331 protein-coding genes, 1 pseudogene and 1 riboswitch (1 of these 333 cut by a window edge) are annotated in these 385,956 nt (G+C 73.8%); of the genes and pseudogenes, 147 read left to right on the top strand and 185 right to left on the bottom strand.

The window, feature by feature from the left end:
• Positions 1-168: 168 nt before the first annotated feature.
• The 10 genes from clsA to AC0693_RS26025 all read left to right on the top strand — a co-directional run bounded on the left by clsA (position 169) and on the right by AC0693_RS26025 (position 10,372).
• A complete protein-coding gene (gene clsA / locus AC0693_RS26070; protein WP_356412305.1) occupies positions 169-777 on the top strand; it encodes a cardiolipin synthase ClsA in 609 nt (202 codons plus the stop codon).
• Between the two features lie 102 nt (positions 778-879).
• Positions 880-3,375: a mannose-1-phosphate guanyltransferase gene (locus AC0693_RS26065; RefSeq protein ID WP_356412307.1), complete on the top strand. Its 2,496-nt coding sequence runs from the start codon at positions 880-882 to the stop codon at positions 3,373-3,375.
• Positions 3,376-3,461: 86 nt separating this feature from the next.
• Entirely contained in the window at positions 3,462-4,364 is a 903-nt protein-coding gene (locus AC0693_RS26060; RefSeq protein ID WP_478803032.1) for a DUF881 domain-containing protein, read from the top strand.
• On the top strand, positions 4,361-4,693 hold the full coding sequence (locus AC0693_RS26055; protein ID WP_125651314.1) for a small basic family protein: 333 nt from the start codon (positions 4,361-4,363) through the stop codon (positions 4,691-4,693). Before AC0693_RS26060 ends, AC0693_RS26055 begins: the two co-directional genes overlap by 4 nt.
• A 4-nt stretch (positions 4,694-4,697) precedes the next feature.
• A complete protein-coding gene (locus tag AC0693_RS26050) occupies positions 4,698-5,537 on the top strand; it encodes a DUF881 domain-containing protein (protein WP_468471340.1) in 840 nt (279 codons plus the stop codon).
• Between the two features lie 82 nt (positions 5,538-5,619).
• The gene (locus AC0693_RS26045) at positions 5,620-6,558 is read left to right on the top strand and encodes an FHA domain-containing protein (protein ID WP_478803045.1); all 939 of its coding nucleotides are present in this window, start codon (positions 5,620-5,622) and stop codon (positions 6,556-6,558) included.
• A gap of 44 nt (positions 6,559-6,602) precedes the next feature.
• Complete coding sequence (gene ftsR, locus AC0693_RS26040; RefSeq protein ID WP_478803031.1) at positions 6,603-7,370, top strand: transcriptional regulator FtsR; 768 nt, start codon at positions 6,603-6,605, stop codon at positions 7,368-7,370.
• 52 nt (positions 7,371-7,422) lie between these two features.
• Complete coding sequence (locus AC0693_RS26035; protein WP_283461037.1) at positions 7,423-7,896, top strand: bifunctional nuclease family protein; 474 nt, start codon at positions 7,423-7,425, stop codon at positions 7,894-7,896.
• Positions 7,897-8,076: 180 nt separating this feature from the next.
• On the top strand, positions 8,077-8,715 hold the full coding sequence (locus AC0693_RS26030) for a MerR family transcriptional regulator (RefSeq protein WP_356412313.1): 639 nt from the start codon (positions 8,077-8,079) through the stop codon (positions 8,713-8,715).
• Positions 8,716-8,860: 145 nt separating this feature from the next.
• Positions 8,861-10,372, top strand: coding sequence for a DNA polymerase IV (locus tag AC0693_RS26025; protein WP_478803030.1), 1,512 nt, complete (start codon positions 8,861-8,863; stop codon positions 10,370-10,372).
• On the opposite strand, the gene AC0693_RS26020 is transcribed toward AC0693_RS26025, so the two are convergent.
• A complete protein-coding gene (locus AC0693_RS26020; protein ID WP_356412317.1) occupies positions 10,373-10,753 on the bottom strand; it encodes a PRC-barrel domain-containing protein in 381 nt (126 codons plus the stop codon).
• Positions 10,754-10,867: 114 nt separating this feature from the next.
• Positions 10,868-10,966, top strand: a riboswitch (glycine riboswitch).
• 193 nt (positions 10,967-11,159) lie between these two features.
• On the opposite strand from AC0693_RS26020, the gene gcvP reads away from it, so the two are divergent.
• Positions 11,160-14,045 carry an aminomethyl-transferring glycine dehydrogenase gene (gene gcvP / locus AC0693_RS26015; RefSeq protein ID WP_478803029.1) on the top strand — a complete coding sequence of 962 codons (2,886 nt, stop codon included), beginning with the start codon at positions 11,160-11,162 and terminating at the stop codon, positions 14,043-14,045.
• Between the two features lie 93 nt (positions 14,046-14,138).
• On the opposite strand, the gene AC0693_RS26010 is transcribed toward gcvP, so the two are convergent.
• The gene (locus tag AC0693_RS26010; RefSeq protein WP_356412321.1) at positions 14,139-14,345 is read right to left on the bottom strand and encodes a DUF5999 family protein; all 207 of its coding nucleotides are present in this window, start codon (positions 14,343-14,345) and stop codon (positions 14,139-14,141) included.
• A gap of 264 nt (positions 14,346-14,609) precedes the next feature.
• A complete protein-coding gene (locus AC0693_RS26005; protein WP_356412323.1) occupies positions 14,610-15,245 on the bottom strand; it encodes a hypothetical protein in 636 nt (211 codons plus the stop codon).
• A 493-nt stretch (positions 15,246-15,738) separates the two neighbouring features.
• Between AC0693_RS26005 and AC0693_RS26000 the strand changes: the two genes are divergently transcribed.
• Complete coding sequence (locus AC0693_RS26000; RefSeq protein WP_469319808.1) at positions 15,739-17,274, top strand: glutamate-cysteine ligase family protein; 1,536 nt, start codon at positions 15,739-15,741, stop codon at positions 17,272-17,274.
• Positions 17,275-17,439: 165 nt separating this feature from the next.
• A complete protein-coding gene (locus tag AC0693_RS25995; RefSeq protein ID WP_478803028.1) occupies positions 17,440-18,237 on the top strand; it encodes a CPBP family intramembrane glutamic endopeptidase in 798 nt (265 codons plus the stop codon).
• Between the two features lie 36 nt (positions 18,238-18,273).
• Here the strand turns inward: AC0693_RS25995 and AC0693_RS25990 are convergent, their stop codons facing one another.
• Entirely contained in the window at positions 18,274-19,143 is an 870-nt protein-coding gene (locus AC0693_RS25990) for a PhzF family phenazine biosynthesis protein (RefSeq protein WP_478803027.1), read from the bottom strand.
• A 319-nt stretch (positions 19,144-19,462) separates the two neighbouring features.
• On the opposite strand from AC0693_RS25990, the gene AC0693_RS25985 reads away from it, so the two are divergent.
• Positions 19,463-20,077 (top strand): PadR family transcriptional regulator, encoded by a 615-nt coding sequence (locus AC0693_RS25985; RefSeq protein ID WP_469319811.1) that lies wholly within the window; start codon positions 19,463-19,465, stop codon positions 20,075-20,077.
• An 86-nt stretch (positions 20,078-20,163) separates the two neighbouring features.
• Here the strand turns inward: AC0693_RS25985 and AC0693_RS25980 are convergent, their stop codons facing one another.
• Positions 20,164-20,595 carry a type II toxin-antitoxin system Rv0910 family toxin gene (locus tag AC0693_RS25980; RefSeq protein WP_478803026.1) on the bottom strand — a complete coding sequence of 144 codons (432 nt, stop codon included), beginning with the start codon at positions 20,593-20,595 and terminating at the stop codon, positions 20,164-20,166.
• Positions 20,596-20,734: 139 nt separating this feature from the next.
• Between AC0693_RS25980 and AC0693_RS25975 the strand changes: the two genes are divergently transcribed.
• Together AC0693_RS25975 and AC0693_RS25970 are read left to right on the top strand one after the other, a co-directional pair.
• On the top strand, positions 20,735-21,784 hold the full coding sequence (locus AC0693_RS25975) for an EamA family transporter (protein WP_478803025.1): 1,050 nt from the start codon (positions 20,735-20,737) through the stop codon (positions 21,782-21,784).
• Positions 21,785-21,990: 206 nt separating this feature from the next.
• The gene (locus AC0693_RS25970) at positions 21,991-23,028 is read left to right on the top strand and encodes a DMT family transporter (RefSeq protein WP_478803024.1); all 1,038 of its coding nucleotides are present in this window, start codon (positions 21,991-21,993) and stop codon (positions 23,026-23,028) included.
• Here AC0693_RS25970 and AC0693_RS25965 read toward each other — a convergent pair.
• Positions 23,010-23,699 carry a pyridoxamine 5'-phosphate oxidase family protein gene (locus tag AC0693_RS25965; protein ID WP_478803023.1) on the bottom strand — a complete coding sequence of 230 codons (690 nt, stop codon included), beginning with the start codon at positions 23,697-23,699 and terminating at the stop codon, positions 23,010-23,012. The genes AC0693_RS25970 and AC0693_RS25965 overlap by 19 nt on opposite strands.
• 37 nt (positions 23,700-23,736) lie before the next feature.
• Here AC0693_RS25965 and AC0693_RS25960 point away from each other — a divergent pair, with 37 nt between their 5' ends.
• On the top strand, positions 23,737-25,068 hold the full coding sequence (locus tag AC0693_RS25960; protein ID WP_478803022.1) for an aminotransferase class I/II-fold pyridoxal phosphate-dependent enzyme: 1,332 nt from the start codon (positions 23,737-23,739) through the stop codon (positions 25,066-25,068).
• 137 nt (positions 25,069-25,205) lie between these two features.
• Here AC0693_RS25960 and AC0693_RS25955 read toward each other — a convergent pair whose 3' ends face one another.
• Positions 25,206-26,186, bottom strand: coding sequence for a DMT family transporter (locus AC0693_RS25955; RefSeq protein WP_478803021.1), 981 nt, complete (start codon positions 26,184-26,186; stop codon positions 25,206-25,208).
• A gap of 74 nt (positions 26,187-26,260) precedes the next feature.
• Here AC0693_RS25955 and AC0693_RS25950 point away from each other — a divergent pair, with 74 nt between their 5' ends.
• On the top strand, positions 26,261-27,160 hold the full coding sequence (locus AC0693_RS25950; RefSeq protein WP_469336260.1) for a LysR family transcriptional regulator: 900 nt from the start codon (positions 26,261-26,263) through the stop codon (positions 27,158-27,160).
• 29 nt (positions 27,161-27,189) lie between these two features.
• Here AC0693_RS25950 and AC0693_RS25945 read toward each other — a convergent pair whose 3' ends face one another.
• Positions 27,190-27,648: a pyridoxamine 5'-phosphate oxidase family protein gene (locus tag AC0693_RS25945; RefSeq protein WP_469319819.1), complete on the bottom strand. Its 459-nt coding sequence runs from the start codon at positions 27,646-27,648 to the stop codon at positions 27,190-27,192.
• Positions 27,649-27,724: 76 nt separating this feature from the next.
• On the opposite strand from AC0693_RS25945, the gene AC0693_RS25940 reads away from it, so the two are divergent.
• Complete coding sequence (locus AC0693_RS25940) at positions 27,725-28,369, top strand: cysteine hydrolase family protein (protein WP_469336262.1); 645 nt, start codon at positions 27,725-27,727, stop codon at positions 28,367-28,369.
• 51 nt (positions 28,370-28,420) lie between these two features.
• On the opposite strand, the gene AC0693_RS25935 is transcribed toward AC0693_RS25940, so the two are convergent.
• From AC0693_RS25935 to AC0693_RS25920, 4 genes are all read right to left on the bottom strand, one after another.
• Positions 28,421-28,804 carry a hypothetical protein gene (locus tag AC0693_RS25935; RefSeq protein WP_356412359.1) on the bottom strand — a complete coding sequence of 128 codons (384 nt, stop codon included), beginning with the start codon at positions 28,802-28,804 and terminating at the stop codon, positions 28,421-28,423.
• 359 nt (positions 28,805-29,163) lie between these two features.
• Positions 29,164-30,081 carry a MurR/RpiR family transcriptional regulator gene (locus AC0693_RS25930; RefSeq protein WP_356412361.1) on the bottom strand — a complete coding sequence of 306 codons (918 nt, stop codon included), beginning with the start codon at positions 30,079-30,081 and terminating at the stop codon, positions 29,164-29,166.
• An 87-nt stretch (positions 30,082-30,168) separates the two neighbouring features.
• Complete coding sequence (locus AC0693_RS25925) at positions 30,169-30,534, bottom strand: hypothetical protein (RefSeq protein WP_469336264.1); 366 nt, start codon at positions 30,532-30,534, stop codon at positions 30,169-30,171.
• Entirely contained in the window at positions 30,531-30,710 is a 180-nt protein-coding gene (locus AC0693_RS25920; RefSeq protein ID WP_356412365.1) for a hypothetical protein, read from the bottom strand. Before AC0693_RS25920 ends, AC0693_RS25925 begins: the two co-directional genes overlap by 4 nt.
• Before the next feature lie 105 nt (positions 30,711-30,815).
• Here AC0693_RS25920 and AC0693_RS25915 point away from each other — a divergent pair, with 105 nt between their 5' ends.
• On the top strand, positions 30,816-31,451 hold the full coding sequence (locus AC0693_RS25915) for a TetR family transcriptional regulator (RefSeq protein WP_478803020.1): 636 nt from the start codon (positions 30,816-30,818) through the stop codon (positions 31,449-31,451).
• Here AC0693_RS25915 and AC0693_RS25910 read toward each other — a convergent pair.
• Both AC0693_RS25910 and AC0693_RS25905 read right to left on the bottom strand, forming a co-directional pair.
• The gene (locus tag AC0693_RS25910; protein WP_469336268.1) at positions 31,438-32,634 is read right to left on the bottom strand and encodes a cytochrome P450 family protein; all 1,197 of its coding nucleotides are present in this window, start codon (positions 32,632-32,634) and stop codon (positions 31,438-31,440) included. The two genes, AC0693_RS25915 and AC0693_RS25910, sit on opposite strands and share 14 nt — an antisense overlap.
• Before the next feature lie 184 nt (positions 32,635-32,818).
• Positions 32,819-33,040: a DUF6243 family protein gene (locus AC0693_RS25905; protein ID WP_356412370.1), complete on the bottom strand. Its 222-nt coding sequence runs from the start codon at positions 33,038-33,040 to the stop codon at positions 32,819-32,821.
• 215 nt (positions 33,041-33,255) lie between these two features.
• Here AC0693_RS25905 and AC0693_RS25900 point away from each other — a divergent pair, with 215 nt between their 5' ends.
• The gene (locus AC0693_RS25900; protein WP_478803044.1) at positions 33,256-34,473 is read left to right on the top strand and encodes a low temperature requirement protein A; all 1,218 of its coding nucleotides are present in this window, start codon (positions 33,256-33,258) and stop codon (positions 34,471-34,473) included.
• Between the two features lie 33 nt (positions 34,474-34,506).
• Here AC0693_RS25900 and AC0693_RS25895 read toward each other — a convergent pair whose 3' ends face one another.
• The 4 genes from AC0693_RS25895 to AC0693_RS25880 are packed head-to-tail and all read right to left on the bottom strand — an operon-like array spanning position 34,507 to position 40,949.
• Complete coding sequence (locus AC0693_RS25895; RefSeq protein WP_478803019.1) at positions 34,507-35,238, bottom strand: hypothetical protein; 732 nt, start codon at positions 35,236-35,238, stop codon at positions 34,507-34,509.
• Complete coding sequence (locus AC0693_RS25890) at positions 35,231-39,955, bottom strand: putative T7SS-secreted protein (RefSeq protein ID WP_478803018.1); 4,725 nt, start codon at positions 39,953-39,955, stop codon at positions 35,231-35,233. Before AC0693_RS25890 ends, AC0693_RS25895 begins: the two co-directional genes overlap by 8 nt.
• Complete coding sequence (locus AC0693_RS25885; RefSeq protein WP_469319827.1) at positions 39,955-40,512, bottom strand: hypothetical protein; 558 nt, start codon at positions 40,510-40,512, stop codon at positions 39,955-39,957. The genes AC0693_RS25890 and AC0693_RS25885 overlap by 1 nt, the downstream gene beginning before the upstream one ends.
• Positions 40,512-40,949 carry an SseB family protein gene (locus AC0693_RS25880; RefSeq protein WP_478803017.1) on the bottom strand — a complete coding sequence of 146 codons (438 nt, stop codon included), beginning with the start codon at positions 40,947-40,949 and terminating at the stop codon, positions 40,512-40,514. Before AC0693_RS25880 ends, AC0693_RS25885 begins: the two co-directional genes overlap by 1 nt.
• Before the next feature lie 178 nt (positions 40,950-41,127).
• On the opposite strand from AC0693_RS25880, the gene AC0693_RS25875 reads away from it, so the two are divergent.
• From AC0693_RS25875 to AC0693_RS25845, 7 genes are all read left to right on the top strand, one after another.
• Complete coding sequence (locus AC0693_RS25875; protein WP_469336277.1) at positions 41,128-41,967, top strand: HipA family kinase; 840 nt, start codon at positions 41,128-41,130, stop codon at positions 41,965-41,967.
• Entirely contained in the window at positions 41,964-42,347 is a 384-nt protein-coding gene (locus tag AC0693_RS25870; RefSeq protein ID WP_469336279.1) for a DUF3037 domain-containing protein, read from the top strand. The genes AC0693_RS25875 and AC0693_RS25870 overlap by 4 nt, the downstream gene beginning before the upstream one ends.
• Before the next feature lie 184 nt (positions 42,348-42,531).
• Positions 42,532-43,293: a 3-oxoacyl-ACP reductase FabG gene (gene fabG / locus AC0693_RS25865; RefSeq protein ID WP_356412386.1), complete on the top strand. Its 762-nt coding sequence runs from the start codon at positions 42,532-42,534 to the stop codon at positions 43,291-43,293.
• Positions 43,294-43,313: 20 nt separating this feature from the next.
• Positions 43,314-44,075, top strand: coding sequence for an SDR family oxidoreductase (locus tag AC0693_RS25860; protein ID WP_478803016.1), 762 nt, complete (start codon positions 43,314-43,316; stop codon positions 44,073-44,075).
• A gap of 152 nt (positions 44,076-44,227) precedes the next feature.
• Positions 44,228-45,811 carry an ABC transporter substrate-binding protein gene (locus tag AC0693_RS25855; RefSeq protein ID WP_478803015.1) on the top strand — a complete coding sequence of 528 codons (1,584 nt, stop codon included), beginning with the start codon at positions 44,228-44,230 and terminating at the stop codon, positions 45,809-45,811.
• Between the two features lie 88 nt (positions 45,812-45,899).
• The gene (locus AC0693_RS25850; RefSeq protein ID WP_356412392.1) at positions 45,900-46,577 is read left to right on the top strand and encodes a uracil-DNA glycosylase; all 678 of its coding nucleotides are present in this window, start codon (positions 45,900-45,902) and stop codon (positions 46,575-46,577) included.
• Between the two features lie 133 nt (positions 46,578-46,710).
• The gene (locus AC0693_RS25845; protein WP_469319847.1) at positions 46,711-47,205 is read left to right on the top strand and encodes a hypothetical protein; all 495 of its coding nucleotides are present in this window, start codon (positions 46,711-46,713) and stop codon (positions 47,203-47,205) included.
• A 19-nt stretch (positions 47,206-47,224) separates the two neighbouring features.
• On the opposite strand, the gene AC0693_RS25840 is transcribed toward AC0693_RS25845, so the two are convergent.
• Entirely contained in the window at positions 47,225-47,779 is a 555-nt protein-coding gene (locus tag AC0693_RS25840; RefSeq protein ID WP_356412396.1) for a hypothetical protein, read from the bottom strand.
• Positions 47,780-47,925: 146 nt separating this feature from the next.
• Positions 47,926-48,447, bottom strand: coding sequence for a DinB family protein (locus AC0693_RS25835; RefSeq protein ID WP_468471284.1), 522 nt, complete (start codon positions 48,445-48,447; stop codon positions 47,926-47,928).
• Between the two features lie 95 nt (positions 48,448-48,542).
• On the opposite strand from AC0693_RS25835, the gene AC0693_RS25830 reads away from it, so the two are divergent.
• A complete protein-coding gene (locus AC0693_RS25830; RefSeq protein WP_469319832.1) occupies positions 48,543-49,448 on the top strand; it encodes a Gfo/Idh/MocA family protein in 906 nt (301 codons plus the stop codon).
• Here the strand turns inward: AC0693_RS25830 and lnt (AC0693_RS25825) are convergent.
• The 5 genes from lnt (AC0693_RS25825) to AC0693_RS25805 form a co-directional block, all read right to left on the bottom strand.
• Positions 49,393-50,985, bottom strand: a complete 1,593-nt coding sequence (lnt, locus tag AC0693_RS25825) for an apolipoprotein N-acyltransferase (RefSeq protein ID WP_478803014.1) — start codon at positions 50,983-50,985, stop codon at positions 49,393-49,395. The genes AC0693_RS25830 and lnt (AC0693_RS25825) overlap by 56 nt on opposite strands.
• Positions 50,986-51,007: 22 nt before the next feature.
• Positions 51,008-51,475, bottom strand: a complete 468-nt coding sequence (locus AC0693_RS25820) for a nuclear transport factor 2 family protein (RefSeq protein WP_469319834.1) — start codon at positions 51,473-51,475, stop codon at positions 51,008-51,010.
• An 81-nt stretch (positions 51,476-51,556) separates the two neighbouring features.
• Positions 51,557-51,742: a hypothetical protein gene (locus tag AC0693_RS25815; protein ID WP_356412404.1), complete on the bottom strand. Its 186-nt coding sequence runs from the start codon at positions 51,740-51,742 to the stop codon at positions 51,557-51,559.
• 119 nt (positions 51,743-51,861) lie between these two features.
• Positions 51,862-52,734, bottom strand: a complete 873-nt coding sequence (locus AC0693_RS25810; protein WP_356412406.1) for an undecaprenyl-diphosphate phosphatase — start codon at positions 52,732-52,734, stop codon at positions 51,862-51,864.
• Positions 52,735-52,782: 48 nt separating this feature from the next.
• Entirely contained in the window at positions 52,783-53,502 is a 720-nt protein-coding gene (locus tag AC0693_RS25805) for a TVP38/TMEM64 family protein (protein ID WP_469336290.1), read from the bottom strand.
• Between the two features lie 323 nt (positions 53,503-53,825).
• On the opposite strand from AC0693_RS25805, the gene tuf reads away from it, so the two are divergent.
• From tuf to AC0693_RS25790, 3 genes and pseudogenes are all read left to right on the top strand, one after another.
• Positions 53,826-55,007 carry an elongation factor Tu gene (gene tuf / locus AC0693_RS25800; RefSeq protein WP_468471272.1) on the top strand — a complete coding sequence of 394 codons (1,182 nt, stop codon included), beginning with the start codon at positions 53,826-53,828 and terminating at the stop codon, positions 55,005-55,007.
• Between the two features lie 78 nt (positions 55,008-55,085).
• Positions 55,086-55,931, top strand: a pseudogene (locus AC0693_RS25795) (patatin-like phospholipase family protein).
• A 99-nt stretch (positions 55,932-56,030) separates the two neighbouring features.
• Positions 56,031-56,822: a spermidine synthase gene (locus tag AC0693_RS25790; RefSeq protein ID WP_478741752.1), complete on the top strand. Its 792-nt coding sequence runs from the start codon at positions 56,031-56,033 to the stop codon at positions 56,820-56,822.
• A 29-nt stretch (positions 56,823-56,851) separates the two neighbouring features.
• On the opposite strand, the gene AC0693_RS25785 is transcribed toward AC0693_RS25790, so the two are convergent.
• Positions 56,852-58,186 (bottom strand): MFS transporter, encoded by a 1,335-nt coding sequence (locus AC0693_RS25785; protein ID WP_478803013.1) that lies wholly within the window; start codon positions 58,184-58,186, stop codon positions 56,852-56,854.
• A 69-nt stretch (positions 58,187-58,255) separates the two neighbouring features.
• On the bottom strand, positions 58,256-59,287 hold the full coding sequence (locus tag AC0693_RS25780) for a DUF8017 domain-containing protein (protein ID WP_478803012.1): 1,032 nt from the start codon (positions 59,285-59,287) through the stop codon (positions 58,256-58,258).
• A 96-nt stretch (positions 59,288-59,383) separates the two neighbouring features.
• On the opposite strand from AC0693_RS25780, the gene AC0693_RS25775 reads away from it, so the two are divergent.
• From AC0693_RS25775 to AC0693_RS25765, 3 genes are all read left to right on the top strand, one after another.
• The gene (locus AC0693_RS25775) at positions 59,384-59,836 is read left to right on the top strand and encodes a DUF4442 domain-containing protein (RefSeq protein ID WP_356412417.1); all 453 of its coding nucleotides are present in this window, start codon (positions 59,384-59,386) and stop codon (positions 59,834-59,836) included.
• Between the two features lie 150 nt (positions 59,837-59,986).
• Positions 59,987-62,503, top strand: a complete 2,517-nt coding sequence (locus AC0693_RS25770; protein ID WP_478803011.1) for a beta-glucosidase — start codon at positions 59,987-59,989, stop codon at positions 62,501-62,503.
• A 59-nt stretch (positions 62,504-62,562) separates the two neighbouring features.
• Positions 62,563-63,222, top strand: a complete 660-nt coding sequence (locus tag AC0693_RS25765; RefSeq protein WP_469336301.1) for a DedA family protein — start codon at positions 62,563-62,565, stop codon at positions 63,220-63,222.
• Between the two features lie 55 nt (positions 63,223-63,277).
• On the opposite strand, the gene AC0693_RS25760 is transcribed toward AC0693_RS25765, so the two are convergent.
• Positions 63,278-63,823: a gamma carbonic anhydrase family protein gene (locus AC0693_RS25760; protein WP_356412420.1), complete on the bottom strand. Its 546-nt coding sequence runs from the start codon at positions 63,821-63,823 to the stop codon at positions 63,278-63,280.
• Positions 63,824-63,955: 132 nt separating this feature from the next.
• On the opposite strand from AC0693_RS25760, the gene AC0693_RS25755 reads away from it, so the two are divergent.
• Positions 63,956-64,765, top strand: a complete 810-nt coding sequence (locus tag AC0693_RS25755) for an acyltransferase (RefSeq protein WP_478741715.1) — start codon at positions 63,956-63,958, stop codon at positions 64,763-64,765.
• 83 nt (positions 64,766-64,848) lie between these two features.
• On the opposite strand, the gene AC0693_RS25750 is transcribed toward AC0693_RS25755, so the two are convergent.
• Positions 64,849-65,253 carry a CoA-binding protein gene (locus AC0693_RS25750; protein WP_356412447.1) on the bottom strand — a complete coding sequence of 135 codons (405 nt, stop codon included), beginning with the start codon at positions 65,251-65,253 and terminating at the stop codon, positions 64,849-64,851.
• A gap of 97 nt (positions 65,254-65,350) precedes the next feature.
• Between AC0693_RS25750 and AC0693_RS25745 the strand changes: the two genes are divergently transcribed.
• The 3 genes from AC0693_RS25745 (at position 65,351) to AC0693_RS25735 (ending at position 70,505) form a co-directional block, all read left to right on the top strand.
• Positions 65,351-65,977 carry a YigZ family protein gene (locus AC0693_RS25745; protein WP_478803010.1) on the top strand — a complete coding sequence of 209 codons (627 nt, stop codon included), beginning with the start codon at positions 65,351-65,353 and terminating at the stop codon, positions 65,975-65,977.
• A 308-nt stretch (positions 65,978-66,285) separates the two neighbouring features.
• Positions 66,286-67,470, top strand: a complete 1,185-nt coding sequence (locus AC0693_RS25740) for an exonuclease SbcCD subunit D (protein ID WP_356412429.1) — start codon at positions 66,286-66,288, stop codon at positions 67,468-67,470.
• Positions 67,467-70,505, top strand: coding sequence for an AAA family ATPase (locus AC0693_RS25735; RefSeq protein WP_478803009.1), 3,039 nt, complete (start codon positions 67,467-67,469; stop codon positions 70,503-70,505). The genes AC0693_RS25740 and AC0693_RS25735 overlap by 4 nt, the downstream gene beginning before the upstream one ends.
• Here the strand turns inward: AC0693_RS25735 and AC0693_RS25730 are convergent.
• Positions 70,495-70,941 carry an Lrp/AsnC family transcriptional regulator gene (locus tag AC0693_RS25730; RefSeq protein WP_469336308.1) on the bottom strand — a complete coding sequence of 149 codons (447 nt, stop codon included), beginning with the start codon at positions 70,939-70,941 and terminating at the stop codon, positions 70,495-70,497. The two genes, AC0693_RS25735 and AC0693_RS25730, sit on opposite strands and share 11 nt — an antisense overlap.
• A 94-nt stretch (positions 70,942-71,035) precedes the next feature.
• Here AC0693_RS25730 and AC0693_RS25725 point away from each other — a divergent pair, with 94 nt between their 5' ends.
• The gene (locus tag AC0693_RS25725; protein ID WP_469336310.1) at positions 71,036-71,557 is read left to right on the top strand and encodes a rhodanese-like domain-containing protein; all 522 of its coding nucleotides are present in this window, start codon (positions 71,036-71,038) and stop codon (positions 71,555-71,557) included.
• An 84-nt stretch (positions 71,558-71,641) separates the two neighbouring features.
• Here the strand turns inward: AC0693_RS25725 and AC0693_RS25720 are convergent, their stop codons facing one another.
• From AC0693_RS25720 to AC0693_RS25705, 4 genes are all read right to left on the bottom strand, one after another.
• Positions 71,642-73,339: a DUF885 domain-containing protein gene (locus tag AC0693_RS25720; protein WP_468471250.1), complete on the bottom strand. Its 1,698-nt coding sequence runs from the start codon at positions 73,337-73,339 to the stop codon at positions 71,642-71,644.
• Between the two features lie 156 nt (positions 73,340-73,495).
• Positions 73,496-74,971: a GNAT family N-acetyltransferase gene (locus AC0693_RS25715; protein ID WP_478803008.1), complete on the bottom strand. Its 1,476-nt coding sequence runs from the start codon at positions 74,969-74,971 to the stop codon at positions 73,496-73,498.
• Between the two features lie 149 nt (positions 74,972-75,120).
• Positions 75,121-76,683, bottom strand: coding sequence for an alkaline phosphatase D family protein (locus AC0693_RS25710; protein WP_478803007.1), 1,563 nt, complete (start codon positions 76,681-76,683; stop codon positions 75,121-75,123).
• Positions 76,684-76,905: 222 nt separating this feature from the next.
• On the bottom strand, positions 76,906-77,763 hold the full coding sequence (locus AC0693_RS25705) for an alpha/beta fold hydrolase (RefSeq protein ID WP_478803006.1): 858 nt from the start codon (positions 77,761-77,763) through the stop codon (positions 76,906-76,908).
• A 303-nt stretch (positions 77,764-78,066) separates the two neighbouring features.
• On the opposite strand from AC0693_RS25705, the gene AC0693_RS25700 reads away from it, so the two are divergent.
• Positions 78,067-78,846 carry a GntR family transcriptional regulator gene (locus tag AC0693_RS25700; protein ID WP_356405669.1) on the top strand — a complete coding sequence of 260 codons (780 nt, stop codon included), beginning with the start codon at positions 78,067-78,069 and terminating at the stop codon, positions 78,844-78,846.
• A 477-nt stretch (positions 78,847-79,323) separates the two neighbouring features.
• On the opposite strand, the gene AC0693_RS25695 is transcribed toward AC0693_RS25700, so the two are convergent.
• From AC0693_RS25695 to AC0693_RS25680, 4 genes are all read right to left on the bottom strand, one after another.
• The gene (locus AC0693_RS25695; protein WP_356405671.1) at positions 79,324-80,484 is read right to left on the bottom strand and encodes an ROK family transcriptional regulator; all 1,161 of its coding nucleotides are present in this window, start codon (positions 80,482-80,484) and stop codon (positions 79,324-79,326) included.
• Between the two features lie 111 nt (positions 80,485-80,595).
• Positions 80,596-81,246: a response regulator transcription factor gene (locus AC0693_RS25690; RefSeq protein ID WP_356405673.1), complete on the bottom strand. Its 651-nt coding sequence runs from the start codon at positions 81,244-81,246 to the stop codon at positions 80,596-80,598.
• A gap of 4 nt (positions 81,247-81,250) precedes the next feature.
• Positions 81,251-82,420 carry a sensor histidine kinase gene (locus tag AC0693_RS25685; protein ID WP_469336320.1) on the bottom strand — a complete coding sequence of 390 codons (1,170 nt, stop codon included), beginning with the start codon at positions 82,418-82,420 and terminating at the stop codon, positions 81,251-81,253.
• A 106-nt stretch (positions 82,421-82,526) separates the two neighbouring features.
• A complete protein-coding gene (locus AC0693_RS25680) occupies positions 82,527-82,751 on the bottom strand; it encodes a hypothetical protein (protein WP_356405677.1) in 225 nt (74 codons plus the stop codon).
• Between the two features lie 100 nt (positions 82,752-82,851).
• Here AC0693_RS25680 and AC0693_RS25675 point away from each other — a divergent pair, with 100 nt between their 5' ends.
• From AC0693_RS25675 to AC0693_RS25665, 3 genes are all read left to right on the top strand, one after another.
• The gene (locus AC0693_RS25675) at positions 82,852-83,766 is read left to right on the top strand and encodes an ABC transporter ATP-binding protein (protein ID WP_478803005.1); all 915 of its coding nucleotides are present in this window, start codon (positions 82,852-82,854) and stop codon (positions 83,764-83,766) included.
• 205 nt (positions 83,767-83,971) lie between these two features.
• Positions 83,972-84,724 (top strand): ABC transporter permease, encoded by a 753-nt coding sequence (locus AC0693_RS25670; protein WP_478803004.1) that lies wholly within the window; start codon positions 83,972-83,974, stop codon positions 84,722-84,724.
• A 40-nt stretch (positions 84,725-84,764) separates the two neighbouring features.
• Complete coding sequence (locus AC0693_RS25665; protein ID WP_478803003.1) at positions 84,765-85,202, top strand: hypothetical protein; 438 nt, start codon at positions 84,765-84,767, stop codon at positions 85,200-85,202.
• Positions 85,203-85,300: 98 nt separating this feature from the next.
• Here AC0693_RS25665 and AC0693_RS25660 read toward each other — a convergent pair whose 3' ends face one another.
• From AC0693_RS25660 to bioB, 11 genes are all read right to left on the bottom strand, one after another.
• A complete protein-coding gene (locus tag AC0693_RS25660) occupies positions 85,301-85,873 on the bottom strand; it encodes an HAD domain-containing protein (protein ID WP_478803002.1) in 573 nt (190 codons plus the stop codon).
• Positions 85,870-86,466, bottom strand: a complete 597-nt coding sequence (mug, locus tag AC0693_RS25655) for a G/U mismatch-specific DNA glycosylase (RefSeq protein ID WP_469336373.1) — start codon at positions 86,464-86,466, stop codon at positions 85,870-85,872. Before mug ends, AC0693_RS25660 begins: the two co-directional genes overlap by 4 nt.
• Entirely contained in the window at positions 86,463-87,896 is a 1,434-nt protein-coding gene (gene purB, locus AC0693_RS25650; protein WP_478803001.1) for an adenylosuccinate lyase, read from the bottom strand. Before purB ends, mug begins: the two co-directional genes overlap by 4 nt.
• Positions 87,897-88,010: 114 nt before the next feature.
• The gene (locus AC0693_RS25645; RefSeq protein ID WP_468471234.1) at positions 88,011-88,802 is read right to left on the bottom strand and encodes an SGNH/GDSL hydrolase family protein; all 792 of its coding nucleotides are present in this window, start codon (positions 88,800-88,802) and stop codon (positions 88,011-88,013) included.
• Positions 88,803-88,908: 106 nt separating this feature from the next.
• Positions 88,909-89,928: a hemolysin family protein gene (locus tag AC0693_RS25640; RefSeq protein ID WP_478803000.1), complete on the bottom strand. Its 1,020-nt coding sequence runs from the start codon at positions 89,926-89,928 to the stop codon at positions 88,909-88,911.
• Positions 89,925-91,319 (bottom strand): hemolysin family protein, encoded by a 1,395-nt coding sequence (locus AC0693_RS25635; RefSeq protein WP_356405691.1) that lies wholly within the window; start codon positions 91,317-91,319, stop codon positions 89,925-89,927. The genes AC0693_RS25640 and AC0693_RS25635 overlap by 4 nt, the downstream gene beginning before the upstream one ends.
• A 213-nt stretch (positions 91,320-91,532) precedes the next feature.
• Complete coding sequence (locus AC0693_RS25630) at positions 91,533-91,961, bottom strand: GNAT family N-acetyltransferase (protein ID WP_468471229.1); 429 nt, start codon at positions 91,959-91,961, stop codon at positions 91,533-91,535.
• A gap of 82 nt (positions 91,962-92,043) precedes the next feature.
• Entirely contained in the window at positions 92,044-92,718 is a 675-nt protein-coding gene (locus AC0693_RS25625) for a class I SAM-dependent methyltransferase (protein WP_356405695.1), read from the bottom strand.
• A 160-nt stretch (positions 92,719-92,878) separates the two neighbouring features.
• A complete protein-coding gene (gene bioD / locus AC0693_RS25620; RefSeq protein ID WP_478802999.1) occupies positions 92,879-93,640 on the bottom strand; it encodes a dethiobiotin synthase in 762 nt (253 codons plus the stop codon).
• A 71-nt stretch (positions 93,641-93,711) separates the two neighbouring features.
• On the bottom strand, positions 93,712-95,034 hold the full coding sequence (locus AC0693_RS25615) for an adenosylmethionine--8-amino-7-oxononanoate transaminase (RefSeq protein ID WP_478802998.1): 1,323 nt from the start codon (positions 95,032-95,034) through the stop codon (positions 93,712-93,714).
• Positions 95,027-96,289 carry a biotin synthase BioB gene (gene bioB / locus AC0693_RS25610; protein ID WP_356405701.1) on the bottom strand — a complete coding sequence of 421 codons (1,263 nt, stop codon included), beginning with the start codon at positions 96,287-96,289 and terminating at the stop codon, positions 95,027-95,029. The genes AC0693_RS25615 and bioB overlap by 8 nt, the downstream gene beginning before the upstream one ends.
• Positions 96,290-96,442: 153 nt before the next feature.
• On the opposite strand from bioB, the gene AC0693_RS25605 reads away from it, so the two are divergent.
• Complete coding sequence (locus AC0693_RS25605; protein WP_356405703.1) at positions 96,443-97,615, top strand: 8-amino-7-oxononanoate synthase; 1,173 nt, start codon at positions 96,443-96,445, stop codon at positions 97,613-97,615.
• Positions 97,616-97,623: 8 nt separating this feature from the next.
• Here the strand turns inward: AC0693_RS25605 and AC0693_RS25600 are convergent, their stop codons facing one another.
• On the bottom strand, positions 97,624-97,845 hold the full coding sequence (locus tag AC0693_RS25600) for a DUF397 domain-containing protein (RefSeq protein ID WP_385776993.1): 222 nt from the start codon (positions 97,843-97,845) through the stop codon (positions 97,624-97,626).
• Between the two features lie 12 nt (positions 97,846-97,857).
• Complete coding sequence (locus AC0693_RS25595; RefSeq protein WP_356405707.1) at positions 97,858-98,733, bottom strand: helix-turn-helix domain-containing protein; 876 nt, start codon at positions 98,731-98,733, stop codon at positions 97,858-97,860.
• Between the two features lie 197 nt (positions 98,734-98,930).
• Between AC0693_RS25595 and AC0693_RS25590 the strand changes: the two genes are divergently transcribed.
• The 8 genes from AC0693_RS25590 to AC0693_RS25555 all read left to right on the top strand — a co-directional run bounded on the left by AC0693_RS25590 (position 98,931) and on the right by AC0693_RS25555 (position 106,295).
• The gene (locus tag AC0693_RS25590) at positions 98,931-99,368 is read left to right on the top strand and encodes an ATP-binding protein (RefSeq protein WP_478802997.1); all 438 of its coding nucleotides are present in this window, start codon (positions 98,931-98,933) and stop codon (positions 99,366-99,368) included.
• 382 nt (positions 99,369-99,750) lie between these two features.
• Positions 99,751-100,053: an urease subunit gamma gene (locus AC0693_RS25585; RefSeq protein ID WP_468471219.1), complete on the top strand. Its 303-nt coding sequence runs from the start codon at positions 99,751-99,753 to the stop codon at positions 100,051-100,053.
• 14 nt (positions 100,054-100,067) lie between these two features.
• Positions 100,068-100,379: an urease subunit beta gene (locus tag AC0693_RS25580; protein WP_356405713.1), complete on the top strand. Its 312-nt coding sequence runs from the start codon at positions 100,068-100,070 to the stop codon at positions 100,377-100,379.
• On the top strand, positions 100,372-102,093 hold the full coding sequence (locus AC0693_RS25575) for an urease subunit alpha (RefSeq protein ID WP_478802996.1): 1,722 nt from the start codon (positions 100,372-100,374) through the stop codon (positions 102,091-102,093). The genes AC0693_RS25580 and AC0693_RS25575 overlap by 8 nt, the downstream gene beginning before the upstream one ends.
• Before the next feature lie 94 nt (positions 102,094-102,187).
• Complete coding sequence (locus AC0693_RS25570; protein WP_469336348.1) at positions 102,188-102,862, top strand: urease accessory protein UreF; 675 nt, start codon at positions 102,188-102,190, stop codon at positions 102,860-102,862.
• Positions 102,863-102,891: 29 nt separating this feature from the next.
• Entirely contained in the window at positions 102,892-103,578 is a 687-nt protein-coding gene (gene ureG / locus AC0693_RS25565) for an urease accessory protein UreG (protein WP_356405719.1), read from the top strand.
• Positions 103,575-104,387, top strand: coding sequence for an urease accessory protein UreD (locus AC0693_RS25560; protein ID WP_478802995.1), 813 nt, complete (start codon positions 103,575-103,577; stop codon positions 104,385-104,387). Before ureG ends, AC0693_RS25560 begins: the two co-directional genes overlap by 4 nt.
• Before the next feature lie 315 nt (positions 104,388-104,702).
• Positions 104,703-106,295, top strand: coding sequence for an alpha/beta hydrolase (locus tag AC0693_RS25555; protein ID WP_356405977.1), 1,593 nt, complete (start codon positions 104,703-104,705; stop codon positions 106,293-106,295).
• A gap of 52 nt (positions 106,296-106,347) precedes the next feature.
• On the opposite strand, the gene AC0693_RS25550 is transcribed toward AC0693_RS25555, so the two are convergent.
• The 6 genes from AC0693_RS25550 to AC0693_RS25525 all read right to left on the bottom strand — a co-directional run bounded on the left by AC0693_RS25550 (position 106,348) and on the right by AC0693_RS25525 (position 111,603).
• Complete coding sequence (locus AC0693_RS25550; protein ID WP_356405723.1) at positions 106,348-107,058, bottom strand: lysophospholipid acyltransferase family protein; 711 nt, start codon at positions 107,056-107,058, stop codon at positions 106,348-106,350.
• Positions 107,059-107,144: 86 nt separating this feature from the next.
• Positions 107,145-107,303, bottom strand: coding sequence for a hypothetical protein (locus tag AC0693_RS25545; protein WP_356405725.1), 159 nt, complete (start codon positions 107,301-107,303; stop codon positions 107,145-107,147).
• A gap of 32 nt (positions 107,304-107,335) precedes the next feature.
• Positions 107,336-108,292, bottom strand: a complete 957-nt coding sequence (locus AC0693_RS25540; protein WP_469336355.1) for a cytochrome c oxidase assembly protein — start codon at positions 108,290-108,292, stop codon at positions 107,336-107,338.
• A 93-nt stretch (positions 108,293-108,385) separates the two neighbouring features.
• On the bottom strand, positions 108,386-109,414 hold the full coding sequence (locus AC0693_RS25535; protein ID WP_356405729.1) for a 6-phosphofructokinase: 1,029 nt from the start codon (positions 109,412-109,414) through the stop codon (positions 108,386-108,388).
• 201 nt (positions 109,415-109,615) lie between these two features.
• Entirely contained in the window at positions 109,616-110,344 is a 729-nt protein-coding gene (locus AC0693_RS25530) for a type 1 glutamine amidotransferase (protein WP_356405731.1), read from the bottom strand.
• Positions 110,345-110,364: 20 nt separating this feature from the next.
• The gene (locus AC0693_RS25525) at positions 110,365-111,603 is read right to left on the bottom strand and encodes a MurT ligase domain-containing protein (RefSeq protein ID WP_356405733.1); all 1,239 of its coding nucleotides are present in this window, start codon (positions 111,601-111,603) and stop codon (positions 110,365-110,367) included.
• 113 nt (positions 111,604-111,716) lie between these two features.
• Here AC0693_RS25525 and def point away from each other — a divergent pair, with 113 nt between their 5' ends.
• Positions 111,717-112,256, top strand: coding sequence for a peptide deformylase (gene def / locus AC0693_RS25520; RefSeq protein WP_478802994.1), 540 nt, complete (start codon positions 111,717-111,719; stop codon positions 112,254-112,256).
• A 17-nt stretch (positions 112,257-112,273) separates the two neighbouring features.
• On the opposite strand, the gene AC0693_RS25515 is transcribed toward def, so the two are convergent.
• Positions 112,274-112,930 (bottom strand): TetR/AcrR family transcriptional regulator, encoded by a 657-nt coding sequence (locus AC0693_RS25515; RefSeq protein WP_478802993.1) that lies wholly within the window; start codon positions 112,928-112,930, stop codon positions 112,274-112,276.
• Positions 112,931-113,139: 209 nt separating this feature from the next.
• Here AC0693_RS25515 and AC0693_RS25510 point away from each other — a divergent pair, with 209 nt between their 5' ends.
• Entirely contained in the window at positions 113,140-114,369 is a 1,230-nt protein-coding gene (locus AC0693_RS25510; protein WP_356405979.1) for an acyl-CoA dehydrogenase family protein, read from the top strand.
• Between the two features lie 8 nt (positions 114,370-114,377).
• Here AC0693_RS25510 and AC0693_RS25505 read toward each other — a convergent pair whose 3' ends face one another.
• The gene (locus AC0693_RS25505; protein WP_478802992.1) at positions 114,378-114,854 is read right to left on the bottom strand and encodes an SRPBCC family protein; all 477 of its coding nucleotides are present in this window, start codon (positions 114,852-114,854) and stop codon (positions 114,378-114,380) included.
• Positions 114,855-115,008: 154 nt separating this feature from the next.
• Here AC0693_RS25505 and AC0693_RS25500 point away from each other — a divergent pair, with 154 nt between their 5' ends.
• Positions 115,009-115,194 carry a DUF5999 family protein gene (locus tag AC0693_RS25500; RefSeq protein WP_330329229.1) on the top strand — a complete coding sequence of 62 codons (186 nt, stop codon included), beginning with the start codon at positions 115,009-115,011 and terminating at the stop codon, positions 115,192-115,194.
• A gap of 182 nt (positions 115,195-115,376) precedes the next feature.
• Here AC0693_RS25500 and AC0693_RS25495 read toward each other — a convergent pair whose 3' ends face one another.
• Together AC0693_RS25495 and AC0693_RS25490 are read right to left on the bottom strand one after the other, a co-directional pair.
• Positions 115,377-117,476 (bottom strand): ATP-binding protein, encoded by a 2,100-nt coding sequence (locus AC0693_RS25495; RefSeq protein WP_478802991.1) that lies wholly within the window; start codon positions 117,474-117,476, stop codon positions 115,377-115,379.
• A 95-nt stretch (positions 117,477-117,571) separates the two neighbouring features.
• Positions 117,572-118,549 (bottom strand): fibronectin type III domain-containing protein, encoded by a 978-nt coding sequence (locus tag AC0693_RS25490; protein WP_478802990.1) that lies wholly within the window; start codon positions 118,547-118,549, stop codon positions 117,572-117,574.
• 298 nt (positions 118,550-118,847) lie between these two features.
• On the opposite strand from AC0693_RS25490, the gene AC0693_RS25485 reads away from it, so the two are divergent.
• Both AC0693_RS25485 and AC0693_RS25480 read left to right on the top strand, forming a co-directional pair.
• Positions 118,848-119,042, top strand: a complete 195-nt coding sequence (locus AC0693_RS25485) for a hypothetical protein (protein ID WP_356405742.1) — start codon at positions 118,848-118,850, stop codon at positions 119,040-119,042.
• A gap of 144 nt (positions 119,043-119,186) precedes the next feature.
• Positions 119,187-120,755: a hypothetical protein gene (locus tag AC0693_RS25480; RefSeq protein ID WP_478802989.1), complete on the top strand. Its 1,569-nt coding sequence runs from the start codon at positions 119,187-119,189 to the stop codon at positions 120,753-120,755.
• Between the two features lie 67 nt (positions 120,756-120,822).
• Here AC0693_RS25480 and AC0693_RS25475 read toward each other — a convergent pair whose 3' ends face one another.
• The gene (locus AC0693_RS25475) at positions 120,823-121,497 is read right to left on the bottom strand and encodes a cytochrome b/b6 domain-containing protein (protein ID WP_478741749.1); all 675 of its coding nucleotides are present in this window, start codon (positions 121,495-121,497) and stop codon (positions 120,823-120,825) included.
• Positions 121,481-122,146 (bottom strand): molybdopterin-dependent oxidoreductase, encoded by a 666-nt coding sequence (locus tag AC0693_RS25470; RefSeq protein ID WP_478741755.1) that lies wholly within the window; start codon positions 122,144-122,146, stop codon positions 121,481-121,483. Before AC0693_RS25470 ends, AC0693_RS25475 begins: the two co-directional genes overlap by 17 nt.
• Before the next feature lie 465 nt (positions 122,147-122,611).
• Here AC0693_RS25470 and AC0693_RS25465 point away from each other — a divergent pair, with 465 nt between their 5' ends.
• Positions 122,612-123,805, top strand: coding sequence for an MFS transporter (locus AC0693_RS25465; protein ID WP_478802988.1), 1,194 nt, complete (start codon positions 122,612-122,614; stop codon positions 123,803-123,805).
• On the opposite strand, the gene AC0693_RS25460 is transcribed toward AC0693_RS25465, so the two are convergent.
• Positions 123,798-124,403, bottom strand: coding sequence for a mycothiol-dependent nitroreductase Rv2466c family protein (locus AC0693_RS25460; protein WP_356405748.1), 606 nt, complete (start codon positions 124,401-124,403; stop codon positions 123,798-123,800). The two genes, AC0693_RS25465 and AC0693_RS25460, sit on opposite strands and share 8 nt — an antisense overlap.
• Positions 124,404-124,739: 336 nt before the next feature.
• On the opposite strand from AC0693_RS25460, the gene AC0693_RS25455 reads away from it, so the two are divergent.
• Genes AC0693_RS25455 through AC0693_RS25430 form a run of 6 tightly spaced genes read left to right on the top strand, consistent with a single transcriptional unit; the run spans position 124,740 to position 130,250 of the window.
• Complete coding sequence (locus tag AC0693_RS25455; protein ID WP_478802987.1) at positions 124,740-126,353, top strand: sensor histidine kinase; 1,614 nt, start codon at positions 124,740-124,742, stop codon at positions 126,351-126,353.
• The gene (locus AC0693_RS25450) at positions 126,350-126,751 is read left to right on the top strand and encodes a roadblock/LC7 domain-containing protein (protein ID WP_356405752.1); all 402 of its coding nucleotides are present in this window, start codon (positions 126,350-126,352) and stop codon (positions 126,749-126,751) included. The genes AC0693_RS25455 and AC0693_RS25450 overlap by 4 nt, the downstream gene beginning before the upstream one ends.
• Positions 126,748-127,110 carry a DUF742 domain-containing protein gene (locus AC0693_RS25445; protein WP_469320139.1) on the top strand — a complete coding sequence of 121 codons (363 nt, stop codon included), beginning with the start codon at positions 126,748-126,750 and terminating at the stop codon, positions 127,108-127,110. The genes AC0693_RS25450 and AC0693_RS25445 overlap by 4 nt, the downstream gene beginning before the upstream one ends.
• A 7-nt stretch (positions 127,111-127,117) precedes the next feature.
• On the top strand, positions 127,118-127,792 hold the full coding sequence (locus AC0693_RS25440; protein ID WP_469331404.1) for a GTP-binding protein: 675 nt from the start codon (positions 127,118-127,120) through the stop codon (positions 127,790-127,792).
• On the top strand, positions 127,789-129,018 hold the full coding sequence (locus tag AC0693_RS25435) for a cytochrome P450 (protein WP_478802986.1): 1,230 nt from the start codon (positions 127,789-127,791) through the stop codon (positions 129,016-129,018). The genes AC0693_RS25440 and AC0693_RS25435 overlap by 4 nt, the downstream gene beginning before the upstream one ends.
• Entirely contained in the window at positions 129,015-130,250 is a 1,236-nt protein-coding gene (locus AC0693_RS25430) for a cytochrome P450 family protein (RefSeq protein WP_469331408.1), read from the top strand. Before AC0693_RS25435 ends, AC0693_RS25430 begins: the two co-directional genes overlap by 4 nt.
• Positions 130,251-130,308: 58 nt before the next feature.
• Here AC0693_RS25430 and AC0693_RS25425 read toward each other — a convergent pair whose 3' ends face one another.
• Genes AC0693_RS25425 through AC0693_RS25415 form a run of 3 tightly spaced genes read right to left on the bottom strand, consistent with a single transcriptional unit; the run spans position 130,309 to position 134,080 of the window.
• Positions 130,309-131,505, bottom strand: a complete 1,197-nt coding sequence (locus AC0693_RS25425) for an ATP-grasp domain-containing protein (protein ID WP_356405762.1) — start codon at positions 131,503-131,505, stop codon at positions 130,309-130,311.
• Entirely contained in the window at positions 131,502-132,794 is a 1,293-nt protein-coding gene (locus tag AC0693_RS25420) for an MFS transporter (protein ID WP_356405764.1), read from the bottom strand. The genes AC0693_RS25425 and AC0693_RS25420 overlap by 4 nt, the downstream gene beginning before the upstream one ends.
• Positions 132,791-134,080 carry an ATP-grasp domain-containing protein gene (locus AC0693_RS25415; protein ID WP_478802985.1) on the bottom strand — a complete coding sequence of 430 codons (1,290 nt, stop codon included), beginning with the start codon at positions 134,078-134,080 and terminating at the stop codon, positions 132,791-132,793. The genes AC0693_RS25420 and AC0693_RS25415 overlap by 4 nt, the downstream gene beginning before the upstream one ends.
• A 274-nt stretch (positions 134,081-134,354) precedes the next feature.
• Here AC0693_RS25415 and AC0693_RS25410 point away from each other — a divergent pair, with 274 nt between their 5' ends.
• Positions 134,355-134,630: a GlsB/YeaQ/YmgE family stress response membrane protein gene (locus AC0693_RS25410; protein ID WP_468464039.1), complete on the top strand. Its 276-nt coding sequence runs from the start codon at positions 134,355-134,357 to the stop codon at positions 134,628-134,630.
• Positions 134,631-134,646: 16 nt separating this feature from the next.
• Here the strand turns inward: AC0693_RS25410 and AC0693_RS25405 are convergent, their stop codons facing one another.
• Both AC0693_RS25405 and AC0693_RS25400 read right to left on the bottom strand, forming a co-directional pair.
• Positions 134,647-135,090, bottom strand: coding sequence for a helix-turn-helix transcriptional regulator (locus AC0693_RS25405; protein WP_356405769.1), 444 nt, complete (start codon positions 135,088-135,090; stop codon positions 134,647-134,649).
• Positions 135,087-135,713: a helix-turn-helix transcriptional regulator gene (locus AC0693_RS25400; RefSeq protein ID WP_356405771.1), complete on the bottom strand. Its 627-nt coding sequence runs from the start codon at positions 135,711-135,713 to the stop codon at positions 135,087-135,089. The genes AC0693_RS25405 and AC0693_RS25400 overlap by 4 nt, the downstream gene beginning before the upstream one ends.
• A gap of 333 nt (positions 135,714-136,046) precedes the next feature.
• Here AC0693_RS25400 and AC0693_RS25395 point away from each other — a divergent pair, with 333 nt between their 5' ends.
• The 3 genes from AC0693_RS25395 (at position 136,047) to AC0693_RS25385 (ending at position 142,628) form a co-directional block, all read left to right on the top strand.
• A complete protein-coding gene (locus AC0693_RS25395) occupies positions 136,047-139,301 on the top strand; it encodes a type 2 lanthipeptide synthetase LanM family protein (RefSeq protein ID WP_478802984.1) in 3,255 nt (1,084 codons plus the stop codon).
• Positions 139,302-139,383: 82 nt separating this feature from the next.
• Entirely contained in the window at positions 139,384-139,611 is a 228-nt protein-coding gene (locus tag AC0693_RS25390) for a hypothetical protein (protein WP_356405775.1), read from the top strand.
• A gap of 95 nt (positions 139,612-139,706) precedes the next feature.
• Entirely contained in the window at positions 139,707-142,628 is a 2,922-nt protein-coding gene (locus AC0693_RS25385) for a helix-turn-helix transcriptional regulator (RefSeq protein ID WP_478802983.1), read from the top strand.
• Between the two features lie 33 nt (positions 142,629-142,661).
• On the opposite strand, the gene AC0693_RS25380 is transcribed toward AC0693_RS25385, so the two are convergent.
• The 9 genes from AC0693_RS25380 to AC0693_RS25340 all read right to left on the bottom strand — a co-directional run bounded on the left by AC0693_RS25380 (position 142,662) and on the right by AC0693_RS25340 (position 166,702).
• A complete protein-coding gene (locus AC0693_RS25380; RefSeq protein WP_469319877.1) occupies positions 142,662-143,924 on the bottom strand; it encodes an MFS transporter in 1,263 nt (420 codons plus the stop codon).
• A gap of 59 nt (positions 143,925-143,983) precedes the next feature.
• Positions 143,984-145,351 carry a cytochrome P450 gene (locus AC0693_RS25375; protein ID WP_356405781.1) on the bottom strand — a complete coding sequence of 456 codons (1,368 nt, stop codon included), beginning with the start codon at positions 145,349-145,351 and terminating at the stop codon, positions 143,984-143,986.
• Positions 145,348-152,697, bottom strand: a complete 7,350-nt coding sequence (locus AC0693_RS25370; RefSeq protein WP_478802982.1) for an amino acid adenylation domain-containing protein — start codon at positions 152,695-152,697, stop codon at positions 145,348-145,350. The genes AC0693_RS25375 and AC0693_RS25370 overlap by 4 nt, the downstream gene beginning before the upstream one ends.
• Before the next feature lie 22 nt (positions 152,698-152,719).
• On the bottom strand, positions 152,720-159,016 hold the full coding sequence (locus AC0693_RS25365; RefSeq protein ID WP_478802981.1) for an amino acid adenylation domain-containing protein: 6,297 nt from the start codon (positions 159,014-159,016) through the stop codon (positions 152,720-152,722).
• A 173-nt stretch (positions 159,017-159,189) separates the two neighbouring features.
• Positions 159,190-161,571 carry a lantibiotic dehydratase gene (locus AC0693_RS25360; protein WP_478802980.1) on the bottom strand — a complete coding sequence of 794 codons (2,382 nt, stop codon included), beginning with the start codon at positions 161,569-161,571 and terminating at the stop codon, positions 159,190-159,192.
• A 10-nt stretch (positions 161,572-161,581) separates the two neighbouring features.
• Positions 161,582-161,845 carry an acyl carrier protein gene (locus AC0693_RS25355; RefSeq protein WP_356405789.1) on the bottom strand — a complete coding sequence of 88 codons (264 nt, stop codon included), beginning with the start codon at positions 161,843-161,845 and terminating at the stop codon, positions 161,582-161,584.
• Positions 161,842-162,813: a threonine ammonia-lyase gene (locus tag AC0693_RS25350; protein WP_478802979.1), complete on the bottom strand. Its 972-nt coding sequence runs from the start codon at positions 162,811-162,813 to the stop codon at positions 161,842-161,844. Before AC0693_RS25350 ends, AC0693_RS25355 begins: the two co-directional genes overlap by 4 nt.
• Positions 162,810-164,315 carry an amino acid adenylation domain-containing protein gene (locus AC0693_RS25345; protein ID WP_478803043.1) on the bottom strand — a complete coding sequence of 502 codons (1,506 nt, stop codon included), beginning with the start codon at positions 164,313-164,315 and terminating at the stop codon, positions 162,810-162,812. The genes AC0693_RS25350 and AC0693_RS25345 overlap by 4 nt, the downstream gene beginning before the upstream one ends.
• On the bottom strand, positions 164,315-166,702 hold the full coding sequence (locus tag AC0693_RS25340; RefSeq protein ID WP_478802978.1) for a lantibiotic dehydratase: 2,388 nt from the start codon (positions 166,700-166,702) through the stop codon (positions 164,315-164,317). The genes AC0693_RS25345 and AC0693_RS25340 overlap by 1 nt, the downstream gene beginning before the upstream one ends.
• Positions 166,703-166,917: 215 nt before the next feature.
• Between AC0693_RS25340 and AC0693_RS25335 the strand changes: the two genes are divergently transcribed.
• Positions 166,918-167,136, top strand: a complete 219-nt coding sequence (locus AC0693_RS25335) for an MbtH family protein (RefSeq protein WP_356405795.1) — start codon at positions 166,918-166,920, stop codon at positions 167,134-167,136.
• A gap of 95 nt (positions 167,137-167,231) precedes the next feature.
• On the opposite strand, the gene AC0693_RS25330 is transcribed toward AC0693_RS25335, so the two are convergent.
• Complete coding sequence (locus tag AC0693_RS25330) at positions 167,232-170,711, bottom strand: M28 family peptidase (RefSeq protein ID WP_478803042.1); 3,480 nt, start codon at positions 170,709-170,711, stop codon at positions 167,232-167,234.
• 269 nt (positions 170,712-170,980) lie between these two features.
• Between AC0693_RS25330 and AC0693_RS25325 the strand changes: the two genes are divergently transcribed.
• Positions 170,981-171,952 carry a LysR family transcriptional regulator gene (locus AC0693_RS25325; protein WP_469319869.1) on the top strand — a complete coding sequence of 324 codons (972 nt, stop codon included), beginning with the start codon at positions 170,981-170,983 and terminating at the stop codon, positions 171,950-171,952.
• 20 nt (positions 171,953-171,972) lie between these two features.
• On the opposite strand, the gene AC0693_RS25320 is transcribed toward AC0693_RS25325, so the two are convergent.
• Positions 171,973-172,569 (bottom strand): TetR/AcrR family transcriptional regulator, encoded by a 597-nt coding sequence (locus AC0693_RS25320; protein ID WP_478802977.1) that lies wholly within the window; start codon positions 172,567-172,569, stop codon positions 171,973-171,975.
• An 80-nt stretch (positions 172,570-172,649) separates the two neighbouring features.
• The gene (locus AC0693_RS25315; RefSeq protein ID WP_478802976.1) at positions 172,650-174,713 is read right to left on the bottom strand and encodes a galactose-binding domain-containing protein; all 2,064 of its coding nucleotides are present in this window, start codon (positions 174,711-174,713) and stop codon (positions 172,650-172,652) included.
• A 400-nt stretch (positions 174,714-175,113) separates the two neighbouring features.
• Between AC0693_RS25315 and AC0693_RS25310 the strand changes: the two genes are divergently transcribed.
• Complete coding sequence (locus AC0693_RS25310) at positions 175,114-176,241, top strand: mechanosensitive ion channel family protein (RefSeq protein WP_478802975.1); 1,128 nt, start codon at positions 175,114-175,116, stop codon at positions 176,239-176,241.
• Between the two features lie 53 nt (positions 176,242-176,294).
• Here the strand turns inward: AC0693_RS25310 and AC0693_RS25305 are convergent, their stop codons facing one another.
• From AC0693_RS25305 to AC0693_RS25295, 3 genes are all read right to left on the bottom strand, one after another.
• On the bottom strand, positions 176,295-177,347 hold the full coding sequence (locus AC0693_RS25305) for a polyprenyl synthetase family protein (protein WP_478802974.1): 1,053 nt from the start codon (positions 177,345-177,347) through the stop codon (positions 176,295-176,297).
• Positions 177,348-177,445: 98 nt separating this feature from the next.
• On the bottom strand, positions 177,446-179,032 hold the full coding sequence (dacB, locus tag AC0693_RS25300; protein ID WP_478802973.1) for a D-alanyl-D-alanine carboxypeptidase/D-alanyl-D-alanine endopeptidase: 1,587 nt from the start codon (positions 179,030-179,032) through the stop codon (positions 177,446-177,448).
• Between the two features lie 266 nt (positions 179,033-179,298).
• A complete protein-coding gene (locus tag AC0693_RS25295) occupies positions 179,299-180,252 on the bottom strand; it encodes a DUF5829 family protein (protein WP_478802972.1) in 954 nt (317 codons plus the stop codon).
• A 188-nt stretch (positions 180,253-180,440) separates the two neighbouring features.
• Between AC0693_RS25295 and AC0693_RS25290 the strand changes: the two genes are divergently transcribed.
• On the top strand, positions 180,441-182,009 hold the full coding sequence (locus tag AC0693_RS25290; RefSeq protein WP_468464002.1) for a CBS domain-containing protein: 1,569 nt from the start codon (positions 180,441-180,443) through the stop codon (positions 182,007-182,009).
• Between the two features lie 59 nt (positions 182,010-182,068).
• Here the strand turns inward: AC0693_RS25290 and AC0693_RS25285 are convergent, their stop codons facing one another.
• Genes AC0693_RS25285 through AC0693_RS25275 form a run of 3 tightly spaced genes read right to left on the bottom strand, consistent with a single transcriptional unit; the run spans position 182,069 to position 187,552 of the window.
• Positions 182,069-183,343, bottom strand: a complete 1,275-nt coding sequence (locus tag AC0693_RS25285; RefSeq protein WP_478802971.1) for an MFS transporter — start codon at positions 183,341-183,343, stop codon at positions 182,069-182,071.
• Positions 183,330-186,428 (bottom strand): DUF6271 family protein, encoded by a 3,099-nt coding sequence (locus tag AC0693_RS25280; RefSeq protein WP_478802970.1) that lies wholly within the window; start codon positions 186,426-186,428, stop codon positions 183,330-183,332. Before AC0693_RS25280 ends, AC0693_RS25285 begins: the two co-directional genes overlap by 14 nt.
• Positions 186,410-187,552, bottom strand: coding sequence for a phytanoyl-CoA dioxygenase family protein (locus AC0693_RS25275; RefSeq protein ID WP_478802969.1), 1,143 nt, complete (start codon positions 187,550-187,552; stop codon positions 186,410-186,412). Before AC0693_RS25275 ends, AC0693_RS25280 begins: the two co-directional genes overlap by 19 nt.
• Before the next feature lie 333 nt (positions 187,553-187,885).
• Between AC0693_RS25275 and AC0693_RS25270 the strand changes: the two genes are divergently transcribed.
• The 3 genes from AC0693_RS25270 to AC0693_RS25260 all read left to right on the top strand — a co-directional run bounded on the left by AC0693_RS25270 (position 187,886) and on the right by AC0693_RS25260 (position 189,802).
• The gene (locus AC0693_RS25270) at positions 187,886-188,743 is read left to right on the top strand and encodes an aminoacyl--tRNA ligase-related protein (protein ID WP_478802968.1); all 858 of its coding nucleotides are present in this window, start codon (positions 187,886-187,888) and stop codon (positions 188,741-188,743) included.
• Positions 188,744-188,817: 74 nt separating this feature from the next.
• Complete coding sequence (locus AC0693_RS25265; protein ID WP_468463995.1) at positions 188,818-189,075, top strand: acyl carrier protein; 258 nt, start codon at positions 188,818-188,820, stop codon at positions 189,073-189,075.
• Positions 189,076-189,085: 10 nt separating this feature from the next.
• Complete coding sequence (locus AC0693_RS25260) at positions 189,086-189,802, top strand: 4'-phosphopantetheinyl transferase family protein (RefSeq protein ID WP_469319857.1); 717 nt, start codon at positions 189,086-189,088, stop codon at positions 189,800-189,802.
• 22 nt (positions 189,803-189,824) lie between these two features.
• On the opposite strand, the gene lysA is transcribed toward AC0693_RS25260, so the two are convergent.
• Positions 189,825-191,177 carry a diaminopimelate decarboxylase gene (lysA, locus tag AC0693_RS25255; RefSeq protein ID WP_469319856.1) on the bottom strand — a complete coding sequence of 451 codons (1,353 nt, stop codon included), beginning with the start codon at positions 191,175-191,177 and terminating at the stop codon, positions 189,825-189,827.
• The gene (locus AC0693_RS25250) at positions 191,174-191,584 is read right to left on the bottom strand and encodes an SAV_915 family protein (RefSeq protein ID WP_469319855.1); all 411 of its coding nucleotides are present in this window, start codon (positions 191,582-191,584) and stop codon (positions 191,174-191,176) included. The genes lysA and AC0693_RS25250 overlap by 4 nt, the downstream gene beginning before the upstream one ends.
• A gap of 245 nt (positions 191,585-191,829) precedes the next feature.
• Between AC0693_RS25250 and recQ the strand changes: the two genes are divergently transcribed.
• Positions 191,830-193,857, top strand: a complete 2,028-nt coding sequence (gene recQ, locus AC0693_RS25245; protein ID WP_478802967.1) for a DNA helicase RecQ — start codon at positions 191,830-191,832, stop codon at positions 193,855-193,857.
• A 60-nt stretch (positions 193,858-193,917) separates the two neighbouring features.
• Here the strand turns inward: recQ and AC0693_RS25240 are convergent, their stop codons facing one another.
• On the bottom strand, positions 193,918-194,856 hold the full coding sequence (locus AC0693_RS25240; RefSeq protein WP_478802966.1) for a nucleoside hydrolase: 939 nt from the start codon (positions 194,854-194,856) through the stop codon (positions 193,918-193,920).
• 211 nt (positions 194,857-195,067) lie between these two features.
• Here AC0693_RS25240 and AC0693_RS25235 point away from each other — a divergent pair, with 211 nt between their 5' ends.
• From AC0693_RS25235 to AC0693_RS25225, 3 genes are read left to right on the top strand one after another with little or no spacing between them, the layout of a single operon-like run.
• A complete protein-coding gene (locus AC0693_RS25235; RefSeq protein ID WP_356405827.1) occupies positions 195,068-197,134 on the top strand; it encodes a SpoIIE family protein phosphatase in 2,067 nt (688 codons plus the stop codon).
• Between the two features lie 48 nt (positions 197,135-197,182).
• A complete protein-coding gene (locus AC0693_RS25230; protein WP_478802965.1) occupies positions 197,183-197,980 on the top strand; it encodes an N-formylglutamate amidohydrolase in 798 nt (265 codons plus the stop codon).
• Between the two features lie 41 nt (positions 197,981-198,021).
• Positions 198,022-198,666, top strand: a complete 645-nt coding sequence (locus AC0693_RS25225; protein WP_478802964.1) for a phosphatase PAP2 family protein — start codon at positions 198,022-198,024, stop codon at positions 198,664-198,666.
• A 12-nt stretch (positions 198,667-198,678) separates the two neighbouring features.
• Here AC0693_RS25225 and AC0693_RS25220 read toward each other — a convergent pair whose 3' ends face one another.
• The 32 genes from AC0693_RS25220 to AC0693_RS25065 form a co-directional block, all read right to left on the bottom strand.
• Complete coding sequence (locus AC0693_RS25220) at positions 198,679-200,001, bottom strand: glutamate-1-semialdehyde 2,1-aminomutase (protein ID WP_478802963.1); 1,323 nt, start codon at positions 199,999-200,001, stop codon at positions 198,679-198,681.
• Between the two features lie 6 nt (positions 200,002-200,007).
• The gene (rfbC, locus tag AC0693_RS25215; protein ID WP_356405835.1) at positions 200,008-200,559 is read right to left on the bottom strand and encodes a dTDP-4-dehydrorhamnose 3,5-epimerase; all 552 of its coding nucleotides are present in this window, start codon (positions 200,557-200,559) and stop codon (positions 200,008-200,010) included.
• Positions 200,556-201,794 carry a polysaccharide pyruvyl transferase family protein gene (locus AC0693_RS25210; protein ID WP_478802962.1) on the bottom strand — a complete coding sequence of 413 codons (1,239 nt, stop codon included), beginning with the start codon at positions 201,792-201,794 and terminating at the stop codon, positions 200,556-200,558. Before AC0693_RS25210 ends, rfbC begins: the two co-directional genes overlap by 4 nt.
• The gene (locus AC0693_RS25205; RefSeq protein WP_478802961.1) at positions 201,791-202,738 is read right to left on the bottom strand and encodes a glycosyltransferase family 2 protein; all 948 of its coding nucleotides are present in this window, start codon (positions 202,736-202,738) and stop codon (positions 201,791-201,793) included. The genes AC0693_RS25210 and AC0693_RS25205 overlap by 4 nt, the downstream gene beginning before the upstream one ends.
• Positions 202,735-204,033, bottom strand: a complete 1,299-nt coding sequence (locus AC0693_RS25200; protein ID WP_478802960.1) for a hypothetical protein — start codon at positions 204,031-204,033, stop codon at positions 202,735-202,737. Before AC0693_RS25200 ends, AC0693_RS25205 begins: the two co-directional genes overlap by 4 nt.
• Entirely contained in the window at positions 204,030-205,313 is a 1,284-nt protein-coding gene (locus AC0693_RS25195) for a DUF4910 domain-containing protein (RefSeq protein ID WP_478802959.1), read from the bottom strand. Before AC0693_RS25195 ends, AC0693_RS25200 begins: the two co-directional genes overlap by 4 nt.
• On the bottom strand, positions 205,301-206,326 hold the full coding sequence (locus AC0693_RS25190) for an NAD-dependent epimerase/dehydratase family protein (protein WP_478803041.1): 1,026 nt from the start codon (positions 206,324-206,326) through the stop codon (positions 205,301-205,303). The genes AC0693_RS25195 and AC0693_RS25190 overlap by 13 nt, the downstream gene beginning before the upstream one ends.
• A gap of 2 nt (positions 206,327-206,328) precedes the next feature.
• Positions 206,329-206,976, bottom strand: coding sequence for a PIG-L deacetylase family protein (locus AC0693_RS25185; protein ID WP_468463970.1), 648 nt, complete (start codon positions 206,974-206,976; stop codon positions 206,329-206,331).
• On the bottom strand, positions 206,973-207,791 hold the full coding sequence (locus AC0693_RS25180) for a glycosyltransferase family protein (RefSeq protein WP_469316118.1): 819 nt from the start codon (positions 207,789-207,791) through the stop codon (positions 206,973-206,975). The genes AC0693_RS25185 and AC0693_RS25180 overlap by 4 nt, the downstream gene beginning before the upstream one ends.
• Entirely contained in the window at positions 207,788-209,023 is a 1,236-nt protein-coding gene (locus AC0693_RS25175) for a class I SAM-dependent methyltransferase (RefSeq protein ID WP_469316119.1), read from the bottom strand. The genes AC0693_RS25180 and AC0693_RS25175 overlap by 4 nt, the downstream gene beginning before the upstream one ends.
• On the bottom strand, positions 209,024-210,295 hold the full coding sequence (locus AC0693_RS25170; RefSeq protein WP_478802958.1) for a glycosyltransferase: 1,272 nt from the start codon (positions 210,293-210,295) through the stop codon (positions 209,024-209,026).
• Positions 210,296-210,297: 2 nt separating this feature from the next.
• On the bottom strand, positions 210,298-211,518 hold the full coding sequence (locus AC0693_RS25165; protein WP_469316121.1) for an O-antigen ligase domain-containing protein: 1,221 nt from the start codon (positions 211,516-211,518) through the stop codon (positions 210,298-210,300).
• Between the two features lies 1 nt (position 211,519).
• A complete protein-coding gene (locus AC0693_RS25160; RefSeq protein ID WP_478802957.1) occupies positions 211,520-213,040 on the bottom strand; it encodes a right-handed parallel beta-helix repeat-containing protein in 1,521 nt (506 codons plus the stop codon).
• A 9-nt stretch (positions 213,041-213,049) separates the two neighbouring features.
• Positions 213,050-215,029 (bottom strand): alginate lyase family protein, encoded by a 1,980-nt coding sequence (locus tag AC0693_RS25155; protein ID WP_478802956.1) that lies wholly within the window; start codon positions 215,027-215,029, stop codon positions 213,050-213,052.
• Positions 215,026-217,230: a bi-domain-containing oxidoreductase gene (locus AC0693_RS25150; protein WP_478802955.1), complete on the bottom strand. Its 2,205-nt coding sequence runs from the start codon at positions 217,228-217,230 to the stop codon at positions 215,026-215,028. The genes AC0693_RS25155 and AC0693_RS25150 overlap by 4 nt, the downstream gene beginning before the upstream one ends.
• A 16-nt stretch (positions 217,231-217,246) precedes the next feature.
• A complete protein-coding gene (asnB, locus tag AC0693_RS25145; RefSeq protein WP_469316125.1) occupies positions 217,247-219,181 on the bottom strand; it encodes an asparagine synthase (glutamine-hydrolyzing) in 1,935 nt (644 codons plus the stop codon).
• A gap of 3 nt (positions 219,182-219,184) precedes the next feature.
• Positions 219,185-220,711, bottom strand: a complete 1,527-nt coding sequence (locus AC0693_RS25140) for a Wzz/FepE/Etk N-terminal domain-containing protein (protein WP_478802954.1) — start codon at positions 220,709-220,711, stop codon at positions 219,185-219,187.
• Positions 220,708-222,078: a YveK family protein gene (locus tag AC0693_RS25135; RefSeq protein WP_478802953.1), complete on the bottom strand. Its 1,371-nt coding sequence runs from the start codon at positions 222,076-222,078 to the stop codon at positions 220,708-220,710. Before AC0693_RS25135 ends, AC0693_RS25140 begins: the two co-directional genes overlap by 4 nt.
• Entirely contained in the window at positions 222,075-223,355 is a 1,281-nt protein-coding gene (locus AC0693_RS25130; protein WP_478802952.1) for a glycosyltransferase family 4 protein, read from the bottom strand. The genes AC0693_RS25135 and AC0693_RS25130 overlap by 4 nt, the downstream gene beginning before the upstream one ends.
• Positions 223,345-224,661: a nucleotide sugar dehydrogenase gene (locus tag AC0693_RS25125; protein WP_478802951.1), complete on the bottom strand. Its 1,317-nt coding sequence runs from the start codon at positions 224,659-224,661 to the stop codon at positions 223,345-223,347. Before AC0693_RS25125 ends, AC0693_RS25130 begins: the two co-directional genes overlap by 11 nt.
• A gap of 73 nt (positions 224,662-224,734) precedes the next feature.
• Positions 224,735-226,162: a sugar transferase gene (locus AC0693_RS25120; RefSeq protein WP_478802950.1), complete on the bottom strand. Its 1,428-nt coding sequence runs from the start codon at positions 226,160-226,162 to the stop codon at positions 224,735-224,737.
• Positions 226,163-226,955: 793 nt separating this feature from the next.
• Complete coding sequence (locus AC0693_RS25115) at positions 226,956-227,984, bottom strand: glycosyltransferase family 9 protein (RefSeq protein ID WP_478802949.1); 1,029 nt, start codon at positions 227,982-227,984, stop codon at positions 226,956-226,958.
• On the bottom strand, positions 227,984-229,432 hold the full coding sequence (locus tag AC0693_RS25110; protein WP_478802948.1) for a PfkB family carbohydrate kinase: 1,449 nt from the start codon (positions 229,430-229,432) through the stop codon (positions 227,984-227,986). The genes AC0693_RS25115 and AC0693_RS25110 overlap by 1 nt, the downstream gene beginning before the upstream one ends.
• Positions 229,429-230,082 carry a D-sedoheptulose-7-phosphate isomerase gene (locus AC0693_RS25105; protein WP_478802947.1) on the bottom strand — a complete coding sequence of 218 codons (654 nt, stop codon included), beginning with the start codon at positions 230,080-230,082 and terminating at the stop codon, positions 229,429-229,431. Before AC0693_RS25105 ends, AC0693_RS25110 begins: the two co-directional genes overlap by 4 nt.
• Positions 230,083-230,200: 118 nt before the next feature.
• Complete coding sequence (locus AC0693_RS25100) at positions 230,201-231,466, bottom strand: glycosyltransferase (protein WP_478802946.1); 1,266 nt, start codon at positions 231,464-231,466, stop codon at positions 230,201-230,203.
• Entirely contained in the window at positions 231,463-232,425 is a 963-nt protein-coding gene (locus AC0693_RS25095; RefSeq protein ID WP_478802945.1) for a glycosyltransferase, read from the bottom strand. The genes AC0693_RS25100 and AC0693_RS25095 overlap by 4 nt, the downstream gene beginning before the upstream one ends.
• Entirely contained in the window at positions 232,422-233,525 is a 1,104-nt protein-coding gene (locus tag AC0693_RS25090; RefSeq protein WP_469316134.1) for a glycosyltransferase family 9 protein, read from the bottom strand. The genes AC0693_RS25095 and AC0693_RS25090 overlap by 4 nt, the downstream gene beginning before the upstream one ends.
• On the bottom strand, positions 233,522-234,214 hold the full coding sequence (locus AC0693_RS25085; protein ID WP_478802944.1) for a D-glycero-alpha-D-manno-heptose-1,7-bisphosphate 7-phosphatase: 693 nt from the start codon (positions 234,212-234,214) through the stop codon (positions 233,522-233,524). The genes AC0693_RS25090 and AC0693_RS25085 overlap by 4 nt, the downstream gene beginning before the upstream one ends.
• Positions 234,211-235,308, bottom strand: coding sequence for a glycosyltransferase family 2 protein (locus AC0693_RS25080; RefSeq protein ID WP_478802943.1), 1,098 nt, complete (start codon positions 235,306-235,308; stop codon positions 234,211-234,213). The genes AC0693_RS25085 and AC0693_RS25080 overlap by 4 nt, the downstream gene beginning before the upstream one ends.
• Positions 235,305-236,960, bottom strand: a complete 1,656-nt coding sequence (locus tag AC0693_RS25075) for a carbamoyltransferase family protein (RefSeq protein WP_478802942.1) — start codon at positions 236,958-236,960, stop codon at positions 235,305-235,307. Before AC0693_RS25075 ends, AC0693_RS25080 begins: the two co-directional genes overlap by 4 nt.
• Before the next feature lie 90 nt (positions 236,961-237,050).
• The gene (locus AC0693_RS25070) at positions 237,051-238,013 is read right to left on the bottom strand and encodes an NAD-dependent epimerase/dehydratase family protein (protein ID WP_469316138.1); all 963 of its coding nucleotides are present in this window, start codon (positions 238,011-238,013) and stop codon (positions 237,051-237,053) included.
• 192 nt (positions 238,014-238,205) lie between these two features.
• Positions 238,206-238,949, bottom strand: a complete 744-nt coding sequence (locus tag AC0693_RS25065; RefSeq protein WP_469316139.1) for an SDR family oxidoreductase — start codon at positions 238,947-238,949, stop codon at positions 238,206-238,208.
• 289 nt (positions 238,950-239,238) lie between these two features.
• Between AC0693_RS25065 and AC0693_RS25060 the strand changes: the two genes are divergently transcribed.
• Both AC0693_RS25060 and AC0693_RS25055 read left to right on the top strand, forming a co-directional pair.
• Entirely contained in the window at positions 239,239-239,442 is a 204-nt protein-coding gene (locus AC0693_RS25060) for a cold-shock protein (RefSeq protein ID WP_356405887.1), read from the top strand.
• A gap of 386 nt (positions 239,443-239,828) precedes the next feature.
• Positions 239,829-241,094 carry an MFS transporter gene (locus AC0693_RS25055; RefSeq protein WP_478802941.1) on the top strand — a complete coding sequence of 422 codons (1,266 nt, stop codon included), beginning with the start codon at positions 239,829-239,831 and terminating at the stop codon, positions 241,092-241,094.
• A 4-nt stretch (positions 241,095-241,098) separates the two neighbouring features.
• Here AC0693_RS25055 and AC0693_RS25050 read toward each other — a convergent pair whose 3' ends face one another.
• The 9 genes from AC0693_RS25050 to AC0693_RS25010 all read right to left on the bottom strand — a co-directional run bounded on the left by AC0693_RS25050 (position 241,099) and on the right by AC0693_RS25010 (position 249,287).
• Entirely contained in the window at positions 241,099-241,863 is a 765-nt protein-coding gene (locus tag AC0693_RS25050) for a GAF and ANTAR domain-containing protein (protein WP_478802940.1), read from the bottom strand.
• A 45-nt stretch (positions 241,864-241,908) separates the two neighbouring features.
• Positions 241,909-242,676: a GAF and ANTAR domain-containing protein gene (locus AC0693_RS25045; protein WP_469331530.1), complete on the bottom strand. Its 768-nt coding sequence runs from the start codon at positions 242,674-242,676 to the stop codon at positions 241,909-241,911.
• A 170-nt stretch (positions 242,677-242,846) separates the two neighbouring features.
• Complete coding sequence (locus tag AC0693_RS25040; protein WP_478802939.1) at positions 242,847-243,260, bottom strand: CBS domain-containing protein; 414 nt, start codon at positions 243,258-243,260, stop codon at positions 242,847-242,849.
• Positions 243,261-243,489: 229 nt separating this feature from the next.
• Positions 243,490-244,278, bottom strand: a complete 789-nt coding sequence (locus AC0693_RS25035) for an SDR family NAD(P)-dependent oxidoreductase (RefSeq protein WP_478742486.1) — start codon at positions 244,276-244,278, stop codon at positions 243,490-243,492.
• A 269-nt stretch (positions 244,279-244,547) separates the two neighbouring features.
• Entirely contained in the window at positions 244,548-245,042 is a 495-nt protein-coding gene (locus tag AC0693_RS25030; RefSeq protein ID WP_478802938.1) for a hypothetical protein, read from the bottom strand.
• Positions 245,039-247,525 carry a molybdopterin oxidoreductase family protein gene (locus AC0693_RS25025; RefSeq protein ID WP_478802937.1) on the bottom strand — a complete coding sequence of 829 codons (2,487 nt, stop codon included), beginning with the start codon at positions 247,523-247,525 and terminating at the stop codon, positions 245,039-245,041. The genes AC0693_RS25030 and AC0693_RS25025 overlap by 4 nt, the downstream gene beginning before the upstream one ends.
• Positions 247,522-247,989, bottom strand: a complete 468-nt coding sequence (locus AC0693_RS25020) for a DUF6098 family protein (protein WP_478742483.1) — start codon at positions 247,987-247,989, stop codon at positions 247,522-247,524. The genes AC0693_RS25025 and AC0693_RS25020 overlap by 4 nt, the downstream gene beginning before the upstream one ends.
• A 119-nt stretch (positions 247,990-248,108) precedes the next feature.
• Positions 248,109-248,630 carry a DUF4142 domain-containing protein gene (locus AC0693_RS25015; protein WP_478742482.1) on the bottom strand — a complete coding sequence of 174 codons (522 nt, stop codon included), beginning with the start codon at positions 248,628-248,630 and terminating at the stop codon, positions 248,109-248,111.
• A 72-nt stretch (positions 248,631-248,702) separates the two neighbouring features.
• A complete protein-coding gene (locus AC0693_RS25010; protein ID WP_469331545.1) occupies positions 248,703-249,287 on the bottom strand; it encodes a DUF5133 domain-containing protein in 585 nt (194 codons plus the stop codon).
• Positions 249,288-249,775: 488 nt separating this feature from the next.
• Between AC0693_RS25010 and AC0693_RS25005 the strand changes: the two genes are divergently transcribed.
• Both AC0693_RS25005 and AC0693_RS25000 read left to right on the top strand, forming a co-directional pair.
• Positions 249,776-250,171 carry a hypothetical protein gene (locus AC0693_RS25005; protein ID WP_469316149.1) on the top strand — a complete coding sequence of 132 codons (396 nt, stop codon included), beginning with the start codon at positions 249,776-249,778 and terminating at the stop codon, positions 250,169-250,171.
• Between the two features lie 82 nt (positions 250,172-250,253).
• Positions 250,254-250,979, top strand: coding sequence for a DUF6766 family protein (locus AC0693_RS25000; RefSeq protein ID WP_478742481.1), 726 nt, complete (start codon positions 250,254-250,256; stop codon positions 250,977-250,979).
• On the opposite strand, the gene AC0693_RS24995 is transcribed toward AC0693_RS25000, so the two are convergent.
• Positions 250,976-251,785 carry a DeoR/GlpR family DNA-binding transcription regulator gene (locus AC0693_RS24995; protein ID WP_478742480.1) on the bottom strand — a complete coding sequence of 270 codons (810 nt, stop codon included), beginning with the start codon at positions 251,783-251,785 and terminating at the stop codon, positions 250,976-250,978. The genes AC0693_RS25000 and AC0693_RS24995 overlap by 4 nt on opposite strands.
• Before the next feature lie 60 nt (positions 251,786-251,845).
• On the opposite strand from AC0693_RS24995, the gene galT reads away from it, so the two are divergent.
• Together galT and galK are read left to right on the top strand one after the other, a co-directional pair.
• Positions 251,846-252,877, top strand: coding sequence for a galactose-1-phosphate uridylyltransferase (gene galT / locus AC0693_RS24990; protein ID WP_478742478.1), 1,032 nt, complete (start codon positions 251,846-251,848; stop codon positions 252,875-252,877).
• On the top strand, positions 252,874-254,184 hold the full coding sequence (galK, locus tag AC0693_RS24985; protein WP_478802936.1) for a galactokinase: 1,311 nt from the start codon (positions 252,874-252,876) through the stop codon (positions 254,182-254,184). The genes galT and galK overlap by 4 nt, the downstream gene beginning before the upstream one ends.
• 30 nt (positions 254,185-254,214) lie before the next feature.
• Here the strand turns inward: galK and AC0693_RS24980 are convergent, their stop codons facing one another.
• Positions 254,215-255,225 carry a LacI family DNA-binding transcriptional regulator gene (locus AC0693_RS24980; protein WP_469316408.1) on the bottom strand — a complete coding sequence of 337 codons (1,011 nt, stop codon included), beginning with the start codon at positions 255,223-255,225 and terminating at the stop codon, positions 254,215-254,217.
• Positions 255,226-255,468: 243 nt separating this feature from the next.
• Here AC0693_RS24980 and AC0693_RS24975 point away from each other — a divergent pair, with 243 nt between their 5' ends.
• Both AC0693_RS24975 and AC0693_RS24970 read left to right on the top strand, forming a co-directional pair.
• Positions 255,469-257,334: a glycoside hydrolase family 35 protein gene (locus tag AC0693_RS24975; protein ID WP_478802935.1), complete on the top strand. Its 1,866-nt coding sequence runs from the start codon at positions 255,469-255,471 to the stop codon at positions 257,332-257,334.
• Between the two features lie 147 nt (positions 257,335-257,481).
• Positions 257,482-259,782 carry an RICIN domain-containing protein gene (locus tag AC0693_RS24970; RefSeq protein WP_478802934.1) on the top strand — a complete coding sequence of 767 codons (2,301 nt, stop codon included), beginning with the start codon at positions 257,482-257,484 and terminating at the stop codon, positions 259,780-259,782.
• A 28-nt stretch (positions 259,783-259,810) separates the two neighbouring features.
• Here the strand turns inward: AC0693_RS24970 and AC0693_RS24965 are convergent, their stop codons facing one another.
• A complete protein-coding gene (locus AC0693_RS24965; protein WP_478802933.1) occupies positions 259,811-260,794 on the bottom strand; it encodes a LuxR C-terminal-related transcriptional regulator in 984 nt (327 codons plus the stop codon).
• A 318-nt stretch (positions 260,795-261,112) separates the two neighbouring features.
• On the opposite strand from AC0693_RS24965, the gene AC0693_RS24960 reads away from it, so the two are divergent.
• The 7 genes from AC0693_RS24960 to AC0693_RS24930 all read left to right on the top strand — a co-directional run bounded on the left by AC0693_RS24960 (position 261,113) and on the right by AC0693_RS24930 (position 266,845).
• Entirely contained in the window at positions 261,113-261,247 is a 135-nt protein-coding gene (locus AC0693_RS24960) for a hypothetical protein (RefSeq protein WP_478802932.1), read from the top strand.
• A gap of 7 nt (positions 261,248-261,254) precedes the next feature.
• A complete protein-coding gene (locus AC0693_RS24955; RefSeq protein WP_478802931.1) occupies positions 261,255-261,620 on the top strand; it encodes a hypothetical protein in 366 nt (121 codons plus the stop codon).
• A gap of 170 nt (positions 261,621-261,790) precedes the next feature.
• Positions 261,791-262,546: a hypothetical protein gene (locus AC0693_RS24950; protein WP_478802930.1), complete on the top strand. Its 756-nt coding sequence runs from the start codon at positions 261,791-261,793 to the stop codon at positions 262,544-262,546.
• Between the two features lie 54 nt (positions 262,547-262,600).
• Positions 262,601-264,133, top strand: a complete 1,533-nt coding sequence (locus AC0693_RS24945; RefSeq protein WP_478802929.1) for a CHAP domain-containing protein — start codon at positions 262,601-262,603, stop codon at positions 264,131-264,133.
• An 87-nt stretch (positions 264,134-264,220) separates the two neighbouring features.
• Positions 264,221-265,861, top strand: a complete 1,641-nt coding sequence (locus tag AC0693_RS24940; RefSeq protein WP_478802928.1) for a SpoIID/LytB domain-containing protein — start codon at positions 264,221-264,223, stop codon at positions 265,859-265,861.
• A 217-nt stretch (positions 265,862-266,078) separates the two neighbouring features.
• Complete coding sequence (locus AC0693_RS24935; RefSeq protein ID WP_356405919.1) at positions 266,079-266,264, top strand: hypothetical protein; 186 nt, start codon at positions 266,079-266,081, stop codon at positions 266,262-266,264.
• Positions 266,265-266,311: 47 nt separating this feature from the next.
• A complete protein-coding gene (locus tag AC0693_RS24930) occupies positions 266,312-266,845 on the top strand; it encodes an MOSC domain-containing protein (RefSeq protein ID WP_468463913.1) in 534 nt (177 codons plus the stop codon).
• Between the two features lie 49 nt (positions 266,846-266,894).
• Here AC0693_RS24930 and AC0693_RS24925 read toward each other — a convergent pair whose 3' ends face one another.
• Entirely contained in the window at positions 266,895-267,698 is an 804-nt protein-coding gene (locus tag AC0693_RS24925; RefSeq protein WP_478802927.1) for a hypothetical protein, read from the bottom strand.
• 135 nt (positions 267,699-267,833) lie between these two features.
• Between AC0693_RS24925 and AC0693_RS24920 the strand changes: the two genes are divergently transcribed.
• Entirely contained in the window at positions 267,834-268,748 is a 915-nt protein-coding gene (locus AC0693_RS24920) for an oxygenase MpaB family protein (RefSeq protein WP_469331568.1), read from the top strand.
• A 15-nt stretch (positions 268,749-268,763) separates the two neighbouring features.
• On the opposite strand, the gene AC0693_RS24915 is transcribed toward AC0693_RS24920, so the two are convergent.
• The gene (locus tag AC0693_RS24915; RefSeq protein WP_478802926.1) at positions 268,764-269,363 is read right to left on the bottom strand and encodes a class I SAM-dependent methyltransferase; all 600 of its coding nucleotides are present in this window, start codon (positions 269,361-269,363) and stop codon (positions 268,764-268,766) included.
• Positions 269,364-269,523: 160 nt separating this feature from the next.
• On the opposite strand from AC0693_RS24915, the gene AC0693_RS24910 reads away from it, so the two are divergent.
• The 5 genes from AC0693_RS24910 to AC0693_RS24890 all read left to right on the top strand — a co-directional run bounded on the left by AC0693_RS24910 (position 269,524) and on the right by AC0693_RS24890 (position 274,976).
• Complete coding sequence (locus tag AC0693_RS24910) at positions 269,524-270,300, top strand: MHYT domain-containing protein (protein WP_356405929.1); 777 nt, start codon at positions 269,524-269,526, stop codon at positions 270,298-270,300.
• Between the two features lie 61 nt (positions 270,301-270,361).
• Positions 270,362-273,427 (top strand): sensor histidine kinase, encoded by a 3,066-nt coding sequence (locus AC0693_RS24905; RefSeq protein ID WP_478802925.1) that lies wholly within the window; start codon positions 270,362-270,364, stop codon positions 273,425-273,427.
• A complete protein-coding gene (locus AC0693_RS24900) occupies positions 273,427-273,870 on the top strand; it encodes a roadblock/LC7 domain-containing protein (RefSeq protein WP_469316160.1) in 444 nt (147 codons plus the stop codon). Before AC0693_RS24905 ends, AC0693_RS24900 begins: the two co-directional genes overlap by 1 nt.
• A 17-nt stretch (positions 273,871-273,887) precedes the next feature.
• On the top strand, positions 273,888-274,295 hold the full coding sequence (locus AC0693_RS24895) for a DUF742 domain-containing protein (protein ID WP_469316161.1): 408 nt from the start codon (positions 273,888-273,890) through the stop codon (positions 274,293-274,295).
• A 51-nt stretch (positions 274,296-274,346) separates the two neighbouring features.
• Positions 274,347-274,976, top strand: coding sequence for a GTP-binding protein (locus tag AC0693_RS24890; protein WP_478742471.1), 630 nt, complete (start codon positions 274,347-274,349; stop codon positions 274,974-274,976).
• Between the two features lie 75 nt (positions 274,977-275,051).
• Here the strand turns inward: AC0693_RS24890 and AC0693_RS24885 are convergent, their stop codons facing one another.
• On the bottom strand, positions 275,052-275,480 hold the full coding sequence (locus tag AC0693_RS24885; RefSeq protein ID WP_478802924.1) for a PPOX class F420-dependent oxidoreductase: 429 nt from the start codon (positions 275,478-275,480) through the stop codon (positions 275,052-275,054).
• 105 nt (positions 275,481-275,585) lie between these two features.
• Here AC0693_RS24885 and AC0693_RS24880 point away from each other — a divergent pair, with 105 nt between their 5' ends.
• Positions 275,586-275,984: a roadblock/LC7 domain-containing protein gene (locus tag AC0693_RS24880; RefSeq protein ID WP_356405937.1), complete on the top strand. Its 399-nt coding sequence runs from the start codon at positions 275,586-275,588 to the stop codon at positions 275,982-275,984.
• A gap of 116 nt (positions 275,985-276,100) precedes the next feature.
• Positions 276,101-276,910, top strand: a complete 810-nt coding sequence (locus AC0693_RS24875; protein WP_478802923.1) for a DUF6397 family protein — start codon at positions 276,101-276,103, stop codon at positions 276,908-276,910.
• Here the strand turns inward: AC0693_RS24875 and AC0693_RS24870 are convergent.
• From AC0693_RS24870 to AC0693_RS24860, 3 genes are all read right to left on the bottom strand, one after another.
• The gene (locus AC0693_RS24870; RefSeq protein ID WP_478802922.1) at positions 276,874-277,281 is read right to left on the bottom strand and encodes a YchJ family protein; all 408 of its coding nucleotides are present in this window, start codon (positions 277,279-277,281) and stop codon (positions 276,874-276,876) included. The genes AC0693_RS24875 and AC0693_RS24870 overlap by 37 nt on opposite strands.
• Before the next feature lie 99 nt (positions 277,282-277,380).
• On the bottom strand, positions 277,381-278,298 hold the full coding sequence (locus AC0693_RS24865) for an acyl-CoA thioesterase (protein WP_478802921.1): 918 nt from the start codon (positions 278,296-278,298) through the stop codon (positions 277,381-277,383).
• Between the two features lie 85 nt (positions 278,299-278,383).
• On the bottom strand, positions 278,384-280,897 hold the full coding sequence (locus AC0693_RS24860; RefSeq protein WP_478802920.1) for a DEAD/DEAH box helicase: 2,514 nt from the start codon (positions 280,895-280,897) through the stop codon (positions 278,384-278,386).
• A 143-nt stretch (positions 280,898-281,040) separates the two neighbouring features.
• On the opposite strand from AC0693_RS24860, the gene AC0693_RS24855 reads away from it, so the two are divergent.
• Entirely contained in the window at positions 281,041-281,832 is a 792-nt protein-coding gene (locus AC0693_RS24855) for a metal-dependent hydrolase (RefSeq protein ID WP_468463896.1), read from the top strand.
• Between the two features lie 212 nt (positions 281,833-282,044).
• Here the strand turns inward: AC0693_RS24855 and AC0693_RS24850 are convergent, their stop codons facing one another.
• The 4 genes from AC0693_RS24850 to AC0693_RS24835 all read right to left on the bottom strand — a co-directional run bounded on the left by AC0693_RS24850 (position 282,045) and on the right by AC0693_RS24835 (position 289,340).
• Positions 282,045-283,826 (bottom strand): ABC transporter ATP-binding protein, encoded by a 1,782-nt coding sequence (locus AC0693_RS24850; protein ID WP_478802919.1) that lies wholly within the window; start codon positions 283,824-283,826, stop codon positions 282,045-282,047.
• Entirely contained in the window at positions 283,823-285,709 is a 1,887-nt protein-coding gene (locus AC0693_RS24845) for an ABC transporter transmembrane domain-containing protein (protein ID WP_478802918.1), read from the bottom strand. Before AC0693_RS24845 ends, AC0693_RS24850 begins: the two co-directional genes overlap by 4 nt.
• A gap of 173 nt (positions 285,710-285,882) precedes the next feature.
• Positions 285,883-288,828, bottom strand: a complete 2,946-nt coding sequence (locus AC0693_RS24840; RefSeq protein ID WP_478802917.1) for an FAD-binding and (Fe-S)-binding domain-containing protein — start codon at positions 288,826-288,828, stop codon at positions 285,883-285,885.
• A 29-nt stretch (positions 288,829-288,857) separates the two neighbouring features.
• The gene (locus AC0693_RS24835; protein WP_356405952.1) at positions 288,858-289,340 is read right to left on the bottom strand and encodes a MarR family winged helix-turn-helix transcriptional regulator; all 483 of its coding nucleotides are present in this window, start codon (positions 289,338-289,340) and stop codon (positions 288,858-288,860) included.
• A gap of 108 nt (positions 289,341-289,448) precedes the next feature.
• Between AC0693_RS24835 and AC0693_RS24830 the strand changes: the two genes are divergently transcribed.
• A complete protein-coding gene (locus tag AC0693_RS24830) occupies positions 289,449-291,314 on the top strand; it encodes an ABC transporter ATP-binding protein (RefSeq protein ID WP_478802916.1) in 1,866 nt (621 codons plus the stop codon).
• A 63-nt stretch (positions 291,315-291,377) separates the two neighbouring features.
• Complete coding sequence (gene mltG, locus AC0693_RS24825) at positions 291,378-292,226, top strand: endolytic transglycosylase MltG (protein ID WP_469316170.1); 849 nt, start codon at positions 291,378-291,380, stop codon at positions 292,224-292,226.
• 9 nt (positions 292,227-292,235) lie between these two features.
• On the opposite strand, the gene AC0693_RS24820 is transcribed toward mltG, so the two are convergent.
• Genes AC0693_RS24820 through AC0693_RS24810 form a run of 3 tightly spaced genes read right to left on the bottom strand, consistent with a single transcriptional unit; the run spans position 292,236 to position 294,568 of the window.
• Entirely contained in the window at positions 292,236-293,324 is a 1,089-nt protein-coding gene (locus tag AC0693_RS24820) for an FAD-dependent oxidoreductase (RefSeq protein ID WP_478802915.1), read from the bottom strand.
• Positions 293,325-293,328: 4 nt separating this feature from the next.
• Positions 293,329-294,042: an HAD family hydrolase gene (locus AC0693_RS24815; RefSeq protein WP_469331594.1), complete on the bottom strand. Its 714-nt coding sequence runs from the start codon at positions 294,040-294,042 to the stop codon at positions 293,329-293,331.
• Between the two features lie 46 nt (positions 294,043-294,088).
• Positions 294,089-294,568: an Lrp/AsnC family transcriptional regulator gene (locus AC0693_RS24810; protein WP_356405961.1), complete on the bottom strand. Its 480-nt coding sequence runs from the start codon at positions 294,566-294,568 to the stop codon at positions 294,089-294,091.
• Between the two features lie 234 nt (positions 294,569-294,802).
• Here AC0693_RS24810 and AC0693_RS24805 point away from each other — a divergent pair, with 234 nt between their 5' ends.
• From AC0693_RS24805 to AC0693_RS24795, 3 genes are all read left to right on the top strand, one after another.
• Positions 294,803-296,392 (top strand): SDR family oxidoreductase, encoded by a 1,590-nt coding sequence (locus AC0693_RS24805; protein ID WP_478802914.1) that lies wholly within the window; start codon positions 294,803-294,805, stop codon positions 296,390-296,392.
• A gap of 685 nt (positions 296,393-297,077) precedes the next feature.
• Entirely contained in the window at positions 297,078-298,451 is a 1,374-nt protein-coding gene (locus AC0693_RS24800; RefSeq protein ID WP_478802913.1) for a cryptochrome/photolyase family protein, read from the top strand.
• A gap of 20 nt (positions 298,452-298,471) precedes the next feature.
• A complete protein-coding gene (locus AC0693_RS24795) occupies positions 298,472-299,575 on the top strand; it encodes a MerR family transcriptional regulator (RefSeq protein WP_478802912.1) in 1,104 nt (367 codons plus the stop codon).
• Here AC0693_RS24795 and AC0693_RS24790 read toward each other — a convergent pair.
• Positions 299,487-300,128, bottom strand: a complete 642-nt coding sequence (locus AC0693_RS24790) for an RNA polymerase sigma factor (protein ID WP_478802911.1) — start codon at positions 300,126-300,128, stop codon at positions 299,487-299,489. The genes AC0693_RS24795 and AC0693_RS24790 overlap by 89 nt on opposite strands.
• A 101-nt stretch (positions 300,129-300,229) precedes the next feature.
• Positions 300,230-301,057, bottom strand: a complete 828-nt coding sequence (locus tag AC0693_RS24785; RefSeq protein ID WP_478802910.1) for a phosphatase PAP2 family protein — start codon at positions 301,055-301,057, stop codon at positions 300,230-300,232.
• Positions 301,058-301,234: 177 nt separating this feature from the next.
• Here AC0693_RS24785 and AC0693_RS24780 point away from each other — a divergent pair, with 177 nt between their 5' ends.
• Complete coding sequence (locus AC0693_RS24780) at positions 301,235-301,852, top strand: TetR/AcrR family transcriptional regulator (RefSeq protein ID WP_356405971.1); 618 nt, start codon at positions 301,235-301,237, stop codon at positions 301,850-301,852.
• 137 nt (positions 301,853-301,989) lie between these two features.
• Here the strand turns inward: AC0693_RS24780 and AC0693_RS24775 are convergent, their stop codons facing one another.
• Positions 301,990-302,532 carry a TerD family protein gene (locus tag AC0693_RS24775; RefSeq protein WP_468463873.1) on the bottom strand — a complete coding sequence of 181 codons (543 nt, stop codon included), beginning with the start codon at positions 302,530-302,532 and terminating at the stop codon, positions 301,990-301,992.
• A gap of 172 nt (positions 302,533-302,704) precedes the next feature.
• Between AC0693_RS24775 and AC0693_RS24770 the strand changes: the two genes are divergently transcribed.
• Positions 302,705-303,520, top strand: coding sequence for a glutamate ABC transporter substrate-binding protein (locus AC0693_RS24770; RefSeq protein ID WP_478802909.1), 816 nt, complete (start codon positions 302,705-302,707; stop codon positions 303,518-303,520).
• Positions 303,521-303,534: 14 nt separating this feature from the next.
• Here the strand turns inward: AC0693_RS24770 and AC0693_RS24765 are convergent, their stop codons facing one another.
• A complete protein-coding gene (locus AC0693_RS24765) occupies positions 303,535-304,656 on the bottom strand; it encodes an alpha/beta hydrolase (RefSeq protein ID WP_478802908.1) in 1,122 nt (373 codons plus the stop codon).
• 302 nt (positions 304,657-304,958) lie between these two features.
• Between AC0693_RS24765 and AC0693_RS24760 the strand changes: the two genes are divergently transcribed.
• Positions 304,959-308,282 (top strand): TIM-barrel domain-containing protein, encoded by a 3,324-nt coding sequence (locus AC0693_RS24760; protein WP_478802907.1) that lies wholly within the window; start codon positions 304,959-304,961, stop codon positions 308,280-308,282.
• Here the strand turns inward: AC0693_RS24760 and AC0693_RS24755 are convergent.
• Positions 308,272-309,225 (bottom strand): LysR family transcriptional regulator, encoded by a 954-nt coding sequence (locus AC0693_RS24755; protein WP_478802906.1) that lies wholly within the window; start codon positions 309,223-309,225, stop codon positions 308,272-308,274. The two genes, AC0693_RS24760 and AC0693_RS24755, sit on opposite strands and share 11 nt — an antisense overlap.
• Before the next feature lie 71 nt (positions 309,226-309,296).
• Here AC0693_RS24755 and AC0693_RS24750 point away from each other — a divergent pair, with 71 nt between their 5' ends.
• From AC0693_RS24750 to AC0693_RS24735, 4 genes are all read left to right on the top strand, one after another.
• A complete protein-coding gene (locus tag AC0693_RS24750; RefSeq protein WP_478802905.1) occupies positions 309,297-310,214 on the top strand; it encodes an NAD-dependent epimerase/dehydratase family protein in 918 nt (305 codons plus the stop codon).
• A gap of 281 nt (positions 310,215-310,495) precedes the next feature.
• The gene (locus tag AC0693_RS24745) at positions 310,496-311,998 is read left to right on the top strand and encodes an FUSC family protein (RefSeq protein WP_478803040.1); all 1,503 of its coding nucleotides are present in this window, start codon (positions 310,496-310,498) and stop codon (positions 311,996-311,998) included.
• Positions 311,999-312,205: 207 nt separating this feature from the next.
• Positions 312,206-313,342, top strand: coding sequence for a nitric oxide synthase oxygenase (locus AC0693_RS24740; RefSeq protein WP_478802904.1), 1,137 nt, complete (start codon positions 312,206-312,208; stop codon positions 313,340-313,342).
• 172 nt (positions 313,343-313,514) lie between these two features.
• Entirely contained in the window at positions 313,515-314,537 is a 1,023-nt protein-coding gene (locus tag AC0693_RS24735; RefSeq protein ID WP_469331890.1) for a lactonase family protein, read from the top strand.
• A gap of 119 nt (positions 314,538-314,656) precedes the next feature.
• Here AC0693_RS24735 and AC0693_RS24730 read toward each other — a convergent pair whose 3' ends face one another.
• From AC0693_RS24730 to AC0693_RS24720, 3 genes are all read right to left on the bottom strand, one after another.
• Complete coding sequence (locus AC0693_RS24730; protein ID WP_356412688.1) at positions 314,657-315,580, bottom strand: sirohydrochlorin chelatase; 924 nt, start codon at positions 315,578-315,580, stop codon at positions 314,657-314,659.
• A gap of 96 nt (positions 315,581-315,676) precedes the next feature.
• A complete protein-coding gene (locus AC0693_RS24725) occupies positions 315,677-316,363 on the bottom strand; it encodes a uracil-DNA glycosylase (protein ID WP_469331614.1) in 687 nt (228 codons plus the stop codon).
• A gap of 37 nt (positions 316,364-316,400) precedes the next feature.
• Positions 316,401-317,501 carry a WD40/YVTN/BNR-like repeat-containing protein gene (locus tag AC0693_RS24720; protein WP_478802903.1) on the bottom strand — a complete coding sequence of 367 codons (1,101 nt, stop codon included), beginning with the start codon at positions 317,499-317,501 and terminating at the stop codon, positions 316,401-316,403.
• Positions 317,502-317,723: 222 nt separating this feature from the next.
• Here AC0693_RS24720 and AC0693_RS24715 point away from each other — a divergent pair, with 222 nt between their 5' ends.
• The 4 genes from AC0693_RS24715 (at position 317,724) to AC0693_RS24700 (ending at position 321,849) form a co-directional block, all read left to right on the top strand.
• Positions 317,724-319,094: a wax ester/triacylglycerol synthase family O-acyltransferase gene (locus AC0693_RS24715; protein ID WP_478802902.1), complete on the top strand. Its 1,371-nt coding sequence runs from the start codon at positions 317,724-317,726 to the stop codon at positions 319,092-319,094.
• Positions 319,095-319,199: 105 nt separating this feature from the next.
• Positions 319,200-320,279, top strand: a complete 1,080-nt coding sequence (locus AC0693_RS24710) for an NADH:flavin oxidoreductase/NADH oxidase (RefSeq protein WP_469331620.1) — start codon at positions 319,200-319,202, stop codon at positions 320,277-320,279.
• A gap of 106 nt (positions 320,280-320,385) precedes the next feature.
• Positions 320,386-320,736: an ArsR/SmtB family transcription factor gene (locus AC0693_RS24705; RefSeq protein WP_478802901.1), complete on the top strand. Its 351-nt coding sequence runs from the start codon at positions 320,386-320,388 to the stop codon at positions 320,734-320,736.
• A gap of 360 nt (positions 320,737-321,096) precedes the next feature.
• Positions 321,097-321,849, top strand: a complete 753-nt coding sequence (locus AC0693_RS24700) for a class I SAM-dependent methyltransferase (protein ID WP_478802900.1) — start codon at positions 321,097-321,099, stop codon at positions 321,847-321,849.
• A 54-nt stretch (positions 321,850-321,903) separates the two neighbouring features.
• On the opposite strand, the gene AC0693_RS24695 is transcribed toward AC0693_RS24700, so the two are convergent.
• Complete coding sequence (locus AC0693_RS24695) at positions 321,904-323,265, bottom strand: FAD-dependent oxidoreductase (RefSeq protein WP_478802899.1); 1,362 nt, start codon at positions 323,263-323,265, stop codon at positions 321,904-321,906.
• Positions 323,266-323,317: 52 nt separating this feature from the next.
• Positions 323,318-324,025, bottom strand: coding sequence for a DUF305 domain-containing protein (locus AC0693_RS24690; protein ID WP_469316411.1), 708 nt, complete (start codon positions 324,023-324,025; stop codon positions 323,318-323,320).
• A 193-nt stretch (positions 324,026-324,218) separates the two neighbouring features.
• Between AC0693_RS24690 and AC0693_RS24685 the strand changes: the two genes are divergently transcribed.
• On the top strand, positions 324,219-325,709 hold the full coding sequence (locus AC0693_RS24685; protein WP_478803039.1) for an LVIVD repeat-containing protein: 1,491 nt from the start codon (positions 324,219-324,221) through the stop codon (positions 325,707-325,709).
• A 2-nt stretch (positions 325,710-325,711) separates the two neighbouring features.
• On the opposite strand, the gene AC0693_RS24680 is transcribed toward AC0693_RS24685, so the two are convergent.
• The 3 genes from AC0693_RS24680 to AC0693_RS24670 form a co-directional block, all read right to left on the bottom strand.
• Positions 325,712-326,353 carry a TetR/AcrR family transcriptional regulator gene (locus AC0693_RS24680; protein WP_469316193.1) on the bottom strand — a complete coding sequence of 214 codons (642 nt, stop codon included), beginning with the start codon at positions 326,351-326,353 and terminating at the stop codon, positions 325,712-325,714.
• 142 nt (positions 326,354-326,495) lie between these two features.
• Complete coding sequence (locus tag AC0693_RS24675) at positions 326,496-327,434, bottom strand: M56 family metallopeptidase (protein ID WP_469316194.1); 939 nt, start codon at positions 327,432-327,434, stop codon at positions 326,496-326,498.
• Between the two features lie 96 nt (positions 327,435-327,530).
• Positions 327,531-328,154: a DUF5134 domain-containing protein gene (locus AC0693_RS24670; RefSeq protein ID WP_469316195.1), complete on the bottom strand. Its 624-nt coding sequence runs from the start codon at positions 328,152-328,154 to the stop codon at positions 327,531-327,533.
• A 147-nt stretch (positions 328,155-328,301) separates the two neighbouring features.
• Between AC0693_RS24670 and AC0693_RS24665 the strand changes: the two genes are divergently transcribed.
• Positions 328,302-328,850, top strand: coding sequence for a GNAT family N-acetyltransferase (locus AC0693_RS24665; protein ID WP_469316196.1), 549 nt, complete (start codon positions 328,302-328,304; stop codon positions 328,848-328,850).
• A gap of 63 nt (positions 328,851-328,913) precedes the next feature.
• On the opposite strand, the gene AC0693_RS24660 is transcribed toward AC0693_RS24665, so the two are convergent.
• Complete coding sequence (locus AC0693_RS24660; protein WP_478802898.1) at positions 328,914-329,597, bottom strand: glycerophosphodiester phosphodiesterase; 684 nt, start codon at positions 329,595-329,597, stop codon at positions 328,914-328,916.
• 330 nt (positions 329,598-329,927) lie between these two features.
• Here AC0693_RS24660 and AC0693_RS24655 point away from each other — a divergent pair, with 330 nt between their 5' ends.
• From AC0693_RS24655 to AC0693_RS24630, 6 genes are all read left to right on the top strand, one after another.
• Entirely contained in the window at positions 329,928-331,049 is a 1,122-nt protein-coding gene (locus tag AC0693_RS24655; RefSeq protein ID WP_478802897.1) for an LLM class flavin-dependent oxidoreductase, read from the top strand.
• 54 nt (positions 331,050-331,103) lie between these two features.
• The gene (locus tag AC0693_RS24650) at positions 331,104-332,135 is read left to right on the top strand and encodes an alpha/beta hydrolase (protein ID WP_478802896.1); all 1,032 of its coding nucleotides are present in this window, start codon (positions 331,104-331,106) and stop codon (positions 332,133-332,135) included.
• Positions 332,136-332,215: 80 nt separating this feature from the next.
• On the top strand, positions 332,216-333,631 hold the full coding sequence (locus AC0693_RS24645) for a DUF6421 family protein (RefSeq protein ID WP_478802895.1): 1,416 nt from the start codon (positions 332,216-332,218) through the stop codon (positions 333,629-333,631).
• A gap of 26 nt (positions 333,632-333,657) precedes the next feature.
• Entirely contained in the window at positions 333,658-334,419 is a 762-nt protein-coding gene (locus tag AC0693_RS24640) for an SDR family NAD(P)-dependent oxidoreductase (protein ID WP_478803038.1), read from the top strand.
• Positions 334,416-335,477 carry a threonine aldolase family protein gene (locus AC0693_RS24635; protein WP_468464084.1) on the top strand — a complete coding sequence of 354 codons (1,062 nt, stop codon included), beginning with the start codon at positions 334,416-334,418 and terminating at the stop codon, positions 335,475-335,477. Before AC0693_RS24640 ends, AC0693_RS24635 begins: the two co-directional genes overlap by 4 nt.
• 86 nt (positions 335,478-335,563) lie before the next feature.
• Positions 335,564-336,172 (top strand): transglutaminase-like domain-containing protein, encoded by a 609-nt coding sequence (locus tag AC0693_RS24630; protein ID WP_478740165.1) that lies wholly within the window; start codon positions 335,564-335,566, stop codon positions 336,170-336,172.
• On the opposite strand, the gene AC0693_RS24625 is transcribed toward AC0693_RS24630, so the two are convergent.
• The gene (locus tag AC0693_RS24625; protein WP_478802894.1) at positions 336,169-337,431 is read right to left on the bottom strand and encodes an MFS transporter; all 1,263 of its coding nucleotides are present in this window, start codon (positions 337,429-337,431) and stop codon (positions 336,169-336,171) included. The genes AC0693_RS24630 and AC0693_RS24625 overlap by 4 nt on opposite strands.
• 123 nt (positions 337,432-337,554) lie before the next feature.
• Complete coding sequence (locus AC0693_RS24620; protein WP_469316201.1) at positions 337,555-338,277, bottom strand: lysophospholipid acyltransferase family protein; 723 nt, start codon at positions 338,275-338,277, stop codon at positions 337,555-337,557.
• Between the two features lie 215 nt (positions 338,278-338,492).
• On the opposite strand from AC0693_RS24620, the gene AC0693_RS24615 reads away from it, so the two are divergent.
• The 5 genes from AC0693_RS24615 to AC0693_RS24595 all read left to right on the top strand — a co-directional run bounded on the left by AC0693_RS24615 (position 338,493) and on the right by AC0693_RS24595 (position 343,211).
• Positions 338,493-338,843 carry a TlpA family protein disulfide reductase gene (locus tag AC0693_RS24615; RefSeq protein WP_469331645.1) on the top strand — a complete coding sequence of 117 codons (351 nt, stop codon included), beginning with the start codon at positions 338,493-338,495 and terminating at the stop codon, positions 338,841-338,843.
• 237 nt (positions 338,844-339,080) lie between these two features.
• Positions 339,081-339,707 (top strand): flavin reductase family protein, encoded by a 627-nt coding sequence (locus tag AC0693_RS24610; protein WP_469331647.1) that lies wholly within the window; start codon positions 339,081-339,083, stop codon positions 339,705-339,707.
• A gap of 202 nt (positions 339,708-339,909) precedes the next feature.
• Complete coding sequence (locus AC0693_RS24605; protein ID WP_478802893.1) at positions 339,910-340,701, top strand: electron transfer flavoprotein subunit beta/FixA family protein; 792 nt, start codon at positions 339,910-339,912, stop codon at positions 340,699-340,701.
• Between the two features lie 69 nt (positions 340,702-340,770).
• Positions 340,771-341,733, top strand: a complete 963-nt coding sequence (locus AC0693_RS24600; protein ID WP_478802892.1) for an electron transfer flavoprotein subunit alpha/FixB family protein — start codon at positions 340,771-340,773, stop codon at positions 341,731-341,733.
• A gap of 185 nt (positions 341,734-341,918) precedes the next feature.
• Positions 341,919-343,211, top strand: a complete 1,293-nt coding sequence (locus AC0693_RS24595; protein WP_478802891.1) for a DUF6986 family protein — start codon at positions 341,919-341,921, stop codon at positions 343,209-343,211.
• A gap of 51 nt (positions 343,212-343,262) precedes the next feature.
• Here AC0693_RS24595 and AC0693_RS24590 read toward each other — a convergent pair whose 3' ends face one another.
• Positions 343,263-343,508 (bottom strand): WD40 repeat domain-containing protein, encoded by a 246-nt coding sequence (locus AC0693_RS24590; protein WP_469331655.1) that lies wholly within the window; start codon positions 343,506-343,508, stop codon positions 343,263-343,265.
• Positions 343,509-343,601: 93 nt separating this feature from the next.
• The gene (locus AC0693_RS24585) at positions 343,602-344,621 is read right to left on the bottom strand and encodes a LacI family DNA-binding transcriptional regulator (protein WP_469331897.1); all 1,020 of its coding nucleotides are present in this window, start codon (positions 344,619-344,621) and stop codon (positions 343,602-343,604) included.
• Positions 344,622-344,841: 220 nt separating this feature from the next.
• On the opposite strand from AC0693_RS24585, the gene AC0693_RS24580 reads away from it, so the two are divergent.
• Positions 344,842-345,855: an NUDIX hydrolase gene (locus AC0693_RS24580; RefSeq protein ID WP_468463828.1), complete on the top strand. Its 1,014-nt coding sequence runs from the start codon at positions 344,842-344,844 to the stop codon at positions 345,853-345,855.
• A 59-nt stretch (positions 345,856-345,914) separates the two neighbouring features.
• On the opposite strand, the gene AC0693_RS24575 is transcribed toward AC0693_RS24580, so the two are convergent.
• On the bottom strand, positions 345,915-346,574 hold the full coding sequence (locus AC0693_RS24575; RefSeq protein WP_478803037.1) for an MBL fold metallo-hydrolase: 660 nt from the start codon (positions 346,572-346,574) through the stop codon (positions 345,915-345,917).
• 167 nt (positions 346,575-346,741) lie between these two features.
• Entirely contained in the window at positions 346,742-348,106 is a 1,365-nt protein-coding gene (locus AC0693_RS24570; protein ID WP_478740177.1) for a M20/M25/M40 family metallo-hydrolase, read from the bottom strand.
• A 379-nt stretch (positions 348,107-348,485) separates the two neighbouring features.
• Between AC0693_RS24570 and AC0693_RS24565 the strand changes: the two genes are divergently transcribed.
• The gene (locus tag AC0693_RS24565) at positions 348,486-349,790 is read left to right on the top strand and encodes a geranylgeranyl reductase family protein (protein WP_478803036.1); all 1,305 of its coding nucleotides are present in this window, start codon (positions 348,486-348,488) and stop codon (positions 349,788-349,790) included.
• Positions 349,791-349,814: 24 nt separating this feature from the next.
• Here AC0693_RS24565 and AC0693_RS24560 read toward each other — a convergent pair whose 3' ends face one another.
• Positions 349,815-350,273: a nitroreductase family deazaflavin-dependent oxidoreductase gene (locus tag AC0693_RS24560; protein WP_469316207.1), complete on the bottom strand. Its 459-nt coding sequence runs from the start codon at positions 350,271-350,273 to the stop codon at positions 349,815-349,817.
• A gap of 228 nt (positions 350,274-350,501) precedes the next feature.
• On the opposite strand from AC0693_RS24560, the gene AC0693_RS24555 reads away from it, so the two are divergent.
• Positions 350,502-351,203 carry a TetR/AcrR family transcriptional regulator gene (locus AC0693_RS24555; protein WP_478802890.1) on the top strand — a complete coding sequence of 234 codons (702 nt, stop codon included), beginning with the start codon at positions 350,502-350,504 and terminating at the stop codon, positions 351,201-351,203.
• A 193-nt stretch (positions 351,204-351,396) separates the two neighbouring features.
• Positions 351,397-352,398 (top strand): spherulation-specific family 4 protein, encoded by a 1,002-nt coding sequence (locus AC0693_RS24550; protein ID WP_478802889.1) that lies wholly within the window; start codon positions 351,397-351,399, stop codon positions 352,396-352,398.
• Positions 352,399-352,458: 60 nt separating this feature from the next.
• On the opposite strand, the gene AC0693_RS24545 is transcribed toward AC0693_RS24550, so the two are convergent.
• Positions 352,459-353,199 carry a maleylpyruvate isomerase family mycothiol-dependent enzyme gene (locus AC0693_RS24545; RefSeq protein ID WP_478802888.1) on the bottom strand — a complete coding sequence of 247 codons (741 nt, stop codon included), beginning with the start codon at positions 353,197-353,199 and terminating at the stop codon, positions 352,459-352,461.
• A 36-nt stretch (positions 353,200-353,235) separates the two neighbouring features.
• Here AC0693_RS24545 and AC0693_RS24540 point away from each other — a divergent pair, with 36 nt between their 5' ends.
• Both AC0693_RS24540 and AC0693_RS24535 read left to right on the top strand, forming a co-directional pair.
• Positions 353,236-353,922 (top strand): alpha-ketoglutarate-dependent dioxygenase AlkB family protein, encoded by a 687-nt coding sequence (locus AC0693_RS24540; RefSeq protein ID WP_478802887.1) that lies wholly within the window; start codon positions 353,236-353,238, stop codon positions 353,920-353,922.
• 181 nt (positions 353,923-354,103) lie between these two features.
• Entirely contained in the window at positions 354,104-355,369 is a 1,266-nt protein-coding gene (locus AC0693_RS24535; RefSeq protein ID WP_356412781.1) for an ROK family protein, read from the top strand.
• 58 nt (positions 355,370-355,427) lie between these two features.
• On the opposite strand, the gene AC0693_RS24530 is transcribed toward AC0693_RS24535, so the two are convergent.
• Complete coding sequence (locus tag AC0693_RS24530; protein WP_468463815.1) at positions 355,428-356,000, bottom strand: ATP-binding protein; 573 nt, start codon at positions 355,998-356,000, stop codon at positions 355,428-355,430.
• A gap of 205 nt (positions 356,001-356,205) precedes the next feature.
• Between AC0693_RS24530 and cds1 the strand changes: the two genes are divergently transcribed.
• The gene (cds1, locus tag AC0693_RS24525) at positions 356,206-357,333 is read left to right on the top strand and encodes an L-cysteine desulfhydrase Cds1 (RefSeq protein ID WP_468463813.1); all 1,128 of its coding nucleotides are present in this window, start codon (positions 356,206-356,208) and stop codon (positions 357,331-357,333) included.
• Between the two features lie 34 nt (positions 357,334-357,367).
• Here cds1 and AC0693_RS24520 read toward each other — a convergent pair whose 3' ends face one another.
• On the bottom strand, positions 357,368-357,844 hold the full coding sequence (locus tag AC0693_RS24520; protein WP_356412747.1) for an SRPBCC family protein: 477 nt from the start codon (positions 357,842-357,844) through the stop codon (positions 357,368-357,370).
• Between the two features lie 185 nt (positions 357,845-358,029).
• On the opposite strand from AC0693_RS24520, the gene AC0693_RS24515 reads away from it, so the two are divergent.
• Positions 358,030-360,483 carry a hypothetical protein gene (locus tag AC0693_RS24515; RefSeq protein ID WP_478803035.1) on the top strand — a complete coding sequence of 818 codons (2,454 nt, stop codon included), beginning with the start codon at positions 358,030-358,032 and terminating at the stop codon, positions 360,481-360,483.
• Here AC0693_RS24515 and AC0693_RS24510 read toward each other — a convergent pair.
• From AC0693_RS24510 to AC0693_RS24490, 5 genes are all read right to left on the bottom strand, one after another.
• A complete protein-coding gene (locus AC0693_RS24510; RefSeq protein WP_478802886.1) occupies positions 360,434-362,929 on the bottom strand; it encodes a right-handed parallel beta-helix repeat-containing protein in 2,496 nt (831 codons plus the stop codon). The two genes, AC0693_RS24515 and AC0693_RS24510, sit on opposite strands and share 50 nt — an antisense overlap.
• A gap of 142 nt (positions 362,930-363,071) precedes the next feature.
• Positions 363,072-363,689, bottom strand: coding sequence for an Rv1733c family protein (locus AC0693_RS24505; RefSeq protein WP_478802885.1), 618 nt, complete (start codon positions 363,687-363,689; stop codon positions 363,072-363,074).
• Between the two features lie 408 nt (positions 363,690-364,097).
• Positions 364,098-364,922, bottom strand: a complete 825-nt coding sequence (locus AC0693_RS24500; protein WP_478802884.1) for an MOSC domain-containing protein — start codon at positions 364,920-364,922, stop codon at positions 364,098-364,100.
• Positions 364,923-365,030: 108 nt separating this feature from the next.
• On the bottom strand, positions 365,031-365,558 hold the full coding sequence (locus tag AC0693_RS24495) for a DUF6643 family protein (protein WP_356412754.1): 528 nt from the start codon (positions 365,556-365,558) through the stop codon (positions 365,031-365,033).
• 238 nt (positions 365,559-365,796) lie between these two features.
• Positions 365,797-366,969, bottom strand: coding sequence for a glycosyltransferase (locus AC0693_RS24490; RefSeq protein WP_469331677.1), 1,173 nt, complete (start codon positions 366,967-366,969; stop codon positions 365,797-365,799).
• A 1,455-nt stretch (positions 366,970-368,424) separates the two neighbouring features.
• Between AC0693_RS24490 and AC0693_RS24485 the strand changes: the two genes are divergently transcribed.
• A complete protein-coding gene (locus AC0693_RS24485; protein ID WP_469316217.1) occupies positions 368,425-369,222 on the top strand; it encodes a glutamate racemase in 798 nt (265 codons plus the stop codon).
• Between the two features lie 10 nt (positions 369,223-369,232).
• Here AC0693_RS24485 and AC0693_RS24480 read toward each other — a convergent pair whose 3' ends face one another.
• Both AC0693_RS24480 and AC0693_RS24475 read right to left on the bottom strand, forming a co-directional pair.
• On the bottom strand, positions 369,233-369,805 hold the full coding sequence (locus AC0693_RS24480) for a hypothetical protein (RefSeq protein ID WP_478802883.1): 573 nt from the start codon (positions 369,803-369,805) through the stop codon (positions 369,233-369,235).
• 78 nt (positions 369,806-369,883) lie between these two features.
• On the bottom strand, positions 369,884-370,834 hold the full coding sequence (locus tag AC0693_RS24475) for an ADP-ribosylglycohydrolase family protein (protein ID WP_478803034.1): 951 nt from the start codon (positions 370,832-370,834) through the stop codon (positions 369,884-369,886).
• 254 nt (positions 370,835-371,088) lie between these two features.
• On the opposite strand from AC0693_RS24475, the gene AC0693_RS24470 reads away from it, so the two are divergent.
• The 3 genes from AC0693_RS24470 (at position 371,089) to AC0693_RS24460 (ending at position 373,880) form a co-directional block, all read left to right on the top strand.
• On the top strand, positions 371,089-371,604 hold the full coding sequence (locus tag AC0693_RS24470; RefSeq protein WP_478802882.1) for a hypothetical protein: 516 nt from the start codon (positions 371,089-371,091) through the stop codon (positions 371,602-371,604).
• A 119-nt stretch (positions 371,605-371,723) separates the two neighbouring features.
• Positions 371,724-373,364, top strand: a complete 1,641-nt coding sequence (lnt, locus tag AC0693_RS24465; RefSeq protein ID WP_478802881.1) for an apolipoprotein N-acyltransferase — start codon at positions 371,724-371,726, stop codon at positions 373,362-373,364.
• Positions 373,365-373,373: 9 nt separating this feature from the next.
• Positions 373,374-373,880, top strand: a complete 507-nt coding sequence (locus AC0693_RS24460) for an NUDIX hydrolase (RefSeq protein WP_478802880.1) — start codon at positions 373,374-373,376, stop codon at positions 373,878-373,880.
• Positions 373,881-373,895: 15 nt separating this feature from the next.
• On the opposite strand, the gene AC0693_RS24455 is transcribed toward AC0693_RS24460, so the two are convergent.
• Positions 373,896-374,702, bottom strand: coding sequence for a trypsin-like serine peptidase (locus tag AC0693_RS24455; protein WP_478802879.1), 807 nt, complete (start codon positions 374,700-374,702; stop codon positions 373,896-373,898).
• 93 nt (positions 374,703-374,795) lie between these two features.
• A complete protein-coding gene (locus tag AC0693_RS24450) occupies positions 374,796-376,439 on the bottom strand; it encodes a glycosyltransferase family 39 protein (RefSeq protein ID WP_478802878.1) in 1,644 nt (547 codons plus the stop codon).
• A 134-nt stretch (positions 376,440-376,573) separates the two neighbouring features.
• Between AC0693_RS24450 and AC0693_RS24445 the strand changes: the two genes are divergently transcribed.
• Positions 376,574-377,863 carry an ATP-binding protein gene (locus AC0693_RS24445; protein ID WP_468463796.1) on the top strand — a complete coding sequence of 430 codons (1,290 nt, stop codon included), beginning with the start codon at positions 376,574-376,576 and terminating at the stop codon, positions 377,861-377,863.
• A 73-nt stretch (positions 377,864-377,936) separates the two neighbouring features.
• Here AC0693_RS24445 and AC0693_RS24440 read toward each other — a convergent pair whose 3' ends face one another.
• The 5 genes from AC0693_RS24440 to AC0693_RS24420 form a co-directional block, all read right to left on the bottom strand.
• Positions 377,937-378,689: a hypothetical protein gene (locus AC0693_RS24440; protein WP_469316225.1), complete on the bottom strand. Its 753-nt coding sequence runs from the start codon at positions 378,687-378,689 to the stop codon at positions 377,937-377,939.
• Positions 378,686-380,305: a serine/threonine-protein kinase gene (locus tag AC0693_RS24435; RefSeq protein WP_478802877.1), complete on the bottom strand. Its 1,620-nt coding sequence runs from the start codon at positions 380,303-380,305 to the stop codon at positions 378,686-378,688. Before AC0693_RS24435 ends, AC0693_RS24440 begins: the two co-directional genes overlap by 4 nt.
• A 191-nt stretch (positions 380,306-380,496) precedes the next feature.
• A complete protein-coding gene (locus tag AC0693_RS24430) occupies positions 380,497-381,750 on the bottom strand; it encodes a Tm-1-like ATP-binding domain-containing protein (RefSeq protein WP_469331692.1) in 1,254 nt (417 codons plus the stop codon).
• 48 nt (positions 381,751-381,798) lie between these two features.
• The gene (locus tag AC0693_RS24425; RefSeq protein WP_478740205.1) at positions 381,799-382,296 is read right to left on the bottom strand and encodes an NUDIX hydrolase; all 498 of its coding nucleotides are present in this window, start codon (positions 382,294-382,296) and stop codon (positions 381,799-381,801) included.
• 54 nt (positions 382,297-382,350) lie between these two features.
• Positions 382,351-383,391: a cation diffusion facilitator family transporter gene (locus AC0693_RS24420; RefSeq protein WP_478802876.1), complete on the bottom strand. Its 1,041-nt coding sequence runs from the start codon at positions 383,389-383,391 to the stop codon at positions 382,351-382,353.
• Positions 383,392-383,587: 196 nt separating this feature from the next.
• Here AC0693_RS24420 and AC0693_RS24415 point away from each other — a divergent pair, with 196 nt between their 5' ends.
• Positions 383,588-385,956 carry the 5' portion of an ABC transporter ATP-binding protein/permease gene (locus AC0693_RS24415; RefSeq protein ID WP_356416873.1) on the top strand. 25 nt of this gene lie beyond the right edge of the window, so 2,369 of the gene's 2,394 nt are visible here — the first part of the coding sequence; the start codon lies at positions 383,588-383,590; its stop codon lies beyond the right edge, outside the window.

Raw genomic sequence — 385,956 nt, 5'->3', positions numbered from 1 at the left:
CTGCAGGGGGGACCCTGTGGGAGAGTAGGACGCCGCCGAACAATTATTGTGGGAAAGCCCCGCACCTTATGGTGCGGGGCTTTTCTGCGTTCCGGGTCCGGATGGCCCGGTTGTTCTCCTGTAGGGTCAGGAGGCATCGTTCGTACGTTTCACAGTGGAGGCCCCCGGGTGGAGGTCCAGGAGACTCGGGTTCAGACGGACCGAATCCTCACCATCCCGAACATTCTGAGCATGGCTCGCCTCGTCGGCGTACCCGTGTTCCTCTGGCTCATCCTGATGCCGGTGTTCGGTGGCCCCAAGGCCGACGGGTGGGCGCTGCTGGTGCTCATGTTCAGCGGCGTCAGCGACTATCTCGACGGGAAGCTCGCGCGGCGCTGGAACCAGATCAGCAGCCTGGGTCGGCTTCTGGATCCCGCCGCGGACCGGCTGTACATCCTGTCCACGCTCGTCGGGCTCACCTGGCGCGAAATCCTGCCGTGGTGGGTCTCCGGAGCGCTCCTGGCCCGGGAACTGATGCTGCTGGTCATGGTGTGGATCCTGCGCCGCCACGGCTATCCGCCGCCGCAGGTGAACTTCCTCGGCAAGGCCGCCACCTTCAACCTGATGTACGCCTTCCCCTTGCTGCTGCTCAGCGACGGGACCGGTTGGCTCGCCTGGTTGGGTTCAGTTTTCGGATGGGCGTTCGCAGTTTGGGGTACAACCCTCTATTGGTGGGCAGGAGTGTTGTACGTGGTGCAGGTCCGCCGTCTCGTCAAGGCGGACGCCACGGCCGATTGAGTTCGGCTCGCCGGAAGAGTCACGCGGAAGAGTTGCGTAGCCACCGTCCGAGACGGGCGAGGTCGGCGCAGAACGCCGTCTCTCTAGGAGGACTCTTCCGACATGAAGGCCGTCGTGATGGCTGGTGGTGAGGGCACACGCCTTCGCCCCATGACCTCGAGCATGCCCAAGCCGCTCCTGCCGGTGGCAAACCGGCCGATCATGGAGCACGTGCTGAGGCTGCTCAAGCGGCATGGTCTCAGCGAAACCGTGGTCACCGTGCAGTTCCTGGCGTCACTCGTCAAGAACTATTTCGGTGACGGCGAAGAACTCGGCATGGAGCTGACCTATGCCAATGAGGAGAAGCCGCTCGGGACCGCCGGCAGCGTGAAGAACGCCGAGGAGGCCCTGAAGGACGATGCCTTCGTGGTGATCTCCGGTGACGCGCTCACCGACTTCGACCTCACCGACCTCATCAACTTCCACAAGGAGAAGGGCGCCCTCGTCACGGTGTGCCTGACCCGGGTCCCGAACCCGCTGGAATTCGGCATCACCATCGTGGACGAGGAGGGGAAGGTCGAACGCTTCCTCGAGAAGCCGACGTGGGGGCAGGTGTTCTCGGACACCGTCAACACCGGCATCTACGTGATGGAGCCCGAAGTCTTCAACTACGTGGAGCCGGATGTTCCGGTCGACTGGTCCGGTGATGTCTTCCCGCAGCTGATGAAGGAAGGCCGGCCGATCTACGGCTACATCGCCGAGGGCTACTGGGAGGACGTCGGCACCCACGAGAGCTACGTCAAGGCCCAGGCCGACGTCCTGGAGGGCAAGGTCCAGGTCGACATGGACGGCTTCGAGATCTCCCCCGGGGTGTGGATCGCCGAAGGCGCCGAGGTGCACCCCGACGCGGTGCTGCGCGGGCCGCTGTACATCGGCGACTACGCCAAGGTCGAGGCCGGGGTCGAGATCCGGGAGCACTCGGTCATCGGCTCGAACGTGGTCGTCAAGACCGGGGCGTTCCTGCACAAGGCCGTGATCCACGACAACGTGTACATCGGGCCGCACAGCAACCTGCGCGGCTGTGTCATCGGCAAGAACACCGACATCATGCGGGCCGCCCGGATCGAGGACGGCGCCGTCATTGGTGACGAGTGCCTGATCGGTGAAGAATCGATCGTCCAGGGCAACGTGCGCGTCTACCCCTTCAAGACGATCGAGGCGGGCGCCTTCGTCAACACCTCGGTCATCTGGGAGTCGCGGGGCCAGGCGCACCTCTTCGGTGCGCGCGGGGTCTCCGGGATCCTGAACGTGGAGATCACCCCCGAGCTGTGCGTCCGGCTCGCCGGTGCCTACGCGACCACGCTGAAGAAGGGGGCGATGGTCACCACCGCCCGAGACCACTCCCGCGGCGCGCGTGCGCTGAAACGCGCGATGATCTCGGCGCTGCAGGCCAGTGCCATCGACGTGCGGGACCTGGAGAACGTCCCCCTGCCGGTCGCGCGGCAGCAGACCGCGCGCGGCGGCGCGGGCGGGATCATGCTGCGCACCTCGCCCGGCGTGCCCGACTCGGTGGACATCATCTTCCTCGACGAGCGCGGGGCGGACCTCTCGCAGGGGCAGCAGCGCAAGCTCGACCGGGTGTACGCGCGCCAGGAGTACCGGCGTGCCTTCCCCGGCGAGATCGGCGACCTGCAGTTCCCGTCGAGCGTCTTCGACTCCTACACCGGCTCGCTGCTGCGGCACGTCGACACCTCCGGAGTCGCCGATTCCGGGCTCAAGGTGGTCGTGGATGCGGCCAACGGCAGCGCCGGACTCGTGCTGCCCAGCCTGCTGGGCCGGCTCGGGGTGGACGCGCTCACGGTCAATCCCGGTCTCGACGAGTCCCGGCCGACCGAGACCGCGGAGTCCCGGCGGGCCGGACTGGTGCGGCTGGGGGAGATCGTGGCCTCCTCGCGCGCGGCCTTCGGCGTGCGGTTCGACCCGGTCGGCGAGCGGATCTCGCTCGTCGACGAGCGGGGCCGGATCATCGAGGACGACCGGGCGCTGCTGGTGCTGCTGGACCTGGTCGCCGCGGAGCGGCGCAGTGGCCGGGTGGCGCTGCCGGTGACCACGACCCGCATCGCGGAGCAGGTGGCGGCGTACCACGGCACCCAGGTGGAGTGGACGACGACCTCGCCGGACGACCTGACCCGGGTGGGCCGGGCGGAGACCACGATCTTCGGCGGAGACGGCCGGGGCGGATACATCGTTCCGGAGTTCAGCAGCGTCTTCGACGGGTCGGCGGCCTTCGTCCAGCTGATCGGGCTGGTGGCGCGGACGCAGCTCACGCTGAGCCAGATCGACGCGCGGATCCCGCGGGCGCACGTCCTCAAGCGGGACGTGCCGACTCCGTGGGCGGTCAAGGGCCTGGTCATGCGGCGGGTCGTGGAGGCCGCCGGGGACCGGCAGGTGGACACGACCGACGGCGTCCGCGTGGTCGAGGCGGACGGGCGCTGGGCGCTCGTCCTGCCGGACCCGGCGGAGGCGGTGACGCACCTGTGGGCCGAAGGGCCCGATGACGCGTCGGCGCAGGCCCTGCTCGACGAGTGGGCGGCCGTCCTCGACGGCGCGGGTAACTAGCCCGATCCGCCGGGCCGGGGCCACGTGGCGTGGTTCCCGGCCCGGCGGACGGCAGCATTCGGTGTCGGCCGGTGTGACATGCGACGATGTGCGGCATGTCGCAGCCGCCCACCAACCGGAGTTCGGCGAAACCGCCCGCGCGCCCGGACGCCTCCATGTCGCTGCTGACGCACGTGATGGACCACGGTCTCGACGAGGGCTACGCGGAAGCCGCGGCCCGCCGCGAGGCGGACGGCACGGCGGGTCTGCCGCGCAACCTCAAGGCCAAACTGGCGCTGGCCGCCGGTCTCGTGCTCGCCGCCATGGTCGTGACCCTGGGCGCCGCGCAGGCGCGGATAGCCGCTCCGGTCCTGGCGAAGGAGCGGGAAGAGCTGATCGCCCGCGTCGAGCGGGCCGACGATCACGCGGACAGCCTGGAGAAGGACATCGAGCGGCTCCGCGGCGACGTCGCGGGCCGCCAGCGCGCGGCCCTCAAGCAGCACGGCGGTGAGCAGGGCGAGCTGCTGGCGCTGCTGTCCGGAGCGACCGAGGTCCGCGGCCCCGGCGTCAAGCTGACGGTGGACGACGCCAAGGGCGCCTCCTCGGGCGGCGGCGGGCCGCGGGAGAGCGCGGGCTTCTCGGACACGGGCCGGCTGCGCGACCGGGACATGCAGCGGATCGTCAACGGCCTGTGGCAGGCCGGGGCCGAGGCCGTGGCGATCAACGGGCAGCGGCTGACGGCGCTGTCGGCGATCCGGGCCGCGGGTGACGCGATACTGGTCGACAACAGGCCGCTGGTGCCGCCGTACGAGATCCTCGTGATCGGCGACAAGAAGCGGCTGGACACGGACTTCCAGGACAGCGTGGACGGCCAGTACCTGCACGTGCTGCAGGAGAGCTACGGGATCCGGTACACCCTGTCCCCGCAGAACGAGGTACGGCTGCCGGCCGCGTCGAGCCTGACCGTACGGACAGCCACAGCACAAGAGCAGAAGAAGGGTGCATCGTGATCGCGGTCCTGGGCCTGGTGGCCGGAGTGGTGGCCGGACTTCTGGTCCGGCCCGAGGTGCCGGCCGTCGTCGAGCCGTATCTGCCGATCGCCGTCGTGGCGGCGCTCGACGCGGTGTTCGGCGGTCTGCGCGCGATGCTGGACGGCATCTTCGTGGACAAGGTCTTCGTGGTGTCGTTCCTCTCCAACGTGGTGGTCGCCGCGCTGATCGTCTTCCTCGGCGACAAGCTGGGCGTCGGCGCGCAGCTGTCCACCGGTGTCGTCGTGGTCCTGGGCATCCGGATCTTCTCCAACGCCGCGGCCATCCGCCGGCACGTCTTCCGGGCGTGAGGCGATGAGTACGGACGAGAACACGCCGCCCGAGCCCGACCGGCCGGCCGCCCCCGCCCCCACCCCGTCGGCAGAGCCCGGCCGCCCCGTGGAACCGGCGGCCGCCGCACCGGCGTCTGCCGAACAGACGGGACGCCAGCGGCTCGCCGCGGGGCTGTGGCCGCCACGGGTGAGCCGCGCCCAACTGATCGTCGCGCTGCTGCTGTTCGTGCTCGGGCTGGGGCTCGCCATCCAGGTGCGCCACAACAGTGACTCCAGCGCCCTGCGCGGGGCCCGCCAGGAGGACCTGGTGCGCATCCTCGACGAGCTGGACGGGCGCACCAAGCGCCTGGAGGACGAGAAGCAGAAGCTGGTGGACCAGCGCAAGGAGCTGGAGTCCAGTTCCAACCAGGCCGACGAGGCGCGCAAGCAGACGGTGGAGAAGGAACGGCAACTGGGCATCCTCGCGGGTACCGTGGCGGCTCAGGGACCGGGCATCACGCTCAAGGTCACCGACGCCAAGGGCCAGGTGCAGTCGGACAAGCTGCTGGACACCATCCAGGAGCTGCGGGCGGCCGGGGCCGAGGCGATCCAGATCAACGGCGTGCGCGTCGTGGCGGGCTCCTACTTCTCGGACGAGGGCGGCGGGGTCGCGATCGACGGCAAGAAGATCACACAACCCTATGAATTCCGGGTGATCGGCAAGCCGCAGGACCTGGAGCCGGCCCTCAACATCCCCGGCGGCGTCATCCAGACGCTGGAGAAGGAACAGGCCACCGCTACGGTCGTCCGATCGACCAAGATCGTTGTGGACGCCTTGCGGGCAGCGAAGCAGCCTGACTACGCTCGGTCGTCATCGTCATGAGACCGGGCGGGATGTGGAGCGGCTCACGTGGGGGAATGCCTGCGGGGGGTCGGCGCACCGAAGAAGCGGTGCGTGGTGGAAACTGTCTGGTGGTGACGGACGTTGTGAGAATGTCCGGGTCGGCAGGTGTGAGTATTCGGAGTTCGTCCTGCCCCACGGGCGGGTCTGTTTCGGTCAAGGGGAATCGCCCGTGAAGTTGTTTGAGAAGTTGTTCGGCAAGAAGAACCGCGAAGCAGGCGGTGCGCCCAAGCACCGCGCCGGGCACGGTGACGTGGAGGAGCAGGGCGACCGGCCGCTCTTCCGCGACGAGGTGGCGGGAGCGGGTGACCAAACGGGTGCGTACGGCGCGTCGGCTGTTGACCCTGCCGGTTCCGGACGCATAGGTTTCGGTGAACCATCAACCTCAAGTACGGGTGGAGGGTTTGACCCCGACCCGTATGCCACCAATGCCTCCGCGGGGCACCCGCGGCGCGAGGAGCCGTCCATGTCGGCCGAGCAGGTTTGCAGCAGGTGTGGTCACCGCAGCGATGCGGCCAGCCGCTTCTGTTCCAACTGCGGCGCGCCGCTGCGGCCGGGTCTGACGCCGGAGCGTGCTTCGGAGACCACGTCCACCATCTCGATCTCGGGCCTGGAGGCCTACGAGGCCGAGGTGTCCGGACAGCACGTGTCCTCGCTGTCCCCCGAGGCCCAGGCCGCGGTGGAAGCGCTGCCTCCGGGCTCCGCACTGCTCATCGTGCGGCGCGGCCCGAACTCCGGCAGCCGCTTCCTGCTGGACGGCGAGCTGACCACGGCGGGCCGCCACCCGCAGAGCGACATCTTCCTGGACGACGTCACCGTCTCCCGGCGGCATGTCGACTTCCGCAGGGGGCAGGACGGTCTCTTCACCGTCTCCGACGTGGGCAGCCTCAACGGCACGTACGTGAACCGCGAGCCCATCGACTCGGTCGCCCTGCACAACGGCGACGAGGTCCAGATCGGCAAGTACCGGTTGGTCTTCTACGCGAGCCAGCGGGGCATCTGACCGTCTCCCCGGGCATCGCTCCGGGGAGACCACAGGGAAGGTCCATGCTGCGTACCTCGACGGGCGGTGCCGGTCACGGCACCGCCGGCTCGGGCGGGCGGCTGGTGAGCATCGGCACGGTGCTGACCATGCTGCGCGACGAGTTTCCCGAAGTCACGATTTCCAAGATCCGGTTCCTGGAGGCCGAGGGGCTGGTCGAGCCCCGGCGCACACCGTCCGGATACCGCAAGTTCAGCGCCGACGACGTCGAGCGCCTCGCCCGCGTCCTGCGGCTGCAGCGTGATCACTACCTGCCGCTGAAGGTCATCAAGGACCAGCTCGACGCCCTGGAGCGGGGCGAGCAGATCCGCATCCCCGCGCCCGCCGCGCCCGGGGACGGGGATCCCGCCGGAGCGGCGGTCGTCGCCGCGGTCCTGGGCGAGATCGGCCGCGCCCGGGCCGCCGCGGCCCGGATCGGCCGCTCGGATCTGCTGGCCGCCGCCGAGGTGGACGAGGCGCAGCTGGCCGAGTGGGAGTCCTACGGGCTCCTCGCCGAGGCCCCGGACGGCGGATTCGACGCCGAGGCGGTCACCGTGGCCAGGCTGGTGGCGGAACTGGGCCGGTTCGGCCTGGAGCCCCGGCACCTGCGGGCCATGAAGGCCGCGGCCGACCGGGAGGCCGGGCTGGTCGAGCAGGTGGTCGCACCGCTGCGACGGCACCGCAACCCCCAGACGAGGGCCCACGCCGAGGCCACCCTGAAAGAGCTGGCGGGCCTTTCCGTACGGCTCCACGAAGCGCTCGTGCAGACCGCGCTCGGCGTCCGTCTGCACTGACGAAGGGGGCCCCGACTACCCAAACCGGCCGGGCAGGTCCTAGGGTTGCTGTGTGAACGAGCTCGACGTTGTGGGTGTCCGGGTTGAAATGCCCTCCAACCAACCGATCGTGCTCCTGCGTGAAGTGGGAGGCGACCGGTACCTCCCCATCTGGATCGGTCCCGGGGAGGCTACTGCCATTGCCTTCGCCCAGCAGGGGATGGCCCCTGCCCGGCCGCTGACGCACGACCTGTTCAAGGACGTGCTGGAAGCGATCGGTGAGGAACTCACCGAGGTCCGGATCACGGATCTGCGGGAGGGCGTCTTCTACGCGGAGCTCGTCTTCGCCAGCGGGGTCGAGGTGAGCGCGCGGCCGTCCGACGCCATAGCGCTGGCCCTGCGCACCGGGACGCCGATCTACGGAAGCGACGGGGTGCTGGACGATGCCGGAATCGCGATTCCGGACGAGCAGGAGGACGAGGTGGAGAAGTTCCGCGAGTTCCTCGACCAGATCTCGCCGGAGGACTTCGGCAGCAGCAATCAGTGAGGTCTCGGCCGAGTCGTCCCCAGGGGATTGTCAGCCCATTCGAGTAGCCTTTCCCCGCAAAGGGATACGGGAAACCACTCTCAGGGTGATTATCACTCGGCGTGCCGAGTGTGGCGATCGTTGACGCACCCCTGGTGACTGCCTACCTTCGAGGTGGCAGGTCAAGGACGGAGGGTCGGCGTGAGGATCACGGGCGACGGTACGACCGGGGGCATCCCCGCACGGAGTGAGGGCGGACCGTACGCGCTGCACGGCGGTGCGGTGGGGCCCGCGCGCCGTCAGCCGGGATCCGTGCCGCCCGGTCCGGAGAGCGGCGAGCCGGAGACCGGAGAGATCGGCTACCGGGGGCCCACCGCGTGCGCCGCCGCGGGCATCACCTACCGGCAGCTCGACTACTGGGCGCGGACCGGGCTCGTCGAGCCCAGTGTGCGCGCGGCGGGCGGATCCGGCACGCAGCGGCTGTACAGCTTCCGGGACGTGGTCGTCCTGAAGATCGTCAAGCGCTTCCTGGACACCGGGGTGGCGCTGCAGAACATCCGCACCACCGTCCAGCACCTGCGCGACCGCGGCTTCCGGGACCTGGAGCGGATGACGCTCATGAGCGACGGCGCGACGGTGTACGAGTGCACCTCCCCGGACGAGGTCGTCAGCCTGCTCCAGGGCGGTCAGGGCGTCTTCGGGATCGCCGTGGGCGTGGTGTGGGGGGACGTGGACAAGGCGCTGTCCCAGCTGCACGGCGAGCGGGTCGAGACCGGCGAGACGCTGATCGGGCACAACCCGGCCGACGAGCTGGCCGCGCGCCGCAACCGGGCGGGCTGAGCCGCCGCACGCCGTGGTGCCGTGACCGCAGGCATCACGGCCGCCCACCGCCGTGGACCGCCCTCCGGGCGCCGTGGCCGCCCCGAGGGGGCGCGCCGGACGCGCCCGGGGGGCGTTGTCAGTGGCATAGGGCAGCATCGGAGGCGTGAGAGCCGCCCCGACCATCCTGCACCTGGACATGGACGCCTTCTACGCCTCCGTGGAGCAGGCGGCGAAGCCGAGCCTGCGCGGGAAGGCGGTCATCGTCGGCGGGCTCGGGCCCCGCGGGGTGGTCGCCACCGCCTCCTACGAGGCGCGGCGCTTCGGGGTGCACTCGGCGATGCCCACCGCCCAGGCCCGGCGGCTGTGCCCGAACGGGGCGTACCTGGTGCCGCGATTCACCCTGTACCGGGCGGTCAGCGACCTGGTGATGGCGCGGCTGCGGGCGATGTCGCCGCTGGTGGAGCCGCTCAGCCTGGACGAGGCCTTCGTGGACCTGGAGGCCGGTGGGGCCGCCTTCGACGCCGCGGGGGCCCGGGCGGCGGGGGAGCGGCTGCGGGAGGACATCCGGGCGGCGACGGGGCTCAGCGCCTCGGTGGGGCTGGCCGGGTCGAAGATGCTGGCCAAGGTGGCCTCCGAGGGCGCCAAGCCGGACGGGCTGCTGCTGATCGAGCCGGGGACCGAGCGGGAGCTGCTGGCGCCCATGTCGGTACGGACCCTGCCCGGGGTGGGGCCGGCCACGGGGGAGCACCTGCGCCGGGCCGGGATCACCACGGTGGGGGAGCTGGCCGAGGCGGGGGAGGACGAGCTGGTCCGGATGACGGGGCGGGCGCACGGGGTGGCCCTGTACCGGATGGCGCTGGGGCTGGACGACCGGCCGGTGGTCGCGGAGCGGGACGCGAAGTCCGTGTCCGTCGAGGACACCTTCGACGTGGACCTGCACGACCGGGTGCGGATCCGGGGCGAGGTCCAGCGGCTCGCGGAGCGGTGCGTGGTCCGGCTGAGGGCCTCGGGGCACTCCGGCCGCACGATCGTGCTCAAGGTGCGCCGGTACGACTTCTCCACGCTGACCCGGTCGGAGACCCTGCGGGGGCCGACGGACGACCCCGCGGTGGTCCGGGAGGCGGCGGCGCGGCTGCTGGAGGGGGTCGACACCACGGGCGGGGTGCGGCTGCTGGGCGTCGGAGTGTCCGGGCTGGCCGACTTCACCCAGGAGGACCTGTTCGCCCAGGCCGAAGCACAGGCGGAGGCGGAGGCGCGGGCGGAAGCGGAGGCTCAGGCGGAAGCGGAGGCGCGCGCCCAGGCGGACGCCCGGGCAGATGCCCCGGCGGATCCCGGCGGGGGCCCGGCGCGGGTGGGAGTGGATGCGCAGGGGCCGGCTGCGGGTGCGCCGGGGCCGGGTGGGGGCGCCGACGCGGGGGCCTCCGTAGGCGCCGTCACCCAGGACGCCCCCGCTCCGGAGCGGAGCTGGTCGGCGGGGATCGACGTACGGCACGCGGTGTACGGGCCCGGCTGGGTGCAGGGCAGCGGGGTGGGGAGGGTGACCGTCCGCTTCGAGCAGCCGGGATCGGCCCCGGGCCGGGTGCGGACCTTCCGGGTGGACGATCCCGAACTGGAGCCGTCCGATCCGCTGCCGCTGGCCGGGGAACATGCCAAAGAAGACGAAGAAACGGAGTGATCAGCTTTCGTCGCCCGCCAGGCGGCCGAAGTCGCGCTCGCGGTCGCCGTGGTGGAAGTCACTCGGCAAGGTCACGTCCAGGCCGTAGTGGTGGTAGAGCTGGAGTTCCTGCTCCGGCGAGAGGTGGCGGCCGACCCCGAAGTCCGGGGCTTCTTTGATCAGGGAGCGTTCGAAGGGAACCCGCAGGGTGTCGCCCACCACCTCGCTCGGTTCCAGGGGGACGAAGGCGTCCCGGCTGAAGAGGCCGGTCCGTACGGCGGCCCATTCGGGGACGCCCGTGGCATCGTCGAGGTAGACCTCGTCCACGGTGCCGATCTTGGTGCCATTGCGGTCGAACGCCTTGCGGCCGATCAGGCTGCGCGGATCGATGTCGGTCTGCACGGTCGCCTCCTTTTGGTCGCAACTCATCCGTAATGACTACAAAAGTGCATTTCCGCAGTGGGGGCCACTCGAGGAAGGGCCCAGATCCTCGCTGGTAGGCTGGGGAACGGCTGCTGACCCTGTGCGGGAGAGTCCTCCGATCGAGTTCGCCGGAGGCGCCGAAGGAGCAACTCCTCCCCGGAATCTCTCAGGCAGACGTACCGCACGGACGAGGCCACTCTGGAAAGCAGGGCGGGTGACGGACAGCAGTTCCGCCACCCCTCCTCACCGACGGTGAAAGCCGGACCCGCGGGCGATCCCCGCAGGCCCGGTGAAGCTCTCAGGTTGACATGACAGAGGGGGAGGCCGTCCGGGTGCCCGCGCCGTGGTGCCCCTCGCAGGTCGTACGACCAGGAGGCCTCCGTACATGACCGCCAACCGCATTCCGCTCTCCCAGCTGGAGCGAGGCATCCCCTTCGAGCAGCGCCACATCGGCCCGGATGCCGAGGCGCAGGCGAAGATGCTGGCCCAGGTGGGCTACGGCTCCCTGGACGAGCTGACCGCCGCCGCGGTGCCGGACGTCATCAAGAGCGCCGAGGCGCTGGACCTCCCCGAGGCCCGCACCGAGGCCGAGGTGCTCGCCGAGCTGCGTCTCCTCGCCGACCGCAACCAGGTCCTGAGGCCGATGATCGGCCTCGGGTACTACGGCACCTTCACGCCGCCGGTCATCCTGCGCAACGTCATGGAGAACCCGGCCTGGTACACGGCGTACACGCCCTACCAGCCCGAGATCTCGCAGGGGCGCCTCGAAGCCCTGCTGAACTTCCAGACCGTCGTGGCCGACCTGACCGGTCTGCCGACCTCCGGCGCCTCCCTGCTCGACGAGGGCACCGCGGCCGCCGAGGCCATGCAGCTCGCCCGCCGCGTGGGCAAGGTCAAGGACGGCGTCTTCCTCATCGACGCCGACACGCTGCCGCAGACGATCGCGGTCATCCAGACGCGCGCCGAGCCCACCGGGGTCGAGGTCGTCGTCGCCGACCTGTCCGGGGGCATCCCGGCCGAGGTCGCCGAGCGCGGCGTCTTCGGCGTGCTGCTCCAGTACCCGGGCGCCTCCGGCGCGGTCCGCGACATCAAGCCGGTCATCGACCAGGCGCACGAGCTGGGCGCGATCGTCACCGTCGCCGCCGACCTGCTCGCGCTGACCCTGCTCACCTCCCCGGGCGCGCTCGGCGCGGACATCGCCATCGGCACCACCCAGCGCTTCGGCGTCCCGATGGGCTTCGGCGGTCCGCACGCCGGTTACATGGCCGTCCAGGACAAGCACGCCCGCTCGCTGCCCGGCCGCCTGGTCGGCGTCTCGGTGGACGCCGACGGGAACAAGGCCTACCGCCTGGCCCTGCAGACCCGCGAGCAGCACATCCGCCGCGAGAAGGCCACCAGCAACATCTGTACCGCGCAGGTGCTGCTCGCCGTCATGGCCGCCATGTACGCCGTCTACCACGGCCCCGACGGCCTGCGGACGATCGCCCGCCGCACCCACCGCTACGCCGCCCTGCTCGCCGGGGGCCTGACGGCCGGCGGGGTCGAGCTGGTCCACGGCTCGTACTTCGACACCGTCACCGCGCGGGTGCCCGGCACGGCCGCCGACGTCGTGGCCGCGGCCCGCGCGGCCGGGGTCAACCTGCACCTGGTCGACGGCGACCACGTCTCCGTCTCCTGCGACGAGACGACCCTGCGCGCCGACATCGACGCCGTGTGGGCCGCCTTCGGCGTCACCGCGGACATCGAGGCCCTGGACGAGACCACCGCGGACGCGCTGCCCGAGGGGCTGCTGCGCTCCGACGCGTACCTGAGCCACCCGGTCTTCCACCAGCACCGCTCCGAGACCGCGATGCTGCGCTACCTGCGCAAGCTCTCGGACAAGGACTACGCGCTGGACCGCGGCATGATCCCGCTGGGCTCCTGCACCATGAAGCTCAACGCGACCACCGAGATGGAGTCGGTCACCTGGCCCGAGTTCGGCCAGCTGCACCCCTTCGCCCCGGTCGAGCAGGCCGAGGGCTACCTCACGCTCATCACCGAGCTGGAGGAACGTCTCTGCGAGGTCACCGGCTACGACAAGGTCTCCCTCCAGCCCAACGCCGGATCCCAGGGCGAGCTGGCCGGTCTCCTCGCCGTCCGGGCGTACCACCGGGCCAACGGCGACGAGCAGCGCACCGTCTGCCTGATCCCCTCCTCCGCGCACGGCACCAACGCCGCCAGCGCCGTGATGGCGGGCATGAAGGTCGTCGTCGTCAAGACGGCGGACGACGGCGAGGTCGACGCCGCCGACCTGCGGGCCAAGATCGAGCAGTACCGCGACGAGCTCGCCGTGCTGATGATCACCTACCCGTCCACCCACGGCGTCTTCGAGGAGCACGTCGCCGACATCTGCGCCCAGGTGCACGACGCGGGCGGCCAGGTCTACGTGGACGGCGCCAACCTCAACGCCCTGGTCGGCCTCGCCAAGCCGGGTCACTTCGGCGGCGACGTCTCGCACCTGAACCTGCACAAGACCTTCTGCATCCCGCACGGCGGCGGCGGCCCGGGCGTCGGCCCGGTCGGTGTCCGGGCGCACCTGGCCCCGTACCTGCCGAACCACCCGCTCCAGCCCACCGCGGGTCCGGAGACGGGCGTCGGCCCGATCTCGGCCGCTCCGTGGGGTTCGGCGGGCATCCTGCCGATCTCGTGGTCGTACGTGCGCCTGATGGGCGGCGAGGGCCTCAAGCGCGCCACCCAGGTGGCGGTGCTCGGTGCGAACTACATCGCCAAGCGCCTGGAGCCGCACTACCCCGTGCTGTACACCGGTCCGGGCAACCTGGTCGCGCACGAGTGCATCATCGACCTGCGCCCGCTGTCGAAGTCCACCGGCGTGAGCGTCGACGACATCGCCAAGCGCCTGATCGACTACGGCTTCCACGCGCCGACGATGTCCTTCCCCGTGGCCGGCACGCTGATGATCGAGCCGACCGAGTCCGAGGACCTCGCCGAGATCGACCGGTTCTGCGACGCGATGATCGCCATCCGCGGTGAGATCGAGCGGGTCGCGGCGGGCGAGTGGCCGTCGGCGGACAACCCGCTGGCCAACGCCCCGCACACGGCGGCGGCGCTGGGCGGCGAGTGGAACCACCCCTACAGCCGTGACGAGGCCGTCTTCCCGGGCGGGCTGAGCCCCGCCGAGAAGTACTGGCCGCCGGTCCGCCGCATCGACGGCGCGTTCGGCGACCGCAACCTCGTCTGCTCGTGCCCTCCGCTGGACGAGTACGACAACTGAGGGTCGTTGATCACCCCAGCTGACATGTGAGAGGGGCCGGTCCGGGAGTGCGTCTCCCGGACCGGCCCCTCTCGTGATCCCGTGGCGCTTTCCCTAGGCGGCCTTCACCCCGTGCGCCGCCGCGAGGGGGCGGTGCGGATCGATGATCCGGCCGTCCGGCAGCAGCTCACCGGTGTCCTCGAAGAGCAGGACGCCGTTGCACAGCAGGCTCCAGCCCTGTTCCGGGTGGTGGGCCACCGGGTGCGCGGCCTCCCGGTCGGCGGAGTCGGCTGACGGGCACGGTGGCTGATGCTGGCACATGGATACGTTCTTTCGCTGCGGTGTGGTCTGTGTGCTGCGGCTCGATGCGTCGTTCATGGCCGCCCCCCGTATCAATCGGTGTGGTCAGGGTCCAGTGTTGCCCTACGGAGTGACGTCCGCAGGGATTTCCGGCAGCTGTCCTCATAGATTGATGACGCATCACCCGTGCGGGCGGTTCAGCTCAACTCCCCTGTCATTTCGGGTGGTTCACAGGGGGCCCCAGCGGGCTAGGCCGAATGGGCAAACCCGGCCGGGGCGCGGGCGTCAGGCCGCGGGCGCCGCCATCGTCGGCGGCACCGGCGGGCTCTCGGGGCGCGGCGCGTTCTGCCGGGTGAGCCGGTGGGTCAGCACGGGCAGCAGTTCCGAGACCGGGTGCGGGCGGTAGGGGGCGATGCCGGGCGGGGCGGGTGCCAGCGGCACGAGCAGGTCCGCGGCGGCGGGCAGTCCGGCGGCGGGGTCGGCCCCGACCCCCTCGTGCAGCCACAGCGTCAGCATGTACAGCTCCGGTACGGACAGCAGCCGGGGCTGGTAGTTCTTGCCGAGGGATTCCGCCTGACGCAGGGCGCGTTCGGTGGCGGCGACGTAAGGTCCCTCGAAGAAGTGGGAGAAGACCCAGCCGTCCGCCGTCAGCCGGGTGTCCGCGGCCGCCACGAAGCGGTCGCCGCCGCGGATCAGGAACCGCCAGCCGGTGAGCCGGGTGCGGGGCGGCCGGCCCGCCGCCGAGGGCAGGAACTGGAGCCGGTCCAGGACGTGCACCGGGAGGGGGAGTTCGGGCGTCAGCGGTCCCGGGAGGGCCCGCAGCGCCGGAGTGAGTGCCTCGTGGACGGCGGTGGGGGAACCGAGTGCCGCGAGGACGCTGCGCACGGCGGGCGCGGGGGCCGGAGGGACATGCAGCGGCATGGTGGGTCGCCTCTCACTTGGGAGACCTGGGGAACGGGGGAGGTGCGGACGGCGCTGTCGCATTCTGGGGCCAGAGAGGGGCTGAGGGGCAATGGCCGCGCGCCAACTCTCTGCCTCGTTTGCGGAGTTTATACGACCTGTGTTCACGCAATGTTTCGGCTAGCTGTCCCGGCCATTGCGGACAAGGCGCATACCGGTCTGGCTGCGGAGGATTCGGAGCTGCGCGCACGCGTACACCTCGCGCTGACCTCGGAGGTTACCCGACGGGTGCTCGGCTGGAAAGTGCCGGTATTGCGACGGCCGAAAATGCGAAGGGGACTTCGCAGGATGCCCCTTGCCAGATGAATGTGCCATAGCGCCCGTCGGCCAAACCGGCGCGCGCTGTCCGCCAGTCGTGACCCCGCCGCGTTATCGATCACCGGGCCGGGGCATCATCGACCGTAACGCGCGCCTGGGTGGACCGGGCCAGGCCCACTCGTGGAGGGACGCTTCGATGGGGGAGAAGGTCGTGGCAGGCGGATTCGACCTGTCCGATCGGCAACGGTATCGGAGGAAGCTTCACGAGTGCCTGGAGGGACTGGAGCGGCTTCTGGCGGAGAAGAGGTTCGATCGCCCCAAGAACATGATGGGGCTGGAGATCGAGTTGAATCTCGCGGGTTCCGACGGTTTGCCGAGAATGGTGAATGCACAGGTACTGGAGCGGATTGCGAGCCCCGATTTCCAGACCGAACTGGGAATGTTCAACCTGGAGGTCAACATACTTCCGCACCGGCTCGACGGCCGGGTATTCGACCAGCTCGCCGAGGAACTCAGCGCGAGTCTCGCCTATGCCAACCGGCAGGCCGCGGAGATCGACGCCGGGGTGGTGATGATCGGCATCCTGCCGACGATCTCGCGCCGCGACCTCGTCGCCGCCAACCTCTCGGCGGTGGACCGGTACTCCCTGCTGAACGAACAGATCCTCTCGATGCGGGGGGAGGACTTCGTCCTCGACATCGACGGGGTGGAGCGGCTGACCTGGACCGCGGGGTCGATCGTGCCGGAGGCGGCCTGTACCTCGGTGCAACTGCACCTCCAGGTCACCCCGGCCCGGTTCGCGGACGTGTGGAACGCGGCGCAGGCGGTGGCGGCCGTGCAGATCGCCGTCGGCGCCAACTCCCCCTTCCTGTTCGGCCGCGAGCTGTGGCGCGAGTCGCGGCCACCGCTCTTCCAGCAGGCCACCGACACCCGGCCGCCCGAACTCCAGGCGCAGGGCGTGCGCCCCCGGACCTGGTTCGGCGAGCGCTGGGTCGATTCGGCGTACGAGCTGTTCGCCGAGAACGTCCGCTACTTCCCCGCGCTGCTGCCGATCTGCGACGAGGAGGAACCGCTGCGGGTGCTCGCCGAGGGCGGGGTGCCGGGGCTGCGGGAACTCGTCCTGCACAACGGCACCGTCTACCGCTGGAACCGGCCCGTGTACGGGGTGGCCGACGGGGTGCCGCACCTGCGGGTGGAGAACCGGGTGCTGCCCGCGGGGCCCACCGTCACGGACGTGGTGGCCAACGCCGCCTTCTACTACGGGCTGGTGCGCACCCTCGCCGACGAACCGCGCCCCGTCTGGGGTCGGCTGCCGTTCGCCGAGGCGGAAGCCAACTTCGACGCCGCCTGCCGGTACGGGATCGACGCGCGGCTGCGCTGGCCGCGCCGGGGCCGGGGCGGCGGACTGGCGAGCGTGCCGGCGGTCCGGCTGGTGCTCGACGAACTACTGCCGATGGCGGCGGCCGGGCTGGACGCCTGGGGGATCGAACCCGCGGACCGCGACCACTACCTCGGGATCATCGAGGAACGGTGCCGCAGGCGCGTCAACGGCTCGACCTGGCAGGTGGACACCTACCACCGGGCGCTGGCCGCCGGGCTGGAGCGGGAGGCGGCGCTCGCGGCGACCACTCGCCGCTACACCGAGCTGATGTACAAGGGGGACCCGGTGCACACCTGGCCCGCCGGGCTGCCGGAGGAGGAGGTGAGCGCCGCGGTGACCGCCGGACGCTGAGGACCGCCCGCGCCGCCCGGTGCTCCCGTACCGCCCGGTCCCGTACCGGCGGGTGGCCCGGTACCGCCGGGTGGTCCGGTACCGCCCGATGATCCGCTTCCGCCGTCGAAGGGGCAGTATGGGGGCGTCGGAGCGGGATGGCGGGTTGGCGGGACGGAGTCAGGCGTGCGTGCGGATCCGGAGCCGGTGGTCGGGACGTCGAGCGAGGACGGGCGGCGGGTCCTCGGGACCGAGACGCTGCTGGTCCTCGCCCTGTCGCTGGGCGCGAGCGGGGTCTCGGCGCTGATCAGCTTCATCGGCTCGCTCACCAAACCGGGCGGCCTGAAGGACCAGGCCGCCACGCTCAACGGCTCCTACGCGCCCGGCCGCCCCTGGCTCGACCTGTCCTGGCAGCTCTTCGGAATCGCGACCGCCCTCGTCCCCGTCCTCCTCGTCGCCCACCTGCTCACCCGGGAGGGCGCGCCCGGGCTGCGGGTGCTGGGCTTCGACCGCACCCGGCCCGGCGGGGACCTGGGGCGCGGGGCGCTCGTCGCGGCCGGGATCGGGAGCGCGGGACTCGCCTTCTATCTGGCGGCGCGCGCCTCCGGCTTCAACCTGACGGTGGTGCCGGAGGCGTTGCCCGACGTGTGGTGGAAGTTCCCCGTACTGATCCTCTCCGCGGTGCAGAACGCCGTGGTCGAGGAGGTCATCGTGCTGGCCTACCTGCTGCGCCGGCTGGACGGCCTGGGGTGGTCGCCGTGGGCCGCCCTGTCGGCCAGTGCGCTGCTGCGCGGTTCGTACCACCTCTACCAGGGGATCGGCGGGTTCGTCGGCAACGCGGTGATGGGCGTCGTCTTCGTCCTGCTCTACCGGCGCTGGGGGCGGGTCGGGCCGCTGGTGGCCGCGCACGCCCTGCTCGACATCGTGGCCTTCGGGGGGTACGCGCTGCTGGCGGGCAAGGTCGGCTGGCTGCCGACGCCCTGACGGGCGGGTGGCTGGGCGGGCCGGGTACGGGGGCGGTCAGGGGGCGGTGAGGAGTTCGCCGTCGATGACCGTGACGGCGTGCCCGGTGAGGAACGTACGGTCCCCCGCGAGCCGGACCTTGACCAGGCCGGTGCGCGCGGAGCCTTGGAGGCCGGTCAGCTCGTCGCGGCCCAGGCGCGCGGCCCAGAAGGGCGCGAGCGCGGTGTGGGCGCTGCCGGTGACGGGGTCCTCGGGCACGCCGACGGCGGGAAATAAGCCGCGGGAGACGAAGTCGTACCCCCGGGCGGGGTCCTCGGCGGCCGCGGTGACGATGATGCCGCGGCGGGCGTAGGCGGCGAGCGCCGCGAGGTCGGGGCGGAGTTCGCGCACGGCGCGCTCGTCGGCCAGTTCGACCAGGAGGTCGCCGATGTGGGGGGAGGTGTCGTGGACGGAGCGGATCTGCGGGGCGGGGGTGTCGTTGCTGTTGCTGCTGCTGCTGCTGCTGCCGCCGGTCAGGGCTTGGGCCAGGTGGGTCGGCAGGTCGTGCGGGGTCAGGGCTGAGGTAGGGAAGTCCATCGTCACCGTGCCGTCCGGGGCCGCCTCGGTGGTGAGGATCCCGCAGCGAGCGGCGAACCGGACCGGGCCGGCGGCCAGGCCGGCGCCGGCCAGGACGTGCGCGGTGGCGAGGGTGGCGTGACCGCACATGTCGACCTCGGCGGTCGGCGTGAACCAGCGCAGGGCCCAGTCGGCGGGGCCGCCGGTGGGCAGGGGGTGGGCGAAGGCGGTCTCGGAGAGGTTCACCTCGGCGGCGACGCACTGGAGCCAGGGGTCGGGCGGGAAACCGGTGGCCGCGTCCAGGAGGAGGACTCCGGCCGGGTTGCCCTGGAAGGGGCGGGTGGTGAAGGCGTCGACGATTCGGATGCGCATGGCTTTGACCGTAGGCGGGTCGGGGGGTGCGGCCCAATGCCAATCCGGGGGGACTGGCATCCCCGGGGGCGGAGGGCGGGTCGGCCTGTGGGGTGCGGGCGGGGTGCCGGTGGGGTGCCGGTGGGGTGTGCGCCTGCGGCTGGGCGTCCTGGGCTCCGCCCAGACCCGGTCCTCAAACGCCGGACGGGCTGGGAGGGGGTCGGACGTAAAAGAACACTCCCGATATATCGTTGACACATCGCGAGCGATCAGCGATCGTAGTGATGTCGGACAACGACACCGGCACATCAGAGGAAATGCAGACGAAAGGAGCGCAGCCATGCGTTCACATGGACACGAGCACGGTCACGGACACGAGCACGGTCGTGGGCACGGACACTGCGGGCCGGACCGTCAGGGGGACTTCGAGGGCCGACGCGCCGCCTTCGGCCCGTTCGGGCCGCCGTTCGGCGGGCCCTTCGGCGGGCGCGGCGGGCGGGGCGGACCGCACCGGCGGGCCCGGCGGGGTGATGTCAGGGCGTCGATCCTGGCGCTGCTCGCCGACCGGCCGATGCACGGCTACGAGATGATCCAGGAGATCGGCGAGCGCAGCGGCGGGGCCTGGAAGCCCAGCCCCGGTTCCGTCTACCCGACCCTCCAGATGCTGGAGGACGAGGGGCTGATCACCAGCGTCAGCGAGGGCGGCAAGAAGCTGTTCACGCTCACCGACGCGGGCCGCACCGAGGCCGAGGCGGGCCCTTCGGCCCCGTGGGAAGAGGCCGGGCGCGGATTCGACCGCGAGGCGATGGACGAGATCCGTACGGCCGGGTTCGGCCTGATGGAGGCCTTCGGCCAGGTCTGGAAGACCGGCTCGTCCGAGCAGCGGGAGAAGGCCGTCGCGGTCATCAACGAGGCCCGCAAGAAGCTCTACCTGATCCTTGCCGGCGAGCACTGAGTACCGACGGCCGGCAGGCCCGGCGCCCCGCGCGCGATGAGCGTCCCTGACGTCATCGCGCGCGGGGCGCTTCGGCGCGAGTGGGGTCAGGCGGCCACCAGGGCGGCCAGCTTGCGCAGGGACTCGTTCAGCGCGGCTGTGGCCGAGTCCTTCAGCTTGCCCGCCATGAGCGAGACGGCCGCGCCCTGGAAGTCGCCGTCTATGCGCACGGTGGTCGCGTCCCCGTCGGGGACCAGGGTGTAGCGGGTGCCCACGATCACGCCCATGGGGCCCTTGCCGCGGATGGCGAAGAGGCGCTCGGTCTCCAGTTCCTCGATGGTCCAGACGACCTCGGCCGGGAAGCCCATCATCTTCATGTTCTCGGCGAAGGTGGATCCGACGGCCAGCGTCTCCGGACCGCCCTTGGGGAATCCGGTGTGGGTCGCGCTCCACTCGCCGTACGCGTCCCAGTCCGTGAGCTGCGACCAGAGCGCGGAGGCGGAGGCCTCGATGCGTGATTCCGCGGTGACTTCGGCCATGGGACCGCCCCTTCTCGTCGGCTGTGTCCGGCGGAAGGTAGCCCCGGCGGCCGGAACATTCAAGGCTGACGGCCAGTCAGGAAATCTCAACAGGCGTCACGCTCGTGACGGTCCTGACGACGGCTGTCATGATGTGCCGATGCAAGCGTCAGGGAGAAATGCCGGACTGGGCCTCGCCCTCGTCTCGGCGTGCGCGTTCGGTGGTTCCGGGGTGGCGGCGAAGCCGCTGATCGAGGCGGGTCTGGACCCGTTGCACGTGGTCTGGCTGAGGGTGGCCGGGGCGGCGCTCGTGCTGTCTCCGCTGGCCTGGCGCCACCGCGGGCTGTTGCTCCGCAAACCCGCGCTGCTCGCCGGCTTCGGCCTGGTGGCCGTGGCCGGGGTGCAGGCCTTCTACTTCGCCTCCCTGTCCCGGATCCCGGTCGGCGTCGCCCTGCTGCTGGAATACCTCGGCCCCGCGCTGCTCCTCGGCTGGATCCGTTTCGTGCAGCGCAAGCCGGTGACCCGGGCGGCCGCCGCCGGGGCCGCCGTGGCCGTGGTCGGACTGGCCTGCGTGGTCGAGATCTGGGCCGGGCTGCGGCTCGACCTGCTCGGCGTGCTGCTCGGGGTGGCCGCCGCCTGCTGCCAGGCCTTCTACTTCGTCCTGGCCGACCAGGGGGCGGACGGCGAGGACGCGCCGGATCCGCTCGGCGTGATCGCGTACGGCATGATCATCGGCACCCTCCTGATGACGGTGATCGCCCGTCCCTGGGAGATGGAGTGGGGGGTCCTCGGCCGCGACGCGGCGGTGGGCGACCTCCTCGTCCCCGCGGCGGTGCTCATCGGCTGGGTGGTGCTGATCGCGACCGTCGCCGCCTATCTGACCGGCGTGGTGTCGGTGCGGATGCTCTCGCCGCAGGTCGCGGGGGTGGTCGCCTGCCTCGAAGCGGTCGTGGCCACCGTGCTCGCGTGGGTGCTCCTCGGGGAGCACCTCTCGACCCCGCAGGTCATCGGCGGCGCGCTGGTGCTGGGCGGCGCCTTCATCGCACAGACCTCGCGGCCCGCCCCGCCCGCACCTCCCGCCCCGCCGGAGGTCCCGGACCCGGCGGCCCTGGGCCCGGGCGTGCTGGACCGGGGGGCCTTGGAGCACGGGGCGCTGGAGCACGGCGCGCTGGAGCACGGCGCGCTGGACCGGACGGCGACGACGGCCTAGTGCCGGGCGCCGTGACTTGGTGAAACTTTCCGGCCGCGGCGCTAAGCTCGCGGCATGCCGATGACCGTGCTTCCGCCTCCCGCCGCCTGACGCGGGCGGCCTCGCCTCCCTGCGCGACCGAACCGTGCCCGGAGTCCCCGGGCGGTTCCGTGCTGCCCGCGAAGCGATGACCTTTTCCCTCATCCTTCACGTCACGCGGAGCACACGTGTCGCAGCATTCGAAGCACCTGTACCTCGTCGTCGCCGGAGCCGCCTGGGGCACCGCCGGGGCGGCCGCCTCCCTCCTCTTCCTGGCCAGCGACCTCGGCCCGCTCTCCCTGTCCTTCTGGCGCTGCGCGGGCGCCCTCGTCCTGCTGCTCTGCGCACTGGCCGTCCGCCGTCCGCGGCGCCGCCGCGCGGAGGTCGCGTCCCGGCCCCCGGTGGTCTCGCTGATCGGTACCGGGCTGCTCTTCACCCTGTTCCAGGCCGCCTACTTCACCGCGGTGCGCGAGACCGGGCTCGCGGTGGGCACGGTCGTCACCCTGGGCGCGGGACCGGTGCTCATCGCGCTGGGGGCGCGGTACTGGATGGGCGAGCGGCTCGGCCGGGGCGGGGCGGCCGCCGTCTGCGGGGCGCTGGCGGGGCTCGCCGCCCTGACGCTGGGCGGCGGGGGCGCCGAGGTGCGGCCCGCCGGGGTGGGCTGGGCGCTGCTCTCGGCGGGCGGGTACGCGGCGATGACCCTGCGGACGCGTTCCCTCGGGCGGCGCGGGGCGGGCGGGGATCCGCTGGTGACCACCGCGTGGTCGCTGGCGGTGGGGACCGTCTGCCTGCTGCCGCTCGCGGCCCTGGAAGGGCTGCTTCCGCACACCGCGCAGCCCGGCCGGGTGCTGTGGCTGCTGGTGTACGTGGCGACGGTGCCGACCGCGCTCGCGTACGTCCTCTACTTCACCGGCGCCGCGGCGGTGCGGGCCGCCACCGTGTCCGTGATCATGCTGATCGAGCCGGTGAGCGCGGCGGTGATCGCGGTGCTGGTGCTGGGGGAGCGGCTGACCGGTCCGGTGGTGCTCGGCACGGTGCTCCTGCTGACGGCGGTCCTCGCGCTGATCGTCGCGGAGGGCCGCCGTCCGGCGGAGGCTGACGCCGCCCCGGCGAGCGCGCGGACGCGGGCGGGCGCCACCGGAGCCGAAGCCGGGAGCGGAGCCGCGGGCGGCGGGGCGGGCGGGCCCGAGGTGGGGCCCGTACCCGCTCAGAGCGCCGCGAGGTAGTCCGGTACGCCGATTCCGGGGGCCAGGTCGGCCGCCGGAACGGGGGCGCCGTAGGCCCGGGCGACCGGGACCACGCCCGTCCAGAACGGCAGGCCGAGGTCTTCGGCCTCGTCGTTGGGGCCGCCGGTGCGGAGCTTGGCGGAGACCTGTTCGAGGTCGAGGCGGATGACGGCGGTGGCCGCCAGCTCCTTGGCGTTCGCCGGGCGGGAGTCCGCCGAGCGGCCCGCCACCACCTGGTCGACGAGGGCGTCGAGGGCGGTGCGGCGCTCGGCTTCGTCGGTGACCTCGTACGCCGTGCCGTGCACCACGACCGAGCGGTAGTTGATCGAGTGGTGGAAGGCCGACCGGGCGAGCACCAGCCCGTCGAGGTGCGTGACGGTGACGCAGACCGGCAGGCCCGGGTCGGCCTTGCCCGCGGCGAGCAGCGGGCGCGAACCGGTGGAACCGTGGAGGTAGAGGGCCTCGCCGACCCGGCCGTAGAGGGTCGGCAGGACCACCGGCGCGCCGTCGCGGACGAAGCCGAGGTGGCAGACGTAGCCCTCGTCGAGGATCGCGTGCACCGTCTCGCGGTCGTAGCGGGCGCGGTCGCGCGAGCGGGACGGGACGGTCAGGTCGGTGGGCTCGTAGGCGCCGGGCGCGGGGATCCGCGGGGCGGTGGGCGTGGCGGTCATGATGCGGACTCCATTGCACTAGTGCATACTGTTCTTTGTGCTAGGAGAATACGTGATCGTGGGACGTCGTGCATCTGAGATCGCGGCCAGCGTCGAGGCGGGCGTGGCCGCGGGCCGGCTGGCGCCCGGCGCCCTGCTGCCGCCGATGCGGGAACTGGCGGGGGAGCTGGGGGTCAACCCGAACACCGTCGCCGCCGCCTACCGGACCCTGCGCGACCGCGGGGTCATCGAGACGGACGGGCGCCGCGGCAGCCGGGTGCGGGCCCGCCCCGCCAGCACCCCGCGGGACGCCCTGCGGGTGGCGGTGCCGCCCGGCGGGCGGGACCTGGCCAGCGGAAACCCCGACCCGGCCGTGCTGCCCGACCTGACCGCAGCGCTGGCGGCGGCCGCCCGGCGCTACGCGCGGGCGCCCACCCGGTACGGCGACGACCCCGTCGTCCCCGAGCTGGCCCGGCTCGCCCGGGCCGGGCTCGACGCCGACGGCGTACCGGCCGGGCCCGTCGGGCTGACGGGGGGCGCGCTGGACGCGATCGAACGGGTCCTCTCGGCGCACTTGCGCCCCGGCGACGCGGTGGCCGCCGAGGACCCGGGGTGGGGCAGCGTGCTGGATCTGGTCCCGGCCCTGGGGCTGCGGATCGCGCCGGTGGCGGTGGACGACGACGGGCCGGTGCCCGAAGCCGTCGAACGGGCCCTCGCCGAGGGGGCGCGGGCCCTGGTGGTGACCGCGCGGGCGCAGAACCCCACGGGCGCGCTGCTGGGCGCGGGGCGGGCGGCCGAGCTGCGGCGGCTGCTGGCCCGCTACCCGCACGTCCTCGTCGTGGACGACGACCACGGGCACGGCATGGTGGACCTGCCGCTGGAATCCCTGGGCGGGGTCACCCGGCACTGGGCGCTGGTGCGGTCCACCGCCAAGGCCTACGGGCCGGACCTGCGGCTCGGGGTGCTCACGGGGGACCCGGTCACGGTAGACCGGGTGCTGGGGCGCCAGCGGCTGGGGCCGGGCTGGGTGAGCCGGCTGCTCCAGTACGCGGTCATCGACCTGTGGACCTCGGGGGCCGTGGACCCGCGCGTGGTGGCGCGGGCGTACGGGGAGCGCCGCGACGCGCTGGTGGCGGCGCTCGGCGAGCGGGGCGTGGCCGCGCACGGCCGCAGCGGCATGAACGCGTGGGTGCCGGTGACGGACGAGACCGGCGTGGTGACCCGGCTGCTGTCGGCGGGCTGGGCGGTGGCGCCGGGGGCGCGCTTCCGGGTGGACAGCGGGTCCGGCGTACGGATCACCGTGTCACCGGTGGCCCGGGAGGAGATTTCGGCGCTGGCCGACGCGGTGGCGGAGGCGGTCCGTCCGGCGAGGGGGGCCCGGTACGACTGAGCGGGCGGGGCCCGCTGCGGCGCGAGCGGCCGGGCTCCGCCGGGGTGCGGCCGGGCCGGGATCCGCTGCACGGCGACCGGCCGGGGTCCGGCTGGTCCGGATCCCGGCCGGTCGGCGCGCGGGCCGCCCGGCGGCGGTCAGCGGAGTGTGCGCGCGCCGGGGCGGGTCTGGGTCAGGGCTGCCCCCGCCAGCACGATCGCGGCGCCCACCGGGGTGTTCCAGTGCAGGTGTTCGCCCAGCACCAGGACGCCGGCCGTGGTCGCGATGACGGGGATGAAGTACGTGACCATCTGGGCCGTCGTCGGGCCGATCTCGGAGACCAGGCGGTACTGCATCTGCAGGGTCATCCCCGTCCCGAGGACGCCCAGGGCGATCACCGACAGGGTCGGCCACAGCGGGAAGGACGTCGGCGCGGTGGTGAACAGGGCGCTCATCGCGGCCAGTTGGAGCGTGGCGACGATCAGCTGGGCGCCGGTCAGGGCGACGGGAGAGCCCTGGACGCCGGCCAGGGTGCGCCGGACGTAGATCCAGCCGATGGGGTAGCAGAGCGCGGCCAGCAGCGCGAGGGCCGTACCCTTCGCGTCGACTCCCGCGAAGCCCTGCCAGGCGCCGAGGACGGTCAGGACCCCGAGGAAGCCGAGGCCGAGGCCCGCGAAGCGGCGCCGGGTCGGACGGTCCTCGGAGAGGGCGACCAGGGAGAGCGCCATGCCCCACAGCGGAGAAGTGGCGTTGCAGATTCCCGCGAGGCTGGAGGGGATGCTCAGCTCGGCGTAGGCGAAGAGGGAGAAGGGGGCGCTGTTGAGCAGCAGGGCCGCCACCGAGAGGTGGGCCCAGGTCCGCAGGCCCCGGGGGAGCGGTTCGCGGCGCACGAGCAGCACGCTGACCAGGGCGAGCGCGCCGAAGAAGACCCGGCCCAGGGAGACGTGGAAGGGGGCGTATCCCTCGGTGCCCACCTTGACGAAGAGGAAGCTAAACCCCCAGACCACCGAGAGGATCGCGAAGCGGATCCGCCAGTCGAGGCCGGGGCGGGGGGTGGCGGTCGAGGTGGGCGAGGGGGCGGAGGCGGTCGGGTCGGCGGAGGCGGGGAGGGCCGGGCGGGCGGGTGCGGATGCGCTCATGGAGATCACTCTGCTAGCTACGACGTCGTAGGACAAGCGAGACTTCGTGCGCCTGACGCCGTAGCATCGCTTACATGTTGAACCTGGAGCGCCTGCGCACGCTCGACGCCCTCGCCCGCCACGGGTCGGTCAGCGGAGCCGCCGACGGCCTGCACGTCACCACCTCCGCCGTCTCCCAGCAGATGGCCAAACTGGAACGCGAGGTCGGCCAGCCCCTGTTGTGCAAGAACGGCCGCGGAGTCCGGCTCACCGACGCGGGGCGGCTCCTGGCCGACCACGCGGCGCGGATCATCTCCCAGGTGGAGCTGGCCCAGTCCGATGTGGAGGCACGGCGCGGCTGCGCCGTCGGGGACCTGCGGATCGGCGCCTTCCCCACCGCGATGCGCGGGCTGCTGCCGGGCACCCTGCGCACGCTGCGCGCCGAACACCCCGAATTGCGGACCCGGGTGACGGAGCAGGAGCCCGAGCAGAGCATGCGCGCCGTGGTGCGCGGCGACCTCGACCTCGCGGTGGCCATCGACTGGCACAACCGGCGGATGCCGGTGCCCGCCGAACTCTCCCGCGCCCATCTGCTCGACGACTCCGTCGACATCGCCATGCCCGCGGGGCACCCGATGGCCGATCGGAGCCGGATCTCCCTCGCCGATTTCGCCGGCGACGACTGGATCTCCTGGAACGAGGGCCAGTTCTGCCACGAGTGGCTGGTCTTCACGCTGCGCGGGCTGGGCGTCGAGCCGCGCATCGCGCACATCGCCGAGGAGCACCACACCCAGCTGGCGTTCGTCGAAGCCGGGCTCGGGGTGTGCGTGGCCCCGCGGCTGGGGCGGGGGCCGGTGCCGGCCGGGGTGCGGCTGCTGCCGGTGTGCGACAGCCTGCGCCGGCACGTGTACGTCGTCTGGCGGGCGGACGCCGACCGGCGGCCCTCGATCCGGGCCGCCGTGTCGGCGCTGCGGGAGACCGCGGCCCTCCTCTGAACCCGCTGCGGATCGCGGGCCGCGGAGGGTCACAGCTTGCGGAAGTCCCAGGACACCACCGAGTCCGGGGTGAGGCGGATCCAGGCGTGCCGCCCGTCGTGCGGCATCTCGGTCATGCCGAAGTTCTTCACCGGGAAGAGCCGTTCGGGCTCCTCCAGTTCGGGGCACGGCTCGCCGGTGCGGGGCGCCTCGCCCACGAAGACCGCGTCGCCCGAGAGTTCGACGCCGCGCAGCTCGTCGTACTCCTCGCCCGCGTCCACGACCACCGAGAGCCGCGGGTCCTTGCGCAGGTCGGCCCAGCGGCGGCTGCGGGTGATCGAGTACAGCCACAGGGAGGTGCCGTCCCAGACGAACCAGAGGGCGCCGACGTGCGGGCGGCCGTCGGCGGACACGGTGGCGACCCGGCAGGTGCGCTGGGTGCGCAGGAAGGCGTCCACCTCCTCCCCGGTCATCATGATCCGGCGGCCGCGCCGCTGTGCGCCGTCCATCTGCCCCACGCCCCTTCACATCTGACTATGTGTCAGGAATCATGAGGGCTCTTCCGCCATCACGCCAGGGGGATGCATGTCCCAGGACGCCGCCGGCCGCGACCGGCTCAGGGCGCAACTCGCACCCGCCACCACCGCGCTGCTGACCGTCGAGTGCCAGAACGGCGTCGTCGGCGAGGACGGCGCGCTGCCCGAACTGGCCGCGCAGGCGCGGGAGTCGGGCATGCTGGGGCGGGTGGCCGCGCTGGTGGACGCCGCGCACCTGGCCGGCGTACAGGTCCTGCACGCGGTGGCCGAGCGGCGGCCGGACGGGCTCGGGGCCAACTCCAACGCGCGGCTGTTCCGGGCGGCGGACAGGCTCCCGGTGCGGCAGCTGTCCGGCACCGCGGCCGTCGAGGTCGCCGCACCCATCGAGGTGGCCGACCGGGACATCGTCGTACGCCGCCTGCACGGGCTGTCCCCCATGGCCGGGACCGACCTGGACGCCCTGCTGCGCAACCTCGGCTGCCGCACCCTCGTCGTCACCGGGGTCTCCGCCAACGTCGCGATACCGAACACGGTCTTCGACGCCGTCAACCTCGGCTACACCGTCGTGGTCCCGGCCGACGCGATCGCCGGGGTGCCCGCCGCCTATGCGCCGCAGCTGATCCGCAACTCGCTGGCGCTGGTGGCGACCGTCACCACCGCCGAGGACGTCATCGGGACGTGGGCCAGGCCCTGAGCACGGACCGGACGGTACGGGCGGGCCGCCCGGGGCGGGTGCGGCCCGAGGTCAGGCGCGGCGGCCGGCGCCGTGGGACAGGAGGGCGTCGCCGACCAGGCGGACCCCCCGGGCCAGGCGGCTCAGCTGCTGGAGTTCGACGGCGTACATCCTGATGGAGTTCTCGATCACGGACGCCGCCACGCCCATCGCCGGCAGTTCCGCCCGGCTGGTCTCCAGGGCGATCCGCATCGTCCGCACCTCGTGCCGCAGCTGGAGCTGTGCGTGCCGCGCGAGGAGAGCCGGGTGCCGGACCAGGGTCGGGTAGGTGCCGTACCGGGCGGGGAGCAGATCGCGCAGCCAGCGCGTCGCGGTGCGTTCCCAGTCCTGGGTGCCGGGCGCGGTGACCTGGCAGGGCCAGTCGGGGCTGTGCGTGATGGAGGCAGTCTGGCGCATTCTCGTCGCTTCCGAGTGGTGTCGAACTCTGATCGAGACGTTGCTCGGCGGCCCCGGCCCAGGGGTTGACCGGGGCCGCCGTGAGCGCTCCGGTGGATCCGAAAGCCGGGACCGGGCACGGTCGTGACGTGAGGAGGAGCCGTCACGGCCGTGTCTGTTTCCGGGAGGACGTGGGGTCGCCCTCCCTGGCGTCTGGTGGATCCGGGCGCGCTGGGCAAGTAAACATATATACCGTGGAGTAAGCAAGAGAATGAAAAATTACATGCGCCGCCGTGGCTGAAAGTCATCGCCGCACGAGAGGGTGTCGAGCCGGGCGGGACCGGCCCGAAGGGGGGATGGACGGCGCGCAGGGGGAACGGTTACAGGAAGAAACCGTGCTGGTCGGCGACCTGCTCGTAGCTTTCGAGGCGCGCCTGGGTCCGCTCGGGATCCGCGTCGGCCATCGCCTGCAGCAGGGCCGCCGAGAGCATGCCGGGCGCCGCGTAGGAGTCGAAGACGAGCCGGGAGCCGGTGCCCGCGGTCAGCGTCACGTCCGCCGCGTCCGCCAGCGGCCCCAGCGTGGGATCGGTGATGAGCGCCGTCCGCAGGCCCGCGCTCCGCGCGGCCTGGAGCGCGCCGAGGGTCTCCTTGGCGTGCCGGGGCATGGCGTAGGCCAGTACCCAGGTCCCGCCGGCCGCCCGGGACTGGAGCAGGGCGTCGTAGGCCACGCTGCCGCCGCGAGTCACCAGCCGCACGTCGGGGTGGATGCGCCGGGCGGCGTAGGCGAAGTACTCCGCCAGCGACACGGAGATCCGCAGGCCCAGCACCGTCAGCGGCACGGAGCCGGCCAGCTCGCGGCCGATGTCCAGCACCTGGTCGGTGTCGGCCAGCAGCCGGCGCAGGTGGTGCAGGTTCTCGATCTCGGCGTCCACGGCCGCCTGCAGTTCGTTGTGGCGGAACTGTCCGCTGCCGGCCGGGGAGCCCGCGACCGCGCTCAGGGCGATCGGCTGGAGCGCGTCGCGCAGGGCGGGATAGCCGCTGAAGCCGAGGGAAACGGCGAAGCGGGTCACGGACGGCTGGCTGACGCCGACCCGTTCCGCCAGCTCGGTGATGGACAGGAAGGCGGCCTCGGTGAGGTGGTCGATCAGGTACTGGGCGATGCGCCGCTGCCCCGGGGAGAGCCGGTGGCCGTCGAACAGCGCCCGGACCCGCTCGCCGGGGGCGCGCTCACGGTCGGGCGACGGGCCGCCCGGCGTGATGGCGGCGGCCTGGGCGCGTGCCTGCTGCCCGGATGACACCGGCGGGCCTCCCTCTCATGTCACTCGTCACCCAACATAGCTCACACCCTGTGCCCACCTCTCCGCTGTCCACCGCCGCGACGGACGTCAGCCGATGCTCCACGACCACGTGTGGTCCGCGCTGACCAGAAAGGCCAGGACGGCGAGGTCGGCGATGCCGAGGACCAGCCCCAAGCGGGCGCGGCCGGGGCGGGTCGTGCCGCGCAGCAGGGCGAGACCGGCGAGGACGATCGCGACCGGTCCGAGCACGAGGTTCATCACCAGGAGTCCGACCAGGCCGCAGACGAAGGAGACGACGGCCATGGCGTCGGCGTCGCGGCGTCCGGGAGCGGGGCGGTCGGAGGCGGGAGGGCCGGGGTGGGACTCCGGGGCGGGGGGAGCGGGTCGCTCGCTGGTGGTGGTGTTGGGGCGGGCCGGGTGGTGGTCCCGGACGGAGGGCCGGAGCGCGGTCATGAGGTACCTCCCCGGCGGTCGGCGCGGTGGTGCCGGCCGGTCCGCTCCCGTACGGCGAAGATCATCAGCCAGGCGGCGATCGCGGCCGTGGCGACGAGCGTGACCGTCGCCGGAACGTGCGCCACGGTCCCCAGCAGGATCCCCAAGAGCATGAGGGCCGCTACGAGGAAGAGCATCGTGCATCCTCCTTCAGATTCCTAGAATCGGTGACAGTTGTTCACTGACTACCCAGTCTAAATGATGGCAAGCGCCTCCCGCGGGTCCGGGGTTTACTTTCCGTCATGAACCAGACTGTCGGGGCCCGTCAGGCCCAACGCCTCCGCACCCGCCGCGCCTTGCTGGACGCCGCGCTCTCGCTCCTGGAGGAGCGGAGCCTCGGCAGCCTGGGCCTGCGGGAGGTGACCCGCGCGGCGGGAGTGGCGACGACGGCCTTCTACCGGCACTTCCCCGACGTCGAGGAACTCGGGATCGCGCTGGTGGACGAGGCGCTGGAGAACCTGCACGAGGGCATCTCCTCGATCTTCGACGGCTCGGGCATCGCCGCCCGACGCATCGACTCGGCGGTCGACTTGATGGCCGGACTCGTCCGCGCCTACCCCGCGCACCTGCGTTTCATCGTCCGGGAACGGCACGGCGGCGTGCGCCGGGTACGGGAAGCGGTCGCCGGCCGGCTGGACGGTTTCGCCCGGGGTATGGCCGAAAACCTCGCCGCCGACCCGCTCGGCGCCGGCTGGAGCCACGAGGACCTGCTGATGCTCGTCCGCCTCTACGTCGACCACATGGTGATGACGGCGTCCGCCTACCTGGCGGCGTCCCTGGAGGGCAACGCGTGGGCCGATGTCACCGACACCGCGCGGCGCCAGCTGTGGCTGATCCACGCGGGCCGGCTCAACTGGGAGGACGTCAGGCCAGGTTGAGGGGCAGGGCGGTCAGCCCGCGGGTGAGGCGGGTACGGCGCCAGGCCAGGGATTGCTCGGGGACGGCCAGGCGCGTGTCCGGGAAGCGGGTCACCAGCACGCGCAGGGCGGCCTCCGCCTCGGCCCGGGCCAGCGGGGCCCCCGCGCAGCGGTGGATGCCGTGGCCGAAGGCGAGGTGGGCGCCGGCGTCGCGGTCGAGGTCGAGGCGGTGCGGATCGGCGAACGCCGCCGGGTCGCGGTTCGCCGCCCCGGGGGCGATGAGCACCGGGAAGCCCGCCGGGATGTCGACCCCGCCCACGCGCAGGTCCCGCGTGCTGTACCGGAAGGTGGCGACGCCCACCGGCGAGTCGAAGCGGAGGAGTTCGTCGAGGGCGCCGGGGATCAGGTCCGGATCCCGGCGCAGCCGGTCGAACGCCTCCGGGTGCCGGAGCAGGGCCAGGACGGCGTTGCCGATGAACCCGGTGGTGGTCTCGTGCCCGGCGACCAGGAGCAGGGCGGCCAGGGAAACGGCCTCGTCGCCGTCGAGGCCGCCCTCGTCGCAGTCGCGCAGGAGGGAGTGGAGCGGACCGTCGCCGGGGGTGGCGCGGGCCGCGCCGACGAGGTCGGTCAGATAGGCGCCGATCCGGTGGGACGCGGCGTCGACGCGGCCGGTGTCGGTCGCGTCGAAGAGGTCGTGGGACCACCCGGCGAGCGGGGCGCGGTCGGATTCCGGCACGCCCAGCAGCTCGCAGACGACGGTGACCGGCAGGGGTACCGCCAGCTCTGCCACCAGGTCGACCTCGCCGCCCGGCCGCCACGCGGCCGTGAGGCGGTCGACGACGCGCGTGATGTACGGGCGCAGCGCCCGTACCCGCCCGGTGGTGAACAGCGGCGTCGCCACCCGCCGTTGGCGGGTGTGCTCGGGCGGATCGCTCGCCAGCATGGTGCGGGAGAGCGCCGGGTGCAGGTCGCGGTCCGAGGGGCGGCCGGCGAAGAAGCGGGCCGTGTCCTTGGACAGGCCGGGATCGGTGAACGCCTCGCGGGCCTCGGCATACCCGGTGATCAGGTACGCGGGGCGCCCGCCGGAGCCGGTGGGGATCCGCCGCACCGGGCAGCCTTCGCGCAGCCGGTCGTAGGCGGGGTAGGGGTCGGTGAAGAACCGCGGGTCGCGCAGCGGGTCCGGGTCCTGCCGCGGGGCGCTCACGCGGTGGCGCGCAGCTGCTGGAGGTCCATGTCGTCACTCTAGTGACGCCGGACCGGTCCGAGTCGGTCCGGGCCGGTGCGAGGCCGTCCCGGACGGCAGCAGGGCCCGGACCGCTCATCGCGGTCCGGGCCCTGCCCCGTGCGCTCGCCGCCCCGCGGCGGCGGTGCGTCGGTCGTGTGCCGCGTCAGTCCTGCGCCGCCGCCGCGTCGTCGTCCGCCTGTCCGGCGTCCTCGCCGGTGCCCGCCTTCTCGCGCATCTTGCGCACCAGCTCCGCCTTCTGGTCGGCCGCGCCCTGGCGGTCGAGGTTGCGGTGCGGACCGTTGTTCTGCCGCTCGGCGCGGGACAGCCGCTTGCGCTGGCCGCCGCCCTGGCCCACGGGGTTGTTGATGTTCTTGCTCACGGTCATCGGTTCTCCCGGTCATGATGTGGAGTGTTCTGGAAGAACATGACAATGACGGTACCCGGTTCCGCCGACCGCGCACACCAACCCTCCCGCCGCCCCGTGAGGCGGGAGCGGTTCGAGCGGCGGCGTCGGAAATGATGGTGCGCATGAACGATCACCACCTCGCCGACGAGCCCGACGGACCCGGCGGGCGCACCCTCTCACGTCGGCTGATCCCCATGACCGGCCGCGACCCGCACGAGCACGGACGGGTCTCCTCCCCCCTGGAGCTGCTGTTCGACCTGACCTTCGTGGTCGCCGTCGGCACCGCGGCGTTCCAGTTCGCCGAAATGGTCGCCAAGGGGCACGCCGGGCAGGCCGTCATCGCGTTCGTCCTGGCCATGTTCGCGATCAGCGTCGCCTGGATCAGCTTCAGCTGGTTCGCGTCCGCCTTCGCCACCGACGACTGGCTCTACCGTGCCATGACCATGCTCCAGATGATCGGCGTCGTCGTCTTCTCGCTCGGCCTGCCCGCGATGTTCCACTCCGTCGAGGAGGGCGGCCACCTAGAACTGCGCGCCATGGTCATCGGCTACGTCGTCATGCGGATCGCGATGGTCTTCCAGTGGGGGCGCGCCGCCCGGCAGTCCCCGTCCTTCCACGACGTCGGCGTGGCCAACATCCGCTGGACGGTCATCGTCCAGGCCGGCTGGATCGCCGTGGCCTTCGTCCACATGCCGATCGCCGTCTCCTTCGTGGCGTTCGGCGTCCTGGGCGCCCTCGAACTCGTCCTGCCGGTGCTCACCCAGGGACCCGCGGGCGGCACCCCCTGGCACCCGCACCACGTCGCGGAACGGTACGGGCTCTTCGCGATCATCACGCTCGGCGAGGGCGTCGTCGGCACGGTCGCCTCCTCCGGCGACCTCCTGGGCGGCAGCGACGGCACGCACTGGACGGGGAACGCGGTCGCCGTCGTCGTCGCCGGTGTGGGTCTCACCTTCGGCATGTGGTGGACGTACTTCATGACCCCGTTCGGCGACATCCTGACGCACCGCCGCGGGCGCGGGTACCTCTTCGGCTACGGCCACATCCCCCTCTTCATCGGCATCGCCGGAGCGGGCGCGGGGCTGCACGTGGCGGGCCTGTACATGGAGCACCACGCCGAGGTCTCCGGCACGGCCGTGGTGCTCTCCCTGGCGCTCCCGGTCGGCCTCTTCCTCGTCATGGTCTACGCCCTGCACACCCTGCTGCTGTCCGCGGCCGACGGCTTCCACCTGCTCCTGGTCTCCCTCACCCTCGCGGTGCTGCTCGCCGCCGTCCTGCTCGCCGCCGCGGGCGCGCCCATCGCGGTGTGCCTGCTCGTGGTCATGCTCGCGCCGTTCGTCTCCGTGATCGGGTACGAGACGGTCGGCCACCGCCACCAGCAGCGCATGCTGGCGGAACTCGCCAGGCGTTAGGGACCCTGGCGGCGTCGCTCCGCCTCCCCGCGGTCAGCCGGCCGCGCGGTCCAGCAGGGGGGCCGCCCAGGCCGGGAGGCCGGCCGCGTCCGGGCGGGCCGGGCGGGGGTCCGTCGTGATGCCGATCCCGCCCGCCGGGTCGCCGTACGCGAAACGGTCGGCCCACCCCAGCCAGGAGCGCACGAACAGGGCGGAGCTCCACGCCAGGGCGAGGCCGCCCCGCTGCTCCGGGGTCTCGTACCAGTAGCTGGTGAGCACCACCGCGCGGGAGACCGCCTCGTCCGTGTCGGCCGGACACGAATCGGCGCTGAGCCCGGCGGCCACGACGGACGCGGCGAAGCGGTTGTCCGCGAGCAGCCCCCCGGCATCGCTGACGACCGCGTCCACGAGGTCCGGCGGCAGGTCCAGGGCGTACTCCTGCAGCCGCGCCAGGAGTGCGGGCAGCGCCGGATCGGCGGCCGTCTCCTGCCCCGGAACCACCCGCAGGTCGTCCAGCAGCCCGGCGGCCTCCACGGGCCGGGCGGCCAGCAGGTGTACGCAGGCCAGCGCGCGCAGGGTCTGCCAGCGGCACAGGGTGTCCAGCAGGGCGATCCGCGAGGCGCGGAAGGCCAGCCGCACCGGCCAGTCCGCCGCCCGGACCCGCTGCCCGAGCGCCCGCAGGTCCGCGGGCACCGGGGCCGGGAAGACCAGGGCGCGGCCGGGATCGTAGGACGGCCGTGATCGGTAGCCCGGCCATTGCCGCGCCCCGGGTTCCTCGCTACTCATTGACCTCATCCGGTGTGGGGGTCCGCCACTTCGCCGCGTCTTTGCCGTCGCGCGGAGTGATGTAGTTCGAGAGGTCCTTCTCCTCGATGTGGTACGCGTGGATCATATGGTCCTGGCGGATGATCACCACCGGATTGCCGGCGGCGTCCCGCAGCCCCCGGTCGATGATGATCCGCGCTCCGGACACGTCGTCCACGTAGTTCGCCGGAGCGTGCAGCTGGCGGTTCAGGTACTTCTCCAGCTTCGCCTCGTCGCCCGCGATGCCCGACAGGTAGTGGTTCGCCTTGCCGCCCTCCGCCTCGTTGAGCTGGTGGTCGACGCCCTGCGCCGTCCGGGTGCTGTCCGAGTACGGGGCCAGCCCGAAGGGGTCGCACCACTGGAGCGGGTTGTGGACGTACGCCGCCGGGTTCTGCGCCGGGGCCAGGCCCATCGGGTCCGGGCTCAGGTAGCGGGCGGTCTCGGGGTCGTAGGTGCGGAAGTAGTTGTAGTGCAGGCCCGATTCGGGGTCGAAGTACTGGCCGGGGAAACGCAGCGGGGTGTAGGCGGTGGAGTCCCGGCTCCAGGCCGTGGAGCCCCACAGGGTCGACCGGCCGCGCCAGGCGAGCGCCCCCCGTTCGTCGACGAGTTCGGTGGGTGCGCCCACCAGGTCGGTGACGATGCCGTAGAACCGCTCGTCCACCACCTCCTGGGCCGCCGTCAGGATGCGCTCGGTCTGCGCCAGCGGCCGCGCGCCCCGGTGGTCCCAGGTCAGGGCGACCCCGCGGCCGCCGTCCGCGCCGGTGGTGACCTGCTCGCACAGCAGGTTCCCGTCCCAGGTGAAGACCGTGCGCTCGGCCACGGCCAGGCCGTCGGCCGTCAGCCGCTCCTTGGCCGTGCGCCGGCCCAGCGCGTCGTAGGCGTACCGCCAGCGCGTGCCGTCGGGGGTGGTCACCGCCGTGATGCGGTCGTCGGCGTCCCACTCGTAGCGCCAGGTGTCGGGCTTGCGCGAGAGCCGGGCCTTTTGCCGCAGCACGACCCGTCCCAGGGCGTCGTACTCGTGGCGCACCCGGCCCGCGGTGAGCAGCCGGGTGCCCGCGTAGACGCGGGGGCCGGTGGCGTCCTGGCCGCCGGGGTGGGAGGCGGGCCAGGAGGCGGAGGCCTGGTTGCCCGCCTCGTCGTAGGCGTACCGCTCCGTCCAGTTCTCGGCGTTCACGGCCGTCACCCGGCCGCGCCGGTCGAGGTCGAAGGTGCGCGGGCCGGTCGGCAGGTCGTCGATCCCGGTCAGCACCCCGTCGTCCCGGTAGGTGTACCCGCGGCGCTGCAGGACGTGCTCGCCGGGGCCGGTCAGCACCTGGTCCGTCAGCCGGCCCGCCGCGTCCCGGCCGCTGTTCAGGGTGACCACGTCGCCGTAGGTACGGACGTGCTCGCGGCCCGCCGCGTCGTGGGTGAAGCCGATCCGGCGCCCCGCCGTGGTCAGGGCGTCGGGGCGGCCCGCGGCGTCGAACGACCAGGCGGCGGTGGCACCCGTCGGCGTGGTGCGGCCGGTGCGGCGGCCCGCGGCGTCGTAGGTGTGGACGAGCCTGCGCCCGTCCACCGTTTCCTCCAGCAGCCGGCCCGACCGGTCGCGCAGCCGGGTCAGCACGCAGTCCCCGCGCGCCGCGACCGCGAGCTGGTCGAAGACGTCGTACTCGTAGGTGGTCACCGTGCCCGCGGCGTCCTTGCGGACGGTCCGGCCCAGCGCGTCGCGCTCGTAGGTGACGCGCTGCCCGAGCGCGTCGGTACGGCTGACGAGTTGGCCCGCCGCGTCGTGGGCGTACCGCAGCGTCCGGCCGTCGAAGTCCGTCTCCGCGACGAGCTGCCCCGCCGCGTCGTACACGTACTCCCAGGTCAGGCCCTGGGGGTTGCGCACCCCCGTGAGGCGCAGCTCCGCGTCGTAGGTGTACTCGTGGCGCGTGCCGTCGGCGTCGGTGCGCGCCGAGACCGCGTCGAAGTGCGTGTACTCGAAGCGCACCGGCCCGCGGCTCGAACCGTCCGTGAACGTCAGGCAGTTGCCCTCGCCGTCGTAGGTCCAGGAGCGCTCGCCGCCGCCCGGGGCGCTGTGGTGCAGCGGTTTGCCCTCCACCGACCACCGCGTGCGCGTGACCGCCCCGAGCGGGTCGCGGACGGCGGTCGTCCGCCCGAAGTCGTCGCGCTCGTACGTCGTGGTGGCGCCGAGCCGGTCCGTGACCGCGACGGGCAGCCCCGCCCCGTCGGTGCGGACGCGGGTCACCGCGCCCAGCGGGTCCGTGACCGCGGTGACGTGGCCGCGTTCGTCGTACTCCATGCGGGTGACGGACCCGTCGGGCCGGGTGACCGAGGTGCGGTTGCCGCGCTCGTCGTAGGTCTGGCGGACGACGGTGCCGTCGGGAGCGGTCACCTTCACCGGGCAGCCGAGTGCGTCGTACTCCGCCCTCGCCTCCCTGCCGTCCGGGCGGACCACCGAGACGAGCAGGCCCCGGTCGTCGTACGTGCTGTGCGTGGTGCGGCCGAGCGGGTCGGTGACCGACGTCCGCCGGCCCCGGACGTCGTACCCGTAGCGGGTGACCGCGCCCAGCGGGTCGCTCTCGGCGACCACCCGGTAGCGCGCGTCGAACAGGTAGCGCCGGGTGTGGCCCTCGGCGGTGGTCATGCGCGTCACGCGCAGGCCGGTCGCCGCGTCCACCTCGTCGTACGCGAAGGTGAGGGCGATGTGGCCCGCCTCGCCGGCCTCCGCGACACAGCGGTCCGCGTCGTCGTAGGCGTACGCGTAGCGGCGGCCGTTGGTGTCGGTCCAGGAGGTGATGCGGGCCCGGTCGTCGTAGGTGAGGCGCAGGGGCAGACCGGAGGAGTTGGTGATCTCGGTCAGGTGTCCTGCGGTGTAGCCGTACGCGAGGATCCGCGGGCCGCCGTCCAGGTGGAGGGCGGTGATCCGGCCGTCCGCGGTCTCGAAGCGCAGGCGCCGGCCGCCGGAGTGGGTGATGCCGAGGGGGGCGCCGTGGGCGTCGTACTCGAAGGTGATCAGGTTGCCGTTGCGGTCCTCCAGCTGGGTGATCACGGCGAGGGCGTAGGAGTCGCCGGGGGCGCGGGCGGGGGCGCCGGCGTCCTCGTCCGTGCCTCCGGGCGCGCCGTCGGCCCGGTCGTCGGCCGTGCTCCCGGCCGGCAGGGCGAAGCGGCGGACGTGGCCCGTCGCCGGGTCGGTCAGCGTCCAGTCGCCGTCCGGGGTCCGTTCCAGCGGGTGGGGCGGGGCCGAAGCGGACACCGGGAGGACCGGCAGTCCCGGCGCCGGGTGCGGGTAGGCGACCACGAGACCGTCCTGCGTCACCAGGACGACACCCTCGGCGTCGACCTCCAGGTGCTGGTCGATCGTCGACGCCCAGCTCGGCCCGAACCAACGGCCGGCCGAATAGCCGGACTCGGCACGGCGCGTGAAGACGAGCGGGAGGGCCCCCGGCAGGACCACGTCGGTCTGCGGCAGGTACATCCGGCCGGTGGCGAGGTCGACGGGGTCGGTGTACTTGCTGGGCTTCTCCAGGTCCGGCCGCTCGCCCGGGTGCGGGCCGTGCTCGCCCAGACCGCCCCGTCCCGGGCCCTTCTTGACGTCGTCGAGGTGATCGAGGTCCCGGATGCCCTTGGCACCCGCGCCCAGCTCGCCCAGGCCCTTGTCGGCGAGGAGCTGGGGGATCAGCTTGCCGATGCCCTCGGCGGGGTCCTTCATGAACTCGTCCAGCATCTGCTTGCCGGCGCCCCACGGGTCGTTGACCGCGGTGACCAGACCCGCGGCCGTGGAGTTCAGCTGCGTCAGGTACTCGGCGGGGTGGGTGAGGTTGTACGGGTCCGTCGGGTTCAGGGAACGCGCGAAGTTCACCATGTCGGCGGCGCCCTTGTAGACACCGCCCGCCAAGTGCGTTTTGGCGAGGGCGAGATAGTCCATGCCGTCGCCGAGCTGTTCGGCGTACGAGGGCTTCGGCGGCGCGGCGTCACGGGCCGCGCGGACCGCCGCACGGGCCGTCTCGGCGACCTCGTTGCGCTGCCTGCGCGCGTCGTCGAGCTTGTCCTGGGCGGCCTTCGCCAGGGCCGTGCCCGGATCGGTGAAGTTCTCGGGAGGCCGCGGCGGCAGCGGGTCCTTCTTCGCCTTGACCGCGTCGTTGTAGGTGTCGACCAGCTTGTTGTGGGCGGTACGGGCGTCGGTCGAGACCTTCTTCGCGTGCTCGTAGTCCGCCAGGGCCTCCTTCGCCCGGCCCTGCGCCCACTCCACCGTCTCCGCGAACCGCGCCATCGCGTCCGCGGCCTTCCCGAAGGACTGCGCCGCCTTGAACCACTGCGGAGGTTCCTTGGCCACCGACTCCCGGAAGGCGTCCGCCGTCCTGCCCTTGAGGCCGTCGGGGTCCGTCATGCCTTTGAGGCCGTTGCCGACCAGGGTGAAGGAGCGCTCGAAATCGCTCAGGTGCGCCACCTGCGTCCGTATCTCGGCGACGCTCCCGTAGACCAGCCTCTTGGGATCGTCGGTCTGCCCGAGCTCCATCTCGGCGACGTCGGCACCCAGTTGGTTGGCGGCCGAGCGGCTCTTGTCGCGGATCCAGTCGCCCGCGTCGTCCAGACCGACCTTGTCGGCGAGTCCGGCCACCTTGTCGCCGGTCCACTCGATGGCGTCGCCGACGTCCTCGGTGCGGTCCTCGACCCAGTCCTCGACCGAATCCGGAATGAAGTCCCCGAGCCCCATCAGCCGTTGCCCCCGTCGACCTGGTCCAGCAGATCCTTCAACGAGCCGATCTTGCCCGTGGACGTCAGTTTGTCGCCGGTGTCGGACCAGGTCTTGCCGATGTCCTTCGCGCCCTTCTCGAACGACTCGGGGCTGTAGTCCGGCTTGTAGACGTCGCCCCGGAAGATGTCGCCCCAGCCCTTCTCCGCCACCTCCTCGTCGGAGGCGTGCGGATTGCCGTACGCGGCGTTCGCCACCACCTTGAAGGCGCCCTGCACGTAGTGGTCCTCCTCCCAGATCGTGCCGGCGGCGATACCGAGGGAGCGCGCGAGGACGCTGGCGTTCTGCACGAGGCTCCGTACGCCCCATTCCCAGCGCTCGCAGAATTCCTCGAAGTCCTTGGCCAGGCCCATGTGGCCCGCCTCCATCCCGGTCAGGGCCAGGGCGCTGAAGCCCGCGCCCTGCGCGGCCCCCGCGGCGTCACCGGATTCGCGCAGCTCCGCGATGGCCGCGCGCAGCCCGTCCTGGACCGCTTTGACCGCCTCGGGGGAGACGACGAGGTCCCCGTCGCCCGCCATCAGAGGGCACCGGAGCGCTCGGCGTCGACGGCGTCCACCGCGTACGCGTCGGGGACGATGCCGCAGACCGGCGGGAAGAACATCGAGCCGTCCGCGTCGGCCACGTTGACCACCACGCCCGCCGGTCCGCCGACCATCGGCACGACGGCGTCGGTGAGCCGGGCACCGAGGACCGAGAGGTACGCCCACTCCCGGCCGGCGTCCCCGCGCTCCGCCGCGAACCGCGCCAGGGCGTCCTCGTCGGTGAAGGCGTAGAGCCAGCGGACCCCGCCCGTGACGGCCGACATCAGACCGCTGGGCGCTCCGTCGGCGTCCCCCGTGCCCTCGGGACCGACGGCGAACGGGACCAACAGGACGGACCGGCGGAATTCGCCCACCAGTCGCGCCGGATCACCCCCGCCCCCGCGGATCGCGGCGATCTCTGCGGTCAGTTCCACGATGCAAAACCCCCTTGGGAGGACCGGCTGCGCAGCAAGATACGCCCACCGCCCCCGAACGGTTCCGCATTCCCGGCCCGGGCCCGGTCGGACGGGACGAGGTTCCGGGAGCGAGGAGCGGCCGATGGCGCGGCACATCTCCCGGATGTGCGGGCCGGGCGCCGGATAGCCTGGGAAAATGCTCACAGAAGTGATCGCGACCCGTTACGTCACGCCCTTGCGCGAAGGCGGCTCGCTGCCCGGGATCGTCGAGGCCGACGATCTCGGCACGTACGTCATGAAGTTCACCGGCGCCGGTCAGGGGCGCAAGACCCTGGTCGCCGAGGTCATGTGCGGGCGCCTCGCCCAGCGGCTCGGGTTGCGGGTGCCGCCGCTGGTGCGGATGCAGCTCGACCCGGTGATCGGGCTCGGCGAACCCGATCAGGAGGTCCAGGAGCTGCTCAAGGCCAGTGGCGGGCTCAACCTCGGGATGGACTACCTGCCCGGGTCGATCGGGTTCGACCCGCTCGCCTACCAGGTGGATCCGGCCGAGGCAGGCCGGGTGGTCTGGTTCGACGCCCTGATCAACAACGTGGACCGGTCCTGGCGCAACCCCAACATGCTGGTCTGGCACGGGGACCTGTGGCTCATCGACCACGGCGCGACCATGATCTGGCACCACAACTGGCCCACCGCCGCGGCCGCCGCGGCCAAGCCCTACAACGCCTCCGACCACGTCCTGGCCCCCGTCGGCCCGGACATCGCCGCCGCCGCCGCCGAACTGGCGCCGCTGGTCACGCGGGAGCTGCTCACCGAGGTCGCCGCCGACGTCCCGGACGAGTGGCTGGCCGGCGAGCCCGGCTTCGACTCCACCGACGCGCTGCGCCGCGCCTATGTGGACGCGCTGCTGCCGCGCGCCGCCACGATCCACGAGCGGATCACGATGGAGGCCGAGGTGAAGGCCCGCAGCGGCCCTCCCGGCTGGCTCGCCGAGCGCCTGACCCCCCTGCCCCACAAGAAGAAGAGCGACAGCCGGTGACCAAGCGGGACGTGTTCGAATACGCGCTGGTGCGCGTGGTGCCGCGGATGGAACGCGGGGAGTGCTTCAACGCCGGGGTGATCCTCTACTGCCGGGCGCACGCGTACGTCGCCGCGCGCATCCACCTCGACGAGGGCAAGCTCCTCGCCCTGGACCCCGGGGCCGACGTCGCCGGGGTGCGGGCGGCCCTGCGCGGGGTCGAGGGCCTGTGCGCGGGCGGGGCCGCCGCCGGACAGGCGGCGGGCGACGACGCGGGGCGGCGCTTCCGCTGGCTGATCGCCCCGCGCAGCACCGTCGTACAGCCGGGACCGGTGCACACCGGGCTCACGGCCGACCCGGAGGCGGAGCTGGGCCGGCTGCTGGAGCTGCTCGTGTACTGACGCGGCGCGCGCCCGGGCCCGATGGCGGGCGCGCACGCGCGGGCCGGTCCCGAGCCCTGGCACCCGGTGCCGTTGACACCGGGTGCCAGGGCTCCTAGCGTCTCTTCAGCCGAAGCTACTAAGCGGTTGCTCACCTTTTCGGGGGCGCCGCCGACAGGGCATTCCCAGCGCGAGGAGAACCAGCATGTCCACCACCGAGCAGCGCGTCGCGATCGTCACCGGGGCGGCCCGGGGCATCGGCGCCGCCACCGCCCTGCGCCTGGCCGCCGAGGGACGCGCCGTCGCCGTACTCGACCTCGACGAGGGCTCCTGCAAGGACACCGTGGAGGCGATCACCGCTGCGGGCGGCACGGCCCTCGCGGTCGGCTGCGACGTATCGGACAGCGCCCAGGTGGAGGCGGCGGTGGAGCGGGTCGCGAGCACCCTCGGCGCGCCGACCGTCCTGGTCAACAACGCGGGCGTGCTCCGTGACAACCTGCTGTTCAAGATGAGCGACACCGACTGGGACACGGTCATGAACGTGCACCTGCGCGGCGCGTTCCTGATGTCCCGCGCCTGCCAGAAGTACATGGTGGAGGCGAAGTTCGGCCGCATCGTGAACCTCTCCAGCAGCTCCGCCCTCGGCAACCGCGGCCAGGCCAACTACGCGGCCGCCAAGGCGGGCCTCCAGGGGTTCACCAAGACCCTCGCCTTCGAGCTGGGCAAGTTCGGCGTCACGGCCAACGCCGTGGCCCCCGGGTTCATCGTCACCGAGATGACCGCGCAGACCGCCGCCCGCATCGGCATGGGCTTCGAGGAGTTCCAGGCCGCCGCCGCCACCCAGATCCCCGTGCAGCGCGTCGGCCGTCCGGAGGACATCGCCAACGCCATCGCCTTCTTCACCGGCGAGGCCGCGGGCTTCGTCTCGGGCCAGGTCATGTACGTGGCCGGCGGCCCCCTCAACTGACGAGAGGCAGGGCGTACGTCATGACGTACAACGGCATCGACAGCGGCAAGGTGGCGCTGATCACCGGAGCCAGCCGCGGCATCGGCTACGGCGTCGCGGAGGCCCTGGTCGCCCGCGGCGACCGGGTCTGCATCACCGGCCGCAACGAGGACTCCCTCAAGGAGGCGGTGGAGCGGCTCGGCGCGGACCGGGTGATCGGGGTCGCGGGCAAGGCGCACGACGAGGTCCACCAGGGGGTCGCCGTCGAGCGGACGATGGAGGCCTTCGGGCGGGTCGACTTCCTCGTGAACAACGCGGGGACCAATCCGGTCTTCGGGCCGATCGCGGACCTCGACCTCGGGGTCGCCCGCAAGGTCTTCGAGACGAACGTGGTCTCGGCGCTCGGCTTCGCCCAGCGGACCTGGCACGCCTGGCAGAAGGACCACGGCGGCGCCATCGTGAACATCGCATCCATCGCGGGCGTCTCCGCCTCGCCGTTCATCGGCGCGTACGGGATGAGCAAGGCCGCGATGATCAACCTCACCCTCCAGCTCGCCCACGAGATGGCGCCGGGGGTCCGGGTCAACGCCATCGCGCCCGCCGTGGTCAAGACCAAGTTCGCGCAGGCCCTCTACGAGGGGCGCGAGCAGGAGGCGGCCGCGGCGTATCCGCTCGGCAGGCTTGGGGTGCCCTCGGACATCGGCGGAGCCGCCGCATTCCTCACTTCCGCGCAAGCGGAATGGATTACCGGGCAAACGCTGGTCGTCGACGGAGGAATTTTTCTGAATGCCGGAGTCGGCTGACCGATAACCGGACGGATCGGCCGCCGACCGGGTGGTAAATGCATAACGAATATGCACGGAACCGGTCAAGTGCCCCACGGAACCTGCTCCTTGGATCCGTGGGGCGCTGCGGTAGGGTCTGCCGCACCCCTGGCCGATCGAGGAGCGTGCACGTGTTCAACCGGACCAGATGCCTGCAGATCACTGCGGCCCTTGCGTCCATATCCCTGCTCGCCGGTTGCGGGGTGATATCGGATTCGAGCGCAGACCAGGCGAAAAAGATCGTCGTGGGTACGACGAGCGCGCCCAGCACCCTCGATCCCGCCGCGGCCTGGGACGGCTCGTGGGAGCTTTACCGGAACGTTTATCAGACACTTCTGGCATTTCCCACGGGAAGTACCAAACCGCAGCCGGACGCCGCGCAGAGCTGTGAGTTCACCGACTCCGCCAACGAGGCCTACCGCTGCACCCTGCGCAAGGGCCTGAAGTTCTCGGACGGCGAGCCCCTCGACTCCAAGGCCGTCAAGCACTCGCTCGACCGGATCCGCACCATCGGTTCCAAGGTCGGCCCCAAGGACCTCTTCGGCAGCCTGGAGCGCATCGAGACCCCGGACCCGCTGACGGTCGTCTTCCAGCTGAAGACCCCGGACGCGACCTTCCCCTTCGTGCTCGGCTCGCCCGCCGCCTCGCTCGTGGCCCCCAACGAGTACCCGGCCGACAAGGTCCGCAAGGACGGCAAGGTCACCGGCTCGGGACCGTACGTGCTCGACTCCTACAAGGAGGGCGACGAGGCGGTCCTCGCGAGCTACGGCAACTACCAGGGCTTCGCGCAGCGCCACAACAACGCGGTGACCATCCGCTACTTCATGGACTCCCAGAAGATGATCGCGGCCCTCAAGAACAAGGAGATCGACGCGACCTACCGCGGTCTCTCCGCGGCCGAGATCAAGGACCTGCAGAGCCCCGCCTCGCACGCGGCGGGCATCCAGGTCGTCGACAACGTCGGCGCCGAGATCCGCTACCTGGTCTTCAACCCCAAGGACCCGGCGGTCGCCAAGCCCGCCGTCCGCCAGGCCGTGGCCCAGGTGGTCGACCGCGGAGCACTCGTCGCGAAGGTCTACCAGGGCACCGCGGAACCCCTGTACTCGATGGTCCCCAAGGGGGTCGTGGGCCACAAGACGCCCTTCTACGACCGCTTCGGCCAGCCGGACGTGGAGAAGGCGAAGAAGATCCTCCAGAAGGCGGACGTCGCCTTCCCGGTGGAGCTGACCTTCTGGTACACCACCGACCGGTACGGCTCCTCCACCGCGCCGGAGTTCGAGGAGCTGAAGCGCCAGCTGGACGCGAGCGGCCTGTTCAAGATCACTCTGCGGAACAAGCCCTGGAAGCCCTACCAGGAGGGCTACAAGAACGGCGAGTACCCGGTCTTCGGGCGCGGCTGGTTCCCCGACTTCCCGGACCCCGACAACTTCATCGCGCCGTTCGTCGGCAAGGAGAACGCGGTCGGCACCCCCTACGAGAACCCCGAGATCCTCACCGACCTGCTGCCCAAGTCCCGCCGCGAGAGCGACCGCTCGGCCGTCACGCGCGAGTTCGAGCGGGCGCAGCAGATCTTCTCCGAGGACGTCCGGCTGCTGCCCCTGTGGCAGGGCAAGCTGTACGTCGCCGCGCGCGACGACATCGCGGGCGGGGAGCGCTCCCTGGACCCGCAGACGGCCATGCAGATGTGGGAGCTGTACCGCAAGACCAGCTGGTAGCCGGGGGAACGGGGCGGCCGGGTCCGTTGTCAGTGGGTGCCGGTAGGTTCTGGAGCAGTTGCACGAACGCGTACCGGAGGTTGTCGACGTGACCCAGCTGCTGCCCGAATCCTGGCTGCCCGTCCTCGGTGAGGAACTGGAGAAGCCCTACTTCCACGAGCTCCTGGAGTTCGTGGAGAAGGAACGGGCCGGTGGACCGGTCTACCCGCCCCGCGAGCAGGTCTTCGCGGCACTGGAGGCCACGCCGTTCGACCGGGTCAAGGTGCTGGTCCTCGGCCAGGACCCCTACCACGGCGCCGGCCAGGGCCACGGGCTGTGCTTCTCGGTGCGGCCCGGGGTCCGCACCCCGCCCTCCCTGCGCAACATCTACAAGGAGATGAAGGAGGAGCTGGGCCTGCCCGTCCCGGACAACGGCTACCTGATGCCGTGGGCCGAGCAGGGCGTCCTGCTGCTCAACGCGGTGCTCACCGTCCGCGAGGCCGAGCCCAACTCCCACAAGGGCAAGGGCTGGGAGAAGTTCACGGACGCCGTGATCCGCGCGGTCGCCGCCCGCCCGGACCCGGCCGTCTTCGTCCTGTGGGGGGCGTACGCGCAGAAGAAGCTCCCGCTGATCGACGAGGAGCGCCACGTGGTCGTCAAGGGCGCCCACCCCTCGCCGCTCTCGGCCAAGAAGTTCTTCGGATCCCGGCCCTTCACGCAGATCAACGAGGCCGTCGCCGCCCAGGGCCATGAGCCGATCGACTGGCGGATCCCGGACCTGGGCTGACCTCCGACCGCGCCTCGTCGGCAATGCGGGCGGCTCCGGCTAGCGTCAGGGTGATCGGACCGCAGTGCGTCCGACCAGAAAGCCGGAGGCCGCATTGACCGAGCAGCAGCGGGAGGCGTCGCAGGACGCCGTCATGACCAGGATCGGACAGGCGGTCATCCTGCTGCACGCCGGGGACCGGGAAGAGGCGCGCAACCGCCTCGGGGACATCTGGACCGAGATCGGCGAGAACGGCGACGCCCTGCACCGCTGCACCCTCGCGCACTACATGGCCGACGCCCAGGACGACCCGGCCGAGGAACTCGCCTGGGACCTGCGGGCGCTGCAAGCGGCCGACGGGCTGCGGCAGGAGCACATCACCCTGCCGCTGCCCCAGCCGCACGCCGCCGTGCGCGTCTTCTACCCGTCCCTGCACCTGAACCTCGCCGCCGACTACGTCAAGCTGCGCCGCCCCGACGCGGCCCGGATCCACCTGGCCCGGGCCCGTGCGGCGGCCGGCGCGCTCTCCGACGACGGGTACGGGGACGGCGTACGGGCGGCCCTCTCGCGGCTCGAACTGCGGCTCGGGGCGGGACCGGACCGGGGGAGCCGCCCCACGCCCTTCCCCGGCCAGCAGGAGAGCCCGTAGCGCCCGCGCCGCCGGCAGGTCAGCCCCCGTGCACGCCCGCGCAGATCCTGGCCTCCGGGCTGTCCGGCCGCCAATGGCCGTGCCTGCGGCCCAGCGCGCACACATCGGCCGGCCGCACCGGCAAGGCAGGCGACAGCTGCCGCTCCAGCTCCGCCTGCGGCCCCCGCGCCGCATCCCCGTGGCCGTGCCCGTGGTGGCGTACGACGGGCCCGGACGGCAGCCGGGGCGGCTCCGGGATCTCCGGCACCGGCGGCGCCGCCTCGCCGGGCGCCGACCGCTGCCGGTCCGCCCCGGCGGCCGCGCCGCGCTGCGCGGCGCCTCCCGCGGCGCCCTGCGGCTTCCCGCGCTCCGCGGGTACGGCCTTCAGCGCCTCCAGGGCCGGGGCCGTCACCGTCACCGGCGCCGCACCGGGGCCGCCGTGCGGGTCGTGCTGCTGCTGGGGCGGCGGCGGCTCGGCGGACGCGGCCCCCGCGGGCAGCGGCGCATGGGGGTTCACACTCACGCAGCCGGAGACGGCCGAGACCGCACAGGCGACTCCGAGCAGCAGTTTCGTCGTGGTTCGGGTTGGATGCACCCGCGCAACTCTGCTGTGCGAACACCCGGTTGCGAAAACCCGCGGGCGATATTCACCCCGCACGGGTGACGGCCACTGGCCGGTTGCCGGTTGCCGGGCGCCCGTTGCCGCACCCGGGACCCGCCGACGGGCCGTGCACCGGCGCGCTATTCGCCCGTCGCCCCGTCGATGTGCTCGCGCAGCAGGTCGGCGTGCCCGTTGTGGCGCGCGTACTCCTCGATCATGTGGGTGTAGACCCAGCGCAGGTTGAACTGCTCGCCGCTGCGGCTGCTGCGCCCGATCGACACCTCGTCCAGCGAGCGCCCGGCCGAAGCCTGCCGCGCGCGCTCGATCTCCTCGCGCCAGATCTGCTCGGCCTCCTCCCAGGTGTCCTGCTCCGAGAGGTGGAACTCGGCGTCCGGGTCCTCCTCCGTGCAGTACAGGTCCTCCAGGTCCTCGCCCAGGGTGATCTCCCGGAACCAGTACCGCTCCACCTCGGACATGTGCCGTACGAGCCCCAGCAGGCTCAGTTCGGAGGGCGCCAGGGGCGTGCGCCGCAGCTGTTCGTCGGTCAGGCCCTCGCACTTCCAGGCGAGGGTGGCCCGGTGGAAGTCGAGCCATCCGTCCAGCATCTCGCGCTCGTTGGCGGTGGTGGACGGTTCGGGGCGGTCGGTCACAGGAGTGCTCATGATCCGATAGTGGACGAAGGGGGCCCCTCCCACCAGGCATTAAGCTGCCAGCAGTACGACGGGGAACGACGACGGCAACGAACGAGGAGGCTCCCTTGAAGGTCGCGTGCATCGGACTCGGTGACATCGCCCAGAAGGCCTACCTGCCGGTCCTCACCGCGCGTCCGGAGGTCGAACTCCACCTGCAGACCCGCACCCCCGCCACCCTCGACCGGATCGGCGCCCTGCACCACGTCCCCGCGGAGCGCCGCCACACCGGCCTCGACGAGCTGCTGGCCCACGGCCTCGACGCCGCCTTCGTGCACGCGCCGACCGACGTCCACCCGGAGATCGTCACGCGGTTGCTGGAGGCGGGGGTGGCGACGTACGTCGACAAGCCCCTCGCCTACGAGCTGGCCGCGTCCCGGCGCCTGGTCGAACTGGCCGAGGAGCGAGGGGTGTCGCTGGCCGTCGGCTTCAACCGCCGTTACGCGCCGGGCTATGCGCAGTGCGCCGACCACCCGCGCGAACTCATCGTCATGCAGAAGAACCGGGTCGGGCTGCCCGAGGACCCCCGGACCCTGGTCCTCGACGACTTCATCCACGTCGTGGACACCCTGCGCTTCCTGCTGCCCGGCGAAGCCGAGCACGTCGACGTACGGGCCGTCGTGCGGGAAGGGCTCATGCACCAGGTGGTGCTCCAGCTCTCCGGGGCCGGTTTCACCGCGCTCGGCATCATGAACCGGCTCTCCGGCTCCACCGAGGAGATCCTGGAGGTCTCCGGCCAGGACACCAAGCGCCAGGTGGTCAACCTGGCCGAGGTCATCGACCACAAGGGCCAGCCCACCGTCCGGCGGCGCGGGGACTGGGTGCCGGTCGCCCGCCAGCGCGGCATCGAACAGGTCGTGGACGCCTTCCTGGAGGCCGTCGCCTCGGGCACCACGCTCAGCGCCCGTGACGCGCTGCTCACCCACGAGCTGTGCGAGCAGGTGGTCCGGTCGGCTCTGCGGCAGGCCTCCTGAGCGGGCCGCCGCGCAGCCCGCGCACGCCCTCGGCCGCGCAGAACAGCGCGAGCGCGCCCAGGGCGGCGGCCACCGGCCAGTCGCCGAAGCGGACGTAGAAGGTGGTGCCCGTGGCGAGGGGGACCCCGTACACCCGGGCCGCCGAGGCCGAGCCGGGCAGCTGCGCCCCGACCGGCTCGCCCGAGGGGCCGTGCACCGCGCTGATGCCGGTGAGGGTGGCGTGCACCACCGGGCGCCCGTTCTCGGCGGCGCGCAGCGCCCCCAGGGAGGCGTGCTGCGCCGGAGCCCAGCCGTCCTGGAAGGTGGCCGTGGAGGACTGGTCGACCAGCAGGGCCGCGCCTTCCCGGGTCAGGTGCCGGCTCATGTCGGGGAACGCCGACTCGAAGCAGACCAGCGGCCCGATCCGCAACGCAGTACCGCCCGACGCGGCGGGCAGGTCCATCACCACCGGCGCGGTGCCCGGACGCCGGTCCTCCGCGGCCGCCTTGCCCGCCGAGGTGACCCAGCCGAGCAGGGACCGCGCCGGTATGTACTCGCCGAAGGGGACCAGCCGCATCTTGTCGTACCGGTCGCCCGTCGGTCCCCCCGGGCCCACCAGCACCGCGCTCTTGTAGATGCCGGGCGCGCCCCCGGTCTGCGCGGCCGTCCGCCGGGCGTCCACGTTGACCAGCAGCGGGGCGCCCACCGCGGCCGACAGGTCCGCGAGCCGCCGGGCCAGGTCCGGCCGCGCCGCCAGATCGGAGCCCACGCTGCTCTCGCCCCACACCACCAGGTCCAGCCGCCGGCCGACCAGTCGCCGGGTGAGCCGCTCACCGGTGGCGAACCGCTCCTCGGCGCTCTCCGAGATCGCCCGCGGGCCGACTTGTACGACGGCCACCCGCAGTTCCCCCGACGGCGCGGGCCCCGGCAGCCACAGCCACACCGCGCCGGTGAGCACCGCGCAGCCGGTCACCCCGGCCGCCGCCGGGATCCGCCCGGAGGGCGCCGCGACCAGCAGCGCCAGCGCGCAGTTCACCGCGACGATCAGCAGGCTCAGCAGCCACACTCCGCCCACCGACGCGAGCCGCAGCGCGGGCGGCACCTGCCACTGACTGGCCCCCAGCAGCCCCCACGGCCCGCCCAGCCCCTGCCACGACCGGACGAGTTCGGACAGCAGCCAGCCCGCCGGTACGAGCACCAGCGCGGCGCCCGCCCGACCGGGGCCGACGGCCCCGCCGAGCAGCCGCCGCACCAGCAGCCCCCAGGGTGCCCACAGCGCCCCCAGCAGCGCGGCCAGCGGAAAGAGGAACAGGTGCAGGCTGGGCAGCAGCCAGTGATGGACCGCCAGGATGAAGCCCGCACCGCCGAGCCACCCCTCCAGGGCCGCCCGGCGCCCGTCGGCCGCCGTGCGCAGCAGCAGCATCCAGGGCACGAGGGCGACGTACGCGAACCACCACAGCGCGGGCGCGGGGAAGGCGAGCGCGGGCAGCGCCCCGGCCGGTACGGCCGCCGCAGCACGCCACCAGCCGGGCCGGTCGGTCAGCATGGCGGTCAGCATGGGCGCCTCCGCTTCCAGTGTCTCAGGCGGACAGGTGGCGCCACTTCTCGTGCACGGTGACCCCGGTCAGGCGCCATCCCTCGCGGGTGCGCGCCAGGACGAAGGTGTAGCGCCCGGCGGCCACGAAGTTCGGCGCGGTGATGCTCGCGTCGGAGCCTTCCCCGGCGAGCCGCATCGGATTCACGAAATCCGCCTTCACCTCGGCCCGGTCGCCGGCCGAACCGTCCAGCGTCTCCAGGTCGATCCGCCGGTTGACGATGAGGTGCTGGCGCACCGGGAAGAGCGCCATCGTCTCCTCCAGCCACCGGGAGACCGCGGGGGCCGGGCCCTCGATCCCGCCCGCCGAGGTGTAGTCCGCCCGTCCCGCCGCGGTGAACAGGGCCCGATAGGCCGCCCAGTCGCCGTCGTCCACCGCGACCGCGTACCCGGTCACCACGGCATCGATCGCCAGCCGGTCCATCACCGTCGCGAGTTCCACACGCTGCGTCATCGGGTCAGTGTGGGTCAGCGGACCCGCGAGTCCAAGGGGCGTGCGGCGACCGGATCTTTGCGCGGGGCCGCCCGGCGCCGGTCACCGGCCGGAACGCGCCTCCCGCTGCTTGACCACCACCAGGAACGCGTCGCTGTCGAGGTCCATGACCACCTCGGCCGGGACGCCCTCGCGCTTGCGCTGGGCGGCGTACTCCTCGGCCGGCCAGCTTCCCCGCGGACTTCCGGCCGGAAACCGCTCCAGAACCACGCGCACCGTTCGCCTCATGGGACCGCACCCCCTGCTGTGTCACTGTTCTCGCCGTGCTGCCGTTCTTCCAGGCACAACGACGCGGGGGCCGTCCGGGAACGTTCCCGGACGGCCCCCGCGATCGGGTGGCGGCGCCGTCAGCCCGCGGACTCACCCGCGTGGGGGCTCAGCACACCCATGCCGATCAGCACGAACAGCACGATGCCCAGCAGGATCCGGTAGATCACGAAGGGCATGAAACTCTTCGTGGTGATGAACTTCATGAACCACGCGATCACCACGTAGCCGACCACGAAGGCGATGACCGTCGCGAAGATCGTCGGCCCCCAGGAGACGTGCCCCTCGCCGAGGTCCTTCAACTCCATGCCGCCCGAGGCCAGCACGGCCGGGATGGCGAGGAGGAAGGAGTAACGGGCCGCCGCCTCGCGGGTGTAGCCCATCAGCAGGCCGCCGGAGATCGTCGCACCCGAGCGGGAGACGCCCGGGATCAGCGCCATCGCCTGGGCGACACCGAAGATGAGGCCGTCCCTGACGCCCAGCTCCCGGAGCGACTTGCGCTCCTTGACCACCCGGTGCCGGCCGCCCTTCTCGTCGCGCGAGGCCAGCCAGTCCGCGTAGCCGAGGACGACGCCCATCACGATCAGGGTGGTGGCGATCAGCCGCAGATCACGGAACGGGCCCTCGATCTGGTCCTTGAGCGTGATGCCGAGGACACCGATCGGGATCGAGCCGACGATGACCAGCCAGCCCATCTGGGCGTCGTGGTCCGAGCGCATCGCCTTGTTCGTCAGGGAGCGGAACCAGGCGGAGACGATCCGCGCGATGTCCTTGCGGAAGTAGATCAGCACCGCGGTCTCGGTGCCGATCTGGGTGATGGCGGTGAAGGCCGCTCCGGGATCGTGCCAGCCGGCGAACGCCGCGGTCAGCCGCAGGTGGGCGCTGGAGGAGATCGGGAGGAACTCCGTAAGCCCCTGGACGAGACCGAGGATTAGGGATTCGAACCAGCTCATGTCGGGGTGCGCTCGTCCTTGTGATCGTCGGGAAGTTCGCGTCCGATGCTAGGGCGTACGAGTGACACCGCTGACCACTGGGGTCGGCTGCGGCGCCGCCGCGCTCCCCGCGGGCGCCCCGAGCCGGTGCCGCCTGCGCCAGGCGACGGCCGCCGCGAGCACTCCGGAGACGGTGATGAAACCGAACGAGGCGAGGAAGGCGGGCGAGGTCGGCGAGGAGGCGCTGGCGCCGGCGAGCACGTAGGCCGCAGTGTTCGGGACGGTGCCGAGCGCCGTCGCGAGCAGGAACGGGATCCAGCCGCACCGCGAGACCGCGGCGAGGTAGTTGGCGGCCGCGAACGGCACCCCGGGGAAGATCCGCACCGCCAGCACCGACCGGAACCCGTGCCGGCTCAGCTGCGCGTCCGCCGCCAGCACCCACCGCCCGCGCAGCAGCGGCCGCAGCGCCCGCTGCCCCAGGGCCCGGCCCAGCCCGAACGCCACGGCGGCGCCGAGCACCGTACCGCCGACGGCCGCCAGGAGACCGAACTGGACGCCGAAGACCGCCCCCGCGCCCAGGTTCAGCAGCGGGCGCGGCACGAACGCCGCGGTGCACAGCCCGTACGCCACCGCGAACAGCGGCACCGCCGTGCCCGGCGGCAACGCGCCGGTCCAGCCCCGCGCCAGCAGCCGCTGCGGCTCGTAGAGCAGCACGCACGCCCCGGCCGCCACCAGCAGCACCACGAGCAGGGCCAGCCGCAGCCACGGCGCCGGAAGGAGGGGGGACATCCGCCGAGACTAACCGACCGCCGTGCCGGGGCGCCGTGAGCCGGATCGCCCGCCGCCGGTAATTCGTTCGACGCGGCGGGCATCGCCGGGCCAAGATCGGTCCATGTTCCGGCACCCCTTCCCCGCAGCGCCGTCCGCAGTCGCGGACGCGCCGAAGGCTGCCGCCGCGGACATCGCATCCGCACACCCGGCGCCCCTCGGCGGCGCCCGAAGCTGACCCTTCCCGGATCGTCCGGCGGACCCCGCAGGGGGAGGGTCGGCAGGATCCAGGGGTCCCGTGCAGTCTTCCGGTCACCGGAACAACGGGAAAGCGAACCACAGTCATGGCCAAGACGGCCTTCGTGCGGACCAAGCCGCACCTCAACATCGGCACCATGGGTCACGTCGACCACGGCAAGACCACCCTCACCGCCGCCATCACCAAGGTGCTCGCCGAGCGCGGCGGTGCCTCCTACGTGCCCTTCGACCGGATCGACCGGGCGCCGGAGGAGGCGCGGCGCGGGATCACCATCAACCTCTCGCACGTGGAGTACGAGACGGACACCCGCCACTACGCCCACGTCGACATGCCCGGTCACGCCGACTACGTGAAGAACATGGTCACCGGCGCGGCGCAGCTCGACGGGGCCATCCTCGTCGTGTCCGCGCTCGACGGGGTCATGCCGCAGACCGCCGAGCACGTGCTGCTGGCCCGGCAGGTCGGTGTCGACCACATCGTCGTCGCCCTCAACAAGGCCGACGCCGGGGACCCCGAGCTGACCGACCTGGTCGAGCTGGAGGTGCGGGAGCTGCTCAGCGCCCACGGGTACGGGGGCGACGACGCCCCCGTGGTCCGGGTCTCCGGGCTGGGGGCGCTGGAGGGCGACCCGCGCTGGACCGGGGCGGTCCTGGCGCTGCTGGACGCGGTGGACACGTACGTACCGATGCCGGTGCGCTACACGGACGCGCCGTTCCTGCTGCCGGTGGAGAACGTCCTGACCATCACCGGTCGCGGCACGGTCGTCACGGGCGCCGTCGAGCGCGGGACCGTCCGCATGGGCGACCGCGTCGTGCTGCTCGGCGCGGCGGGCGAGGACGTGGAGACGGTGGTCACCGGCCTGGAGACCTTCGGCAAGCCGATGGACCGCGCCGAGGCCGGGGACAACGTCGCGATCCTGCTGCGGGGGGTGCCCCGCGAGGGGATCCGGCGCGGTGACGTGGTCGCCGCGCCGGGCAGCGTCGAGCCGCGCCGGCGCTTCACGGCGCAGGTGTACGTCCTGTCCGCCCGGGAGGGCGGCCGGACGACGCCACTGGCCACCGGATACCGGCCACAGTTCTACGTCCGCACCGCCGATGTCGTCGGGGACGTGGACCTGGGGGCGGCGGGGCTAGCCCGGCCGGGGGAGACGGTCGCCATGACCGTCGAGCTGGGCCGCGACGTGCCGCTGGAGGCGGGCCTCGGCTTCGCGATCCGTGAGGGCGGCCGGACGGTCGGCGCCGGAACGGTGACGTCCGTTCTCGGCTGACCCGGCCGCCCCCGTGGTGGCGGCGGTCCGCCTGCGGCAGACTGCCGTCACCACAATCGGCGGGAGCGGGGGGCTGTGATGAGCGGCGAGACGGCGCTGGTGCTCGGCGGCGGAGGCCTGACCGGGATCGGCTGGGAAGCCGGGATCATCCACGGCCTGGCCGAGGCGGGCGTCGACCTGTTCGGCGCGGACCTCGTCGTCGGCACCTCCGCCGGTTCCGTCGTCGGCGCCCAGCTCACCTCGGGGCTGCTCACCCCGCGCGAGCTGTACGAGCGCCAGCTCGCCGGAGCGGGCGGGGAGGTCCCGGCCAAGCTGGGCGCCGCCCTCGTCGCCCGCTACGCCGTGGCGATGATGCGGGCCAGGGACGCCACGGCCTACCGCCGCCGGGTCGGCGAGATCGCGCTGGCCGCCGACACCGGGGACGAGCGCGCCCGTCGCACGGTGCTCCAGGCGCGGCTGGTCTCCCACCACTGGCCCGAGCGCCGGTTCGTGGTGACCGCGGTGGACGCGCGGACCGGCGCCGCCGCCGACTTCGACCGGCACAGCGGGGTCGGCCTGGTCGACGCGGTCTGCGCGAGCTGCGCCGTCCCGGGCGTGTGGCCGCCGGTGACCGTCGGCGAGCGGCGCTACGTCGACGGGGGCGTGCGGTCGGCCGCCAACGCCGATGTCGCCACGGGCTACCGGCGCGTGGTGGTCCTCGCGCCGATGGCGCTGGGATCGGGGGTCTCGCCCTCGCCCGCCACCCAGGCCGAACGGCTACGGGCGGACGGCTCCCGGGTGCTGCTGATCACCCCCTCCGCCTAGGCCCGCAAGGTCTTCGGCCGCAACGTGCTGGACCCGGCCCGGCGGGCCCCCGCCGCCCGCGCGGGCCTCGCCCAGGCCGCCGCGCACGCGGCCGAGGCGGCGGCCGTCTGGTCGGTCTGAGGTCTGCCCGACAATGGGGGCGTGGACGACGAGCGGCACGACGAACGACCCGAGCAGATCCCGGTGGGCCGGCAGGTGGGCCAGGGCGCCGCGAAGCTGATGCCGGACGTGGACCGGCCGCGGGCCTGGCTGCTGACGGTGGACGGGGCCCCGCAGTCGTACGTGGACCTCGACGACCCGCGGCACCTGGAGTTCGAGTACGCGCGCCGGCTCGCCCACGTCCTGGACTGCGCGGCCGAGCCGGGCGCACCGCTGGACCTGCTGCACCTGGGCGGCGGCGCGCTGACCCTGCCCCGCTATGCCGCCGCCACCCGCCCGGGCTCCCGCCAGCGGGTCGTCGACTTCGACCGGGAGCTGCTGGAGCTGGTGTCCGAGCACCTGCCGCTGCCCGCCGGAGCCGGGATCGAGCTGCACGCGGCGGACGCGCGGGCCTGGCTGGAGGCGGCGCCCGCGGCGAGCGCGGACGTCCTGGTGGCCGACGTGTTCGGTGGCTCCCGGGTGCCGGCCCAGCTGACCTCGGTGGAGTACGCGCGCCAGGCGGCCCGGGTCCTGCGGCCCGGCGGCACGTACGTGGCCAACCTGGCCGACGGGGCGCCGTTCGCGTTCCTGCGGGGGCAACTGGCCAACTTCGCCGAAGTGTTCCCGCAGTTGGCCCTGATCGCGGAACCGGGGGTGCTGCGCGGGCGCCGGTTCGGGAACGCGGTGCTGGTCGGGTCCGCGCACGAGCTGCCGGTGGCGGAGCTGACGCGGGCGTGCGCGGGGGACGCGTTCCCGGCGCGCGTGGTGCACGGGGCGGCGCTGGCGAAGCTGGCCGGGGGCGCCGGGGTCGTGCGGGACGCCGAGGCGGTGGACTCGCCGGAGCCGCCCGAGGGGGCCTTCGGCATCGGCTGAGCCGTGGACCCGGCCGCGCGGCCGGCGCGTCAGTCGCGGGCCGGGGCGGCGGGTACGGCGGCGCCGCGCGCGCCCTCCGGGGCGTCGGCGGGCCGCGGCCCGGCCGGCACCAGGGCCGCCGCGGGCCTGCGGGTCAGCCGGCGCACGTCGGGGACGGCCAGCACCGCGGCCGTGACGATGACGACGAGGGCCGCGCAGCCCCACAGCGCTCCGGTGCGGCCGAAGGCGGATTCCGCCGGGCCCGCGAGCGCGGTGGCGAGCGGCAGCATCGAGACCGAACCGAACCAGTCGTAGGCCGAGACCCGGGAGAACTTCTCCTCCGGGATCTCCTGGTGCATCGTGGTCATCCAGTTCACGCCGAACACCTCGATGGCCAGGCCGCTGACCAGCATCACCGCGCACAGCCCCCACGTCGGCAGCGGGACCGCCAGCGCCGCCGACGGCATCGCCAGCGGGAACACGCAGAGCGTCCCCACCAGCAGCAGCCTGCGCGGTTTCCAGGCCATCATCAGGACCGCTCCGGCGATCGTGCCCACCCCGAAGGCGGCCAGCGCCAGACCCCAGGGGGCCGGTCCGCCGAGCCGCTCCCGGGCGACCAGGGGCCCGTAGACCGCCTCGGCCGCGCCGACGACGGCGACCACCACGGAGAACTGGAGCACGATGCTCCACAGCCACGGGCGGCTGCGGAACTCCACCCAGCCCTCGCGCAGGTCGGCCAGCAGGCTGCCGCCGGGCTTGCGCGGGGCGATGTCACCGACGTCGAGGAACGCCCGCAGTGCTCCGGCGAGCGCGAAGGCGACCGCGTCGACCGCGAGGACCCAGCCGGGGCCGAAGGCGGCGATCATGGCGCCGCCGAGGGCGGCGCCGCCGATCCCCGCTCCGTTGACCGCCATCCGGAAGAGGGCGAAGGCCCGGTTGGCGTGCTCGCCGGAGACGCTGGAGAGCAGCATGCCCTCGGAGGCCGGACTGAAGAAGGCGGTGCCGGTGCCGCACAGCGCGGTGAGCAGCATCATCTGCCACAGCTGCGGGTCCCCGGCGAGGACCAGCACGGCGAAGGCGGCCTGCGACACGCAGTTGAGGGCGTTGGCCGCGACCATCACGTGGTGGCGCGGTATCCGGTCCGCGAGCGCGCCGCCGATGAGCAGGAAGAGGACGAGGGGGAGCGTACGGGCCGCGGCGACGAGGCCGACGTCCCTGCCGGAGCCGCCCGCCTCCAGCACCGCGAAGGAGGCCGCGATGAGCGCGCCGTTGCTGCCGAGGTGGGTCACCACCGCCGCGCCGGTCAGCAACGTGTAGTTGCGGCCCGCCCACGCGGGACGGCGACGGCGTGCGGACGGAAGCCCGGGGGCGCTGCGGTAGCTCACCCCCGGACTATCCCCGTCCCGGGCCGGGAATCCAAACGGATATCCGGACCGGGAGCGGGACGCCGCGGATCATCCGGTGGTGAGCCGGACCGAGCTGAGGATCTTCTCGTAGACCTCGGGCTTGACCTCGTCGGGGACGTTGGCCGCGCCGTAGAGGACCCAGCTGGAGAAGTCGCCGTTGGCGGTCTTGAAGCTGAAGGCGATGGACTTGCCGTCGGTGTCGCACTTGTTCTTCTTGGGCAGGCCGCTGACGCTCGCCGTGGCCATGTGGCCCTTGAGGCCGGAGAGGGTGGTGTACTCCTTGGCCGCGACCACCTTGGTGGTGCCCTTCGGCGCCTTCTGCGCGTAGGCGGCGAACACCCAGTTGCCGGCCTCGTTGTAGGCCGCCTCGGCGGTGTCCTTGGCGCCCTGGCCGCCCTTGGTGCCCGTGGTGGCCAGCGAGGTCTTCTCCTCCTTGCCGTTCTTGTCGGAGTCGACCTTGCACCACTCCTCCTTGTACTCCGCCGGAGCGGAGAGGCTGATGAGGGGGGAGCCGTCGTTCTTGGACTCGTCGGTGATGCCGTAGGACATGCCCGAACCCGCGACCTTCCAGTCCGCCGGGACGTCGAAGGCGGTCCCGTACTTCGGGTTGACGACCACCTTCCAGCCCGGGATCACGGGGGCGACGTCGCCGCCCGCGCGCGGGTTGCCGGTCGGCGGGGGCGGCGCCACCGGGGAGACCGGGGCGGAGGAGGCGGCGGCGGGCTTGTCGTCGGCCACGTCCTTCTTGTCGTCGTCCCGGGTCAGGACGAAGGCGCCGGTGGCGGCGGCCGCCACCACGACCGCGGCGGCGGCCACGATGGCGACGGTCTTCGTCGCGAAGGGGCTCGAACCCCGGCCGCCCTGCGGCGGCTGCCCCGGGTGGGGCGGTGTCTGGCCCCACGCCTGAACGCTGGGGGGCTGCTGGTAGCCCGGCTGCGGGTACCCATAGCCGGGCTGCTGCTCTGCGTACCCCGCCTGCTGGTACGGATTCGGTTGTCCCGGCTGCTGCTGGTACGGGTTGCTCTGCGCGTCCTGCGGGTTCTGCTCGCCCCCGGGCGGCTGCTGCTGTCCTGGCCACATGGCCGGTAACGATAGTGGGAGCCGCTCGCGGGGACCACGGCCGGTCCCTCCAGGGCTCTGGCCAAGCTCATCTACTGGCGGGTAACATCGCGTTCCATGAGCGCAGACCAGATGAACGTGGGCGAACTGCTCGCCGCGACGGTGCCGATGGCCCGGACCCTGAACCTCCAGTTCCTGGAGACCACCCCCGAGCGCGCGGTCGTGCGCCTGCCGGACCAGCCCGACTTCCACAACCACGTCGGCGGCCCGCACGCCGGCGCCATGTTCACCCTGGCCGAGTCGGCGAGCGGCGCGATCGTGCTGGCGGCCTTCGGAGAGCAGCTCTCCCGCGCCGTCCCGCTCGCCGTCAGGGCCGAGATCGGTTACAAGAAGCTCGCCAAGGGCGTCGTCACGGCCACCGCCACCCTCGGGCGCCCGGCCGCCGACGTGATCGCCGAACTCGACGCGGGCGGCCGCCCCGAGTTCCCCGTCACCGTCGCCATCCAGCGCGAGGACGAGGCCGTGACCGGCGAGATGACCGTGGTCTGGACGCTGCGCCCCAACGCATAACCCCCGGACCGCCCCGGGGTGCGTCCCATCAGTGGAAGGGCGCGCCCCCGAGGGCGCGCCCACCGCGGGGCCCCGGGCGCCGTGGCGCACAGTGGCCCGGGGCGGTCCGGCGCGGGCCGCCCCGCCCACCGGCGCTTCCAGGGAGCCCCCATGAGCGAGGCCGTGTCCCGCCGTACCGCCATCAGGCTGCTCGGGGCGGGCGCCGCCCTCGGCGCGGCGGGCTGCGTCCCCCAAGTGCCCCCGGCGACGGGGGCCCGTACCCCGGTCCGCACCAAAGGGGCCGGAGCGCTCGCCCGAAGCGGCGGCTCGGCCCGGGTCGACGCCCTGCTGGAACGGCTCACCCTGAACGAGAAGACCGCGCTGCTGCACGGCGCCGCAGACCCCGCGCCGCTCGGCCAGGCCGGCTACGTGCCGGGCGTACCGCGGCTCGGCATCCCGCCGCTGCGGCTCGCCGACGGACCGGCCGGGGTACGGGTCGCCCGCCCCGCGACCGCGCTGCCCGCGCCCGTCATGCTGGCCTGCGCCTTCGATCCGGCCCTCGCCCGCGCCTACGGCCGCGTCATCGGCCGCGAGGGCCGCGCGCTCGGCCAGGACGTGCTGCTGTCGCCCATGGCCAACCTCATCCGCACCCCCTGCGCGGGCCGCAACTTCGAGACCTTCTCCGAGGACCCGCGGCTGACCGCCGACCTGGTGGCCGAGGTGGTCCGCGGCATCCAGGACGAGGGCCTGATCGCCACCGTCAAGCACTTCGCCCTCAACAACCAGGAACAGGGCCGCGACACGGTCGACGCGATCGCCGCCGAACAGACCCTCCACGAGACCGAACTGCGCGGCTTCGAGGCCGCCGTCGGCGCCGGAGCGGGCGCGGTGATGGGCGCCTACAACAAGGTCAACGGCACCTACGCCTGCGAGAGCAAGCCGCTGCTGGACGACGTGCTGCGCGGCCGCTGGGGGTTCGACGGCTGGGTGATGTCCGACTGGCGGGCCACCCACAGCACCGTCGCCGCGATCACCGCCGGCCTCGACATGGAAATGCCCGCCGGCACCCACTTCGGCGACCCGCTGCGCGAAGCGGTGCGCGCCGGGTCGGTACCCGAACACGCCGTGGACCTCGCCGTCCGCCGGATCCTGAGCACCATGGACCGCTTCGGCCTGCTGGCCGTGCCCCCTGCGCCGCGCCCGGCCCGCGACCCCGCCGCCGGCGCCCGGGTCGCCCGGCAGGTGGCGGTCGCCGGAGCCGTCCTGCTGCGCAACGAGCAGGCCGCCCTGCCCCTGACCGGGGCCGCCGCCCGCTCCCTCGCCGTCATCGGGCCCACCGGCCGGTTCCCCTTCGTCAGCGGGGGCGGCAGCGCCCACGTCGTCCCCGAGCGGGACCGGGCCGCGAGCCCGCTGGCCGCCATCCGCGCCCGCGCCGGCAAGGGCGCCGAGGTCCGCTACGCCCTCGGCGAGGACCTGTACGGCCGCCCGCTCCCCGCGGACCTGCTCACCCCGGCCGCCGCCCTGGACGACCGGGCCGTGGACGCGGGCCGGGACTACCACTACGACGGCACCTTCACCCTCCCCGAGGCCGACGAGTGGACGCTGCTCGTGCACTACACCGGCGCGCGGCCCGAGGTGCGCCTCGACGGCGAGGAGGTCTTCCCCGTGCGCCAGGGCGTGGCAGAGCACTTCGCGGGCGGGCTGCTCGGCGCGGCCCCCGACGGGCTCACCGTGCGCCGCCGCACGCTCGCCCTCGCCGCAGGCGCCCACCGGCTCACCGTCGGCGCCCGCGGCGGCGACCGGGGACAGCGCTTCCGGCTGCGCCACACGACCCGGGCGAGCCGGGCCGCCGACGTGGCCGAGGCGGTGCGGGCGGCCAAGGCGGCCCACAGCGTGGTGCTCTTCGCCTACGAGGACGCCACCGAGGGCAGCGACCGCACCGGCCTGGCCCTCCCCGGCGGCCAGGAGCGGCTGATCGAGGCGGTCGCCGCCGCCAACCCGCGCACCACCGTCGTCCTCAACACGTCCTCGTCGACCACCATGCCGTGGCTGGCTCGGACCGCGGCCGTCCTGCAGATGTACTACCCCGGCCAGGAGGGCGCGGGCGCCACCGCCGACGTGCTGTTCGGCGACGCGGACCCCGGCGGCAGGCTCACCCAGACCTTCCCGGCCGAGGCGCACGCCACCCCGGTCGGCGGCGATCCGGTGCGTTACCCCGGCGTCGGCGGACGCCAGGAGTACGGCGAGGGCGTGCACGTCGGCCACCGCTGGTACGACGCGCAGCGGGTGGCCCCGCTCTTCCCCTTCGGGCACGGGCTCTCGTACACCACCTGGCAGTACGGGAAGCTGACCGTACGGCCCCGGGGCGACGGACTGCGGGTGGAGTTCACCGTCCGCAACACCGGCCGCCGCGCGGGCACGGACGTGGCGCAGGTGTACCTCGGTCCCTCGCCCGACCTGGCGCTCGACCAGCCGGTCCGGGCGCTCGCCGGCTACCGGCGGATCGCCCTGGCGCCCGGGCGCTCCCAGCGGATCGCCGTGGACCTCGACGCGCGCACGCTGTCGTCCTGGGACCCGGGGCCCCGCGCCTGGGTGCTGGGCACCGGTCGGCGGGAGGTCTGGGTGGGCCGCTCCTCGCGGGAACTGCCGCTGCGGGCGGCCGCGGTGGTGCGTGCGGTGGCCCGGTAGTCTGGCGGGCCGGTGCGCCACAGGGGGCGCGCCGGACCACGCTGCGGGAGGACGTACCGGTGCACATCCAGGAATGGCTGGAGACCATCCCGGCGATCAGTGTCTACCTGCTGGTGGCGGCCGTCATCGGGCTGGAGAGCGTGGGCATCCCGCTGCCGGGGGAGATCGTCCTGGTCAGCGCGGCCCTGCTCGCCTCGCAGAACGGCGCCATCGACCCGGTGGTCCTCGGCGCCTGTGCGAGCGCGGGCGCGATCGTGGGCGACTCGATCGGCTACGCGATCGGGCGCAAGGGCGGCAAACCATTGCTGGCGCGGCTCGGGCGGCGCTTCCCGCGGCACTTCGGGGAGCACCACGTCGCGATGGCGGAGCGGTCCTTCGAGAAGTGGGGCATGTGGGCCGTCTTCTTCGGGCGGTTCGTGGCGCTGCTGCGGATCTTCGCGGGTCCCCTGGCGGGCGTGCTGCGGATGCCGTACTGGAAGTTCCTGACCGCCAACGTGCTCGGCGGCATCATCTGGGCGGGCGGTACGACGGCTGTCATCTACTACGTCGGCATCGTCGCGGAGGCCTGGCTGAAGCGGTTCTCCTGGCTGGGGCTGGTGGCGGCCGTGCTGATCGGCCTGGCCTCGATGCTGATGCTGCGCAGCCGGGCGAAGAAGGCCGAAGCGGCCGCGGCCGCGCAGCCGGCACCGGCGCCCGACGCGACGGTCGCGGCCGACTGAGGCGGTGGCACGGGCGAGGGCTCATCCCCCGCCCGTCCCGGGTCCGGTCGCGGTATCAGGCCGAGCCCTCGGCCGCGGCGCGGTGCTGCTGCGCCAGCTCGACGTACATCGTCGCGTTCAGGCGGATGCCCGCCCGCTCCTCCTCCGTCAGGGGGCGCCGGACCTTCGCCGGGACGCCCGCGACCAGGGAGCCCGGCGGCACGACCATGCCCTGCGGGACCAGCGCCTGGGCCGCCACCAGGGAGCCCGCGCCGATCACCGCGCCGTTGAGGACCGTCGCCCCCATCCCGATCAGGCAGTCGTCCTCGACGGTGCAGCCGTGCACCACCGCGTTGTGGCCGATGGAGACCCGGTCCCCGATGGTGACGGGGAAGCCGGGGTCGACGTGGACCGTGCAGTTGTCCTGGACGTTGCTGTCCGCGCCGAGCACGATCGGTCCGCAGTCGGCCCGCAGGACCGCCGAGTACCAGACGCTCGCCCCGGCGCCGAGGGTGACGTCGCCGACGACGACGGACGTCGGCGCGGTGAACGCCCCCGGGTCGATGTCCGGCTTCTTGCCGCCCACCCCGGCGACGAATGCCTGGCCCGCCTGAAACGTCATGTGCTCTCTTCCTCCGCTTCGGATGCCGCGCTCCCCGCACCGTAGGGCACGCGGCCGGCCGCTCCGCCGATGGGGTGAAGATCACAGCAGGGCCGCCCGGACGCCCGGCGCGCGGCCCACTACCGTGGCCGGGTGCCGAAGAACAGAAACACGTTCTCATCCGTCTCGCGCCCGTCCGCCCCCGGCGTCTCGCCCGCGGAGATCCGGACGGCCCTGAACGCCCTGCGCCGCCGGGCCGCGAGCCGGATCGTCCACGCCGGCTGGCGCTGGGCGCAGCGCGCGGGAGCGGTCACCGCACAGACCCCCGGCCGGCTGCGCTTCGGCGCCATCGGCCACGGCACCCGCCTCGCCTTCCCGCAGGGCACGGTCTTCGGCGAGCGCTGGATCCACCTGGGCGACTACTGCATCATCGCCGAGCAGGTCACCCTGACCGCCGGAATGATGCCCGACCTCGACCTCGGCCGCGATCCCGTGCTGGTCCTCGGCAACGGTGTGGTGCTCGGCCGGGGCAGCCACGTCATCGCGGACACCCGGATCACCATCGGCTCGGACACATTCTGCGGACCCGGCGTCTACATCACCTCCACGAACCACAGCTACGACGACCCGCACGAGCCGGTCGGCAAGCAGTGGCCGCGCAGCGCACCGGTGGAGATCGGCCCCGGCTGCTGGCTCGGCACGGGCGCGGTGATCCTCCCCGGCGCCCGGCTCGGCCGCAACGTCGTGGTGGCGGCGGGCGCCGTCGTACGCGGCGAGGTGCCCGACCACGCGGTCGTCGCGGGGGCGCCCGCGCGGATCGTCCGGCGCTGGGAACCGGAGACCGGCTGGCAGCCGCCGCTGCGCACCCCGGCGCCCGTGCCGATCCCCGAAGGGGTGACACCGGCGCAGTTGCGCGCCCTGGAGGAGGCCGAACGCATCGCCGAGTCCCGCAGGATCCCGTAGGGGGAACCGGCCGGTTGCGCGGGGAGCGCCGGGGCCCCGGGCCCGGCGCTCCCCGGCCTGCCCGCGGAGTCAGGGGTTCCGGCTCAGAGCGCCGGGATCTCGATCGCCGGGCAGCGGTCCATCACCATGTCCAGCCCCGCGGCGGTGGTCCGGTCGAAGGCCTCCTCGTCGACCACGCCCAGCTGGAACCAGACGGCCTTGGCGCCGGCCGCGACGGCCTCGTCGGCGACCGGACCGGCCAGCGAGCTGTTCACGAAGACGTCCACCACGTCCACCGGGAACGGGATCGCGGCGAGCGAGGGGTACCCCTGCTCCCCGTGCACCGTTTCCGCCTTCGGGTGCACGGGTACCACCCGCTTGCCGAACCGCTGGAGGACCCGGGCCACGCCGTGGGCGGCGCGGTCGCTGTTGTCGGACAGCCCCACCACGGCCCAGGTGTCGCCGTGCTGGGTGAGTATCTTGCGGATGGTTGCCGGGTCGCCGTACACGCGCGCCGCCTCCTGCTCGTGCGGACCGGCCGGGTGCCGCTCCGCACCCCGCTTCAACAGGCAGGACACCTGTCCGATTCCCCTTAGGGTGGAGCGGGTGAAGGCAGACCAGTACGCCACGGTGGCCCGCGAGGGCGTCCACGAGTCCGAGATCAACCGCTCGCGCTTCCTGTGCGCGCTGGCGCCCGCCGCGACCGAGCGCGAGGCGCAGGACTTCGTCGCCCGCATCCGCAAGGAGCACCCCACCGCCTCGCACCACTGCTACGCCTACGTCATCGGCGCCAACGCCGCCGTACAGAAGGCCAGCGACGACGGCGAACCGGGCGGCACCGCCGGCGCGCCCATGCTCCAGATGCTGATGCGCCGCGACATCCGCTACGCCGTCGCCGTGGTCACCCGCTACTACGGCGGCGTGAAACTCGGGGCCGGCGGCCTGATCCGGGCGTACGGCGGCGTGGTCGGCGAGGCCCTCGACGTGCTGGGCACCGTCACCCGCCACCGCTACCGGCTGGCCACCGTCACCGTCGACCACCAGCGCGCGGGCAAGACCCAGAACGACCTGCGGGCGACCGGCCGCACGGTGATCGACCTGCGCTACGGCGCCGCCGTGGAGATCGAGATCGCCCTCCCCGAAGCCGACCTGCCCGCCTTCGAGGCGTGGCTCGCCGACAGCACGGCGGGCAGCGCCACCCTCACCCTGGGCGGCGAAACGTACGCCCCTTGAACGGGCCGCCGCGGTGGCGCCCGCGAGTGCGCCGACCCGGGCCGCGGCGGCGGTACCACCCGTGGGGACGCTCGTCACACTTCACCGGGCCATGACGGCCGTGACGGCCGGGCCCGCCCGGCGCAGTCCGGGGCGCCCCGGGTCCGAGGCCCCGGTCCGGCCGTTCGGACGGCGGAAGCGGTGAGGAGGCGGGCCCGCCACTGACTACAGTGGAGCGCGGAGACCGCCGCACACGCCGCCGGTCCCAACGGTTCCGCGGGGTCCGCAGGTCGAGGAGGATCGGTACACGTGCAGGTCGGGGGCGCACCGTGAGATTCCTGCACACCTCCGACTGGCATCTCGGGCGGGCCTTCCACCGGGTGAACCTGCTCGGCGCCCAGGCCGCCTTCGTCGATCACCTCGTCGCGACCGTGCGGGAGCGCGCGGTCGACGCCGTGCTCGTCGCGGGCGACATCTACGACCGGGCCGTGCCGCCGCTGCCCGCCGTCGAGCTGTACGACCAGGTCCTGCACCGCCTCGCCGACCTGGGCGTGCCCACCGTGATGATCTCCGGCAACCACGACTCCGCCCGCCGCCTCGGCGTGGGGGCCGGGCTGATCGGCCGGGCCGGGATCCACCTGCGGACCGACCCCGAGGGGTGCGCCGACCCCGTGGTGCTGAGCGACGTACACGGCGACGTCGCGCTCTACGGGCTGCCCTACCTCGAACCGGCGCTGGTCAAGGAGGCGCTGGAGGCGCCGAAGGTGAGCCACGAGGCGGTGCTCGGCGCCGCCATGGACCGCATCCGCGCCGACCTCGCCACCCGCGGCCCCGGGACCCGCTCCGTCGTCCTCGCCCATGCCTTCGTCACCGGCGGGCAGCCCAGCGACAGCGAACGCGACATCGCCGTCGGCGGAGTCGAGTCCGTGCCCGCCTCCGTCTTCGACGGCATCGACTACACCGCCCTCGGCCACCTGCACGGCTGCCAGACGATCAACGAACGGGTCCGCTACTCCGGTTCCCCGCTCGCCTACTCCTTCTCCGAGGTCCACCACCGCAAGACGATGTGGCTGATCGACCTCGGCGCCCCCGGCGAGAGCCCGGTCGCCGAGCGGATCGACACCCCCGTGCCGCGCCCGCTGGCCCGCATCCGCGGCCCCCTCGAAGAACTGCTGGAGGATCCGGCGCTCGCCGGACACGAGGGGGCCTGGGTCGAGGCCACCCTCACCGACCCGGTGCGGCCCGACGACCCCATGGCCCGGATCACCGCCCGCTTCCCGCACACCCTCAGCCTCGCCTTCGACCCCCAGGGCCGCGAGGAGGACGACGGCGCCTCCTACGCGCAGCGCCTCAAGGGCCGCAGCGACCAGGAGATCGCCGAGGACTTCGTCACCCACGTCCGCGGCGGCGGCGCGGCCGACGAGGGCGAACGGGCCGTCCTGCGCGCCGCCTTCGACGACGTGCGCGTCGCCGGCGCACTGCCCGGCGACGGGCACCCGGAGGGGAGCCGATGAGGCTGCACCGGCTCCACATCACCGCCTTCGGACCCTTCGCCGAACCCCAGGAGATCGACTTCGACGCGCTCTCCGGCGCCGGGATCTTCCTCCTGCACGGCCCCACCGGCGCGGGCAAGACCTCCGTCCTCGACGCCGTCTGCTACGCCCTCTACGGCTCCGTCCCCGGCCCCCGCCAGGCCCCCGGCACCAGCCTGCGCAGCGACCACGCCGCCCCCGAGACGGCCACCGAGGTCACCCTCGAACTCACCGCGGGCGGCCGCCGCCTGGAGATCACCCGGCGCCCCGAGCAGCCCCGCCCCAAGAAGCGCGGTACCGGCACTACCCGGGACAAGGCCCAGAGCCTGCTGCGCGAACACCTCGGCGAGCGCGGCTGGCAGGGGCTCAGCCGCTCCCACCAGGAGATCGGCGAGGAGATCGAGCAGCTGCTCGGCATGAGCCGCGAGCAGTTCTGCCAGGTGGTGCTGCTGCCCCAGGGCGAGTTCGCGCGCTTCCTGCGCGCCGACGCGGAAGCCCGGGGCCGGCTCCTCGGACGGCTCTTCGACACCCGCCGCTTCGCCGCCGTCGAAGCCCTGCTCGCCGAACGGCGCCGGGCCGCCGAGGCCAAGGTGCGCGCGGGCGACGAGAAGGTGCTCGGGACGGCGCAGCGGCTCGCCCAGGCCGCCGGGGACTGCGCCGACCTGCGCGCCTGGCCGCTCCCGGCCCACCAGCCCGGCGACCCCGGGCTCGCCGAAGCGGTACGGGCCTGGGCCGCCGTGGCCCGCTGCTCGGCCCGCGAACGGCTGACAGTGCGCGAGTACGCCCTCACCGCCGCCGAGCGCCGGCACGCGGCGGCCCGCCGCGCCGCCGAAGAGGCCCGCGAACTCGACCGGCTCCAGCGCCGCCACGCCGAAGCCGTCCACCGCGCCGCCGTCCTCGCCGAGGCCGCACCCGAACGGGAGCGGGTCCGCGCACTCCTCGACCGGGCCCGCCGGGCCGCCCTGGTGGCCCCCGCGCTCGACCTGCGCGACGCCGCGGCCGCCGCTCACCGGGCCGCCGCGCACGCCGTCGACGACGCGCGCCAGCGGCTGCACACCGACCTCGCCGAAGCGGGCGCGGAGCAGCTGGCCGCCCTCGAACAGCGGCTGCGCGGGGAACTCGGCGCGCTCGGCGCCGCCGTGCGCGCCGAACAGCGCAGCGCCGACATCTCCCGCGAACGCGCCGCCCTGGAGCGCGAATCCCGCGCCGCCGAGGAGCAGCAGCAGGAGTCCGCGGACTGGCTGGCCCGCTGGGAACCCACACGGGCCGCCCTGCGCGCCCGCGTCGACGCCGCCCAGCAGGCCGCGACCCGGGCCGAGCATCTGGCCGGCCGGCTGGAGCCCGCCCGGCTGCACCTGGCCGCGGCCCGCCGCCGGGACGCGCTCGCCGCCGAGGCCGAAGCCGCCACCGGCGAGCTGCTCTCCGTACGCGAGGAGTCCGCGGCCGCCCGGGAGCGCTGGCTGGAGCTGAAGGAGACCCGGCTGCGCGGGATCGCCGCCGAACTCGCCGGGGCGCTCGTCGCCGGGGAGCCCTGCGCCGTGTGCGGCTCGGCCGACCACCCCGCGCCCGCCCGGCCCGCCCCGGGCCACGTCGACCGCGCCGCCGAGGACGCCGCCCACGCCCGCTTCGAGCAGGCCGAGGAGCGGCGCGCGGCGACCGAGCGCGGGCTGGCCGCCGTCCAGCAGGCCCGTACCGAGGCGGCCGCCGCCGCCGGGGACGCCACCACCGGCGAACTCCTCGCGCGCACCCGGGAACTGACCGACCTGCACGCCGCCGCCCACGCAGCGGCGGCGGGCCTGCACGGAGCCCGCGAGCAGCTCGCGCACGCGGAGCGCGAACACGCCACCCGCAGCGCGGACCGGCTCGACGCCGAACGCCGGATCGCCGCCCGCGCCTCCCGCCGCGACGTCCTGGACGAGGAACAGCAGGCGCTGGAAGAAGAGCTGACCCGGGTACGGGCGGGCTCGGCCAGCGTCGCGGAGCGCGCGCGGCTGCTGGAGAACCGGGTTCGGCTCGTCGCGGACGCCGCCGCTGCGCTGCACCGCGCCGACGCCGCCGCCGAACGCCTGAAGGAAGCCGACGGGCGCCTCGCCGACGCCGCGTTCCGGGCCGGTTTCGACACCACCGCGGCGGCCGCCGACGCGGTGCTCTCCGCCTACGAACACAGCAACCTGCAACACCGCATGGACGCCTGGCAGGCCGAAGAGGCCCTGCTGGCCGACCGGTTCGCCGAAGCAGACGCCGTCCGGGCGGCCGCCGAGGCGCCCGCCGACCCGCGCGCCGCCGGGGAACGCGCCGAACGGGCCGCGGCCCGGCTGCGCACGGCCGCCTCGGCCGCCGACGCGGCCCGGCTGCGCTGCGCCGAGCTGGACCGGCTGTCCCGGCAGGCCGAGAGCGAGCTGCGCGCGCTCGGTCCGCTGCGCGAGGACTACGAGCGGGTGGCCGCGCTGGCCGGTCTCACCGCGGGCACCTCCGCCGACAACGAGCGCAAGATGCGCCTGGAGGCCTACGTGCTGGCCGCCCGGCTGGAACAGGTCGCGGCGGCCGCGACGGTACGGCTGCTGCGCATGTCCGGCGGCCGGTACACGCTCGTCCACTCCGACGCCCGGGCGAACGGCCGCGGCCGCTCCGGCCTCGGCCTGCACGTGGTCGACGCCTGGACCGGCAGTGAGCGGGACACCGCGACCCTGTCGGGAGGCGAGACCTTCTTCGCCTCCCTCGCCCTCGCGCTCGGTCTCGCCGACGTGGTGACCGACGAGGCCGGCGGAACCCGCCTGGACACCCTCTTCATCGACGAGGGCTTCGGCAGCCTCGACGAACAGGCCCTGGACGAGGTGCTCGACGTACTCGACTCGCTGCGCGAGCGGGACCGCAGCGTGGGGATCGTCAGCCACGTCGCGGACCTGCGCACGCGGGTCCAGACCCAGCTGGAGATCGTCAAGCAGCGGGGCGGTTCCGTGGTGCGCCACCACACGGGCGGCGCGCCCCGGCCGAGGACGCCGCGGGTCACGGACTGAGCGGGCGCCGGGGCAGCGGCGAGGAGTAGACCACGCTGGTCGTCACCGCGCCGAGTCCGGAGATCCTGCCCGTGACCTCCTCCAGGTGCACCATCGAACGGGCCACGACCTTGAGCACGAAGCAGTCGTCGCCGGTGACGTGGTGGGCCTCCAGGATCTCCGGCGTGGCCTCCAGCAGAGCGTGGAACGGCTTGTAGTTCCCGTGCGGATAGCGCAGCCGCACCAGCGCCATGATCGCCTTGCCGAGCCGCTGCGGATCGACGACCGCCGTGTACCCGGTGATCACGCCCGCCTCCTCCAGCCGCCGGACCCGCTCGGTGACCGCGCTCGGGGACATCGAGACGGCGCGGGCCAGCTCGGCGAAGGTGGCGCGGCCGTCCGCCTGGAGGGCTTCGAGGATGCGCCAGTCGGTGGCGTCGGGGGAATAGTCGGGCATGGTGGAGATGTAGCAGGGGAAACCACGGCCCGACAAGCGAAAGCCAGGGGAATCCCACTTCCGGAGATGATCACCCGCTCATAGATTCTGAGTCATGACGACGACACAGCAGCCCACCGCCGGCCCGGCCACCACCGCCCCCAACCCCGTCCTGCGGGTGCCCCCGGCCACTCCCGCCGCGGCCGCCGCCTACTTCGCCGCCAGTCTGGCCTTCCACGCGGACGTCTCGGACGTCGCCGGCGCCCTCCGGGCCCACCGCGAGCAGGGCGCCGCACTCGGCTTCCAGATCGTCGACTCGCGCTCCACCCCGTCCTGGGACCAGGCGCACGTCCCCGGCGCGGTCCACCTGCCCACGGCCCTCGTCCCGGAGCAGGCCGAGCGGCTCCTGGACAAGGACCTGCCCGTGGTCACCTACTGCTGGGGCCCCGGGTGCAACGGCGCCGCCCGCTCCGCCCTCGCGCTCGCCCGGCTCGGCTTCCAGGTCAAGGAGATGCTCGGCGGCATCGAGTACTGGATCCGCGAGGGCTTCGAGGTCGAGACCTGGCAGGGCACCGAGCGGCGCGCCGAGGCCGACCCGCTGACCGCCCCCACCGACTCCGACGACTGCGGCTGCTGACGCCGGGCCACGACGACGGGCCGTCCGCTCCCCGGTGGGAGCGAACGGCCCGTCATCGCGCCTCGTCGGCCGACGCGGCGGCCGTTACAGCTTGGACAGCTCGTCCACCAGGTCGTCCAGCCCCAGCGAACCCTGCGACAGCGCCGCCATGTGCCAGGCCTTCAGGTCGAACGAATCCCCGTGCGCGGCGCGGGCGTTGTCCCGGCCCAGCAGCCAGGCGCGCTCGCCCAGCTTGTAGCCGATCGCCTGGCCAGGCATCGAGAGGTAGCGGGTCAGCTCGCTCTCGATGAAGTCCGCGGGCCGCCCGCTGTGCAGGCCGAAGAACTCCTGCGCCAGGTCAACGGTCCAGGTCTCGCCCGGGTGGAACGGCGAGTCCGCCGGGATGTCCAGACCCAGGTGCATGCCGATGTCGACGATGACCCGCGCGGCCCGCATCATCTGGCAGTCCAGGTAGCCCAGGCGCTGCTCGGCGTCCGTCAGGTAGCCCAGCTCGTCCATCAGGCGCTCCGCGTACAGGGCCCAGCCCTCGGCGTTGGCGCTGACGATGCCCACGGTGGCCTGGTAGCGGGAGAGCTGGTCCGCCACGTGGGTCCACTGCGCGAGCTGCAGGTGGTGGCCCGGAACGCCCTCGTGGTACCAGGTCGAGACCAGGTCGTAGACCGGGAAGCGGGTCTGGCCCATGGTCGGCAGCCAGGTGCGGCCCGGGCGCGAGAAGTCCTCCGAGGGGGAGGTGTAGTAGGGGGCCGCGGCGCCGCCCGCCGGGGCGATCCGCGACTCCACCTTGCGCACGCGCTCGGCGAGTTCGAAGTGGGTGCCGTCGAGGTTCTCGATGGCCTCGTCCATGATGCCCTGCAGCCAGGCCTGGACCTCTTCGACGCCCTCGATGTGGGTGCCGTGCTCGTCGAGGTGGCGCAGCGCCTCCCAGGGACCCGCGCCGGGCAGGATCTTGGCCGCCTCGGTCTTCATCTCGGCGAGCAGCCGGTGGTACTCCGACCAGCCGTAGGCGTACGCCTCGTCCAGGTCCAGGTCGGTGCCGTTGAAGTAGCGCGACCAGCGGGCGTAGCGCTCGCGGCCCACCGGGTCCGGCGCGCCCTTGACGGCCGGGGCGTACACGTCGCGCATCCAGTCGCGCAGCGAGACGACGGCGGCGTTCGCCTCCTCGACGGCGGCGTCGAGCTCGGCCCGCAGGCTCTCGGGGCCGGCCGCGGCGAAGTCGGCGAAGAAGCCGGGGCCGTCGCCGTCCTCGCCGGCCCAGGTGCCGAGCTGGCCGATGAAGGTGGCGGTGGGGCGCGGGCTGCCGAGCAGGCCGCGGTCCAGACCGAGCTGGAGGCACTCGCGGTATCCGGCGAAGGCGGCGGGAACCGCGCGCAGGCGCTCGGCGATCGCGGCCCAGTCCTCGTCCGTGTCGGCCGGGGTCAGGGTGAAGACCTCGCGGACGCTGTGCACCGGCGAGTGGATGTTGCTCACCGCGCGCAGGTCCTCGTCGGCTTCGTGCACGGCGAGTTCGGCGGTCAGGCGCTCGCGCAGCAGCCGGGCGCAGCGGCGCTCGGCGTCGCTGTCGCCGCCCGGGAGCCGCTCGGCGGCGTCGAGCCTGGCGAGGGTGGTACGGGCGAGTTCGGCGGAGGCCTCGCGCCCCGCGGGCGAGAAGTCCGGGAGTTTCGCGGAACTCGCGGCGACACCGAGGTAGGTGCCGGTGATCGGGTCGAGTGCGATCAGGTCGTCGACGTACGCGTCCGCGACCTGACGGGGCAGCTGGTTACCGCTGTGGAGGGTGTCTGGCATGCGGACATCTTCGTACGGAAGACCCGCCCGCGTCACTAGCGTTCGCTGTCAGCAGCCTGACGCGGGCGGGAACGGCGGGGTGCGGTCCCGCGCGCGGAAGACGGCCGTGGTGCGGTGCGGGCGACGTCGCGCCGCACCACGGCCGGGGCCGGCACGTCAGTTCTGGTGGCGCGGGCTCTCGTACGAACGCTGCCCGCCCTGCGGCCCGTACGACGGCCGGGAGCCGGCCCGGACGGCGTCCAGGCGGGCCGTGATCACCAGGGTGCCCTCCTCGATCTGGTAGTCGAGCGGGAGCCCGAGGCCGCGCATGGCCGCCACCATGCCCGTGTTCGAGGCCTGGGTGACGGCGTACACGCTGTCGCAGCGCGCCTCGACCGCCATCGCGATCAGCCTGCGGAGCAGTTCGGAGCCGATGCCGCGGCGCTGCCAGTCGTCCTCGATGAGCAGGGCCACCTCGGTCTCGTCCCCGTCCCAGAGCAGGTGCCCGAGGGCGACCAGCTTGCCGGAGGTGGTGGTGGCGGCCAGGGTGCGGCCGAAGCGGGGGCTCAGCAGGTGGCCGAGGTAGCGGTCGGCGTCGGCGACCGGGCCGTGGTAGCGCAGGCCCAGCGTCCGCTCGGAGCAGCGGTCGTGCATCGCGCGGGCGGCCACGACGTCGGAGCCGTCGGCGCGGCGCACGGTGATCTCGTTGCCCTCGGGCAGGGTCAGCACGTCCTGGCTGCGCGGGACGCGCGGGCCGAGGCGGGCGTCCAGCTCGACCAGGGCGCGGGCCCGGGCGAACTCGGTGGGCGTGAAGGGCAGGTAGGGACGGTCCACGGTGATCACGCCGCCGGAGGGGTCGCGCAGCCGCATCGTGGTGGCCTCCAGCACGCCCTCGACGGGGGCGGAGGCGGCGGCGTTGGGCCGGCCGGTCAGGGTGGTGGCCGGGATCGAGTGGATCGTGCAGCGGCCGAGCAACTGGCGCAGCGCCAGCGGCAGCTCGGCGGCGTCCAGCGCGGTGCGGGTGGCCAGCCCGAGCACCCGGGTGGGCGTGTCCACCAGGTCGTGCGCGTCGGCGCGCTCGATCCAGGTGCTGTGGCCGTCGGCCCGGGCGACGGCGCGGGTCAGCTCGGCGGAGGGCAGCTCCTGCGGGGCGCGCAGCAGGAACTCGTCGACCGTGCCGCCCTCGGGGAGCGGGTGGGTCTGGAGGGTCAGGATGTCGACGCGGTGGTGGGCGAGCGCGGTGCAGAGCGCGGCCAGGCTGCCGGGCTCGTCCCGTACGGTCGTCCGCATCCGCCACAGGGCGGTGGCGCCGTCGGTCGCGGGATCGGCCGGAGCCGGCGCCGTGCCCGCGGTGGATCCCCGCGCCGTGGTCCCGGCCGGGGCGCCGGTATCGGAGGGGGCGGTCGGGCCCGGCGGGGCGTGGCTGTGACGGCGGGCCCACCAGGTGTGGAAGGTGGCCGTGACCAGGAGCGCAATCGCCGAGGCGACGAGCATCACGGGCCCGCGCGGACCGTGCACCACGAGATTGGCCAACGCGTCGGCGACGGCCACGGCGCAGAACAGCGCCGCGAGCTCGACGAGGTCGTGGCGCCAGTGGTGGGCGCGCTGCGGGCGGTGGGGCCGGGAGGTGGAGGCGGGGCTGCGGTCAGTCATGCACACCACTGTGACGGTGGGGTGTTGCGTGATCACGAACGGTTTGTGACCGACTGGTTAAGTGTCGATCCGATCGATTTCGCCCTGTTTTCCGGCTCGCGGCGCACCTGGCATCGGCCCAACGGCCGCCCCGGTTGCCGGCCCACCCGCTACTGGCGGACCCGGCCCGGCCGCAGCGTCTTGGTGAAGAGGACGGCGCCCCCCTGGCGGCGCAGGCGCACCGTCAGCTCCCCGCTCGCCCCGTCGATCTCGACCTCCCCGTAGTACGGCGGGTTCTCGGCCGGCGACATGTTGGCCACCGGCGCCGACCGCACGAACGCCGTCTCGGGGCCGAAGGTCGCGTCCAGCCGGCCGTGCGGGAAGCCGCCCGCGCCGACGGGCCCGGACACGAACTCCCAGAAGGGCGCGAAGTCCTGGAAGGCGGCCCGTTCGGGGGCGTAGTGGTTGGCGGCGGTGTAGTGGACGTCGGCGGTCAGCCAGACGGTGCCGGTGACGCGCTGGTGCTTGATGTGGCGCAGCAGGTCGGCGATCTGGAGCTCCCGGCCGAGCGGGGCGCCCGGGTCGCCCTGGGCGACCGCCTCGAAGTCGGCCGTGCCGTCGGGAACGACGATGCCGAGCGGCATGTCGGCGGCGATCACCTTCCAGGTGGCGCGCGAGCGGGACAGCTCCCGCTTGAGCCAGGCCAGCTGTTCGGCGCCCAGGATCCCGACGGGGTCGGTCACCTGACGACCCGGCGAGTTGGCGTTGCGGTGGGTGCGCATGTCGAGGACGAAGACGTCGAGCAGCGGACCGTGCCGGACGACGCGGTGGACCCGGCCCTCCGCGCGGGCGCCGGAATCGACCGCCAGACCAGGGAGGTACTCCCCGAAGGCGCGGCGGGCGCGCTCGGCCAGTACGTCGACCTGCTTGACGGTGTAGCGCGGGTCGTCCAGCAGCTGGCCGGGGTACCAGTTGTTGCGCACCTCGTGGTCGTCCCACTGGGCGATCACCGGGACCTGCGCGTTGAAGGCCGTGAGGTTGCGGTCGAGGAGGTTGTAGCGGAAGTTCCCGCGGAACTCGGCCAGGGTCTCGGCGACCTTCGCCTTCTCCTCGGTGGTCACGTTGCGCCAGATCCGGCCGTCGGGCAGCGTCACGCTCGGCTGGATCGGCCCGTCCGCGTAGATCGTGTCCCCGCTGAAGAGGAAGAAGTCCGGGTCGCGCAGGCGCATCTCGTCGAAGACCCGGTAGCCGCCGAGGTCCGGATTGATGCCCCAGCCCTGTCCCGCGAGGTCCCCGGACCACAGGAAGCGGACGCCGGAGCGGCGCGAGACGGGCGTGGTGCGGAAGGTGCCGTACGCCGGTTCGCCCGAACGCCGGGGGTCGTCCGGATCGGCCACCACCACGCGGTAGTGGACCTGCTCGCCCGGCGGGAGGCCGCGCAGGGCGGTGGTGCCGGTGAAATCGGTGGCCGGTCCGAGCAACGGGCCGGGGTGGCGGCGTACCGCGCGGCGGAACGAGGCGGTGGGCGAGGTCTCCACGTACATCCGCGCGGGCCGGTCCGCCCGCGTCCAGACCAGCGCTGAGCATTCCGTCACCTCACCGCACTGGGTGCCCCACGCCATGGCGGGGCGCCCGGACCGGGCGAACGCGGGGGCGGACCACCCCAGCGGAAGGGCCAGTGCGGCGGACGCGGTGAGCGAACCGGTGAGCAGGGTCCGGCGGGTGTGCGGCATCGGTTGCGCCTCCAGGGTTCCGGTCGTCTCGCACGGGCCGGACCAGTGTGCCGCCGGCACACCGGCCCGCCCGCGTCGCGCACGCGAACCGTGGATGAACAGAGGCCGGTGGGGCACGGCCGGGCCGTCTGAGGGTGGTTCGGCGGCCGGGAGGCGGTGGCTGGGAGGCGGTGGCTGGAGCGCCGGGGGTCGGCGGTCGGAGCGGGGCGGGGGCGGACGCCGTCAGCCGGTGACGGCCGTCGGGAACGGGGTGCGCGCCGTGTCGAGGATGACCCGGGCGACGAGGGCGGGGTCGTCGTTCATCGGGACGTGACCGCAGCCCGGCAGCCGGACCAACCGCGCGCCGGGGATGGCGCGCTTGGCGCGAAGGCCCTGCCGTCGCGGCAGCAACCGGTCGCGCTCGCCCCAGGCGATGGTGACCGGCACGCCCGGCACGTCCCGCGTGAACCGTACGGCGCCACCCGCGGCCAGCGTCGGCTCGAAGCCGGCGGCCCCGCGCAGGGCCGAGGTCTCGGCCACCACCGCGGCGGGGGAGCGGCGGCCGGGACGGGCGTAGACGGTCCCGGTGAGGGCGGCCCGGCCCGCGGCGCTGCGAGAGAGCCGCTCCACGGCAGGGAGCGGCAGGGCGTGGGCCCCGGCCCGCATGGCGCGCAGGGCCCCGAAGGCATACCGGCGCTCCGTCTCGCTCCAGAAGCCGGCGGGGGAGAGGGCGGTCACCGAGCGGACCAGGCCCAGGCGCGCCATTTCGAGGGCGAGCAGACCGCCGAGCGAGTTGCCCGCCACGTGGGGGCGCTCGACACCGAGGGCCGCGCAGAGTGCACCGAGCGCGGGCGCGACGGTCGCGAGGTCGTAGGGGACCCCTTCCGGCAACGCCGGGGAAGCCCCGAAGCCGGGCAGGTCCACGGCGATGACGTCGTGGTCGGCGGCCAGGATGCCGGTGACCGGGCGCCAGGCCTGGAAGTGGTGCCCGATGCCGTGGAGCAGCAGGAGGGGCTCCCCCGCGCCCTCGCGTTCGTAGCTGACGGTCGCCGTGCGGGGGCCGAGCGGGGATTCGACGGCGAAGGAGGCGGTGGCGGTCATGCTGCTCCTCGGGTGCGGCGGTGGGCGCTGCGGGCTTTGTGAGACACGCTGTCAGTAATGACTACCGCCCGGTAGTGCCCCGCAACAAGCCCTCGCCACCGGCCGCCCGGAGCGCCGAGAACATCCTGTGAACGGCTTGATACGAATACCCCTTATGCCCGCCTCGGGGATGAGCATTGGTCTTGACCAAGTGCAGGCACCGTCCTATCGTCGCAGGGATAGTGCAAGGACCTTTAATAAACAAAGGCGCGGAACTGCCGCTGGAACACGGCGATTGCGGCGATGGCAGCAGGAGGAGTCAGGGTGGGGACCACGCAGCTCGAATCGGTGCCGGAGCCGAAGTACTGGCATCTCAAGACCGTGCTCAGCGAGGCGCTCGACCAGGACTTCGCCGTGGGCGAGGTCCTGCCCAACGAGCGTGACCTGGCCGCCCGTTTCGGCGTGGCCCGCGCGACCCTGCGCCAGGCCCTCGAACAGCTGGAACTCGAAGGCAGGCTCCAGCGCCGGCGCGGCGTCGGCACCACCGTGGCCCCGCCGCGGGTGGGCGTCGCCGTCGGGACCACCGAACACGTCTGGCCCGGTGAGGCCGACGGGTGGGAGCTGGTGGACGCCGCCGAGACCCTGCCGGGCGCCGCCGTCGCCAGGCTCCTCGGCACCGCCTCCGCCGTCCCCTTCGGTACCGACCGGACCGTGCACACGGTGCGCCGGACCCGCGTCACCCAGGGCCAGGCGGTCGCCGCCGAGCTGCTGTACGTTCCCGGCTCGTCGGTGCCGGGGCTCTCCGGCATAGACGCCCCGGCCGGGCCCGCCCGCGCCCGCGCCGTGCTGCGCGAGCTGCAGCGCCTGGTGCTGGAGGGCCAGGACCGGTCCGTGGAACTCGGCTCGGCCCGCGCCGACGACGCCCGGGAACTCGACCGGCTGCCCGGAGCCCCGGTGCTGCTGGTCACCACCCGCTACTTCACGGCCGAGGGCACCGCGGCGGTCTCGGTCGCGACCTACCGTGCGGACACCTGCCGACTGACCTTCGGGGACTCCGGCGACGTCCGCATAAGCCACGACCCGGACACGCGCGTCGCCTCCTGACGGTCGGCGGGCGGGCGGGCACTGGGGCCGCGCGGCGGTGCGGCTTCGGGCTGCGGGGCTCGTGTGGGCCGTGGGGCTCGGCTTGGGCCGCCGGTCACTCGGGCCGCCGGGCCCGGAGCGTCGGGCCCCCGCTGGGGTTCGCGGTGCGGGACGGGGGCCCGGGGACGCGGCAGGCCGGGCGCGCGGGGCTCTGTGCGCGGAGGGCCGGTGTCCCCGGCGGCTTGGCGGGCTGGGCTGCGCTCGACTGCGGGTGTGGTGTCCCGGCCGCTAGCAGGCCGGTGAACAGGCTTGGCGAGCGCGATGAGCGGGCTCACGCACCGGCTCGCCCTGCCCCCGCCCCCTGTACCCGCCCGAGGCGGCTCCATTCCGTGGCCGCCCGTGGCACGCCCGGCGGCGGGGCCGGGCCGGGCAGCGTGCCGGGGCGGGCCGTCGTCGGCCCGGTCAACCAGGGCGCCCGCCAGGACGTTGGCCCCGGGGTCAGCCGCGGCTGCGGGCCGTGACCGTTTTCTCGATCGCGAAGAGTTCTTCCTCCGCCTGGTCCAGCGCCAGCCGCAACGCCCCGGTCGCCACCGCCGCCTCCCCGAGGAGCGACAGGGCCACGCGCGGCGGCCGCAGGCAGTACCGCTCCAGCTCGCGCCGCAGCGGGTCCAGTACGCCGTCCAACCCGGCCGCCCACCCCCCGACCACGACGAGTTCCGGGTCCATCGCCAGCACCAGGGCCGCCACGTCGTGCACGAGCCGCTGGATGAACCGCTCCACCGCGGCCACCGCCCCCTCGTCGCCCTGCTTGGCCATCGTGAACACCGCGGCGACCGCCTGCTCGTCCAGCGGATGCAACGGCTCACCGGTGGTCGACAGCAGCTTCTCCGGCGTCACCTCGCGGCCCAGCAGGTGCAGCGCGCCGATTTCGCCCGCCGCGCCGCCGAAGCCCCGGTGCAACCGGCCGTTGATCAGCGAACCGGCACCCGGGCTGAGGCCCGCCATGACGAACACCAGGTCATCGGTGTCCCGGCCCGCCCCTTTCCAGTGCTCGGCGACCGCCGCCGCGTTGGCGTCGTTCTCCACCTGGACCGGGCAGCGGAAGGACCGCTGAAGTCGTTCACCGAGGGGGAGCCCGGTCCAGCCCGGGAGGGCCGTGCACAGGCGGACGGTGCCGTCCGCCTCCACGATCCCCGGGCTGCCCACGCCGACCGCGCGGAGCGCGTCCCTCGGTACCCCGGCTCGCCGCAGCAGGTCCGCGACCGTCGCCCGGACCCGGTCGAGCCGCTCGTCGGCCGAAGCCGACTCGGCGACCTGCTTGGTACCGGCCCCGATCACCCGCCCGTCCAACCCGGAGAGCAGGGCCGAGACCCGGTGGGAGCCGATCTCGATCCCGAGCAGGTGGCCCGCTTCGGCGCGGAACCGGAACCGTCTGGCGGGCCGCCCCTGTCTGCGGGCACCGTCCCCGGCCTCGGCCTCCGTGACCAGCCCCGTGCCGATGAGCCCCTCGACGACTCCCTCGACGGTGGGCCGGGAGAGTCCGGTGAGTCGGGTGAGATCCGTGAGGGTCGGTGATTCGGCCGCGCGAAGCGCCCGCAAGACCACGGCGGAATTGATCCGCCGGAGCAGCGAGGGGTCCCCGCCGGTCAGCTGCCCCAACGTGTGTCCTCCCAGCTAGCGCGCCTGTTCAGCCGGATCGTACTGCGCACCCCGGGCGACGGCGAGAAGCGGCCCCCCATAGGCCGGAATCACCTCCTCCTCTCTGTGCCCTCAGGCCGGGGCGACGAACCCCGATTCGTACGCCATGATCACTGCCTGCGTCCGGTCGCGCGCCCCCAGCTTCGCCAGCACCGCACTCACATGGGACTTCACGGTCTCCGCCCCCACGAACAGCTCCCCGGCGATCTCCGCATTCGTCAGCCCCCGGGACATCAGCCGCAGCACCGACTCCTCCCGCTCGGTCAGCGCGGCCCGCTCCAGCATGGTCCGCGCCTGGCGGTTCCCGTACTCGGCGGCCAGCGCGCGCACCGCCGCCGGGAAGAGCAGGGTCTCGCCCTCCGCCACCAGGCGCACCGCGTGGACGATCTCCGAGGGCCGGGCCCGCTTCAGGAGGAACCCGTCCGCCCCGGCACGCAGAGCCTGGTAGACGTACTCGTCGTTCTCGAAGGTCGTGACGACGAGGATCTTCGGCGGGTTGTCGATGCTCTTGAGGACGGCCCGCGTCGCCTCGATGCCGTCGAGCAACGGCATTCTGACGTCCATCGCGACCACGTCCGGCCGCAGCCGGCGAACCAGTGGGACCACGGCGGCCCCGTCGGCGGCTTCGCCGACCACCTCGATGTCGGACTGGGCGTCCAGGACGGCGCGCAGACCCGCTCGCACCAGGGGTTCGTCGTCGACGAGCAGTACGGTAACCGGCATCCGGTCAGCGTATTCGCTCCAGCGGAAGCCGGGCGCGCACCCTCCAATTGCCCTCGTGCGGACCGGTGTCGGCCGTGCCGCCGAGCAGCGCGGCCCGTTCGCGCATTCCCCGCAGCCCGGTGCCACTGCCCGACATCAGGGTCGGCCCCTCCGGCAGCGGGTTCGTGACCTCCAGGTCGAGTCGTTCGCCCGTCACCTCGACCCGGACCCGCACCGGCACCGGCCCGCAGTGCCGCAGCACATTCGTCAGTGCCTCCTGAAGGATCCGGTACCCCTCACGAGTGACCGGGCCGGGCAACCCACCCAAGGGGCCGCGCAGTTCGCTGTCCACCGCTGCCCCCGACGCACGGGCCGACTCCAGCAGCCGGTCCGCCTCCGAAAGGGTCGGACGCTGGGAGGGCGGCTGCGCGGATTCCCGCAGCACCAGCAGCACGCGCTCCAGATCCTCCAGCGCGGCCCGCCCCGTGTCCTCGATCGCGCACAACGCCCGCTCGGTGAACTCCGGACTGCCGGCCGCACGGGCCGCACCCGCCTGCACCACCGCGACGGTCAAGGCATGACCGATCGAGTCATGTAGCTCGCGCGCGATCCGGGTCCGCTCCAGCAACTGCTCCGTCCGCTGCTCCAGCGCCGTGAGCCGCTCGGCAGCGGACGGCCCGAGCAGGCTGCCCGCGATCGCGGTGATCATCTCGCCGAGCAGGACGACCGTCACGATGAGCAGGATCAGCGGCACGGGGATGAGCACGGCCGATGCCCAGCCCGGTACGTCCAGCGGCACCCACGGATGCGCGGAGGGACGACCCAGGGCGGCGAGGGCCAGATCGACCGAGACCGTCGGGAGGAACGAGGACGAGAAGAGCGTCGCCGAGGAGACCACCAGCCGTATCTCCAGCCACAGCATCGTCCGCCACCGGTCACCCCAGGACGCCGAAGGGGACGTACTGATCGTGCTGTCGTCGCCTTGGTCCTGGGCGGTCAGGAGGAACCGCGCCTGGAGTCCCTCGGCGAGACGAACCCAGGGCACCAGGCCGAACGGCGCGACGAGGAGAAGAGGCACCCACGGCGCGTGGGGAGCTATGAACATCCACACGGCCACGATGAGGATGGGCACGCACAGATGCAACCAGCGTGTGTAGGTCACCGCCTTGAACGGTGCGCGGAGCAGTCGGTACATGCCGTCATCGTGGCAGCCGCCCGATCAGGCGCGTCACCCCCGCACGGGGGAGACGGGGACCCCCGGGCGGGGGAGGAGTCGTCGTCGGGGCCGCACCGGGACCACGTCAGACGCGCTCGCGCGCGAACAGTTCGAGGTGGCCACAGTCCGGACACCGGAAGGCGTCGATCTGCCAGCGCGGCCGGCCCATCCGCTTCGCCCCGCCGAAGATGCCGATTTCCAGCGCTCCGGCGATCCAGCGCGCGTATCCCCGTGAGTGCTCTCCGGTGTCCTCGACGAATCCCTGTTCGAGCCCGACGGCACCGCACTGCGTGCACTTGATGGTGTTCACGCGCCGAGTCTAGGCAGGGCGGCGCTTCTCCCCCGTGCGGGGGAGGGCTTCCCCCCGTGCGGGGGAGGAACGACCAGGACCGAGCGGCCAGCCTTGAGTCATGAACAGCATCGAGATCCGCGAACTCACCAAGGAGTACGGCACCGTTCGAGCGGTGGACTACCTCAGTTTCGAGGTGCTGCCCGGTCGCGTGACCGGCTTCCTCGGGCCCAACGGAGCAGGCAAGTCGACCACGATGCGCCTGCTGTTGGGCCTGGACCGCCCGACCTCCGGCACCGCCACCATCGGCGGCCGGATGTTCACCGACTTCCCCGACCCGCTGCTCCGCGTCGGGGCACTCCTGGACCCGCAGGCGGCGCACGGAGGGCGTACCGCCCGCGACCATCTGCTGGCCCTGGCGGTCAGCAACCGCATCCCGGCCCGCCGGGTCGACGAGGTACTCGAACAGGCCGGCGTGGCCCCGGTCGCCGGTCGACGCGTCAAGACCTTCTCCCTGGGCATGCGCCAGCGCCTGGGCATCGCCGCTGCGCTGCTGGGCGATCCCGGGGTGGTGCTCCTGGACGAGCCGACCAATGGCCTCGACCCCGAAGGCATCATCTGGATCCGCGAACTGCTCCGGCAGCTCGCGGCGGAGGGCCGGACCGTCCTCGTCTCCAGCCACCTGATGGCGGAGACCGCGTCCTTCGTGGAACACCTGGTCGTCCTGGGCCGGGGAAAGTTGCTCGCCGACTCATCGATGAAGGCATTCATCGATGCGCGCAGCACCCCGAGGGTGCGGCTGCGCACCACGGATCCAGGTCGCATGGCAGAGGTCCTGGCCGCCGACGGGCTCTCGATGGTGCAGGCCGAGGACGGGCGCTGGACCGTGGACGGCGTCCAGGCCGAGTGGATAGGCACCCTGGCAGCGCGCGAAGGCATACCGGTCCTTGAACTGGCGGATGAGCGCGCCTCCCTGGAAGAGGCCTACCTCGATCTCACCGCGGAGTCGACTCCCTTCGCGTCTGGCTCGCGCTGACCGCTGGCACCGAGACAGCCTGCCGCAACAGCCGCGTACCCGAACAGCCGGGCACTCGGGTCCGAACACCGAGCCCGGACACCCGAGCCCGGACACCCGAGCCCGGACGCTCGAGCCCGGACGCTCGAGCCCGGACGCTCGAGCCCGGACACCCGTGAACGATGCACACCAAAACACCCCGAACACCGTGACTGGAGAACCGGCCATGACTGCTCCCGCCCTCCCCATCATCCCCGTCGTGCACTCGGAATGGATCAAGATACGGTCGCTGCGCGGCACGCTCTGGGCACTCGTCGCGATACTCGTGTCCACCGCCGGGATACAGGTCCTCATGAACGCGCTCATCGGCCCGTCGGAGGCTGCGAGGGCCGGAAGTGATCCACTCCGGCTCGCCTTCTACGGCATCAGCTTCGGGCAGATTGCGGCCATCACCTTCGGCGCCAAGGCGTTCGCAGCGGAGTTCCACAACGGGGCACTGCGGATCACTCTCGGCGCCGTGCCGAACCGGAGCCGCTTCTACCTCTCCAAGGCCGTGGTCATCGCCGGGTTGGCGCTGGTGGCCGGGCAGCTCACCGGCCTTGCCACCTTCCTTGCCGGTCAAGCCCTGATGGGGGAGCAGGCCATCGGCCCGGGCGATCCGGGTGCGGTCCGGGCGATCGTCGGCAGCGGCCTCTACCTCGCCCTCATGGCGTTGTTCGCAGCCGGACTGACCGCCGTACTGCGCAGCGGAACAGCGGTGTTGAGCCTGCTCATACCCTTCGTCCTGCTGATCTCGTTCGTCTTCGGTGACCATGCGGGTGGGCTCGGGCAGTACCTGCCGGATCGTGCCGGGCAGCTGGTGCTGAGTGCGCATCCGCAGGGAGAGCTCGGGCCGTGGGCGGGGCTGGGCGTCATGGCCCTATGGGCGGCGGCAGCGCTGGGGGCGGGCTGGATCACCGTCCGCAGGCGGGACGCGTGACGCCGGGCCAGTTGTCAGTGCTGCTGGGGATACTGACGACATGACGACGGCAGCGCATCTCGAGGCAATCGACCGGCTCCGGACACGCGGGTTCCCCGCGGCGCGCAGCAGATCGGTGACCGAACGGAGCGGTCCGGGTTACCACCTCGTGGAGCTGGGTGAGAGCCACTGGTACGGAGACGAGGACGCGGCCGACCGGATAGCCGGCGCAGAACAGATCTCAGCCGAGTACGGCGCCCTCACCCAGCGGTTGACGGAGCGGTGGGGGGAGGCGCAGGTGTTCCACCTGGGGAGCCTGCTGGCGCGGGTGGCCGCGGGGGAAGAGATCCCCGAACCGTGGGGCGAGATGAGCGGAACCACCGACCACGTGCACGTGTGGCGGGCCGGCGAGCACTGGGTGGCCGTGTACGCGGCGGAATGGGGGGCCGACCACTCACCGCAACTGATGGCCGCGGTGACCGTCATCGACCCGCCCTAGAACCGACCGGGCCGGGAATGGATCCGCCCTGGAACTGATTCCCCACCGATGACGGACCGGTGGGCCGCTCAGCTCCCTGCGGGAGTCCACCGGGGAGGCTAAAGGGACGGGTGGCGGAGCCAGTCCGTGAGGGTGGCGTAGTCGGCGTCGGTGAGGCCTTGGCGGGGGTCGACCCGGTGCAGCAGGGCGAAGCCCCGGTGGTGGGCGGACACCCAGGCGCGGTCCCTGTCCGTGATCTCGTCATCGACCCAGATGAACGGGTGCCCCGCCGCCCGCGCGACCAGCCCGCGTGTTTTCCAGTGGAGACCCCTGCGCAGGTCGTCTTCCTCCTGGTTCGCCTGCCTGTCCCGTTCAGCCTGGGGGTCCGTGCCCGAGGGCTCCGGCCAGGTCATCACTTCCAACGGTGGGAGGCCGAGCCGGGGTGCGAGGTCGGTGTTCGCGTCGGCCATCCATGTCGTGGCCCAGATCAGGGTGCACGGCAGGGCCGACAACCGGGGGCCGTGGCGGGAGTCGAGGCGGTGGAGGAGGGGGTGCGCGCTGCCCTCGTCGGGCGGTGCGGAGGGGGGAGGGCTGGTGGGGTGGGAGGGTGGGGGCCCGCCGAACGGGATGAGTGGGCCGTCGACGTCGAGGAAGAGCAGGGGCGTACCTGGCTGGGGGCCCGGGGTGGTCACCGGTCCGCCTCGGTCTCAGCCCCGGCCCCGGTCTCAGCCCCACCCTCAGCCCCGGTTCCGGTCTCGGCGGCGAGGCGGAGGCGGGCGTACTCCTCGGCCATGGTGTGGGCGGTCCAGTGGGCGTTGAGGCCGCTCGGGTTGGGCAGGGCCCAGATCCGGGTGGAGCCGATGGTCCGCTCCTGCGGGCCGATCTTGGCGCCGCGCTCACCGAAGGCCGTGCGGTAGGCGGTCACGCCGACCACGGCGAGCCACTGGGGGCGCAGGAGTTCCACCTTCGCGGTCAGGAGGCGGCCGCCCTCGCGGTATTCCTCGGCGCTCAGTTCGTCGGCGCGGGCGGTGGCGCGGGCCACGACGTTGGTGATGCCCAGCCGGTAGGTCAGCAGCTCCTCCTGCTCCGCGGGGGCCAGGCGGCGCGGGGTGAAGCCCGACAGGTGCAGGACCGGCCAGAAGCGGTTGCCGGGGCGGGCGAAGTGGTGGCCCGTGGCGGCGGACATCAAGCCCGGGTTGATCCCGCAGAACAGGACGCGCAAACCGCCCGCGACCACATCCGGGAGGATGCGGTCGCGGGCGGCGGCCAGCTCTTCGGGGGTCAGAGGATCGACCCCGGGGTGTAGCCGGCGGCCTCCGGGTGCTGCTTGGTGATCTCCTCGATGCGGGAGACCACCACGGCGACCTGGTCCCCGGCGGCGCCGGTGAAGGACAGCTTGTCGGCCATCAGGGCGTCGAGCTGCGCGCGGTCCAACGGCATGCGCGCGTCGGCGGCCAGCTTGTCGAGCAGTTCGTTGCGCTCGGCGCCCTGCTCGCGCATCGCGAGGGCCGAGGCCACCGCGTGCTCCTTGATGACCTCGTGGGCGGCCTCGCGGCCGACGCCGGCCCGTACCGCACCCATCAGGACCTTGGTGGTGGCCAGGAAGGGGAGGTAGCGGTCCAGCTCGCGGGCGACGACGGCCGGGAAGGTGCCGAACTCGTCCAGGACGGTCAGGAAGGTCTCCAGCAGACCGTCGAAGGCGAAGAAGGCGTCCGGCAGCGCGATGCGGCGGACCACGGAGCAGGAGACGTCGCCCTCGTTCCAGGTGTCGCCCGCCAGCTCGCCGGTCATCGAGGCGTAGCCGCGCAGGATGACCATGAGGCCGTTCACGCGCTCGCAGGAGCGGGTGTTCATCTTGTGCGGCATCGCGGAGGAGCCGACCTGGCCGGGCTTGAAGCCCTCGGTCACCAGCTCATGTCCGGCCATCAGGCGGATCGTCTTGGCGATCGAGGACGGGGCGGCGGCGAGCTGCACCAGCGCGGTGACCACGTCGTAGTCGAGCGAGCGCGGGTAGACCTGGCCCACCGAGGTGAAGGCGTGGGCGAAGCCGAGGTGGCCCGCGATGCGCCGCTCCAGGTCGGCGAGCTTGGCGGTGTCGCCGCCGAGGAGGTCGAGCATGTCCTGGGAGGTGCCGACCGGGCCCTTGATCCCGCGCAGCGGGTAGCGCTCCAGCAGGTCCTCCAGGCGGCCGTAGGCGACGAGCAGCTCGTCGGCGGCGGTCGCGAAGCGCTTGCCCAGGGTCGTGGCCTGCGCCGCGACGTTGTGGGAGCGCCCGGCCATGACCAGCTCGGCGTGCTCGGCGGCCAGCTTGCCGAGGCGGGCCAGCACGGCGACGGTGCGGTCGCGGGCCAGCTCCAGGGAGAGCCGGATCTGGAGCTGCTCGACGTTCTCGGTGAGGTCGCGGGAGGTCATGCCCTTGTGCACGTGCTCGTGACCGGCGAGGGCGTTGAACTCCTCGATCCGGGCCTTCACGTCGTGCCGGGTGACCTTCTCGCGCTCGGCGATGGAGGCCAGGTCGACCTGCTCCAGGACGCGCTCGTAGTCGACGAGGGCCGCGTCGGGCACCTCGATGCCGAGGTCCTTCTGGGCGCGCAGCACGGCGAGCCACAGCCGCCGCTCCAGCGTCACCTTGTACTCGGGGGACCACAGGACGGCGAGCTCCGCGGAGGCGTAGCGGCCGGCCAGGACATTGGGGATGCGGGGCTTGGCAGTCACGTAAAGGGATTCTACTTGCGCTTCGGCTGTGCGTTCACGCAGGTGGGTGACCCGCGGCCGGTTGTGGTTTGCTACGAGGCCGGGCCGGGGCCGGGCGCCCGTGAACCGGGCTGCTCACGGGAGCCGTTCGTCCGTCGCGGCGCCGTACGGCAGCAGTTCCGGCCGCTTCGCCGGGCGGCCGTCGCCCGAGGAGCGGCCCGTCAGGCGGCGGCCGATCCAGGGGAGCAGGTGCTCGCGGGCGAAACGCGCGTCGTGGACGCGCCGGGTCGCCCAGCCCGGCGGCGGCGAAGGGAGCAGCGGCGTGCGCCAGTCCTCCTCCGCGGGCAGCCCCAGCGCCTGCCACACGGCCTCGGCCACCCTGCGGTGGCCCTCGTCCGTGAGGTGCAGCCGGTCGGCGTGCCAGAGCCGCTGATCGCCGAGGACGGGGGCGCCGTACAGGTCGACGACGAGAGCGCCGTGCCGCGCGGCCAGCTCGTCGATGATGGCGAACAGCTCTTCCATGCGCGGGCGGAAACGTTCCATCACGGGCCCCTGGCGGCCGGGCGAGCGCATGAGGACGAGCTGCCCGCACGCGGGCGCCAGGGTCTCCACCGCCGCTTCCAGGTGGCCGCGCACCCGTCCCATGTCGACCTTGGGGCGCAGGGTGTCGTTCAGGCCGCCCACCAGGGTCACCACGTCCGCACCCATCGAGGCCGCCAGGGGTGCCTGCTCCTCGGCGATCTGGCCGATCAGCTTGCCGCGCACCGCGAGGTTCGCGTAGCGGAACCCCGGTTCCCGCGCGGCGAGACGGGCGGCGAGCAGATCCGCCCAGCCCCGGTAGGAGCCGTCCGGCAGCGCGTCGGACATGCCCTCGGTGAAGGAGTCGCCGACCGCGACCAGACTCGTGTATGTCGCATTCATCTCCATGGCGCAGCGATGTTACCGCGCGGTTCCCCGGTCCCGCGATGAGGACCGGGGACGTCGCGCCGCGGGCCGGGCTGCCGGACCCGGCCGGTCGCTGCCCGGGACCGTCTCACGTGGCCGAGCGGTTCCCGAACAGCTCGCGCAGCACGTCCTCCATCGTGACCAGACCGGTCATGGTCCCGTCCGCACCGAGGACCGCCGCCAGGTGCGTCCGGCTGCGCCGCATGGCGGTCAGGACGTCATCCAGCGGAGTCTGGGCGCGGACCTGGGCGATGGGGCGCAGCGCCGAGACCGGGAAGGCCTCGTCCCGCGCGGTGACGTCCAGGGCGTCCTTGACGTGCAGGTAGCCGAGGATCTTTCCCTGACCGTCGAGCACCGGGAACCGCGAGTAGCGGGACGTGGCGGAGAGCCGCTCCAGCCCCTCCGGCGTGATGCCCTCCTCGGCCGGGAGGACCCGGTCCATGGGCAGCGCCACCTCGATGACGGGCCGGCGGCCCAGCTCCAGCGCGTCGTGCAGCCGCTCGCTCGCCCGGCCGTCGATCAGGCCCGCGGCGTTGGAGTCCTTGACGATCCGGGCCAGCTCGTCGTCCGAGAAGGTCGCGGCGACCTCGTCCTTCACCTCGACCCGCAGCAGCCGCAGCAACGCGTTGGCGAAGGCGTTGATCGCGAAGATCACCGGCCTCAGGCCGCGCGTCAGGGTCACCAGCGGCGGCCCGAGCAGCAGCGCGGTACGGACCGGCTCGGCCAGCGCCACGTTCTTCGGCAGCATCTCGCCGAAGAGCATGTGCAGGTACGTCGCCAGCGCCAGTGCCACCACGAAGGAGATCACGTGGGTGACCCCGGCCGGCACCCCGAACAGGTCGAAGAGCGGGGTCAGCAGGTGGGCGATGGCCGGTTCGGCGACCACACCGAGCACCAGGGTGCACAGCGTGATGCCCAGCTGTGCCGCCGCCATCAGGGCCGACACGTGCTCCAGGCCCCACAGCACGGCCCGGGCCCGCCGGTCGCCCGCCTCGGCGTACGGTTCGATCTGGCTGCGCCGGACCGAGATCAGCGCGAATTCCGCGCCGACGAAGAAGGCGTTGACGACCAGGGTCGCCAGGCCGATCAGTAGTTGGATCGCGGTCATCGGCCCTCCTCCGGCTGCGTGTCGCCGCTCTTGCGGCGGGTCTTGCCGTGCGCGCCGTCGCGTCCGCGCGAAGCGTCGGCGGGCTCCTCGACCGGCGCGTGCAGCAGCACGCGCGCGGCGCGCCGCCCGCTGTCGTCCACCACGTCGAGGCGCCAGCCGCCCAGCTCCAGGCTGTCGCCGTTGACCGGTATGCGGCCGAGCTCGGTGGCCATCAGCCCGGCCAGCGTCTCGTACGGGCCGTCCGGCACCCGCAGGCCGATCCGCTCCAGCTGGTCGGTGCGCGCCGCGCCGTCCGCGGAGAAGAGCGCGCGGCCGGAGGCGTCCGTACCGGCCGCGGCCAGGTCCGGGGTCTCGTGCGGGTCGTGCTCGTCGCGGACCTCGCCCACGACCTCCTCGACGATGTCCTCCAGGGTGGCCACGCCGGCCGTGCCGCCGTACTCGTCGATCACCACGGCCATCGTCTGCCTGCCGGAGAGCCGGTCCAGCAGCCGGTCCACGGTCAGTGATTCGGGGACGAGCAGCGGCTCGCGCAGCAGCTGCGCGACCGGGTAGCGGTGGCGTTCGGCGGCGGGCAGCGCCAGGACGTCCTTGATGTGGACCGTGCCGACGACGCTGTCGAGGCTGCCGCGGTAGACGGGGAAGCGGGACAGGCCGGTGGCCATGGTCGCGTTCGCCACGTCCTCCGCGGTGGTCTGCACGTCGAGCGCGGTGACCTGGACCCGCGGGGTCATGACGTTCTCCGCGGTCAGGTCGGCCAGGTTCAGGGTCCGCACGAACAGTTCGGCGGTGTCCTTCTCCAGCGCGCCCGCCTTCGCGGAGTGCCGCGCCAGTGCCACCAGCTCCTGCGGGCTGCGCGCGGAGGCCAGCTCCTCGGCCGGCTCCAGCCCGAAGCGGCGCACCATGTGGTTGGCCGTGGTGTTCAGATGGCCGATGAGCGGCCGGAAGGCCCGGCTGAACATCCGCTGCGGGGTCGCCACGCGTTTGGCCAGGGCCAGCGGCGAGGAGATCGCCCAGTTCTTCGGCACCAGTTCGCCGACGACCATCAGGACGACGGTCGACACGGCGGTGCCGAGGACCAGGGCGGTGGACGAAGCGGCTCCGGCGGACAGCCCCATGGCCTCGAACGGCCCCTTGAGCAGGGTGGCGATCGAGGGCTTGGAGATCATGCCGATGACCAGGCCGGTCACGGTGATGCCGAGCTGGGCGCCGGAGAGCTGGAAGGTCAGGCTCCGGACGGCGGCCAGGGCGCTGTCGGCGCCGCGCTCGCCGCGCTCGGCGGCTCCTTCGAGCTCGCTGCGCTCGATGGTCGTCAACGAGAACTCGGCCGCGACGAAGACCCCGCAGGCGAGGCAGAGCAGCAGCGCGACGACGAGCAGAAGCACTTCGGTCATCGGTTCACCTCCGTCCCATGATCAGACAGGAGGAGGCGGATCGCGCGGTGTCGGGTACTGGGAGGCTCGCCCATGGGCGGACGCTCACACCTTTCGTTCGAGGGGACTGCATCGGGAAGCGGTCTCCCCCAGGGTAAAGGATCGGCAAAGTGTGCGCATCGCTCGATCGGACGACATGACGGGCAGGACGCGCGGATCGCGCCCGGACGGACGCTACGCCGTCCCGAGCGGCTTGACCCAGCGGCGCCAGTGGTCCTCGCGGTGGTAGCCGGCCGCGGCCCAGGCCCGCTGCCCCGGCTCGTTCGCCTCCAGCACCATCGCGTCCCCGCGCCGTCCGCCCACGGCCAGGAAGCGCCGCTCGGCGGCGTCCAGGAGCGCCGTCCCGATCCCGCGCCTGCGGTGCGAGGGGAGTACCGCCAGCCGGTAGAGCGAGCAGCGCCAGCCGTCGTAACCCGCGATCACGGACCCCACGAGGAGCCCGTCGGTCTCGGCGAGGATCAGGGCGTCCGGATCCCGCTCGATGAGCCGGGTGACCCCGTCCACGTCGTCCGTGACGGAAGTGCCCTCCGCCGCCACCTTCCAGAAGGACAGCACGTCCTCGGCCTCTGCCGCCCCGGCCGTCCGTATGCGCAGATCGATCATGACCGTGATCCCAGCACGGGCACGGGTTCCCGCGCAATGCCCGACCGCGGGACGCCGGCGGGGTCCCCGGGCGAGCGCCGGTTCAGTCGTCGGAGCGCCGGGCCGACCCGATCACGCAGTACGAGGTAGGCAGCGCGGGCCCGCGCTCCGGCATCCGCAGCCCGCGCTGCTCGACGATCCGGAAGCCGGCGGCGTCGACCGCGGCCAGGATGTCCCGCGCCGTGTGGCAGCCGCCGAACAAGCGGGGCCACACGGTCCGGTCCAGCGCGCGCTGGATCCCGGCCATCGTGGGTCCGGGCGCCAGTCCGTGCTCGAAGAAGCGCAGCTCACCGCCGGGCCGGATGACCCGGTGCAGCTCGGCGAGGGAGCGCGGCAGGTCCCGTACGGTGCACAGCACCAGGGAGGCCACGGCCGCGTCGAAGGCCTCGCTCTTGACGGGGAGGGCCTCGGCGGCGCCCGGTACGACGTCCACGGGGACCTCGGCGCGCAGCGCGGCGCGGGCCGCCAGCCGGCGCAGGGTGCGCTCCGGTTCGACCGCGACCACCTCGCAGACGGCGCGCGGATAGTGGGCGAAGTTCAGCCCGTTGCCCGCGCCGATCTCGATGATCCGGCCGGAGAGGCCGCGCAGCAGCTCGCCGCGCAGCGAGGAGATCCCGCCGCGGGAGTCGGCCTGGACGCTCATCCGTGCGTAGAAGCGGGCGAACACGGGGTGGTGGACGGCGTCCCGGGGCGGGGTCCGGCGGGGGCGCGGTGACATGACGGACCTCCTGGAGCGGACGTACGCGTGTCTCCAGTCTCCCCCCGATGCGGGGCGCCACCCGCAGCGCCGCGAAGAAGTCCCGAAAACCTCGGGCCCGGGTCCGAGGACCCTCAGCCTCAGGTCCGCAGGACCCCTCAGTTCCAGATCCGCAGGACCCTCAGCTCCAGGTCCGCAGGAAGTCCGGCGCGGACCAGTCGCCGCCCAGGTCCGGGGCCAGCCAGCCGGGCGCCGCGGCGCGGAAGGCGGCCGGGGTCAGCGACCCCGAAGCGTGGGGGACCGCGCCCAGCAGCGGCATCTCCGACACCGCCGGGAGGTCGGCCAGATTGCAGCGGGAGGCGAGGTCGGGTGAGGTCGGCCAGCTGCCGACCACCAGGCCGAGGCCCGCCAGCCCGCGGGCCCGCAGCGCCTCGCCCGTCAGCGCGGCCGAGTTGAGGGTGCCGAGCCCGGCGGGGACCACGAGCAGCACCGGCGCCCGCAGCAGCCGGGCCGCGTCGGCAAGGGTGTTCCCGGCCTCGTCGAAGCGTACGAGCAGCCCGCCCGCCCCCTCGACGAGGACGAGGTCGTGCTCCGCGGCCAGCTTCCCGGCGGCCTCGGCCACCTCCGCGGGTCCGACCGTGGCCAGCCCCGACCGCCGGGCCGCGGTGTCCGGAGCCAGTGGCTCCGGATAGCGGGCCAGCTCCCGGGTGGTCACCCCAGCGCCCGCCAGCCGCGCCACCTCGGCCGCGTCACCCGGCTCGTCCGGGCCCACCCCGGTCTGCGCCGGCTTGAGCACCGCCACGGAACGCCCGGCGGCCACCGCCGCGGCCGCGATCGCCGCGGTGACGACGGTCTTGCCGATCTCGGTGCCCGTCCCGGACACCACCACCACACCGGAAGGACCCCTGCCCGTACCGCTCACACCCGTCGACCCCGCGTCCATCGGCCCCGCACCTCTCGCACCCGTACTCATCGCACCCGTACTCATCGGACTCTTCAGCTCGGTCTTCCCGCTCAGCCTTCCCGCGCCGCCGCGCACACCGCACGGCAGATCCGCGCCACGTCACCGTCACCCGTCACGTACGGCGGCATCGTGTAGATCAAGTCCCGGAACGGGCGCAGCCACACGCCCTCGCGAACGGCCGCCCGGGTCGCCGCGGCCATGTCCACGGGGTGGTCGAGCTGCACCACGCCGATCGCGCCCAGCACCCGTACGTCCTTCACCCCGGGCAGACCGGCCGCCGGAGCCAGGCCTTCCGCCAGCCCGGCCCCGATCCGCTTGACCTCCCCCGCCCAGTCCTGGGACAGGAGCAGGTCGAGCGAGGCCAGCGCCACCGCGGCGGCCAGCGGGTTGCCCATGAAGGTCGGCCCGTGCGCCAGCACCGGCACCTCGCCCCGCGAGATGCCGTCCGCGACCCGCGGCGTGCACAGGGTCGCCGACAGCGTCAGGTAACCGCCGGTCAGCGCCTTGCCGACGCACATCACGTCCGGGGTGATCCCCGCGTGGTCGGCGGCGAAGAGGGCGCCCGTGCGCCCGAATCCGGTCGCGATCTCGTCCAGGATCAGCAGCACCCCGTACTCGTCGCACAGCTCGCGCAGCACCCGCAGGTAGCCGGGGGAGTGGAAGCGCATGCCGCCCGCGCCCTGCACCACCGGCTCCACGATCACCGCGGCCAGCTCGTCCGCGTGCTTGCCGACCAGGGAGCGCAGGTGCTCCACGTAGGCCGGGTCCACGGGCGCGTCGAAGCCGCCGGGCGGCTCCTGGGCGAAGATCTGGCGCGGCAGCATGCCCTGCCACAGCTCGTGCATCCCGCCCTCGGGGTCGCACACGGCCATCGGCTGCCAGGTGTCCCCGTGGTAGCCGCCGCGCCAGGTGAGCAGGCGGTGCTTGCCCGGGCGGCCGATCGAGGTCCAGTACTGGAGGCACATCTTGACCGCGACCTCGACGGCGACCGAGCCGGAGTCGGCCAGGAAGACGTGTTCCAGGCCCGCCGGGGAGATCTCGACCAGCTTCGCCGCGAGCCGGACGGCGGGCTCGTGGGTGAGCCCGCCGAACATGACGTGCGACATCCGGCCGAGCTGGTCGCGCACGGCCTCGTTGAGCACCGGGTGGTTGTAGCCGTGGATGGCAGACCACCAGGAGGACATGCCGTCGACCAGTTCGTCCCGTCCCTCGGCCGTCCGGCCGAGCCGCAGCCGGACGCCCGAGGCGGAGGAGACGACCAGCGGCTCCTGCCGCCCGGGCATGGGGCCGTACGGGTGCCAGACGTGCTGCCTGTCCAGCGCGAGGAGCTCGCCGGCCGGCAGCGGGTCGTGCGGGTGGTGCGGATCAGGCATTGGGGGCGAGTTCCGTTCCCGCGCCGCGCCGGCGCACGGCCACCAGGTCCGGGCGCACCTCGCCGGCCGGGGCCTGCCCGGAGGCGTCCTGCGCCGGTACGGCGGCCACCGCGTCCTCGGCGTGGCCGGAGCAGCCCCCGCACGCCGAACCGCAGCCCGCGTCCGCGCCGGCCGGAGCGGCCGAACCGCAGACGGACGCACCCGCGCCCGCGCCTTCGCCGTGCGAGCCGCAGCCGCCGGCCGCGACGTCGGAGCGGTGCGCGGGGAGGGTCGACGTACCGGCGCCCTCCACCTCGAAACCGGCGTCCGCGATCATGTCGAGGTCGGCCTGGCCGGCCTGGCCCTCGCTGGTGAGGTAGTCGCCGAGGAAGATCGAGTTGACCAGGTGCAGGGCCAGCGGCTGCATCGTGCGCAGGTGGACCTCGCGGCCGCCCGCGAGGCGGACCTCGACGTCGGGGCAGACGAAGCGCACCATCGCCAGGATCCGCAGCGCGCGCTGCGGGGTGAGGTTCCACTCCTTGGCGAGCGGGGTGCCCTCGAACGGGATCAGGAAGTTGACCGGCACCGAGTCCGGGTCCAGCTCGCGCAGCGAGTAGACGACGTCGACGAGGTCCTCGTCGCTCTCGCCCATGCCCGCGATCAGGCCCGAGCAGGCGGAGAGGCCCGCGGCGTGCGCCTTCTGCACGGTGTCCACGCGGTCCGCGTAGGTGTGGGTCTTGGTGATCGCCCCGTACGTCGCCTCGGACGTGTTGAGGTTGTGGTTGTAGGCGTCGGCGCCCGCGTCGCGCAGCCGCTCCGCCTGACCGTCCGACAGCAGGCCCAGGCAGGCGCAGACCTCGACGCCCTCGTTCTGCTCCTTGATCGCGGCGATGGTCTTGCCGACCCGCTCCACGTCCCGGTCCGTCGGGCCGCGGCCGCTCGCCACCAGGCACACGCGCTTGGCGCCGCCCGCGACTCCGGCCGCGGCGGCCTCGGAGGCCTCCTCCGGCTTCAGCCAGGTGTACTTCAGGATCTCCGCCTTCGAACCCAGCCGCTGGGAACAGTAGGAGCAGTCCTCGGGGCACAGGCCCGACTTCAGGTTGACCAGGTAGTTCAGCTTGACCCGACGCCCGAACCACTGGCGGCGCACCTTGCCGGCAGCGGCCACCACGTCGAGCAGTTCGTCGTCAGAGGTCGCCAGTACGGCGAGCGCCTCTTCGCGGGTCGGCAGCTCGCGCCGCAGCCCCTTGTCCACCAGGGTGTTCAGCAGGTCCATGACGCCGATCCTGGACCACACGACCACTCCCGGCCAAGGAGAGATCGCACAACATGGCCGGATCGGAGTGTGTGTATCGCCACACCTGGCGCCGGAGTCGGGGCGGCTAGGGTCGGGCAGGTCTGTGGACTGCCGACAAAAGAGGACCCGCCGATGCCCCAGCACCTTCCCGACCCCGCCGAGGTCTTCGCCTGGACCGACGACGCGGAGCGGTCCCGGGAGCGCGCCGGACTGGTCCGGACGTTGCGGCCGCGGCCGGCCTCCTCGTCCCTGCTCGACCTCGCGAGCAACGACTACCTCGGCCTGACCCGCCACCCCGAGACCGTCGCGGGCGCGCGCGAGGCCGCCGAGCGCTGGGGCGCCGGGGCCACCGGGTCGCGGCTGGTCACGGGGACCACCGAACTGCACGCCGAGCTGGAACGGGAGCTGGCAGCCTTCTGCGGGTTCGAGGCCGCGCTCGTGCTGTCCTCCGGGTACGCCGCCAACCTCGCGGCCGTCACCGCGCTCAGCGACCGGGACACGCTGGTCGTCTCCGACGCCGGGAACCACGCCTCGATCGTGGACGCCTGCCGGCTCTCGCGGGCGCGGACGGAGGTGGTCCCGCACGCGGATCCGGACACGGCGGCCAAGGCGCTGGCCGGCCACGAGGGCCGGGCGCTGCTGGTCAGCGACTCGGTGTTCTCCGTGGACGGGGACGCCGCGCCGCTCGCGGGGTACGCGGCCGTCTGCCGCGCGGCCGGCGCCGCCCTGGTCGTGGACGACGCGCACGGGCTCGGGGTGCTGGGCGAGGGCGGCCGCGGCGCGCTGCACGCCGCCGGGCTCGCCGGCGCGCCCGACGTGGTGGCGACGCTGACCCTCTCGAAGTCCCTGGGCAGCCAGGGCGGGGCGGTCCTCGGCCCGGCCCGGGTGATCCGGCACCTGGTCAACACCGCCCGGACCTTCATCTTCGACACCGGGCTGGCTCCGGCCGCCGCGGGGGCGGCCCTCGCGAGCCTGCGCCTGCTCCAGCGCGAACCGGAGCGGGCGGCGCGGGCCCGCGAGGTGGCCGACCGGCTGTACGGGCGGCTCACCGCGTCCGGCCTGACCGCGGCCCGGCCGGACGCGGCCGTGGTGTCGGTACGGGCCCCGTCGGCCGCGGCGGCACTGCGCTGGGCCGCCGACTGCCGCGAGGCGGGTCTGTTCGTGGGATGCTTCCGGCCGCCGTCCGTGCCGGACGGGATCTCCCGGCTGCGGCTGACCGCCCGGGGGGACCTCACGGGGGAGGAGATCACCCGGGCCGTGGACACGATCCTGGCGACCGCGCCGGCCGGAGCCGCGGACCGGTAGGACCGGCCTTACCGGGCGAGGTCCGCCCGTACCAGCGTGAGGAAACCGTCCCAGGCCGGCCCGGTGAAGAGCACGGCCGGGCCGTCCGCCCGCTTGGAGTCGCGGACGGCCAGCAGGCCGCCGCTGAGGACGGCGGTTTCCACACAGTTGTTCATTCCGGTGCTGCGACTGCTGCGCCGCCACCGCGCGCTGATCAGAAGTCCGCGGGTGGATAAGGGGGTTGCGGACACGGGGGTGCCTCCTTACGCGTCGTCAGCGAGGGCGCTGATCAGATCCGACGAGTCCTGGGGCGGGAGGGCGTGCGCCTGGATGGTGCGGAACGCGGCGCTGTACGCCTCAAGGTCTTCCTTCCGCTCCAGATAGAGGCTACTCGTCAAATGGTCGAGTACCACCACATCCAGATCGGCGATGTCCGGAAATGAGAAAATGACGAACGGTCCGGTCAGGCCGAGATGCCCCCCTACGCTGAACGGCAGTACCTGGAGCCGCACTTGCGGCAGCCGCGCCACGACCACCAGCGACCGCAGCTGCTCCGCCATCACCCCCGGACCGCCGATCTGGCGCCGCAGCACCGCCTCGTCGAGCACCGCGCTCAGCTCCAGCGGCGGATCCGTCCGCAGCACCGACTGCCGGGCGAGGCGTACGTCGACCAGCGCGTCCACCTTCGGCTCCGGCAGCCCGCCCAGCGCGGCCCGGGTCACCGCGCGGGCGTAGGCGGGGGTCTGCAGCAGGCCGGGGACCACGGACAGCTCCACCGTGCGCGCGGACCGGGCGCCCGCCTCCAGGCTGATGAAGTCCCGGTACTCCTGCGGCAGCAGGCCTCGGTAGTCGTGCCACCACTGCGGACCGCGCCCGATCTCGGGACCCGGCCCGGCCGCGGACGCCGAGAGCGCCTCCAGCAGGGCGCGCTGCTGGGCGCCCACGCCTCCGTAGGCGTCGAGCAGGAGCCGTACGTCCTCGGGCTTCACGCCGCTGCGGCCGGTCTCGATCCGGCTGATCTTCGATTGGTGCCACCCCACGATCCGGGCCGCCTCACCGCTGGTGAGTCCGGACCGGTCACGGAGCGCACGCAGTTCCTCGCCGAGCTTGCGCCGGCGCACCGCGGGACCGTGTTGCACACCCGCCTCCTTACCCCCCGGCACAGCTCGCACCAGTCTGCCGTCCGAATACGGTCTTCCGTAGCAGAGTTCACCGCAACGAGGGACAGATATATGCAGATCTTGGGTGAACGGCAGCAGCACCGGGACAATGAGTGGCACTCTGGCGCTCAGCACAGATCCGGGGCATTGCGCTCCGGTGGGAAAGGGACCGCGCCATGGCAGACCACCAGGAAGCATCCGTCACCCTGCCGAGCGATCCCGCATCGGTCTCCACCGCCCGGCGCTACGTGGCGGACGTGCTGAGCGGATGGGGACTTCCCGAGGACGCCGACATCGCGGACACCATCCGGCTGATCGTCTCCGAACTGGCCACCAACGCGGTCCAGCACACCTTCGGCCAGTCGCCCACCTTCACCGTCGACGTCCGCCTGGAGCGCGAGGAACTCCTGCGGGTCGGGGTGACGGACAGTCATCCGCGGTGGCCGAAGCGGCTCCCGGCCGCCGTCCAGCAGGACAACGGCCGGGGCATGGTCATCATCCGCTGGCTCACGGCGGAATCCGGGGGGCGGCTCTCGGTCAGCCCCACCGACGACGGCGGCAAGACGGTGTGGATTTCGCTGCCCTGGACGGTCCCCGCGGCGCGCCGCGGCTGAGGACCGGTCAGCCCTGGCCGCACTTCGGGGCGTTGTGCTCCACGCAGAGTTCGTTGCCCTCAACGTATCGCCGTATACGAGCCGGTGTCCGGCTGCGCCCGGCCGCCGCATCCGGTCCCCGCTGGAAACGTGAGTTAACGCCGCGGAAAAACCGGCGCCCTACCGTGACGTCCTCCCGGCAGCGGACAGCACGCCGGGCCGGGGCCCAACGGTCTGTCTTCGGCCAAGGGATGGCAAAGCGGCGGTGTGTGCTCCGGAAAGTCTTGCCCCTCGTAGGGAAAGAACTGCTTGAGCCGCATATGCGCAGGTCAACAAAGTGTTGACGGCGGATAGGGTCTCGCACGGCGCGTAGTCGAAGACGTCGAGAAACCGGGTGATACGGGTGCAACTCACACCGCACGAGCAGGAAAGACTGCTGATCCACGTGGCAGCCGACGTGGCCGAGAAACGAAGGGCGCGCGGGGTGCTCCTCAACCACCCCGAAGCGATCGCCCTGATCACCACCCACATCCTCGAAGGGGCCCGCGACGGCCGCACGGTCGCCGAGCTCATGGCCTCCGGGCGGACCGTGCTGACCCGGGCGGAGGTCATGGAGGGCATTCCCGAGATGATCCACGACGTCCAGGTCGAGGCCACCTTCCCCGACGGGACCAAGCTCGTCACCGTCCACGACCCCATCGTCTGAGAGGCTTCCCCGTCATGATCCCCGGAGAGATCCGCTTCGGGGACGGGCCGGTGCGCCTCAACGAGGGCCGCGCCGTCACCCGTCTCACCGTGCTCAACGCCGCCGACCGGCCCGTGCAGGTCGGCTCCCACTACCACTTCGCCGAGGTCAACCCCGGTCTGGACTTCGACCGGCGGGCCGCCCACGGGCTCCGGCTGAACATCGCCGCCGGTACGGCCGTCCGCTTCGAGCCGGGCATCCCGGTCGCGGTGGAGCTCGTCCCGCTGGCCGGCCTGCGCGTCGTACCGGGCCTGCGCGGGGAGACCGGGGGGCCGCTCGATGGCTGAGCTGACCCGCCAGGAGTACGCCGACCTCTTCGGCCCGACCGTCGGCGACCGGATCCGGCTCGCGGACACCGACCTCTTCGTCGAGATCGAGGAGGACCTCAGCGGCGGACCCGGACGCTCCGGCGACGAAGCCGTCTTCGGCGGCGGCAAGGTGATCCGCGAGTCGATGGGCCAGGCCCGCACCACGCGCGCCGAGGGCGCGCCCGACACCGTGATCACCGGTGCGGTCGTGCTGGACCACTGGGGCATCGTGAAGGCCGACATCGGCATCCGCGACGGCCGGATCTGCGGCATCGGCAAAGCGGGCAACCCGGACACCATGGACGGGGTGCACCCGGCCCTGGTCATCGGACCGGAGACCGAGATCATCGCGGGCAACGGGAAGATCGTCACGGCGGGCGGCATCGACACGCACGTCCACTTCATCTCGCCGACCATCATCGACGAGGCCCTCGCCTCCGGCGTCACCACGCTCGTCGGCGGCGGCACCGGCCCCGCCGAGGGGTCCAAGGCCACCACGGTCACCCCCGGCTCCTGGCACCTCGCCCGCATGTTCGCCGCGCTGGAGGACTCCCCGGTCAACATCGGGCTGCTGGGCAAGGGGACCACGATGTCCCGCGACGCGATGCACGCCCAACTGCGGGGCGGCGCCCTCGGGTTCAAGATCCACGAGGACTGGGGGGCCACCCCCGCCGTCATCGACGCCTGCCTGAGCGTCTGCGACGAGACCGGCGCGCAGGTCGCCATCCACACCGACACCCTCAACGAGGCCGGGTTCGTCGCCGACACCCTCGCGGCCATCGGCGGCCGGACCATCCACTCGTACCACACCGAGGGAGCGGGCGGCGGGCACGCACCCGACATCATCACCGTGGTCTCCGAGCCGAACGTCCTGCCCAGCTCGACCAACCCGACCCGCCCGCACACCGTCAACACCGTCGAGGAGCACCTCGACATGCTGATGGTCTGCCACCACCTGAACCCCGCCGTGCCCGAGGACCTCGCCTTCGCCGAGTCCCGCATCCGGCCCTCGACCATCGCCGCCGAGGACGTCCTGCACGACCTCGGCGCGATCTCGATCATCTCCTCCGACGCCCAGGCCATGGGCCGGATCGGCGAGGTCGTCATGCGGACCTGGCAGACCGCGCACGTGATGAAGAAGCGCCGCGGCTTCCTGCCGGGCGACGGACCCGCCGACAACCACCGGGCCCGGCGCTACGTGGCCAAGTACACGATCAATCCGGCCGTCGCCCAGGGGCTCGCCCGCGAGATCGGCTCGGTCGAGACCGGCAAGCTCGCCGACCTCGTGCTGTGGCGGCCCGCGTTCTTCGGGGTCAAGCCCGAGGTGGTCGTCAAGGGCGGCCAGATCGCCTACGCGCAGATGGGCGACGCGAACGGCTCCATCCCCACCCCGCAGCCCGTGCTGCCCCGGCCGATGTTCGGTGCCACCGGCCGCTCGGCGGGCCACAACTCGCTCAACTTCACCTCGCAGCCCGCCCTCGACGACGGCCTGCCCGAACGCCTCGGGCTGACCAAGGCGTTCGTGGCGATCGAGAGCACCCGCAAGGTGACCAAGGAGGACATGCGCAACAACGCCGCGCGCCCGCGCGTCGAAGTGGACGCCGACACCTTCACCGTGACCATCGACGGCGAAGCCGTGGAACCCGCCCCCGCGGCGGAACTCCCCATGGCCCAGCGCTACTTCCTGTTCTGATGACGGCCGCCGCTGTGATGAGGGCCCCCGCCCTCGGGGAGCCCGCCGCGCCGGGCACGGGTCCCGCGCCGCACCCGGTGACGGGACCGGTCCGGTGAGCCGCGCCGCACTGCTCGTCCTCGCCGACGGGCGCTTCCCCGCCGGAGGGCACGCGCACTCCGGCGGGGCCGAGGCCGCCGTCAAGGCGGGCCGGATCCACGACGACGTGACCCTGGAGGCGTTCTGCCGGGGCCGGCTGCACACCGCGGGCCTGGTCGCGGCCGCCCTGGCCGCGGCGGCCGCGCTCGGCATGGACCCGGCGGAGCTGGACGCCGCCGCCGACGCCCGGACGCCGTCCCCCGCGCTGCGGACGGCGGCGCGCCGGCTCGGCCGGCAGCTGATCCGGGCCGCCCGCGCCACCTGGCCCGCGCCCGAACTCGAAGCGCTGGCCGCCGCCTTCCCGCGAGGGGCCCACCAGCCCGTGGTGCTCGGCGTCACCGCCCGGGCCGCCGGGCTCGGGCCGCTCGACGCCGCGCACGTGGCGGCGTACGAAGCCGTCGGCGGACCGGCCACCGCGACCGTGCGGCTGCTGGGCCTGGACCCCTTCGAGGCGAGCGGAGTACTGGCCCGGCTCGCCCCGGCCCTGGACGAGGTGGCCGCCCGGGCCGCGGACGCCGCCCGCCTCGCCCTCTCGGCCGGGGCGCACGCCCTGCCCGCCGCCTCCTCGCCGCTGCTGGACATCGCCGCCGAGGCGCACGCGGCCTGGCCCGTCCGCCTCTTCGCCTCCTGACCACGCTCAGCCCTCCCCAAGGAGCCTCCATGCACCTCGACCACGCCGGGACCTTCCCGCACCGGCACGCCCACAGCGCCGCGCCGCTGCGCGCCGACGGCTCCCGCCGCGCCCTGCGCATCGGACTCGGCGGTCCCGTCGGCTCCGGCAAGACCGCCACCGTCGCCGCGCTCTGCCGCGCGCTGCGCGCCGAGTACTCGATGGCCGTCGTCACCAACGACATCTACACGCGCGAGGACGCCGAGTTCCTGCTCCGCGAGGCGGTGCTGCCGCCCGAGCGGATCGCCGCCGTGGAGACCGGCGCCTGCCCGCACACCGCCATCCGCGACGACATCTCCGCCAACCTGGAGGCGGTGGAGGAGCTGGAGGACGCGATCGGCCCGCTGGACCTCGTGCTCGTCGAGTCCGGCGGGGACAACCTCACCGCCACCTTCTCGCGCGGTCTGGTCGACGCGCAGATCTTCGTGATCGACGTGGCGGGCGGGGACGACATCCCGCGCAAGGGCGGACCCGGCGTGACCACCGCCGACCTGCTCCTCGTCAACAAGACCGACCTGGCGCCCCACGTCGGCTCCGACCTGGACCGGATGGCCCGGGACGCCGCCGAGCAGCGCGGTGAACTCCCGGTGGTCTTCCAGTCGCTGCGCAGTGCGCAGGGGGTGGCTCCGGTCGCCGAATGGGTCCGGGGCCACGTCGCCGCCTGGGCGGCCCGGTGACCACCGCCGCCGCGGCCCCGGCAATCGCCCCGCCTGCGGGCGCCGTGCCGGCCACGGGGCTGCGGGCCACCGCGCGCATCCGCGCCGTCGCCGACGGCCGCGGCGGCACCGCCCTGCCCCTGCTCCAGGGTGAGGGCCCCTTCGCGCTGCGCCGCACCCGGGGGAGCGAGCCCGGCGAAGCCCGGGTCACCCTCGTCGGGGCGATGACCGCCCCCCTCGGCGGGGACCACCTGAGCATCGAGGCTGCTGCGGGCCCCGGCGCCCGCCTCACCCTCGGCTCGGCCGCCGCCACCCTCGCCCTGCCCGGCCGGGGCGGCGCGCCCGCCCTGTACGAGACCACCCTGACCGTGGACGACGGCGCGGCGGTGTGCTGGCTGCCCGAACAGCTGGTCTCGGTCCGGGGCAGTGACCTGTGGGTGCGCACCCGCGTCGAACTCGCCGCCACCGCCCGGCTGGTGCTGCGCGAGGAGCAGGTGCTCGGGCGCACCGGCGAACCGCCGGGCCTGCTGCGCAGCCGGCTCACCGTGCACTGGGCCGGGCTGCCCCTGCTGGACCAGGAACTCGCCTGCGGCCCGGGAGCCCCGGGAGGCTGGGACGGTCCGGCCGGGCTCGCCGGGCACCGCGCCCTGGGGCAACTGCTCATCGTGGACCCCGGCTTCGCGGAGCATCCGCCGGCCGCCGCGATGCTCGGCGAGCTGGCCGCCGTCACCCCCCTCGCGGGGCCCGCCGTACTGGTCACGGCCCTGGCCGCGGACGCGCTGGCGCTGCGCGCGCTGCTGGACGAGGCGCTGCGCACGTACGCCTGGTGACTCCGGGCCCGTTTTCCCGGCCACAACTGCGGGCCACCGGCAACGGACTTGCCGGGGACGCTGAACCCGGGACGAACCGGGACACCGCTCAGCGGTACACCTCAATCCGGATATCGGGTTGGCAAAGAACCCGACCGTGCTCTGTTGTCGCGCACAGGTCAGGCGCGAAGATCCCCCTGCACGTCGTCTGTACGTCGTCCGAAGTCGGCCGCCCACGGCGGCACCTGACGCAGGGGGAACAACCACGTGATACGCAACGCAGCGCTGGGGAGCGCTGCCACTCTGATCGCCGGCACGCTCACGGCGGGCCTCGTCATGGCCACGCCCGCCGCGGCCTCCGACAGCCGTTCCTACGGCATCCCGGAGTCGGTCGGCGTCGAGATCGCCGCCGCCCGCGCGGCCCACACCGGCATCGACTGGAAGGCCTGCCCGGCCGACTGGGGTTTCGAAGCCCCGATCCAGTGCGGCTGGGTGAAGGTCCCGCTCGACTACGCCAAGCCCTTCGGCAAGACCATCGACCTCGCGGTGGACCGGATCGGCAGCACGGGCACTCCGCAGGAGCGCCAGGGCGCCCTGATCTACAACCCCGGCGGCCCCGGCGGTTCCGGCATGCGCTTCCCGCGCCGGGTCACCACCAAGAGCCCCCTGTGGGTCAACACCTCCAAGGCGTACGACTTCGTGGGCTTCGACCCCCGCGGCGTCGGCCACTCGGCGCCGATCTCCTGCATCGACCCGCAGGAGTTCGTCAAGGCCCCCAAGGCCGACCCGGTCCCCGACTCGGTGGCCGACAAGAACGCGCAGCGCAAGCTGGCCGCCGAGTACGCGGACGGCTGCAAGGAGCGCAGCGGCGAGATGCTGCCGCACATGACCACGCCGAACACCGCGCGCGACCTCGACGTCATCCGCGCCGCCCTCGGCGAGAAGAAGCTGAACTACCTCGGCGTCTCCTACGGCACCTACCTGGGCGGGGTCTACGCGACCCTGTTCCCGACCCACGTGCGCCGCATGATCGTCGACTCCGTGGTCAACCCCGACCAGGACAACATCTGGTACGAGGCCAACCTCGGCCAGGACGTCGCCTTCCAGGGCCGCTGGAACGACTGGCAGGACTGGGTCGCCAAGAACGACGCGTCCTTCCACCTCGGTGACACCCGCGCCAAGGTCCAGGCCCAGTACGAGGCGCTGCGAGCCAAGGCGAAGGCCAACCCGATCGGCGGCGTCGTCGGTCCGGCCGAGCTGATCGGCTTCTTCCAGAGCGCTCCGTACTACGACTCCTCGTGGGTGCCGGTCGCGCAGACCTTCGCGGCCTACGTCGCCGGTGACACGCAGGCGCTGGTCGACGCGATCGCCCCGGACATGTCCGACACCAAGGGCAACGCGACGGCGGAGAACGGCAACGCCGTCTACACCGCGGTCGAGTGCGCGGACGCCAAGTGGCCCACCAGCTGGGCCAAGTGGGACCGCGACAACAGCAAGCTGCACGAGAAGTACCCCTTCCTGACCTGGTCCAACGCGTGGATGAACCTCCCCTGCGCGACCTGGAAGGCCAAGCAGTCCACCCCGATCGAGGTCGGTGCCAAGCGCGGGCTGCCGCCGGTGCTGATCGTCCAGTCGGAGCGGGACGCGGCCACGCCGTACGAGGGTGCGGTCTCGCTGCACAAGCGGCTGGCCGGCTCGCGCCTCATCACCGAGCAGAACGCGGGCTCGCACGGTGTCACCAGCCTGGTGAACCCCTGCATCAACACCCGGGTGGACACCTACCTGCTCACCGGCAAGGTCGATGCCAAGGACGTGACGTGCGGTCCGCACGCCACCCCGGTCGCCCCGGCCCCGGCCGCCGCGAAGTCCCTCGCGCAGAATGCGCCGGCGGACCTGCCGGCGCTGGAGGAGCTCCCGGCCGTCCGCTAGTGACGCCCGGCCGGCTCCGCTCGCGGTGACGGTCCGGACGGAGGAAGAAGGCTCAGCGCCCCGTGCGCCGGGCCTTCTTCCGCGTCTCCTCCGCCTCCGCCTTGACCTCGCCGGCGTACCGGTCGACGTACTCCTGACCGGACAGGCCGAGGACCGCGTACATGATCTCGTCGGTGACCGCGCGCAGGACGGCGCGCTCGTTCTCCAGCCCGGCGTAGCGGCTGAACTCCAGCGGCTCGCCGAAGCGGATCGTCACCCGGCGGATCTTCGGGACCTTCTGTCCCGGCGGCTGGATCTCGAAAGTGCCGACCATCGCGCAGGGCACGACGGGCACCCCGGCGCCGAGCGCCATCGCGGCCACCCCCACCTTGCCCTTGTACAGCCGCCCGTCGTGCGAGCGGGTGCCCTCCGGGTAGATGCCCAGCAGCTCGCCCTTGGCCAGCACCCCGAGCCCCTCCCGGATGGCGGCCTGCCCCGCCTCCTTGCCGGTGCGGTCGACCGGGATCTGGCCCGCGCTGCGGAAGAAGGCGGCGGTGAGCCGGCCCTTGAGGCCGGGCCCGGTGAAGTACTCGGCCTTGGCCAGGAAGGTGATCCGGCGGCTCAGGACGGCCGGCATCAGGAAGTGGTCCGAGAAGGACAGGTGGTTGCCCGCGACGATGGCCGCCCCCTCGGCCGGGACGTGCTCGATGCCCTCGATCCGCGGCCGGAACAGCAGCCGCAGCAGGGGTCCCAGCAGTACGTGCTTCAGCAGGTGGTAGAACATCAGGCTGCTCCCGTCGACGCCCCGGAGGTCCCCGTCGTCCTACGGGCGGGCGCGGGACGGCTGCGGACCGTACGAGAGCATGCCCCTCAGGCGCCGCGCGAAGCGGCCATCGCCGCGGTCAGCAGTCCCAGCACGACCCAGCCGAACCAGAGCCACCCATTGCTGCCGAGGGCCACCGAATACGCCGCCACCGCCACCAGCGCGGCACAGGTCAGCACGGCCATCGCCTTCACAGAACCGGTCATGCCCCATGGTGGCGCGCCCGGGTACCCCGGCGCTACTGTCCACGCGCTTGGAGGGCCGCCAGATACGCGTTGTAGTCGGCGAGCTCCTTGTCGCCGTCCCGGTCGGCGGCGCGGTCCGAACGCTTCGCCGTCCGCTGCTCGGAGCGGTACCACTGGTAGACCAGCGCGATCAGCACCAGGACGGACGGGATCTCGCTGAAGGCCCAGGCGATGCCGCCGCCCCACTGCTGGTCGAGCAGCGGGTCGATGCCGAGGCTCGCGGGCGGGTCGGCGTACGTCTTGATCATCGGCTCGCTCGCCATCATCAGCGCGATGCCGAAGAAGGCGTGGAAGGGCATGCCCGCGAACAGTTCCAGCATCCGCATCACGTAGCCGGGGCGCTGCGGACCCGGGTCCACGCCCATGATCGGCCAGAAGAAGACCAGGCCGACGGCGAGGAAGTGCACCATCATCGCGATGTGCCCGGTCTTCGACTCCATCAGGAAGTCGAAAATGGGGGTGAAGTACAGGGCGTAGAGGCTGGCGATGAACAGCGGGATGGTGAACACCGGGTGGGTGACCACCTTCATGTAACGGCTGTGCAGGAACATCAGCAGCAGCTCGCGCGGACCCTTGCGGCCGCGGGCCGCGGGGGGCAGCGCGCGCAGCGTCAGCGTCACCGGCGCGCCGAGCAGCAGCAGGATCGGGCTCAGCATGCTGATGACCATGTGCTGGATCATGTGCACGCTGAACATGACCATGCCGTAGTCGTTCAGCTTGGTGCACATCACCAGCATCACGGTGAGCACGCCGAGGGTGAAGGCCACCGTCCGGCCGGGCGGCCAGGCGTCACCGCGCCGGCGCAGCCGCAGGACGCCCCAGAAGTAGAGGCCGAGTCCGAGCAGGGAGCCGATCAGGAAGAAGGCGTCGAACGAGAACTCCAGCCCGCGCCCGAGGGTGAACGGCGGCAGGTCGCCCATATCCATGCCGTCGTGCGCGAGGTGGTTCATGCGTGTACTCCCTTGACCCGTGGTGCCCCACCACAGTAGTGCCGCCCCCGGACGCCGATGCGTCCGGGGGCGGGTGTCAGAAGGGGGGAAACATCACAGAACGGTCTCCGCCTCCGCGTACCGCTCGGCCGGGACCGTCTTCAGGGTCTGGGTGGCCTCGCCGAGCGGGACCATCACGATGTCCGTGCCGCGCAGGGCGGTCAGCATGCCGAATTCGCCGCGGTGGGCGGCCTCCACGGCGTGCCATCCGAAGCGGGTGGCGAGCACCCGGTCGTACGCGGTCGGCGTGCCGCCGCGCTGGACGTGGCCCAGGATCACCGGACGCGCCTCCTTGCCGAGGCGGTCCTCCAGCTCGACGGCGAGCCGGTTGCCGATCCCGGCGAACCGCTCGTGGCCGTAGATGTCCTTGCCGCCCTGCTCGAAGGACATGGAGGAGCCCGCCGCGGGCTTGGCGCCCTCGGCGACCACGACGATCGCGAACCGCTTGCCCGCCGAGAAGCGCTCGCCGACGATCGCCGTCAGCTCCTCGATGTCGAAGGGGCGCTCCGGCACGACGATCGCGTGGGCGCCCGCGGCCATGCCCGAGTGCAGGGCGATCCAGCCGGTGTGCCGGCCCATGACCTCGACCACCATCACGCGCTGGTGCGACTCGGCGGTGGTCTTCAGCCGGTCGAGGGCCTCGGTGGCCACGCCCACCGCGGTGTCGAACCCGAAGGTGACGTCGGTGGAGGCGATGTCGTTGTCGATGGTCTTCGGTACGCCGACGATCGGCAGCCCGGCCTCCGACAGCAGGTGCGCCGCCTTCAGGGTGCCCTCGCCGCCGATCGGGATGATCGCGTCGAGTCCGAGGTCCGCGACGTGTCCGCGGGCGGTCTCGACCCCGCCGCGCAGGTGCGCGGGCTGGACGCGGGAGGAGCCGAGGACGGTGCCGCCGCGGGCCAGGATGCCGCTGACGGCGTCCAGGTCCAGCTTGCGGTAGTCGCCTTCCAGAAGGCCCTTCCAGCCGTCCAGGAAACCGATCACCTCGTCGCCGTGGTCGACGACGGCGCGGTGCACGACGGAGCGGATGACGGCATTCAGGCCGGGGCAGTCGCCTCCGGAAGTGAGCACACCAATGCGCATGGCAGGAGGACCTTTGCAACGTGGGCCGACGACCGGACCACGTCGTCCGGTTGGAACTAACGGCCACCCTACAAGCGGATGACCGCAGGGCTGAACCATCCTCCACATGCTGGTCGCATCCGTCGTGCGAACGCACGTCGGCCCGGATTCCCCTGGGGGAATCCGGGCCGGAACGTGCTGCGCCGCGCCGGGCGCGAGGGGCTACGCGGGCTGCGTCGCCGAGGCGATGCGCTCCGCGCGCAGCGCCTCGTACCACCGGTCGTCGGCCGGCGGCAGCGCGTTCACGTCGAGGGCCAGCTTCAGCAGCAGGTCCGCGATGAGCGGGTTGCGGGCCATGACCGGGCCGTGCATGTACGTACCGAACACGGTGTCGTTGTACGCGCCCTCCGTGCCGTCGCCCGTGCCGTTGCCGCGGCCCATGCTGACCCGCGCGAACGGGCGGGCGGTCGGACCGAGGTGGGTGACGCCCTGGTGGTTCTCGAAGCCGGTCAGCTGCGGCAGACCGAGCCGCGGGTCGATGTCGCCGAGGACGTCGCCCACGCAGCGCTCGCCCTCGCCGCGCACGGTCACCACGTCCAGCAGGCCGAGGCCCTGCTGGCGCTCGCCCAGGTCGTTGACGAACTCCTGGCCGAGGATCTGGTAGCCGGCGCAGACGGAGAAGACGATCGCCCCGTTCGAGACGGCGCGCTCCAGGCCGCCGTCGCGCAGCAGCCGGTCCGCGGCCAGCCGCTGGGGCCGGTCCTCGCCGCCGCCGATCAGGTAGATGTCGCCGGAGGTCGGGATCGGCTGGTCGCTGCGCACGTCCACGCGCTGGACGTCCAGACCGCGCAGGCGCGCCCGGCGCTCCACGACCAGGGCGTTGCCCTGGTCTCCGTACGTGCTCAGCAGGTCGGGGTAGACCCACACCAGACGCAGGCTGTTGTCGCTCATGCTCTTGTCCTTTATGGGTACTAGTTGCCGACGCGGCGGCGCACGTCCTGGAAGGCGGTGTAGTTGGCGATCAGCTCGATCTGGCCGGGCGGCGCGAGCTGCACCGCTTCGTCGAGGGTCTCGCAGACGCGGAAGTCCAGGCCCGCGACTTCCAGGCGGACCGCGAGGTCGAGCTTGCGGTCGCCGATCACGAAGATCGGGTGACCGGCCAGCCGCGGGTAGTCCACGTCCCAGAGCCAGGAGGTGTCGGTGCCGTCGGCGCCGCGCGCGTTGACCGAGAGGACCACCGGGGTGGGCGGCGGGTCGATCAGGGAAAACGTTTCGAGCCAGCCCGCCGGGTTCTTCGCGAGCAGCAGGCGCAGCTCGCGGCCCTGGAAGGAGACCACGTCGTAGCGGCCGGCCACGGCCTGCACCTGGTACATGCGCTCCAGGGCGACCTGCGGGGGGACGCCGAAGACGGCGGCGACGGCCGCCGAGGTGGCGGCGTTCGCCTTGTTGGCGCGGCCGGGCAGCTGGAGGTGGATCGGCCAGGCGCTGCCGTGCGGGTCGAGGACGTGGTCGCCGCTGAGCACCCAGGTGGGGGTCGGGCGGCGGAAGCCGCACTCGCCGCAGAACCAGTCGTCGCCCGGCCGCTGCATCACGCCGCCGCAGGAGGGGCACGACCAGGCGTCGTCCTTCCACTCCTGGCCGGCCGCGACCCAGACCACGTTCTGCGAGGAGGAGGCGGACCACACGATCAGGGGGTCGTCGCAGTTCGCCACGATGACCGCCTTGGAGCCCGAGAGGCCCTCGCGCCACTTCTCCGCGAGCATGCGGGTCTCGGCGGCGCGGTCCAGCTGGTCGCGGCTGAGGTTCAGGAGCGCGATCACCTTCGGCGTCACGTCCCGGGCCACGCCGGCGAGGTACTTCTCGTCGACCTCGATGACGCCGTACTTGGCGTCGCTGCCGCCGGCCAGCGCCGAGGTGATGCCCGCGGGCATGTTGGCGCCCAGCGCGTTGGACACCACGGGACCGCTGGCGCGCAGGGCCTCCGCGATCAGCCGGGTCGTCGTCGTCTTGCCGTTCGTTGCCGACACGAGGACGACATCGAGATGCTGTGCCAGCGCGCCGAGAAGATCGGGGTCGAGCCTGAGCGCGACCTTGCCCCCGATCACCGATCCGCTTCCGCGTCCCGCGGCCCGCGACACCGCCGCCGCGGCCTTGCCCGCCGTCACGGCCAGCTTGGCCCGCGGCGAAAGCGGCTCTGTGTTGCCTGCCATCGTCCCTTGTCCTCCTTGCGTCGGTCGGCCCCAGCCTATCCAGAACCGGTGGGAGCCCTGACCGCGGCGCCCTGCGAATCGCTCATACAGTCGCTCCGCGTACCCTTATCGCCATGCGACAGCGTCCGATCCCCGGCACTTCAGGCCTCGTCCGCACCATGAGCCTGCTGGGCGATCCGGTGCTCGGCTCCGCCTGCGCGGAGGTCACCGACTTCGGTCCCGGCCTCGACCGGCTCATCGAGGACATGTTCGCCACCATGTACGCCGCCGAGGGCGTGGGCCTGGCAGCGAACCAGGTCGGCGTGGGCCTGCGGGTCTTCGTCTACGACTGCCCCGACGACGAGGACGTCCGCCACGTCGGCCACGTCGTCAATCCGCGTCTCGTGCGGACCGGCGGGCCCGAGCTGATCGGCCCCGAGGGCTGCCTCTCGCTGCCCGGCCTGGAGGCCGGGACGGCCCGCTTCGACGAGGCCGTGGTCGAGGGGGTCACCTCGGACGGCGCGCCGGTCCGGATCTGCGGCACCGGGTTCTTCGCCCGCTGCCTCCAGCACGAGTGCGACCACCTCGACGGCGGGCTCTACGTGGACCGGGTGACCGGGCTGCGGCTGCGCCGCCTGCGCCGCGCGATCCGCCGGGCGCCCTGGTCGGCGTAACGGCACCTGCCGGGACGTCAGAAGCCCGGGCCGTCCGCCCGGTTGCCCGCGGTCGCCAGCCGGCCCCACAGCAGGTCCACCAGGTCGCTGACCAACTCCGCCCGCGTGCAGGGGCGTTCGCCGAGCCACCAGTCGCCGGCCGCGTGCATCATGCCGACGATGCCGTGGCCCCACACCCGGGCGAGGCGCTCCCCGCCGGGGCCCGGGTCCACCCGCTCCGCGATCACCTGGGCCAGCTCCTCGCCGAGGCGGCGCAGCAGCGGCGCCGAGTGCAGGCCGACGTCGAAGCCGTGCTCGGCGGTGTGGGAGTCCTCGGCCGGGTGCATCAGGAACCGGTAGACCTGCGGGCGCGCCTCGATGGCGGCGAGGTAGGTGTCCAGGGTGGCCTCGACCCGGCGGCGCCGCTCGGCGGGGGCGTCGAGCGCGGCGCGCAGCGAGTCGAGGAGCGCGTCGGTGTGCCGGACGGCGAGCGCCTGGTAGAGGCCCGCCTTGTCGCCGAAGTGCCGGTAGAGGATGGGCTTGGTGATGCCGGCCTCGGCCGCGATGGCGTTCATGGAGGCCCGGGGGCCGTCCCGCAGGACGACGCGGTCGGCCGCTTCGAGCAGCTCCCGCCGCCGGTGCTCGGACGATCCCTGCTGGCCGCCCGACGGGCCGGCCTGCCGCGTGGTCTCCATGATGTGTTTCTCTCCCCGCCCTTGCGATGTGCGTGCCGCCCGCGCAACGTAACACCCCGCACACCCGGTCGACCGAATCGGCGACGGCCGCCGGGGGTCGTCGGCGAGGGCGGTTGACAGTGGCTACTCGTCAGTAACACACTGGCCCCACGAGTGATGTTACCGGGAGTAACATCATGCGCTCGACACGCACAGCTGGAGGGGACGACATGGCGGAGTTCACCATGGACCTGAGCGACGACCAGAAGCAGGTACGGGACTGGATCCACGGCTTCGCCGCCGACGTGATCCGGCCCGCCGCCGCGGAATGGGACGAGCGCGAAGAGACTCCCTGGCCCGTCATCCAGGAGGCCGCCAAGGTCGGCATCTACTCCCTCGACTTCTACGCCCAGCAGTTCTTCGACCCGACCGGCCTCGGCATTCCGATGGCCATGGAGGAGCTGTTCTGGGGCGACGCGGGCATCGCGCTGTCGATCGTGGGCACCGGCCTCGCGGCCATCGGAGTCGTGGCGAACGGCACCGAGGAGCAGATCGGCACCTGGATCCCCCAGATGTACGGCACCCCGGACGACGTGAAGGTCGCCGCCTTCTGCTCCTCCGAGCCGGACGCGGGCTCCGACGTCGGCGCCATGCGCACCCGGGCCGTCTACGACCAGGCCAAGGACGAGTGGGTGCTGAACGGCACCAAGACCTGGGCGACCAACGGCGGCATCGCCAACGTCCACATCGTGGTCGCCGTGGTCGACCCCGAGCTGGGCACCAAGGGCCACGCGTCCTTCATCGTGCCGCCGAACACCCCGGGCCTCTCGCAGGGCCAGAAGTTCAAGAAGCACGGCATCCGGGCCTCGCACACCGCCGAGGTGGTGCTGGAGGACGTCCGGATCCCCGGCTCCTGCCTGCTCGGCGGCAAGGAGAAGCTGGACGAGCGGCTCGCGCGGGCCCGCGAGCGGGCGCGCAGCGGCGGCGGCGAGCGTGTGAAGAACGCGGCCATGGCCACCTTCGAGGCGTCCCGCCCGGCCGTCGGCGCGATGGCGGTCGGCACCGCGCGCGCCGCGTACGAGGTGGCCCTGGACTACGCGAAGACCCGCACCCAGTTCGGCCGCCCGATCATCGACAACCAGGGCGTCGCCTTCCAGCTCGCGGACATGCGCACCTCGATCGACGCGGCCCGGCTGCTGGTGTGGCGGGCGTCGTGGATGGCGGTCGCGGGCAAGCCGTTCACCTCGGCGGAGGGCTCGATGTCGAAGCTCTTCGCGAGCGAGGTCGCCAAGAAGGTCACCGCGCAGGCGGTGCAGATCCTCGGCGGGAACGGCTTCACCCGCGAGTACCCGGTGGAGCGGATGCACAGGGACAGCGCTATTTACACGATCTTCGAGGGCACGAGCGAGATCCAGCGCCTGGTGATCGCGCGCACCCTGTCGGACATGCCGATCCGCTAGCGCGTATTTCAGAAGTCCCGCCCCGCCCGACCGCCCCTGCTGCGGGATCCGTCCCGCAGCAGGGTGTCGATCACGTGGCCGAAGAGGCGGCGGCCCGCCGCGGCCACCACCGGGTCGAAGAGCCGGGGGAAGCCCGCGAGGCGCAGCTCCTCGTGCCAGCGGACGTCCGCGCCGCCCGCCGGAAGCGGGTGCACCCCGATCTCCGCCCAGCCGCGGACGGCCCGGCCGTGCTTCTCCAGCCGGACGAGCCCGGGCGCGTCCGTCGAGGGGGGCCGCCAGAGGGTCACTTCCATCGGGTCGTCGAATGTGACCCCCGCCACACCGGTGCGGGCCGTGAAGCGGGTTCCGACGCGGGTCGGCGGCGCCGTCGTGATCACCGTCCGGGTCAGCGGAACCGGCGCACCATGGCGTTCCCAGTCCGTGAGCCTGAGCCACGCCTCCTCGGCGGGCAGTACGGTCCTGCGCGAAATCCGGATAACGGGCATGAGCGCATCGTAATCGGGCATACACATCCTGAACTGGACCCCGAATATGGGTTCCGTACGGGGGTGGTGATCGGTAATACTCCTCGCCACCGTGGATCGCGGAATCGACCGGTTGACCATCGGCCTCCCGCCCCACCCTGCGATGAGGTGCGCCATGTGCTCCCACCAGCCCCCCTGCCCGACCGCTGACAGCGCCGATCACGACGCCGCCCGCACGGTCGCCTTCCACCCCGAACAGGGCTGGAGCCTGCTGTGCAACGGCGCCGTGGTCTTCGACGACACCGGTGAACTGCTCCCCGACGGCCGCACGGTGGCGCCTCGCCGACCGGCCCTGGTCTGAGCCGAGGAGGCAGCATGCGCCAGCAGCTGATCCGCAAGCCCGTCCCGAAGCCCGCCCCCCGCGACCTCGATCTGCGGACCCCGTCCGGCCGGCCCCTGCCGTACTGACGCCCGCACGAGCCGTCGGCGCCCCCGCCCGGCCGGTGGGGGCCGTCGTCGCCCTGCGCCGCGGCCGCTGACGGCTCAGCCGGTGGACGCCGCCGCGCCGCCGCGGAAGGCGTCCTCGTAGGCCGCGTCGCCGATCGCCGCCCGCGCGCGCCGCTCGCCCTCGTCCCGCAGGGCCAGCAGCGAGGGCGAACCGCCCATCTGCGGATGGCCGACCGTGCGCCACCACGCCTGCCCGGTGCCCAGCAGCCGCGCCGCGAACTCCCCGTCGCCGAGTCCCGCCACCGCGGCCGCCAGGACGTCCAGGCCCAGCGCGATCCCGAGCCGGTCGCCCAGCAGCCGCTTGCCCGAGAGCATCGCCCGGACGTGCCGGGCCGCCTCCGCGTGGTGGCCGAGCCCGAGGGCGGCGACCGCCAGCACGTAGTCGGCGTAGGCGCGCAGCCAGCGCTCCCCGAGTTCCTCACAGGCTTCGCGCAGGCCCCGGGCCTCGTCGGCCGCCTCCTCGAAGCTGCCCCGGTCGCAGAGCGCGTACGCCGCCGACAGACGGCACAGCAGCCAGCCCGGGCCGCTGGTGCGCCCGCCGTGCCCGGCCCGGGCCCGCGGGCCGGCCAGCTCCAGGGCCCGCGGCGCGTCCCCGGGCATCAGCACCGCCACCGAGAGCAGGTACGCCGCCCGCAGCTCCGGCTCCGGGTCCGCCAGCCGGGCCGCCGCCTCCACGCAGCGCGCCCCCAGCGCCCGGGCCGTGGGCATCTCCCCCTGGAGCATCGTGGTCAGCCCGAGCGCCCAGAGCGCCTGGAAGTGGGCGCTCCCGGTGCCGGGCGACGTCCGCAGCGCCCGTTCCAGGAAGCCGCGGCCCTCGTGCGTGTGACCGCAGGCGAACCAGAAGAACCACAGGGACCCGGCCATCTCCAGCGCCGTCGAGCGGTCGGTGCCCAGCAGGTGCTCCAGCGCGGTGCGCAGCTGCGCGTGCTCGGCCGTCATCCTGCGGTACCAGTCGACCTGGCCCGGGCCGAGCCAGCCCGCGTCGGCGGCCCGCGCCAGCGCCGCGTACCAGTGCGCGTGCCGGTCGGCGAGGGTGCGCACCTCGTCCAGCTCGGTGAGCCAGTCGTGCCCGTACTCGCGGATCGTGTCCAGCATCCGGTAGCGGGCCCCGCTGCCCCGCTCCTCGGTGCGCCGCACGACCGACTTCGCGACCAGCCCGTCCAGCACCCGCTCCACCCGGTCCGGCGCCAGCGGCCCGCCCGAGCACACCGCCCGGGCGGCGGTCAGGTCGAAGTCCCCGGCGAAGGCCGACAGCCGCGCCCACAGCAGCCGTTCCACCGGCGCGCACAGCTCGTGGCTCCAGCCGATCGCCGTCCGCATGGTGCGGTGCCGGGGCTGGAGTGCCCCGCGGGTGTCGGAAAGGACCTCGAAGCGCGCGTCCAGGCGCTGCGCCAGCTCCTCCAGGCTCCAGGACCGCAGCCGGGCGGCGGCGATCTCCAGGGCGAGCGGCAATCCGTCCAGGCGGCGGCAGACCTCGGCGGCGACGGCGGCCCGCCGGGGGTCGGCGAAGGCGGCCGCGGCCTGCGGGGAGGCGGCCAGGGCGTACTGCCGGAAGAGGGCCAGGGCGTCGCTGCGGGGGCCCTCGGCGGGCAGCGGGCGCACCTCGACGAGCACCTCGGCGGGGGATCCCAGTGGTTCGCGGGAGGTGATCAGCACGGTGAGGCCGGGGGCGGACTGGAGGAGTTCGCCGACGAGGTGGCGGCAGGCGGCCACCAGGTGCTCGGCGGTGTCGAGGACCAGGAGCAGCTCCTTGTCCGCCATCCAGGCGCAGAGTTCCTCGTCGGGGGAGCGGGCGCGGTGGTCGGAGAAGCCCAGGGCGTGGGCGACGGTCGAGGTGAGCAGAGAGGGATCGCGCAGCGGCGACAGGTCCACCCACCAGACGCCGTCGCGGTGCCGCCCGCCCGGGCCGTGGACGGCGCGCCGGGCGAGGCGCGACTTCCCCACGCCTCCGACACCGGTGAGGGTGATCAGTCTGCGCTCGCGCAACAAGGCGTCCAGGAGCCCGAGTTCACTGTTCCGGCCGATGAAGGCGGACGCCTCCGGCGGCAGGTTCCCCGGCCCGGGGGAAGCGTCCGGCCGGGGGTCACCGTCCGGCGGACCGGACCGACCGCTGTTGATCGAGTACTCACCGAACACGGATGTATTGTGCGCGATCCACGTGCGCGGCAGAGCCGTTCGATGAAGATCGTGGAAGATCACCGGTTCGCGGGGGAGCGCGCGCGGGCGCCGGCTCAGCCGAGGGGCACCCGGCGCTCCGCCGAGAAGGACCCCCAGTTGCCGTCCGGCAGCCGGGCGCGCAGTTTGACGGCCCAGACGGTACCGGCCGGTTCCGTGGCGGCGAGCCGGTACTCGGCCCGCCCGACGGGCACGGCTCCGGCGCCGAACTGAATGACGGTGGTGGGCCGTTCGTCGACGTACAGCTGGTACTCGGCGGTCGGCCGGCCGGTGTCGGGCGGGGTCCAGGACAGCACCACGGCGCCGGGTGAGGCGGTCGCGGTGAAGTCGGCGGGCGCGGTGCTCGGGCCCTTGCCGGTGGCGGTCGCGGTGGTGACGTCCACCGGCGGGCTGTCGGGCGAGGAGTTGTCGGCGCCATCGCGGGCGCGCACGGTGAAGGTGTAGACGGTGTCCGGCTGGAGGCCGGCCAGCCGGGTGGCGGTCTCCGCGGCGCCGGCCGTGTGGATCCGCACGCCGCCCTGGTAGACGTCGTAGGCCGTCACCCCCGTGTCGTCGCCGGCGGGAGCCCAGGTCAGGACGGCCGCCCGGGCCCCGTCCGGGTGGCCGGCGGCGCTCGCCGGGGCCGTCGGCGGCCGGTGGTCCTCGGCCTTCACGGCGGGGGTGGTGACGGCCGCCGCGGCGCTGGGATCGGACAGGTTGCCGGCCGCGTCGGCGGCGCGCACGGTGAAGGAGTACGCCGTCAGCGGGGCGAGGCCGGTGAGGTCGACCATGGTCTTCTCGGCCGGAACCGCCCGGACCAGGACGCCCTGCTGGAAGATCCGGTACTCCTTCACCCCCTGCCGCGGATCGGCGGACTGCCACATCACGTGCGCCGAAGTGGCGCTGCCCGCCTGGGCCGTGAGTCCGGCGGGCGGCTCCGGCGGGCGGGTGTCGGGGGCGGCGCAGGCGGTCGGCGCCGCGAGCGCGACGGCGGCGAGGGCGGCGGCGGCCAGCCGGCGGGCGGCCGCGGTGGTGGGGGTGGCGGGGCGGCGCACGGGGCGTCCTCACGGGGTGTCGGTGCGGGCCCGTCCGGGTGGGGCCGGAGGCGGGTGGGGGCCGCGAGCGGAACCGCAAAGGTCTAGACATATATGGCACGCCCCGGAGCCACCGGCAAGACCCCGGACGCGGCGGGCGGGATCCGCCTGCCCCGCCGGTCCGCGGCGCGGCCGCCCAGCACGCCGACCACTGATCCACCGCCGTCACACACGGTCAACACCCGTACGGCGGACAGGGATTTCACCCGGAGGCACCCTCCGCTGCGCCACCATGGCGCCGCGCACAAGGAGGTGCCCGATGGTGATGTCGCTTTCCGTGGTCGTCCTGCTCCTCGTCCTCGCGTGGATCTTCGTACGCAGTGGCGGCCTCAAGTTCTCGCACGCGCTGGTCTGCGTCCTGCTCGGCTTCTACCTGGCGAGCAGCAGCATGGCCGCGACCATCCACCACGGCTTCACGGCCACGGCGCAGGTGGTGTCCGGCCTCAGGCCCTGACCGGGCGCCGCCCGGACGACTGTTGCGCCTTCGTGAATCATCGCGCCCCGGCATGGACTCCTCGGGTGCTCCGCCCTAGCGTTCGGCCGCGGCGCGATGTCAGACGAACCGTCAACAGGACGGAAGAGGAAGGAGGACACCCGGATGTTCCGAAGAGCGCTGCACTGCGCCGTGATGCCGGCCGTGGCCGTCGCCGTGGCGATGTACGGGATCTCCCCGGCGCGGGCGGACGCGATACCCCAGGCGCCCGGCCACCGCCTGGTCAGCCAGTACGACGGCAGCCCCGCGGCCGCCGTCCCCGTGCCCGGCGAAGCCCCGCCGCAGCACCCGTTCCTCGCCCCCAACGGCCGCAGCGGTATGCACGCCGACGCGGCGGGCAGCGCCACCTACCCCTGGTCCGGCCCCCTCGGCAGGAATCCCGGGGTCAGCAGCGAGAAGATCGCCGCCCTCGGCGGCGAGTGCGCCACCGTCACCTTCGACGCGGGCGGCCGCCTGGTCACCGTCTGCGGCACCTTCTCCGGCTTCAAGGTCAAGCTGCTCGACCCGCGTTCCCTCGCCACGCTCGCGGAGTACCAGCTCCCGCAGCGTTCCTCGACCGTCGAGGCGATCACCTCGCTCGACTTCTCCAAAATTTTCAAGGACACCTCGGGCGGCGCGTACTTCTACCTGGACGACCAGGACCGGGCCGTGCTGGCCGACTCCCGCCAGCACATCCTGCGCCTCGCGCACACCCAGCGCCCCGACGGCACCTGGACCTTCTCCGTCGCCGACGACTGGGACCTCACCGGCCAGGTCCCGCACGACTGCGTCAGCTGGACCGACCTGTGGCCCAGCGGCACCTGCGACCCGCTCACCTCGGTCATGCCCGACTGGGACGGCCGCATCTGGTGGGTCACCCGGCAGGGCCGGGTCGGCACCGTGGATCCGGCGACCGGCGCCCTGCGCTCGATCCGGCTGGACGGCGAGGAGATCCAGAACTCCTTCTCCGTCGCCGAGGACGGCGTGTCCATCGTCTCCGACCACGCGCTCTACGGCTTCCGCGCCGCGGCCGACGGCACCCCGCAGGTGCAGTGGCGCCAGACCTACGACCGCGGAACGGGAGCCAAACCCGGCTCCGTGAACCAGGGTTCGGGCACCACCCCGGACCTCTTCGGCGACGGCTACGTCGCCATCACCGACAACGCCGACGACCGGATGAACGTCCTCGTCTACCGGCGCGGCGCCGACGTCCCCGCGGACCGGCGCCTGGTGTGCAAGGTCCCGGTCTTCCGCCCCGGGGCCTCCACCACCGACAACTCCCTGATCAGCTGGGGCAACAGCCTCGTCGTCGAGAACAACTACGGCTACGAGAACCTCACCACCCTGCTGTTCGGGAAGAGCGTGGTGGGCGGCGTCAGCCGGATCGACGTCCGGGCCGGCGGCAGCGGCTGCGACACGGTGTGGGAGAGCGGGATCCGCTCGCCCTCGACCGTGCCCAAGCTCTCCACGGCCAACGGACTGCTCTACTTCTACGAGAAGGAGCCCAATGTCTGGGGGATCGACGCCTGGTACCTCAGCGCGGTCGACTTCCGCACCGGCGAGCGCCGCTGGCGCCGGCTGACCGGCACCGGGCCGCTGTACGACAACAACTGGGCGCCGATCACCCTCGGCCCCGACGGAACGGCGTACGTCGGCGTCTTCAACGGCATCGTGGCCGTACGGGACGCCGACTGAGCCTGCGGCCCCCGGCGCTCCGGGGCGGCCCGGCGCGACCCGCGCCGGGCCGCCCCGCCGGGGGCCGCTACTTCTCCCGGGTCCGCCACAGCGGGTGCTCCCGCTCGGCCCACGCCCGGTCCACGGAGCCGGTGCGCATGCCGCGCCGGGACTCCGGATCGGCCAGCGCCTTGCCGACGTGCCCGGCGAGCACCACGCCCAGGGTCAGGGCCAGCCAGTCGTGGACGAAGGTGGCCGCCGTCCGCCAGCGCAGCGGCGCGAAGCCCGTCACCCACATCAGCAGCCCGGTCCCCAGCATCACCAGGACGGCGCCGGCCAGCCAGTTCGCGTACACCTTCTGCCCGGCGTTGAACTTCCCCGCGGGACGGGGGCCCAGCCGGTCCCGGCGCAGGGCGGACCGCAGCCACGTCCCGTCGTGCGGCCCGAACCGGTTCAGGCGGCGCAGGTCCCCGCGGAAGGCCCGCGAGGCCAGGCCCAGCAGGAACGGCGCCGGGAGCAGCAGCCCGGACCACTCGTGCACGGTGACGACGAGGTGGCGGCGCCCGACCAGTTCGGCGAGCGGCGAGAGGTAGAGGCAGGCGGCCGAGGCCACGCACACGCCCATGAGGGCCGCCGTGGAGCGGTGCACCCAGCGCTGAGAGCGGCTGAACCGGCGCACCCGCCCGGTGGCCGCCGCCGCGGACCCGGACCGCGGGGCCGCGGGCTCGGACGGCCGGGGCGCGGGCTCAGACGGTGGGCGCATCGTCGCGTCCGTTCGACTTGCCGACCCAGGCGTCGACGTCGTAGCCCAGGCGCTCCCAGTAGCCGGGTTCGACGTCCCGGGTCAGGGTGATGCCGGAAAGCCACTTCGCCGACTTGTAGAAGTACATGGGGGCCGCGTACAGCCGGACCGGACCGCCGTGGGTGTGACCGAGCGGCTGGTCCTGCATGCGCAGGGCCACCAGCACGTCGTCCCGCCGGGCCTGCGGAAGGGTCAGGCTCTCGGTGTAGGTGCCGTCGAAACAGGTGAACCGGATGGCCCGGGCCTGCGGGCCGACCCCGGCCGCGTCCAGCAGCAGGCGCAGCGGTACCCCTTCGAAGGGGGTGTCGGGGACCCGCCAGCCGGTCACGCACTGGACGTCCCGCACCACCCGCGTCTGCGGCAGCCGCCCGAGGGCGTCCAGGGTGTACGTGGCCGGGCGCTCGACCAGGCCGTCGACGGTGAGCCGGTAGTCCTCGGGCCCGCGCCGGGGCACGGAGGAGGCCACCGAGTAGTAGCGGAACCCGCCGCCGTTGGGCAGCAGCGAGGTCAGCCCCGTGGGGTCCTTGTCGGCGGTGGCCCCGAGGACCGATTCGAAGCCGCGCTGCAGTACGGGAGCGGCGGCCAGCCCCACGGCGCCCAGGCCGACCATGCCCAGGACCAGGCGGCGGCCGACGGGGGCGCCCCGGCCGTCCGGATCCGGGGGCCCGTCCGGCGCGTGCCCGGGGTCCGCATGCCCGGGGTCCGGTGCGTGCTGTTCTGTGCTCACCCGTCGATTCGACCACCGTGCGCGCCCCGGCACCAGGGCCGGCGGCCCGCCGTCAGGATTCCGTCATACCTGGTGAGATACCCGGCGAGCCCGGGCGGCGGAGCCGAGGTACGTGGCGGGTGGTGTTGCGTCCCCCGATGCCAACACCACCCGCTCACGCACTCCGCTCCCCGAGCCTAGGACGGGGCGGGCTCCGGCCGCTGTGCACCGGGTGCGGCGTTCGTTGACGATCAGTGCGTACCGCCTGGACGAGGGGGTGGCGCGGCGCGGCCGGCCGGGGCCCCGGCAGGGCGCGCGGGGGCCCGGCCGCGCCGCCGGGCGGGGCGGCGGGTCCGCTCGTACGATGCGATGGTGATCACCGCCGCGCCGCGCCGCAGACCGGGTTACCTCGCCGCCGCGGCCGTCTTCGCGGTCGGCATGATGGGCACCACCCTGCCGACCCCGCTCTACGGGCTGTACCGCGAGGAGATCGGCTTCTCCACCTTCATGGTGACCGTCGTCTTCGCCGTCTACGCGGTCGGCGTGCTGGCCGTCCTGCTGCTCGCGGGGAACCATTCCGACCGGGTCGGACGGCGGCCCGTCCTGCTGGCGGCGATCGTACTGTCCGTGCTCAGCGCCCTCTGCTTCCTGGCCGAGCACGGGCTGCCGCTGCTCTTCGCCGGGCGGCTGCTGTCCGGCTTCGCCGCCGGGCTGCTCAGCGGCACCGGGACCGCCGCCGTCATCGAACTCGCCCCGCCCGAGCGCCGGGCCCGGGCCGCCTTCGCCGCCACCGCCGCCAACATGGGCGGCCTGGGCTGCGGACCGCTGCTCGCGGGGCTGCTCGCCCAGTACGCGCCGCACCCGCTCGCGCTGCCCTTCCTCGTGCACCTCGCGCTGCTGGTGCCCGCCGCGGCCGTCGTGCTGCTGCTGCCGGAGACGGTGGAGCGGCCCCGGCGGTGGGCCCGGCCCCGGCCGCAGGGCGTCCGCGTGCCGCCGGGCGCGCGGGCGGCGTTCGCGCTCTGCGCCCCGGCCGCGTTCGCGGGCTTCGCGCTGCTGGGTCTGTTCACGGCGGTGGCGCCCACCTTCGTCGCGCAGACGCTGGAGGTCACGAACCACGCGGTCGCGGGCGCCCTGGTCTTCTCGGTGTTCCTCGCCTCCACCCTCGGGCAGCTGGCCGGGGGCCGGCTGGACGCGGACCGCGCGCTGCCGCGCGGACGGACGGTGCTGGTGGCCGGTCTGGCGCTGGTCGCCGCCTCGCTGGCCGTGGAATCGCTGCCGCTGCTGGTCGCGGGCGGGGCCGTCGCGGGGTTCGGCCAGGGCATGGCCTTCCGGGCGGCGGTGGCGACCGTATCGGCCGCGGCCCCCGCGGAGCAGCGGGGGGCCACGATCTCCGCGCTGTTCGTCATCGCCTACTGCGGGATCTCGCTGCCGGTGGTGGGGGTGGGCGCGCTCACCCTGTGGCTGGGCCTGCGCGGCGCGGGCCTGGTCTTCACGGTCTGCGTCGCGCTCGCGGCGGCGGCGGGCCGCCGCCGCGGTGACCGCCACCGGCCCGGCCTCAGCTGAAGTCGAGGCCGCCGGTCCGGGTGCGCTTGAGCTCGAAGAAATCGGAGTACCCGGCGAGCAGCCGGACCCCGTCGAAGACCCGTACGGCGTCCTCGCCGCGCGGGATGGAGGTGAGGACCGGACCGAAGAAGGCGGTGCCGTCGATGTGGATCGTCGGGGTGCCGACCTCCTCGCCGACCGGGTCCATGCCCTCGTGGTGGCTCTTGCGCAGGGCGTCGTCGTATTCGGTGCGCCCGGCGGCATCGGCCAGCTCGGCCGGCAGACCGGCTTCGGCCAGCGCCTCGCGGATCAGCTCGTCCGTGGCCGAGCGGTCCTCGTTGTGCAACCGGGTGCCGAGGGCGGTGTAGAGGTCGCGCAGGACGCTTTCGCCGTGCTCCTGGGCGGCGGCGATGCAGACCCGCACGGGACCCCAGCCGGTCTCCAGCAGCCTGCGGTAGCGCTCGGGCAGGTCTTCCTTGCCCTCGTTGAGCACCGACAGGCTCATGACACGGAACGTGAGGTCCAGGTCGCGCTGCTTCTCCACCTCCAGGATCCAGCGGGAGGTGATCCAGGCGAAGGGGCAGATGGGATCGAAGTAGAAATCGACTTTGTTGGTCACCCGGCCGAGCCTAGAAGGCCGGTGTCCCGTCCAGAAGGGCCATTCTGCCGCCGGGGAAGTGGGCCAATGCGGCGCGGACGGGGGCGCCGTGACCCGGATGGCCTCCCTCCCGCGTGCTCCGGCCCCGGCCTGCGGGGTGCTCCGGCGGGGCACGTTTTGACGCGGGCGGTGCACAGAAATCCACCGACAAAGTGCGCTAGATCGGGATGAATTGATCTTGGTACCAGGCAAACTTCGCCAAGAGCTTTCTCTTTCGATCAGCAACTCTCCTATAGTTGCGTCTCGTTGCCACAGGAACCCTCTCTTCCATTTCCGCCCGGTTTGAGGCTTTGATTGATGACGGCGTCGCCCTCCCCCCTTCGCCCCTCCGCGCTGGCCCTGCTGCTGACCGCAGCGGTCGCCGGTGCGCTCTGCACGGCGGCGGTGGCCGCGGCCCCGTCGACCGTCCGAACCCCCCTCGCATGGTTCTCCGTCTCGGGCGTCCTGCTGCTCGGGATCGCGGCCTTCACGGTCACCTGGACGACGCGCTCGGCCCGGCTGCTGCGCGCCCGGGCCGCCGGCCTCGCCGGTGAGGTCGCCGCCCGGGACGCCGAGATATCCCGGCTCACCGCCCAGGGGGCCCGCGACGCGGCCGCCCGCACCGCGGAGCGGCAGCGGCTCATCGCCGAGCACACGGCCGAGCTGGAACACTTCGCCCGGGCCGGGGCCGCCGAGGCCGACCGGCTGACGGCCTCTCACCTCAGCGCCCGCGAACACCTCGGCGACCAGCTGCGCCGCGCCGAGTCCGGCCGGGCCGCGGCCATGGCCGCCGCCGCCAACGCGGCCGGCCGCATGCAGGCGCTGGCCACCGGAATGCTCGCCGACCTGCGGGAGATGGAGCACCGGCACGCCGACGAGGACGTCCTCGGCGACCTGCTGCACCTCGACCACCGCACCGCGCAGGCGGGCCGCCTGGCCGACTCCATCGCGGTGCTCACCGGCGCCCGGTCGGGCCGCCGGTGGGCCAAGCCCATCGTCATGGAATCCATCCTGCGCGGCGCCATGGGCCGGATCGGCGGCTACCAGCGGGTGCGGCTGCACTCCACCAGCGACGCCGCGATCGCCGGGCACGCCGCCGAGGGCGTCATGCACGCGCTCGCCGAACTGCTCGACAACGCCGCGAACTTCTCGCCGCCGACCGCTGAGGTCCACGTGTACGTGGAGGAGGTGCCGGCCGGGATCATCATCACCGTCGAGGACAGCGGCCTCGTGATGAGCGAGGTGCAGCTGCGCCGTGCCGAACAGGCCGTCACCGCCGAGTCGCTGGACCTGGCCGGGCTCTCCGGTACCCGGCTCGGCCTCGCCGTGGTCGGCCGACTGGCGCGCAAGCACGGGCTGACCGTCTCCTTCCGGCCCTCCGCGCGCGGTGGCACCGGCGCACTGATGATGCTCCCTCAGGAGCTGATCAGCCGGGGCCCCTCCGCCAACCCCGCGGCCGAGGACGGGGCGCCCCTGCCCGTCGACGCGCTCGCCGCCGCCGACCCGGCCCGCGCCACCCCGGCCGACCCGGAAGCGGACGCCGAACCGGCGGCCGGGAACGACGCCGCCGACGACGCGGGGCACGGGACCGCGCCCGCCGACGCCGAGCACGGCACCGGCCACGCAGACCACGCCGCCGTCCGTCCCGCCACCCCGCACCCCGCCACCGCGCCCACCGCCGGGGACACCGGCGGGCAGCCCGCCCTCGGCGAGAGCGGACTGCCGCAGCGCCGCCGCGGCCGCACCCTGGCCGCCGCCCACCCCGAGGGGGCCGGGGCCGCCGACCAGGCGGCCGCGCGCACCGCCGCCCCCGCGGACGCCTCCCGCTCCGCCGCCCGCTTCGGCAGCTTCCGCCAGGCCGTGCGCGGCGCCGCGGCCGCGCCGCCCACGACGCCCTCGAACCCCCCGTACCCGGAAGGCAACACGCGATGACCGGCACCACCACCGACGAGACGCTCGGCTGGCTCCTCGACGGGCTCCTGGAGCGCACCCCCGGCGCCCGCCACGCCCTCGTGCTCTCCCGGGACGGCCTCAAGCTCTGCCGCACCCCGGAGCTGTCCGTCGACCAGGCCGACCAGCTCGCGGCGATAGCCGCCGGCATCCAGAGCCTGTCGCACGGGGCCTCCATCGAGTTCGGCGACGGCAGCGGCGGCGTCCGCTCCGCCATGGCCGAGTTCTACGGCGGGATCCTCTTCATCGTCGAGGCGGGCGAAGGCGCCCACCTGGCACTGGTCGCCGCCGAGGACGCGGACGCGGGCCTCGTCGGCCACAACATGTCGGAACTGGTCGAACAGCTCGGTGAGCACCTGATCGCCAGGCCCCGGGGATGAGCCGGAGCAGGCCGGGCCGGGACGACTCCCCGGACCGGCTCTACACCCTCACGGGCGGCCGCAGCCGCTCCGGCTCGGACGCCTTCGACCTCGTGACCCTGGTCATCGCCGAATGCGATCCGGTCGTGGGCATGCAGTCGGAACACGCGGCCATCCTGCGGATGTGCCGGTACCCGACGGCGGTCGTCGAGATCGCCGCCGACCTGGCGCTGCCGGTCTCCATCGTGCGGATCCTGCTCGCCGACCTGCTCGGCACGGGCAGGATCAGCGCCCGCCACCCGCGTTCGGCGCACTCGGCGTACAGCCTTCCCGACCCCGACATCCTGGAGCAGGTGCTCGTTGGACTCCGCAATCTCTGATCGGCCGATGGACCCGCCGATCGACCAGCCGACGGACCGGGCCGCCGTCCAGGACGGCCTCCGCGCCGACCGGCAGACCCTCAGCAGCACCGCCGACAACGGTCTCAAGATCGTCGTCGTGGGCGGGTTCGGCGTCGGCAAGACCACCATGGTCCGCTCGGTCAGCGAGATCCGTCCGCTGAACACCGAGGAGACGATGACCAAGGCGGGCGAGGGCGTCGACGACACCGGCGGCGTCGCCACCAAGACCTCCACCACCGTCGCCTTCGACTTCGGCCGCATCACCCTCGACGCCCGCAACGTGCTCTACCTGTTCGGCGCCCCCGGCCAGGAGCGGTTCTGGTTCCTGTGGGACCGGCTGTTCTCCGGCACCCTCGGGGCGGTCGTCCTCGTCGACACCCGGCGGCTCGCCGACTCCTGGTACGCCATCGACCGCCTCGAACACCACGGCACCCCCTTCGTCGTCGCCTGCAACGACTTCGGCGGTCCCACGCACACCCCGGACCAGATCCGCGCCGCGCTCGACCTGCCGCCGCACGTCCCGCTGGTGTTCTGCGACGCGCGCTCCCGCGAGTCCAGCAAGCAGGTGCTCATCTCCCTCGTGCGGCACGTCCAGCACGTCCACCACCTTCAGCACGTCCAGACGGCCGACCGGCCGACGACCCCGGAGCCCACCCCGTGACCACCCCCGAGCCCCGCCCCGTGTACCTGGGCGGCCCGCGGTTCCAGACCGACCCCACCGAGCTGTACCGGGAGATGCGCCGCGACCACGGCGCCGTCGCCCCGGTCGTCCTCGACGGCGACGTACCGGCCTGGCTGGTCCTCGGCTACCGCGAACTGCACCAGGTCACCAGCGATCCGGTGCTCTTCTCCCGCGACTCCGACCTCTGGAACCAGTGGGACCGGATCCCCGCCGACTGGCCGCTGCTCCCGATGATCGGCCGCAAGCAGCCGTCGATCCTCTACACCGTCGGCGAACGCCACCGCGAGCGGGCGGCGGTGATCACCGACGCGCTGGAGGCCATCGACCCCTTCGAACTCAAGGGCCACGCCGAGCGGTTCGCGGACGAGCTGATCGACGGCATCTGCGGCAAGGGCCGCTGCGACATCGTCGGCGAGTACGCCATGCTGCTGCCGCTGCGCGTCCTCGCCCGCATCTACGGCTTCCCGGACGAAGAGGGCCCCGGCCTCGTCACGGCCATGAACGACATGATCAACGGGCGCGAGGGCACGCTGGCGGGCCAGCAGCACCTCGGCGGATCCATGTACGCGCTGCTCGCCGCCAAATCGGCCGCGCCCGGCCAGGACGTCGCCTCCCGGATGCTCGGCAACCGCTCCGGCTTCACCCTGGACGAGATCGCCCAGGACCTCATGGTCATGATGGCCGCCGGGCACCAGCCCACCGCCGACTGGATCGGCAACTCGCTGCGCCTCATGCTCACCGACGACCGGTTCGCCGCCTCCCTCGCGGGCGGCCGCCACAGCGTCGGCGAAGCCATGAACGAGGTGCTGTGGGAGGACACCCCCACGCAGAACGTGGCCGGCCGCTGGACCTCCCGCGACACCAACCTCGGCGGCCGCCGGATCGCCCGCGGCGACCTCGTCCTGCTGGGGCTGGCCGCCGCCAACTCCGACCCGCACGTGCGCACCGACGCGGGCGCCCTGACCGGCGGCAACAACGCCTTCTTCTCCTTCGGGCACGGCGACCACCGCTGCCCCTTCCCCGCGCAGGAGGTCGCCGAGGTCATCGCCCGGACCGGGATCGAGGTCCTCCTCGACCGGCTCCCCGACGTGGACCTCGCCGTCCCCGCCTCCGCGCTCGCCCGCCGCCCCTCGCCCTGGCTGCGCGGCCTGTCCGAACTGCCCGTCACCTACACCCCTACGCCCGCCCTTGGAGCCACCAGATGACGTGCCCGATCGACCACTCCGGCGCCGCCGCCATCAGCCTGGACCCCTTCGTGGCCGACCTCGACGCCGAGAGCGCGGCCCTGCGCGCCGCCGGACCGCTCGTGCGCGTCGTCCTGCCGGGCGGGGTGCCCTGCTACGCCGTCACCCACCACGCCGAGGCCCGGGCGCTGCTGACCGACCCGCGGATCGTCAAGGACATCAACGCGTGGGGCGCCTGGCAGCGCGGTGAGATACCGCTGGACTGGCCGCTGATCGGGCTCGCCAACCCCGGGCGCTCGATGCTCACCGTCGACGGCGACGAGCACCGCCGGCTGCGCACCCTGGTCGCGCAGGCGCTGACCGTCCGCCGGGTGGAGAAGCTGCGGGCCGGCATCGAGGCGCTGACCGAGGGGATGCTGGACCGGCTCGCCGAGCTGCCCGCCGGGGAGAGCGTCGACCTCAAGGCGCACTTCGCGTACCCGCTGCCGATGAACGTGATCAGCGAACTGATGGGCGTGGACGCCGCCGACCACCCCCGGATGAAGGAGCTGTTCGACCAGTTCTTCTCCACGCAGACCCGGCCCGAAGACGTCCCGCGGATGATGGCGGACCTCGCCGCGCTGTTCGGCCGGATCGTGGAGGCCAAGAGGCGCAGCCCCGGCGACGACCTGACGAGCGCGCTCATCGCCGCCTCCGAGAACGGCGACCACCTCACCACCGAGGAGATCACCAACACCCTCCAGCTGATGGTCGCGGCCGGTCACGAGACCACCATCAGCCTGATCGTCAACGCGGTCGTCGCCCTGGAGACCCACCCGGAGCAGCGCGCCCTCGTGCTCAAGGGCGAGGTGCCGTGGGAGAACGTCATCGAGGAGACGCTGCGCTGGTCGACCCCGACCTCGCACGTCCTCATCCGGTTCGCCACCGAGGACGTCCCGGTCGGGGACGGCGTCCTGCCGAAGGGCGAGGGGCTGATCGTCTCCTTCGGCGCCATCGGCCGCGACGAGGCGCAGCACGGCGGGACGGCGGGCGCCTTCGACGTCACCCGCACCCCGAACCGGCACATCTCCTTCGGCCACGGTCCGCACGTCTGCCCCGGGGCCGCGCTGTCCCGGCTGGAGGCGGCGGTGGCCCTTCCGGCCCTCTACGCGCGCTTCCCCGGACTGCGCCTCGCCGTGGGCCGCGAGGAGCTGCGCAACAAGCCGATCGTGACCCAGAACGACCTGTTCGACCTGCCCGTCGTCCTGGGCTGAACCGTCACCCCCGTCCGAACCGGCGCGTGGGCCCCGCACGGGGCCCACGCGGACCCGCTCAGTGCGCCCGTACGGAGATCCGCAGCCGCTCCGCCAGGAACTTCAGGGCGTCCTCGCGCGCGGCGGGCGAGCCGGCCTTCACCAGGATGTGGCCCAGGCGCTGGGACGAGGACGTGAGCGGGCCCACCACGTCGCCCACCCCCTTGCGCAGCCCGACCCGGACGACCGCCGGGTGCGCGGCGATCTCCGCCAGGCCGTCGACCGCCGTGATCGTGCCGGGGGCGCAGGTGGGGAAGTACGTCGCCGCGTAGGCCACCGGGAGCGCGGGCAGCGGACCGCCGAGCGGTTCCCCGAGCGCGAGCCGCACCACCGCCTCGTGCAGGTCGAAGCCGTACGTCAGGCCCACCGCCTCGGCGAGGAAGTCCCCGGGGGTACGGACGGCCACCTCCATCAGCACCGGACCCTCCAGCCCCACCCGGAACTCCAGGTGCACCAGCCCGGTCCGCATCCCCAGCCCCCGCAGCACCCCCGCGGTCAGCTCGTCCACCCGCGCCGCCAGCTGCGGATCCGCGAAGGCGTACCCGCAGCGGTGCGACAGCTCCACGAAGTACGGCGGGGCGGTGGTCTCCTTCTCCGTCACATTGGCGAAGAGCACCTCGCCCTCGTGGACGAGCGCCTCCCAGCTGTACTCCGGGCCGCTCACGGCCGCCTCGACCAGGATCTTCCCCTCGCCGCCCCGGCGCGCGACGATCTCCTCGGCCTGCGCGGCGCTCGTCACCAGTTCGACGCCCTCGCTGCCGCCCAGGGACAGCGGCTTGACCACCACCGGCAGCCGCTCCAGCATCCACTCCCGGGCCGCGTGCAGGTCGGGGGCCAGCAGGAACGCGGGCTGCGCCACCCCGTACGCCCCGAACCCGGTGCGCTGGAGGGCCTTGTTGCGGGAGATCACCGCGGCGTGCAGGGACGGACCGGGCAGCCCGAGCCGCTCCTGCGCCAGCGCGCCCGCCGTCACGTTGGCCTCCGCGAAGGCGAGCACCCCGTCGGGGGCGCGGTCCGCGAGCGCCGCCGTGACCCCGGCGAACCAGGACTCGTCCAGCGAACCCGACACCGGGTAGTAGGTGACGCCCTCCTCGGCCGCACGGCCGCCCATGAGCGCCGCGTTCTCCACCGCGCGGACCCGGTGACCGAGCCGCCTCGCCGCCTCGACGTACGGGCGTCCCATCGTGCCCACCCCGACCACCAGCAGATCCTTCACGCCACTGCCCCTTCGCTCGCTGCGCGCATCCCGTCCGGTTCCCCTGCTCGTTCGCGTTCCCGTTCCTGTTCCGCGCGCTGCCGCTCCAGGGCCCGGGTCACCGGCGGTACGAGGACCGAGGCCAGGCAGAACACCACGGCCAGCGCGGCCCATCCGACCGCCCCCGTCGCGATCACCACCCCGGTCACCAGCGCCGGACCCACGATCCGCTGCCCGGAGTTGCCCAGGCTGAACACCGACAGGTAGATCCCGCGGCGGTCCTCGGGCGCGAACGCGTAACTGAGGTCCCAGCCGCCCACCGCCTGCCACATCTCGCCGAAGGTCAGCGCCACGCAGGCGAGCAGCAGCAGCGCCCCCGCGAGCAGCGGCGAGGGGCCGTGCGCCGCCGCCAGCGCCGCACAGCACGCGGCCAGCGCGAAACCGCTGAGCCGCAGCGCCCGCGCCGCGCCGCCCGGCCGCTCCGCCCCGCGCGACACCGGTACCTGGAGCGTGATCGACAGCGCCGTGTTGACGAGGATCAGCACCGGCACGAACCCGGCGGGCACCCCCGTGGCCGTCATCGCCCACAGCGGCAGCCCCACCGACAGCAGCGTCGTGTGCAGGTTGAGCACCCCGGCCAGCCCGGCCAGCCCCAGGTACCTCCCGTCGCGGAAGCCCCGGATCGCCGTGAGCGGCCCCACCTTGCGGGCGGCCGCGCTGGAACGCACCAGCCGCAGCCGGGCCAGCATCACCGCCGAGACCAGGAAGGCCGCCGCGTTGCCGAGGACGATGCCCCGGTACGCCCACGTGCTGTCGGCGGCGAGCAGCGGGGCCGCCAGCAGCGCGCCGACCGAGAAGCCGATGTTGCGCACGGTGCGGACGATCGCCATCGTCCGCGTGCGGTCCGACTCCTCGGTGGTGTCGGAGGCCACCGCCTGCGTCATCGGCTGGGTCGCGCCCTCCGCCGCCGCCAGGCAGGACGACACCACCAGGAACCCGGCGAAACCGTGCACGTACGCCAGCGCCACGAACCACAGGGCCCGCCACACCTGGAGCGCGATCAGCGTGCGCCGGGCCCCGATCCGGTCGCTGAGCGCGCCGATCGGGACGGTGGCCAGGAAGCCCACGACCCCCGACACTGCCAGTCCGGCGCCGATCTGGGTGGAGGAGAGGCCGACCGAGCGGATGAAGAACACCGTCGACCCGGCGAGGAACAGGCCGGTGCCGATCGCGTTGATCAGCGAGGTCAGGGCGAAGGTCCGGCCGGCCGCCGTGGCCGGCACGTAGTCCGTGAGCGAGATCCGCTTCATCGCGCACCGCCGCCGCTGCCGGCCGTGCGCACCGAGACCAGGGCGGCGGCGTCCTCGGCGTTGCGGGCCGCGGCCGCCGCGTCCGTCCCGGTGGCGATGACGTATCCCGCCCGCTCCCAGGAACTGGTGACGGCCCGGACCACGTCGCCGGGGGCCACCGCGACGTGCACCTCCTCCACCCCGAAGGCGCGCCGGGCGGCGTCGGCGCCGTCCACCGCCTCCACCGGGCCGACCGGCGCGATCAGGAACCGTACGGCCGCGCCGAGCACCGGCGGGCGCTGCGGTGTCGCGGCGCCGCCGTCCAGGACGCCCAGCAGCGCGGCCAGGATGTCCATCCCGTAGGCGAGGTCGATCAGCGCGGTGATCCCGCCGCCGGGCAGCCGGGCCGCGCACTCCACCAGGTGCGGGCGGCCGTCGTCGAGGATCCACTCCGAGTGCAGCACGCCCGAGCGGAAGCCCGTCGCCGAGACGAGCACCGCCACCGCGCCGCGCAGCGCGTCGGCCTGCGCGGGGGGCAGCGCGGCGGGCACGGTGTGCCCGGTCTCGACGGGGTGGCCCGAGTCCTGGACCAGCTTGGCGGTGATGTTGGTGAAGCCGACGATGCCCTCGTGGACCACCGCCTCGACGCTCACCTCCGGCCCGTACAGCCGCTGTTCCACCAGGTACCGCGCCGCGTCCGGGTAACCGGCGTGCAGCGACGGCTCGTCGGCGGTCGTGGTGTGCGCCCAGGCCGCGGCGCTGTCGTCGTGCGGTCCCAGCAGGCGTACGCCGAGACTGGCCTGGCGGCCCGCGGGTTTGAGCACGCACGCCCCGCCGTACCGGGCCCGGAAGGCGCTCACGTCCTCGGGGCCGCGGGCCCGCTGCCAGGCTGGCTGGTCCAGGTCCGTACCGTCCACCGCGGCCCGCAGCCGGGCCTTGTCCCGCAGGATCCGCGCGGCCTTGGGACCCGCGCCGGGCAGCCCCCACGCCTCGGCGAGGGCCGCGGCGGCCACCACGCCGTACTCCACGACCGGGACGACCGCGCGGGCGTTCGGCGGCCGGGGGACCGCGGCGACGATCCGGTGCGGGTTGTCCTCGTCCTGGCTGGGCGCGCCGAGCAGCGCCCCCACGCAGCGGTGCGCGGCGGGCAGGCCGTCGATGCCGCGCGCGGCGATGACGGCGGGCTCCTCCACGACCAGGACGGAGTTCTCGGGGAGCAGGGCGTCCAGCTTGCCGAGCATCACCGGGCTGTACCCCACCAGGACGTGGGTGAGGGCGGCCGGGCCGGACGGATCGGGCAGTGTCATGGGTGCCTCGCTGCGTGACGGAGTGCGCGGGACGGGGAGGAGCAGGAGCGGGGCGGGTGCGCGGCACTCGTGCCCGGCCTGCCCGACGACTGTGCTCTTCCGGCCACTTGACGGCATAGCCCCGCCAAGGTTCGGGTCCGCGCAGCCCTGTGACCTCCTCATCCGGACCGTGCGGGTCCGCCCCGAGAACCATTTCGGGCCGCACGGCGTCCTCCCTGGTGAGCGCGCACACCGACGACGGGTGCGGCCCGGCGGGACAGAGGAGTGAGCGGGTATGGGGATCGTCAGCTGGGTCGTCCTGGGGCTGCTGGCCGGAGGCATCGCCAAGGTCCTGCTGCCCGGTCGCGACCCCGGAGGTCTGATCGGGACCACCCTGATCGGGGTCGCCGGTGCCTTCATCGGCGGGTGGCTGTCGGCGAAGTTCCTCGACCGGCCCGTCCGGAACGAGTTCTTCGACCTGCCCACCTGGGGCGCGGCGGTGGCGGGGTCCCTGGTCCTGCTCGTCGCCTACCGGATCCTGTTCGGCAATTCGCGCGACGCGCGCCGCTAGCGGCGCGCGCGTCCGCTCAGATCAGGCTGTGGTGGACCGCGCAGGCCACCGCGTGCGAACGGTTGCGGGCGTGCAGGCGGGACATCAGCTCGTAGATGACGTTCTTGACGGTGTGCTCCGAGCAGGACAGGGTGCGCGCGATCACGGCGTTCCCGTGGCCCTCCGCCATCAGGGCCAGTACCGAGGTCTGGCGGGCCGTCAAGTGAGGCGCCACCTCGGTCGGTTCGGGGCGCGGGGCGGGCAGCGCGGTGTGGCCGCCGAGCAGCCGGACCAGGTCCGGGTAGGGCATCTCGACGGTGTCCGGGACCGGTTCGGGGGCGGGTGCGAGGCCGGTGGCGACCTGGGCCAGCATCCGGCTCAGCCGGCCCGCTTCCAGGACCGCTTCGAGGGACCCTTCCCTGGTGGCCGGGCGGGTGGCCCCGCGGGCCGACGTGCGCGGCGGTGCGGCGACGGCGCTCACAGCATGCCCGCCCGGAGGGCGTAGGCCACCGCGTGGGCGCGGTTGCGGAGCCGGAACCGCTGGGTGATGTCGTGGACCACGGTGGTCACCGTCCGGGGTGAATAGCAGAGTCGTTTGGCTATCTCACTGGTCTCGTGGCCGTCGGCGACCATCCGCAGGACGGACCGCTCCCGGTCGTTGAGCCCGGCCGCGTCCCAGGGGCCGGCCACCGCGTCGGCCGCCGCGCCCTTGGCACCGGCGTGCTCCAGCAGCAGGTCCAGCAGGTCCGGCGGCAGCGTGCAGTCACCGCGGGAGGCGGCGCGCACGGCCCGGGCGAGGCGGACGGGATCCGCCTCGCGGCGGCGCAGCAGCCCCCGGGCCCCCGCCGCGATGGCGTGCAGGGCGTCGGCGGGCTCCAGTTCGCCCGCCACGAGCACCACGTCGGGCCGGGACGGGGTGTCCCGGATCGAGCGGAGTACGTCGAGTTCCGTACGGCCGATCCGGTCCACGGTCATGACCACGACGCGGGGTTCACCGCCCGGAGCGGCCAGGGCCACCTCGGGGCAGGCGAGCAGGGCGCTCTTGGTACCGGCTTCCAGCACCGGATCGAGTGCGACGACGTTGACAGGGACGGGTTCTCCCACCGGGTCCTCCGAAAGTCATCCGCCTGCCGGGGTGTCGGCCGGCGGAAGGGGCGCTGGTTCCCAGAGTGGGGGCGGCCCCCCGGTGGGGGCATCGGGCCCCGGCCCCCACATTTGTGAAGGCCCGGCGTCACGAGCGTCGGATCCGGTGAAGGACGCTGCCCGGACCGCCCCGGCGGGGCGTCGTGGCGGGTCGCACGGGGTGCGCGGGCCGGGGCCGGGCCCCGCGGCGGCGGGGGCCGGCCGGTGCGTACGGGGGGTGGTGGGGGCGGCCGCGCGGAATATGGGGGACGACCCCCCATGTGCCCGGCGGCGGCCTCTGCGAGTTTTCTTCTTGTGACTGACACCGCCACCGCCGCAGAAACCGAGGTCGGCGGCCTGACCCACTCCTGGTGGGCGCAGGCCCTGAACCTGCGGGAGCGGCTCGCCGCCCCGGATGCCCCCGCATCCGCACGGCCCGCCGCCCCCCACACCCGGCCCGCCTCGTGGGCCCTGGGGGACCCCGAGGGCTTCGCGGCCCGGATGGCGAGCCTGGGCGCCACCGAGGACACCGGGTACGCCCTCGCGGCGGAGCGGTCCTGGCAGCTGGCCGCCCGCGCCGGGAAGCCGGAGTGGGCCGGGTACGCCGAACGGATCGTGGCCGCGGCCCCCGCCGGGCGGGAAGCGACCGCCGCCGGGCCGGCCGGTACCGAAGGCGCCGAGGGCGCCGCGGTGTTCCTGCCCGCACTGCGCCCGCTGACCGAGGCCGCCTGGGCCGAGGCGGCCGCGCGGATCGAACTGCCCGAGGCGGAACTGGCCCCGGTGCGGGCCGCCTTCACCGGCTGGCTCGGCGACCGGCTGATCCGCCAGTCCGCCCGGACCCTGGTCCGGGAACTGCACGCGGCGCGCACCGCCGGGCAGCTGTCGGGGGAGACCTCGCGGGAGCGGTTCGCCGACTTCCTCGCCGGGCTCGGTACCCGCGACGGCCTGGCCGCGCTCTTCACCGGCTACCCGGTGCTGGCCCGGATGCTGGCCCAGTCCTGCATCCACGCCACGGACGCGACGGTGGAACTGGTCGGGCGCTACACCGCCGACCGCGCCGCCCTCGTCCGCGGCCTGCTCGGCGGCGCCGAGCCGGGACCGCTGGTACGGATCGACCTCGGCCGCGGCGACGTCCACCAGGGCAACCGCTCCGTCGCCCTGCTGCGCTTCGCCGACGGCGCCACCGTCGTCTACAAGCCCCGCCCGCTCGACCAGCACGCCCTCCTCGACCAGGCGGTCGCCTGGACCAACGGCAAGGTCGCCGGCCTCGGCCTGCGGACCCCCCGCTCGGTGCGCCGGCCCGGATACGGCTGGCTGGAATTCATCGAGCACGCCTGGTGCTCCTCGGCCACCGAGCTGGACCGGTTCTACCGCCGCCAAGGCGCGCTGCTCGCCCTGCTGTACGCGGTGGACGGCGTGGACATGCACTACGAGAACGTCATCGCCTGCCGGGACCAGCCGGTCCTGGTGGACGCCGAGACCCTGCTCCACGCGGGCCTGCCCGCCGCGGTGACCTGCGGTTCCGACCCCGCGGCGGCGGCCCTGGCCGCCTCGGTCCACCGCACCTGCCTGCTGCCGAGCCTGCTGATCGGCGAGCACGGCGCCATGGACATCTCCGCCCTCGGCGGCGGCCACGGCGGCTCCTACCCGAGCGACGGAATGAGCTGGGAAGGCGCCGGAACGGACGAGATGCGCGTACTGCGCGGTCGCATCGAGACCCCGGCCGGGCAGAACCGGCCCGCCCCGCGGGACCCGGCCGCCGGCCACGGGGACCACCGGGCCGCGCTGCTCGAAGGCTTCCGGGCGGGCTACGACGCGATCACCGCGCACCGCGCCGAACTCCTCGGCGAGGACGGGCTGCTCGCCCGCTGGGCCACCAGCCCGGGCCGGCTGATCGCCCGCGCCACCCGGCTGTACACGACCCTCCTGGAGGAGTCGACGCACCCCGACGTGCTGCGCGACGCGCTGACCCGGGACGCGCTGTTCGCCGTCCTGTGGGCCGAATCCGAGAACGACCCGGCCCGCCGCCGGCTGATCGAGGACGAGACCGCCGACCTGTGGGCCGGTGACGTGCCGCTCTTCTTCCACCACCCCGCCGACGCCGTGGTGCGGACCTCCCGGGGCACGTGCGTCGAGGGGGTGCTGCCCGCGCCGAGCCTGCGGACGGCGCTGGACAAGATCGCCGCGATGGGCGAGGTGGACCGGCACGACCAGGAGTGGATCATCTCGGCCACGCTCGCGGTGACCGGTGCCAACCTGACCGGGGGCCGCCCCCGTTCGGCGCTGGCCGGGCACCTCGCCCCCGCCGTCGCACCCGAGCCCTCCCGGCTGCTGACCGCCGCCTGCGGGATCGCCGACGAGATCGCGGCCCGCGCCGTACACGGCGACGGCCGGGTCAACTGGCTCGGCCTGGAGCAGGTCTCCGGCGAGCACTGGGCCGTCCTGCCGATGGGCGGCGGACTCGCCCAGGGCTACTGCGGAGTGGCCCTCTTCCTGGCCCAGCTCGGCGCGCTGACCGGCGCCGGACGCTACACCGCGCTGGCCCGGCAGGCCGCCGCCCCGCTGCCGGAGCTGCTGGCCACACTGGCCGCCGCCCCGGAGCTGAGCGCCGCCGTCGGACCGGGCGCCCTCAACGGACTCGGCGGCATCGTCTACAGCGTGGCCCGGCTGGCCGCCCTGCTGGACGACGGCGACAACGACGGTGACGGGGGCGCGGAGGCCGGCCGTACCGGAGCCGGCCCGCTGCGGGCCTGTCTGCCCGCCGCGCTCACCGCCCTCGCCCTGGCCGTCGAAGCGGCCCCCGACGGCCCGGCCGACCTGGCCGACGGACTCGCCGGAGCGCTGGCCGCCACCGTCGCCGTGCACCGCCTGACCGGGATGCCCGGCGCCGCCGCCCTGGCCGGCGCCCTCGCCGACCGGCTGCGGGAGCACGCCGAGGCGCTTCTCGCCCGGCCCGCCGGGGCGGCGGCCGCGGACCCCGGCTTCGCCCAGGGGGACGCGGGCATCGGCTGGGCCCTGCTCCGCTACGCCGCCGCGGAGGCCGAGCGGGGCCCCGGGGCCACCGGCGCCGCGCGGGCCGAGGCGTACGCCCGTACCGGCGCCGCCCTGCTGCGCCCGGCACTGGACGCGGCGCTGAGCCGCCCCGCCGACCTCGGCTGGCACTCCGGACTGGCGGGCACCGCGCTCGCCGCCGCCGACGCGCTGGCCCGCGCCGGCCGGCCGGTCCCGCAGGCCGAACTGACCTGGTGCGCGGCCCTGCTGAGCGATCCCGCCGAGGGCGGCCCCTCCACGGAGGCCGCCGAGTTCGGGGACCTCAGCCTCGGTCACGGCACGCTCGGCTCCCTGGAGCTGCTCAGCGTCCTCGCCGGGCAGGGCCACGCCGGCGCCGCCACCGCCCTCACCCACCGGGCCGGTCAGGTCCTCGGCCGCCTCGAGGACCACGGCCACCGCTGCGGCACCCCCGACCACGTCCCCTCACCCGGACTCCTCACCGGACTGTCCGGCATCGGATACGCCCTGCTCAGGCTGGGCTTCCCGGAGACGGTCCCGTCCGTCCTCCTGCTCCACTGACCGCCCGCCCGCTTCGCCGCACCTCCTCACCGCAGTCCGAGACCACACTCCACTTCAGGTTCCGAGAAAGGGACTCACCACCATGCAGGAGCTCCAGGTCAACGCCACCGCCGCGGACATCACCACCGACGCCGTCGACGCCACCACCGCGGTTCCCGCCGGGGACCCCGCGGGCGGCATCACCCTGTCGGGCCGCAACACGGCGTGCGCGCGGGCGCGGGCACTGGCCGGTCTCGTGCTCACCAGCGGCCTCGTGGTCGCGCTGAGCCAGATCGACACCAGCGTCTCGGCCCCCAATGTCACCTGGTAGGACCCCTGTCCGCGCCCGGATTCCGGAGTCCGGCACGTGGGAAAGGCCGACTTTCGGTGCACTGCGGACCGTACGTATGAACTAGATTTGCGCTCATGCGTTCCCGTGCGCGGTACATCATCGGTCGTGACTCACAACTCTTGGAGATCAAGCAGGCGTTGACCGAGGCGAGGGACGGACGCGGCGGGGTCGTCTTCCTGGTCGGCGAGGCGGGCATCGGCAAGTCCCGGCTCGCCGCCGAGGCCGTGGGAATGGCCTTCAACGCCGGAATGCGGGCACTGCGGGGCCGGAGCAGCACCACCGGCCCCACAGTGCCTTTCCGGCCATTGACCGAAGCGCTGATGGCGCTGTTCCGCGGCGGGCCGCCCGGCGGCCCGTCCCTGGACGACCTGCCGCTCGGGCCCTACCGGCCCGCGCTGGGCCGGATCATCCCGGACTGGAGCAGCGACGCCCAGGACAACAGCTCGATGGTGATCCTCGGCGAGGCCGTGCTGCGGCTGCTCATCGCCACCGGCCGGGACGACGGCCAGCTCCTCCTGCTGGAGGACCTGCACGACGCCGACCCCGAGACCCTCGCGGTCGTCGAGTACCTCGTGGACAACCTCGAATACACCAACGTGGTCCTCCTGGCCACGATCCGCACCGAATCCTGCGACGCCCTCGACATGGCCGAATCGGCGCGCCGCCGCGGGGTGGGAACCGTCCTCCAGCTGGCGCCGCTGACCCGGCCCGAGGTGCGCGCCGTGATCGCCGCGCAGCTGGACACCGAACCGGACGGGGTGCCGGAGGCGGCCCTGGACCGGCTCTGGGACGACAGCGCGGGCAGCCCCTTCCTGGTCGAAGAACTGCTCCAGGGGATGATCGGCAGCGGCGCCCTGGTCCGCGCCGAGGACGGCTGGCGGGTCGTCGGCGACCTGCGCAGCGACGTCTCCACCGCCCTCGCGCGCGGCATCCTGCGGCGCGTCGACCGGCTGGCCCCCCAGGGTCTGACCCTGCTGTCCGCCGCCGCCGTCATCGGCCGCCGCTTCCCGCTGACCGTGCTCCAGCGGATGACCGGCATCGACGACCGCAGCCTGCTCAGCCACCTGCACGCGGGCGTGGCGGCGCAGCTCGTCGTGCATGACGAACCGGCCCCCGACTGGTACGCGTTCCGCCACTCGCTGACCGCCGAGGCACTGCTGACCCAGCTCACGCCCACCAACCGCGCGGAGATGTCCGGGCGCGCGGCCGACGCGGTCCAGGCGCTCTACCCCGAGCTGGAGGGCGAATGGTGCCCGCTGGTCGCGGAGTTGCGTTCGCAGGCCGGTGACGACGCGGAAGCGGGACGGCTGTTCACCGTCGCCGGGCTACGGGCGCTGGGCGCCGGGGCCATCGGCTCGGCGGTCACCCTGCTCAGCCGGGCCGAACGGCTTCTCGCCGCCAGCGGGGACGCGGCGGGGCGTACCGCCGCCCTGGAGGCCCTGCTGCCCGCGCTCGCCGAAGCCGGCGACTTCGCCCAGGCCTTCGGCTTCGCCGAGAACCTGCACACCCTGGGCGGCAGCGGGCTGAGCGCCGAGCGCCTCGCGGCCCTGCACACCCGGCTCGCCAAGGTCGCCCACACCGCCGGGCGCTGGGAGGACGGCAACCGCCAGATCGCCCAGGCCAGGGCCCTGCTCGGGGAGCAGCCCGACGAATGCGGCACCGCCTCCATCGACGTCACCGCCGCCTACCTGGCCCTCGACACCCCCGGCCCGGACCGGACCCAGCAGGCCGAGAAGCTCGCCTACTCGGCGCTCCAGGCCGCCGAACGGCACGGTCTGCCCACGGTGGTCTGCCAGGCCTGGGAACTGCTCGCCACGCTCGCCCGCGAGCGGGACTTCGACGAGGCCACGGCCCTGCTGGAATCGGCCCTGCACACCGCCGAGCAGCACCAGCTCCCGCTCCAGCGGATGTACGCCCTCACCCGCATCGGCGGGAACAACTGGCTCACCGAGGGCAATACGATCCCCCTCCTCGCGGCGCGCGGCGAGGCCCAGCGGCTCGGCTCCGCCACCATCGTGTACACCATCGACGGGATCATGATCCTGGACGCGGCGCTGCGGGCCGAGTTCACCGCCGCCGCGCAGGGCGCCGAGGAGTGCCTGGCCGTCGTCCAGCGGCTGCGCCTGGCCCCGGCCACCCGCTACGTCCTGATGGCCAAGGCGACCCTCGCGGCGCACCAGGGCGACCGGGCGGACATGGAACGGGCGCTGGACGCCTTCGCCGAGTGGGACGGCAGCGGCTCCCAGGAGGAGCCGCTGACCCGGGGCCTGGCCCGCGCGTTCTGCGCCCTGCTGGAGGAGGACCGGCCGGCCGCGGTCCGCGAACTGCACACCGTGGCCGAGCTGGAGAACACCAACCCCAGCACCTACTACCTCAGCGGGCGCTACGGCATCGGGCTGCTCCTGGACGTGCTCTCCGGCGAGGCGGGCCGCGGCCCGTACGAGGAGATCGCGGCCACCGCCCCCGGCCGGATGCGCTGGAACCGGCAGTTCGTGCACTTCGCGGGCGCCGTCCTGCTCGGCCGGGAAGGAAGACCCGACCTGGCGGCCGCGGCCGTCAACGAGGCCCTGCGCACCGCGGAGCCCTACGCCACCGCCCTCCACCTGGGCCTGCGGCTGATCGCCGAGGCGGCCCACGAGGACGGCTGGGGCGAGCCGGTGGCCTGGCTGCGCCGGGCCGAACTCCACTTCCACCAGCAGTCGGTGGCCCCCGTCGCCAACGCCTGCCGGGCCGCGCTGCGCCGGATGGGCGCCCCCGTCGCCCAGCGGCGCTCCGGCTCGGGCAACATCCCGGACGTCCTGCGCACCCAGGGGGTCACGGTCCGCGAGTACGAGGTGTTCCGGCTGCTCGCCGAGCGGCTGGGGAACAAGGACATCGCCGACCGCCTCTACATCTCGCCCCGCACGGTGGAGAAGCACATCGCCAGCCTCGGCACCAAGACCGGCCGCAGCAACCGGGCGGCCCTGTGCGAACTCTCCGCCTCCCTGCGGGGGTAGGGGATTCTGTGCCGTGCCCCTGGCCCGGCCCGCTCAGCGCATCGTGCGCACCGCCCTGGAGCTGAGCAGGCCGACCGCCGTCAGCGCGAGCAGGGCGCCCGACACCGCGAACATCGGGCCGCTGCCGCCCTGCGCCAGGGCCCCGCACAGGATCAGCGAGACGGGCGCCATGGCGTAGCCGAGGACCATGTCGATGGAGATCACCCGGCTGAGCACCGAGGGATCGATGGTGCGCTGGATCCAGCTGAGGCCGAAGACGCCCTGGAACCCGATGCCGAAGCCCATCACCAGGACGGTCACGAAGGCCGCCACCGCACTGTCCGCCAGCCCCAGCACCCCCATGCCCACCGCCAGCCACCCGGCGAGCGCGGCGATCAGCAGGCCCACCCGGGGCCGGCCGCTGAGCGAGCCGCCGACCAGGGTGCCGAGCATCGCCCCGCCCGCCAGGGCGCCGTTGAGCAGGCCCAGGGTCGCCGAGCCGCCGTGCAGGTCCACCTTGGCGAGGGTGGCGAAGCCGACCGTGAAGGTACCGGCGTAACAGAAGGTCATCACCGTGTCGACGACCAGGATGGAGCGGATCCGCGGGTCCACCATGGCGTAGCGCAGCCCGGCCCGCATCCGGGTGAGCAGCGAGTCCCCGGCCTCCCGCGCGGCCGGCGCCGGCTCCGCCTCCCCGGGAGCCCCGGGCGCCGGGGCCGTCCGGATCCGCGAGACGCACAGCCCGCAGAGGGCGAAGCACACCCCGTCCACGAGGAAGGCGACGGGCGCGTCCGAGAGGGCGACCACCATGCCGCCGACGGCCGGGCCCAGGATGGAGGACACCTTCGTGCCGACCGCCAGCAGCGCGTTGGCCGGGGCCAGCTGCTCCTTGTCCACCACGGAGGGCAGGATCGAGGCCCGGGCCGGCTGGAAGAACGCGTCGACCGCGCCGAACGCGGCGGCGGCGCAGCACAGGAGTGCCACCGTCAGCGACCCGGTCATACCGATCAGCCCGACGCCCCCCATCAGCACCGCGCGGGCCCAGCTGGAGAGCGTCATCAGCGTCCGCGGGGACCACTTGTCGCTGAGCGAGCCGCCGACCAGGGTCAGCAGCGCCCGCGGCACCGCCTGGAAGGCCAGGACGTAGCCGAGGGTGAGGGTGGACTGCGTCAGGCTCAGCGTGATCCAGGAGAAGGCGATGTAACTGAAGCCGTCCCCGAGCAGGGACAGCGACTGCCCCAGCCACAGCAGCCGGAAGGAGGGCAGCTTGGCGGGTGCGCGCAGCCGCGTCCCCGCACTCGTCAGCGTGGAGGCCATGATGGGACCCTTCGTCGGGCCGCCGGGGCGGCCGCGGTGCGGTGGCGGACGGCCACGCGTCAGTAGTGGACGGGCAGCGCCGTCAGGGCGCGGTTGAGCAGCGAGGGCTGCCAGCTGTGCCCGTCCGTGGCCAGGGCCAGGTCCGGGTACTCGCTCACCAGGACGCCGACCACCGCGCAGGCCACCAGCCGGGCCAGCGCCGCCCCGATGCAGAAGTGCGCGCCGTGGCCGAACCCGAGGTGCGAGGCACTGCCCCGCGCCACGTCGAAGACGTCCGGGTCGGCGAACCGCTGGGGGTCCCGGTTGGCGGCGGCGGTGACCAGGAACAGCCGGTCCCCGCCGCGCACCGGGCGGCCGTCGAGCTCGAAGTCCCGGGCGGCGCTGCGGATCGACATCTTCGAGGGGCCGTCGTAGCGCATCGCCTCCTCGACGGCGAGCGGCACCAGGGCCGGGTCCGCGCGCAGCGCCGCCAGCTGTTCCGGGTGGTGCAGCAGGGCGAGCACGGTGTTGACGATCAGGTTGCTGGTGGTCTCCCCGCCGGCGAAGGCCATCTGGGTCAGCATCCCGACGAACTCCTCCTCGCTGACCGACTTCCCGATCTGGCCGCCCGCCAGCACGCAGCTGATCAGGTCGTCCTTGGGGTCGGCCCGGCGCTCGCGGACCAGACCGGCGAGGTAGTCGTCCAGCTTCACCAGGGATTGGAGCGAGGTGCGGTACTCGCGTTCCTCCTGCGCGGCCCCGAGCACCAGGTCGCCCACCCGGGCGTTCCAGTACCAGAACGAGGGGCTGTGCGCCTGCGGGACGCCCAGCCAGCGGGCGAAGACCAGCGCCGGCAGCGGCCGGGCGATGTCGGCGAGCAGGTCGCCCGAGGTGCCGGGGACGCTGCGGCGGGCCAGCATGGCCCGGGTGGCCCGTTCCACGAACGTCCGGTAGCGGCCGATGGAGCGGGCGGAGAACTGCTCCTGGAACACCTGGCGCAGCCGCCGGTGCTGCGGAGGGTCGTTGAAGACCATCCAGCGGGACAGGACCGAGTACGCGCGTTCGGTGTCCTCCCGGGCGCCCTCGGGGACGGCGTCCATCAGGGGCCCCACCCGCTCGGCCGAGACCGCCGGGTCGCGCAGGCAGTGCATCAGCTGGCCGTGTCCGGTGACGAGCCAGGCCCGGTGCATGGCGGACCAGTACACGGGATCGTGGTCGCGCAGGGAGTTGAGGTACCGGTAGGGGTCCGCGTTGACGGCGGGGTCGAGGAGGTACCGCTCGGTGAAGGCGGCCGACGGGACCGGGGCGACCCGGGGGGCCGGCGGCGCCGTACGGGCCGCCGGGTCCGGCGGGGCGGTCCGCCCGGTCATCGGGCACACCAGGGCGGAGAGGTCCGCGGGCGCGCTCGGGGCGGCGGGCGTGGTGGTGTTCGTGGTCAGGACGGTCATCGGCGTTCCTCCGACTGGATCCGGCCGAGCACAGCAGCGGTCTTGTGCATCAGCCGTTCGGACATCATGGACATGTGGTCACCCTCGGTGACATGGACGGTCAGTCCGCCGAGCGCGATCTCGCGCCAGCGTTCGACGTAGGTGCGGAAGTCGACGTCCAGCCCGGGCATCGGTTCGCCGTCGGGCAGTTCCGCGGCCGCGCTGCCCACCAGCAGGTGGACGTGGCCGGGGTAGGGGCGCAGTTCGTAGGCGGACAGGGCGGTCAGCAGCGAGTGCCAGACCTCGATCGGGGCCTGCTCCACCAGGGCCGCCTCGCCGGGGCTCATACCGGCCCCCAGCAGCAGGGTGGTGAGTTCGGCCGCGGCGGCGTCCCGCTCCGGGGAAGGAGCCAGCGCCCGGACGCGGTCGCGCATCCGCAGCCCCCGCTCCATGTCGCGGCCGACCGCCGCGAGGCGCTCGCAGGCCGCGGGGTGGGGCAGGTGCGGCTCGATCAGTGTCAGCGGTGCGACGGTGTGACCGGCCTCGTGCATCTGCGTGGCCATCTCCAGGGCGATGTTGGCGCCCATGGACCAGCCCAGCAGGTCGTGCGGGCCCTCCCCGCCGTGGGCCGCGATCTCGGCGGCGTAGTTGGCCGCGATCCCGGCGATCGTGGTCGGGTCCACCCCGCCGAGCAGGCCGCGGGCCTGGAAGGCCCGGACCGGCTGACCGGGCGGCAGCGCCCGGGCGAGCGGCACGTACCAGGCGCCGCTGCCGCCGCTGGGGTGCACGCACCACAGCGGGTCGCCTTCGCCTTCGCGCAGGCGGACCTCGGAGGTGACGGGCTTCGCACCGTCGGCGGCCTGCCCGGCCCCGGGGTCGGCCGCGCGCTCCGCGGCTTCCGTGGCGCGGGCGGCGAGCCGGGCGATCGTGGGCAGTTCCAGCAGGTCCCGTACGGAGACGCTCAGCCCGCGGGCGGCCGCCTGGGCGCAGACCCGGACGGTGGAGAGCGAACTGCCGCCGAGGGCGAAGAAGTCGTCGTGGACGCCGACCTGCTCGATGCCGAGGACCGTGCGCCACACCTCGGCGAGCGCGATCTCGGCCGGCGTGGCCGGTGCGACGTACTCGGTGGCGCTGCCCAGACGGTCGGCCGCGGGCAGGGGCAGGGCCTTCTTGTCCACCTTGCCGCTGCTGTTGACCGGCATCGCGTCGAGGAAGACGAACCGCGCGGGGACCATGTACGCGGGCACCTTGGCCCGCAGTGCCCGGCGGAAGGGCTCGACGACGGGCTCCACGCCCTCCTCGGGCACCACGTACGCCACCAGCGCCGGCTCCGGGAGGTCCCGCCGCAGCAGCACCACCGCCTGCTGCACCTCGGGCAGTTCGCGCAGCGCGTGCTCGATCTCGCCCAATTCGATGCGGAACCCGCGCAGCTTCACCTGGCTGTCGCGGCGGCCCAGGACCTCCACCGCGCCGTCGGGCAGCTGGACGCCGATGTCTCCGGTGCGGCACAGCCGGGCGCCGGGGGCGCCGTACGGGTCGGGCACGAACGCGGCGGCGGTCAGGCCGGGGCGGTTCACATAGCCGCGGCCGATGGCGCGCCCGCCGAGGTAGACCTCGCCCTGCACCCCGACGGGAACGGGCTGGAGGTCCTCGTCGAGCACGTACACCTGGGTGTTGCGGATCGCCCAGCCGATCGGCGGACGCTTGCAGTCGGGCTTGAGGAGGGTGGACACCGACCACACGGCCGTCTCGGTGAGCCCGTAGACGTTGTAGAACCGTCGTCCGCGCGCCCACTTCTGAGGCAGTTCCGCCGGGCAGGCCTCGCCGCACACCTGGAGGATCCGCAGCGCGGGGAAGCGGTCCTCGCCCAGGGCCGCCAAGGCGCTCGGGGCCAGCATCGCGACGGTGATCCCGTAGTCCACAAGCGTGTTCGCCAGGTCGGCCCCCGCGCGCAGCGCCTCCCGGGGCGGGGTGCACAGCTGGGCGCCGTTCGCCAGGGCCCAGGTCAGGTCCAGGATGGAGACGTCGAAGCTGAGCGAGGCGAACTGGAGCACCCGGTCCTCGGCGGTCACGGGGAACAGGTCGCGCTGCCCTTCCAGCATGTTGGTGAGGCTGCGGTGCACGATGGTGACGCCCTTGGGGTTGCCCGTGGAACCGGAGGTGTAGAGGACGTACGCCGCGTTGTCCGCGGTGACGGCGAGCCCCGGCGCCGGGACCTCGACGGGCTCCGCCCAGGTCGCCGGATCGTCCACGACCAGGGTCGGGCCGTCGAAGGGCACCGTCCCCAGCAGCGAGGACTGGGTGATCAGCACCGGCATCCCGCTGTCCTCGACGATGAACTTCAGCCGGTCGCAGGGGTGCTGGGACTCCAGCGGCAGGAAGGCGCCGCCCGCCCGCAGCACACCGAGCACGGCCCGGACCATCTCCGGACCCCGGTCGAGGCAGATGCCGACGGGTACCTCGGGTCCGACCCCCAGGGCGCGCAGCCGGTCCGCCAGCTGGTGCACGGAGGCGTCGAGTTCGGCGTAGGTGACCTCCCGGTCGCCCTGCCGGACGGCCACCGCGCCGGGGGTGCGCACGGCGTGTTCGGCCACGCACTCGTGGAACATCAGCGAGGTGTTCGGCAGGTCGGGGCCGCGGCCCCACTCCTCCAGCGCCCGCATCCGCGCCTCGCCGGCCAGTGCCGGCGCCGTGACCGGGTCTTCCGGGCGCGTGGCCATCGCCTTCAGCACCCCGCACATCAGGTCGGCGAGCTGCTCGGCGGTGGCGGGCGCCAGGTAGTCCGGGTCGACGTCGAGGGTGAGGGACTCCACGCTCGCGTTGAGCATCAGCGGGAACGCGGTGCGGGCGATCTCCAGCGAGTCGTCCCAGCTGTCCCCGGACAGCCGGTGGAAGTTCACGTAGTTGAAGAGGGTGTCCGCCACGCGCGGAGCGCCGGACCCCAGTTGCGCCATCCGCGCCAACGGCACCCTGCGGTACGGGAGCATCTCCTGCTCGGCCGCGAACGCCGCCTTGAGGTACTCCAGCCAGCTGCCCCGGGGGCGGCGCACCCCGAACGGCACGGTGTTGAGGAACAGGCCGCGCATCCGGTCGGAGCCGGGAACCTCGGGTCGGCCGTTGGTGACGAGGCCCACCGAGTGGCCCTCGGCGGAGCCGTCGCGCTCGGCGAACAGGCTCATGGTGTGGTGGAACGCCGTGAGCAGGACGGTGCGGCGGGGCACCCCGGCCAGCCGGGCCAGCCGGCCGATCGGCTCGGCCAAGGAAGCGTACGAGCGCCGCACCTCGTGGACGAACTGACCGCTGTCGGAGGCCTCCGTGCCGCGCCGGGTGAACAGGACCGGGCTGAGGTCGGCCAGCGCCGAGCGCCAGTACTCCAGGCCCTCCTCGTCGACGAGCGCGGCGCGCTCCAGCGCGACGTACTCGGCGTACGGGGGCGCCGGGGGCAGCTCCGGGGTCCGGCCCTGCGCCACGGCCTGCCGGTGCAGGTCGAGCAGGTCCGCGATGAGCGAGGTCAGGCTCCAGCCGTCGAGCACCACGTGGCAGTCGGTCAGCGTGAGCCGCAGCTCGTGGTCGGTGAGCCGGTGCAGGTGGATGCGGACCAGCGGCGCGGCCGCCAGGTCGAAGCGCCGGGTGAACTCGGCCTCCACGTAGGCCCGTACGGACGCCCACTGCTCCTTGTGGGAGAGCGCGCGCAGGTCGCTGTAGCCGACCGGGAGCGCGGCGGTGGCGTGCACCAGCTGGAGCGGCTCGGAGAAGGAGACCAGGTCGATGGAGGACCGCAGGATGCTGTGGCCCCGTACGACGGTGTCCACCGCCGTCTGGAAGGCGGTGAGGTCGAAGCCCTCCGGCACGGTGATCTTGAGGTCGGTGACGTTGTGGTAGGCGCCGCGGCTCGGGTCGGCCAGCATCTCGTGCAGCATGCCGCCCTGGAGCATGGTCAGCGGGTACGCGTCGTCGAGGCCCTGCGGCAGCCGGGCCGCGTCGGCCGGGTCGAGCTGGGAGAAGGGCTCGACGGGCGCGGGGCCGCTGTCCTCGGCGGCCTCGGTCGCCAGCGCGGCCAGGTCGCCCAGGGTGCGGGCCCGGAAGAGGTCCGGGACGCTGAGGCCCAGTCCCGCGGAACGGGCCTGACCGATCACGCGCAGCGCCAGCATCGAGTCGCCGCCCAGGTCGAAGAAGTTCGCCGTGCGGCTGATCCGTTCGGCGCCCAGTACGTCCGACCAGATGCGGGCCAGCGCCTCCTCGGCCGGGCCCGTCGGCGGGACGTGTCCGGCGGGCGCGCCCGCCCCCTCGACGGCCACCGCAATCAGGGCCTTGCGGTCCACCTTGCCGTTGGCGGTGATCGGCAGCTTCGGGTGCCGGACGAACAGCGCGGGCACCATGTACTCGGGCAGCGTCAGCCGCAGCCGGTCGCGCAGGTCGGGCGCGTCCAGCGGGCGGCCCTCGGTCAGCACCACGTGGGCGACCAGGCGGGCGCCGCCGTGCGCGTCGGGCCGGGCCACCACCGCGGCGTCCCGCACGCCGGGCAGGGAGCGCAGCGCGGTCTCGATCTCGCCGGGCTCGATGCGGAAGCCGCGGATCTTCACCTGGTGGTCGGCGCGCCCGGCGTAGGCGAGCTGTCCGTCGGGCAGCACCCGCACCAGGTCACCCGTGCGGTACATCCGGGCGCCACCCGCGCCGGCGCCCGGGGCGAACGGGTCCGAGGGGAAGCGCTCCGCCGTCAGTTCGGGCCGGTTGCGGTAGCCGCGGGCCACCCCGCCGCCCGCGACGTACAGCTCGCCGACCGTGCCCCGGGGCGCGAGCCGTCCGGACCGGTCGAGGACGTACCCGTGCTGGCCGGCGAGGGGGCGGCCGATCGGGGAGTACACGGGGGAGACCGTGTCCGCCTCGGTGATCAGGCGGTAGGTGACGTGCACGGTGGTCTCGGTGATCCCGTACATGTTCACCAGCGCGGGCCGCCCGGCGGCGGGAGCGGCGAACCAGTCGCGGTAGTCCCGGGCGTCGAAGGCGTCACCGCCGAAGATCACCGTCCGCAGGGCCAGACCGGAGAACTCCTCGCCCTGCTGCGCCAGGTGGGCCCGCAGTCCCTTGAAGGCGGCCGGGGTCTGGTTGAGCACCGTCACCCGCTCGTCGCGCAGCACGGCGTGCACCGCGGCGGGGTCGCGGACCTCGTCCTCGGTCAGCACCACCACCCGCCCGCCGGAGGTCAGCGGACCCCACAGCTCCCAGACGGAGAAGTCGAAGGCGGGGGAGTGCAGCAGGGTCCAGACGTCGTCGGCGCCGAAGTCGAAGTGGTGGTCGGCCGCGCCCAGCAGCCACGCCAGGTTGGCGTGGGTGATCTCGACGCCCTTCGGCTGCCCCGTGGAACCCGAGGTGTAGATGACGTAGGCGAGCGAGTCCGGCCCCGGGGCCACGGACGCGAGGTCCACGGCGCCGGCGCCGCCCGGCTGCTCGGAGAGGTCGCGGGCGCCCGGGGCGCCGGTCTCCGTCAGCGGGATCACCCCGACCGCCAGCCCCTCCACGGCCGCACGCCCGGTGTCGTCGGTGACGACCCACTCCACCCCGGCGTCGGCGACGGTGAACTCCCGCCGCGCCCGCGGGTGCGCCGGATCCAGCGGCAGGTACGCAGCCCCCGCCCGCCACACCCCGAGCAGCGCCACGGCCAGGTCCACCGACCGGCCCAGGCACACCCCGACCAGGGACTCCGCCCCGATCCCGGCGGCCCGCAGCCGCCGGGCCAGCGCCAGGGAGGCCGCGTCCAGCTCGGCGTAGGTCAGGGAGCGGCCGCCCCCGGAGACCGCCACCGCGGCGGGCGTCCGGGCGATGTGCTCCGCCAGCCGGGCCCAGGCGAGCCGGGGCGCCGCGGCCGCGCCGTCCTCCTCGGCCGGGGCCACGGGCCGGTTCGCCGGGCCGTCGGGGCCGAGCAGCTCGGCCCGCTCCGGCGCCGTGAGCAGCTCCATCCGGCTCAGCGGGAGGGCCGGGGTGCGGGTGAAGGCCCGCAGCACCGCCACGGTGTGCTCCGCCAGCCGGGCGATCGACTCCGCTTCGAAGAGGTCGGGGCGGTAGACGAAGCGCAGGCCGAGCCGGCCCGCGTCGTCCAGGACGTCCAGCGTCAGGTCGAACTTGGCGGTGCTCAGGTCGATCGGGAAGGGGGTGCCGGTGGCGCCGCCCAGGGCGTAGTCGCCGTGCTCGGCGCCGGTGTGCGTGAACAGCACCTGGAAGAGCGGGTTGCGGGACAGGTCCCGTTCGGGACTCAGCTCGTCGACCACCCGCTCGAAGGGCAGCGTCTGGTGCGAGAGCGCCCCCAGGACCCGGTCCCGGGTCCGGGCGAGCAGCTCGTCCCCGGTCGGGTCGCCGGCCAGGTCGGCCCGGACGACCAGGGTGTTCACGAAGAACCCGACCAGCTGCTCGGTCTCCGGCCGTTCGCGGTTGGCGACGACGGTGCCGATCGCGATGTCGTCCTGTCCGCTGTGGAAGCCCAGCGCGGCCTGGAAGGCGGCCATCGTGGTCATGTAGGAGGTGGTGTCGGTCCGCCGGCCCACCTCCGCCAGTGCCGCCGTCAGCTCCTCGGGGAGGTCGACGGTGTGCACGGCCGCGGCGTAGGAGCGGGTGGCCGGGCGCGGGTGGTCCAGGGGCAGTTCGAGCGGGGTGAGACCGGCCAGGGCCGAGCGCCAGTAGGCCAGGTCGGCGCTCTCGTCGCGGCCGCGCTGCCAGATCGCGTAGTCCACGTAGGCGATCGGCGCCGGGTCGGCGGGCGGCGCGGTGCCCTCGGACCGGGCCCTGTGGAAGGCGCGCAGGTCCCGCATGAGGAGGTCGAGGGACCAGCCGTCGGCCACGATGTGGTGCAGGGCCAGGACCAGCACGTGGTCCTCGGCCGAGACGCGCACCAGCGTGGCGCGGAAGCCCGGCTCGACGGTCAGGTCGAAGGGGCGCAGCGCCACCGTCCGCACGGCGGCGGCGACGGCCGCGGCGTCCGCCCCGGCGGGCAGCTCCACCAGGTCCAGGCCGCTGCCCTCGGCGGGCCGCACCTCCTGGGCCGGGACGCCGTCCACGTCCGGGAAGACCACCCGCAGCTGCTCGTGGCGCACGACCAGGTCGCCGACGGCCGCGTCCAGCGCGAGGAGGTCGAGGGGGCCGGTGAACCGCCAGGCGGCGGGCATCAGGTACTCGGTGCCCTGCGGGTCGAGCCGGTGGAGGAAGTAGAGGCCCTGCTGGGCGGCCGACAGCGGGATGCGCTCGGGGCGGGGTGCGACGCGGGGGATGCCCGCCGCGGCACCGGCCCGGCCGCGCAGTCTGCGCTCCAGCAACTCGCGGGCGGCGGCGGAGAGTCCGGACTGAACGGGGGCGGTTTCGACCTGGAAAGTGGTCATGGGAATACGGTCCTATCTCGTCTCAGAAGTCAGCCGTCAGGGACAGGTCGATCTCGTCATCGCTCATTCCGGCGATCTCCTCGAACAGCCGGCGCTCCACCAGTGCGGCGAGCAGCTCGACCGTCGGGTGCTCGAACAGGTCACGGACCTGGACCGGGCAGTCGAAGGCGGCGCGGAGCCGGGAGGCCACCGCGACGGCGCGCAGGGAGTGCCCGCCGAGGGCGAAGAAGTCCTCGCACACCCCGATCGCGGGCAGGTCGAGGACCTCGGCCCAGATCTGGGCCGTCACCTCTTCGGTCGGGGTCCTCGGGGCCACGGACTCGGCCGGCGCGGGCAGTTCGGGGTCGGGCAGCGCCGCGGTATCGGTCTTGCCCTGCACGGTCAGGGGCAGGGTGTCCAGGACCACGAAGGCGGCCGGGACCATGTAGCCGGGGAGTCGGGTACGGCACCACGCGGCCAGGCCGTCGGCGTCGAGGCCCGGTCCGGCGACGTAGCCCACGAGGGCCCGGTCGCCGCGCAGTTCGCGGACCAGGACGGCCGCGCCGCGCACGCCCTCGTGCGCTTCGAGGACGGCCTCGATCTCACCGGGTTCGATGCGGAACCCGCGGATCTTGACCTGGTGGTCGGTCCGGCCGAGGAACTCCAGCTCCCCGTCGGACCGTCGGCGCACGAGGTCCCCCGTGCGGTAGAGCCGGCCGCCCGCGGCGCCGTACGGATCGGGCACGAACCGTTCGGCGGTCAGCGCGCCGCGCCCGAGGTAGCCGCGGGCCAGTTCCGGTCCGCCGATCAGGAGTTCGCCCGGTACGCCGACCGGCACCGGCTCGTCGTGCGCGTCCACGACGTACAGCCGCCGCCCGCCCCAGGCCCGGCCGATCGGCACCCGGCCGTCGACCGGACCGGTGACCAGGTGCGAGGTGGCCGAGATGACGGACTCGGTGGGCCCGTAGGTGTTCTCGACGGGCAGGTCCGGCAGGTGGGCGAACCAGGTGGCCAGGGGCGCGGAGGGCAGGGCCTCCCCGCCGGTCACGACCAGACGCAGGCTCTTGAGGTCCCCGGCCACCGTGTCGAGGCGGGCGGCGATCTCCTCCCAGTAGCTGGGCGTGACCTCCATGACGGTGACGCCCTCCGCCCGCACCCGCTCGGCGAGTTCCTCCACCGTCCACACCTCGTCCGGGCGGATCACCACCGCGGCCCCCGTGGTGAGGGCGGGCAGGATCTGTTCGAGGGAGGCGTCGAAGGAGTGGGAGGCGAAGTTCAGCACCCGGTCCTCCGCCGTGAGGGCGAACCGCTCGCGGGCGGCGTGCACGTGCGCGGCCAGTGCGTGGTGCTCCACCCCGACCGCCTTGGGGCGGCCGGTGGAGCCGGAGGTGAAGATGACGAAGGCCAGGGCGCGGGGATCCGGTGCGCACCGGGGCCCGTCCGGGTCGGGCCGTACGTCCTCGACCCGCAGCACCGGCCGTCCCAGGGCCGCGGCCAGGGAGGCGGTCGGGCCGTCCGTGACGACGTACCGCACCCCGGCCTGCTCCACCATGAACCGCAGCCGCTCCTCGGGCAGGTGCGGATCGAGGGGTACGTACGCCCCGCCCGCCCGCCAGATCGCGGCCATCGCCGCCACCGACCAGGTACCGCGCCGCAGGCACACCCCCACCGGGGTCTCCGGCGTCGCCCCCGCCGCGGCCAGCGCCCCGGCCAGGCCGCCGGTCAGGGCGTCCAGTTCGGCGTAGCGCACGGTCCGCTCCCCGCAGACCAGGGCCACCGCGTCGGCCTCGCCCCGCACCGCGAAGGGCGGCGCCTGCGCCACCGTCGGCGCGCCGGCCGGCACCGCGGTCAGCTCCGCGCGCTCATCGGCCGAGAGGAGTTCCAGCCGCGCCACGGGGCGGCCCGGATCGGCCACGGCCGAGGCCAGCACCCGGCCCACGTGCCCGGCGAACCGGGTCACCGTGGCGGGATCGAAGAGGTCGCTCGCGTACTCGACGTTCAGCGCGAAGCGGTCCGGATAGAGCAGGAAGGTCGCCGTCAGGTCGAACTTCGCCGAGCGCCAGGGGAGGACGAAGTGCTCCACCTCCAGCCCCTCGACGCGCGGGCCGCCGGTCGCGCTCTCCTGGACGTCGAACATGACCTGGAAGAGCGGGTTGCGCGACGGGTCCCGCTCGGGCCGCAGCTGCTCCACCAGCCGTTCGAAGGGCACCTCCTGGTGGTCGAAGGCGCCGAGGACCGACTCGCGGACCCGGCCCAGGAACTCCTCGAAGGTGGGTTCGCCCGACAGGTCCGCCCGCAGCACCACCGTGTTCACCAGCAGCCCCACCAGCCGCTCCAGCTCCACCTGGCCGCGCCCCGCCACCGGGGTGCCCACCGCCAGGTCCTGCTGCCCCGACCAGCGGGACAGCACGATCTGGGTCACCGCCAGCAGCACCATGAACCGGCTGACCCCGAACCGGCGGGTCAGCTCGCCCAGCCCGGCCGCCAGCTCCGCCGGCAGGTCCACCTCGACCGCGCCGCCCCGGCCCGACCAGCCCGCCGGACGCGGCCGGTCCGTCGCCAGCTCCAGCGCCGGCACCCCGGCGAGGTTGCCCTCCCAGTAGTCCAGCTGCCGCTCCAGCACCTCCCCGGTCAGCCGGTCGCGCTGCCACACCGCGTAGTCCCCGTACTGCACCGGCACCGGCGCCAAGGCCGTCGGCTCCCCGGCCAGCCGGGCCCGGTAGGCGGCCGACAGCTCGCCGATGATGATGTCCTTGGACCAGCCGTCGGTGGCCGCGTGGTGGAACGAGATGACCGAGACGTGGTCCTCGGGCCCCAGCTCCCACACTCCGGCCCGCAGCAGCGGCGGGCGCTCCAGGTTGAACCGGCGCGTCGCGAAGGCGAAGGCCCGCTCGCGGACCTCACCGAGCCGGACGGACTCCTCACCCGGCGGGGCCTGGTGCCACTCCAGCCGTACGCCGATCCCCTCCACCACCCGCTGCACGGGCCGCCCGTCCAGCTCGCCCAGCGCCGTGCGCAGCGCCTCGTGCCGGGAGACGACCTCGTCCAGGGCGCCCTGCCAGGCGGCCCGGTCCAGGCCGCCGCGCATCCGCCAGGAGAACCACAGCACGTACGTGTCGCCCGCGTCCGACATCCGGTCCAGGAACCACATGCGCTCCTGGGCGAAGGACTGCGGCAGCGGACCGGAGCGGTCCACCGGGACCACCGTGCTCGCACCGGCCTGCCGGGCGGCCGCCACCAGCGGCCCGAAGGCGCGGATGCTGGGGTTCTCGAACAGGGTGCGCAGCTCCACCTCGCGGCCGAGCCGCTCGGCGATCCGCGAGACGGCCATCGTCGCCAGCAGCGAGTGGCCGCCCAGGTCGAAGAATCCGTCGTCGATGCCGATCCGGTCCACGCCCAGCACCTCGGCCCAGATCCCGGCGACGACCCGTTCGGTCTCGTCGCGCGGGGCGATGAACTCGGCGCCGCCCACCGCGCGGTCCCGGTCCGGCCCGACGGCGGGCAGCGCGGCCCGGTCGAGCTTTCCGGACGCGTTCACCGGGAGCGCGTCGAGGCTCACGAAGTCGGCGGGCACCGCGTAGTGCGGCAGCCGCTCCGCGCAGAAGGCGCGCAGCACGGTCGCGGGGACCGGGCCGTCGGCGCCCACCACGTAACCCGCCAGGGTGGCACCGCCCTGCGCGTCCGAGCCGGTGGCCACCGCGGCGGCCACCACCCCCGGGCACTGGAGCAGGACGGACTCGACCTCGCCGAGTTCGATGCGGAAGCCGCGGATCTTGACCTGGTCGTCGGTCCGGCCGAGGAACTCCAGCTCCCCGGTGGGCAGCCGGCGCACCAGGTCACCGGTGCGGTAGAGCCGGCCGCCGCTTCCGGCGAAGGGGTCGGGGACGAACTTCCCCGCGGTCAGGGCCGGCCGGCCGAGGTAGCCGCGGGCCAGTTCCGGGCCGCCGATCAGCAGCTCGCCCGGGACGCCCTCGGGGACCAGCTCGTCCCGCTCGTCCACGACGTACGCCCGGCGCCCGCCGAGCGGCGCTCCGATCGGCACCCGGGACGCGGGGGCGCCTTCGGCGGCCGGGACCGCGGCCGGGATGTCGTGGACGGTCGCGGTCACCGTGGTCTCGGTCGGGCCGTAGGCGTTGACCACCCGCACCCCGGGGACCCGGGCCTGCCAGGCGGCCAGCGCTCCCGCCGGGATCGACTCGCCGCCGAGGATCAGCAGGCGCAGTGGGGCCAGGGCGGCGGTGCACCCGTCGGTCAGGGAGAAGGCCAGTTCGGCCCAGTAGGTCGGCGGCAGGTTCAGCACCGTGATCCCGTACCGCTCCACGAGGCCGGCCACCCGGTCGGGCAGCCACTGCTCGTCGGGGCGGACGACCAGGCTCGCCCCGCAGCCCAGCGCCGTCAGCAGCTGGTCGAGGGAGGCGTCGAAGGAGAAGGAGGAGAAGGCGAGCACCCGGTCGGCCGCGGTGATCCCGAACTCGGCCCGGGCGGCCGCCGCGTGGGCGGCCATTGCGCCGTGCTCCACGCCGACCGCCTTGGGGCGGCCGGTGGAGCCCGAGGTGAAGATGACGTAGGCGAGCTCCCGCGGATCGGGGGTGTGCCGCGGCGCACCGGCCGCCGCGCCGGAGCCGGGCCGCACGCTCTCCACGGCCAGCACGGGAGCGCCGAGCGCCTCCGCCGTCCCGAGCGTCGCCGCGTCGGTCAGCACGCACCCGACCCCCGCCTCCTCGGCCATGAACCGCAGCCGCTCCAGAGGGAGTTGGCGGTCCATCGGGACGAACACGCCGCCCGCCCGCCAGATCGCTGCCATCGCCGCCACGGACGGGATCCCCCGCCGCATGCACACGCCCACCGGGGTACCGGGTTCCACCCCCGCATCGGCCAGCGCCGCCGCCAGGTCACCGGTGAGCGCGTCCAGCGCACCGTAGGTCAGGGACTCCTCCCCGCACACCAGGGCCACGGCCTCCGGTGCGCCGGACACCGCGAAGGGCGCGGCGGGAGCGGCGGCCGCGGCCGCGTCGGCCCCCGGGCCGGCCGCCAGCGCGACCAGGCGCCGGGCCTCCCCGCCGGGCAGCGGCTCCAGCTCCCGGGCGAGCGCGGCGACCGACGCACCCGGCGAGGCCACCACCGCGCGCAGCAGGGCGACGTACCCGGCGGCGAACCGCTCGATCGTCGCGCCGTGGAAGAGGGTGGTGGAGTACTGGAGCAGGGCCGCGATGTTCCCGTTGGCGCGCAGGCTCAGGTCGAGGAAGATGTCGAGCCCGGTACCGCCGAGCGGCGTGGGGACGAGCGCCACGTCCAGGTCCGCCAGCCGGGCCGCCGCGGGGGCGTTGTTGAGCAGGGTGAAGGAGGCCTGGGCGAGCGGGTGCCGGGACAGGTCGCGCTCGGTGACCACCTCGCCGACCACCCGGTCGAAGGGGGCGTCGGCGTGCGAGAAGTCCTTGAGGGCCCCGGTCCGCACCCGCGCCAGCAGCTCTCCGAACGCCGGGTCCCCGGACAGGTCGGTGCGCAGCACGATGGTGTTGACGAAGGGGCCGATCAGCGCGTCCACGCCGGGCCGGCTCCGGTCGGCGAGGGTGGTGCACACGGCGATGTCGTGGCGGCCGGAGTAGCGGCCCAGCAGCGCCTGGTAGACGCCGAGCAGCAGCATGTAGCGGGTCGAGCGGTGCTCGCGGGCCACCCGGTCGACCTCGGCGACCAGCTCGGCCGGCAGCTCGAAGCGGACCACGTCCCCCGAGCCGTCCCAGAACGCGGGCCGCGGCCGGTCCGTGGGCAGCGCCAGCGGGGTCACCCCGGCCAGCCGCTCGCGCCAGTACCCGAGCAGCCGCTCCATGCGCGGGCCGCTGAGCCGCTCCGCCTCCGCGGCGGCGACGTCGGTGTACTGGAGCGCCGGCGCCTCCACGGCCTCGCCGCGGTACCCGGCGTCCAGTTCGCGCAGCAGCACGGCCCAGGACCAGCCGTCGACCGCGATGTGGTGGACCACCACGAGGAGCAGGTGCTCCTCGGGGCCGAGCCGGGTGAGGCTGGCCCGCAGCGGGTGCTCCGTGGCCAGGTCGATGGGGCGGGACAGCTCCCGTGCGAAGACCTCGGCGGCGTCGGCCGCCTCGGTCGGCTCCAGGGTGATCGCCCCGGCCGGGTCGACCCGGGGGACGGGCTCCCCGTCGACGGCGGTGAACCGGGTGCGCAGCACCTCGTGCCGTGCGACGACGCCCGTGAGGGCCCGTTCCAGGGCCGGGACGTCGAGGGCGCCTCGGATCCGCAGCGCCAGGGGGAGCAAGGAGTCCGTGGACCCTCGGGTGAGCTGGTCGAGGAACCACAGCCTGCGCTGCGCGAACGATGCCTTCACTGCGGGCCTCCAAGCGGTGTTTTCCACAACACTGCTGGTTGGAGCGGTCCGTCAGTAGGGAAGAAGACGCAGCCCCGCGCGCAGCCGCCGGGGGTAGAACGCGCAACGGCGGCCCCGCCCGGACACGTCGAGCGTGCCGGGCGCGCCGCCGTCGCGCGTCGCAGAGACCGTTGCTAGCCCTCGTCCACCGCCACGAAGCGCAGTTCGGAGGTGTAGACGGCGCCCTGGTCGTCCGTCAGCCACGCCTGTTCCGGACTGGGCAGCATCTCGGTGATCACGGCGCGTCCGTCCGGGTCGTTGCGGGCCATCCGGCGCAGCGCCTTGGCCAGGATGGTGAGGTACACCGGGCTGTCGAAGTCCACGTAGAACGGCCGGGTCTCGGTCGGCAGGACCACGAACACGAACCGCGGCAGCCCGTGCCGCTCCCGCCACTGCCGGGCCCGCACGAACCGGCGGGCCTCGTCCTTCTCGTCCGCGAAGTCGATGCCGTCCTGCGGCAGGCGCCAGGTCTCCCGGGCCACCACCAGCCGGTCGACGGTCACCCGCGGGGAGTGCTCGGCGTCGTCCGGCAGGATCTGGAACAGGTCCATCGCGAGCGTCGTCAGGACGTGCGCGAACACGTCCACGGCCGCGAACCGCGCGCCGTCCGGCAGGACGACTTCCAGGCGGCCGTCCTCCCCCCGGACGACCGTCACGTCGGCGCTGAGGACCGTACGGGGCCGGGCCGGGTCGGCGGTGAAGTCGACGAGCGCGACGTGGTAGTCCTCCGGCCGCACCAGGGCGTGCCGGGTACGGACGGACAGCCGCGAGCGGTGCTCCTTGGGCAGCAGCGGCATCAGCCGGGGACCGGGGTGGTCGCGGTCGGTGAGCGCGGTCAGCTCGGCCACGTCGGGGTGCTGGTGGACGAAGAGCGAGGAGCCCAAGGTGTTGGCCGCCAGGTGCAGTTCGCCCAGTACGAGCGCGAAGTCGCCGCGCTCCACGGCGTCCGCCCCGGTCGCCGCGATCATGATGTCGGGGCTGAGGTAGCGGGCGGCCGTCCAGCCACCGGACACGCCCGTGCCGCTCGTTGCATCGCTGCCCTCGGAGTCCGCGCCGAAGTGCTCGGCCACGGGCCCTGCGACGTCCGCCAGCGACACCTGGACCCGGCGGGCTCCCGCGGGCGGCGACAGGATCGCCGCCCAGCGCGCACGGAACTCCTGCTGCAGCGCCTGCGTTTCGGTGCGCGCCGCCCCGTGCAGGATCGGCATGCAGGCGAACCAGAACGCGGCCAGGTCCACCGGCCCCTGCGCGGCGAGGCGTTTGTACACCTCCGTCGCCCGGGCCATGACCGCGGCGGCCAGCCGGGTGGTGAGCCAGCCGGCGCTGGTGAGCAGCGGCGCCAGCGGGGCGAGGGCCTCGTGCACGACCGGGCCCAGCCGGGCGCTCGCCGAGCGCCGGCAGTCGGAGTACACCAGCGCCCGGCACGGCGCCGTACCGGCCGCCTTCTCGCGGACGGCGGCGGTCTCCGTCAGGGCGACGAACTCGCCCTCCAGCGCGGTCATCGCCTCCACCAGGGCCTCGGACCCCTCGGCCGCCGCCACCAGGTCGCGGCCCCGCTCCAGCACGTCCAGGGCGGCCAGGGCGCGTTCGCGCGCCACCGGGTCCCCGATCCGCTCCAGCCAGCGCCGCAGGTAGCGCTCGGGGCGGGCGTCGGCCGGCACCTCCAGCTTCCAGACCACCCACCGGCGGGCCACCAGGGCCGTCAGCTCGGCCGGCACGTCGGTGCCGGGCAGCGCGTCCGCGATCTCCCGCGCGGTCCGCACCCCGTCGCACAGGGCCAGTACGGCCGCGGCCGCGGCCCCCGCGAGCTGCGGCGGCCGGCCCGGGACCAGCACCTCGGCGCCGTCGATGCCCGGCGCGCCCTCGTCGCCCCCGTCGTCCCCGCCGTCGGTGACGTCCCGGAGGCGGACGAACGGCACCCGCCGCGGGGCCACCCACTCCCGCAGCTCCGGATCGGCCGCGACCGTCGCGGCGAGCGCGTCGATGGCCCAGCTGGCGAAGTACACCTGCGAGTCGGCGATCAGCCCGGTGCCGGGGTCGACGGCCACGCCCTGCGGGCCGCCGGCCCCCAGGTCCCAGCGGCCCCAGCCGACGGGACCGAAGAAGCCGATGGTGTCGTTCTTGACGCAGAACCGCTGCCAGTAGTGCGCGACGAGTTCCTCGCGCTGGCGGGGCATGCTGGTGCGGCCCGCCGCACTCGGCGTCCACTTCAGGAACGGGGCGATCCCGGAGGTCAGCACCGGCCGGTTCTGCCAGGCCACGGCCTCCCGGAAGGCGGGCAGCCGGGCGATGTCCTGAAGGGCGTGCGCGTTGGCCACCGCGGCGTCGGCGAACAGCGCCCCGAACTCCTCCCAGCGCTCCCCGGACAGCTGCTCGCCCTCCGGGAACTTGTCGGCCGCCCCGGCCAGCCCGGCCGGGGCCAGCCGCAGCACGCCCCCGGCCGGGAAGCCCGGCCCGCGCAGCGCGAATTGCTCCCACAGCCGCCAGCGGCCGCCCGGCAGATACGTCTCGCTCATGGTCTGCCCCTCACGCTCGGACGAGGTCGGCGTCGACGACGGACGCCAGGTCGGCGGGCGAGGGGTAGGCGAAGACCAGGGCGACCGGCACCTCGACGCCCAGGGCCTCCTCGATCCGCGCGGTGATCCGGAACGCGGTCAGCGAGTCGCCGCCCCACTCGTAGAAGTCGCTGTCCTCGTCGAGGGACTCCTCGCCCAGGGTGTCGCGGTAGATGCCGAGCACCAGCTCCGTGAGCTCGGCGGTGGTCAGGGTCGGGTTCACGGACGTGGTCATGAGATCTCCTCCAGATACGGTTCGGTGGCCGCGGCGGCGGTGAGCGCCGCGGTGGTGTTGCCGCCCGACACGATGGCGACGGCGCGGCCCGCGCCCCGGCCGGCGCGCAGCGCCCCGGCCAGGGCCACGGCCCCGCTGGGTTCCGCCTCGATCCCGAGCCGCCGCAGGAAGGCCGCGGCGGCCAGGATCTCGGGGTCGGACACGGCGATCAGGTCGTCGACCCGGTCCCTGATGACCGGGAAGGTGACCGCGCCCGGCTGCTGGGCGCGCAGCCCGTCGGCGACGGTGTCGCTCGGCGGCAGCCGGACCGGGTGGCCGGCCGCCAGCGAACGGGCGTAGCGGGGCGTCGCGGCGGGCTCCACGCCCACCACCCTGACCCGGTGGCCGTGCGCGGCCAGGCAGACCCCGGCCAGCAGCCCGCCCCCGCCGGTCGGCACGTACAGCGTTTCGACGTCGGGCACCTCGGCCAGGACCTCCGCCCCGACCGTGCCCTGCCCGGCGATCACGAGTTCGTGGTCCGAGGAGGGCACGAAGGCCGCACCGTTCTCCCCGGCCAGTTCCCGGGCCCGGTGGTCGCGCTCGGCCACCCCGCCCGGTACGGACACGGTCCGCCCGCCCAGCGCCCGGATCAGCGCGGCCTTCGCCGCACTGGCCCCGGCCGCCATGACCACGGTGACCTCGACCCCGAGCGGGGCGGCCAGCCGGGCCAGCGCGATGCCGTGGTTCCCGGAGGAACCGGTGACGATCCGGTCCGCGCCCATCGCCAGGACCGCGTTGGCGGCCCCGCGCAGTTTGAACGAGCCGCTGTGTTGCAGGTGTTCGGCCTTCAGCAGCAGCGAGCCGTCCGGCGGCCGCCGCCCGGGCGCGCCCAGTCCGGGCAGCAGCGGGGTGCGCCGTACGTACCCCGCGAGCCGTTCGGCGGCCGCGTCCACATCGGCCGGGCCCAGGGTGTTGAGGGTCACGTTCATGACCGGGTGCCTCCGCTTTCGGCGAGGGCGCGCCGGTCGGCCTTGCCCCCGCGGGTGGTGGGCAGCGTGTCGAGCCGGACGAACCGGCGCGGCATCAGGTGCGGCGGCAGCGTGGCCACCAGATGGGCCCGCAGCACCGCGTCGGGAACACCGGCGTCGCCGGTGACGTGGGCGGTCAGGAACACCCGCCCCCGGGGGTCGGTCCCGGAGGTGACCACCGCGCCGGTCACCGCGGGGTGGGCCAGCAGCGCGCCCTCCACCTCGGCCGGGTCGACGCGGTAGCCCCGGATCTTGACCTGCCGGTCCCCGCGCCCCACGTAGCTCAGCCCCCCGGGGCCGCGCCGGGCGAGGTCACCGGTCCGGTACAGCCGGGCACCGGGCGGCCCGAGCGGGTCGGGCACGAAGCGCTCGGCGGTCCGGCCCGGCAGCCCCCGGTACCCCCGGGCCACCCCGGTCCCGCCGATGTAGACCTCCCCGACGGTCCCCTCGGCCACCTCCGCCATGCCCTCGTCCAGCAGCCGGACGACGACCCCGTCGATCGGGGTGCCGATCAGATCGGCCACCGGGTCCGGTTCGGCCGGGACGGCGTAGCGGGTCGAGGTCATCGTGCACTCGGTGGGCCCGTACTGGTTGACCAGCGCGCCCGGCACCAGCGCCCGGCCGCCCGCGGCGAGGAACGGCCGCAGCGACTCCCCGCTGGAGACCACCAGCCGCAGCCCCGCCAGCAGCGCGGCCGCGTCCGGCTGCCCCGCCAGGAACGACAGGAAGGACGGGGTCACGCTCAGCAGCGTGTTCACCCCCTCGGTGCGCACCACCTCCCCGAACTCCTCCGGCCGCAGCAGCGCCGAGCGCGGTACGACGACCAGGCGCCCGCCGGCCAGCAGCGGGGCGAAGGTGTCGCGCACGGAGGCGTCGTAGCCCAGCGGCGCGACCTGGAGGCCGACGGTGTCCGCCCCGAGGCCGTAGTCCCGGACGACGAAACGCAGGTACGCGTCGAGACCCCTGTGCTCGACCAGCACCGCGCTCGGCTCTCCGGTGGTCCCGGACGTGTGGCTGACGTACGCGAGTCCGCGCCCGTCGGGCGCCCCCGCCGGTGTACCGCCCGCCCCGACCGCGCCGGGCCGGTCCAGCAGCACCCGCGGTCCGTCGACCGGCAGGTCGTCCATGCGGGCCGAGAGCCCGGAGGCGGTCAGCAGCATCGAGGCGCCCCCGCTGCGCACCAGCGCCGCCAGGCGCGGCGCGGGCTGCTCCGGGTCCAGGCCCAGGAACGCGGCGCCGGAGCGCACCACGGCCGCCATCGCGACCACGGCGTCCACCCCGCGCTCCACGGCCACCGCGCACACCACCTCGGGGCCCGCCCCGCGCGCCCGCAGCACTCCGGCGAGCGCGTCGATCCGGGCGGCCAGCTCCTCGTACGTCAGCTCGCCCGCCGGGGTGGTGAGCGCGACCCGGTCGGGGTGGCGGACGGCGTGCTCCGCGATGTCGTCGACGAAGGTCCGCATCACGCGTCCCCCTCCGCACCGGGGCCTGCCGCGTCCGGGCCGACCGCGTCCGGGCCGACCGCGTCCGGGCCGAGCACGCTCGGGCCGACCGCCGTCTGGTCGACCGCGACGAAACGCAGCTCGGAGGTGAAGGAGTTGCCCTCGTCGTCGGTCAGCCAGGCCTGCTCGGGCGTCGGCAGCATCTCGCTGACCTTCAGCCGCGCGTCCGGGTCCTTGCGGGCCAGCCGGCGGGCCGCCTTGGCCAGGATGGTCAGGTAGACCGGGCTCTCGAAGTCCACGTAGAACGGCCGGGGTTCGGTGGGGGAGACCACGAACACGAAGCGCGGCAGATCGTGTTCCCGCTGCCAGTGCCGGGCCCGTACGTAGCGCCTGCTCTCCGACTTCTCGTCGGCGAAGGTGAGTTCGGAGGCGGGGAAGGACCAGGTCTCGCGGGCCACGATCATCTTGTCGATGCTGATCCGGGGGGTGTGGTCGCCCTCCGGGCGGATGGTGAAGCGGTCCATGATCCGCTGGGTCAGGGTGTTCGCGTAGACGTCGAGCAGGGAGAACGCGGACCCGTCCGGCAGCACCGCCACCAGGGTGCCCTCCCGGTCCTCGACGCAGACGTCCGCGCTGAGGAAAGTGCGCGGCCGGTGCGGGTCGCCCGTGTCGTCGACCAGCGAGACGTAGTAGTCCTCCGGGCGGTCCAGCGAGGGCCTGCTGCGCGTCGACCACTTCAGCGGCAGCTCCTTGGGGAGCATCGGCAGCAGCCGGGGACCGGGGAAGTCCCGGGTCGTCTCCGCGATCAGCTGGTCGCGGTCGGGGTGCTGGTGGACGAAGAGCGAGGCGCCCATCGTGTTGAGCGCGCTGTGCATCTCGCCGAGCACCAGCGCGAAGTCCCCGCGGGACACGGCCGCCGCGTCCTCGGCGAGGACCAGCACGTCCGGGCTGAAGTAGCGGGCCAGGGACCAGCCCGCGCCCGGCTCCTCGAACTCCTCGCGCACCCGCTCGGCGATGTCCGCCGAGGAGACCCGCACGCTGCGCGCACCCTCGGGCACCTCCAGGATGCGGGCCCACTTCGCCCGCATCTCGGCCTGGATGACGTCGAGATCGGCGCTCGCCTCGGGGTACGGGGACGGCAGGCAGGCCAGCCACATCGCACCCAGGTCCACCGGGCCGCCGGCGTGCAGGCGCTCGTACACCTCGCGCAGCCGCGCCCCCACCCGTTCGGTGAAGCGGTTCGTCATCCAGCGCGCCGAGGTCAGGCACTGGGCCAGCGGCGTCAGTTCGTCGAGCAGCGCGGTGCCCAGCGTCGCCGTCGCCGAGCGGCGGCAGTCGGAGTAGACCAGCCCGCGGCAGGGCGCCGTCCGGGAACCCTTGGCGCGCTGGCCGTCGGTGTCGGTGAGCCGCGCGAAGTCCGCCTCCAGCGCGCCCATCGCCTCGCCCAGCGCGTCGGCGTCCAGCCCGGCGGCCTGCACCGCGTCCCGCCCGCGCTCCAGCACCGCGAGGCGCTCCAGCCCGGACTCCCGCAGCGCGGGGTCGCCCACCCGCTCCAGGATGGCCCGCAGGTCCCGCTCGGGGTAGGTGCTGCTCGGCACCTCCAGGCGCCAGTGCACCCACCGCTTCGACTGGAGCCAGGCGACGGTCTCCGTCGCCTCCGCCTCGGTGATCCCGGCGGCCGCGGCGATCGCCGCCACCGCCCGGGTGCCGTCGCACAGGTCGAGCACGGCCCGCTGGGCGTCGGTGATGGGCTGCGGCGGGCGTCCGGGCAGCCGCACCGTCCGGCCCTCGGCACGGACGAAGGACACCCGGCGCGGCGGGATCCAGGCCTTCATGGCCGGATCCGCGCCCAGCGTCTTGGCCAGCGCGTCGATCGCCCAACTGGCGAAGTACACACGGGAGTCGGCGAGCAGGCCTTCACCCGGATCGACGGTGATGCCCTCGCTCGCGAGGTCCCAGCGGCCCCAGCCGACGGGGCCGAAGAAGCCGATGGTGTCGTTCTTGACGCAGAACCGCTGCCAGTAGTGCGCGACGAGTTCCTCGCGCTGGCGGGGCATGCTGGTGCGGCCCGCCGCGGTCGGCGTCCAGTTCAGGAACGGGGCGATGCCCGTGCGCAGCACCGTACGGTTCTGCCAGGCCACCGCGGCGCGGAAGCGCGGGGCGGCGGCGATCTCCTGCAGCAGTTCGGCGGTCCGCACGGCCCCGGTGTCGAAGGTCTCGGTGAAGGCCTCCCACTCGGGGCCGGCGAGCAGGTCGCGCGGTCCGAACTTGTCGGCGGCCACGGCCAGCCCCGGGGGGGCCATGCGCAGCACCCCTTCAGCGGGGAAACCGGGCCCGCGCAGGGCGAAATGCTCCCACAAGCGCCACCCACCGGTGGGCAGGTGCACGTGGTCCGGGACGTCCGTCATGGCGGGGCTCCTTCCAGGCGGTACTGACACCGCGCCGGGTACCGTCTCTGGCGTCACCCTGGCTCCCTGAACACTGCCGGTGCGGGGCCGGCGGCAGTAGGGAAGGACGGGCAGCGCGGGGCACCGCGGCTTCTGCGCGTTTGTCTCTATGGCGGCCGCCGGTCCGGGGGGCAGGCTGGGCGCGTCGAGGCGATCGAACGCGGGAGGGCCAAAAGATGAGTGCCAGTGGCGAGAACGGCTACCAGGTCGTGCGCAATGAGGAAGAGCAGTACTCCGTCTGGCGGCTCGACCGCGAGCTGCCCGGCGGCTGGCGGGCCGAGGGCACGACCGGGACGAAGCAGGAGTGCCTGGACCACATCGACGTGGTGTGGACGGACATGCGGCCGCTCAGCCTGCGCCGTCGGATGGCCGGCGCGGCGGGAGCCTCCGCCTGACCGGCCGGCAGGGAACGCGAAGAAGGCGCCTGACCGGGGCTGTTGCCCCGGTCAGGCGCCTTCCCGTGCGTCCCGTGGGGGGACTCCGAGGGGTGTCAGCTCACCTGGAGGGTGACGTCGTCCACCACGAAGGAGGTCTGGAGGGACTGGTCCTCGACCCCCTGGAACTGGAGGGTGACCGTCTGTCCCGCGAACCGCGAGACGTCGTAGGTCTTCAGGACATAGCCCGACGTGGCGTTCACGTTGGACAGGGTCTCCAGGGTCTGGCCGCCCACCGACACCGTGAGGGTGTCGTAGACGACGCTCTCGGTCTCGTCGGTGTCGATGTGCACGTAGAAGGCGAGCCGGCCGGTGGCGCAGCCCGCCGGCAGGGTCAGCGACTGCGCCGCGCTGTCGGTGCGCGCGGTGCCCCAGCCGTTCAGCCACGCCATGTAGGCGCCGCTGTGCGGGGCCTCGCCCGCCTGGTTGGTGATGACGCCCGAGGTGGAGGTCCAGGGGCTGGTGCCGCTCTCGAAGCCGCCGTTCGCGACGACCTGGCGCGGGGTGCAGGACCCGCCGCCGCCGACGGTCAGCGTGTAGGTGGTGCTGTGGCTGGTGGTGCCGGTGCCCGTGACCGTCAGGGTGTAGGTGCCCGCCGCGGTGCCCGCGCCGACCTGGACGGACAGGGTCGAGGAGCTGCCGGACTGCACGGAGGACGGGCTGAGCGAGGCGGTGACGCCGGTGGGCGCGCCGGAGACCGACAGGTTCACGGTCTGCGGGCTGCCGCTCACGGTGGCCGTGTTGACGGTGGAGGTGACGCTGGAGCCGGGGTTGGCGCTGCCGGCCGCCGGTGAGGTGCTCAGGGAGAAGTCCTGCGCCGGGGTGTCGCCGCCGACGGCCTGCTTCCAGATCGTGTAGGCGACGCCGTCGGCGCTGCGGTCCAGGACCGTGGCGCTGATGTTGTTCGTGGTGTCGCAGCTGCTGTGGTAGCAGGAGTCGTAGGCGGCGTTCGCGGTGCCGCCCCACTTGGCGGCCTGCGCGGAGGTCTTGCGGGCGCTGGCGCCGGCCGCGTAGCCGGAGGTCGGGATGCCGCCCTGCTGGAAGGAGTAGTCGTCACTGCGGCCCTGGCCCTCGACGTTCTCCTCGGGGGAGAGGTTCAGCGAGGTCCAGTACGCCTTCATCGGGGCCGAGGTGGCCGAGTTGATGTTGTTGATGAAGTAGCCGCCGTTGGGCGAGCCGACCATGTCGAAGTTGTAGTAGCCCTTGATGGCGGACTTCTGGGTGCTGCTGAGCTGGCCCACGTAGAACTTCGAGCCGTTCAGGCCCTGTTCCTCGTCGGTCCACCACGCGAAGCGCACGTGCTTGGTCAGGGTCGGGTTCCGCTGCGCCAGGACGAGGGCGTTCTCCAGCAGGGTCGCCGAGCCGGAGCCGTTGTCGTTGATGCCGGGGCCCGCCGAGACGCTGTCGAGGTGCGCGCCGAACATGACGGTCTGGTCGGCGGGGCCGCCCGGCCAGTCGGCGATCAGGTTGTTCGAGGGGTAGGTGCAGGAGGTGCAGTTCTGCTCGGTGACGGTGTAACCGGCCGCCTGGAGCTTGCCCTTCACGTACGCCAGCGACTGGGTGTAACCGCCGCTGCCCGCCCGGCGGTTGCCGCCGTTCTGGGACGCGATCGTGTTCAGCTGGGCGAGGTGCGCCTGCACGTTCGCGACGTCGATGTTCGGCTGCCCGGGATCGGGCGTGGTGCCGCCGACGGTCAGCGCGTAGTCGACCGTGTGCGACAGGCCCGGTCCCTGCCCCTTGACGGAGACGGTGGAGGAACCCGGCGCCGCGGTGGAGGTGGCGCTGAGGGTCAGCACCGAGGACTGGCCGGACTGCACGGTGGCCGGGTTGAAGGAGGCGCTCACCCCGGACGGCAGCCCGGTGGCGGTGAGGGTGACCTGCTGGGCCGAACCGGTCGTGGTGGTCGTCGCCACGGTGGTGGTGAGCGATCCGCCCTGCTGGACGGTGCCCGCGGAGGGGTTCAGGGCCATCGAGAAGTCGTCGTTCTGACCGCTCGGGACGCAGGTGGTGTCACCGGCCTGGGCGGGCACGCTGATCGCGTCCCAGGCGGCCTTGGTCCGGTTGAACAGGTTGCAGGTGGTGGGGTCCAGCGACTTGGCCGCGCTGAGGGTGGCCGTCCGGTACTTCTTGTAGCTCATGCTGCTGGTCTTCAGCAGCATGCCGCCGTAGAAGATCTTGCCGGCGTTCTGCACGCCGACGCCCGTGAGCGCGCTCTGGTTGCAGGTGCTGCTGTTCGGCTTGCCGCCGCCCGGGCTGGTGCCCTCGGCCAGCAGGTAGAACCAGTGGTTGAGCGGTCCCGCCGCGGCGTGCACCTCGGTGCCGGGTATGGAGGAGCTGTAGCAGGCCGGGTCGTTGTTGACCGCGGGCGGGTTGTACATGTTCCGGATCGGGCCGCGGCCCTGGAGGTTGATCATCTCGCCGACGGTGTAGTCCGGCACGTCGTAGGGGGACGGCTCGTTGATGTACGCCTCGGTCAGCGCGCCGAAGATGTCCCCGGTGCCCTCGCCCAGTCCGGCCTCCTGGCCGCTGGTGCCACCCGGGGTGTTGGTGTCGATGGCGTGCCCGTACTCGTGCGCCACCACGTCGACGCCGGCGATCCACTCGTTGGCGCTGTTGTGCCCGATGGTGACCGAGCTGCCGTCCCAGTACGCGTTCAGGTCGGACAGGCCCACCTTGCCCGGGAAGCTGCGGCCGTTGCCGCTGACCCCGTTGCGGCCGAGCCACGCACCGAGCATGTCCCACTGCTTCTGGGCGGCGAACATGAGGTCCGTACAGCCGGTCTCCTTGGACGTGGCGTTCCCGGTGCCCCAGGAGTCCGACGACTTGGAGAAGACGCTGCCGCTGCTGTAGTCCGCGCAGCTCAGGCCGGTCCGGTTCGGGTCGCGCAGGGAGTACGTGCCCCCGGACGCGGTGGTGTCTATGGTCAGCGGGTTCGGGCCGTTCCACTTGCTGGTCCCGCTGCCGGCCACCACCTCGTCGTGGCGGTCGAGGACGGCGCCCGTGCGGGCGTCCACGAAGACGTGCAGCTTGCTCGGGGCGGTCGCGGTCCGGCCGGACAGGACGGTCTCCCAGGCCAGGACCGGGCGGTCGTCCTTGAGCCGGACCACCAGCCTGCTGTCCAGGACCTTGTCGGTCTTCGCCAGCTCCCGGCGGGAGCTGGCCTCCGCGGCCTTCGCGGTGACGGCCGGGGTCGTCGCCACCTCGATGGCCGTGGCGGAGGCCGACTGGACGGCGCGGACCCGGCCCTGGCCGTCGGCGAGGACCACCGCGTCGCCGCCGACCACCGGCAGGCCGCGGTAGGTGCGCTCGTAGGCCACGGAGTACAGGTCCTGGAGCCAGGGCGTGACCATCCGCCGGTCGTACTGCTGGCGGGGGGAGTTGACGAGGGAGTCGAGGCCGCTGCGGACGGCCGCGTCGGCGGCCGCGACCGCGCGGTCGGCCGACGTGGCCGGTGCGGGCTGGAGTCGCCCCGCCGGTTGCTGCGCGGCCGACGCGTTACCGGCCAGTGCGCCGGCGAGGCTCGCGGTCAGCGCCATCGCTGCCACGGTCGCCGTCCATCTGGTGGGCTGCAAGAGTCCACTCCGATCGTGTGTGGGGGGTTCCGGGTGGGGTCCGCCCGGGCAGGGCCTGTGCGCGGCCTCGGCAAAGGCTGTGCGGTTCCTGTGCGAAGGCTGTGCGGGGGATGTGCGCCGGGCGGGCGGTTCGCCGCCGAGTATGGGCGCGGGCATGGCGGGATTGGGACATCCCTGCGCGCATAAGACCCGCGTTATGGTGCGGGGCGCGTCACGCTGCGTACGCTGCCGCAATGCAGCTCGAGCTGAGACATCTGCACACCGTCTGCCAGATAGCGGAAGCCGGGAGCCTGGGCGGTGCGGCCCGGCGGCTGGGGGTCTCCCAGCCCGCCCTCTCCGCCCAGCTCCGTCGGATCGAAGGGGTCACCGGCGGCGAACTCTTCGTCCGCGGCCGGCACGGCGTGGAGCCCACCGCACTGGGCCACTTCGTGCTGGCCAAGGCCCGCCGGGTGATCCACGAGATGGACGCGCTCGGCGCGGAGGCGCGCGCGATGGCCGGGCACACCCCGCTGCGGCTCGGCTGCATCATGCTCGTCCTGCTCGACGGCCTGCTCGCCCGCACCGACCTCGACCTCTACGGCCGCGAGATCACCGTGGACCTGGAGGACTCGGTGACCGCACTGGTGCGGCTGCTCGGTGCGGGCCGCTACGACGTGATCGTCTACGGCGAGGTCAACGACCACGAAGTCCCTTTGCCCGGCGGGGTGCTGGGCCGCACCCTGATCCCCAGGGAGCCCTTCTGCATCCGGCTGTCCGACCGGCACCCCCTGGCGGAGCGGCCCTCCCTGGACCTGGCCGATCTCGCCGACGAACCCTGGATGACCCTGGTCGAGGACGACGACGGCGGGCCCGAGGCCCTCGTCGAGGCCTGCGCCAAGGCCGGGTTCACGCCCCAGCTGCGCTACCGGATCACCGACCGCATGATGCAGTACGACCTGATCTCGGCCGGCCGCGCCGTCTCGCTGTGCCAGCCCACCGCACCGGCCGTCCCGGGCACCGTGGTGCGTCCCCTGACCGGGGAACCGGTGGTGGGCCGCATCCGGGTCGCCTGGAACCGCGCGGCGGTCTCCGGCCTCCAGGCGGAACTCGTCTACCGCGCCGCGGCCCGCGCCTACCTGGCCAATGTGGACAACAACCCCTTCCACCGGGCCTGGTGGGACGCCCATCCCGAGGTGCACCCCGTGCTCGCAGAAGGGTCCCCGTAGGCCGGCTCAGTGCTCCTTGGTCAGCGCTCCTTGGTCAGTCCCGCGACGTGGTCGGCGATCATGTCGAGGATGCCGGCCGCCGCGTCGGCGTCGCCCAGGACCAGGAAGTGCAGGGTCAGCCCGTCCGTCATGGCGGCCAGGTAGCGGGCGAGCACCGGGACGGGGACGAGGAGTTCGAACTCGATCTGACGGCCCAGCCGGTCGAGGAGTTCGGCGTAGGTGTCGCAGTACAGCTCGTACTGCCGCCGGGCCAGCTGCTCGAACCCCGGCTCGCGCAGCGCGTACTGGGTGAGTTCGTACGTCAGCATGTGCTCGCCCGGCCGGGCCGCCACGTGGTCCCAGTACGCCTGGAGCCCCGCCCGGACGGTCTCGCGCAAGGTGGCCCGCGGCCGGATCGCCTCCTGCACCACCGCGACGTAGTGGTCGGTGATCGTGGTGAGGACGGACTCCAGCAGGGCCTGCTTTGAGTCGAAGCAGTAGTGGAAGACGCTCAGCGACACGCCCGCCTCGGCGGCGATGGACCGGGTGGTCGTCCGGGAGACGCCGTCGCGGGTCATCGCGCGGATCGCGGCCCGGGTCAGCTGCCCGCGGCGCTCGGCCAGCGGCATCCGTGCCATGACGGTCTCCATTCTCTCGGGTACGACGGGGACGCCCGCCCCCGGCAGGTGCGCCGGGGGCGGGCGTCCACATGATCGCGTCAGCTGCTGTATACGCCGACTTCGCGCAGGGAGTAACCCCATTGCGTGCCGCGTCCCACCCCGTGGACGCGGACGTAACGCGCGGAGACCCCGCCGAACTGGGCAGTGTCCAGGCCGCCGTCGCCCGTGGTCGTGGACCACACGGTCTGCCAGGCCGAGCCGTCGGTGGAGACCTCGATGCGGTAGGCCCTCCCGTAGGCGCGCTCCCAGTCCAGGGTGACGCGCTTGACCAGGCTCGCGGAGCCGAGGTCGACCTGGAACCACTGGTCGTCGCTCCAGTCACTGGCCCAGCGGGTGCCGGTGGAGCCGTCCACGGCCTGACCCGGGGCGTAACTGGTGAAGGGGTTCCACTCGGCCGAACTCGCGGAGGAGGCGGCTGCGGACGCGAGGTTCACCCCCGCCCGGTGCTGCTCCGAAGCGCCCCAGGTGCGCAGGTAGGACTCGGCGCCCCGGAACATGTCGTCCACCACGTCCTGGCCGCCGACCTTGCGGATGTCCTCGATCCAGTCCGGGACCATGCCGTAGTGCGCGCCGCCGTCGGTGTTGAAGTCCCAGGTGCGCTGTCCGGCGGTCAGCTTGTCGACGACCGAGCCGCCGTCGGTGCTGCGGAAGGGGTACGTCACCGCGTTCGGAGCACCTGCGCCGCGCGGGGCGGGCCAGCCGCCGACCCCGTTCATGTCGGTGCCGTAGCCGAGTCCGACCCGGTACTTGTCGCGCAGCGCGTCCTTGCTCTTCGCCTCCGCGCTGAAGCCCTCGGAGGCGCTCATGTACTGGGCGGCGAACCCGCCGAGCTTGTAGAGCCGCTCGGTCCAGGCGCTGTCCATCCAGCTGTGGGAGGAGAGGACCCCCGGGTACGAGGCGGACTCCAGGATGTCGAAGGCGCGGCCCGCGGCCTTGACGCTCATGTGGTCGACTTCGAGCATCATCTTGCGCTTCATCATGCCGCGCACGGCGTATTCGCCGAGGTCCGTCAGTCCGCGGCTGTTGCACTGCGCGTCGGCTGCATACGCCGGGACGGACACGCCCGCCGGCAGCTCCTTCTGCGCGCCGGGGGCCGGCGCCAGGCCGATGGGGTTGTCGTGCTGCGGACCGGTGCACTTCTCGGTCTGCCAGAAGGTGCCGGTCGACAGGAACTGCCCCACGTTGATCGCGGTGCCGAGCGCGCCCTCGTCGAACCGCACCCCGCACAGCGCGTTGTCGAACTTGTGGCACAGGAACATGCTGCGGACGCCGAGCGCGTGCAGCTCGTCCAGGCCCTTGTCGATGTCCGCCTTGCTGCACTGCGAGATGTCCAGCACCTGCTTGCAGCCGAAGGGCTCCGAGGTCTCGACGCCCAGCACCACCGCGAGCTTGCCCTGCTGGACGACGTCCCGCGCCTGGGCGGAGTCGGTGACGATCCGGAACCAGCCCTTGCCGGGGCCGCCGTACATCGCGTCGATGTACGCCTGCATGTCGTACGACTTCTTCGCCTCCAGGCGGATGGCCGTCATCTCGTCGCAGCTGCGGTCCTTGAAGAAGTAGACCGAGCAGATCACGCCGTTGGTGACCAGGTCGTTGACGAGCACGCGCTGTCCGCCGCGCCAGGCCCGCTCGATCCAGGCGTAGTAGTTCTGCTGGTGGGTGAGCGAGTCGTGGGCGGGCCAGTCCTTGAAGGTCGGCCAGCCCACCGGGTCGTGCTTGCCGTCACCGCCCTTGGTGACGAAGTCGAAGATCGCGAGGGAGCCGTCCGGGTAGTGCTCGGGGCAGTCCTTGAGCGCGTCGGCCACGCCCAGGTCGGAGAAGGGCTTGCCGCAGATGAGCCGGCCGCCGAAGCCCTCGTTGGCCATGATGTGGTCGTGGGCGTCGACGAAGCCGCGGACGCCGCCCTGGGCGTCGGTGCCCTTGAACGGCTCGCCGGTGACGTTGATCGCGGAGTCCGGGGCGGGCCGCGCGGTCGGGTTCCACCAGCCGGGGTCGGCGGCGGCGCTGGACGCCGGGCTGAGCGCCATCGCCAGCAGGGCGAGGAGCAACGACAGAACCAGAGCCGGTTTGCGCCGGGTGTACGGGTGTCGGGTCAAGGTCATCACTCACGTCTTCGGTCGGCTTCGCAGGGCGGCGGGAAAGGTCCCCAGGAGCGGGGCGAGCGGTCGTGCGCGTTGTCATGTTCCGAGCAAACGATGCGATGAGGGTCCCGGCTGCCGCACACGGAGTCAAGAGTCCGGGACGCTTGACCTGATGGACCGTCGGATCCGGTGTCCGGCCGGCGGGAGCGCTCCGGCGGCCCGCCCGCGGGGGCCGCCCCGGCGATGGGGCAGGATGGCAACCCGTTCGGAATGCGTACATCCGCATCCGCCCGCGCACCGCCGAACACGGCTGGTCCCACGACGAACTGACAGGTGACAAGGTGACGACACACCCCATACCCCGCCCCGCGGCGCCCGCCGCCACCCCGGCCCCGGCCCACCGCGCGGCGGAGGCCCGCCGGTGACCCGGGACCTCGTCGTGCACGACTGGCTGATCGCCGGGATCGCCCTGGCCGCGGGCGCCCTCGCCGGGCTGCTCGTCCGGGCCCTGCTGCGCTGGCTCGGCAAGCACGCCGAGCGCACCCGCTGGAGCGGCGACGACCTCATCGTCGACGCGCTGCGCACCCTCGCCCCGGGCGCGGCCCTCGTCGCGGGCGCCGCCGTCGCCGCCTCCACGCTGCCGCTGACCGCGCGGATCTCCGGATTCGTGAACCACACGCTGACCGCGGTGTTCATCCTGCTGGCCACGGTCGGCGCGGCCCGGGTCGTCGCCGGTCTCGTCCGGTCACTGGCGCAGTCCCGCACCGGGGTCGCCGGTTCGGCCACCATCTTCGTCAACATCACCCGGATCGTGGTCCTCGCGATGGGGGCCCTGGTCGCCCTGGAAACCGTGGGCGTGTCCATCGCGCCGCTGCTCACCGCCCTCGGCGTGGGCGGTCTCGCCGTCGCCCTGGCGCTCCAGGACACCCTGGCGAACCTCTTCGCGGGCGTGCACATCCTCGCCTCCAAGACGGTGCAGCCCGGTGACTACATCCGGCTCAGCGGGGGCGAGGAGGGGTACGTCGTCGACATCAACTGGCGCAACACCGTGGTGCGCAACCTGTCGAACAACCTGGTGATCATCCCGAACGCGCGGCTCGCCCGCACCAACATGACCAACTACACGCAGCCCGAACAGAAGCTGTCCCTCCTGGTCCAGGTGGGGGTCGGCTACGAGAGCGACCTGGAGCACGTCGAGCGGGTCACCCTGGAGGTGGTCGACAGCGTGATGGCCGACATCGACGGCGCCGTGCTGGACCACGAGGCGGCCGTCCGCTTCCACACCTTCGCGGACTCCCGGATCAACTTCACGGTGATCCTCGGCGTCGGCGAGTTCAGCGACCAGTACCGGATCAAGCACGAGTTCATCAAGCGCCTGCACCACCGTTTCCGCGCGGAGGGCATCTCGATCCCCGCCCCCACCCGGACGGTCACCCTCCAGGGGGACGCCGCGTCCCTGCCGGAGGAAGCCCCGCAGACCGCGCCCGCGCCGGTCCCGCACCAGCGCGAGGCGCCGCGCACGGTCACGGTCACCACCTCCGCCCCCTGAGCCCGCAGGCCCGGCCCCGAAGCGCCGACCCCGGCGCCCTGCCGCGGCCCGCCCTACACGGCGTGCCGCAACAGGGCCTCCGACAGGGCGACCAGTTCACCGACGGCGGAGGGGGCCAGCGGCGCCGCGTACAGGTCCGCGCGCGCCTCGTCCAGCAGGCGGCGCGCCTCCGCGACGGCGAACGCGCGCCCGCCCGCCTCCTCCACCAGGCGCGCCGCGCTGCGCACCGCGTCGTCCCCGGCCGGGCCCCGCGTCCCGAGCAGCCGGGCCAGAGCGGGCCCGGCCGCCGGGTCCAGGTGCACCGCGCCGAGGACCGGGAGGGTCTTCTTGCGGCGCCGCAGATCGCTGTGGACCGGCTTGCCGGTGGAGTCGGGGTCGCCCCAGATCCCCAGCAGGTCGTCGATCCCCTGGAAGGCGACGCCCCACCGGCGCGCCGCCAGGGACAGCGCCGCCACCGGCTCCGGCGGCGCGCCGGCCAGCACCGCCCCCAGGCTCATGGCGGAGGCGAGCAGGGACCCCGTCTTGCGCTCCGCCATCGCCCGGTACTCGGCGAGGTCCACGGCCGCGGGCCCGGTCCACGGCCGGGACTCGAACTCCAGGTCGTCCGCCTGCCCGTGCACCAGCTCGCCCAGGGTCCCGGTCAGCTGCCGCAGCGCCGCGCCGCCCCCGTCGCCCGGGGCCTCGGCCAGGGTGCGGAAGGCCAGGGCGAACAGCGCGTCGCCCGCCAGCACCGCGGGCCCGGTGCCGAAGGCCTTCCAGGAGCTGGCGCGGTGCCGCCTGCGCTCGTCGCCGTCCATGATGTCGTCGTGCATCAGCGAGAAGGTGTGCACCAGCTCGATCGCCACGGCGGCCGGCACGGCGCTCTCCGCGGCCGCGCCCACCGCCTCCGCCCCCAGGACGGCGAGCGCCTGGCGGATGCCCTTGCCGCCCGGGTCCCGGGTCGGGGTGCCGTCCTCGTCGCACCAGCCGAAGGCGTGGGAGGCGACCCGGGCCGGCGCCGGGTGCAGCTCCTGTACGGCCTTGCGGAGCGCGGGTTCGACCAGCCGCCGGGAGCGGAGCAGGGTGGCCCCGAGCGTGGAGGCGGGCGGACCGGGCTGCGCGGACATGGGCGGTGCTCCTGACGTGGGGCGTGCGAGCGGGGCGCGTGCGGGCGGGCACGCGCCCCCTCGATCATGGCACGCCGGGGTCGGGGCGCCGGCGCCGCTCAGCCCTCCTGGAGGTAGGCGGCGATCATGGCGAGGTCGTTGGCGATGGACAGGATGCCGGTGGGGTCGGTCGTCGGCGTCGAGGCGCCGGTGACCCCGGCGTAGAAGACGTCGTAGCGGCCGCCGCCCCGGTCCAGGTAGCCCGCGATCGTGATCGCGCCCACGCCCAGGCGGTTGTTGAGCGCGTCCAGTCCAACGGCGGCGCCCGTCTTGGCGAACACCTTCCCGCGCGCGGGGCAGGCCCGGCAGTTGTCGGCCAGCAGCCCGTCCACACCGAGGACGGGCAGCGACTCCCGGAACAGCCGGGCGTCGGGCGTGCGCATCCAGTACGACAGCATCTGCACTTCCGCCTGCGGCGTGGACCGGTCGACCTGGTTGCCGCCCCGGCCGTCCAGGAGCTGCACCTGCTCGCGGTCGACGCCCGCCGAGTCCAGGAACCGGGCGAGGACGGGGAACCCGTCCATGCAGGCGTGGCTGCCGGTCGTGACCGCCATCAGGCAGATGCCCAGATTGGCGCCCAGGTTGTGGCTGACCTTGAGGATGAGCTTGGCGTACTGCGCGTAGGGCGGTGAGGTGTACAGGGCCACGCGCGCGCGGCCCGTGTAGTCGGCGGGCAGCCCCGCCGCCGGGTTGGGGCCCGTCGGGGCCGCGCTGACGTGCACCCCCGCCCGTTCCAGGGCCTCGATCAGCGCCGTGCGGCCGAAGGCGGCCGGGTCGGCGACGGGGGAGACGCGCACCACCGGGGCGGAGCCCAGCGCGACCGTGCCGGACAGCTGGATCCGGGTCCCGTTGTCGGAGGCCGTGACCATGACGGCCGACTGCTCGCCCGCGGCCACCGTCTTCACGGTCGAGGTGACCCGGTAGGGGGCGACCTTCGGCCGCCAGTCCAGGCGCGCCGGCGCGTCGGCGCGGTCGCCCGGGGTGGCCGTGATGTCGATCAGGTTGTCGTTGATGATCAGCGGGGTCGGGGTGGGGACGAGCACCGGATCGGCGGCGAAGAGCCGCTGGTCGACGATGACGTTCCCGTCGACGCGGGTGATGCCGGCGCGCCGCACCTGCCGCGCCATCTCGTCGATCCCGGCGAGCGGGTCCTCCGGGGTGAGCGTCGCGCCCGGGACGTCGTTGGCGTAGGTGTGGTCGAGGGAGGTGAAGGCGACCGTGCCGTCCGGGGCGGTCCTGCCGCCGAGGGTGAGATCGCCCTGGGCCACCAGCGCGAGGTCGCCGTCCAGGGTGGCGCCGCGCCGCTCGCCGACCGCGTACACCGGGGTCTCGAAGCGGTGGTCGGAACCGAGGGTCTTCCAGGGCCCGGACACGCTGAACAGCTTCGCGGTGGAGCCGGGGATGAAGAACTGCCCGGGGAAGCTGCCGCGGACCACGCGCCCGGTCGTGGGGTCGGTCTGCAACAGGCCCCACTGGGCGTTGCGGTACTCCGGCTTCCGCATGATCTCCGTGATCCGCGGGTCCAGCGGGGCGGACGAGGCGGATGGCGAGGCCGGGGTGGCCGGGACGGTCGGGGTGCTCGGCGTGGGGGTCGGCTGCGGGGGCGGCGGCGTGGCCGCGGCCGCCGGGACCGCGGCCAGGGCCACGAGCAGCAGGGCCGCGCATCCGGCCCCCGCGCGGCGCCGCCGCGATCGCGGTCGCGGGCACGATGCACTCACTCTTCGCACCACGGCAGGCCCCGTTCGTCTCGACGGACTGCGGCTGCGTCGCCCGGTCGATGGCGACCCGGGGGCACCGTCCAGCCTGGCACGGCGGCCCCGGGCCCGCACGTCGTCGGCTGTACGGGGACGTCCGGGCTACGGGGGCGTCCGGCGGACCGGCGGCGACGGCCGGGGCTGCCACGGGCCGGGAGTCAGCGGGACGCGCCGCCGGGACCGGTGGCGTCGAAGGACCACACGGCACGGTCGCCCGGGCCGACCACGAGCGTGGAGTGCCCGAGGCGCTCCTCGTGCCGGGACGCCACCGGGTGGTTGAGGGACAGCTCCACCCGGCGCAGCCCGGCGTCCTCGCGGGCGACGGAGTCGAGTGCGATGGTGACGCCGCCGCCCCGGGCGACGACACCGCCGCCCGGGAGCTGCCGCACGTGGAAGCCGCCCGCCCGGAGCAGCGGCACCGTGTGGGCGAGGTCGCCCGCGGTGACCGCGAGGCGGATCGAGGTGACGTCCCGCATGAGGTGGTCGCGGTAGGCGTCGGACAGGTACCGCTCGCGGCCCACGTCACCGGGGAAGGCCGCCGGTTCGGTGCCGCTGCGCGGGTCGGCGAAGTACTCCGGCCGGTACTCCATGCCCCAGGCGCCGAAGCCGTCGTACTGCTCGGACGTGAGGACGGCGTCGAACCACGGCACCGGGACGCCGTCGCCGAAGTCGCGGGTCTGGCGGAAGGCGATGGGCTGCGGGACGCCGAGGCCCGGCAGCCGGCCCGTCACCGTGGCGAGGTCACCGGCCCGTTCGACCGAGAGGCCCATGCCCCCCGCGCCGAGGAGCCCGTCCTGGCCGGGGACGTCGCCGACGCCGAACAGTTCGAGGTAGGTCTCGCGCCCCGTCAGGTAGCGCCCGGTCCACTTCTCCCCGCCCGCGCCGGTGGTGGTGCGGACCTGGAAGTCGGCGAAGTCCCGCAAGTAGGCGGAGTGTTCGACCGCGTCGGCGGTCTCCCGGTCGAGCACTCCGTAGGCGTGGTTGTAGAAGAGCAGCTGACGACCGGCCCCCGCCCCGCCGCCCTCGGCAGCCGCGACGCCACAGGCGCCTCCGGCCAGCCCCAGGGCCACGGCGAGGACCATGAACACGTGCACCACACGACGCAACGGCATGCCGCCGATCGTAGGACGCGGCCCCCGCGCCCGCGGCCCGTTCGAAGGATTCGAACCGGTTCTGGACATGACGATTCCCGGCCATCACACGGTCGCGCAGGAGCGGATCGGGTCGCTGCTCAGTACTCTTGCGGCTTCCGCGGAACGGCGGACGGTCGAAGGACGCGGACACGGGGTGGGGCGGGGTTGTGGCAAGGGCGTGGACGGTCAGAGGTGGGAAACAGGGCGAGCGGGAGCAGGCGGCGCTGGACGAAGGACTGGTCGTCGCGGGCTGGGAAAGCCTGGGCGACCTCTCGGACTGCTCGGCCCTCGAGGAACTGGGTGAGCTGCTCCGGCGCACCTACCCGGAGGAGGCACCCCGGACCGTTCGGAGCTGGACGCACCAGCTGCGCCGGTTCCTGACGATGGAGACCGGGGACTTCGTCGTCATGCCGCGCAAGTTCCGGTCGGTGATCGCGATCGGGCGGCTCACCGGCCCGTACGAGTACCGAGGCGAGAATCCGCCCGGATTCCGTCACGTCCGCAAGGTCACGTGGGAACGCCGCGACGTGGAGCGGGCCGCCGTCAAGGGGGACCTGCGGGACAGCATGGGGTCCTTGCTGACCATCAGCGAGCTGAGCCGTGGCGACGCGGTCCGGCGCGTGGCGACACTGGCTGTCGGTGGCGTGGATCCCGGCTACCGCGGCTACATCGAGCCGCCGGCCGGGCCCGCAGAGCTGGAGAGCGACGTCGAAGAAGCCGGGAGCCGCCAGCTGACGGCCCGGGACCTGATCGGCCTGTGGGGCTGGTCCCGGCGGACCGCCGACGTCATCGACCTCGTGGACCGGGAACTGGTCGCGCGGGGACTGCGGGCGGATCCGCACTTCACCGACGTGCGCATGGACGGCATCGTCACCGTGTCGGCCGTCGCTGCGGCGACGGCCGAGGCCGACGTGACCGGACCGGACAGCGGGCGCGCCTATCAGGACGCCTATCAGGACACCGCCGCGGGCGTGGACGACGGATCGGACCAGGCGGACCTGGCCTGGCGCATCGGCAGTCTGCCGTTCGTACGCGATGTCGTTTCCATCGAGGAACAGGCACCCTTGAGCCGGGCCGTCACCCGCATGATCCAGGGAGACTTCTCGCAACTGCCGGTCGTCGGGCCGCACGACCGGCTCATCGGCGTGGTGACGTGGGAAGGCATTGCCCGCGCCCAGCTCGGGCGGCGCGAGGCCACTATCGCCGAGGCGATGCACCGCCATCCGCGGACGGCACGGGAATCCGAGGAACTCTTCGGGCGCATCGGGGACGTGCAGCACCGCGGCTTCCTGATCATCGTGGATGCGGAGGGCGTCGTGGTCGGCATCCTCACCGCTTCCGACCTGGCTGCCCAGTTGAAGCTGCGCGTCGAACCCTTCACCCTGCTCGAAGAGGTGGAGCGCAGGCTGCGCCGAGCGGTCGGCTGCTTCACCGTCGAGGAACTGCGCGCGTCGCACAAGCCCCACATGGCAGCGAAGATCCACTCGGCTGCCGACCTGACTCTCGGCGCCTACCGCTTCCTGATCGACGACGACGCCCGGTGGGCGAAGCTCGCCTGGCCGTATGAGCGCGAGGACATCGTCGACCGGCTCAAGACGGTCAGCGCCTACCGGAACGCCTTGGCGCACTGGGACGTCGACGCCCCCGAACAGGACGCTCCGGCTCTGGACGCGACCAGGCAGTTGCTCAAGCTCCTGCAGGTGATCGACCGTGACCCCGTCCCCGGGGGCGCCTGACCACGGGGGCACGCTGGGCGCCGACCGCTGACACCGTCAGTGACCGGCGCCGAGTCCGCTCACCGAGCAACATCCTTCGCGGCCGCCTCGACCGCGCCCTCCGGTGTGCGGGTGAGGGCGCGGATCGCGGGGATGGCGAGCATGAGCGCGAGGAGCAGGACGCCCACGGCCGAGGAGAAGAGCAGGACGCGGTCGGCGCCGAAGGATTCGGCCGCCGGGCCGGCCAGGGCCCGGCCCAGCGGGATGACCATGATGGAGCCGGCCACGTCGTAGGCGGAGACCCGGCTGAGGACGGCCAGGGGGATGTGCGACTGCACGCTCGTCGCCCACATGACGCCCCAGAAGGCGAACCCGCAGCCCGCCAGCACTCCGGTGAGCGCCGTCAGGGTGAAGGACCAGCCGAGCGCGGGCGCCAGCGGGTTGAGGGAGAAGAAGAACATGGCACAGGCCCCCGCGACGAGCGGCCGGGCGGGCCGCACCCGCATGCCGAGCAGGCCGCCGACGATCGTCCCCGCGCCGTCGGCGGAGGCGATCCAGCCGTAACCGCCGGCCCCATGCTGTTCGGTGAGCAGCGCCGCGCCGAGCGGCAGCGCCGGCCCGAAGACGAAGAGGCCGTAGACGGACCAGACCGCGATGACGCCCCACAGCCAGGACCGGGACCGGAACTCGTGCCAGCCGGTGACGAGCCTGCGCGACATCGGCTCGTCGCTCTCGTCCCGGGTGGTGCCGAGCGCGCGCAGCGGGGTGAGGCCCAGCGCGCTCAGTGCGTAGAACGCCGCGATGACCACGAACGAGCCCGCCACGTCCCAGTAGGCCACGAGCAGACCGGCCACGCCCGGACCGAGCAGCGTGCAGATCGCCTCGGAGATCCGCAGCAGCGCGTTCGCCCGCTGGATGTCCTGCGCGACCCGGGGGACCATGCTCGCCAGACCCGGCTGGAACATGGCGGTCGCGGCGCCGCTGAGCGCCAGCAGGGCCATGATCTGCCACAGCCGTACGTGGTCGGTGGCGAGCAGCGCCGCGAGGGCGAGCATGGCCACCATCCGCACCGCGTCCGCGCCGACCATCATCACCTGCGGGGTGAAGCGGTCGGCCAGCACGCCGCCGAAGAGCACCAGGAGCACGATCGGAGCCATCCACGCGGCCAGCGCGTACCCGACCCCGCTCGCCCCGTAGCCCGCGCCGAGCACGGCGGTGGTCAGCGAGACCATCAGCATGCCGTCGGCGAGCAGCGAGGTGCTGCGGGCGGTGAAGAACAGGCGGAAGCGGCTCGACCGCCACGGGCTGGGGAGCGGGACCCGCTCCGGCCGTACGGTTACCTCATCCATCGTCATGTGACATCCGCCGTTCCCGGCCGTTCCCTTCCGCGAGGATCTGCTGCCGGAGCCACGCGTCGCTCCGGTCGGTCTGTGCCGGGGGGTCCTGCACGATCACGTACCGGCGGGGGGCCAGCACGCCGGGACGGCCCGGGAGGGCGTCCATCAGTGCGGCGTGCGCCCGCGCCGGCGTCAGCGGGGACCCGCCGGAGGCGATGAACGCGGTGAGGCCGCCGGGCGACGCGCTGCCGCCGGCCGGGGCGCCCGGAGCCTCCGCCTCGGCCGTGACGTGCACGGGCAGGCCCCCGAGCGCCCTGCTCAGGGCGTCCGCCACGTCGGGCGGCGAGACCCAGCAGCCGTCCACCCGCCGCCAGCGCGCGTCGCGTTGGACCGTACGCACGCCGGTCACCGCGGTGAGCGAGGCGAGCGGTACGTCCCCGGCCGCGGCCGCCTCCAGCAGCCGGACGAGACCGGTGAGGAAGCCCTCGGCCTCGGCCCGGGGGAACAGTGCGGGGTCGGCCCACATCCCGATGTGGAGCACGGGGTCCGTGCGGTAGGCGAAGGCCAGGACGCGGGTCGGCAACACCTGGACCGGGCCCCAGCTCAGCTCCGGTCCGGGACCGGAGCCGTTCTCGTCAGCAGGGGCGTTGGCGGTGGAGAGCAGCGTGCTCACGTCGTTGAACACGACGTCGCGCGCGAAGTGGCTGCCGCGCTCGAAGGTGACCCGCCCGATCATCTCCCACAGGCGGACGGAGTCGAACCGGCTGTGCCGGTAGGCGTTGAGCGCCGCCCCCCAGGCCGTGCGCAGCAGCGCGTCGAAGGACGGGACGCCGACGTCGAGGGCGAGCAGCGCGTCCTGGGACACGGTGTTCACCGAACGGGCCAGCCGGGGCAGGAACCGGTTGGACGTCGGCACCGCCGCGACGCAGGTGCGCTGGCCCGCGCGGTGCGCGACGAGGGTGCACCACGCCGTCAGCAGCACGGTCGAGGGAAGGCTGCCGGTGCGCTCCACGACGCGGGCCAGGGCCCGGGCGCCGCGCTCCGAGCGGAGGGTGAGCTGGGGTATGCGTACCTCGGTACCCGTGGCCCCCGGCTCCGCGAACATCGCCTGGGGACCGGTGCGCAGGATCTGCTCCCAGTACCGCAGGGACGCCGCGGACTTCCGCAGCCCGGCCGGAGCCGCCTCCTCGGCGGCGAGGTCGAGCGGGGTGAAGGCCGTCACCGGCGGCAGCGGTTCACCGGCCAGCAGGGCGAGCCACTCCTCCCGCAGGACGGCGAGGGCGCTGCCGTCCGCCACGGCGTGGCTGGACACGAGGGCGACGGAGACGGGAGCGCCCCGCTCGGCGACGACGGAGATCCGCAGGGGGAAGTCCCGGTCGAGGGCGTAGCGTTCGGCGCGGGCCTGGCGGGCCAGCGCCTCGGCGTACCGCGCCGGTTCCGGCGGCAGTTCCTCGTGGTCGAGGACGGTGACCTCGAACTGCCCCTCCGGCGCGACCAGCTGCTCGGCAGGCGCGTCGCCCGGGGCCGGCGGGGAGCCGGTGGCGCGGGGGAAGGTGGTGCGCAGCGCTTCGTGCCGCACCACGAGGGTGCGCAGTGCGTCGATCGCCGCGGTGAGTTCCGTGCCCGCGGGTACCGGCCACACGTCGTGGATGTTGATGTGCGCGGGATCGTCGCGCAGGATGCACCGGATCATGTTGGCCTGCCCCATGGTGACGGGGCCCCGGCGTTCGGCGCCGCCCGCGTAGCGGACGGTGACGGTTCGGGTGTGGATCCTCGCCGACCGCCCGAAAGCGGTCCGTTCGGTCGTGATCCCTTCGGCCGCGCTCGCGCGGACCAGCGGTTCCCAGGCGTCGATCAGCAGGGCGAAGGCTGCCATGTCCGCGCGGGCCTCGTCCAGGAGTTCCCCGCGCCGGGCGGCGAGTGCGTCCGCGACCGTCTCGTAGCGCCCGCCGAGCTTGCGGTAGCAGCGGTCCAGGACGTCGAGCCGTTCGGCGTTCTCCTCGCGGCCCGTCGGCGTGGTCTCCCGGACGAACCCGGCGACGGCTTCGGCGCGTACCCGGCCCCCGGCGTCCAGCAGTTCCTCGCCCGCGGCCGCCATCCGGGCGTGGGCGGCGTTGAAGTAGCCGCTCGACAGCAGGTACTTCGCAAACCGCTCCTGGTAGGCGAGGAAACCGCTGTCCGAACGTCGTTCGGCGGTGTGGTAGTTGACGATGTGGCGGTTGTGCAGGACGCCGGGGAGCCGGGCGTCGTCCACCAGGTGGATCAGGAAGTAGTCGCTGCCGATGGTGTCGGTGGCGGGCGGCAGGGGCACGCGGCCGTAGACCGCGCGGTCCAGGCCGATGTTGCACATGTCCACCCGCGTCGGGCCGACCCGGGTGAGCGTGGTGTGGTCGGCGGTGAACGGGGTGGTCCCGGCGCCGCGGAAGGCCTGGTCGATCAGGTTCCGCCGCCAGACCTCCGCGAGACCGGCGGGCACCGACAGGCCGATGACCTCGTCGTAGACGCCGGGGTCGAGCCGGTGGATCTCCTCCACGTCCACGGACATCGCGCCGACGAAGGAGGCGCCGACCAGGGCCACCGGCCGGTGGGCGGAGGCGGGGGCCAGCCTGCTGCGGGACACCAGCCCGGCCACCTCGGCGGCGGGGCGGCCCAGCGCGGCCAGTTCGTGGTGGAGGGGGAAGACCGGCTCGCCGTCCAGCAGTTGGTAGCGGCTGTCGGAGTCGCGGCGGTGCACCGAGGCGCAGCCCAGTGCCTCCGCGATGAGGAAGGCGCGGTTGGTGCAGGCGCCGTAGGACACGCCGGACGGCAGCATCAGGTCGAGCAGCCGGTCCGGCCCGGCGACGCCGGAGCGGGCGATCACCCGGCGCAGGAAGGAACGCTGCTCGTCCTCGTCGAGGTGGTGGACGATCACGCCGGGCGCCGGAGGCAGCGCGCGCACCGCCTCCCGGTGCTCGGCGAGCACCGGGGCTGCGGCTGAGTCCAGGATCAGCAGGTGCACCTCGACGCCGAAGTGGTGTGCGCCGTAGGCGGCTTCCGCTCCGATCGCGGCGATCGTATCGGTGCAGGCGCGGTTGGTGGGGAGGGTCAGGCAGACACGGCGCACGAGGTCTCCCCGCTCTGACCGGGAGCCGCGTCCGTGCCCGCGCCCCCCGGGGCGGCCGCGGCCGTGTCCGTGTCCGCGTCCGTCTCCGTCCAGGAGGTGAGCCCGAGGAGGCGGCGCCCGAGGGGATTGAGGGTGGCCGTGGGGTAGCGCTCGGACTCGGGACGCACCGGATCGCCGACCAGGGTGCGGTTCCAGCGGGGGGTGCGCAGGTGCCGCCAGGACTCGACGCGGGAGCGCCGCAGCCTTTCGTGCTCCTCCAGCGCCGGCATCATCGAGAGGTACTGGACCGCGCGCGCCCCGTCCGTCGAGGTGTTGCGCGCGACGCCGTGGGCGAGGAGGCCGTTCCAGATCAGCAGGTCGCCGGGGCGCAGCTCGGGCCGCACGACGGGGAATTCGGTGCGGTCCACATCGGGCCGCAGCGGGTCCCGGTCGGCCGGCTGGGCGGTCTTCCACTCCTCGAACCGCCGGAACAGCTCCGGGTTGCACTGGAATCCGCCCAGCTCGGGGCTGGTGTCGTTGAGCGCGATGATGCCCTGCACGCGCTGCGGGGGGACGCCGAGGGTGGTGTCGATGTCCCAGTGCAGCTCGATGTCGAAACCCCGGTCCGTGGGGTCGATCAGGGCGCGGTCGCGGTTCTTGACGTTGGGCGGGTTGAGGTTCAGCCGGTCCAGCGTGACCCACAGCTCCTCGCAGTCCCAGACGTCCACGAAGGCGTCATACACCCGCTGCGACTGGCGGCTGTCCCACAGCAGTTGGTGGTGGTAGGCCTCGACGAAGCCGTAGACGTGCAGCTGCTGGTCCAGCTCCGAGCGGAACGGCCGGTCCTCGTGCCAGGTGTCGGGCCGGTCCGGGTCCAGGCCCTGGAAGTCCCACGTGAAGTCCAGCAGGCGGCGCGCCTCGTGGGCCGGTATCGCCTCCCGCACGATGACGTATCCGTACGTCTGCCAGTGGGCGAAGTCCGCTTCGGAGAGCACCCGCAGCGGCCGTGACTTCTTCAGTTCCCGCAAGGTCGTCTGGGCCAGGTAGGACTCGCCGTCGGCGCTGAAGTAGGGACGGTCGGACGGCGCCCGGTGCAGCCTGGGGCGGGGACGGCGGGGGCGACCGTCTGGAGCGGAAGTCGTCATGTTCAGCAGGATTGGTTTAGACCATAGCTGCTGTCAAGTGCCGTCTCAATATGCTGATTGGGTTGCATTCGATCCCGAAACACCCCTCGCGCCGATGATCGCCGGTATGACAACTTTGGTCTAGACAATCCCCGAGATGCTGGCTTAGTGTCCTGGTGACGCAGCTCCTGCCCCCGGCGGAGCGTCAGCCGCCTTCCTCGCTGTGCCGAGGTCAACGGCGGCCCCGTCCACGGCCGTTCGCACCGTCGCGCCCAGGCCGCGGTACGCACGTTCCGCCCATCCGGCCGACGCCCTCGACGACTGTTCATCCACGCCCACAGGGAGCGGATCTCCATGAGCACACCCAGCATCACCGCCTTGCCGGACGGCGGTCTGAAGAACCCCGGTCCGGGCCTGATCACGCTGGACCCGGTCCACACCGCCCTGCTGCGCGGTCTCGACGACCTGCTCACCGGGCTCGCCGCGCGGCTCGCCGCCCCCGAGGTGATGGGGCCGCCGCTGCTCGCCGCCGAAGGGCTCGCGCGACTGGACTACTTCCGCAACTTCCCCCATCTGGGAGTCTCCGCCGGGCGGTTCGCCCCGGAGACGTTCGACGCGCTGGCGGCCGGTGACGCGCCCGGCGAGCTCTCCCTGCGGCCGACCGGCCACCTGCTGCCGTCCGCCACCTGCTACGGACTGCTGCTCTCCCTGGAGGGCCGGGACGTCGGCGAGGACGGCCTGCGGCTCTCCGCCACCGGCCGCTGCTTCCGCAACGAGACCCACTACGACGGGCTGCGCCGCCTGTGGGGCTTCCACATGCGCGAAGTGCTGTACCTCGGCACGCAGCAGGGCGCGGTGGAACACCTGGCGCAGGGCGCCGAGTTCGTCCAGGAGCTGGCCGGGCGCCTCGGGCTGGATCTGACCCGCGCCGTGGCCGACGACCCCTTCTACGACAAGGGCGGATCCCGGGCCCGGCTGATGGCCCTGGATCCGGTCAAGCACGAGTTCAACGCCCCCGACGGCACCGCGATCGCCTCCGTGAACCGGCACCGCAACTTCTTCGGCGAGCGCCTCGGCATCCGCGCGGGTTCGCACGGACCGGTCTACAGCGCCTGCGTCGCCTTCGGCGTCGAGCGCTGGGTCCACGCGATGATCCTCGCCCACGGCAGCCCCGAGCGGGCGCTGGAGCGCCTGCGCGACGCCGCGGCCTGAGCCCTGCCCGACACCACCGCACCAGCACCAGCACCAGCACGATCACGATCACGAGCAAGGAGGGCACCCGCCCCATGGAACGCATCGCCGCGTGGCTCCACGAGAAGAACCCCGGACTGGAGGGCGCGATCGGGGCCGACGAGGACCTCATCGAGGCCCGCCTGATCGACTCGATGGACTTCCTCGAGTTCATCGACCTCCTGGAGGAGATCTCCGGCTCCACCATCGACCTCCAGGACGTCACCATCGACGACTTCCGCACGCTCGCCCGCGTCCGGGAGCGCTTCCTCCCCACCTCGGCACTGGCCGACGCCTCCGCGTCGGCCGGGTGACCGCCCGCCCGTGACCGGCCCCCCGGTGCCGGGCCGCGCGGACCCGTACCGGGGGGAGCGCCCGTACGCCGGTGAGGGCCTGCACGGTGGGGAGGCCCTCACCGGCCGCGCGGCCCCGGAGGTGGCGGCCCCGGAGATGGCGGTGGTGGCGGTGGTGGCCACCACCGGGGAGGTGCTGGCCCACCCGGAGCTGCACGAGGGGCTGCTCGCGCCGTGGGAACACCAGCGCCTCGCCCGGATCCGGGTGCCGGGCCGCCGCGACGACGTGCTGGCGGCCCGGCTGCTGGTACGGCTGTGCGCCGCCCGGTTCACCGGTCTCGCGCCGGGCGCGTCGGCCCCGGCCCAGTACTGCGCCGGGTGCGGACGCTCCGGGCACGGGCGCCCGTACCTGCCCGGCCACCCCGGGGTGGGCGTCAGCCTGAGCCATGCGGACGGGCTGGCCGCGGCCGCCGTGGGGCCCGGCGCGGTCGGCGTCGACGTGGAACCGTCGGCGCGCCGCCCCGGCTCCCTGGGAGTGCTGCGGCGGATGGTCCCCGACGCCGCCCTGCGCGAGGCCACCGCGCAGCCGGACCCCGGTGCGGCGCTGCTGCGGCTGTGGGTGCGCCGCGAGGCGCTGTTCAAGGCCGGCCGGGAGGACGTACGGCTGCTGGAGTGGACGGACCACCGGCGCGGGGCCGTGGTGGCGGTGGCCGGCGCCGCCCCCGCCACGGTCTTCGCCGTCGGCTGACCCCCGGCGGCGCGCCGGCCGCTCAGGCTCCGACGTCCCGGGCGCGGAAGTCCTCCAGCGTCTCGCGCCGCACGAGCAGCCGGGCCGCGCCCCCGTGGACGGCGACGACCGCGGGACGGCCGACGAGGTTGTACCCGGACGCCATCGACAGCTGGTACGCGCCGGCCACCGGCACCGCGAGCAGGTCGCCGGGACGCACGTCCCCCGGCAGGGGCACGCCGGCCGCGAGCACGTCGCCCGCCTCGCAGTGGCGGCCGACGACGGTCGCCGGGCCCGGCGGGGCCGTCGAGTGCCGGCCGACCAGCCGCGGCGCGTAGCGCACCCCGTACAGGGCGGGCCGCGGGTTGTCGCTCATGCCGCCGTCGACCGCGACGAAGACCGTCCCGGCCGTGCGCTTGACGGCGAGCACCCGGTAGAGGGCGACCCCGGCCGGTCCGACGACGGCCCGCCCCGGCTCGACGGCCAGGCGCGGCACGGGCAGGGCGGCGGCCGCGCAACCCGCGGCCAGCTCGGCACGCAACCCGCGGGCCAGGGCGGCGAGGTCGAGGGCCGCCTCGCCCGGCCGGTAGGCGACCGCGTGGCCGCCGCCCATGTCCAGCTCGGGCAGGGCGACCCCGTGCGCGTCCCGGACCCGGGCCATCAGGCCCACCATCCTGCGCAGGGCCACGAGGTAGGGCTTCACGGAGGCGATCTGCGAGCCGATGTGGCAGTGCAGCCCGGTGAGTTCGAGCTGCGGCTGGCCGAGGACCCGGCTGATCGCGTGCTGCGCGCCCCCGTCGGTGAGGGACAGGCCGAACTTCTGGTCGTCCGTACCGGTACGGATCTTGCCGTGGCCGCCCGCCGAGACGCCGGGCACCACCCGCACCATGACCTTCTGGTGGCCGCCGGGACCGACGGCGGCGGCGATCCTGGCGATCTCGGAGGGACCGTCGATGACGATCCGCCCCACGCCGAGCCGCAGCGCCGTGTCCAGGTCGCGGGGCGACTTCGCGTTGCCGTGCAGCACGATCCGCTCGGGCGGGAACCCGGCGGTGACCGCGAGCTCCAGCTCCCCGGCCGAGCAGACGTCCAGGCCGAGCCCCTCCTCGCGCACCCAGCGGACCACGGCGCGGGACAGGAAGGCTTTGGCGGCATACAGCACGTCCGCGTCCGGGAACGCCTCCCGGTAGCTCCGGCAGCGCCCGCGCACCTCGCCCTCGTCGAGCACGTACACCGGTGTGCCGAAGCGCTCGGCGATCTCGCCGAGCGGCACCCCGGCGACGGCGAGGCCGCCGTGCGGGAGCGGGGCCGCGGACGCGGGCCACACGGACGGCTCGTCGGCCGCTGCGGGGCCGGGGGCAAGGGCCGGTGGTTCGGGGAGGCCGGTGACGGTCATGTGCGATCCCTCGTCTGTGATCCCTTGGAGGCGGTCCGGGCGGTGGCCCCGGGGGCCTGCCGGACCGGTGGCCGTGGTGCCGGTGCCGGCGGCCGGGCGTCCGGTGCCGGTGCGGCCGGGGGAGCGGTCAGCGTGGGGTCGACCGTGATCAGGGAGGCGCCGAGCGGTGCCGCCATCGACCGCAGCGCTGCTTCCGAGAGCCGGATCCAGGGCTGGGCCGCGCCGAGCGTGGCGGCCAGCCGGTCCGGGCCGGTGAAACCGACGGCGGTGCGCGCCCCCAGCGGGGTGCGGAACAGCCGCAGCACCCGGTGGGCCCCGCCCGGCCGGGCGGGTACGTACAGGGGCCGGGCCGGGGCCGGATCCTCGGGTTCGGGATCGGGCTCGTCGGCGTACCGGATCAGACACATGGGGCCTCCCAGGGGAACCGCTCTGACGCGAGGGGTGGTGGGGGCCCCGGCCGCGGGGAGGTGGCCGGGGCTCCGACGGCGAAGCTATCCCCGGGGCGGGGCGCCCCGGACCGCCCCGTAACGCGTCCCATACGGGGCCCGCCCGAGTCCTGACGCATCGCTGACGACCACGGCCGACCCGGGAGGTTATCCACAGGTTCCGGCGGGCGGAGCCGGGTGTCCTCGCGTGCCGTTAGGCTTCGAGGATGGCCCTTCCGGACGCATCCCCCGAGATCTCCGACGCGCTGCAGGTACTGCACCGCGTCTTCGGCTACAGCTCTTTCCGCGGTGAGCAGCAGGAGATCATCGAGCAGGTCGTCGGCGGCGGCGACGCCCTCGTCCTGATGCCGACCGGTGGCGGCAAGTCGCTCTGCTACCAGATCCCGGCGCTGGTCAGAGAGGGCACGGGCATCGTGATCTCGCCGCTCATCGCCCTGATGCAGGACCAGGTGAACGCGCTCACCGCGCTCGGGGTGCGGGCCGGATTCCTCAACTCCACGCAGGACTTCGAGGAGCGTCAGGCCGTCGAGCGGGCCTTCCTGGACGACGAGCTGGACCTGCTCTACCTGGCCCCCGAGCGGCTGCGCACCGAGAGCGCGCAGCGGCTGCTCGACCGCGGCAAGGTGTCGCTCTTCGCCATCGACGAGGCCCACTGCGTCGCCCAGTGGGGTCACGACTTCCGGCCCGACTACCTCGCGCTCTCCATGCTCCACGAGCGCTGGCCGAAGGTGCCGCGGATCGCCCTGACCGCGACGGCCACCGAGGCGACCCACGCCGAGATCGTGGCACGCCTCGGCCTGGAGGACGCCCGGCACTTCGTCGCCAGCTTCGACCGGCCGAACATCCAGTACCGGATCGCCCCCAAGAACAACCCGCTCAAGCAGCTGCTGGAGCTGATCCGGGCGGAGCACGACGGGGACGCCGGAGTCGTCTACTGCCTCTCGCGGGCCTCGGTGGAGAAGACGGCGGCCTTCCTCGTGGAGCAGGGCATCGAGGCCGTGGCCTACCACGCGGGGATGGACGCCCGGACGCGGGCGGCGAACCAGGCGCGCTTCCTGCGGGAGGACGGCATCGTGGTGGTCGCCACGATCGCCTTCGGCATGGGCATCGACAAGCCGGACGTGCGCTTCGTGGCCCACCTCGACCTCCCGAAGTCCGTCGAGGGCTACTACCAGGAGACCGGCCGCGCCGGCCGCGACGGCGAGCCCGCCACGGCGTGGCTGGCGTACGGCCTCCAGGACGTGGTCCAGCAGCGCAAGCTCATCGAGGGCTCCGAGGGGGACGAGGCGCGCCGCCGCTCCCTGGGCATGCACCTCGACGCGATGCTCGCGCTGTGCGAGACGGTCGACTGCCGCCGGGTACGGCTGCTGGAGTACTTCGGGCAGTCGGGCGAGCCGTGCGGCAACTGCGACACGTGCCTCACGCCCGCGGAGTCCTGGGACGGGACGGTCGCGGCGCAGAAACTGCTCTCCACGGTGTGGCGCCTCGCCAAGGAGCGGCGCCAGAAGTTCGGCGCCGGGCAGATCATCGACATCCTGCAGGGCAAGAAGACGGCCAAGGTCATCCAGTTCGACCACGACGCCCTGTCGGTCTTCGGCGTCGGGGCGGATCTGAGCACCGCGGAGTGGCGCAGCGTCGTGCGCCAACTGCTGGCGCAGCGGATGCTGTCGGTGGAGGGCGAGTACGGCACGCTCGTCCTGTCGGGGGACAGCGGCGAGGTGCTGGGCGGGCGCCGCACCGTCCCGCTGCGCAAGGAGAAGGCGGTCGCCGCCGCGGCCCGCAAGGATTCCGGACCGCGCTCCGGCAAGGGCGCGCGCGTCCCGGTCGACCTGCCGGCCGCCGCCGAGCCGGTCTTCCTCGCCCTGCGCACCTGGCGGGCCGCGACCGCCCGCGAGCAGGGCGTACCGGCGTACGTCGTCTTCCACGACGCGACGCTGCGGGAGATCGCGACCCGGCTGCCCACCACGGCGGAGGAACTGGGCACCATCGGCGGCATCGGCGAGGCCAAGCTCACCAAGTACGCGGAGGGTGTCCTGGACACCCTGGCGGAGTGCCGCGCCGGCGCGCCGACGGCCGCCCCCGCGGGCGGACCCGACCCCGAGCCGCCCGTCGCCGCTCCCGCGCGCCCGGCCCCCGCCGCCAGCGCGGCGGCCCCGCGCCCCGCGGCGTCCGATGCCGACGAGCCGCCCTTCGACCTGGAGGAGATGGACCCGCCGTGGGACGACTGGGAGTGACCGGCGCCGGGGAGTAGGAGCAGGGAGGGACTCACGAGCCGGCGACCGCGCCGGGGCCCCTCATCCGCTCCCGAGGGCCGCGACGGCCGCGACCAGGCGGTCCCAGAACAGGTCCGTCTCCAGGCGCACCGCGACCCGGGCGTTGACCGGGCGGTCCACGTAGCGGTGCGGATCCACCACGGTGGCGCCGCGGGTGTACCGCCCGTGCAGCTCGACGACGACGTTCGCGTCGACGCAGTGCACGATCCCGGGGTCGATGACGCGGGCCACCGCGACCGGGTCGTGCAGCGGCGGGTGCGGGAAGCCCCACAGGGTGCGGTACGTCGACCCGAAGAAGGTCAGCAGCTCGGCGCAGGTGCGGCCCAGCGGCGTACCGAGCCCCTCGAAGCGGGCCACCACCTCGGGCGTGGCCAGCGCCTGATGGGTCACGTTGAGCCCGCACATCGTGACGGGCACACCGCTGCGGAAGACGATGTCGGCGGCCTCCGGATCCGTGAAGACGTTGAACTCGGCCGCCGGGGTCCGGTTGCCCCGTTCCGTCGAGCCGCCCATCAGCACGATCTCGCGGATCCGGGAGACGTCCTCGGGATGGCGGGTCAGCAGCAGGGCGATGTTGGTCAGCGGCGCGGTGGGCACGAGGGTGACCGGCTCGGGATGCTCCCGCAGCAGCCGGTGGATCAGGTCCACCGCGTGCTCCGGCACGACGTCCACCGTCGGCTCGGGGAACATCGGCCCGTCGAGGCCGGACGCGCCGTGCACGTCGTCCGCGACGCCGAGCGCCTGGACCAGCGGCCGGTCGCAGCCCGCTGCGACGGGTACGCCCGTGATGCCCGCGACCGTGCAGACGCGCCGCGCGTTCAGGGTGGTCTTCTCCAGCGTCTGGTTGCCCGCGACCGTGGTGATGGCCAGCAGGTCGACCGCCGGGTCGCCCGCCGCCAGCATGATCGCGAGGGCGTCGTCGTGGCCGGGATCGCAGTCGATGATGATCGGTACGGGCACGTCACTCCTGCCGACGGGGACCGTGGTCCCCGCCAGTGTGCCGCCGCGGCGGGCAACCGGCCAGGGGGCGCCCGGGAGGCGGGGTCGCGCCGGCGGGCAGACGATGGATCCGTGCGGACGTGGTTCCCGGGCCGCCCGCCCGGGCGTCCCGGAGCCGACTGCGACTGCGGACGGCGCTACGAGGACACCGCGGCGTGGGTGCAGGTGCCAGATGAACGAGCACATCCCGGTCGACGAGCTGCTCAACAGTGCCGCGCAGGCAGCGGGGGGCTGGCTGGGCGCGCTCCCCGTCGCGCTGGTCGCCATCGGCGCCGACGGGACGATCGTGCGCTGGAACCAGGCCGCGCAAGGACTGCTGGGCTACAGCCCGCCGCAGATGGTGGGGCGGCACATCGCCGACCTGCTGCACCCCGGCGCCGACCGGAGCCTGGGCCGCTCCCTCTGGGAAGCCGCGGCCAGCGGGCGGGGGGTGATGGGCACGGTGACCGCCTGGCACCGGGACGGGCACCCGCTGGAGGTGGAGATCTGGGCCTCGCCGGTCTCGGACCGCCAGAACAGCTCCGCCACCGTGCTGGTCTTCGCCGCCGACGCCCACGCGGCGCGCCGGATCCGGGGGGCGTCGGCCGTCTGGGACGGCCTCTTCTCCCGCTCTCCCGTCGGGATCGCGATCCTCGACACGCAGCTGCGGTTCCTCCAGGTCAACGCCGCGCTCGAAGAGATGAACGGCCTGCCCGAGTCGGCGCACGTGGGCCGCGGCCTGGCCCAGATCCTCCCGGAGGTGAACGCCCGCGAGATGGAGGACGCCATGCGGCAGGTCCTGGAGACGGGGGAACCCGTCCTGGACCGCCGCCGGGTCGGCCGTACCCCCGCCGAACCGGACCAGGACCGGGTGTGGTCCTGCTCGTACGTTCGCGTGGAGGACCCCGCACGGATGCCGATCGGGGTGATCGCCTCGCTCGTCGACATCACCGCCCAACAGCGCGACCACCTGGAGGCCGAAGCGGGACGGCGCAGGCTCGCGCTGCTCAGCGAGGCCAGCATCCGCGTCGGCTCCAGCCTGGACCTGGAGCGCACCGCGCAGGAACTCGCCGAACTCGCCGTGCCGCGCCTCGCCGACGCGGTCACGGTCGACGTCCTGGAGGCGCTGGCCCAGGGCGACGAACCCGGCAGGGGGCTGACGGGCGGGGCCGCCCTGCGGCGCCTGGGCAAGGCCCCGCTGTCCGGATCCCCGGTGACCGACCTGCTGGCCCCCCTCGGCAGGACGCTCGTCTTTCCCGCGAACGCCCCCTACACCCAGGCCCTCGCGGCCCGGCAGCCCTTCCTGATCGCCCGGCTCGACCAGGAGGCGGCCGCTCCCGCCGCCCGGTACTCGGCCAAGCCCGGGCAGCTGGTCGAGGTGGGCGTGCACTCCTTCGTCATGGCGCCCCTGGTGGCCCGGGAGACCGTGCTCGGCGTGGCCACCTTCTACCGCACCCGCCCGGTCGGACCCTTCGGCGCGGAGGACGTGACCCTCGCGGGCGAACTGACCGCCCGCGCCGCGCTCAGCATCGACAACGCGCGGCTCTACCACCGTGAGCACGAGACCGCGGTCATCCTCCAGCGCAGCATGCTCCCGCAGCACATCACCCCGCCGCGCGGCATCGAGGTCAGCCACCGCTACCTCCCGGCCAGCGACGTCAACGAGGTCGGCGGGGACTGGTACGACGTCCTGACCCTGCCCGACGGCAAGGCGGGCCTGCTCATCGGCGACGTGATGGGGCACGGCATCGCCGCGGCCGCGGTCATGGGCCGCCTGGCCGCCTCCGTACGGGCCCTCGCGCGCCTCGACCTGTCCCCGGTCCGGCTGCTGCGCCAGCTGGAGGCGACCCTCGACGACCTCGCCGAACCCATGCTGGCCACCTTCCTGTACGTCGTCTGCGACCCGGCCACCGGGCACTGCACCGTCACCCGCGCCGGGCACCCGCCGCCCGCGCTGGCCCTGCCCGACGGCACGGTCCGGCTCCTGGACACGCCGCCCGGGGTGCCCCTGGGGGTCGGCGGCATCGACTTCACGCCCACCGAGGTCACCGTGCCGCCCGGCAGCCTCCTCGTGCTCTACACGGACGGCCTGATCGAGGCCCGCGGCTGCGACCTCGACGACCGCCTGGCCGAACTCACCCGGCTGCTCGCGGACCCGCAGCGCCAGCTGGACCACGTCTGCGACTCGCTGATCACCCACCTCGTCCCGGCGGCGGCCGACGACGACGTCGCCCTCCTGGTCGCCCGCATCGGCTTCTAGGGGCGGGTTCCGTGGGGTGCGGGCCTGCCGGCCGTCTAGGCTCCCGATATGACCCAAGTGCCCGCGCCCTTCTCGCTGTTGCCCGGATCCGCCGCCTCGCCGGTGATCCTGCACGTCCCGCACTCCTCGCGCGTCGTGCCCCCGGCCGTCCGCGCGGACATCGTGCTGGACGACCTCGCGCTGGCCCTGGAGTTGGACCACATCACCGATGCCCACACCGCCGACATCGCGGCGGCGGCCGCCGCGATGTGCGCCGTCACGCCGTGGCGGTTCGTCAACGGGCTGTCCCGGCTGGTCGTCGACCCCGAGCGGTTCCCCGACGAGCGCGAGGAGATGCTGGCCGCGGGCATGGGGGCGGTGTACACGCGCACCACCCACCGGGAGCCCCTGCGTCCGGCCGGCTTCGACGCCGGGCCGCTGCTCGACCGCTACTTCCACCCGTACGCCGAAGCGATGACCCGGGCCGTGGGGGACCGGCTGGCGGCCGTCGGGCGGGCCGTGATCATCGACGTGCACTCCTATCCGACGCGCTCCCTCCCGTACGAACTGCACGGCGCGGGCCCCCGCCCGCCGGTCTGCCTCGGCACCGACCCCTTCCACACGCCGGCTCCGCTCCTCGCCGCGGCGCAGAAGGCGTTCGCGGGCTTCGGCGGCACGGGGCTCGACAGCCCCTTCGCCGGTACGTACGTGCCGCTCGCCCACTACGCCGAGGACGCCCGGGTCGGCGCGCTGATGATCGAGATCCGCCGGGACGGGTACATGACCGAGCCGGGCGGCCCCGCGGGGCCGGGCCTCGAAGCGCTGGCGGCGGCCCTGGCGGAACTGGTGGACAGCCTGACCGCGTAACAACGCGTCATCGGCCGGGGTACGAGAGGGGCGGGGCAGTGGTGGCAGCCGAATGTGGATCGCCGTCGGCGCGGGGCGCGCGGCTCGGGCCGGTCGCGGTCCTCGCCGCGCTGGTGGTGGTCGTCCTCGGGGTCCGGTACGCCGGGCACGGCCGGCCGGGGACGGTCGACGGGTGGCTCCGGCCGGTGGACGACCTGCGGCCGCCCTGGCGGCGCGTCGCGCTCTTCCTGGACTTCCTGGGGGAGCCCGTGGGGGCGGCGCTGCTGGTCGCGGCCGCCGTCGCGGCCTGCCTGCTGCTGCGGCGTCCGCGCACGGCGCTGCTCGCCGTCGCCGGACCCGGCGCGGCCGTGGGGGCGGCGACACTGCTCAAGCACCTGGTGGGCCGCACCATCCACGGCGGGTACCTGAGCTACCCGAGCGGGCACACCGCCTTCCTCACCGCGCTCGCCCTCGTGGCGGCGCTGGCGGCGACCCGGCGGGCCGCACCGGGCAGGACGGCCGCCACCCTCCTCGTGCTCGCCGCGGCCCTGGCCGCGGGCGCCGCCATGGGCTGGGCCCAGGTCGCCCTGGGCGCGCACTACCCGACCGACGCCCTCGGCGGCTGGTGCACGGCCCTGGCGCTGGTCCCGGCGACCGCGTGGGCGCTCGACCGATGGATCAACTCTCGTATCAGCAAGCCCATCTGACCTGCCGTCATCTCACACCCGGTGACGGAACACGGGCTTCACCGGCCGCCCGCCCAGCCAGGGCGTGGGATCGCCGGCCTCCAGTGCCTTGCGGTACACGGCGCACGCGCGGGCCACCACCTCGACCGTGTGGTCGATGTCGGCCTCGTCGAGCGCGCTGCTCACCACGAACGACGGGGCCAGCACTCCCTCCTCCAGGAGCCGGCGCAGGAACAGTGTGCGGTAGGGCTGTGACGGCTGCAGGTCCCCGTCGAGGGTGGCGAAGACCAGGTTGCTGGCCCGGCCCCGGACGACGAGGTGGTCGCCGACGCCCATGGCGGCCGCGGCCTCCCGGACACCGGCGGCCAACCGCTCGCCGAGGGCGTGCAGGTGCGCCGTGATGCCCTCCTCGGCGTAGAGGGTCTGCACGGCCATCGCGGCGGCCAGCGCGTGCGTTTCCGCCCCGTGCGTGGTGGACAGCAGGAACACCCGGTCGCCGCGGTGGCGCAGCCCGCCCCACTCCATCAGGTCGCGCCGCCCGGCCAGTGCGGCGACGGCGAACCCGTTGCCCAGCGCCTTGCCGAAGGTGGAGAGGTCCGGGACGACGCCGTACAGGCCCTGGGCGCCCGCCTCGGACCAGCGGAAACCGGTGATCATCTCGTCGAAGACGAGGACGCAGCCGTACCGGTCGGCCAGCTCGCGCAGTCCCGCGAGGTACCCGGGCGGGCCGACGGGTTCGACGATCAGGCAGGCGACCTCGTCCCGGTAGCGGGTCAGCAGCTCCTCCGCGGCGGCCAGGTCCCCGTAGGGGAACGTCACGGTCAGTTCCGTGACCGCCGCCGGAATCCCGCCGGACATCGGCGTGGTGCCGATGAACCAGTCGTCGACGGAGAAGAACGGCTGGTCGCCGCAGACGGCCACCCGCGGGCGCCCGGTGACGGCGCGGGCCAGGCGCACCGCGGCGCTGGTGACGTCGGAGCCGTTCTTCGCGAACTTGACCATCTCCGCGGTCGGCACCGTGGCCAGGAAGCGTTCCGCGGCGTCGACCTCCACGATGGACGGCCGGACGAAGCTGCCGCCGCGCTCCAGTTCCCGCCGCACCGCGTCGAGCACGCGGGGGTGGGCGTGGCCGAGGCTGACCGACCGCAGGCCGGAGCCGTACTCGACGTAGCGGTTGCCGTCGACGTCCCACACGTGGGCGCCGCGGCCGTGGCTGATGACGGGGGCCATGTCCTGCGGATACTGGTCGTCGCCCTTGGCGTAGGTGTGCGCGCCGCCCGGGACCATGGCGTGCAGCCGCGCGTTGGCCTCCAGTGACCGCGACCGGGGCAGGGGGGACTCTGCTTCAGTGGCCATGCGGCGTCACCCCTCCCGTCGCCGCAGGACCTCGGCGAGGCTCGGCGCCTTGCGGTCCCGTTCGGACACCGACGCGGCCGCCAGCGGCCAGGGGACGGCCAGTTCGGGGTCGTCGAAGGCGATCGTCACGTCCTCGGCCGGATCGTGCGGGCGGTCGATCCGGTACGAGACGTCCGCCGCGTCGGTCAGGGCCTGGAAGCCGTGCGCGCAGCCCGCCGGGACGTACACGCTCGCCTGCGTGTCGCCGGACAGGTCGAAGTGGGCCTGGTTGCGGTAGGTCGGCGAGCCGGGCCGCAGGTCCACGACCACGTCGAAGACCCTGCCGTACGAGCACCGCACGAGCTTGGCCTCCCCGGCGCCCGCGCGCAGGTGCAGGCCGCGCAGGACGCCCCGGACCGAGCGGGACACGCTGTCCTGGACGAAGGCGTCCGGATCGAGGCCCACCGAGCGCAGCACTGCGGCGTCGAAGGTGCGGCAGAAGAAGCCGCGTTCGTCGGCGTACGGCGTCGGTTCGAACAGGTACGCTCCGGCGATCTCCGGGACTTCGGTCGCCTTCATTCGGCCTCCTCCATGACGTGGGCGCGGGCGGGTGCGGCGGCCGGGAAGAGGGCCGCGCTCAGGGCGGTGAACTGCTGCCGGACGCCGCGGGCGGCGGCCAGGTTGCGCTCGCCGAGGGTCCGCCGCAGCTGCGCCGACCGCTCCTCCAGCGAACGGAACTGTTCGAGCAGCCGGTCGGCGTCGACCTCGCGGGCCGGGTGGCAGTACGCGCCGAGACCCATCCGGTCCATGAGCGCGCCGCTCTTCGCCGCGTAGGTGACGGCGAGCGTCGGCGTGCCGGCCTTCAGCGCACAGATCAGGTTGTGGTAGCGGATGGCCACCGCCGAGTCGACGGCCGCCAGTTCCTTCATCAGGTCGGCCAGCGAGGCCGTCTCGGCGGCGGTGACCAGCGGCGAGTCCACCGCGTCGAGGATCGCGGCGACCACGGGAGCGTCCACCCCGTCGCCGGTCAGCAGCCGGACCGGCCTGCCGTCCGCGACCAGCGCGCGGACGAACCGGATCGTCCCCTCCAGGTAGCGCCGGTGGATCTCCTCGGCCCGGGCGCGGTCGTCGTCGCCGCCGCGGAAGGCCATGACGCCGACGCAGACCGGGCCTCCCGGGCCCGCGGGCTCCCTGGCCGGCCCGGAGGGCAGGGAGAAGGCGAGGTCGGGGTAGACCTCGTCGCGCGCGGTGTCCACGCCCATCGCGCGCATCGCGTCGCGGGAGGGCTCGTCGCGGTACGACCGGTAGGCGGCGAGCCGCGCCGACCAGCGGACCAGCGCCCGGGTCGGCCGGCTGCCGATCTCGGCGGCGCCGACGCTGACCAGCGCGACCCGGGTGCCGAACAGCCGGCCGGACGCGCAGAGCAGGAACAGCGCGTACGGGAAGCCCCACGGCCGCAGCGGCAGCGTGGCCTCCAGGACGCCCATGCCGGGCACGATCACCACGTCGTGCCGGCGGACCCAGGCGGCCGTGCGCACGGCGTCGACCAGCTTGCCCACCGCCTTCCCCGCGACCGCGCCCGCCCGCGACGCGGTCCGGTACTCCCCGCGGTACCAGTGCAGCCGCGTCGCGGGGATCCCGTACCGCGCCGCGACGCTCTCCGGTCCGCCGCACAGGGCGTCCACGACCGCCTCCGGATGGTCGGCGCGGAGGTAGCCGAGCACCGCTTCCAGGGACCCGTCGTTCCCGAGGTTGCCGGATCCGAGCAGGCCGAACAGCCCGACGCGCACCGGCGGCGCGCCCGCCGCGCTCATGCCTTCCTCCCCGAGCGTCCGGCGACGAGGTCGTCGAGGGAGACGGCGAACCGGTCCGGGTCGACCGGTGTACGGTCCTCCACCCGCTCACCCGCGCCAGGCCGCACCCGGCTGGCCATCCAGGCGGCCAGGTGCCGGTGGCACGCGCGCCGGTCGGCGGCGGACAGCGGGGCCCGCCGCACCGCGGAGACGAAGCCCCAGACGTACTCGGCGAGCAGCCGCGGCGTCGGGTGCAGCGGGCCCGCCCGGCGCGGATCGAGGTTGGCGCAGCGGGCGCGCTTGCCGGGGTTCGCCCGCTCGGCGCGGGTGGGGTGGTCGCGGCGGAAGTACAGCAGCTCCGGGACCTGGTGGAAGCGCCCGTGCAGGGCGATCTCGGCGACGAAGGTGCGGTCCGCGTGGTGGTAGCTGTCGAGCGGTTTCACCCGGCGCAGCACCTCGGTCCGGATCACCCCGTAGAAATCGTCGCCGCCGGGCTCGAACAGCAGGCTGCGGAAGCGCTCCGGCGCGTGCGCGGAGCCGGTGTCCAACGTGTAGTCGTACGGGACCTTCACCCTGCCCGCGCCGTCGATGACGGCCTGGTCGGTGTGCGCGAGGATCACGTCCGGCCGTTCGTCCAGCGCCTCCACGCAGCGCCGCAGCAGGTCCCGGCCGTACAGGTCGTCGTGCGAGGCCCACTTGAACAGCTCGCCGCGGCATTCGGCTAAGACGCGGTTGTGGTTGGGCGAGGCGCCGATGTTGCGGGGCAGCCGCAGGTAGCGGATGCGCGGGTCCCGCCCGGCGTAGCTCAGGCAGATGTCCCGGGTGCCGTCGGTCGAGGCGTTGTCGCAGATCACCAGCTCGAAGTCCGCGTAGGTCTGGCCGAGGAGCGCGTCGAGCGACTCGGCCAGGTACTCCTCGCCGTTGTAGACGGGCAGGCCGATGCTCAGCCTGGGGTGGGCGCTCATGAGGTCCTCACTTCGGGAATGGAGTGGTGGTGGCGCTCGCGCAGGGCGGCCCGCAACTGGAGCCACCACACGACCGAGCCGCTGAGCGTCGCGGCGGCGACGCCCCAGGCGGAGCCGGCCGTGCCGGCGACGGCCGCCCCGCCGAGCCCGCCGCCGACGTAGCAGGCGGAGGCGAAGAGCTGGGAGCGCAGACTGCGCCGGGCCGCGCCGAGCGCGCGCAGTCCGGCCGCCGCGCCGGTGCCCAGACCGGCGCCCGCGACGGCGAGGGTGACCGGTACGACGAGCCGCGCGGCGGAGGGCCAGACGTCGCCCAGCACGAACGCGCCGAGCCGGTCCGGCACCAGCAGCAGCGCCGCGCCCCACAGCAGCGCGGCGGCGGCCTGCCCGCCGCCCAGCAGCAGGCAGAACCGGCCCAGCCGGTGCGGGGCCCGCCGCAGCACCCGCGCCGCCTCGGGCACGGTGACCAGCGAGAGGCCCATCAGGACCGCGAGGAAGGGGCCGAGCAGCAGCTCGGCGCCCCGCACCGCGCCCACCGCGCCGAGCCCGGCGATCGCGCCGAGGCCGTACGCCCGCAGCTGGCTCGCGCCGCTGAGGCTGACGTTCTCGACCAGGTACCGGGAGCCCAGGTCGCGCTGCTCGCGGAGCCATCCGCGGGCCCCGCCCGGCCGGGGCCGGATGCCCGACTGGAGGAGGCCGTACGCCGCCGCCACCGTGGCGGAGGCGCCCCAGGCGAGCACGAAGGCCCCCACGCTGCCCGCGCGGTCCGCCAGGACCATGGCCGGGACGAGCGCGACGGCCCACACGACGTCGTTGACGAACGCCTTGCGCCCGGCCCCGGCGGCGAAGAACGAGAACCGCCAGGCGTCCTGGAGCAGCAGCCCCGGCAGCATCAGGCCGAGGCAGACGAAGGCCGGGCCCAGCCGGCCGCCGAGAGCCAGCCCGGCCACCGCGCACGCCGCGCCGACGGCCGTGCCGACGCCGAGCGCGGTGCCCGACGACCGGGCCACCGCCGCCCGCCAGGACGCGTGCGGCACGCCGCTGAAGCGCACCACGAGCGGATCGGTGGCCAGGCCGCGGGAGACGTTGAGCACCACGCCGTAGGTCACCCAGGCCAGGCCGAACACGCCGAAGGCGGTCACCCCCAGCGAGCGGGCGACGTAGATGCCCACTGCGAAGTTGCTGATGCTGGAGGCCGCCTGGTCGGCCAGTCCCCAGGACAGCCGGCCGAGCAGGGCCCGCTTGGCGGACCCGGCCCGTGTCGTCGCCCGCTCGCCCCCGGCGGTCATCGGCGTCATGCCTTGATCAACCCGGCGGCGCACAGGGCGTCGGCCGCGGCGGCGACGGTGTCGAACGCCAGCCCGGACCGTTCGGCGACCTCCAGCAGGCCGTGCTCGCCGTCGGAGAGGCTGAGCACCCACAGCATGGCCATCTGGGCCTGCTGGGCGTCGCTGCGCCCGCCGAGCGATTCGTACAGCCCGCGCCGGCCCAGCTGCGGTTCGCCGTAGGGGCTGAGGTTGACGTAGCGCCGGTTGCGGTCGAGCACGGTGAACGCCTCGCGGCAGACGGCGAGGGTGTCCGCCATCGCCTCGGGGGAGACGAAGTCCGGGTTGTCCGCCGAGGTGTGGTACTCGGGGTAGCCCGCGTAGGGCGTCCGGCTGAGGGAGCCCACGCCGAGGTCGAAGCCGGGGGAGCAGTACTGCCGCTCGTCATAGCCGTACGGTGTGAACTCGGTGACGCGGTGCGGGCGTTCGGAGGTGCTCAGCACGTGCCGCAGCACCCGGTCGATCTCCGCGTCGCCGCGCCTGCTCTGCTTGTAGGTGAGATCGCCCCGGTCGCCGGCGCAGGCCAGGACCAGGCCGTGCTTGACCCGGTCGATCGACTCCGCGTTGCGGGCCAGCCAGGTGATCGCCCCGATGGTGCCGGGCGCGAAGATGAACCGGTAGGTGTAGTAGGGCCGTTGCTCCGCGAGCGCGCGGGCCAGGAAGACGGCCACCGCGATGCCGGCCAGGTTGTCGTTGGCCAGCGACGGGTGGCACACGTGGCAGGAGACGATCACCTCGTCGGCCACCTGCCCGGGGACCACGTGCTCGGCGTAGGTGAGGTGGCCGTCCGCGAGCGTGGAGTCGACGCGTACCTCGTACGGGCCCTCCGGGAGCGCGTCCAGGGTCTCCTGCGCCAGGCAGAACCCCCACCGCGGCGCGTAGTAGCTGGTCCGGTAGGGCACCCAGGACGGGTGCTCGGGCAGGGTGTACAGGTGCTCGCGCAGCTCGGCCAGCGGCATGGTCGCCGACACCGGCACGCTGTAGCCCAGCACGTGCAGGCTGGACGCGGCGAAGTCGACGACCCGGTGACCGGTGGCGTCGGCGATGTAGGCGTCCCGGACGTTCCACTCCTGCGGCACCGTCCAGTCCAGGACGGGCGTCCCGGTCGGTACCTCGTGCACCTCCAGCGGCAGGTACTCGCCCACGATGTCCAGGGTGGCGCGCACCCCGTCACCGGTGATGCTCCGGCACAGCGGGTACAGCCGCTCCACCAGCGCGTGCATCCGCGCCCCGACCGCGGTCACCGGCGCCACCGCAGGCTGTCGTCCACGGCTCCGGCCTCCGACGCAGCGCGCAGCACGGCCAGCCGCGTGAAGCGCCGCTCGAAGTCCTCCCGTGTCAGCCCGAACTTCCGGTACGCCTCGGCCAGTTCGAGTGCGCCCTCGCGCACCGACCACGCGCACTCGAAGCCGGGCACCGCGGCGCGGAACCGGGCGAAGTCCACCCGGTAGGACCGCGGATCGGCGCCGTTCTCCCCGGTGATCCGCACCCCGGCGCCGGGCACCGCCTCCGCGACCTGGTCGGCGATCTCGGCGACCGTCACGTTGTTGCTCTCGCTGCCGATGTTGAACGCCCGGTCGTGCACCGCCTCCCGCGGCGCGACGAGCGCGGCCGCGAAGGCCCGTGCGATGTCGCCGGCGTGCACCAGCGGGCGCCAGGGGGTGCCGTCGGAGAGCACCAGCACCTCGCCGGACAGGAGCGCGTGGCCCACCAGGTTGTTCAGCACGATGTCGGCGCGCAGCCGGGGCGAGTAGCCGAAGGCGGTGGCGTTGCGCATGTACACGGGGGTGAAGTCCCCGTCGGCCAGCGCGTGCAGGTCGTCCTCCACCCGCACCTTGGACACCGCGTACGGAGTGACCGGGCGCAGCGGGGCGTCCTCGGCGACCAGGTCGTCGCCCCCGGCGGCGCCGTACACCGAGCAGGTCGAGGCGTACAGGAAGCGCCGCACCCCGGCCTCGCGGGCGAGGCGGGCCAGCCGTACGGAGGCGTGGTGGTTGATGTCGTAGGTGAGGTCGGGCGCGAGGGATCCCAGCGGGTCGTTGGACAGCGCGGCCAGGTGGATCACCGCGTCCACCCCCGCCACGTGCTCGGCCGTGACGTCGCGCAGGTCAACCCGGTGCCCGTGCGGGTCCGCGGGCGGCGGCCCGAGGACGCAGTCCGCGAACAGGCCGGCGTCGAGACCGACGACCTCGTGCCCGGCGTCCGCGAGCACCGGGGCCATCACGGTGCCCAGGTAGCCCTGGTGTCCGGTCAGTAGTACGCGCAAGGTCATGCCCCCAGATCGAGAGTGAGTTTGGCGACGGCGTACGCCTCGGCGTAGCGCGCGTGGCATTCGATGCCGCGGATGCGGGCGAGGCCGAGGAAGGCCTCCCGGTCGTACCAGGGCCGGTGCCGCTGCGAGGGGTAGTGCTCCTGGAGCAGCCCGACCTTGCGTTCGGCGACCTCCGGCGACAGCGGCTGGTAGGCCGTCGGGCGGCCGAGGTCGCCGTCCCACTTGACGATCTCGTAGCCGAGCACCAGGTGGTCGCGGAACGCGGTGGTCATCAGCTCCGCCAGACCGCGGTGGTCCTGGTGCGCGTCCTCGGTGCGCGGGGCGAGGACCAGATCAGGCTCCGTCCGCCCGCGCAGCTCCTCGACGGCGGCCTTTGCCTCCTCCCAGTGCGCGGGCAGCCGTCCGTCCGGCAGCTTGAGCACGGTCAGGCGCAGGTCGGCGCCCGGGCAGAAGGCGGCGAGCGCGGCCCGCTCCTCGTCCTCCCGGTCGCCGCCGCCGCCGGAGAGCACCAGCGCGTCGACGCGGACGCCCGGCCGCGCGAGGCACAGGGTCAGCAGCGTGCCGCCGGCGCCGATGGCGATGTCGTCGCAGTGCGCCCCCACCGCGACGATCCGGTCCAGGGGCCCGGCCCCGAGCCGTATCACGCGGTCCCCGTCCCGGCGCCGGCCGCGCCCGCCCGCGCGGCGTCCCGCTCCCACACGGCCCACGGCCGGTCGCCCTGGGCGTAGGCGACGTCCAGCGCCGCCCGCTCCTTCACGGTGTCGGTCGGTTTCCAGAAGCCGCGGTGCTGGTGCGCCACCAGCCGCCCCTGCTTGGCCAGTTGGGCGCACCCGTCCGCGACCAGGTCCCCGTTCTCGGGTATGTGGTCGAAGACCTCCTGGCGGAGCACGAAGTAGCCGCCGTTCTCCCACAGCGGCATGTCGCTCACCGCGGTGATGCCCCCCACCAGGCCGTCCTCGCCGAGCTCCACGCAGTGGAACGAGGACTGCGGCGGCACCACCATCATCGACGCGCCGGCGTCGCGCCGGGAGAAGGAGTCGATCATCTGCGGCAGCGGGGCGTCGGTCAGCACGTCCGCGTAGTTGGCGAGGAACATCTCGTCCCCCTCCAGGTGGTGGCGCACCCGGCGCAGCCGCTCGCCGATCGGCGACTCGATGCCGGTCTGCACGAAGGTGATCGTCCAGGAGGAGATGTCGGTGGACAGCAGCTCGGTGCGCCCGCCGCGCAGGACGAAGTCGTTGGACGTGGTCTCCTCGTAGTTGAGGAAGAAGTCCTTGATGTGGTGCGCCCCGTACCCGAGGCACAGGATGAACTCCGTGTGCCCGAAGTACGCGTAGTAGCGCATGACGTGCCAGATCAGCGGCCGGGGGCCGACCATCGCCATCGGCTTGGGCACGTCGTCGGAGGTGCCGCTGCGCATGCGCAGCCCGTAACCGCCGCAGAACAGGACGACCTTCACGGCGTGACCTCCACGATGCTCAGTTCCGGTACCGGGAAGACCAGGCGGCCGCCCCAGGCATGTACGAAGGACAACTGCTCGACCAGCTCGTCCCGCAGGTTCCACGGGAGGACGAGCACGTAGTCGGGCCGGTCGGCGGCGATCCGCTCGGGATCCAGGATCGGGATGCGGGTGCCCGGGGTGAACCTGCCGTGCTTGTACGGGTTGCGGTCGACCGTGTAGGGGAGCAGGTCGGGCCGGATGCCGCAGTGGTTGAGCAGGGTGTTCCCCTTGCCGGGGGCGCCGTAGCCGACGACCGTCTCACCGCGCTCGGCCGCCTCGATCAGGAACCGCAGCAGGTTGCGGCGCACCGTGGCCACCCGGGCGGAGAACTGCGTGTATCCGGACAGCTCCCGCAGCCCGGCCGCCTTCTCGCGGTCCAGCACCTCGGCGACCCGGCGGCTCGGCTCCCCGGCCGCCTCGGCCGGCCGTGCCCACAGCCGGATGGAACCGCCGTGCGTGGGCAGCAGCTCGACGTCCACGAGGGCGAGTCCGCCGCTCGCCAGCGCCCGGATCGCGGAGGCGACCGTGTAGTACTGGAAGTGCTCGTGGTAGATCGTGTCGTACTGGTTCTCCTCGATCAGGGTCAGCAGGTGCTGCACCTCGATGGAGACCCAGCCGTCGTCGGCGACCAGGGAGCGCAGCCCGCGGGTGAAGCCGATCACGTCGGGGATGTGCGCGTACACGTTGTTCGCCACGACCAGGTCCGCCGGGCCGTGTTCGGCCCGGACGGCCGCGCCGGTGTCCGGGTCCAGGAAGGCGGTGAGCGTGGGCACGCCCGCCTCCCGCGCCGCCGCGCCGACGTTCACCGACGGCTCGACGCCGAGGCAGCGGATCCCCCGGTCCACCATGTGCCGCAGCAGGTACCCGTCGTTGCTCGCCACCTCGACCACGAAGGCGTCGGCGCCCAGTGAGAGGCGCTCGACGGCGCCGGTGACGAACGTGCGCGCGTGCTCCACCCAGGAGGTGGAGTAGGAGGAGAAGTACGCGTACTGCGTGAACGTCTCCTCCGGCGTGATCAGCGGCGGGATCTGGGCGAGCCAGCAGTCGGTGCAGACCCGCAGGTGCAGCGGGTACGTCGGCTCGGGCCGGTCCAGCTCGTCCGCGGCGAGGAAGCTCTCGCACGGCGGTGTCGCCCCCAGATCGACGACGCTCTCCAGCGCGGCCGAGCCGCAGAGTCGGCATCGTGTCATCTAACTGCCCCCATTCCTGCCCGCGCGGGTGACCCGCGCGAGCCAGCTTTCGTCGTGTCCCACCGGCGGCGCGGCGTCCGCACCGCCGGACCGCACCGCGATCGCGGTGCGGTACCCCTCCACCAGGCGCTCCAGCCCGACCGCCGGGCTGAACCCCTGCTCGTACCGGCGCCGGGCCGCCCTGCCCATCTCCCGGTTGACGGCCCGCTCCGCCGTGATCCGGCGCACGCAGGCCGCGAGCGAGGCGGAGTCGCCCGGCCGGTGCAGCAGCCCGCTCACCCCGTCCTCGACGAGTTCCACGAAGGCGCCGTGACCGGCGGCGACGGCCGGGACCCCCGCCGCCATCGCCTCCACGACCACCAGGCCGAACGCCTCCAGCCAGGTGGACGGCGCCACCACGGCGACCGACCGCGCGACGGCCTCCCGGCACTGGTCCGGGTCGTACAGACCGACGCAGCGCACGTCGTCCCGGCCCGCCGCCCAGGCGCCCACCTCCCCTTCCAGCGGCCCCGTACCGGCGATCACGAGCGGGACGCCCACACCGCCGTCGGCGGCGAGTTCGTCCCACGCGGCCATCAGCAGCCGCACGCCCTTGGCCTCTGCGAGGCGGCCGAGGTAGAGGAGGTGCTCGCCCGCCCCCGCCCGGCGAACGCCCGGGTCGGGAACGAAGTTGTGCTTCACGGCCAGCCGCTCGGCCGGCATGCCGGCCCCGGTCAGCACGTCGCGCTGCGCCGCCGAGATGCAGAAGAACCGGTCCACGCCCGACCACCACCGGCGCCGGTTGACCGACAGGCTGACCGCCAGCGGTACCGTCGCCAGCCGCGAGCCGCGGTAGCAGCCGTGCCGCACGGCGGGCAGCGGGGAGCCCCCGACGCACTCGGCGCACGGCCGGCCGTCCCGCTGGAGCGTGCCGGGCGGGCAGACCTGCGTGTAGTTGTGCAGCGTGGCGACGACGGGCACCCCCGCGTCCGCGCAGGCGGCCAGCACCGCCGGTGACAGCAGCGGGAAGACGTTGTGGACGTGCACCACGTCCGGCCGCTCGGCGCGCAGCCGGGCGGCCAGCTCCGCGCGGGCCGCCGGGTTCCACGGCACGAGGACCGGCAGGGCGGCCTTGGCGCGCAGGGGGAGGGCCGCGATGTCGTCGCTGCGCCGCTCGAACACGCCGACCCGGTGGCCCGCCGCGCGCAACAGCTCCACCTCCTGGTCGACGACCTTGTTCTCGCCGCTCGGCTGCGCCGAGGCGTAGCGGTTGTGCACCACGAGGACGTGCATGCTCAGGTCACCTCCGGTGTGCGGGCGCCGCGCGGGACGCGGCGGCGGGGCGTGCCGGGCGCCTCGGAGGAAGCGGCGTCGGGCACCGCCAGCAGCGAGGCGGCCACGGTCAGGTGCAGCAGGTACGGCGAGGCGTCGCCCAGCCCGGCCTCGGTGTAGGAGGCGATCGCGCAGTAGCTGACCAGGAAGAGCGCGCAGGCACGTTGCAGGGACGGCGGGCGCAGCAGCGCGACGCCGCCCAGCACGATGAAGACGCACGCCACGACGGCGACGCCGGTCACGCCCTGCTCGTTGTAGACGGCCAGCCAGCTGTTGTCGATGGGCAGCCCGCCGAACGACTTGTCGCCCAGGCCCGTGCCGAACAACTGCTCCGACATCGTCCGGGGGGCCGCCAGCAGGGCGTCCCAGACCTTGGCCCGGCCGGTGAGGTTGGAGAAGTTCTCCTGGCTCTGCCCGCGCAGGAACCACGCCTGGAGGGCGGAGTTGAACCCCACCCCGACCACGGCGGAGCACAGCAGTGCCCAGGTGAAGAACCGCCGGGCGGCGGCGCTGGTCAGGACCAGCGAGCCGATCGCCAGCACCAGCCCGACGAGGAGGCCGAGCGTGGCCGTGCGGGTGTGGGTCAGCGCGAGCAGCACGAGCGAGGGCACGATGACCAGCGCAGCGTCCCGCCCCCCGGCCCGCCCGTCGAGGACGAGCAGCACGGTCAGCCCGATGATCACCGCGGCGTACTGCCCGATCTGCGGCGGGGTCAGCGGCCACAGCGCGCCGACCAGCCGGCCGCCGTAGAGGTCGGGCAGGGCCGCGCCGGGGGAGACGAGCAGACCCGCGGCGACCGAGGCGAGCACCGCGAAGTACATCCGGATGTGGTGCCGGACGAAGGACGGGCCGCCGTCCCACCAGCGGCTGAGCAGCCACAGCGTGCCCACGAAGAGGGCCAGCCGGGTGCAGCGGAACAGGGCGCCGAACCCCGACTCCAGGTGCGCGCTGGAGATCACGCTCGGCACCAGCAGCAGGGTCAGCAGGAAGAGGAAGGCGCTGGCCCGCACGCGCAGCCGGAGGTTGATGACGAGCGCCAGCGCGAACGCGGCGACCAGCGAGCCCATGGTGACCATCTGGATGAGGGAGCGCGGCAGCGGGACGATGGTCTTCGCCCCGGCGGAGCCCAGCGTGTTGAGGATCAGCAGTCCCCAGACGATCCCGACGGTCTTCGGCGTGCGCATCTCAACCACCGGCCCGGGGCCGGAAGGTGCTGCCCGCGTCCTGCTGGTAGGGCGCGGCCTGCCACTGCCCGGCGTCGAGTTCCCGGCTCGGGTCGTGCGCGACGAAGCTCCACGGCCCGAGGTAGACGTTGTCGTGCCAGCGGTTCTCCTGCTTCCCCGTGATCGCCTCGGCCACCGGTTCGCCCTTGTACGGCGACCAGTCCGGGAAGGTGCCGTAGTTGGCCAGCACCGCCATGCGGCCGCACTTCGCCGTGCACCCCACGACGGAGGGGTCCAGCACGAAGCGGTTGCCGTGGATGTCCACCCGCTGGGTCTTCCACCGGCAGTCGGCGTAGAGCGGCGCGGCGGCGATCATCGGCTGCGCGCAGCGCTCGTGGTCCTTCACCAGCAGGGTGCAGTCGCCGGAGGAGGTGTTGGCCGGGCTGTTGCAGAACCGGTCGGCGTTCTCCCACAGGGTGATCCCGGACCAGTTGTCCTCCAGTACGTTCTGCTCGACCTCGATCTTGTCCGTGCGGGCCGGGATCCGCGGCTCGCCGCCGGATTCGGACAGGTAGACGGTCGCGTAGGGGAAGGTGTCGCCCTCGTCGGCCTTCCCGCGGCCCTCGACCCAGTTGTTGCGCCGGATGGTGTTCTTCCGGATGACCGCGTTGTAGCTGGTCTCGTAGATGAGCGCCGCACCGTCGTTGCCCTCCAGCAGGTTGTCCTCGATGCGGAAGTCGTTGTTGTTGGTGTCCGCCCACAGCCCGGGTCCGCGGTTGTCGTGCACCCAGTTGCCGCGTACGTCGGCGCCGTTGACCGCCCAGAACTTGACGCCCCCGGTGCAGCCGCAGCCCGGCTGGCGCCGCTCCCAGTCGTCGGCGTTGTTGGCCACGATCTCGTTGCCCTCGATCACCAGGCCGTCGAGGGCGCCGCCGCCCTTGTACGCGTTCAGGCCGTACTGCCCGTTGCCGCGCAGGCAGCTCGCGCTGACCCGCTGGCGGGCACCGGCCATCAGTCCGGCGCCGGAGTTGTTCTGGATCGTCGCGTGCTCGATCACCCACCCGTCCGCCGAGTCGTGGTTGACCACGCCCTCGTTCTGCGGCGCGACGAACCCCTGGACGGTCAGGGAGCGCAGGGTGACGTCGCGGGCGCCGCCGCCGAAGGCGTACTGGTTGGTCTTCGCGCCGTCGAGCACCGCACCCGGCGCGCCGATGTAGCTGTTCCCGTCCTTCGGGATGACCTGCGCGTACCGGTCCGCTTCGAGCCGGTGCGTCCCGGGCCGGAGCCAGAACGTGGTGTGCGGGGGACTGGTCCTGGTCTTCGCCGCCAGGTCGTTGACCACCGCGGGGTCGACCGTCACCGCCCCCGCCGGTGCCTGCGCCGGGCCGGCCGCGGGCCCGGCGCACACCCGGGCCACGGACGCGGCCGGCGCGGCGGACGGCTTCGCCGGGGCGTCCGCCCCGCCGTCGCAGCCCGTCGCCGCCAGCAGGAGCAGGGCCAGCGGCGCCGCCGCCCGCGCCCCGCGCGGCCTCGTGATCAGCACGCGTCCCCCCTAGCCGCGGAAGGTGAGGACGGTGGTGAACGCGCCCGGCAGCGCGCCGCCGTCGGCGGTGCCGGTGCCGGTTGCGGTCCCTGTTCCGGTGCCGACGAGCGTGGTGCTGGGTTCCTTGCGGCCGAAACCTGCGGAGTACCAGCCCAGGGGTGGGTCGCTCTCGCCGCGGTGCGCCCGCCACTCCAGCGCGCCGGGCAGGTCGAGCACCGCGGAGCGGTCCTCGCCGTCCCGGGTCCAGGTCAGCTCGGCGCGGTTCCCCCGCAGCTCCGCGGTGACCGCCGGGCCGAGGTGGAAGGCCAGGCGGACCGCGCCGCGCGCGCCGCGCACCTCGTCGACCACCCGCAGTTCCCGGCGCTCGGCGCTCAGCTCCACCCGGCGGCGGTGCATCGCGGGCCCGTAGCCGTCGTGCTCGGCGGACCAGCGGGCCACGCCCCCGGAGCCGGACGCGTCCGCGACCAGGACGCGGCTGCGGGCGTGCCGGGTCCACAGGAACGGGCCGCCGGAGACGGACTGGTCGGCGCCGTCCCACTCCAGGGTGTTGTGGCCCAGCGTGGAGCGGAAGTAGCGCCGCCAGGCGGGCTGCCCGTGGTAGCAGAACGTCCCCGGGTCGGCGAGCACGTCCACCCCGTCGTGCCGGACCTCCACGGACAGGGCGTCCGCGTGGGCGTGCGCGGCGATGGACAGGAACCCGTGCGGGCCGCCGTCGCAGCGGCACCAGATCTCCGCCGGACCGCGCAGGATGGTCATCCCCGCGTCGGCGAAGTGCGCAGGCCGGCTCGCGGGGCGGGCCGCGGCCGGTGCGCCGCGCCGGACGAGCGCGGCCAGCAGCGGCGTGCGCACATCGCTCCCGGTCACCTCCGGCCACCAGTCCAGGCGGCCGAAGACGGCCTCCCCGGTGGCCAGCAGCGAACCCCAGCGGTCGGTGCCCGCCCCGTCGACGACCAGACCGTGCCCGTCGTCCGCGTCGCCCTGGCGCGGGGGCCGCAGCCGCCCGTCCACGACGGCCGCCAGCGCGTCGGTCATCCGCAGCAGCACCAGCCGCACGGTGGCGGGGACCGCCACCCCGGCGGCGTCCGCCTCGGCCACTGCGGCCAGGCCCAGTTCCAGGACCAGTCCGTGGTACTCGGTGGCCAGCTCGCGGTTGAGCCCGGAGACGAAGGTGTTGCTCCGCAGGTGCCGCTCCAGCGAGCGCAGCGCCTCGGCCCGCCAGCGCTCCGAGGAGGGGAACCACCCGAAGGCGCAGGCCGCGGCGAGCTGCCCGGCCGCCTCGGCGATGACGTGGTTGTTGGCCGAGGAACCCCGGCTGGGGAAGGCGGCCAGCCAGCGCTGGTGGTGCCAGATCTGGTCCAGCGCCACCGGATTGCCCTCGAACAGGCCCGCCGCGCCCGGCCAGCCGTCCAGCAGCCGGCGGATCCACACCCAGGACAGCAGCCGGATCCCCAGCTCGATGCCGCTGATCCAGTGCACCCCGCGCAGCGGCGCGTTGGCCGCCCACCAGCTCCGCAGGTGCGCCGCCACCCGCTCGGCGTACCGCTCGTCCCCGGTGACCGCGTAGGCCGCGGCGAGCACCGTGAGGTACTGGTGCCGGGAGGGCTCCCAGATCTGCTTGATGTCCCCGACCGCGTCCTCGTCGCGGTACGGCACGTCGAAGGCGTAGGCCCACGGCGCCCGGCGCCCGGTCCTCGGGTCGCGGCACCAGTCCGGATCGACCAGGTCGTCGCGCTCCACCCCGAAGTACTCGGCGCGCCCGGCCATCAGCCGGTCCGCCTCGGCGAGGAGGCGTTTGACGGCGTCCGGCGCCACGGCGTCGAGCGTCCCGGCCGGCAGCGCCGCGGTGAACCGGGCGCCGGTGACGACCGGCCGCTGCGGCAGCGCGGACCGCCAGCGCCGTCTGCGCACGGTGTCGCCCACCCGGCCGCCGACCTCGCGCGGCCCCATCCGGGAGAGCCGCCGCAGGTACCAGCCCGCGCTCGTGGTCATCGCGCCCTCGTCAGGGCCACCGGCACGCCGCCGACCAGGGACGCCTGCACGGCGAGGGTGGCGGCCGTGGTGGCGGCCAGCGACTCCAGCGGTACGGGCATCGGGCCGCCGGTCCGCACGGCCCGTACGAAGGCGGCCAGTTCGGCGGACTGGCCCTTGTCCCGGGCCTGCGGCAGCCGGGAACTGACCCACCGCCCGCGGCGCGCCGCGCCGTCCGCGTACACCGAGGCCCGCACGAAGTCGTCGAGCCGCAGCACCTTCCCGTCCGCGACCAGGTCCAGCGTCTCCTTGGGGAAGCCGGCCGAGCCGTTCGTGACGTAGCTGATGGCGGCGGTGGAGCCGTCCGGGTAGCGCAGCACGACCTGGAGGTCCTCGTTCCCGGCCGGCGCGACCGCGTACACCGAGACCGGGTCGGCCCCGAGCAGCCAGCTCGCCGTGTCGATGAAGTGCCCGCCCTCACCGGCGAACCGCGAGCCCTCGGTGCCCTGTTGCAGGTACCAGCTGCCGTGCTGGAGCCGGCCCGCGTTGACCAGGTAGCGCAGGCTCGCCGGACCGGTGCGGGCGCCGAAGCGCTTCCCGGCCTCCCGCAGCAGCGGCGCGAACCGCCGGTTGAAGCCCACCTGCAGCCGGTCGTTGCCGGACTCCTCCACCGCGGCGAGCACCCCCGACAGCTCGTCCTCGGTCAGGGCCAGCGGCTTCTCCACGAACACCGCCTTCCCGGCCAGCAGCGCCTTGCGGGTCAGCTCGGCGTGCGAGCTGTGCCGGGTGGCGACGAACACCGCGTCGACGCCGGTGTCGCCGAGCACCGCGTCCAGATCGGTGGTCGCCTCGGCGAAGCCGAACTTCCGCTGCGCGTTCGCCGCGGACAGCGCCGTCGTGGTGACCACCGTGGACAGGTGGACCCCCTCGCGGCGCGCCAGGTGCGGCAGCAGCATCGACGTCGCGTAGTTCCCCGCGCCGACGAAGGCGATCCGCACCGGCGCCCCGCCGGACCCGGCCGGGGCGGACGCCGCGCCGCCGCGGCGGACCGCGGGCACGGCCACGGACGGGGCGGCGGCCTGCGGCGCGCCGTCGGCGGCGCCGGGGTAGCGGAACAGCACGGCCACCGCCTTCAAGTCGCCCTCCTTCAGGCGCTTGTACGTCTGCACGGCGTCGTCGAAGTCGGCGACGTGCGAGACGAGCGGCTCCACGTCGACCCGGCCGCGGGCGACGAGGTCCAGGAAGCACGCCAGGTTGCGGCGCTCGGTCCAGCGCACGTAGCCGATCGGGTAGTCCCGCCCCTCCAGCTCGTACTCCGGGTCGTAGCGCCCGGGGCCGTAGGAGCGGGAGAACCGGACGTCGAGCTCCTTCTCGTAGTACGCGTTCCACGGCAGGTCCAGGCGGCACTTGCCGATGTCGACGACCCGCCCCCGGTCCCGGCAGAGCCGGGCGGCCAGCTCCACGGGCTGGTTGCTGCCGCCGCCCGCGGCCAGGTACACCTGGTCCACGCCGTGGCCGCCGGTCAGCTCGGCGACGGCGCTCTCCAGGGCCGGGGACGAGGGATCGCCGCAGGCCGCCGCGCCCAGGCGCTCGGCCAGCGCGCAGCGCGCCGGGTCGGGGTCGGCTCCGACGACGCGGACCCCCGAGGCGGTCAGCAGCTGCGCCACCAGCTGCCCGATCAGCCCGAGGCCGATGACCAGCGCCACGTCGCCCAGCTGGGACTCGCCGCGTCGCACGCCCTGCAACGCGATCGATCCGACGGTGCCGAAGGCCGCGTGCCGCGGCGCGAGGCCCTCGGGCAACCGGGAGTAGAGGTTCTTCGGGACCCAGTTCAGCTCGGCGTGCAGCGCGTGCTCGTTGCCCGCGCAGGCGACGAGATCACCGACCACCACGTCGTCGATGCCGGTGCCCACCTGCTCGACCACCCCGCACAGCGAGTAGCCCAGCGGCGTGTACGAGTCCAGCTTGCCCATCACCTTGCGGTAGGTGGCCGGGATCCCGTTGGTCGCCGCGCTCTGCACGACCTTGGCCACCTGGTCCGGGCGGGAGCGGGCCTTGCCCACCATCGACAGGCCCGCCTCGGACACCTTCATCAGCTCGGTCCCGGTGGAGATCAGCGAATAGACGGTCCTGACCAGCACGCCGCCCGGTTTGCACCCCGGCACCGGGACGTCGAGCAGGGCCAGCTCGCCACTCTTGTAGTTCTGCACAACCTGTTTCACCGAAACTCCTGTTGTTCTACGCCGTCACGTCAGTGCTCTGGCCGGAGCCAGAGGTCGCGCCGCGGTACCAGTACTCGAGGGTCAGTACGTGCCAGAGGTGCTTGGAGAAGTCCCGCTGCCCGGAGGCGTCCTCGGCGACCATGCGCGCGAGCGCGTCGCGCCGCAGGAAGCCGGAGTTGACGAGGACGCCGTCGTGCACCACCTCGCGCACCAGCGGCGCCAGGTCCCGGCTCATCCAGGCCCGCAGCGGAGCGCTGAACAGGCCCTTCGGCCGGTACACGATCTCCCGGGGCAGGATGGAGGTGGCCGCCTGCTTGAGGACGGCCTTGCCCTGCCGTCCGACGATCTTCTCGTCACCGGGCACGGCGAACGCCGCCTTGACCACCTCGACGTCCACGTACGGCACCCGCACCTCGGTCGACGCGGCCATGCTGGCGCGGTCCGTGTAGGCGAGGTTCAGGCCCGGCAGGAACATCCGGGCGTCGCCCAGGCACATGCGGTTGACGAAGTCGTCGAGGTCGTTGTCCGCGTAGACGTCCGCGTGTTCGGTCAGGACGTCGTCGACCGTCCCCGCCAGGTCGGGGTTGACCAGGGCGAGCAGTTCGTCCTGGTCGTACATGGTGTAGCTGCGCCGGAACGCCGTCTCCTCCGGCAGGTCGGCGAAGGACAGGAACCGCTTGGCGAACCGCACCGAGCGGTACCCGCGGCGGGCGGTGGCGACCGGCAGCCGGTCCACGGCCCGGGACAGACCGCGCCGCAGGGGCCGCGGAACGCGCTGGTAGCGCACCGCGAGCAGGTTGGCCAGGTGCTTGCGGTAGCCGGCGAACAGCTCGTCGGCGCCCATCCCCGAGAGCATCACCTTGACCCCCGCCTCCCGGGCGGCCGAGCAGATCAGGAAGGTGTTGATCGCGGCCGGGTCACCGATCGGCTCGTCCAGGTGGTGGGTCATCCGCGGCAGCAGGTCGAGCACGTCCGGCGCGATCTCGATCTCGTGCAGGTCGACGCCGAACCGCGCGGCCACCCGCCGCGCGTAGTGCAGGTCGTCCGGCATCGCTTCGAACCGGGCGTCCTCGGCGCGGAACCCGATCGTGTAGGCGGAGATCCCGGGCCGGTCGCGGGCCGCCAGCGCGGTCAGGTAACTGGAGTCGAGACCGCCGGAGAGGAAGGTCGCCACGGGCACGTCGGAGAGCAGGTGCAGGCGGGTCGACTCCTCGACGATCGCGGCGAGGTCCGGCCGCTCGCCGCTCCTGGCCCGCTCCTGGCCCTCGGCGGCGACGTCCTTCAGGTTCCAGAACCGGCCGCGGTCCACCCGGCCGTCGGGCCGGCACCGCAGCCAGCTGCCGGGCGGCAGCTTCTCCGCGCCGCGCAGCGCGCAGCGCGAATCCGGCACCCAGTAGTAGAGCAGGGAGGCCACGAGCGCCGCGTGGTCCACCTCCAGCGAACCGCCCGTGGCGGCGGCGAGCGCCTTGAGTTCGGAGGCGAACACCAGGCCCCCGCCCCGCCGGAGCAGGAACAGCGGCTTGACGCCGAGCTGGTCGCGGGCGAGCACCAGCTCGCCGGTGCGCTCGTCGAAGATCCCGAAGGCGAACATGCCGCGCAGCCGGGGCAGGCAGTCCGTGCCCCAGCGCCGCCACGCCTCCAGCAGCACCTCGGTGTCGGAGGTTCCGCGGAAGCGCACGCCGGCCGCCGCCAGTTCGGCGCGCAGCGCGGGCGCGTTGTACAGCTCGCCGTTGTACGTCAGGACCAGGCCGTCCGAGACCATCGGCTGGGCCCCGGTGCCGGACAGGTCGATGATGGCCAGCCGGCGGTGCCCGAGGTGCACCTCGCCGTCACCGGCGGCGTGGCCGTAGCGGCCCGCTCCGTCCGGACCCCGGTGGGCGAGGACATCGGTGAGCCGGTCGGTCACGGCCTTCCCGTCCGGCCACCGGTACGTGCCTGCGATGCCACACATGTCCTACCGCGCTTCCTGGTCGATGTCCGGGACCCGTGCCCATGACGGCCGCTCCGTGCGCGGCCGCTCCGTCCCGCTCCGCCGTACGGCGCTGCGCTCGGCGCGGCCGCGCGGAGCGCCGTACGGCCCGTCCCACAGCGTGCCGTCGGTCCGGTCGCGCGGATCGGGGTCGATCAGCACCACGCCCAGCGGCGTGATGCGCAGCTCGGCCAACTGCCGGGCCACGGTGTGCAGCCAGGCGACGCTGCCGTGCCCGGCGCGCACGACGAGCACGGTCCGCGCGCCGAGGTCCGGCAGGTCGCTCCACGCCGTCCCGGGCGCCACCGATCCCACGCCGATCCGGCGCTCCGGAGCCTCGGGGTCCGAGGCGGCCACGGCGCCGGTCACGGCGGGATCCCCGCGCTTCGCGCGCCGGTCGGCGAGCCGCTGCCCGGGCAGCGCGTCGACGATCACCACCGGCCCGTCCTGTTCCAGCGCGCCCGCGAGGTCCAGGGCGATCACGCCCGCGGTGCGCGCACAGCCCAGTTCCAGAAGCGACACCGGCTCCGCCGAGCCGCGCACGGTACGGGCCAGGGTCGCCGCGAGGCGGGTCCGCCGCGCCCGGCTCCGGCGGCGGCGCCACGGCCCGGCCGCGCGGCGGGGCGCGGCCCGCAGCTCCGCGATCACCGAGGCGCCCAGGTTCGCCGCGATCTCCCGGCGCAGGACGGGGCGGTCCGCCACCACCGCGCCGACCGCGGCCACCGCGAGCCCGAGGACGAGCCCGAGGACGGCTCCGACCGCGGCGTTGGTGGCGGCGGTCCGGGGCAGGGAGTGGCGCACCGCGCGCGGTGCGTCCACGATCTGCGTCCCGGCGATCAGCCGGGGCGTACCGGTGCGCGCATCCGCGGCGCGCTGGCCGAAGTCGGTGATGCGCGCGGTGAGTTCGGCCCGCTGGACGAAGAGCGACTCCATGCTCGCCGACGCCTTGGCGCCGCCTCCCGGCGAAGTGTTCCCGATCGACTTGTTGACCTGGGCGAGTTCGTCCCGCATGCGGTCGCGCTGGTCGAGCAGGGTCTTGGCCTCGGCGTCCGCGGCCTCCTGGATGCGCTTCACGTGGTCCGCGACGAACGCCTCGGCCAGCGCCTTGGCGCGCGCCACCGCTTGGGCGTCGCTGTCACCGGTCACCTCGATCTGCAGCAGGTTGTTGGTCAGGCCGATGCCCGCGTAGTCCCGCATGAAGGCCTCCGGTTCCTCCGGTGATCCGAGGGACCGCAGGGCCTGGCTCGCGATGCGCGTGGTGTGCAGCAGCGCGGCGTCGGTCTTGACCAGCGTTCCGGGGTCGTTCGGCTGGTCCGCCTGGTGGGCGACCAGCACCTTGGTCACCGCGGTCGGCGGCGCCGGCATCAGGGCCGCCACCGCCGCGCCCAGGAGCAGCCCCAGCAGCGCCATCGCGGACCACAGGCGGCGGCGCCTGCGCACGGCGACGACCAGCCCCTGGAGGTCCACCAGCGGAGCGGCGGCCGACGGCTCCGCCGTCGTGCTCGCCGTCACCCCGGGCCTCCCGCCGAGTCGGCGCCCACCGCGACCGGCGCCGCGGCGCCCTCCCGGGGGCGGTCGGCGGCGGCGCGCGCCGGACGGGCCCGGACCAGGTCGGCGAGGACCGAGCCCACGACCTCCCGCCCCGCGTCCGCGCAGGCTTCGGCGACGCCGGAGAGGTCGCCCGTGGTCCAGCCGCCCGCGCCGAGCACGACGAGGACGCCGGGCTCGTCGTCGCGGTCCGGCACGAGCGGCCGGGACGCGGACACCTCGACGACCTCCAGCAGGGGCTCGTCCCCCGCCTCGGCGGCCAGCCGTCCGGCCGCCTCCCGGGCGGTGTCGTCACCCTCCAGGACGACGACCAGCAGCCGCCGGGAGAGCGGCAGCCGCTCCCGGATGCGGGAGCACACGCGCTGGTAGCGCAGTCGGCGCCCCGCCTCGTCGCCGCTGTCCTGCGGGACCGGCAGGTCCCACCGGACGTCGAGGCCCAGCAGCCGCCGGACCCGGGCCCGCGCGCCACGGCCCCCCGCACGGCCCGCGAGCCGCTCGCCGGGGACGTCGACGCTGCCCAGCGGGGCCGCGCCCAGCGCCGAGGCGATCTCCGCTTCGGTGCGCGGGCGGCGGCTGACGCGGGCGGCGGTGAGGTGAGCGATGATCCCGAGCAGGAAGGCCAGCAGCGCCCCGGCGCCGATGAGCTGCGTCCTCGTCGGAGGCGCCTCCCCGGCCGGCCGGGCCGCCGGGCCCATCACGACCATGTTGGCCTTGGCCGCCGACGGGTCGGTCTGGTCCAGCTTCTTGACCGCCTCCTGGAGCGCGGTGCGCAGCTTCGCGAGTTCGGTGCGGGTCTGCACGCTCTCCACGCTCTGCCCCGGATCGGTCGCGTCGGCGAGCTGGGTGATGCGGCGGCTGGTCTGCTCCACCATCTGCCGCAGCGCCTCGGGCTGCGCCGCCGACGCGGGGTCGGTGTTGGCCCCCGCGATCCGCGCGGCGAAGGTGACGAACTGCTGGGCCAGCTGGTCGGCGAGCCGCTGGGCGCGCTCGGGGGTCTCGGCCGTACCCGAGATCCTGATGATGTTCCCGTCCGAGGCCTGGGCGCTCGCCCGCTCCCGCAGCGCGGCGCCGTCGACGCCGTTCCAGCCGAGAGCGGCCGCCGCGCGGTCGACCACCACCGAGCTGGTCGCGATCTCCGCCTGGGTCAGCAGCTCGCGCTCCTGCCACGCCCCGGGCAGCAGCACCGACGCCGTCGTCGTGTAGCTCGGCGGAAACAGCAGCGAGGTGCCGTAGCCGACGAGCGCCCCCACCAGCGCGAGGACGGCGAGGAACCGCCCGCGCCGCCTGACGATCCGGCCGATCGTCACCAGGCGTATCGTGTCATCGCTCAACGGCGCGGCCTCCTGCGCGCCCGGGCCGGTCCGCCCGCCGGCGCCGCAGCGCCGTCGGGGCAGGCAGCGGCGTAGGCGGCGAGCAGCGACGCCTGCGAATTGCGCCAGGACAGCGGTCCGTTGATCCGCTCCCGGCCGCTCTCGCCCATCCGGGCCCGCTTCTGCGGATCGTCCAGCAGCATCGCGATGAGCTTGGCGAACTCCGCCTCGTCGTTGGCGGGCGCGTAGACGGCGGCGTCCCCGGCGGATACCCGGGCCTCCCGCAGGTCGAAGGAGACGATGGGCCGCCCCATCACCATGTACTCCAGCACCTTGTTCATGGTCGACACGTCGTTGAGCGGATTGTGCGGGTCGGGCGAGAGGCACACGTCGGCCGTGGACAGGTAGCGCACCAGATCGGCGTCCGGCATCCGCCCGGTGAACTGCACCTGCTCCGAAAGCCCGAGGCGCCGCGAGAGCTCCACCATCGCGTCGAAGGTGTCGCCGCCGCCGACGAACACCGCGTGCCAGTCGGTCCGCCCGAAGACGTCGCGCAGCTGCGCGAGGGCCCGCAAGGCGTAGTCGACGCCGTCCTGCGGGCCCATGACCCCCAGGTAGCACAGCAGATGGGGCTTGCCGCGCTTGAGCTCCGGCTCGGGCGGCACCGGCCGGAACCGGTCGGTGTCGGGCGCGCTGCGCACCACGAAGACGTCGCAGGCGCGCCGGCCGCCCCGGCGCAGCGCGACGTCCCGGTAGCTCTCGTTCGTGGCGAGCACGATGTCCGCGGCCCGGTAGGTCCGCCGTTCCAGCGCGCACACCGCGCGGTACAGCAGGTCCTCGCCGCGGTTGAAGCGGGAGAGGTACAGCTCGGGGCACAGGTCGTGCTGGTCGAAGACGAACCGCGCTCCCCGCCGCTTCAGCCACAGGGCCGGCAGGAAGAGCAGGTCCGGCGGGTTGCAGGCGTGGACGACGTCGACCGGGCCGACCTTGCGGGCCAGCCGCAGGGTGTGCCAGAGCGCCGATCCGTACTCCTGGAGGTAGCCGGCCGGTCCTCCGGTGGCCGCGCGCAACGGGTAGCGGTGGATCCGCACCCCGTCGATCACCGCCTCCGGCTCCGTGTCCCGCTTCGTCCCGCGGGGGCAGATGACGTCCACCGTCCAGCCCGCGTCGCGCAGCGTGGTGCACTCCTGCCACACGCGCCGGTCGAACGGCACCGACAGGTTCTCCACCAGGACCAGCGCGCGACGGGCGGACCCGTCGCCGCTGCCCCGGCCCTCGTACGACGCGTCACCAGGCAAGGCCCACGTACCCCGGTTCGGTCCGGCGCGCGGCGGCGTCGGGAAGGTGGACGAGGTCGACGATCAGCGGGCCGTCGCCGTGGGGCAGCGCCGAGAGCACGGCCGGGTCCTTCGTCCCGACCAGGCACACCTCGGCGTGCTCCAGCACCTCGCCGACGGACTGCGCGAGCAGCTGCGCGAGGTGCGGCAGCCGGTTCTCGATGTACTCCCGGTTCGCGCCGAGCAGCCGGGACAGGTTCACGTTGGGGTCGTAGATCCGCAGGTCGTACCCCTTGCCGAAGAGTCTCTCCGCCAGCTCCACGAGCGGGCTCTCGCGCAGGTCGTCGGTGCCGGGTTTGAAGGACAGCCCGAAGAGTCCCACCCGGCGCTTGCCGGTGCGCTCGACCAACTCCACCGCGCGCTGGAGGTGTTCGGAGTTCGAGGGCAGGACGTGGGCCAGGATGGGCACCGACACGTCGGCCCGCCGCGCCGCGTGGAGCAGGCTGCGCAGGTCCTTGGGCAGGCAGGAGCCGCCGAAGGCGAAGCCGGGGCGCAGGTAGGCGGAGCTGATGTTGAGCTTGCGGTCGGCCAGGAACACGTCCACCACCTGGTGGGAGTCCACCCCGAGCGCCTGGCACACCGCGCCCAGCTCGTTGGCGAAGCCGATCTTGAGGCCGTGGAAGGCGTTGTCCGCGTACTTGATCGCCTCGGCGGTCGGGATCGGCACGCGGAACACCTCGCCGGGCAGCCCGTCGTACAGCGCCTCCACCACGTCGCCGCTCGCCGGGTCGAGTTCGCCGATGACCGTCTTCGGCGGGTCGAAGAAGTCCCGCACGCTGGTGCCCTCGCGCAGGAACTCGGGGTTGACCGCGACCCCGATGTCGACGCCGGCGGTGCCGCCGACGGACTTCTCCAGGATCGGCACCAGCAGGTTCAGGCAGGTGCCCGGGAGCATCGTGCTGCGGAACACGACGGTCTGACGACCGCCCCGCTCCGCCACGGCGGCGCCGATCTCCTCGGTGACCCGCTCCAAGTAGGTGGTGCACAGGCTGCCGTTGGGCTCCGACGGCGTGCCCACGCAGACCAGCGACACGTCGCTGCCCCTGATCGCTTCGCGGACGTCGGTGGTGGCGCGCAGCGCACCGGTCCGCACGACCTCGGCGATGAGCTCGCCGATCCGCTCCTCGACCACCGGGGCCTTGCCCTCGTTGACCAGGTCGACCTTCACCTGGCTGATGTCCACTCCGATGACCTCGTGGCCCAGGCTGGCCAGGCACGCGGCCGACACGCAGCCCACGTAACCGAGCCCTAAGACGCTGACTCTCATGACGCGTTCCTCCCCCCAGGCAGGCCCTTGTGGCCTGCTGTCCGCGAGCCCACCGGACGATGCCCCCCGCGCATCAGTAGGCCCCCTGGCCCTGAAGCACCGCACGCAGCGTCTTCCACAAGATCACCGTGTCCAGAGCCAGCGACCAGTCCTCCACGTACCGCAGGTCCAGCCGGACCGCCTCGTCCCACGGCAGGTCGCTGCGCCCGCTGATCTGCCACAGGCCGGTGAGCCCCGGCTTGACCAGCAACCGCCGCCGGATGTCCGGGCTGTAGGCGGCGGACTCCTCGGGCAGCGGAGGCCGCGGGCCGACGAGCGACATGGATCCCGTGAGCACGTTGAAGAGCTGCGGGAGCTCGTCGAGCGAGTACCGGCGCAGCGTCGCCCCGACCCGGGTCACCCGAGGGTCCCGGCGGAGTTTGAACAGCAGGCCCGCGCCCTCGTTGAGTCCGGCCAGCGCGGCCCGCGCCCCGTGCGCTCCGGGCACCATGGTGCGGAACTTGACCGTGGTGAACTCGCGCCCGTCCTTGCCGACCCTGCGCTGGCGGTAGAACACCCCGCCCCGGCTGTCGGCCAGCACGACCAGGCCCACGAGCACCATGAGCGGCGCGAACAGCAGGAGCAGGACCACCGCGCCCGCCCGGTCGACGACCTCTTTGACCGCCCGGCGTCCGCCGGTGAAGATCGGCATGCTGACCCGCAGGAGCGGGATCCCGAGCACCCCGTCGACGTGCAGCCGGGGGCCCGCCACCTCCATCAGGACGGGCGCCACGACCATCTCGGCGTCGCCGCCCTCCAGGTTCCAGGCCAGCCGCTGGAGCCGCTCCGGCGACCAGTGCGGGTCCGGGGTGACCGCGACGACCCGGTAGCCGTCGCGGCGGACGTGGCCCGCGACGTCCGTGAGCGGGCCGACGACCGGTACACCCTCCAGCCGGTCACCGTCGGGCCCGAGGCCGTCCGGTGTGCACACCGCTTCCACCCGCCACCCGAGGCGCGGGCACTTGCGGGTCCGGACGATCAGGTCGCGCACGGTGTCCGGGCTGCCCGCGGCTAGCACCGGCCGCAGGCACCGCCCGGCCCCTCGCTGCCGGTACAGCCACAGCCGCAGCAGATACCGCTCGACCAGGGTGACCAGCGCGATCGCCGGGATCGCGACGAAGATCCAGAGCTTGATGTTGCGCGAGCTGAGCGCGATCCCGCCGAGCGCCAGGACGACGGCCGCCGTGACGAGCGAGCGCCCGAGCCGGCGGAACTCCTCGGCGCCCTGGCCGAGGACGGCCGGCTCCCATGCCCGGCTCACCGCCAGCGCGCCCAGCACCAGCAGCTCGGTGCCGAAGGCCAGGATGGTCCACTTCTCGTGCCAGTTGGCCGCGTCCCGGACGCCGAAGAAGCCTCCGATGGCCGCCACCACGAGGGCGGTGGCCACGCTGTCACCGGTCAGCACGGTACGCCGGTACCGCTGCTCCCAGTCGGCCGCGGGCCGGCCGATCGTCCCGTTCACCGGACGCCCGAGGGGCGGCAGGAACGGGACGGCTAACTCACCCTCCCCCTGCTGCACATTCCCCCCCAGGTCACCAGCGGACTCGACGTGCTTGCTCCACACGGTTCCTCCCCCCGGGAGGCGCACGCCCCCCGCACTGTTGCTCCCCCCGGGAGGCACCGCCCCCCGCGCCGTGCTGTCCCGCTCCGGGAGACCCCTCTCCCGGCCATGGCGTACCGGATCGGCGCGGCGCTCTGCGAACACCCCGCCCGACCGACATGTGAATGCGCACGTTCCGCCCGGGTCCCGAGATGCGGGGGAGCCGCCACGCGGGCGTTCCCCCTCCACCCAGGGCCCCCTCCCGGGTACCTGAGAAACCGCGACGGACCACCTCCGCGCCCACGGTGGGCGCAGGGGCGACTACGGGCTGTCCGTGAGAACAGACCTGTAGATCATGATTTGTCGCCTCGTGTCCGTCCTTGCGAAGCAGGGTCAATCTAGAGCATGGGTGCCCGTATGGAGAGGGGAATGTATGCAACTTGTGCTCGGGCTTTGAAGGTTGGTCCACCGAACGCTCACGGCCCACGGGTGCGCCGAAGTCCGCCCGTGGCGCGTGACCTGGCCGGATTCCCTCCATGGGGGCGGCACGGGGAGCCGTGCGGATCTTCCGCTTCCCGCCGGCCGGACCGGGCCGGACGTGCGTAGCGGAAGCGGGCGGCCCGAAGTGCCGCCATTGAGGCGGGCCTTGTGGCAGACTCCGGGACAACGAGCAGGTAAATGGCGTCAGTTGTGACGAACGCCCACGATCGCGCCGTCACGTCCCCGCGCGCCGCAACGGCCGTGGGCCGGGGCGCCGTTCCGGCAGCTCCGCCACGGCGGCGAGTACCTCCTCCACCGTGATCCGCAGCAGCCGGTCGTCCGGTTCCAGCGCGTGCGGATCACCCGGGCGGTAGGGGTCCTCTCCCGGACCGGGCCGCCACAGGGCGCGGTGCGGACCGTGCCGCGGCGGCCCCCACAGCGCGGGCGACACCGGCCCGAACAGCACGACGGACGGGGTGCCCAGCGCGGAGGCGAGGTGCGCCGGGCCCGTGTCCCCGGCCACGAGGCAGCGCGCGTGCGCCACGAGCGCCGCGAGGTCGCCGAAGGGCACGTCGTCGTCCCCGCCGATCACCGCCTCCGGCCGCAGCCCGGCCCGCCGGGCCACGTGGTGCGCCAGCCGTCCCTCGCCGTGGCCCGCCGTCACCAGGACCTCCGCGCCGGCCCGGTGGAGCGCCCGGGCGACCTCGGCGAAGCGGCGGGCGGGCCAGCGCCGGGCGCCCGCGTCGGCCCCGGGGTGCAGGAGGACCGCTCCCGGCGCGGGGGAGGGGGCGGCGGGCGGCGCGATCCGCAGGTCGTCCGGGTCGGCGTCGATGCCGTACCAGGTGAGCAGCCGGCACCAGCGCGAGCGTTCGTGCTCGTGCGCGTCCCAGTGGGGTCCCGGCAGGTCCGCGAGGTCGGGGTGCCGGTAGGCGAGGAGCCGCCCGGGCCGCAGCGCCCGCAGCAGCAGGTGGCTGGGCGGGCCGTTGCCGTGCAGGTCCACGGCGACCTCGGGGGGCGGCCCCGTCCAGGAGAGCGCCGCCGGGACGGCGCGGCCGGGCGCGTCGGCGGGCAGCAGGCGGTCGACCAGCCCGGTCGCCAGTGCGGCGCTCCGCAGCCGCGCGGGAGCGGCCAGCACCAGTTCGTGTGCGGGCCAGGCCCGGCGCAGGGCGCGCAGCGCCGGTACGGCGGCGAGCAGGTCGCCCAGCCCCAGCGCGCGCAGGACCAGGGTGGCCGGCCGCGCGGCGCCGGCAGGGGGGCCGCCCATCAGCCGGCGGACGGCCGGGCCGTGGCGGACGCCGCGGCGGCGCGGTGCGCGAGGCGGGTGGTGGACCGGCCGTCCAGGTAGGGCAGCACGACGGCCTGGCCACCCCACGCCGAGAGCACCGCCGCTTCCGGCAGGTCCTCGCAGGAGTAGTCGCCGCCCTTCACCCACACGTCGGGGCGCAGGGCGCGCAGGACGGCCTCGGGGGTGTCCTCGTCGAAGGCGACGACCGCGTCCACGCTGCCCAGGGCGAGCAGGACGCGCAGCCGGTCCTCCAGCGGGGTCAGCGGGCGGCCCGGGCCCTTCAGCCGGGACAGCGACGCGTCCGAGTTCACGCACACGACGAGGCAGTCCCCGATGCCGCGGGCGCTGTCCAGCAGCCCTACGTGGCCCGCGTGCAGCAGGTCGAAGCAGCCGCCGGTGGCGACGACGGTGCCGCCGCGCGCGCGTACGGCCTCCACGAGGGCGAAGGCCTCCGTGGCACCGCCCCCGGTACCGGTCGCTCCGGTGCCGCCCGCGGTGGCACCGCCCGGCGCCGACGCGCGGCGGCCCCGCGGTTCCTCCCACAGCCCGTGCGCCGAGACGCCGCCCGCGGTGATGAAGGCGGCCGCGGCGGCCACGCCCTGCGCCACGGCCTCTTCCGGCAGCGCTCCGTCCGCCAGCGCGCAGGCGGTCAGCGCGGCGAAGCAGTCCCCGGCGCCGCAGGGGTCGCCCTTGGCCCGGTAGGGGGCCGGCACCAGCAGGGGGGCCGTCGCGTGCGGCCGCGTGAGCAGGGCCCCGCGCTCACCGAGGGTGACCGCGACGGCGGCCGCCCGCCAGCGCTGGGCGAGCGCCGCGCCGCGGTGGGCGTGGGCGCCGAGGGAGTCCCCGTCGGCCTCCTCCCACGCCGCGGCCTCGGCCGCGTTCGGCGTGACGAGCCGGGCGCCCGGGACGGGCGGGCCGCCGCGCGGGTGCGGGTCCCACACCACCGGTACGCGCCGCGCGGCGTCGGCCAGCAGCGCGCGCACCGCCTCCACCGTGCCGCGCCCGTAGTCCGCCACCAGCACCGCGTGCGCCGACGCGAGGGCTTCCCGCACCGCTTCGGGCGGCGCCCCGACCGTCCCCCCGCCCCGGTCGACGCGGACCAGCGGCCTGCCGCCCGCCATCACCCGTGCCTTGACCGGCAGGGTCCCCTCCAGCGGGAGCTCCACGAGCCGCAGCCGGCCGCGCAGGGCGGCCCGTACGGCCCTGCTCGCCCCGTCGTCGCCGAGGGCGGTGATCAGGGTGACCTGCCGCCCCGTGCGGGCCGCGAGCAGGGCGGCGAGCCCGGCCCCGCCCGGACGGGACCGGTCGGAGGTGACGTCGACGACCGGCGCCGGGGCGTCCGGCGCGAGACGGCAGGCGGTCCCGTCGATGTCCCGGTCGAGGAGGGCGTCGCCCACGACGACCAGGGGCCGCGGCGACCCGGTCATGATCCCCCCTCGGCGCCGACGACGGCGGGCCGCGCGGCGCCGCTCCGGCCGCGGTGCGCCAGCGGGGCGATGGCCGCGTCGAAGGACTCGCAGAGCAGGTGGACGGCGACCAGATGGGCTTCCTGGACCGTCGCCGACGACTCCGCGGCGATGCACAGGGCGTCGTCGGCGGCCTCGGCGAGCGGGTTCGGAGCGGCGCCGGTCAGGGCCCACACCCGTACCCCGCTCGCCCGGGCGGTCATCGCGGCGGCCAGCAGGTTCGTGCTGCGGCCCGAGGTGGACAGCAGGACCAGGACGTCGCCCTCGCGCCCGTGCGCCGCGACCTGGCGGGCGAAGACGTGCTCGAACCCGTAGTCGTTGCCGATCGCGGTGACGCTGGAGGTCTCGGCGTGCAGGGCGATCGCCGAGTACGCGGGGCGCTCGCGGCGGTAGCGGCCGACGAGTTCCGCGGTCAGGTGCTGGGCCTGGGCGGCGCTGCCTCCGTTGCCCGCCGCGAGGAGCCGGCCGCCGGACCCGAGGACGGCCGCGAGGCGGGTGCCCCAGAGGCCGATCCGGTCGAGGCCGTCGCGCCGCAGCGCGTCGAGCGCTTCCTGCAGTGACTGGCAGTGCCGGTGCGCGTCCGTGTGTGCGTGCGAGGATCCGTGGTTCATGGCGTCGGCCCGGCCACCGCGGCGGGCGCGCCGGGCTTCACCTCCTTCGGGCGAGGGGACGGGCGGTCGGTCGGCGCGGCGGCCGGCGGGGCATCGGGCCGGCGCGCCCCGGGGCTGTTCACACGGGCTCCGCGACGCTGAACCGGGAGGTGAGGACCGACCGGTAGACGGCTTCGGTGGCGGCCGCCACGCGGTCCCACCCGTAGTGGCCGAGCACCCGCCTGCGCCCGGCTTCGCCGTACGCCAGGCGCCGCGCGGGATCGTCCAGCAGCAGGGCGACGGCGCGCGCCAGGGCGGCGGCGTCACCGGGCGGGACCAGCAGGCCCGTCTCGCCGTGGGCCACGGTGTCCAGTTGGCCGCCGACCGCGCTGGCGACCACGGGGCGCCCGCACGCCATCGCTTCGAGGGGCACGATCCCGAACGGTTCGTAGTCCGCCGGGCACAGCACCACGTCGCAGTCGCCCAGCAGGGCGGGGACCCGCTCGCCGGGCACCGCGCCCAGGAAGCGCACCCGGCCCAGCACCCCCGCGCCCAGGGCGAGGGCGCGCAGCCGGCGTACCTCCGGATCGCCGTCGAGCCGGTCGGCGGGCGGCCCGCCGGCGATGAGCAGCTCGGCCCCCGGGAGGCGCGCGAGGGCCGCGATGGACAGGGCGGCCCCCTTGCGGGGAACGAGCCGCCCCAGGTGCAGCAGCCGGTACGGGCGCCCGGGGCGGTGCTCCGCGGCGGAGTCCACCGGCCGGAAGCGCTTCGGGTCCACCCCGCACGGAACGATGGGGGACTTCTCCGGGGAGATGCCCATGAGGCCCAGTTCGCGGACCTCGTCCCGGCAGGTGGCGATGACCCGGTCGCACCGGAGGCCGATGTCCTTCTCCAGGGTGATCCGGGCCGCCGGGCTGGTGTCGGAGCTTCCCTGGTGGCGCTTCTTGACGCTGCCCAGGGCGTGGTAGGTGTGCAGGAGGGGCACGTGGTGTTCGCGCGCGGCGATCAGCGAGGCCACGCCCGACATCCAGAAGTGCGCGTGCACCAGGTCCGGCGCCCCCGCCTGCCACTCGTTGATCAAGTGGTAGGCGAAGTCCCGCATGTGGGGGAGGAGTTCGTCCTTCGGTATGGGCTCCGCGGGCCCGGCCGGGACGTGGCGGACCTCTACGCGCGCCCGCATCCGGGTCCGCTCGGGCAGGCCCGGGTCGTCCCGGCGGGTGTACACGACGACGCGGTGCCCGCGGTCGGCCAGGGCGCCGGCCAGGGCGGCGACGTGGACGTTCTGGCCGCCCGCGTCCACGCCCCCGAGGGTCGCGAGGGGGCTCGCGTGTTCGGAGACCAGGGCGATCGAGAGCGGGCGCGGTCTCCCAGGGCGGTATCTCACCGGGCGGATGGGCGACGTCATGACCTGACCTCCGTGAGCAGGCGTTCCCAGTCGTCCAGGAACCGTTTGAGTCCGTACCGGTCGAGGGCCGCCTGCCGGGCCCTCGCGCCGTCCCGGGCGGCCGCTTCCGGCTCGTTCAGGTAGTGGCGGGCGGCCCTGGCCAGCTCTTCGGGCCGGGTGGAGAGCACGCCCGCCCCCGCCGGGACGGCTTCCACCGACTCCGTGGTGGCGAGGCACACGACGGGCATGCCCAGGTGCATCGCCTCCAGCAGGGACAGGCCGAGCGAGGTCCACCGGACGGGGTGCAGGTAAAGCCGCCGTTGCGCCATCGCCGCGTGCAGCTCGCGCTGCGGGAGGTCCCGGGCGCGCAACCGGTCGGCGGACAGGCCCAGATGGGCGGCCAGCCCGTCCGTGCGCATGCCGAAGACGTCCAGCGGGGCGGCCTCGGCCAGCCCCGGCAGCAGGTCGGTGCCCGTGAACCGGCCCCGCCGGACGGGATCGTTGACGACGACCGCCGCCCGGGGGACGTGCCCGGTGTACAGGTGGCCCGGATCGACGATGCCGTGTTCGATCACCTCGGCGCGGGTCGTGCCGCTGTCCCAGAACAGCCGGTTGAAGTGCGTGACGTGGACCAGGGTCAGGTCGTCGCGGTCCGCGCAGGGGTGCCGGGTCTCGGGCACCGCGCCGGAGGGGGCGTTGTGCTCCAGGTACACGACCGGCACGTCGCGGCCCAGTCGTCGGCCGAGCCAGCGCTCGGCGAGCTCCCACTCGTGCGGGCGCTGCAGCACGACGAGGTCCACCGGTGTCCGGCGCAGCTCGTCCGGGGCGACCTCCCGCACCGCGTCCGGCCAGTCGAAGGTCCGGGCCCGGCCGAGACCGTCCGGGCCCCGGTCGGGCGTGACGGGGACCAGGTAGGAATGCGGGCCCTGGACGAACGCCGTGGTCCAGGAACCGTGCACGTGCCACAGCAGGATGTTCACGCGTGTGCCTCTCGCTCGCTCTGGTGGGGTTCGGACGGCCGCGTCCGCGCGGTCCCCGGCGGCCGGTGGCGGGACCGTGCCGGCGGCGCCGGTGCGAGCAGCGACTCCACCGCCGCGAGCACGTCGGCGTCCGCCACCGAGTCGAGGCAGGGATGGCCCGCGACCGGGCAGTCGCGGGCCCGGCTTCCGGCGCAGGCGGCCCGCTGGTCGCCGAGCAGGACGTGCGGCACGCGGTACGGGCGCCACCGCTCGGCGGGCACCACCGGGGCGAACAGGCACGCCACCGGCGTCCCGACGGCGGCCGCGAGGTGGGCGGGGCCGGTGTTCCCCGCGACCAGGGCGCGGGCGCCGGCCAGCACCCCCGACAGTTCGCCCAGGTCCTGCGTGACCCCGCCGAGGTCCAGGGCGTGCCGGCCCGCGACCCGCGCCGTCAGCTCCTTCTCGGGCGCGCTGCCCGTCACCACCACCCGGTGGCCGGCATCGTGCAGGGCGGCGCAGGCGCGCGCCGCGCGGTCCGGGCTCCAGGAGCGCGCCGCCACGGCGGCCCCGGGATGCAGCACCACGTACGGTTCCGGTCCGGTCAGCCGGCTGGTGTCGGGCGGCGCGCTCACCCGCAGCGCGCCGTCGTCACCGGGCGGCAGCGGGAAGCCGAAGTCCCGCACCAGGTCGAGGGCGGCCTCCGTTTCGTGGCGGCCGGGCAGCCTGCGGTGGCGCAGGGCCAGCAGCGAACCGGGGTAGTCCTCGCAGTCGGCGGCGACGGACGGCACCCCGGCCATGGCGAGCAGCAGTGCCGCGGGCAGCGGGCTCTGGTGGTAGGAGACCAGGACGACGGCGCGGTCGAAGCGCTCCGCCGCCAGCGCGTCCACCAGCATCCCGCACTCCTCGCGGGAGGTCCGGCCCGGGCGCAGCCCCACCCACGCGGCGTCGTGGACCAGGATGCGGTCCACGCCCGGCAGCAGCCGGGCGGCCGCGACGCCGGCGGAGCCGCACAGCAGGGTGGTGCGGGACGACCCGGCGGCCACGGCGCGCACGGCCGGGCCGCTGAGCAGCACGTCGCCCGCGCTGTCCAGCCGCACCACGAGCGTGCGCGGCGCGGTCATCGGGACCGTTCCGCGCGCCGGTCGCGGCCGGCCGGCGCGCGGCCGCCCGGTCCGCCGCCGAGCACCAGGCGGACCGCGCCCAGCAGGTCGGCCGCGCGGGCGCCGGCCGCTGCGACCTCCTGCGGGCGGGTGACCGCGGTGGGAACGAGGACGCCGTGCGCGCCGGCCGAGCGGGCCGCTTCCACGTCCGCCCCGATGTCGCCGATCACCACGGTCCGGCCGGGCGCCGCGCCCAGCCGTTCGCAGGCGGCCAGGACCAGGCCCGGAGCGGGCTTGCGGCAGCGGCAGCCGCCGTCCGGTCCGTGCGGGCACACCGCCCACAGGGCGAACGGCCCGAACACCGCGTCCACGCGGCGCCGGACCGCCTCGACCTGGCTCCGGGTCAGCAGCCCGCGGGCCACGCCCGACTGGTTGCTGACCACGCCGACCGGGACACCGGCCCGGCGCAGGGCCGACACGGCGGCGCGGGCGGAGGGCATGGGGACCACGCGCGCGGGATCCCCGTTGTAGGGCACGTCCACGACGAGCGTCCCGTCGCGGTCGAACAGGACCGCGTCCGGGAGCCGCCGCCCGGCGTCCCCCGCCCGGCCCGCGGCGGGCACCCTCGCGCGGCGGGCGCAGCCGGCCGTCGGGGGGCCGTCCCACACCCACGGACCACCGGCGGGATCCCGTCGGGCGTCGCCGCTCACGACACGGCCTCCGCGCGCGGGGCCCCCGCGGAGCCCGTCGCCACCGTCACCGCCGCGGCGGCGGCCGGCCCGCGGGCCGCCGCCCGGCGCGGCACGGCCCGGTGCGCGACGTGACCGCGCAGCCAGTGCCAGCAGGCGGCCGGCGGGATGAGCAGGCTCGTCACGGCCATGGCCAGCACCTCGGGCCGGGTCCGGGGACCGGGTGCGATGCGGGCGGCCGCGAACTCCGCGGTCCCGGCCAGCCAGGCCGCCCCGCACACGGCGGCGCCGCGCCACCTGCCGGACAGGGCGCAGCCCACCGCCGCGCCGGCCGCCGCGCTCACCGCCAGGTGCCGCGGGAGCCGGCCGCGCGGCGCACCGGCGCGCTGCCACCAGTCGCGCCCGTGCAGCCGGGCCATCAGGACGTCGTCGGCGTTGCCCCGCTGGAGGCGTACGGAGACCCACCGGTCGGCGGGCCGTACCGGATGCGTGGTGCGGCGCGTGCCGGACGCCAGGGTCCAGCCGCCGTCCAGCAGGCGCAGGGCCAGGTCGGCGTCCTCCCGGAAGGCCCGCCGGAAGCGTTCGTCGAAGCCGCCGGAGGCGTCCAGGGCCGTACGCCGCAACGCCATGTCGGCGGTGATCCAGCGCGCCGTCGCCAGGCCCGCCGTGTTGCGCTCCCAGTCGGTGGGGCGCCGGCGCTCGGGCATAGGCACGTCGATGCGGGCGGTGACGGCCGCGGTGTCGCGGGAGGCCGATGCCAGGTCGTGGGCCAGGTCGCGGCCCCACGTCGGCCCGGGCACGACGTCGTCGTCCAGGAAGACGATCCAGGGCGCCGGGCCGGCCGCCCGGACACCGGTGTTGCGGGCGGCGGCCGGTCCCCGTGCCCCGCCGGGCACCACGACGGTGACCGCGCGCAGGCCTTCGGGCACCTCGACGGCGGGCACCGTCCCGTCGGCGTGCGGCCGGTCGTGCACGATCACCACCCGCTCCGGCCCCTGCCCGTCGGCCGTCGCCGCGGCCAGGGCCGCCAGGCAGGCGGCGAGGCTCGGCCGCCCCACCGTCGGGATCACCACCGCGTAGGACGGCGCCGCGGGAAGCCGCGTCGTCGCGCTCACAGGGCTTCTCCCGTGGCGAAGAGGCCGCCGCGCCGGATGGCGTACGGCCCGATGGCGAGCAGGTCGACCGGTGAGGAGCCGAAGCACTCCAGGGCGTCCCGGGGGTCGTCCACCATGGGGCGCCCGGCCGTGTTGAGGCTGGTGTTGACGACCACGGGCAGCCCCGTGCGCCGCTCGAACTCGGTCAGCATCCGGGCCACCAGCGGTTCGCGGGCGGCGTCGACCGTCTGGATCCGCGCCGTGCCGTCCACGTGCACGACGGCCGGGATGCGCTCGCGCCACGGCGCGGCGACGTCGTGGACGAACAGCATGTACGGGCTGGGCAGCGGCCCGTCGAAGATCTCGGCGGCGCGGTCCTCCAGCACCATGGGCGCCACCGGGCGGAACTGCTCGCGGCCCTTGACGTCGTTGAGCCGCTCCAGGTTCCCGGCGTGGCCGGGGTGCGCCAGCAGGGACCGGTGGCCGAGCGCCCGCGGACCGAATTCCGAACGCCCTTGGAACCAGGCGACGATGGCGTTGTCCGCGAGGGCCTCGGCGACCGTCTCGGCGATGTCCGCGGGCCGCTCGAAGGGCACGCCCGCCGTCTTGAGCCAGGCACCGAGTTCCGCGTCGGACCAGTCGCGGCCCAGGTCGGCGCCCGTCATCGGCTCCACGGTCTCGCCCTCCTGCGCGGCCACCAGCAGGGCCGCGCCCAGGGCCGTGCCCGCGTCGCCCGCGGCCGGCTGGACCCAGACCCGGGAGAAGGGGCCCTCGCGCGCGATCCGCGCGTTGGCCACGCAGTTCAGCGCGACACCGCCGGCCAGCGTGAGCACGTCGTCGTGCGTGCGGCCGTGCAGCCACCGCGCCAGGTCGAGGAGGGTCTCCTCCAGCACCGCCTGCGCGCTGGCCGCCGTGTCGGCGTGCTCCTGGGTCCACGGCTCGTCCGGATGCCGCGGGGGGCACAATTCGTGCCAGGGGACGTCCGAGGCGTGGAATCCGCCGTCGCCGGTGGGAAAGACGTGGCGGCGCAGGGTGTCGAGCATGCGGGGCCGCCCGTGCGAGGCGAGGGCCATCACCTTGAACTCGTCGCTCGACCTCAGGAAGCCGAGGTGGTCGGTGAGTTCCTCGTACACCAGGCCCAGGGAGTGCGGCAGTTCCTGGGCGCGCAGCGGCTCCAGCCGGTTGCCCCGGCGGGTCGCCGCCAGGTGGGAGGCGCGTTCGCCGCGTCCGTCCAGGACCAGGACGGAACTGCGCTCCGCGCCGTCGGCGGCGAAGGCGCTGGACGCGGCGTGGGACATGTGGTGGGGCACGAAGCGGACGAGGGCCGGGTCGAGGCCGGGCAGCGCCGCCGCCAGGAATCCGGCGGCCTCGCGCGCATAGGTCTGCCGCAGGTGGTCCCACGGGTCGTCCAGCCCCATGTCCAGCGCGGGCAGCGCGAGTTCGGGATCGTAGGCGTACGCGACCACGTCGAGGTCCTGGGGCCGCAGCCCGGCGTACCGCAGGCACCAAGCCGCCGCCCGCTCGGGGAGTTCCCAGGCTGAGAAGGGCACCGGCCGCTTGCCGTGCTTGCGGCGCGAGAAACGTTCCTCCTCCGCGGCGGCCACCGTCGTGCCGTCGATGACGAGGGCCGCGGAGGGGTCGTGGAAGAGCGCGTTGATTCCGAGAACACGCATGGTGGTACGAGCCTTTCGGCCGGCGGGATGGAAAGCGGCGGGGCGCCGTCGCGGCCCCGCGGGGCGGACCTGGTCGGGGGAGGCGTCCGGTCAGTCGTCGAGATGGGCGCGGAACCACTCGATCGTGCGCCGCAAGCCGTCCTCGGCCGCGACCGCCGGTTCCCACTGGAGCTTGTCGCGCGCCAGCGTGATGTCCGGGCAGCGCACGGCGGGATCGTCGGTCGGCCGGTCGATGAAGGTGATCTGCGCGTGGGAGCCGGTGAGGTGCCGGATGTGCCGGGCGAGGTCGAGCATGGTCACCTCGACCGGGTTGCCGATGTTCACCGGCCCGCGCATGCCGTGGGCCGCCATCGCGAGGATGCCGGCGACGGTGTCGTCGACGTAGCAGAGCGAGCGCGTCTGCAGACCGTCACCGGTGACGGTCATGGGCACTCCGCTCAGCGCCTGCCGGATGAAGGTCGGGACGGCGCGCCCGTCGTAGCCCCGCATGCGGGGTCCGTAGGTGTTGAACAGCCGGACGATGGCGACGTCCGTGCCCAGGGCCGACGCGTGCGCCGTGGCCAGGGCCTCCCCGAACCGCTTCGCCTCGTCGTAGACGCTGCGCGGCCCGACGGGGTTGACGTTGCCCCAGTACCGCTCGCTCTGCGGGTGCTCCAGCGGGTCGCCGTACACCTCGGACGTCGACGCGAGGAGGAAGCGGGCACCGCTGCGGTGGGCCAGCGCGAGCGCGTTGCGCACGCCGAGGCTGCCCGCCTCCAGGGTGTGCAGCGGTAGCCGGAGGTAGTCGGCCGGGGACGCGGGGGAGGCCAGGTGCAGGACGAGGTCGGGCTCGCGGTCCACCGTGAGCCCCTCGGACACGTTGGCCTCGCGCAGCACGAAGTCCGGCCGGCCGATCAGATGTTCCACGTTCGCACGGCGGCCGGTGCTGAAGTCGTCGACACAGGTCACCGCCGTACCCGCCGCCACGAGGGCGGAACAGAGGTGCGATCCGACGAATCCGGCACCGCCCGTGACGACGGCGTGCGCCCAGCGGCGGGCGGGGGAAGGGCCCATGGTCAGCTCCTGGGAGAACGGGGAGTGTGCGACGCGGAAGACTCGGTGGAGCGGCTGCGGCTCCGTACGCGTCGGCCGGCCTCGAAGGCCGCCAGAGATCCCCAGCCTGCACGCGGGCGCCGCGGACGGCACGCCGACCGCGCATTCGAGTGGTAGCGCACCGTTACGGCCCGACCCCGTACCCCCGGGGTGTCACGGCCAGGACGGCTCGCACCGCGGCACCACCACGAGCTCCGGTACCACGCTCCCCACCGGCACCGAGAGCGCGTACATGACGGTGTCCGCCACGATCTCCGGGCTCTGCAGCATCGTCACGTCGGCATCGGGGAAGCGCTCCAGGATGAAGCCGGTCTCCATGCCGCCCGCGATGATCCCCGTGATCCCGATGCCCGCGCAGTCCCGCTGCGCCTCCTTGAACAGGGTGTGGGTGAAGGCGCGCAGGCCCGTCTTGCTGGCGGCGTAGGGACCCGCCTCCGTCCAGGTCCGGTTCGCCGCCGTGGACAGGATGTTCACGATGTGGCCGCCGCCCCGGGCGACCATGCGCCGGTAGGACTCCAGGCACAGGTACATCGGTCCCAGCAGGTTCGTCGTGACCACGCGCGTCACCTCCTGCGCCGAGAGCTGCTCGACGGCCTTGGAGACGTCCACCGCGGCGTTGTTGACGAGGATGTCGACGGCCTGGCCGTCCTCCTCCAGGTCCCGGAACACGGCCGCGACCGCCTCGGCGTCACAGACGTCCAGCTCCACGAACCGGGCCCGGCCGCCCGCCACCAGGAGGTCCGCGCACAGCTCCTGCGCGAGGTCCTTGCGCACGTCGGCCACCAGCACGGTGGCCCCCGCGGCGGCCAGCCGCCGCGAGATGGCCGCGCCCAGTCCGCGCGCCCCTCCCGTCACCAGCGCCTGCCTGCCGCTCAGCACGCCCTCGACTGCGCTCACGCTCCCACGCTCCTTCCGCACCGCGCGCGTCCGGTGTCCGGGCCCCGACGGCCCGGCGGCGGCGGCACGGCCCCACTGTGGCAGCGGCGACGGGGCCCGGCGGGGCGGGCCGCGCCGGGTGTCGCGGAGACGGCGGACAGCGGTGACCGGTCGTGCCGCGTCCGGACGGGTGAGGGCGCGCGCGCCGGTCCGATGGCGGCGACCCGCGGACAGGCGTGCGGTAGCTTCCGCTCCGCTGAGTCCAGGGACCGGTCCGTGCGGTCCGAGCCGGGTACGAGGAGGTCGTTTCGTGTTGTCCGGAGTGGTGAAGTGGTTCGACGGTGTCAAGGGGTTCGGATTCATCGTCCAGAAGGACGGAGGCCCCGACGTCTTCGCCCACTACACCGCGATCAACGGCGCCGGCTACCGGGAGCTGTGGGCGGGCCAGGAAGTGACCTTCGACGTGGTGCGGGTGCCGAAGGGGTTGCAGGCGGAGAACATCACGCCGCTCTGACGCGGGGCGCGGGGCGCCTGCACGGTGGTCGCGGTGCGCGCGTCGCGGGGCGCCGTGTGAGCAACCACACGCCGTTCCCAACTCGCCCCGGGGCGCGGGGAAACCGGCCCCGCGGCCGGCCGCCGGGTCCGGCGCGGGCCGCGCCCGGCGGGAAGCGTCTGCCACCATGGTCGCGGCACGGTGCGTCCCGGCCCGCCCGCACCCCGCCTTCCGGCCGTGCGCCGCCGGAGCGCGACGGTGCCCGCATCCCCCGTCGCCCGCCGCCCCCGCGGCCCTTCACGAGTGCCGCTCCTGTGCCTGCCTTCCCCTGCGCCCCTGCCCCGGCTCCTGCCCCCGCTCCGGCCGCCGCCTCCCCGTCCGCCCCCTCCGGCCCGCCCCCCGCCCCGATGGACCGCTCGCCGTGGCGCTGCCTGCGCTACCGCAGCATGCGGTGGTGGTCGGCGGCCGGCCTCGTGTCCAACGCCGGCACGTGGATGCAGCTGACCGTCCAGAACCTGCTCGTCCTGCAGATCACCGGATCGGCCGCCGCCACCGGACTGTCCGTCTCGGTGCAGGCCGCTCCCGGTCTGCTGTTCGGCCTGGTCGGAGGCGCCGCCGTCGACCGCTGGCCGCGCAAGCTGACCGCCGCCGCCAGTCAGGCCGTGCTCGGCGCCGTCGCCCTGGTGACCGCGGCGCTCGTCGCGCTGGACCTGCTCAGCCTTCCGGTGCTGATGGCCCTGGCGGCCGTCACCGGCCTGATCGCCACCGTCGACGGTCCGGCGTGCGCGCTCCTCGGCAACGACCTCGTGCGGTCCGAGGACGTGCCCTCGGCCATCGGGGTCGGCTCGCTCGTCCACAGCGCCGGCCGGCTCGCGGGCGCCGCCCTCGCCGCCGTCGCCGTCGGGGTCATGGGCACGGCTTCGGCCTATCTCGCCAACGGCCTGTCCTTCTTCTTCGTGGCCTGCGTCGTCCCTTTCCTCAAGCCGGTGCGCTCCGCGCAGCCGCAGGCCGCCGCACCGCCCGCGCCGGATCCCGGCGAGGGCTTCAGCGCCCGCCAGGGCCTGGCCTACTTCATGGGCCGGCCCCGGCTGGTGGCGCTCGCCGCGATGAACGCGGTCAGCGCCACCTTCGGCCGCAACTACTCGCTGACCCTGGTCGTCCTGGTGGCCGGCCCGCTGGCGGGCGACGCGGGGTCCTACGGGAAGGTCTCCACCGTCCTGGCGGTGGGCGGCCTGCTCGGCGCCGTCCTCGGGGCCCGGCTGCGCCACCCGGGAGTGCGCCTGGTGGGCGCCCTGACGGCGGCCGGAGGACTGCTCCAGGCGCTGGCGGGACTGTCCCCGTCCGTCGTCGCGCTGATGGTGCTCGTGCTGCCCATGGCCGTCGCGGAGTCGGTGGCCGACACGGCGCAGTCCACCGTCCTGCAGACCGACCCCCCGGCCCGGATGCGCGGGCGGGTCCTGGGCGCCTGGTCCAGCATCCGCACGGTGTGGAGCCTGGCGGCGCCGCCCGCTCTCGGCCTGATGATCGAACTGGCGGGGGTGCGGGCCACCCTGGTGGCGGGCGGCCTCGTCGTGGCGGCCTCCATCGCCTTCGGCTACCTGCTCCGGGGCCGCCGGTCCCGGCCCCCGCAGCCGCGGCTCGTGGGCCTGCGCCTGGCCGAGGTCCCCGCCTGAGGCGTCAGCCGGTGTCCCCCGCGGAGGCGGGGGGATCGCAGAAGGTGTCGAGCACGGTCTCGGGCGCGGTGCGGCGCTCGACCAGGGCGCGGGCGAGGTCGGTGGGCCGCTGGTGGTGCTGGGAGGCATGGGCGTGCAGTCCTCTGGCCGCCCGCTCGGGAGTGATGCGGGCGGTCGCCGCGAGCATGCCGCTGGCGGTGTCGAAGACGGCCTTGCCGGAGAGGACCGCCTGGGTTCGGGTGGTGAGGTCCTCGGTGCGCAGCCGGGCGTGGTCCCAGGTCATGAGGGCGGTGGTGGCGACGTCGGCGAGGGCGCACAGGATCCTCGTCTCGCCCTCGTCGAGCGTCAGCGGCCGGCGCGCGAGGAGGTTGAGGGCGCCCACGGCCTCTCCGCGGACGCTCAGCGGGAAGGCGTGTGCGCCGCGGTAGCCCGCCGCACGGGCCAGCGGCACGAAGTCGGGCCAGCGCTCCGGCCGCTCCTCCAGGTCGGGGGCGTGGACCACCTCGCCGGAGGCGAAGGCCTCGACGCAGGGCCCCTGGCGGATCTGCGCCTGCCACATCTCCGTCAGCTCGACCGTGTGCTCGGTGGCGACGGCGTGCCGCAGCTGCCCGCGGGCGTTGACGAGCATGACCCCGGCGGCGTCCACGTCCGTCAGGGCGACGCTGTGCCGCAGCAGCCTGCCGAGCAGAACGAGGCCGTCCACGTCGTCGGCGAGGGTGTCGCTCAACGCCACGAACGCTTCGGCGAGCTGCTGTTCTCGGATGCTCATGCCGGTGTCACCGCTTCCCTGCTCCGGCCCGCGAGTGAGGTGGGCCTAGTCATGAAACCTGATTCTCCCGGCGATGACGTCGAAAGCCGCCTCGGTCACGCTCTGGCCGGAGGCGAAGGCGTGGGCGCGCAGGCGGGCCAGCGCGTGCTGGGGGCCGACCCCGAGATGCACCATGATCATTCCGGTGGCCTGGTGGACCTCCTCGTGGTCGGTCTCCGCGTCGTTCAGCCACGAGCCGCCCGGTCCGTCCCCGCTGTCCTGCGCGTGCAGGGAGAACAGGGCGGTGGTGATCGCGTCGGCGGCGGGGAACACGAAGGAGCGGTCCCGCTCGGAGAGGGGGCCCGAGGTGTCGCGGTAGAGGTCGAGGGTGCCGATGGCGGCGCCGCTGCTGCCCAGCGGGAGGGAGAAGACGGCGCGCACCCCGAGGACGACCGCCTGCTGGGCGAAGACGGGCCACCGCCCCGCGTCCGCGCCGCCCGTGAGGTCCGCGGCCAGGACCGGGGCGACCAGCGTGAGGGCGGTCCGGCAGGGGCCGTCGCCCAGGGTGTACTGCGCTTCGGCGAGCCGGCCGGCCACGTCGTCGCTCGACCACCACAGGGTGCGGGTGTCGGGGTCCTCCCCGGACAGGGAGACCGAGGCGCCGGTGATGTCCATCAGGTCCACGCACGCCCGGCACAGCGCCGCCGGTACGTCGGTTCCCGTGACGTCCTGCACGGCTCCGCCGAACAGCCGGCGGAGCCGGTCCCCGACCTCGTGCGCCGGGTGCGGCGGTCCGCCTTCGGCGGGTACGTGCTCGGGGTGGAGGGGGTCCACGGCGCTTCACCTCCGGCAGCAGCCCGTGACCCCATCCTCCCGCATGGGGTCCGCGGAACGCACCATTGAACGGTCAACGGTCAACGGTCAACCGGGTGCGGGCGGGCCGGGGCGCGGACACGTGGCCCGCGCCCCGGCCCGGTCCCGGCCGTCCCGGCTCCCGCGGCGGCTCAGCTGGAGAGCGCCTCCAGCAGTTCGCCGACCTTCGGGTCGGGCAGGGCGCGCGCCACGTCGGCCTGCGCGACCATGCCGATGAGGTCGTGCCCGTCGATGACCGGCAGGCGGCGGACCTTGTGCTGGGTCATGGTGCGCAGGATCTCCTCGGCGCCGTCATCGGCTCCGATGGTCACCGCCTCGCCCTGGGCGAATTCCTCGGCCTTGCACTGAGCCGGGTCCTTGCCCTCGGCGAGGACCTTCACCACGATGTCGCGGTCGGTCAGCATGCCCTTCAGCTTGTTGTCGGTTCCGCAGATGGGCAGCGCTCCGACCCCGAGCTCCTTCATCTTCTCTGCCGCTTTCAGGATGGTCTCCTCGGCGCCGATGCAGTCGACGCCCGGCGTCATGATGTCCCGGGCGGTGGTCATCAGCGGTCCTCCTCGTGTGTCGTGCCGTACGGTTTCCTCCCTTGCGCCTGCCCGCCCGTGCCCGGAGCTAACGCCCCGGCCGCCGCAGTCCGGCGCACCCACGGAACGGGCGCAACTGCCGTGGTGCGGCGGTCTCCTCCTTCTCACGCACGGGGACGCGGGCCCGGATGTCCGCCGCGCGCTGCGCGGGCGGGCGGCGCAGCGCGGCCGTCGGCAGCCTCCGGTTCGCCTACCCGGAGCCGGGCTCGGCCATGCCGCGGTGGACCTGCGCTTTGACGCTGTCGGGCAGGACCCGGTTGGCGAGGCCCTGCGCCTTCGTCTTCCAGGAACCGGCCACCACCTTGTCCTTGCCGGCCATCATCGCCTTGAAGCCCTGCGCGGCCACCTGGGCGGCGTCGTCCTTCTCCGCGCGTCCGACCTTCGTGCGGAGCATGTCGGCCCGCTCGAAGAACTCGGTCTCCGTGGGCCCGGGCATCAGGCTCGTGACGGTGACACCGGTGTCCTTGAGCTCGTTCTGCAGGGCCTGGGCGAAGGACTGGAGGAAGGACTTGCTCGCGTTGTACACGGCCTGGAAGGAGCCGGGCATCGTGGACGCGATCGAGGAGGTGATCAGGATCCGGCCCGCCCCGTCCTCGACCATGTCCGGCAGGAGCCGCTTGGCGAGGGAGACCGTCGAGGTGATGTTCAGGTCGATGATCTCCAGCTCGTCCTCCAGCGAGGTCTCCACGAACGGGCCGCCCTGCCCGACGCCCGCGTTGAGGGCGGCCGCCGCGACCGGCCGGCGCAGCGCCGCGATCTCGGAGCAGAGCTTCTCCACGCCGCCGCGCGTGGCGAGGTCGACCCGCACCGCCTTCACCGCGGTGCCCTCTTCGCGCAGCGATGCGGCCGCCGCGTCCAGTTCGGCGTCCTCGGCGGCCACGACGAGGTCGAAACCGTTGCGGGCGCACTCGCGCGCGAGTTCCAGGCCGATGCCGCTGGAGGCGCCGGTGACGACTGCCAGGGGATTGATGGTTTCCATGTCGACCGCCTACCCGGTGTGGTCCGTTGGGACTGTACGTGGGGCACGGGGGGCCGGGACGCAGTCCGCGGGCCCGCGGCCCGCGCGGCGCCTTCCCGCCTTCCCGGCGGGCATGCCCGGTCGCGGGCGACGGAGGTACGCCGCTCACGGAACGGGCACGCCGTCACGGCCGGGTGCGCCGGTTTCGGACCGGCGGCCGCGGGCAGGCGCCGGGTGCCGCCCCGCGCCCAGAGCTGTGGGGCGGACCAACATCCTCCCGCCCACCGGCCTCAGTCGAGGCTCGTCAGGACCTGCGGCGACAGGTTCTTGATCATCGTGTTGGTCCACCGCATCTGCCGCAGCGTCTCGGGGTGGCAGGAAGAGGCGAGGGCGAGCAGCCGGTCGTCCTTCACCGCCTGGGCCGCCTGCGCGAGCATCTCCCAGTGCAGCGAGTTGTGCGTGGCGGCCAGGTGCAGGTCGCGCAGGTCGCGCAGGAGCAGCAGGCCGGTCTCCGGCCGCCGGCCCGCCGGCTCGGACGCCTTCTGCCGCAGCATCGCCATGAGCGAGTCGCAGGACCCGTCGGGCGGCCCCGCCAGGGTCAGGCCGTACGCGGTGCCCGCGTCGGCCAGGCGCTGGACGTGGTCGCGGGACCAGGCGGCGAGGTCGGTCGCGACGTGGTGGACCTCGTGGTCGGCGCGGTGGCGTTCCGCGGCGGCCGTCAGAGCCTCGGCCAGGTCCCGTTCGCCGTGGTGCAGCTCACGGAGCGTGGTCTTGATGCCGTTCACCGGTCCGCTCCCTCCGGGTTCCATGCGGTGTGCCCCGCCTGCGTCACCCGCGCCGCCGGTCCGCCGGTGGTGGCCCGTACCCCGTCGGCGGCGGAGGGGGCCGACGCGGTGGTGGTGGGCGCGGGGCTCGGTGTGCCGTCGCCCCGTCGGAGCAGGGTCAGGGCCGCGGCGGCCGTTTTGAACAGGGGCTGCTTGGAGGCCGGGTCCCAGTCGGTGACGGTGGTCTCGTTGGCCGCCCGGCCCGGTGTGGCGGCGTCGGGACCCGACCCCGCCGGGGTGTCCCAGTAGCCGTAGTGGAAGGGGATGAACAGCACCCCGGGCCGCAGGCCGGTGACGCGCAGCCGGCCCTGTACGGAGCCGCGGGGCGTGTCGACCCGGACCAGGTCCCCCTCGGCGAGGCCGAGCCGCGCCGCGTCGTCCGCGGAGCCCTCGATCCACACCTCGGGCGCCGCGGCGTTGAGTTGCGGGCTGCGCCCGGTCTTGGTGCGCGTGTGGAAGTGGTAGAGGGTCCGGCCCGTGGTCAGCTGGAAGGGGTACTCCTCGCTCGTCGTTTCGTGGGGCGGCAGGTAGGCGGCGGCCTTGAGCATGCCCTTGCCGTCCGGATTGAGCGAGCGGTACTCCACCACGCTGTCGGCGGCGCCGGTGACGAGGTCCTTGCCGTACTCCTCGCACACGTCGGGATGGGCCCAGGCGATCCCGTCGGTGTAGAGCCGCTCGGTGCCGCGGGGCGCCCGCTCGTTCACGGGCCACTGGATGCCGCTGCCGCCCCGGAGCATGCCGTAGGACAGGCCCGTGTAGTCGCAGGGCCGGCCGGCGCTGCAGCGCTTCCACGCTTCGAAGGCGGCCTCGGGGTCGTGCCAGGTGACCAGCGGTGCGCCGTCCTTGTCGCGGAAGTCCATCCGTCGCGCGTAGTCGAGGAAGATGTCGAGGTCGGCCCTGGCCTCGCCGGGCGGTTCGACGGCCTTCTCGCACAGGTGCACCGTGCGGTCGGCGTTGGTGAAGGTGCCGGTCTTCTCGCCCCAGGTCGCCGCGGGCAGCACCACGTCCGCGAACTCCGCCGTCTCGGTCCGGAACAGGTCCTGGACGACTACGAAGAGCCGTTCCTGCGACAGGATCGAACGGATGCGGGCCAGCTCCGGCAGCGAGACGGCCGGGTTGGTGGCGCTGATCCACAGCATGCGGATCGAGCCCTGTTCGGCGTAGCGGAACATCTGCAGCGCGTGGGTCGGGGGCCCGTGGTGCGGGATCGTGGCGGGCTCGACGTTCCACACCCTCGCCAGGTCCGCCACGTGCTCGTCGTTCTGCCAGTTGCGGAAGCCCGGCAGGTCACCGTTGGCGCCGCACTCGCGGGTGTTCTGCGCCGTGGGCTGGCCGTTCATCTGGAGCACGCCGGCGCCCGGCCGCCCCAGCATGCCGCGGAGCAGGTGGAGGTTGTTGACCTGCACGGCGGCGGCCGTCGCCTGGTGCGACTGGTACACCCCCTGCAACACGGTCGACAGCAGGCGCTCGGCCCCGCCCAGCAGCTCGGCCGCCTCGGTGATCCGCGCCGCGGGCAGGTCGCAGATGCCCGCCGCCCACCGGGGCGTGCAGTGCTCGACCCGGGCGGCGAGCTCCTCGAAGCCGACCGTGTGCGCCCGGATGTACGCGTGGTCCAGGCGGTCGGTCCGGATGATCTCGTGGAGCAGGGCGTTGAGCAGCGCCACGTTGGTGCCGAGCCGGGGGGCGAGGTGCACGGCCGCCCGGCGGGCCACCGGGGTGGGCCGGGGGTCCACACAGAGCAGGCGCGGCGGGTCGGTGCCCTCCAGCCGGTCCAGGATCCGCATCCACTGGACAGGCTGGGTCTCGGCGATGTTGTGGCCGAACAGGGCGATCACATCGGCGTGGTCGATGTCGTCGAAGCTGCCGGGCTGGCCGTCGCAGCCGAACGATTCCTTCAGCGCCTGGGCGGCGGTGGAGGTGCACAGCCGGGTGTTGCCGTCGAGGTGGTTCGTGCCGATGCCCGCACGGGCGAGGACCGCGAGCGTGTAGTACTCCTCCAGGAACAGCTGGCCGGAGGTGTAGAAGCCGATGGAGCCCGGGCCGCGCTCCTCCAGCAGCGCGCGCGAGCGCGAGACGATCCGCTCCATGGCGGTGTCCCAGTCGCTCTCCACCAGCCGCCCGCCCTCCCGCACCAGCGGCCGGGTCAGCCGGTCGGACGAGGCGTTGGCCTGCCAGCCGAACAGGTCCTTGGGGCCGAGCCTGCCGCGGTTGACCCGGTCCACCGCGCGCCCGCGCACCCCGACGATGCGGCCGTCGCACACGGCGATGTCCATCGCGTCGCCGTCCGAGTGCAGGATCGACGCCGCCTGTACCCACTTCTGTACCCGCGCCATGTCGAAACCGTCGGCCAGGTAGGTGTCCACCCGTGCCCGCCACGGCAGGTGACGGCCGTGCGGGACCCGGCCGCCCCAGGGTTCGGCGATCCGGTCCACCGAAGAGTTCATGACCACTGCCTCCTCGACCGCGGCCCGGGGTCGCTCACGGGCGTGCGGTTCAGCGGCCCCCAGCGCCCCCGTTGCCGTTTGATCTCCTGCTCCGCCTCCTCGATGACGCCCGCCCCGACCCAGCCCAGCGGCTGCACGTCCGTGACCAGGGGTTCGTTGTCGGGCCCGCGGCCCGCCACCGTGCCGTGCAGCAGCCAGGGGCGGACGCGGCGGTCCTTGACCCGGGGGAGGTGCGCGTAGTCGTACAGGCGGCGGGCCGCCCACAACCGCAGCGGGCGGTCCCGCCACCAGGGCTCCACGTCCATGGCGTTCGCCGACAGGCCGGGCAGGGCGATCCCGGTGAGGTCGTCCCGGCTCCCCGGTGTCCCGAGGTCGATGTCGGGCCCCCTCGACCACCGGACGTAGACGCCCGTGCGGCCGTCCAGGAGATCGGTCAGCTCGCCGAGCGAGCCGATCTCCGGCATGCGCGCATTCCGCTTTCCTTCCACGCGCGTCACCTACCCGGGTCGGTGCCGGGCATGCTGGCGAGCGGCCGTCCGGGGAGGCCGCCCGCGCATGCCGGTGAACGTGGGGGCACGGCCCCTCACGTGCCGTGGCAGGTGCCGCCGCGGACCATGTCCAGGTGCGTGACGACGACCGGCCGGGCCTTCTTCGCCGCGGTGACGGTCTCGCTGTCCTTGCCCTGCTTGATCTGCTGATCGATCATGGTGAGCGTCTTGGAGTGACCGGCTTCCTGGGTGGCCAGCCACGCCGTGTCGTAGCCCTTGCTCCCGGCCTTGGCCCGGACGTCGGCGAGCGTGTTCTGCTGCTCCCGGGTCGGGGTCTGCGACAAGGTGACGTTGCCCTTCTCGGCCAGGGCGGAGATGTCGGCGTCCAGCTTGGTGTGGTCGCGGACCAGCGCGGCACCGACCTGCTTGACGCAGTCCGTGGTCGCGTTCTTCTGCGCGTCCTGGCCGGCCGCGATCTCCGCCAGGTTGCTCTGATGGGCTCCCTGGACGAAGTACGCGTCCGCGCTGCCCGGGTCGGGCGCGGCCGTGGCCACGGACACTCCGGAGCACGCCAGGGCCGCCGTGCACACGCCGATGATCAGTCTTCTCGTACGCATGGTTTCCTCCCGCGCCGCGGGTGGTCCGGGCGGACCGCGACGACCGCGGCACTCGGCGCCTGTCCAGGCCGCTCAAGAACAAACCAGGGGCCCATCGGCACCGTCTCCGTACCCGGGGTGCCGCTCGGGGCGGTCGGGCCGGGGCCGGACCGGGCGTTGCGCGGCCAGGTGCGCCTCGGCGGCCAGGAGCGCGGCGTGGGCGTTGCGCTGGCCCGTGAGCAGGCACAGCGCGTACGCGGCGTCGTCGAGCTCGGCGCGCTGGGCGGGGTCGTGGGGCGCGGCCAGGGTGCGGCGGCGGGCGGCGCGGAGCCGGCTGAGCTGTTCGCGCAGCACCCGGGGCTGCGCGCCCGCCGCCGGGGCGCCGCCGACGGGCGGGGTTTGCGCGCGGCTGATCTCCAGACCCAGCAGTGCCTCCAGCAACGGGTCGACGGGCGCGCGGGTCCGCAGGGCGAGGACGGCCACGGAGAGTTCCAGGGTGCTGGTGCGCGCGGACCGGGCCGTGTTCGCGAGGATCCGGCGGGCGGTCGCGGCGGTGCAGGGAACCAGGGCCATCACCACGCCGACGGCCCGCGCGAGGGCGGTCCGGTCGGTGACGCCGTCCGGCGCGGAACGCGGCTGCGCGGGCACCGGACGGTCCGGCGCCGACATCTCATCCATGCGGGGGCTCCTTCGCCGGCTCCGGGTGAAGCCCGATGTCTAGTGCTGGGGCCGGAAAGGTTTGCCGGGTCGCGGTGTCCGGTGCGGTGCATCGCAAGGCGGAGGGCCGCGACTCGTACTGGACGTACCGTCGTGGTCCGACAACGCGGCGAGGTGCCGTGCCGGGCGCCGCGACACGGTGAACCTTTCCGGCCCCAGTACTAGCAGCCGCCGCCCCCGTCCCTGCCGGGCGGGCACTCGCACAGGTGGTCCGCGTCCCTCGATCCGAGCGTGTCCGGGCACCCGGCTTGACGCCCCCGGGTGACGCCGGGGGAGGGCCTGTGGCGCGGCTGGTCGGGTGGTCTGCGCGAGGTGCGGCGGATGCGCGACCCGGCGCGGGGCATAGCTAGGGGATGCCTCTGTCATGGCGCCCCTTGCGCAGAAGACGTGTGAACCCGGCCCCGCCGTCCGGGGCGGTCCGGCCGGCCGGACGGGTGCGGGTGAGGGCCGTGCGCGCCGCCCTGTGCGCGGGCGCGGTCGGCGCCCTCGTCGGCGGCTGCGGCGCCCCCGCCGCGCTGGTGGAGGGGGCGCAGAGCGCGGGCACGGGGTTCGAGCGGGCCCTGCGCTCCGGAGACCACGCGTCGGCCTGCCGGCTGCTGGCACCGGAGACGCTCGGGCAGCTGGAGCGGGACGGGAAGGCGACGTGCGCGCAGGCCCTGGGCGCGCAGGAGCTGCCGAAGGCGGGCGCGGTGCGCGCGACCGAGGTGTACGGACGGCAGGCCATGCTGCGTCTGGACGGCGACACGCTGTTCCTGTCCCGGTTCAGCGGCGGGTGGAAGGTCGTGGCGGCCGGCTGCACACCCCGGGGCGAGCAGCCTTACCAGTGCGCGCTGAAGGGCGGTTGAGCATGCGTTTCCTCTTCGTGACCTGCCTCGTCGTGGTGGTGGGCGGCCTGGGCTACTTCATCGCGATCGGGGCGATGCACCGATGAGCGCCGACCGGGACGACACCTCACGCCGGGACGACACCTCGGGGCGCAGGGGCGGCTTCTGGCGGGACAACAGCCTCACCCTGGCGTTCGGGGCGGCGTTCCTGCTGGTCCTGTTCGGGCAGGCGCTGGCCGGACACGCCGAGTTCAACGAACAGTTGGCCGTCGACGGGCTCCAGCGCGTCTCCCTGGGCGAGTACGTGACGACCTCCGACTTCGCCGTGGACGTCAGCGAGAACTGGCAGTCGGAGTTCCTGCAGTTCTTCCTCTACATCTTCGGGACCGTGTGGCTGGTCCAGCGCGGCTCACCCGAGTCCAAGGAACTCCACAAGATCGGTACGGAGTCCGAGCGGGAGCAGCGCCTGGGCGACCACGCACGGCGGGACTCGCCCCGCTGGGCCGCTGCGAAGGACTGGCGGCAGGGGCTGTACTCGCGCTCGCTGGGCCTCGTCATGGGCACCTTGTTCCTCGGGTCCTGGCTCGCGCAGTCCATCGCGGGCACCGCGGCCTACGACGAGCAGCAGCTGCGCCGGCTCCAGGACCCCGTCGACTGGGGCACCTACCTCACCCGGCCGGACTTCTGGAGCCGGACCCTGCAGAACTGGCAGTCCGAACTCCTGGCGGTCGCGGCCATGGTGATCCTCTCCGTGTACCTGCGCCAACGGGGCTCACCCGAGTCCAAGCCCGTGGGCGCCGCCCACACGTCGACCGGGGTCGAGGGCTAGGGACCTGAGGTCGGCCCGCCCCCGGCGATCAGCAGTTCGCCGACCGAGGCCGCCAGCGCCGCGCGGCCCGGTTCCGGCATCCCCGCGTCGGTGACGAAGCAGTCGACCCGGTCGAGGGGGGCGAAGCTGCTCAGCGCGACCGTGCCCCACTTGCTGTGGTCGGCCACCACGGCGACCCGCCGGGCCGTCCCGATCAGGGCCCGGTTGGTCTGCGCCTCCGCCAGGTTGGGAGTGCTCAGTCCGGCTTCCTCGCTCGCTCCGTGCACGCCCAGGATCAGCAGGTCCACATGGAGCGTGGAGATCACCATGTCCGCGAGCGGGCCGACCAGCGCGGCGGACGGGGTGGGGGAGCCGCCGGTGAGCAGCAGGGCCGGAACCCCCGCTTCCCCCCGCTCGCGGGCCGCGGACCGCACGAGTTCGGCGACGGGCAGGGAGTTGGTCAGCAGGGTCAGCCGCGGGACGTCGAGCAGCCGGGCGGCGACCGCGCAGGCGGTGGTGCCGGCCGAGACCGCCACCATGCTGCCCGGCTCGACCAGCCCGGCGGCGGTTTCCGCGATGGCCGCCTTGGCGGCGGTGGCCAGGGGCGTCTTGGCGTCGAACCCGGGCTCCTCGCCGCGGGCGCCGGGGGCCCGGACGGCGCCCCCGTACACCTTCTCCACCAGGCCGCGCGCCGCGAGCGCGTCGAGGTCGCGGCGGACCGTCATGTCGGACACGGCGAGCTGCTCGACCAGCTCGGTGACCCGGACGGCGCCTTCGCGGCGCACCGTCTCCAGGATGAACGAGCGGCGTTGCTGAGCGAGCTGCATGGGCGGCAGGATAGCACCCGGGGCTGTTCATTCTTGCGGAAGTTTGTTTAGTCTTGTTCGGTGAAGAAGAGCATCGCGCAACTCGCCGACGGCCGTGAACTGATCTACTACGACGTCGACGGCAGCCCCGCGCGCCGGACCGGGCCCGACCTCCGCCCGCTCGACCGCGTCGACAGCGACCCCGTCCTGCGGCAGGACGAAGCCACCGGGGACTGGATCGCCATCGCGGCCCACCGCCAGGCCCGTACCTACCATCCGCCCGCCGACGAGTGCCCCCTGTGCCCCTCCCGGGAGGGCAGGCTCAGCGAGATCCCCGCGGCCGACTACGAGGTCGCGGTGTTCGAGAACCGCTTCCCCTCCCTGGCGGGCGGAGCGGGCCGGTGCGAGGTGGTCTGCTTCACCCCCGAGCACGCCGGCGGCTTCGCCGACCTCACCCCGGAGCGGGCCCGGCTCGTCCTCGACGCCTGGACCGACCGGACGGCGGACCTGTCCGCCCGCCCCGGCGTCGAGCAGGTGTACTGCTTCGAGAACCGCGGGGCCGAGATCGGCGTGACGCTGGCCCATCCGCACGGCCAGATCTACGCGTTCACGCGGGTGCCCCCGCGCACCGTGAAGATGACGGCAGCGGCAGCGGCCCACCGCGCGTCCACCGGCCGCAACCTCTTCGAGGACCTCCTCGCCCGTGCGCGGGCCGATGACGACCGGGTGGTGCTCCGGGGTGAGCACTGGACCGCCTTCGTGCCGTACGCCGCCCGATGGCCCTACGAGGCGCACCTCTACCCGCACCGCAGGGTCCCGGACCTGACGCGGCTGAACGAGGCGGAGCGCGCCGAGTTCCCCGGTCTCTACCTGGACCTGTTGCGCCGCTTCGACCGCCTCTTCGACCGCCCGGAACCCACCCCGTACATCTCCGCCTGGCACCAGGCGCCCGCCCGCGGCGGCGACGAACTCGCCCTGCACCTGGAGCTGTTCACGGTGCGGCGGACGGCGGACCGGCTCAAGTACCCGGCCGGGACCGAATCCGGTATGGAAGCCTTCATCAACGACATCGCGCCGGAGACGGCCGCACGACGCCTGCGGGAGGCGATGTGAGCCCCGACCGCGACACCGCCCCTGGCCCCGACCGCGACACCGCTCCCGGCCCCGACCGCCACGCCGAGCACGCCCCCGGCACCGGCACCGCCCCCGCCCCCGCCCCCGCCCCCGGCACCGGCACCACCCCCGGCACCGGCACCGGCACCGGCACCGACCAGGCCGCGGCCCGGTCGGCGCGGGCCTTCGGCGCGCTCTACGGCGTCCCGCCCGACGGCGTCTGGTCGGCGCCGGGCCGGGTCAACGTCATCGGCGAACACACCGACTACAACGACGGCTTCGCCCTCCCCATGGCGCTGCCCCAGACCACCCGCGTGGCCGCCCGGCGCCGGGACGACGGCGTCCTGCGCCTGCACAGCGCCCTGGACGGCGGCCGGGTCACCGAGCTGCGCGTCGCGGACCTCACCCCGGGCGCGGTCACCGGCTGGGCCCGCTATCCCGCCGGCACCGTCTGGGCGCTGGCGGAAGCCGGGCACCCGGTCGGGGGCGCCGATCTCCACATCGACAGCACGGTGCCGACCGGGGCGGGCCTCTCCTCCTCGGCCGCCCTCGAATGCGCGGTGGCCGTCGCCTACGACGACCTGTACGGCCTCGGGCTGTCCCGCCCCGCGCTCGCCCGGATCGCCCAGCGCGCCGAGAACGGCTTCGCGGGCGTGCCCTGCGGGATCATGGACCAGATGGCCTCCCTGTGCTGCGCCGAAGGAGCCGCGCTCCACCTCGACAGCCGCACCCTGGAGCACCATCAGGTGCCCTTCGACCTCGCCGCCCACGACCTCGCGCTGCTGGTCCTCGACACCCGCGTGCAGCACGACCTCGGCGACGGCGCGTACGCCGCCCTGCGCGCCGGCTGCGAACGCGCGGCCGGCCTCCTCGGGCTGCCCGCCCTGCGCGACCTGCCCGCCGACCGGCTGCGCGAGGCGCTCGGCGCGCTTCCGGCCGAGGCCGTTCCCCTGGTCCGCCACGTGGTGACGGAGAACGCCCGGGTCACGGAGGCGGCCGCCCGCCTCGCGGCGGGTGACACGCCCGCCCTCGGCCCGCTGCTGACCGCCGGGCACGCGTCCCTGCGGGACGACTTCCGGGTGTCCTGCGCGGAGACCGACCTCGCCGTGGACGCCGCGCTCGCCGCGGGAGCGCTGGGCGCCCGTATGACCGGCGGGGGCTTCGGCGGCTCGGTGATCGCCCTCGTCCCCGCCGCCCTCACGGATCCGGTCGCGGCCGCCGTCACCGCCGCCTTCGCGCGCGCCGGCCACCACCGGCCGTCCGTCCTGACGGCCGTCCCCTCCCGGGGCGCGGCCCGCCTGCGCTGAGCCGCCGGAGGTACGGGGCTCCGGCCGCGCTCACCCCGCGGGGGGCGCGCCGGCCGGGGCCGGGCAGGGCGCGGTGCTCGCCCGTACGACGAGCCCGGGTTCCACCGAGGCGGGTACGGCCGGCGCGCCGGGGTCCGCGATGTGCCGCAGCAGTTCGCCCACGGCCAGCGCTCCCATGTGGGCGAAGGGCTGCGCGACCGTGGTCAGGGGCGGGGTGCAGTACTCCGCCAGCTCGATGTCGTCCACGCCCACCACGGAGATGTCCTCGGGCACCCGGCGCCCGCACTCGTGCAGTGCCCGGATCACGCCGAAGGCCATCTCGTCGCTCGCCACGAACACGGCGGTGACGTCCGGGATGCGGCCGAGGATGAGCCCGGCCCGGTAGCCCGACGCCGGTGACCAGTCGCCCTCCAGCGGTGGCGGCACGGACCGGCCCGCCTCCTCCAGCGCCGCGCGCCAGCCGTCGCGCCTGCTCGCGGCCTCCAGCCACTGCGCGGGACCGGCCACGTGCCAGACGGTCGTGTGCCCGAGGTCGAGCAGGTGCCGGGTCGCCAGCCGGGCGGCGAGGTCCTGGTCGACGGCGACGACACCCGTCGCGTCGGTCCGTGAGCCGTCGATGGCGATGGTGGGCGTGGTACGGGTGAGCTGCTCGATCCTGTCGCTGCTGTGGATCAGCGGCACCGACAGGATGACCCCCTCCACCCCCTGGTCGGCCAGCCGCGCCAGGGCCCGCTCGATGGCGGAGGTGTCCAGGGAGGTCGTCGTCGCGGTGCTGACCGCGTACCCGGCGGCCTGCGCGGTGTGCTCGATGCCCGAGATGACGGCGGCCCGCGAATAGGACGTGGTCTGGAGGGTCACCACGCCGATGGTGCGGCTGCGGCCCGAACTGAGCATCCGAGCGGCGTTGTTGCGGCGGTAGCCGAGCTGCTCCACCGCGGCCGCGACCTTGGCCCGCGTCCGGTCCTGGACGCCCGGGTGCCCCGAGAGCACCCGGGAAACCGTCTGCGCGGACACCCCGGCGACCCGGGCGACGTCGGCCATCCCCGGCGGACGCCCCTGGTCGCCGGCGCTGCGCTTCACCACGGATTCCTTTGCCGTCACAAGGACGGATGGTATCGCTCCCCAAGGCGCCCGGCTGGTGGTTGTCCGGCGCCCCCGCCCCTCCTGTGACATCCATTGGCATCGATAACATTCTCTGTCATAGTTCCGAACCATCGAGGCGCACTCGGGCCTGTGGAACGGCGGATTCGACGCCGGAAGACGGAAAGGCATCGATAACATCTCGTGACCACCACCTCCGCACCCACGACCACCTCCGCGTCCGCGCCCCCCTCTCAGGCCTGCACCGGTGCGCCCCCGCCGGACCGGCCCCCGGCCACGCTCACCCACACCGCGGGCGCCTTCCTGCGCGACGGCCGGCCGCACCGCGTGCTGTCCGGCTCCCTCCACTACTTCCGCGTCCACCCGGACCAGTGGGAGGACCGCCTCCGGCGGGTGGCCGCCCTCGGCCTGAACACCGTCGACACCTACGTCCCGTGGAACTTCCACGAACACACCCGGGGCGACGTCCGGTTCGACGGCTGGCGCGACCTCGACCGGTTCGTCCGCCTCGCCCAGCGCACGGAACTCGACGTGATCGTCCGCCCCGGCCCCTACATCTGCGCCGAATGGGACAACGGCGGACTCCCGGCCTGGCTGACCGGCACGCCCGGGATGCGGCCGCGCACCTCGTACCCGCCGTTCCTGGAGGCCGTCGGGCGCTGGTTCGACCAGCTGATCCCGCGGGTGGCGGCCCTCCAGGCCCGCAACGGCGGACCCGTCGTCGCCGTACAGATCGAGAACGAGTACGGCAGTTACGGCGACGACCGCGGCTACGTCCGCTGGGTCCGCGACGCCCTGGTCGCCCGCGGCATCACCGAACTCCTCTACACCGCCGACGGTCCCACCCCGCTGATGCTCGACGCGGGCACCGTCCCCGGCGAACTCGCGGCCGCCACCTTCGGCTCGCGCCCCGCCGAGGCGGCCGCGCTGCTGCGCGCGCGCCGCCCCGACGAGCCCTTCCTCTGCGCCGAGTTCTGGAACGGCTGGTTCGACCACTGGGGCGAGGAGCATCACGTCCGGTCGGCCGCGGACGCCGCCGACACCGTCGCCGGCATCCTGGACGCGGGCGGCTCCGTCAGCCTCTACATGGCGCACGGCGGCACCAACTTCGGGCTGTGGTCCGGCGCCAATCACGACGGCGACCGGCTGCAACCGACCGTCACGAGTTACGACTCGGACGCACCGGTCGCCGAACACGGCGCTCTCACGCCCAAGTTCCACGCCCTCCGCGAGAAGCTGATGGCCCCCGGCGCCGCCGCGGGCCGCCCCCTTCCCGCCGATCCGCCCCTCCTGACCCCCCGTACCCTCCCGGTGACCCGCGGGGCCGCCCTGCTCGACGCGCTGCGCGCGACCGCCGAACCGGTCCACGCCCCCACACCGCTCAGCTTCGAGGAACTCGGCCAGTCCCACGGCCTGGTCCTGTACACGGCCCACCCGCTCCTGCCGCCCGGCACCCACCCCCTGACCGTCACCGGACTGCACGACCGGGCGCAGGTCTTCGCCGACGGCGTACCCGTCGCGGTCCTCGACCGGGAGACCGCCTCCTGCACCCTGGCCGGAGCCGGAGAACGCGTCCGGCTGGAGCTCCTGGTGGAGAACCAGGGCCGCGTCAACTACGGACCGCTCCTCGGCCAGGGCAAGGGGATCCTCGGCGGGGTGCGCGTGGACCGGCGCCTGGTGCACGGCTGGAGCATGCACCGGCTGCCCCTCGACGCGTGGATGCCGCAGGACCTCGCGCGGGCCCCCTCGCTCGCCGCGCCCGGCGCGGCCACGGGCTTCGCCACCGCCTCCCTGGTCCTGGACGAACCGGCCGACACCTTCCTCGCCCTGCCAGGCTTCGGCAAGGGGTTCCTCTGGGTCAACGGCGCTCTCCTGGGCCGCTATTGGAAGATCGGGCCGCAGCGCACCCTCTACCTCCCGCACCCGTTCCTGCGCGCGGGCCGCAACACCCTCACCCTGCTCGAACTGGAGCACTTCGGCGACGCGGTCGTGCTGCGCGACGGACCGGACCTCGGGCCGCCGCACGCGTTCGTCGAGACCTTCGACTGACGCCGCGACCCCGGGCCCCCGCTCCACGACCCGCCCGCCGCGCCGGCCCGGCGCCCTCCGACGCCCTCCCCACGGGCATCCCCCCCCACACGGCAGCCCCGCACAACGGACGAGGGCTGGCGGACGACGAAGGAACGAGGAGGATCCGTGTCAGCCTCAACTCCGGCACCCACCCCGCGCGGCACGCTCGCGCGTGCGGCGGTGGCGTTCACCGTGGCCGTGACGGCGGTGACCGCACTGACCGCGATGCCCGCGATGGCCGCCCCACCCGCCGCCGGCGCAGCGGCACACGCAGGCCCACCGGCCGCCGCCCCACCCGCCCCGCCCGCCGCGGCCACCTACACCGTCACCGTCGGCTCGAAGGGATCCTGGACCCAGCCGGACGACACCCCGGCCGCCCCCTACCTCGACAAGGACGGCACCTTCTACTACCAGCAGGCCCACGCGCTCTACGGCGCCTCGGAACAACGCCGGTGGACCTTCTACACGGGCACGGACTTCGACACCGCCACCCGCTCCGGCGCGCTGAGCGACGCGGTGAACCCCGCCAACGGCAAGGACCGCAACAACGACACCACGTGGCGCTGCAACAACAGCCCGACGGGGCTGACGTCGACCAGCGCCCCCTCCGGGTCCGGCTACTCCCAGCCCAACTTCTGCGACCTCGTCGGCGTGTGGACCGACCCCGACACCGGCGACTGGTACGGCCTCGTCCACAACGAGTTTACCCCGCAGCCCTTCGGCGACGGCGTCCACTTCGACGGCATCGACTACGCGGTCTCCACCGACCAGGGCCGTACCTGGACCATCAAGAACCACGTCATCACCTCCCCGTACAGCACCGCGCGCGGCGACACCGCGGCCTTCCCCCAGCAGACCTACTCCTACGGCGACGGTGATCCGCGGCTGTTCGCCGACACCGCCTCGGGCTACTTCTACGTGTTCTACGGCTCGCGGATCGTGGACAAGGGCAGCGGCTGGAAGGCGTTCCACGAGCACGTGGCCCGGGCCCCCATCGCGGCCAAGATGGCGCCCGGATCCTGGCAGAAGTGGTACGACGGGGCCTGGTCCCAGCCCGGCGTCGGCGGCCGGGAGAGCAACATGGTGCCGGTCGACCAGGCCGGCTCGACCGGCTACACCCCCGCCGACCGCGAATACGACCCGGCGCGCGCCGGTACGGCCGCCCAGCAGATCCAGGCCGGCACGCTGCCCGCGACCTCACCGCTGTTCGTCATGGACGTCACCTACAACGCGTACCTCGGCCTCTACGTGGGCGAGCCCCAGGCCGTCAACCAGGACGGGACGGCGCCCCAGCAGTTCTACGTCACCGACAACCTCGCCACCCAGAAGTGGCGTCTGCTCGGGGACACCGGCAGCTACACCACCGCGTCCTGGTACCGGTGGTTCCTCGACCCCGCGAACAGGACCGGCTCGGCCATCGTCGGCAAGGACTTCCGCTCCTACTGCTCGTTCGGCTGCTCGGGCGGCTCCTCCAGCGAGTACGTCAACGTCTCCCTCGGCACCTCCGCCCCCGCCGCGCCCCTGGACACGAGCAAGGTCTACCGGATCGGCGCGGGCGGCCGCGTCCTCGCCCAGGTCCCGGGCAGCGCCGCGACCACCTCCGAGCCGGCCACCGGATCCGGCGCGGAAGGCTGGATCTTCACCGCGAACGGCGACGGCAGCTACCGCGTGGCCAACGCGTCCAGCGGGGGACTGCTGGGCGTCGACTCCACGGCGACCGCGCAGCGGGCGTGGGGGACCAAGCCCACCGTCACCGCACCCGGAGCCGGCGGCCCCGCCGTCGGCCGGCAGTGGTTCATCGTCCCCGGGACCTCCGCCTCCGACGGCGGTTCCACCGGCACGTACCGCCTCGTGAACCGCTACAGCGGGCTGGTCATCGGCCTCTCCGCCACCTCCACCCGGCTCGCGGAGACCACCCCGGCGCGCTCCTGGACCGGCCCGGCCGGTGGGACCGCGGGCTCGCGCACCGCGGCCGAACAGGCCCTGACGCTGACGGCGGTGGGCGCCGTACCCGACTCCCTCGGCGGCGTCCGCACGCTCCTCGCGGGCGGCATGGCGCTCGACGACCCGCAGCACAGCACCACGCCCGGCACCCAGCTCATCACCTACACCCCCCACGGCGGCGCCAACCAGAAGTGGAGGTTCACCCGGCAGCCGGACGGCTCCTATGAGATCGCCAACACCGAATCCGGCCTGTGCGCCGACATCAGCGACGGCTCGACCGCGGCGGGCGCCAAAGTGATCCAGTGGACCTGCCACGGTGGCGCCAACCAGCGCTGGACCGCCATCCGTGGCCAGGACGGCACGTACACCCTCACCTCGGTCCGCAGCGGACTGCTCCTCACCACGACATCGACGGCCGCCGGTTCCCCGGTGACCCAGCAACCGCCCACCGGCTCCGCACTCCAGCGGTGGACCATCACCTGACGACCTCCCGGCATCCGGGGGCCGTCGCTCAATGAACCTCGAACCAGCCCCGCTGGGCCGCCTTGAGACCCGCCTCGAAGCGGCTGGCGGCGCCCAGGCGCTCCATGATCGAGGCCATGTGCCGGCTGACGGTGCGTGAGGAGATGCCCAGCCGCTGGCCGGCGGCCTCGTCCGTCAGGCCGCCCGCCAGCAGGCGCAGGAGCTCCCGCTCGGTGTCGCTCAGGCCGGTCCTGGGGTCGTCCGGGCGGACCGCGCCGAGCGGGACGGCGCCGGCCCAGGTCTGCTCGAAGAGGCCGAGCAGCGCACTGACGATCCCGGGTTCGGTGATGTGCAGCGCACCCTTGCGGGTGTCGGCCGGGTCGATCGGCACCAGGGCGTGGGTGCGGTCGAAGATGACCAGGCGCTGGGGCAGCACCGCGGCGGTGCGCACCTCGCTGCCGCGGCTGAGCAGCCAGTGCGAATGCACCGTGGTGTGCGGGTCGTTGCGCGTCGTGTCCTGGTAGAGGGTCTTCATGACGACCCCCCGGGCCAGCGGCTCCTCGTCGGCGGCCCGCGCCGCAGCGAGGTCCTCCGGCCGGTGGCTGGCGCCGGGGTGGACCCCCAGACACTCCTGGCTCATGGCCCGCGCCAGCTGCTCGATGCGGCCCTGGATGGCGTCCATGCCGAGCAGGCGCTCGCCATGCGCGGCCTGGGAGGCGGCGCGTTCGGCGACCAGACGGGTCACGGCGGCCCGGGAGACCGCGAGTTCGGCCTGCCGGGCGGCCAGCTCCGCCTCCTCGCGGGCGAGCATGTCGGCCAGGCCGACCTCGGGCGAGACCGCCCGCATCTGGCCGGGATGCTCGCTGGAGGCGCGCACCAGCGTCAGGCGCCCGAGTTCGTCCAGGCAGTCGTGGACCTGCACGGGGCTCATCCCGCACTCCTCGGCGAGACGGGTGACCCCCAGGTCGGGATGGTCGAGCATGGCGCGGTAGACGGTGCTCGCGGGCAGGCCAAGGCCCAGTGATTCCAGCATGACGTGAAACTCCCCCGTGTGACGTGCGCACCCCCCCGGTGCGCACAGGTCGAATGGTTTCACCGAAGGACCCTCCCTTCAAGATCCGTAAGGCAAGGATTGGCTCATGAAATGACATGTACCTGCCATTGCGTCGGGAAGTCGACGGGCGAGCCGCCGCCAGCCTTCCGCCCTTCCCGAGGGGGTGACCCGGCGGCAAAGCTGTACATCGCCGACCGGGAGCACCGGGGCGGCGAACGGACACCGGAACGTGGATCGACCCCGGGGCAGCCGCGCCGTCCCGATCAACTACCGTTCCTTCAGGAGGGATCACACGCCATGCTCAGCACCCGTCGCGCTCTGGCTGCCGCCGCCGCTCTCATCGCCGTCATGGTGGGCGCACTGCCCGCCGCGGCCGCCACCCCGCAGACGACGGCCATCGTCCACGCCAACGACAACGCCCAGTGGGGCTAGCCGCGGGATGGAGCTCGTCTACACGAGCCTGAGGCGACGCGTCCCGGACCGGCCCGGACCGACGGGCGGGCAGGCCGAGGTAGCCGAGGTCCTCGGCATCCTGTGGGCGCACACCGCTCCGGCGGACGGTCTGGAACACATCACCGGGATCGTCGAGAGCGACCGGATCGACCTTCTGCTGTTCCTCCTGCCGACTTCCGCAGTCGGCCCGGACGGCCCGGACGGCCGCTCCGGCCGCGGCTGCGTCGAACGGGCCGCCGCCCTGCTCACCCGTAGCCACCTGGCCTCACCCGCGCTGCACCGGCGCTACCTGCCTCCTGCGGAGACGGCGGGCCCGCCGGGCGGGAACCCGGGCGAACCCACGGGGGCCTGACCACCCGCCGTCGGCCCTCCATCCGCCGTAGGTCCTTCACCCGGCTGTCCGCCATCCTCGCGCGACGCGGAGTCGCTTCGCCGTGTCCGCACACGGGCCACACCCTTCGACGCCTCGGCTGACGGTCGCGGTGCGTCATCTGACATCACTCTGCTAGGAGTCACGCAGCCATGCCCAGAAGCAAGTTCTCCGTACGGGGTATCCGCCTGGCGGCGATCGCGGCGACAGGTACGGCCCTCGGCGCCGGTGCGCTGGTGCTGATGACGCTGGAGCCCGGTGGCCACGCGTCGGCAACGACCCCGGTCGCCGTGGCTGCCACGGCAACGGCGCAGGTCGGGGGCGCCTCGCCCACCCCGTCGGCGACGGCTCCCGGTACGCCCGCGGCGACTGTTCCCGCGGCCTCGGTTTCCCGCCCGGCCGGGCTGCCGGCCTCCTCACCCGGCGCCACCACCGCCCCGGCCGCTGTCCACAGCGAGTTGGTCGCGCCGTCGCCCGACATCCCGGCGGGGCTTCCCCTTGACGTCCGGCTCGCCTTCACCGCAGGGGACTTCCGGCCCGGGGGCGGTCCCGGCGAGTTCTCCGTCGTCCTCACCAACCGCACGGCCAAGGCCTACACGTCGCTGGATCCCATGCTCCAGGTGATCCCTGCTTCGGGTACCGCCTTCAAGGGCGCGCTCGACCGGTTCGATCCCACGGCCCGCGACTGGCGGACGGTCGCGGTCCCGGACACCGACGTGGCGCCGATCGGAGCGTCGGCACCCACGCCCTTCACCGTGCCGGCCAAGGGATCTCTGACGATCCGGTACCGGCTGACGCTCCCGTCGGACCAGTCGGCCCAGCGGACCGACGTCATGGCCTACGCGATCGGCTCCGACGGCAAGCAGCTCGGCGTCGCCACGGGCGTGCTTCCGACCGCCAACCGCTGATCGGCCCTCACTTTTCCCCGTCTTTCCCATCGTGTCCTGACAGAAGGAATCATTGTGTTCACGTCTCATCGCCGCAGCATTTCCAACGGAGTTGCAGCGCTTCTTCTGGGATCCTCCCTCGGTCTGTTCGGTGCCCCGTCCGCTCAGGCATCGACACTCGGCGATGCGATCGTGAGCAGCGCGACCGCCCAGCTCGGGAGTTCGGCGTGCGGAAACGGCGGCGCCGGTTACTACGCACCGGGCAGCGATCAGTCGAGCAGTTGCTCCGGCGGGAGCCGGACCCACGCGTGGTGTGCGGACTTCGCGGGCTGGATCTGGGCCCAGAACGGGGTGAAGGGGCTCGCGCCGCTCAACGACCTCGCGAACAGCTTCGCTTCGTACGGCACCGGCCTCTCGTCCACTCCGCACCCCGGCGACGCCGTCTTCTTCCACCCGAACGGCTTCTCCGGCACCGACTACGACCACGTTGCGATCGTGACCGCCGTGTACCCGAACGGGAACATCGACTGGATCGGCGGCAACCAGGGCGGCAACGGTGGCGCGGTCACGCGCAACAGCAACATGCCCGGTACGGTCGGCGCCACCGAGTGGACCAGCGGTGGCTACAGCGTGCACCTCAAGGGGTTCGTCAGCCCGGTCGGCAGCGCGCCTGCGGCTGCGAAGACCTCACCCGTATCGATGGATGCGGCGGGGACGCATGTGGCGTTCGTGGACACCAACGGCAATCCGGCGAATGACTGGGTGAGCAACGGCGGGTGGCAGGGTCCGTCCGGCCTGGGCGGCAAGGCGAGGTCCGATTCGCCGGTGGTGCTCAATGCGAACTCCGATCACGCCTTCTTCATCGATGCCAATGGCAACGTGATGAATGACTGGGTGAGCAATGGTGCCTGGCAGGGCCCGTCGGCGACCGGTGGGAAGGCGAGGGCCGGTTCCCCGTTGGTGACCAATGCGGCGGGCACGATGGTGGCCTTCGTCGACACCAGCGGCAATGTGGTCAATGACTGGGTTGCCAACGGTGCCTGGTCGGGACCGGCGGCCACGGGTGGTCAGGCGCGTTCGGATTCGCCTCTGGCGATGAGTGCCAATGGTGATCACCTGTTCTTCATCGACGCCAATGGCAGTGTGGCGAATGACTGGGTGGCCAATGGCGGGTGGCAGGGTCCGTCCGGTATCGGTGGCCAGGCGCGTGCCGGTTCCGGTCTGGCCACTGACGCTTCCGGTACGCATGTCGCTTTCGTCGACACCAATGGCAACGTCGCCAATGACTGGGTTGCCAATGGTGCCTGGGCCGGTCCTGCGGGGATGGGTGGTCAGGCGCGTTCGGATTCGCCTCTGGCGATGAGTGCCAATGGTGACCACCTGTTCTTCATCGACACCAACGGCAGCGTGGCGAATGACTGGGTGGCCAATGGCGGGTGGCAGGGTCCGTCCGGTATCGGTGGCCAGGCGCGCGCCGGCTCCGGTCTGACCACCGATGCCTCGGGCACGCACGTCGCCTTCGTCGACGCCAACGGCAGCATCGCGAACGACTGGGTGAGCAACGGCGCGTGGCAGGGCCCCGCCGGCATCGGAGGCACCAGCCGCTGACCAGCCCGTAGCCCCATCACGCACCCCAGTTCCCGCCGCGTCGGCCGACCTGCTCGGCCGACGCGGCCCCCAAGTTAAGGACTCGGAATGTCTGTTATCCGTCGATCGCGTCAGCTCATATGCGGAGTGGCGGCGTTTGCGGCCGCGTGCACCGCGACGCTGGCCCCCGCGGCCGCCTCGCCGGTGTCGAACGCCGCGGCCGCCGCAGCAACGACGGCGGCCTCGAACTGCGGCGGCTACTCGTCCAACACCACTCCGCCGTCCACGATCCGGGTGCTGCAATACGCCCAGCACACGAGCGCCGGCGGCCCGGTCGCTGGCACCGAGACCGGTGTGGTCACCGTTCCGTTCCAGTCCTACATCAAGGACGTGCTGCCGGGGGAGTGGAGTGCTTCCTGGCAGTCCGACTCGCTGCGAGCCGGTGCCATGGCGGCCAAGACTTACGCCTGGTACTGGGTCAACAACTGGCGCGGCGGGACGTACGGCGGTAGCTGCTACAACGTCGACGACTCGATCAACTACCAGCGCTACATACCCGGTCGGGCCACCGCTTCCACCAACGCCGCCGTGGAAGCGACCTGGAACTCGGTGATGACCAAGAGCGGCTCGATCTTCCAGGCCTCCTACCAGGCCACGCTGACCGGCAGCAGCTCCGAGTCCTGCGGTTCGGGCCTCTCCCGCTACCCGAACACCCTCAGCCAGTGGGGCTCCCAGAACTGCGCCCTCGCGGGCCAGACCTGGCAGCCGATCCTTTCCACCTACTACCCCGGCATCTCGATCTCCGGCGGTGGTGGGATGACCAACTTCGGCACCGTATCGATGGATGCGGCGGGGACGCATGTGGCGTTCGTGGACGCCAATGGTGATCTGGCGAATGACTGGGTGAGCAACGGCGGGTGGCAGGGTCCGTCCGGTCTGGGCGGCAAGGCGAGGTCCGATTCGCCGGTGGTGCTCAATGCGAATTCCGACCATGCCTTCTTCATCGATGCCAATGGCAACGTGATGAATGACTGGGTGAGCAATGGTGCCTGGCAGGGTCCGTCGGCGACCGGTGGGAAGGCGAGGGCCGGTTCCCCGTTGGTGACCAATGCGGCGGGCACGATGGTGGCCTTCGTCGACACCAGCGGCAATGTGGTCAATGACTGGGTTGCCAACGGTGCGTGGTCGGGACCGGCGGCCACGGGTGGTCAGGCGCGTTCGGATTCGCCTCTGGCGATGAGTGCCAATGGTGATCACCTGTTCTTCATCGATGCCAATGGCAGTGTGGCGAATGACTGGGTGGCCAATGGCGGGTGGCAGGGTCCGTCGGGTATCGGTGGCCAGGCGCGTGCCGGTTCCGGTCTGGCCACTGACGCTTCCGGTACGCATGTCGCTTTCGTCGACACCAATGGCAACGTCGCCAATGACTGGATTGCCAACGGTGCCTGGGCCGGTCCTGCGGGAATGGGTGGTCAGGCGCGTTCGGATTCGCCTCTGGCGATGAGCGCCAATGGTGACCACCTGTTCTTCATCGACACCAACGGCAGCGTGGCGAACGACTGGGTGGCCAACGGCGCCTGGTCCGGTCCGTCCGGTATCGGTGGCCAGGCGCGCGCCGGCTCCGGTCTGGCCACTGATGCCTCGGGCACGCACGTCGCCTTCGTCGACGCCAACGGCAGCATCGCGAACGACTGGGTGAGCAACGGCGCGTGGCAGGGCCCCGCCGGCATCGGCGGCACCAGCCGCTGACCAGCCCGCGAGCAGCACCGATTCCGCCCCGGCCGGCCTCTTGCCGACCGGGGTGGAATCGTTCTTATTGCGGCCCGCGGTGTGACCGGCGAGGTCCATCCGGCCGCCGACCGCCCGCGCTGGGACGCCAGGCGGGCGCGGTGGCCGGGAACGTGCGACCGGGTCGCTGCGTTATAAGGGGAGAAGCAGTCGGAGCACGCGAAGGAAGGGGTCCCGGATGTCGACGAGTGGGAAGATCGCCGCTGCCGGAGTTGTCGCAGCGGTCATCCTGTTCCTGACGGTCGGATTCTGGGTGGGGCTGCTGGTCCTGATCGGGGTCCCGGCCGCCGCCTATCTGATGCTCGACCCCTCGCAGCGCCGCCGCTTGCGCGGCGTGAACAAGAGACGGCGAATAGGGCGGTGACGGTGTCCGAAGCGGAGATCCGAGGGGAAGCCCTCAGGAGTGCCGGTGTGGTCCTGGCGGTCAGCAGCAACGGGGCGTACTCGTTCACCAAGCCCACGCGCGAGAGCATCACGCTGCTCCCAGGGCTGGGTGTCGAGGGGGACGTGCACGCGGGAGTGACCGTCAAGCACCGCTCCCGGGTCGCCCAGGATCCGACGCAGCCCAACCTCCGGCAGGTCCACCTGATCCACCGCGAGCTCTTCGACGAGGTCGCGCGGGAGGGCTTCGAGGTGGCTGCGGGCCAGCTCGGGGAGAACGTGACTACCGAAGGCATCGATCTGCTCGGCCTGCCGACCGGCGCGCTCCTGCGCATCGGCGCGGAGGCCGTCGTCGAGGTCACGGGCCTGCGCAACCCCTGCGCCCAGATCAACAGGTTCCAGCACGGCCTGCTCAAGCACGTGGTGGGCCGCGACGCCTCGGGACGCATCCAGTACAAGGCGGGCATCATGGGCGTGGTCCGCGAGGGCGGAACGATCCACCCTGGAGATGGCATCAGCGTCACCCTCCCGCCGCGGCCGCACGTCCCCCTCGCCCGCGTCTGACCCCCGGCGGTCGGGGCGGGCGTGCCCCGGCCGTCCCGCCGCCGGGCCGTCACACCGGACGGACTGCGACCTCGTCCAGCGCGGCCAGCAAGCCGGGCAGGTCCATGCCTGCGTCCCCTTCCCCGTCCACGCCACCGTCGCGCGGCACCGGAATGACCTCGCTCGGCCCCTCGTCCAGCAGGACGAAGGCGATGTCGTCGGTCCGGGCCACCAGAGACCATCCGGGGCCGTCGACCCGCAGGGTCCTGGCCCCCTCGCCCGCGAAGGCGGACCGCACCCGGCCCGGCGGTGGCGGCGTCGTCGTGTAGTCCCGTGCCTCCGCCAGCACCCGGGCCAGCCCGGGATGCGCGACCGGCTGACCGCCGCCGTCCGACGCGAACCGCTCGCGCCACTCGGACCACTGGCGGGCGATCTGGTCCGCGCCCATCCGCCGCTGTACCGGCCCCCAGGTCTCGGCCGACGGCGGGGCCAGCGGAACCCGCCCCGTCCCGTCCGCGCCCTGCTCGGGATCGTGCGGCTCGGGGATGCCCGGCGCGGCCACGGACAGCGCCAGTGGCCAGCCCGCCAGCGAGACCACGATGCTGCGCTCGTCCGGGGAGAGGTCGTACTCCATGCCGCAGTCCCAGGAGGCGATCGCGGTCGCGACCAGCGCGACGTCGTCGACGACCACGGTCCAGCGCGCGCCGTCCTCGTCCTGGCCGAGCACCAGCCCGTAACCGTCGGCGGCCGGGGGCACGCCGAGCAGCGAGCACGCCTCCGGGTAGTCGTCTCCCAGGATGCTCGGGAACTGGGCCGGGGTCAGCAGTACGGCGGACAGCACGTACAGCGAACCGTCGCCCTCCTCGTCGGACACGTACCCTCCTGGTGGCTCACCTGTCGGCGCACCCTAACCAGCCGGTAACCCGCGCGTCGAGAGCGGGAGTGCACCGATTTCCAACGTCAGTGCCTGCACGTAGAGTTGGGAGCTCGCCACAGAAAGGGTTCCTCGGTGCAGCGTTACGACCGGCTGAAGGAGATCCTCCGGCTCGATCCGGAGCGGGATTTCCTGGCCATCTACCGGCTCACCGCCACCTACGAGTTCCCCTGGGACTTCGCCCGGGCGCTGGAACTGGCCCTCTACCGGACGTACGCCGTCCCCAGCATCGGCCGGCTGCTCGCCGAGACCGGCGAGTTCACCGACCGCACCCAGAAGCGCTACGACGACACCGTGCTGCTCCTCGACGCGGTGGTCGAGCACGGCTTCGACAGCGACACCGCGCGCACCGCGATCCGGCGCGTGAACCAGATGCACCGCGGCTACGCCATCTCCAACGAGGACATGCGCTACGTCCTGTGCACGTTCGTGGTGATTCCGAAGCGCTGGCTGGACGTCTACGGCTGGCGCGCGCTCACCCACCACGAGCAGCGGGCGAGCGCCCGGTACTACGCCACCCTCGGCCGGCACATGGGCATCTCGGACATCCCGGACTCGTTCGAGGAGTTCGAAGCCACCCTCGACGCCTATGAGGAGGCCCACTTCGGCTGGGACGAGGGCGGCCGCAAGGTCGCCGACGCCACCCTCGACCTGATGGCCTCCTGGTACCCGGCCCCGCTCGGCCCGCTGGTGCGCGGCGCCGGGCGCGCCCTGCTCGACGAGCCGCTGCTGCGCGCGTTCCGCTACGACCCTCCGCACCCCCGCCTGCGCGGGCTGGTCCGGGGCGCGCTGCGGCTGCGCGGACGCGCGGTCCGCTTGCTGCCGCCCCGCGCGGAGCCGCACTACGCCCGGCAGAACCCGGAGGTCAAGGGGTACCCCGACGGCTACGACGTGGGCGAGCTGGGCACCTTCCCGAGGCCCGGCGGCGCGGGCGGGTGCCCCGTGCCGCACCCCCGCCGCCCCCAGGGGGCCGACGCGCCCCCGCCCTAGGGGCCGGTTCCCGGCTCAGGGACGGCGTACCGCCAGGGCCAGGAACCGGTGCTCCTCGTCGGCATAGGAGGTCGGTTCCCACCCCGAGGCGCTGAGCAGGGGGCGGAGGTTGTGCTCGGCCCGCATGTCGTCGTCGGTCAGCTCCCGGCCCTGGCGCGCCGCCAGGGCCGCCCGCCCGATGGGGTGGAACAGGGCGAGCCGCCCGCCGGAGCGCACCACCCGCGCCAGTTCGCGCAGGCTCACCTCCGGGTCGGGCAGGTGGGCGATCAGCCCGGCTGCGAACACCGCGTCGAGGCAGCCGTCCCGCAGCGGCAGCCGGGTCGCGTCCGCCAGCATCAGCGCGCCCGCCGCCCGCCGCCCGGCCCGCGCCGCCTCGGCGAGCATCTCGGGGGTGAGGTCGGCGCCGAGCACGGTTCCGGAGGGGCCGACGGCCGCGCGGAGTTCGGGCAGCGCCCTCCCGGTCCCGCATCCCGCGTCGAGCACCCGGTCGCCGGGCCGCAGGCCGATTGCGGCCACGGCGGCGGCGAAGGCGGGCCCGTCCCCGGGAAACTTCCGGTCCCAGTCCGCCGCTCGGGCCCCGAAGAACTCCTGCACGCGTGTGTGGTCTTCGCTCATGTGCCCATGATCCCGCACGCACGGTCGCGTGCGGACAGTGCGCAGGATGACACCCGGTGTGATCGAAGATGAACCTCGCGCTGTCATATTCCAGCAGTTCCAGCGCCTTTCGAAATGCTTCCCCTGTTCGTGGCCTCACCCGGACTAGCGTCCCGTGGCCATGGGACACCTCGACCACGCGGCCTACGGCTGGCTCACCCCCGTACTGTCGTACGTGATGGCATGCATCGGCTCGGCCCTCGGGCTGCGCTGCACCGTCCAGGCGCTCGCCGCCACCGGACGTTCCCGCCGCAACTGGCTCCTCACCGGGGCCTCCGCGATCGCCACCGGCATCTGGACGATGCACTTCGTGGCGATGCTGGGATTCGGCGTCACCGGCACCGAGGTCCACTTCAACGTGCCGCTGACCCTCCTGAGCCTGGTCGGCGCCCTGCTGGTGGTGGGCGCCGGGGTCTTCGCCGTCGGCTACGGCCGGGACCGCGGCCGGGCCCTCGTACTGGGCGGCCTCACCACCGGCCTCGGGGTCGCGAGCATGCACTACCTCGGGATGGCGGCCCTGCGCATGCACGGCCGCGTCTCGTACGACCCGCTCGCCGTCGGCCTCTCCGTCGCCATCGCGGTCGTCGCGGCCACGGCCGCCCTCTGGGCCGCGGTCAACATCACGTCGCCGGTGGCCGTGGCGCTCGCCTCCCTGGTGATGGGCGCCGCCGTCAGCAGCATGCACTACACGGGAATGCTGGCCGTCTCGGTCCACGTCACCCCCTCGGACGCGCCCCTGCCCGGAGCCCCGCTGATGCAGTTCGTCTTCCCCCTCGCGGTCGGTCTCGGCTCCTACCTGTTCATCACCTCCGCCTTCGTCGCGCTGTCCCCGAGCGCCGACGAACGCGCGGCATCGGCCTCCGCGCAGCGCCTGGGTGCCCGGGCCGCCGCCCACTGAGCACCGATCCCGGCCCGCGCCGCCCGCTTGCACGCACGCACCACACCGGAACGAGGACCCCATGCGCACACCCCGCAGGAAGCCGGACGCGGCCCCGCGGCACCCCGCGCCCCCGGCGCGCGGCCGCCGCGCGCACGCCGGCCCTCCGGCCGACGAGCCCCATCCCGGCCCCCCGCACGCATCGACCGGGCCGCACGCAGCGACCGGACCGCACACCTCCGCCGGACCGGACGCGTCGGCGGGACGGGATGTGCCGGGCGGACGGGACGCGGGAACGACGACCGGACGGGGCAGGGCGTACGCCCCCAGCGCCCGTGCGTTCCTCGCCCGCCCCCGACGCACGCCTGGGCCGGGCCCGGCACCCGCACAGGACCGGACACCGGGACAGGTCCGCGCGCCGGGACAGGACCAAGCCCCGGGCCCGTACCGAACCCCGGGCCAGGGGCCGGCCCCCGCCTTCGCTCCCGCCCCCGGCGGACCCGGGCCCGCCGCCTACGGCCAGGGCAGCGGCTCCGGCCCCGCCGCCGGTGCCTCGGCGGTCGCCGAGCCCCCGGAGACCATCGCTGCCACCCCCTCCGCCCGCCGCGGGCGACGCTCCGCCCGCCTCGGCACGGTCCGTGCGAAGGTCGTCGCGCTCCTGATGGTGCCGGTGGTCTCGCTGCTCGCCCTGTGGGCCTTCGCGACGGTCAGCACCGCCCAGGACGTCGCCCGCGTCAGCCGCGCCCAGCAGGTCGACGACCGGATACGCGTCCCGGTGGACCGCGCGGTCACCGCGCTCCAGGAGGAACGGGCCGCCGCGGTCCGCTTCCTCGCCGACCCGGCCGCCGCCGACCGGGCCGCGGCCCTGCGGGAGCAGGGGCGCCGGACCGGCGCCGCCCTTGACGGACTGCGCCTCGGTGAAGCGCACACCGTCGCCGATTCGGGCGGCTACCCGGCCGACCTCGCGGCCCGGATGCGGACCTTCGTGGCCGCCGCCGACGGGCTCGCGGCCTCCCGTGCCGACGCCGCCCAGGGTAGGACCACCCCGGACGCGGCCTACGCGGCGTACACCCGGGTCGTCGATTCCGCCCTGGCGGTCGGCGGCGCCCTCGGCGGCGGCCGGGACGCCGGAAGCGACGGCGACGCCCGGGTCCTGCTCGAGTTCGGGCGGGCCGCCGAGTCGCTCTCCCGGGAGGACGCGCTGCTCGCCGTACCGGGGCAGCGCAGCGCGGAAACGCTTCGGCAGTTGACCGGCGCGATCGAGACGCGGCGCGCCCTCACGGACGCCGCCGCCCGGGACCTGCCCGCCGCCCAGCGGACCGCATGGCAGGCGGTCACCAAGAGCGCCGTCTACACCGGCCTCACCGCGGCCGAGGACCAGGCGCTGGCGGCCGGGACGGGGCGCGACGCACACGGCGCACCCTCCGGCTGGGAGCCCGCGTACGCCGGAGTGGCCGGCTCGATGCGCGCCGTCGCGAGCGCCGCGCACGCCGGGTCCACGGACCGCTCCGCGCCGCTGGCCCAAGGGCTGCTCAGCCCCTCGGGAGCGGCCGTCCTGCTCGGCCTCGCCGCAGTGGCCGCCTCCCTGGCCATCTCCGTGCGCATCGGACGCGGGCTCGTCGTCGAACTCGTCTCGCTCCGCAACGGCGCCCTGGAGATCGCCCACCGCAAACTCCCGGACGCGATGGACCGGTTGCGCGCCGGCCGGCACATCGACGTGCTGGCCGAGGCCCCGCCCGGGAGCCCGGCCGAGGACGAGATGGCCCAGGTCGGGGAGGCCCTGTCCACCGTCCACCGGGCCGCGCTGAGCGCCGCGGTGGAGCGGGCCGAACTCGCCGACGGGATCTCCGGCGTCTTCGTGAACCTTGCCCGGCGCAGCCAGGTCCTGGTCCACAAGCAGCTCACCCTGCTCGACTCGATGGAGCGCCGCGCCGACGACCCCGGTGAGCTGGGCGACCTCTTCCGCCTCGACCACCTGACCACCCGGATGCGGCGGCACGCGGAAAGCCTGATCATCCTCTCCGGGGCGGCGCCGGGGCGCGCCTGGCGGATGCCGGTCCCGCTCACCAACGTCGTACGGGCCGCCGTGTCCGAGATCGAGGACTATCCGCGCGTCGAGGTGCGCGGGCTCGCCGAGGCGGCCGTGGTCGGCGGCGCCGTCGCCGACCTCACCCACCTGCTGGCCGAACTCATCGAGAACGCGGCGGAGTTCTCGCCGCCGCACACGAAGGTCCGGGTCAGCGGCGAGCCCGTGGGCGCCGGTTACGTGCTGGAGGTCGAGGACCGCGGACTCGGCATGGGCCGGGAGGCCCTCGCCGACGCCAACCGGCGCATCGAAGAGTCGGAGGCGCTCGATCTCTTCGACAGCGACCGCCTCGGCCTCTTCGTGGTCAGCCGGCTCTCGGCCCGGCACGGGGTCCGGGTCCACCTGCGGCCCTCGCCCTACGGCGGCACCACCGCGGTCGTCCTGCTGCCGAAGGCACTGCTCCAAGGCGCGCTCGCCCCGGGCGACGCAGGTACGGGCGGGGACGAGACGGCCGGGGCCCCTGAGACCTCCGAGACCACGGGGACCGCTGCGATGCCCGGGGCGCCGGAGGCCCCCGAGGTCCCCGTGGAAAGCAGGCCCGCCGCAGAAGCCGGGGGCGCCGTACGCGAGCCCGCCGTACCATCGGCACCGCCCGCCCCCGAAGCACGGCCGTCGGCTCCCCGGACCGTCCGGGCCGTACGGGATGACCCGCGCGGGATCTCGGCCGTGCCCCGCACCCCCGTGCAGCCGGACCCCCGCCCCGCGCCGGTGGCGAACCTCCGGCTCCGCGGCTCCGCCGGACCGACGGGTCCCCTCCCACCGGCCGGCCCCCCGCCGGCACCCTCCGCCGGGCCCACGCCCGCGCGCACCCCCGCGCGCGGCCTCGCGCCCGAGCCCGTCCCGGCCGCAGTGAGCGAACTGCCCCGTCGGGTCCGCCAGGCGAGCCTCGTCCCGCAGCTGCGCGAGGCCCCGGCCTCCCGGCCCGTGCCCGGCCCCGGGACCCCGCAGGACCCGCCGGGGCGCAGCCCCGAGGAGGCCCGGGACCGGATGGCGGCGTACCGGGACGGGTGGGCCCGTGGCAGGCGAGCCGTCACCCCCACGACCAACGAAGGAGCAGAGTGATGATCGAACAACAGCGGACCGCGGTCGGCGGTCTCCGCAGGTCCGGCGAGCTGGACTGGCTGCTGGACGACCTCGTCGTCCGGATCAGGGAGGTCCGGCACGTGGTGGTCCTGTCCAACGACGGCCTGGCGGTGGGCGCTTCCAGCGCGCTCGGCCGGGAGGACGCCGAGCACCTGGCGGCGGTCGCCTGCGGCTTCCACAGTCTCGCGAAGGGCGCGGGGCGCCACTTCCACGCCGGGGGCGTGCGCCAGACGATGGTGGAGATGGACGAGGGCTTCCTCTTCGTAGCGGCGGCCGGGGACGGATCCTGTCTGGCCGTGCTCAGTGGCGCGGGCGCCGACATCGGCCTGATCGCCTACGAGATGGCCCGGCTGGTCAAACGCGTCGGGGAGCACCTGTACACCCCGTCCCGCTTCCCGGCGCACCCGCCGGCCGCGGGTTGAGAACGGCGGCCGCGGCGGTGGACGGCCCGAGGAACGACCCCGCGGCGAGCGGCCGGTGGTACGACGGCGACGCGGGCCCGCTGGTGCGCCCGTACGCCATGACGGGCGGGCGCACCAAGCCCGGTCCGCACGGCGTGCGCTTCGACCTGATCGCCCTGGTGGTCGTCGAACCGGGCGCCGTGGACGCGGCCGCGGACTCCCTGCTCGGCCCGGAGCACCGCGCCCTGCTCGGACTGTGCCGGGCGCAGACCCAGTCGGTCGCGGAACTCGCCGCCGACGCGGACCTGCCGGTCGGGGTGGTCCGGGTGCTGCTGGGGGATCTGCTGGAGGCGGGCCACGTCCGGGTGCGGGGGCCCGTACCGCCGGCCCGCTTGCCGGACGAACGGATCCTGCGCGAAGTCATCGAAGGACTCAGGGCGTTGTGACGGGGCGTTCGCGACCGTCGTATGCGCGGGCTCGAGAGTGAGGGGACGACCATGTCGGGACAGCAGGTCCAGCGGCCGGAGGCGGAAGAGGAACTGGCCCCGCTCGCCCTGAAGATACTCGTGGCCGGGGGGTTCGGGGTGGGCAAGACCACGCTCGTGGGGGCGGTCAGCGAGATCCGTCCGCTGCGGACGGAGGAGACGCTCAGCGAGGCGGGCGAACTCGTCGACGACACGGGCGGCGTGGAGCGCAAGACCACCACGACGGTCGCCATGGACTTCGGCCGGATCACCATCCGGGAGGGCCTGTCGCTGTATCTCTTCGGTACGCCCGGCCAGGACCGCTTCTGGTTCCTGTGGGACGAGCTGTCGCAGGGCGCGCTCGGGGCGGTGGTGCTCGCCGACACCCGGCGGCTCCAGGACTGCTTCCCGGCGGTGGACTACTTCGAGCACCGCCGCATCCCCTTCGTGGTGGCCGTCAACTGCTTCTCGGGCGAACGGGGTTACGGGGCGCACGACGTGGCCGGGGCGCTGGACCTGGAGCCGGGCACTCCGGTGGTGCTGTGCGATGCCCGGGACCGGGACTCGGGGAAGGAAGTGCTGATCAGGCTGGTCGAGTACGCCGGGCGCAGGCACACCGCCCGGCTGCTCGAATCGGTGGAGCCGCAGGCGGGCTCGGTGTGAGACGGGACGTCGGACGGGGTGCGTGGTGTGAGCGGGGGCGCGGTCGCCGGGTGACCGGCGGCCGCGCCCGGTCCGTCAGTCGGCGACGCCGGCCATCGAGATCACCTTGTCGATCGGGACGCGCACGAGGAGTTCGCCCGGGACGGCGTTGCGCCGGCCGAAGGCCTCGGCGCGGTCCTCGCCCATGTAGCGCCCCCCGATCCGGGTGGCCCAGACCAGCATGTCGTCCATGTCCTCGCTGATCGAGGCCCGTCCCTGGAGGACGACGTAGGAGAACGGGGGCCGGTCGTCGTCCACACAGAGCGCGACGCGGCCGTCTCGGGCGAGATTGCGCCCCTTGACGGTGTCCGCACCGGTGTTGAAGACGAACGCGTCACCGTCGAGTACGAACCAGATGGGAGCGATGTGCGGACTCCCGTCCTCGCGGACGGTCGACAGCTTGCCGGTGCGGGTGGAGTGCGAGACGAACGCCCGCCATTCCTCTTGAGTCATCTTCTTCGCCATGGGGACATCCTCCTTGCCGGAAAGCCCCTGGTGGGGAAGGCTGGCGAGACGACGCAGCGGGGGTGGGCGCGGCCGGCCGGCCGGGTCGACGGGGAGGGGCGGAAAATGGCACTGGACAAGCAGCTCGACTGGCTGCTGGACGACCTGACGCGCAGGATCCAGCAGGTCCGGCACGTGGTGGTGCTCTCCAATGACGGCCTGGTGACGAGCGCGAGCGCGGGCCTGGCACGGGAGGACGCCGAGCACCTGTCGGCGGTCGCGGCCGGGCTGCAGAGCCTGGCGAAGGGCTCGGGCCGCCACTTCCGTGCCGGTGAGGTGCGCCAGACGGTCGTCGAGTACGACGACGGCGTCCTGCTGGTGATGGCGGCGGGCGAGGGCAGCTCCCTGTGTGTGCTGACGGCTGCCGACGCGGACTACGTGCAGGTCGCGTACGAGATGACGTTGCTGGTGAACCGGGTGGGTGAGCACCTGGGCGTCGCGGAGCGGCGGATGACGGGGGAGTAGCGGGGCTGGTCGGCGCCGCGAGTTGTCCACAGGATCCGTGACGCCCTTGCACGCTATGGTCACTCTGAGTTACGGTCTTCACGCAGAGTAGTCAACGTGTGCGGGGGAGGACCGTCATGGAGGTCAAGAGCAGGACCGTGGCCGTGGGTCCGGTAGTCGGGAGGCCGCCGGAGGTGCTGAGCGGCGGCCGGGCCGCCGAGGAACTGGGGCTCGGGCGCAGCGAGTTCGCGCGGGCCGTACAGCTGGGCCTGGTCCGGGCCGGGCCGAGCGCGCCGAGCGGGGCTCCGCGGTTCGCGCGGGCCGAGCTGGACCGGATCAGGGCGGCCGAGGGGTTCCCGGACGCCCTGCGCGAGCAGGTCAGGACGGTGGGCGCGGCGGATGCGGCGGAGCTGGTGAAGATCAGCCCGGGCCGGTTCACCCGGCTCGCGCGCTGCGGGCGGGTCACGCCGGTCGGGTACCGGATCAACCGGTACCGGGCCGTCGTCTGGCTCTACCTCGCCTCGGAGCTGGCCGACTTCGCCCGGCGGGAGCCCCGGCTGCTGAGCGGGAGCGCGCCTCCGGAGGACCGGGAGCTGATGGAGCGCCGGGCGGATCTGCGGCCCCGGCGGTGGCGCGGACGGCATGTGGGGTTGCTGCTGAGACGGACCGCGGATCCCTGGGAGCGGGCGGCGGTACTGGCTTCCGTGCTGCCGGAGGATGAACTGGAGCGGGCCGTGCCCGACCGGGCGGAGCGGATCCTGCTCACGGGGCTGGCCCCGCCCCCGCCCTACGGGCATCCGCAGATCCCGGCCGCGGCGGCCGTCGCGACCGCCCTGCTGCTGGCCGAGCCCCCGGACGAGCTGCGCTGGTACCGGACGAGTCTGGAGTTCGCGCTCGCCGGAGCGCGGGATCAGTCGAAGACGACCGGCGAGAGGGGGCCGACGTAGACCCAGGCGCCGTCCTCGCGGGAGAAGGTGCTGTGTTCGCGCAGCGAGCCGGTGTGCCCGGCCTCCCGGTAGTGCGCCCGGAACTCCACCGTGCCCTGCGTCTCGAACGTCCCGCCGCGCTCCGTGCGCAGGATCTCCAGCCGCTCCCAGCGCTGCCCGGGGTCCAGGTCGAGCCGCCCGGGGCGGGTCGAGGGATGCCAGGAGCGGAGCAGGTAGGCGGTGTCCCCGATCGCGAAGGCGCTGAACCGGGACCGCATCAGAAGCTCCGCGGTCGGCGCCTGCCGCTCGCCGGAGTGGAAGCGGCCGCAGCAGTCCGGGTAGGCGGCGGGCAGCCCGCAGGGACAGGGGCGGGCCGGGTTCGGGGTCGGCATGGGCGCGCTCAGCTCTTCGGTGACGGGGCGGACGGGGGCGGACCCGGGGCGGAGGTGGCGGCGCACCCGGCTGGGGCCGGGGGCGCACGGGCCGCAAGGTCAGGAGGGGTCGGACTGCTCCGCCGTGGCGGACGGCTTCGGCGGGGCGGCCGGGTAGGGACGGAACAGCCCCTCCTGGACGACCGAGACCAGCAGCCTGCCCTCCACATCGTAGATCCGGCCGCGAGCCAGCCCCCGGCCGCCGTGGGCGATGGGGGACTCCTGGTCGTAGAGGAACCACTCGTCCGCGCGGAAGGGCCGGTGGAACCACATGGCGTGGTCCAGGCTCGCCATGTCGAAACCGCGCATGCCCCACAGCGGCTCGACGGGGATGCGCACGGCGTCGAGGAGGGTCATGTCGCTGGCGTAGGTCAGCGCGCAGGTGTGCACGAGGGGGTCGTCGCCCAGCGGGCCGACCGCGCGCATCCAGACGGCGCTGCGCGGATCGGCGTCCTTGAGCTCCTCGGGGGTCCAGCGGAGCCGGTCCACGTACCGGATGTCGAAGGGCTGGCGGCGGGCCATCCGCTCCAGCGCCTCCGGCAGCGCCCCGAGGTGTTCGCGGATCTCGTCCACGACCTTCGGCAGCGTGTCGGGGTGTGGAAAATCCATGCGAGGAGGCAGCTGGTGCTCGATGCCGCCCTCCTCCGGCCGATGGAAGGAGGCGGTGAGGTTGAAGATCGTCTTGCCCTGCTGGACCGCGGTGACGCGGCGGGTGGTGAAGGAGCGCCCGTCCCGCACCCGCTCCACCTGGTACACGATCGGCACGCCGGGGATGCCGGGGCGCAGGAAGTACGCGTGCAGCGAATGGACCGGCCGCCCGCCCTCGGTGGTCCGGCCGGCCGCTACCAGCGCCTGGCCAGCCACCTGGCCGCCGAAGACCCGCTGGAGGGACTCCTGCGGGCTGCGGCCGCGGAAGATGTTGACCTCGATCTGCTCCAGGTCGAGCAGGTCGACCAGTCTCTCGGCGGGGTTCGTCATCAGGGGTTCTCCACGGGGCTCGGGGGCGGCGGTGCCGGTGGCGTCGAGGGCGCCGGACGGATGCGGGACGGGGTGGCGGGGACGGTCAGAGTTCGCCGACGGCGGTGACCCGGACGACCGCCCGGCCCTCCTCGTCGGACGCCGCGAGGTCGACCTCGGCGCTGATGCCCCAGCCATGGTCGCCGTTGGGGTCGGCGAAGGCCTGGCGGACGCGCCACAGACCGTGCTCCGCGTCCTCCTCGATCATCAGCAGCTTGGGGCCGCGGGCGTCGGGGCCGGTGCCGAGGTCGTCGTACTCGTCCCAGTAGGCGTCCATCGCGTCGCCCCACGCGTCCGCGTTCCAGCCGGACTCGGAGTCCAGCTCGCCGAGCTCGTGGAGGTTGTCCAGGGCGGCCAGCTCCACCCGGCGGAACATGGCGTTGCGGACCAGGACGCGGAAGGCGCGGGCGTTGGCCGTGACCGGCTTGACCTGGTCGGCCTTCTCCTGGGCCTGCTCCGCCGTCTCCACCTCCGGGTTCGCCAGCTGCTCCCACTCGTCGAGCAGGCTGGAGTCGACCTGGCGGACCAGCTCGCCGAGCCAGGCGATGAGGTCCTGGAGGTCCTCGGACTTCAGGTCGTCCGGGATGGTGTGGTCGAGCGCCTTGTACGCGCCCGCGAGGTAGCGCAGCACGATGCCCTCGGTGCGGGCCAGCTCGTAGAAGGCGGTGAACTCGGTGAAGGTCATCGCGCGCTCGTACATGTCGCGGATGATCGACTTCGGGGAGACCGGGTGGTCACGGACCCACGGGTGGCTCTTGCTGTACACGTCGTAGGCGTGCAGGAGCAGCTCTTCGAGCGGCTTCGGATAGGTGACGTCCTGGAGCCGCTCCATCCGCTCCTCGTACTCGATCCCGTCGGCCTTCATCGCGCCCACGGCGATGCCGCGCTCCTTGTTCTGCTGCGCGGCGAGGATCTGGCGCGGGTCGTCCAGCGTGGATTCCACGACCGACACCATGTCCAGCGCGTAGGAGGGGGACTCCGGGTCCAGCAGGTCGAAGGAGGCCAGCGCGAAGGTGGACAGCGGCTGGTTCAGCGCGAAGTCCTGCTGGAGGTCCACGGTCAGCCGGATCGTGCGGCCCTCCACGTCCGGGGTGTCGAGCTTCTCGACCACCCCGCCGTCCAGCAGCGAGCGGTAGATCGCGATGGCCCGGCGGATGTGGCGCAGCTGGCTCTTGCGCGGCTCGTGGTTGTCCTCCAGGAGGTGGCGCATCGCCTTGAAGGCATCGCCGGGCCGGGCGATGACCGACAGCAGCATGATGTTGGTGACCTTGAAGCGCGAGGTCAGCGCCTCCGGGTCGGCGCCGATCAGCTTCTCGAAGGTGGTGTCGGACCAGGCGACGAATCCCTCGGGCGCCTTCTTGCGGACCACCTTGCGGCGCTTCTTCGGGTCGTCGCCCGCCTTCGCGAGCGCCTTCTCGTTCTCGATCACGTGCTCGGGCGCCTGGGCGACCACGTACCCCGCGGTGTCGAAGCCCGCCCGTCCGGCCCGGCCGGCGATCTGGTGGAACTCGCGCGCCCGCAGCGTGCGGACCCGGGTGCCGTCGTACTTGGTGAGCGCGGTGAAGAGGACCGTGCGGATCGGGACGTTCACGCCGACACCCAGGGTGTCGGTGCCGCAGATCACCTTGAGCAGACCGGCCTGGGCCAGCTTCTCGACCAGGCGCCGGTACTTCGGCAGCATGCCCGCGTGGTGGACGCCGATCCCGTGGCGGACGTAGCGCGAGAGGTTCTGGCCGAACTTGGTGGTGAAGCGGAAGTGGCCGATCAGCTCGGCGATCTTGTCCTTCTCCTCGCGCGTGCACATGTTGATGCTCATCAACGACTGCGCCCGCTCGACGGCCTGGGCCTGGGTGAAGTGCACGATGTACACGGGCGCCTGCCGGGTTTCCAGCAGTTCGGTGATGGTGTCGGTGATCGGCGTGGTCACGTATTCGTACGACAGCGGGACGGGCCGGGTCGCGGAGCGGACCACCGAGGTCGGCCGCCCGGTGCGCCGGGTCAGGTCCTCCTCGAACCGCTTCATGTCGCCGAGGGTGGCCGACATCAGGACGAACTGCGCCTGCGGCAGTTCCAGCAGCGGGATCTGCCAGGCCCAGCCGCGGTCCGGCTCGGCATAGAAGTGGAACTCGTCCATCACGACCTGGCCGATGTCGGCGTTGCGGCCGTCGCGCAGGGCGATGGAGGCCAGCACCTCGGCGGTGCAGCAGATCACCGGAGCGTCCGAGTTCACCGAGGCGTCACCGGTCAGCATGCCGACGTTCTCGGTGCCGAAGAGCTTGCACAGGTCGAAGAACTTCTCCGACACCAGGGCCTTGATCGGCGCGGTGTAGAAGGTGACCTTGTCCTGGGCCAGCGCGGTGAAGTGGGCGCCGGCGGCCACCAGGCTCTTGCCGGATCCGGTCGGGGTGGAGAGGATCACGTTCGCCCCGGAGACGACCTCGATCAGGGCCTCCTCCTGCGCCGGGTACAGGGCGATGCCCTGGTCCTCGGCCCACGAGGAGAAAGCCTCGAACAGGGCATCGGGGTCGGCGTTCGGCGGGAGCTGATCAATGAGGGTCACGCCCCCCATCTTGCCTGGCTTCCCCCCGGATGAGGGAACCGGCGGCATCGAAGAAGATCATCGCCGGTACGCTGTGCCGTTGACCGGGCCCGAACGAAACCGTCAACTGGGCCCGACCTCACACCAATGGGGCGGGAACGACCATGATGGGTCCGGCGCACTCACTCTCCGGGGCAGCGGCCTGGCTGGGGGTGGGCGCGGCGACCGCGGCCGCCGGTTACCCCATGCCCTGGCCGGTCCTCGTCGTCGGCGCGCTCATCTGCGCGGGTGCGGCCCTGGCCCCCGACCTCGACCACAAGTCCGCGACGATCTCGCGCGCCTTCGGACCGCTCTCCCGGGGCCTCTGCGAGGTGGTCGACAAGATCTCCTACGCCGTCTACAAGGCGACCCGCTCCCCGCGCGACGCCCGCCGCACCGGAGGGCACCGCACCCTCACCCACACCTGGCTGTGGGCCGTCCTGATCGGCGGCGGCTCCTCGGCGCTGGCCGTCACCACGGACCGCTGGGGCGTCCTCGCACTGCTCTTCGTCCACCTCGTGCTCGCCGTCGAAGGCCTGCTGTGGCGGGCCGCCCGGATGTCCAGCGACATCCTCGTCTGGCTGCTCGGCGCCACCAGCGCCTGGATACTGGCCGGGGTACTGGACCAGCCGGGCAACGGCGCGAGCTGGCTGTTCACCGCTCCCGGCGAGGAGTACCTCTGGCTCGGCCTGCCGATCGTGCTCGGCGCGCTGGTCCACGACATCGGGGACGCGCTGACCGTATCGGGCTGCCCCGTCCTGTGGCCCCTCCCCATCGCGGGCAAACGCTGGTACCCGATCGGCCCGCCGAAGATGATGCGCTTCCGCGCGGGCAGCTGGGTCGAGCTGAAGGTCCTCATGCCGGTGTTCATGCTGCTCGGAGGCGTGGGCGGGGCCGCCGCCCTCGGCTTCATCTGACCTCCCCGGCACCCGGCGGCCCTCGTCGCGCAAGGGCGTCCGTACGGTCACCGCGCACTCCCTGGACGACACGGCCACGTACATCCTGGTGCCGGGAGCCGGGCGGCCACTTCGTTCCCCCCGGGAACGACCCGTGCCCCGTCCCGTCCACAACAGTGGACGGGACGGGGCACACGGCTCTCCCGCACCCAGGCCGCACCGGCGGCCCCGGATCAGCCGTGCCAGGAGCGCCACAGCGCCGCGTACGCACCGTCGGCGGCGACCAGTTCGTCGTGCGAACCCAGCTCGCTGATCCGGCCCGCCTCCACCACCGCGATGACGTCCGCGTCGTGCGCGGTGTGCAGCCGGTGCGCGATCGCCACGACCGTACGTCCCTCCAGCACCCGGGCCAGCGAGCGCTCCAGGTGCCGGGCCGCCCGCGGATCCAGCAGCGAGGTCGCCTCGTCCAGGACCAGCGTGTGCGGATCGGCGAGCACCAGCCGGGCCAGCGCGATCTGCTGCGCCTGCGCCGGGGTGAGCGTCGCGGCGCCCGACCCGACCTCGGTGTCCAGACCGCTCTCCAGCGCCCTGGCCCACCCGTCCGCGTCCACCGCGCCCAGCGCCGCCCACAGCTCCGCGTCCCCGGCGCCCGACCGGGCGAGGCGCAGGTTGTCGCGCAGGCTCCCCACGAAGACGTGGTGCTCCTGGTTGACCAGCGCCACGTGCTCGCGCACCCGCTCCGCGGGCATCCGCGCCAACTGCGCCGCGCCGAGCGTGACCTCGCCCTCGCGCGGCGCGTAGATGCCCGCCAGGAGCCTGCCCAGCGTGGACTTGCCCGCCCCCGAAGGGCCCACCAGGGCGACCCGGGTGCCCGGCGGGACCGACAGGGACACCTCGTGCAGGACGTCGACCCCCTCGCGGTAACCGAACCGGACCCCGTCGGCCCGTACGTCCCGGCCGTCGGGCACGACGTGCTCGTCACCCGCGTCGGGTTCGATCTCCCGCACCCCGACCAGCCGGGCCAGGGAGACCTGGGCGACCTGGAGTTCGTCGTACCAGCGCAGGATCAGCCCGATCGGGTCGACCATCATCTGCGCCAGCAGCGCGCCGGTCGTCATCTGTCCCACCGACATCCAGCCCCGCAGGACGCAGTAGCCGCCGATCAGCAGCACCGACCCCAGGATCGTCACGTAGGTGATGTTGATGACGGGGAAGAGCACCGACCGCAGGAACAGCGTGTACCGCTCCCAGGCCGTCCACTCCTTGATCCGCTGCTCGGACAGAGCGATCCGGCGCCCGCCCAGGCGGTGCGCCTCGACCGTGCGGCCCGCGTCCACCGTCTCGGTGAGCGCGGCCGCGACCGCCGCGTACCCCGCCGCCTCCGACCGGTACGCCGAGGGCGCCCGCTTGAAGTACCAGCGCCAGCCGAGCACCAGCACCGGCATCGCCACCAGGGCCGCCAGGGCCAGCGGCGGCGCGGTGACGGCGAGCGCCCCGAAGAGCAGCCCCGCCCACACCACACCGATGGCCAGCTGCGGCACCGCCTCGCGCATCGCGTTGGCGAGCCGGTCGATGTCGGTGGTGATCCGCGACAGCAGGTCCCCGGTGCCCGCGCGCTCCAGCACGCCGGGCGGCAGGCCCACCGAGCGGACCAGGAAGTCCTCGCGCAGATCGGCCAGCATCTCCTCGCCGAGCATGGCCCCGCGCAGCCGGACCATCCGCACGAACAGCGTCTGGACGAGCAGCGCCAGCGCGAACAGCAGCGCCACGCGCCCCAGATTCAGGTCGCGCGCCCCCGCCGCGAGATCGTCCACCACCCGGCCGAGCAGATAGGGGCCGGTCATGGAGGAGACCACCGCGACCGCATTGACCGTCACCAGGAGGACGAACGCCCGTCGGTGCCGCCGCAGCAGAGCGCGCACATAGCCCCGTACCGTCGCCGTCGTGCCCACCGGAAGGGTGGCGACGGTTTCGGGGGCGGCCGGATCGTACTCCGGCGCCACCACGCCGATCATGCCGATTCCTCGATCTCTGTGAGTTCCCGCAGCGTCTCGATCCGCTCGACCGCGCCGAGCAGCTGTTCCTCGTCGGTCTCGCGCGTGACGACCGCGCGGTAGCGCGGCTCGCCGTGCAGCAGTTCCCGGTGCGTTCCGACCGCGGCCACCGTGCCCCCGTCGACCAGGACGACCCGGTCGGCGCGGTCCAGCAGCAGCGGCGACGACGCCAGGACGACCGTCGTGCGCCCCGCGCGCAGCGTCGCGAGGCCCTCCGCGATCCGGGCCTCGGTGTGCGAGTCGACCGCCGAGGTCGGCTCGTCCAGCACCAGCACCTCCGGGTCGGTGACCAGCGAGCGCGCCAGCGCGAGCCGTTGGCGCTGACCACCGGACAGGGAGCGTCCGCGCTCGGTGATCCGCGCGTCCATCGGGTCGTCCACCCCGTCCGGCGCGGACTGCGACAGCGCGTCCAGGACGTCCGCGCACTGGGCCGCCGCCAGCGCCGCCGAGGCCTCGACCGCGGCGGACGCCGGTACGTCGAGCAGCTCGCGCAGCGTGCCGGACAGCAGCACCGGATCCTTGTCCTGGACGAGCACCAGCGTGCGCGCCGTGTCCAGTTCCAGTTCGTCCAGCGCGATCCCGCCCAGCAGTACCGACGGACCGCCGACCGCGTCGGCCGGATGACCGCCGAGGCGCTCCGCCAGGCGCCCCGCGAGGTCCGGGTCACCGCAGACCACGGCGGTGAACACGCCCGCGGGGGCCATCAGTCCGGTCTCCGGGTCGTACAGGTCGCTCCCGGGGGCCGGGGCCGCGGGCTTCGCCGCCGGCGGAGCGTCCGCTTCCGCGCGCTGCGCGGCGGTTGCCCGCGCGCCCGGTTCCGCGGGAGCGTCGCCGTCGGGACCGGGGTCCGTACGGGTCAGCGACAGCACCCGGGCGGCCCGCTTGGCGGAGGGCCGCGAGAAGGAGTACGCCATGGCGATCTCCTCGAAGTGCCGCAGCGGGTACAGCATCAGGGCCACCGCGCTGAAGACCGCGACGAGTTCGCCCACCGTGATCCGCCCGTCCAGGACCAGCGTGGCGCCGTACCAGACCACCGTGATGAGCAGCAGGCCCGGCAGCAGCACCTGGATCGCGGAGATCAGCGCCCACATGCGGGCGCTGCGCACGGCGGCCTTGCGGACCTCCTGGGAGGCCTCGCGGTAGCGTCCGAGGAACAGTTCCTCGCCGCCGATCCCGCGCAGCACGCGCAGCCCGGCCACCGTGTCCGAGGCCAGCTCGGTGGCCCTGCCCGCCTTCTCGCGCTGGATGTCGGCGCGCCTGGTGGCGCGCGGCAGCAACGGCAGGACGGCCAGGGCCAGTACGGGCACCCCGCCCGCGACGACCACACCGAGCGCGGGCGCGTAGAAGACCAGGCCGACGCAGATCACGACGACGGCGACGGCGGCGGCGAGGAACCGCGAGACCGCCTCGACGAACCAGCCGATCTTCTCGACGTCCCCGGTGGAGACGGCCACTACCTCGCCCGCGGCGACCCGCCGGGTGAGGGCGGCGCCCAGCTCGGCGGTCTTGCGGGCGAGCAGTTGCTGGACCCGGGCGGCGGCGGTGATCCAGTTGGTCACGGCCGTCCGGTGCAGCATGGTGTCACCGAGCGAGATCGCGATCCCGATGAGCAGGACGAGCCCGCCGACCAGGATCAGCCGGGTGCCGTCGCGGTCCACGACCGCCTGGACACCGAGGCCGACGGCGAAGGGCAGCCCGGCGATCCCGCAGAAGTGCAGCAGCCCCCAGCACAGGCTCTTGAGCTGTCCGGCGAGCTGATTGCGTCCGAGCCACAGCAGGAACCGGGGCCCGGATCGCGCGTCGGGTACCCCTGGGTCCGGATACGGAAGATCGCTGATCTGCATGACGCCCCATGACTCGGTAGTGGTTCAAACCGTGCAAGGTTCGCCTTTGAACACCATGCGGGGCAATCGATTTACCATCGCCGGGACCAGAACCGGCCATGGTCGCGGGGCCCCTGCCCGGACCGCGGACGACCGGACCGGACGGGGGCGCTCCGGCCCGTCGGCCGGGGAACTCAGGGGCGGGTGGCCCGTTCCAGCTCCAGCAGCACCGAGCGGTAACCGCGCCCGGTGGCCCGTTCCATGCCCACCTCGCACATGCGGTTCGCCGACAGGTGGACGTCGTAGGAGCGCGCCGTGACCTCCGCGGCCTCCCGCGCCGTCGCGGCGTCCGTCAGCTCCGGATGCAGCATGCCGCGGTCGCCCGCGAAGGCGCAGCAGCCCGCGTCGTCCGGCACGGCCACCTCCCGCGCGCAGGCCTGCGCCACGGCCCGCAGCTCGGCCTCGTCGCCCAGATGGCGCATCGAACAGGTCGGGTGCACCACCGCCGAACCGACCGTGCGCAGCACCTCCAGACGCGGCAGCAGCTCCTCGGCCGCCCAGACGACGGAGTCGACGACGGTCAGTGCGGCGTGCAGGTCGCGGTTGTCGGCGGTCAGGTACGGGATGACCTCGTGGGCGAGGCCCAGGGTGCAGGAGGAGGCGTCCACGACGAGGGGCAGCCGGCCGCCCGCCGTCCAGCCCCAGGCGGCCTCCACGATCCGGTTCGCCATCAGCCGGTTCCCGGCGTCGTAGCCCTTGGAGTGCCAGATCGTGGCGCAGCAAGTGCCCTTGACGTCCTGGGGGATCCACACCGGCCGCCCCGCCCGGGCGCCGAGCGCGACCACGGCTTCGGGCAGCGAGGGCCCGGCCGTCCCGTCACCGCCCTCGGGTCCGCCGAAGATCCGGTTGACGCAGGCCGGGTAGTACACGGCGCGGGCGCCGACCCGCCGGGTGGCGGGCAGCGCGCGGGCCGCCGCGCCCGGAATCTGCGGCAGCCACCGCGGCACCAGGTCCGGGCGTACGGCCTTGCGCGCGGCCCCCGTGACCAGCCGCAGCGGGCCGTCACCGACGCGGTCGGTGATCCGGTCCGCCGCGGCGACCGCGAGCCGCGCGGCGCTCTCCACCGCCGCGAAGTGCCGGGCGGCGAAGGCGGCCGCCCGCTCCTCGCGCGGGCCGTGACGGCGGTGGCGCAAGTCCCTCATCAGGGCGCCGGTGTCGATGCCGACCGGGCAGGCGATCCGGCAGGTGGAATCACCCGCGCAGGTGTCCACGGCGTCGTAGCCGTAGGAGTCGAGGAGCCCGTCCAGTACGCGGGAGCCGGGCTGCTGGCGCGTCATCTCGCGGCGCAGCACGATCCGCTGCCGGGGGGTGGTCGTGAGGTCCTTGCTGGGGCAGGTCGGCTCGCAGAACCCGCACTCGATGCAGGGGTCCACGACCGCCTCCACCGTCGGGATCGTCTTGAGTCCCCGCAGGTGGGCGCGCGGGTCGCGGTCCAGCAGGATCCGTGGCGCGAGCACCGCGCCGGGATCGACGAGCCGCTTGGTGCGCCACATCAGCGCGGTGGCCGCGGCCCCCCATTCCAGTTCCAGGAAGGGGGCCATGTTGCGGCCCGTGGAGTGCTCGGCCTTCAGCGAACCGTCGAACCGCTCGACGGTCAGCCGGCAGAAGGCGTCCATGAACGCCTCGTACCGCGCGACGTCGGCGGGCAGCGCGGCGTCGAAGGCCAGCAGGAAGTGCAGGTTGCCGTGGGCCGCGTGACCGGCGACGGCGGCGTCGAAACCGTGCTCCGCCTGGAGTTCCAGGAGGGCCTCGCAGGCCTCGGCCAGGCGGGCGGGCGGGACGGCGAAGTCCTCCGTGATCAGGGTGGTGCCGGGGGCGCGGGCGCCGCCGACGGCGGTGACGAAGGCCTTGCGGGCCGTCCAGAACCCGCCGATGGCCGCGGGATCGGAGGTGAAGGCGTTGGTCACCGAGGCCACCGGGGCGACGAGGTCCAGCCCGGCGACCAGCTCGGCCGCGCGCCGCTCGTACGCCGCCCGGCCCGCGGCGTCCGGCGCCCGGAACTCCACGAGCAGCGCGGTCGTGTCCTTGGGCAGCACGGCCCAGTCCGCCGGTACGCCCGCCACGCGGACCGAGGCGCGCAGCGTGTTGCCGTCCATCAGCTCGACGGCGATCGCACCTGCCGCCGTGAAGAGGGGCACGGCCGCCGCGGCGGCGGGCAGCGAGGGGAAGAAGAGCAGGGCACTGGACAGCTCGCGGTCCAGCGGCAGGGTGTCGAAGACGACTTCGGAGATGAAGCCGAGGGTGCCTTCGGATCCGACCATCAGCCCGCGCAGGATCTCCACCGGCGTGCTGCCGTCGAGATACGCGTCCAGGCGGTAGCCGGTGGTGTTCTTGATCTCGTACTTGGCGCGGATCCGGGCGGTGAGCCGCGGGTCCGCCTCGATCTCCCGCTTGATCTCCATCAGTCCGCGGCACAGGGCGGGCTCGGCCCGCGCCAGCTCCTCGTCGGCCCGCGGGTCGGCGGTGTCCACCACGGTGCCGCCGGGCAGCACGAAGGTGAGCGAGGACAGGGTCCGGTACGCGTTCCTCGTGGTCCCCGCGGTCATGCCCGAGGCGTTGTTCGCGACCACCCCGCCGAGGGTGCAGGCGATCGCGCTGGCCGGGTCGGGACCGAGCACCCGGCCGTGCCGGGCGAGCGCGGCATTGGCACGCTGGACGGTCGTGCCGGGCCGGATCCGGGCGCGCAGCCCCTCCTCCAGCACCTCGATCCCCGCCCAGTGGCGGCGCACGTCGACCAGGATGTCCTCGCCCTGGGACTGGCCGTTGAGCGAGGTCCCGGCGGCGCGGAAGACGACCTCGCGCTGCTTGCCGTGGGCGTAGGACAGCACGGCGGAGACGTCGTCGATGTCCTCGGCGACCACGACGACCTGCGGCACGAAGCGGTAGGGGGAGGCGTCCGAGGCGTAGCGGACCAGGTCGGAGACCTTCCACAGCACCTTCTCGGCGCCGAGCAGCGCCGTCAGCTCGGAGCGCAGCGGCTCGGGGGTCCCGCCCGCCAGCCGCTCGGGCACCCGGTCGGGGGCCGGAGCGCCGACGCCGCGCGGACGCAGGGCTCCCGGTTTCGGCTCCAGCAGCGGCATGCGTGCCCCCTCGGCTGAGCGGGTCCTCCTCAGCAGCCGTGCTCGGCCCGTTCCTGCGCCGGTGCGTCGGCCAGGGCGTCGAGCAGGCCGCCGAGCAGTTCGCGCTGATCGGTGGTCAATGGAGCCAGGATCTCCTCCGCGGCGCCCGTCCGCGCGCTGCGCAGCCTGCGCAGCGTGGCGCGCCCGGTCTCGGTCAGCTCGATCCGGATGACCCGGCGGTTCGCGGTGTCCGGGACCCGGCGCACGCACGCGGCCGCTTCCAGGCCGTCGACCAGCGTGGTCACCGCACGCGGTACGACCTCCAGGTGGGCGGCCAGATCCGCCATTCGGGGAGGCTCGCCCGCAGGGTAGTGCGCGACCGTGCGGAGCAGGCGGGACTGGGCCGGCGTGATCCCGAGCGGCTCCAGATGGCGCTTTTGGATGCGGTGCAGCCGACGGGTCAGGCGCAGCAGCTGCTCGGCGAGGACGCCGTCCGAGCTGTCCGGGCTGTCGGTCTCGGAAGCGGTGCTCATACTGGGAAGGGTAGCAGGACCAGGCTCATTGTGAGTATAGGTAACAATGAGCTATGCTCATTTGAGTCTCAGGATCATGTGGTCAGGAGTGTCGTCAGAGGGAGGCCCATGCGCCCCGAAGGAAAAGAACCGAAATGGACGCCGTCGAAGGAAGCCCTCGACCCGCGTCGTCCCGCCCCCGCCGACCAGCCGCGCGAACTGCGGCGGATCGCGCGCCTGTTCCGCCCCTACCGGGGCCGGCTCGGCGTCGTGGGGCTGCTCGTCGGTGCCTCGTCGCTGGTCGGCGTCGCCTCGCCGTTCCTGCTGAAGGAGATCCTCGACGTCGCCATCCCGCAGGGGCGGACGGGGCTGCTCAGCCTGCTGGCCCTCGGCATGATCCTCACCGCGGTCGTCACGAGCGTGTTCGGCGTGCTCCAGACCCTGATCTCCACCACGGTGGGCCAGCGCGTCATGCACGACCTGCGGACCGCCGTCTACGCGCAGCTCCAGCGGATGCCGCTGGCGTTCTTCACCCGCACCCGCACGGGTGAGGTGCAGTCCCGGATAGCCAACGACATCGGCGGCATGCAGGCCACCGTCACCTCGACGGCGACCTCCCTCGTCTCCAACCTCACGGCCGTGGTCGCCTCCGTGGTCGCGATGCTCGCCCTCGACTGGCGCCTCACGCTCGTCTCGCTGCTCCTGCTGCCGGTGTTCGTGTGGATCAGCCGCCGGGTCGGCCGCGAGCGCAAGAAGATCACCGCCCAGCGCCAGAAGCAGATGGCGGCCATGGCCGCCACCGTCACCGAATCCCTCTCGGTCAGCGGCATCCTGCTGGGTCGCACCATGGGCCGGGCCGATTCGCTCACCCGGTCGTTCTCCGAGGAATCCGAGAAACTCGTCGGCCTCGAAGTCCGCTCCAGCATGGCGGGGCGGTGGCGGATGTCGACCATCGGCATCGTCATGGCCGCGATGCCCGCGATGATCTACTGGGCGGCGGGCATGGCCCTGCAGTCCGGCGCCCCGTCGCTCTCCGTCGGTACCCTCGTCGCCTTCGTGACCCTCCAGCAGGGCCTGTTCCGGCCCGCCGTGAGCCTGCTGTCGACGGGTGTGCAGATCCAGACCTCGCTCGCGCTGTTCGCCCGCGTCTTCGAGTACCTCGACCTGCCGGTCGACATCACGGAGCGCGAGGACGCCGTCCGCCTGGAGCAGGCCAAGGGCGAGATCCGGCTGGAGGGCGTGGACTTCGCCTACGACGCCAAGAACGGTCCCACCCTGACCGGCATCGACATCACGGTCCCGGCGGGCGGCTCCCTCGCGGTCGTCGGCCCCACCGGATCCGGCAAGAGCACGCTGAGCTATCTCGTGCCCCGGCTGTACGACGTCACCGGAGGCCGCGTCGCGCTCGACGGCATCGACGTCCGCGACCTGGACTTCGACTCGCTGGCCCGCTCGATCGGCGTCGTCAGCCAGGAGACGTACCTCTTCCACGCCTCCGTGGCCGACAACCTCCGCTTCGCCAAGCCGGACGCCACCGACGAAGAGATAGCCCAGGCGGCCAAGGCGGCCCAGATCCACGACCACATCGAGTCGCTGCCCGACGGCTACGACACCCTCGTGGGCGAGCGCGGCTACCGGTTCTCCGGCGGTGAGAAGCAGCGCCTGGCCATCGCGCGCACCATCCTGCGCGACCCGCCGGTACTGATCCTGGACGAAGCCACCAGCGCGCTCGACACGCGCACCGAACACGCCGTGCAGAAGGCGATCGACGCCCTCTCCGAAGGCCGCACCACCATCACCATCGCGCACCGGCTCTCCACCGTCCGGGATGCCGATCAGATCGTCGTCCTCGACGGGGGCGCGATCGCCGAACGGGGCACGCACGAGGAACTGCTGGAAGCCGGCGGACGCTATGCGGCCCTGGTCCGCAGGGACAGCCACATGGCTCCAGCCACCGTGACGCTGGACGCGCCGACCCTCTCGGTCCGCGTGTGATCATCTGACCGCCGCACGGCTGGGCTGCCGGGACCGCAGTGCGTCGCGGGTTAGCGTTTCGGTATGCGTCAAGAGCACCGGCCGCCGAAGCGGCCCGGGACCCGCGTCACCCGCCGGGGCCGACTGGCGATCCTCTTCGGTCTGCTGGTCGCGACCGGGGCGGCGGTGCTGGTCCCCCTCGTGCTGAACGGGGGCGCCGACAAACCACCCCCGCCACCGCGCCGGCTCGTGATCCCCGAAGGCTGGCGGGCCGCCCAGGTGTACGCGGCGATCGACCGCGAGCTGAAGCTTCCCGCGGGCTCGGCCAAGGCGGCGGTCGCCGGAGCGGGTTTGGCCCTGCCTGCCGAGGCCAAGGGCAATCCGGAAGGGTTCCTCTTCCCGGCCGCCTACCCGGTGACCGACGAAAGCACGCCGGCCGCGCTCCTCACCTCCATGGTGCGGACGGCCGGCCGGACACTGGCCGGCGCACCGGTCGCCGCCGGAGCCAAGGCCCAGGGGATGACCCCGTACCAGACGGCCACCCTGGCGAGCATCATCCAGGCGGAAGCCGCCACCCCGGCCGACATGGGCAAGGTCGCGCGGGTGGTCTACAACCGGCTCGCCAAGTCGATGCCGCTCCAGATGGACTCGACCATCAACTACGCCCTGAACCGCACCACCGTGGACACCGCGGTGGGCGACACCCGGATCGACAGCCCCTTCAACACCTACGCACGGCAGGGTCTGCCGCCGACCCCGATCGACAACCCCGGCGCGGCGGCCATGGCGGCGGCGGTCGCCCCGACCCCCGGCGACTGGCTGTTCTTCGTCACGGTGAAGCCGGGGGACACCCGCTTCTCGGCGACGTACGAGGAGCACAAGCGCCACGTCGCCGAGTTCAACAAGCGCCGCGCCGCCGCCCGGAAGGCGTAGGGGACGCGGTCAGCGCACCCCGACCGGGGAGCCCGCGCCCGCCCCGGCGGGCGCGAGGAGGCGGCGGAGCTCACGGGCGGCCGCGCCGCCCGCGCGGTTCGCGCCGATCGTGCTGGCCGAGGGCCCGTAGCCGACCAGGTGCACCCGCGGGTCGCGGACCGCCCTGGTGCCCTCCACGCGGATCCCGCCGCCCGGCTCGCGCAGCCGCAGCGGAGCGAGGTGGTCGATCGCCGCCCGGAAGCCGGTGGCCCACAGGATCACGTCGGCCTCCACGATCCGGCCGTCGTCCCAGGCCACGCCCGACGGGGTGATCCGGTCGAAGGCGGGCAGGCGGTCGAGCACCCCCGAGGCCAGCCCGGCGCGTACGGCGTCGTTCAGCGGCAGACCCGTCACGCTGACCACGCTCTGCGGCGGCAGCCCCCGGCGGACCCGCTCCTCCACCATTGCCACCGCGGCCCGCCCCTCGACGTCGCCGAAGGAGCCGTCCCGGAACACCGGGGGCCGCCGGGTGACCCAGGTGGTCTCCGCGGCGACCTCGGCGATCTCCAGCAGGTGCTGCACGCCCGAGTTGCCCCCGCCGACGACGATCACCCGGGCTCCGGCGAACTCCTGGGGCCCGGGGTAGTCCGCGGTGTGCAGCTGGCGCCCCCGGAAGGTCTCCTGGCCCGGATAGCGCGGCCAGAACGGCCGGTCCCAGGTCCCGGTGGCATTGACCAGGGCCCGCGCCGACCACGTCCCGGCCGCGGACTCCACGCGCAGCCGCCCGCCGGTTCCCTCGCGCACCGCCGTCACGTCCACGGGGCGCCGTACGCGCAGCCCGAAGTGCTCCTCGTACGCGGCGAAGTACTCCCCGATCACCTCGGACGACGGGCGGGCCGGGTCGGCGCCCGTCAGCTCCATCCCGGGCAGCGCGTACATGCCGTGCACCTTCCCGTAGGTCAGCGAGGGCCAGCGGAACTGCCAGGCGCCGCCGGGGCGGGGTGCGTGGTCCAGCACCACGTGGTCCAGCCCCGCCCGCCCCAGGTGATAGGCGCTGGACAGACCCGCCTGTCCGGCGCCGATGACCACCACGTCCACGTCACTACGGAAATCGTTCACGGTTCTACCAACTGGCGGAGGCCCCGGGATCTTCCCCCGCGGCCGCTCGGCGGCGCGCGCTCAGCCAGTCGTGCGCCGCGTCCGCCGAGAACTCCGCCTGCCCGCCCCGGAACAGCAGCTCCGCCGCCCCGAACGCCGGGTCGTCCGCGGTCCCCGCCACGTACGGGACCGCCACGCAGGCCATCCCGGCGGCGTGCGCGGCCTCCACTCCCGGAGCGGCGTCCTCCACGACCACGCAGTCGGCCGGATCCGCCCCCAGCCGCCGCGCCGCCTCCAGGAAGACGTCGGGCGCGGGCTTGCCGTGCGCGACCTCCTCCGCGGAGACCACGGTGGTCAGCAGGACGTCCAGACCGGTCCCGGCGAGCACGGCGTCGATCGCCTCGCGCGAGGAGCCGGAGGCCACGGCCATCGGGACCCCCTCGCCGTGCAGCCGTTCCACGAACGCACGCATCTCCGGGAAGGCCTCGGTCCGGGCGCTCGCCAGCTCCAGGTAGGCGGCGTTCTGCTCGACGAGCAGCTGCTCCACCGGCGCGTGCAGCGCGTACCGCTCGCGCAGGACCTCCAGCGTCTCCAGGGTGCCGATGCCGATGAAACGCGCGTGCTCCTCCCACGTGAAACCGGTGACGCCGTGCCGTTCCAGGGTGCGGCGGCCGGAGGCGTAGTAGTTCGGTTCGCTGTCCACGAGGGTGCCGTCGAGATCGAATATGACGGAAATCATCCGTAGTGCCCGCCCTGCCGGTCGTGTACGTATTCCAGCCATCCTGTCAGGCCTTGCGGGCGGACCGGCCGACGGATTCCACCAGCGGCAGCAGCCGGTGCGGGACCCGTTCGCGCAGCGCCACCTCGGTCCGCGTGCGGACCACACCCGGCAGCCGGATCAGCCCCTGGATCACGTCCTCCAGATGGGCGTTGTCCCGGGCCGCCACCCGGGTCAGCAGGTCCCCGCCGCCGGTGATGGAGAAGGCCTCGATGATTTCCGGCACGGAAGCCAGTGCCTCGCCCACTTCGTCCAGGTGCCCCTGCGTGACCTCGATGTGCACGAACGCCAGCACCGGGTGGCCGAGCGCCGCGGGAGAGAGCGCCGGGCCCGTGCCCGTGATCACCCCGGTCCGCTCCATCCGGTCGATGCGGGCCTGCAGGGTGCCGCGCGCCACGCCGAGGCGGCGGGCGTACTCCCGCAGGCTGGTGCGCGGCTCCTCGATCAGCAGCCGCAGGATCCGGGTGTCCAGCTCGTCCACCGCCATGGTCCGGGGCCTTCCGTGGGGGTTTGGGATCGCTCCCGGACTGTACCAATGGCCCACAAACCACCCATCGGAGAGACCGTGCCCCAGCCGGCACCCGCATTCGGACCAATGCGGCGCCGCACGCATCCGTCCTCCCGGGCCGCCGCGAATCGGCATGAGAGGGTCCGGCGGAGCGGGGGACCGTCGGCGGGGATCGAGGCCGTGCACCGGGCAGCGCCCGGAAGGGAGAGAGCCATGGACGACCGGGCGACCACCAATGGCGAGTCCGCGAGCCGACCCGCCCCCGGCGGGCTGACCTGCCTGGTCACCGGCGCCACCGGCTACATCGGCGGCCGGCTCGTGCCCGAACTCCTGGACGCGGGGCACACCGTCCGCTGCCTGGCCCGCTCGCCGGAGCGGCTGCGCGACCACCCCTGGGCCGGGCGGGCCGAGGTGGTGCGCGGGGACGTCACCGACCCGGATTCGGTGGCGGCCGCCCTGCGCGGGACGGACGTCGCGTACTACCTGGTGCACGCGCTGGGCACCGGCCCGGGCTTCGAGGACCGCGACCGGTCGGCCGCCCGGATCTTCGCCGAGCAGGCCCGCGCGGCCGGGGTCCGCCGGATCGTCTACCTCGGCGGCCTGACCCCGGCGGACGTCCCGGCGCGCGAGCTGTCCCCGCACCTGCGCTCGCGCGCCGAGGTCGGCGACATCCTCCTCGGCTCCGGCGTGCCCACCGCCGTGCTGCGCGCCGCGGTCATCATCGGTTCCGGCTCCGCGTCCTTCGAAATGCTGCGCTACCTCACCGAACGGCTCCCGGTCATGGTCACCCCGAGCTGGGTCGGCACCCGCATCCAGCCGATCGCCGTCCGCGACGTGCTGCGCTACCTCGTCGGCGCCGCCACCCTGCCCCCGGAGGTCAGCCGGACCTTCGACATCGGCGGCCCGGACGTGGTCACCTACGAGCAGATGATGCGCCGCTACGCCGCCGTCGCACGCCTGCCGCGCCGGTTGATCGTGCGCGTGCCCATGCTCACGCCGCGCCTGTCCAGCCACTGGATCGGCCTGGTCACGCCGGTGCCGCGGTCGCTGGCCCGGCCGCTCGCGGAGTCCCTGCGCCACGAAGTGGTCTGCCACGAGCACGACATCGCGCGGTACGTGCCCGATCCGCCCGGTGCGCCGGTCCCCTTCGACCGGGCCCTGGAACTGGCGCTGCAACGGGTCCGCGAGGCCAAGGTGACCACCCGCTGGTCCTCGGCCTCCCTCCCCGGAGCCCCCAGCGACCCGCTGCCCACCGACCCCGACTGGGCGGGCGGCAGCCTCTACGAGGACTGCCGCGAGCGGGACGTGAGCGCCTCCCCGCAGGCGCTGTGGCGGGTGGTCGAGGGGATCGGCGGGAAGAACGGCTGGTACTCCTTCCCGCTGGCCTGGGCGGTGCGCGGCTGGCTCGACCGGCTCGTCGGGGGAGTCGGCATCCGGCGCGGCCGGCGCGACGCGGCCCGGCTGCGCGTGGGGGACTCCCTCGACTTCTGGCGCGTCGAGGAGCTCGAACCGGGACGGCTGCTGCGGCTGCGCGCCGAGATCAGGCTGCCGGGGCTCGCCTGGCTGGAGATGTACGTCGACGACCGCGCCCCCGGCTCCGCCCCGGCGACCGGCGGCCACGTCTCCCGCTACCGCCAGCGGGCCTTGTTCCACCCCCACGGCCTCCTCGGCCACCTGTACTGGTGGAGCGTCTCGCCCTTCCACGCGGTGGTCTTCGGCGGCATGGCCCGCAACATCGCCCGCGCAGCCGAATCCCTCCCCCCGTCCCCGCCTCCCGACCACCCCCGCAGAGCGGGCGGCTGAGCGCCCCGCGGCCGAAGCCCGAAGCCCCCGCCCCACGGTCGCAGGCCCGACCCCGGCCCAAGGCGGCCGACGCGCCCGCCCCCGGTCCTGTGCCGGTTCGGGGTCCGCACCCCGGCCTGGCACCCTGGGGCCCAAGTAAGCGGGACCCTGGCCAGGGGCTGGGTCAGGGCCAGCGGGTCCCGATGTCCCGACCGGCCCATGGCCCACGCCATGACCAGGGGCAGGGACTTGCCCGGTCCCGGCCCTGCCGTGTCGCCAGGGCGCCGGACGCGGACCCCGGCCCCCCGCCCGTGGCACAGGGCATCGGACCCCGTGCCACGGCCCGGGTACTCGCCCCGCCCGGGGTTGATCGCTCCGCGCCCACGCCGAGCGGGACCGCGGGCCGGGACCCGTCGTCCCGAACCTTCGGGCCGCCCGCGGGCGAAGCCCGGCCCAGCAGTCCCCCGGCCGCCCACCTCAGCCACTTCAAGCCCGCCCGGCGATTGAGGGCCCCCGCCGGAGGCGACACCCGGCGGAGGCCGGCCAAGGCCCCGGCCCCCGGGCCACGGATCGGACCCCGGCCCCCCGGCCCCCCCCGGGGCCCCCGAACCGAAGCCGGAGGCGCACTCGCATCCGGCGGCGACCCCCCGCCCGAAGTACCGCACGACAGCACACCCCCGCACCCCTCCTGACGTGGAGCCCGTCCATGAACGTCGCGGTCGTCCTCTACACCTCCGACCTGCGCCTGCACGACCACCCGCCGTTGCGGGCCGCGCTGTCCTCCTGTGCCGAGGTGGTGCCGCTGTTCGTCCGGGACCGCGGCGTCGACGCCGCCGGGTTCGCCGCCCCCAACCGGCTGGCCTTCCTCGCCGACTGCCTGGCCGCCCTCGACTCCGGGCTGCGCGAACGCGGCGGCCGCCTGGTCGTCCGCTCGGGGGACACCGTCGACCAGGTGTGCGCGGTGGTCCGCGAGGCCGACGCGGACGAGGTGCACATGGCGGCGGGGGTCAGCGCCTACGCCCACGGCCGCGAGGAGCGGCTGCGCGCCGCGCTGGAGCGGGAGGGCCGGCGACTGTACGTGCACGACGCGGTGGTGACGGCCGTCGCCCCCGGCGCGGTGACCCCGGCGGGTTCGGACCACTTCGCGGTGTTCACCCCGTACTTCCGCCGCTGGTCCGAACTGCCCCCGCGGCCCGTCACCGCCGCCCCGCGCGCGGTCCGGGTGCCCGAAGCCGTCGGCTCGGAGCCGCTGCCCGCGCGGGACGCCGTCCGCGGAACCTCGCCGGCCCTCGCCCGCGGCGGCGAGAGCGAGGCCCGGGCCCGGCTCACCGCCTGGCTGCGCGGCGGCCTCGCGCGCTACGAGGACACCCACGACGACCTGGCCGCGGACGCCACCTCCCGGCTCTCCCCGCACCTGCACTTCGGTACCCTCTCGCCCGCGGAATGCGCGCACCGCGCGCGGGCGGCGGGCGGCCCCGGCGCGGAGGCCTTCGTGCGGCAGCTGTGCTGGCGGGACTTCCACCACCAAGTGCTCGCCGCGCGCCCCGCGGTCGCCCACGAGGACTACCGGATCCGGCACGACCGCTGGCGCAGCGACGCCGAGGCCGCCGAGGAGATCGAGGCGTGGAAGGAGGGCCGCACCGGCTATCCGCTGGTCGACGCGGCCATGCGCCAGCTGCGCCACGAGGGCTGGATGCACAACCGGGGGCGGCTGCTCGCCGCGAGCTTCCTCACCAAGACCCTGTACGTCGACTGGCGCACCGGCGCCCGGCACTTCCTGGACCTCCTGGTCGACGGGGACCTCGCGAACAACCAGCTCAACTGGCAGTGGGTGGCCGGGACCGGCACCGACACCCGGCCCAACCGGGTCCTCAACCCCGTCCGCCAGGCCCGGCGGTACGACCCCCACGGCGCGTACGTCCACCGCTGGGTGCCGGAGCTGGCGGACCTGCCCGCGCCGGAGGTCTTCGAGCCCTGGCGGCTGCCCGCACCGGAGCGGGCCCGCTCCGGCTATCCGGACCCGGTGGTGGACCTCGCCGACGCGCTGGGCCGGTTCAAGCGGGCCCGCGCCGTCTCGTGACCGGCCGTATCGTGGCGGGGGTGGACCCCGCACGCCCCCTCCCGGAGCCGCCGCCCGAGCCCGCGGCCTGGCCGCTGAGCACCGGCGCCGTCGCCCGGCGCCTGGGCGTTTCACCGACCACCCTGCGTTCCTGGGAGCGCCGCTACGCCATCGGTCCCGCGCGCCGCGAGGACGGCCGGCACCGCCGCTGGACTCCGGACGACATCGCCCGCCTGGACCTGATGTGCCACCTGACCAGCCAGGGCGTACCGCCCGCCGAAGCCGCCCGCGCCGCGCTCGGCGCCGCTCCGGGGCGGGCGCAGGAGCCGGCTCCTGACCCGGCACCCGCCACCCCGCCCGCCCCCGCACCGGCCCCGGATCCGGCCCCCGCGGCACCGCCCGCCGCCAAGGCGCCGGGCGGGCGCAACGCCCTGCCGCTCGGGGAGGTCCGTACCGAGTGCCGGGGGCTGGCGCGGGCCGCCGTACGGCTGGACGCGCCCGCCGTGGCGGAGCTGCTGGAGGCGGCTCTCGCCGCGCACGGCCCGGTCACCGCCTGGGAGGAGATCATCGCCCCCACGCTGCACGCGGTGGGCCGCAAATGGGCCTCGTCGGGGGAGCGTTACGTGGAGGTGGAGCACCTGCTGTCCTGGCACGTCTCCGGTGCGCTGCGCCGGGTGCGGCCCGCGGCCGAGGCCGCCGGACGGGCCCCGGTGCTCCTGGCGTGCGCCCCGGGGGAGCAGCACAGCCTGCCGATGGAGGCACTCTGCGCGGCGCTCTGCGCACGCGGCCTGCCGGTGCGGATGTTCGGGCCCGACCTGCCCGCAGAAGCACTGCACGAGGCGGTCCGCCGGATCGGCCCCTGCGCCGTGGTGCTCTGGTCCCAGGTCCGCACGACCGCGGACCGTGCGCTGGTCCGGTCGGTCGCCGGCATCGAATGGGGCCTGCGCGGGGCCCGCGCCCACCCGCGGATGCTGCTCGCCGGCCCGGGCTGGGGCGCGGTCGGCGCCGCCCTGCCGCGCGCGGAGCGGCTGCACGCGCTGCGCTCGGCGGTGGAGATCATCGAGTCGCTGACAGCGGCTGCGCCTGCGTCTGTGCCTGCAGGGAACTCCGCAGGCACCGCAGCGCGCGCCGCATGTGGCTCTTGACCGTCCCCAGCGGCATCCCCGTACGCGCCGCGATCTGGGTCTGGGTCAGGTCCCCGTAGTAGGCGAGGCGCAGGATCCGCTGCTGCGCCGACGGCAGCCGGGACAGCGCGCCGAGGACGAACACCCGGTCCAGGGCCTGTTCCGGCCCCGCGGCGGCGTCGGGCGGCCAGGTGCTCCCGTACTGCGCCCCGGCGGCGGCCACCGCGCGCGCCACCCGGGCCCGGGCGGCCAGCGCGTCCGCGACCTTGTGGCGGGTGATCCCGACCAGCCAGCCGCCGAGGTCGCCGCTGCCGGGCCGGTAGCCGCTGCGGCCGCGCCAGGCGGCGAGGAAGACCTGCTGCGTCACGTCCTCGGCCTCCCGCTCGTCCCCGAGGCGCCGCCGGGCGAGGGCGTGCACGAGCGGCCGCCAGCGGTGGTAGACGGCTGCCACGGCATCCTCGTCACCGCTCAGGAAGAGGGCCACGAGGCGTGCGTCGCCGGTATCGCCGTCCGGGCCGGCGAGGGCGGCGGGCGTGGGGTCCGTGTCCGGGTCGGTGCGGTCCTTGAGGTCCATGGCCCCAGCCTCCTGAGCACCAGGGACCCCATCAACTCGCATCGTTTCTGCATCGGATTCGCCCAGTCGCGCGGCCGCCCGTCGTCTGCGGGGGCAGCGGGCTACGTGCGGGTGCGGGCGGGTTCCCGCTCCAGGACCTCCCGCGGGAGCGGCACGGCCGCCTGCCCCGCGCCCGCGAGCACGGCCTCGTCGCCGCGGTCGTCCGATCCGCCGGCCGCCGTACGGTCCGCCACGGGCCGGGGGATGACCAGCAGGGCGACGCCCAGCAGCGCGGTCGCGACGAGGGCGTCCAGCCAGTAGTGGTTGGCCGTGCCGACGATGACGGTCAGGGTCAGCAGCGGGTGCAGCAGCCACAGGCGGCGCCACCGGCCCCGGGTGGCCGAGATCATGCCGAGCGCCAGCATCAGGGCCCAGCCGAAGTGCAGCGAGGGCATCGCCGCGAACTGGTTGGCCATGGTGTCTGCGGCGGGCGCCGCGCCGTAGACGGTGGGCCCGTAGACCTGGCCGGTGTCGACGAGGTGCGCGGCGCCGAGCAGCCGCGGCGGGGCCAGCGGGAAGCCGAGGTGGAGGACCAGCCCGACGGCGGTGAGCACCGCGAGCACCCGGCGGGCCCACAGGTAGTGGCCGGGCCGGCGCAGGTACAGCCAGAGCAGGAAGGCCGCCGTGGCCGGGAAGTGCACGGCCGCGTAGTAGGTGTTCGCGACGTGGATGACGGCCTCGCTGTGCAGGAGCAGGTCCTGCACCCGGCCCTCGCCCGGCAGCCGCAGGGCGCGCTCGGCGTCCCAGACGCGGCCCGCGTTGCGGAAGGCCTCGTCCGTGTGGCCCGCCGTCAGCATCCGGCCGCCCTTGTACACGGCGAAGAGCGCCGCGACGAGCAGCAGCTCGGGTATCGCCCGGGGCCGCCCGACGGCCGTGGTGCGCTGGGTCATGCCCCGGTTCTCTTTCCTGTGTGACGGCCCCCGCGGCCTCTGTCTCTGTGACGGCCGCGATCGATACGTCAATGTATCGATACGAAAGTGTACCGATACGCCCGCGTTCCGGTACGCTTCCGTATCGGACGCCGAGAGCACCGCACCCGGCCGCGGGAGAACGGAGGAGAGCCGCCCATGACGCCGTCGTCGCCATCGCCGACCGCCGCCGCGCGCCGCTCCAAGATCACCCCGGAGCGCGAGCAGGAGTTCTACGACGCGGTCCTCGAACAGCTCCGCGAGCACGGCTACGAGGCCCTGACCATGGAGGGCGTCGCAGCCCGGGCCAACTGCGGGAAGTCGACGCTCTATAGGCAGTGGAAGACCAAGCCGCAACTGGTCGCGGCGGCCCTGCGCTCGGCCCGGCGCAGCCGCACCCTCGCCGCCGTGGACACCGGCACCCTCGCGGGCGACCTCCGCGAGGCCGCCCGGATCGCGGCGGGCACCTCGGGCCGAGACACCCGCCTCACCCAGGCGCTCGGCCACGCCGTCATGAACGACGAGGAACTCCAGGCGGCCCTGCGCGAGGCGCTGGTCGAACCCGAGCGCGCGGCCTTCGACGCGATGGTCGCCCGGGCCGTCGCGCGGGGCGAGATCGCCGCGGACCACCCCGCCGTGGAGTTCCTCCCGGCGCAGCTGATGGGCGTCCTGCGGATCCGTCCCGTCCTGGAGGGCCGCTACGCCGACGCCGACTACCTCGTCCGCTTCGTCGACGCCGCGCTGCTCCCCGCACTGGGCCTGGCTCCGGGCCCCTGAAGACCGGCGGGCGGCCGTTTCCGATGACCGGACGGCCCGCCCGCCCGCGCTGCCTCGTGGGGACGGTGGCAGCGCACCCCCGCGGACCGGGTGGCGGACGCTCCAGCAGGAGCGGCCGCCACCCGGTCCGCGTCAGTTCAAGCCGAGGTGCCGGGGGCCCCGCCCATGATGCGGAGGTACTCCTCCGGTCCGGCGGCCAGGCCGTGCACCGCCGGGTCGAGGGACCACGCGCCCGCGGCGTCCCGGGAGAACACGGCGACCGTGGCCGCGGTGGCGCCCGCCACCCCCGCGAGCGGGCCCTCGGGGACGAGGTCGACGTACCCCTCGCGGATCCGCAGGGCCATGCCTCCGATGTCACCGAAGGTCTTGTTGCCGTCCTCGCTCTGGATGACCACGCCCACGACCACGCGCCGCAGCCGCTCCGACATCCGGTCGAGTTCGAGGGTCATCACCTCGTCGAAACCGAACCCCTGGCCGGTGCGGCTGTCCCGGTTCAAGGTGACGGTGCCGTCCGGGGCGCGGTGGTCGAAATAAACGGCGTACTCGGGCGTTCCGTGCAGATCACCCTCCGCGTACGCCGCCGCGACGATGTCGAGATCGTTCGCGGGCGAACCGGGCGCGCTGGGATCCCATTTCAGCGCCACCTCCACCCGGGCCAGACTCTTGCGTACTCCGCTCATCGAACTCCCCCTCCAGGTCACGTGCGTTGCCCCCGTACCCCGTCATGCTGTCACGGGGATCTTCGGGCCCGCCCGGATCGTTATCCTCAATTCTTCCTCAGATGTAGTGACGCTGTGCACATGGGCTTTCTAGCTTCTCCAAGCAAGCCGTTCCCTTCGGAGAGAGTCCAGCATGAAGGTTTCCCAGGCCGGTGCGGTCGCCGCAACGATCGCTCTAGCCCTGACCACCTCCGGATGCGGCGGGCATGATGACGCCCCGCACACGATCCCGATCGGGATCAAGTTCGACCAGCCCGGCCTGGGATACCGGGCGGCGGACGGCACGTTCTCGGGCTTCGACGTGGATGTCGCCCGTTATATCGCCAAGGAGCTGGGCTACAAGCCCAGTCAGATCGAGTTCAAGCAGGTCTACAGCGCCGACCGGGAACTGCTGATCCAGTTCAACGAGGTCAAGTTCGTCGCGGCGAGCTATTCGATCAACGACAAGCGCAAGACCAAGGTCGACTTCGCCGGGCCGTACTTCCTGGCCCACCAGGACCTGCTGGTCCGCGCCTCCCAGACCGACATCACCAAGCCCGAGGACCTCAACCACAAGAAGCTGTGCTCGGTGACCGGATCCACGTCGGCCGAGAACATCAAGAACAGCCTCGCGCCCAAGGCGGACCTGCTGGAGCTCCCGGGCTACTCCGAGTGCCTCATCGCCCTTCAGGACAGCCAGCTCGACGCGCTGACCACGGACAACACCATCCTCGCCGGGTACGCCGCGCAGGAGGGCAACCAGGGCAAGTTCAAGCTGGCCGGTCTCAGCCTGAGCAAGGAGAACTACGGCATCGGCATCAAGAAGGGCGACACCGAGCTCCAGACGAAGATCAACGGCGCGCTGCGCAAGATGGTGCAGGACGGCTCCTGGGCGAAGTTCGTCAAGAACAACTTCGGCGCCGTCAACTACAAGAACGAGCCCGCCCCGGCGATCACCGAGGGCAAGTAGCGGGCCGGCCGTCGCTACCCGGTGGGCACCGGTCCCCGCATGTGCGCGCTGATCCACTGGATCAGGCCGCCGTCGTGCATGCCGGGGACGTAGCTGCGGGCGTCGTGGCCGCCGCCCTGGTCGACCTGGAACCTCGTCTTGACGGGCCCCTTCCCGTAGTCCCTGATGAAGTCTTCGATGAGCGGCCGGTTGCGGATGTCGCTGCCCTTGGTGCCGACCTGGAAGGCCAGGTAGACCTCGGGGCCTTCGCGCTCCGCCAGGCGCCGCGCGAGTTCCGGCGGGCTGTTCTCCGCCTTCTCCTTCGGGTGCCCGTGCCACAGGGGGGAGTCGGGAACGATGTCGGGCCCTCCGGCGAGCACGGCCTTGAACTTGTCCGGTTTCTGCAGCACCGCCTTCAGCCCCGCGAAACCGCCCGAGGAACTGCCCATGAAGGCCCACCCGTCGCGTGAGGCGATGGTCCGGAAGGTGGCGCGGACCAGGTCGGGGACGTCCTCGGTGAGCCAGGTCCCCATCTTGGGCTGACCGGGGATGTCGCTCCCGTCCCAGTACAGGCCCCCGTTGTCGGTGGCCGGGTTCAGGACGGGCATGGCGAGGATGAACGGCAGGCTGCTGCCCTCCCGGGACCACGCGGAGATGCTGGACTCCAGCTTGAGGCCCGGGTCCATCCAGTAGTTGGTGGGGTAGCCGGGGCCGCCGGGCAGGGCGATCATCACGGGGAAGCCGCTGCGCGCGTACGCCGGATCCTTGTAGAGCGGCGGCACCCACAGCCAGACCCGGCCCGTGAACCCGGACTTCCGCCCGGTCAGCGTCGTGACCATGACCTTCGTGCCGTCCTCGGGGACGGTGGCGGCGATGCGCAGCTCCGGCCGGGGCCCGGTCGGCATCAGGGTCAGCGGATCGGCCGGGGCGCGGGCCGGACGGGCGGCGCGGGCCGGGGGCTGCGGCGGGTCGTCGTCGAAGCGGACGACGTCACCCGTGTCCGAGAACAGGTCGTCGTACGAGAGCGCGCACCCGGTGGCGACGACGGCCGCCACGAGCGCCGCCACGGCTGCCGCCCAGCGGCGCCGCGGCCCGGGCCGCGCCGTCGTCCGCGGGGCCTGCGGCGGCTCCGGCCATGGCTCTGTGCCGTGATTCATCGTGTACCACTCCCGACGCCGACCGCTGCGTGCGAACCGCTCCGGTCGTCACGTTAGGAGAGGGCGGGCGCAAAGCCGCGGATCGCCACCAACCGGTCTGAAAAGGGCGCTTGGTGAGGTCGGCCCCGCACGGCGCGCTCCGGTCCGGAGGTGTGCTCCGAGCAGGAAAGGTGTGCTCGAAGCTGCGCGATAATGCGTCACTTCGAGCATCTTCCTTCACCTCGGCCCGGTGGGCGCGCTATGTTGCCGGGTGCATGCCAAAGAGCTGTGTCCGTGTCCCGGACCGCACGAGGAGCTGCCCCATGAGACTCACCCCCCACCTCCTGCCACCGCTCCCACCCCTGTTGCGGCGTCCCCGGCCCGCCCGTGGCCACCGCCGGACCGCCCGCCCAACCCCCGCCCGGCGCCGTACCCACCTCGCCGCCCTGCTCGCCGGAGCCCTTGCCGTGGCGGGCCTGGCCGCCGCCGGTCCGGCGGCCTCCCTGGCCGAAGCCGCGACCGGCGCGACCGCCGAGACCGGCGCGACCGCCGCGCCCGCCGCGAGCGCCGCCCCCGCGTCCACGGCGGGCGACGCCACCGGGCTGACCCGGTCCGGGAACACCTTCACCGTGACCTCGACCAGCGGCGCCAAGGTGCGCGTGGTGGTCGCGCGGGCCGATGTCTTCCGGCTCTGGCTCTCCCCGGACGGCGCCTTCACCAACGACCCGGCGGGCTCCGACCTCGCCCAGACCACCGACTTCGGCCCGGTGAGCGCCGGGTTCACCGACGCGGGCGGCTACTACAAGATCACCACCGGCTCGGTCTCGATCCGGGTCAACAAGGCGCCGTTGCAGTTCTCCGTCTACCGGGCCGACGACTCCACCCTCGTCTGGCAGGAGACCCGGCCGACCAGCTGGGGCGGCGGCCAGACCACCCAGTACCTCGCCCGCGGCGCGGACGAGCAGTTCTACGGAACCGGTCTGCGACTGGGGGAGTGGGCGCTGCGCGGCAAGACCGTGCCGGTGGCCGTCGACAACAAGTGGCGCGAGAACAACAACGCCAGCCCCGCGCCCTTCTACATGTCGACCAACAATTACGGCGTCATGCGCAACACCTGGGCGCCGGGCTCCTACGCCTTCAACGCCCCCAGCACCCTGACCCACAACGAGAACCGCTTCGACGCCTGGTACTTCACCGGCGACTCCCTCAAGTCGGTGCTCGACGCCTACACCGACGTCAGCGGCAAACCCTTCCTGGCGCCGATGTGGGGCTTCGAACTGGGCAACGCCGACTGCTTCAACGCCTCCAACCCCGCCTACCAGGGCGACCACGACCGGCTGCGCCACCAGACCACCCCGGACGTCGTCGGGTACGCGACCGACGCCCGGGCCGCCGACATGCCCTCCGGCTGGTTCCTGCCGAACGACGGCTACGGCTGCGGGTACACCGCGCCCCTGAAGTCGACCGTCGACGCCCTGAAGGCGAAGGGCTTCCAGACCGGACTGTGGACCTCCACCGGGCTCGGCTCCATCGCCGACGAGGTGTCCGTGGCCGGCACGCGGGGCGTCAAGACGGACGTCGCCTGGATCGGCGGCGGCTACAAGACGGCGTTCTCCGGCGTCCAGCAAGCGGTGGACGGCATCGAGAAGAACTCCGACGCCCGCCGGTACGTGTGGACCGTCGACGGCTGGGCGGGCACCCAGCGCAACGCCGTCGTCTGGACCGGCGACACCAACGGCACCTGGGACGACATGCGCTGGCACGTCCCCGCCATCGCGGGCGCGGGCCTGTCCGGTCTGAACTACGCCTCGGGCGACATCGACGGCATCTTCGGCGGCAGCCCCAAGACCTACGTCCGCGACCTCCAGTGGAAGGCCTTCACGCCGGCCTTCATGACCATGTCCGGCTGGGGCGCCACCGGCCCCTCCGCGGGCTACCAGGACAAGCAGCCCTGGCGCTTCGCCGAGCCCTACCTCTCCATCAACCGCAAGTACCTCCAGCTCAAGATGCGGCTGATGCCCTACCTCTACACGATGAGCGCGGCCGCCCACGACACCGGCGTGCCCAGCACCCGTGCGATGGTGCTGGACTACCCGGACGACCCGGTGGCGCGCGGCAACCTCACCAGCGGCCAGTTCATGGCCGGGGACTCCTTCCTCGTCGCGCCGGTCGTCTCCGACACCGCCGTCCGCGACGGGATCTACCTCCCCGCGGGCACCTGGACCGACTACTGGAGCGGCAAGACGTACGCCGGCCCGGGCTGGCTGAACAACTACGCGGCCCCCCTCGACACCCTCCCCCTGTTCGTCAAGGGCGGCGCCATCGTGCCGATGTGGCCCCGGATGAACCACACGGGCGAGAAGCCGGTCTCCACCCTCACCTACGACATCACCCCGCGCGGCGACTCCGCCTTCTCGCTCTACGAGGACGACGGGATCACCCGCGCCCACCAGAACGGCGCCTCGGCCCGCCAGCAGGTCAAGGTCAGCGCCCCCACGGCGGGACCGGGCACGGTCACCGTCTCCGTCGGCGCCTCCACCGGCAGCTACGCGGGCAAACCCGCGGCGCGCGGGTACGAGTTCACCCTCCACGTGGCTTCCGCCCCCGCCACCGTCACCGCGGACGGCGCCGCCCTCACCCGCCTCGCCTCCAAGAGCGCCTACGACGCGGCCGCGACCGGCTGGTTCCACGACCCGGCCGACCGCGCGGGAGTGCTGTGGGTCAAGACCGGTTCCAAGGCGGGCGCCTTCACCGTCTCCGCCACCGGTACGACGATCCCCAAGGCCGAACCCGTCCCCACCTCCACCACCCCCGTCCCGCAGGCCGGCTGGTCCCTGATCTCCGCCGACAGTCAGGAGACGGGCTCCGAGAGCGGCGCCGCCGTCAACGCCTTCGACGGCGACCCGGCCACGCTCTGGCACACCGCCTGGTCCTCCGGCACCCCGGCGGCCCTGCCGCACGAGATCCGGATCGACCTCGGCGCCCGCTACGCGGTGGACGGCCTCGGCTACCTGCCCCGGCAGGACGGCGGGAGCAACGGCCGGATCGGCGGCTACGAGGTGTACGTCTCCGACAGCGCCACGGACTGGGGCGCCCCCGTGGCCACCGGGACCCTCCCCGACACCGCGGCGGCCAAGACCGTACCGCTCGCCGCGAAGACCGGGCGCTACCTGCGGCTGAGGGCGCTCACCGAAGCGGGCGGCCGGGGGCCCTGGACCAGCGCGGCCGAGATCACCCTGACCGGGCGGCCCGCCGCGCTGCCCACCGACGCCACCCTCGTCAACGGGGCCTCGGCAACCTGCGCGGACCTGCCCCACAGCGCCACGGCGCCCGGCACCGAACCCTCCCTGTACACCTGCCACGGCGGGCCCAACCAGCGCTGGAGCCTCCAGGGCGACGGCCGGATCACCGGTCTGGGCGGGGTCTGCCTCGACACCACCGCCGGGGCCACCGGCGCCGTGACGGTACGGGCCTGCGCCCCCGCTCCGGTGCCCGCCGCCCAGAACTGGCAGCAGGGGCCCGACGGCAGCCTGCGCAACGCCGGCCAGTGCCTGGTTCCGACCGGCTCCGCCACGGCCAACGGCACCACCCTCGGCCGTGCGCCCTGCACGGGCACCGCCGCGCAGCGCTGGACGTTCACTCCCTGACGGAGGCCGCGGACGGGGCGGCCGAAAGCGCCCCGTCCGCCGCTCCCGCCTCGACGGCCAGTTCGCGGACGAGGTCACCGGCGTAGGGCTGCGGCGCGCGCCGACGCGGCGTGAGCACCCCGATGTGCCGGGCGGGACGCGGCGGGTCGATCTCCACGGCCACCGCGCCCGGCCCCGGCGCCGACGAGACCGACGGCACGAGCGAGACGCCCACGCCGGCCGTGACCAGCGACTGCGCGAAGAAGTAGTCGGTCGTGGAGGCGGCGACCCGCAGTTCGAAACCGGCCTGCGCCGCGTACCGGCGCAGGTACGCCTCCGTCTTCAGACAGCCCAGCACCCACCGCTCGCCCGCCAGCTCGCCGAGTTCCAGCGAGGCGCGGCCCGCGAAACGGTGGCCGCGCGGCAGCACCACCGACAGCGGATCGTCCATCAACGGCGTCCAGTCGAGCACCGGCCGCGCCCCCGGCCCGCCCGGCCCCGCCGGTGTCGGCCCGTCGAAGCGGTAGGCCAGCGCCAGATCGGCGGCGCCCCGGCGCACCATCGCCGCCGCCTCCTGCGGCTCCGCCTCCAGCACGGTCAGCTCGACTTCCGGCCGTGCCGCCACGAACCGCGCCAGCGCCGCGGGCAGCAGGTGACGGCCGCCGCTCGTGAAGGTGGCGAGCGTCAGCCGGGGAGGGGCCTCGCCGAGCCGGGCGATCCGCCGCCGGACCTGATCGAGTTCGTCGGAGATCGCCTCCGCCGCCTCGACCAGCAGCCGGCCGGCCTCGGTGAGGGTGGCGCCCCGGGTGGTGCGCACCGCCACCGCGTGACCGAGCGTCCGCTCCAGCGCCGCGATGTGCTGCGAGACCGCCGACGGGGTCAGCAGCAGTGCTCCGGCCGCCCGGTTGAAGCTGCCGTGCTCGGCGACGGCCCGCAGCACGCGCAGCCGCTGCACATCGATCATCAGTTCTCCTTACGACGGGTTTAGCGAGTGAGCGGTTCCGCTGGGGACGGGACGGCGGCAGAGTCGGCGGCATGCGAAACATATGCGTCATCGGCGGAAGCCGGTACTTCGGAAAGCACCTGGTCAGGCTGGAGCGGGACGCCGGGAACCGGGTCACCGTCATCAATCGCGGCTCCACCGGACCGCTGCCCGGCACCACCCGCCTCGTGGCCGACCGCGACGACGAACGGCAGCTGCGCGAGGCCCTCGGCGCGCGCACCTTCGACGTGGTCGTCGACCAGGTCTGCTACACCCCGCGCCAGGCCGCGCTCGCCCGCCGCGTCTTCGCCGGACGCACCGGCCGGTACGTGATGACCTCCACGATGGAGGTGTACGACCCCGCGACCTTCGCCGTCCCCCCGCCCGACCCCGCGGGTGTGCCGGTCACCGAGGACCGCCTCGACCTCACCGCGCTGCCCCCGGCGCGGGATGTGGCCGCGCCGGATCCCGCGACCGCCTACGCCGAGGGCAAGCGCCGGGCCGAAGCGGTCCTGCTGGGCGAGCCGGAGTTCGACACGGTGTCCGTCCGGACGGCCCACGTGCTCGGCGGGGGAGGCGCGGACTTCACCGGGCGCCTCGCGCACTACGTCGAGCGGGTCGCGGCCGGCCGGCCCATCGACGTCCACCCCGACCCCTTTTCGACCTCCTTCGTCCACCACGAGGAGATCGCCGCGTTCCTGCGCTGGGCGGCGGCGGGCACCTTCACCGGGCCCGTCAACGCCGCCTCCCACGGAGCGCTCGACGTCACCGGTCTGTGCGAACTGATCGCGGCCGCGACCGGCACGCGCCCCCGCTACCGCACGGTGGCGGGCGCCGCCGCCTCCCCGTTCTCCTTCGACCGCGGCTACGCGATGGACAACGGCCGCGCCGCCCGCCTCGGCTTCGGCTTCACCCGGGTCGCGGACTGGCTCCCGGGGGCCGTGGCCGAGGTCCGCGCCCTCGCCGTGTGAGACCGCCCCCCTGCTGAGCCGCCGGTCCGCCAGTGGCCGCTCGTGCGGGCATCCGGCTGGGCCAATGGCCCACCCGAGCAGCACCGAGTTGAGCCGACGGGCCTCCGGATGGTTATCTGTGCCGTATCCATGTACTTACGGCGCCGTGCGGCGCCGGACGGCGACGAGGCCGCTCCGGAGCACGGTGCCTTCGCCGTGTCCGCCCACGCCCACCACCCCGGGCCGCCGCGGGACCGGCGAGCGCACGATCGCAAGGGGGGCGGCACACCGCCGTGAAGAGGATGTTCGTGGCTCCGGATCCGGGGCGCCTGAGACTGCGCACCTCGCTGCGCGCGGTGACCGGGGTCGGCCTCGCCGTCGCCGCCGCCGAAGGCTGCGGCCTGTCACTCCCCGCCTCCATCACGGCGGGCCTGGCGGCACTGCTCGCCCTGTTCACGGTCACCGACCCCGGCGTGCGCGCCCAGCGCGTGACGACGGCCCTGCTGCCGGTGGCCGGTTTCCCGGTGTTCGCCCTGGCCACCTCCCTGCACGGCGCCCCCCTCGCGCGCGACGCGGCCTTCCTCGCCGTCGTCCTCGGCGGGGTCTACGCCCGCCGCTGGGGTCCGCGCGGCCACGCGCTCGGCATCTTCGCCTTCATGAGCTTCTTCATCACCCAGTTCCTGCACGCCGTCCCCGCCCAGCTGCCCGAGCTGTACGCCGCCGTCGCGCTGGCGCTGACGGCCGCGGGCGCCGTCCGGTTCCTGCTGTGGCCCATCGAGCGGCGCGATCCGCCCCCCGCCGTCCCGCCGGGGCTGCCCGGGCGCGGCCTCGCCCGGCCCACCACCCGCCAGGCCCTCCAGGCCACGGCCGCCTGCGCGGTCGCCCTGTCGCTGGGCCAGTCCTTCTCCGAGGACCGCTGGTACTGGGCCGTCGGCACCACCTGGTGGATCTTCGTCAACACCACCTCGCGGGGCGAGACCCTGGTCCGCGGTTTCCGCCGGGTCCTCGGCACGGTGATCGGCATCGTCGTCGGTCTGCTGATCGCGATCCCGCTGCACGGCGCCCCCGCGCCCACGGCCGCGCTGGTCGCGCTCTGCGTCTTCGGCATCTTCTACACCGCCGCCGTGTCGTACAGCTGGATGATGCTCGCCGTCACCGTCATGGCCGGGCTGCTCTACGGCCTCCTCGGCGTCCTGAACCCGGCCCTGCTGGTCCTGCGCCTGGTGGAGACCGGGGTCGGGGCGGTGTGCGCCGCGCTCGCCGTGGTCCTCGTCCTGCCCGTCACCACCCACGCCACCAACGACGCCTGGATCCAGCGCGCCCTGCGCTGCGTGCACGCGGCCACCGCGGCCGCCGCCGCCCGCCTCGCGGGCTCGCCCACCGCGGACCCCGCTCCGCACGCCGCCGAGCTGGAGCTGCTGCTGGCGCGCGTCCGGATGGCGCTCGCCCCCCTGGTGCACCCGCTCAGTCCCTTCCGGGACCGCCGGGCCCGCGCCCGCCGGGTCATCGCGCTGCTGGACGACTGCGCCCGCGAGGTGCGCGGCCTCGCCGCCGTCGCGGCCGACCCCGCGGCCTCCCACGACGCGCGCCTGGCCGCCGCGTGCTGGCGGGTGGAGGCCGCCGTCGAGGCCCTCACCGCGCCCATGACCGGGCTCCGCCACGACCGGGAGCCCGTGGCCGCCGCGACCGCGCCGGCCCTGACCGAGCCCGCGCTCGCCCATCTGCACGGGCTGGAACGGGCGCTCGCCGAGCTCGCCCACCCGCTGCGTTCGGAACGCCCCTCGCCGCTGATCGGCGCCGGCTGAGGCTGGTGAGCGCCGCGGCGTCGTCGCGGACCCTATGGCACAACCCCTGATTCCGCAGGCGGATGAGGGCGGTTCACTCGAACGAAGGTTCCCGGGTGAGCTGCCGGACGCCGCTGACCTGCGACCCGTAGAAAGGGTGGTGGGCCATCGCACATGCATCTGACATGTACAGGGTGGATCTGCGGGTACAGGGGGTAACCAGGCGAAATGGAAATTCTGCATCAGCCGTCGACGGCCCGCCAGGTGTGGGAAGAGGCGCGGGAATTCATTCAGCTGTTCCACCGGGAGAATCCGGAAGCCGGGGATCCGGCCCGCCGCCTCGACGCCGTACGGACCCAGCTGGCGGAGACCGGAACCTACCGGCACACCCACGACGAGGTCGTCCACGGCGCCCGCGTCGCGTGGCGCAACAGCAACCGGTGCATAGGCAGGCTGTACTGGAACTCCCTGCGGGTGCGCGACCGCAGGGGCCTCACCGGCGCCGACGAGATCGCCGCCGAGTGCTTCGAGCACCTGCGGGACGCGACCAACGGCGGCCGGGTGCGGCCCACGATCACCGTCTTCGCCCCGGACACCCCCCGGCGCCCCGGCCCGCTCATCTGGAGCGAGCAGCTCATCCGCTACGCCGGGTACGGCGACGAGGACTCGATCCCCGTCGGCGACCCGCGCAACGCGTCCCTGACCCGCGCCCTGTGCCGGCTCGGCTGGACGGGGGGCCGCGGCGGCGCCTTCGACCTGCTGCCGCTGGTGGTGCAGGGCTGCGACGACAAGCCGCGGTGGTTCGACCTCCCCGAGGACGCCGTGCTGGAAGTCCCCATCCGCCACCCCGAGGGCGACGGCTGGGCGGACTGGGGACTGCGCTGGCACGCCGTCCCGGCCATCTCCAACATGTGCCTGGAGATCGGCGGCATCCACTACCCGGCCGCCCCCTTCAACGGCTGGTACATGGGGACCGAGATCGGCTCCCGCAACCTCGGCGACGAGGACCGCTACAACCTGCTGCCCGAGGTGGCCCGTCGACTGCGGCTGGACACCTCCAGCGACCGTTCGCTGTGGAAGGACCGGGCGATGGTGGAGCTGAACCGGGCGGTGCTCGACTCCTTCGACCGCGCCGGGGTCACCATCGCCGACCACCACACCGAGTCCCGGCGATTCCTGTCCCACATCGACCGGGAGGAGCGCAAGGGGCGCGCGGTGGGGGCGGACTGGTCCTGGATCGTGCCCCCCATGTCGGGTTCCGCGACCCCGGTCTTCCACCGCACCTACGAGGACCGGCGCCAGAGCCCGGCGTACGTCCAGCACACCGGGGCGCGGGAACGGGCGATGGGGCGGGATCTGGTCTAGACCCCTCTGTTACCGTCGGCCCGACGAACCGGCGGAGAGGGAGAACACCGTGGCAAGTACGGACCGGGGCAACGGACATGCGGGTGCGGGTACGGCGGACGGCCACGGCAGCGCGGGCGGTCCCGGCGCCCCGGCCGGAGATCCCGGCGGGACGCGGGGGCGGCGTGCGTACATCGGCTCGTTCACCTCGACCGGCGGGGGCGGCGTCACCACCGCCGCCATCGACCCGGCGACCGGCGCCCTGACCCCGATCGCCACCACCGGCGCCCTCGCCGACCCCTCCTACCTGGCGCTCGGCGCGGACGGCGGGATGCTCTACGCGGTCAGCGAGACCAAGCACGGCGCCGTCGGCGCCTTCCGGCCCTCCGACACGGAAGGGCTCGTACCGATCGGCTCCCCGGTCGCCGTGGACGCCTCCGGCCCCACGCACCTCAGCGTCACCGGGAGCCACCTGGTCACCGCCAACTACACCTCGGGCAGCGTCAGTACGCTCGCCCTCGCCGCCGACGGGCGCCCCACCGGACCGGCTTCGGTGCTGCGCCACCACGGTTCGGGCCCCGACGCCGACCGCCAGGCGGAGCCGCACGCCCACCAGGTGCTGCCCGACCCCGGCGGGCGCTGGGTGCTCAGTGTGGACCTCGGCACCGACTCGCTACGGGTGTGCGCGCTCGACCCGGTCACCGGAGCACTGCGGGTGCACTCCGAAGTCGTCCTGCCCGCGGGCAACGGTCCCCGCCACCTCGCCTTCCACCCCGGCGGCGCGCTGCTCTACGTACTGAACGAACTGCGGCCGCTGCTGACCGTCTGCCGGTGGGACGCGGCCACCGGGGCAGTGGAACCGGTCGGCGAGGTTCCGGTCGCCCCAGAGGGCGGCTCAGGGGCCGTACGGCCCTCACCCTCGGCCGTCAGGGTCTCGCCCGACGGCCGGTTCCTCTGGGCGGCCGTCCGCGGCCTCGACTTCATCGCCGCCTTCGCCCTCCCCGGGGAGGGCGCCGAGCCGCGGCTCACGGGCACGGTCCCGTGCGGCGGCCGCTGGCCCCGCGACCTGGTGCTCGATCCGGCCGGGCAGCGGCTGTACGCGGCCAACGAGCACTCCGGGGACATCACCTGGTTCGACGTGGACCCGCTGACCGGCCTGCCGCAGCGCGCCGGGTCCGTCCCGGTGCCGGCGGCCACCTGCGTGGTCTTCGGCTGACGGCCCGGCCGGCTGACGGCCCGGCCCCGACGGCGCGGCCCATCCCGCTCCGGCAGCGCGAGGGCCCGCCCGCGGATCCGATGATCCGGGGGCGGGCCCTCATCGCGTGCGGGCACGGATCAGTGCACCGGGGTCTCCAGGGAGATCCCCGCGGCGCGGCTGTACTGCGCCACGGCGAGCTTGCCGAGCGCCGGGTAGGCACCGAGCGCGTCGGCCGTGGCGCAGCCCGCCTCCTTGCACGCGGTGTCGATGAGACCGTCGGCGGCCTCCGGGCCGATCAGGTACGGGGCCAGCGCCAGCTGGACGGCGCCGGAAGACTGGCGCAGCTCGTCGGCGACGGCGGCCACGGAGCCCTCCTGGTCCAGGGCGGCGGCCATGACGGGCACCGCGAGGCGCGCGGCCAGCAGCATCCCGGTGATCCCGGCGGCCTGGACGGCCTCCGGCCCACCGGTGGTGGCCAGGATGATCCCGTCGGCGGCCGTGGTCACCGTGAACAGCCGGGCCCGGTCGGCCCGGGCCAGGCCCGCCTCGGAGAGGCGCACGTGCACGGCCTCCGCGAGCAGCGGGTGCGGGCCGAGGACGTCGGCAAGCTCCACGGCGGCGGCACAGTCCATCATGGCCTGGCGGATCCGGCGCAGCAGATCGCCGTCCGGGCCCACCAGCAGCGGAACCACCACGGCGTCGGGGCCGCTCGGCGGGGGCACGTCCTGGCCGGTCGCGCGGGCGAACTCGGCGCGCGCCGCGCGCTGGTGCCCGATCGCGGTCAGGACGGCCGACAGGGCGGGGAACTCGGCGCCCTCGGTGTCATCGCCGTCCAGGAAACCGACGTGCGCGTCCAGGCCGGGCAGCTCGGAGCGCCCGATGCTCAGGATCTCCTCCGCGTACCCCCGCGAGGCGGCCGAAGGGGCACCGGGCACGGCGAGTACCAGCGCGGGCGCGCCCTCGGGCGCCACCGCGGGCTCGGGCCGGCGGTGCCGTCCGGTCTGGCGGGGTCGCGGCATTCGTACGGGCAGGCCATTCGCGGGCCCAGTGGGGGAGCTCATGGCGCCGCATGCTACTGGCATTCCCGTACCGGCTGTTCGGGCAGGGCCCACTCGGGCGGCATCTGTCCGCATTTATCCGGTGAAGGTCAGATACGATCAACTGACGGACGGCAAGCGCCAGTCCACAGGCTGTGATCCCTGGCGGACCAGCAGGTCGTTCGCCCTGCTGAACGGCCTGGACCCGAAGAACCCGCGGTCGGCCGACATCGGGGACGGGTGCGCCGCCTCCAGGGCGGGCAGCTCCCCCAGCAGGGGCCGCAGATTGCGGGCGTCCCGGCCCCAGAGCACCGACACCAGCGGCTTGCCCCGTGCCACCAGGGCGCGGATCGCCTGCTCCGTCACCGCCTCCCAGCCCTTGCCGCGGTGGGCGGCCGGTTTGCGCGGAGCCGTGGTCAGGGCCCGGTTGAGCAGCAGGACGCCCTGGCGGGTCCACGGGGTCAGGTCGCCGTTCGCGGGTCGGGGCACGCCGAGGTCGCTGTGCAGCTCCCGGAAGATGTTGTCCAGGCTCCCGGGAACCGGGCGCACGTCGGGGGCCACCGAGAACGACAGCCCGACCGCGTGCCCCGGCGTGGGGTAGGGGTCCTGCCCGACGATGAGGACCTTCACCTCGTCGAAGGGCTGCTGAAAGGCGCGCAGGACGTTCGCGCCGCTCGGCAGGTACGTCCGGCCCGCCGCTATCTCGGCGCGCAGGAACTCGCCCATCGCGGCGATCTGCTCCGCCACCGGTTCCAGAGCACGGGCCCAGCCCGGCTCGACGATCTCGTTCAAAGGTCGTGCTGCCACGCCGCGTCACTCTAGTTGATCCGCACGCGGCGTCCGTTCACGCCAACGGCCCCTCCATCACGGCGGCCCGGACGCACAGCACGTCGGGCAGGTGTCCGGCCAGCAGCTCCCAGCTGTCGCCGTCGTCGGCGCTGGCGTACAACTCGCCGTTGCGGTTGCCGAAGTAGATGCCCGCCGGGTCGGCGTCGTCCGTGCAGAGCGCGTCGCGCAGCACCGTCCCGTAGTGGTCGCCGGAGGGCAGGCCCGCGCTCAGCGGCTCCCAGGTGGCGCCCGCGTCCCGGGTGCGGAAGACCCGGCAGCGGTGTCCGGCCGGGACCCGGTCGGAGTCGGCGTTGAGCGGGAAGACGTAGGCGGTGTCCGGCCGGTGGGGGTGGGCGGCCACCGCGAACCCGAAGTCGGAGGGCAGGCCGCCGCCGATGTCCGTCCACCGCGCGCCCGCGTCGTCGCTGCGGTAGACGCCCCAGTGGTTCTGCAGGTAGAGGCGCTTCCGGTCGCCCGCGTCCTGGGCGATCTTGTGGACGCACTGGCCGAACTCGGGCTGCGGGTCGGGCAGGAAGACGGCCGAGACGCCGTGGTTGGACGGCGTCCAGCTCTCCCCGCCGTCCTCGGTGCGGAAGACCCCGGCCGTGGAGACCGCGACGGTGACCGCCTCGGGGCGGGCCGGGTCGGTGATCACGGTGTGCACGGCCTCTCCGCCGCCCCCGGGCACCCAGGCCGAGCGGGTCGGATGCTCCCACAGCGGGCGCACCAGCTCGAAGGTCTCGCCCCGGTCGGCGGAGCGGAACAGCGCCGCCGGCTCGGTCCCCGCGTACACCACGCCGGGGGCCTCGGGCCCGGCCGGATGCAGCTGCCAGACCCGCTCCAGGGAGGCGCCCGTGTCCTGGGGGAACTTGACCGCGGGCGCGGCCGGTTCGTGCCAGGTCGCCCCGAGGTCGTCGGAGCGGAAGACGGAGGGTCCCCAGTGCAGGCTGTCCGCGCCGACCAGCAGTCGGGGCGCGGGCCCGCGCCGGTCGATGGCCACGGCGTAGACGGCCTGCGCGTTGAAGTGCGGATCCTCGAACCGCCAGTGGCCGTCGGACCCCCGGCGGCCGATGAAGAGTCCTTTGCGGGTTCCTGCGAGCAGTAGTACGTCGGCCATGGCCGACACCTCCCGGACGTCGTTGTCCTCGGGGACATTGCCTTTCCGGCCAGTCTGCACCCGACCACTGACAGCGGCCCGGCAGGCGCTGCGGGGCGTGGCGGGGCATCTGACCTGCTGATCGATAGGGGCCGGGAATGCGATCGTGTCTGCTGGTTACTTGATCGTACGGAGGCGTAAAGGGTTCACTTCTGGCTTCTGCTGCCCTGTGAGAGGCGATCCGTGGCCATCGAGCACCTCCCTCCGCTCGACCTCGCCTTCTGGCGGATCGAATCCGCCTCCCATCCCATGCACCTCGGCGCGCTCGGCGTGTTCGAGGCCGCCGGTCCGGACGCGGCCGCCCGGGCCGCGGAGCTGATCGCGGAGCGCTGCGCCGACGTGCCCCGGCTGCGCCGCCGGATCCACGACGTCCTGCTGCCGGTGGGCGCGGCCGCCTGGTCACCCGCCCGCGACTTCGACCCGGCCCGGCACGTCTTCCTCGTCCGGCACGCGCACACCGACCTCCACGGCGACGCCGATCCGCACGCCGCCGCCGGACCGCTGATGGCCCGGCCGCTGGAGCGGGGGCTGCCGCCGTGGGAGGCCCATGTGCTGGCCGGGCCGGACCCGGAGACCTTCGCCGTGCTGTTCAAGTTCCACCACGCGCTGTCCGACGGACTCGGCGTGCTCGCGCTCGCCGCCGGTCTCTTCGACGAGGGGCTGCCGGTACGGGGCTCCGCGCGCCCCGCGGCCCGGGCGCCCGGGCCGCGCCCAGGCCGCCCCGCGGCGGAGCCCCGCTCGGCTCTGCGGCGGCTGCCCGGCACCCTGGCGGCGCGCGCCCAGGACGTCGGCCAGGCCCTGGAGATCGGCGCCGCCGTGGCCCGGTCGGGGCTGCCCCTGGGCGTTCCCGACGGGTTGAGCGCCGAGAGCGGCGGTGCGGCGGGGAGCAGGGCGCTGGCCGGGGTCGCGCTCGACCTCGACGACGTGAACCGGGTCCGCAAGGCCGCCGGGGGCACGGTCAACGACGTGCTGATCGCCCTCGTCGCGGGGGCCCTGCGGCGCTGGCTGGCCGGGCGCGGGGAACCGGTGGGCGGGGCGTCCGGGCCGCGCGCCCTGATCCCCGTCTCCCGGCGCCGCTCCCGGGACGGGTCCGGCGCGGGCAACCGGCTCTCCGGTTACCTGCTGCGGCTGCCGGTGGCCGAGAGCGAGCCCCTGCGCCGCCTGGACGCGGTACGGGCCGACATGGACCGGAACAAGGAGGCGGGGCCGGCCCGGGGTGCGGGGGCCGTCGCCCTGCTCGCCGACCACGTGCACCCGCTCGGCCACCGGCTCGGCGGGCCGCTGCTGGCCCAGGCGGCGCGGCTGCTCTTCGACATCCTGGTCACGAGCGTGCCGCTGCCGGGGCTGAGCTTCTCGCTCGGCGGCAGCCCGGTCCGCCGGATCTACCCCCTGGCTCCCCTGGCCCAGGGGCACGCGCTGGCCGTCGCGGTCTCCAGCTACCGGGGGACCGTCCACTTCGGGCTGGTGGCCGACGCCGCCGCCGTGCCGGATCTGGAGGCGCTGGCGGAGGCACTGCGGACGGAACTCGAAGAACTCGTACGAGAGGTCTCGTAGTACGAGGGATTCCGTAGTACGGTGTATCTCGTACTTAGGTGCCGTGCCCGGCCGCTCCGGCTGCCGGACCCGGCATCCGTCAGCCGCGTCCCGTGGAGATCCAAGATGAGTGCCAGCCTGTTCGAGCCCTACACCCTGCGTTCGGTGACCGCGCCCAATCGCGTCTGGATGGCTCCGATGTGCCAGTACAGCGCCGAGCCCGCGGGCCCGCAGGCGGGTGTGGCCGGCGACTGGCACTTCGCGCACTACGCGGCCCGCGCGGTCGGTGGCACCGGCCTGATCATCCAGGAGGCCACTGCGGTCTCCCCGGAGGGCCGGATCTCCCCCTATGACCTCGGCATCTGGAACGACACCCAGGTCGAGGCGCTGCGCCGGATCACCGGATTCCTGAAGGCGCAGGGCACCGTGCCCGGCGTCCAGATCGCCCATGCGGGGCGGAAGGCGTCCACCGACGCACCGTGGAAGGGCGGAGCCCCGATCGGCGCGGAGGACGGCGGCTGGCGGGCGAGCGCCCCGAGCGCGGTGCCCTTCGCGGAGGACCACCCCGTGCCGCACGAGCTGACGGTGGCGCAGATCCAGGAGGTCGTGGAGCAGTTCGCGGCCGCCACACGGCGCGCGCTGGCGGCGGGGTACCAGGTCGTCGAGATCCACGGCGCCCACGGCTACCTGATCGGCGAGTTCCTCTCCCCGCACAGCAACCGCCGCACCGACGCCTATGGCGGGTCCTTCGAGAACCGGATCCGCTTCGCCCTGGAGGTGGTGGACGCCGTGCGGGCGCAGTGGCCCGAGGAACTCCCGCTGTTCTTCCGGATATCCGCCACCGACTGGCTGGAGGGGGACGGGTGGACGGCCGACGAGACGGTCCGCCTGGCGTCCGTGCTCCGGGAGCACGGGGTGGACCTCCTCGACGTCTCCAGCGGCGGCCTCGCCCCGCACGCCCGGATACCCGTCGGCCCCGGCTACCAGGTGCCGTTCGCCGCGCGGGTCAAGGCGGAGGCCGGGCTCGACACGGCCGCCGTGGGCCTGATCACCGAGCCGGCGCAGGCCGCGAAGATCGTGGCCAACGGTGAGGCGGACGCGGTGCTGTTGGGCCGCGAGCTGCTGCGCGACCCGCACTGGGCGCGGCGGGCGGCGGGCGAGCTGGGGGCCGAGATCCGACGCCCGAACCAGTACCACCGGTCGTGACCCGTCCGAGAGGCCGCGCGGGGCGCCGTCCACCGGTTCTCCACTCGAACCATGTACTACGATGGTTCTCGTACCATCGTGGTGTCCAGCGAGTGGAGGAGTACAGATGACGGAGCCCAGTGCCACCGCCCGTTCCCTCGACCACCCGAGCCCTGCCGAGATCCGGCTGGAAAGCGTGCTGCACGCCCTGTCCGACCCGGTGCGGCTGTCCATCGTCCGCGAACTGGCGGGGGGCAGCGGCGAACTGGCCTGCTCGTACTTCGAGTTGCCGGTGACCAAGTCGACCACCACGCACCACTTCCGGGTCCTGCGCGAGAGTGGCGTCGTGCGCCAGACCTACCGGGGCACCACCAAGTTGAACGACTTGCGCCGGGACGACCTGGACGCCCTCTTCCCGGGCCTCCTCGACGGCATCCTGACGGCCGCCTCCGCCGAGGCCGAGCGCACGGCGGGCTGACCGGTCCGGCGTCTCGGCCGCCCCGCGCGTGGGGCGGCCGAGACGCCGGGGCGCCGGGGCGGGGCGCGCCGGCCGGTCGGGGCGCCGGGGCGTCGCTCGGGTGCCCCGGGTGCTCTCCTCCCTGTCCGCGCGGCAGGCGGGGGCGTGCGTTCGGAAACCCTCCCCGGCCGGGCTTCCGAAGGGCCCGTGCGGCCCCTCCGCGGCCCCTTCCGTGATCTTTCGGCCGACGCCCGGACGGGGGCGTGGCGCGGCGGGCGGCGGGCCGTCAGAGCGGCCCCACCGGCCTCCCCGCGAAGGGCCTGACCTGGCCTTTCGTCGCCGTTCGGCCTACGGTCGTGCTCTCGGGGAAAGGGGGACCGGATGGACCGGAACATCCGCACCATCGACGACGTGCTGCGGCTCATGGACGGCCTGTTCGCGCCGGAGTCCGACCGCTGGACGGCCGGCGCGGCCGACTGGTGGGACGGGTTCTACGCGGACCGGAGCAGGTCCGTGCCGTTCTTCGTGGCTGCACCGGACGAGCACCTCGCCGAGGCGCTCGACCGCGGCCTGATCCGGCCCGGCCGCGCGCTCGAACTCGGCTGCGGGCCCGGCCGCAATGCCCTTCACCTCGCCTCGCTCGGCTTCGAGGTGGACGCGGTCGACCTGTCCCCGGCGGCCCTCGCCTGGGCCGGGGAGCGGGCGGCGGAGGCGGGTCTCGACGTCCGGTTCCACCACGGCGACATCTTCGACCCCGACCCGGCCGGCTGGGGTGGGGCCTACGACCTGATCGTCGACTCGGGCTGCTTCCACCACCTGCCGCCGCACCGCCGGATCAGCTACCTCGCGCTGCTGGAAAGAGCGTTGGCCCCTGGTGGCCACTTCTCGCTCACCTGCTTCGCCGCCGGCGAGGCGGGCATGGGATCCGAGCTCTCCGACGCCGAGTTCTACGGCCAGGCCCGGCTGCACGGCGGCCTCGCCTACACGGCGGAGTCGCTCCGCGCGATCTTCGCCGATCTGACGGTGGTCGAACTGCGCCGGATGAACGACGAGCCGCCCGCCTCCCCGCGCTTCGGCGAACCCTTCCTCTGGAGCGCCCTGTTCCAGAAGCCCCGGACCCGGCCGCAAACGTAGCCTTGGCCGAAGCCCGGCCCCGGCCCCGGCCGGCCGGGCGCACCGGCTCGACGTCTACTCCGCCGTGGCCGCCGCCGTGAGGAGGCCCGGCCAGTCCGGGATCTTCACCGAGCGGCGGCCCAGCGACAGCCCGAGCGAGGACTCCGCCGTCTCGATCGCCAGCCAGCCCGGCCACAGCACCGGGCTCAGGCCCGCGGCGCGCAGGGCGTCCAGCGGGTCTCCGGGCAGCTCCCGCCCGGCCAGCGCGCCCGCGTCCTGGAGCAGCGAGGACGCCGTCTCCTTCGCGCAGGGCCGGTTGGTGCCGATCACCCCGGTCGGGCCGCGCTTGATCCAGCCGGCCACGTACTCGCCGCGGGAGACCCGGCCGTCGCGCAGGACCCGGCCCGCCGCGTGCGGGACCGTACCGCGCGCCGCGTCGAAGGGCAGTCCGGGCAGCGCCACGCCCTGGTATCCGACCGACCGCAGCACCAGCTCGGCGCCGAGGTCCTCGTAGGCGCCGGTCCCCGACACCCCGCCGTGCCCGTCCGGGGCGGTCCGCTCGAAGCGCACCCCGCTCACCCGGCCGTCCGGCCCGCCCAGGACCTCCACGGGCCGCAGGAAGAACCGCAGGGTGATCCGCCGCGCCCCCTCCCGCGGCCGGTGGGCCGTCCAGTCGCGCAGTACCTCCACGTTCCGCCGGTTCACGGCGGGCAGCGCGGCCGCGGCCGCCGGATCGGCGTAGGCGGGGTCCAGGGCCAGTTCGCCGGCCCGCACCACCGTGTCCACGCCGGGCAGGGTGCCGAGTTCGCGCAGCTCCTTCGTGGTGAACCTGCCCTGCGAGGGCCCGCGCCGGGCCACCATGGCCACCTCGCGGAGCCCGCTGCCGGCCAGCACTCCGAGGGCCGGTTCCGGCATGTCGGTGGGCCGTAGGTCCGTGACCGCGCGGGCCAGGATCCGCGTCACGTCCACGGCGACGTTCCCCGCTCCGATCACCACCGCCGACCGCACGCCCGCCAGGTCGAAGTCGTCCGCCGCCGCGTCAGGGTGCGCGCTGTACCAGGAGACGAACTCGGTGGCGGAACGCACCCCGGCCAGCTCCTCGCCCGGGATCCCGAGCGGCCGGTCCCGGGCGGCGCCCACGCAGTACACGACCGCGTGGTACAGCTCCAGCAGCCGCCGGGCGGTCAGCCGGTCCCCGCTTACCTCGACGTTGCCGAGGAAGCGGATCCGCTCGTCCTCCAGCACGGTCCGCAGACTCCCCTGGAGCGATTTGATCTTCTCGTGGTCCGGAGCCACGCCGTAGCGCACCAGGCCGTACGGGCACGGCAGCCGGTCCAGTACGTCGACCCGCACGCCCGGCACCTCGCGCTGCTGGACCAGCGCCTGTGCGGCGTAGACCCCGCTCGGGCCCGAACCGACCACGGCGACACGAAGCACGGAGGGTCTCCTTCCGCAGAGGGATCCAGCATGGCACCGCCGCCGCGGACCGTCAGCCCATCGCGCGCATCCGGCTGACCTCGGCGCTCTGCTGCGCCACCACTTCGTTCGCCATCTCCTCGACCGCCCCGTTGTTCCCGCCCGCGAGGGCCTCACCGGCCATGGTCACGGCCCCCTGGTGGTGGGCGATCATGAGCCGCAGGAAGAGCCGGTCGAAGTCCGGGCCCGAGGCCCGTGCCAGCTCCTGGAGCTGCTGCTCGGTGGCCATGCCGGGCATCGGCGCCCCGCCGTGGTCGTGCGGCGCCGGTCCGCCGGTCGCCGCGCCCGGTGCCGGGACGCCGGTCCCCGCGGTCGCCGTGCCCCGCTCCGGGTACCTGGCCAGCCAGCTCTCCATGACCTTGATCTCCGGCCCCTGGGCCGCGGCGATCCGTTCGGCGAGCCGCTTGACCGGCTCGGCCGAGGCCCGCTGCGGCGCCAGTGCGCTCATCGTCAGGGCCTGCCGGTGGTGCTCGGTCATGCGGCGCACGTAGCTCCGGTCGGCGGCGTTCGGACTGTCGTCGGGTCGTTCCCGCGCCGCCTGGCCGGGGGAGAGGGTGCGGGACTGCTCACCCGGCCGGCCCGGGGCGATCACCACCGGTCCGGCGGCGGACCCGTCGTCTCCGCCTCCCTGGCAGGCGGTCAGGCCGAAGGCGGACACGGTGGCCAGGACCACCCCGGCGCACCGGTGGAGCACGTGTGCCGTCATGCGCTCTGTTGTCATGGGCATGCAGAGGAACATACTGCCGGAGACGGGGGTACCGGTTCCGTTCCCGCCGAGAGGGGTCGGAACACCCCCAAGGGAGGACACTTTGACCTCGTCAGTCCCGTTAGCCTCACCCGACTCACCCGACTCACCCGACTCACCCGACTCACCCGACTCACCCGACTCACCCGACTCACCCGACTCACCCGCCCTGGCCGTCGCGTCCCGTCCCCGCAGAGCGCGCCCGCGGACCCTCGCCGCGGCCGCCGCAGCGGCCGGACTCCTCGTGGCGCTGCTCGCCGTCGCGGCCCCCGCTTCCGCCACCCCCGATCCCGGCGACCTGACCCCGGCGGCGCCCGGCCGCAGCGCCGCCGGCCCCCCGGCCACCGGAACCGTCTCCTCCGACATCCCCGGACGCGACGAGATCGTCCACAGCCGCAACATCACGCCGCTGGGCAACATCCCCGGCGCCAACCCCGCCGCGATCAACTCCGACATCGCCTTCCAGGGCCGGTACGCCTACGCGGGCAGCTACGACGGCTTCACCATTTACGACATCGGCAACCCGAACGCCCCCAAGACCGTCACCACGGTGCTCTGCCCCGGCGGCCAGAACGACATCTCCGTCTCCGGCGACCTCCTCTTCCTCTCCACCGACTCCTCGCGCAGCGACGACTCCTGCAACAGCGTCTCGCAGCCCGCGACCGAGAAGTCGTCGTGGGAAGGCATCAAGATCTTCGACGTCCGCGACAAGAAGAACCCCAAGTACATCAAGTCCGTGGAGACGGCCTGTGGTTCCCACACCCACACGCTCGTGCCGGGCAAGCGCGGGGACATCTACCTCTACGTTTCCTCGTACTCGCCGAGCGAGGCCTTCCCGGACTGCCTGCCGCCGCACGACGGCATCTCCGTCGTCAAGGTCCCGAAGAAGGACCCCCGGCAGTCGGCGGTCGTCGGCTTCCCGGTGCTCTTCCCCGACGGCGGCAACCCGGGAGCTCCCACCAACCCCGGGGTGTCCAAGACCACCGGCTGCCACGACATCACCGTGCTGCCCTCGAAGGACCTGGCCGCGGGCGCCTGCATGGGTGACGGCATCCTCTTCGACATCAGCGAACCCGAGCGGCCGCGCGTGATCGACCGCGTGCAGGACAACGTGAACTTCGCCTTCTGGCACTCGGCGACCTTCAACGAGCGCGCGGACAAGGTGGTGTTCACCGACGAACTGGGCGGTGGCGGCGCCGCCACCTGCAACGAGGCCACCGGCCCGAACCGCGGGGCCGACGGCATCTACGACATCACCGGACGCGGCGACCAGCGCAAGCTCGTCTTCCGCGGCTACTACAAGATCCCGCGCCACCAGGCCGACACCGAGAACTGCGTCGCCCACAACGGCTCGCTCGTCCCGGTCGGCGGCGGCCGCGACATCATGGTGCAGGCCTGGTACCAGGGCGGCGTGTCCGTCTGGGACTTCACCGACTCCACCCGCCCGAAGGAGATCGCCTACTTCGAGCGCGGCCCGCTCAGCACCGACGCGCTGAGCCTCGGCGGAGCCTGGTCGGCGTACTACTACAACGGCCACATCTACGCGAACGACATCACCAAGGGCCTCGACGTGCTGCGCCTGGACGACTGGCGCACCGAGAGCGCCAAGTGGGTCTGGACGGACCGGCTGAACGTCCAGTCGCAGCCCGACTACCACTGAACCTAGAGGAACGTTCCGTCGGGCGGGCCCCCGTCCGGCGGGACCCCCATCTCCCACTCCAGCCCGTACCGCTGGAACAGCTCCGCCCGCAGCCGGGCCGCGGCCATGGGCGCCCCCGGCAGCAGGACGGCGAACACCGCGCCCATCAGCAGCGCCCGCAGCAGCGGATAGTCGCGGTCGGGATCCGTGTCCGGATCACCCGCGCCGCGGCGGGCCACGGTCTCCCGCAGCAGCTCCGCCAGCTGCCGCTGTTCCGGGCACTGGACGAACCCCTCGTTCGAGAGGATGCCCGCCATGTGCGTGCGCATCAGCAGCGGCTGCTCCAGCGCCAGCCCGAGGACCGCGTCGATGGCCCGGGCCAGCAGCTCCCGCCCGGCGTCCGCTCCGGCGGGCTTCGGCTCGCGCTCCAGCGCCTCGCGCAGGGTCCGGTACATGAGGCGGTGCACCGCCGACTGCAGCAACTGGCGCTTGCCCGGGAAGTAGTACGACACCAGGCCGCGCGCCGCCCCCGCCCGGACCGCGATGTCCCCGAGGGTCGTGGCCTCGTAACCCCGTTCACCGACGAGTTCGACGGTGGCCTGCAGCAGCCGCTCCCGGGAACGTCTGCGCAATTCTTCATTGACCGATGCGCTGCGCGGGACCATGCTTACTCCTGCGTTGACTGGCTCCGAGCCAATATACTCAGCGCACGGGCCGACCGGTGGTGGGCGACGCGGGGGATCGCCCACCACCGGCCGTTCCCGACCGGATGTCGCCCTCCGGCGGCCGAGAGCCGCCCCGCCGCTCCTACGCGAGGGCGCTGAGCCCCGGTACGAACGCCACCAGCACCGGAACCGCCGGCACCAGCGCCGCCAGTGCCGTCAGCCGCAGTCGGCGTACGGCGGAGAGCCGGGGCGTGGCCGCCAGCAGTCGGCGCACCCGCTGAGGGACGTGCGCGTGCGGGGTCGGGCAGGGCCCGAACACCCCGCGGTCCTCGTTCAGGCCGACCAGCGCCAGCGCCACGGTGAGCCGCCCGTACCGCCGCGATGCCACGTCGTCGGCGGCCAGCTCGACCAGCCGGTGCATCTGCGCCTCGAAGGCGGCGAAGACGGGGACCTGCGGAAACGCCCCCGACAGCGCCCGCGAGCAGTGCAGCAGCCAGTCGTGCCGCGCGGCCGCGTGACCCTGCTCGTGCGCGAGCACGGCGTCCAGCTGCTGGCCCTTGAGCCGCCCGAGCGCGCCCGTGGTGACCACCAGCCGGGGCGCGGTGCCCGGCAGCCACCAGGCGTCGGGCCGCCGCCCCTCCAGGACGACCAGGCGCCCGCTGTCCGGTTCCTCGCCGGGCAGCAGGGGCGCCCGCACCAGGAGTTCGGCCCGCTCGGCGCGCCGGCGCGTGCGCGCCCGCAGCACCTCCGCGGTCAGCATCGCCCCGGTCCACAGCGCACCGCCGGCGAGCACCAGCGCGGTCCCGGCGGCCCAGCGGCCACCGCCCGCCCCGAGCCCGTAGGCGTCGACGACCCCGCGCGGCGCGGACGCGAAGAGCGGCCCGCGCACCGCCAGCCAGGCGGCTCCCGCGCTGAGCAGCATCGAAAGGGCGCAGCAGAGGAGCACCGCGGCCACCACGCACTGCCACACCCACAGGGCCACCACCGGCTCGCGCTCGGGCCACTCGGCACGGGCCAGCAGTCGGGGCGCGAGGAGAGCGGTCAGGGCGCCGAGCAACAGGAGAACGGCGGGGACCATCATGGGCGCATTTTAGGTGGGCGGGCCTGCCCACCGGTATGGCCGCCGTTCATTGGTGACGCACGACACGTCGGGTGCCCCGCCCCGGGACAGGGCGCCTCACATGGTGAGCAGCATGGCCAACATCCCTATCCCCATGGCCAGTCGGCACGCCCGGGTCAGCTCGGCGGCTCCGCGTCCGGCGCCCCGCGGGGCCCCCGCGAGCGCCGCCGGGCCCGGCGCACCGCCCGCCACCGCCGCCGCTCCGCCCGCCGTCACCAACCGGGCCCCGGCCAGCAGCACGTACCCCGCGAAGTAGAGCAGCAGCAGGCCGGTCACCAGGGGCAGCCCCGGAGCGAGCCCCTCGCCGTGCCCCGGGCCGTGGCTCCCGGCGTGCGCGGCGCCCGTACCCGGTGCCGCGGCCGCACCCATGGTCACCGTCATGTAGACCATGGTCAGCGAGCCCATCAGGTGGTGGACGTGGTGGACGCCGCCGCGCAGCAGCCACACCGCGTGCAGCGCGGCCGCGCAGAAGACGGCCAGCAGCACCCCGGGGCCCCACGCTCCGGTTCCCGTCGGCGCGGCCATCACCGCCATGCCGAACCCCATCGCGGCCTCACCGCCCGCCGCCCCCCGCGCGGCGCGCTCCGCTCTGCGCGCCCGCAGCAGGCAGTAGGCCCCGCTCAGGGCGCACAGCGCCACCAGCAGCCACGCGGAAACGGTGGCGGAAGCGGAAAGGGACATCGCGGGACCGTGCACGGCGGAACCCCCCGGTTCGTCGGCGTCAGGGGAAGAGATGCCCTGCCCGCAGGGCCCGCACGCCGCCCCGGGTTAGGCTCTCCTTGCCGGACCAGGCTTGTCATATGCCAGCTTTTCGAACGGAGCCGCCCGATGTCGACCGCCGAGCCCACCCGCACCACGGCCCTCAGCTTCCGCAGTGCCGTCGACTCGGACGTACCGGCTCTGGTGGCGCTCGTGGAGTCGGCGTACCGCGGCGACGTGAGCCGCGGCGGCTGGACGACCGAAGCGGACCACCTCGACGGGCAGCGCACCGACGAGCGGGGCGTGCGCGAGGTCATCGCGGCGCCCGACAGCGTCCTCCTCGTGGTCGAGCGCGACGGTGAGCTCGTCGCCTGCTGCCACCTCGAACACCGCGGCGACCACGCCTACTTCGGGATGTTCGCCGTACGCCCCGCGCTCCAGGGCGCCGGCCTCGGCAAGGAGATCATGGCCGAGGCCGAGCGCCGGGTGCGCGAGCTGTGGGACGCCAAGGAGATGCGCATGACCGTGATCAACGTGCGCGAGGAACTCATCGCCTACTACGAACGACGCGGTTACCGGCGCACCGGCGAGCTGACCCCGTTCCCCTACGGCAACGAGCGCTTCGGCATACCGCGCCGCGCCGACCTGGCCTTCGAACTGCTGGTCAAGCAGCTCTGAGCCGGGCGGCGCAGCCCCTCGGCGCATCGCGGCCCCAAAGGCTGAGCCGGGGCCGGAGCCGGATCAGGCGGTGAAGCGGCCCGTCCGCCGGATCTCCGGCAGGTCGGTCACCGCGCCGTCCAGCTCCAACGCCCGTGCCAGCTTGAGCCGTTCCTGGGTGTTCACCGTCCAGCCCACCACCCGCAGACCGGCCGCGTGCGCCGCTTCGACGGTCTCCAGCGTGAGCCGCCGGATGTCGAGCGCCAGGGTCCCGGCGTCTGCGGCCGATGCCCGCTCCACGACGTCCTCGCCGTAGCGGCTCGCACTCAGCACCGTCCGTACCCCCGGTACCAGCCGGGCGATCCCGGCGAGCACCGCGTCGTCCCCGGAGGAGACCTCCACCCGGCCGGTCAGGTCCCGCCGCAGCAGCACCTCCGCCAGCACCTGGGCGCAGGCCCGGTCCCGCACCGAGGCCACCAGCGGCAGGCCGACCGCGTCCAGCACCTCTTCGAAGACCGGCACCCGCTCGCCCTGGCCGGCGTCGAGCCCGCGCAGTTCCGCGAGGGTCAGATCGGCGACGGCCCCCGCGCCGTCGGTGGTCCGGTCGACCTCGGGGTCGTGCAGGACGACGAGTGCGCCGTCCTTGCTGAGCCGGAGATCGAGCGCGATCACGTCCATGCCGCTGCGCTGCGCGCGGACGAACGACCGGAGGGTGTTCTCCGGCTCGACACCCATGACCCCGCGGTGACCGATGGTGAGGAAAGTCAAGGTTCTCTCGCTTCCGTCGACGGCGGCTCCCCGCGCGGTCGCGGTGTCCCGACCGGCCGCGTGGTGAGGACGCATGCTAGTGCGCCGACGGTGCGTTGGGACCGCCCGTGCGGCGCCCCGGCAGGACCCTCCGGCCGGTTCCCGCCAAGGGTTGTGCACGGGGCCCGGGCTGCCGCGCCGTCACCCTGCCGTGGGCGCGTCCCCGCTGTCTTGACCCGGCGCGTCCCCGCGGCCCGACCCGGGCGCACCTCTTGCTTCTTCGAGATATGACTACTAGTCATATTCCTAATAGGAGTACGTCCAGGCACGACAGGCACCCCTGGAGGCACCGTGAAGTTTTCCGTGATCTTCGAAGCGCAACTCGCCGACCCGACCGTCGAGCGCGAGCACCAGGTCATCCGGGACTCCGTGGAGCAGGCCGTCCTGGCCGAGCGGATGGGCTTCGACCGGATCTGGGCCGTCGAGCACCACTCGCTCAAGTGGTACAGCCACCTCAGCGCTCCGGAGATTTTCCTGACCTGGGTCGCGGCCAGGACGCACACCATCCGCATCGGCCACGGCGTCGTGTGCATGCCCTTCAACTTCAACCACCCGGTCCGGGTCGCCGAGCGGGCCGCGATGCTCGACCTGCTCTCCGGCGGCCGGCTCGACCTGGGCGCGGGGCGCGGCGGCACCCTGCAGGAGACCTCGCTGTGCGGCGTGGACCGGCACCGCACCGCGCAAGAGGTGGAGGAGGCGCTGCGGATCATCGGCCGGGCCTGGCAGGAGGACGAGCTGGAGTACCACGGCGAACTGATCGACATCGATCCGCATCCCGTCCTGCCCCGCCCGCGGCAGACCCCGCACCCGCCCCTGTTCCTCGCGTGCAGCCGCGCCGAGACCCTGCGGCAGGCGGCCGAACTGGGCGTCGGCGCCCTCGTGATGGGCTTCGCCGGGCCGGAGTCGGTCGCCTCGATGCGCGCGGCGTACGACGCGGCCATCGCCGGACGGGACGGTTCGCGGTTCGTGTCGAGCGAGGTCAACGACCACTTCTCGGTGCTCTGCCCGACCATCGTGCTCGACGACCCGGCGCGGGCCCGCCGGATCGGCCTGCGGGGCCAGCGCTTCTTCGCCCAGTCCATCGGCCACTGGTACGGCGGCGCGGGCGTCCCGGACGAGGCGGTGGTCGCGGGCGCCGACGAGGGCGCCGCCCTGCGCGGGGCCGCCGAGCAGGTGGTGGCGCGGCTGCACGAACTCGACGTCCCGGTCCGGCCCACCGCCACGGCCACCTTCCACGCGGACCACGCCTACGGCGGCGCCGAGGACGCGATCGCCCACGTCGAACGGCTCCGCGAGGCCGGGGCGGACGAGGTGATGTGCCTGATCCAGATGGGCACGGTGCCGCAGGAAGCCTGTCTGGAAACCCTGCGGCAGTGGGGCGAGAAGGTCATCCCGCGCTTCCGGGAGGTGTGAGCGGCGCCCCGGCGAGGTAGTGACCCACGCGCGACCCCTCTGGAGGTGCCCCTGATGCAGTCCGTCCCGCCGCCCGCCCCGCCGCCGCGGCCACTCCCGGACCCCGACCGGCTCGATCCCGGGGTCCGCCCCTTCGTGGACGCCCTCTCCGACCTCTTCCCCGACATCGGCGGCCGGGTCACCGACGCCGCCACCGCCCGCCGGATCCTGGCCGACGTCCCGGAGTCCCGGGGCCCGCCGCCCGCCGTCGGGTCCGTGGCGGACCGCGAGATACCCGGGCCCGAGGGCGCGCCGCCGCTGGCGGTGCGCGTGTACCGCCCAGACCCGGAGCGGTGGCCCGGACCCCGGCCCACCGTGGTGTTCTGCCACGGCGGCTGGGTGCTGTGCGACCTCGACACCCACGACACCACCGTGCGGGAGCTGTGCCGGGCCTCCGGCGCGGTCGTCGTGTCCGTGGACTACCGGCGGGCCCCGGAGGCCCGCTTCCCCGCCGCCGTCCACGACGTCCACGCCGCGCTGAGCTGGACGGGCGGGCACCTGGCCGACCTCGGCGGTGATCCCGGCGCCCTCGTGGTCGCGGGGGACAGCGCGGGCGGCAACCTCGCCGCCGCGGCGCTGCTGCTGGCCCGGGCGCGCGGGGGACCGCCGGTCGCCCTCCAGGTGCTCCTCTACCCGGCCCTGGACGCCGCCCTGGACAGCGGCTCCGCGCGGCGCAACGCCGAGGGCTACTTCCTGACCGCCGCGCACGTGCGCTGGTTCTGGGAGCAGTACCTCGGGCCCGGCGGGGACGGCACGGATCCGCTGGCCTCGCCGCTGCGCGCGGACCTCGCCGGGCTCCCGCCCGCGCACGTGGTCACCGCGGGCTGCGATCCGCTGTGCGACGAGGGGGCGGCGTACGTCCGTGCGCTCCGCGAGGCGGGCACGAGCGCCCACGAGGATCATCACCCCGGCATGTTCCACGGGTTCCTGGCGCTTTCCGGCCTGCTGCCCGCGGCCCGCCATGCCCTGGACGGCGTAGGCGAAGCGATCGCCCGGACGGCATCCAGCGGGAAGAATTGCGGCGAGGGCGGGGGTGATGCAGGATAATTTCCCGGATCGCCACTTGAGCAGGAGGGCCTCGCATGCAACCCTGTCCTGACGTGAGGTTCTCCTGTGGAGGAAGTGACATGACGGAAACTCTTGTGCCGGGACCGGTCGGTGCCGTGATAACCGCCGGAACGCGGGTGGTGGACCACCCGGCGTGGCCCCAGCTCAAGGCCGCCGTGGAGGAGATCCGTCCTTGGCAGGCCAAGGACGGGTCGATCGACTTCGAGGCCGCGGGCGCGCCCACGCGTCTGGAGGCCGAGGCCGTCGTCGAGCGCATGATCGACGCCGTGGAGCAGCTGTCGCCGCTGCTGCCGCACTCCCTGGACTACCACCGCGCGCTGGTCGCGGACCTGCGCAAGTACGCCGCGGACGGCTTCGGCGTGCCGGACTTCCTCGACTCGCTGCTCGCGTTCCACCCGGCCGCCGAGCGCGCCGACGGGCTCCAGCACCTCGTGGTGTTCCCCATGTACACGCAGAACGGGAACCCCGACCGCAACTTCGAGGCCGTCGTCCTCAAGATGGTGTGGCCCGAGTGGCTCGCCGAGCTGGAGCGCACGCGCTACGACAACCCGCTCTTCCTCGGCATCACCTTCGAGGACTTCACGGCGGGCTACGACACCCACTCGGCCGTGCTCTTCCCGGAGACCATCGCGGTCCGCGAGGCGCCCGAGCGCTTCACCTGGGGCGGCATCTTCTGCGACCGCGAGGCCGCGCGCTTCCGCAAGGTCACCGAGGCGGCCGTGGACATCCTCGGCATCACCCTGCCCGCGGACATCGCCGCCATGGTCACCGACCAGGAGCGCTGCGAGAAGGCCTTCGTCCTGTGGGACATGGTCCACGACCGCACCCACAGCCACGGCGACCTGCCGTTCGACCCCTTCATGATCAAGCAGCGCCAGCCGTTCTGGATGTACGGCCTGGAAGAGCTGCGCTGCGACCTCACCGCCTTCAAGGAGGCCGTGAAGCTGGAGTCCGAGGGCAACGAGCACGGCCGTGACGTGCAGTACGCCGTTCTCTTCGACCGGATGTTCCGCTTCCCGGTCTCCGGCGACCGCACCCGCAACTACGACGGCCTGGGCGGCCAGCTGCTCTTCGCGTACCTCCACAAGCACGACGTCGTGCGCTGGACGGACAACACGCTGAAGATCGACTGGATGCGCGCCCCGCAGGTGACCAACCAGCTGTGCGCCGAGATCGAGGAACTCTACCGGGCGGGCATCGACCGCCCCAAGCTGGTTCACTGGTTCAAGGCCTACGAGCTGGTCGCGACCTACCTCGCGCCGCACCCCGGCTCCCGCTGGGCCAAGGGCCCCGACGCCCTGGACCTGACGCAGCCGCCGCGCAAGCTCGTGGACGACGTGCTTCCGGACGAGTTCCCCCTCAGCATGTTCTACGAGGCCCTCGCCAAGAAGCTCAAGGGCGTCATCGCCTCGACCAAGGGGATCACGGCGCTGAACGCCGAGGACCGCACGAAGGAAGAGCGGGTCGCCGCGTGAGCGCTCGCGCGGAGGAGGCACAGCGGATGAACGGCTCCGGGAACGGAAACGGAAAGCTCAGCGGAGCGGTCGTGGCGGTCGCGGGAGCAGGCGGGCCCGCGGGCCGCGCCACCCTGGTCCGCCTCGCCGAGGCGGGCGCCACGGTGATAGCGGCCGACGCGGACGCGGCGCGCCTCGCGGAAGCGGTCGACGCCGCCCGCTACGCCCACGGCGGGGCCACCGTCACCGGTGACACCGTCGACCTGCTCGACCTGCACGCCACCAAGGAGTGGGCGGCCAGGACCGAGAAGGAGTTCGGCTCGGTCGACGGGGTGGTCCACCTCGTCGGCGGCTGGCGCGGCAGCTCGTCCTTCACCGAGACGGACCTCGCGGACTGGGACTTCCTGGAGAAGCTCCTCATCCGCACCGTCCAGCACACCTCGCTCGCCTTCCACGACGGCCTGCTGCGCAGCGGCCGCGGCCGCTACGTCCTGGTGAGCCAGTCCGGTGCGCACAAGCCGGTGGCCAACAACGCCGCGTACAACGCGGGCAAGGCGGCGGCCGAGGCCTGGACGCTGGCCCTCGCCGACTCCTTCCGCAAGGCGGGAGGCGACGACGGCCCGGGCGCGGCGGCTGCGATCCTGGTCATCAAGGCACTGGTGCACGACGCGATGCGCGCCGAGCGACCCACTGCGAAGTTCGCGGGCTTCACCGACGTCAAGGAGCTGGCCGAGGCCATCACCGGCGTCTGGGAGAAGTCCGCCACCGAAGTGAACGGACAGCGTCTGTGGCTGACCCCGCAACCCTGAGGACCGATGCCCGCCGGCACCACGACCCCGCGGTGCGCGGCTTCGCGAGCGACAACTACGCGGGAGCGCATCCCGAGGTCGTGGCCGCGATCGCCCTCGCCAACGGCGGCCACCAGGTGGCCTACGGCGACGACGAGTACACCGAGCACCTGCAGAAGGTCATGCGGAGCCACTTCGGCCCGTACGCCGAGGCCTACCCGGTCTTCAACGGCACCGGCGCCAACGTGACCGCGCTGCAGGCCCTGACCGACCGCTGGGGCGCGGTGGTGTGCGCGGAGACCGCGCACATCAACGTCGACGAGGGCGGCGCGCCGGAGCGGATGGCCGGTCTCAAGCTGCTCACCGTGGCGACGCCGGACGGCAAGCTCACGCCCGAGCTGATCGACCGGCAGGCCTGGGGCTGGGAGGACGAGCACCGGGCGATGCCGCAGGTCGTGTCCCTCACCCAGAACACCGAGCTGGGCACGGTGTACACGCCGGACGAGATCCGGGCCATCTGCGAGCACGCGCACGCCCTGGGCATGAAGGTCCATCTCGACGGGGCCCGCATATCCAACGCGGCGGCGTCGCTGGACGTGCCGATGCGCGCGTTCACCAACGCGGTCGGCGTCGACGTGCTGTCGTACGGCGGCACGAAGAACGGCATGCTCTTCGGCGAGGCCATCGTGGTCCTCAACCCGGACGCGGTCCGGCAGATGAAGCACATCCGCAAGATGTCGATGCAGCTCGCCTCGAAGATGCGGTTCGTCTCGGTGCAGCTCGAAGCGCTGCTCGCCAAGGACCTGTGGCTGCGCAACGCGCGGCACGCGAACGCGATGGCGCAGCGGCTGGCGGCGGGCGTGCGCGAGCTGGACGGGGTGAAGATCCTCTACCCGGTCCAGGCCAACGCCGTGTTCGCGCGGCTGCCGCACGAGGTCTCGCGCCGGCTGCAGAAGCGTTTCCGGTTCTACTTCTGGGACGAGGTGGCGGGCGACGTGCGCTGGATGTGCGGGTTCGACACCCAGGAGGACGACGTGGACGCCTTCCTCCAGGCGCTGAAGGAAGAGCTGGCGCGGTAAGTCACGAGCTCGCACCGCATGCATGGATATACCCCGTCTCGTAAATCTATAGATTTCCGGGGCGGGGTATACCTATGCTCCCGATCATGGAACTGATCCCGGAACACCCAGGCCTCGCGCCCTATCTTGCGGCGGACGAGGTCATCGACCACGGCCACCCGCTGGTCCGGCAGACCGCCGACACCCTCTGGGCCGCCACCGGCGACGCATACACATACGCGGAATCGGCCTTCGCGTTCGTCCGCGACACCATCCCGCACTCGAACGACGCCGGTGACCTCCGCGTCACCTGGCGGGCCTCCGACGTATTGGAGCGGCGCACCGGCATCTGCTACGCCAAGGCCCACGCCCTGACCGCGCTGCTGCGCGCCCGGGACATCCCGACGGGGCTCTGCTACCAGCTCCTCGGCGACGACGACGGCTCCCGCGCCGTGGTCCACGGCCTGATCGCCCTGCGGCTGCCGGGCCGGGACACCTGGTCCCGGCTGGACCCGCGCGGCAACAAACCGGGCGTGGACGCCCGGTTCTCGCTGGACACCGAGCAGCTGGCCTTCCCCGTACGCCCGGAGCTGGGCGAGATCGACTACCCCGGCCTGTACGCCACCCCGCCCGCGCCGGTGCTGCACGCCCTGCGCACGGCCCCCGACCGGGTGGCCCTCTGGGACCTGCTGCCCACGGGGCTCCAGGCGGCCTAGCGGGGTGCGTCGCGCGGAGCGTCGGCCGCCGACGGTGCGGGTGGTGCGAGCGGTGGTGCGGCGAGCGGCTCGGCCGCAGGGTCGACGGGGACGGCGGGGCCCGTGGTCAGCCGGTGCAGTAGCGCGGCGGCGAGCTGGAGGGCGGCGATGCCGAGGACCAGCATCCAGGGCGGCCGGGCCGCCGCGAGACCCACCAGGGCGGCGCCCGCCGCCGCCGCGGTGATCTTGAGCCCGGCCCCCAGGGTGAACACCTGCGCCCGCACCGCTTCCGGCGCGTGCTCGGCCCGGATCCGCAGGGTCGCCGTCAGCAGCGGCCCGTCGCACAGTCCCGCCAGCGCGAAGCAGGCCGCGGCGAGCGCCGGCGTGGGCGCGAAGGCGGCCCCGATCAGCACCACCCCGGTACCGGTCAGGGCCCAGCGGGCCAGCCGGCCCGGATCGTCTGCCCGCCCGGAGGCGCGCCGCCGGGCCAGCAGCAGGGACCCGCAGAGCGCGCCCACCGCGAAGGCGGTCATCAGGACGCCCCCGGCCCCGGGGGCGCCGAGGGCGCCCGCGAGCAGGACGGCGGTGGTGCTCAGGGCGCCGATGCCGACGAAGGCCAGGGTGGTCGCCGCGGAGACGGCCCGCAGCTCGCGGACCCGCCACAGGGCGGCGAAACCGCCGCCCGCGGTGGGCCGCGTCCGCGCGGTCCGCGGGCGGGCGCGCGGGTCCTCGTACGGGAGCAGCGCGGCCACGACGGCGGCCACCGCCCCCGAGCAGGCCAGCGCGGCCATCGCGGGCCCCGCCGAGCCGAGCGCGGCGATCAGGCTCACCACGGCCGGGGCCGTCACACCCGCCGCGTTGTAGGTCGCCGCGTCCCAGGCGTACGCGCGGTCGCGCCCGCCACCCGCCGGGACCAGCGAGGCCACCAGGCTCGACAGCCCGCCCGTCACCATCGGTCCGCAGCTGCCGCCGGCCACCGCCACCGCGATCACCACGGGCACCGGCGCCCGGCCCACCAGCACCGACAGGGCCGCCACGGCCAGCGTGAAGCACACGAGAGCGCCCACGTGGAACAACCGGGGGCGCGCGGTCCGCGCGGCGGCCGCGCCCGCGAGCGGGGCGGCCAGCACGTGCGGGGCCAGCCACGCGGTCAGGACGAAGGCGCCGTCCGCGGCGCTCCCGGTCCGCTCCAGCGCCAGCAGCACCAGCGCGATCCCCATCCCCTCGGACGCGAACCGGCCGGCCAGCGCGGCGGCCAGGTACCGCTTGAATCCGCGCATGCGGTCACCACCCCCGGTCGAGACGCTACCGCGCGCCGGTGGACGGAGGGTGGAGATGCCGTGAGGGGCCGCGCGGGGACGCGGCGACCGGGCCGGCGGCGGGGATCCGGCCGGCCCGGGGGCTCAGTCGGCTTCGCGGACCTGCGCCGGGGTGGGCGCCGTACCGCCGAGGTGCGCCGGCAGCCACCAGGCGTCGTCCGTGCCCTTCGGCTTCGCCGGGTAGGCCCGCTGCGCCGCCTCCAGCAGCTCCTGCACGCGCTCGCGCAGCCGCCGCGTGATGGCTCCGGCGAACTGGTCGGCCGGCGCGTCCATCGGCTCGCCCACCCGCATCGTCACGGGGATGTGACTGCGCTTGAGGTCCTTCGGGCGGCCCTTGGTCCACATCCGCTGGGTGCCCCACATCGCGAGGGGGATCAGCGGGACCCCGGCCTCCTGCGCCATCCGCGCCGCACCCGACTTGAAGCTCTTCAGCGTGAAGGACTGCGAGATCGTCGCCTCGGGGAACACCCCGATGATCTCGCCGCCGCGCAGGGAGTCGAGGGCGAGCTGGTAGGCCGCCTCGCCCTGCGTGCGGTCCACCGGGATGTGCTTCATCCCGCGCATCAGCGGACCGGACACCTTGTGCCGGAACACCGAGTCCTTGGCCATGAAGCGGATGAGCCGCTTGGACGGCCGGGCCGCCATCCCGGCGAAGATGAAGTCGAGGTAGCCGACGTGGTTGGAGACGAGCACCGCGCCGCCCTTGCGCGGGATGTTCTCGGTGCCCTTCATGTCGATGCGGACGTCCAGCGCCTTGAACAGCGTGTGCGCCGCGCCGATCACCGGGGGGTAGACGAACTCAGCCATGTGGGGAGACCCCGCTTTCTGCCTGGGGAAGAACTCCCGGCCGTAAGTTACGCCATCGTAGGTACGTAGCCATGGGGATCGTGCCCCATACCTGCCCCGGTAGCCAGTCCAGATGCCCCGACCAGGAGAGATTCTTGTCACGCCGGGAATGTGGCGTACCGCGGGGGTGCTCGCAAGACCGTACGGAGCGGACGGCGGCGGTGACGGGAGAGCACATGCGGGGCCAGGACGGGCGACCGGAGCACGAGACGCGGAGCGAACGGCGGCTGGGACGCGCGGAACTGGGCGCCGAGCCGGGGGAGCGGGCCACCCTGGTCCAGTTCTCCAGCGCCTTCTGCCAGCCCTGCCGGGCCACTCGCCGGATCCTCGCCGAGGTGGCCGCCATGGTCGAGGGCGTCGCGCACATCGAGATCGACGCGGAGGACCACCTCGCCCTGGTCCGGGAGCTGGCCGTCGAGAAGACCCCGACCGTGCTCGTGCTGGACGCGGCGGGCCGGATCGTGCGGCGGGCCGCCGGGATGCCCCGCAAGGCGGACGTGATCGCGGCCCTGGGCGCGGCGATGTGAACCGGTGCGCGCGCCCCCACGCAGCGTGACGCGCCCGACATCTGGCCGCTGTCGCTTGACTGGGCGCGCCGGAGATCGCCAGGCTGGCGGCATGCGGTACGAACTCCTGCTTTACGGACGGGTCCCCGCCGGGCCCGCCCGGTACGCGAGCGCGCGCTGTCGGGGCCGTTGACCGCCCCACCCCCCTCCGGCGACCCGGCCGGGGCAGACGACGCGGCAGAAGGAAGAGACACACCGATGACGGCGCTGACCGCCACCACGGACACCACCGCGAAGGACACCAGCGCGAAGGACACCAGCGCGACGGACCCCACCACGACGGGCATCACCGCCGCGGGCCCGACCGCTCGCGAGGAGAACGGCGCCGCCGGCGCCGCGGGCGTCCTCCCGGGCTCGCCCGACCTGCTGCGCTCGGTCTTCCGGCAGCACGCCGCGGGCGTCGCGGTGATCACCTCCGAGACCGGCGGGCGCCCGGCGGGATTCACCGCCACCTCGCTCAACTCCGTCTCCGCCGACCCTCCGCTGCTGTCCTTCACCATCGGCACCGGGTCCTCCAGCTGGCCCGCGATACGCGACTCCGAGCACGTCGGGGTGCACATACTCGGCGAACACCAGCGGGACCTGGCCGGACTCTTCTCCCGGAGCGGAGCCGACCGCTTCGGCCCGGCCACCGCCTGGGCCGCAGGGCCGCACGGGGTCCCGCTGCTGGACGGCGTCCTGGCCTGGCTGGTCTGCCGGATCGTGGCCCGCGTCCCCGCGGGCGCGCACCGGGTGATCATCGCGGAGGCGGTCGCCGGTAACCCCGCCGGGGACGGCCGCCCGCTGCTCTACCACCAGGGGCGCTTCAACGCGTTGCGGGACTGAATCGTCCCTGCTGGGGCCCCTTGCCCCGGCGTTGGCAAGGTCACAGTTAGGCGGCCTTGCCACCGGGGAAGACCAGGGGTGTACTGACGAGTAACATTCCCTTCGGAGCGCGGACCGCCCCGACCGGGATCGGCCCGACAAGGCGCCTATGCTGCCTGCATCAAGGCAGCACCAGAAAAGACGATGCAGTAGGAGAGCCGGCGTGAGCTTGAGGATCGTTGTCTGTGTGAAGTACGTGCCCGACGCCACCGGCGACCGGCACTTCGCCGATGACCTGACCGTCGACCGCGACGACGTCGACGGCCTGCTGTCGGAGCTCGACGAGTACGCCGTCGAGCAGGCGCTGCAGATCGCCGACGAGGCCGACGACGCGGAGATCACCGTCCTGACGGTCGGCCCCGAGGACGCCAAGGACGCGTTGCGCAAGGCGCTCTCCATGGGCGCCGACAAGGCGATCCACGTCGAGGACGACGATCTGCACGGCACCGACGTCATGGGCACCTCGCTGGTGCTCGCCAAGGCGATCGAGAAGGCCGGCTACGACCTGGTCATCACCGGTATGGCGTCCACCGACGGCACCATGGCCGTCCTCCCGGCGATCCTGGCCGAGCGCCTGGGCGTCCCGCAGGTCACCCTGCTCTCGGAGGTCAAGGTCAAGGTCGAGGACGGCACCGTCACCGGCCGCCGTGACGGCGACACCGCGAGCGAGCAGCTCCAGGCGTCCCTGCCGGCCCTCGTGTCGGTGACGGACCAGTCGGGCGAGGCCCGCTACCCGTCCTTCAAGGGCATCATGGCCGCCAAGAAGAAGCCGGTCCAGGCGTGGGACCTGTCCGACCTGGAGATCGAGGCGGACGAGGTCGGCCTGGAGGGCTCCTGGACCGCGGTCGACTCCGCGACGCAGCGCCCGGCCCGCACCGCCGGCACGATCGTCAAGGACGAGGGCGAGGGCGGCAAGCAGCTGGCCGAGTTCCTGGCCGGCCAGAAGTTCATCTAAGAGCTTCGGCCGCGCACCACGGCCACGCCCCACCTCCCCCGACTACTTCGCTTTCGCAGGAGCAACCCCATGGCTGAAGTCCTCGTCTACGTCGACCACGTGGACGGCGCCGTCCGCAAGCCCACCCTCGAACTGCTGACGCTGGCCCGTCGCATCGGCGAGCCCGTCGCCGTCGCGCTGGGTGCCGGCGCCGCCGCCACCGCCGCCGTGCTCGCCGAGCACGGCGCGGTCAAGGTCCTCACCGCCGACGCCCCCGAGTTCACCGAGTACCTCGTCGTACCGAAGGTGGACGCGCTCCAGGCCGCGTACGACGCCGTGTCGCCCGCCGCCGTGCTCGTCCCCTCCTCCGCCGAGGGCAAGGAGATCGCGGCCCGCCTGGCCGTCCGCATCGGCTCCGGCATCATCACGGACGCCGTCGACCTGGAGGCGGGTGACGAGGGCCCGGTCGCGACGCAGGCCGCCTTCGCCGCGTCGTTCACCACCAAGTCCCGCGTCTCCAAGGGCACGCCGGTCATCACCGTCAAGCCGAACTCGGCTCCGGTCGAGGCCGCCCCGGCCGCGGGCACCGTCGAGGAGCTCGCCGTCACCTTCAGCGCGCTGGCCACCGGCACCAAGGTCGTCTCCCGCACCCCGCGCGAGTCGACCGGCCGCCCGGAGCTGACCGAGGCCGCGATCGTGGTCTCCGGCGGCCGCGGCGTCAACGGCGCCGAGAACTTCCACATCATCGAGTCGCTCGCCGACTCGCTCGGTGCGGCCGTCGGCGCCTCCCGCGCCGCCGTGGACGCCGGCTGGTACCCGCACTCCAACCAGGTCGGCCAGACCGGCAAGTCGGTCTCCCCGCAGCTGTACATCGCCTCGGGCATCTCGGGCGCGATCCAGCACCGGGCCGGCATGCAGACCTCGAAGACCATCGTGGCCATCAACAAGGACTCCGAGGCCCCGATCTTCGACCTGGTCGACTACGGCGTCGTCGGCGACCTCTTCGCCGTCGTCCCGCAGCTGACCGACGAGATCAAGGCCCGCAAGGGCTGAGCCGCCGGTCTCCGCTCCGCTGACCGGAGCTGACCTGCGCAGACGTGCTGCCCCGGGGCCGCGTGGTGACTCTCGCCACGCGGCCCCGTGCTGTTTCGGGCAACCATTGACGGAGCGGAATGCGCTGACTAAATTCTGCTATGCGGATCAATGCTTCCGTGTAGCGGAAAAGAGGAGAGTGCACGATGGGTCAGCAGGAGAAGGTGGCGACCAGCCTCGCAGGCGCGGTCAGCGAGGGCATCAGCGCCTCCCTCGCCCCGGTGGACGCGGAACTCGCGCGCCACTACCCGGGCGACCCCGGCACCCGCCAGCCCATCCACACCGTCTACGTCCCGGGCGACGTCTTCGCCGCGGACACCATCCGCTCCTGGGGCGACCAGGCCCTCGCCGCGCTCGACGAGCACGCGCCGGACGCGACGACCTTCGCGAAGGTACTGGGCATCAGCGACGAACTGGCGGTACCGGTATACGACCGGGTGCGCGCCAAGCTCGCCGCCGAGCCCGTCGAGGACCTCCGCGTCGACTTCGAGGACGGCTTCGGCGTCCGCTCCGACGAGGAGGAGGACCAAGCCGCGGCCCGCGCCGCCCGCCTCGTCTCGGAAGCCTTCTCCAACGGCACGAACGCGCCGTACATGGGCATCCGCATGAAGTGCATGGAGTCCAATGTCCGCGACCGCGGCATCCGCACCACCGACATCTTCCTCTCCGGCCTGCTGGAGCACGGCGGCCTGCCCGACGGACTCGTCCTGACCCTGCCCAAGGTGACCTACGCCGAGCAGGTCAGCGCCTTCGTCAAGCTGCTGGAGGCCTTCGAGACCGCGCGCGGCCTGCGCCCCGGCCGGATCGGCTTCGAGATCCAGATCGAGACCAGCCAGTCCATCGTCGCCTCCGACGGCACCGCCACCGTCGCCCGGATGATCGAGGCCGCCCAGGGCCGCGCCACCGGCCTGCACTACGGCACCTTCGACTACAGCGCCTGCGTCGGCGTCTCGGCCGCCTACCAGTCCAGCGACCACCCCGCCGCCGACCACGCCAAGGCGATCATGCAGGTCGCCGCCGCCGGGACCGGCGTACGCGTCTCGGACGGCTCGACCAACGTCCTGCCGATCGGCAGCACCCAGCACGTCCACGAGGCCTGGAAGCTGCACTACGGCCTCACCCGCCGCGCCCTGGCCCGCGCCTACTACCAGGGCTGGGACATGCACCCGGCGCACCTGCCGACCCGTTACGCGGCCGTCTTCACCTTCTACCGCGAGGGCCTGAAAGCCGCCGCCGCGCGGCTGAAGGCGTACGTCGCCAAGATCGAGGGCGACGTGATGGACGAGCCCGCCACCGCCAAGGCCCTGGCCGGCTACCTGGTCCGCGGCCTCGACTGCGGCGCGGTCGGCGCCGAGGAGGTCACCGCCCTGACCGGGCTGTCCCGCGCCGAACTGGACGCCTTCGCGATCCCGCGCCGCTCGGCGACCCTGCACGCCTGAGCCGTGTACGGCGGGGCCCGGCCGGATGCGCTCCGGCCGGGCCCCGCGCGTTCACCCGCCGCCGACGATCCAGCGGCGCAGGGTGCCGTCACCGCCCGCCGTGGCCGGCAGGCTCCCGTCGGGGGAGAAGGCAAGGCCGCTGACGGCGCCGGTGTGGCCGGTGAGCGGAGCCGCCGCCGGCAGGCCCGTGCGCGGGGACCAGAGCCGGACCGTTCGACCGCGACCCGGACAGCCCGCGCCATGCGCGGCGCCAGCGCTCAACTCCGCGGCGGAGTGCGGCGGTACCGGCACCTCCATGACGGCGCCCGACCGCGGGCACCTGCACACCGCCTTCGACCTCGTGACCGCCGTCCTGATCGGCTGCTCCGTGGGCGTACGTACGGCGCGGGCTCATCCGGTGACGGGGAAGCCGGCGGCGTCGGGGCGGATCTCGCCGGAGCCGCGGGGGATCAGGCGGGTCGGGAGTTCGATCCGGGCGGGCGGCAGTTCCGCGCCGGCCAGGCGCTGGAAGAGGCGTTCGGTCGCGACCCGGCCGAGGGCCGCCGGGTCCTGGGCCACCACGGTGACGGCCGGGCGGAGCAGGTCGGCCAGTTCGAAGTCGTCGAAGCCCACCAGCGCCACCGGCGGCGCTCCCCGCGCGGCCACCGAGGCGAGGACCCGGACCAGGGTCACCGTCACCCGGTTGTTGCCCGCGAAGACGGCGGTGACCGGACCGGGTCCCGTCAGCATGGCCGTTGCGGCCGCCGTGACCCGCTCCGGGGCGGTCGGGCCGAGGGACTCCCAGCCGGCGTCCACCGCGAGCCCCGCCGCCGTCATGGCCGCCCGGTAGCCGCGCAGTCGCTCGGTCGCCGTGTGGATGTGCGGATGGTCGCCGATGAAGCCGATCCGGCGGTGGCCGTGCGCGATCAGGTGGGCCACCCCGTCACGGGCGCCGCCGAAGCTGTCGGAGAGCACGACGTCCGCGTCGATCCGGCCCGCCGGGCGGTCCACGAACACCGTCGCGACCCCGGCCCGCATCTCCGGCTCCAGGTAGCGGTGGTCGTCCCCGGCCGGAATGACGATCAGCCCGTCCACCCGGCGCGCGCACAGGGCGAGCGCCAACTCCCGCTCCCGCTCAGGGTCCTCGGCGCTGGAACCGTTGACGAGCAGGGCGCCGTGGGCGCGCGCGACCTCCTCCACGGCCCGGTTCAGCGGCCCGTAGAAGGGGTCGGCGAGGTCCTCCAGGACCAGCCCGACCGTCGCCGTACGGCCCTTGCGGAGCACGCGTGCGCTGTCGTTGCGCCGGAACCCGAGTTCCTCGATGGCGTCGTGGACCCGCTTCTCGGTGTCGGGGGTTACCCCGGGCTCGTCGTTGACGACCCGGGACACGGTCTTCAGGCCGACCCCCGCCCGGGCCGCCACGTCCTTCATCGTCGGCCGCCGGCCGTAGCGGGACTCGGGCGAACGGCGGGAATGCGGCACGGTGGGGAACCTCCGGTGGTGGTGGGCGCGGCGGTCACGCGTCCGGGCGCGACGCGCTGACCTCGAGGATAAGCACCTCGGCCGATAACCGGGTTTCCGCGACGGGCCGGGGCGGGCAAGCCACTGGGGGTTCGGACGAGCCGAGGGCGCATCGGGAAGAGGGGTAATCGTGATTGTCTGGATCAACGGCACTTTCGGGGCCGGGAAGACCAGCACCGCCCGTGAACTGACCGGGCTCCTGCCGGACGCCACCCTGTACGACCCCGAGACCGTCGGCGACGCCCTCCGGCTCCTGCTGCCGCGCGAGCGGCTCGACGAGGTGTCCGACTACCAGGACCTGCCCAGCTGGCGGCGCCTGGTCGTGGACACGGCCGCCGCGCTGCTCGCGGAGGTGGGCGGCGTGCTGGTGGTGCCCATGACCCTGCTGCGGCAGGAGTACCGGGACGAGATCTTCGGCGCCCTCGCCGCGCGCCGGATTGCGGTCCGGCATGTGCTGCTGACCCCCGAGGAAACGATCCTGCGGCAGCGGATCGCCGGCCGGAACGAGGCCCGCGCGTGGTCCTACGCCCACTTGGAGCCCTACCGGCGGGCGCTCGGCTGGCTCACCGCCGACGCGCACGTCATCGACAACGGCGCCCTGACGCCCCGGGAGACCGCGCACCGCATCGCCGAGGCGCTGCGCTCCGACGAACTCGCCCTCTGTGACATCGTGCAGACCCCCGAGCCCACCGCCGAGACCGTCGCCGCCGGGGTGCTGCTCTTCGACGAGCACGACCGGGTGCTCCTGGTGGATCCGACGTACAAGCCCGGCTGGGAGTTCCCCGGCGGGGTCGTCGAAGCGGGCGAGGCACCGGCCCGGGCGGGGGTGCGGGAGGTCGCCGAGGAACTGGGCGTCGTCCTCGCGCAGCCGCCGGGGCTGCTGGTCGTCGACTGGGAACCGCCCTGCTCCCCGGCCTACGGCGGGCTGCGGCTGATCTTCGACGGGGGCCGGCTGTCCCCACAGGCGGCGGCGGAGGTCCGGCTGCCCGGGCCCGAACTGCGGGCCTGGCGCTTCGTCACCGAGGAGGAAGCCGCCGGACTGCTCCCGCGGCACCGGTTCGAACGGCTGCGCTGGGCCCTGCGGGCGCGGGAAAGGGCGACCGTGCTCAACCTGGAAGCGGGGGTCCCGGTCGGCGCGCCCTGAAGCCCGGGCCGCGCGGTGACCAGCGCGGCCCGAACCGCGCCTGCCCGCACCCCCCGCGCTCAGGCGGAAGCCCGCTGCGCGGCCGTCCTCAGGGCGGCCGCGGCGCCCTCGGTGACCGGGTCGCCGTGTCCGAAGCAGGCCACGGACGGGGCCAGGGACGCCAGCCGCCGGAAGGAATCCAGGGCGCGGCCGCGGTCCACGTTGAACACCCCGAGCATCACCTGGCCCACCGCCGCCACCGCGTCCCCCGTGAACAGCACGCCGTGGCGCGGGAGATGGACGCCGATGCTGCCGTCGGTGTGCCCGGGCGCGTGCACGACGTACGCCCCGTCCCCGAAGCCCAGCGCGTCGCCGTCCTCCACCTCCCGGTCCACCCGGGTCGGCGGGGCCTCGGGAAGGGTGAGCCCGCGCTCGTACAACGGCATCTCCCAGTCCAGGAGCACCGGTTCGGGGACGGGCGCATCGCCGCGGATCACCGGCGCGTCGAGCCGGTGCGCCACCACGGCAGCGCCCCAGCGTTCGGCCAGTTCGCCCGCGCCGCCGACGTGGTCGCGGTGGCAGTGGGCCAGGACGATCCGCTCCAGCCGCTCGGGACGCAGCCCGAGGGAGCGGACCGCCTCCTCGATCCCGGCGGCGGCGCCGGCCGGCCCGGAGTCGACCAGGGTCAACGCCTCCCCGTCGCGCCACAGGTACGCCTGGCCGATGGGGTAGCGGAGCATGTACAGCCGCTGCGGTACGACCTCCACGAGGTCGGGTGTGGCGAAGGTGTTCACGGAGCGAACGTACGCTCCACCGCGCCCGCACCGCGGGGGACTTCACTCGCAGCGGACTCCGCCCAGAGCGCACTGCGCCCTGGGCGGACAGCCGGAGGGACCGGACCGGCGTCTCAGCCGCGCTTGGACTCCGCGTAGTTCACCAGGAAGAGCGCCTCGGCGACCGAGAGCCGCTCCAACTCCTCCGGGGACACGCTCTCGTTGACCGCGTGGATCTGCGCCTCCGGCTCGCTCAGCCCGATCAGCAGCATCTCGGCCTCGGGGTAGAGGGAGGTCAGCGTGTTGCACAGCGGAATCGATCCGCCCATGCCGCTGATCTGCATCTCCTGCCCGGGGTACGCCGCTTCCATGGCCGCGCGCATCGAGGTGTAGGCCGGGCTGTCGGTGTTCGCCTGGAACGGCTGGCCCTGGCCCACGACCTCGAGGGCGAGGCGCGCCTGCCACGGGGTGTGCGCCACCAGGTGCGCTTCCAGGAGCTTGATGGCCTCGGTGACGTCCACGCCCGGCGGGACCCGCAGGCTGACGAGGGCGCCCGCGGAGGCGTGCACGGACGGCGTGGCGCCGACCACCGGCGGGCAGTCGATGCCGAGGACCGTCACGGCCGGTCGGGCCCACAGCCGGTCAGCGACCGTGCCGTTGCCGATCAGCTCCACTCCGTCGAGCACCCGCGCGTCGGCGCGGAAGTCCGCCTCCGGGTACTGAAGCCCCTCCCACACGGCGTCCGAGGCGAGCCCGTCCACGGTGGTCGAGCCGTCGGCCGCCCGCAGCGAGTCCAGTACCCGGATCAGCGCGGCGAGCGCGTCCGGGGCGACGCCGCCGAACATCCCGGAGTGCAGGTTGCCCCCCAGGGTGTCCACCTTCACCTTGAGCAGCGTCATGCCGCGCAGGGTCGCCGTCACCGTCGGCAGGCCCAGGCGGAAGTTGCCCGCGTCACCGATGACGATCGTGTCGGCGGTCAGCAGTTCGGGGTGCGCCTCGGCGTACTGCTGGAGGCCGCCGGTGCCCTGCTCCTCCGAGCCCTCGACGATCACCTTCACGCTGACCGGCACCCCGCCGTTGGCCTTGAGCGCGCGCAGCGCCAGCAGGTGCATGATGAACCCGCCCTTGCAGTCGGCCGCGCCGCGCCCGTACCAGCGGCCGTCGCGCTCGGTCAGCTCGAAGGCGGGGGAGATCCAGGCGGCGTCGTCGAGCGGCGGCTGGACGTCGTAGTGCGCGTAGAGCAGGACGGTCGGCGCGCCCGCGGGGCCGGGCAGGAAGCCGTACACCGACTGCGTGCCGTCCGGAGTGTCGAGCAGGGCCACGTCCTGGAAGCCCTCGGCGCGCAGCGCGTCGGCCACCCAGTTGGCCGCGGCCTCGCTCTCGCTCCGGGGGAACTGGGCCCAGTCCGCGACCGACTGGAAGGCCACCAGCTCGGACAGCTCCTGCTTGGCGCGGGGCATCAGCGAGGCGACGGTCTCGGCGATCGGATCGATCGGCATGGGCACGCTCCTTTTGGGTGCGACGTCGTTGTGCGTGTGAGGGCGGAAACGGGGGCATACGGTGTGCGTGCGTACGCCGGGTTACGGCGTATGACGGTCCGATCCTCCCACAGCGGGGTGAGCCGGACCCGCGCCGTAGGATTTCCCCGGCATCGGGACACCGGGACCGTCGGGACCATCGGGACCAACGCGTGATCAGGAGCAGCAGCACATCGTGAGCAGCGACGACGTACACGGCGCGGACAACGCGGACGACGCGGGTAGCGCGGACGAGGCGGGTACCGCGGACCGCGCGGGCACCGCGGGCGGCACGGACAAGGCCGGCGACGCGGGGCAGGACGCGCGGGAGCCGGGCGAAGCGGCGGAAGCGACCGCCGAGGTGCCCGGGGAGCCGGAAGGGGCGGACGAGGTCTGGGACGTGATCGTCGTCGGCGCCGGACCGGCCGGTGCCTCGGCCGCGCACGCCGCCGCCGGTGCGGGCCGCCGGGTGCTGCTGCTGGAGAAGGCCGAACTGCCGCGGTACAAGACCTGCGGCGGCGGGATCATCGGGCCCTCGCGGGACGCGCTGCCGCCGGGCTTCGCGCTGCCGTTCAAGGACCGCATCCACGCGGTCACCTTCTCCCTCAATGGCAAGCTGACGCGCACCCGCCGTTCCAAGAACATGCTGTTCGGACTCGTCAACCGCGCCGAGTTCGACGCCGGGCTGGTCGCCGAGGCCGAGAAGGCGGGCGCGACCGTCCGCACCGGCACGGCCGTCTCGCGCGTCGAGCAGCACGGCCCGGCGGTGCCCGACCGGCGCACCGTCGCCGTGGTGCTGTCGGACGGCGAAGTCGTCCTGGGCCGCGCCGTGATCGGCGCGGACGGCAGCGCGAGCCGGATCGGCGCCCATGTCGGGGTCGAAATGGACCAGGTCGACCTGGGCCTGGAAGCGGAGATCCCGGTCCCGCCCGCCGTGGCCGAGGACTGGAAGGGGCGGGTCCTGATCGACTGGGGCCCCCTGCCCGGCAGTTACGGCTGGGTCTTCCCCAAGGACGACGTCCTCACCGTCGGCGTGATCTCGACGAAGGGCGAGGGGGCGGCGACCAAGCGCTATCTGGAGGACTTCATCGCGCGGCTAGGCCTGGCCGGTTTCGAGCCCTCCGTCTCCTCCGGGCACCTCACCCGCTGCCGCACGGCCCAGTCGCCGCTCTCGCGCGGCCGGGTCCTGGTCGCGGGTGACGCGGCCGGACTGCTGGAGCCGTGGACCCGGGAGGGCATCTCCTTCGCCCTGCGCTCGGGGCGGCTCGCGGGGGAGTGGGCCGTGAAGATCTCCGAGGCGCCGGACGCGGTGGACGCGCGGCGCCAGGCCCTCAACTACGCCTTCGCCGTCAAGGCCGGGCTCGGCGTAGAGATGGGGGTCGGCCGGCGGATGCTGGGCGTCTTCGTGACCCGGCCGGGCATCCTGCACGCCGCGCTCATCGGCTTCGGTCCCGCGTGGCGGGCCTTCGCCCGGATCACCCAGGGTGCGACGAACCTGGCCGACCTGGTGCGTACGTACCCCCTGGCCCGCAAGGCGCTGCACGCGATGGACCGCAGGGAGGGCCGGGCGCAGGCAGAGGCATCGCACGCCCGGGCGCAGACGCAGGCAGTGAAGCAGGCACCGGCGCAGACGCAGACGCAGACGCAGGGCCAGGAAGAGGCGTAGGCGCCGGAGGGCGGCGGAGGCGGATCAGTCCGAGACCGTCAGGCGGAAGACCGGGTGGTCGGCGGCGGCCGCGCGCAGTTCCTCCTCGGAGGAGCGCGCGGTCACGCCGCGGAAGAACCGGTTGACCTCCCAGCCCCACTTCACGAGGTAGCCGCGCAGGACGACGGCCTTCTCGGCCGGGTCGGTCAGCTCGACCGCGGTGAAGGTGCGGACCCGGCGGCCCACGCGGAGTTCGCCGCCGCCGGCGGCCCGCATATTGCGCACCCACTGGGAGTGGCCGCGGGCGGAGACCAGGTACTGGGCGCCGTCGACGGTGTACGGGTTCACCGGGATGCGCCGCATATCGCCGGACGTACGGCCGCGGACGGACAGCTCCGCGGTGCCCGCGAGACTGATGCCCAGCCGGGCCAGCCTGCCGAACAGGGCGTTGAACCGGGTCTCGAAGGCGCTGGCCTTCAGGTAGTAGGGGGCGGGCGTGCTCATGGCGGCCTCCGGTGGTCTGGCTGGTCGGTTGGTTGGTCGAGATTGGCTGGCTGGCTGGCTGGCTGGCTGGCTTGTGCCGGGATGGGTGCTCCCCTCCCTTTCGAGAGCGCCGCTCTCGCTTGAGATCAGTGTGCACGTATCGCCGCACCAAAGCAAGAGCGGTGCTCTCGAATGAGAGCGGCGGTCGCGTTTGTGGGCGCCGCTCACCTCCATGCCACACTGATCCCCATGAGCACCGTGCGTGGGGCCCGGGAGCGGGCCCGTACCGAGATCACCGCCGCCATCAAGGACGAGGCGCGCCGCCAACTGGCCGCCGAGGGAGCCGCCAAGCTCTCCTTGCGAGCCGTCGCCCGCGAGGTGGGCATGGTCTCCTCCGCCCTGTACCGCTACTTCCCCAGCCGCGACGACCTGCTCACCGCGCTCATCGTGGATGCCTATGACAGCCTCGGCGCAGCCGCCGAGGGGGCGCACGCCCGTACCGTCGCCGCTCCGCCCCGCGAGCGCTGGCTCTCGGTCTGCCGGGCGGTGCGCGCCTGGGCCCTCGCGCACCCGCACGAGTACGCGCTGATCTACGGATCGCCGGTCCCCGGCTACGCCGCCCCCGACTCCACCGTCGCTCCCGCCTCCCGGGTCGGCAACGTCCTCATCTCGATCGTCCGCGCCGCCTGCGAGGGCCCCGGCCTCGCCCTGCCTCCCCTCGCGCCGGTGCTGCGCGCGGAGGCGGAGCGGATGGCCGAGGACTTCGCCCCCGGGCTGCCGCCCGAGGCCGCGCCCGCCCTGGTCGCGGCCTGGGCGCAGCTGGTGGGGCTGATCTCGTTTGAACTGTTCGGCCAGTTCCACCGGGTGGTCGAGGAGCGCGAGACGTTCTTCGAGCACGCGGCGGGACGACTCGCCCACGAGGTGGGCCTTCCGGTCCCGCCCGGCAAGTGACCTGCGACCGGGGGCACGGGGCAGGAGCACCGCAGGGGCGCCGCCCCGGTGAAGATCACATGACAAGGTGACAAGTCGCTTGTCTGTTCCTCACATCAAGCGAACCGATTCTGCCGCCCCCGCTCGGCGGCGCGTCTAGTCTTCCTCGCGTCGGTGCCCAGTCGCCCAGACGCCTGCCGGAGGAAGAAACGCCATGGCCACGACTCGCGCATCGAGGTCCCTCTACGCCGTCCTGATGGTCGTCGCCCTCGCCGCTCCCGCGCCGGCGATCTGCTCGGCCGCGGCGGGCCCGGGGCAGGGCTCCGGGGCCGCCGCGAAGGCGGGTCCGCGGGCGTCCGGCCCCGTCCCTGCTCCGGCCCCCGGCCCGAACGAGCCGGTCCGGCCCCGGTTACCCGGGGTGCGCGGCCTGGACGTCGCGGTGCCGGCGTACGTGTGGGCGGACGACCCGATGCTGGACGAGCTGGCGGCCACCGGCCCGGCCGCGTCCGTCGTCGTCCTCAACCCCGGCAACGGCGACGCACCCTTCGACGCTCCCTGGCAGGCCCGGGCCGATGTGCTGAGGGGCGGCACCACTGCCGACGGAGAGCGCACCAAAGTCCTCGGCTACGTCCACACCGACCACGGCAACCGGCCCCCGGCCGAGGTCAGGGCCTCCGTGGACCACTACCTCAGGACCCCCGACGGCCGGCTCCATGTGGACGGCATCTTCTTCGACGTCGTCAGCCGTGACTGCGGCCCGGCCAACGCGACCCGCGACCTCTACGCCGACTACCACCGCTACGTCCAGGACGCGATGCGGGCGGTCGACCCCACCGTCCCCGACCTGGTGGTCGACAACCCCGGCACGGCCATCGCCGACTGCTACCTCGAACCCGGACACCGCACCGCAGACGTCTTCGTGACCTTCGAGGACACCTACGCCGCCTACACCGGAGGCGGCTGGCTCGGGGGCAACGTCTTCAACGAGGGGACCGGCTACCGGGCGGGCGCCGAACTCGACCCGAGCGGCACCGCCTTCTGGCACCTGGTCCACGACGTCCCGGACGCCCCCGCGATGCACGCCACCCTCCGGACGGCCTTCACCCGCGGCGCGGGCTACGCCTACGCGACCAGCACGGACATGCCCAACCCCTGGAACGCCCCGCCGGACTGGAAGTTCCGCCCCCAGACCACGTACGCGAGCACCCTCGGCTGACCTCCGACCCCGGGCCGCCCCCGACTCCGCCCCGCCCCGCGAGCGAGACCTGTCGGTGGCTCAGATCCCCGCCGTTTCCCGCCACAGCCGCGCCAGTGACGCGTCGCCGCTGACGCCGGGACCGTCCAGCGGGGTGCGGTTCCACAGGGCCGTGTACAGCCACGCCGCCTCACCCGTCACCTCGCAGTCCGCCGGACCGGCGTCCCCCCGGACCGTACGGACGGGCTCGCCCGACAGGTGTACGGTCCAGGCCTCGCCCGTGTCGGAGGTGCGCAGCCGCAGCACCCGCGGCTCCGGGGTGCGCACCCGGCTGCGCGGTCGCGCGTGGAACCCGGTGAGCACCTCGTCCACCCCGTCGGCCGCGAACGCCGGATCCACCGGAGTGAAAGCCGTGCCCAGCGCGCCCTCCGCGTCCATCCGGTGCACCGCCGTCTCATGGGCCTGGCGGCGCGCCCAGAATGCCAGCGGGGAGGGCGGCTCCGTCGGCAGGAAGGTCCAGCACTGCACGTCCGCCGGGGCGTCGGTCAGCGTCCGTATCAGTGCCGCGTGCCCCTCGCGGAACCAGCTCACCAGCGGCGCGCCGGTCAGCTCGGGGGCTTCGGGGAACGGCACGGGCTCGGGCAGGGCGCCCGCGACGAACCCCGCCGCCCAGCGGTGGACCGCCCCCGTGTGCCGCAGCAGGTCGGCCACCCGCCACTCGGGACAGGACGGCACCGGGGCGTCCGGGCCCGCCTGTTCGGCCGCGTCGGCGAGCAGCCGGCCGTCCCGGTCCAGCGTCTTCACGTGCTCGATGATCTCCATGGGGCGAGTGTGCCAGCGGGCACTGACAATGGGGAGATGGAGCGGTCACTCCCCCCTTCGCGACCCACGCCCGAACTCTTCCCGCGCGAGCGGACCGAGATCGCGCCCGGCGCGGTCCACGTGCCCGACTGGCTCGGCATCGACCGCCAGCTCGCCCTGCTGGCCGCCTGCCGCGAGTGGGCGCGCCCGCCCGCCGGTCTGCGCACGGTCCGGACCCCCGGCGGCGGCGCGATGACCGCCCGCCAGGTCTGCCTCGGGCTGCACTGGTACCCGTACGGCTACGCCCGCACCGTCGTAGACGGCGACGGGGCGCCGGTGAAGCCGATGCCCGCCTGGCTCGCGGAGCTGGGCCGGGAGGCCGCGGCCGTGGCGGCGGTGGAGCCCGTACCGCCGGGCGGAGCGCCGGCGTACGACATCGCCCTGATCAACTTCTACGACGCCGGCGCCCGCATGGGCATGCACCGCGACGCCGAGGAGCGCTCCCCGGCCCCCGTGGTCTCGCTGAGCCTGGGCGACAGCTGCGTCTTCCGCTTCGGCAACACCGTCTCGCGCGGCCGCCCGTACCAGGACGTGGAACTGCGCAGCGGCGACCTGGTCGTGTTCGGCGGTCCCGCCCGCAGGGCCTTCCACTCGGTGCCCAGGGTCCTGCCGGGCACGGCTCCGCCCGCGCTGGGCCTGACCGGGCGGCTGAACATCACCCTGCGCGTCGGCGGGCTCGGCTGAAGGGCGGCGTCCGCGGCCTGCCGCTCATGCGAGGATCGCTGTCATGAACGGCAACACGGCCCCGCGGCGGGTGGGGGATGTGACCACCGGCCCGCTCCCGGACCCGACCACCGACGCCACCCGGGCCGCGGCCCCGGGCACGAGGACGGCCACGGGCAGGGGCACGAGCGCGGACGCCGACATGAGCCCGGACGCGCGGACGGACGCGGCCACCGGCCCGGCCACCGAGCCGGGTACGACGTCCGCCCGCACCAAGCTGGAGCGGGGCCGCGGCGCGCTCGGCCCGGCGCTGGAGCTGGTGCACACCGGGCGGGCCCCGACCCGGGCGGTCCTCACGGCCGAGCTGGGCGTGACCCGCGCCACCGCCGGAGCCGTTGCCGCCGAGCTGGAGGCCCTCGGCCTGATCCGCGTCGATTCCCGCCCCGGTGGGGCCGGCGGCACCCAGGGCCGCCCTTCGCACCGGCTGTCGGTGGACGAGAACGGGCCCGTCGTCCTGGCCGCGCAGGTCCACCCGGACGGCTTCCGCGCCGCGCTGGTCGGCCTCGGCGGCCGCATCGTGGCCACCGCCCCCGGGCAGGTGAAGGTCTCCGCCGACCCGGCCCAGGTGCTCGGCGCGGTCGTCGAGGCGGGCGCCGCGCTGCTCGCGAGCAGCGGTCGCCGGTGCGTCGGCGCGGGTCTCGCCGTGCCGTCGGCGGTCGCGGAGCCGGAGGGAACGGCGCTCAACCCGCTGCACCTGGCCTGGCCCGCCGGTTCGCCGGTGCGCTCGATCTTCGCGCGGTGCGTCCGGGCGGCGGGGATCGAGGGCCCGGCCCTGACCGGCAACGACATCAACCTCGCCGCGCTCGCCGAGCACCGCCACGGCGCCGGGCGCAGCGCACAGCACCTGCTCTGCGTGGCCACCGGCCACCGCGGGGTCGGCGGCGCGCTGGTCCTCGACGGGCGCCTGCACAGCGGGAGTTCGGGCCTGGCCCTGGAAGTCGGCCATCTCACGGTGAACCCGGAGGGCCGCGCCTGCCACTGCGGCAGCCGCGGCTGCCTGGACGTGGAAGCGGACCCGCTGGCCTTCCTGACGGCGGCCGGCCGCGTCCCGGGGCCGGCGGTCTCGCTCCTCCAGCAGGCCCGTGACCTGCTGCGCGCGGAGTACGCCGACCCCTCGGTACGGGCGGCGGCGGAGGAACTCATCGACCGGCTCGGGCTGGGGCTGGCCGGGCTCGTGAACATCCTGAACCCGGACCGGATCATCCTGGGCGGGCTCCACCGAGAGCTGCTCCAGGCCGACCCGGACCGGCTGCGCGCGGTGGTCGCGGACCGCAGCCTCTGGGGCCGCAGCGGCGGCGTGCCGATCCTGCCGTGCACCCTGGACCACAACAGCCTGGTCGGCGCCGCGGAGCTGGCGTGGCAGCCGGTCCTGGACGACCCGCTCGGCGCCCTGGGGGCGGCGGCCTGATCCCGGCGCACCGCGCCCGGTCCCGCTGCCGGGCGACCGGCGCGAGGGCCGGCCACGGTCAACCCGGTACGGCGCCCAGCGCACCCACCCGCGCGGGTTCGGCCACCGGCACCCCCTGGTCCACCGCGGCCGCCACCGGCTGCGCGAGCGGCTCGGCGGTGACCGGCGGCGCCGTCGGCCGCCGGAGCGGCACGGGACGGATCCGTACGGGACGCGCGGGCGCGGCGGGGGCGGGGGCCGCCCGGAGCGAGAACCAGACGACCTTTCCCGCGCTGTCCGGCTGCGGCCGGGCGCCCCAGGACTCGCTGACCGCCGCTATCAGGGCGAGACCGCGCCCGCAGGTCTCCAGCGGGTCCGCGTCCCGGCTGACGGGCAGCCTCGGATCGTTGTCGTGGACCGAGACGGTGAGCCTGCCGAGGCGCAGCTCGATCTCGACCCGGCAGGCCTTGTCCGGCTCGGCGTGGCGGTGGACGTTGCTGAGCAGTTCCGTCACGCCGAGCGCGGCCCGGTCTATGAGCGGGTCGAGCTGCCAGTGGCGCAATTGTGCCGAAATGATGCGGCGGACCTGGCCGATCCGCGGTGGCAGGGCCTGCAGTGCGACGACGCAGTGCCTGCGTGGATGACTTATCACGGCTGCGACTCCCCGACATGAGTGTTACGGGTGCTGCACCCTCTGTGACGCCCCACCAGAGTCACCCACCGTCCGCCCCCGTGCAACCGAAAGCAACCAAAAGGAAAGCGCATGGAACCCCAAAGTGACTGTTTGTGCAGGTGAGGGGGGTACATTGCGAAAGCAGGGGGAGCGCGGAAGCAGTACGCACGAAGGAGCACGGCGCATGAGCACCACCGGTACCACGGCCACCACCGTTGACATCGACCGCAGCGACGCCGCCTGCCGGGCCTGGCTGAAAGAAGCCGTCCGCAAGGTCCAGGCCGATGCCAACCGCTCCGCCGACACGCACCTGCTGCGCTTCCCGCTCCCGGAGGAGTGGGGGATCGACCTCTACCTCAAGGACGAGTCGACCCACCCCACCGGCTCGCTCAAGCACCGCCTCGCCCGGTCGCTGTTCCTGTACGCCCTCTGCAACGGCTGGATCCGCCCCGGACGTCCGGTGATCGAGGCCTCCTCCGGCTCCACCGCCGTCTCCGAGGCGTACTTCGCCAAGCTGATCGGGGTCCCGTTCATCGCCGTCATGCCGCGCACGACCAGCCCGGAGAAGTGCCGGCTGATCGAATTCCACGGCGGGACCTGCCACTTCGTGGACGACCCGATGAAGATGTACGAGGAGTCGGCGGCGCTGGCGGCGCAGACCGGCGGCCACTACATGGACCAGTTCACCTACGCCGAGCGCGCCACCGACTGGCGGGGCAACAACAACATCGCGGAATCGATTTACCAGCAGCTGCGCCTGGAGCGGTACCCCGAGCCCACCTGGATCGTCGCCACCGCCGGTACCGGCGGCACCTCCGCGACCATCGCCCGCTACGTGCGCTACATGCAGCACGACACCCGCGTCTGCGTGCCGGACCCGGAGAACTCCTGCTTCTTCGACGGCTGGACGCACCACGACCCGGACGCGAGCAGCGACTGCGGCTCGCGCATCGAGGGCATCGGCCGCCCGCGCATGGAGCCGAGCTTCGTGCCCGGCGCGATCGACCGGATGATGAAGGTGCCGGACGCCGCGAGCGTCGCGGCCTGCCGTGCGCTGGAACGGGCCATCGGCCGCAAGGCGGGCGGCTCGACGGGCACCGGCCTGTGGAGCGCGCTGAAGATCATCGCCGAGATGGTGGCCGACGGCCGCAGGGGCAGCGTCGTCACCCTGCTGTGCGATCCGGGCGAGCGCTACCTGGACAAGTACTACTCGGACGACTGGGTCGCCGCCCAGGGCATGGACCTCGCCCCCTACGCGAAGACCATCGAGACCCTGCTGGACTCGGGCGCCTGGCACGAACCCGCCGCCTGAGCCCGGCACCGCGGGCGTGCGGGCCGCCGGGCGGCTACCGGGCCGCCGCCAGCCGGCCGTCCAGGGTGCGGACCGCCGTGCGGAACGAGTGCCCCAGCCCCGGCCGGGCGGCCGCCAGACCCAGCCGGAAGGGCGCCGAGCCGTCCGCCGCGAAGGTCCACCGGACCCGGGTGCCGGAGCCGGAGGCGCTCAGCAGCCACTCCTCCAGCAGGGCCCGCACACCGGGGACGTTGGTCCGGTCCACCCGGTAGGCGTAGCGGCGTCCTGCGTCGGCGGCCATGACCGTCTCCTGGAAGCGCACACCGCCGACGAGTCCGATCTCCCGCCCCGCGCCGCCGTGCGTCGGCCGGGCGAGGGTGACCGCCCTGAACCAGGACGGCCAGCCCGTCACCTCCTCGGCCAGCGCCCGGTACACCGCGTCCGGCGAAGCGGCCGCCTCGGCCGTGTACACGAGGCGTATCGGGGCGGTGTCGGTGAAGTCCAGCCCCACGGGGCGCAGTCGGCGAGCCATGACGCAACTCCTGTGGCGGGTGAGGGGGAAGGGCGAGGGGCGGGCGGCCGCCGGTGCGCGACACCCTAACCGTCCGGCCGTCAGTTGTCTGCGTCAGCCCTCCGGGTGCTGGGCAGCCGGTCCCGCGCGCGGGATGCTGGACCGGGGCCGCAGCCGCCCCGAGAGTGGAGGCCACCGTGCCGGACATCCCCACGTCCCGTCCCCGCCCCGCCGCCCCTTCGCCGGCCTCCGGACACGCGCCGGGTACGGCCGCGAAACCGCTCGCCCTCGAACTGCTGGTCCACGGAGTCGCGGGCGCCGCCCCCGGGGAACTCCTCGGCGACCCCCGCACCGTCCGCGTCACCGGCGACTCCACCGCCGCCGTCTTCCGGCGCACCGAGGACGCCGACGCGGAGGCCCACCCCGAGCGCTACACCGGCCGCCCGGTGCCCGAGGTCTACTGCTGGTCCCGGCTCACCTCCGGGAACGGCGCCCGGGCGCTGTGGCTGCTGCTCCTGCCCTTCATGGTGGCCAACCTCGCCCACTGGGCGCGGCCGCCCGCGCCCGCCGGAGCCGCCCGCGCGGTGCGCGCGTACGGCCTCCTCGTCCGGACCGTCGCGCTGAGCCTCACCGTCCTGCTGATCGCCGCCGCCTGCGAGGTCTCCCTCGACCTGTTCGCCTGGCAGTGCGCGGGCTCGGCGCGCTGCGCCGCCTCCCGTTCCTGGCTCGCGGTCCTCTCGCCCGAGCGCGGCGGCTGGTGGTCGCAGCCGGGACGGCGCCTCGCCCTGGGCGCGCTGGTCCCGGCGGGGCTGACCTGGCTGCTCTGGTACCTCTCGAACCGCACGTGGAGCGCGTACGAGTCCCAGCCGCCGCCCCCGGCCGCACCCGAGCCCGACGAGGCCGAGGACGGCGTGGAGGGCGGCGCCCCCGCGCTCGGCCGGCCCGGATTCTGGTACGGGCGACGGCTGGTGGCCCGGCTGCGCGCCGCCCACACCGCCGCCGGACTGCTCACCGTCGCGGCGGCCGTGCTGGTCCCGACCCTGCGCTACGACGCCCAGGCGGCCGGAGCCGCGCTGCCCGCCGCGGCGGGGCGGGCCGCACAGGCGCTCCTCGTGACCGGGGGCGCCGTCGTGCTCTGGGTGGTGTGCCGGCGCGGGCGCACCGAGCACCGCGCCGACCACCGCCCCGACCGCGCGGTGGTCGCCGTACTCCCGGGCTGCGCGCTGGCCCTGCTGGCCGCCGTGCTCTGCTACGCCTGCTGGTCCCGGCCGGGCTGGACCTCCACCGGCCGCCTCCCCGGGGACGCCGTCTTCGGGGCGCTCGCGCTGGCCCAGGGCGGCTGCGTGCTGGCCCTCGCCGCCGTGGCCGCGCACCTGCACCGCGGGGGCACGGGGGGCGCGTTGCGCGGGCTCGGCGGCCCCGCCGTGGCGATGCTCGGCTGCGCGCTCGGCGGGGTGCTGTCCGGCGGGGTCGCGCAGCGCGTGGGCGACTGGCTGGCGGACACCGGCGCTCCGGGACCGGGGAGCGCTGCGGCGGGAAGCACCGCCCTGGGGGCGGTGGGGCGTACGGCGCCGGGCGCCGGCGAGGTGGCCGGGCCGCCCGTGCTGCTGTCCTGGCAGGCCGCCGTCCTGCCGCCGCTGCTCCTCGTACTCCTCTTGGCCGCCTGCTGGTTCGGGGCGCGCGGCGCCCGCGCCCGGCGCGCGATGGCCGCCACCGTCGCCGCCGAGTACCCGGGAGCGGTGCCCGACCGGGCGCGCAGCCGCCGGATCGCGGGCGCCCGGGCCGCGGCGGCCCTGACCGACTCGGCCCCCTGGTTCGTCGGCGCGGTCTCCACCGTCACGCTGCTCCTCGGCGCGGGCGCGGTGGCCGGCGCCTGGCTCAGCGGCCGGGACCCGGGCGACGCCGCCCGGCACGGCCCGCCCCTCCTGGAGGCCGCCGCCCGCGGCGCCCAGGACGCCGGGTCCTGGCTGGTCGGCTTCGGCTTCGTCCTCTTCGTCACCCTGGGCCGCCGCGCCTACAAGGACCCCTCCGCCCGCCGGACCATCGGGATCCTCTGGGACGTGGGCACCTTCTGGCCGCGCGCGGCGCACCCCTTCGCCCCGCCCTGCTACGCCGAGCGCGCCGTCCCCGACCTGACCTGGCGGATGACCACCTGGACCGACCGGACCGGCGGCCGCCTGGTCATCTCCGGTCACTCCCAGGGCAGTGTGCTCGCGGCCGCCGCCGTCTGGCAGCTGCCGCCGCAGGTCCGGAGCCGGGTCGCGCTGCTGACCTACGGGTCACCGCTGGCCAGGCTCTACGGCCGCTGGTTCCCCGCCTACTTCGGGCCCGGTCCGCTCACCGCGCTGCACCGCGAGGTGGAGTGCTGGCGCAACCTCTGGCGCGCCACCGATCCGATCGGCGGTCCGGTCCTGGTGGAGGACGTGGACCGCGGGCCGCTGGCCGACCCGGTCGCGTACGGACGTACCGCCCGGCACCCCTTGCCCGCGCCCGTCCTCGGCCACTGCGACTACCAGGCCGATCCCGCCTTCGCCGCCGAACGCGCCGCGCTGCTGGCCCGCCTCGTCCTCGGCTCCGGCCCGGCGGGGGAGGGCGGGCCCGGCCGTGCGGTCAGCAGGGAGCCGGCAGCAGCGGAAGGTCCGCCGCGAACAGCAGGGTGAGGTCGTCGGTCGTGGGCTCGGCCAGCTGGGCCACCCGGCCGGCGTGCCGCTCGACCATGGACTCGAAGGTCTGGCGGGCGGTGCGGCCGTTGCCGAAGGCGGGACCCTTCGGCAGCTGGGTGAAGTACGCGAGCAGTGCCTCGGTCGTGCCCTCGCCCAGGCGGTACTCGTGCTCCTCCGCCTGCTGTTCGACGATCCGCAGCAGCTCCTCGGGCCCGTAGTCCCCGAAGGTGATGGTCCGGGAGAAGCGCGACGCCACCCCGGGGTTGACGGTGAGGAACCGGTCCATCTCCGCCGTGTACCCGGCGACGATGACCACCACCGCCTCCCGGTGGTCCTCCATCAGCTTCACCAGGGTGTCGATCGCCTCGCGCCCGAAGTCACGGCCCGAGTCCTCCGGAGCCAGCGCGTACGCCTCGTCGATGAACAGGACCCCGCCCCGGGCCCGGTCGAAGGCCTCCTGGGTCCGGATCGCCGTGGACCCGATGTGCTCGCCGACCAGGTCGACCCGGGACACCTCCACCAGGTGGCCCCGCTCCAGCACCCCGAGCGAGGCCAGGATCTCCCCGTACAGCCGCGCCACGGTGGTCTTGCCGGTCCCGGGGGAACCGGTGAAGACCAGGTGGCGGCGGACGGAGGCGGCCTTCAGGCCCGCCCGCTGACGGCGGCGGCCCACCTCGATCATGTCCGTCAGGGCGCGGACCTCGCGCTTGACGCTCTCCAGGCCCACGAGGGCGTCGAGCTGCCCCAGCACCTCGCCCGAGCCGCGGGCCGCGCTGCCGGGCGCCCCCTCCGCGTCCCCGGCGCGCTGCCCCGGAACCACCGCCTCCGACCGGGCCGGGCCACCGCCCGGGGCCTGCGCCGCGTCGGCGGCCGCCCGAGCCGTCGCGGGTACGCCGCCCCGTGCTCCTGCGCCGGTGCCCGCCGCGGGGCCCGCGCCCGCCGCGGACGCCGTCCCCAGCACCCCGGCGCGCACCGCCGCCTCGTCGCTCGTGCAGTCCTCGGAGAGCGGGCCCTCCTCGGCGAACTCGTAGCCCCCGCGCGCGCACCGCTCGGTGTGGCAGCGGGTCAGGGAGGTCCGGCAGCCGTCGATGACGTGGAAACCGAAGCCGGTGCTGCCGCTCACCCGGCAGGCGTGGAAGGTGCCCCGGCCGCCCGCCGACACGTAGAACCCGGCCTCGGCGGCGGAACTGACGGTGCACCGCTCCAGCGTTGGGTCCGCGCCCTTGGTGACGATCACGCCGGTCTGCACCGCGTCGATGGTGCAGTTAGCCAGCGTGCCGCCGCTCCCGTGGTCGCGGAACCAGGCCCCGGTGGCCGCCTCCCGGATCCGGCAGTCGTCGAGCTGCGCGGTGGCGCCGTCGCTGACGGACACGGCGGTGTTGCGCACCTGGGACAGGTCGCTGTCGACCACGTCCACGCGCGAACCCCGGTCCAGCACGAAGAGGGCGTCCGGCACGTCGTGGACGCGGCAGGAGTCGAGTGAGGCGGCGGCTCCGTCGCTGACCCACACCGCCGGATAGTCGCCCGTACTGTCGTGGATCTCGCAGGATTCGGCGTCCACCCGGGTGCCCGGGTCCCACACCGACAGGCCGTTGCGGCCGAACCGGCGCACGGTGGTGCGGCTGAGGGTCAGCACCGAACGGGAGCGCAGGTCCACGGCGTTCTCGGGAATGTCGTGGATGTCGCAGCCCGCCAACGCCAGCACGGCGTCCGTGTCCAGGGTGACCCCGTCCGCGGAAGTACGGTGCACCGAGCAGTCGGTGAGCCGGGCCGTGGCCCGGGCGGCGATCTGCACGCCGGTGCCCTTGATCTCGTAGACCTCGCAGCCCAGCGCGTCCAGGCCCGAGCCCTCGCCGGTCACGCCGATGCCGGCGCCGGTGCTGTGGTGGATCCGGCAGCGCTCCAGGCGGGGATGGCCGCCGCCGCGCACCGAGACACCGGTCTGCCCGGCGGACACCACCTCGCACTCCTCGAACACCCCGCCGCCGCCGTCGATGACGGAGATGCCGACTCCCGTCGGGTTCTCGACGGTGCACCGGCGCACCACGGGCCGGGCGCCGCCGCGCACTTCGATGCCGGCCGCCGACCGGGTGCTCACCCGCAGGTCGGTGAGTTCGGGGGAGCCGTCCTCGACGAGCAGCGCGGGAGCCGCCCGGTCCTGGCCCTCCAGGTGGAGGTCCTGGACGATCGCGGAGGCCCGCACGGTCAGCGCCACCCCGTCGGGCGGGGCGATGCGCACCGAACCCGGGCCGCCGCCCTCGGATCCGCGCAGGGTGACGGCGTGGTGCAGCACCAGGTTCTCGCGATAGGTGCCGGGGGAGATGGACAGGACGTCCCCGTCGCCCGCGGCGGCGAGCGCCGCGGTCAGCGTCGGATACTCACCGGAGCGGCGCCGCCATCGCGAAGGCCCGCCGTGCGTCACCTGGACCGTGCCCTGTGCCATCGTGCTGCCGTGCCCCCACCCTCGTGCTCGTGACCCTCGTGCGCGCCGAAGCGGCTGGACCGGCCCTCGACGGCCCGCGTTCGCGACCCTGCCCGCGCCGGCCGGTCCACCGTAGCGCGCGCGGGCCCGGTGGGACGCCAGGTCAGCTGCCCGCGCCCGCCCGGCCCCAGTCCGGCCCGGCCGCCGCCCAGGCCCTGTCCAGCCGCGTGTACCGCCGATGTACGAGGCGGCGTACGACCATGCGCCGGAGCGTCTCCACGAGCGCGGCCGCGCCGATCGCGGCGGCCAGGCCCACCAGCCCCGCGTGCACGGCGGCGGTCGAGGGGTCCAGCGGACGCCCCACCACCCGGCCCCGGGTGTCGGTCCATATCCGGAACCGGTCGCCCGGACGCGGGGGTTCCTGTGCCGCCGGGACCGTGCCCCGGTGGCTGGTGCCGTCCGGCGCGGTCCACGCGGCGACGATCTCCGTCCGCTGCGGGGACTGCCGCTGCGCGGCGGGATCGGCGGCCGCCCCGCCTGGGGAAGCCGCCCCGGCCGGGGAATCAGCGGCGGGCCGGAGCACGACCGCCGGGACCAGGTACCGCTCCTGCCGCTGCTCGCGCGCGGCGCGCTGCAAGGTCCCGTCCACCCGCAGACCCGCCGTCCACCCGACGGCCGGCACCACCACCAGGACGCACACCAGGGCGGCGAAGGCCACCCACGCTTCGATCAGATCCGTCCGCCGGCGCAGCGGATTGCGCCGCCAGCGCCAGACTCCCATGGCCGTCCACACGGTCGGGCACCCCCTCGCCTCCGTCTGTCTGCGCGTCCAAGCCTCGCCCATGTCCCGCGGACGCGCATTCCGGGACCTCGATCCGCGTGTCACCCGATCCGGTGGTCAGCCGGACGACCGGTCACGCACATCTCATGCGGCACAACGGCGCCGCGGTGCCGCTCGGTTCCCGATGCCGCGCAGAGCCCCCCGAAGGTGTCGGTCCGGACACGGTCGAACGGACTCGGAACGCAGCCGAGGCTCCGTCAGGGACCACATCCGCGGCCGCACTCGAGACCCCTTCAGGAGCCGCGTCCGCGCCGCGCCCGCGCCGCGTCCGGGCGGGTCGGCCCAGCCCCCGCCCAGCCTCGTCGGGCCGGCTCGGGCCCGCCTCGTGCGCCGCTCGCGCCGGGCGGTTCAACCGAGGACGCGGACCTCGTCGCCGACCCGGACCGTCCCCAGCTCCACGGGGGCCAGCATCCGTCCGAAGGCCAGCGACTTCCCGATCCGCCGGTGCTTGGCCAGGGTCTTGAGCGGCTCCTTGCCGCGCTCCGCCGTGCGCTGGTCGGTGGTGGTGATCACGCACCGGCCGCACTCGCGGACCCCGCGGAAGACTGCGTCGCCGATCGCGACGCGCGTCCAGCCGTCCTCGGCCCAGGCCTCGGCTCCCGAAACCACCACATTGGGCCGGAAACGGTTCATCGGCAGCGGCCCCTCGGCGGAGTGATCCCCTTGCGCCACCAGCTCGTTGAGTGCGTCGAGCGACGCCTGGGTGGCCACCAGCAGCGGGTAGGCGTCGGCCAGGCTCACCGTTTCGCCAGGCAGCGCGTAATCCGGGTCCACGGGCCGCCGTACGGCCGGGTCGTCGAGGTGCACCAGCCGGGCCGCGAACCCGAGGTACTCGCTGAACCAGGCGTGCCCGGCGCCGTCCGCGACGACGGTGTCGATCTTCTTCCCGAACAGCACGACGGGCTCCAGCGGCCCGGGCGCGGGCGGTTCCACCACGGTCGTCGCCAGACCGGGGGCCGACAGTGCGACCCCGCCGCTCTCCAGCGGGCGGGCCGCGGCCAACGCGAGGCGCGGCTGCTCGCGTTGGGTGACGATGCGGCCCTCGCTGTCGATCACCGCCCAGCGCCGGTCCCCGGCGAGGCCCCAGGGCTCCACGGCCACCTCGTCGGGAGAGGTCCCCGCTACCGATTTGACGGGGTGGACGTGGAGTTCCTGGACACGCATCGTGGTCATGGGGGCATCATTCCAGTCGCCCCCGTCGGCATACCAGCGGGTATCGGCCGCTCTTGCCGTCAGTTCACCGGCGCCGTCACCACCGGACGCCGACCTTCCCCCGCGGCGTCAGTAGCCGCGCCCCTGGTACGGGCGGCCGTACTGGTCCTCGTACCCCGACTGCGCCGGAGCCTGGGCCTGGGCGGGCCGCGGCGCCGCCGGGCGCATGGCCTCGTAGCCGGTGGCCGTGGCGACCGGCCGCGGCTGCTGCGGCTGGGGCGCGTACCCACCGCGGGCGGCGACGGGCTGCTGCTGCGGGATGTACGGGGCGGGCGCGTGGTGCAGCGGCATCGGCTGGGGGGCGCCCTGCTGCTGGTACGGGTACCCGTAGGCCGGCTGCTGCGGCGACGGGGCCGCGGGCAGCGCGGGCAGGGCCGACGGCAGCGCCGGCAGGTATCCGCCCGAGTAGCCGTTGTTGCCCTGCGGGGCGTTGTGCCCCTGGTAGCCACCGCCCATGGAGTCGTAGGCGGCCGGCACGCGGATGGGCGCGATCTGGGGGGTGCCGCGTTCGGCGACGAGGGAGTCGTAGATGGGGGTGTCCGGGAAGGAGGGCGCGGAGTAGTAACCGCCGCCATAAGTGGAGCGGGGGGAGGTCATGGCACATAAGTTAAGCCCACGACTTCACCGGGTCCATAGCGAGGGCTCGTCAACACCGCGCTGACCTGCATCTTCGCAGGTCAGCGGGCCGGCTTTCACTTGACGTTCACGTGCACGATTCGTCGCTTCCACCCCGGCTTGTTCGTACTCGTACCCGCCTGACGGTGCGTCGGGTGAATGTCCGTCACACGGCTGTGACCTCGGATGACGCCGGTTCAGGCTGCAAGCGGAAGCCGTTTCAGGCGTCGCTGGGGCGGGCGTAGGTGCGTCCCTTCCACGCGGCGCCGCGCCCGCGGTAGTGCTGCACGGCCGAGTCGACCGTCATCAGCAGGTAGAGCAGCGCGGTCAGCGGCAGCAGTGGTGCGAGCGCCGCCGACTGCCGGTAGTAGCGCAGCATCGGCAGGTACGTACCGGCCATCAGCAGCCAGGCCGCGGCGCCCGCCGCCGCGGCCACGGGCCGCCCCGTCAGCAGCCCCGCGCAGCACGTCACCGGCGGCGCGAGGTAGACGAGGGCCAGTCCCGCCACCGTGCCCACCAGCAGCGACGGCTGGTGGCGCAGCTGTGCGTAGGCACTGCGCGAGACCATCCGCCACAGGTCCCCGAGCCCGTCGTACGGGCGCACGCTGTCCACCCGCTCCGCCAGCCCCAGCCAGATCCGGCCACCGCTGCGCCGCACCGCGCGGGCGAGGGACACGTCGTCGATCACGGCCTGGCGGATGGACTCCGGTACGCCCGCCCGTACGGCCGCCTCCGTGCGCAGCAGTACGCACCCGCCGGCCGCGGCGGCGGTCCGCCCCGCCCGCCGGTTGATCCAGCGGAAGGGGTAGAGCTGGGCGAAGAAGTAGACGAAGGCCGGCACGACCAGCCGCTCCCAGACGGTGACGATGCGCAGCCGTGCCATCAGCGACACGAGGTCGAGGTCGGCCGAGACCGCGGCCGAGACCAGCTCGCGCAGGCTGTCCGGCTCGTGCGCGATGTCCGCGTCGGTGAGCAGCAGGTACTCCGGAGCCCCGGCCTCCGTGGCGCGGGCCAGCCCGATCCCGTGCCGCAGGGCCCACAGCTTGCCCGTCCAGCCCGCGTCCGGCTCGCCGGGGGAGCAGACGGTGAGCGGCAGTCCGGGGTGCTCGCGGGCCAGGGCGCGCGCGAGCGCGCCGGTGCCGTCGGTGCTCCCGTCGTCGACGAGGAACACCTCGGCCTCGCCGGGATAGTCCTGGGCCAGCAGCGACGGCAGGCTCAGCGGCAGCACGCCGGCCTCGTCCCGGGCGGGCACGACGACGGCGACCGAGGGCCACCGGGCGGGCGGGGTGCGCGGCGGCAGGCGGACATCGGTCCGCCAGAACATGCCCTGGCCGAAGGTGAGCCAGAGCCAGACGGCGAGCGAGGCACAGGCGGCGATGCTGAGGGGGCCCATTCCCGCAGTGTGCCGAAACGGGGCCCGGGTGTCGCGCATCCACGCCAGGGGGGATTGCGGGGCGGGGTCTCGGGCGCCGGCACGGGTGGAGGGCGTCCGCCCTGGCCGTCGGGGCGTCGGCCTGCGCGGCGGGGATTCGGCTTGGCTGCCGGACGTCGGGCCAGTGTGTCGGGACCCGGCGTGGCCGTTTGATGCCTGGCCTGGCCTGGGGTCGGGCGCTCGGCTCGGGCATCGCGTTCTCGGCCCGTGGGCCTGGCACCCGGCTTGGCCGTCGGGCACCTCCGCGGACGCCGGACGTCGGACGGGGGCCTGCGTGCCGGGCACTCGGCGTGACCACGTCGGATGCCTGGCCTGGCGTCGGGCGCCTGGCTCGGCCGTCGCGTTCTCAGCCCGCGGGCATGGCACCCGGCTTGGCCGTCGGGCACCGGCTCGGACGGCGGACGCCGGACCTGCGTGTCGGGCGTTCGGGCGTGGCCGTCGGCTGCCTGGCCTGGCGTCTGGCGTTCGGCTCGGCCGTCGCGTTGTCGGCCCGCGGGCACGGCACGCGGCTTGGCCGTAGGGCAACCCTTCGGACGCCGGACGCCGGACGCCGGACGCCGGACGCCGGACGCCGGACGCCGAAGCCGGACCTCGGGTCTGCGTTTCGGGCATCGGCGCGGCCGTCGGGCGCCTGGCTCGGCCGTCGGGTTGTCGGCCCGCGGGCATGGCTCGCGGTTTGGCCGTCGGGCACCCGCTCGGACGCCGGACGCCGGACCTCGGGCCTGCGTGTCGGGCGTCCGGCTTGGCCGTCGGGGGCCTGGCGTGGCGTCGGGGCGCCCGCCTGCGGCTGGGGGTGCGCGCTGTGGGGCGGCTGCCGGGCGCGGGCTCCTGTGCGGACTGGTCGCGAGGGCGGGCGCGGGGCGCCGGGCCTTCGAGTTGCCGTCGCAGCCTGGGGGCTGAGGGGACAGCCTGGGCGGGCCCTGGCCCTCCGGCCTTGCTCGGCTCTCCTGTGCGGCCCCTCGGCTCGGGCCCCCTGCGGGGGCACCACGTACGCGGGCCCGTGCCGGAGCCCCTGTCCTGCCCGCCTGCCGGGCCCGTTGCTCGGTCTCCCTGCGGGGCGCCCCCGCAGACGGTCCCTGGGCGGTCCCCGGGCAGGGGCGCCTTGCCGGGCCCCGGCTGGGGCTCGGAGCGGGAGCGATCGCCGCGCGGAGGTGGTCGGCCAGCCGTGCGGTGCGGCCGCCCGGCGGCGCCTGGCCGCCCCTCACTGGGCCCCCTGCGGTGCGACCGGGCACGGGCCCCTGGGCGGGGCCCGGCCACGGGCGCCGCGCGTGGGCGCCCGGTGCGGGCCCGGCCCGCGGCTCCTGCCCCCCCGGCCGCGGCTCCGGCCGACCTCCGCCCGCCGCCGCCGGGGGCCTGCGCGGCCGGAAACGGGGCGTGCCGGGTGGGGGCGTGGCGGGGGTCGATTAAGGTGACCAAGTGAAGATCGCGCTCATGGACTCCGGCATCGGCCTCCTCGCGGCGGCCGCCGCGGTGCGACGGCTGCGGCCGGACGCCGACCTGGTCCTCTCCTCCGACCCCGACGGAATGCCCTGGGGACCGCGTACCCCGGCCGACCTCACCGGTCGGGCGCTGACGGTCGCGCGCGCCGCCGCCGCGCTGCGTCCCCGGGCCCTGATCGTCGCCTGCAACACCGCCTCCGTGCACTCGCTGCCCACCCTGCGGGCGGAGCTGGAGCCGGGAGTTCCGGTCGTCGGCACGGTTCCCGCGATCAAGCCCGCCGCGGCCCGCGGCGGCCGGGTCGCCATCTGGGCCACCCCGGCCACGACCGGAAGCCCCTACCAGCGCGGGCTGATCCGCGACTTCGCCGCGGGCGTCCCGGTCACCGAGGTGCCCTGCCCCGGTCTGGCCGACGCGGTCGAGCACGGGGACGAGGAAGCCGTCGTACGGGCCGTCGCCGCCGCCGCCGCGCTGACCCCGCCGGACGTCACCGACGTGGTCCTCGGCTGCACGCACTACGAACTCGTCGAGACCGCGATCCGGGCCGCGCTCGCGACCCGCACCGGGGGCGCGGCGCTCGTCTTCCACGGGTCGGCGGAGCCCGTCGCCGCGCAGGCCCTGCGCCGTATCGGCGTCCCCCCCGAGCCCGGCCTGCCGCGCACCGGCACCCTGACCGTGCTGCACAGCGGCCGCCCCGGACACCTCCCGCCCGCCGCCCTCGGGTACGCGGAGGGACGCCTCCTCGCCGCGGAACCACAGGACGCCGCCGCGCGTTAGGGGACACCCCTTAGGTCCGACGCCGGCGCGTGGAGTAGGCCCAGGTCAGGAGCAGGACGAGTGGTCCCCACAGCATCCCGGGGGCGATGCAGAGGCGGGCCAGTGTCGCCCAGCCGTCACCGCGGAAACCGGCGGCGTCCCCCACACCGAACCAGCTCAGCAGCACGGGTGCCCAGAACGCGGTCGCGCCCAGGCCGCCGAGGGTGGCGGGGACGATCGCAGCAAGGGGAGCGATCCGCTTCCCGCCGATGAACGGCAGCCATGAGGGGGCGACCTCGCCCCATCCCCGCACCAGTCCGAAGGACAGCAGGGCGAACCCCTCCGTGATCAAGCTGAGCCCGAAGACGTAGGGGACGGAGATCCACCACGACGACGGCATCGCCCCGTCCGCCTCCAGCCCCATCTCGAAGCCGAAGGCGAACGGCAACCGCCACAGGCACTGGGGAAGCAGCAGGAGTGGGATCGCGTGGGCAATGAGCGAAGCCCAGGGTGGGACCGGCCGCGCGGTGCCGTGCGCGGTCGTGTCCGGTGCGATCGGGTTCCATGCGGTCGGGTTCGGTCGGAGTCCGTCGGTCGCTGTCATGGCACCAGCCTCTTCGGTCCTCTGCGGCCGGTCGTCACCCCCGCGTCGGGACCGCCGCCCGCGCGGGGGAGCCGCGAGTCAGCCTGCGGGCTGATGTCCCGGCCGCCCGGCGGTCGCTAGCGACGCGGCCAGTTCCCGCAGTGCGGCCGCGTCCAGCACCCGGCCGGCGAACCCGGGCAGCGGTATGTGCAGGGGGCCGGTCCACCGCCGGGGGATCGCCCCGGATCCGTAGACGGCTCCGGCCAGGGTTCCGGTCACCGCCGCCACCGTGTCCGTGTCACCGCCGACGTCCACGGCCGCCCGCAGCGCCTCCTCGAAGCCGTCCGTCGTCCGCAGTGCCCACACCGCCGTGCCCAGGCAGGGCCACACCGCGCCGTTGAACTCGGTCGCCAGCGCGGGATGCCAGTCCGGTGCGAGGACCCGGGCGTAGCGCTCCCGGTGGCCGGGGTCCACCGCGCCGAGCACCTCGGGCAGGGCCGCCAGGGGGTCGGCTCCCGCCAGGGCGGTACGGACCAGCTCGTGCAGCACCGCCGTCCCCTCCCAGGCCGCCGCGTCGCCGTGCGTGAGCGCCGCGATCCGGCGGGCGGCGTCCATCGTGGCGGTCCGGCCCGCGGCGGCGAAGTACACCGCCGATGTCGACGCACGCATCAGGGAACCATTGCCCGCGGCCCGGGCGTTGATCTGGAAGTGCAGTGCGGCGGCGAGGTCCCAGGGCTCGCCGTTCGTCAGTACGTCCTCCGTCTGCAGTCCGATGTCCTTCGGTTCGCCCGCCGCCCACCGTTGGAACCGGTCGAAGACGTCGGGCAGCCGGAGCCCGCCGTGCTCCAGCAGCGATTCGCCCACCAGGACGGCCATCTGGGTGTCGTCGGTCGCCTCGCCCGGCTCCCAGCCGCCGCCCCCGCACATCTCGCCGCCCCCGCCCGGCGTCGGGAAGCGGGCCGAGAACGCGCCCTCGGGCCCGAACTCGAAAGGGGCGCCTAGCGCGTCCCCGACGGCCGAGCCGAGGACAGCCCCGACGGCGCGGTCGATGCGGTCGCCGTCGTGCGGGCTCACGGGGTGCGCTCCGTCCGTGCCCGGTGCGTCCGCCCGCGCCCGCCCGCCTGCCTCCGCCGGTACGTCGACGGCCGCGTCCCGCAGCAGATCTCTCCGGTCCTGGTTCACCGGGGCAGCGTAACCACCGGCACGTCGCCGCAGGCCTGCCCCACGCAACCCCGCACACCGTCCTTGCGCCAAAGGGCCGAGAGGCGGTGGCGCGGGGGCGGAACGTGGGTACGCTGCTGGACATGACGGACCACCCTCCGGGCCCGCTCTGGACCGGCCGGGCCTCCAACCGCGCGCAGTGGCTCATCGCCGCCGCCGGCGCGGCCTGCCTGGCGCTCGGCATCGAACTCGCCGTCGACTCCGCCTGGACCGCCGGGATCGTCCCGCTGGTGATGTCGGTGGTCGGCTGCCTCGCGGCCGGGCTGCTGATCCTCTACGGAACCCTCGCCTTCGTCCACGTCGCCGTCACCGTCGATGCCGAGACCATGGAGGTCCGCTGCGGCCACATAGGGCTGCCGCGCCGCCGGATCCGGCTCGCCGAGGTGACCGCGGCCGAGTTCGTCCCCCGGATCACCCCGCAGCAGTGGGGCGGCTGGGGCTACCGCTGGCGGCCCGAGAAGGGCACCGCCGTCGTCGTCCGGCGCGGCGAGGGCCTGGAACTGCACCTGGGTGACGGCAAGATCTTCACCGTCACGGTCGACGACGCGGAGAACGCCGTACGCGTCATCCGCACCCACCTGCGCGCCCTCACCCGCTAGCCACCCGACCTGTACAGCCCTTCGCACGGGCCGCCGAGGGCCCGCGTGCGGACCACCGCCGCGGCCCCCGGGCCCTCCGGGCGCCCCCGCGCCCAGGTGGGCGACGTACACTCCGCCAGATGAGCAGCAGCGCCACCCGTGCGGTCGAGAGCGAGCCCCCCGTCGAACCACCCGCCGATCCCTCCGTCGAGCCCTCCGAAGCCCCGGCCGCCCGCCGGGCGCGCCGGATCGCCTGGGCGCTGCGCGCCGGCGGCTCGGTGGTGGCCGGGGTGCTCCTGTACCTGAGCTTCCCGCCCCGGCCCCTGTGGTGGCTGGCCCCCTTCGCCTTCGCCCTGCTCGGCTGGTGCCTCGGCGTGCGCCGGGCGCGCGCCGGATTCGGCTTCGGGCTGCTGGCCGGGCTCGGCTTCATGCTGCCCCTGCTCTTCTGGACCGGTGAGGAGGTCGGTCCGGTGCCGTGGCTGGCGCTCGCCGTGCTGGAGGCGGTGTTCGTCGGGCTCACCGGGCTCGGGATCATGCTGGTCCGGCGGCTGCCGGCCTGGCCGCTGTGGGCCGCGGCCGTCTGGGTCGCGGGCGAGGCGGTCCGGGCCCGGATCCCGTTCGGCGGTTTCCCCTGGGGCAAGATCGCCTTCGGGCAGGCCGACGGGTTCTTCCTGCCGCTGGCCGCCCTCGGCGGCACCCCGCTGGTCGGCTTCGCCGTCGCCCTGTGCGGGTTCGGCCTGTACGAGGCGCTGGGCGTCGCCCGCCGCCCGAAGGGCGCCGTGACGCGGGCGACCGCCGTGACCGCCTCCGTCGCCGCGCTCAGCGTGGCCCTCCCGCTCGCCGCGGCCCTCGCCGCCCGGCCGCTGGTCTCCGACGCCGCCGAGGACGGCACCGCGGTGGCCGCCGTCATCCAGGGCAACGTGCCGACGATAGGGCTCGACTTCAACTCGCAGCGCCGCGCGGTCCTCGACAACCACGCCAAGCGCACGCTCCAGCTCGCCGACGACGTCCGGGCCGGCCGGGTGCCGAAGCCCGACTTCGTGGTCTGGCCGGAGAACTCCTCCGACCTGGACCCCTTCGCGGAGGCCGACGCCTACGCCGTGATCGACCGGGCCGTCAAGGCCATCGGGGTGCCCGTGGCCATCGGCTCGGTGCTGGCCCCGGAGACCGGCCCGCTGCGCAACACGATGATCCTGTGGGACCCGGTCAAGGGCCCCACCTCGACGTACGACAAGCGCAAGATCCAGCCGTTCGGCGAGCGCATGCCGATGCGCTCCTTCGTACGGATCTTCAGCTCCGACGTGGACCGGGTCCGCCGCGACTTCGGCCCGGGCAAGGAGCCCGGCGTCTTCGACATGGCCGGTAGCGGGGTCGGGATGGTCACCTGCTTCGAGGCCGCCTTCGACGACGCCGTGCGCTCCACCGTCCGCGCGGGCGCCCAGGTGATCGCCGTCCCCAGCAACAACGCCACCTTCGGGCGCAGCGAGATGACCTACCAGCAGCTCGCCATGGACCGGGTCCGGGCCGTCGAGCACAGCCGGACCGTCCTCGTCCCCGTCACGAGCGGGGTCAGCGCCGTCATCCAGCCCGACGGCAAGGTCGTCCAGCAGACGAAGATGTTCACCCCGGACGCGCTCGTCGCCACCATCCCGCTGCGCTCCTCGCAGACCCCGGCCACCCGCGTCGGCCCGCTGGCGGAGTACGCCCTGCTCGCCCTGGCCGCGGGCGGTTTCGGCTGGGTCCTGCTGCGCGGGATCCGGGCCCGGCGCGACGCGTCGTAGGGTCGGGGGATGAGTACCCCCGAGTTCATCCGCAGGATCCGCGAACACGCCGGGCACCGGCTGCTCCTGCTGCCCGGTGTGACGGCCATCGTCATCGACGATCTCGGGCGGGTGCTGCTCGGGCGGCGCACGGACACCGGCCGCTGGTCCGTCATCGGCGGGATCTGCGAGCCGGGGGAGCAGCCCGCGCTGACCGCGGTGCGCGAGGTGTACGAGGAGACGGCGGTCCGGTGCGTTCCGGAGCGGGTCGTGCTGGTCCAGCAGCTGTCCCCGGTGGTCTACCCCAACGGGGACGAGTGCCAGTTCACCGACATCACCTTCCGCTGCCGCGCCACCGGCGGCGAGGCCCGGGTCAACGACGCGGAGTCGCTGGAGGTGGGCTGGTTCACCGTCGACGCGCTGCCGCCGCTGGAGCCCTTCGCCCTGGACCGCATCCACCGGGCCCTCTCGGACGAGGAGCGCACCTGGTTCGAGGTGGCGGACGAGTCCCTGGCGCTGCCGCCGCAGACCGCGTGAGGGGGGCCGGGGGGCTCACGACCACCAGGTGTCCCGGATCCAGTGGTGGACGCCCTGGTCGGCGGAGCGGCCCGCCGCCTCGCGGTACAGCGCCTGCGCGGCGTCGCCCATGACCGCGCTGTAGGAGACCTCCGGGACCTCGCCGCCGGCCTGGTAGCCGCCCAGTACGCCCACCAGCGCGCCGTCCGCCAGCCACGGGCTGCCGCTCGTGCCACCGGTCAGGTCGGGGCAGCCGATGCGGCGCTGGGTGTCACTCTGCATCGTGGTGTCGTTCGAGCACAGGAGCGGGGTCTCCTCGGCCGCCGGGTAACCGAGGACCGTCACCGTCACGTCGTCGGGCTGCTCGGCGATCACCGGGAAGCCGCCGACCACGTCCTCGATCCGGCGCCCGTCCAGCGGGGCGACCGTCGCGAAGGAGATGTCCGCGTCGGGGTCGTGCGCGTCCTGCCAGCTCCGGTCGACGTACTGACCGGTGAGCTGCCACACCCCGTACGGCGCGGTGCCGTCCCGGTAGCCCGGCACGAAGACGGTGTTGCGCACGTCGCCCAGGCAGTGCGCGGCCGTCGCGATCACGTCGTGGCCGTCGCTGCGGACCACGGAGGCGGTGCAGTAGTGGCCGCCGTCCGTTCCGCCCGCGAAGAGGGCGCCCACCCGCCGGGCCGCGCCGTCCGCCGGGGCCAGGACGGTCACCCCCGGGGGCGGGGCCGCCGAGGCGTCCGGAATGTCGACCGTGAGCAGGGCTGACATCGCGGCGATCGCCAGCACGACACGGGCTGCGCGGCGCGCGCGGGGGGCCTGTCGGGGAAGGATGCGCTGGATCATGGTCAGAGGATGGAACGCGAACCTTTGGCCGGAGCCTCGGATTCCATAAGAATCCCCTGTGAATTCGTGCCCCGCAACGGGAACCCGGACGCCCTAATGCGCGTCAGGGGTCCGCTCGTACACCGTCACCCGGCGCCCCCGCACCTGCCGGTCGGCGACGGCCACGAAGGCCTCCCGGAGCACCGCGGCCTTCACCCGGTCCCGCTCCGCGCCCGACGGCTTCGCGACCGCCTCCGCGTCCGTGACCAGCAGGATCCGCCGGTGCGCGAGCATCGCCGCACGCAGCCTGGCCGGGTCCTCGCCCTCCACGCCCTTGAGCGTCCCGGACGCCGCGGGGGACCGTACGAGCGCGATGTCGGCCAGGCCCGCGAAGCGCCCGGGGGAGACGAGCGCCGTGTCCCGGCGGGCGGCCGGTACGAAGAGCACCGCGTCCCCGGGGCCCTTCAGCCGGGCCACCTCGTCCGCCACGGCGAGCACGTCGTCCACCCGGCTGGCCGGTGCCCGCCGGTCCAGCTCCATGGGCAGCATCGCCAGCGCCGCTCCGAGGACCGCCACCGGAACCACCAGCGCGGCCCCCCGCGGCGATCGGCGCGCGGTGGCCCGAACGCCCGCGCCCAGGGCGGCGCCGATCAGCAGCGCCAGGCCGAGCATCGCGAAGAGCACGTACCGGTCGAGGAACAACGGCTGCACCAGGGACAGCCCGGCCAGCGCGCCGAAGGGCACCACCAGCAGCGGCAGCCCGACGGAGGCGACCGACAGCCGCCCGGCGTGCGGCCGCTCCACCAGGGCGCAGACGCCGCCGATCGCGAGCAGGACCGCGGGGCCGGTCAGCATCGGCCAGGTCAGCGGCGGTATCCAGGAGACCTGCCCGGACTGGGTCCGGCTGAAGAGGACCAGCGGCAGCGCCCCCAGCACCGCTCCCGCCGCCGCGACGGCCCACGGCCGCACCACCGCGCCGCGCGCCCGCACCCACCACAGGGTGGCCGCGTGGGCGGGCAGGATCAGCAGGGAGAGCCAGTTCAGCAGCGCGCAGACCAGCACCACCAGCGCGTACGCCGCCCAGCGCGCCCACCCGCTCCGCCCGCCCGGCGGGCCCTCCAGCCGCCGGACCAGCAGCAGGGTCGAGAGCGCCGCCCCGGCCAGGACGAGGGCGTACGGCCGGCCCTCCTGGAGCTGGAACTGCACCGCCGGCAGCAGCCCGAGGACCGCTGCGGCGCCGAGCCCCGCCCAGTACCCGGCCCGTCCCGGGGTCAGCCGGCGCGCGAGGACAGCCGCCCAGCCCGCCGCGGCCGCGACCGCCAGCACCGAGGGCAGCCGCAGGGTCACCGGGCTCGCCCCGAAGACCGCGAAGAGCCCGTGCATCAGCAGGTAGTACAGCCCGTGCACGGCGTCGACGCTGCCGAGCATGTGCCAGATCTCGCCGGTCGAGCGCCGGGCCACCTGCCAGGTCGCCGCCTCGTCGCGCCAGACGCTGTTCTGCCGGGTGATCCCCCACAGTCCGAGCCCCAGGGTCCACAGGACGGGAACCAGCCACCCGGCCGCGCGACGGACGGCGCGCGGCCGGACCGCCTGCACGGCCCGGACCGCCGGGGACCCGCCCGGCGCGGACCCGACCGGTGGGGTCCCGTCCGACCTGCTCCCGGCCCGGGAGGACGCGGCCTCGGAGGTGCCGGACGGGCCAGGTATGCCGGAAGTCATGGGAGTGCTCGGGTCCTCGGTCGTTCGTTCGGGGCGCAAGCGCCCAGTCTATGGACGCGGCGGAGGGTTCCCGACCGCTTGTTGTGCGCCGCGGTACGTGATCGCCCGCGGACCCCGGCCCTAGCCTCACCGCAAGGAACACGCAGGCGCAGTACGACGAGGGGCGGCACCCGGTGAACTGGCTCATCCACGACTACCGCGAGAGCGATCTCGCGGCGGTCGTCCACCTGATCGACACCACCGCCGAACTGGGCCAGGAGTCCGTCTTCTCGCTCGCCGAGTGCATCAGCGCGCTCACCGGCCGCCAGCCCGCCGTGGTCGCGGTGCACCAGGGCGTTCCGATCGGCGCGGCCCTGGCCTGCGTCGCGGGGGAGCGGGCGTGGGTGATGCGGATCGCCATCTCCGCGGGCTGGCGGGGCCGCGGCCTGGCCAGCGCCCTGCTGGTCGAGCTGGAGCGCCGGCTCATCGCGGCCCGGGTCGGCCGGATCGCGTACGTCCTGCCCGAGGAGGACCTGCTCGGCGAGGGGCTCCTCAACGCCGGGTACACGCGTCAGCCCGCGGTCGCCTACTTCGAGAAGACCGAGCCCCTGCACGGACCGGCGGCCGGGCTCCTCGACGAACTGGGCGGCCGCTTCCTGCCCGCCGACCTGTGGGACGCGGTCGCGGGCATGGAGACGGAGAAGGACCTGATCGAACGGCGCGTGGTGCTGCCGCTCGCCGAACCGGAGCGGGCCGCGCAGCACGGCGTGCGGCCGCCGCGCGCCATCACCCTCTTCGGGCCGCCCGGCACCGGCAAGACGACCTTCGCCCGCGCGATCGCCTCCCGCCTGGGCTGGCCCTTCGTGGAACTCCTGCCCTCCCGGCTCGCCGACGAGGGCAACCTGGCCACCGCGCTGCGCGGCGCCTTCACCCGCATCGCCGAGCTGGAGCGGGTCCTGGTCTTCATCGACGAGGTCGAGGAGATCGCGCCCGTGCGCACCGAACCCGCGCAGCCCGGCGGGATCCACGGGGTCACCAACGAGCTGCTCAAGCTGATACCCGGCTTCCGGGAGGGCGGGGAGCGGCTGCTGGTCTGCGCGACCAACTCGATCCGCTCGCTGGACCCGGCGTTCCTGCGGCCCGGCCGCTTCGACTACCTCATCCCCATCGGCACGCCGGACGCCGGGGCGCGCGCCGCCATCTGGGCCCGTTACACGGCGGGGCGCGCGGACGTCGACGTCGCCGCCCTGGTCGCGGCGAGCGAGCTGTTCACGCCGGCCGACATCGAGCACGCGGCGCGGATCGCGGCGCAGGTGTCCTTCGAGCGGGACCTGGAGGGGGCGGGCGTCCGCGGGGCGCTGGGCGGGCCGCCCGGCGCGAGCACCGAGGACTACCTGGCGGCCGTGGCCCAGTGCCGTCCGACGGTGACCCCGGCGCTGACCGGGCAGTTCGAGGCGGACATCACGGCGCACGCACGGTTCTGAGCGCCGACGCCGCCGGGCGCGGCGGTGATCCGCCTTCGTGCGGCCCGGCCCGGCCCGGCCCCGTCCGCTCCCGCTACCGGGGGCAGCGGTAGACGAAATCCACCGCCGCCGTGTGCCGGCCGGGCTCCTCGATCCGCACCTCGGCCCGCGCCGGGTAGTCGCCCGTGCCGCGGAAGGTCCACAGCAGGTGCAGCCGCGCCTCCCGCTGACCGCGCGGCACCCGCTCGGTCAGCAGGTCCGAGCGGCTGCCGTCGCTGCGGACCCACCGGTAGGAGAGCGTCCCCGGGCGCCCGTCGGTCCGTACGACGGCCACCACGTCGGCGGCCGAATCGCAGGCCGGGCCGCGCGCGTCCGTGCTCACGACCACGTCCCGCACCACCACGGCGGGCCCGTACCGCTGCCAGCCCAGGTACGCGATCACGGCCGCCAGCACCAGCAGCGCGAGCGCGTAGCGGCGCAGCCCCGCGCCCCGGCGGCGGCGCGGCCGGGGCGCCTCGGCCGCGCCGGCCGGCACGGGGAAGGGCGCGGCCAGGGCGGCCGTCACCCCGGGCCCGAAGCGCAGGACGGAGCCCTCCACCCGGTCGGGCACGGCCTCGGGGTGCTCGAACCGGGCGGTGGCGGCCCGGGGCCCGTCGAGACGCGCGGTGACGGCCTCGGCCCCGGGCCCGTCGAGACGCGCGGTGGCCGCCTCGGGGCCGTCCTGACGCAGGGTCGCCGCCAGGCCGTCGGACCGCTCCGGCGGCCCGCTGATCCAGTGGCTGCCGAGCACGGTCGCGCTGTAGTCGTCGCCCTCCGGCGCGGGTGCGGGGGTACGCGGACCGGTCATCGCGGTACCTCCTGCACCGGGCAGCGGGGGATGTACTGGCTGGCGGTCGCCGACCCGTTGTCCGCGGCGGGCGTGGTGGTGACGCGCACGCTCAGGTAGCAGCCGCGGCCCCGGGCGAAGGTGTGCGTCTGCGGGGGCAGCGCCCCGCCCTGGGTCATTGCGGAACCCGAACCGTCCGCCACCCGCAGGTCGCCCGGGGAGTTGCCCAGGAACCACTCCAGCACCACGCCCGCCTCACCGCCCGTCACCTTGAGGGAGACCGTCGCCTGCCCGGCGCCGGTACCGGCGCGCAGGGCGACCGAGAGGGAGCCGACGGACACGGTCGGCTTCGGCGGCACGGTCTTGGACGGCTTGGGCGTGGGGGTCGGCGTCGGGGACGCCGACGCACTCGGGCTGGGGCTCGTACTGGCGCTCGCGCTCGCGCTGGGCGAGGGGGAGGGCGAGGCGGAAGCCGACGCGGACGGCGACGGCGAGGCGGAGCCCGACGGGGAAGGAGAGGCCGTCGGCGCGCCCGGTCCGGGCGGTCCCGCGCTGGTCGTCGCGAACGCGCTCACCGCCGAACTCCCGCCCGGGGAGGCCCCGACCGCCTCGGCCGCGAACACCAGCACCGCGCCCAGCACCAGCGCGGTCCCGGCCGCGATCCAGCCGCGCCGGCCCGGCTGCCAGGACGGGGGCGGCGGCGGAGGCGGCGGCGGAGGCGGCGGCAGCACGGTCGTGGCCAGCGCGGTGGTGCCCACGGCCGGGGGACCCGACGAGGGGAACAGCAGCGGCAGCAGCGCGGCCAGCGCCGCGAGCTTGCGCTGCCCGCGCTCCTCCCAGTCGGGGCCGTACGCCGCGCGGGCCACGTCCTCCAGCTCCACGACGAAGGCGTCGGCGTTCTCCGGACGCTCCTGCGGCTGCTTCGCCATGCCCCGGCGGATCAGCGGACGGACCGGCTCCGGGGCCTCGGTCTCGGGCACCGGCGCCTCGATGTGCTGGACGGCGAGCTCGGCGAAGTTCTCCCCGGCGAAGGGCTTGCGCCCGGTCAGGCACTCGAAGAAGGTCGCCGTCGCCGCGTACACGTCGGCGGCGGGCGAGGCCGGCTCGCCCTGCCACTGCTCCGGGGCCATGTAGGCGGGCGTGCCCGCGACGCCCGGTTGCGTGCCGCGTCCCGCCGCGATCCCGAAGTCGACCAGCTTGGACGAACCGTCCTGGGCGACCAGGACGTTCTCCGGCTTGTAGTCACGGTGCACGACTCCGGCGCGGTGCGCCTCGGCCAGGCCCAGCAGCGACCCCTTGAGCACCACCAGGGCCGCTTCCGCGTCGGTGGCGCCCGAGTTCCGCAGGACCGCGCGCAGGGATATCCCGTCCACCAGCTCCATCACGATGGCCGCGCCGCCGGGAGCCTCCACGTACTCGTACAGCCCCACGACGTACGGCGAGTGGAGCCCGCCGAGCAGCCGGGCCTCCGCCCGGAACTCCCGTACGAACGCCGGGTCCCGGCGCAACCGGTCGGCGAGGTACTTGACCGCGACCGCCGTGCCCGTCGCGTCGTGCACGGCGAGCACCACGCGCCCGCTGCCTCCCGCGCCGAGTTCCCTGCTCTCCGTGTAACCGGGGACCGTCCACGTGTTCATCGTTCGCCCCCTGCCATGGCGTCGCCGCGTCCTGCGCTGTCGTCCGACGGTCCGGCGGTGCCGGGCCATCTCCTGGGACACGGATTGTGCCGTGGCCGGTTCCCGGCCGTACAGCTGTCCCATCCACTGGTTCTCGGCCACACGTTCCCGGCCGTCGGCCACCCCCGTGACCGGGAGCGGGCGGCCGGGCCTCAGGCCGCCGCTCGGCGCACCCCGATCATGTCGTGCAGCCGGTCGGCCGCCGCGCGCCCGAACGCGGGATCGTTGATGTGGGTGTCGTAGTCGTGGAGCCGGGCCGCGCTGCCCCGCAGCCCCTCGCGCAGCGCCGTGAACAGGGCCCGGTCCGCGCCCGGATCGTGGTACGGACCTCCCGGCGCGCCCAGGGTGGACAGCCCGCGCAGCGGCAGGCACACGGCGGTCGGACCGGTGGCCGAGCGTAGCTTGGCCGCGACCCGGCGGCCCAGCTCGGCGCACTCCGCCGGGGTCGTACGGATCACCGTGATCGACGGGTTGTGCACCCGGACCCGCCGGTAGCGGGCGTGCTCCGGCAGGCTCTCCAGCGGGCCGAACTTCACCATGTCCAGCGCGCCCAGGCTCACCACCTGCGGGATCCCGGCCCGTCCGGCGGCGCTGAGCCGGTCGGGACCGGCGGTCAGGACGCCGCCGCACAGGTCGTCGGCGAGTTCGCTGAGGGTGAGGTCGAGCACGCCGGTGAAGAGGCCCTGCCCGGCGAGCGTCTCCAGGGTGCGGCCGCCCGCGCCGCTGGTGTGGAAGACGAGCACCTCGTAGCCGAGTTCGCTCAGCCGCTCGCGGGCCGCGTCCACGCCGGGCGTGGTCACGCCCGCCATGCTGGCCGCGATCAGCGGCCGGCCGCCGGTCCCGAGGCGGGCCGGGGGCGTGTCGCGGGCGGTGCGCGCGTACCCCTCGGCCATCCCCGTGACGGCCTCAGCGGCGTTCGCGAGGACGGGCGCCGAGACGCTGTTGATGCCCGCGATGTCCACGACGCTGTACATCATCGTGATGTCCGACGATCCGACGTACGGCGCCACGTCACCGGACGCCATCGAGGACACCATCAGTTTCGGCACCCCGAGGGGCAGGGCCCGCATCGCCCGGGTGGCGATCGAGGTGCCCCCGCTGCCGCCTATCGCCAGCACGCCGTCGAGCCGCCCCTCGGCGTACAGGCGCAGGACGGTCGCCTCCGCGCCCCGCGCCATCGTGGTGACGGCCGCGCCCCGGTCGGCGGCGGCCCGCAACTGCGTCAGGTCCGCGCCCGCTGCCCGGGCCACCGCTTCCCGCGGTACGTCGGCGGGCACCCGCGGATCGCCCATGATTCCTGTGTCGACCAGGACCACCTCGACGCCGGCGCGCGTGATCCGCTCGCGCAACCAGCCGTACTCGACACCCTTGGTGTCCAGGGTTCCCACCAGCACGACGCTCGTCATGAGTTGTAATGTCCACGCAGTCGGGTCCGCTGGCAAGACAAGGTCGAGTCAATCGTTCAATAGCATCAACAGCCGGTCCACAAAGGGGACTTGGGACATGACCAGGCTCTTCCTGGCCGTCTCGGGTGCGAACCAGGCGACCCGGTCCAGCTCCGGGAACTCCTCCGTCCGCCCCGTCCCGGGCGGCCACTCCATCGTGAAGGTCCCGGGCCGCATCAGCGCCGGGTCGAGGTCCGCCTCGACCGCCCAGACCGTCACGAGCTTCCCGCCCGTCTGGCGGACCTCGCCGAGCGGAAGGTAGACGCCCTCCGGCGGCGGCAGCCCGATCTCCTCGGTGAACTCCCGGCGGGCCGCGTCCCGCGGGCTCTCGTCCGCGAGGTACTCACCCTTGGGGATGGACCAGGACCCGGCGTCGCGCCGCTCCCAGAACGGCCCGCCCATGTGCCCGAGCAGGACCTCGACCCCGGCACCCCCCGGGGCGCCCGGCTCCTCTTGCCGCGGGTCCCGGCGGAACAGGAGCAGGCCCGCGCTGCGCTTCTGCGTCATGGACCCATGTATGCCCCGCGCGGGCCCGGGTCACCACCCCCGCTCGGGCCCCGGTCAGTGCCCGTGCGGGCCCTCGCGGTGCACCGGGCCGTGGGCATCCGCGCAGTGGCCGTCCCCGGCCCGGCCGGGCGGCTGCTCGCCCGCGCGGCCGACGGACAGGAGGGCGTCCTGCACGTGGTCCACCTGGAGGGTCGTGTGGGTGATCCCGTACTCCGTGCGCAGCATTTCCTCCAGGTCGCGGCGCACGGCGTGGCAGTCGCCCGCCGGTGCGACCAGGACGTGGGCCGAGAGCGCCGCCTGCCCGGAGGTGATCGTCCAGATGTGCAGGTCGTGCACCTCGGCCACCGGAGCGTGGGCGACCAGCCGGTCACCCACCGCGTCCGGGTCCACGTGGGCGGGAGCGGCCTCCAGGAAGATCCGGCCGGACTCGCGGACCAGCCCGTAGCCCGCCTTGACCATCAGCACCACCACGATCAGCGTCGCGATCGCGTCCGCCTGGACGAAGCCGGTGGTGAGCACGATGAGACCGGCCACGGCGGTCCCGATGAAGGCGAACAGGTCGTTGAGGATGTGCTGGTAGGCGCCTTCGACGGCCAGTGAGGACCGGTTCGCCTTCGAGATGCACCAGGCGCAGACCACATTGACGACGATGCCCGCCAGCGCCGTCACCAGCACCAGACCGCCCTGGACGGCGGGCGGGTCGAGCACCCGCCGGACCGCCTCGTACGCCAGCCAGAGCGCCAGCAGCAGCAGCGTGAGCCCGTTGGCCTGGGCGGACAGGATCTCCGCCCGCTTGAGCCCGTACGTGAACCCGCCGCGCGCGGGCCGGGCGGCCAGCCGCATGGCTATCAGCGCCAGCACGATCGAGACCGCGTCGGTCAGCATGTGCGCGGCGTCGGAGATCAGGGCGAGCGAACGCGCGACGACACCGATCACGACCTCGACCGCCATGAAGGCGCCGATCAGGCCGAGCGCGATCCCCAGCCAGCGGCGGTCGGCGTTCTCCGCGACCCCGTGCGCGTGCCCGGCGTGGCCGCCGGCCGCGCCCGGGCCGTGCCCGTGCCCGTCGTCGTGTGCGTGGTCGTGCGCACCCATGACTGGTCCCCCGTCTGTTCGGTTCGTTCCGTCCGGTCTGTTCGGATCCGACGCGTGAAGTGAAGCGCACCCGCAGGCGAACGGCAAAGGCTGCAACGGGGACCGTTGTCATTCCCCATAAGACCGCCCTGACCTGCGACGATGCGAACGAGCCGGAGAAGGGGCCCGAACGGCCGCGCCGTGGGAAAATCGCCTCATGGCCCAGCGTCACGGTGTGCCCGCAGCCCCCGAACTGGTCATGGAAACCGACCGGGGCTCCACGGTGATGACCCCGGGCCGGACCTATCACGTGGGCCGCGACCCCGGCTGCGAGATCTGCCTCGACGACGCGCGGGTCTCCTGGCACCACGCCGTGCTGCGCCCCGAGGGCGACCACTGGACGGTCGAGGACGAGGGCAGTACGAACGGCACCTTCGCCGAGGGCCACCGGGTCCGGGCCTGGAGCGTGGGCCCCGGCAGCGAGCTGCGCTTCGGCCACTCCGAAGACGGTCCGCGCGCCGTCTTCGCCGCCCCGGCTGCGCCCGGCCGTCCCGCGCCCTCCCCGCGCCCCTCCTCCGTCACGAATCCGGCCTTCACCGGCACCTTCCGGCAGCCCACCTCCGTCCGCGCGCTCCCGGCCCGCGGCCACGGCATGCCGCGCACGGTCCTGACGATCGGCCGCGACCCCGGCAGCGACCTCGTCCTCGACGATCTCGTCGTCTCGCGGCGCCACGCCGAACTGCGCTCGCTCCCCGACGGCGGCTACGAGATCGCCGACGTCGGCAGCCACAACGGCACCTACCTCAACGGCTTCCCCGTGGACCGCGCCGCCCGCCTCGCCGAAGGCGACATCATCGGCGTCGGCCACCGTTCCTTCTGCCTGATCGCCGGCCAGCTCCAGGAGTACGTCGACACGGGCGAGGTCTCCCTCGACGTCCAGGACCTCACCGTCGCCGTCGACCGCGGCCGCAAGGTGCTCCTCGACCACGTCTCCTTCCCGGTCGGCGGCAAGTGCCTGCTCGCCGTCGTCGGACCCAGCGGAGCGGGCAAGTCCACCCTGCTCGGCGCCCTCACCGGCCTGCGCCCCGCCGACCAGGGCACCGTCCTGTACGACGGCCGCGACCTCTACCGGGACTACGCCGAACTGCGCAGCCGCATCGGCCTGGTCCCCCAGGACGACATCCTGCACGCGCAGCTCACCGTCCGCCGCGCCCTCGCCTACGCCGCGGAGCTCCGCTTCCCGCAGGACACCGTCAAGGCCGAGCGCGAGGCCCGGGTGGACGAGGTGATCCGCGAACTCGGCCTCGTCCAGCGCGCGGACCAGCCGATCCACAGCCTCTCCGGCGGACAGCGCAAACGCGTCTCGGTCGCCCTCGAACTGCTCACCAAGCCCTCGCTGCTCTTCCTCGACGAGCCCACCTCCGGCCTGGACCCCGGGATGGACCGCTCCGTGATGCACATGCTGCGCGGTCTCGCCGACGACGGGCGCACCGTCGTCGTGGTCACCCACAGCGTGCTCAGCCTCGACGTCTGCGACCGGCTGCTCGTGCTGGCCCCCGGCGGCCGGATCGCGTACTACGGGCCGCCCGACAAGACCCTCGCGTTCTTCGGCTACGACCAGTGGCCCGAGGCCTTCGAGGCCTTCGAGAACGACCAGGGCCGCGACTGGGCGGCGGAGTACCGGGCGTCGCCGTACCAGCGCCGCTACGCCACCAGCGCGGCCTCGCCCGTCCGGGCCCGCACCGACGGCGCCCCCTCCGCCTCCGCCGCCGGGCTGCGCGTGCCGCCGCCCAAGCCGCAGAGCTGGGGAGCCCAGCTGGGGACCCTGATCCGGCGGTACTCCGCCGCCCTCGGCGCCGACCGCACGTTCCTCGCCATCATGATCGCCCTGCCCTTCGTCATGGGCGCGATGGCCCGCGCCCTGGCGGGCAGCGAACTGACCCCCGAGACCGCCATGAACGCCCTGCTCATCCTGAACGTGGGCGGGGTCCTCACCGGCGCGGCCAACGCCGTGCGCGAACTCGTCAAGGAACGCGTGATCTACCAGCGCGAACGCGCCGTCGGCCTGTCCCGGTCCGCCTACCTGATGTCCAAGGTGGTGGTCCTGGGCGCCGTCACCGTCGCCCAGGCCGTGGTCCTCACCCTGGTCGGGCTCTTCGGGGTGAAACACAACGCGCCGGGAGGCAAGGGCGTCTTCATGCCCCCGCTGATCGAAATCACCCTCGCCGTCGCCCTGTTGTCGTTCACCGCGATGATGCTCGGCCTGCTGGTCTCCGCCCTGGTCAAGAAGGAGGAGGTCACCATGCCGCTGCTGGTCCTCCTCGCCATCGTCCAAGTGGTCTTCTGCGGCGCACTGTTGCAGCTCAACGGAGTGCCGGTGATCGGTCAGCTCGCCTGGTTCGTGCCCTCGCGCTGGGCGCTCGGCGCCATGGCGGCCACGATCGACCTGCACGCGCTCGTCCCCGGCAAGATCACCGACGACCCGCTCTTCGTCCATTCCGCCGGCACCTGGCTGCTCGACCTCGGCATGCTGGCCGCCCTGTCCGTGCTGTTCGGGGTGCTGGTCCTCACGCTGCTGCGCCGGCA

This window comes from Streptomyces sp. NPDC043876 (genome assembly GCF_056435825.1).
Note: the sequence above shows the minus strand (reverse complement) of the source record. Positions and strands in the feature narration are given on the sequence as shown.

Coding starts and splice junctions, on each gene's coding strand:
- AC0693_RS24440 (WP_469316225.1), bottom strand. CDS start 378,689: ATGACCGGTCCGCGTACCCCCGCACCCGCGCCGGAGGGCGACGACTAC.
- AC0693_RS25760 (WP_356412420.1), bottom strand. CDS start 63,823: ATGACGTTTCAGGCGGGCCAGGCATTCGTCGCCGGGGTGGGCGGCAAG.
- AC0693_RS24495 (WP_356412754.1), bottom strand. CDS start 365,558: ATGACCTCCCCCCGCTCCACTTATGGCGGCGGTTACTACTCCGCGCCC.
- AC0693_RS26000 (WP_469319808.1), top strand. CDS start 15,739: ATGGGGGAGAAGGTCGTGGCAGGCGGATTCGACCTGTCCGATCGGCAA.
- AC0693_RS24480 (WP_478802883.1), bottom strand. CDS start 369,805: ATGACAGCGACCGACGGACTCCGACCGAACCCGACCGCATGGAACCCG.
- AC0693_RS25485 (WP_356405742.1), top strand. CDS start 118,848: ATGGTGATGTCGCTTTCCGTGGTCGTCCTGCTCCTCGTCCTCGCGTGG.
- AC0693_RS24595 (WP_478802891.1), top strand. CDS start 341,919: ATGGGTCAGCAGGAGAAGGTGGCGACCAGCCTCGCAGGCGCGGTCAGC.
- AC0693_RS25305 (WP_478802974.1), bottom strand. CDS start 177,347: ATGTCCGCGCAGCCCGGTCCGCCCGCCTCCACGCTCGGGGCCACCCTG.
- AC0693_RS25200 (WP_478802960.1), bottom strand. CDS start 204,033: ATGACGCCGATGACCGCCGGGGGCGAGCGGGCGACGACACGGGCCGGG.
- AC0693_RS25670 (WP_478803004.1), top strand. CDS start 83,972: ATGACTGCTCCCGCCCTCCCCATCATCCCCGTCGTGCACTCGGAATGG.
- AC0693_RS25210 (WP_478802962.1), bottom strand. CDS start 201,794: ATGAGCGCGGCGGGCGCGCCGCCGGTGCGCGTCGGGCTGTTCGGCCTG.
- lnt (WP_478803014.1), bottom strand. CDS start 50,985: ATGCTGACCGCCATGCTGACCGACCGGCCCGGCTGGTGGCGTGCTGCG.
- AC0693_RS25605 (WP_356405703.1), top strand. CDS start 96,443: ATGCCCCAGCACCTTCCCGACCCCGCCGAGGTCTTCGCCTGGACCGAC.
- AC0693_RS24775 (WP_468463873.1), bottom strand. CDS start 302,532: ATGAGCGGAGTACGCAAGAGTCTGGCCCGGGTGGAGGTGGCGCTGAAA.
- AC0693_RS25105 (WP_478802947.1), bottom strand. CDS start 230,082: ATGAACCACGGATCCTCGCACGCACACACGGACGCGCACCGGCACTGC.
- AC0693_RS25505 (WP_478802992.1), bottom strand. CDS start 114,854: ATGCCCGTTATCCGGATTTCGCGCAGGACCGTACTGCCCGCCGAGGAG.
- AC0693_RS25590 (WP_478802997.1), top strand. CDS start 98,931: ATGGCAGACCACCAGGAAGCATCCGTCACCCTGCCGAGCGATCCCGCA.
- AC0693_RS25820 (WP_469319834.1), bottom strand. CDS start 51,475: ATGACGCAGCGTGTGGAACTCGCGACGGTGATGGACCGGCTGGCGATC.
- AC0693_RS25295 (WP_478802972.1), bottom strand. CDS start 180,252: ATGCCGTTGCGTCGTGTGGTGCACGTGTTCATGGTCCTCGCCGTGGCC.
- AC0693_RS25905 (WP_356412370.1), bottom strand. CDS start 33,040: ATGACCGTGAGCAAGAACATCAACAACCCCGTGGGCCAGGGCGGCGGC.
- AC0693_RS25810 (WP_356412406.1), bottom strand. CDS start 52,734: ATGAGCTGGTTCGAATCCCTAATCCTCGGTCTCGTCCAGGGGCTTACG.
- AC0693_RS24550 (WP_478802889.1), top strand. CDS start 351,397: ATGGCCACGACTCGCGCATCGAGGTCCCTCTACGCCGTCCTGATGGTC.
- AC0693_RS25510 (WP_356405979.1), top strand. CDS start 113,140: ATGGCGGAGTTCACCATGGACCTGAGCGACGACCAGAAGCAGGTACGG.
- AC0693_RS25635 (WP_356405691.1), bottom strand. CDS start 91,319: ATGACCGAAGTGCTTCTGCTCGTCGTCGCGCTGCTGCTCTGCCTCGCC.
- AC0693_RS24590 (WP_469331655.1), bottom strand. CDS start 343,508: ATGGAGGTGCCGGTACCGCCGCACTCCGCCGCGGAGTTGAGCGCTGGC.
- AC0693_RS24940 (WP_478802928.1), top strand. CDS start 264,221: ATGTCTGTTATCCGTCGATCGCGTCAGCTCATATGCGGAGTGGCGGCG.
- AC0693_RS24950 (WP_478802930.1), top strand. CDS start 261,791: ATGCCCAGAAGCAAGTTCTCCGTACGGGGTATCCGCCTGGCGGCGATC.
- AC0693_RS24710 (WP_469331620.1), top strand. CDS start 319,200: ATGAGTGCCAGCCTGTTCGAGCCCTACACCCTGCGTTCGGTGACCGCG.
- AC0693_RS25020 (WP_478742483.1), bottom strand. CDS start 247,989: ATGCCGGAGATCGGCTCGCTCGGCGAGCTGACCGATCTCCTGGACGGC.
- AC0693_RS25630 (WP_468471229.1), bottom strand. CDS start 91,961: ATGATCGATCTGCGCATACGGACGGCCGGGGCGGCAGAGGCCGAGGAC.
- AC0693_RS25420 (WP_356405764.1), bottom strand. CDS start 132,794: ATGAAGCGGATCTCGCTCACGGACTACGTGCCGGCCACGGCGGCCGGC.
- AC0693_RS24460 (WP_478802880.1), top strand. CDS start 373,374: ATGAGTACCCCCGAGTTCATCCGCAGGATCCGCGAACACGCCGGGCAC.
- AC0693_RS25935 (WP_356412359.1), bottom strand. CDS start 28,804: ATGCGCCAGACTGCCTCCATCACGCACAGCCCCGACTGGCCCTGCCAG.
- mltG (WP_469316170.1), top strand. CDS start 291,378: ATGCGTCAAGAGCACCGGCCGCCGAAGCGGCCCGGGACCCGCGTCACC.
- AC0693_RS25415 (WP_478802985.1), bottom strand. CDS start 134,080: ATGACACTGCCCGATCCGTCCGGCCCGGCCGCCCTCACCCACGTCCTG.
- AC0693_RS24760 (WP_478802907.1), top strand. CDS start 304,959: ATGAGACTCACCCCCCACCTCCTGCCACCGCTCCCACCCCTGTTGCGG.
- AC0693_RS25440 (WP_469331404.1), top strand. CDS start 127,118: ATGGACCCGCCGATCGACCAGCCGACGGACCGGGCCGCCGTCCAGGAC.
- AC0693_RS24965 (WP_478802933.1), bottom strand. CDS start 260,794: ATGCTGGAATCACTGGGCCTTGGCCTGCCCGCGAGCACCGTCTACCGC.
- AC0693_RS25010 (WP_469331545.1), bottom strand. CDS start 249,287: ATGGATGAGATGTCGGCGCCGGACCGTCCGGTGCCCGCGCAGCCGCGT.
- AC0693_RS25710 (WP_478803007.1), bottom strand. CDS start 76,683: ATGCCGCACACCCGCCGGACCCTGCTCACCGGTTCGCTCACCGCGTCC.
- AC0693_RS24790 (WP_478802911.1), bottom strand. CDS start 300,128: ATGGACCTCAAGGACCGCACCGACCCGGACACGGACCCCACGCCCGCC.
- AC0693_RS25070 (WP_469316138.1), bottom strand. CDS start 238,013: ATGGGCCCTTCCCCCGCCCGCCGCTGGGCGCACGCCGTCGTCACGGGC.
- AC0693_RS25985 (WP_469319811.1), top strand. CDS start 19,463: ATGCGTTCACATGGACACGAGCACGGTCACGGACACGAGCACGGTCGT.
- AC0693_RS25220 (WP_478802963.1), bottom strand. CDS start 200,001: ATGGCCACTGAAGCAGAGTCCCCCCTGCCCCGGTCGCGGTCACTGGAG.
- AC0693_RS25730 (WP_469336308.1), bottom strand. CDS start 70,941: ATGCCCGACTATTCCCCCGACGCCACCGACTGGCGCATCCTCGAAGCC.
- fabG (WP_356412386.1), top strand. CDS start 42,532: ATGTCCACCACCGAGCAGCGCGTCGCGATCGTCACCGGGGCGGCCCGG.
- AC0693_RS25360 (WP_478802980.1), bottom strand. CDS start 161,571: ATGAGCGAGACGTATCTGCCGGGCGGCCGCTGGCGGCTGTGGGAGCAA.
- AC0693_RS24765 (WP_478802908.1), bottom strand. CDS start 304,656: ATGAATCACGGCACAGAGCCATGGCCGGAGCCGCCGCAGGCCCCGCGG.
- AC0693_RS25340 (WP_478802978.1), bottom strand. CDS start 166,702: ATGACGGACGTCCCGGACCACGTGCACCTGCCCACCGGTGGGTGGCGC.
- ftsR (WP_478803031.1), top strand. CDS start 6,603: ATGCTGCGTACCTCGACGGGCGGTGCCGGTCACGGCACCGCCGGCTCG.
- AC0693_RS25965 (WP_478803023.1), bottom strand. CDS start 23,699: ATGACCGCCACGCCCACCGCCCCGCGGATCCCCGCGCCCGGCGCCTAC.
- AC0693_RS25110 (WP_478802948.1), bottom strand. CDS start 229,432: ATGACCGGGTCGCCGCGGCCCCTGGTCGTCGTGGGCGACGCCCTCCTC.
- AC0693_RS25640 (WP_478803000.1), bottom strand. CDS start 89,928: ATGACCGCGATCCAACTACTGATCGGCCTGGCGACCCTGGTCGTCAAC.
- AC0693_RS24520 (WP_356412747.1), bottom strand. CDS start 357,844: ATGGCTCGCCGACTGCGCCCCGTGGGGCTGGACTTCACCGACACCGCC.
- AC0693_RS24730 (WP_356412688.1), bottom strand. CDS start 315,580: ATGAGCTCCCCCACTGGGCCCGCGAATGGCCTGCCCGTACGAATGCCG.
- AC0693_RS24780 (WP_356405971.1), top strand. CDS start 301,235: ATGACGCCGTCGTCGCCATCGCCGACCGCCGCCGCGCGCCGCTCCAAG.
- AC0693_RS25615 (WP_478802998.1), bottom strand. CDS start 95,034: ATGCCTGATCCGCACCACCCGCACGACCCGCTGCCGGCCGGCGAGCTC.
- AC0693_RS24750 (WP_478802905.1), top strand. CDS start 309,297: ATGCGAAACATATGCGTCATCGGCGGAAGCCGGTACTTCGGAAAGCAC.
- AC0693_RS24665 (WP_469316196.1), top strand. CDS start 328,302: ATGTCGACCGCCGAGCCCACCCGCACCACGGCCCTCAGCTTCCGCAGT.
- AC0693_RS25275 (WP_478802969.1), bottom strand. CDS start 187,552: ATGACGACTTCCGCTCCAGACGGTCGCCCCCGCCGTCCCCGCCCCAGG.
- AC0693_RS26010 (WP_356412321.1), bottom strand. CDS start 14,345: ATGTGCCAGCATCAGCCACCGTGCCCGTCAGCCGACTCCGCCGACCGG.
- AC0693_RS25715 (WP_478803008.1), bottom strand. CDS start 74,971: ATGACTGACCGCAGCCCCGCCTCCACCTCCCGGCCCCACCGCCCGCAG.
- AC0693_RS24880 (WP_356405937.1), top strand. CDS start 275,586: ATGGCACTGGACAAGCAGCTCGACTGGCTGCTGGACGACCTGACGCGC.
- AC0693_RS25685 (WP_469336320.1), bottom strand. CDS start 82,420: ATGTACCGACTGCTCCGCGCACCGTTCAAGGCGGTGACCTACACACGC.
- AC0693_RS24755 (WP_478802906.1), bottom strand. CDS start 309,225: ATGATCGATGTGCAGCGGCTGCGCGTGCTGCGGGCCGTCGCCGAGCAC.
- AC0693_RS25690 (WP_356405673.1), bottom strand. CDS start 81,246: ATGCCGGTTACCGTACTGCTCGTCGACGACGAACCCCTGGTGCGAGCG.
- AC0693_RS25320 (WP_478802977.1), bottom strand. CDS start 172,569: ATGGCACGGATGCCGCTGGCCGAGCGCCGCGGGCAGCTGACCCGGGCC.
- AC0693_RS25380 (WP_469319877.1), bottom strand. CDS start 143,924: ATGGCCTCCACGCTGACGAGTGCGGGGACGCGGCTGCGCGCACCCGCC.
- AC0693_RS24615 (WP_469331645.1), top strand. CDS start 338,493: ATGCGGGGCCAGGACGGGCGACCGGAGCACGAGACGCGGAGCGAACGG.
- AC0693_RS25945 (WP_469319819.1), bottom strand. CDS start 27,648: ATGGACGGCGCACAGCGGCGCGGCCGCCGGATCATGATGACCGGGGAG.
- AC0693_RS25250 (WP_469319855.1), bottom strand. CDS start 191,584: ATGTGTCTGATCCGGTACGCCGACGAGCCCGATCCCGAACCCGAGGAT.
- AC0693_RS24770 (WP_478802909.1), top strand. CDS start 302,705: ATGAAGGTTTCCCAGGCCGGTGCGGTCGCCGCAACGATCGCTCTAGCC.
- AC0693_RS24560 (WP_469316207.1), bottom strand. CDS start 350,273: ATGAGCACGCCCGCCCCCTACTACCTGAAGGCCAGCGCCTTCGAGACC.
- AC0693_RS24845 (WP_478802918.1), bottom strand. CDS start 285,709: ATGCAGATCAGCGATCTTCCGTATCCGGACCCAGGGGTACCCGACGCG.
- bioD (WP_478802999.1), bottom strand. CDS start 93,640: ATGGACGCGGGGTCGACGGGTGTGAGCGGTACGGGCAGGGGTCCTTCC.
- AC0693_RS25925 (WP_469336264.1), bottom strand. CDS start 30,534: ATGACCGCGCTCCGGCCCTCCGTCCGGGACCACCACCCGGCCCGCCCC.
- gcvP (WP_478803029.1), top strand. CDS start 11,160: ATGACCGCCAACCGCATTCCGCTCTCCCAGCTGGAGCGAGGCATCCCC.
- AC0693_RS25815 (WP_356412404.1), bottom strand. CDS start 51,742: ATGAGGCGAACGGTGCGCGTGGTTCTGGAGCGGTTTCCGGCCGGAAGT.
- AC0693_RS25780 (WP_478803012.1), bottom strand. CDS start 59,287: ATGTGGCCAGGACAGCAGCAGCCGCCCGGGGGCGAGCAGAACCCGCAG.
- AC0693_RS25900 (WP_478803044.1), top strand. CDS start 33,256: ATGACCGGCCGCGACCCGCACGAGCACGGACGGGTCTCCTCCCCCCTG.
- AC0693_RS24420 (WP_478802876.1), bottom strand. CDS start 383,391: ATGGGTGCGCACGACCACGCACACGACGACGGGCACGGGCACGGCCCG.
- AC0693_RS25335 (WP_356405795.1), top strand. CDS start 166,918: ATGAGTGCCAGTGGCGAGAACGGCTACCAGGTCGTGCGCAATGAGGAA.
- AC0693_RS24620 (WP_469316201.1), bottom strand. CDS start 338,277: ATGGCTGAGTTCGTCTACCCCCCGGTGATCGGCGCGGCGCACACGCTG.
- AC0693_RS24830 (WP_478802916.1), top strand. CDS start 289,449: ATGCGCCCCGAAGGAAAAGAACCGAAATGGACGCCGTCGAAGGAAGCC.
- AC0693_RS25355 (WP_356405789.1), bottom strand. CDS start 161,845: ATGACCACGTCCGTGAACCCGACCCTGACCACCGCCGAGCTCACGGAG.
- AC0693_RS25040 (WP_478802939.1), bottom strand. CDS start 243,260: ATGACCACCGCCCGGGACATCATGACGCCGGGCGTCGACTGCATCGGC.
- AC0693_RS25430 (WP_469331408.1), top strand. CDS start 129,015: ATGACGTGCCCGATCGACCACTCCGGCGCCGCCGCCATCAGCCTGGAC.
- AC0693_RS25575 (WP_478802996.1), top strand. CDS start 100,372: ATGGCTGAGCTGACCCGCCAGGAGTACGCCGACCTCTTCGGCCCGACC.
- AC0693_RS25915 (WP_478803020.1), top strand. CDS start 30,816: ATGAACCAGACTGTCGGGGCCCGTCAGGCCCAACGCCTCCGCACCCGC.
- AC0693_RS24745 (WP_478803040.1), top strand. CDS start 310,496: ATGTTCGTGGCTCCGGATCCGGGGCGCCTGAGACTGCGCACCTCGCTG.
- AC0693_RS24455 (WP_478802879.1), bottom strand. CDS start 374,702: ATGATCCAGCGCATCCTTCCCCGACAGGCCCCCCGCGCGCGCCGCGCA.
- AC0693_RS25330 (WP_478803042.1), bottom strand. CDS start 170,711: ATGGCGCTGACCGCGAGCCTCGCCGGCGCACTGGCCGGTAACGCGTCG.
- AC0693_RS24700 (WP_478802900.1), top strand. CDS start 321,097: ATGGACCGGAACATCCGCACCATCGACGACGTGCTGCGGCTCATGGAC.
- AC0693_RS24600 (WP_478802892.1), top strand. CDS start 340,771: ATGGCTGAAGTCCTCGTCTACGTCGACCACGTGGACGGCGCCGTCCGC.
- AC0693_RS24815 (WP_469331594.1), bottom strand. CDS start 294,042: ATGATTTCCGTCATATTCGATCTCGACGGCACCCTCGTGGACAGCGAA.
- AC0693_RS24640 (WP_478803038.1), top strand. CDS start 333,658: ATGAACGGCTCCGGGAACGGAAACGGAAAGCTCAGCGGAGCGGTCGTG.
- AC0693_RS24915 (WP_478802926.1), bottom strand. CDS start 269,363: ATGAGCGAAGACCACACACGCGTGCAGGAGTTCTTCGGGGCCCGAGCG.
- AC0693_RS24850 (WP_478802919.1), bottom strand. CDS start 283,826: ATGATCGGCGTGGTGGCGCCGGAGTACGATCCGGCCGCCCCCGAAACC.
- ureG (WP_356405719.1), top strand. CDS start 102,892: ATGCACCTCGACCACGCCGGGACCTTCCCGCACCGGCACGCCCACAGC.
- AC0693_RS25890 (WP_478803018.1), bottom strand. CDS start 39,955: ATGGGGCTCGGGGACTTCATTCCGGATTCGGTCGAGGACTGGGTCGAG.
- AC0693_RS25525 (WP_356405733.1), bottom strand. CDS start 111,603: ATGGCAGGCAACACAGAGCCGCTTTCGCCGCGGGCCAAGCTGGCCGTG.
- AC0693_RS24935 (WP_356405919.1), top strand. CDS start 266,079: ATGTCGACGAGTGGGAAGATCGCCGCTGCCGGAGTTGTCGCAGCGGTC.
- AC0693_RS25155 (WP_478802956.1), bottom strand. CDS start 215,029: ATGACCACGAGCGCGGGCTGGTACCTGCGGCGGCTCTCCCGGATGGGG.
- AC0693_RS25805 (WP_469336290.1), bottom strand. CDS start 53,502: ATGTCCCCCCTCCTTCCGGCGCCGTGGCTGCGGCTGGCCCTGCTCGTG.
- def (WP_478802994.1), top strand. CDS start 111,717: ATGCGACAGCGTCCGATCCCCGGCACTTCAGGCCTCGTCCGCACCATG.
- AC0693_RS25475 (WP_478741749.1), bottom strand. CDS start 121,497: ATGCGCCCACCGTCTGAGCCCGCGCCCCGGCCGTCCGAGCCCGCGGCC.
- AC0693_RS25665 (WP_478803003.1), top strand. CDS start 84,765: ATGACGACGGCAGCGCATCTCGAGGCAATCGACCGGCTCCGGACACGC.
- AC0693_RS25725 (WP_469336310.1), top strand. CDS start 71,036: ATGACGACGACACAGCAGCCCACCGCCGGCCCGGCCACCACCGCCCCC.
- AC0693_RS24705 (WP_478802901.1), top strand. CDS start 320,386: ATGACGGAGCCCAGTGCCACCGCCCGTTCCCTCGACCACCCGAGCCCT.
- AC0693_RS25705 (WP_478803006.1), bottom strand. CDS start 77,763: ATGACCGCCACCGCCTCCTTCGCCGTCGAATCCCCGCTCGGCCCCCGC.
- AC0693_RS24740 (WP_478802904.1), top strand. CDS start 312,206: ATGGAAATTCTGCATCAGCCGTCGACGGCCCGCCAGGTGTGGGAAGAG.
- AC0693_RS25835 (WP_468471284.1), bottom strand. CDS start 48,447: ATGAGCACTCCTGTGACCGACCGCCCCGAACCGTCCACCACCGCCAAC.
- AC0693_RS26065 (WP_356412307.1), top strand. CDS start 880: ATGAAGGCCGTCGTGATGGCTGGTGGTGAGGGCACACGCCTTCGCCCC.
- AC0693_RS25540 (WP_469336355.1), bottom strand. CDS start 108,292: ATGAACCACCTCGCGCACGACGGCATGGATATGGGCGACCTGCCGCCG.
- AC0693_RS25025 (WP_478802937.1), bottom strand. CDS start 247,525: ATGAACTCTTCGGTGGACCGGATCGCCGAACCCTGGGGCGGCCGGGTC.
- AC0693_RS25940 (WP_469336262.1), top strand. CDS start 27,725: ATGTCCCAGGACGCCGCCGGCCGCGACCGGCTCAGGGCGCAACTCGCA.
- AC0693_RS24505 (WP_478802885.1), bottom strand. CDS start 363,689: ATGGGAGTCTGGCGCTGGCGGCGCAATCCGCTGCGCCGGCGGACGGAT.
- AC0693_RS25270 (WP_478802968.1), top strand. CDS start 187,886: ATGAGCACACCCAGCATCACCGCCTTGCCGGACGGCGGTCTGAAGAAC.
- AC0693_RS24675 (WP_469316194.1), bottom strand. CDS start 327,434: ATGATGGTCCCCGCCGTTCTCCTGTTGCTCGGCGCCCTGACCGCTCTC.
- AC0693_RS24995 (WP_478742480.1), bottom strand. CDS start 251,785: ATGCAGCTCGCTCAGCAACGCCGCTCGTTCATCCTGGAGACGGTGCGC.
- AC0693_RS25075 (WP_478802942.1), bottom strand. CDS start 236,960: ATGCGTGTTCTCGGAATCAACGCGCTCTTCCACGACCCCTCCGCGGCC.
- AC0693_RS24490 (WP_469331677.1), bottom strand. CDS start 366,969: ATGGGCCCCCTCAGCATCGCCGCCTGTGCCTCGCTCGCCGTCTGGCTC.
- AC0693_RS25315 (WP_478802976.1), bottom strand. CDS start 174,713: ATGACCTTGACCCGACACCCGTACACCCGGCGCAAACCGGCTCTGGTT.
- AC0693_RS26060 (WP_478803032.1), top strand. CDS start 3,462: ATGTGCGGCATGTCGCAGCCGCCCACCAACCGGAGTTCGGCGAAACCG.
- AC0693_RS25050 (WP_478802940.1), bottom strand. CDS start 241,863: ATGAGCATCCGAGAACAGCAGCTCGCCGAAGCGTTCGTGGCGTTGAGC.
- AC0693_RS25875 (WP_469336277.1), top strand. CDS start 41,128: ATGCTCACAGAAGTGATCGCGACCCGTTACGTCACGCCCTTGCGCGAA.
- AC0693_RS25980 (WP_478803026.1), bottom strand. CDS start 20,595: ATGGCCGAAGTCACCGCGGAATCACGCATCGAGGCCTCCGCCTCCGCG.
- AC0693_RS24875 (WP_478802923.1), top strand. CDS start 276,101: ATGGAGGTCAAGAGCAGGACCGTGGCCGTGGGTCCGGTAGTCGGGAGG.
- AC0693_RS25350 (WP_478802979.1), bottom strand. CDS start 162,813: ATGAACGTGACCCTCAACACCCTGGGCCCGGCCGATGTGGACGCGGCC.
- AC0693_RS24645 (WP_478802895.1), top strand. CDS start 332,216: ATGACGGAAACTCTTGTGCCGGGACCGGTCGGTGCCGTGATAACCGCC.
- asnB (WP_469316125.1), bottom strand. CDS start 219,181: ATGTGTGGCATCGCAGGCACGTACCGGTGGCCGGACGGGAAGGCCGTG.
- lnt (WP_478802881.1), top strand. CDS start 371,724: ATGAGCAGCAGCGCCACCCGTGCGGTCGAGAGCGAGCCCCCCGTCGAA.
- AC0693_RS24625 (WP_478802894.1), bottom strand. CDS start 337,431: ATGCGCGGATTCAAGCGGTACCTGGCCGCCGCGCTGGCCGGCCGGTTC.
- AC0693_RS25770 (WP_478803011.1), top strand. CDS start 59,987: ATGAGCGAGGCCGTGTCCCGCCGTACCGCCATCAGGCTGCTCGGGGCG.
- AC0693_RS25445 (WP_469320139.1), top strand. CDS start 126,748: ATGAGCCGGAGCAGGCCGGGCCGGGACGACTCCCCGGACCGGCTCTAC.
- AC0693_RS24575 (WP_478803037.1), bottom strand. CDS start 346,574: ATGCTCCGCTACCCCATCGGCCAGGCGTACCTGTGGCGCGACGGGGAG.
- AC0693_RS24785 (WP_478802910.1), bottom strand. CDS start 301,057: ATGACCCAGCGCACCACGGCCGTCGGGCGGCCCCGGGCGATACCCGAG.
- AC0693_RS25165 (WP_469316121.1), bottom strand. CDS start 211,518: ATGCGCACGCCGAAGACCGTCGGGATCGTCTGGGGACTGCTGATCCTC.
- AC0693_RS25920 (WP_356412365.1), bottom strand. CDS start 30,710: ATGCTCTTCCTCGTAGCGGCCCTCATGCTCTTGGGGATCCTGCTGGGG.
- AC0693_RS25845 (WP_469319847.1), top strand. CDS start 46,711: ATGACCAGGATCGGACAGGCGGTCATCCTGCTGCACGCCGGGGACCGG.
- AC0693_RS25580 (WP_356405713.1), top strand. CDS start 100,068: ATGATCCCCGGAGAGATCCGCTTCGGGGACGGGCCGGTGCGCCTCAAC.
- AC0693_RS25535 (WP_356405729.1), bottom strand. CDS start 109,414: ATGCGCATTGGTGTGCTCACTTCCGGAGGCGACTGCCCCGGCCTGAAT.
- AC0693_RS24835 (WP_356405952.1), bottom strand. CDS start 289,340: ATGAGCACCGCTTCCGAGACCGACAGCCCGGACAGCTCGGACGGCGTC.
- AC0693_RS25645 (WP_468471234.1), bottom strand. CDS start 88,802: ATGGAGATGAATGCGACATACACGAGTCTGGTCGCGGTCGGCGACTCC.
- AC0693_RS24865 (WP_478802921.1), bottom strand. CDS start 278,298: ATGACGAACCCCGCCGAGAGACTGGTCGACCTGCTCGACCTGGAGCAG.
- cds1 (WP_468463813.1), top strand. CDS start 356,206: ATGAGCACCACCGGTACCACGGCCACCACCGTTGACATCGACCGCAGC.
- AC0693_RS25455 (WP_478802987.1), top strand. CDS start 124,740: ATGACGGCGTCGCCCTCCCCCCTTCGCCCCTCCGCGCTGGCCCTGCTG.
- AC0693_RS25895 (WP_478803019.1), bottom strand. CDS start 35,238: ATGAGTAGCGAGGAACCCGGGGCGCGGCAATGGCCGGGCTACCGATCA.
- AC0693_RS25470 (WP_478741755.1), bottom strand. CDS start 122,146: ATGGTCGGCCTGGGCGCCGTGGGGCTGGCCGCCGCTCCCGTACTGCAG.
- bioB (WP_356405701.1), bottom strand. CDS start 96,289: ATGGACCTGCTGAACACCCTGGTGGACAAGGGGCTGCGGCGCGAGCTG.
- AC0693_RS24430 (WP_469331692.1), bottom strand. CDS start 381,750: ATGACGAGCGTCGTGCTGGTGGGAACCCTGGACACCAAGGGTGTCGAG.
- AC0693_RS25860 (WP_478803016.1), top strand. CDS start 43,314: ATGACGTACAACGGCATCGACAGCGGCAAGGTGGCGCTGATCACCGGA.
- AC0693_RS25345 (WP_478803043.1), bottom strand. CDS start 164,315: ATGCGGACCTTCGTCGACGACATCGCGGAGCACGCCGTCCGCCACCCC.
- AC0693_RS25100 (WP_478802946.1), bottom strand. CDS start 231,466: ATGACGTCGCCCATCCGCCCGGTGAGATACCGCCCTGGGAGACCGCGC.
- AC0693_RS25885 (WP_469319827.1), bottom strand. CDS start 40,512: ATGGCGGGCGACGGGGACCTCGTCGTCTCCCCCGAGGCGGTCAAAGCG.
- AC0693_RS24510 (WP_478802886.1), bottom strand. CDS start 362,929: ATGGCACAGGGCACGGTCCAGGTGACGCACGGCGGGCCTTCGCGATGG.
- AC0693_RS24540 (WP_478802887.1), top strand. CDS start 353,236: ATGGAGCGGTCACTCCCCCCTTCGCGACCCACGCCCGAACTCTTCCCG.
- AC0693_RS24905 (WP_478802925.1), top strand. CDS start 270,362: ATGCGCACACCCCGCAGGAAGCCGGACGCGGCCCCGCGGCACCCCGCG.
- AC0693_RS25205 (WP_478802961.1), bottom strand. CDS start 202,738: ATGAGCGCCCACCCCAGGCTGAGCATCGGCCTGCCCGTCTACAACGGC.
- AC0693_RS24650 (WP_478802896.1), top strand. CDS start 331,104: ATGCAGTCCGTCCCGCCGCCCGCCCCGCCGCCGCGGCCACTCCCGGAC.
- AC0693_RS24980 (WP_469316408.1), bottom strand. CDS start 255,225: ATGGCCGACGTCGCCCGGGTCGCCGGGGTGTCCGCGCAGACGGTTTCC.
- AC0693_RS25035 (WP_478742486.1), bottom strand. CDS start 244,278: ATGGAAACCATCAATCCCCTGGCAGTCGTCACCGGCGCCTCCAGCGGC.
- AC0693_RS24670 (WP_469316195.1), bottom strand. CDS start 328,154: ATGTCCCTTTCCGCTTCCGCCACCGTTTCCGCGTGGCTGCTGGTGGCG.
- AC0693_RS25990 (WP_478803027.1), bottom strand. CDS start 19,143: ATGCGCATCCGAATCGTCGACGCCTTCACCACCCGCCCCTTCCAGGGC.
- AC0693_RS25530 (WP_356405731.1), bottom strand. CDS start 110,344: ATGAGCGACAACAGCCTGCGTCTGGTGTGGGTCTACCCCGACCTGCTG.
- recQ (WP_478802967.1), top strand. CDS start 191,830: ATGGCCCTTCCGGACGCATCCCCCGAGATCTCCGACGCGCTGCAGGTA.
- AC0693_RS25230 (WP_478802965.1), top strand. CDS start 197,183: ATGACCCAAGTGCCCGCGCCCTTCTCGCTGTTGCCCGGATCCGCCGCC.
- AC0693_RS25375 (WP_356405781.1), bottom strand. CDS start 145,351: ATGACCGTCCTGACCACGAACACCACCACGCCCGCCGCCCCGAGCGCG.
- AC0693_RS25170 (WP_478802958.1), bottom strand. CDS start 210,295: ATGCACGTCCTCGTGGTGCACAACCGCTACGCCTCGGCGCAGCCGAGC.
- AC0693_RS25500 (WP_330329229.1), top strand. CDS start 115,009: ATGTGCTCCCACCAGCCCCCCTGCCCGACCGCTGACAGCGCCGATCAC.
- AC0693_RS25735 (WP_478803009.1), top strand. CDS start 67,467: ATGAGGCTGCACCGGCTCCACATCACCGCCTTCGGACCCTTCGCCGAA.
- AC0693_RS24500 (WP_478802884.1), bottom strand. CDS start 364,922: ATGACCACGATGCGTGTCCAGGAACTCCACGTCCACCCCGTCAAATCG.
- AC0693_RS25515 (WP_478802993.1), bottom strand. CDS start 112,930: ATGGAGACCACGCGGCAGGCCGGCCCGTCGGGCGGCCAGCAGGGATCG.
- AC0693_RS25125 (WP_478802951.1), bottom strand. CDS start 224,661: ATGAGAGTCAGCGTCTTAGGGCTCGGTTACGTGGGCTGCGTGTCGGCC.
- AC0693_RS25325 (WP_469319869.1), top strand. CDS start 170,981: ATGCAGCTCGAGCTGAGACATCTGCACACCGTCTGCCAGATAGCGGAA.
- AC0693_RS25390 (WP_356405775.1), top strand. CDS start 139,384: ATGCAGGAGCTCCAGGTCAACGCCACCGCCGCGGACATCACCACCGAC.
- lysA (WP_469319856.1), bottom strand. CDS start 191,177: ATGACCGTCACCGGCCTCCCCGAACCACCGGCCCTTGCCCCCGGCCCC.
- AC0693_RS24810 (WP_356405961.1), bottom strand. CDS start 294,568: ATGGCGGTGGACGAGCTGGACACCCGGATCCTGCGGCTGCTGATCGAG.
- AC0693_RS24805 (WP_478802914.1), top strand. CDS start 294,803: ATGGACGACCGGGCGACCACCAATGGCGAGTCCGCGAGCCGACCCGCC.
- AC0693_RS24960 (WP_478802932.1), top strand. CDS start 261,113: ATGCTCAGCACCCGTCGCGCTCTGGCTGCCGCCGCCGCTCTCATCGCC.
- tuf (WP_468471272.1), top strand. CDS start 53,826: ATGGCCAAGACGGCCTTCGTGCGGACCAAGCCGCACCTCAACATCGGC.
- AC0693_RS25775 (WP_356412417.1), top strand. CDS start 59,384: ATGAGCGCAGACCAGATGAACGTGGGCGAACTGCTCGCCGCGACGGTG.
- AC0693_RS25545 (WP_356405725.1), bottom strand. CDS start 107,303: ATGACCGGTTCTGTGAAGGCGATGGCCGTGCTGACCTGTGCCGCGCTG.
- AC0693_RS25480 (WP_478802989.1), top strand. CDS start 119,187: ATGTTCCGAAGAGCGCTGCACTGCGCCGTGATGCCGGCCGTGGCCGTC.
- AC0693_RS25955 (WP_478803021.1), bottom strand. CDS start 26,186: ATGAGCGCATCCGCACCCGCCCGCCCGGCCCTCCCCGCCTCCGCCGAC.
- AC0693_RS24855 (WP_468463896.1), top strand. CDS start 281,041: ATGATGGGTCCGGCGCACTCACTCTCCGGGGCAGCGGCCTGGCTGGGG.
- AC0693_RS25090 (WP_469316134.1), bottom strand. CDS start 233,525: ATGACCGCGCCGCGCACGCTCGTGGTGCGGCTGGACAGCGCGGGCGAC.
- AC0693_RS24425 (WP_478740205.1), bottom strand. CDS start 382,296: ATGACGCAGAAGCGCAGCGCGGGCCTGCTCCTGTTCCGCCGGGACCCG.
- AC0693_RS24630 (WP_478740165.1), top strand. CDS start 335,564: ATGGAACTGATCCCGGAACACCCAGGCCTCGCGCCCTATCTTGCGGCG.
- AC0693_RS24570 (WP_478740177.1), bottom strand. CDS start 348,106: ATGCCGATCGATCCGATCGCCGAGACCGTCGCCTCGCTGATGCCCCGC.
- AC0693_RS24435 (WP_478802877.1), bottom strand. CDS start 380,305: ATGAACACGTGGACGGTCCCCGGTTACACGGAGAGCAGGGAACTCGGC.
- AC0693_RS24690 (WP_469316411.1), bottom strand. CDS start 324,025: ATGACAACAGAGCGCATGACGGCACACGTGCTCCACCGGTGCGCCGGG.
- AC0693_RS24545 (WP_478802888.1), bottom strand. CDS start 353,199: ATGGAGATCATCGAGCACGTGAAGACGCTGGACCGGGACGGCCGGCTG.
- AC0693_RS25370 (WP_478802982.1), bottom strand. CDS start 152,697: ATGACCACTTTCCAGGTCGAAACCGCCCCCGTTCAGTCCGGACTCTCC.
- AC0693_RS25285 (WP_478802971.1), bottom strand. CDS start 183,343: ATGACGATGGATGAGGTAACCGTACGGCCGGAGCGGGTCCCGCTCCCC.
- AC0693_RS24585 (WP_469331897.1), bottom strand. CDS start 344,621: ATGAAGGACGTGGCGGCCCGGGCGGGGGTCGGCCTGAAGACCGTGTCC.
- AC0693_RS25675 (WP_478803005.1), top strand. CDS start 82,852: ATGAACAGCATCGAGATCCGCGAACTCACCAAGGAGTACGGCACCGTT.
- AC0693_RS24720 (WP_478802903.1), bottom strand. CDS start 317,501: ATGGCCGACGTACTACTGCTCGCAGGAACCCGCAAAGGACTCTTCATC.
- AC0693_RS25625 (WP_356405695.1), bottom strand. CDS start 92,718: ATGTCACCGCGCCCCCGCCGGACCCCGCCCCGGGACGCCGTCCACCAC.
- AC0693_RS25015 (WP_478742482.1), bottom strand. CDS start 248,630: ATGCGTACGAGAAGACTGATCATCGGCGTGTGCACGGCGGCCCTGGCG.
- AC0693_RS24680 (WP_469316193.1), bottom strand. CDS start 326,353: ATGGTCCCGCGCAGCGCATCGGTCAATGAAGAATTGCGCAGACGTTCC.
- AC0693_RS25550 (WP_356405723.1), bottom strand. CDS start 107,058: ATGTTCTACCACCTGCTGAAGCACGTACTGCTGGGACCCCTGCTGCGG.
- AC0693_RS24910 (WP_356405929.1), top strand. CDS start 269,524: ATGGGACACCTCGACCACGCGGCCTACGGCTGGCTCACCCCCGTACTG.
- AC0693_RS26005 (WP_356412323.1), bottom strand. CDS start 15,245: ATGCCGCTGCATGTCCCTCCGGCCCCCGCGCCCGCCGTGCGCAGCGTC.
- AC0693_RS25265 (WP_468463995.1), top strand. CDS start 188,818: ATGGAACGCATCGCCGCGTGGCTCCACGAGAAGAACCCCGGACTGGAG.
- AC0693_RS25790 (WP_478741752.1), top strand. CDS start 56,031: ATGCCGGACGTGGACCGGCCGCGGGCCTGGCTGCTGACGGTGGACGGG.
- AC0693_RS24900 (WP_469316160.1), top strand. CDS start 273,427: ATGATCGAACAACAGCGGACCGCGGTCGGCGGTCTCCGCAGGTCCGGC.
- AC0693_RS24885 (WP_478802924.1), bottom strand. CDS start 275,480: ATGGCGAAGAAGATGACTCAAGAGGAATGGCGGGCGTTCGTCTCGCAC.
- AC0693_RS25410 (WP_468464039.1), top strand. CDS start 134,355: ATGGGGATCGTCAGCTGGGTCGTCCTGGGGCTGCTGGCCGGAGGCATC.
- AC0693_RS25450 (WP_356405752.1), top strand. CDS start 126,350: ATGACCGGCACCACCACCGACGAGACGCTCGGCTGGCTCCTCGACGGG.
- AC0693_RS24800 (WP_478802913.1), top strand. CDS start 297,078: ATGAACGTCGCGGTCGTCCTCTACACCTCCGACCTGCGCCTGCACGAC.
- AC0693_RS25720 (WP_468471250.1), bottom strand. CDS start 73,339: ATGCCAGACACCCTCCACAGCGGTAACCAGCTGCCCCGTCAGGTCGCG.
- AC0693_RS25115 (WP_478802949.1), bottom strand. CDS start 227,984: ATGGGCGGCCCCCCTGCCGGCGCCGCGCGGCCGGCCACCCTGGTCCTG.
- AC0693_RS24470 (WP_478802882.1), top strand. CDS start 371,089: ATGACGGACCACCCTCCGGGCCCGCTCTGGACCGGCCGGGCCTCCAAC.
- AC0693_RS25235 (WP_356405827.1), top strand. CDS start 195,068: ATGAACGAGCACATCCCGGTCGACGAGCTGCTCAACAGTGCCGCGCAG.
- AC0693_RS24870 (WP_478802922.1), bottom strand. CDS start 277,281: ATGCCGACCCCGAACCCGGCCCGCCCCTGTCCCTGCGGGCTGCCCGCC.
- rfbC (WP_356405835.1), bottom strand. CDS start 200,559: ATGAAGGCGACCGAAGTCCCGGAGATCGCCGGAGCGTACCTGTTCGAA.
- AC0693_RS25555 (WP_356405977.1), top strand. CDS start 104,703: ATGGCCACGCCCGCCGCGGCCTCCGACAGCCGTTCCTACGGCATCCCG.
- AC0693_RS25950 (WP_469336260.1), top strand. CDS start 26,261: ATGTTGAACCTGGAGCGCCTGCGCACGCTCGACGCCCTCGCCCGCCAC.
- AC0693_RS24610 (WP_469331647.1), top strand. CDS start 339,081: ATGACGGCGCTGACCGCCACCACGGACACCACCGCGAAGGACACCAGC.
- AC0693_RS25175 (WP_469316119.1), bottom strand. CDS start 209,023: ATGACACGATGCCGACTCTGCGGCTCGGCCGCGCTGGAGAGCGTCGTC.
- AC0693_RS24535 (WP_356412781.1), top strand. CDS start 354,104: ATGAGCCCGGACGCGCGGACGGACGCGGCCACCGGCCCGGCCACCGAG.
- AC0693_RS24890 (WP_478742471.1), top strand. CDS start 274,347: ATGTCGGGACAGCAGGTCCAGCGGCCGGAGGCGGAAGAGGAACTGGCC.
- AC0693_RS24555 (WP_478802890.1), top strand. CDS start 350,502: ATGAGCACCGTGCGTGGGGCCCGGGAGCGGGCCCGTACCGAGATCACC.
- AC0693_RS26050 (WP_468471340.1), top strand. CDS start 4,698: ATGAGTACGGACGAGAACACGCCGCCCGAGCCCGACCGGCCGGCCGCC.
- AC0693_RS25385 (WP_478802983.1), top strand. CDS start 139,707: ATGCGTTCCCGTGCGCGGTACATCATCGGTCGTGACTCACAACTCTTG.
- AC0693_RS25465 (WP_478802988.1), top strand. CDS start 122,612: ATGGTGATCACCGCCGCGCCGCGCCGCAGACCGGGTTACCTCGCCGCC.
- AC0693_RS24840 (WP_478802917.1), bottom strand. CDS start 288,828: ATGCCGCTGCTGGAGCCGAAACCGGGAGCCCTGCGTCCGCGCGGCGTC.
- AC0693_RS24955 (WP_478802931.1), top strand. CDS start 261,255: ATGGAGCTCGTCTACACGAGCCTGAGGCGACGCGTCCCGGACCGGCCC.
- AC0693_RS25055 (WP_478802941.1), top strand. CDS start 239,829: ATGGACCGCTCGCCGTGGCGCTGCCTGCGCTACCGCAGCATGCGGTGG.
- AC0693_RS25000 (WP_478742481.1), top strand. CDS start 250,254: ATGAGCGCCGACCGGGACGACACCTCACGCCGGGACGACACCTCGGGG.
- AC0693_RS25975 (WP_478803025.1), top strand. CDS start 20,735: ATGCAAGCGTCAGGGAGAAATGCCGGACTGGGCCTCGCCCTCGTCTCG.